The organism is Paenibacillus sp. FSL L8-0340 (assembly GCF_038593145.1).
Classification (GTDB): Bacteria; Bacillota; Bacilli; order Paenibacillales; family Paenibacillaceae; genus Paenibacillus_AQ.
Window position 1 is genome coordinate 2,652,023 of the sequence record NZ_CP151967.1, and the last position, 461,373, is coordinate 3,113,395.

Here is a 461,373-nt window from a genome sequence, read left to right on the forward strand (position 1 = left end):
GTATAGCGCGCTGCTTCTGAGCCCGGTGCGGGGCAGGCGGTGCTCGCAGTCGCACAGGACACTGCTGTTGCCGAACAAGGCCTGAATCCCCAGGCTGAGTGCCATGAGCGCAAGGGGTACGGGACAGAGCTTAATCCAGCGCGCCAGCTTCGGGGCGACATAATAATGCAGCGCGTCCTGCTGGACCAGATGTCCAATGTACAGCGCGAAGAGAAGCAGAATAACCGCCCTGAGCAGATAGTGGTACCGGATGCTGCCGGAATCGTTCATCTCTGGCCCTCCTGAAATTTTTGTAAGAAATAGCATCATAACCCTAATGAAACCAGCACCGATCCGATAAAGACGGCGGAGAAGATAAGAAAAAATAAGTAAAGCGCGAACTTCGTCTTGAACAGCGAGAGCAGCATCAGCGAATTTTTGAAATCCAGCATCGGTCCAAGCACCATAAATGCCAGCAGTGATCCCGCCGGGAAGGTGTGCAGAAAGGTGGAAGCGACAAAGGCATCGGAGGTTGAACATAAGGAGAGGACAAAGGCCAGCCCCATCATGAACAGATAGGATCCCAGCGGCTTCTCCCCAATAGCGGCCAGACTGCCCTGATTCATAAAGCTCTGAATGCCGGAGGTCAGCAGGCAGCCGATAATCAAATATTTGCCCATCTCAAAAAACTCGTCCGATGTGTGCACGAAGACGGCAACCAGCTTGCCTCCGCGTGTGCCTTGTTCATGGCGTTCCGCGGTTTCACGCTGAATAGAAAGCCGCAGCGGTGACTTTTTTACCGTGATGTAAACGATAAGGCCGATCAGCGCGGCAACGGCAAACGCAAGACCGATCCGGGAATAAGCAAGTCCGGGATGGGAGCGGAAGGCCGTCAGTGTCGCCCCATAAACGACGGGATTGACCACGGGTCCCGAGAGAATGAATACGATGGCAACATACAGCGGCATTCCCTTATGCATCAGACGGCGGACCAGCGGAATCATGCCGCATTCGCATACGGGAAAGAGGATGCCGAGCAGACAGCCGAACAGGATCGCCAGAACCGGTCTCTGCGGAATCCAGCGTGAGATGATCTCGTCCGGAACGAATACGCGGAGCAGGGAAGACAGCAGCGCACCCAGCAGCACAAACGGCAGGGCTTCCAGCAGAATGCCGATAAAAGCTGTTTTGAACGTATCCACATAGGCATTGTCCAGCAGCTCCGGGTGCTCCGGCAGCCACACGATGCCCGCAATAATCAGAAAGACGGCGGGAATGAGCAGCGGCAGTATTTTAAACGGAGAAAAGGTTGTCAAGGCATCTTAGGCTCCTTCCCGGCATGCAGTATTAACCGAACAGTGCAGACCAGCGCTCCGTCAGCTGCTGTTCATCCAAATGCAACCCTATGAAAACGACATAAGGTAGTCCCGGATAACGCGACGGCTCCCAGCTTGCGCGGTTTCCGGCAAATTGTACCAGCTGGACTTCAGCCTGACCCCTCAGCCGTACATGTCCTTTAGCCCGCAGCAGGCTGCCGCCCCATTCGCGGAAGAAGCCCTCCAGCTGTTCCCTGTAGATTCCGCTTTCCTCCGCTTGCGGGAATGTCAGCGTCACAGCAGCCACCTGCGAATACGAGGGTTCGGCTTCAAGCCCCGGTTCCTGCACAGCGGTTGCACCCTGGGGCTGACCGGCGTTCATCCGTTTAAGCACGGTCCCGTTGATGCTGCGGGAGCTGCGCTGGGCAGCTGCGGTACGGGATGTCCGGGCAGTGATGCCGGCCAGCAGCGGAGCCACGTTGATTTCACTGTAGTGGGTAAACACAATCTCGGATTCCGCATTATACTTGCGGACGGCCTTTTCAATTTTCCATAAGGTTTCCGGCTCTACAAGATCACTTTTATTGACGATAATCAGATCGGCCCCGCTGATTTGCTTGCGCAGTGTCCGGACAAGCTGCTTGTCGGCAGAAAACCGGCTGTTGTACTCAAGCATGTTTTCGGCATCGAGAAGGGTGACCGTATAGTGCAGCGCCAGCCGCTCGCTGAACGAAGGCTCCTGCAGCGACTTTGCGATCTCTTCGGGATCGGCGACGCCGGTAAGCTCGATAAAGATCATATCCGGCCGCCGGGCGAGCAGTGCATTCAGGCTTCCCGGCAGTTCGTCCTTGCGGCTGCAGCAGACACAGCCGTCCAGCAGTTTTTCCACATTTGTCCCTGTATGCTCCTGCAGAATGTAGCCGTCAACATCGCGTTTGCCCAGCTCATTCATCACTACACCGGGATTCAGTCCCCGTGCCTTGCTCTCTTTCAGCAGAGTGAGCAGGAGAGTTGTCTTCCCGCTCCCCAGAAATCCGCTTAATATAATCACCGGTATCTTCATCGTCCACACTCCCGTTTGAATCTTGCAATTGCAAGAATCATATTTTCATATTTCCATTTATACGTAATTTGATCTAAGGAAAGACCACATATTTGAGAGAGTAGAAATTTTCTGCATGCCCTTGTTGACAGTAGGGGACTCAAACATGTAGAATGTGTAAATCGTAATTATTACGATTATACAAAAGGAGATGAACGCTGTGAGAGTAATTGTAACTTTGGCCTGCACAGAAACCGGCGACCGCAACTATACCACTACCAAGAACAAGAAAACCCAGCCGGGACGGATCGAAATGAAGAAATATTGTCCGCGTCTGAAACGGGTCACGCTGCACCGTGAGACACGCTAAGTTATGCAGTCCGGGTTCTGAAGCCGCCTTACGCTGCACATCACTTTTCATCTGTTATCCCTATCCCATCTAAAAGTCTAAGGAGTAAAACTATGAATAAAATTCCTGTTACCGTGCTCAGCGGATATCTGGGCTCCGGTAAAACCACATTGCTCAATCACATTCTGCACAACAGAGACGGCTTGAAGGTCGCTGTCATTGTCAATGACATGAGTGAGGTCAATGTCGATGCTAGTCTGGTAAAATCCGGCAACACGCTCTCCCGGACCGAAGAAAAGCTGGTGGAAATGTCCAATGGGTGCATCTGCTGCACACTCCGCGACGACCTGCTGCGTGAAGTGAGCAATCTGGCCGCGGAAGGCCGGTTTGATTATATCCTGATCGAATCCTCCGGGATCAGCGAGCCGGTTCCGGTCGCGCAGACCTTTACGTATGCCAATCCTGATCTGGATATTGACCTGACGGAGCTCGCCAGACTGGACACGATGGTCACCGTTGTGGATGCCAACCGTTTCTGGCATGATTTCGCTTCCGGAGACAGTCTGATCGACCGTAATATGACGGCAGGCGAAGGGGATTTCCGCGATATTGTAGATCTGCTCATTGATCAGATTGAGACCTGCGACGTATTGCTGCTCAACAAATGCGATCTCGTTGAAGAGCAGGAGCTGAACAAGCTTGAGGCTGTGCTGCGCAGACTTCAGCCGGGCGCCAAGATCATCCGTACGGTTAACGGTGTCGTTGATCCCAAGGAGATTCTTAATACGCATTTGTTTGATTTTGAGAAGACAAGCATGTCCTCCGGCTGGATTGCGGAGCTGAATAAGGAGGAGCATACACCGGAGACTGAAGAATATGGCATTGGCTCCTTCGTCTACCGGCGCAGAACACCTTTCCACCCGCAGAGGTTAAGCTTCTTCTTCAGCAATTGGCCGGAAGAAGTTGTGCGGGCGAAGGGGCTGGTCTGGCTGGCCGCGAAGGGCGATCTCGCCGCGAGCTTAAGCCAGGCCGGGCCTTCTATCCAATTTGGTCCGGCCGGTTACTGGCTGGCGACTCTGCCGAAGGAGCAGCAGCTTGAAGTGCTGGCGGCCGAGCCTGACGTGAAGGCCGGATGGGACGAGCAGTGGGGCGACCGGATGAATGAGATTGTGTTCATTGGAGTGGCCATGGACCGTGCGGCGATTGAAGCCAGACTGGACCGCTGTCTGCTTACCGGAGAAGAACTGCAGCAGGACTGGAGCCAGTTCAATAATCCGCTTCCTTGGCCTGCCGAGGAGCTGCTGGCAGCCGCTCAGGAGTAGAGGCGGTAAGCGAGCACAAGTAGAGAGCGGATCTCATAGAGGGTGCCTCAGCCAGTTCGCATTTAGAAGGACCTGTTTCCACATGAGAGTGGAGAATGGGTCCTTTTATTAAAATGTGCTTTCTTTATGAAGATAGGCTGCTGCGGGAGATGCCCGGTTGACTTTGGAATCAGCATTTTGTGCTGACATTAATCGTTGTTAATCATAATAATTACGATTAATTTGCCATAATGGGTTTACAAATCGTAATCATTACGATAATATGTTTGGAGTCAATACGTAATATTTACGATTAATCCAAAGCGGATTAGGTAAGAAAGGATATGTGCCATGATTTTATCATCCATGCGGGATGTGGTGTTTGGTTACGGGAACGAGCCTGTGATTGACTCCCTGTCGCTTGATATTGAAGCCGGTCAGTTCATCGGGATTACCGGCCCGAACGGTGCGGCAAAGACCACGCTGCTGAAGCTGTTGTTGGGTCTGCTGCGTCCGTGGAGCGGAACAGTCACACTGAACCGGGAAATCACAGGAGGTGGCAAGCTTGCTGTCGGCTATGTTCCGCAGCAGGTGGCTTCCTTCAATGCCGGATTTCCTAGCAAGGTTATTGAACTGGTCCGTTCCGGCTGCTATGCCCGGCTTGGCTTGTTCGGCAGGTTTACGAAAAGTGAGGAAGAAATTGTCGAGCGCAGCCTGAGACAGGTGGAGATGTGGGACTACCGTGACCGCCGGATCGGGGAATTGTCCGGCGGGCAGAAGCAGCGGGTCTGCATCGCCCGTGCGCTCGCGGGACAGCCTCAGGTACTGGTGCTGGATGAACCGGCCACAGGCATGGACATCGCCAGCCGTACCGGATTCTACAAGTTGATGCGACATTATGTCAGCCAGCACGGGCGCACTGTCATTATGGTCACGCACGGCCTGGAGGAGACAAGCGCTTATCTAGATACAGTGATCAGCCTGGAACGGAAGGAACAGGAGGGCTGGCAATGCTTGGTTACGAATTCATGCAGCGTGCATTTTGGGCCGGGGGCCTGATCGGGATCATCGGGCCGCTGCTCGGCGTATATCTGATGCTCCGCCGTCAGGTGCTGATGGCCGATACCCTCTCCCATGTGTCGCTCGCGGGTGTGGCGCTGGGTTCGGTGCTGCAGCTGAATCCCGCACTCAGCGGCTTCGCAGTGGCTGTCATCGGCGGTATCGTCATCGAGCAGCTACGCCGTTCTTACCGTACATACAGCGAGCTCCCGGTTGCCATTATTATGACCTCAGGGCTAGCGCTGGCAGTTGTGCTGATGAGCTTACAGCAGAATCTGAGCAAGAGCTTCAGCTCGTATCTGTTCGGCTCTATCGTAGCTGTGAGTGATACCCAGCTTAGACTGATTGCTATCGTCACAGCGGCAGGCCTGCTGTACTTCGTCCTGCTGCGGCGGCCGCTCTACAGCCTGACCTTTGACGAAGAGACGGCCAGCATCGGCGGCGTGCATACGGGCCTGTTATCCTTTTCGTTCGCTGTGCTCACCGGGATGACCGTTGCGGCAGCGATGCCGGTGGTAGGGGTATTGCTGGTGTCCGCACTTATTGTGCTGCCAGCATCACTTGCGCTGCGTGTCGCTTCCGGCTTCACCGCCGCGGTTCTGATTTCGATTGGCGTGGGCCTCACCGGTGTTATTAGCGGCCTGGCAACATCCTATTATATCAATACGCCTCCCGGAGGCACAATTGCCCTCATTCTGCTGTTGTTCCTGCTGACCGCCATCGCAGTGCAGAAGCTGAGCAGGCGGCGGAACCGCCGTAACACACATAAATCCTTAAGTAAATTCCATAAACCCATATAAGAACAGGAGTTAACATTTATGAAGTCTAAATTCAATATCCGCCATCTTGCCGTCTTGTCCCTATCAACCCTGCTGATTGCCGCCGGTTGCGGCAAAAACAATAGCGCAGATCCTGCCGCTACTGCTGCTACTGCTTCTAATGCGCCAGCAGCCGAGACAACTGCCGTTCCGGCAGCAGACAAGCTGGACATTAAGGTCAGCTTCTACCCGATGTATGAATTCACCAAGAATGTTGCTGTCGGGCTTGCCGATGTCGAAGTCTTGGTTCCGGCCGGCATGGAGCCGCATGACTGGGAACCGACAGCACAGGATATGGCCAAGATTACGGATGCCGATGTGCTCGTGTATAACGGAGCCGGCATGGAGGGCTGGGTCGAGCAAGTGCTGGACAGTGCTTCGGGCAGTAAAATGGTCACCGTGGAAGCCAGCAAAGGGCTTGAAATTAAGGAAGGCTCAGAGGAAGAAGCGGATGCTCACAGTCATGAGCATGAGGAAGCCGGACATGCCGGGGAAGCCCATGATCACGAGCATGAGGAAGCCGGACATGCGGAGGAAGCCCATGATCACGAGCATGAAGAAGCCGGACATGCGGAGGAAGCCCATGATCACGAGCATGAGGAAGCCGGACATGCGGAGGAAGCCCATGATCACGAGCATGAAGAAACCGGACATGCGGAGGAAGGCCATGCTCATAATCATGGCGGTCTGGACCCCCATGTCTGGCTAGCTCCTGAACTTGCAATCAAGGAAGTGCGTACAATCGAAGCCGCGTTGTCCGCTGCTTCCCCAGCGAACTCGGCTGCCTTCAAAGCTAACGCTGAGGCCTATATTGCCAAACTGGAGGCACTGCACCAAGAGTTTCAGGATGGACTCAAAGATTCAAAACGCAAAGATTTTATTACCCAGCATGCTGCCTTTGGCTATTTGGCTGAGGCATACGGCCTGACACAGGTGCCGATTGCCGGCCTCTCTCCGGAACAGGAGCCATCTGCTGCCCAAATGGCCGGAATTGTTGAATTCGCCAAGGCCCATGACGTAAAAACAATCTTTTTCGAGACGCTGGTATCCTCCAGTGTGGCTGATACTATTGCCCAGGAAATTGGTGCTAAGGCCGCTGTCTTGAATCCGATCGAAGGACTGACGGATGAGGACCGCAGCAATAACCTTGATTATATCGGTATCATGCGTCAGAACCTGGAAGCGCTGAAGACGGCACTTAACGAATAGAGCAGGATTCATCATTGGCAACTCAATCAAACAACGGAAGGCGGATATATAATATGGCCAAGAAATCAAAAGTAGTCAAAGAATTAAAACGGCAGGAATTGGTGGCTAAATACGCAGATAGACGGAGAGAGCTGAAGGCTAAAGGAGATTATATGGCCCTGCAGAAGCTGCCGCGCGATTCCTCCGCTACCCGGCAAAAGAACAGATGCACTGTTTCCGGCAGACCCAGAGGGTATTTAAGCAAATTTAAAATTTCACGGATCGTCTTCCGGGATCTGGCGCTGAAGGGTCAAATCCCCGGCATAACCAAGTCCAGCTGGTAAAATCAGGTGTTGTGTTCCAGCTTTGAAGAAGCGGCTAATTCCCAACTTTACAGGGGATTGGCCGTTTTGCTGTGTTCATTATCTTTGCCTGGGTTTACGGAGTGGACTATTATAGAAGAAAAGCAGGATTGATTCCAGCAGGGAGATTCATCGAAATATGGGGAGCGTTGTTCTCCAAAAGCAATCCCTGCCTGCGGGCCTCGATGCTGTCCAAACGGTACGGCTGGGGCATGCACTTTAATGATGAGGGCAAAATTGCCCTGTATGCCAAGGCATCACCTAAATAGGATCACTTTACGTCACATGAGGATGCAGGCGTAAAGCTGCTGAATGCAATGCGCAGCAAACGCAGCTGAGAAGGGAGGAACAAGTTTGTACAAGTCAATAGAAGAGCTTACGCTGAATACCTGGCCTGCGGAGCAGAGCGTAATGCTGGAGGGCTGGGTGCTGCGTTCGGCAGCGGGCTATACGAAACGGGCGAATTCGGTCAACCCGCTCTACGGCCCGGAGGAACAGGATGCCGGACTTGGAATGTTAGGGAAGATCCGGCTTGCAGAACAATATTATGAGGATGCAGGGCTGAATCCCGTATTCAAAATCACTCCGTATGCCCGGCCTGCCGGTCTGGATAAGGAACTGGAGTCGCAGGAATATGGCCTCGTCGAGCCGTCATCCGTCCGTGTTCTTGACCTGCAGGACCTGCCTGAATTACACAATGTCTATACGCTGCAGATCCGCGGCGAGCTGACAGAGGAGTGGCTGGAGGCCTTCGCTGATTTTGCCGGGTTGTCCTCCGGGAACCGGGAGACGCTGTGCCGAATGCTGACCGCTTCCTGTTTGAAGCAAGGTTACGCTCTCTTGCTCAAGGAGGGTCTTCCGGCTGCCTGCGGGCTTGGGGTAATCCAGCATGGGTACATAGGGCTGTATGATATCATCACAGCTCCGGCTCACCGCAGACAAGGGATGGCGGAGCAATTGATTCTGGGACTGCTCCACTGGGCCAAGGCCCAGGGTGCCGCAGCCTCCTTTTTGCAGGTGGTACAGGCGAATAAAGGCGCTTCGGCTCTATACGACAGGCTGGGCTACAAGGAGATTTATGAGTATTGGTACAGGGTCAAAATCCGGGAATAGAGGAGGCGGTGCATGTGTCACAATACTGGAGCGAAAGATTTGCCCGGGAAGGTATGATTTGGGGAGAACAGCCCAGCGGATCGGCGGTACGGGCTAAAGCGTGGTTCCTTGAGCAGGGGGTCAAGTCCGTCCTGGTTCCGGGTGCGGGCTATGGCCGCAATACGAAGGTGTTCTCGTCTCAGTTTGACACTTACGGCATAGAGCTGAGCAGTGCTGCGCTGAAGCTTGCTGCGGAATGGGACAGCAGAACAAGGTTTATCGAAGGATCGGCACTGGAGCCTCAGCTGGAGCACCAGGTGGATGCTGTCTACTGTTACGATGTGCTGCACTTGTTTCTTGCCGGTGAGCGGTGCAATTTGATTGATGCGGCTCTTGCGCAGCTGCGGCCCGGTGGCCTGCTCTACTTCACCAGCTTCTCTGATGAAGATCCGAACTATGGCTGCGGAAGAAGGCTGGAGCCGGGGACCTACGAGTATAAGGAGGGAAAATATGCCCACTTTTTCAGCGATGCCGATTTGCGTGAGCATTTTGCCGGAACGGAGATTGTAGAGACTGGCACATTTACGGATTCGCTGCACAGTCCGCAGGGCGGAAGCCATGAATACATACTGAGAACTATTCTCGCATGCAAAAGAGGATAGAACCCTAGCAGTAAGACGCTTTTTTTGTAGTCCGCGTAACCGGATTTCAGCTTGCCGGCCACGCGGTTCAGACCTATACGAATTTCCCTTGAGTCGGGACAGACAGCTCCTTGAATGTCTTGCATAAATGAGCCAATGCGGGCGACAGCTCTGGAACAGCCATGGGCAGGCCATGCCCGGCAAGCAAGACTTGCGGATCGAGAAGTGCGAGCTTGCGCACAGACTTCTCCGCCTCCACCCAGTCTAACGTGAAATAAGCCGGAGGACCGTGCAGTTCCTTGTGCTGTGTAATTACCGCAAATGCCGATTCCTGCTTCACTGTAATTAAAGCGTCTCCTGCTACAAGCACCCTGTCCTCGGGACGGAAAAGTGAGATATGCCCCGGGCTGTGCCCCGGCGTATGCACCCATGTCCATCCTTTGGCCCCAGGAACACTTCCATCTTCCGGCAGCGGATGCACATCTGCGCCGAGATCAATGCCACGGTGGGGATAAAGCGGGGCTGCTACGGCCATCAGGCCGCCGCCAACGGATGGATCAGCCGGGGGATAATCCTCTTTACCGGTGAGATAAGGCAGCTCCAAGGGGTGGGCATACACCGGAGTTCCTTTCCATTCTTCCAGCAGCTCCTTCAGGTTGCCGACATGATCAAAATGCCCGTGCGTCAGCACAATCGCCTGCGGCGGTTTGCCAAACTGCTCTCTGGCTATGTGCATAATGCTCCCTGCGAAGTTTCCAAGGCCTGTGTCGACCAGAATCCAATCTGATCCAGACCGGCCAATAAAAGCTGTGTTCGCAAATAAGGTCCGAAGACCCAACACTCCGGCTGCCACTTCCCATGTTTCGGTAAAACCGGCAGTCAGTATACCGTTCCATTCCATCCGCGTTCCTCCTGTTTGTTACTAGCTCAAAGTGAGTTCACCATGTAGTATGGCCTTTTTCATAAAATAAAAAGCATAGCTTCACAAAGCAATTCCCATCAGGAGGAAACGTCAAATGGCCCTTCTCGCAATGAAGAAGGACCTTGTGTGTTTGGGTATTGAGTAAATGTACTTAGGACAAGCAGTTTGCTGGATGAACCTGCGGTTAAATCGGATTAATGCAGCTCGCAATCGGCGAACAGGATATGCCGCGGGATATGGAAGAAATTCTCTGCTTTCTCCTGCAGTGCGAGGGTTGGGAGATGGCTCTGATGCAGCCATTTGCGGAAGGTGCCGGGATGGACACCGATCCAGATGCTGACATCGGTGACGGAGAAATCGTAAACCATGCACAGACCCGTAAGAATGACATTGCTGCGGGGGGAGCCCGCAAGCGTTCTTTTCATAAACCGTGAAGGTGTCGGCTGGCAGACTATCGGACTTTGCCGTACAAGTGCCTCGTTGAACAGGATGTGGGACGGATAGCCAAGCAGGCGGCAGACCTTGTCCAGATTGGTTCTGGAGGGAATGCGGCCTTCGTACACCCAGGCGCTTACACTACGCGAGGAGACGGAGAGCTCTTCCGCAAGCCGGGACAGCTTAATGTCCTTGGCCATCAGGATGGCAAGCAGCACACGGTTGCGGATTTGGCTGCGTTTAGGCCGGCGAAATCTTTTGACCCGTACACCTTGTCCGAGATATTTACGGTTGATCAGAGACCAGGCCTGGATTTTGTGAGATTCTGGTTGATTCTTAGGCATACTTCCTCCGAATTTTTAAGGTTATACTACAATACTTTCTGAAGTGCTGCAATGGTTAATGCTGTAATTGCTTACATACATGCTTAAGTTTCTTTCAGAAGTGATGGTGTTATGATATATTTTTAATAATCATTTTACAAATTTAATCGTTGGGAGCGAAATAGATGATTAAGCATATTGTGTTTTTTAAATTGAAAGACCGGTCCCCGGAGAAGGTCGATGCCACAGTTCAGGTCCTGCGGAACATGGAAGGCAAAATTCCGCAGCTGCTCTCCATCGAGGTCGGTGCCGATCTGATTCATTCCGAGCGTTCCTTTGATATTGCACTTGTAACGGTGGTAGCATCCATGGAAGATTTGCAGGCTTACCAGGTTCACCCGGCCCATAAGGAAGTTATTGCCCATATCAATGAGGTCAAGGAGCTTTCGATTGCAGTAGATTACGAAATCTAAAGCAGTATGACTGTAGCAGGAAAACCCATTAAATACCGAAAGCGGTGACGTAAATGCGTGAGCTTGAGTATCCGATGGAAGCCTTAACGTATCTGATCGTATTTTTGGCAGCCTGCTTTATTATGCTGTTCTGGCTGAAGCGCCGCGGCAAACGCGGAAAGTAGCAGCCATTACTTTCGTTCTATTTAAACTACCAGAGTTGGAGGGTCAGCTGTGTATTATGTCAACCGGAAGCAAATCGAAATGATACTTGGCCAAATCCCCGATATCAGAGCCGGTCTTCAACATGCGGCATCTGCATGGGATGGCAGCATCCTCACAGGACTCGTTCAGGAACGATGCCTGCATTTGGCGATAGAGGTGGTGACTGATGTCGGCAGCTACCTGATCGACGGGTTCATCATGCGTGATGCCGGCAGCTATGAAGATATTATCTCCATTATCCATGAAGAAAAAGTCCTTGGTGACAGCGGAATCTACGAGGTGCTTATCCAGCTCGTAGCACTGCGCAAACCGCTGGTGCAGGATTATTATACCTGGGAGCGCAGCGCGCTGCATCCGTTAACCGATGTGCTTCCGCAGGTGCTGGAGAAGTTCGCGGAGGAAGTGCACAGGTATCTGGACCAGGAGCTGGGTGCCGGACAATAACTGGGAAATAGCCTGAACTAAGCCAGTGCTGCACAACTATTATACACGGCGACAGCCGTGAAAGAGAGGAGGTCCTTGCGGATGAAAAAGGGGCAGGAAGGCGGATCTACACGACGTTTGATTATGACACTTCTGAAGAAGAAAGGCCCGCTGACGATCGGTGCGCTGGCGGAGGAACTGGGAATTACCGAGATGGGCGTACGGCGTCATGTACTGCAGCTGGAGCAGGAATCGCTGGCCAAGACCAAGGTCGTCCGCCAGGCTATGGGCCGTCCTCTGCATGTCTATTCACTGACTGAGCGGGCTGAAGACCATTTTCCCAAAAGCTATCATAACCTGGCGCTTGAATTGCTGCGGGAGCTGGATCACGGCAGCGGCCTGGAGGCCGTCAATGTACTGTTCGAAGGCCGGCGGCGGCGGATGCTGGCCCAGTACGCTCCAATGATGGAGAACTGCAATCTGGAGGAGCGGGTTGCCGAGCTGTCTTCCATCCAGAATGCCGGAGGTTACATGGCTGAATGGAATAAGGAAGAGGACGGCTCCTATATTATGCGCGAATATAATTGTCCGATCCGCCAGGTAGCGACCCAATACCGGAAGGCTTGCCAATGTGAGCATCAGCTGTTCGAGGAACTGCTGGATGCCAAAGTTACGCGCAGTGAATGTATGGCGGAGGGCGGCCAGTGCTGCCGTTACGATATTACGCCCAGAGAAAAAGACAAAACTTCTGAAATGATTCCCTAATCAGTCACGGGACAAAACATCCATGCTTATGATATACCAGAACTAGGCGATTGCCCGGGTGGCCGGGCAGAGGCACTTGAATCCAAAGGAGAGATTGAGGATGAAAAAGGAATCCAAAAGTTTGCTGTGGGGTATTTTGGCTGGTAGTGTGGTAGGTTCAGTGACAGCCCTGCTGCTCGCTCCTAAACCGGGCAAAGAGCTGCGTAAAGAGATTGCGGAAGGCACCACCGGAGCCATTGATAAGGTGCAGGATGTCGCCGGGCAGGCCGGAGACAAAGGCGCGGAGCTGTACGGTAAAGCTAAAGAGGCGGTAGAAACGGTTGTAACCGAAGTCAAGGAATGGAGCAAGCAGCACATTCATACCGGTGAGGAAGAAAAGTATATTACCCTCAGCGGAATTTCAGTTAAAGAGCCCGAGGCAGTATCGGACGTTGCGGAAGTTGCTTTTGAAGAGGTTGCCGCAGGCAGTGATGAACCCGCAGTGGAGATCGAAGACGTTCTGGAGGATGGAGTGAAGGACGACAAAGGCAACGGTGAGACCGCCTGATTTCACTTGGATAGGTTATGCTCAGGGAATCCGAATGATATATACGCTTCCGGCCAAGAGCCGCTTTTCGCAACGTGGCGGAAGGTGGCTCTTGGCGGCTGGAACAACAGTGGAATAATGGGCTGGACACCGGAGCCGATCAATGCTTCTCTTGAACTGTAACGGCAAAAGGAGTATTATCTGCAATTGGGGCTGAAGGCCAGGTACACTTTGTTTAAGCCTTACATAAGCTACACAAAACAAGTAAAAGGAAGCGGTGTGTTCGTGCAGCAAGCTATAGCAATATTGGACTCGGGTGTGGGGGGACTTACGGTTGTCAAAGAAGTAATGAGACAGCTCCCGCGGGAGAAAATCATCTATTTTGGAGATACTGCCCGCGCCCCTTACGGACCCCGTTCAACCGAGGAAGTGAAACTGTTCACCGAGCAAATCGTGGACTATCTAATTCAATTTAATCCTAAAATGATCGTTATTGCCTGCAATACTGCAACTGCGGCAGCTCTTGACTATATCTCCGCCAAGGTATCCATTCCTGTCATCGGAGTTATCCATCCCGGTGCCCGTGCGGCGATCAGCGCAACAAAAATAGGCCAGGTCGGCGTAATTGGCACCATCGGAACCATTAAGAGCGGAGCCTATACCGCAGCGCTTCAGGAGTTGTCTCCGTTTGTCAAGGTAGTCAGTCAGGCCTGCCCGGCGCTTGTCCCTTATGTCGAGCAGGGGTTGTTCCGCACGGCGGAGAGTGAAGCGGCGGTGGCGGAATCTCTCAACGGGATCAAGTATGAACCGATTGATACACTGATTCTGGGCTGTACCCACTATCCGTTCCTGGTAGAACCGATTGGCAAGGTCATGGGACCCGGTGTTAAGCTGATCAGCTCCGCAGATGAAACCGCGCGGGAGATTAGCACGATCCTATATGACAAAGGTAAGCTTGCCCGCGGGGATGAAAGTCCGATTCATCAATTTTTCTGCAGCGGAGATGCCGAGATGTTCCAGCGGATCGCACGCGATTGGCTTGGAGAACAGATTAAGCGCACTCCCGTTGTGTGGCAGGTATCTTCGTTATAGGCTTTACTGTGAGGAAACAATAGGGACAATCCCTCAGATTCGGAAATTTCAGAATCAAGGGCGTTTAGGATAGACCGGGAGGTATCACTCCGGGTCTTTTTTTAATAGTATCGGAAGTTATACCATACAAAAAACATTCAGGATTATTGTATGCGTTTACATTTATTTGTGCGGAAGGGCAAACTGTGCTCATTTCTTTCATGCAGGGCAGTAGGGGCTGCATACAATAGGGTTGAGGGCTGTGTCCCGTTGTCTCCGCGGATATTGTCCGCCCGGGCGGCAGGGATGACGGCAACTAGAGGGCCGAGAGGATGAGACATATGCAGCAATATATTGCCCGCAGGGGAGATACCGTTAGCCGAATTGCCGCCAGGCATGGACTTACACCGGAGCATGTATTTCAAGGAAACCCATGGGCCGGCAGGCAGCCTTATTTATATCCGGGCCAAATCCTGTTTCTGCCTTCCGCTCCGCGCAGACGTTATTCTGTACAGGAGGGGGATGACGCCGGGTTGATTGCCGCTTTATTTAATGTGAGTATAGATGAGCTTGAAATGCTGAATCCCGGAGTGACCTCAGGCCGCTGCTGCATACCGGGCAAAGTGCTGGTTATTCCTCCGGCGGCTTCGCGGTCTGTAGTGTCTGTACGCAGTGAATATGGTCCGGATGATGTCGAGCAGGATATCGGCAAACTGGTGGCCAAATACCCGTTTGTTACAAGAGACAGCATTGGCGCAAGTGTGCTCGGCAAGCCGCTCCACCTGCTGAGGATAGGCAGCGGGCCCCGTCACCTCCATGTCAACGCTGCACTACATGCCAACGAGTGGCTGACCTCGCCGTGCCTGATGTCGTTCATCGAACAATATGCCGCTGCGTATGACGCAGGCAGGGATTGGCACGGCCACCGCCCCGAAGAGTGGCATAAGCATTGGACCTTGTGGGCAGTACCTATGGCTAATCCGGATGGGGTGGAGCTGGTGCAGGAGGGGGTACTGCCCGGCCAGCCCCACTATGAGGAGCTGCTGCAATGGAATTGCGGGCGGCGGAGCTTCCGGCATTGGAAGGCTAACATCCGCGGGGTAGACCTGGGGGATCAGTTTCCGGCCCACTGGGAAGAGGAACAGGCGCGCCGGGGAGTGCCGGGTCCTGCCCCGCGGGACTACAGCGGACCGGAGCCGCTCAGTGAGCCGGAAGCCGCCGCGCTGATGGTTCTGGCGGAGCAGTATCCCGGTGATGCAGCCGTATCCCTGCACAGCCAGGGCGGAGAGATCTACTGGAACTACCGGGGATATGAGCCGCCGGAGAGCAAGGAATGGGCGGCAAGGCTGGCAGCGGCGAGCGGCTACCGGGCCGTTGAGCTGAGCGGCAGCGATGCCGGCTATAAGGACTGGTTCATTCAGCGCTTCCGGAAGCCGGGCTTCACGGTGGAGCTCGGAATCGGTAAAAATCCGCTGCCGCTGGCTGATTTTGAAGACATGGCGCTGGAAACCGGGCTTATTTTGGGTGCTATACTCTCAAATTTGAAATAAAAATGAAACAAACTCTGTAAATTTGCGTAATATAACAGCAAAGGGTACGGCCGCAGTCATTCCTATACGTGCTTTGCGGCTGAATCCTTTTTTATGGAGATAACTGATTAAGCCCTGTCCAATATTATCCCAGTGTCTGGATTCAATATATTACCTATATCATTATTTAGGAGGACCGTCATGAAATTCAGAAAACTGCTTTCGCTTAAACAATGGTCCCATATCTTCCGTAATTCCTGGCAGTATGTCATTTCTCCCAATGTCACGATAGGGGACAAGCTGCTGTTCACCATACCAGTGCTGCTCTACTGGGTGCTTCCTGATTTTATGCCGTTTCTGCCGATTGACGACATTGGTGTGACGATGCTGCTGATGGGCTGGTTTGTATCGCGGATGGACCGCAAATATCCTGCCCTGAAGAGCGGAAGATGAATTTTTAGAGAATCTTTATACGCTCCGTTCTGATCTATTTCGCCGATATGGTTGCTTTTACAGGTTACTTTCCTTAAAATAAATTATTGAGTATTTAAATTTAAGATGCCTGGGAGATGGATGAGGATGAACGTCAAAATTACCCGCAATGCGGCTAAAGTGATAAAGAAAACAATGGAGCTTGAAGGCAACAGCGAGCTCAAGCTGCGCGTAGCCATTACCCATGCTCACGGCGACCATGCCCACTACGGTCTGGATTTGGACACGCCTAAAGAGAATGATGTGGTAGTATCCACAGATAAGGAGATCGATGTGATTCTCGATCCGAACCAGCCGCTGCTGGATGGGGTGAAGATTGATTACCTGTATTTCCCTGAAGAAGGTTTTGTCATCACTAATCCGTCTAAAGGAAATCATGGCGATCACTAAACGTTCGCCCGTACCTTACGGACATTAAGAAGGGTTGCTTTATGGCTAACGAAATACAAATTTGCGATCAATGCAATTACACGAGAATGAAAAGCATTCTTCCCAAGCTGCGAAAGATGGCTCCCGATGCGGAGATCAAGATTGGCTGCAAGTCCTACTGCGGACCTTGCGGCAAGCGGGCCTTTATCTATATCAATGGCCGTTACATCAGTGCTCCGACTGAAGATGAGGTGCTGGCGAAAGCTGCAGCCTTTGTCAAGCAGCCGGCAGTTAAGGAATAACTCCGTCATATATCTCAAGGGGTGGCAATCGAACGGTTGTTTAGCCGACCCATTGCCACCCACAACAAGATTCGCCTCCGCTGACCAAGCGGGGGCTTTTTACTTTCGCAAATTTGCAGTGTGTCCTCTTCGGTCTTTCCGGTTCTGCCGATCCGCTCAGGTTCTGCCTGGTTTGGGAGCCGGGGAGGCACATGGTATAATGAACCTGTTGTCTAAACTGATCTATACATAGGAGGGAATGATACTGTATGAAGCATCTTACCGACGGAACGATTCTGAATAATGGGGTTGTCATGCCCTGGTTTGGTCTCGGCACTTACAAAGCAGAGGGCGAAGAGGTCGCTAAGGCCGTCACGACCGCTCTTGAGCTGGGTTACCGGAGCATAGACACCGCAGCGGTATATGGGAATGAAGAGGAAGTGGGCCGGTCGATAGCCGCCAGCGGCGTAGACCGGGACAGCCTGTTCGTGACCACAAAGGTATGGAACAGTGATCAGGGCTATGATACGACCCTGCGGGCTTTTGAGACTAGCAGCAAGAAGCTGGGACTGGATGTGATCGACCTTTATTTGATCCATTGGCCGGGCAAGGATAAATATAAAGAGACTTGGCGTGCACTGGAGCGCCTTAATCAGGAAGGCCGCGTCCGGGCGATCGGGGTCAGCAATTTCCAGATTCATCATCTGCAGGAATTGCTGAAAGACAGTGACACTGTGCCTGTTATCAATCAGGTGGAGCTGCATCCGCGGTTTATCCAGAAGGAGCTGCATGATTTCTGCGCACAGCATCACATTCAGATCGAAGCGTGGGCTCCGCTGATGAAAGGCAGACTGCAGGAGAACGAGCTGCTGAAGAACATTGCGGACAAACATGGCAAGACCGTATCACAGGTTATTCTGCGCTGGGGGCTTCAGAGCCGTATCGTGATTATTCCGAAGTCGGTCACTCCGTCCAGAATTAAGGAGAACAGCGAAATCTTTGATTTCGAGCTGTCGCAGGAGGAACTGGCTGCGATCAGCGGACTGGACGCCGGGGAGCGGATCGGCACTGATCCGGATAAATTGTTGTTCTAGGGAGTCAAAAGCCATGAGCTGGCTTATGGGAGCAGCCTCGCTAAAAAACCGGGCAGCGATCCATCCGTAACTGGAGGATCGCTACCCGGTTTTCTTTTAAAGTCTGTGAAACAGCACCGTATCGTAATCAGCTTTGAGGGTTGCGCGGTGGAAGCGGCCCAAGGTATTGATAATACTGGCATTCGATCCGCCCGTTATACAGCTTGCGGCGCTTGTCCGCCTTGCGTCCGTACAATTGCTCAAATTCTTTTGACGGGCTGATGGCGAAGAAGGACCATGTCGGGAGGTACAGCATCATTTCGCCGAACTGGCGGGTCAGGCGCTCGACTTCCTTGTCGTTGCTGAGCCGTTCCCCGTAAGGCGGATTGGTAATGATGCAGCCGTATTCGCCTTCCGGCCGTGCCTTCGCGGCAGCGATGTTCTTGAAGGTGATTTCACCGGCAAGACCGGCGCTTTTGGCGGCGGCTTCGGCAATTTCAATCGCCGCAGGATCAATGTCGCTCCCGGTCAATTGCAGCGGATAATCATCGCGCACGGCGTCGAAGGCTTCCTCGCGGGCTTCCTCCCACAGACGTTTCGGGATTTCCGGCCAATGCTCGGAAGGGAATGAACGCCGCAGTCCCGGCGCGATGTTCCAGGCGATCATCGCCGCTTCAATCAGCAGCGTGCCTGAGCCGCAGCAAGGATCGTACAGCGGACGGTGGCCGTTCCAGCGGCTGAGCTGGATCAGGGCGGCCGCCATCGTTTCCTTCAGCGGCGCTTCTGTAGCCTGACGGCGGTAGCCGCGTTTGTGCAGCGCCGGGCCGGTCGTGTCCAGCGTGATCAGGGCGATATCATTCAGCAGAATCATCTCAACCACATAACGTGGTCCATTTTCGGGGAACCACTCCGTACGGTACGAAAGCTTCAGCTTCTCGACGATGGCTTTCTTGACAATCCCCTGGCAGGCGGGTACGCTGGTAAGCTGGGATTTATGCGAGCGGCCTTCCACAGGGAATTCCCCATTCTCGGGAATCCAATCCTCCCAGTTGATCGCTTTGACGCCTTCGAACAGCTCATCGAAGGTTTTGGCCGGAAACTGGCCCATTTTAACGAGTACACGGTCTGAGGTGCGCAGCCATAAATTGCAGCGGCAGATGTCGATATAATCTCCGCTGAACAATACCCGTCCGTTCTCGACGGTGGTCTCATAACCCAGTTCGTTTAATTCGCGTGCTACTACAGCCTCCAGCCCCATGGGGGCGGTGGCGATCAATTGTAATTTGCCCAAATGCTCTCAACTCCGTTTAACTTGTAGATGGTAACGCAATGCCAGTACAATAAGGTAAGTTACCGCAAGGCGATACAGCGTATTGCGGCATCCTAAATATGCGCCTCGTCAAGGACGGCGCAGCTGATCCTTCTAAGTATAGGGGAATGCGCGGGACTTCACAACATGAACTAAAGGAGAATACATATGCCTAACCAAGAAGAATACAGCGAACAGCTTTATACAGAGGATGAGCTGCTGCTTGAAGTGAAGAAAGCAATCGCCCGGAACAACATGCCAGAGGTGTCCATCGCTCCGGGCTATGGACGGCTGCTCACCATGCTGGTGGGCCTGTCCCGTTCAAGGAACATTCTGGAGATCGGCGCGCTTGGCGGGTACAGCGGCATCTGCCTGTGCCGCGGACTAGCGGACGGCGGAAGTCTGACATCGCTTGAGCTGAAGGCCGAATATGCCGGACTGGCCGAGCGCCACCTGCAGCAGGCCGGATTCGGCGATACAGTGGAATATAAAATCGGCCCTGCGCTGGACAGCCTGAAGCTGCTCGAAGCGGAGGGCCGGTCTTTTGATTTCTTTTTCATTGATGCCGACAAGGAGAATTACCCGAATTATCTAGAATATGCGATCAGGCTGGCTTCCCCGGGTGCGGTCATCGCCGGGGATAATATCTTCCTGCGCGGCCGCACCTTGAACACGGACAAGAACGGACCCGCCGTGCAGGCGATGCGCCGTTTCAATGAAATGATAGCATCTGATCCACGCCTGAATAGTACACTGCTCCCCGCTTATGACGGACTGGCTTTGGCGGTAGTAAAGTAACACCGGATTTGCGCTTAGGGTACCTGACGGGATTGTTTCCTGCGTTAGCGGAATAGCCGCGGCTCCGTATTCTTATACAGCTTGAGCCGTACCCAGACGGTATTGATCAGCAGGAAGCAGCCGGAGATGATGAACAGGCCCTCAATGCCGATATAGCCCGACAGGAATCCGCCGATCACCGCTCCCAGCATATTGCCAAGGGCCAAAGTGCTGCTGTTGAAGCCGAAAGCCCGGCTCTCCTTACCGTCAGGCGTATAGGAACGGATAAGTGCATTGACGCTCGGGAGCAGCCCCCCCATGAAGACGCCCATCAGGAAACGGACAATAATCAGCTGCCAGACGCTGGTTACAAAAGCCTGCGGGATCAGGAACAGCGAAGCTCCGATCAGCGCAAAGGTTAAGATCCGGTGGGCGCCGATTTTGTCGCTCAGCTTGCCCAGTACCGGGGAGGCCAGCATATTGGAGATTCCGGTAACCGCGCTGACCATTCCTGCCCAGAAGGCGATGTTCACAGCGGAGCCGTGCAGCTTCTCGACATAGAGAGGCAGCAGCGACATCGGGCTGATCATTGCAAACTGCAGCAGAAAGGTTACGCCGAACAAGGCCGGAAGCTGCGGAACCTTGGCCAGCTCCTTGAAGCCTTCCATTACGGAAACCTGCGGAACCTGCGCGGCCTCGACCCGGTCAAATTTCTCTTTGACCAGGAACAAGGCCAGCAGCGAGGCGACGAACAGCAGCGCCCCGACGACATAGAAGATCGGGCGGAACCCGATCCAGTCAGCCAGCGCCCCGCCGATCAGCGGTCCCAGAATAGTACCGGCAACCGACCCGGACTGCATCAGCCCCATGGCGAAGCCCATCCGGGGTTTAGGTGTCGTTCCCGAGACGAGCGCGATGGAGGCCGGGTTGAAGCCGGAGATGGTTCCGTTCAGCAAACGGAGCAGCAGCAGCTGCATTGGAGACTGCGCAAATCCCATCAGCACAATGACGATCGCCATGCCGAAGCTGGAGCGCAGCAGCATAATTTTGCGGCCGTATTTGTCGGCCAGCTTGCCCCACAACGGCTGGAACAGAAATGAGGTCAGAAAGTTCGCGGCGAAAATAAGACCGGCCCACATTCCGATTGCATGATCACCCTGGACTCCCAGATCTTTGGCAAGATAAAGGGACAGGAACGGGGTAATCATGGTCATCCCGGCATTTACCAGGAATTGGCCAAACCAAAGCACCATGAGGTTGACTTTCCATGTCTCCCAATTCTTCAAAGTGCTTTCACTTCCTTTCAGAGGATTCAAAGAGGAAATATTCACGAAAAATTGACATTCTATCAGTATATCATAGTTTTTTGGCTGGACGGTGCAACACTTGTCATAGTAATGTCATGGGATTGTCATTCCATGAAGGGTGGAGTGGTTGTTACCTACTTTTAAAAAGGGCATAATAAGTTATATGTGTTTACAAATAACCTATCAAATCTAATGGAGATCTTATCATGACCTACAATGACACTTTTATCCGTGCCTGTAAGAAGCAAGAGACTGACCATGTTCCTGTATGGTACATGCGCCAGGCCGGACGTTATGATCCAGAATACCGTAAAATCAAGGAGAAATACTCGCTGCTGGAAATCTGCAGCCAGCCTGAGCTTGCAGCGGAAGTAACTCTGATGCCTGTACGCAAGCTGGGTGTGGATGCGGCGATCCTCTATTCTGACATTATGAATCCGGTGGCGTCGCTTGGCGTGAAATTCGACATCGTCAAGAATATCGGCCCGGTAATCGAGAATCCGATTGCCTCCGCAGCCGATGTGGACAGATTGAAGCCGATTGATGTAGAAGGGGATCTCAGCCACATCCTCAAGACCATTGCCATACTGGACAAGGAGCTGGAGGTGCCGCTGATTACCTTTGCAGGCGCGCCGTTTACCATTGCAAGCTATCTGATCGAAGGCAGGCCTTCCAAGAGCTATCACCGCACGAAAGAGATGATGTTCAGCCAGCCCCGGGTCTGGGAGAAGCTGATGGAGAAGCTGGGAGATATGGTGATCGCCTATCTGCGTGCCCATGTCCGCAGCGGCGGCAAAGCGTTCCAGCTGTTCGACAGCTGGGTAGGTGCTCTGGCTCCCCGTGATTTTGAACAATATGTCCTGCCAACTATTACGCGTATTTTTGCCGAACTTTCGGATCTCGATGTACCTAAGATCTATTTTCCCGGCGTAAGCTCCGGCGAACTGCTGCCAAGCCTAACGAATCTTAAGGCTGATGTCATCGGAGTCGACTGGCGTGTGAGCCTGAGTGAAGGCAGACGAAGAACAGGCGGAAGATTTGCCATCCAGGGTAATCTGGACCCTTATCTGCTTACAGCACCGATGGAGGTACTGAAGGAGCGGGCCAAGGAACTGATTGATGAAGGCATAAGGGAGCCGGGGTATATTTTCAACCTGGGTCACGGCTTATTTCCTGAGGCTTCTCTGGACACGCTAAGAGAGTTGACTGAGTATGTGCACGAGTACTCGGAGCAGGCGCTGAAAGAAGCTGCACAGCCAAGAGCTTAGGTTGAACAGCAGATTGCAGAGTATGGACATTATTCGTAAAAGGGGATGGAATCTGTGACAGCAAAAATCGGAGTTCTCGTGATGTCATACGGCACGCCTGAAAGTCTGGAGGGCGTAGAGGCTTATTACACCCACATCCGGCGCGGCAATCCACCTTCAGCCGAGCAGCTGAAAGAACTAAAGGACCGTTATGAAGCCATTGTCGGCGGGGTCTTCCCGCTTAGAGAGAACACAGACCGGCAGGTGGAGGCATTGCAGGAGGCGCTCAACAGCGGCCACAGCGGCGAGGATGTTCAATATGTGTGCTATCAGGGGCTTAAGCATGCGCATCCGTTTATCGAAGACGGTGTTGAAGCTATGGCGCGGGATGGCATCACCCAGGCGGTCGGGATTGTACTTGCCCCCCATTATTCGGTAATGAGTGTAGGAACCTACATTAAACGTGCCAAGGAAAAGGCTGAAGCCAGCGGAGTCAATATGGAATTTGTGGAGAGCTATCATCTGCATCCCGAGCTGATTGATGTGCTCACCCGCAGAGTGTCTGCCAAGCTTGACCTCTTTGAAGAGACCGGTGCCGCCCGGGATGAGGTTCGGGTATTGTTCAGCGCCCATAGCTTGCCTGAACGGATTCTGGCCATGGGCGACCCGTACCGGGATCAGCTGCTGGAAACGTCAAAAGCCATCGCCGAGCAGGCTGGTGTAACCTCCTGGCAGTTTACCTGGCAGAGTGCGGGCAGAACGGCTGAGCCTTGGCTGGGCCCGGACATTCTGGATACGCTGCACGAGCTTGGCGAAGCTCAGGTGAAATACGTGCTGTCGGCCCCGATCGGTTTTGTTTCCGACCATTTGGAAGTGCTGTATGACCTAGACATTGAGGCGCAGGCACTGGCTTCGGAACTGGATCTGCGGCTGATGCGCACCGATTCGCTGAACAGTGACCCGGCCTATATGTCGGTCCTCAGCGATGTGGTGCGCACCAAAGCCAGTCAACTGAAGGTGAACCAGTCATGACGGGTTCACCCCGTAAGGTAGTCATCATCGGCGGAGGCCTCAGCGGCCTCAGCGCCGCTTTTTACGTTCGCAAATACTACCGGGAAGCCGGAATACAGCCGGATACTGTGCTGATCGAGAAGGAGAAGGTGCTGGGAGGTAAGATCGAAACCTTGCAACGTGACGGCTTCGTCGTTGAGAAAGGGCCGGATTCTTTTCTGGCCCGCAAAACGGCCATGAGCGATCTGGCCAAGGAACTGAAGCTTGATCATGAGCTGGTCACCACCAATCCGAATGCCAAAAAGACGTACATACTGCAGCGCGGCAAACTACACCCTATGCCGGCGGGGCTCGTTCTCGGCATTCCTACAGAGCTGAAGCCATTCCTGAAGAGCGGGCTTGTGTCGTTCAGCGGCAAAATGCGGGCGATGCTGGACTTCGTTCTTCCGCCGCGCCGGAGCAGCGAAGATGAATCGCTCGGCCAGCTGATTGAGCGCCGTCTTGGCACTGAGGTGCTGGAGAATATGACCGAACCTCTGCTTGCCGGTATATATGCCGGAGATATGCGCAAGATCAGCCTACAGGCGACCTTCCCCCAGTTCGGTGAGGTGGAACGCCAATACGGCAGTCTCATCCGTGGAATGACTACGGGACGCAAGCCTGTTGAGACGCATACCGGTACCAAAAAAAGCGCCTTCCTGACCTTTCGCAAAGGACTGCAAAGTATGGTTGATGCCCTGATTCATGAACTGCATGATGTGGAGCAGCGCACCGGAACGGGCGCCGCCCGTATTACCGTCCGCAAAGATAGCGGCCGCTCTGCTGCAACCGAATCCGGTCCGCGCTACACGGTAGAGCTGGATAACGGCGAAACGCTGCTGGCTGACGATATATACGTCACAGTGCAGAATTTTGCTGCCGCTGGGCTGCTCCGCCCCCATGTGGATGTGTCTGCATTGGATGACGTCAACTATGTGTCGGTAGCCAATGTGGTAATGGCCTTTGCCAAGAAGGATATTGTTACGGAATATGACGGCTCGGGGTTCCTTGTTCCCCGTAAGGAAGGGCGCAATATTACCGCCTGCACCTGGACTTCTACCAAATGGCTGCATACAAGCCCTGAGGACAAGGTATTGCTGCGCTGTTATGTCGGACGTTCAGGCGATGAACAGAATGTTGAGCTGCCGGATGAGGCGCTTGCTGAGCTGGTACGCAAGGATCTGCGGGAAATTATGGGAGTGGGTGCACAGCCGCTCTTCACGGAGATTACCCGGCTGAAGCATTCCATGCCGCAGTATCCGGTCGGCCATCCCGGCCGTATCGCAGGGCTGCGGAGTGAGCTATCGCAGAAGCTCCCGGGCGTCTACGCTTTTGGCGCCGGTTATGATGGCATCGGAATGCCTGATTGCATCAAACAGGCCAAGGAGACGGCTGAAGCCGCAGCCGGAAGCTTGAACAAGCAGCCCGCACCTGTGGGTGCATCCATAGGTTAGAACCAGACGGTGAAGCGGAGGTGGTGGCGCTTCACCGTTTTTTTATTATGGAATTCCCGCCCGGCTATTTTGGAGGGAGCAGCATGAGTTATGCTATAATAGAACCAATTTAAAGGCAAAGGGGATTGTTTGTACCCATGTATCCGCCGAGATCACGCACACGACAGAACAATAAGCGCAGCACTAAACGCCGACGCAGAAGGGTTTGGGCGTGGACCAACGTAAGTATGCTTTTGTTGATGACCGCTATGCTAACCTATTATTTTATTGGAGATCACGACAAAGAGAATGCTGCCCCGCCACCGCCGTCAGAGATGGTAGTTTCGCCCTCACCGGATGCCGTGACACCTGAGCCTGAAGCTACGGCCACCGTAACTCCTGAGGTCACAGCTAGTGCTGAACCTACTCCAGACCCCTCTACTGAGGCTTCACCGGCACAGGAGAATATAGCAGAGGCAACGCCGTCCCCCGAGGCTAGTAGAGCTCCAGAGACTGCAACAGGTTCCGGAGACGATGGAGATGGCGGAGATGGAGGTCAGAATACCGTCGATGCGGTTTCCGGATTGCCGGAGAATGCCGGGGACACAGTCACGCTGAATTTTGCCGGGGACGTCATTTTTGCCGGCAAGGTCGGGGAACTGCTCCAGAAGAAAGGGTATGATTATTCCTATTCTGCCCTGAATGGAATGTTTAAGAAGGATGATCTCACCGTAGTGAATCTGGAAACACCGATTACTACGGGTGGTGTGAGCGCCGAGAACAAGCAGTTTGTGTTCAAGGGAGCACCAGAGGCCTTGGATGCGTTGAAGTCAGCCGGTGTGGATGCGGTAAATCTTGCCAATAACCATACGCTGGATCAAGGGGAGCAGGGGCTGCTCGATACTCTGAGCAACCTCAGCAAGCGGGGGATTCCTTATGTAGGAGCAGGAGCCGACAGCAAGGAAGCTTATACGACTCAGTATTTTGAGCGCCAGGGAATCCGGATAGCCTTGCTTGGCTTCACGCGTGTTATTCCTCATACGGACTGGATCGCCGGAGCGAAGAAGCCCGGTGTTGCTTCTGTCTATGACAGCAGAGAAGGACTGAAAGCCATCGCCGCTGCCAAGAAGAAGGCTGACTTGGTCGTTGTAGTTGTCCACTGGGGGAAGGAACGGGTTGAACAATATGATGTGACCCAGCAGGAGCTGGGTCGCAGCTTTATTGATGCCGGAGCAGACCTGGTGATGGGTGGCCACCCGCATGTGCTGCAGGGGATAGAGCCGTACAAGGGCAAATGGATCGCTTACAGCACAGGCAATTTTATTTTTACACGGTCCAAGGTTCCTGCTACTTGGGAGACCGCTGTTTTTCAGGCACAATGCACGGTCAAAGGCGAGTGTTCGCTGAAACTAAGCCCGATGGACGCCGGATTAGGCCAGCCGGTGCCTATGAATGATTTGAATGGACAGCTTTTGCTGAATAAGGTTCAATCCTTATCTTCAGGACTCGTAACCATCAGAAACGACGGAACCGTCTTACAAGCCGGCAAATAGGGCTAAACCAATAAGATAGTCGTAAGCAGCTCGCACCGGTACCCTGCAGAACTCACGGGGGGAATCCGGAGACAGACCATACTTCTGCTGGAGGTACTTATGATGAAAAACATGTGTGTAGCCCACCGTGGATTCTCCGGGAAAGCACCGGAGAATACGCTCGCAGCCGTTCGCATGGCGCTTGCTCTGCCTTATGTACGCTGGATGGAAATTGATGTTCAGCTCACCAGAGACGGGGTGCCAGTCGTCATTCATGATTTTACGCTGGACCGGACGACGAACGGGCACGGCAAGATTAAGAACATGGATTATGAGCATCTCCGGCGCCTGGATGCGGGAAGCTGGAAAGGACGTGCCTTCCGGGGGGAGCGGGTACCTTCGCTGGAAGAGGTGCTTGAGCTTGCTTCCGGCCGGCTGCGCCTGAATATTGAACTGAAGACCAGCGGTGATATGTATCCGGGTCTGGAGAAGGCAGTCATTGACCTTGTCTCTTCCAAAGGGATGCGGGATGATGTTGTGCTGACCTCATTTGATGCCGGGGCATTGCAGCGGATCAAGGAGCTGGATCCTCGGTTTCGCACCGGTCTGATTTATGATTCCAGAACCGGTGATCCGGCCCGTAAGCTGAAGGAGCTGGATTGCTCCTTTCTGTCCATCAGCTTTGCAAGGCTGAATCCGGGGCTGGCGAAGCTGCTTGCCGAACGCGGCGTCAAAACGATGGCCTGGACGGTGAACAAGGCGAAGGAGATGCGCCGTCTGGCTGAGATGCATTCCGATATTATGATCTGTACGAACCGTCCGGATATCTGGGGCGAAACTTTTCTGAAAGCTTAAGGACATTACCAATGGACGGGAAAAGGAGCTGATTATAATGTGTGCAGATGTTAATAACATATACTGTGTTGGACGCAATTATAAATTACATGCCGAGGAGCTGGGAAACCAGGTTCCGGTAGAGCCGCTGATCTTCCTGAAGCCCTCCCATGCGGCGGTATCTCTCGATAAGGCAATTATTCATCTCCCGCAGGATGCCGGACTTATTCACTATGAAGGTGAACTGGTACTGCGCATCGCGCGTGATTATGTACCGGGCATGAGCGTGGAGGAACTGGTGGATGTCATGGCGCTTGGCCTGGATTTCACCCTGCGTGACGTGCATAATGATCTGCAGAAGAAAGGCTTGCCATGGACGGCTGCCAAAGGCTTCAAGAACGCTGCTCCGCTCACCCCTTATATTGCTTTTCCAGAGCAGGAGGAGCTGGAAGCAACAGATTTCACTGTGCTGAAGAATGGGGTGGAAGTGCAGCGCGGGAATGTGCAGAACATGATTTTCTCGCTGCAAAAGATTGTTGAATTCATTGCCGCCCGCTACGGGCTTGGCAAAGATGATGTGATATTCACGGGTACCCCTGCCGGGGTAGGTCCGGTTGTTTCAGGCGATTCCTTTGAGCTGTACTGGGGCGAGAAGCTTATGGGCACCTGCCTGATCGGTTAATCTTAATCAGTCTTCGTCTTCCGGAGATTCGTCTGCGGAAGATGCTTATTCTTGCAGAAGCGGAGTTGAATCTATGTTATGGGTGATCGGTGCCTGCGGCGCTTTGCTGGTCGCCGGAGCGGCTTATGCCAAACAGTCGCTGAGCTTGTCCGGCATGCTGGCGGCGGTTGTTATGGGGACCATTTATTTTGGTGCCGGAAATGCCTTCTGGTTCGGTATCCTGCTGCTGTTCTTCATCTCTTCCAGTATGTTATCTAAACTTCACCATGAGAATAAGGCCGAACTGGAGCTGACGTATGACAAGACAGGACGAAGGGATGCCGGGCAAGTGTTTGCCAACGGCGGAATGGGCATGCTGCTCGTCCTGCTGAATGCCATTTATCCCCTGGAAATTTGGGGATTTCTCTTTATCGGCGTAATGGCAACCGTGACCTCGGATACATGGGCCACTGAAATTGGCACGCTATCCAAGAAATCTCCGCGGTCGGTCCTCACGGGCAAAGTCCTCCAGGCAGGAACCTCCGGCGGCGTTTCGCTGCCGGGCACTCTGGCCGCCGCCGCAGGCGGAGCCTTCATTGGAGTTGCCTCCTGGGCGCTCCGGGCGGTCTCCGGCATGCCGGACCATTCCTTCCTGCGGCTTGCGCTCGCCGGACTCGCGGGCGGTCTCGCCGGCGCTTTCGCCGACTCGATCCTGGGCGCTACGGTGCAGCGGATGAACCGCTGCACCAAGTGCGGCCGCGAGGTGGAAGCCTCGCAGCATTGCGGTCAGCCCACGGTGTATGCCCGGGGCTGGCGCTGGATGGACAACGACGCGGTCAATGCGCTGAGTTCGGTCATCGGCGGCGCTGCCGCGCTGCTGATCGGCTTTACAGCCAGTTAGAAAGTCAACAATACAGCAATGTGCTATATAGTCAGGAGGTGAACCGGATGAGCAGTGCAGCAAATCACAAGCATACTGCCATTCTGGATGCCGCTTATGAGCTTTTCGGTTCAGGAGGTTTCTACGAGACGAAAATGTCCGAAGTAGCGGAACATGCGGGAATCGCTAAGGGTACAGTCTATTTATATTTTAAAAGCAAGGAAGAGCTGTTTATGGCTGTCACCCGCCGCGACTGCGAGGGCTTCATGCAGCAGCTTGAGCACAAGCTGGAGGACTGTACAGCTCCGACAGAGAAGCTGGCGGTGATCGCCGAACATCATCTGATGTATTATTACGAGCGCAAGCAGCACACCAAGCTGTTTTTCCGGGCTCCCAACAACAACCCGGAGCTGGTGGCCTATATGGCGCTTTTTATGGAGGAATATATGCAGGCCGTGGTGAAGGTGCTCCTGGAAGGCGGGGCCTCCGAACCGGAGCTGATGGCTCAATCCTATATCGGGATGCTGGACAGGCTGAAGATGGATATTCTGTTTCAACCCTCCTTTACGGAAGAGGACGCGTATAAGCGGGCAAAATTTGCTGCGGCGCTGTTTATTCACGGGGCAATCGGCAGTCTGAATGCGGAGAACGGCTATTAAACGGCCAATAGGGTCAACTAAACGCAGCATAAATCGGTAATGAAAATATAAGGCAAGCGGGGACAGCGTATGAATATTATGACCGTGGAACATCTTTCCAAAAGTTATGGAGAGAAAATTTTGTTCCGTGATGCATCGTTTGGTATGGATGACCGGGATAAGATTGGTGTCATCGGTGTGAACGGAACAGGCAAATCGACCTTTTTAAAAATCATCGCCGGGCTGGATACCGCCGACGAGGGACAAATCGCAATCGGCAACGGTGTACGGGTGCAGTATTTGGCGCAGAATCCGCCCTATGAACCAGGCAATACCGTGCTGCAGCAGGTATTTGCAGGAGATGATCCTGAGCTTGCTACCATGCGTGAATATATGGAGATTATGGCCCTGCTGGAGAAGAATCCTGGCGACGCCGGACTGGAGGGCAGACTGGTGCGGATCGGGCAATCTATCGATGCCGCCGGAACCTGGCATCTGGAGAGTGAAGCCAAAACCGTGCTGACGAAGCTCGGCATCACCCGTTTTGACGCCTTGATGGAGACACTCTCGGGGGGACAACGCAAGCGTGTAGCACTCGCGGCCGCCCTGATTACACCTTCCGAGCTGCTGATTCTGGATGAGCCGACCAACCATATTGATACCGACTCCGTGGCATGGCTGGAGCAGTATCTGCAGAAGCGGCGCGGAGCGCTGCTGATGGTTACCCATGACCGTTATTTCCTGGAACGGGTAGCCAGTGTCATGCTGGAGCTGGACGGAGGGAGTCTGTACCGCTATGAAGCGAACTACTCGCGGTTCCTGGAGCTGAAAGCGGACCGTGAAGAGCGGGAAGCATCCGCCGAGCAGAAGCGCAAGAATCTGCTGCGAACAGAGCTGGCCTGGATTCGCCGTGGAGCCAAAGCACGGTCTACGAAGCAGAAAGCGCGAATCGACCGCTTTGAGAAGTTGAAGGAAAGCCAGGGCGGCGCTTCGGCTGGAGCAATGGATATTTCCGTGGCTTCGACCAGGCTGGGCCGCAAAATCATTGAAATGAAAGATCTTACCAAAGCACTGGACGGCCGGACACTGATTAAGGATCTGACCTATATCGCCGTACCACAGGACCGTGTAGGGATTGTCGGTCCAAACGGCAGTGGTAAGTCAACACTGCTTAACCTGATTGCCGGCATACTTCAGCCGGACAGCGGCGAGGTTCAACTGGGTGCAACGGTCAAACTGGGTTACTTTACACAAGAGCATCAAGATATGGATGACACCATGCGGGCAATCGAATATGTGAAGGAAGAGGCAGAGATCATCCGCACTGCTGACGGCAGCGTCATAACGGCCGGACAGATGCTGGAGTGTTTCCTGTTCCCTCCGGCGATGCAGTGGACGCCCATCTCCAAGCTGTCCGGCGGCGAGAAAAGACGCCTCTACCTGCTTCGTGTACTGATGGGGGCGCCCAACGTGCTGCTGCTGGATGAGCCGACCAATGACCTGGATATCGGGACGCTCGCCGTTCTGGAGGATTATCTGGATGAATTTCCCGGCGTAGTGTTCACTGTATCGCATGACCGTTATTTTCTGGACCGTACGGTGGATAAGCTGATCGCTTTTGAGAACGGGCAGATCCGGCTGCATGTCGGTGACTACAGTGAATATGAGGAGTGGCTGGCGAAGAACGTTACTGCCCGCAGTGATAATGCCAAAGACGAAGCAGCGGGTGCAGGCAAACGCAGCTCTGCCCCGGACCAGAGCCAGAATGCACAGACCTCCCCTCCAGCCCGGGAGAAGCTGAAATTTACGTTCAAGGAACAGCGCGAATATGAGGGGATCGACGAGCAAATTGAGCTGGCGGAGCAGCATCTGGTAGATATCACTGCGCAGATGGAGGCCGCTTTTGCCGACTCTGGCCGGCTGCAGGAGCTTGTGGACCAGCAGCGGCAAGGTGAAGCAGAGCTGGAACGCCTGATGGAGCGCTGGACGTATCTGAATGAGCTGGCAGAGCGAATCGCTGGCAAAGCTTAAGATTAGGGATCAGTTAAGAGAATAAGATGAACATGCACAGCAAGCCGGCTTCCGTTGCTAATGGAGGTCGGCTTGCTTTTTGATATGCGGTTATGAAAGTTTGTTGTTTCATTTTAGAGAGGATAAATTCTCTTAACCTATGTAGTCTATCACCCGCTCCAATTGCTGTTAGCGTAATACAGTAATAGGGAGGAGGAGATGTTATGCCAAGAATAACTCAGTCTGTCGGAGAATTGAAAAGGTTTATAGAGAATGCGGAGTCGGTCTGGGTTGAAGTGTTTTACTCGGCTGATACTAACAGAGTAATCATTGTGGACGGAAGGGAATATTTACGGCTGCCGCTGAGATTCAGTACAAGAGCCAAGGTGCTGGCTTATTTCAGAAGATATTGGGGTATTGTTTTGAGCAATAGAATGTTCTGTAATCTGCTTACTGTGACAAGAAATGGAAGATTGTACGTGATTGCAGGAGATACAGGCCCCCTGCCATACTATCCCCGGAGACTTCGGGTTACGAGTCGTACATCAACTAGACTTAGGGTTACGGCCAGCCTGTCCTTTGACGTAGATACAGATGAAGGAACTGAAATCATCCGTTACCTGATCGCCAGATCCGGGGAGCGGCTTACGATTCTGGACCGGAGTAATAAGGCCGGTGATCCAAGGTATCAGCCCTGCCGGTAAACTGGATTAAGATTATTTGCACAACAAGTGGAAACGGCTTCGCCGTCCTCAAAAGGACGGTATCCGTTTCAGCGAGAAATAGAAGGATAATTTATAGCGTGAAACATATAAATTCTTATCTTTTAAAAAAAGCAGGCTCAGTCCGATTCCGCTGACTGAGCCTGCCTTCATGTTTAACCCGCTAAACGGTCTATTTTCCCCCGGCCACGGCAATCATCTGCACCACCGGACGCGAATCGCCGGTTAATACAGCCTCATCGGCGTTCATCTGCGAGGAGCCGTCACCGTCCAGAAAGATGCCTTCTCTGCCTTCTCCGGGGACATGCTGCAGAACGGCTGTGCGGAACTCTTCCGCTGTACTGAGCGTTGGAGTGACGATCAGCCACAGCTTGCCCGCGCTATCGTAGACCAGGCCGGAGCGCATCCGCTGCTCATCAGCATTAGGAAGATGTTCTGCGGCAGCAGACAACGCCCACAGCTCTTCATGCTGCAGATTCATGCTGATTCCACCCTGAGCCCAATAGTTGGAGCGGTCACTGACCTCCAGTTCCCCGCCGGAGGAAACGACCTGCACTGACAGCTTGCTGCTTGCGCCATCCCAAACCATCGTTCCTCGGGCGTATTTGGCATTGAACCAGCCGGAGCCGTAGGCTCCCCGGGCTCCGCTCGACGGATTATCATTCATGATGGCTATCGACAGGAGGTCGGTCCCATAAAAGAAGCCGCCGTTAATGCCATATGCGGCGATTTGCCGCAAGGGGGCACCGGCAGGACGCAGGACGATATCTTCTGGTTCCAGCGACATCATGTGCAGCTGAACCTTGCCCGAAGTTTCCGCCTCCAGATAGGAGTAGGCATGAGGGAGGCCGTCAAAGACCTCCGCAGGCTGTGTATCCGGTTTAGCCATTATAATGGCTATCACCGTAATCAAGATAAACATGAGCAGCACCGCAACGGCAATCAGCCAGTGTTTTCGTCGTAAAATCCGCTGCAGCTTGCTGCCGGTTTCAGTTTGTACCGACATAAGCGGCAAGCAGCTTAGCGGTATTGAGCACGGCCTGCTTGTGCGTGCGCTCCATGGAGTGTGACGCATGCACGCCCGGGCCGATCAGCGCGGCGCGGATATTGTTGCCGCCTCTTAATGCAGCGGAGGCATCGGAACCGTACTGCGGATAGATATCTACCGCGAACGGAATGGCCAGACTGTTCGCCAGATCGATCAGGCGGCCGGTCATAGCATAGTCGTAAGGGCCGGAGGAGTCCTTTGCACAGATGGACACATCGGTCTCCTTGCAACTCAGGTCATCACCCATCGCGCCCATATCGACAGCGATGAACTCGTTGATCTCTCCGGGGATCCAGGCAGTTCCGTGTCCAACCTCTTCATAATTAGAGATCAGCAGAGAGAGGTTGTGCAGCGGCTTCCAGCCTTCGCGTTTCATGCTTTCCAGCAGGCCTAGCAGAGCAGCCACACTAGCTTTGTCGTCCAGATGGCGGGATTTGATATAACCGCTTGGCGTAATCACTGCGCGGGCATCAAAGGAGATAAAGTCTCCGACGCCAATGCCGAGCTTCAATACGTCATCCTTGGTGGAGACGAGTTCGTCGATGCGAATCTCCATATTCTCCTCAACGCGTTTGAAATCGCGCGCATCCGGATAGACATGGACCGAAGGATGGCTGGTCAGAATGGTGCCGGTGTAGGTAAGTCCGGTACGGGTATGTATGACGCAGTATTCATTCTCAATACTGCTCATGGTAAATCCGCCGACAGAAGTGAGACGAAGTGTTCCGTTCGGTTTAATGGACCGTACCATAGCGCCTAAGGTGTCCACATGGGCGCTGATACCGATGGTGCGCGAAGGATCAAGGCCGGGGACGGTCAGAATAACGCCGCCCTTTTCGTTCCAGCTTAAAGGCACGTTCAAGGCTGCTGCTTCTTCAGCCACAAGATTCATGACCTGGGCCGTGAATCCGCTGGGGCTTGGAGTACCCAGCAGTTTTTTGAGAATAGAGAGAATATAGTCTTCATTAGGCTGAATGGTAAGCAAGGTTAAGCCCTCCTGTTCATGATTAAGAAATAGAGACCCAGAGACCTAGTGTTGAGTAGTGTGTTCTGTGGAAAGGCTGTCATACTGTGTACCCAGATCGTCCAGTGAACTGCCTGCATCACGCAGTTTGTTCAGCTCTGCTGTCAGTCCTTTAATCTGCTTCTGCAGCTTATACTGGCGGAAAATGCCGTAAGAACCGACGACGACTCCACCGATCAGCGCACAGCCCAGAATGACGAGAATGAGCGGGATGCTGACAACATCAAAACCGAAATTAACCGGAACCGTATCGACGTTCATGACTGCGAACACAGCAGTAAGCAGAGCGAAGAAAAGACCGAGAATAAGCGACCATTGCAATTTCATATGATTTCCTCCTAGACGGTATGACAATATAAATCCCTCGCCCGCAAAGGGCAAGGGATTAATGTAATACTAAGCTTTCTGCCTTATTTGGTCAACTGTTCCATTTGCTCAATCACGCTTTCGAATACGCTCATAGCTTCGCGGATCGGTTCAGGAGAAGACAAATCTACTCCGGCTTTGGACAGAATGTTGATCGAATAGTCACTGCCGCCGCTCTTCAGGAAGCCAAGGTAGCGGTCCACCGCCGGTTGGCCTTCTTCAAGAATCTGCTTCGCAAAGCTGGTTGCAGCCGAGAAGCCGGTAGCATATTTGTAGACGTAGAAGCTGTTGTAGAAATGCGGAATCCGTGCCCATTCCATTTCGATATCTTTGTCCACAACCATGTCTTTGCCATAGTATTTGACGTTAAGGTCATAGTACACAGCCGAAAGATCCTGCGGAGTAAGCGATTCGCCGTCTTCCGCGCGCTGGTGAATGATTTTCTCGAACTCGGCGAACATTGTTTGCCGGAATACTGTAGTCCGGAACTGGTCGGCGTAATAGGTAAGCAGGTACATTTTTTCCTTCGGATCGGTCGACTTGTTCAGCAGATAATCCATCAGCAGTGCTTCGTTAGTTGTGGAAGCCACTTCCGCAAGGAAAATGGTGTACTGTGCATCCCGGTATTTCAGCGCATTGTCCGAATAGTAGGAGTGAAGGGCGTGGCCCATTTCATGCGCCAGCGTGAACATGCTGTTCAGGTTGTCGTTATGGTTCAGCAGCACATAAGGATGGGTACCATAGGAACCCCAGCTGTAGGCGCCGGTGCGTTTGTTCTCATTCTCGTAAACATCGATCCAGCCATTGTCATAACCTTCCTGCAGCACACTCAGGTAATCTTCGCCGAGAGGCTTCAGGCCTTCTTTGGTGATTTTCTTGGCTTCTTCAAAGGTTATATCCAGCTTATATTCGTCCACAAGCGGAGCGAACAGGTCATACATATGTAACTCGTCAACCCCGAGCAGCTTCTGGCGCAGCTTCATGTAACGGTGCATCAGCGGCAGGCTTTCGTGAATGGTGTCGATCAGGTTGGTATATACCTCTTTTGGAATGTTGTCACCGTACAGCGACATTTCCAGAACGGACGGGTACTTGCGCACACGTGAGTAAAATACATTCTTATTCACATTTGCGCTAAGGGTCGAGGCAATGGTGTTTTTTTGCTTGCCGTAAGTTTCGTAGACTGCCCTAAAAGCATTCCGCCGCACTTCGCGGTCAGGGCTCTCCAGGAACTGGATATAGCTGCCGTGTGTCAGCTCTACTTCCTTGCCTTCTTCATTCTTGACCTTGGGGAACTTCAGGTCCGCATTGTTCAGCATGCTGAAGATCGTCTGCGGTGCCTGGGATATATTACCAACCTGGGCGAGCAGGGCTTCTTCCGCTTTGGACAGGACATGCGCCTTTTCACGCTTCATTTCCGTCAAGGTGAACGTGTAAGCCGATAAGGAAGGATCAGCAATGAACCGGTCCAAAGTCTCATCCGGCAGGGACAGAATCTCTGGTGTTACAAAAGAGAGAGCTTCTCCGGCTTCGACACTAAGCTTTTTCGCTTTTTGGGTAAGTGCCTGATAGGTTGGGGCAGCCGTATCTTCATCCTGACGCATATGTGCATATACATAGAGGCGTTCAGTCAGCAGCGACAGCTGGTCATCGAGCTCGAAGCAGGCCTTCAGCTTGTCGGAAGAATCAAGCTTTCCCTGAAAGCCAGCTGTTTTCTTGATCAGCTCTTTAACTTCAGCGTATTCTGCATCCCATTCCTTCTGTGAAGCAAACATATCTTCAAGCTTCCAGCGGTTCTCGGCGGGCACTTCACTTCTCTTTAATAATTGTTCCATAGAAATCCTCCTTGAATGATGGGATGTAGTAGGCATAATCTTCTGCGGAGCAGCTGAAGCGGAATAGTTGCCCGGCAGCAGGCTGAGCGCAAGCAGAAGCGGCAGGGATTTGGCGCGAAAGGACATACTGCAGCCTCCTAGAACTTAAAGTCAGCTTAGTATGCCCTTGCCAAATTCTGATTATTAACGCTTAAGCACATTTTACAGAAGTTATGCGAGAAAGCTATAAATAATGAAGACAAAAGCCAAGGCAATCAGGATTACGGCAGTCAGGGCCATGCCGCGCTTCATGCGCGGCGGCATCTTGTCCTTGCCCATAATCAGCACAGCTCCCAGGCATAGAACAACGACTACATATATTACGAGATTCTCGTTATCCATGTCCGGTTATACCTGCTTGAAGGCAGCGATGATATTCTTGTATTCTTCTTCATTATCTTTATAGGATTCTTTGTTGAACCGGTTGTTAACCCATTGCATCATGGCCGGACGGCTCATAAAGGTATGCGTTTCTTCTCCCCATTGATCAGAAATTTCACGGAGAATAATATAGCGTCCCTGAACCTCGACAGTCATCATGTTCCACTTGTCTGTTTTGTATATTTCATGTTTTTTGATCATTATCATTACCACCCTGGCGATTTTTGGCTTTTGGCTCAATGATAACGCACCGGGGAAGGGAAAAGCAAATGAAATCACTAATATAGGAAATTCATGGATTGCGTTGCAGAAATAGTTGGGTTATAATGTAAGCATACGCCATATATGGCGGTATTTTTAGGAGGTTGTTCATTTGAAAGGTACAGTAAAATGGTTTAACGCAGAAAAAGGTTATGGTTTCCTTCAAGTAGAAGGCGGCGAAGATGTATTCGTTCACTTCTCAGCAATTCAAGGCGACGGTTTCAAGACTTTGGACGAAGGTCAAGCAGTTGAATTCGATATCACTGACGGTAACCGTGGTCCTCAAGCAGCTAACGTAGTTAAATTATAAGAAACGGCCGGACAGTTCAGCTGTCAGCCGCAATATATATTTGATTTATGGCAAAGCACTTGCAAGAGTGGTAACCATCAACTTACAAGCCACACAGTTCTTTCGGGAACTGTGTTTTTTTATTTGTGTTTTTTATTATAGAGAAGAGACCTTACCAGCCATATCTGGGCAGTAAGGTCTCTTGTTTTATTGAGCAGGCGGGAAGGGCGAATCCGGCGGCTTGCTGGCGGCAGGTTTTATTTTACGGTTAAAATAACGTCCGGGGCCTCCTCCAACATCAACGAGATGCTTGCCGAGAAACCCAAGGAAGGCGAGCAGCGAAAAGCCCGTGGCCACCAGGTAAAAAACTTCGCGTCCGGCGTCCTGATAAATCAGGCCTCCGAATGTGCCGCTTAGCAGGCCGGAGGCACTGGACCACACCACTGTGAAGAGAGCGAGTCCTGTTGCACGCAGATGGTCGGGAATAATCCGTGTAATGTACCGGACGGCCGTCACATAAAAAATTCCGAACGAAATGCTGTGCATCGCCTGAATAGCGATAACGGCCCCGGGAACATCGGCCAGCGACATAAGCAGAAAGCGCAAGGCATACATAAGGCTGCCAATCGCGAGCAGCGGCAGCTCTTTGAATCTTTCTCCATATTTGCTGAGCAAAAAGAACACAGGGATTTCGCTTAGTGCCGAAGCGAGCAGTGCCCAGCCGATGACTTCATCACCGGCATTCATTCCTTTCAGGCTGAGGGTTAGAAAAGCTTCATTCATTCTGTGGCCGAGGGCGAGTACGAATACACAGCCGAAGAACCACAGCACTTCCTTTTGCAGTAAAATTTCTTTAAGTCCGCCGCTCTTGACAGGGGGCTCTCCAGAGCTGACACTGCTCCCGGTTGCTTCATCATTCCGCTTGGCATCCTTCAGCCCGAAGGTGATAAGGAGTGCGGCAGCAATGATAACAAGACAGACGGTAATGCTGTAGGAAGGACCTAAGGCCCGCAGAACGTAGCCGATGGTGAGCGCGAAGAAGGAATACCCGAGAGAGCCAAACACGCGTATGGCGATGAAGTTGCGTCCGTGGCGCTGCGCTATTTTAATGGCCATAGTGTCTGCAAGCGGAAAAACCGGGTAATAGAAGAAATAGAAAAGGGAAATAATAAGCATAACACTTGTAAAGCCGGTGGCTCTAGCCAGCATTAGTGCAGTTACCAATTGACCTGCAAGAAGGATAGCCATGATCTTTTTGATCGTGCCCAGCCGGTCGCTGACCATGCTCCAGAACAGATTGGAAAGAATGGAGATCAGCGGTCCGACAGAATATATCAGTCCGACCTGAGGGCTGCTGAAGCCCAGATGGGTATAGAATAGCGGGAAATAGGAAACTACCAGCACGCTTGTGCCGTAGAGTGTGAACATAAAGGATCGCAGCCAGTTCTGATCGCTGTACCGGCCGCCGGTCCGTCCTGAATACATGAAGTTGCACTCCTCCGGATATCAAATACGGATAGTATAGCATAAAGAAAAGTCGGCATGTTTGTTAAAATTGAGGTATTTCTGAATCTTTCAGCCTTTTGCGAAAGTGATTTTGTTGTTTGTACAAATACGTTGATGATATTATAATAATGATGATTTGGATAAGGAGACAACAATGTGGAGGCACTGTCATTGAGTGAATTTGAGCAAGGCCGTTACCTTAGCCCGCGGGGCCCTATTGGGCTTATGAACAGGGTCTACAAGTACGTGCTGCCGGAAGTGCGGGAAAGTCTGGCCTTCTGGCGCCAGGATGCGGAAGGGATTCCCGATCCCGAGCTCCGCAAGCAAGCGCTTGCCAGCATTGAGACGAAGCAGTTTCATTGTGAAGGCGGCGGAATTTATGCCGCCGGTAATTTGTCAATGAGACATATATTGATTCCGTTAATTGTCGCATATCAAACGATCAGTGATTATCTGGACAACTTATGTGATCGCAGTACTTCGCTGGATCCTGCCGATTTCAGGCTGCTGCATCAATCCATGCTGGACGCAATTACCCCCGGTGCAGAGCCTGTTAATTATTATGCGCTGCGCAGCGAGCAGAATGACGGCGGATATTTGTACAGGCTGGTCCGCAAGTGTCAGGAGATGACCGCGCTTTTGCCCGGGTATGCTTCGGCGGTCGCGGAGATTCATGATCTGGCTGTACTGTATACGGATTTGCAGGTTTATAAGCACATAAGCCCCGAACTCAGGGAAGATGCCCTGAAGGAGTGGTGGGCGCAAGAGGGAAAGCGTGCTCCGCATCTTCAATGGAACGAGTTTGCAGCAGCAACAGGTTCCACACTGGGGGTATTCATGCTTTTTCTGGCCTCTTGCGACCCCAAGCTGACTAAATCGGCATCGGTTTCGATTCGTGCTGCGTATTTTCCGCATCTTTGCGGATTGCACATTATGTTGGATTACCTGATCGATCAGGATGAAGACCGGGCCGGCGGTGATCTTAATTTCTGTAATTATTATGACAATTCAGATACTATGCTGAACCGGATTGCTTCCATCGTGGAGTGGGCCCGTAAGGATGTCCGTAATCTTCCCGAGACCTCCATGCACCGCATGGTGATCGAGGGGCTTCTGGCACTTTATTTATCCGATCCGAAAGTCAGCGAACAGCGGGAGGTTCGCACGGTATCGAAGCGTCTGATGAGAAAGAGCCCGCTGACCAGACTGTTCTTTTTTGTGAACAGCCGCTGGATCCGCAAACACATGTATTAGATGTCGTGGAGCGCATTTCCTGAGCAAGGGATGGGCACCGCACAATTTTAAGGAGGAACAAACAGGATGACTAATGTTAAAAAAATCGCAGTATTGACCAGTGGAGGAGACTCACAGGGCATGAACGCCGCTGTGCGTGCGGTAGTGCGCAGCGCAATTTTTTACGGGGTTGAAGTGTATGGTATCCAGCGCGGCTATCAGGGTCTGCTGAACCGGGACATTTTCCCGATGGATCTGCGCAGTGTAGGCGATATTATTCAACGTGGAGGTACCATTCTGCAGTCTGCGCGATGTCTTGAATTCGTGAAGCCTGAAGGTCAGCAGAAAGGTGCGGACATCCTGAATGAAATGGGCATCGACGGCCTTGTGGTTATCGGTGGTGACGGCTCTTACAAAGGAGCTAACAAGCTCAGCAAGCTGGGAATTAAGACAATGGCTTTGCCGGGTACGATTGATAATGACATTTCTTTCACGGACTACACGATTGGCTTCGATACAGCAGTAGGGGTAGTTGTAGATGCCATTAACAAGCTTCGTGACACCATGTCCTCGCATGAACGTTCCTCCATTGTAGAAGTTATGGGACGCCACTGCGGAGATATTGCTCTTCATGCAGGCCTGGCTTCCGGAGCGGAAACCATTCTCGTACCGGAAATGCCTTATGACCTCAACGAGGTGGCTGACCGGATGCGTGACAACTTTGCCAGAGGCAAACGCCACAGTATCGTTATTGTCGCTGAAGGCGTAGGAAAGGGCGAAGACGTTGCACAAGCGTTGAAAGACCGCCATGCTTCACTGGATGCCCGCGTAACTGTTCTGGGTCATATTCAGCGCGGAGGTACTCCGACTCCAGGAGACCGCAACCTGGCAAGCCGTTTGGGTGACTTTGCTGTTCGCAAACTGCTCGAAGGCGAATCGGATAAAGGCTGCGGCATTATTAAAGGCGAGCTGACCCTTACCGATATCGATATTGTGGTGAATACGAAGAAAGATTTCGATACGGAATTGTACGAGCTGGCTTCCCGTCTTTCCCAATAGAATACAAGAGAGCAGGAAATGCTGCTTCACAAGCCGCCTAGAGATAGGCGGTTTTTTGTGTTTGACAATATACCCCCACCCGTATATTATATACCCCATGGGGTATAATTAAAAGGAGGAAAAGAATATGGGTAAAACAATTATTATTATTGGTGGCGTTGCCGGTGGAGCGACAGCAGCCGCGAGGCTGCGGAGACTGAATGAACAGGATGAGATCATCCTGTTTGAACGCGGGGAGCATGTATCGTTTGCCAACTGCGGACTGCCTTATTATATTGGTGAAGCTATTGATTCCCGCGATAAGCTGTTTCTTCAGACGCCCAAGGGCATCAAGGAACGATTTAACATAGATGTGCGTGTGCTTACTGAAGTAACGGAAATTGTACGCCAGCATAAACTTGTTCATTATCATGATGTCCGCACGGGTGAGACGGGGGATATTCCATATGACATCCTGATTCTGTCCCCGGGAGCCAGACCGATTGTGCCTGATATTCCCGGTCTCTTAGAGGCCAAGAATGTGTTCACCTTAAGAAATATCCCGGATACAGACCGGATTAAATCTTTTGTAGACATTATGCGTCCTAAGCATGCCACGGTTATCGGCGGAGGTTTTATCGGGCTGGAAATGGCAGAGAACCTCCGTGAACGTGGACTTGAGGTGACGATTATTGACCGCGGTGCACAGCTCCTCAATCCGCTGGACCCGGAAATGGCCAAACCTGTGGAAGAGCATCTCCGGATGCACGGCGTGGAAGTAAGGCTGAATGAGGGGGTGGAGGCTTTTGAGCAACAGGGCGGAATGCTGCGCCTTTCTTCTGGAGACGTGATCAGGACCGAGATGATCATTATGGCAATTGGAGTCACTCCAGAGAATGAGCTTGCCCGCCATAGCGGTCTAGAGCTGGGAATCCGCGGCGCGGTTAAGGTCAGTTCAACCCTGCAGACCAGCGATCCCGATATTTATGCCATCGGCGATGCCATCGAGGTCAAAGACCGCAATCATGGATTCGCCACCATGGTTTCTCTGGCATGGGGAGCGAACCGGCAAGGCCGTCTAGCGGCAGATCATATCAACGGTCACGCCATCTCCTATGATGGAGCTTTGGGAACGGCAATCATTAAGACCTTTAACCTGACCTCAGCAGTTACCGGGAACAATGAGAAGACGCTCACAGCTCTCGGTGTCCCTTATGAAGCCATTCATATCCATCCCAATTCACATGCGGGTTATTACCCCGGGGCATCCCCGATTGCCATGAAGCTGCTGTTCAATCCCGACAATGGTGATATATACGGAGCACAGGCTGTGGGGGCAGATGGTGCCGACAAGCGGATTGATGTTATTGCCACTGCTATTCGCGGCAAGCTGAAAGTGAACGAGCTCGCAGATATAGAGCTGGCTTATGCACCGCCATATTCTTCGGCTAAGGACCCCGTCAATATGGCCGGGTATGCCGCTTCCAATGTTGTGGATGGATTAGTAAGCAATCTGCAGTGGCATGAGGTGGATGCTTTCTCCGCCAAGGGCGGACTGATCATCGACGTCAGGGACGAGATGGAACGGCTGGCAGGTTCCATTCCCGGCTCAGTGAACATTCCACTGTCTGAACTGAGAAACCGGCTTGCCGAGATTCCTGGTGATCAGGAGATCGCGGTATCCTGCCAGGTAGGGCTTAGAGGCTATATTGCTGCAAGAATGCTGAGTCAGCATGGGTACAGAGTGAAGAATGTCGATGGTGGGTACAAAACGTATGCTGTGATGCATGTGAAGGACACCTTGCTGCCAGATGAGAGCAGCGGAGATACGGCAGCCCATTTACCAGCTTCTCCGGTTTCTTTAGATGACAGGGCACAAAGCGGCAGCGGGGAGCAGCTGCTGTTGCTGGATGCTTGCGGACTGCAGTGTCCGGGCCCTATACTCAAAGTATATGAGACTGTAAAGTCCATGCAGGCAGGACAGCAGCTGGAGATTGCTGCTACGGATTTCGGTTTTGCCGCAGATATTAAGCAGTGGTGCCTCAAGACGCAGAATACGCTGGAATCGGTAGATGTGTCGGAAGGGAAAGTGAAGGCTCTTGTACGTAAAGGGTTAAACAGGGTGACGGGTGAAGCCTTGCCAGCAGTGCCTTCTGAAGCCAAGGAGGGTACGACGATGATCGTATTCAGCGGTGATCTGGACAAGACGATTGCTTCCTTCATTATTGCCTCCGGTGCGGCAGCGATGGGCAAGCAGGTGACTATGTTCTTTACCTTCTGGGGGTTGAATGTTCTGCGTCAGAGAAATGCTTCTCCGGTTAAGAAAAAAGGATTGGATAAAATGTTCGGAATGATGATGCCTCAAGGTACCACAAAGCTGCCGTTGTCCAGAATGAACATGGGCGGGCTGGGGGCAAGGCTGATACGGCATGCAATGAAACGGAAAAATGTGGACTCTCTGGAACAGCTGATGCAGGGTGCGCTGAATGCCGGCGTAAAGATCATTGCCTGCACGATGAGCATGGACATTATGGGTATCAAACAGGAAGAATTAATGGCTGGCGTCGATTTTGGCGGGGTAGCCAGTTATCTGGGAGCTGCAGAGGATTCAGGTGTGAATTTGTTTATCTAAAGGATGTGGGATGTATGGAATATGATAAAGGGATCAAAAACAGATTGAAGCGTATTGAGGGCCAGGTGCGTGGTGTGCTGGGCATGCTGGAGGAAGGGCAGGATTGCCGGGAGATTGTGACGCAGCTGACGGCAATAAGAACAGCTGTAGACCGCACGGTGGGTGCTGTTATCGGCTCTAATCTGGAGCAATGCATTCAGGAGGAGCTGGAGCAGGGCAATTCACCAGACAAAGTGATTAAGGAAGCGGTAGAGATGCTTGTAAAAAGTCGTTAACTCAAAAAAAGGAACAGCTGCGGATGACCGCGCTGTTCCTTTTTAATTAACTGCGAGAACATCACATTTCTTCGGCCTGATGCCGTAACAAGATGTGCTGCACTTCAAGGCATTATTGTTCTCCGGCACAGGCAGTCAAATGTCAAAATGAAAATAAAGTTCTAGACTGACATTCACGCCAATACTCCTGTGTGCGTCATAATTGACTGGCTATGGGGTGCGAAGCACAGGACAATTCCAGCAAAAAAAGATATCATTTCCTTAAAGCGAGCCGATCACCTCGGCGATGCCCTGTTTTTTCACCCGTTTCAACGGGGCGATGACGGAAACTGCCGCTGCTGCCAGGACGAGCAGGAGAATGAGGCCGATCTGCAGGTACGGCATCTCCCAGCTAATCTGGAACCGGGTGAGCTGGCTTTCAATCAGTGTCTTTTGCAAGGCGGAGCCAAGCAGGCAGCCGATGATCCCGCCGGTCAGGCTGTAAGCAGCGGCTTCGGCCATCACCATCCGGCTGAGCTGGGCGCCGGACATGCCTACCGCCCGCATGACGCCCAAATATTTGGTTTTGGCGGCGATGCTGGTGTTCATGGTGTTGATGATGTTCAGCACGCTGATCAAGCCGATGACTCCTACAAATCCGTAAATAAACACAGCCATTGTAAAAAAGGTCTGATCCATCTCAGCGTTTCGCTGGCGATAGTCTTGAAAAGTAGTGCCGCTGTCCAGCACCGCTTTGATTTCATTCACAGCCTGCTCCTGGCCCGACTTCTTTAACTGTATATCAATCACCTGGTAAGCCCTTTTTCCGGTCAGCTCGCGGAACAGCTTTTCGGTCGTAATGAAACTGGTCAATGTTTTTTCCTTGTTGCTGAAAGGGAGCGAGCGCACAATTCCTAGTACGGTCATTTCCTTTAAGCCGGCGCTGGTCTCAATGGTTACTTTGTCGCCGAGTTTTAAGCTGGTCGTGTCCGCTCTGCGGCCCCTGTAATGAAGGGCTACCGCAATAATTCCATTTTGAGCGTTAAGCTGTTCCTCCGACATTTCGCCTTCCAGCAACTCCTCTTTGGCCCAATCCAGCTGCGCCTGATCGTAGGAAATCAGCCAGGACTTCTCAGGCGGAACAAAACGTCCGTCCGCTGTAACATCGACCCCACCCATTTCCTTCTTATAGGCTTCACTCAGCTTTGAGGCGTCAAAGCTGGCGGCAACATCACCATACATTCTCCCATATACTTTTTTCATGCCGTCCAGCTGTTGCAGCTTCTCGTACAGCGCGCCGTCCAGATCACCTTGCTTGGCGACCAGCGAAATGTCGGGTGTGTACGGTTTGGTCGTTTTTCGGTCAGAATGGAGTAAATCAACAAAGACCTGGAATCCCATGAACATAACGATGCTGACCGCGATGGAGCAGACCATCAGGATAAGAGTTTTCTTTTTGGCGGCAACATTGCCAATGCCCATTGCGATCTCCGCCTTGAACAGTTTGGTCAACCAGCCTCTTTTTCTGCGGGCGGAAATTTTCAGGTCATTGCTGCCCGTTATAGCACGGACTGGAGCGATGCGGGCGGCTTTGCGGGCAGGCAGCAGAACGGCTGAGAACACGGTCAGGAACCCGACAGCGACGCCAGTGGCGATGCCAATAACGCTGAATGTGAACAGCGGAATATCGGCGAATAGACTGGCGTTGTAATATTTCAGAATGGCCGAACAGCCCAAAGTGAGCAGCATTCCGGCGAGCACTCCGATAGGAATGGCCCTGACGGTAATGGCCAGCCCTTCCCGTCTGACCAGCTTTTTGATCTGGGCTGGAGAAGCGCCGATACATCTCAGGAGGCCGAACTGCCGTATCCGCTCCATCACTGAGATGTTGAACGCATTGTAGATCATCATGACTCCGGCGATCAGGACGATGCAGAATAAAATACCGCCGGTCACGTAAAGCTGTCTTGCCGTCCCGCCCTTGTTCTGACCGATCGCGGCCAGGAGACGGTTGTTGCGGTCGATTCTGTCTTTGTCAATTCCGAGTGTCTCGGCGATGTTTTTTTCTGCAGCAGCAATATTGACCCGGTTTTTGAATTCGATCACGTACAACTCACTAGAAAGAAGACTTTTTTTCAGCTTATCCGCTGCCGCCATAGACATAAAGATGCCCGGATTGCCGCTCGCCTTCATATTGCCCAAATCTTTGCATATTCCGCTTACGGTGAAATTCCGCATGATCTTGTCGGAAAAGGCGATGTTGACCGTCCCGTTCAGCTTGGTATTCAGGTACAGCTTGTCTGCTGCCCACTGTTCAATCATGATTTCGTTGTCCTCGGTCGGGTAGCGGCCTTCAACCAGAGTGATATTCATATTTTTGGCAAAAGCGGGGTCTATTGCACTTGCGGCGCCGTTTATTTCGTTTGCCTTCACTTGTCCGAAGTCCAGCCATCTTCCGGCGTTGTTGACATCCTTGCGGATGGCCAGCATATTAATTTCTTGTTCGGTAGGCTGGATGATCGCAATGTGGTAGTTGCCGCGATCATGAATGATCTGGGTTTTTGAAAATTGCAGGAATACCTCCAGCATGGAGAAAATACCAGTCACGAGTGCAACAGCAATGGCCACGCTAGTGATGGTGAGGCGGGTCTTCTTCCGGTGGGCGGCAAGATACCTGGGGGCCAGACCCAGGTAATGGCCGATCATCGGTGGCCTCCAAGCTCGGTTACGACTCCATCCTCTACAGCGAGCACACGGTCGGCAAAGGTGGCGTAATTGGAATTATGGGTAATCATAATCAAGGTCTGGCCATATTTGGCAACGGACAGCCGCAGCAGATTCATGACTTCGCCGCTGTTTTTGCTGTCAAGGTTGCCCGTTGGCTCATCAGCCAGGATGAGCGCCGGCTTTGTGGCCAGCGCCCGGCCGATAGCCACCCGCTGCTGCTGGCCGCCAGACAGCTGGTTCGGCAGATGATGCCTGCGCTCCGCCAGCCCGAGAATATCAAGCAGCTCACCGATATGCTGTTTATCCGGCTTCTGATAATCGAGCAGCAGCGGCAGAGCCATATTTTCCTCCACGTTCAATTCCGGTACCAGATTGTAGGCCTGAAAAATAAATCCGATGTTGCGTCTGCGAAACACCGACAATTCATTTTCATTCATCGCATAAATGTCGCGGCCATCCAGAAGCACCTTGCCGGATGTCGGTACATCCAGCGCACCAAGCAGGTTCAGCAGTGTGCTTTTGCCTGAACCGGACGGCCCGACAATCGAAACAAATTCTCCTTTGGCTACAGTGAAGGAAGCTTCCTTCAGAGCATCGATCCTGGTCTCGGCTTTGCCGTAGGTTTTGCATAACTGTTCGGTTACAAGTATATCCAACATAAACACCTCATTCGCTTGATTTAATGAGATGATAGCATGGTTGCCTTACACCCCGGTGAACGGTAGCTTACAGAATTGTAAGCTTGGGGAAAACGATGCGAAAAACTGTTCCTTTGCTGAGCTTGCTTTCTACGGTAATGGTGCCTCCGTGTTTTTCCACAATCGACCTGGACAATGTCAACCCAATGCCGGCACCTTGCTTGTCTTTGGAGAATCGGCTCTGGTAAAAGCGCTTGAAGACCGAATGAATATCTTCGGGGTGAATGCCCGTTCCGTTGTCGGTGATCGTGATTTCGGTAAATAGCGGGGTCTCATCGCCGGCGATCTCTAGCTTGTCCCCGGCTTCAGTATGATCTAGCGCATTTTTGACAATATTGCTGACAGCCTCGAGCAGCCATTCCTTGTCGCAGTTCAGACGGATGTCCTCACGGCAGGTGAGGACCACCTTCTTGCCTTCCAGCACCACGCGGGTGCGGAAGCCCTGCATTGCCGCCTCCAGCACCGCCCGCAGCGGCTGTTCGACCTGCTCCAGTGCGATCGCGCCCGCGTCGAGCCTGGCCAGCTTCAGTAGGCTCTGGATCAAATGCTCCATACGCAGCAGTTCACGACGACTTTTTGAAGCAAACTTGTCCACAACATCGTTTCCGGTTCGTTCCTCCTGAATGATCTCGCCATACATCAGCAGGGCGGACAGGGGGGTTTTGAGCTGGTGTGAGATGTCGGAAATGATGTCGCGCAGAAACTCCTTGTTCTGTCTTTCCCTGCTGATATGGGCGGTCAGGGAGGTGGCCAGCATATTGATGGATGTAAACAGCCGGGAGAAGCTCCCTTCGGCCTGATCGCCCAGCCGAAGCTTAACATTGCCTTCCATAAAGCCGATGAGCGTGGTATTGGCCTGTTTCAGCATGGCGTTCTGCCGCAGAATGAACAGCAGCAGGACGGTAAGAAGCGCCAGTCCGAAACAGACAGACAGGGCGAGTAGCAGCAGCGCGTACTTCTGTTGAAAGCCGGCTACTTCGGGCAGCAGGCTGATTGGAGTGTCACTGTTATAGGCGACGCCATTCAGCAACCGTTGCCCGGCTGCGGCCTGTTCCCCGGTTTTGGAGGCGGTGAATAGGGCGGCGATGCGGTGTGGCGGAAGGACGCTCTCGGTCAAATAGCCGGCCAATTCGTAATCGTGGGCGAGCATTCGCTGCTTGTAATCGTCGGCCATAAGCTTTACGGTCAATTGCCCGGCAAGCAGCGCGCCGAGCAGGATGGCCGCGATGGCAGTAAACAGCAGCTTTATATTTTTGCCGACCATGATCCCCATTAATTGTCCCCTCATTTCGTCACTTTCCATTTGTAGCCCAGACCGCGTGCGGTAATGAGAAACTGCGGGCTCTCCGGGTCGTCTTCGGTTTTGCTGCGCAGCCGCCGTACATAGACGGACAATGTGTTGTCGTCGATAAAGTTGCCGTTATTGTCCCATAGCTTGTCCAGCAGCATTTCTCTGGGCAGCACCGCATTCGGATGCTGCATCAGCAGGCACAGCAGCCTGTATTCCGCAGGAGTCAGCTCGATTTCGCGGTCATCCTTGAACACTCGGGTTTCCAGCACCCTGACCGTCACGCCGTTGGACTGCAGCACTGTCTGCTGTGTATGGCTTAGGCCGGACCGGCGCAGCAGAGCGTTGATCCGCGAGATCAGCTCGTTCAGCTTAAACGGCTTGGCAATGTAATCGTCGCCGCCGATATCCAGGCCCATGACCACGTTGACCTCCTCGTCGGATGCGGTCAGGAAGATGATGGGCACGGCGGAGGACTGCCGCACTTTTTTGCATATATCAAAACCGTTGCCGTCAGGCAGGGTTAAATCCAGCAGGAGCAAATCGTGGCATTGCCGCTTTATGATCGGAAGAGCTTCCTCTACGGTTCTGGCGATATCGACATGAAACCCGCTTTTTTGCAGGGAAAACTCCAGTCCGTCAATCAGACCCAAATCATCCTCCACCAGCAAAATAGAATTCATTGCAGTTTACCTCTCTTTCTCTGTGGCTTGTCATTTGATAGATTTTCCATTCATATTATCATGCTGCCGCCTGCCCCAAAAATCAATCGGGTAAGCTGAAATTGAAAAGCTGCAAAAATGGGAAAAGTAAACAGTGAGAGTCCAAACCTGCCGCACACAATCGCAAAAAAACAACTTTACGCAAACTGTTACCGATGAAAATGTCTGCTACGCCCGGCTTTATATCGATTCATTAATGGTATGCTTCTCGCAATGTATCTCCTGAACGACACTCGCTTTTTCTTTCGTAAGGACTTAGCGGAAGTGGAAATTGTGGGGGTAGAGAACGGAAGAGTTCAGCATTTATCCTTTGGCAGCAATGATGAGATGGAACGGGCCGATCGTGAGACCTGATTAAGACCGTAGTTATTCTAGTACTATATTTGAAAATGATAACAGCGGCGTCTAAGACTATTTTTATAAAGTCTTGGTCCGCCGCTGCTTCGTTTAATGGATCAGTCTATACTTTATTTTCACCGAACATCAAGGCAAACCGCCGCTGGACTTTAACTAGCCGTGTCAGCAGCAGAATGGCTCCAATCGCCAGACCGGTAATCAGCCCAACCCAGTAGCCGTAGGCACCCATATCGGTATAAGTCGCCAGGACATAGCCTGTAGGCAGGCCGATTACCCAATAGGCGGCGAAGCAAATGATGAATGCCGGGTTTACATCCTTATAGCCCCGCAGTACCCCTTGCGTCGGCGTGGCAATGGCATCGGAGATCTGGAAGAAGATCGCATAGATTAAAAAGTGCTGAATCAGGGAGATGACCTCGGGTTCGTCAGAATAAAGTCCGGCAACCGAATCACCGGTGAACAAGAGGACGAGAGCAGTCAGCAGCGACAGCACGGCGGCGGTGCCGATGCCCATAATACCGTATTGGCGGGCATCCTTCTGCCTGCCGGACCCGTTCTCAAAGCCGACGAGAATCGTCAGGCTCATGCAGATGCTGAGCGGAATCATGTATAGGGTGGAGGCGAAGTTGATCGCCGCCTGATGAGCTGCAATGGTTACTGTGTCGAACCGGCTCATGAGCAGTGTTACTGCCGAGAAAACCGCCGTTTCAAAAAAGATGGAAAATCCGATAGGCACGCCAATCTTAAGCAGCTCTTTGAAGCTGCCCAGCGATATGGCGTAGAACTTGCGGAACAGCTGCAGGCTTTTGAAGGGATCAGATCGGTAAATGAAGGTCAGGGCAATTCCGAAGATCACCCAGTAGGTGATAGCTGATGCGACCCCGGCTCCGACTCCCCCAAGGCGCGGGAAACCGAAATTCCCGAAGATAAGCAGATAGTTCAGCCCAACATTGACAGGTAAAGCAATTAGCGTGATGAACATCGAAACTCTTGTCTGCCCTAATGCATCGATACAGCTGCGGACTACCGTATAGCCGAACAGAGGGATGATGCCGAAGGAAATGGCGCACAGGAAGCGGAAAGCGATATTCCTTACCGACGGCTCCAGATTCATAAAATCAAGAACAGGCGACAGTGCGAAACCGCCGATCATGAGGACGAGCAGAGAAACAATCAGTGAGAGCCAGATGCCCTGGGTCACCTGATAAGCGACATCTTTATCCCGGCGGTTGCCTATTAAATTGGACACAATCGGTGTTATACCCATGAGTATACCGCTAAGACCGGTTTGAATCGGGATCCATAAGCTGGTGCCGATGGCTACGCCGGCCAGATCATTCGTGCCGAATTTGCCGGACATATTGGTATCAAAGAAAGTAATAGCTGACAACGCAATCTGCGTAACAAGAATAGGAAATAAAATATGCAGGAATTGGCTTGCCTTTTGTTTAAGAGAAGTAGTATGTATCATCGGTTTGTGCCTCGTCATCTGAATTTTATAAAAGTGGGTAATATATAATCTTATATTATCAGTAAAAGACCCGGCAGGGCGCCGGGCCTTGGCTTATATTTGCTGATTGATTTCATCAAGGATAATTGCTGTAGTCATTATTTCTCGTAATCTACACCCGAAGTGTAACGGTTGTTAGCATTCCAGAGGAGGAATTCATCCACTTTCTCATCTTTCAAAGCCCGGATCTGGTCTTCTACCTGCGTCTTGCCGTATTTCACATAATGGGCGCTTCCAAGCCAGCTTGCGGTGAAGTCCTGAATCCAGGGGCGGATAATCGGTTTGTAGCTTCCCAGAGGGTCGAGCTTCTTATGTGTATCGACCATAGAACCCTTAATGGTCGCGTAAGGGTCTTTGTCAGGGTCTTTCACATCGAACCATCCTGTTGAATAATGGCTTGGGTATACCATCGGGCTGATGACGTCAACATTCTTCGATATTTTCACGAAATCCTGGCCTATGCCTTCCGCAGCGGGAACAGAAGCGGCGTATCCGAAAATATCAACTGATACCCGTACGCCCAGCGGGTTTAGTTCTGCTTTGGCGTATTTAACGAAGTCGCCAATGATTTCTACACGTGGTCTGTCGTTCTTGGTATATTTAAGAGTATCAGCACGTTTCTCGAAGCCTTCCGGGAAACGGACATAATCGAACTGGATTTCCTTGAAGCCCAATTTGGCGGCTTCCTTGGCGATGTCTACATTGTATTTCCATACATCTTCATTATAGGGATTGACGAAGCTGTCTCCGCCTTTATTGCTCCAGACTGTGCCATTTGTATTTACGAATGACATTTCCGGCTTCTTCTTGGCGAGAACAGAGTCCTTAAAGACTACGATCCGGGCAATCGGATATACGTCATGCTCCTTTAGGCGGGTCATCAGCTTGTTGATGTCACCGATGAACGGCTGGGGATGACCCAGCTTCTGAAGTTCAGCATTGTCTGTCTTGTAGGTAATATATCCTGCATCATCCTTAATATCGATGACCATGGAATTTAATTCCGTTTTATCAAGCAGGTTAAGCAGCGTTTCCATCCGTGCTCCGCCTGCACTGTAGGCTGTCACATAAATACCTTTAACCTTGGGGGCATCCGGCTGCGGATCGGCAAGAATCGTGCCGTCAGTACCTCCTGCTTCAGTTCCGGGTGAAGCGCTTGTAACCGGAGTAGGGGATGTGGTGCCGCCTGTGGCGTTTGGTGATGCTCCGTTTGGATTGCTGCTGTGCTCTGCGACGATGGGGGGATTTGTGGCGGACTGCAATGCAGCCGTCACGTCGGAGTCGTGTCCGCCATGCGGCACGCCAACGCCTCCCAGGGCCATCATCAGTAATGCCCAGGTGATGTTCATTTGCTATTCTCTCCCTTTATGTACATTCCCTTAAAGTATAAAGGAACGGCAGCTGCCAAAAAGAACAGACTTGTAACAATCCCTGTAATTTTTGGCTGTTAAAAATAACCGCTCTTGTTGTTTATAAACGGGATGTACAGATTTTAAACGGTCCTGTTAAAAAGTAAATGCCGCCCGGACCCGGCACATAGCCGAACCCCAAGCGGCAACTATGAAGACTTGCTTCGAAACGTCTTGCTCACTGAAGATACGCAGAATTCTGATGCTCGCAAATGCTGTAATGGATGATATCCATGGCATCTGCCGGTTCCAGAATACTCAGACCGTCACGCAGAACGATTACGGAATTCAATTCATTCTGCTTGAGAAACGGCATCATATCAGGATACCACCTCATGACGATTGCTGACAGTTTTACCGTTTCCATTTCCATAAAAATCACCCTTTCCTTTTTCGAATGGTACTGAATTGAATTCAGGGTACACCCGTAAAACGAAGTGCTTGAAAAAAGAGGGGTAAATCCCAATCTTCATGAAATTGTAAGGGTCCTGCGTGAGTATAATATATCACAATTTTAATTTATGCGCATTTCTTTCAATGTGATCTTTTACGGAAGGAACCCATGACTCCAACGGTTTCCACAATGTTCACAAAAGCCTGAGGGTCGCTGGTTTTAATGATTCTTTTAAGCTCTGCAAGCTCATAGCGGGTGGTCACTGTCATTAGCATGTCCCGTTCCACATGAGAATAAGCGCCCTCTGTTTTGATCTTTGTGACCCCGCGTTGCAGGCCCAGAAGCTGCTGAAGCAGTTCGTCTGTTCTTGTGGTTACGATGTAGACAGTCACTTTAACATGACTGATGTGAATCAGGTCGACGACCTTTCCGGTCACATAAATGGAGACCATCGAAGCAAGGGCTAGATTCCAATTGTCGTCAAAATAGGCAGCGGCCAGAATGACAATACCATTCAGCCCTACAAGCACATTCCCGATCGGGAAGTCGCGGTAGCGCGTAATAATGGAGCCGATAATGTCAAAGCCGCCCGTAGAGCCTCCAACCCGAAAGGAAATGCCGCTGCCGACACCTACCAGCACTCCGCCAAAAACGGAGGCAAGTAGCATATCCGACGCTACAGCTGTCTGCGGTACCAGTGTCATTAGCCAAGTTGTGGCTCCTACGGATAAAATGCTGAGAATAATAAATCTGCGCCCGAGCTGAAACCATCCTGCCACAAGCAGCGGCACATTGAAGAGCAGATATAGCAGACTGATGTTAAGGGGAGTGAAATAACCCACTAACATTGCCACACCGGATACCCCTCCGCTTAGCAGCCGATGGGGGATTAAGAACAGATTGAAGCCGCTTGCTATCATCGCCGAACCCAAGATGATGGCAAGGTAATTTCCTAGTTGTCTTAGTCGTAACAAGCAAATTCACCTCTAGAGTGTAATGTAAGTAATGAAAGAAAGGAATACACTGGTATTCCTGATCGGGTTTGTGATATAATGTATAGGATATTCTTGAGTAGAACGTTACAATGGTACTTTTGCATTGCTTCGGATGTGAAGCTACAATTGTTCAGGCTAGATAACCAAGCTTGATCATAGGACATTTTTTCGTCCCAATACGCGTAAACCATGCAGAGATTACGGCATGTTTGGACAGCCTATAAATGTGTTTACCGCTACTTAAGAATACAGACAAGCATGTGGAATGTCCACTGTATAGAAGGAGCATGAATAATTTGAAAACATTCGCAGAATTCGGCTTGGAGCCAAAAGTACTTCAAGCAATCACAGAGCTAGGATTTGAGGAAGCAACACCCATTCAGGAGCAGGCAATCCCGCTCGCGCTGACTGGAGCAGACTTGATTGGCCAGGCACAGACCGGTACAGGCAAAACAGCCGCTTTCGGTATTCCCCTCATCTCCAAAATTGCCCGGGAAGAAGAAAAAATCCTGGCGCTAATTATGACGCCAACCCGTGAGCTTGCGATTCAGGTTGCTGAAGAAATCGGCAAACTGACCCGCTTCAAGGGTCTGCGTTCACTGGCTATTTACGGCGGACAGGATATCGGCCGTCAAATCCGCGGATTGAAGAAGAAACCACAGATCATTATCGGAACACCTGGACGCCTTCTGGATCACATCAACCGCAAGACGATCCGTCTTGATGACGTGCAGACCATCGTGTTGGATGAAGCTGATGAAATGCTGGATATGGGCTTCATGGAAGACATCCAGACGATCCTCAAGCTTGTGCCTGAAGAACGTCAAACCATGTTGTTCTCAGCAACAATGCCTCCTAACATTCAACGTCTCGCCCAACAGTTTCTGAAGAACCCGCAACATGTTTCCGTAATTCCAAAACAAATCAGCGCTCCATTGATTGACCAAGCCTATATCGAAGTTCCTGAGCGCCAGAAGTTTGAAGCACTGAGCCGTCTGATTGATATGGAGTCCCCAGATTTGGCAATCGTCTTCGGACGTACCAAACGCCGGGTTGACGAGCTTGCCGAAGGCCTCCAGAAACGCGGATATTCCGCTGACGGATTGCATGGCGACTTGTCCCAGAACCAACGCGATGCGGTTATGCGTAAATTCCGTGACGGCAGCATTGACGTACTGGTAGCTACTGACGTAGCGGCGCGCGGACTCGACGTTTCCGGTGTAACACATGTTATCAACTTCGACCTTCCGCAAGATCCGGAAAGTTATGTACACCGTATCGGCCGTACAGGCCGTGCAGGTAAAGAAGGAACAGCGTGGTCATTCGTGACTCCGCGTGAAATGGACCACCTGCATCTGATCGAGCGTGTAACCCGTCACCGGATTACCCGCAAACCGCTGCCAACAATGGCTGAGGCAATTGAAGGCAAGCAACGCATCACTGCAGAACGTCTGCTGGCAATGGTTGAAGAAGGCAGTGAGCTGAACGAATACAAAGGCATCGCGATTCAATTGCTGGAGCAATATGATTCTGTACAACTGCTCTCCGCAGCAATGAAATTGCTTACCGGCGACAACAAGGATACACAGGTTGAATTGACACCGGAAGATCCGATCCGTGCAAAACGCCGCGGCGGCAAGAATGACATCCGCAGCGGCCGCAAGCCTAATGGCGGCTACGGCGGCAACCGCACTGGTTCCGGCACAGGCGGTGGCTATAAAGGCAACCGTGATAGCGGCAGCAGCTATGGCGGCGGCTATAAAGGCAACCGCGACAGCAGCAGCGGCAGCACAACCCGTGGTGGTTACAGCAGCGGCTACGGCAGCAACAGCAGCAGCGGCGGTTACAAAGGCAACCGTGACAGCAGTGCCGACCGCAAACCATCGGCGCGTCCAAGCAGCACAAGTACCCGTCCGGCTAAACGCGAAGATTACGACATTTAAGCAGCACCGGCAATAATGAAGAAGACGAGTACCGGTTAACGGTTCTCGTCTTCTTTTTGTACAAATGAACATATTTAGGCTTTGTGTTTCATGCCTTAGATAACAAAAGTACGAGTGATAATAACGAGCAGGATGAACAGAACGAGGATAGTGCCTGTGGAAGTCCAGACGTTGCAGCCAACTGGTGAGGACATAGGTAAAACCTCCTTTGAATTAAGGTGATTGTAATGGTTACGTTCCTAATATATGGACGGATCGCCGGGCTTGCATAGACCATAACCCAGAATCTTAAGAATGGGCGCTGGAAAAGTCCGGGTCAAATAAGGTATAGTTAAGATACGCAGTATGCGCGAGACAGACAGGAGGAAGGGAATTGGAGTTTAAAGGAGCAATGGGCGGTTTATACCGCGTCACGGAATGGATTTCACGTATCGCCTTCAGTAACATTTTGTGGGCAATCTGTTCGGTTCCGTTTCTGTTCATGGGAGTAATGAAGATGATTATGTGGGGATCGGGTGCAGGCGGCCCCAATGAACAGATCACACTGAACTGGGCGATGGGTATTTTGGCACCGTTTACGGTGTTTCCGGCAACAGCGGCACTATTTACGGTTGTACGTAAATGGGTTATGGGCAATAGCGATGTTAGCACATTCCGCACTTTTTTCCAGGGGTACAAAGAAAATTATTTCAAGAGTATGCTTGGGGGATTAATCTACACAGTGCTGTTTGTTGTGATGTACGTAGATGTGACCGTATACATGACGCAAATGGCGAATTTCAGAATCGTCGGTATTTTGATGCTGGTGCTGATGATTATTTTGTTCGTCTCCATGTTTAATTTCTTCTCGATTGTGGTTCATTATCAAATGACCTTCAAAGAAGTGGTGACCAACTCCGTTCTGTTGACAATCGCCCGGCCGATCCGCGTATTCTCCACGCTTATTGGTGCAGCGGTTCTTGTCTATATAGGTCTGAAGTATCCGGTGCTTTACGCCTTGTGTATTCCTACACTGATTGCTTTTTTCGCCTTCTTTAACTTTTACGCTACATACAACAAGCTGCAATTGCAGGTGGAGAAGAAGAAGCAACAGGAACTGGAAGCCCAGGAAGCCCAGGAGGCGGCAGAAAGAGAAGCTGCGTTGCTTGAGGCGAATGATTACGATGATGACGATGACGACGACGATGATGATGAGTACGATACAGATAAAGATAAAAAACGGATTTAACATTAATTACACATAAGCCGTGAAATAAGGCGAGAAATTTATTCCAGTGTAAATTAAAGCGCATACAGGTTTACTTTTTCGTCAAAACGCAATATAATAGTAACAAATCCTGCGATGTACGTTTACGGTTGCTCGTTGTTTTGAACCAATGATAATGTCTTGGGAGATCTATACGAAGCGCGGCTGAAAGGCCCTGTCTATACGACGCGGGGAATTCAAAAACGACTTCTGCGGTCACCCACCTGCTATAGCAGGTTCAGAAGACACTGTAGCCGGACGGCATAGGCGGGTTTTCTACTGTTTTTGACAAGGTGCCCTGTTTCCCGCTTACCCGCGGGGATGGGGTGCCTTTTTGTTTATAGTGAACAAGGTGAAAGTGAGCAATGCCCTTTTGTTCCTGGGATAAGAGTGTTACACTTAGACTAATGAACTTGGGATTTGAAGAGGGGGAAGAATTTTGTCGTTGAAAAGAACCTTGGTCGGTTTATTTCGCAGTCATGACGGAACAAGCGACCGTGCAAAAGATCCGGCATTAAAGACGCGTTACTACACTCTTTCTAGAGATAAGGCGTGGGAAGAAGTATCCTCAACGCTGAAGAAGATTCCTGGCTTCAAAGTGCTTCATGAAGTGCAATCTGTAGGAGAGATTACGCTTGAGAAGAGAACGGCATTCGGGCGTACGCTGGATATTACCGTGTCGGTGCTTAATACCTCACCGGTGCGTTGCGGCGTAGATATGTACTCGGCTTCCAGAGGTTCGCTTGGCGATCTTGGCGCCAACTATCGAGTAATTCAACGTCTGTACCAGTCTCTTGATAGGAAGCTAGGCAAATACAAGACAGAATAAAGGCAAGCTGCACTTTTCTGTTCAGAGATTGTATACGGTTTCGTGAAGTATGAAGATGCAGCCTGTCATTGAACAATAAGGCTACCCATAAGCAAAAAGCGGGAGAAGGATGACCTTCTGCCGCTTTTTTTTAGAGAATAAGAACTTATAGACTTTCATGTACTACGAATGAAATACAATTCGGCTGAAGGCTACAGCAGTTCCTTTACAGCTGCAATAGCGGCCTCGTAATTGGGATGCTCGGACATTTCGCCGAGGTACTCCACATAAGCCAAAGTATCGTTTTTGTCGATTACGAAGATGGAACGCATGTCCAGACGGAATTCTTTAATCAGGACGCCGTAGGCTTGTCCGAAGGCTGCTTCCTTGTGATCAGACAGTGTGATGACCCGGTCAATGCCCGCGGCGCCGCACCAGCGGGCTTGGGCGAACGGAAGATCCATACTGATGGTGAGAATAACGACATCATCGCCGAGCTCTGCGGCCTCGCTGTTAAAGCGGCGGGTCTGCGCATCGCATACACCGGTATCCAGAGAAGGCACCACGCTGATCAGCTTGATTTTGCCGGCGTAATCACTGAGGGAAGTATCTTCCAGCAGATTCTTGCTCACTGTGAACTGTGGTGCGGAATCTCCGGCTTTGAGCTGCGGACCCACCAGTGTGAGGGGGTTGCCTTTAAATGCGGCCACGCCTGTTCTTTCTTGCATCATATCCTTGGTTCCTCCTTGAATTGCAATATTGGATTCTTACTGCCACAATAAATTATAATCTTTTTAGAAGCTGGATGTCCAACCGGACAACTTACATAAAGGGTGGGTGTTATGATATTCATACGATATGAGAAGTGGAGAAGCTATCTCCGGTATTATCCGGTAACCTGTTTGCTTATTTTGGCGAATGTGATTATGTTTATTGTTCTGACGTTGAACGGCGGCTCGACAAATATCCAGACACTGATTGATTACGGGGGAACCGTTAATGTCAGCCCGCTCAAAGAGGAATTGTGGCGTTATGCGACAGCGATGTTTCTGCACAATGGCTTTGCCCATCTGTTCTTTAACTGTTTCGCGTTACTGGTGTTTGCTCCGCCTTTAGAACGGCTGATGGGCTGGTGGCGCTACGCGCTGCTCTATCTGGCGGGAGGTTTCCTTGCCAATCTTCTGGGAGTCGCGGTCAGCAGCCGTTCGGTGGTGGATTACGGTACGGTGTCAGTAGGGGCTTCAGGAGCGATCTACGCCATATACGGCGCATTCCTCTATATTGCGCTGCTCCAGAGAGTGATGATGGACGAGAGCTCACGTAAGACGTTGTACGGGCTTTTGGTGATGGGGATTATTATGTCCTTCGCCACACCTCATGTGGACTATACAGCCCATATTGGCGGCCTCGTGGCCGGGTTCTTTCTTTATGGACTTATGATACGGATATTCAAAAAAAGCCGAAGGTAGGAGGTGTTGGATTCGTGGAACTTAGACAGCTGCAATATTTTTTGAAGGTAGCGCAAAAAGAGCATGTTACCCGGGCGGCAGAGGAGCTGCATGTGGCGCAATCTGCGGTTAGCCGCCAGATTCATCAGCTGGAGCAGGAGCTTGGAGTGGACTTATTCATGCAAAAGGGGCGCAATCTGCAGCTCACCCCGGTGGGGCAGCTTTTTTGCAAACGGGTAGAGTCGGTGCTGAAGGAATTGGAGCGCTCGGTAGCTGAGGTGCATGAATTTCTGGACCCGGAGCTGGGAGAGATCCGCATCGGATTTCCGCATAGCCTGGGTACGCATCTTATACCTTCCATTGTGGCGGAGTTTCGCCGGCATTATCCTCAGGTTAAGTTTCGTTTCAAGCAGGGCTCTTTTCCGTCTTTGATTAAAGACGTGCTGTCCGGTGAAGTGGATCTGGCTTTTATTTCTCCCTTCCCCGAAAATGACGGTCATGTGGCCGGTGATATTGTAATGACAGAGGAGCTGTTTGCGATCCTTCCGCAGAATCATCCGCTTGCCGGAGAGAAGGTAATCCGGCTTGAACAGCTGCGGGAAGAAAAGTTCGTTTTGTTCAGCCAGGGATATTCACTGAGGCCGATTGTATGGCAAGCCTGCCTGCAGGCAGGGTTCAAGCCGCAGATTGCTTTTGAGGGGGGAGAGACGGATACCATACGCGGTTTGGTCGCCGCTGGCATGGGAGTGAGTCTGCTGCCGGAAACGGCATTGTATCAGACCAATCCTATGCAGCCGGCTCAAGTGAGGGTGATAGATCCCGTTGTGACCAGGACGGTTGGGATCATTCACCGCAGTGAGGGCAAGCTGCCGCTGGTAGCCCGCTCCTTCCGCACTTTCCTGTTGACGTATTTCAAAGATAGAAATAACAATACCCCGGTCGGCTCGTAGCCTTCCGGGGTATTCGCTCTGTATATCGACAGCGGGTTAACTAGATCAGCTTAATCACGATTTCCCAAGAACATCATGATCAGACGCAGCAGTTCAAGCAGGGAGACCAGGGCAGCAGCGACATAAGTTAAGGCGGCTGCATTCAGGACCTTGGCTACGCCGCGCTCTTCCTCGTTGCGGATGTAGCCTTGCTCAACCATGACCTGGCGGGCCCGGCTGCTGGCGTTGAATTCAACCGGCAGTGTGACAAGCTGAAAGGCTACTGCAGCTGAGAAGAAGATGATACCCAGACCAATAAGATTCAATGAGCTGAAAATAAATCCTGCCAACAGCATGAAGGGGGCTACGCCGGAAGCGAAATTGACAACCGGGAACATCCGGTGGCGCAGCGTGAGCATTGGATAATGTTCTTTATGCTGAATGGCATGGCCGATCTCGTGACATGCGACAGAGACAGCGGCAATGGAGCTTTCATAGTATACAGGCTCCGACAGGCGCACAACCCGGTGGACGGGATCATAATGGTCGGAAAGGGTGCCGCGCACAGGTTCAATCGGTACATCATAAAGGCCATTGGCATCAAGCATGCGCCGTGCGGCTTCATAACCTGTCAAACCGTTCATGTTGGCAACCTTGGACCATTTATTAAAGTTGCCTTTAACTCTGAACTGAGCCCACAACGAGAATAGAAAAGCGATAATAACTAACAGGTACATCAAAGGCATCATATAACATTCCTCCACTATGGTGTGAAAATAATATTTACATCGGCGGCCCCTGCGAGAGCAGCAGCCGGATCGCCTCCATGCACGCAACACCCTGCGGAAGCAGTGCGGCCAGCGCTCGTTTGGCTTGGACCGGTTTCAGTCCGCTGATCATCGGTTCCAATGCCTTTACTTCGCGCTCAAGCCGCTGCATCTGCAGTTCCAGCTCCACGAGTTTATCCGAAACATCGGTTTCTGGTGCGGCTGAATTCCACTTGCTCATCATGGCTTTGATTTCTTCCAATGTATATTTCTCATGCTTTAACTGATTGATACGTTCCAGAGCGATTAAAGTTTCATGGCTGTACAGCCGATAGTTCTTCATGCTTCTGGTTTCTGGTACAATGAGTCCCAGCTTCGTATAATAATCGATTGTGCGTTCACTGATGCTTGCAGCTTTGGCCAGTTCGCCAATCCGGTACAGGGTCATATCCCCATGTTCTTCTCACCTCGCTAACAGAATCCGGCCGGTTTGATCCGGCGCTTATCTTACTATATTTACACTTATTATGATATCAAATGATAAACCGTACAGTCAAACGTGATACTTACTTTAAGTATATGCAGGGTTAAAGCCAAAGATACCCTTGGAAAAGCAGGTTTCCTTCTATAAGATTGTACACCGATTGGACCTTACGAACTGCGGTATATTCACAAAGATGGAGGGGGATCTATAATTATATTACATGATGTGTCATGTTTATTGAATTGATGGGAGAGCGCGCTGCTTCTTTTGCTCATGAAAAGAAAAGAGTTCGGCAAAATAAGCGCCATTCACTTGATATATGTTCAGAATACTCATCATACAATACAGCATCTTGGATCATTTACATTAATGAAAATACATATTCATACATGGAGAAGTCCGTTTTTGCTGTATGCGTTTGCATAAATAAGGTTTGCTGATCGGCTGAAAACCTGTGATTTAACAGCGAAAATGCGTAGCTACAGGCAAATAGTGAAGAAATCATGTGCCTCAAGAAATAAATCGCAGCATTCATAAAAATAGTCTTGTCAATTTACCTGACTTCTGATTATAATGACATTAAGAGTTTCACGCTTTGTTAGAAAATATAACATTGGGGAGTGGGGTAAAGAATGAAAAAAAAGATGATAATGATGTTTCTGGCCATGATTACACTGATGGTCTACCCGGTCAGCGCATTTGCCGCTGAAGGTCCGGCAGCACCGGATCTCCAAATCGGATTGGATACGGCGTTTACTTTCCTGGCATTTATTCTTGTATTCTTTATGCAAGCGGGGTTTGCAATGCTTGAAGCCGGTTCGGTCCGGATGAAGAATGCGGGCCACGTAGCTGGTAAGACCGTATTGACACTCGCAATTGCCAGCTTGTGTTTCTGGGCACTGGGTTTTGGCCTTGGCTTCGGTAACGGCAACGGGTTCTTCGGAACTACAGGCTTCTTCTACGGTGGTGAAACACAAGCAGCATCATTCGATTCCCTGGTATTCTCAGATGTAACCTTAAACATTAAATTCCTCTTCCAAATGGCTTTTGCCGCAGTTTCTCTGGCTATCGTATCCGGTGGTATGGCGGAACGTGCTAAGCTTAGTGTATACATTATCTTCGGAATTCTGTTCTCTGTAGTTATCTACCCTGTCGTAGCTCACTGGGTATGGGGCGGCGGCTGGTTGGCTGAGCTGGGTATGCAGGACTATGCAGGTTCAACGGTTGTCCATCTTACAGGTGCAACGGCGGCTGTAGTCGCGACAATCTTGCTGAAACCCCGTCTTGGCAAGTTCAACAAAGAAGGCAAGCCGGTTATTATTCCGGGCCATAACCAAGTATTCACAGTACTCGGTGTTATCATCCTCTGGTTCGGCTGGTTCGGATTCAACCCTGGCAGCGCGTTGTCTCCAATGGGCGGATTCTTCGGCCACGTAGCATTGACAACTAACCTGGCAGCTGCGGCTGGCGGTTTGGCTGCATTGATCGCTTCTTGGCTCTACTTCGGCAAGTCGGATATCCCGGCAATGCTGAACGGTGTTCTGGCTGCACTGGTTGCAATCACAGGCGCCTGCGCTTTCGTAGTGCCTTGGGCGGCAATTCTTATCGGGTTTGTAGCGGGAGCATTCACTTTCATGACTTCACAATGGCTGGAACGTGCCGGCCTTGATGATCCAATTTATGCCTTCTCTGTACATGGTATCGCTGGGATGTGGGGAGCGGTGTCCACAGGATTGTTCGCAACACCTGATCTGATCGCGGAAGGTGCGCTTGTTGGTAAACCCGGATTGTTCTACGGCGGCGGATTCCACCAGCTCGGCGTACAGGTGCTGGGTGTGGCAGGTACCTTTGTCTTCGTAGCAGTTCTGTCCTTCATCATTCTCTACGTAATCAAGTTGGCTATCGGCCTGCGTGTTACCGAAGAGGAAGAATTGATGGGCCTTGATATCAGTGAACATGGTACTTACGGTTATCCTGAACAAATGAAACTGATTGCAGAATCGGAATCCAAGACCCTTAAAAATTAACTACTTCATGGATGGGGAGGCGGACCGAGTGGCTTCGATGGAGTCAGCAGAGTGGAATGAAGATAATAATTACTTGTCCATCGCAACGGCTGGTTCGCCGCAGGAGCTTAAGGCAAGGCGCACGGCCTGTCAAACCGTACTTCTGGCACAGTTAAACGTTGTTCCAATCGGGGAATGGATGACCCGTGTCAATGCAATGCATGACAGTATTGCGAAGGCGGCTGTAATCATATGTGAGGCGCAGATGAAAGAGGCGGGCTACGGCCCGCCTCCCTGCGCCTATTCCTTTATTGTGTTCGGCAGCGCGGGCAGGCAGGAAGCTACGCTCTGGAGTGATCAGGATAACGGCCTGATTGTGGAAGGGGAACCGGATGGGCTTAAGAAGAGTTATTTCCGGGCCTTTGGTGTGATGTTGTCGGATCTATTTGAACAAGTGGGTTATGAGAAATGCAGCGGCAAGGTGATGTGCTCCGAGCCGCTCTGGTGCAAGACACTGACGGAATGGAAAGAACAGCTGCAGAGCTGGATGCACCACCTGGAATGGGAGCCGATCCGTTATCTGATTATCTCCTCCGATATGCGTCATGTAGCCGGGAACGCGGAGTTATCCGCGGAGTGGCGGGAAGCTTTTCATGCGGGATATATCGGCAACGGGAAGCTGTCCACGGCGGTGCTGCGCAATACGGTCCGCCACAAGGCAACACTAAATCTTCTTGGGCAGGTACTGACGGAGCGGTTCGGCGATTATGCCGGGGGATTTGATGTCAAATATGGTGTTTATATTCCGCTCGTGAATATTGTTAGACATTTGTCTTTATTTGAGGGAGTCTGGGACAGCTCCACGCTGAAGAGGCTGGAAGTATTGGGGGCGCTTGGCAAGTACCAGCACCTTGAAGATCTCCGCCGGGCATTTTTGACCGCGCTGCGGATGCGTGCGAACACTCCCTACAATGTAAACGACGGCTTGTTGTCCAGCAGTGATTATATTGCTGAAAGTGATCTGAAGAATAAGCAGCTCATGTCCGAGCTGCGGGAAAGTCTGCTGCTCGTCAGGCGCCTGCATAGGGCACTGCAGCGTCAGCTCCGGTCAGCGGAAAGGAGACAGTCATGAAGGAGCCGAACAAAGGCGGCGGATTCTGGAACAACCTGAGACAAGGCGGAATGCCATCCGCCATCGCGTCGATGAGAGGCGGGGAATCGGCACAGCAAACTGCGCAGCAAATGGCCTTTATCCGTTCCCTGATGCGCGAGAAACGGCGTCCTGAAGTGCTGCATACCCCTCTCGCTGAACTTGAGACCGTTATTTTTGACCTGGAAACGACAGGTTTCTCCCACCAGCATGGGGATGAGATTATGTCATTTGGTGCGATTCGTGTAGTAGGAGAAGAAATAAAAGAAGATGAATGCTTTTATACACTGGTAAACTGCCAGACGGCGATACCGGATAATATTACCAAGCTTACGGGGATTTCTAAAGAGATGACATCCGCTGCACCTTCGTTAATGGACGGGCTGCATAATTTCATGTCCTTTGTGGGCCAGCGGGTGCTGGTGGCGCACGGAAGTGCGCATGACAAGTCTTTTCTGAATGCTGCATTATGGAAAACCTCCAAAGTGCAGCTTACCCACAGAGTGCTGGATACGATGATGCTGGCCCGCTGGCTTGAGCCGCACCGCAGCAATTATACGCTGGATGAACTCCTTGCCGTACACGAAATTCCGATCCAAGGGCGGCATCATGCGCTGGAGGATGCCAAAATGACGGCTCGGTTATGGGTGTCTTATCTGAACGAGATCTCCCAGAAGCGGCAGGTCGACACCTTGGGAGATCTGTACGCTTATTTAAGCAGAGCATAGAGCGGAGCATGCAGCAGCCGGTAACCCGCTGTTCTACTTGAATCAGGCAGCCGGTCGATATGAAAGCCCCTCAATGTTATTTCCTCACTCTTCTCCGTACCGGGAGAACCGATCAGGTATACCTTAAATTCAGGACCCAGTGCACTTAGTCCCTTGATGTCGGAGGGAGAAGGCCAGGGGGCAGAATGGGGATGGGAGTGGAACAAACCGACAGGGACGGGCTCGTTATAGAGTGCCTTTACCCATTCGCGGGGATCGGGAACGAAGGCATGCAGCGGGTCAGGCGCTACGTTGCTCATGGGGACATAGTCCTTGATGTGCATGCCGCCCGCTGCGTCAGCACCCAGCAGTATGCCGCAAGCTTCATGCGGGTAACAGGTCAGCAAATGCTTCCCCAGCATGAGCTGTACGGAGCTATCCAGTCTGATGGGCTGGGTTTTTCCCTGGTATGCTGTCATATCTTCACCCCTCTCTCTTCATAGGATTTCGTCTCTGACGGAATCCTCTTTTTTTGAAAGATAAGAATTTATATGTTTCACGCTATAAATTATCCTTCTATTTCTCGCTGAAACGAATACCGTCCTTTTGAGGACGGCAAAGCCGTTTCCACTTGGTACGGAAGAAGCTGATTTTATTTGGATGTAAAGGATGGTTTGAAACTGCACATATTGGGGGTACAATAGGAGCAAACCATCCCATTTGCAAAGGAACGGTCTTCCCATGAGAGCTGTGGATAAACGAAATGTAACTGTTGTGGCCTTGATTGTGATATTGGCCGTTCTCGTAATTGCGCATAAATTCAGGGCTGACCCCGAGTCAGTACCGGTAGTGCAGCAATCGACCAAGCTGGAAAGCGGCGCAGGTGCTGGCTTGCTGGCTCCATCCTTCACTTTGCAGGGAAACGACAGCACTGTTTACGACGTAGGAGGACCTAGGGAGAAGGCGCTGATGCTTAATTTCTGGGCTTCCTGGTGTGAACCCTGTCAGCTGGAGGCTCCAGAGCTGAATGCGATGGCTGTTAAATATAAGAATGTTCTTGATATTTATGGCATCAATGTGACCAGCCAGGATTATAAGCCCAACGCCGAACGTTTCATCAAAAAATATATGCTGTCCTTTCCGGTCATGTTTGATCTAAAGGGCAAGGTGTTTGATAAATATAACGGTGCGGTATTTCCTACCAATGTACTAATTGACAAAAACGGGGTGATCTCCGAGATTATTCTCGGCGTCTTGACTCCCGAAGAGCTGGAGAAGAAAATCATCACACTAACCGGCTCTTAAAGAAAGGGCAACGATTAAAGCCCCCCTGCGAAACGGGTGTTTTCCCGGCTGCAGGGGGGCTTTGTCTGAGATTTGTGAGATCAAATCTTTAATGGTTGACTAAGCCTCTAGGCTCACTGCTGGACTTCTTGTCGTTTTCAAGTGAGATTTGTCCCAAAAGGGCATAACGCATACTGTCGACCAATGCTTCCCAGCTGGCCTCAATGACATTGCTGGATACTCCAACCGTACTCCAGGTATTAGTATAATTTCTGGATTCGATCAGAACCCGTACTTTTGCAGCGGTCTGATCCTGTTCATCCAGCACACGAACCTTATAGTCGGAGAGATGCATCTCATCCAGTTGCGGGAAGTAGGGCAGCAGCGCCTTGCGCAGCGCATTGTCCAGCGCGTTGACCGGACCGTTGCCTTCTGCAGCGGTATACAGGCTCTCGCCGCCGGCCTTCAGCTTGACGAAGGCCTCGGAAACGACCGGACTGCCGGCTGTCTTCTCCACAAGCATTTTGAAGGATTCAAAAGTGAACAGCTCGTTCATCTCGCCGGTGGCTTCACGCAGCAGCAGCTCCAGTGAGGCGTCGGCGCCTTCGAATTGGTACCCCTGATGCTCCAGGTTCTTGATCTTGTCAATCACCTTGCGGGCCTGCTCGCTGCTTGGGTCAAGACTGAGGCCCATATCCTGGGCTTTAGACAGGACATTGCTCTGGCCGGCCAGCTCAGAGACCAGCACGCGCTGCTTGTTGCCCACCAGTTCAGGAGCAATATGCTCATAGGTACGCGAGTCGCGCATGATCGCAGAGACGTGAATGCCGCCTTTGTGGGCAAATGCAGCCGTTCCAACATAAGGCTGATTAACCGGCATATTCACATTGGCGACTTCGCTCACGAAGCGTGCGGTGTTGGTCAGCTGGGGGAGGGAATCCCCCGGAATACAGTGATAGCCCATCTTAAGCTGCAGCGTGGGAATGATAGAGCACAGGTTGGCATTGCCGCAGCGCTCACCATAACCATTGATTGTGCCTTGCACCTGCCGGGCACCTGCGCCAATGGCACTGAGTGTATTGGCGACCGCAAGCTCACAATCATTATGGGTATGGATACCCAGCGAAGCGCCCGGAAGGGACCCGGCCATACCGGATACAATGTCTTGAATCTCATTCGGGAGTGTGCCGCCGTTTGTATCGCACATGACCAGCCAGTCCGCGCCGGCTTCCCGTGCTTTAGCCAGGACGGCAGCTGCATACTCCGGATTGTTCTTATAGCCGTCGAAAAAATGCTCAGCATCGAAGATCACTTCGAGGCCTTTGCGTTTCAGATAAGCGATGGAGTCTCCGATCATCGCCAGATTCTCTTCTAGTGTAGTTTGTAGGGCAGTATGCACATGGAAATCCCACGATTTCCCGACTAGTGTAGCCGCCGGTACGCCGGCATCAATCATTCTTTGGAGATTGTCGTCGTTCTCGGCTACAGAGTTCTTGCGCCGGGTGCTGCCGAATGCGGTGATTTTGGCATTTAAATGAAATTCCTTGACTCTTTTGAAAAATTCGATATCCTTATTGTTGCTTCCCGGGATGCCACCTTCAATGTAGTGCACACCCAGATCATCGAGTTTTCTGGCAATCTTCAGCTTATCATCCGCCGACAGGCTGATGCCTTCGCCTTGGGTGCCGTCGCGTAGTGTCGTATCGAAGATGGAGATGGACTTAGACATGGGAGTCCTCCTAAAAGTATTGTGAGAATGGCTTCCTGGATTTACTCCGTACAGAATTTGTTTCGGAAGCATCCGCTTAAGGGAAATGAATTTTTATATTATAGCATTTTTACGCGGGAATGTAACAAAGAACTTTACAGCGTTTCTGCTTTTGTTGACCTTCCGGCAGTTGAAGAGGTATGCTAAATCCGACAATGGAAACCCTGAAGATAAGAAGGTAGATATTGTGCAGAACGTGGATCAGTATTACCCAACGAGCGGCAGGGTTATTCTGCATGTGGATATGAATGCGTTCTACTGCTCAGTGCATGAGGCGGAGGATCCGGAGCAATACAAAGGCAAACCGACGGCGGTTGCCGGAAGCGTGGAGCTGCGGAGGGGGATTATTGTCACCTGCTCCTATGCTGCACGCAGGCTGGGAATCTCAACAGGCATGCAGGTGCAGAAGGCACTCCGGATTTGTCCATCCTTAATTGTTATTCAACCGAACTTTCATCTATACCGCAAGTATTCGAATGCATTCATGCAGATTGCCTACAGCTATACTCCGCTGCTTGAAGCAGTCTCAATAGATGAATGTTATCTCGACATTACCGGCTCCAGACAGTTCGGGACTCCGCTGGAGATTGCCGGGGCCATCCAGCGCCGGATCATGGAGGAGCTTGGACTGCCTTGCTCCATTGGGGTTGCCCCCAATAAGCTGCTGGCCAAAATTGCCTCGGATCTGAAAAAGCCCAACGGAATCTCCGTCCTCCGGCTGCGTGATGTGCCGGATATTTTGTGGAACAAGCCATGTAATGAAATGTTCGGCATCGGCGGAAAAACAGCCGAAAAGCTCCGGAAGCTTGGCATCTACAGCATCGGCCAGCTGGCTGCGGCTGATGAGAAGATGCTGGTGGATTATTTCGGGGTCATGGGCTCATGGCTGAAACGGGCGGGCAACGGTATTGACCACGGCATTGTGAATCCTGAGCGCGAACAGAGCAAGTCAATCGGGCATACGACAACCTTGCCGAGAGATGTAGTCGGTCTGGCAGAGGCCCGGCCAATTCTGCTGAATCTTAGCGACCAGGTTGCCCGGCGGCTGAGGAAGCAGGGCTTGGTGGCAGCAGGTGTGCAGCTTACGATCCGCACACCCGACATGAAGACCATTACCCGGTCGCGCCAGCTGGAGACTCCTTCAGAAAGCGCAGAAGACATCTATAAGACGGTGTGTGAGCAGTTTGCCAAGCACTGGAAAGGGGACAAGCCGGTACGACTGCTGGGTGTTACCCTGCAGGGACTGAGCCCCAAGGAGGACTCCGCTATCCAGTTGGATTTGTTCGATTATGAACGTCAGCCGAAGAAGGAGTCCCTGAACAAAACGATGGATATGCTGCGCAACAAATTCGGAGAGAATGCGGTGCTGACGGCCGGCATGCTCAGTGACAGCCACTCGGCCCGCCTCCGCAATCATAAGGAGCGCGGCACCTCACTGCAGAAGGACAATCTCGAAAGTGTTGATCCTGATAAAATATGAGAAAAGCCTTGCCCGGCATGGACATTCAAGCAATGGAATATGCGTCGAAAATGGAAACGAATTGAAAACTAATTGAAATTGTATTCTATTTATATTAATATGAGAAAAATAACAGGCTGCTACAGCAGGCTGTATTGTTTAACGGGAGGCAGAGAAAAAATGGCTAAATACACTTGGGTCGAAAAAGATACTTGCATCGCTTGTGGTGCTTGTGGCGCGACGGCCCCTGATATTTTTGATTATGATGATGAAGGTTTGGCAGAAGTGATCTACGAGAATGACAGCAATCGCGGGTGTACTGTAATTCCGGATGATTTGTTCGACGATTTGCAGGATTCTGCAGATGGATGCCCAACGGACTCCATCAAAATTGCGGATGTTCCTTTTAATAAAGAAGGTTAATCCAAAACGTTTTTCGTTGACTACAGGATATAAGGATCGCTCAGCGCGAACCTTATATTTACATAAAGACATCTCTTCGCCGGCGTAAATTCGGTTGGGGGATGTCTTTTTTTGACGGACTGACCGATATATATAAGGAAAGAATCACAAACCCGCGGAGGCCCCGATGAAAAACTCGCAGCATCTTAAGGCGTATGTTCAGTTGCATCCTGAAAACAAGATGGCATGGTACTTGCTTGGTAAGGAATACTATAAGAACGGCCAGCAAGGCAAAGCGAATTACTGCTTCAATCAGGCCGGTGAAGTATACGAAGCTTTCGAGCACAGCAAGGTGCCGGCCGAAATGCTGCGTGAATATGAAGACGGCCTGCTCCAGGCTGCCCGGCAGCGTCACCAGAACAAGCAGAGAATGCGCCGTGTTCTGTTAACACTAGTTCTGCTGCTGCTGGTGTTTCTGCCGGATGCAGCTGCGCCGGGTACCCTTCCCGGTCCCGGTGAAACGGACAACTCGGCTCCAGAGATTGCCGGCGGAGCTCCGGCAGATTTACCAGAGGAACTTACGGCAACGGTCGTGCCAGAGACTGGAGTACAGCCTGCTCCGGCCCCGGTGAAGCTATCCTTTACGGCACAGCCGGGGGATGCTGCCGGACCTGGCAAAGCGCTGGCGGGCTTGCTGCAGAACAGCCAGCCGACCGGCTCAACGGCGATCCTGCGAATGGAGCGCTCCGGCAAATGGCTTATATGGAAGAAGAAGCTGCCGCTCGAGGCAAAGCTGGAGAAGAGTAAGGAAGGTCGGATTGTATACCAATCCTACAATTCGGCGGTCTGTGCCTGCCAGCCCCCGGATTCAGCAGAGCTGAAGAAACAGGCGGCAGGATGGCAAGAGGACCAGGAGGAGCTGGCAGTGCTGTGGAGCGCCATGCGATCCTACAAGAGCAGCAAGGGCGTGCTGCCGAAATCCCTTGGAGAACTGGAGGCGCCGTTCCCGGGGAATTGGCTGGGTGGGACGACTCCGCTGATGAAAGCAAAGTTCGCCTCGCTGCGTGCGGCAGCTTCCCCGGCAGTCCCGCAGGCCCCGGCGGCTACTGCCAAGCCGGCTACTGCCACGGCAACAGGGATTCCTGCAGCTGGCCAGGGCAGCAAGTCTCCTGAAGCAAGCCGTGATGCAGCGGCGGAAATGCCCTTTTTTACAGCACCGCTGACTATTATTGTAGATAAACAAAAACACCGCCTGGCAGTGACCAGCGGCTCGATAATTCTGCGGAACTATGAGATTGGGCTCGGCGGCGACAAAACACCTGAAGGGACTTTTGCGATCACAGACAAGGTGGTCAATCCGAATGGCCATGACAACGGGGAATTCGGCAGCCGCGGGATGCAGCTTTCGGACAGCAACTATGCCATACACGGCACAAACGAGCCTGACAGCATAGGCAAAGATGAATCGCTGGGATGTATCCGGATGAACCGCAAAGATGTGGAGGAATTATTCGCCATGGTACCGATGGGAACGAAGGTCCAGATTACTAAAGGGGTTCTGCCTGAGGAGCTGCTGCATCCGGAGGAAGCCTTTCCCTCTGGAGCACCTCAAAATCAGACCAACCCCCACAAAGTCTACCACTGGCTGAATTAATTACCTGCTACAAGAAATAGAACAATAATAAGAAGAACCAGCAAGGCCAGACTTACACTAATCCACAGAATTGCTTTGCGGTTGACTTCTTCTTTCTTCTGCTGGAGTGTAGGAGGTTTGCGTTTAGTTGACATACGGGTCATCCTTCTTTCTCTCTTGATCAGTGATTACCCTTACATTGTAATGCGTTTGCAAGAAAAATACTATACTCTGCATTTCGCTCGCAGGCATCACCTGGGCAAAAAACTTTTCTTTTCTTCCCGAAACGGATAAAATTAAGAAGAAACCAAGAGAAACGGGGAGTCGCGGGAAATAACGTATTATCCCTTGAAGGAGCGAGAACGGTGCTGTATCGAAATTTAGGTAAACCAATTTTCTTTAAAATGGACCCGGAGAAGGCACATCATCTCGTCATAGGCGGTTTGAACAAAGGGGCCTTGGTTCCGGGCGGCAGTGCGGCCATGCGCTTGATGTACGGCGTCCCAGAGACAGCCGATCTTGCGGTAGACCTGTTCGGTCTGCATTTCCCTACTCCGGTGGGTCTTGCTGCAGGCCTGGATAAGAACGCTGAAGCGGTGGGCGGCTTCTCGTCAATTGGCTTCGGATTTATGGAAGTGGGTACGGTTACGCCCAAGAGCCAACCGGGCAATGACAGCCCGCGGTTATTCCGTCTTCTTCCGGACGAAGCACTGATTAACCGGATGGGCTTCAATAATGAAGGCGCAGAAGCCATGGCCCAGCGGCTGAAGGTGCTGAAGAAACGCAGAATTCCTGTGGCGGTCAATATCGGGCGCAATAAAGTGACCCCAAATGAATCAGCACATGAGGACTACCGGCAGTGTATCCGTACGCTTTATCCGTACGGTGATTTTTTTGTGGTTAATATCAGCTCTCCGAATACACCGGATTTGCGGAGTCTCCAGCATGGCAGTGAATTATCAAACCTGCTGGCCCAAGTGAAAGAGGAAATGGAACTCCAGCGTGAGAAAAGCGGTATGGCCAAAAGTCTGCTGGTCAAGATTGCTCCCGATGTCAGCGACACCGAGCTTGAATATATGGTACATACACTTTCTGAAGCCGGTGTGGACGGTGTGATCGCTACGAACACCACACTTAACCGTGAGGGGCTGAAGAGTGACAAAGCCGGAGAGACAGGGGGCCTCAGCGGCAAACCGCTGCGCGACCGTTCCACAGAGATTATCCGCAGCATTTATCGCCAGACCGGCGGCAAGCTGCCGATTATTGGTTCAGGCGGTATTTTTACCAGCCAGGATGCTTACGACAAAATCCGGGCGGGTGCCAGCCTGGTTGAAATTTATACAGCTCTCATCTATGAAGGACCGGAGGTTAACCGCAGATTGCATGCCGGACTTAGGCAGCTTCTGCGGCGGGACGGATTCCGTAATATCCTAGAAGCGGTGGGCGCTGATCATCACTGAAGGATGAATGGACAGGAGGACGAAGGCGATGGACGGCAGGGACTGGGGAACTTTTTTGCTTCCATATGAACAGACTGTGGAGGAACTCAAGGTTAAATTCAAGACGATGCGCTCGGAGCTCAAGAAGAGAGAGGAATATACGCCGATCGAGTTCGTAACCGGACGCGTGAAGCGGCTGTCCAGCATTCTGGAGAAGGCCAAGCGGCTGAATGTGAAGATGGAAGATCTGGAGACAGGCATTGAGGATATCGCCGGCATACGCATCATGTGCCAATTCGTTGAGGATATCCGCAGAGTGGCGGAGTATATCCGTGCCCGCAAGGATCTTGAAGTGCTTTACGAGAAGGACTACATCACCAATTACAAGGAAAGCGGCTACCGCAGCTTCCATATGATTATTAAATATCCTGTTCAGACGGCTCTGGGGCAAAAGATTGTGCTCGCCGAGATTCAGATCCGCACACTGGCGATGAATTTCTGGGCAACCATCGAGCATTCGCTGAACTATAAATACCGTGAAAGCCTGCCCGATGAAATGCGGGTGCGGCTCAAGACGGCAGCAGAGGCCGCTTCCATACTGGACAGTGAAATGTCCAGCATCCGTGAAGAAATTCTGGAGGCTCAAAAAACCTTCGAAGAAAATTCCAATATGACGACTCAATTGCTCAAGGCGATTCATCAATTGTATTTCTATCATCTGGTGAACGAGGCGATTGAAAGCCAGGAACGTTTCAATGTGATCTGGCAGGCTCAGGATATGGATGCGATGAAGGAATTGCTGGACCATGTGCGTGAGCTGCTCTCTAATGCAAAGAAGGACAGTCTGCCGGATGGTCTATGAACCGCTGTATCTGGCGTACCTGGTCTATTTCAATAGAGACAGAGATTATTTCGAATGTCATGAGGTGCTTGAAGAGCTGTGGCTGGCCAAAGACCGTGATCCGCTGTACAAAGCATTTCTTCAGGTAGCGGTCGGGTTGTATCATTTCCGCAACGGGAATGTGCGCGGCGGGAGGATTATGCTGGGCGGGGCCCATAATGTGCTGCAGAAGTATCCGGATGAAACGCTGGGAATTCATCTTGCGAAGCTTGTACAGGAGACTGGTGAATATGTCCGCAAGCTGGAAGGCTATGATGAACAGCCGTTTCCCTATTATGATCTGACCCTTGAAATTACAGATCCCGGTCTGGAAGAGGCTGTAAAGATTGCAGCTGCCCGGATTACACCCAACTTGCCGCAGCGCAGGGGGCCCCAGCGGCCGGTTCACTCACCCCACCGCAAATGAAGCAATAAATACAGCAAGACAACAAGGAGCACTCCACCGGGGTGTTCCTTGAATTATTCATTCCTACATTCAGAAACAACAAGCAGGAGGAAAGCAACATGGCGGCACAATTGCCCGGCTCGTTCACGCAGCGGATGAAAGAACTGTTGGGAACAGAGTATGAACAGTTTGCGGAGACCTACAAGGAAACTCCTTATGGCGGTATCCGCGCCAATACCTTGAAAATATCGGTGAAGGACCTGCTGGCGCTGGCACCTTTTGAGCTGGAGCCGATTCCCTGGTGTCCGGCCGGGTTCTATACCGGGGAAGGCGCCAGACCCGGTAAACATCCGTATTACCATGCCGGCCTGTATTACATTCAGGAGCCGAGTGCAATGGCTCCTGTAGAGCTGCTTGATGTGCAGCCAGGTGACCGGGTGCTGGATTTATGTGCCGCACCGGGCGGCAAATCTACGCAGATCGCCGCTAAGCTGCAAGGTGAAGGTCTTCTGGTTAGCAATGATCTTCATCCGGAGCGGACCAAGGCTTTGGCTAAAAATTTGGAGCTTTACGGTGTCCGCAACGGCATTGTACTGAATGAAAGCCCCGAACGGATCGCAGCAGCATTCCCCGGGTTCTTTGACCGGATTCTAATCGACGCGCCATGCTCCGGTGAAGGCATGTTCCGCAAGGATGAAGACATGGTGAAGCAGTGGGAGCCGGGAACGCCGGAGAAATATGCGGCGATGCAGCGGGACATTCTTGTCTCTGCCGCTGCGGCGCTGAAGCCCGGCGGGACATTGGTCTATTCGACCTGCACGTTTGCGGTAGAAGAGAATGAGGGGACGATAGCCGGTTTTCTGGCCGCACATCCCCGGTTCTCACCGGTTCCGGCAGGCGGCACAGGCTCTTTCGCGCCGGGGTTCGGCGAATTGCCGGAGACGGCCCGGCTGTGGCCGCATAAGGTCAAGGGCGAGGGGCATTTCATGGCCGTGCTGCGCCATGATGGGAGCCTCGCTCCGGAAGAGGAAGGCGGAGACCGGGACATTGCGCTTGGGATCGCTGCGCGGAACAAATCTGGCAAAGCATCACCTTCAGCTAAAGCTGCTGGAGGTAAAGCGGAAAGAGGACGTGGCAAAGGCGGCCGTGCATTCGGCAAATCCGGCAACGGCTCCGGCAGAGAACAGCAAAGCATAGGAGAAGAGACACTGCTTGCCGCCTATGCCGATTTCTTCAAGGAGCAGCTCGGCTGGCAGCCTGCGGGATATCCCGTATGGTTCGGCGAACATTTGTACATCTCGCCATTGCCGAAGGAAGCATTGAATGGACTGAAGACGATCCGTCCAGGCTGGTATGTAGGTCATGTGCGCAGCGGCCGGTTTATTCCCGGGCATCCGCTCGCTACCGCCCTGCACCCGGAGGAGAGTTGCCGCAGTCTTTCCCTGTCGGGCAGCAGCGGTGAAGCGGTCTCCTATCTTAAGGGCGAAACATTATCTATTCCGGCAGAACGATTGTCTGTGAAGCCAGGCAGTGCACTCAAAGGGTATGTGCTGGTCTGTATCGACGGGTACAGCGCAGGCTGGGCGAAGTGGCAGGACGGAATGCTGAAGAATGAATATCCGGCTGGCTGGAGGTGGACATAAGGCATGGGGGCTTCGGGAAATAACGGTAAGAAACAACGGATCGATAAAGTGCTGTCCCATATGGGCGCAGGTTCCCGCAGTGACATCCGCAAGCAGGCGAAGCAGGGGTTGATTACTGTTAATGGGATGGTGGTAAAGGACAGCGGGTTTCATGTTGACCCCTATCTTGACAGGTTAGAGCTCAATGGGGAGCCGATTCTGTACCGCGAGCATATCTATCTGATGATGAACAAGCCCCCGGGTGTCTTGTCTGCTACAGAAGACAAACGGGACCGGACTGTTCTTGATTTATTGAAGCCGGGGTATGCGCAGTTCGAGCCGTTTCCGGTCGGGAGACTGGACAAGGATACGGTTGGACTACTGCTGCTTACCAATGACGGCAAGCTCGCCCATGAGCTGCTATCCCCGCGAAAACATGTGCCGAAGACGTATGAGGCGGTCGTGGAGGGCGAAGTAGACGCAACGGATGTGGCTGCATTTGCCGCCGGTGTGGAGCTGGAAGATGGTTATGTGACTCTCCCGGCACAGCTGAGAATCCTTGGCAGGGAGCGCGGCAGCAATGTCACCTCACAAATCTCCCTAACCATTACTGAAGGGAAATTCCATCAGGTGAAGCGGATGTTTATTGCGGTTGGCAAAAAAGTGACGTTTCTGAAGCGGGTGTCTATGGGGGATTTGAAGCTGGACGAAAGCCTGCCATTGGGCGCTTGCCGGGAGTTGACGGCAGAAGAGCTGAGTCTGCTCGGTGCAGACGGCAGGAAACATGAGATATAGCCCCGCTGCTGATTTAATACCGGCTTAATTAAAGTACGTGTCTTAGTTGACGGGGGTTTTGTAAGCTTGCATATATAGATATAAAAGACAGACAAGGATGGTGGGGTATGAGATACAAACTGATTGCGCTGGATGTAGACGGAACACTGTTGAATGATGATCACCACTTAAGTGATGAGAATAAAGAGGCAATTGCTGAGGTTACGCGGCTGGGGGGCCAGATAGTATTATGCACAGGCCGCAGCCCGCAGAACTCGATTCCATTTATGGAAGAAATGGGCCTGTCGGGGTATGTGCTGGGCCACAACGGAGCGGCGACTGTCCGAGTCAATGACCGCAAAGTGCTGCATCAATTTGGGCTGGATGCCCGTGGACTTGACCCTTACATTGAGTATTGCCGGCAGCATGATATCCATTTCGATGTTAATACCGCTTTTGATATGTACGTCGATAATGTGGAGAATTTGACCCAAGAGGCTAATTTTATGTACGAGCACTTCCGGATTATGCCTGCTTCGCTGCCGGCCTGGGATGATTTTCGTGAACCGATAGTAAAATTTACGGTTTTCACCCAGTCGGACATTCTGGATGAAGCACAACGTGAATGGGGTACTTGGACGCAGCAGTACAACATTTTGCGCAGCGGCGAGTTTTTTGTAGACTTCATGCATCCTGAGGCTTCCAAGGGGAATGCGCTGAAGAATCTGGCTGTGCAACTTGGGATTCCTCAGGAGGAAGTCTTATCCATCGGGAATTATTATAATGATATTTCAATGCTTACCTACGCTGGACTGGGTGTTGCGATGGACAATTCACCACTCGAGGTCAAAGCAGCGGCAAACGCGGTTACTGGAACTAACAACGACAGCGGGGTCTGCGACGCGCTGGTGAAGTACTGCCTATCGTAATGCTTGAGAAAATAAGTATGAAGTAGGAATAGTGTGAAGTGAGAATATAAATGTGAAAGCATAGACTAGTGCCCTGAGGCGCTGGTTTATGCTTTTTTTTCTGGTAGCTGACGTCTGGCTAGATATAAACAGCCGTGAACTAGAAATGCAAAAAAGCGGCTGCACCGCCCCTTAAAGGGACGGCGGGCCGCTTGGTACCACTGTACGTTGCTGCTCGATCGGAATTAGACAAACAACGAACGGGAAATGATGACAAGTAAAATAAAGAGCACCAAAATCGCACCGGTCGATGTGAAGCCTGGATGTGCACCCATGTCTGATTCCTCCCTTAACTCATGTCTAGTTCCCATGCCGCGCAGTTATGCTGTTGCGTCTTTGGGATAATGTCATCATATGCCGGGGGAGGCATCACGAACCGGTCAGTTGCCTATTGCTCGTCAATATGGGCTTTTAGGATCCGCAGCCCTTTGGGCAGGTGGTTCTTCAGTTGACCGGAGCTGGCTTTGCCCCAGCCAACAGGAAGTCCGCCAACCGTGACCAGTGTCCAGCCGTGCAGCTCAGCCGGAACCGGCAGGCTCTCACCGCGCAGCCAGGCCTGAATTTCATGACTATCGGCCGCAAGGTCCCAGCTACGGGCAGCTTGACTGGGCTGAAGAGACATTGCCAGGGCATGGGCCGGTTCGATCCGGTTTTTCTTCAGATGGGCCACATGCAGCCCGGCCCGCGGGATTTTGAGGCCTTCAAGCAGACCAGTATGCAGGCTATCGTTAAATGTCTCCGGGAGCAGGTACAAAGATTCTCCAAAGAGCAGAGGTACACCCTGGCCGGTGAATCCTGGCAGATGCTCCGCAGCCCAGCCCAGAAACTGCTGGTAAGCATCGCGCACAGAGGAGGTTGTTCGCGGGCTGTTTTTGCCCCGTCCGCTGCCCCGTTTGCTGCGGCTATTCGCAGTTTCTTCTGCAGGTGCCTTGCGCAGCAGGGCGACGAAATGTCCTTCACCTTTCTCCAGATGCGGCCAGAGGCGTTTCTCGGCAATCAGCTCCATATCGGGATAGTGCTCTATAAACCGGGCGATGGTATCTTCATTCTCGCTGCGGTTGAAGGTACAGGTCGAATACGCCAGGCTGCCGCCCGGTTTCAGCATGATATAGGCATCCTGCAAAATATCCCATTGTCTTGCCGCACACATCTCGACATGGCCCGGAGACCATTCGCTTACAGCAGCAGGATCTTTGCGGAACATACCTTCACCAGAACAGGGGGCATCCAGCATAATCCGGTCGAAGACCTGCGGGAAACGCCGTGACAGCTCCCCTGGAGCTGCGCTGGTCACCAGTGCGTGGGAGATGCCGTGGCGTTCGACGTTTTCGGCCAGAATTTTGGCCCGCTCGGGATGGATCTCATTGGACACAAGCAGACCTTGTCCCTGCATTAGAGAGGCGATATGTGTCGTCTTTCCGCCGGGAGCGGCGGCAAGATCAAGCACCGTCTCACCGGGAAGCGGCCCCAGCAGCTCGGCCGCGGACATTGCCGAGGGCTCCTGAATATAATAAAGTCCGGCGGCATGGTAGGGATGTCGTCCGGGCCGGGCGGGATGTTCGTAATAATACCCTGAGTGGCACCAAGGTACCGGTGTAAGGCCGAATAGGGAAACCGTATGTTCGGCAGCGCGGATGCCGGTTCCGAGTTGGCTTTTTAAAGTGTTGAATCGCAGACCCTGGGTCCGCAGCAAAGTATAGCTTTGCAGAAAAGCGTCCGCCTCCTGCCCCAGCATTTCTCTCATGGCAGTGGTATAAGCGGCGGGCAGCTGTTCTTCCGTCATCATTCATTCTCCTCTTGTCAAAATCAATTCAGGCTCAAGCGTTCTTCTTGGTTGCTGTTTCAGGTGGATACCGATAAAATCAAGGTAGGGGACCTTAGCGTACCAGTAATTGTACATATTTATTACTATATCATAATTGCCGGGTCTCACCGTAATCAGGGCAATTGTAAAGGGGATGTACCAGATGAACTTACTGCAAGCGCTATTCTTCCCGCCGGAACAGCCCGGTGGTGTATCTTCAATGATTCCTTATCTCCAGGAACGTTTCCGTTCCAGCCGCTGGGATATGGATCTCTTCTGGTTGCCCAAACGGATTCGCGGCAAGGGGCGCGAAGAGATTGTATTTGAGACCTTCGATTGGACTAAGTATGGCGAAAGTCCGGTTGTACAAAAATATATTCAGACCTACCGCGATTACCTATGGTGGACGAAGCTGAGGATGAGTAAAAAGTATGATCTGATCCATGCCCATCATCCGATTGCCGGTCTGGCAATGAAAAAGATCTATCCGGAAATCCCGCTGATCCAGACCCTGCATTCCAGCTATGAACGTGAGCTGATTCTGAATGGAATCATTGAAGAAGGCGGTCCGGAGCATCAATTTCTTGTCTCGGTATACCGTGAGCTGGAGCATGTCAGTGACCGCCTGATGACGGTTTCACGCTCTTTTGCCGATTATTTGGCGCCATACATTGACCAGCCTTCGAGCGTAGGCATCATTCCAAACGGCTTCGATGAGAAAAGATTCAAGCCTGTTCCGCATGACAACATCATCCCGCAATTGGTGACCGTAACCCGGCTTGTGCCGGCCAAAGGGATAGATACGTTGTTTAAAGCTTGTGCCGAGCTGAACAAACGGGGCCATGAGTACGTGCTGCACATCATTGGGGATGGTCCCAGCCGCGGCGAGCTGGAGTCATTAGCCCAGAATCTGGGCATCTATAATGAGACGATTTTTTACGGATACACTTTACACCCGGAAGAATTTATGCCTTTCTTTGATATTTTTGTACTCCCTTCACGCGCGGAAGCCTTTGGCTCAGTGTTTGCGGAGGCGGCGCTTAGCTGTCTGGCTCTTGTCGGCACGAATGTGGGAGGGATTCCGGAACAAATTGAGGACGGGGTAAACGGACTTCTGGTCAATCCTGACGATGAGGTGGCATTGGCGGATGCGCTGGAAAAAGTAATCAGCGATCCGGGTTACCGCTATGAGCTGTCCCGTTCGGCTTGGGATAAAGCAAAAAGCCTGTATTCGCTGACCCGGGTGGCCAATGAGCTCAAAAAAACCTATCTGCAATATCAGCCGGGAACGAAAGGGTGAGCAGATGATTCCTTTTCGTTTCCTGCATGCCGCGGATCTCCACCTAGACAGCCGTTTTGCCGGATTGGCGCAGCTTCCGCAGGCTATACGCTCCTATTTACGGGAGTCTACCTTCGCCGCCCTCGGGCGGCTTGTTAACGTAGCCGTTCATGAAGAAGTTGATTTTGTGGTCATTAGCGGGGATGTGTACGATGTCTCCGATGCTTCGCTTCAGGGACAGCTCCGGTTTCAGGAAGCGCTGCAGGAATTGGGAAGGCATGGCATCCAGGTCTTCCTGATTCATGGCAACCATGATCCGCTCGATGGGCCGCGTCTGGCAACAGAACCGCCGGAGCATGTTACTGTATTCAGTTCAGGAGACCCGGGACAGGCCATCGCCCGCCGCCGGAGCGACGGGAAGGAAGCTGCTGTGGTCAGCGGAATTTCCTATCCAACAGCAAAGGTAACGGAGAATACAGCCTTGAAATTTAGCCGCAGGACCGGAAGCAGCCTGTTTCATATTGCGCTGCTGCATGGCAACGTGGATGGGGATCTTCAGCACGAAACCTATTCCCCCTGCACCCGCAAGGATTTGATCAGCCGGGGATTTGACTATTGGGCGCTGGGACATATACATAAACGCAGTATTCTGCATGAGCGCCCGTCTATTGTGTATCCGGGCAATATCCAGGGCCGCAGCATTAAAGAGACCGGACCCAAAGGTTGTTATGTGGTGAATGTGGATGAAGCAGGAGCTGCATCGCTCCAGTTTCATGAACTGGATTCCGTCCGCTGGCAGGTGAGGGAGATTTCCATTGAAGGCTTGGCGGATGAGGTGAAATGGATTGAAGCTGTCGAGCAAGCAGTTGAGGAAATCAGGAATGAGCTTCCGCAAATGATGTCGGTTGTGCGGTTTCGGCTTACAGGCAGGGGAGGCGTGCACAGGATACTGGCAGAAAAGGGTGCAGCGGATGATTTGCTCTCTGAGCTGCAGCGGCGTGAGGCGAAACGTGCGGAGCGGAAAGAATATGCCGGTCTCGTGTGGACAGAGGGTTTCTCGGTGGAAACAGGTCTGGCGATAGACCGGGAACGGCTGCTGCAGGAGGACAGCTTCCTGGGTGAAATGCTGCGGCTGTCGGGGCGCAGCGGGGAGACGGCGGAAGGACTGGATGAACTGATTGGAAGTGCATTGAAGCCGCTCATGGAGAACCAGGAGCTCCGCAGACTGCTGTCCATGGCAGATGAAGAGGAGAAACGGGGCTGGCTGAAAAGCGCGTCAGAGCTGGGGATTACACTGCTTAGCGGGGTGGAAGAGACCGCTGAGGGGGAGAAAGCAGACATCAGACTGCCAGGTGCAACGGATACAGCCAGCGAAGGGACCGGGCATTCCACCGACCGGCAGGAGCGGGGGAGTACAGGATGAAGATACAGCATGTGCAGATCGGAGGCTTCGGGCGTCTGCATAACCGGGAACTGGAGCTGCAGGAAGGCGTAACTGTTCTGTTTGGACGTAATGAGGCCGGTAAAAGCACTACGCTGCAGTTCATCCGGGCGATGCTTTTTGGGATCCCGACCAGGGTGAATCTGGCGGAAAGATATGAGCCCGCACAGGGTGGTCTGCATGGCGGCATGCTGACGGCGAATGACGGGCAGGGAGGCCTATGGAGAATCCGACGTTATGCCGCAGGTGGAGAGACGGCGGGACGCAGCGAAAAGCTGAACATTACCGTCAGCTATCCGGATGGACGGTCCGAGGAAGTGGGGCAAGCGGAAATGGAGCGCCGTCTGCTCGGCGGCATTTCCAGAAGCATGTTCCGGCAGCTGTTTGCCGTGTCGCTGGACGAGCTTCAGGAGCTTGGGGCACTGCAGTCCGAGGAGATGAGCAGCTACCTGTTCCATGCCGGGATGGGCGGTGGCGGCGAAATTATGCGGGCCGAACGGCGATTGATCCAGGAAGCCGAGAAGCTGTATAAACCGCGCGGGAAAGTGCAGGATGCGGCCAAAATCCTGCAAAGCATCGACAAGCTTGAACGTGAAATGGCTGAGAGCCGTTCTTATCTTCCCCGGTATAATGAGAATACTGCTGCTTTGGAAAATGCGCAGCTGGAGCTGGCGGGGCTGGAAAAGTTGCGGACTTCCACCGGGGAGATGCTGGTCAAACTGCGGAAGGTGCAGGACATCCGCGAGCTGTGGCTGAAGTGGCGGGAAGCGGGGCTGGAGCTGGCAGAGCTGCCGGTGATTGAGGTCTTTCCGGAGAACGGTGCAGTTCGCTGGCAGTCCCTTGAAGGGGAGATCCGCAGCAGCGAAGCAGCGGTATTCCGCATGGAGCGTCTGGAGCAGGAGCTTATCGCTGAGCTTGCCCAGCATCCGCCGGATCTGATGCTGATTGCTCAAGGACCAGCACTTGAGCGTCTGGACCGCCGGCGTTCCAGTTATGAGGACCGGAGGGCGGAACGGCAGCGTCTCACGGGCGAGCTTGCTGCGCTGCATGAGCATCTGGAGCGCATCCTGCGCGGGATTGGCGCAGGCTGGAGCCCGGCTGAGCTGGCGGACTTCTCCGGTGCGGCGGCGGACCGTGAAGCCGCACGGCGCTTCGCGGCATCCTTCGCCGGGTATGACCGGCGGATGGAAGCGCGTGAGGCGGAGCGGCAGAGCCTCCGCTCCCGTCTCGCCGCCGCGGGCGCTGCGCTGCAGGCGGCGGAACGTTCGCTTGCGCGCGAGCACGCAAGCGGCGCCGCGGACTTCGCGGGCCTCGCCCCGCGCAGCCCGCGTGAAGTGCTGCAGCTGTGGGACGAGCTGCAGCAGGCCGCCGAGCGCTGGCGCGAAGCGCAGCTCGGCGGGGCAGGGCCGCTACGCGGCCCCGGCGCCGGTGGCGGCTCCGGCGCGGGAGAGCGCCGGGCTGCGCTGTACCGGCGCTTGCTTGCGGCAGGCGCAGCGCTAACGCTGCTGCTGCCGGCCGCGCTGTACCTGACCGGTGCGCCGCCGGTCAGCGCCTGGACCGCGCTCGGCCTGCTGGCCGCCGCGGACCTGGCTCTGTGGGCCGGTCTGCGCGCCGCGCGCAGACCGGAAACGTCCCCGCTGGAGCATGGCGGGGACGGGAGCGTGGCCGCAGCGGAAATGCTGCGGCTGCGCGGGCTGCTGCTCTCCGGTGCGGAGCCGGAGAGTGCTTTGAGCCGGCCGGGCCGCAGGCCGGCGGCAGCGCCCAGCCCTGAAGCAAGCGGGCTGGAGGCTGGCATGAAGAAGCTTCGCAGGCTCATGGAAGCCTGGAATGCCTGGCGGCAGCGTGTGGAACGGCTGGCTGGCGAGCGGGACACCTGCCTGACAGAGGTAGAGACGCTCTCCGGGCAGGAGCGGGCGCTGGCCGAAGAGATGGACCGTGCTGAGGCTGAATTTACCCAGCTGGATGAGAGCTATGAAACATGGCTGCGCCAGCACAGATTGCCGGAAGGCTTGTCGCCCGAAGGGCTGCCGGATATATTCGCCAGAGTGGAGCAGGGGAACGAGCTGCTGCGCCAGGAGAGCAAACTGGCGGCACGGCTTAAGGAGCTGCAAGAAGAGTGTGCTGTTTATGAACAAGAATGCCTGAATTTATGGCATGAGGCAGCAACGGAGGGCGAACTGTCGTCAGCTGCCGCCGACAACGCTGCAGCAAAATCAGCAGGTCCCTCGGGTTTGTTGCCATCCGTAAATTCTGAAATTTTATCCCTGAACGATACTGCAAGTACAGGGAATACACAGGTTCTGCCATTATTGGAACCTGCTGCTGGAACTGCCGCGCTCACCTTGCTGAGCTGGCTGGAGATCAGGAAGCGGGATTGGGACCAGCTCAAGACGGAACTGCTCCGCCGGGAAGCTGCCCAAGAGCGGCTGCATGAAGTACAGGCAGAGCTTGCCGGGGGCCGTCAAGCGCTTGAGGTATTGAATGAGCGCAGCGGCAGATTGCTGCAGGAGGGCGGTGCTGCGGATGGCGAGGAATTTCTGCGCCGTTCGTCAGCCGTGTTGCGGCGTCTGGAGCTGACCAGATCGATCCGCCAGTGGGAGCTGGCCATGTTCGGCGGATGGGAGAACGGGGAAGCGGCCGAACTGCAGAAGCTGCTGGAGCATCATGATGCTGCTGCGCTGGAGCGGGAACGGTCCGCAGCGGAGGATGCTGCGGCAAGCATTGAGGAAGAACGTAATGCGCTGCTTCAGCACCGGGGCAAGCTGCTGCAGGAGCGCGAGTATTTGAAGGAGCGCTGTATGGAAGACACAGTGCTCCAGCAATTGGAGGAGCAGCGGGCGGCGCTGAAGATTCTGGCCGGACAGTATGCTGTATCAGCCTTGGCTGCCGAACTGATGGGAAGGACGCGCCGCATCTACGAGCAGGAGAAGCAGCCGCAGGTACTGCAGCTGGCTTCGGTGTATTTCAACAAGCTGACGGAAGGCGAATACCTGAGAATCGTGATGACGCTTGGGCACAAGGAGTTGAAGGCGGAGCATAAGGATGCCGGCCTTCTGGACAGCGGACTGCTCAGCCGGGGAACGGCGGAGCAGCTGTATCTGGCTATTCGCCTGGCTTTGGCAGAGACGATGACCCGCCAGGCCAGCCTGCCGCTGCTCTTCGATGACCTGTTCGTCAACTTTGATGAACGCCGCCTGCATGCGGCACTGGCACTGATCGGTGAATTGTCGGTTTCCCGGCAGATTGTCATGATGACCTGCCACCGGCATGTAGCCGAAGCGGCTGCACGTTTGATACCAGCAGCCGCTGTGATCTCTGTATAGAAGCTGTACGGCTGCGAACCAAGCGGCCGTAAGGATCTTTAAATTAAAAGATATTATGCTTCACGATATAAATTATCCTTCTATTTCTCGCTGAAGTGGATTCATCCGGAGGGAACAGTTGCTTCATCCTTCCAGCTGTTATTTCCGTGTGATCCGAATCACCGGTTTGACAGCTACAATAGTGATGGCTTTGCCTTCCGGGCCGGAAGGGTCAGCTATCCGGGGCGGAGGAGACATAGGCGCGCGCAGCAGCATAATAACCCAGACTAGCGCCAAGGCACCGAATATAGGGTAGAAAACTCCCAATAGTGAGCTGAAGCCAAATTGGCTGAATAAATAACAGATCAGCATCAGCAGGGGAGTGACGAGGGACGGGGCAATGGGCAGATGCTGCTTAAGCTGTACTCCGACTCCATAGATGTTGGCTACAAAAGTGCTGAAGATCTCCAGAAAGATCAGCAGCAGATAAATGCTCTGCACAAGGGGGCCTAGCCGGAAGGCGATGCTGCCCATAGGGATTTCAAACTGCAGGATGCCAGGCATTTGCGAGCTCATGGCAAAATGAGCGGCCAGCAGCATGAACCCGATCCCTGCCCCGCCGAGGATGCCGCCCCGCACCAGGGATTTTTCATCATCGGTATGGCGGGCCAGCGGAACAAGCACGGCTTGGGCCATCCCGAGGTTGAAGGCGGTATAGAGCAGTGGCGACATCCATGCTCCGAAGATGCTGCGGTCGGTTTCAAGAAACAGAAAGCGCCCTGCTCCCGGCACACCGAGCGTATTGGAAATGATGATTAACGACAAAGTAAGCATTAAGGGGACGACAACACTGTTGATTTGCAGGATACCGGAAATTCCGCGTTTCAGTAAAAAGTATGAGCCGAATATTGTAATCAACAGACCTGCCTGGAACGGCAATCCCAGATTCTCCTGAAATATTGCCCCTGCCCCTGCCAGCATGATGCTGTTGACTGCGACGAGAACGATCAAGGTAAAGAGGCTGATGCTGCTGCCAACCCGCTCGCCGAAGAGATGGCGGTTAAAGTCTTCATAAGAATCGGCTTCGATGCGCCGGGCAATCACCATCATTTTGGTGCCCAGCCAAATAAAGAGCACCGTCGCGAGCAGAATGGTTAATACCGCCCAGTGGCCGTACCGGGTGAAAAACCTTAGGATTTCCTGGCCGGTGGCAAATCCGGCGCCTACAATGGTGCCAATATAAGTGAAAGCGATTTGCAACGTGCGGACATGGGATTTCATGGCTCGCCTCCTTCAATGCTATGAATATAAAAAATGGGCACCGCCCGCAGGATTGCCTTGTGCAGTCCATATAGTACAGGTTATGATGAGGAACAGAAGGACATGACTTCCGCCTAATGGCAAATGGGTGTATTAGAGTGGAACGTCTGGAATTATAAAGGGTAATGGAGGTTCAAAGTTATGGAAGTATTGAAACAGCGGATTTTGCAGGAAGGGGTCGTCGTTTCGGATCAGGTGCTGAAATTGGACGGTCTGCTCAACCATCAGGTGGATCCCATGCTGACGATGGAAATGGGACGGGAGTTTGCCGGGAGATTTGCGGACGCCGGAGTTACGCGGGTAGTTACCGTGGAGTCCTCGGGTATTGCCGTGGCATTTGCCACCGCTTATGAAATGAAGGTGCCGCTTGTATTTGCCCGCCGCAAAAAAACATTGCTCGCCGATCCCGATGCTTTATGCGAAAGAGTACCATCGTTCACCAAGGGAATCGTTACTGATATTATGTTGTCCCGCCAGTATATCTCCCCGGATGATAAGATTCTTTTTATTGATGATATTATCGCCAATGGTGATGCTGCGCGCGGACTGATCAAGATCATCCAGCGTTCAGGGGCCGAGCTGGTTGGACTGGGCGTAGTGGTGGAAAAAAGCTTTCAGGCAGGAGCCCGCACCATCCGGGAACAGGGCATCCGTCTGGAGTCGCTGGTCAGAATTATGTCTCTAAGTGAAGGAACAATAGTCTTTGGCGACTAAGCAGTGGCAATTAATAGGTGTATAGCCTATTTTTAAAACATCTGCTTTTCACCCTATGACTTTTCCTTTATAATAAATATTAGACATAGGAGAGGAGGCGTCACAATGGGGAAAGAACCGGTGACAGAGCAATTCTTTATAGATAAATTATCCGAGGCCAAGGATCATTTCGAGCGTGCGCTGGATTGTAAACACACGGAGTTCGACGATCTGTATCCCTATATGATTGAACATCCTCAATTTTTCTGGTACAAACGTTATGTAGCCTGGTCGGAACTTTTGACAATCACAGGTTTGTGTAAAGAACTGGATTTCAACTGGAAACAGAACTTCAGTGATCATCAGGTTGAATATCTGGAAGAACGTGTGATGTCCGCTAAAGTTCTTGATTTCTGGTTTGAGAAGAATGAAGCGCTGATATAGTATCTTCATAAGACATACAGAGTTGCTTTCTAGTAAGGAACTGAGGCCCAGATGATTTATCATTCGGGCCTTTTTCATGAGTGAATTGCGGGAGACAATGGACAAGCTAACTAACGGAGAGAGGGGAGTATTACCACATGATCAGTGATGAACAGCTGGATGCGTACCGGATATCCGGAGAGAAAATACGTGTCGTACGTGATGCGTTGGAGAGCAATGACGTCAAGGGTATTGTATTGGCCTGGGACGAGTCACAGGTGATGGTGCGCCGTCCCAATAAGCGGGTAGTGAAGCTTGACCGTAATTACGTGTATCAGCCTTTCTCGGAGCCTAGACAAGATCCGGACAATATATAAGCAACTCACAGCATGACAGCCCTTGTCCGGTTATGGATAAGGGCTGTCATTATTATTTATATACTTCATTATGCTATTAGATGGACATAGCCATCTGTTCGACGCTTTCTTCCTTAGGGAGAACGGCGAGCTCGGGATTTAATCCGAGATAAGCGCGCATACGCAGCATCATTTCATTGCGGAATCCAGGCCACAGAATGTTGATCTCTCCCACATAACCGCGGCAGGCATACTGTGCTTCAACGCCTCGCTGATCCTGGCGGATGGTGGTGATCTTCAAATGATGTGAAGCCAGCTCACGGGTTACCTCTTGCAGCATTAGCGAGGTCTTCTTGGTTGCACTGGAGACCAGTTCCATGTAAAGCTGTGGCGTCTTAAACAGACCACTCTTGCCGATCACCCGGCAATCCCGTTCAAATACTTTATGAATAAACGTTAGCAGCAGATAGCTTCTGACAAGGGACAATTCGTCTTTGGTTATATCTTCAGGAATAGCTGGTGTGATTAGTGTACTTCTCTTGGTAGTCGCCATTATAAATCACCTCATTTATATTATGCGAACCCTTGTTCTTATTATACCTCTTATTCATCAATAAAAGCAATATTTAACCAAAAATTAATGAAACCAACGAAAAGTCAAAAAAGATTGACACTGATTTCTCAGTATGATATGATCTATCTTGTGACCGCGAAAGCGAGTCATCATAATATGCGGTCATGGCGGAATTGGCAGACGCGCTGGCTTCAGGTGCCAGTGGTAGCAATATCGTGGAGGTTCGAGTCCTCTTGACCGCATCGTGCTTTACAAAGAAAACCCTTCTTAGGAAGGGTTTTTTCTTTTGAAATATAAGGAATTATATGCTTCACGCTATACTCGCTGAAACGGATACCTTCCTTTTGAGGACGGAAGAGCTGTTTCCACTTGTCTGGTTTAGTATATTTAGGCGAATTGAACGTGTCGCCGGCGTTAATTGCCTTTTCTCCCGGATGCCTATTGATTTCAAGGAATAAAAATGTTATTTTATGACTATAAAATCAAAAACGGTCATATAGTATTAAGGAGGCGGCATGGCGAAGAAATTTAGCGATAAAGAAAAGGAAATGATACAGGAAAGGCTCCTAAGCAAGGCTGAGATATGCTGGGGAAAGTATGGAATTAAAAAAACCAGCGTGGACGAGCTTGTCAGAATGGCGGGTATTTCAAAAGGTGCATTTTATTTATTTTATCCATCAAAAGAACTGCTTTTTTTCGATGTTCTTAAAAGCGTTGATAAACGTATAAAGAATGCAATGCTTGAAGCATTAAAAACCTCTAATGAGCCCCCAAAGCAGAGTTTTATCCAAGGTCTTATGCAAATGTTTAAAGAGGTCCAGAAAAACCCGTGGATTCTAAATCTTCAAAACGGTGATTACGAGCTTCTGATCCAAAAGCTGCCGGAAGAAACTGTTAAAGAACATCTATCGGATGACGAGGACGAAATCTCAATGCTCTTAAAGTACCTTGAGGTTGAATGTGATATAGGTTTTGTATCCTCTGCGATGAGGGCGATATTTTTCACGGTACTTCATAAAAATGAGATTAGCGGAGAGCATCATGAAGAAGTGGTGCATTTCTTTATCGAAAGTCTTGCGGAGAGGATTTTTGAAGGGAGGGTGGAGCGATGAAGTCAATCTATAAAAGTCCCTTGGGTAAAGAAAAAATACTTCGCATCTATGACAAGCTGCAATCCCGGCTGGATACGAAATTTGAGAGCCGATACGTGGATACGCGATTTGGCAAAACCCATATTTTAGTCGGGGGTGATGAAACAGCACCACCCTTAATCTGCTTTCACGGAGGAAATGTAGTCAATCCAATAACGCTTAAGTGGTTTGAACCTCTGTCGAAGATCTATCGTATTTATGCACCAGATACCATCGGACATCCGGGCAAAAGTGCTGAAATCCGGCTCAATCCCAAAACAAATGAATATGCTGAGTGGGTTTGTGATCTTATGGATGGTCTGGGTCTAACGAAGGCGAAATTTATTGGACCCTCGTACGGAGGCGGAATACTTATACGTTTGGCTGCCTACGCACCTGAGCGTATTGAAAAAGCAGTATTTCTTGTACCTTCAGGTATTGCGGGAGGTAAAATGCTCGGCATGATGAGGAAGATACTCATTCCGCTTGCTATATATAAAGTTATTTCTACCGATAAAAATTTGTACAAGGCTTGTGCAGCAATGTTCGATGATGAAATCCATGAGGATTTGTTGTTGCAGATACAATACATATATGATTATGTCCGGTTGGAAACGGTATTTCCCAAGTATGCTACCAAGGAAGAATTGATGGCGTACACCGCACCTTCCTTACTAATTGTCGCTGATCAAGATATATTTTTCCCTGCTGAACAGGTTGTTCCAAGGTCGAAAAAGATTTTTAACCATCTGCAAAAAATTGTTGTCCTGGAAAATGCAAGCCATTTTCAAAACAACAGAAACCTTGAAACTATAGTTAAGGAAATAGAGAATTTTTTTGAATAGTTCTGCCCGTATTGGCAGGCTCTTGATTTGGCTGTGAGGCCGTCAAGGGCCTTTTTTATATTTAATAGAGCTTATAAGCAAATGGAAAGTGTACTTTACATTGGAAAAGGTGAATGTTATTATTATGGAAAGTTAACTTTCCGTAATGAGTGAGGTGAAAGCATGGAAAACAGACTGGAGCAGCTTCGCAAGGAGCGGGGGATTAAGCAAGAGGAGCTTGCCGAGGCATTAGAAGTTTCGCGGCAGACCATTGGTTCGCTCGAAAATGGGAGATATAATCCGTCCATTATTCTAGCCTTTAAAATTGCCCGCTATTTCAAGCTGGCCATTGAAGATATTTTTATCTATGAGGAGGAATCGGAATGAAAATGAACAAGACAGTTTGGCTGTTTACTATTCTGCTGCTGCTTGGAGGTATTTTGACTGTGGTCGGCCTTCTGGTGATTGATGAAAGTACAGAAAAGCTTGCCGGAATATGTGTGGGGATAGGCTCGGGGCTGTTCAGTATGAGTGCCGCTAATCTTATCGTTCAAGGGTATTACCGGAAGCATCCCAAGCTCAAAAAGCAGGCTGTGATTGATTTCCGCGACGAACGCAATACAGCTATCCGGATGAAAGCCAAGGCCAAAGCCTTCGATATTATGTTTATGGTTATGATTGCACTGCCGTTTCTGTTTATCTTTGCAGGGATTTCTCTATGGGTGGTGTTGACCACCATTGGCCTTTATTTATTTGGCTATTTTACGCAGCTCTTCTACACGATTAAATACAGCAAACAGATGTAGCCTATATGGGAGAAGCGGGAATACAAGGAGTTACTTAACACTGGAGGAAGATCACAATGGTTGATGCTGCAAAGAACAGGATGCATTGGGAATTTACTTATATTTTTTTTCTTACGGTGCTTATAACGACATTGGCGGGAATTGTTCGTGAGTTGCCGCATGCGATTGCCATTGCCGGATTCACAGCTGCGTTAGCAGTAAATATTTGGATCTGGAAGAAGAGGATCAGCCGGACTGTTATTTATCTGCACAATGGTTTGAACATCGTCTGCGCACTTTTTCTGGCGCATATGCTGTCAGCCTACGTATTCGTGTCGGAGAGTGCGATCATTGGTGCTGCTCTCGGAGTGGTGGTAATGGATGTGTTTAGTTTCACCAAGAGAGGGCGGTTCACGCTTAATGCCAAACTAATAGGACAAAACAATACAGCTGCGCGGTTGTCTATTTGTCTTCCGGTTCCCGGAAAGCGGGGGCTGATCCCGCTCATCGGCGTGGGGGATTTGGTCTATTATTCGATGCTGACAATGGTAGCATTGAAATCGGACAGTGAGTTTGCCCTGTTATTTGCAGTACTGCCCATTCTGGGAGGGCAGCTGCTGAACATTGCCGTCATTTTTGCTGTAAAAGATAAAAAGGGATTCAAAGGCTTCCCGGCAACCTTAATGCCCGGATTGTTGTTTATTGCTTTTTATATTACAGGTATCCCGGCATAAAAAGCGGCTTCCAGACCTCGGGGACTTGCCCGGGGTCGGAGCAATATACCGTCTGCAGATAGCGGCTTACCGGAGTCAATTGCTGTTCAACCAGCACTTCTTTGATCTCGGAAGGTTTGGTTGGGATCGAATGTCCTGCAGCTTCCATGAAACGTTCAATGGGCAGCAGCATCCCGCAGCTCTTGCGGTAAGACATCCGGTGCGGATACCGCGGGGAGCTTCCTGAGTCATATTTGGACAGCCTGATATGCTCAAAATGATCACTCAGCAGTTCATAGGCAGAGAATTTCAGGATGGCAAAATGTTCGCCGGGTTCTCTGCGGGAGTACATAGCAGCCATGGCAAGGCAATCACGCTCTGTCGGCCACAGGAAGACATGCCGGTCAAGGCAGGCGCGGAATTGCTCCGGCGTTGTTTCCGGGTCCATGGCCTCAGGCGTGATCCGCAGATGGGCATTTAACCAGACTGAGCGGCCTTGATAGCGGGACTGCTGCAGCGTCGTCCGGTGCACACCGCATGCATGCTCAGGGTCTAAAAGCACGGATGCGGCCAGTCTGTCCAGTCCGGCAATAGCCGGAAGATTGCGTGCTCTGGTGAAATGGTAGAGCGAGCGTCTTAACGGGCTTTTAGTGATAGCTGCTAGGGTGGTTGTTATCATATTGGCATTTTGTCCTTTGCGGTAGGCGGATATTCTTCACGGCCTATTGTTTCTTAAGACGCCGGTAATACAGCCAGGTTCTGCCCGCGAACGACCCGAAAAGGAGAATGCTGATGAACATAAGCGAAGTAATCCATGCCCGGGAAGCGGTGATTCCGTCATTTAGCATGCCATCAATGAATGCCCCCAAATTCACGCTATAGAGCAGAAGCATCGGGAGGAATAGCGCAGTGTAGCTGATGGCGATTTTTCGGGCGTGCTTTAAGCGGTGGAATTGATCGCTGTATATTTCAGGGCGCTCAGCGCCTTCCGAATATTCCCGGCTCCAGATCGTCCATTTCTGCAAGGAGGAGAGGGAACTGTAGACGTTCTTCCAGCCGGCTTCCCTATGCAGCTCCAAATAACCTTCATCGGAAATCACTTGATAGTCGGCATGATAGTTCATCCGCCGTGGGCTGCCTTTGCTGAAATAGAACAGTGTTCCGCCTGGACCGATTTTACACAGATTAAATCCAAGCCGTTCTTTGTTCTCAAGCCACTGCTCCAGCCGGTCCGGAGCGTACATCCAGCCTAGTTTGATCCGGATGATCTTGGGTCCGGTAGGATTGGGCTGTACGTCAAGTTCGTAGCTGTCTTGATTGTCCCCGCGTAATGTTTTATTGGCTGCCCTGATCTTGATAACGGAATAGAACGCGAGTACCAGCAGAGCGATGGCGAAGGCTGCAGCGATATAGGTAACCAGCCACATGGGGCTTTTCACTACCCGGAGGGGCGTATCCTGGGAAAGGGAAAAACCTATCGTGATTAGCGGAATTAGTGCAATTAATAACAAATAAACGATAATCGCTGTGAAAAAATAAGAAATCTTCCGGTTTCGCTTGATCGCTTCCTTACGGGAGGGGTAGGCGTTGATTTGGCCGGGTTGCCGTTCATTGGCATAAATGGTCCACTTCCCTTGATGCACGTTCCTTGTCCAGCCCTCAGCGGCCAGATAGGTGGACAAGGAGGTTTGAGCTGATGGAGCATACCCGATTTGATAGGTAATGTTACCCGGCTTACCCTGCCGGAAAATAAACCGCCGAAGTTTAATATTCCATCCTTCAAGCAGCCATCCCTGGCTGGCCATCCCGGTCAGCCAGGTTTCTGTTTTGAGCAAGTCATAGCTCCAGAAAGGCCGAAATACAGTCTTCATAAGAATTCCTCCTCGCAGTTAATCGCATTGCTGTGCAGCTCTTTCAATCTGCCAATTTCTACGGTCATCACTTTTTTTCCAAGCTCCGATACCTCATATACCGTTTTTCTCTCTTCATCGGCAAATACGGTGATCAAGCCGTCTTTGTTCATTTTGGTCAATGTTCCATAGACCGTACCTGACCCCAGTCTGAGCCGTCCGCCTGACAATTCTTCAACATGCTTGATGATTCCGTATCCGTGGCGCGGTTTGGTCAGGGACAACAGAATGTAGAATGCTGTCTCGGTCATCGGCACGTACTTTTTAAGTGCTTTTTCAATGGAGGACACCAGGATCACCTTTTTCACATAATATATGTCTTATCGTGACTATGACATAACGTGACTATATCACGACGTGACTTATTTTGCAAAGAAACTTTCCCGGGAAATAAGAAATGAGGAGGATTCAATCCATTAATCCTGCTTTTTATTATTTTTGCAGGAGAATATCTTAATCGGTTGAAATTTTTTACAATGAAATAAGGTATTTAATTCTGTGAAACAAATAATCTCATATAGAGAGGAACTGATACTATGAAAACATTAGTCATTGTGGATGATGAGCCCTCGGTGGTGAACGGGCTGCGCACTTATGTAGACTGGGCGGCACAAGGGATTCAATTGATCGGAACCGCGGATGACGGAGATACAGGGCTTACGCTCATACGTGAGCTTAGGCCGGATATTGTGCTGACGGATGTGCAAATGCCTTCCATGGACGGAATTACGATGGCTGCGGAGGTCCGTGCACTGCTGCCGGATGCCAAAATTGTGTTTATCAGCGGGCATAACGATGCAGAGTATTTGAAATCGGCGCTGCAGATGCATGCGGCTGATTATATTTTTAAACCAGTCAGCAGAAAAGAATTGTACGCTGTGATGGAAAAAGTGACTGCTGCACTGGATGCGGAGAGGCGGGAGCGGGACCGGGTGAAGGAAATGCAGGTTAAGCTGACCCAGAGCATGCCGCTGCTGCGCGAGAAATTTCTGCTGTCGGTGGTCAGCGACAACATCAACATGGCCCAGGTTCAGGATAAACTGCAATTTCTGGGACTGTCGCTGCTCTCTGCGGACAGCTATATCATTATGGTCATCGTAATTGATGATGTTCCGCAGGTAATGGATTCACGCAGTGAGCGGGATAAACAGCTTTTGTCCTATACGGTGCTGAATATCATTCAAGAGTTAACGGATAAGCAAATGCGCGGTGTGACGTTTGAGAAGGAGCCGGGAGAGTATGTCGGCATTTTGTTGACCCGTTCTTTTGGAGGGCAGGAGGCGGACCGGGAGATCAAACCGGAGCTGTCAGCTGACCGCTCTCCCGAGAACGAATTGCTGCTGCTGGCGGAATCAATCCGCGACAATCTGCGGAAATGGCTGAAGCTGAGTGTAACTATCGGGGTGGGGGATGGAGTAGGCAGCCTTTCTGAGGTGCCGGCCTCCTATAAGCAGGCAAGAGCTGCCGCCGACCAGAAATGGTATCTGGGTAAAAATCGCATTCTGACGATGGACAACATTGAGTCCGGAGAGAATCTGCGTTACCGCTTTGAGCCGGAATGGAGCGAACGCGTAATCACTGCCCTTAAGTCAGGCGATCAAAACCGGCTGCAGGGGGAATTGAGAGGTATCTTTGGCCTGCTGGAGCAGAACCGGGGGCAGGGCTCCCGTTACGCGCAGAATGTCAGTCTCCACCTGATCCTGCAGTCCAGCCAGGTGCTGATAGAGCTGAACGGCATGACGGCAGAGTGGGAGCAACGGGAAATGGAAGCCTGGAAGCTGGTTATGCGCCAGGAAACGATACAGGATTTGCTGCGGTATACGGAATCGTATTTGCGGCATGTCTGTGATTTTGTGGAGGCCAAACGCAGCGGAAAGTCCAGTGAGGTCATTGAACGGGTCCGCCGCCTGATCGGAGAGCGCTATGCGGACAATTTGACGATCGCCGATATTGCAGCAGGCGTATATCTCAGTCCTACCTATGTAAGGCTGCTGTATAAGCAGGAAACGGGTGAAACCGTGTTTGAATATTTGACCAAAGTACGGATTGAAAAGGCGAAAACGCTGCTGAGAGATCCGCAGAACAAATTTTACGAGGTCTGTTATGCCGTAGGTTATACCGATCCCAGCCATTTCAGCAAACTGTTCAAAAAAATGACCGGGAGCACACCCAGCGCCTACAGAGAACAGCAAAATTAGAACTTGTGCCTCCCAAGGGCGATACGACAAAAAGGCCGGAGAAATGAGGTGTCACCTTTATGAAACTGGGATGGAGCTATCTGACTGGACTTGGACAGGGGATTCTGGCCGCAAGAAAGTGGCTGCTTGTCTATGCCTTGCTAATCTTGCTGCCGGTGTCTATTTTACTGGCCTCCTTTTATCAGCGGTCTAGTGAAATTCTGGAACAGGAAGTTACCCGTTCGATGCAGCTTACACTTAAGCAGGCAGGGCTGAATTTAACTTACAAGCTGGAACACATCCGCGACAGCAGCAATTCGGTGTTTATGAACCAAATCCTCTACGATAATCTGCTCCAGAAAGCCAGTATCACGGAGCAGCTAAAACAAATTAAGGAGCTCCGCAATCTGGCCGAAACCGCGCAGGAGAATGAGGATATTTTCCGCCTGCGTTTTTTTGTTGATCCTTCCCGCCTGTATGCCGGAGACCGGATTAATCTGTATTCCCTCGAGGATGCAAAGAGATATCCATGGTATGAATCGGTGATAGAGGCCGGCGGGGGGATGGTATGGACCGGTGTTTACCAGGAGAAGTATAACGACATTGGTAAAAAAAATATTTTTTCCGTAGCCCGGATGCTGCGCAATCCCCAGGAATATGAAGAGATTGTGGGTATTCTCGTGATGGATGTGTCCGAAGGTTTGATCGGGGAGATTATGTCGGAGCTGCAGTTCTCGGACAAGTATGCGCCTTTTCTAACCGATGCCAGCGGCAGATTGATCTACAGTTCAGATAGTACCGGTCTGAATAAGTCGGATAACAAACCAGGAAATCTGCAACAGGAAGCGGATGTCCTGCCTGAAGAGCTGCTTGACACCATCGAACACTCGGGGGAAGGCATCCTAAAGCATTCGATTGGCCGTGAAGAAGTGAACGTAGTGTACACCACCATCGGAACGACTGGCTGGAAGCTGGTTGCACAGGTATCGGAGCCTGAGATTTCACACAGGGCTACAGCGATGAATCAGTTCACCAGTATTGCTACACTCGCGGGAATTACGGTTTTGTTCCTGGTACTGGTCTTTGTTCTCTTCATGTTCATGATTCAAGGCATGCAGCGCAGAGTACAGATGATTCTCAGAATGATCCGCAAGGAAGGGATCGGCTGGCTGGAGGACCGCCGCTCCATGCCTGATGGTGATTTTCGGCTGCTGGAGCGCAGTGTGGACCATCTTATTCACAAGGTCAATAACCTGATGGAAGAATCGTATCAGGCCAAGATGCAGGAGCGGGAGGCCCAGCTTCGCACACTTCAGGCGCAGATCAATCCCCATTTCCTGTACAACGCCCTGGATATGATCAACTGGTCGGCCATTGCCCATGACGCTGAGGACACGAGCCAGATGATTGAAGCGCTGGCCCGTTATTTCCGGCTCAGCCTGAACCAAGGGCGCGACAACGTCAGCATTGTGGATGAGCTGAATCTGGCCAAGGTGTTCCTGGAGATTCAGCAGAACCGCTTCCCGTCCACGTTTACATTTACCATTCATGCGGAACCGGGGCTTGAACAATATATAATGCCGAAGCTGACGCTGCAGCCTCTGGTGGAGAATGCTCTGCTTCACGGCATCCGCAAGACGAAGCAAAAACAAGGAGTGATCACAATTACCGCAGCTCTTGAACAGGGAGATATTGTACTCACAGTCTGTGATGACGGAATCGGTATGAGTCAGGAGCAGGCCAACCGTCTGCTGACCGAGCCGTCTGCCGGGCTTCAGCCGGGCAGTTCAGAGGGTTCGTTTGGGCTCTATAATGTCAATGAAAGAATCCGCTATTTCTCAGGCAACCGGTATGGCTTGTCCATTGAGACGGAGAACGGAAAGGGAACCCTTGTTACTGTGAAATTTAAAGCGGTTTCATCAGAATAGTTTCTGCAGCTTTATTACAGTCACCTGAGACCAGAAATAATCGCTTTACCTCCTACACCAGTACCGGGGTCCATCTTTATAATTAACCCATAAACAGTTGGGGGTGAGTCATCTTGGGCGCAGGTGTCACGGATTTGAACCCGAAGAGCAAGGTTAAGCCAACCAGAATCAGGTCCGCAAGCAGGTGGAGATATGCATGGAGAAACAGGGATTATTATGTACTGCTGATCCCCGGATTATTGTTTCTCCTGCTCTTCAAATATACACCGCTTTACGGGGTGCTGATTGCTTTTCAGGATTTCAACATTTTTGAAGGCATTAAGGGCAGCGAGTGGGTAGGGCTGGAGCAATTTCATAAGCTGATCCAGTCGGAAGAATTCGGAAGGGTGTTTATGAATACGCTGTTAATCAGCGTTTATAAAATTGTGATCCTTTTTCCGGTTCCTATCTTCATCGCGCTGGTGCTGAACGAGGTTCGGCTGATGTTCTTCAAACGGACGATTCAGACGATCATTTATCTTCCGCATTTTCTGTCTTGGGTCATTATCTCTGGCTTATTCGTGACCATCCTCTCCACATCGGGCGGGCTGGTCAACAACATCATCCAGTGGTTTGGCGGAGAGCCGGTCAGTTTTTTTGTCAGCAATGAGTATTTCCGCAGTCTCGTGGTGTTTACCGCAGGCTGGAAGGAAACGGGCTGGAATGCCATCGTCTTCATTGCCGCCATTGCCGGTATTGATCAGGAGCAATATGAAGCGGCTGCCATTGATGGGGCGGGCAGAATCCGCCGGATGCTGCATATTTCCATTCCGGGAATTCTGCCGACGGTGGTGCTGATGTTCATACTCCGTCTCGGTTCAGTACTCGACGCGGGTACAGAGCAAATTCTCACAATGTACAATCCGGTGGTATATGAAACAGCTGATGTCATCGGAACCTTCGTGTACCGGATCGGTCTTGGCAAGATGGACTACAGCTTCAGTACAGCAGTCGGGCTGTTTAACTCCGTCGTCGGTTTCATCCTGATTGTCTCAGGCAACTACATCAGCCGCAAGCTGCTTAAGCGCGGAATCTGGTAATCCGGGAAGGGAGAGAAGATAACAATGACCAAACGAACCAAAGGAGATCTGGTGCTCGATATCTCCGTGTATGTCTTCCTGATCGCCCTGGGGATTATTATGCTTCTGCCGCTGCTGAACGTGTTATCCAAATCGGTCAGTGAAGAATGGGCAATCACTTCCGGCAAGGTGGGCATCCTGCCTGTGGGCTTCCAGCTTGACACTTTGAAGGAGGTTATTTCCTCCTCGATGTTCATACGCGCCTTTTGTGTATCCATCGGTGTCACTGTAGTAGGAACGGCTATTTCGATCCTGATGACCGCACTTACCGCGTACCCGTTATCCAAACGTAATCTGCCGGGTATTTCCTTCATTATGGTGCTGTTCATCTTCACTATGCTGTTCAACGGAGGGCTGATTCCCAATTATCTGCTGATGCGCCAGCTGCATTTGATCAACAATCTATGGGTGCTGATTCTGCCCGGAATGATCAGTGTCTTTAATATGCTGGTTATCAAGAGTTACTACGAGAGTCTTCCCGAAGCGCTGGAGGAATCGGCACGGATTGACGGTGCCAAGACGTACACTATACTGTTCCGGATCATCCTGCCGCTCAGCATGCCGGTTATCGCCACCATTGCCCTGTTCTATGCCGTGGGCTTCTGGAATGATTATTTCGGCCCGATGATCTATATCAACGATACCGCGCTTAAGACTTTGCAGCTGTATCTGCAGGATGTCGTAATGGATGCCAGTGCGGCCAATGCTGTGAACAAAAGCGTGGACGATCTCATGAATATGTCACCTGAAGGCATACGCGCAGCGACTGTGGTAGCTTCCACTGTCCCGATCCTGTTTGTGTATCCGTTTCTGCAGAAGTATTTTATCAAAGGGGTGCTGATCGGCTCTGTAAAAGGCTGAGTTTTGTCCCCGCAGCTTGCGCTATGAAGCCGCTCTTTGACAGAGCGTTTCATATACAGCATCACCCCATACAATTGGAGGAGGGTTATAAGGATGAAATATAGAAAAGGATTGTCTCTCATGATGTGCACCGGGCTGCTGCTTGCAGCAACGGCCTGCGGTTCATCGGGCAACAATGGTAACAAAGAGAGCAAGGGAACAGAGGAGGGGGCAAAGGCTCCGGCGTCTACAACCGCTGCAATAACTGAAAGCGATTCCAAACCTGAGCTGAAATCACTCAATCTGTGGTCAAAGGATGATTACAACACGTATCCGCTTGCCAAAGTGATTGAAGAACAGACCGGCTACAAGGTGAAATACGAAATGCTACCGGCAGACAAAGCGATGGATAAGCTTAACCTGCTGATTTCCTCCGGTGAGCCTTATGACGTTATTACCATTTCCGGTGAAAAAGCCGTGTATACCGATTATGCCAAAATGGGTGCGCTGGTGGATCTGGGACCGCTAATTGATGAGTTTGGACCCAACATTAAAGCGTCCATCTCAGAGGCGTCCTTTGATGCCATGAAGGTAGATGGCAAACTGTACGCGATTCCGAACAGCTCTTCGCAGTTTGCCGGGGCCGATCTGATGATCCGCCAGGATTGGCTCGATAAGCTGGGGCTAAAGATGCCGACGACGCTGGATGAATTTACAGCAGTGCTCAAGGCGTTTAAGGAAAAAGATCCCGGCGGTAACGGCAGCAACGGCGCACCGATGTCCATTGACGGTGCTCTCGCAACGACAGCCAATATTACCGGTGCATTCGGAATTGGCACAAGCTGGAACCAGGTCGACGGCAAACTGGTGCCGACACCGCTGCACCCGGGATTCAAGGAATATTTAACTTATATGTCCGATTTGTATAAGCAGGGTCTTCTGGACAAGGAATTTGCAGTGAACAAGGATGCTACCCTGAAGGAGAAGTTCACCAGCGGCAAGGTGGGTGTAATTCAGCTTCCCTGGTATGACATTCCGGGCATTGCTGATGCGCTGGCTGCAAATTTCCCGGATGCCAAGTTTGCTTACCTTCCTGCCTTAAAAGGGAAAGACGGGCAAATGGGCCTCGGGATGAGCGGCGGGTTCGACCGCATTACCTTTATTCCGAAATCTGCCAAACATCCTGAAGATGCAATTAAATGGATCAATGCCAAGCTGGAGAAAGAAACGTTCAAGCTGATCGCCATCGGAGAGGAAGGCAAACATCATACGTTTAAAGATGGCATGTACAGCCCGATTCTGCCGCTGTTCACGGATGAACGGGGCAATGCAAGCAACTATCTGACCGGTATCGATGAAAAGCTGTATCCAATCTATTGGCAGGCCCGTGTCCAGAAGGATGCACGTCTGTTTGCCGGCTTCTCCTTCCTTAACAATGAGCTGCCTGCAGAGGCCAGAATCTCTGATCCGCTTGCGCTGGCTCCATCCCTGCCGGAATATTCCAAGAGCAATGCTTCACTGGGTCAGATGATCAATGATTTTGCCGTCAAGGTAATCGTAGGTGAGGAGACCCCTGAGGCGGTAACAACCTTTGTTGAAAAGTACAATGCCGCTGGCGGAGAAGCGAGTGTCAAAGAAGTTAATGACTGGTATGCGGCATCCGCTAAATAAAAGGCTGAGTGTTTGGAGGAAAATAGAATGAAAACCTACAGGATGCGGAGCAATAAAGTTCCGCTCCAGGACAACTGGGATGTGATCGTTGTGGGCGGCGGCCCTGCGGGCTGCACGGCCGCCGCCGCCGCCGCGCGTGAAGGGGCAAGAACACTGCTGATTGAAGCGACGGGAAGCCTTGGCGGAATGGGAACCTCGGGACTGGTGCCGGCATGGTGTCCATTCTCCGACATGGAGACCATCATCTATAGAGGGCTGGCGATGAAAGTATTTGAAGCCCTGAAAGCTCAGATGCCGCATGTTGACAAGGATGCCATGGACTGGGTGCCGATTGAACCGGAGAAGCTGAAGGTCATCTATGATGAGCTGGTTCAAGAAGCTGGTGTAACTGTATTGTTCCAGACCCTGCTTGGCTCTGTGGAAACCGGTGAAGACGGCAGGGTGGAAGCACTGATTACGGCCAGCAAAAGCGGCCTGCAGGCTATGCAGGCCAAGGTATATATCGACTGTACAGGAGATGCCGATGTTGCGGCTTGGGCAGGGGCGGAATACCTCAAGGGCGATACCGGAACCGGTGACCTCATGCCGGCCACGCACTGCTTCAACCTCGGGAATGTGGATGAATATGCTTATCTGAACGGACCGCTGCTGCATGGCAATAATAAAACCAGTCCGATCTATGACATTCTGCGGTCCGGCAAATATCCGTTGATCCCGGATTCGCATATCTGCAACAATATGATTGCTCCCCGTACGGTAGGCTTTAACGCCGGCCATTTATGGGAAGTGGACAACACGGATGCCTTTTCGGTATCGGCTGCACTGATGCAGGGAAGGAAACTTGCCGCAGTTTACAGGGAGGCGCTTGCCGAGTTTATGCCGGCATCCTTCGGCAGCTCTTTTGTGGCCAGTACAGGTTCGTTAATGGGAGTGCGTGAGACAAGAAGAATTACCGGGGATTACGTACTAAGTGTGGAGGATTATGTGAACCGACGCAGCTTCGCGGATGAAATCTGCCGCAATAGCTATTTCATTGATATCCATGGGACGGAAAAGGAAGAGAAGCAGGCTGGAGGCAAGCAGGAAGTCATTAAACGTTACGGTCCGGGCGAATCGCATGGCATTCCTTACCGTTGTTTGACCCCGCGGACGTTGAGAAACGTCCTGGTCGCCGGGCGTTCCATCTCCTGTGTGCGCGAGGTCCAAGGCAGTGTCAGGGTGATGCCGGTCTGTCTGGCCATGGGCGAAGCCGCCGGGATTGCCGCAGCACTGGCAGTGAAGCTTCCTGACAATGACGTGCATGCGGTGGATATCCCTACCTTGCGCAGACGTCTGCAAGAAGAAGGAGCATACCTTCCCGAGATAGCCGGGGCAGACTCCGCCAAACCGCACGATGAAGCGAAGAATGGTGTAGTCTAAAATGCCTCAGCCTCACCGGAATCTATTTGCGGATGGGCCTGCGATTGAACAGGAGCGCGTTGATCTCGCCGCCGACCAGTATAATGATTGAACTGATGTACAGCCAGATCAGCAGGATCATGACGCCTCCGAGACTTCCGTAGGTTTTGGTGAAATCGCTGAACTGGTTGACGTAAATGGAGAAGAGAATGGAGGTTATGATCCAGCCGATGGTGGAGAACATCGCGCCGGGCATAACCTCTTTTAGCGTAAGCCTCCGGCTGGGTGCAATCCAGTAGAGCAGAGTGAACACGACGAACAGCACGAACAGCGGGACGATATATTGCAGCAGATCCCATACCTTCTGCAGCCCGTAAGGCAGATCAGCGAGCAGAAAAATCTGTGTCTTCAGCCAGCTCCCCAGTACGAGCAGCAGAATGCTGAGCAGAACAACAACACCAATGATCATGGTGGCCAGGAAAGCAATCCCCCGTATTTTCCAGAACACCCTGCTCTCATCAATATCGTAGGCGCGGTTAAGCCCTTTGATGATGGCATTGATGCCCTTGGAGGCAGCCCACAGCGTGGCCAGCATCCCGAAGGACAGCAGGGCCTCACTCCGTCCCTCGGATACATCCTGCAGAATCTCTTCAATAATAGAGACGGCTTCGGCAGGCATGATCTGCTGCAGCTCCGCAATCCTGTCCTCGATAGAAATATGGGCGTAACCGATCAGTGTCATAATAAAGATCAGGAAAGGAAACAGGGAGAGGATCAGATAATAAGTCAACTGCGCACTGATACCCTGCACATCGTCGAGTTTGATTTTTTGGAACAGCTGCTTCATCAAAGAGAACACACCTGCGGCATCCTTAGTCTTGTTCATAGTTCACTCCTCTACCCGCTTTTTCTTTTATGTTATGCATGTACATATTTTTTAATATTAACATAACCGCAAATTTTCCAACGGTATGCCTTAGGGGCAGAGGCTGAACCAAAGCGGAAACTCCAAATTGTGGATTAGACAAGAGGTGGAACATAGTCTGCGGCGGTTATCGCTCAATAGCTTATTTTACCCGCTACCGTTATTTTGTTCGACTCCTTATCCCAGTAAATAGACTTCTCTGCAATAAACATGATTTTCCTTAATCATAAATTGAGATGCAGAATAATCAACTGAATTCGCCACGATATGGAGCGGAGTGGCCGCATAGATATTTGTTGTGGACAACGGTAATACAAGCAGTAAGGATATAGCCGTTATCAACTTCTTAAACCACAAGTGTAATATCAATGTATCCTTTAGGACCCAGAAATAGAGATTGTACGTCATTGTAAAAATAATGAGTGATGTCATAGCTATCTACATAGCGGGTTTTGTTTAATACAAGTATATACTTTAGCACCAAGGACTTACAGGCCGATCTAATTACCGGAAGGAGAATCATAATGAGTTTGCCGCTTACGGATTACAACAGAATTCGCAGCTGGTTTTACCGCAATGCCCGCCCTTTGGATCTCGCCAGATGGAGGTTCCATTTCGAAGAAGGGCCTTTGTCCGCAGTGTTGGAGGCCTTATCTGCTTATCAGAATGAAGACGGCGGTTTTGGACATGCGCTTGAAGCCGACTCCTGGAATCCGAACTCCACACCGATTCAGACAGCGACAGCGGTAGAGAAGCTGCTGGAGGTTCATTTTGATGACCGGACCCATCCGATCGTTCAAGGGATGATGAGGTATCTGGACAGTGGAGCGGAGATGGATGAAGGTATCTGGAGGAATGTAGTGGACTCCAATAATGATTACCCTCATGCCCCATGGTGGCATACGGATTCGAACAGCACCGCCCGCAGTATGTATAATCCGACAGCAATTCTGGCTGGGGCAATCCTCAAATTTGCCGACAGAGATAGCCGGCTCTATGAACAAGGCATGCAAATTGCCAAAGACTTGGCAGGCAGGTTTCTGGAGCATCCCGATATAGAGATGCATCCGCTGATATGTGTGCTCACGATGCTGGAGTGTATCTCTGCCGCTAAGGTCGAGGAGCATTTCGCTTATCCGCAGCTAATAGTAGCTGCCAGAGCCCAAATCGCAGTGCTGCTGGCACGCGGAGCCGGGGATTGGAACGGATACAGCTGCAGACCTTCTGCATTTATCAAAACACCGGATAGTTTGGGTGCCGCGGATCACGCAGCGCTGGTTCAACAAGAGCTGGACTACATACTGAGCACCCGAAATCCGGAGGGAGTTTGGAATTTGACCTGGAGCTGGGCTGCTTATGAGAAAGAATTTGCAGTCGCCGAAAACTGGTGGAAAGCGAGTATTGCGATTGAAAATTTGCTGCTGCTGCGCGCATTTAAAGGATTGGGCGGCTAAAAGGATTGTGATGAGGATATGGTAAATCAGTCGAACTGACCTCCTAAAATGAAAAATGCAATAATTTTGGTTGTATTACAATTAGTTAGCCACCCCACATTATCAAGAGTTGCTGTAGGCAGGAACATACTCATGTTCATAAATGGCCTGCACTTTTTCCAGAACCTTGCGGCTCTCGGAGGCGAACTTCAGGTTGCTCACCTCGTCTTTGACGAGAAATACTCCGGGCACATGGCTGTGCCTGCCGAAAGCCGCTTTGTACAGCAGACCGGCCCCGTAGCTGGGATGAGGGAAGAACAGCTTGATAATCGGCTTCAGATAAAAAGGTAAACCCGATTTTTTGCCGCTGCGGATCGTATTATTGCCCCCCGGGTCTGCGCTGCGGATCATTATTCCTTCAGCGGCTAGCTGTGTGGAGATTTCTTTGGTCCAGAGTGAAAGCGCCATTTTGGAAGTAGCGTAGGGGCCGAACAGTTTTTTGAAGGATGCTGGACGCTCCAGGGTATCCGGATTAAATTCCTTCAGTGTCAGAACCGCATTGGAGGCAGTATTGATCACCGTTTTATGAGTTCCTTTCAGGAGCAGCACTTTTAGTTCCATCATTATAATGTAGGGGACCACTGTTTGCAGCTCAAAGTGCAGCTCCCGCCCCTGCTTGGAATAACTCAATTCGGCAAAGCTGCCGCCGGCGTTGTTGAACAGCAGATCAATCCGGGGTTCAGCCGCCACAACCTCCCCGAGCGCTTTTCCCAGACTATGAAAATCTGCAAGGTCCGCCTTATAAATCCGCACCCGCTTGCTGCTTAGTGCTTCAAGGATAGGGGCATCTTCTTCGGGAAATCCAGAGCGGATAAGTGCGATCACCTCCCAGCCTTCACCCAGCAGTTTGCGGGTCAATTCCAGGCCAATTCCGTTGTTGGCTCCTGTAATCAGCGCGATTCCGCGCTGTGTTTGTGTTGTCATAGTAATCTCTCCTCAAAGTTCAGTAATAGTGGTCTTAGGCCTGACGGTTGATGATGCGCTCATTGTATAACTTGGAGCCGACTCCAAGTCAAGGAGGTTTGACTGTATTTTTTGACGTTATTCAAAATCCTTGAAACAGGGCAGCAGATAAGGGCAGGTTGCCGTGAAATAAACGTTGACTTGGAGCTGACTCCAGGTTATACAATATAAAAATAAGAAAACGGAGGTGGCAGCATGAGTGAGGTTAACGCAATGATCAAGGGCTACTCCATTAAAGTGGCCTCTGAGCTGACGGGAATCACGGAGGACACAATCCGTTATTATGAGAAGATCGGACTGCTGCCCCGGGCACAGCGCAAAGGGAACAGCCACCGGGTGTACAGTGATGGAGATATCGAAACCATGAAGCTGATCACCTGTCTGAAAAAAACGGGAATGTCCCTGGATGATATGCGGCCATATCTTGACCTGTCGCTGGATTCCAATCTTGCTGAATACCCGGAGCTGTATGCAATGATTCAGATTCATAGACAGAAAATACTGAACCAGATTGCTTCGCTGCAGCAAATCGTGGACCTGATTGATACCAAGATCACTCAGAGCAACTTTGGCAAACAGGAATGCACGCTGACCGGGGATGTCAAACGTATGCCTGTCCGGAAAATTTAAGCTTATACAACTTCAAAATTGAACAGGTTTTAACTCGATCTATACAATGGAGCGTTTCTGGAATCTTAGGGGAGCGCTCTTTGGCATGAGCAGATTGCATATACCGTGGGGATTAGAAAAGTGCAGAGGATGTCTGCTTTGTCCTTGCCGGGCGGCGGGTTCTTCCTTAAACTGATAAGGATTGGAAAAAGGAGGAACTTTATATGAATCAAATCATCTATTCCCCGTCAAAATATATTCAAGGCGGCGGTGAAATCTCAAAGCTGGGTGCTTATTGCACACAAATGGGAGCCACAGGGGCTTATGCCATTGTAGATCCTTACATCCTCGCTACCTACGGAAATGATATCGTCAGCAGCTTTGACGCTGAGTCTATGCCGCTTGTTCAGCGTGAGTTCAAGGGAGAATGTTGTCTAAAGCTGGTGGAGCAAATTGTTGCGGAGCTGGACTTGAACGCTACAGGTATAATTCTGGGCATCGGCGGCGGCAAAACACTGGACACGGCCAAAGCCGTCAGCCGTTATACCGGATTGCCGGTGGTCATTGTTCCGACAGTGGCTTCTACGGATGCGCCCTGCAGCGCATTGTCGGTACTTTATTCGGAGGAGGGCGAGTTTGACTGCTATCTCCCTCTGCAACAAAGTCCCAATGCCGTAATCGCCGACGTAGATATTATTGCTAAAGCCCCTCCGAGATTGCTGGCGGCAGGAATGGGCGATGCGTTGTCCACTTTTTTTGAAGCGAGGGCTTGCCGTAATTCCGGCGCTGTGACCCATGCAGGGGGACAGAGCTCGATCGCCGCATATGCGCTGGCGCGTGCTTGTCTGGATACGCTTCTTGCTGAAGGAGCTGAGGCATTAGAGGATGCCCGCCAAGGAATAGCCTCGGCGGCTGTCGGCCATATCGTGGAAGCGAATATTTACCTTAGCGGCATCGGCTTTGAGAGCGGCGGACTTGCCGCCGCCCATGCCATTCATAACGGACTGACTGTGCTTGAGGAATGCCGGCATATGCTTCACGGGGAAAAGGTGGCGTTCGCCACGCTGGCGCAGCTGATGCTGGAGCATGCAGCGGAGGAGGAGATCGCTGCCGTTGTTGCTTTCTGCCGGGAGGTGGACCTGCCTGTAACGCTTAAGGAAATGGGCCTTTCTGAGATGGAGCCGGGGAAACTTATGGCTGCGGCCCAAGCCAGCTGTGAGGCAGACAGCCCGATGGCAAATATGCCGTTTGAGGTATCCCCGCAGGATGTATTTGATGCGATCATTGCCGCTGACCGCCGGGGGCAGCAGGCCGGATAACGATTGTTAATTATTGCGTACCTGTCCCGTACATATTTCTCCTTCAGGTTCCAAACAATGAGAACAATGGCAACATAGCACGAAGGAGGAGATCCTCTTGAAAAGGAGCAATCATACGGGCAAACGCACCATTCTGTATCTAATTATTGCCGTTGTCGCATTGATGCCGGCGCTGGTTCCGCCCGCTGCCACTGCGCACGAAACATCTGCTGGTTCAGTTTCACATCACGCCAGGGGCAGCCGATCTGTAGTGTCTTCAGCCGTCCTTGCCGAACCCGCCGTTATCGGCAGTGCTAAGGCTGAAGGACAGCAGGAGATTAAACAACCAGCCCGCAGCAGGATAGCCATCATTGTCGATGATTTCGGCAATGACATGCGTGGTACGGAGGAAATGTTGGAATTGCCGGTTAAGATCACTGTTGCCGTAATGCCGTTTCTATCGACTACAGAGAAGGATGCACGGCGCGCACATGAGCAGGGCTTCGATGTGCTGGTGCATTTGCCGATGGAACCGAAGCAAGGCAAACCCGAGTGGCTGGGCCCGGGTGCGGTTCTGACCCGGATGAGCGATGCCGAGGTACGCAAGCAGGTCGAGGCTGCACTGGACAATGTTCCTTTTGCCGTTGGAATTAACAATCACATGGGCTCAAAGGTGACCGGTGATGAGCGGGTAATGGGCATCGTGTTGGCGGTATGCAAGGAACGCGGATTGTTTTTTGTGGACAGCCATACGAATTACCGTTCGGTAGCCGGCAGAATGGCCCGGAAGATCGGACTCCCGCCCGTGGAGAATCATATCTTTCTGGACGATGTTCATACGGCAAGTCATGTCGTGAAGCAAATGCGGCTGGTGCAGGAAAGGGCTTTGAACCAGAACTACTGTATAGCAATCGGCCATGTTGGTATCCAGGGCAAAGAGACCGCTGCGGGCATCCGCAGCGGCATTGCCGAAACAAAGGACAGTGTCGAGTTTGTAGGCATTTCCGAACTGGTCCGGGACGAATGGCAATGGAATTCGCAGCTTACACCTCCATAAGATACGCGGCAATACCGTTAGCAATCGCTTCGGCAATTTCCTCTTGTCCTTTCGGACTGCAAAGCTTCTCGCGGTCGGTCGGGCTGCTCACAAAACCCGCCTCAACGATCACTGTTGTGGCGGTTATTTTATTGAGCAGATAAAACGGCTTGCCCCGTAACGGGCTGGCTTTCACATCATAGAGATGATTGAGCTGGTTCTGAATGGATCTCGCCAGCAGGAAGCTGCGTCCCTCCTGACGGTACAGCACAAGCGGTCCGTGTTTGGAAGGTGAAGCGGCCCAGTTAATATGAATGCTGACCACGACATTTGCCGGAAGCGTCTCAGCCAGCTCCTTGCGCTGGGCAAGGTCCCGCAAATGGCGGGAGGAGCTGCGCAGCCAGCGGTTATCATCGCTGGGGGCATAGTCACCGGTCCGGTTAAGGATCGCATCAAAGCCGTCACTGCGCAGCAGCAGGAACAGCCGGCGGGAGATGGCAAGAGTGATATCTTTCTCGAGGATATTGCCATATGATGTCCCCCCGTCAATTCCCCCATGCCCGGCATCAATCAGAATGATCCGTTGATCATGGCCGAGCATATGCTGGCGCTCTTCTTTCGCCGCGGCTCCTGAAGGCACCGGTGACGCCTGCACAATTCCCGCATCTCCCAGGGGAAGCATAAGCAACAGGGCGGATGACACGATAACGAACAGCCGGCGCAGTGTACCGCTTCCCCGGGTGGTTTGGGTTCTGGTTGGGTTCAGGTACTTCAAGTACATCAAGTAGTTCAAGTGGATGACCTCCTCGTGCGGTAATGATCTTTTGACCGGACTGGGTACTTTGTTAGATTGTGCTGGAACAGGCAAACCTATACGAAAAGCAGCTTCACGGTTTAGATATAGCTGTTCAAGAGCACACTAGGAACATGGATATCCAGACAGAAGACAGAAGTCAAAGGTGAGTGCCCAAATTCAGCATTCAGTTTCAGGAGGTGGCGAAATGGCTTCCAGCGGTGATGAACTTGTGAAGTATATTACGGAAAAGGTAGTCGTTTATATGGAGGACCCTCGTGCCAGCCGGGCGCGGCGAAAGGCCGAGAAAGAGCCGTGGGCAGAGAAATGGTTCGGCATGCTGCCGCTCGGCTGGTCGATCTGGCGGAGCAAATGGAGCCGGAACGACAGGAAGTGATCAGGTTGCAAGTAGTAGTACCGGCAAATCGCATACAGCTTGAACTGAAAACAACCTTCCAAGGTGCCCTGTATATGGCACTGTGGAAGGTTGTTTTGTTGCATGCCCGCGGGAAAGACGTTGTACTTACAATGGGTTACTTTAACGCTTAGAATTTGTAAGCGTACCGATCACTGTTTTGCCGGCTAGAGGCAGCTGGTGCAGGGTACCGCTTTTTTGAAGAGCTGAGAGAGGGAGGTAACGTTTGCCTTTCGGACCCGCAGCGGCATAGACGATGGCCGGACTGCTGCCGGTTTTGTTCCCGCTGGAACCGGCAGGCAGCCAGCGCTGATACCCCGTAATCATAAAAGGCGCTCCGGTCGTATCGTTCCTGCCAGCTGACTGAAAGACGAGACTGCCATTTTGAATCAGCAGAATAGTGAAGTTTTCTGCGCTGTCCAGCTTCAGCTTGGGGCTGGTCAGCCACTGTAAATCAGCGTATGGATCATCCAGACCTTCACTCCGGTAGGTCTGCAGGGGAGACCAGCCGGAGTCCAGCCCGGAGATTGTATTGACTCCATCTAGCTGTACCTTCAGGACCTCTTCTGCTTTGTCTGAACCCCACGGCAGAACTTGCGGTACCGAAGCATTGATATATATATCCGTATGGTCGAGCGTTAATTTCCACACCGGGAGCAAAGAGGCGTAAAGAGCCGTCAGTTCAAGCTTTCCTGAATAATCTGAAGAGATGAGTTCCTCCTGCACCAGAAACTGGCGCAGATCGGTCAAGCTGTAAGGCAGCCCGGAGGTTCCGGTTCCGTATTCGCTAAGCATATAACCGCCTTGCTCTGTAGCCGAGACAATCAGGTATCCGATGCGCTGCCCGCCGTCCATGAGATTAACAAGCCAGCTATGTGTGCCCGGTCCCAGCGGATAATAGTCGGTACGGGCCTCTTTCCAGCTTGTGAAGGGAGCATCGGCGGACAGCTTGCGGATGGTCAGCTTGGTGAAGTCCTGCAGCGATTCCGTTGATGGTTGCACCTTGATTACAAGTGAGGCCAGCACATCAGGGGAGACTGCTTGTGTGACAGTGACGCGGGTGTCCTTAGCGGCATAGGCAGCCGGAAAGGCAGAGCTTGCCGACAGCCCGATTGTGCAGAGGGACAGAATGAGGAGGAAGCGGCCGCGACGACCAGGCACGGCCTTCCGCCTTGATTTTATAGTCATGTCGTCGTTCACCTTTCTTGGTCCAAATCAAATCATCTTCATGGAACGGGTATAAATTAATTGTAGCGGACAAGCTCTAAAAAGGGTGTTGCATGCTGTCCGCCGGGTTGCGGGAATTCCGCTGTTTTTTTGCCTGCTTTTAGCGAGCAGGGTCGCATTCTATGTGCTGCGCAGATGAAACAGTCCGTAGGTTACGGCAGAAACTGCAACCTGCGGCTCGTATTGCCAGGAGGTCTCCTTCCGGCGGCGGTTATATTGCTCCTGGATCGCCAGCCGCTTCTCTTCGTCCTGCTCTTTGAGCAGCTCCTCATAATAAATGTCTACGATGCTCAGCTCAAGCCGCAGCCTTTCCCGGGCTTCCTCCGCCCAGCTGTAGTCCAGTTTTGCGAGCTGTGAAGTCAAATAAGCCTCCAGCCGGTCGGCCCCGGCGGCAATTGTAAGCTCTGAGGGCTGGATGTGAATATTCTCCGGCAAGCGGGGAGTTAATTCCCGTGTATTCAGCCTCGTGCCAAAGTCGGCGGTAATGACCCCGCTGGTTAAGGAAATTCCGATAAAATGCAGCTCTTCCCGCTTCAGATCGCAAGTCATCTCCACTTTGTAACAGACGCCTAGCCACGGTTCATAGGCCGCAGAGAACAGCGTCATCCGCTGTCTGCTTCCCGGGTCTTCAAACAGCTGCAGACATTTTCCCTCATCACGCGCGGCGGCCCAGATCTGCTTCAGCCGCTTGCTGCCGTATACTATATCCTCACGGCGGATCATGCCCGGGCCGATCCGCGGCAGTACCGGCACAACGCCAAAGTAGCGGGCGAGAATGCCGTCCTGCGGGTCTGCTTCAGCGGGAGCCGCCCCTGCGGATGGCGGCTGCCCGAAACCGGCCGCCGGGCTGTCCGCGCCTGCTTCCATCTCTGCCGCGCCAAGGCTGCCGCCTGCGCCCGGCAGAAGCCCGGCCGCAGGGCGGTTTGCCACGCCCCGTTGTGCCCGGGGCGGAGGAGCAGCCTGCGCGGCCAAGCTGTCGTACTTCTCCGGGTCGAAGACGAAGGTGAACGACAGCGTCTCCGGATCGACGCCGGTGCGCTCCACGAACCCCCAATAATAGGGCCGGTCGGTGAGCATCCGGTCGGCGCGCGGCGAGAGCTTCACCGTCACATGCAGCGGAGATACCTCAAGGATCGAGCACTCCGTTGCTTCCAGATAATCCATGACATGCTTGCGGACTTGTTGCGGAGAAAGGGTCATCAGGTGGCCTCGCTTTCATTCTGTATGCCTTGGGTCAGCTCGCTGATGGATTCGCCGATGTGGTCAAGTCCGCTGCGCAGCTCCTCGTCGCTGCGGGCTTCAAGCATGATTTTATAAAGGCTTTTCTCCAGCGATTCCTTTTTCTCGAAACGTTCCAGGATCACATCAAGACCCCCGATGACCATCTCGAACATGTTGATTTTCTCATGCAGCAGATGCAGAATATGCTCTTCAATCGTACCTTCTGTGGAGAGGTTGTAGATGACCACGTCGTTCTCCTGGCCCAGACGGTGGACCCGGCCGATCCGCTGCTCGACCCGCATCGGGTTCCACGGCAGATCGAAATTGATCATATGGTGGCAGAACTGCAGATTGATGCCCTCACCGCCGGCCTCCGTAGCAATCATCACCTGGGCCCGTCCACGAAAGAGATCCATCATCCAGTCCTTCTTGCCGCGGTTCATCCCTCCGGAGTATGACACACACTGCAGCCCGTGTTCACGGAAGTATTGCAGCAGATATTCCTGCGTGGCGCGGTATTCAGTGAAGACAATAACCTTTTCGTTCATTTCACGGATCAGCTCCATCGTTTTCTCCGCTTTGGTATTCGTCTTGACGGTGCGGATGCTCTGCAGCAGCTCCATCATCCGCTCCCGTTTCGGAGAATCGGCAGGCAGCTTTTTGATTAGGTTCACCAAGGTAATGAATACAGCATCGCGGCTGCTGCATACCTCACGCTGAAGCGTAACCAGAGAAAGCATGCTGCTGAGATTGCCGCCTGATTCCTGATATTGGTCTTTGACAAAGGCGGTAACGCCGTCATATAATACCTTCTCTTCCGGTGAGAGCGTGAGCGGTATATTGCGGACCTTGCGCTTGGTGAAGTTGACCGGGCCCTCGCCGCGGCGGTTGCGGATCATGACTTTAGACAGCTCGCCCCTCAGCTGGACTTCATTCTTCGGCTGGCGTTTGTCCACGACGAAATTAGCGGCAAAATCCCCCTGATTGCCAAGCTGCCCCGGCTTCAGCAGGGTGATCAGGTTGAACAGCTCGCCGAGGTCATTCTGTACAGGGGTGGCGGTGAGCAGCAGGCAGTACTTTTTGCGCAGCTGCTGAACGAACTGGTAGTTGGTGGACTTCTTGTTCTTCAGCTTATGGGCCTCGTCGATAATCAGCATGTCGTATTCGCAGCCGAGCAGCAGTTCTTTATGCGGATCACGTTTGGCGGTGTCCATGGAAGCGACCACAATGTCGTTTCCCCAGGAATAGGTCTTCTTCTGTGCTACGGCAGTTATGCCGAACTTGGCGTTCAGCTCGCGTACCCACTGCAGGACGAGCGAGGCGGGAACCAGAATCAGCACTTTGCTTACCAGTCCGCGTACCAAATATTCCTTAAGCACGAGACCGGCTTCGATCGTTTTGCCGAGTCCGACTTCGTCGGCGAGAATCGCCCGGCCCGACATTTCAAAGAGTACCTTATGAGCGGTATCAAGCTGGTGGGGAAGCGGAGACAGTCCTGACAAATGCTTCAGGCATTGCAGCTCGTCGAAGCTGGTGACAAGGCCCGATTCTTCACCCTGCACGGCAAGCCGGGATAACCTCAAGTCTCCCCAAGGCCCGCCTTTCTCCAGTCTCGACTCCAGATCATGCAGCCAGTTTCGCTCAAAGGATAGGGGAACAGGCAGCTGCGGTGCGGGTGCATTGACCTCTTGCGTCAGGGAATTGCGGGATAATTGCGTCATGTTGCAGCCTCCTCCGGCGCTGTATCATATCGAACTAGCGTAGAAGTAGTATGCGCGTAAAAGAGAGAATTCATAACCTGATATGGATTGCTAAAGAGTTGCGCATATTAAAGATTCACTCACCCGCAGATGAAACTTTTAGTTTCTGATTTTATAAAAAAACGAGCAAGAGTGAGAAAATGCGTCATGGATGCCGATTTTTCGCCACGGGGCTTCTTATATCGAAAAAGACCTCCGATACAATATGTGGTATAGTTTAAAAGCTGACGCACACAATATATTGTTACAAATGCTTGAAATATTGATTTATCAGAGCATTTGACGGTTATTTGTTATTGACAAGAGGAACTTCCTTTGCACAAGCAGGGCAGCTGGAAGTTTCTGTTGTGGGTCACAAAACGTAAGCCCACATCATGGAACGGAAGATTTACATATCATACATCCGGGAGGTTTTTCTATTGAGTACAGTGAAACGTAAGCAGCGCCTTGAGGGCCTTAGCGAGAAAATATTTTTGGACCGCTATGCGTGGAAGGATGCGGACAGCAATAATGCCAAGGTAGGCGATGTTGTTCTCGTCCTGACCAAAGACGACCCCAAATTCCCTACCAAGGAAGTTGGCGAAATTGTAGAGCGCAGCGGACGGATTGTTACCGTGAAGACACGCAGTGGTGAACTGGTGAAATCGGACGTAGAAAAGCTTACGCTTAATATAGAGAAAACTCCGGAGGAAATGTGGGACCGGCTCGCAGCCGCCATGGCTTCGGTAGAGAAAACGCCTGAGCTTCAGGAAGAATGGACAGGCAAGTTCCGCTCCATTCTCGATGACTGGAAGCTTGTACCGGGCGGCCGGATCGCCGCAGGCGCCGGTGCCAGTGAAGAGCTGACGCTGTTCAACTGTTATGTAGTACCTTCGCCTAAAGACAGCCGCGGCGGAATTATGCAGACACTGTCGGAAATGACCGAGATTATGGCCCGCGGCGGCGGTGTGGGGATTAACCTGTCTTCGCTGCGTCCCCGCCGTGCCATCGTTAGAGGCGTGAACGGATCATCCAGCGGCTCTGTCTCCTGGGGCGGGCTGTTCAGCTATACGACCGGGCTGATTGAGCAGGGCGGCAGCCGCCGTGGCGCGCTGATGCTGATGATCAATGACTGGCACCCGGATGTGGTTGATTTCATTACTGTGAAGCAGACTATGGGTCAAGTGACCAATGCCAACCTTTCAGTATGCGTCAGCAACGCTTTTATGAAAGCTGTTAAAGAGGATCTCGACTGGGAGCTCGTATTCCCGGATACGACGGACCCTGATTATGATACGATTTGGGACGGAGACCTTGATAAATGGAAAGCGGACGGCCGCCGGGTCATTCCTTACCGTACAGTTAAAGCACGGGATGTGTGGCATACGATTATAGAATCAGCCTGGAAATCGGCAGAGCCGGGCGTCGTATTCATGGAATACTACAACCAAATGTCCAACAGCTGGTACTTTAATCCGATTATCTGCACCAATCCGTGCGGTGAGCAAGGACTTCCGGGCTGGGGCGTCTGCAACCTGTCCGCCGTCAACCTTTCGAAGTTCTACGACGCGGAGAATCATGATGTGGACTGGGCCGATCTGGCGACGACTACCCGTTATTCTGTTCGCTTCCTGGACAATGTCATTGACAAGACGCCGTATCATTTCCCGGAAAATGAAGCCAACCAGAAGCTGGAACGCCGCGTAGGCCTTGGAACCATGGGTCTGGCTGAGCTGATGATTAAACTCAACATCCGTTATGGCAGTCCTGAATCGCTGGAGTTTCTGGACAAGCTGTACGGCTTTATGGCCCGCGAAGCGTATCTGGCCTCAGCAGAAATTGCCGGCGAGAAGGGTTCGTTCCAGGCGTTCGAATCCGACAAATATCTGCAGAGCGGATTTATGAAAAACATCACCGAAGTTTATCCGGAGGTGGGTGAATCCATCCGCAAGCACGGCATGCGCAACGTTACCGTGATTACTCAGGCGCCCACAGGCAGCACCGGTACAATGGTAGGAACTTCGACTGGTATTGAGCCTTATTTTGCCTTCAAATATTTCCGTCAAAGCCGTCTCGGCTACGACGAGCAGTTCGTACCGATCGCACAGGAATGGCTGGAAGCCCATCCGGGTGAAGAGCTGCCTGATTATTTCGTAACTTCGATGGATTTGTCGGCCAAGGATCACATCCGTGCGCAGGCTGCCATTCAGCGCTGGGTGGACAGCTCGATCTCCAAGACCGCCAACTGCCCGTCAGACTTCACTGTTGAAGAAACTGCCGAGCTGTACGAAATGGCCTTCGATCTGGGCTGCAAAGGTGTAACTATCTACCGCGACGGCAGCCGCGATGTGCAAGTGCTGGAAACCACGAAGAAGGAAGACAAGAAAGAGGCTCCGGCAGCGGAAACGGCTGCACCGGAAGCAGTAGAAGCTGCACCGGCCAGCGCAGTTGTGGCAGCGAGCCCTGCGCCACAGGCCAATGCCAATGTTGTTGACAAGCAATACAAGAAACGCCCGCAGGTGCTGCGCGGCGCAACCTATAAGATCAACACGCCATTCGGCATGGCGTATATCACCATCAACGACCTGGATGGCATTCCGGCAGAAATCTTCCTGAATGTCGGCAAAGCGGGCTCCGACGTCTTCGCCATGGCGGAAGCATTGGGCCGTGTCTGCTCGCTGTTCCTCCGTTACGGCGACCACGGCGAGAAGGTCGAGCTGCTGATCAAGCATCTCAAGGGCATCGGCGGCTCCGGTGCCATCGGCTTCGGCGCGAACCGCGTCGAGTCCATCGCCGACGCGGTAGCGAAGGCACTGGAAACGCATGTGCTGAACAACGCACATGACGACCATGTCCCCGCTCCGATCGCGGCAACGCTGGAGCTGGAGGATTTCAACGAAGCGCTGAACGCTGAGTTGAAAGCGAGCGTACCGTCTGCGGCAGTAGCGGACTACGGCCACGGCGGCCATGGGGCGGCCTCCCGCGACCTCTGCCCATCCTGCGGCAGCGCCTCGCTGGTTAACATCGAAGGCTGTAAGACCTGCAGCAACTGCGGATATAGCCGGTGTGGGTAAGAAGTAGGATTACAAGAAACCTAGAACGATTGTTGTGAGGGATCACCAAAGCGGCAAAAACGACCACAAATGATGATAAAAGTGGATCATGAAAGACGATAATCCATTGATATATTCAATATAATGCATAAATATTCAAGCAGGTATTTTTATGCATTTAAACGCATTGAAATTAGTGGATTTGATTTTTAAATGAACACAATAAAAGTCCCGATTAGGAATTTCCTATATCGGGACTTTTATAATGTGATAAATAATGTTTATAAACTATCATACCAAACGTCATCGACAGGCTCTAACCATTCGGTTTCGCCTGGTGTAATAGCCAGATGTACAAACCAGCTGTCTTGGGTAGCACCATGCCAATGCTTCACATTTGGTGCAATATTAATTACGTCACCAGTTTTAAGTAACTTTGCAGGTTTTCCTTTTTCCTGATACCAACCCTCACCACCTGTAACTAATAAAACCTGCCCAAATTTATGTGAATGCCAGTTATTACGGGCGCCGGGGGCAAAGGTCACGTTTCCGATCGGGGCATTTAAAGGAGTTGGATCAGTAAAGACCATTTGTAAATAAGCATCGCCGATAAAATTAGCTTCAACTTTTTTTCCTAATGGAAGAATGGTGCTGCTCTCTAATTGTTCATTTGACATCATGGACATCCTCTCTATTTTTATTCTTTATAGATTTCCTTAGCGATATTAAAAGCGGACCAAGCTTTGGGCCAACCGGCATAGAACGAAAGGTGTGTAATGATCTCTGCAATTTCTTCTTGGGTGATTCCATTTGCTTTCGCTTTATGAAGATGTGGAGTTAACTGTTCAAAGTTTCCTCCTGAGATTAGAGCTGCTACTGTAATCATGCTGCGATCGCGGGGAGAAAGTTCTTCCTCCCTTGACCAAACCTCACCAAACAATACATCATCGTTCAGTTCAGCAAATTTAGGTGCAAATTCTCCCAGCTTGTCTCTTCCTGCAGTTTGTTTCTCTGCCATTGTTACCATCCTCCATTCATGTATTAACTGCAACATCATCTAGTGTATTAGTGTATACCTTCAAGTGGACTTTAACGCAAGTAAGGATCAATAATTATCTATCTATTCGTGTCGAAAATATTTGACTTCAAGTTAACTTTAAGTTGTAAGCTGATCTGAGACAGGGGGATTAGCAATGCAAACTATTGATCAACAAAAGCTAACAGGAGAACGCGCACTATTTAAGAGCAAGAATCTTTTGATTAAAAACTCTACTTTTGCGGAAGGTGAATCACCGCTGAAGGAAAGTGAAGATATTACTATCCACAACAGTTTTTTTAAATGGAAGTATCCGCTATGGTATTCCCAGAACATTAGCTTAAAGAGAACAACTCTTCAGGAAATGGCACGCTCAGGAATCTGGTACAGTCATCATATTTATATGAATGACAGTGTCATTGAAGCACCCAAGACATTTCGCAGGGCAAGTGATATCCGTCTGAATCATGTGGATATGCCTAATGCAGAGGAGACGCTATGGAACTGCAAGGATATTGAATTGTTACATGTAACTGCAAGAGGAGATTATTTTGGGATGAACAGTGAAAATATCAGAGTGGATGATTTAACTTTGACCGGAAACTATGTTTTCGATGGTGCGAAAAACATAGAAATCCGTAATTCGCGGCTACTCTCAAAAGACGCATTCTGGAACTGTGAAAATGTCACCGTATATGATTCGTTAATCACCGGAGAATATTTAGGATGGAATTCTAAAAATATTACGTTTATTAACTGCACTATTGAGAGTAATCAGGGAATGTGTTACATGGAGAACGTGGTAATTGTAGATGGGAGCATAATCAATACGGATTTGGCCTTTGAATATTCCACTATTAATGTGACAACAACTACAATGATTGACAGTGTCAAAAATCCAATCTCCGGAATCATTAAAGCGAATGGAATTGGAGAAATAATACTGGACGATGAAGGAATTGCTGCTTCAAATATTATATATGAGCTGAATGATCAAATGAAATGAGCTTCTCAACAAAGCAGATTTTTATGTTTCTGATATTCTTTATAAATACAAAGCGATTGCTTGCTCTATTTCGGAAAATAAGAAAGGCAGGTGGATGTACTTGAAAGAAAATAAAACTCAAGCTGCAGCTCCAAAAACACAACCATTTGGAAAAGAAGCTTTTGAGAAAACGGAAAATACAATCATTCGCTGGTTAGGGAATTCAGGATTATTTATAAATAGCCATGGAACATGCGATATGGTCGATCCGTTATTAATGAGTTTTGACATGCCCTCGCTAATTGACCTTTGACGATTACAACAGAACAGAAAAAATCAGTTACCTCCCGAATACTCTTACGACGGAGGAAGCGCCGGATGGCTTCGATCCTTCAGTAGGTGATCTGACCTTATATGCTCCATGGAATGGAGGCATTCACAGGCATGAATGGTGACTTCACCGTAACCATTGAAATTTTAAAATAAATGCAATCAGGAGGAACCATGGAATTAAGAGTACTTCGGTATTTTCTAACAGTTGCCCGTGTTGAAAATATTACACATGCGGCTACTATCCTGCATGTTACACAGCCTACGTTAAGCAGACAGCTGGCCGATCTTGAAAAAGACTTAGGAACTCAATTGTTCACACGTGGAAAAAGTAAGATAACACTAACCGATGCGGGGATGCTTTTGCGTCAAAGAGCAGAAGAAATCCTTACCCTTGCGGATAAAACAGAGAAAGAGTTTAAAGATCAGAGCAATCTGGTTGGAGGAACAATATCCATTGGAAGTGTTGAATCATTAACATCAAATGTTATTTTCGAGTTATTAAAAGCGTTTAATGTTGAATATCCACAGGTCACCTATCATATTTTCAGCGGGACAGGCGATGATATAAAGGAAAAAATAGATAAGGGCTTACTTGAGATTGGCATATTGTTGGAGCCTATTCATATTGAAAAATATGATTTTATCAGACTGCCGCAAAAGGAACGCTGGGGAATTCTTACCAAAACCTCGTCAACGCTGGCACAGAAGGAATATGTTACTTCCAAAGACCTGGCCGGAGTACCCTTGCTAATACCCAGCCGATCAGTATTACAAAATGAAATTGCCAGTTGGTTTGCCGATGAGCACTCACAATTGCGCTTTGTAGCTACCTATAACTTAATATCCAATGTGGTTAATCTCGTGGAGCAGGGAATGGGAACGGCAATTTGCATTGAGGGTGCTTTCGCAATGAAGCATTCTGATCATTTATGCTTTAGGCCCTTCTATCCTGTACTTCAATTCGGATGTGTGATTGTCTGGAAAAAACACAAAATTTTCAGTCAGACTGCGACCAGGTTTTTACAATATATCAAGCATGCCTTGCAGGCATAATGAAGAATGAAATATAGGCATTGGCTATAGCTGTTTATATAGTGATATTTTAAAGGTGTAATGTGAATGAAGCCTTTACTTATCGCTTATAAATAGCTTTTTATGTTTGTAAAGCGCTTCCGTATTCGTTCATATTATGCAGCATTTATTAAGAGGGGGCATAATTGCATGAGCCAGAAGTATGAGGAATTAGCTCGAGAAATTGTAGAGAAAGTCGGAGGCAGTGAAAATGTATCTACATTAACTCATTGCATGACCAGACTCAGATTTGCGCTGAATGATAATAATAAGGCAGATCAACCAGCCGTGAAAGCATTGGACGGCGTTCTTGATGTTATCGAGAGCGGCGGACAATTTCAGGTAGTTATTGGTACTCATGTTGAAGACGTTTACACGGAGGCTATTAAGCATCTGAAATCCGTAGAAGGTTCAGGTCGTGAACTAGCTAAAGAGAGAAAGGTAGGGTTCATCGGCAAATTAATCGATTTCGTTTCCGGTACATTTAGTCCGATCGTTCCAGCTATTGCTGGCGCAGGTATGATAAAAGCGCTGCTCGCTCTACTTATTTTATTTGGTTGGATTTCAAAGGAGTCCCAGACCTATTATGTATTAAGTTTTATGTCGGATGCCATTTTCTACTTCCTGCCGTTTCTATTGGCGTACTCTGCTGCTAATAAGTTAAAGTGCAGTCCTGTCTTGGCTTTAGTACTGGCGGGTATTTTACTCCATCCAAACTTGACCCAATTGCGGACAGACGGGAATGACGTTAGCGTCTTCGGTATCCCCTTGACCCTGGTTGCTTACAGCTCTTCTGTCGTTCCAATCCTCTTAACTGTTTGGGCACAATCTTACATTGAAGCGATATTCAAAAGAATCATTCCAAACGCAGTCAAAGTTATTTTTGTTCCGATGTTTACGATTTTGGTAGTCGGGCTCCTTAGCTTAACGGTATTAGGACCTCTAGGGTCATTTTTCGGAACGTATTTAGCTATGGGATTTGATTTCCTTGGGTCACACGGATCTTGGATGATTATATTCGTTATCGCAACCTTTTGGCCCATACTGGTTATGTTTGGATTACACCATAATATCGTTCCCTTATCGTTGGCTCAAATCACCACACTGGGTTACGAGAACATTATCGGCCCTGGAGCGATGATAAATTGTATTTCCCAAGGTGTTGCTGCACTAGTGGTAGGGATGAGAACAAAGGATAAGGCTTTAAAGCAAATTTCAACTTCCAGCGGGATAACAGCTTTTATGGGGATTACGGAACCCGTCTTGTATGGCGTGAACTTGCCTAAAAAATATCCTCTCGTTGCTGCTATGATTGGTGCTGCCAGTGGAGGACTATACGCAGGACTATTGAATGTCTCTCGTTATGCGACAGGTGCTTCAGGAATTCCAGCAATTCCACTTTACATCGGAGAGAATATCTGGAATCTATATAATATTTTGATTGCATTAGTAATTACGGCTGTTGTAACTGCGGTTATTACCTACCTCTTAAGTTTGAAATATGAAAAAGAATTGACCACTCAAGAAACGATTGTTAGTGATGAAGAAACGATTACGATTAAAGACTCTGTGATTATGAGCCCAATTAAAGGGGCAATCATTCCATTACAAGATGTACAGGATGCTGCCTTTGCTTCAGAAGCCATGGGGAAGGGAATTGCTATAGAACCAAGTGAGGGGAAAGTGGTGGCTCCTTTTGCTGGGGTTATCGTTTCACTGTTTCCTAAAAAGCATGCCATGGGCTTATTATCCGATGACGGTGTAGAAATCCTCATTCATGTTGGCCTTAACACCGTTAAACTAAATGGGAAATATTTCGAAGCCCATGTTGTGGAAGGCCAAAGAATCGCTAAAGGACAGACCTTGTTGACCTTTGATCTGGAGAAAATTAAACAAGAGGGGTATATTACTCAAACTCCTGTTATTGTAACCAATACCTATAATTATTCAGATGTAGTATCAGTGAGTATTCATGATTATATAGATTTCAACAATGCGCTGCTGCTAGTAAAAGCATAAATAACAATACTCAATCTTAGGAGTGTATTTTAGATGACCTTAAGAAAAGATTTTCTCTGGGGTGGAGCGGTTGCTGCAAACCAATGTGAAGGTGGATCCGCAGAAGGTAATAAAGGGCTGTCAACGGTCGATGTCATTCCAGCGGGGAAGGATCGGGTTCCTGTTATGAAAGGCAAGGTCAGCATGCTGGAGTGTGACGAAGAACATTTTTATCCAAGTCATGAAGCTATTGATTTCTATCATCGCTATAAAGAAGATATCGCATTATTAGCGGAAATGGGTTTTAAGTGCTTCCGTTTATCCTTGGCATGGACGCGGATCTACCCTAATGGAGATGACAAACTTCCGAATGAAGAGGGATTGAAATTCTACGAACATGTCTTTGATGAATGTTTAAAATATGGCATTGAGCCCTTAGTAACGATTACTCACTTTGATGTCCCTATCCATCTGGTGAAAACAATCGGCTCATGGAGAAGCCGCAAAATGGTCGAATATTATGAGAGACTATGTGAAACCATCTTCACCCGTTACAAAGATAAAGTGAAGTATTGGTTAACCTTTAACGAAATCAATATGTTATTGCATTTGCCCTTTGGAAGCTCTGGCCTGGTATTTGAAGAGGGTGAAAATGAAGATGCAGTAAAATATCAGGCAGCACATCATCAACTGGTCGCAAGTGCGAAAGCAACTGAAATTGCGCGCAGAATCAATCCGGAATTTAAGATAGGCTGTATGCTGGCGGGTGCAAGCACGTATCCGTATACATGTGCACCAGATGACGTTTGGAAAGCAATGACAAGAGACCGGGAACACTACTTCTTCGTTGATGTACAGTCCCGTGGAGAATACCCAAGCTATGCCAAGAAAATGCTTGAACGAATGGATATTCACTTGGAGATGGAAGACGGAGATGAGGAATGCTTAAGAAATAATACCGTTGACTTTATTTCGTTCAGTTACTATGGCTCACGGTTAACCAGTGCGGACCCTGAGGTAAATACGCAAACCGCCGCAAATCTGTTTCCGACCCTGCGCAATCCACATCTAACGACAAGTGAATGGGGATGGCAGATTGATCCGCTGGGGCTAAGAATTACATTAAATGCATTATATGACCGCTATCAAAAGCCGTTATTCATTGTAGAAAATGGATTGGGAGCGCTGGATACACCTGATGAAACGGGATATATCGCAGATGATTACAGAATCGGGTACCTGCGGGAACATATCAAAGCGTTCATAACGGCAGTGGAAGAGGATGGAGTCGACTTGCTAGGATATACGACTTGGGGCTGTATAGATCTGGTAAGCTCCAGTTCCGGAGAAATGAGCAAAAGATACGGCTTCGTTTATGTGGATAAAGATGACGCTGGAAATGGCACATTGGAGCGCAGAAAGAAAAAATCTTTTGGGTGGTACAAAAAAGTAATTCACAGCAATGGTATAGAGCTGTAGTCTGCTAATGAATGAAGACGTAATAACGCATTGAGTCATGGACTCGGTGCGTTATTGCTTTATAAATGAATAGACCAGCTTCACTTGACTTAAAGTTAACTTTAAGTGATAAGTTAGAACAAAAATTGATATTGAGGTGAAGGTATGAATATTACCCAGGTTGCTAAGCTGTTTGATCTTTCGGCAGCCACATTAAGATACTACGAGAGCATTGGTTTGTTTCCGCCGGTTAACCGGAAAGAAAGCGGTGTGCGTGATTACAACGAGGAAGATATCAAATGGATTGATTTTATAAAATGTATGCGGGATTCAGGTTTGACGATAGAGGCATTAATTGAATATACGTCATTATTCGCTAGCGGTGATCACTCTTTAGAAGCACGCAAACAGATTTTGGTCGATGAGAGGGAGAAGCTGATACAGAAACGGAAAGAACTTGACGAATCTATCAGCAGATTGGCCGTGAAAATTAAGGACTACGACGGAAAATTGCTTGAACGAGAGGGGAAGCTCAAAGGCACACTCGTAATAGAAGCGAAGCATGACTAAATCAGAATTCGGTAGCTAAAGGAGTGGGATTCATATTAAACCAAAGGAAAAACTAAAGACGTACTCCTTATTGTCAGCAGCGTTATTAATATCTTCAGGACCAATAATCGCCGCTAATATTCCGTCGATAGCGAAAGATTTTCCTGCTATTTCTCTGACACAGGTAGGGTTACTGACTACAATACCTTCCCTGTTTGTTATTTTTGGTGTTCTAATCGGGAATCGGCTGGAACTGCGGATCGGAAAGAAGAGAACCATTTTAACAGGATTAGGATTCGTATTCATTTCAGGGACATTCCCGGCAATGAAGCACGATGTTTTTTCATTGTTATTCGTTTCCCGCTGTTTGTTTGGTCTGGGTATTGGCTTATTTAACCGCTTAATCATTCAGATGATCAACGATATATACCAAAATAATCCTGGGAAACAGGCATCTTTAATTGGAATTGAGAGTGCCTTTGAGGGATTAGGAGGTATCTGTCTGACGCTAATCGTGGGTCAATTATTAAAAATTAACTGGTATACATCATTTTATGTTTATGCATTGGCACTTCCCGTTTTTGTTGCTTTCCTTTTCTTTGTTCCGGAAGATAAAAGGGAGATAGACAAAGGCGGGGCGGAACAACTAACACTGACCTCAGACCATCCAAGTAATAAAAGGCCCTTACGAGTGATAATTGGCTTTGGCATTTTATTGTTTGTAATTGTTACTCTATTTATCAACTACAATATTCAGATTACTCCTTTGATAATGGAGAAGAATATTGGGAACGCGACGAACGGCAGCAATATGATTGCTTTTATAGGTTTAGGAGCCTTTATTGCCGGCTTTTCTTTTGGAAAATTATATAAATTGCTCAGACACTATATTGTTCCTTTGGCCATCCTTTTTCTGGGAGTGTCCATGTTTATGACGACGATCTCACAGAGTATTGTTCTGACTACATTTTGTTCGATGGTTATCGGTTTTTCATTTCGGTGTATTATGCCTTACTTACTGCATACATTTACGCAGCAAATTGCGAATATGGCAAAATTGGGCACTACGATCGTATTGGTCGCTTATAACTTAGGAGCCACCCTTTCACCTTATGAAGGGACATTGGTCAGACAGCTATTTCATGCTCCAAGTATACAATCATTGGTTTTCACTAATGCAATGATACTCTTATTGATTGCCATAACTGGTTTTAGTGTAGTTTACGTAAATCAAAAAAGAAGTTTGACTTCAAGTTAACTTGAAGTTGTAAACTTGGCCTGTATCAATAACTGAGGAGGAATTAACATGACTAATATTAAAGGGAAAGTTGTCATTATCATGGGGGCATCAAGCGGGATTGGTGAAGCCACAACGAAGAAGCTTGCTGGGGAAGGCGCAAAATTAGTGATTGCGGCTAGACGTGAAGATCGCCTGAAATCTCTTGTTGAATCCCTGCCTAATGCTGAAATTTCTTATGCCGTTGCGGACGTAACCAAACAAGAAGAAGTTCAAGCGGTTATTGATTTAGCAGTTAAGAAGTATGGCCGTGTAGACGTTCTATACAATAATGCTGGAGTTATGCCGACAGCACCGCTGTCAGCAACCCGTTTCGATGAATGGCGTCAAATGCTTGATATCAACATTATGGGGGTTCTGAATGGGATTGCTGCAGTTTTGCCTATCATGAAAAAACAGCAATCCGGGCACATTATTGCAACGGACTCTGTGGCAGGACATGTTGTATATCCCGGTTCTGCTGTATACTGCGGAACCAAATTTGCTGTCCGTGCTATCATGGAGGGATTGCGTCAGGAAGAACGTGAGAACAATCTCCGCAGCACAATTATTTCTCCAGGATTAGTGGATACTGAGCTGTACACAACGGTCAATGACGCTGAAAACCGAGAATGGCTGAAAAATAACGCAAAAATTGCAGGTGTGGGTTTGAGTCCAAGCGATATTGCTGACGCAGTAGCCTATGTCATTAGTACACCTGAAACGGTTGCTGTAAGTGAAATTTTAATTCGTCCAACGAAGCAACTCGTTTAATTCGGAGGTAGCAGGTGAAACATTCCGTGTTTAATTTTGATAAAATGACCAACCGTTTGGGTACGAACTCTTATAAATGGGATGTTCATACGGACGAGCTTGCGCTATGGGTGGCAGATATGGATTTCGAGACGTCTCCGGCAATTGTCGAAGCTCTGCAGAAGAGATTAGACCATAAGATCTTTGGCTACACGATGGTTCCTGATGCGTACTACAATGCAGTTGCAGGATGGTGGAGTAGGAGGCATCAATTTCAAATACAACAGGAATGGATTATGTTCTGTACTGGTGTCGTCCCGGCAATTTCCACCATTGTGCGTAAAATGACCAAAGTGAATGAGAAAGTATTGTTGCTGGCTCCAGTCTATAATATCTTTTATAACTCGATCGTGAATAATCAGCGAAAGGTTCTTACGAGCGAGCTGGTCTATAAGGATCAAAGGTATTCCATCGACTTCAACGATCTGGAAGAGAAGTTGGCCGATCCCGAAACAACACTCCTGATTTTCTGCAATCCGCATAATCCAATAGGCAAGGTGTGGGACAAACAAACACTTGAGTCCATCGGCAACCTTTGTATTAGACATCATGTGCTGATCCTTTCGGATGAAATTCATTGTGATCTAACGCATCCAAGCTACCGCTACACTCCCTTTGCTTCGGTATCTGAAGAGATAGCCCAGAATAGTATCACGTGCGTGGCTCCAACCAAAACATTTAACCTGGCAGGACTCCAAACGTCATCTATTATCGTACCGAATCCGGAGCTGCGGGCGCTTGTAAATCGTGGGATCAATACTGATGAAGTGGCTGAACCGGGTGCTTTTGCTATTGAAGGAGCCATTGCTGCTTTTACAGAAGGAGAACCTTGGCTTGACGCACTGCTGGAATATTTAATGGGCAATAAGCAATGGATGGAATATTTTATGGCAGCAGAGCTTCCAGAGCTTAAGGTCATTCATTCAGAGGCTTCCTACCTGGCGTGGATTGATTGCACAGCTGTAACTAATGATTCGAAGGCTTTATGCGAATGTATAAGAAAAGAAACCGGGTTGTACATTTCAGAAGGAGCTATTTTTGGCGGGAATGGACAAGGGTTTATAAGAATAAACTACGCCTGCCCCAAAACGCGTCTGGAAGATGGCTTGCAGCGCTTGAAGCGGGGGATTGAGATTTTTAAAAGTATGTAGTCAATCCATAGGTGAAGGGAGTGAACTAACATGAAATTAATAATGACAATTGGGCAGGATGAATATATAGCCACATTAATAGATAGCAAAGCAGTGGAAGGATTTATCACCCAGCTTCCTTTAAAGCTAACCTTACAGGACTATGCGGGCACTGAGAAGATCGGTGATCTTCCAGCACGTCTATCCGCCGAGGGTTCTCCGCCAGGGACAGCTGCTTCAATAGGAGACCTTGCTTATTACGCCCCTTGGGGGAACCTAGCGATATTTTACAAAAGCTCCGGATATGCTTCGGGACTTATTAAGCTGGGAAGTATAGAGTATAATGCCAAGAAACTGGCTAGCTATAATAAACCGATAGAAGCACTACTTGAGATAATCAATGAATAAGCTTTTGTATTTTGGACTATATAGACAAATGATTTGAGCTAAGCAGCAAAGTTTCTTTTCTTGTTTCCTGTTATTCTATAGGTAAAAGCTAAAAAAGGCGGAACTGCTCATGTCCATTAGCATCAGCAAAACAATTAAGGCACCGCAAGAGCTGGTCAATGCACCAGATAAAACAGGAAGCTTACAGTATCATACATCTCCCTTGAAGTGGATACGCAACCGGAGATTAGATAAGGCTGAGAAGATGTTACTGGAAACTTCGATTTCCGTTACAGATATTTGTTACTCCACCGGCTTCGAGAATATCGCCTATTTCTCCAAAGTGTTTAAGCTGCGGTTTGAACTCGCTCCTTCAGAGTATAGATTGAAGTTTAAGCCACAGGAGAATGAAGTGAAGTTATAAGTTAAGGGTTAACGTTCCGCGGGAATTACCGTGGAACGTTTTTTTATGTGAAAAGTAAGCCAAATGAACAAACAGAATGAGCCTGTGAGCAAAGAAACTAATGATTTTTCTTGTTATTCTTATCTCGTGCAGTAGAACAAAGAGATTACTCAACAGAAATAAGGAGAGATTCTGAATGAAAACACTGGTACTCGTATTCCATCCTAACCTATCTAGCTCCCGTCTTAACCGCCGCTGGGCGGAAGAAATGGACAAGCAAGCCGGTGTAACTGTGCATCGTGTTTATGAAGCTTACCCCAACGAGGAGATTGACGTTAACGCCGAGCAAGAGTTATTAGTGCAGCATGACCGCATCGTTCTGCAATTTCCTTTCTATTGGTACAGCACACCTTCATTGCTTAAAAAATGGGAAGATGCCGTTGTTACCTATGGCTGGGCCTATGGAAGCACCGGCAACAAGCTGCATGGCAAGGATTTGCTGCTAGCAGTTAGCGTGGGGGCTTCTGAAGATTCTTATACACCTAATGGCGCATTCAAATATACTCTTGCTGAGTTATTGCGGCCTCTTCAGGCAACGAGCAACATGATCGGTACTAGCTTTCTAGCGCCTTACGCAGCCTACGGAGTTATGCAGCTATCTGACGAACAAATAGAGCAAACTGCGAAAGACTATCTCGCTTATGTGCTTAATCCAGAAGCAGCATTGCTCGCCGTACGCTGATTACATTACTGCTAGTGAAGGTTGGACTATGCGGAGGTTATTCATAATATTGAAGGGCGTGAAAGCCTTTCCCTAGCGGCACGAGAAGAAGTGACGCCTTTAATCCAGATACGCTTGGCACACGTCATTAAGCTACCCTGAATATCATTAACGCTGGACACTCAAAAATGGCAATATGAAACTAAGTGCGGCTGACTTTTTTTAAAAAAAGCTGCGCCTTCATTTTGTATGAGGTGGATGGATGTTTTGAAGCAGAGGGGTTGGATATTGTAACGGTAAAGCCTAGCTTTTCAAGCCTACGCACAGATTGTTTGTCGATCATCTCTTGCTGCCTCGCCTCAAAATAATGGACCCCAAATCACGGTAATCTTCACCGCGAGTTAATAGATAATAAGCGACCTTGCGCGCTGCAATGCGTCGGTACTATGCACCGAGATAGTTGTTCGATCCTCGTATGGAGTTAGGGGCTTAATATCTTATAAGAAATTCTTGAAATTACAGAAATTTATCCGGGTAGGGGGATGCTATTATACAATTACAAATAAAGACGAGGTGATGATATGCAAGCGAAATTGGCAGCGGACGCCATTCCCCTCCCCAAAAAGCGGAATTCATGGATAAGAACGATAAAAAAGTATAAAGTGATGTACGCTCTCTTGTTCCCGGCATTAGTTTACTTTGCCGTATTCAAATACATTCCTATGGCGGGAATCATTATTGCCTTTAAAAACTATAACCTAGCTTTGGGACTATGGGATAGCCCATGGGTGGGATTTAGAAATTTCACAGATTTTATGAACGGCGTTTATTTCTGGGACATCATGAGAAATACGATTATCATATCGCTGTATAAGCTGTTGTTCGGTTTCTCAGCTCCTATCATACTTGCTTTGCTGCTCAATGAAGTTTATACCCAATGGTTTAAGAAAATCGTACAAACGATCACTTATTTACCCCACTTTCTATCATGGGTCATTGTTTATGGAATGATGGTGGCATTATTAGCCCCAGGGGATGGTCTTTTTAACATGATTTTGAAGGAAGCTGGAGTTGAACCCATCTCATTCCTAACGGAACCTGCCTGGGGCAGACTGCTGATCATCTTATCTGAAATATGGAAGGATATTGGATGGGGAGCAATATTGTACCTTGCAGCATTAGCAGGAATCGATCCAAGTTTATATGAAGCGGCTAGAATTGATGGCGCTTCCAAGTGGAGACAGCTATGGCATGTAACACTTCCCGGCATTCGAGGCGTTATGATTCTGATGCTGATCCTTAAATTAAGCCATATTCTAGATGCTGGTTTTGACCAAATATTCATGTTTGCCAACAGCTTTAATCAGGAGAAGATCGACATTATCGACACATGGGTATACCGTGAAGGGCTCGAGCGGCTTAAGATTGGCTTGGCTACTGCTGTGGGATTATTTAAAGCGGTCATCGGATTTGTTTTAGTGTTGGCAGCAAATAAGCTCGCCAAAAAATTCGATGGGCAAATTTGGTGAGGTGGTTATCAAAATGATCAATTTGACAATCGGAGAGAAGGTCTGGCAAGCAGTCGTTTATTTTATTCTTATTTTGCTAGCTCTACTTTGCTTACTACCCTTTCTATATGTGGTTGCTGTTTCAGTGACGCCAGAATCGGAAGTGCTAAGAAGAGGAATTGTTATCATACCAGAATCCTTTACCTTTCTAGCCTATAAAGAAGTATTCATTTCTCATGGTATCGGGCAGGCGTATAAAATTACATTGTTTCGAACGATAGTAGGCACTGCTCTCAATGTGTTTTTTACGGTAATAGCGGCATATCCGTTATCCAAAAAATATTTGCCGGGTCGAAGCCCATTTTTACTATTCATTGTCTTTACCATGATGTTTGGGGGAGGATTAATTCCGACTTATTTACTAGTCCGCTCTCTGGGATTGCTAAACAGTCCGTGGGTATTGATTATTCCACATCTCATTAGTGCATTTAATCTGGTGATCATTAAAGGCTTTTTCGAGCAATTGCCTGCTGAAATCGAGGAATCAGCGAGGGTAGACGGTGCAAGTGAGCTTCAGTCGTTATGGCGGATCATTTTACCTCTGTCCTTGCCCGTCCTTTCCACAATTTCATTATTTTACGCAGTCGGGCATTGGAACAGTTACTTCGATGCTATTGTTTATATCAATGATTCCAACTTAATGCCGCTCCAAGTGATCTTGCGCAACATCCTGCTTAACGTCGCAACACAAAGTGCTGATTCGCTTGCCAATACCGGAGCTGTTAGTACGTTCGCTATACAAATGGCAGCAGTTGTCGTGACTACAGTTCCGATTTTGATCGTTTACCCATTTATGCAAAAGCATTTTACCAAAGGTGTGCTCTTGGGATCGGTTAAAGGTTAAAAAGATATTCCAACCTGAGTTGTTACGGGAAAACCGTGATAATATAGAAGCAAAGGAGAGGTCATTATGCAAAGTAAAGCGATTACATTTGCTATTCTGACAGCAATGGTCGGTGTGGGAACGGTATTGTCAGGATGTGGGGAACAAAAAGAGGTTACATCGACAGCTTCGGGTAATTCACAAGGCCAGTCTAGTCCCTTTGAAACCAAATTGAAAATTTCGATGTTTAACCAAGGCACTTTCAATGCTGCTGCGCCGATTCCTCCCCGTGAAGAAGATATCCAACGCCAAATGTTGGAGAAAGCAGTGAATATCGACTTGGAAATGATGATTCCTCAATCAGGGCAAGCAACGACTAAATTAAATACGCTCATTGCCGGCGGAGATATTCCAGATTTGATCTTCTTGAAGAGCCGGGCTGATTTGGCGCAATATTATGACCAAGGCGTTCTTGCGGATTTGACACCGTATCTGGATCAATTTCCTGAATTACAGAAACGTTTTAGCAACGACTCCTGGGAGGCGATGTCCTATCAAGGAAAAACCATTGGAGTTCCAGGTTATGATAATGTAAACGGTATCAGTCGAAGCTTCTTCATCCGCAATGATTGGCTGAAAAAGCTGAATATGGAAGTGCCAACGACACCTGACGAGCTATTCGAAGTTATGAAAGCCTTTACAGAGAAAGACCCGGACGGTAACGGCAAAAACGATACGTACGGATTCATAGGGGGTATGAATAAAGAAGGCAATCTGCAAACCTACGGCTTCGATAGTTTGATGTGGATGTTTGGCGTCAATCCTCCCTCAGCCATTGATGTGAAAGACAATAAACCGGTGTTCCTGTTCACCGATCCAAAAATGAAAGAAGCGCTCACTTATATCAATAAAATGATGGAAGCCAAAGTTGTAGATCCAGACTGGGTGACGATGAATACTCCCGATTTGTTGGACCAAAAGTTATTTAAGGGTAAAGTTGGATTCATGATAAGAGATGCCCGCAGGCTGGAACCAGATTATCAGCAGAAAATGAAAGAAATCAGTGGAGAGGTGCCGGAATGGATCGTTATTCCTCCAATGATAGGTCCTTATGGTGATCAAATTGTAGAGAGAAAATCGTTCCAAGGCAATTCATGGGCCATATCCAAGAAAGCGGATAAGGACAAAATCATCCGTATCTTGTCCATGCTGAATTATCTCTTTACGGACAAAGAAGCCTATCCGAATTTTGCATACGGAATTAAAGGGATTCATTGGGATTTGGTAGACGGCAAGATCAAAAATAAAACCTCCGAATTATCGAAGGAAATGAAAGATAAGTACCTATGGGTCGATCATTATAGAATGCCGCGTCGTGGTGATGATGCTGAGTACTTCAGCTTCCAGAATCCTAAGACGGCAGAAGCTTTTAAGAACAATCAGAAATACGTTACGGCTACTTTGCCAGGTAATTTATTGACTGAAGACCCGAGCGATTCATTGGCAGCTGACCGCCAACGTTACATTAATGAAAGCTTGGTCAAATTTATGACTGGCAAAGAACCTCTTTCGAGCTGGGACAATTTCCTCAATACACTGGAAACCAAGTTTGACATGCAGAGATATAAGGAGTCAGTAATCAAACAATTTAAAGAAGCAGGCTTAATCAAGTAAATCAAGCAGAAACGGCTTCGCCGTCCTTTTAAAGGACGGTACCGTTTCAGCGAGAAAGATAAGGAATATTTATGCGCGAAGCATATAAATTCTTATCTTTTAAACGAAGAGAGTGGCTGTAAATAGCCCCTCTCTTTATTGTCATATGTTAGTATTTGTTTAATACAGATTTAAAAGGAAGATGATCGATGCGAAGAAGAATCAGCTTGCCTTTAAAATTATTTTTTATCGTGTTTGCATTTGTATTAAGCTGCATAATCTTGATAAGCCAATTGTCTTATCGCTATGTCCAAAAGGAAATAAGAACCACTGACATTTATTACACTAACCAAATACTTGACAAGATAGACCAGTATTTCACAGTTAATTTTTCCTCCTTCCAGACGATCCTGTTCTCGGTCGAGTCATCGGTGAAAGCCAACATTAACAATACGGACGTGATTAAAAAGCAATTAAGAGAGCTGTATGAACTCAACAGTAATTACGTCAGTAATATTTATTTGATCAAAAGCGATTTATCCATTCTAGGCGGAAGTACACCTACCCGAATATTCGATGAACCTTTATCTGAAAGAAAACCTTTGTTTGATGCAGCTGACAAGAACAGAAGGACTACATTTGTCAGTGATCCTTACAAATCTAAATATTCCGGCTGGACAGTTACGATGGTTCGATATCTGAACGGCGCTCCGTTTCCTATGGCCATTGCGGTAGATTTAGATCTAAATGCCATTGAAGAAACCTTGTTCAAGATTAATAAAAAAGAACAAATGAACTTGGCTCTAATCACCGCATCGGGAAAAATCATTGCCGGATTTTCGGAAAATAAAGGACCGCTGAATATTCAAGATCATACTTTTTCAATCGGGGAAACGTCAGCGGAACAACTTCTGGATACTACAGAAACAAGCCTTCAACTGCATACCAAGGATGGTATTCCGGTCTCCCTTCTGAAAAAACCGACTGAGAAATTCAACTGGACCATCATCTCGATCAACGATGAATCACGCTTGAAAGCTGCTTTGTCCAGATTGGAAACCTATTATATCGGGCTTCTAGCTGCAGGTTTTCTCTTAAGCCTGTTCATTTCCTTTTTTATTGCCAAATATATAAGGACCCCACTCTATGCGCTTAAAACAAAAATGAAGCGGGTGGAGCAAGGCCTCCTAACAACTACTATATCAATTAACCGAAACGATGAGTTTGGAGATCTCTCCCGGGCATTCGATCGTATGCTGCAGCAAATTGTGGAACTGATTCGGGGAGCGGAGCTTCATAATGAACTTGAGCGGAAGCTTGAAATTCAAGTGCTGCAGTCTCAAATAAACCCGCATTTTCTGTATAACACGCTTGGTTCTATCAGCAATGTCATACGACTCGGACAAATAGAGAAAGTAGATGTGGTGATCGAGTCTCTCATTTCAATATTGGAATATGGGATAGCCGAAGCTTCGGAAGAGGTTTCACTACGTCAGGAATTGCAAAATGTATCGGACTATATCGCTATCCAGAATATCCGCTATAACAGGAACTTCCACTTGATTGAAAATATCGAAGCAGGGTTAATAGATTTTCCAGTTTTTCGAATGCTGCTGCAGCCCCTTGTGGAGAATAGCATCTTCCATGGTTATAACGGAGGGGGGATCGAAGGCCCAATTACTATTCATGCGTACAGGGAGGGCGGCACCGTCATCATAGAAGTAGTTGATCAAGGCGAGGGTATTCCAACTGATAAAATAAAGCATATTTTAATTTCAGAACCAAGTGATGTGGAAGTGAAAAGGAAAAGAATCGGGTTAAATAATATTCATGGCCGAATCAGACTTCACTACGGAGAACAGTTTGGGCTCCAAATCATAAGCATACCTAAGGAAATAACTCGGGTTCGCGCCTTATTCCCAGCAGGCTTATTTAAAGGAGATGCATGATGGTGAGAGACTACACCTGCTTTATTGTTGACGATGAAGATCTAATCATTCAGAGATTGGAATTGTATTTTAACGGGCTCTCCCATAGGGAAAGGCGATTTCATTTAGTGGGAAAAGCGAATAATGGGCTGAAGGGGATAGAGGAGATCGTAAAGCTTAAGCCGGATATCGTGATATCTGATATCGTTATGCCGCGAATGGATGGAATTTCCATGATTGAGCAGCTAAAACCAAAACTTCCCCATACCCAATACATTCTTTTAACCGCCTATTCATCTTTTGAATACGCCCAGAGAGCTATTCAAGCGAACGTATTGGAGTACATCGTTAAGGTTCCGCTTAGGGACGCGGATTTGGATCGAGCTTTAGATAAGGCAGCCGGGATTTTAAATGAGGTTAAGAAAAAAGAAGTGGAATTTCAATCGTTAAACATATCCGTGCTTGAAAATAAATATAGAGTCCGCAAGCAATTTTTTAACGAGCTTATCAGAGGCGAAATTCCTTCTCATCGGGCATCGGATTTTGCCAATCGCATGCAGTTCCATTTCTTTCAAGCCAACTATTGCTGCTTCATTGTTGAAATGAATATGTATGAAAGTTTCCGAAACGAATATTCAGCGTCTGATCAAAACATCTTGAAATATGCGATTACGAATGTAATCGAAGAAACTTTGGTGAATGGTGGCAGAGGCGTAGCTGCAGATCTATCCGATAATCGTTTTATTGGCTTTCTTTCCTGGGAAAATAATCGCAGCGATATGGACACAGAATATGCTTGCCATTCATTAGGTAGTCAAATCGTCTCCCATTTGCATCAATATTTGAATCAAAGGGTATCTGTCGCTTTTGGAGGTCCGCACCGAGGCTGGGAATCCATCAAACAAGCTTACACGGAAGCACAAAATGTGAGTGATGATTTCTATTATCATACAGAGAAAGTAGTAAAAACACCTATGCATCGCTTCCATTACCATAATGATAGAGAAGAAGAATTTCAGCAGAAACTGGCTGAATTTCTTGCTGGGGTGAAAAGAAAGGTTTCCAAGGAAGAGCTGGAGAAAGCATTTGCTGATCTGAACCAATTTGTAACGGACCATAAAATCCATAAGTCTATCATGGCGCCTATGCTACGAGACTTATACAGAGACATTACTGTGAAATTTAAATCGGGGAACAAGTTGACGACGGAAGTAGCAGAGTTTCCCATAGAATTTATGACTTTCCGGGAGCAGCTTGCCTATATTGGCGATTTCACCTTCGAATATGTACACGCAGGCCAACTTTTACATCGTGTAGAAATTATGAGTGCTATACGGTTTATAGAGAATAACCTGAAGCAGAGATTAACGCTCGAGGCGATTGCCGAGGAAGTGAATTTAGCTCCATCGTATTTTAGCAGCTTATTCAAAAAAACAATGAACGAGGGCGTTATCAGCTACATCAATCGTAAAAAAATTCAATTAGCGCTCGAGCTGTTAAATGTTCAGGATTATTCTTTATTGGAATTGTGCGAGGAAGTAGGAATTGTGAATGAAGGTTATTTTTGCAAATTATTTAAAGAATATACAGGTGATACTCCTAAGCAATATCGGATAAAAATGACACGGTATGAATCCAAATAACGTTGCAAAAAATGTATAATTTTTTCGCGAAATCATGTAAAAAAAAGGGCTTCAAAAGGCTTAACATGATAGAAGGATCTAATCATGGAGGGTATCAAAATGGAGCTTATTAAAGCAGATGTAACCGTCGTAGGCGGAGGTATTGCTGGGATATGCGCTGCCATTGCTGCCGCACGCCAAGGGCTGCAGGTTTCACTTATTAATGATCGACCGGTTCTTGGGGGAAATGCGAGCAGCGAGGTCAGGGTTCATATCAACGGGTCGGCATATCTCGGGAATAGTCCATCCTATTATGCACGCGAGGGCGGGTTGGTGGAAGAACTCAAGTTGAAGATTTTTCACTATAATCCGTTATACAACAAGAAGCTTATGCTTTCGCTTTCGGATACGGTCTTATTGGATATGGTCTATGATGAGGCTAACATTTCTCTATATCTGAATACATGCGTGCATGAAACGGGCATGGAGAACGGCAGAATTCAATGGGTGGAGGGCCTTCAATTAGCTTCCGAAAGAAAATTCCATTTTGAAAGCCGAACCTATATCGATTGCTCCGGAGACGGAATTGTCGGATATCAGGCAGGGGCTCTCTTCCGATGGGGGAGAGAGGCGAAGCATGAATACAAGGAAGAATTGGCTCCTGAGCTGGCGGACCATTACACCATGGGCGATACGATTCTGTTTCAAGCCCGTGACGTAGAATATTCCGTTCCATACCAAAGACCTGGCTTTGCGTATGATATTACGAAGTTGGCCTTTTTCGATAGTATCAGAAAAGGCTTAAACCATCGGGCTTTTCCAAGAAAAATCAACGGGCTTGGCGGATTGTGGTGGTTGGAATACGGCGGACATATGGATATTATCAAGAATAATGAAGACATCGCGTTGGAGCTGCGAAAATTGGTGTACGGGATTTGGGATTATATCAAAAATAGCGGCGAATTTGATGATGTGGACAATCTCATCTTGGATTATGTATGCCCGATTCCAGGAAAGCGGGAGTCGAGGCGGTTTATTGGGGATCACATGTTGTCTCAGAACGATCTTACAGCAAAGCCGCATTTCGAAGATGCTGTATCCGTCGGTGGATGGTATATGGATTTACATGCTAATAAGGGCATCTACGATGAGGGGCCGGCTACAGCTTGGAATTTCGTGCCAGGATTGTACAATATCCCTTTCCGCAGTTTATATTCACGAAATATTCCTAATCTCATGTTCGCTGGTCGCAATATAAGTGCTACCCATGTGGCTTTCGGATCTACAAGGGTAATGGCAACCTGCGGTTGTATGGGGCAGGCGGTTGGAACGGCTGCTTCGTTATGCTTGAAATATGAGATAGACCCCGCGGCCATAGTCGAATCTCATATGGGGGAGCTGCAGGCGCTGCTGCTTCGAGACGGGCAAACGATTGTAGGGCTTCAAGAGGAATTGGATCCTTACTTCGCTGACGGTTTAACTATTCGTGCTTCGTCTCAGCGCTGCTATGACAATCTTTATCCATCCGAAGTGATTTCCTTGGAGAAAGGGTTATGTTTGGTCTTGCCGATTCAGACATCCGTGGCTGAAAGCGTACGGATCAAAATTAAAAATAGGTCCGAGCATTCGGAAACACTGCATGTGAAGCTGTTTGGCGGGGAACGGAAGGAGAATTATATTCCCACCAGCGAGTTGAAAGACTACCGCATGGTTATTGCAGCCGGTAATGACGACTGGATTACGCTAGACTTGAGCTGCAGGAAACCGGCTGACGACAAAATCTACATCGTATTGGAAGGTACGGCGAGCCTTGCCGTATACGGCAATGAAGAGAAAATGACAGGAGCTGTCAGCTTCTATTATATACCGGAAGAGCCGTCCAGACTGAAGAAATTTAATAAGAGCATTTGCTTCAAGGATCTGTTACCATCCCAGAATATGTATAGTCCTGAGAATGTCGTCAATGGCTACTCCAGACCTTATGGCCAACCGAACGGCTGGATTTCTGAACATACGGAAGGACAGGAATGGTTGGAATTCTGTTTTGCCAGCCCCAAAAATCTGGACGAACTCCATCTTGTTTTTAATTCGCAGCTGGATTTGGAGCATTTCAACGACCCGATTGAGTCCCTTATCCAAGATTATGATATGACCTTGACCTTAGAAGACGGAACTGAGAGGACAATCATAACTCGTGGAAATTATCTCACCTTGAATAAACATAAGATGGATGCAAAAGGTGTAACCCGAATCCGGATTAATTTCTGTGCAACTTATGGTTCGCCTTATTTTGAAGTGTTTGCTGTAAAATGGTTTGCTCCTAAAAACGATAAATGAGGACAGGTGAAGTCACGATGAAGGAATTATTCCCTCGTAAAGGGCTCCCCAATATAATTCAAAAATTGGAAAATGGGGATACCGTAACAATCGTCTATTTCGGCGGCAGTAATACGCGTTCTGAAGGCTACAGGGTCATGACGGCGGATTGGCTTCGTAAGCAATATCCTAAGGCGGATATCCGCTCTGTGAATGCAGGCATTAATGGGACAGGATCGGATTTGGGCTGTGCCCGTTTAGAGACAGATGTACTGCGTCATCGGCCTGATCTAGTATTTGTTGAATTTGTTGGTAATGATGGCGGAGATCGCGAATCTAAGGCGCGGATCGAAGGGATTGTCCGTCAGATCCGCAAGCGGAGCCGGTTTACCGATATCCTGTTCGTTTATACGCTGAAGGAGCGGGATGTGGCCTTATTTCAGTCTGGGGAATACCAGAAGGGGGCTCTAATGCAAGAGGAAGTGGCCGACTATTACGGTATTCCTTCGATTCATCTGGGCGTAGCCGTCAGTCATTTGGTATCGGAAGGAAAACTCGTTTTCACCTCGAGGGAAGGCGTATCCATCCCCGGAGCCGTTATTTTTACACATGATTCGATCCATCCGACTATTCCCGAAGGACACCAGATTTACACGGATACGATCACCCGGTCATTTGAGAAAATTAGAGAACTTCAAGATCATCCGGGAAGGTCAGTACATCACTTACCTCAGAATCCGTTGGTCCCGGCTAATCCTTGGGAGTATGCGACCATGCAGTCACTGGATAGTCTTACCGATTTTTCCGCAGGATGGTCTTACATGACTCCCGATGATTGTGCTTTAGTGCGCGAGTACAATTGGTTGTTTCCCGGCCTGTGGCGAGCAGTCGATCCTGGAGAGGCTATTACGGTGCAGTTCGAGGGAACCCACATCGGGTTATTCGATATCGGGGGGCCTGATTCTGGCAGATTGAAGGTGTCGGTGGATGGTAGAGAACCCTTTATTGTCGATCGATTCACACTACACAACGATCATAATCGAAATCAGTATGTATTTTTGCCGGAGCTCCCGAATGGGAAACATACGGTTCGCTTCGAAGTCGATACCGAGAAGACAGACAAAGCGGCCGTGTTTGAGGCATGCGGCAATGAACGAGGTAGAGAGCATGTTCGGCAGCATCCAGATTGGTATGATCAAACGGTGATCCAGCTTGGGAAGTTGTTATTGGTGCAGCCGCCATTATAATTAATCATTAGGCTTGTCCACTTGGAAGACCTACATCATAACTGACTGCAGTTGAGCGGTCAGTTATGATGTAGGTTTCTTTTAATCGCCTCTGAGCTATTGGCTTTGTCGCCAAGAATATGGCTTCCCGTAATATCAAATTGCTGAAGTAAATCAATGACAGGTACTGAATCATAGATTTGACCTCCCGTCAGAAGAAAAGCGAGGGGATTTCCTAATCTATCGACGACGGTGTGAAGTTTGGTTGTCTTTCCGCCACGACTGACGCCGATGTGCCGATTCACTTCGTGTCCTGGGGCGTTTTTTTAGCACCGGCACTATGTTGATGGGCTTTGAGCGATGTCGAATCAATGCTCAAGATTTCAAAGTCAGGTTCGACCTGAAGCGCTTGGAAGATCGCAACAAGCAGTCCGGTATCTCGCCACTTGCAGAAGCGACTGTAGACCGTTTTCCATGGACCATAGCGTTCCTCCGGTAGATCGCGCCAGGCAGCACCACTTCGAGCGATCCATAGAAAAGCGTTAAACATGGTTCTTTCACTTAATTTTGACGGACGTCCTGTTTTGTAGGGTGGAAACATGCTCTTAATTTGTTCCCACTGTTCATCGCTTATTTCGTACCGTCTTTGAATCATGCTTGACGCCCCATTCGTTTTCTCAAATCTTACCATGTTATTTAGTTTTCAGACACATCCTAGTACCTTGACCAGATCAAATTTCAGGATATAAATGCTTTAATTTGCCTCGTGCTTGCTCAGTGGTAAATTGCCAATCGACGGATTTCTGGATTCGGTTGCGTTCGGTTTCCCAAGCGGACACCTCGACTTGCAATTCTTCAATGGAGGCAATTCGGCGGTTCAGGCATTGAATCGTCAGAACACTGAGTTCAATTTCTGCGATATTCAACCAGCTGCCATGCTTAGGGGTGTAATGGATCTCGAGCCGTTTTGCCAAGGCTAATGCGTGTTCAGGTGCAAAGGTTTCATACAAGGACGAGATCGTATGAGTATTCAAGTTGTCCATCACTAGCCGAACCCGTTTCGCCTCTGGATAGTAGACCTCCAGTAACTCCTGGATCTGCAGAGCCCAATCGGATTTAGTCCGTCTTTCCGAAGCCTGCACGTGACGCCACCCGGCGAGCGGCTCCGTGAACAGAAACAGGCTGCAGCTTCCTTTGCGAACATATTCGTAATCTTCTCGTAGAACCTGTCCAGGCTTCATGGTTTGTGGAGGCCGTGAATGATTGAGCAGTTGGATCGGCTGTTCATCCATACAAATGAGGGGGATATCAGGGTCATACGCAAGGGCGTAGGTCTCTAGGACGTCTTCCATCCGAGCGACGAACTCACTGCTCGATTTGGCGGGAATGCACCATTGTTTTTTCAGGTGAGGTTTAAGTTTTGTTTTTTTAAAGTCGTCCGAATGGTTTCTCGTCCGACAGATTCCAAAATATTCAGTTCGATGACTCGACGCGTCAACAAACGAATGGTCCAGCGAGCGTACCCCTTTGGAGGCTCGGAACAAGCTAGCGCAATAATTCGGGCTTCCACTTCACCTGTGATCGGTGAAGGACGTGCCGGCTCATCGCGTCGACGGTAACGGAGCGTCTGATCCAACCCGCGGGTGCAATAGTCTTTTACCGTGTAATAGACTGTCACATTACTGACTCCTGAACGACTGGCAATTTCAGTCTGTTTGGGGATGACACCTTGATTTTCGTCCGAAAGCAGCAGCACGAGACAGCGGCGGCGAATGCCGGGCGACGTCGAATCGGCATGGAGAAGTTGTTCGATCCATTCGCGTTCTTTCGGTTCAAGTCGAATCTCGTATTTTTTGTTCATCTACTAGCCCTCCCATATTCTTCTTATAGGTAGAGCATAAAACTAGAATTAAAATCGGTCAAGGTACTAGATGATTCTCATCTACAAGATTATTATTCGTGAGATTGGGAACATTGTTTACTGTCCTAATTTCATTAGCATAATGCATTGTAGCTAACTGAATGCAGTTACCATTGTGGGGTTTCAGTAGATACCGCCTGATTATTGTTACACAAAAATGTCCCTGCAATCATAATTTCTTTGATAGATATTTGGAATGATGACAGCATTTAATAGAAATGTTGGAAAGACCTATACCACAAAAAAAGTGGCATAGGTCTTATTTTTTATTTCGTTCCCTTTTGATTTTATGAATCGTGGAGAGCAGGCGTTTCTTCGGCAGGAGTCGGGGGATTTACCAAAATAGTAGACTTGTCATAATCGTAATTATTATGGATAAACATGAAATAAATATTTTTAAGACTACTAATTCAAAATTATTGTGATATAATCGTAATAATTACGATTAATAATTTGGAGTTGAATGCCATCATTCGTTATCTGTTGCAGCGTTTGCTGCAGATGATCCCCGTGCTGTTAGGCATCTCTTGCATTACCTTTGCGCTTATGCACTTAACGCCAGGTGATCCGGCGGAGATTATGCTGCGTGTTGACGGCATCAAGCCTACACGTGAAGCTATTGAAGCGACCAGGCATATACTTGGTCTGGACGGTCCTATACATATGCAATACTTTCATTGGTTGTACCGGGTGCTCCATCTCGATTTAGGGATATCTTACAGCAGCAGCCGTCCCGTGTTCACGGAGCTAATGAATCGTTTCCCGGCGACAATGCTGCTCAGCACCTGTTCCTTATTGGCTGCAATTTTTATTGCCCTGCCTCTTGGAGTGGGCTCAGCACTGTATCCGGGGAGACTGCCCGATCGGCTGGGCAGAGTAGTTGCACTGCTCAGTGTTTCAATGCCAGGGTATTGGCTTAGTCTGCTCCTGATTTATTATGGTGCAGTGAAGCTCAAACTGTTTCCTGTTACGGGAATGGAGGGGGCTGCCAGTGTAATTCTGCCTGCATTTACACTAGGCTTTGGTATGGCAGGAGTCTATATCCGTTTGATTCGTTCCAGTCTGCTGAACGTTCTGGGCAAGCCGTACATCACGGCAGCCAGAGCCAAGGGACTGCAGGAATGGAGGATTATCACAGGTCATGCACTCCGCAATGCGCTTCTTCCGAGTCTTACCCTCCTCGGTGTTAACATAGCCGGGCTGCTCGGCGGTTCTGTTATTGTTGAAACTATATTTTCCTGGCCGGGGATCGGCAAGTATGCCGTTGAGGCTATTTTTGGGAAGGACTATATTGTCATTCAGGGTTACGTATTATTGATGGCTGTTGTCGTTGTCCTGATTAACCTGGCAGTGGATCTGCTGCATCTGCTGCTGGATCCTCGAATCAGGCTGCGGTGAAGCTGTAAAAGGAGCCGCTTGTCATGTTTCGTATTAGCTTATTTAAGAATACAGGAGCCCGGTTGGGAGCGGGCATAGTGCTCTTATTCATTTGTATAGGACTCTTCGCCCCCTGGCTGTCACCCTCTGATCCGCTACAGATTCACATGGAACACAAATTGAGCATGCCTTCCTGGCAATATCCGCTCGGTACCGATCATCTGGGACGCTGTGTCTTATCCCGGTTGATCTATGGAACCCGGACATCCCTGTATTATTCATTCATAGTACTGATCGTTGTTTTTGCGATCAGCATTCCGGTTGGTCTTCTTGCCGGTTACGTTGGCGGAAAGATCGATCACTTGATGATGCGGATCATCGACATCCTGCTTGCCTTTCCGAGCCTGATTCTATCCCTTGCTATTGCAGCCATGCTGGGACCCAGTATGAAGAACCTGTTAATCGCATTTGCCGCAGTGTGGTGGACGGGGTACGCCAGGGTGATCCGCAGCATGGTGCTTGAAATTAAGGGAAGTGGATATATTCTGGCAGCCAAAGCGTCAGGCACTCTCCATCTGCAAATCGTACTCAGGCATATCCTGCTGAACGCTGCCCGACCCATTCTGGTTCTTGCTTCTATGGAGGTGGGTACAATTATACTCTCGATTGCAGGTTTGTCTTTTCTGGGTTTGGGAGCCCAGCCGCCAACACCGGAATGGGGGATTATGCTGAACGACAGCCGCGCCTACATTCAGACGCAGCCGCGTCTAATGCTGTTCCCCGGACTGGCGATAATGCTTGCTGTCCTGGGCTTTAATCTGCTGGGGGAGGGCTTGCGCCGGTCAGAGCATGATTCCGTTACTATAGGGAAGTGGGGATTCAGAAGATGATGGAAGGACCTGCACTGCTGAAAGTCAGTCATTTACGTACCAGCTTCCATACAGGGAGTCGAAAAGTTATGGCTGTGGATGATGTCAGCATCGAAGTGAAGCCGCAGCAAATTGTAGCACTTGTCGGTGAGAGCGGCAGCGGCAAAAGTGTTACGGCAATGTCCATCTTAGGATTAGTAGACCCGCCAGGCATTATTGAGAGCGGAGAAATCCGGCTGGGATGCAACAACCTTCTGGAGTGCTCCAGCCGCCAGTTAAGGAAGTTCCGGGGAACAGAAATGGCTGTTATCTTTCAAGATCCCATGAATGCGCTAAATCCGGTGCTGACTATTGGCAGGCAGCTTATGGAGACGATTATGCTGCACAAGCGGGTAGCGGGAAAAGAAGCTAAGGCGCTTGCCTTGAGGCAGATGCAGCAAGCAGGCTTGGCCGAACCTGTTCGGCTTTTCAATAAATATCCTTTTCAGATCAGCGGTGGCATGTGTCAGCGGGTAATGATCGCCATCGCACTGGTTTCAGGTGCACGCCTGCTTATTGCAGATGAGCCTACAACAGCACTGGATGTAACCATTCAAGCCCAGATTCTCAAAGAGCTGGACAGAATTAGATGGGAGAACCATGTCGGCATCTTGCTGATCACACATGACCTCGGCGTTGTAGCTGAGCTCGCAGATTATGTATATGTGATGAAGTCCGGGAAGATCGTGGAATCGGGAGACGTGTTTGAACTCTTTTCGAATCCAGTGCATCCATATACTAAGTATTTGATGGAATGCAGATAACAACTGTAATAACACATAAATTCAAAGGAGGTGGGAGCTATGAAGCTATTGGAAGCGGTAAGCCTGAACAAAAGGTATAGTGCGGAAAGGGGGTGGTTCACACATAAGGCCAAGAGTGTTCAAGCCGTGAACAATCTGTCACTCAGTCTTGAGGCCGGTGAAAGCCTGGGACTTGTAGGTGAAAGCGGGTGTGGTAAAAGCACTTTGGCCAGAATTCTGCTGGGATTGGAGAAACCGTCCTCTGGAAGGGTTCTGTACCGAAGCACGGATTATACGGATTGGAGCCACAGCAAGATGCGTATGATCCGCAGCAATATGCAGATGGTGTTTCAGAATAGTCTCGCTTCCTTTAACCCTTTGTTTACAGTAGAGCAGATTATCGGCGAGCCGCTGCGAAACTACGGAACGGGCAAGGCCGAAAACCTCAGGAAAGTGGTAACAGATACGCTCGATCTTGTGGGTCTGGAACAGCGGCATATCCGCCGCTATCCGCATGAACTCAGCGGCGGCCAGCAGCAGAGGGTAGGGATTGCCAGAGCGATCGCGCTGCGGCCGGAGCTGATTGTATGTGATGAACCCTTCTCGAGTCTGGATGTTACCTTGCGGAAGCAAATGATGGATCTGCTGCTGGAGTTGAAGCAAGGGCTGGGATTAGCCTATGTTTTCATTACACATGACTTGTCCGTTGTAAGCCGTTTGTGCGACAGTGTGGCTGTGATGTATCAAGGGGGAATTGTGGAGAAGCAATCAGGTGTGCATATCATGCAGCAAGGGAGCCACCCTTATACACGAACATTGCTGTCATCAGTACCAGTGCAGGACCCCAGGTTAAGAAAAAAGGTCTAAGCAGAGCTTGGCACTACAGCCGTTCTGATGATGTTAAATGGAGAAGGGGAGTACTGGGAATGAGAACGAATTCAAAGACAAACAGCTTATTAACACAACTATTATTCTTAATGCTTCTTGCGGTAATTATGGTGACATCAGGCTGCAGCAACAGCAACAACAATAGCAGCACTCCTACGGCTGGTTCGAATAACACTGCCAATAATGAAGCCGCACAAGCAGCCAACGCTCAGGACAAGGTAATCACTGTTGCTATATCGGCTGATGCCGGTATGGATCAGCTGGACGCCGGTGCCTATAAGGGCTCGATGAATGTGCATGCGATGATATATGACGGATTGGTGGAGTACGGAGAAAAGGGCGAAATTCTGCCGGCTCTTGCGGAGTCCTGGGATATTTCCGAAGATGGAAAAGTATATACTTTTCATCTCCGCCAAGGAGTCAAATTCTCAGATGGTACGGAGTTTAATGCTGAAGCTGTTAAATTCTCCTTTGAACGCTGGATTAAAGATCCGGCCAATTCGTTGAATGTGGCTACAGCGATGCAATCTATTGATGTTGTGGATGAGCATACGATTACCATGACCTTCACCAAAGCTTATTATCCCTTCCTGACAGAGCTTTCCTTTGCAAGACCAGTACGGATGATCAGCCCTTCCGCGGTGGAGCCTGCAGGGGATGTTACCGGCAAATTCATCAAAGCGATTGGAACCGGGGCATGGATGGCCGAGAGCTTCACAACCGATCAGGAAGCCGTACTCGTCAGAAATCCCTATTATTGGGGAGAAATGCCGAAGCTGTCCACAATCATTCTGAAGGTCATTCCTGACCCGCAGTCCAGAGTACTGGCGCTGCAAAGCGGGGATATAGACATTGCCGGGGGACAAATGGGTAAGATTCCGGTGGAAAGTGTACCCGTGATCGAAGCGGCTTCCTCACTGAGCTTGCAAAAAGCACCTGGAACAAACTCTCACTTCATGATCTTCAACTACAATACACCCGCTCTGCAAGATCTGAATGTGCGTAAAGCCATTAATTTGGCTATTAACAAAAAAAGCATCGTCAATGATCTGATGGATGGCATCGGCAGTGAAGCTAAAGGGTTGTTCCCGCAGACTGTTCCTTATGTGACGGATTCCAATAATACCTGGTACGGCTTCGATCCGGAGGATGCGAAACAGCTTCTCGCGGATGCAGGTTATAGTGATTCAAACGGAGATGGAATTGCCGAGAAGGCTGGTACGCCGCTTGAGCTGAACTTTGTACTGCAGCAGGCTGAATTTCCGGAATGGAAATCGATCAGTGAGCTGATTCAGTCCGAACTCAAAGAGATTGGGATTGCTGTGAATCTTCAGGTTCTGGAGCCTAATGCCTATTACGATGCCTTATGGACAACCAAAGCTTATGATCTGATCATGTACCGGACCTACGATGATGCATATAATCCGCATGCGTTCCTCCAGTCTCTATTCCATGAAACTGAGGAAGCACCTGCTGTGGTCTGGTCAGATGCTGGACTGGAATCACTGATTGACACGGCCGTAGGTACAACCGATCTGCAGGAACGCCAGAGCACTTATGACTCTATTTTCACCAAGCTGTACCAGGAGGCCATGTTTGCTGCTATATACTTCCCTGATGATATCCTGGCAGTGAACAAGAGAGTAACAGGGTTCAAAGCCGGGTATACCACCTTCTCGCCAATCTTCTGGAATCAGCTGGATATAGGTGGAGAATGATGTTGAGAGAAATTTCGAAGTATTGGACCTCAAGCTCGGAGAGTTATGACAAAGTCATACAGACCCAATTCCGCAGCAAGACAACCATTAACCTGTGGAAACAGCTGCTTACAAAAGGCTTGGGAATCAAGTCCCAGCAAAAGGTGCTGGATGTGGGAACCGGGCCTGGTTTTTTCTCCATCCTCTTATCGCAAATGGGACATCTGCCTACAGCCGTTGATGCATCTCAGGGGATGATCTATAGAGCTTCACAGAATTTTGAACGTTTTGGATACAATGTTCCTGCTTATGTCGGCGATGCTGCGGATTTGCATGCTGAACTGGACGACAGCTTTGATGCAGTAGTTTGCCGGGATGTGGTATGGACGCTGCCCGATCCACAGAAGGCTTATGCCGAGTGGTACCGGATTCTGAAGCCTGGAGGGACCCTGATTATTTTTGACGGTAATTATTTGTATAACGAGAGCAGGACGGTATTTCGCAGACTATGGTATGCCTTGTCTTGGACACTGATTCTGCTTACAGAGAAGAGAATCCGGCAACGGAGTAATAAGGATAAAAGTATGCTAAGCGAGCTGCCGTTTGTTAATGTACTGCGGCCTGAGGCCGATGAGAAAGCGCTGATACGGGCCGGATTCCGCAGCATAGATGTTCAGCGGAACTTTATTCCTGCCCGTGCGATGCCGCTCAATTATTTGAAATACGGCTACCAGAATGTAAACCGGTTCATGATTATAGCCAAGAAGGAGTGAATGATACATGAGTATCCAGCAGGAAGTAGAAACATATTGGGAAGGTGAAGCAGAGCTGTATAGTGAAGGCATTCAGCGGGAACTGAACGGGTTCCAGCGGGAAGCATGGCTGAAGCTTATCCTGGCGAATGCACCGGAGAAGGATAGACTGCATGTTCTTGATATTGGCTGCGGTCCCGGCTTCTTCTCTGTGATTCTCTCCAGTGCCGGGCATCTGGTCACTGCGGTCGACTGCACAGACAATATGCTGGAAGAAGCGAGAGCACATACCAGACGGGAAGGTGTCCCCGTTACTTTCCGCAAGATGGATTCACACAAGCTAGACTTTGCAGCGGAGAGCTTCGATCTGATCGTATGCCGCAATGTCACCTGGAGCCTTGCCGATCCGCAGTCAGCGTACAAGGAATGGAGAAGAGTACTCAAGCCGGAGGGAAGGCTGCTGGTTTTCGATGCCAACTGGAACCGTCATCTGTGGGACGAAGAGATGCAGCTGAAGCATGCCGAGGATCAGCAGGCCTACATAGACAGGGGTTTTGGTGAGCTTCCGCATCACAAGGACATCGAGGAGACTGACCGTCTGAGCCTTTTATTGCCGCTGACCAGAGAGTGGCGTCCGGAGTGGGATGTACGGACCCTCAAGGAAGAGGGTTTCTCCGTTGTATATACAGAAGAGAACCTGAACGCCATAGTACTGGATGAGAAGCAGCAAGTATTGAACCGTTCAACACCGATGTTCATGATTTGCGCCGAGAAATGATAATGAGCAGCTATAATAATAATGAAATGAGAAAAAAAGCAGCGATTCTCTAAAGGAGAGTCGCTGCTTTTTGTATGGAGTTTTCTCTTTCAGCTCAATCTTGGCAACGTCCAAGTTGGATTGTCCATTGAAGTTACACTATAGCGCCCGGGTTCAAGTCCCACGGGCAGGTTAGTTTCAATTAAAGGTAAGTGTTCTTTTATGACGAATAATACTAAAGGTATCGTTCTAGAGAGGTTGTCCATTGAAGATTTTGATATCATAAGTGATTGGTGTACCTCGGCTGGTATAACCAATATGCTTTTTCAATTTTCAATCAACACAATAAACTAACAGAGCAGAGAGGTGATCATTTTGACAAGGATAAGATTAGTAACTGTTCTTACATTGCTTATAGTCTTATTATCTGCGTGTGACAGATCAAGTGATACAGAGGTAGTAGAGAATGAAGAATACAACTTAATGATTACTAATAATAGCCCGTTGGATTTAAAAAGCGTAGTTGTTACTGTTAAACAAAAAGATACCACGCTAATTAATTCTTTAATCGATAGTAATATCAAACCTGGGGAAGTTGCGAAGTTCCGGGTGGAAGATGGGAAACAGACATTTAAGATTACATTAAATCCGAAGAAAAATTACTCGGTGAGTAAAGAATTTAACGAAGTATTTGGTAAAGAGGAAATTGTTGAATATCAAGTAATAATAGAAGAAAACGAAGTAATAATAAAAAAGATTAAAGCCAATGAGTAGTTGGGCTGAGAGTGTAAGAGCTGTAACGATAGAGGGTGTATTATGTAATAGGATACATAGAATTATGTGCGATATTTTTTGTTGAACAACAGCCATACCTTTATATTCGGGGGAAATGCCGATTTCCGGATGGCAAGCCTTTTGCAGATAGGCTCTGCTTCTGGCAGCCGCGTTTTTCCAGAACGCTCTGTCCTGTTCGTCCGACTGCAGGGCAAATAATTCATAGAAATGCGGCAGATGGTAAGAGGGATCGCTGAAAGGAGTTTCAGGAACGAACTTAATCAGCTTGGTCGCCGGATCCCACATCGGATCGCCTCTCCGACATTCCGTTCTTAGGAAGAGGAAGATGTTCATAACAATCCTCCATTGGATATGGTTTTCTCAAAGTCTAACATAAGCGGTGGTATAGAAATTAAAGAGTTTTCCTTGAAATTTATAGATGATTCAGGCCTGGTTCTCCACACCGCAAATCATTTCCGGAACATCTAAGAATAGATCAATGTTAAGTGGCTATATGTCATGGACTTCGATCAAGGTGTTTCACTATACTGTAATGGACAAACCGTGAAGCAAAAAAAATGTAAGGGTGATGGGTAGGAATAGGGTGGAAAATCATAGGAAGCTTACAGTCTGTAGACGCAAATCTAACCAGGACTACACCGAGTCTCTCAGCAACAGCGTTCATTTTGCCTGCGCGGATGATAATAACGGATTTCAAGCTTTGAACCGGAACTATGGCATACTGTTCGCTAAACCCGAATTTGTTCCGCACGGCTGACAGCGGCTCTTTCGGCATTGTCACGGTCAGAGTTGATGCATTGGGAGATGATGACGTAGAAAGCAGAGGACATATTCTTCTGTGGACCTCCCCGGATCTGGTTACCTTTCATAATCATGGTCTGGTTCAACTGCACAAGGAGCTTTATGTCAAAGAGGCCGTTTGTGACCTTGATGGCACCGGCGAAGAATGCACACATAAACAGACAAAATCAATAAATGACAAGGATGAAATTGCGATGGCAATAAAACAAGGATTCAATCCGTATCTCCCGTCTTGGGAATATATCCCCGACGGCGAGCCGCATGTTTTTGAAGGCAGAGTGTATGTGTATGGCTCGCATGACCGTTTTAACGGACACGCTTTTTGCTTGAATGACTATGTCTGCTGGTCGGCACCGGAGGACAATCTGGCCGATTGGCGGTATGAGGGCGTAATCTACCGGACTACGGATGACCCGTTTAATCCTGAAGGCAGCATGTGCCTGTATGCTCCCGATGTCACCGTGGGGCCGGACGGTCGGTATTATCTCTACTATGTACTGGACAAGGTTCCCGTCGTTTCGGTGGCTGTCTGCGACAAGCCGGGCGGCAAGTATATGTTCTACGGTTATGTCAGATATGCCGATGGAACACGCCTTGGAGAGCGGGAAGGCGACGAGCCGCAGTTTGACCCCGGCGTACTGACCGAAGGAGAGAACACCTACCTGTACACCGGATTCTGCGCGTATGGAGACCAATCCAGACATGGCGCAATGGCAACGGTGCTTGGCCCGGATATGCTCACAATTGTTAAAGAACCTGTATTTGTTGCGCCGAGCCAGCCCTACAGCAAGGGGAGCGGCTTCGAAGGTTACGAGTTCTTTGAAGCGCCTTCCATCCGCAAAAGGGGAGATACCTACTACCTTATCTATTCCTCGATCTCCATGCATGAGCTGTGCTATGCGACCAGCAAGCATCCGACGAGAGATTTCACCTACCAGGGAGTCATTGTCAGCAATTGCGATCTTCATATCGATACGTACAAGCCGGCGGACCAGCCGATGTGTTATGGCGGCAATAACCATGGCAGCATCGCCCAAATCAACGGCGAATGGTACATTTTTTATCACCGGCACACCAACGGGACGGCATTCTGCCGGCAGGGCTGCATCGAAAGGATGGAATTCCGCGGGGATGGCACTATTCCCCAGGTGGAGGTAACATCCTGCGGTCCGAACGGAGGGCCGCTCGAGGGCCGGGGTGAATATCCGGCATATCTTGCCTGCCACTTGTTCTGCAAAGATCAGGAAATGTACACCGGAGGCTTTGGACGGACCGGAGCATGGATGGACAGCCGGTTTCCGAAGATTACACAGGACGGCAGGGATGGCGACGAGGAAATCGGCTATATTGCCAATATGACTGATTCGGCTACCGCCGGTTTTAAATATTTCTCGTGCGAGGGAGTCGCCAAAATCAAAATCAAGGTGCGCGGATATTGCCAGGGCGAGTTTGAAATAAAAACGTCGTGGGACGGACCGGCTCTCGGACGGATACCGGTAGGGTTTGCAAATGTCTGGAAGGAATACTCTACTGAACTGGCTATTCCGGACGGTGTACAAGCACTGTATTTTACGTATACCGGCAATGGCGGTGCCAGTCTGGCCTCATTTACTTTGGAATAATCCCAAGGGGAATTCGAAAACTTTTTAAAAAGAAAGCAGCGCTCGGGGTATACTCTTGTGCTGACTTTTTTTTCTTGCCGGTTAGCTGGTCCGATGGCTAAAGACCGGAAGACTTACATGCGATGAACGCGAAGCATATGGTACGATGTTTCGCGCACTTGGCCTTCGATTAACGGGAAGATGTACGCACTCATCAGATTGATGATCAGTTAATGTTCGGCCCGGCATTCCTGGTTGCACCCGAGTGCCTTAGTGTGGCCTGTTGCCCTTACGGTAAGTTGCGGGAGTCATGTTCGTATATTTTTTAAACGTGCGGTAAAAATGGGGCATGCTCTCAAAGCCGCAGGGGATGGCAATTTGCTCGATTTTGTCGTTGGATGGAGCAAGCCATCCTTGGCCGCAAAAATCCGTTTGGTCGAAATATAATCGGTCGCGTTCATACCCAGCCGTTGCTTGAAGACGCGGCTGAAATGGGCCGGAGATACGGCCGCCCGTTTCGCCAGCGAACCCAGCTCCAGCGGCCGGTCTAAATGGTCGTTTATATAGGCGAGCGCTTCACGGAACCAATCCGGGACCAATGCGTTCGGGGCGCCCGGCTCAGCGGCCTGCGGCAAGCAATACCGGTTTAAGTGAAGCAGCACGAGATGGAGCAGAGTGCCATGGCATGGCCACCGTCCGGGCGCCTCTGCTCCCATTCCTCGTGAATTGCATCGATTTCACTTTCTATTATTTCAGCGTGCTCAGGAGGCAGGGTATATTTGTACTGCTTGTTCTTCCACAGCGAATGAGCAGATTCCGACAACATTGGTTAGCACGGCGACACCGGAAAATATCCGTAACAATATATTGTGGACGGAAGAGCCAATGGATGAACAATTGCTGGAGGAAGTGCTGAAAATTCTGAAGCCCATTGACGGCGTAACATGGCCGAGCGGCCGGCCGGAGTGGAATGAAGGGCAAGATCGGATCGGGGAGCAATTATAATGAAGGGAATTATCTGCGAGGAAATTGGAAAATTCGTGTACAGGGAAGATCTGCCGGAGCCGCAGCCCCAGGCCGGAGAAGCGGTTGTAAGGATTCGGCGGATTGGCATTTGCGGAACCGATCTGCATGCGTACCGGGGGAACCAGCCTTATTTCACCTACCCGCGCGTGCTTGGATATGAGCTGTCCGGGACGATTGAGCACATTGGCGCTAACCCGGAGGGGCTACGGGTTGGCGACCAGGTCAGCGTCATTCCATATCTTCATTGCGGCGAGTGCCGGGCCTGCCTGAGCGGAAAAACGAACTGCTGTCAGAAGATGAGGGTGTTCGGCGTCCATTTGGACGGCGGAATGCAGGAGCGGGCGGCCCTGCCCGTCCGTAATCTTTTGAAGACGGAAGGTCTGACGCTGGATCAGGCGGCGATGCTGGAGCCGCTGGCGATTGGCGCGCATGCCGTCCGGCGCTCGGATCTTGGTGCTGGCGATCAGGTACTCGTTATCGGTGCCGGACCGATCGGACTGGGCGTGATGGCTATGGCCAGATACACAGGTGCACAGGTGATTGCGATGGATGTTAATGACGAACGTCTGAACTTTTGCAAGGTGTGGGCGCAGGCTGAGCATACGGTGAGCGCACTACGCGAGCCAAAGGAGCAGTTGTCCAAGCTTACGGAAAGTAATTTACTGCCCTATGTCATCGATTCCACCGGCAACGTCTCATCCATGGAAAGTGCCTTTGGGCTTGTCGGCCATGGAGGAACTTTGACCTATGTTGGCTTGGTGAAAGGCATGATTACCTTCAATGATCCCGATTTTCATGCGCGCGAAATGACGGTGCAGGGCAGCAGAAATGCCACTCGGGAGGACTTTGAACGTGTGCTTGATGCCATCAAGGACGGTTACATCGATGTCGGCAGTTACATTACCCACCGCAGTGCGTTCGCAGACATGATTGGCCAGTTCGAGAACTGGCTCAAGCCTGAATCGAAGATGATTAAGGCGCTGGTAGAGCTGGACTAATCACGATATAGTATCGCTATGTTCAATACTATTAGGCAGATTTAAGGAGCGTAACAATCATGACAAGCATGGAACATAAGCAGCAGTTGTGGTACAGACAACCGGCGGGAGAATGGAACGAGGCTTTGCCGATTGGAAACGGGCGGCTCGGTGCTATGATTTTTGGCGGTGCAGCCGAGGAGAAGCTGCAACTTAATGAGGATTCCGTATGGTACGGCGGTCCGCGTGATCGCAACAACGAAGACGCGCTGCCTCATTTACCCGAGATTCGCAAGCTGATTCTGGAGGGAAGGCTCTTGGAGGCGGAGAAACTGGCTTCAATGTCGATGGCGGGACTGCCCGAAGCGCAGCGGCATTATTTGCCGCTGGGTGAGCTACTGCTGTCATTCGGAGGTCACGAACAGCCTGCCGATGACTACAGAAGAGCTTGATTTGGAGTGCGGCGTATCCCGGATTAGTTACCGGATCGGTGTGGTTTGGTATACCCGCGAGATGTTTGCTAGCTACCCGGATCAGGCCATTGTCATTCGGATTTCCACCGGTAATAAGGAAGGGGTTTCCCTGAAGGCGAGGTTTAACCGTCACAGCTGGAGATACCTGGAGAAAACAGAGAAATGGCAGAACAGCGGACTGGCGATGAGCGGAGATTGCGGCGGCAAAGGGGGTAGCTCCTTTGCCGCTGTCTTAAAGGCTGTCACGGAAGAAGGTAGCTGCCGGACCATTGGCGAGTATTTGCTTGTGGATGGTGCATGCTCGGTTACGCTACTGCTGGCCGCAGGAACCACGTTTCGCCATCCTGATCCGGAGCTTTATGCCAAAAGACGGCTGGAAGAGCTGAGCCAGGTTCCTTACGAAGATCTGCTGGCCCGGCATATCGCAGATTACCGCGGACTGTACGGACGAGTTGAGCTGGCACTGCCGGAGATCCCAAATAAACGTGCTTTACCGACCGACGAACGGCTGAAACTGCTCCGGAAGGGAGAGGAGGACAATGAGCTAATAGCGACCTATTTCCAGTACGGCCGCTATTTGCTTATCTCCTCCAGCCGTCAAGGCTCCTTGCCCGCGAATCTGCAGGGTATCTGGAATGACAGCTTCACCCCAGCTTGGGACAGCAAATTCACGATCAATATCAATGCGCAAATGAATTATTGGCCTGCGGAAATCTGCAACCTGGCTGAATGCCATGAGCCACTGTTTGATTTGATCGAGCGGATGCGGGAGTCAGGGAGGGTCACAGCCAGGGTTATGTACGGTTGCCAGGGGTTCACAGCACATCACAATACGGATATCTGGGCAGACACAGCTCCGCAGGATACCTACCTGCCGGCTTCTTTCTGGCCGTTGGGGGCAGCCTGGCTGTGCCTGCACCTCTGGGAGCATTACCGGTTCAGCCAGGATCATTATTTTCTGGCACAGGCGTATGAGACGATGAAGGAGGCGGCCCAGTTCCTGCTTGATTATTTGATGGAAGACGCCGAAGGCCGGCTGATTACCTGCCCGTCCGTCTCCCCTGAGAACACCTATAAGCTGCCAAGCGGCGAGTCGGGAGTGCTCTGCGCCGGGGCTTCGATGGATTTTCAGATAATAGAAGCGCTGTTTGGAGCCTGCATCCGCAGTGCAGAGATTATCAGCAGGGACGAGGCGTTCCGCGAAGAACTCACCTCCGCTCTGGAGCGGCTTCCCAAACCACAAATCGGGAAATATGGCCAGATCCAGGAGTGGATGGAGGATTATGAAGAGGTGGAGCCGGGGCATCGCCACATCTCCCATCTTTTTGCACTTTATCCCGGCGACTCCTTTAGCGTGGAGCATACGCCAGAACTGGCTGAAGCCGCCCGGACGACGCTGGAACGCAGGCTTGCGAACGGCGGCGGTCACACCGGCTGGAGCCGGGCCTGGATTATTAACTTTTGGGCCAGATTGAAGGATGAGGGCAAAGCCTATGCAAACGTCCGCGCTCTTTTGGAGCATTCTACGTTGCCCAACCTGTTTGACAACCACCCTCCGTTCCAGATTGACGGGAATTTTGGAGGAGCGGCGGGGATTGCCGAGATGCTGCTGCAAAGCCATGCCGATGGAATCAAGCTGCTGCCCGCGCTGCCGACAAGCTGGAGTGAGGGGAGCGTCAAAGGCCTGCGGGCGAGGGGCGGATATACCCTCGGTTTCACCTGGGCGGAGGGGTTTGTTACGGAAGCTGTTGTGACCTGCACAGTTTCCGGTCCTTGCTGCCTGGAAGCTCCCGGTCTTGCCCCCGTTTCGTTCACAGGAGAAGCCGGATGCTCCTATACGTTCACCCGGTAAGGAAAGAAGGATAAAGTCAGCTTTTCTGACGGATTCGGACTCAGTGCAATTAGAATAAATAGTGGACAACCTGCCTGACTTAACCAAATGGACGAAAATCCTGCTCCAAGACTATATTCACCTGCCAGGGGGGCGTCTGTATAATAGAACAGTTCTGGCTGGGGTTGGCGTATTAACGCCAGCCTTTTTTCGCTTGGCAAGGGCTTCGATTGAGACAAATCCATTTCCGCTATGCAATCGACGTTTCTTGAAATCGTCCTGCATTGCTTTTGCTTCACCCGCAGAAATAACCTTTCTGTAAGCATCACTCCATCCATTAATAACAAACGCTTACATTCTATCGTATTTTTTGGGGGGAAGAACTTTATTTTATGAATTGGAAGCGCATTCTTGGAAGGTATAATTATAGTTGTCACCAGGAATTGAACAAATATAAGCAACTAGCCAAAAAGGGAGGCATAACAAAATGCACAAAACGGCAAAACGTTCCGCCCAGGCAGTAGCAGCCGGTGTATTCGCGCTAGCACTGGCAGTGACCGGCTGTAGTTCGAACAACACGAACAGCAATACAGCCAATGGAGGAGCCGCTAGTCCAGCGGCAAATGGGGACGATAATTCACCGGCAACGTTCTCGGTATTTATGAGCGGTCCCGGGCAGCAGCCTACAGCCGACAACAAGATTCTCAAACTGATCAAAGAAAAAACCGGAGTCAGCTTCAATATGGAATTTCTCGTGGGCGACCTGAAGCAGAAGCTGGGAGTAATGATTGCCGGCGGAGACTATCCGGACATTATGTCGGGCGATGACAAATTAATCAATGCCAAGGCTTACATTCCGCTTGAGGATTTGATTGAGAAGCACGCTCCCAACCTGAAAAAACATTATGCTGCAGTCTGGAATCAGATCAAGGATGAGACCGACGGCCACATCTATGTTTTGCCGAGCTATGGCGTATATCAAGGTAAAATCACAGAACCGACTTACCAGGGACCAGGCTTCTGGCTTCAGAAGGCCGTACTTGAGGAAATGGGATATCCGACACCGAAGACTCTGGATGAGTATTTCGATATCATTGCTAAATATAAAGAAAAACACCCGGATATGATCGGATTTGAATCGCTCAACTTCGACTGGCGTGTATTCCCGCTTCAGAATGCTCCTGAGCATTTGTCGGGCCATCCGAATGACGGGGCCGTTGTTGTAGACAACAACAAAGCGCAGATTTTTGCCGATAAGGATATTTCCAAGACCTATTACAAGAAGCTTAATGAAATTAACGATCAAGGTTTGATGGACAAGGAAGCCTTCGTACAGAACTATGACCAGTACTTGGCCAAAGTCGCAAGCGGCAAGGTCATCGGTATGTTCGACCAGCACTGGAACTTTGAGGATGGCGAGAAGTCTTTAATCTCCCAAGGCAAAATTGAAAATACGTATATCGGCTTCCCACTGCTCTATCCAGGCGCTGAGGAATGGTACCGTGACCGCGGAGCAGTCGGCACCAACCGCGGATTCGGGATTTCAATCAATGCCAAGGACCCTGTCCGGATTATCAAATTCTGGGATCAGATGATTACGGAAGATTGGCAGAAAACGATTCAATGGGGTATCAAAGGCGAAGATTATGAAGTGAAGGAAGACGGCACATTCTACCGGACGCCGGAGCAACGGGCGAACGCAGATAAAACAAGCTGGCAGGTAGCTAACAAAATCACAACCATGCATGGGTATATGCCTAAAATTCAAGGTACCTACAGCGACGGAAATGCAGCAGATGCAGGAACTCAGCCGCAGGAATTCTTCGACAGTCTGAAGCCTTACGATCAGAAAATCCTGAAGGCATATAACAAGAAATCATGGTCTGAATTCTTCAAGGAACCCAAAGAAAATAATATCTACTTCCCTGCCTACTCCATCGTTCTTCAGGACGGCTCGGCAGCCCAGCTTGCGCAGTCCAAGCTGAATGACCTTCAGATCAAGTACTTGCCCAAGGCTATTATGGCCAATCCGGCTGAATTTGAAGAGGTCTGGCAAGATTATGTCAAGCAGATCCAAAAGCTGGATATCAAGGCATATGAAGACCGGATAAATGAAGGAATTCAATTGCGCATCAAAAACTGGAGCGTGAAGTAATTCAAAGCGGAAACAGAGCGGGAAATCGTATTTCCCGCTCTTCATTAATCCGGATAGTATGGAGAGAATGATCCTACAGGAGGGGAACACTACATGTCTGATACCGTACTGGACAAACAGGTCAAAACACAGAAGACCAGAAAACGCAGAGTCGATCCGGAAATCGGTGTGAGCCTTAGCTGGAAAACGCTAAAAACGCAGAAGCAGCTTATTTTCATGTCCGTGCCGCTTGCTATTTATTTAATTATCTTTAACTATGCTCCCATTTGGGGCTGGCTGATGGCCTTTCAGAACTACCGCCCGGCGCTCCCCTTCGGCAAGCAGGAATGGGTAGGCTTGCAGCAGTTTAAGTTTTTGTTTGAAGATGAGACCTTTATGATGGTGCTGCGCAACACGGTTGCCATGAGCTTTATTAACCTTGTGCTTGGTACTGTTACAGCAATCGGCCTGGCTTTGCTGCTGAATGAGATCAAAGTCAAGTTTTTCAAACGTATCGTTCAGTCAATTTCGTATTTGCCGCACTTTTTGTCCTGGGTTATTGCGGCGGGCATCGTTGCCACTTCGCTGTCGATTGATGATGGAATTGTCAATATAATCTTAATGAAGCTTCATTTAATTAAAGAACCGATTATGTGGCTCAGTGAAGGGAAATATTTCTGGGGCATTGTCGGGGCTTCGAACGTGTGGAAAGAGGTGGGCTGGGGAACTATCATTTATCTGGCGGCCATTACCTCGATCGATCCTTCTCTGTATGAGGCGGCGTCCATAGACGGCGCCAAACGTTTTCAGAAGATGCGCTATGTCACACTTCCGGGAATTAAGGCTACATTCGTTATTTTGTTGATTATGAACATCGGACATATTCTGGATGCCGGCTTTGAACTCCAATATTTGCTTGGCAACGGGCTCACTGTGGACTGGTCGCAGACCATTGATATCTTTGTACTGAAGTATGGTATTTCTATGGGGAATTACTCTCTGGCTACGGCGGCAGGGATCTTCAAAACCATCGTCAGTGTCGTTCTTGTATTCAGCGCAAATTATATCGCAACACGCCTCGGCGAAGAGCGATTAGTATAGAGGAGGAAGCCCATATGAAAGCAGTGACGAAAAGTTCAAGCCGCATTGAGCCGGTTGTATTTCATACAATTAACACGATATTTATGCTCTTTGTGGTTGCGATCACACTCTATCCATTCCTCCACACGCTGGCTGTTTCTTTAAATGACGGCAGTGACACTCTTGCCGGTGGAATCGATATCTGGCCCCGTGATTGGACCTTGGAAAACTATAAAGCCGTCTTTATTTCAGGGACGATTTACCATGCCGCTTTTATCTCTGTGTCCCGCACGGTGCTCTCGACAGTATTCGGCGTTTTTCTGACCACCATGCTGGCATATACCCTGGCGCAGCCGCAATATATTTTTCGTAAAAAAATCAGCATGCTGTTCATCCTGACCATGTATTTCAATGCCGGGCTGATTCCGAACTACTTCCTGATTAAAGAGCTGGGCCTGCTTCATAGCTTTTGGGTATATATCCTTCCCAGCTTGGTCAGCGCGTTCAACCTGATTATCATGCGGACGTATATCCGCGGACTTCCATTCAGTCTCACGGAGTCGGCGAAGATCGACGGGGCGGGGGATTTCCGGATTTTCTGGAAAATCATTTTCCCGCTGTGTACTCCCGTGCTGGCAACCATAGCTTTGCTCATTGCCGTTGGCGCGTGGAATAACTGGTTTGACACGTTCCTGTACGCATCATCGGATATCAAGCTGAGCACACTGCAATATGAAATGATGAAGCTGCTCGGTTCCATCATGAGTACGAATAATGATCCTTCGCTAATAGCGGGCAATCAGAACAATCAGGTGCAGTCATTGGTTACACCGGCTTCTATGCGTGCAGCCATCACCATTGTTACCGCCGTGCCGATTTTGTTCGTCTATCCTTTCTTGCAGAAGTACTTCGTGGTAGGATTGAACCTTGGAAGTGTTAAAGAATAACTGGACGTATCTATTGAAATAGATCAAAGGTGAATAATAACCGTTTCGGCAGCGACCGAAGCGGTTTCTCCTGTTCAACAACGGTCAGCTTATCGGAATCATAATTTAGAAATAAAGTTGGTGATGCAATGCTTAAGGTAGTGTTTGCCGATGATGAGCCGCTGATGTTGGAGGGGCTGCGATTATTGGTGGACTGGGAGGATCTGGACTTTGAAGTGTGCGGCGAGGCTCTCGATGGCGAAGATGCGCTGCAGCTTATTCATAACACGCGGCCTGATTTGGTCATAACTGATGTACGCATGCCTGTGATCGACGGACTGGAGCTTATTGAAAAATTTTCCGAAAGCGATTTCCAGCCTAAGTTCATCATATTTAGCGGTTATGCAGACTTTGAATATGCCAAAAAAGCTCTTAAGTATGGTGTGTCCAACTATTTGACGAAACCCTTGGATGAAAAAGAACTCACAGAGGCACTGCAGGCTGTATCCCAGCAAATACAAGCTGAACGCAAGGTTGCTTCAAGGCGGGAAGCGGTTTCCGCTTTCATGCAGATGGAAACCATATCCCGTCTTTTGATGCGGGAGAACACTCCAGAAGAAGAATTTGCGGCAGGGGTGAAGGCGCTTAATATCCGTCCTGATTCCCGGATATGCTGTGTATTGGCCCGGGGTGCTTCGCCGGGCAGCATGCAGCTGCGAAGCCAGGTTGGCTCCATGAACGCCAAGGAGCCGTTCCGCAAAATTACCGCGTATCCTTTTACAGCCGGAAGCCATAAGCATGGCTATTTGCTGGTTTCCCCGCAGGAAGGCCCGGTGCTTGACCCGAAGATGATTGCAAGCTGGGTCCATGAGGTGCGGACTGAATACAGCGGTCATGTACATTTCTCGGCAAGTCTGGAGCATCGCGGGGCGAAGTTCCTGAATACAGCCTATCATGAAGCACTGGCGGCTGAATTACACCGACCCGACTTGGGCAATAGCGATATTGGTTTTTTTCGGGAACAGGACAAGGATCAACTGGCGTCGCTTTCAGCAGGGCTGAGGAAATCACTGCTGCAATCGGTTACAGAAGGGGAACTTGACCGGTTAAGCGCTCAATTGAGCGATGTATTCAAAATTTTCTCGAGTGATGTTACTTCAAATGCATGGGTCGACGCTTTTCTGGCCAATATCAAAGCAGAGCTGCTCCGTGAAATCGACGCTAGAGGAGGGGAGACGGCCATATGGGCGAATAAGTGGTTTCCGCCCCGGGTCATCGCTTGCTGCTTGCCTCTGCTTGAGCGGCAGACAGAGGAAGAATTTCATGAGGCTGCAGAATGGTTCGCCGCAGCGGACAACCCTCAGGAGGACCCGATCGTATCGGCGGCGATGGATTATGTTAGGGCGCATTATCAGGAGAAGCTGAAGCTGCAGGACATTGCGAAGCAATTGCATGTGAATTCCGCCTATCTGGGACAACGAATCAAAAAACACTGTGGCAGCTCCTTTAACGAATATCTCCATGAATACCGCATTCAAGAAGCCAAGAAGCTGCTGCGCCGGACGGATATGTGCATTTCGGATGTCGCGGGGCGTGTGGGCTATTCCGACGCGGATTTCTTCGCCGCCAAGTTCAAAGCGCTGAATGGCGTCTCGCCTTCAGTATACAAGAAGGGCTAATTCAAAGGGGAGGAGGGAAGCGGCATGAAGGGTAAACGGAAACCATCTGCCTTCGTCAACGATATTCCACTCAAATATAAATTTCTGTTTATCTATTTGCTGTGCGTACTTGTCCCCATTCTCAGCATTAACGCCCTCTTTTATGTTCAGATCAGCCGTAATGTGGATGCTCGTGAAAGAGGCAATCTTGAGATCTCTGTAGATCGCGTAGTCTATGACATCATGCAAATCGTGAATGAATGTGTAGCGATAAGCAATACGGTCGCCGCAGACCGTAACTTTAATGAGATATTGGATAATGCTTTTCCGGATAACGAGGCTTATTATGAAGCCTATGACAGCGTTCTAAGGGATAAGATGCGGCAATACAGCACTCTGCATTCCTATATTTATTGGATGGGTGTGTATACTACGAATCCGACTATCCAGAACGGCGGCAGCTACTTTGTGTTCTCCGACAGTGACAAGGAGAGTGAATGGTACCGCAAAATTTCCAGTGGTGCGGACAAGGTGCTGTTAACCGCGTATCAGGGAACCAACCCGCTTAATCCGCCGCAAAAGGAGGTGTTTGTCAGCCTTATCCGCAAATTGGATAACTTTACGGGACAGCCCTACCATAAATATCTGCGGATTGATCTGCGGTTGAACAATGTCCAGGAGCTGTTCCAGAAGGAGCGCGACTATTTGCGGTTCAAGCTCTTAGATGAGCAGAGCCGTGTTGTGTTGGAATCGGATCAATCCTTCTACGCATTGGATAAAAACGCCTTGTTAAACGTTGACACGGGCGACAGCCAGCCGTCGTCCAAGCAGATAGTCCGAACTTTGGGCAGTGCAAGATATACGGAGGGCTGGAGGCTGATCGGAACTCCGGAAAGCAGAAAAAGTAATGGTGAGATGAGCCGGGCACTTCGGGTTTCACTAATTTTTGCTGTGTTGACGATAATTATTCCCACACTATTAATGATTGTAATTTTACAATCTTATAATATGCGGGTAAGGCTGCTCTACAAACATATGAAGCTGGTCAAATACGAGCATTTTGAGAACATTGATATGTATGAGGGGAAGGATGAAATCGGCGGCTTGATCCGCAGCTTCAATCTGATGACGGAGAAAATACGCAATTTGATCAATGATGTCTATAAGCTGGAAATTCAGAAAAAGGACCTTGAGCTTGAACAGGTAAGGGCCGAATTGAAGTATTTGGAAAGTCAGGTGGACCCGCATTTTCTCTTTAATACATTGAATGCCATATTGGTCATTTGCAAGAAATACAAATATGAAGAGGTCACCGATGTGATCCGGAATCTCGCTCTTATTCTGCGCAGGCTGCTAAGCTGGAAGGACGATCTGATTACCGTCGAAGAAGAAATATCCTTTATTGAAATGTATCTGCAAATTGAAAAATTCCGCTTTCAGAGCCGATTCACTTACGACCTGGACATCGACCCTGCCGTGCTGAATTGCCGAATTCCCAAGATGAGCGTACAAGCTTTGGTGGAGAATTCCTGCAAGCATGGCCTGCAGTCGGTCAAAGGTGCAAGGAAGATTCACGTGTCTGCTTCTATGAACGACACAGGTCTAATGATTGTTGTGACTGATAACGGAAAGGGAATCGAGAAGGAGAAGCTGGAATGGATCGAGTCCCACCTGCAATCGGAGCAAGACTTCGGTAAAAATATCGGGCTCCGTAATGTTTATAAGCGCCTGATGATGTATTACAACGACAGAGCCGGGTTTACCATTGAAAGCATCGAGTATGAACGGACGGCTATCACCATTAATATTCCCATAGATTTGGCAATGGTTTCAAAAGTGGAGGAATCTCATGTTTAAAGTGGTTTTGGCTGATGATGAAACGATTGCTTTAGAGGGATTAAGAACGTTGACCGATTGGGAGGAGCTGGGCTTTGAAATCTGCGGAGTATGCGAGAACGGGGAAGAAGCGTTGACCGCGCTTACTGAGTGCTCTCCGGATCTTGTGATTACAGATATCCGCATGCCCGGCATCGATGGACTGGAGCTAATCAAGCGCGCACGCCAGTTGGATATGGAGCCGCCCATCTTCATCGTCCTTAGCGGTTACGGTGAGTTTGAATACGCGCGGACAGCAATCCGTTATGGTGTGAGACACTATTTGCTGAAGCCTGTCGTAGAAGCGGAATGGGAGAAGGCGCTTGCTGCAATTACGGACGAGCTGGAAACGCGCATGAAGCAGAAGACGCAGCAGAACATGCTGGCGAACCAGCTTCTTCCCGTTGCGATCGCCCGTATGCTCGAAGGGCAGTGGACGGAGTCTGAAGAGGAGATTGCCGAACAAATGGATCGTCTGGACGAGGCGGTTTCGGGGTGGACTTATATACATGTAGATGGCCCCAAAAGCAGTATCTCGGAAATCTGCCGGGAACTGGCTGGTTCGGTGGGCGCCTTGTTCATTGATTTGTCCGGCGATCAGGCGGGAATTGCTGTGGATAGCTCAGCACGAGCGGCGGAGCTGGCTAGTCGGGTACATGCCGAGCTGTCATTGTCAGGGAACGGTGTGAAGGGGGCTGTCAGCATTGGGCCAAGTGTGCGGTCGCTTCGGGAGCTGCCTGTCTCCTATATGGTGGCTGCAAGGGCCGCTTCCCGCCATTTTTTCTATTCGGAGCCGGGCGGGCCTATTGATTCCGCCATGAACGCCCGGAGCGAGCTTAGCTATAATCTACCTTCCGCAGAGCTGACCGAGGAACTGATGAGCGCAGTGGAAAGATTGCAGGAGCAGAAAGTCTGGGATAAATTGAAGGAGATATTCAGGATGTTCAAACAGAATAGGACTGCGCCTGAAGTTGTACAGATGACCAGCGTTGATATCATGCTGAAAAGCATAGATCTGGTGCAGGAGTTTGGAGGGACGGCTGAGCAGTGGAGCGACTCTTTTGACTTTTTTAAAACAGAGCCAAAGTCGCTCGGAGCGCTGGAGGACACCCTTCGGGTTTTGTTAAATTCATGTATGGGATATATCAAGCAGCATAAGGAACGCGGCTCCGGGCATCCGCTTATACGGGTGGAGTGTTTTTTGAAGGACAATTATTCAAAGCCACTAACCGTGAAAGAGATTGCGGAGCAATTTTATATCAATCCGGTATATCTAGGCCAGGCTTTTATCAAGAAGAATGGAATCAGCATCCTCGAATACATTCATAATTTACGCATCGAACAAGCCCAAAAGCGGCTGATTGAAACGGGCGAGACCGTTCGGAACATTGCAGAGAATGTGGGTTATGTGCATTACCATCATTTTTTAAGAGAGTTTGAGAAGCGGACCGCGCTGAAACCAGTCGCTTACCGCAACCAGGCTCACTCTGAAGGATGATAGGTATACTTCTTTAATTTGGTAATGGTAAACGCATACAAAAACGATATCATAGACTTAACTGAGCAGCCCAAAGCTTCGTTCGGACGGCTTGTCGATCTGGCGGCTTCGAAATCATAACATTCACTGAAATTTGAAACGCTTAACAACAATGGAGGGAATCAAATGACACATCAAATGAATCAGGCCGCCGGAAAGGTACCGCCAAGCGGTAATCCGCTGGTTGCGCACAGATACGGGGCCGATCCCTATGCCCTGGTATTCGGGGGCAGGGTCTATCTGTACATGACCAACGACGTGCTGGAGTACGACGGGAACGGCACGGTAAAAGAAAACTCTTACAGCAGCATCCGTACGATTACGGTAATTTCCTCCGCCGATCTGGTCAACTGGACCGACCACGGTGAGATCGAGGTTGCCGGGCCGGAAGGGGCGGCCAAGTGGGCTACCCAGTCATGGGCGCCTGCGGCGGTCCATAAAGTGATTGACGGAAAGGACAAATTCTTCCTGTACTTCGCTAATAATGCCAGCAGCATCGGCGTTCTGTCGAGTGACAGTCCGGTGGGGCCATGGATCGACCCCATCGGAGAGGCGCTGATTCTGCGCTCCACTCCCGGAGTCGAGGATGTAACCTGGCTATTCGACCCGGCGGTTCTGGTCGATGACGACGGCAAGGGCTACATTTATTTCGGAGGCGGTGTCCCGGAAGGACAATTCGCGGAGCCTGGCACAGCACGGGTCATGAAGCTGGGAGATGACATGACCAGCGTACTGGGTACTGCTGAGGTTATTCCTGCCCCCTTCATGTTCGAGGATGCCGGCATACATAAGCGAGAAGGCGTCTATTACTATACCTACTGTTCAAATTTCTATGACGGGGAACGTCCGGAAGGCAATCCTCCTGCGGGAGAAATCGCGTTTATGACGAGCAGCAATCCAATGGGTCCCTGGATCTATCGAGGGACGATCCTGAAGAATCCGGGACATTTCTTCGGAGTATCCGGAAATAACCATCATGCAATTTTCCAATTTCATGACGAGTGGTACATCGCCTATCACGCACAGACGTTGTCCAATGCACAGGGAATTGCGAACGGCTACCGTTCGACGCATCTCAACCGTCTTTTTCATAACGAGGATGGTTCCATTCAGGATGTTGAAGCAGACTATAAAGGTGTGCAGCAAATCAAATTTTTAAGCCCGTATCAACGCGTAGAAGCGTCAACAATAGGGTGGAGCGCAGGCGTTAAGACGGAATTCGGGGCAGTCGTGGGAAAACAGCTTGTAACGGATATTGACAATGGCGACTGGATCGGATTATCCGGGGTCGATTTCGGAAGCAAAGGGGCAGGGGCATTCAGTGCTTCCGTCATAAGCCTTGAGGGCGGCGGTACCATCGAACTGCATCTGGATGAACCGACAGGTCTATTAATTGGCGAACTGTCCGTTCCCGCCGCGAATGGGCCGGAGAAACGGATGGAGTTAAAGACGGAGGTCCAGGGAGCGGCAGGAGTCCATCACCTGTATCTGGTGTTTGCGGGCGAGAGCGGGACCGGCTTGTTCAAGCTGGAGGCCTGGGGATTTCTAGAGCAGCGGAGTTAATCCCAAGGAGGCCAATACAATGAATACCGCCATCATTACCAATCCTGTTATGTGGGCAGATGTCCCGGATGTTGACGTCATCCGGGTTGGGCCTGTGTTCTATATGGTTAGTACCAGCATGCATTCCATGCCGGGTTGTCCGATTATGAAATCGGTGAACCTGAATGATTGGGAAATTGTGAATTATGTCTATGATACCTTTGAGGATAACGAGGCCCACCAGCTGCAGGACGGAAAAGGTATTTACGGAAAAGGCTCTTGGGCGGCAGCCCTTCGACACAAGGACGGGATATTCTACGTCTGTTTTTCATCCAATGATATGGACCGGCTCTATATCTACCGCACGGAGGATATTGAACACGGAATATGGGAGCGTTCGGTGATACCGGGGCTTCACCATGACCCTAGTTTGCTGCTGGATGATGATAGCAAAAATTATGTGATCTACGGTAATGGTAGTATCCGTATTAAGGAGCTGACAGAAGATCTTACGGCTGTGAAGCCAGGTGGAATCGATCAACTGCTGCTCGAAGGCGAACGGACAGACATTGGTTTGCGGATCGAGGGTTGTCATGCGTACAAGCTGAATGGTTATTACTATTTATTCTTTATTGAATGGCCGAGAATCGGCAATCGGCGCAGACGCCAGCTATGCTACCGTTCGCGCGAGCTTCTGGGTCCTTATGAGCGGAAGATTATTCTGAGTGATGATCTGGGTTACCATAATCACGGTGTTGCGCAAGGCGGGATTGTAGATACTCTGGGTGGCGATTGGTACACGGTGCTGTTCCAGGATCATGATGCTGTCGGACGGATTCCCTGCGTGTTTCCCATGAGCTGGGAGAATGATTGGCCGGTCGTCGGGGAGAACGGCAGAGTGCCTCAAGTTTTTGCGACGAAGCTTCCTGCCGCTGAGCCGAAGCCGCTTGTTATCAGCGATGAGTTCGACTATGTAAACAACCGGCTGGCACTGAACTGGCAGTGGAACCATAATCCAGACAACGGGCTATGGTCTGTCACTGAGCGGCCGGGCTTTCTGCGGCTCCGTACCGGTCAAATAGCAGACAGCATCCTATGCGCACGCAATACGCTGACGCAACGTACAGAAGGTCCGGCCTGCAGCGCGGAGACGGTGCTAGACCTCTCCGGCCTGCGGCCCGGCGACCGGGCAGGCATGGTAGCCCTGCAAAACGGGTTCGGCACTGTTGGGATTGCGGCAGGGGAGCAAGGCCAGTTCAATGTGGGCATGTGTGTCAACGGCGGCGACGGCGGCGAGGAGACAGTGGAGAGTGTGGAGTTCACCAGCGATCAGGTTTATCTCAGAATTGATTTCAATTTTGAGGATAGTCTGGATCAGGCCGATTTCTTCTATTCGGAGGATGGAACCGCTTGGAAGCCGATTGGCCGGACGCTGCATATGAAATATACGCTGGACCATTTTATGGGATACCGGATTGGCCTGTTCAATTACGCGACTAAACAGTCCGGCGGTTATGCCGATTTCGATTATTTTCATTATCACAGGCAGGATTAGGCTGGACCGAAAGTATACACGTGATAGAACGCTGACAGTCCAATATGGAAATAACGTGATGAGATCCGGAGGCGCGTCGCTCTCAAGTTATTGGTCCGCCCGGACTTTTGGTTCTTTGGAGGAAATCTTATCACGGTAGGCCCGGGGGGAATAGCCGGTAAGCTGCCGGAACTGCCTGCAGAAATGCTCCACATTCGCATAGCCGCAGAGCGCCGCGATTTCGGCAATTTTGTGCGGGCCAAAGCCAAGCTTTTCTTTGGCCAGCCGAATCCGGCAATGAATGACGTCCTCCATGCAGGAAATACCAAAGGTTGATTTATAGATGGTCTGCAGATAGCCTGCGCTGATGTGCAGATACTCGGCCATGGTTGACACGGTCCAAGGGTGGCCCGGGTTGTTGTACAGAGTTTTGCGCAAGTCCAGAAGATTATAATATTGCGGACTCAGCTTGTCTTGGGACGCTTCTAATAGCTTGTTGAAGAAGATTCTGAACAGGTAGTCGATGGAAATCTCCCGATAGTCGTTCTGAAAAGTGTTCTCCAGGGCCAACAGTTGAAACAACTGATGGCAATAGCCGGGGTCCGGCAGCGAGAATGGAACACCAACAGGCAAAGTGGTTTCTGTAATATAGGATTCGTCCGCATCGAAACGGACCCAGTCGTTAACGTACTTTTTGGAACAAGCACGGTAATAGATGTAGTGCTTAGGCGGATATAGAACAACAGAGTGGGCCGGAAACTCCTTCAATTCTCCGTTTACTTCAAACAACGCATCAGTTTGTGTGAGCACCAGAAGCCAGGCATCCAGCCCTTCGGGTATGCTGTACACAAAATCGTCGGAATGCGCAGCGTCATACTCTACGTAGTGAATCGTGGGCATTGGATTCTCCTTTCTTTGGATAGATCAATTAATGATCAGTAAATATCATTGTTAGAATTTCAGTGCTTCTCTATAATTTATATTGTAAATTAAGGAAATTTTGGTGAAATCCAAAAATTAATCACTGAGATTCGAATTTATGGTCATTAGAAATCATCAATAATGAAGGAAGGTCATTTGTTTCATGATACCACAACAAAACGAAGAGCGGAATTATATCCTTTGCTATACTCGATTACCGCAGGAGGACATGGTATACGCTCCAAAACTGGCGCACAGCATGCATTTAGCTTACAGCAATGACGGGCTTTTTTTTCAGGAATTGAACCATAATTCGGGCGTTTTATTTACCAAGGGGACAGAGAATGAGGATGGTACACTTCGGGCCAAGAGCTTGAAGAATCCGTATCTGTTCCACACCTCTGAGGGGAATTTCGGGGTGATCGCCGTTCGTACTGAGGCAGAAGGCGAAGCCGATGCCCAGAGCAAGGGAAAAGTGTTGCTGTTCTCTTCCGGTGATTTGCTGCAGTACAGCGAGGTTGGACTGCTGGAGCTTAAGGCCGATACCTTTGTAAGCGATGTTTCCTGCAAGTACGATTCCGACCGGAAGGGCTACCTTATCCGCTGGATCGACGAGCTGGGGAACGGTTATCAGAATTTTATAACCAATATTATGAGCTTGAAGGATATCTCGGCACCGGAAGCGGCGCAGCCTTTTACTCTGGATACAGTGCTTGCCGATATTGAGGGGATTCTGCCGCGCAACTACATTCCTGTAGCCAAGGAAGTAGCCCGCAGGCTCTACTGTAAGCTTACGGTTCCGACCAACATTGCAATTAAAGTCCCGGACCGCGTGACAGTTGCATCGGAAGAGGACGTGAAGGCCATCCGGGCCACGGCGCTGTACAGCGACGGCACCAAATCGCTGAAAAGGGTGAATTGGAGTACGGACGAAATCGAATGGGACAAGGCGGGAACCTTCAGAATTTCCGGTGAAGTCCATCAGGATCATTACCCGTTTCCAATTGCGTTCGACCGTGCGGACCCTTGCATTGCAAAATGGAAAGGGAAGTATTATTTCATTGCGACCAACGACGCGGACCAAAATCACACGCTGTATATGCGGGAAGCCGATACCATCCCCGGTCTGGTAGAAGCCGAGGAAGCATTGATTCTGGATTCAAAGACGTATGAGCAGATTGGCGGGCTGCTGTGGGCGCCGGAATTTCATATCATTCAGGATGAGCTATATCTCTTTCATGCGGCAACACCGGGGGAACTTCTATATGAGGAGTCGCATGTAATGAAACTGCGGGCAGGCGGGAATCCGATGTGCGCTGCCGATTGGTCGATGCCCCGGCGTGTAGTGAAGAAAGACGGTACGAATTTGTGCGAAGCAGGGAAGACCATTTCCCTCGATATGACCGTAATTCAATGGAATGGAGAGCATTACGCCGCATGGTCAGAGCGCCAGTTCGTGCCTGTCGATCTTGGAGCTTGGATCTATATTGCTACAATCGACCCGCAGGAGCCGTGGAAGCTGACCAGTGATCCGTTGCTTTTGACAAAACCTGATTATGGCTGGGCCAATAATCACACCTTTGTGGATGAAGGGCCCTTCGCCCTCTATACTGATGATAAATTATTTTTGACCTTTGCCAGCGCAGCGGTGGATGCAACTTATGTTGTGGGGCTTTTAACTGCAGACAAGGGTGCAAATTTACTGGATATCTGCAGCTGGACCAAGGGGAACTATCCACTGCTGACTTCAAGAAACGTGCCGGGGGAATATGGACCGGGCCACAATTCCTATGTGACAGACGAGGAAGGAGTCATTTGGAACGCGTACCACGCAAGACCGGGAATTGACGGACCGAGAAGCTCCGGCTTGCGCCGCGTGCATTTTGACATTGACGGTGTTCCGGTCCTGGATCTGACAGAGGATAAAGATCTGAACCAGGAGCTGAAAAAGGTATCTATAGAAGTAACCGTGAGATAAACCGCCCCGTTTCCAATCAAATATACAATTTAAAAAAGGAGATGCAACATGAAATCAATTCCAAAGCCTAACCAACCTCTCGTCACCCATATCTATACCGCAGACCCGTCCGCGCATGTGTTTGAAGGTGAAATTTATATCTATCCTTCCCACGATCTCGATCATGATGGACCGAGCAATGACAACGGGGATCAATATGCAATGGAAGACTATCATATTTTCTCGATGGAGAATCTGGCTTCACCGGTGGTGGATCATGGGGAGGCGCTTCATCTGAGGGACATTCCCTGGGCCTCGAAGCAGTTGTGGGCACCGGATGCGGCTTACAAAAATAATACCTATTATTTATTTTTTCCGGCCCGTGACAAGGAAGGCATTTTCCGTATTGGCGTAGCGACTTCTCCTTCTCCGGCAGGTCCGTTTCAGGCACGGCCCGATTATATTCCAGGGAGCTACAGCATAGACCCTGCCGTCTTTGTCGATGAAGACAACCAGGCCTATATGTATTTCGGCGGTCTTTGGGGAGGACAGTTGGAGAAATGGCAGACTGGAGAATTTAATCCTGAGCAAGAAGGGCCTGCCTGGGACAAGCCTGCGATCGGGCCGCGTGTGGCGGTGCTGACTGAAGATATGCTCGCATTTGAGGAGCAGCCGCAGGAAATTTCCATTGTGGACGTGGAAGGAAAGCCTATTCTTGCCGGCGATGAGGACCGGAGGTATTTCGAAGGGCCATGGGTCCATAAATATAACGGGCTGTACTATCTGTCTTACTCAACAGGCACAACGCATACGCTGGTATATGCCGTCAGTGAGCAGCCTATGGGCCCGTTCACCTTCAAGGGAGAAATTCTGTCGCCTGTGATCGGCTGGACCACGCATCACTCCATTGTACAGTTTGAAGAGAAATGGTATCTGTTCTACCATGACTGCTCGCTGTCTGACGGCGTCAACCATAAGCGGTGTGTCAAATATACAGAGCTGAAGTACAATCCGGACGGCACCATTCAACCCCTCAATCCGTACCCTTCCAATTAAGCAGAGGGAGTACTTCCTCTGCTGATCGAATAAACAAAGAAGTAAGCGCTTATATTCAGAGAGGAGCAAAGGTATGTTAAGAATAGTGCGTGTGGAAAATGGTATTGTTCAAGGACTGCCGGCGGCTGATCCGCGTATAACCAGCTTCAAGGGAATTCCGTTTGCCGCCCCGCCTGTGGGGGAGAACCGCTGGCGTGCTCCCCAGCCTGTGCCACACTGGGAAGGTGAATTGAAAGCGTTTGAATTTGCCCCCATTTCGCTGCAGGCCCCGACCGTCATAGATGTGAATAATATTTATACCCGCGAATGGTCGGTCGATCCGGATCTTCCGATGGATGAGGACTGCCTTTACCTGAATGTCTGGACACCGGCCGTCTGCGCCGATGAGAAGCTTCCCGTCTTTGTATGGTATTTTGGCGGAGGACTTCAGGTCGGCCATACGGCCGAAATGGAGTTTGACGGCGAACGCATTGCCCGCCGGGGGATTGTTGTAGTGACCGTGAATTACCGCCTGAACGCGTTTGGCTTTTTGAGCCATCCCGAGATTACCGCGGAATCCCCCGAGGCTCCGGCGAATTTCGGACATCTGGATCAGCAGGCGGGTACGCAGTGGGTGAAATGCAATATCGCTGCTTTTGGCGGAGACCCTGTCCAAATCACAATCGGGGGACAATCGGCCGGAGGCGGAAGTGTGCTGAGCCAACTGACTTCACCGCAGAATGAAGGGTTGTTTCAGCGGGCCGTGATTATGAGCGGGATCTTTACTCCGCTGTACCCGAACAACCCGGTGCCTCCGGTGGAGCGAACCCTCAGGCAGGCTGAAGAGGAGGGGACTGCCTTCTTTGAATTTATGGGGGTGTCGACTCTGGAAGAGGCCCGCAAGCTGGATGCCCTCTATATCCGCGATAAAATGCTGGAGTACGGCAGCTTCTGGGGAACGGTCATGGACCAGTTGTACTGTCCGGGCAACCCGTATAACCTTTTTCTGCAGGGGCAGCACCATAAGGTGCCGGTTATGCTGGGAAATACCTCTTCCGAATTTTTCGCTGTTCCGGATGCCGGTAGCGTGGATGAATTCAGAGCCCTGGCTGTTGAAATGTTCGGCGGGGAAGCGGAAGCGTACCTTAAGCTCTGCGCCGCTGATTCAGGAAAGCTGGAGGAAATGATCCAAAAGGCTTCTGTGAGCAATATTGAATATGCGGTTCGTGTTGCAGCTAAGGCCAACAGCGATTCCGGCAGCGGCGTCCCGATGTATTATTACACATTTGACGCCGGAATTCCGGGCTGGGATGATCCGGGAACCTTCCATTCAGTAGATCTGTGGTTCCACTTCGAAACGCTGGCCAAATGCTGGCGGCCTTTTGTGGGCAAGCATTATGATCTTGCCCGCCAGATGTGCAATTATCTAGCCTATTTCATTGGCACAGGCAATCCGAACGGCAAAGATTCCACCGGCGAGGAGCTGCCTCTATGGAAACCGTATACGCCTGATGCACCTTACGGCATGTTTTTTGCGGACAAGGCAGAATTTGTGGAGGAGCCTCCGGGTGAGGTGATGCAGTTTCTGGTCGAGCAATTTTTCAAGCGGCAATTCATTCATAGATAAGAGAGGTATGAGCGGGAATGAACGAAAGCAATCCGAATTATAAGATGCAGACGGCACCGACCGGATATGACAAGGAGAGGGAGGGTATTGCCCGGGGAATGATCGAGACTATAGAATATCCCTCATCAACGGTAGGCAACACCCGGAAAGCATTGGTGTATACGCCGCCCGGCTATTCCGCCGGGCAGGAATACAGCGTCTTGTATCTGCTGCACGGGATTGGGGGGGACGAGATGGAATGGTACAATCACGGCAAGCCTCAGATCATCCTGGATAATCTGTATGCCGATCAAATGCTGAAGCCGATGGTCGTCGTGCTTCCCAACGGCCGGGCGATGCTGAATGACCGGGCGGAAGGAGATGTTTTTGCACCGGACAAGGTGCAAGCGTTCAAAACATTTGAATCAGATTTGCTTCATGATCTCATCCCTTATATTGAAGGGAATTATTCGGTCCTGACAGACCGGATGCACCGTGCCATTGCCGGATTATCCATGGGCGGAGGGCAATCTCTGAATATCGGTCTGAATAATCTGGACCAGTTCGCCTGGATCGGGGCATTCTCCCCGGCTCCCAATACGCAGCTGCCCGAGCTGCTGGTGCCGGAACCGCTGAAGACTGCAGAATTGCTCAGCCTGCTCTGGCTATCCTGTGGTGATCTGGACAGTCTTAAGAATGTCAGCGACCGGACGCATGCCTATTTATCGCAGCATTCCGTGCCGCATATCTGGGTGGAAGAACACGGCGACCACGATTGGCCGGTCTGGAAGAACGGCTTGTATCAGTTCTCCAAGCTTATTTTTTAGCTGACCGCTCAAGGATAACCGTTGCTTCAGCCTAGCACGACAAAATGGGGACGTTCCCGGCAGACCATAATGTCTGCGAAGAACGTCCCTCATCTTTGATTAGAGCAGGATATACGCTTACGCCTGGTGGATCAGTATTTAATTATTGGCTATCGCATCGGCACGCATTTTAACGATTTTTTCTGCTCTTTCCGTATCTACGGTAAATACATCCTTCCAACCGAGACCGACCACATCGCTCTTCAGCTTGTTCCATAACTGATCGAATTCTGCTTGATCCTTGGCGAATATCATTTTCCAGGATGTGTTCTTCACATAATCCGAAATCTGACTGCGTTTATTTTTGATGTCCGACGAGTCCGACCCGAGACTTGTATTAATGTTCGGCACGATATCGATCATATTGTTTTTCTGATAGTACTCTGTCGGGGTGGTTGCATTATAAGCCTTCTGCCATTCCGTAGTTAGAACCGTCTTGTTCGCTTCTATGGTTGAGCTCCAATAAGTGCTGTTATAGAATTCATTCGTTTCCGGATCTACTACAAAGTCACTCATAATCATAGTATTGAGCTTGCTCTGACCGTCCTGATATCCTCCACCTCCGTATTCTTCAGGAACGGGGGTGTTTTCTTGGAAAGCAGTTTGCCCTATTTCAGTCAGCTTATACTTGCCATCTGCTGTTTTTTCATAATTGAAGCCTTCGAATCCGTTGGTGTAGTAGCGCAGACCTTCAGGTGAGGCCAGCCAATCCATAAATTCAATGATCCTTTCAGGATTTTTCGCTTTAGATCCGATAGCAAATACTCTTCCGTTCCCGAAGTAGGCATCGCTGTTCTGGATAATATGAGTATCGGCAATCGGAATGGCCACATTGCCGTCGCCTTTATTGCCTCTATCAATGGTGTTGTAGAAGCCTCTTTGCCAGGAGTACCATAAGAGAAGTACCTGTTTATTGGTCAGCTTTTCAGAGACTTTATTCCAATCCTGGGACGGCGAGTCAGGGTCAACGAGTCCCATCTGATTGGCGTTATAATAGAATTGTAGGATTTTTTTGTACATACTATTGTCGTCAACGAGCGGAACGATATCGCCCTTTGCATTCAACTGAATAGTTGAGGTTCCGTTTGGCTGATCATAACCGTACCAGTTGCTTAACCAGCGGACGTTCTCCATACTTCCGTTGTCCCAGTCCTTCCACAGGGTAATCGGAACGATTGGTTTCCCATCTGGTGTCTTGGGATATTTCTCCTGCATCTGCTTCAGGGCATTCATCAAATCATTGAGGTTGTTCAGCTTGGGAGAGCCTATCCCCTTGTAATAATCCCAAGGCATGATCGGACTGGAGTAAGGGATTTCTTCCGAGAAGGTTGTTGGGGAAGTGTCCGATACAAAAGTCGGCAGCGCATAAATTTTGCCATCCGGATTGATGCTTTCGAATGCAGTATTGAAAGGCTTGAAGTGATTGTCTGCATATTTGGACAGGTACTCTGTATTCTTGATCTTGTCCGTGAGATCCATAATCATACCCGCTGGAATCAATTCCTCCAACTGGCTGTTTTCAATAATAAGGAGGTCTCCCAAATCTCCCGATGCCGACCTTGTCTTGTACAGCTGATCGCCGGCAACCTGCGGAGACAGAATATTTAAAGTGATGTTGAATTTATCCTTAATCAGCTTTCCGTACCATCCGGTCTGCTCTCCCTGGTAATTTGCCGAATTGTTGAACAGGGTAATGGTCAAAGGTTTGCTGTGATCGATTCCTGTACCCGGATCGGATGACTCGGTTGCCGTACCCGGATCAGGTGACCCCGTTGCTGCACCCGAATTGTTGCAATTGTCGCTGCAACCGCTTAGTGCAGTTGTTACCAGAAGCAAAGTGGTGCCAAGCAACAGTAATGATTTTCTTGCCAACTTATTTTTTTTATTCATTTACAGCCTCCCGAATATTTAATTTATCATAATGGTGCAGCTTAACCTTTGACGGCACCAATTATAATTCCTTTGACAAAGAATCTTTGGAAAACCGGATAAACCAGCAGGATTGGTGCGACAACGATAATGGTAACAGTCATACGAATGGAGGTGGAGGTTTGCTTGGTGGCCAGACTTGCCATGGCCGTTGATCCGGCATTCTGCAAATTGACCATGGTGGACAAAGAGCTCGCCTGATTGATGTAGTTATACAGAATAAACTGCAAACTGTACAATTTGCTGTCCGTAACCAGAAGCAGCGTATCCTGAAAGGAATTCCACTGGTTGACTGCCGAGAATATGGCGACTGTCGCGAGTATCGGCTTACTGATTGGCAAGATAACCTTGTAGAAGATCGTGAAGATTCCGGCACCGTCAATGCTGGCCGCCTGCTGCAGCTCCTTAGGCGTAGCTTCCACGAATGTTTTCACAAGGATAATGAAAAACGGAGCAACAATGGACGGAAGAATGTACGCCAGGAAGTTGTCGGTCAGATGCAAGGATCTCATGGTCAAATACCAAGGGATAATGCCGGCATTGAAGAACATTGTAATAATGGTAAAGCGGTACCAGAATTTTTTCCCCCACATATCCTCCTGGGCAAACATGAATCCCAAAAAGGCAGAGGCCCCGACCGTCAAAATCGTGCCGATTACCGTTCTACCCAAGGAAATGACAAATGCATTCCACAGCCCCGGTATTTTAAACACGTCTACATAGTTCTGGAAATGAATCCCCTTCGGCCAAAACACAATCTCGCCTTTGGCGCTGAGATTGTTGGCGCTGATGGTATTGATAATGATCGAGTAGAACGGATACACACAAATAAAGGCAAATAGCGAGAATAGTATATAGATTGTGGCCGAAATCATTTTGTCGGTTGTACTGACCTGCATTTTAATTTTGGGGGAGAAGTTATTTTCTTTGGCATTCGGCGCCAGTCCTGTCTGGTTGTCACTCATACGATGCCCTCTCCTCTTAACAATTTGGATAGACCGTTTACGGAAAAAAGAAGCACCACGCTAATCAGGCTTTTCAGCATACTGATAGCGACAGAAACGGAATAGCTGCCGCCCCCCATGGCCAGGTTGTATACATATAAATCCAATACCTGGATGGTGTCTTTATTGAATGCATTCTGGAAAACAAAATATTGCTCCAACCCATTGTTCAGGAAGCTGGCAATTTGGAGCATCAGCAAGACAAAATAAGTCGGCAGCATACTTGGCAAAACTATATGCCGGATGACTTGCATTCTTGTCGCACCGTCTACATAAGCCGCTTCGTAAAGGGACTCATCAATGCTCATAATCGCTGCTATATACAATATGGCCGACCAACCCAATGTCTTCCAGGTAGCCCATACCCACATCGTAATCCAGACATGCTCCGAGTTCTGAAGAAAGAGTACTGGAGAGTCAACAAGTCCCATCTGGTGCAAAAAGCCATTAACTACGCCTTCACTGGAGAACATGGAAAATGCCAGGGAGTATACGAGTACCCAACTGATAAAGTTTGGCAGGGTGGTTACAGTCTGGATGAATTTGCGGAAACGCACGGCTTTGATCTCGGTCAGGAAGATGGCAAAAATCATGGGCACCCAAGAGAAAAGGATGCTCAGCCCGCTAATGCCGAAGGTGTTTTTGATGACCTGAAGCAATTGATCGACCTTCACCTGGTTCTCGACCAAGGAATGAAACCATTTAAAGCCGACAAACGGCGACTGTGACAGTGGAATAGGCGGCGTATAGTCAAAGAATGCATACACCCATCCATAGAGCGGGTAGTACGCAAAGACAGCAAGTAAAACCATAAAGGGCGAAATATAAAGGAATTTTCGTATAGAGTTGCTTCTCATGCTGTGGCTGCGCATCGCTTCACTCCCCTTTGTCTATTTGTATAAATGAAGCTTTCAGCAGGGTTGCTAACCCCTTGTACATATTGGCCGGTATGCCATCCCCTTCCACAAAAATCAAATTTCAACTTGTGCGATGGGTTTTACTGAACGTTATTTCCTAACTCCTCTTTATTGATAACGCTTTCATATCTATGAAACTATAATAAATTATCGTTTGTCTTCAAACAATGACCGATCCTCACCAGTTATTGATCTATTATTACATGAAACCTTTATTACATGAAACCTTGATGGAATTACAGTTACACTTCATTTTTACAGATATTTGTATAATTATAAATTATTGATGCAATTCCGAACGGCTGCGTTGTTCAGAAAAGGAGGGCAATGTAATATTATGATGTAACTGCTCATCTACGTATTGCTTAATCGTACTGACGATCGAACAGGAGGAGGCAACATTCCTTTCCGCAAGAATAATATTTATCTAATCTTTAGGTTCAGTTTAGAGTGTATAAAGATTGGAACGCTATATTAATACAAATAAGCTGGATAGAGCAGGAGATGGCAGATGAAAAATGTTAATAAATTTCTTACCATAGGTAAAGCAATACTGCTGGTCCTTGCAATCATTTATGTGGGTTCTTTAGTGGATTTTATTTTTAAACCCTTTAAGGCGCTGACGGGTGTGATCCTCATCCCGATGCTGTTAGCCGTTTTTTTCTACTATATCTTGCGGCCTTTAATTCCTCTGCTGGAAAAGTGGAAAGTGAAGCGAACACCGGCGATCCTTCTGATTTACCTTTTCTTGTTTATCATTGTTATGGCATTCTTTGGGGGTGTCTGGCCTCCCTTGAAATCGCAACTGATCAATCTGGTGCAAAATGCGCCCCATCTTTTCAATTTATTAAACGATAAAATTGTGGAGTTGGAGAAGACAGGGGTTTTCTCGAAAATTTTCCCCGAAGATTTTAGCCTGCTCTCCCAATTAAATGAATATTTAAACAAAGGATTCACATTATTAACCAGTTATGTCACAGGGCTATTTTCAGCGGTCTCCAACTTAGCGATTATCCTGTTTACCTTTCCAATTTTGTTGTTCTATATGCTTAAGGAGGGCGACAAATTCGGGAAAATCATCGTAAGAGCTGTTCCGAAACGTTTTCGCGGGAAAACCAGTACAATTACAAAAGAAATCGATGCCGCGCTCAGCAGTTATATCGTTAGCAGAGTTATCGTTAATCTGGCGCTGGGTGTCCTGATGTATCTCGGATTCCTTTTGATCGGATTACCTTATGCTCTTGTATTGACACTGATTGCCGTCATCATGAACTTTATTCCTTATTTTGGGGCCATCATCTCATCTGTTCCTATTGTGATTGTAGGTCTGGTTGAGTCTCCTGCTGTGGGATTGTGGGCTTTGGTTATTATTCTGGTGGCACAGCAGGTTCAGGATAACATCATTTCACCGTTGGTCTTTGGCAAAAGCCTTGATATTCATCCCATCACCACAACAGTTCTTGTGCTGGGAGTGGGGAATTTCTTTGGATTCATTGGCATGCTGATCATTATTCCAGTGTATATGGTCATCAAAATTTTATCTAAGCATACGTATCATTTGTTCTTTAAAGAAAAGTGGGAGGGACTATAGTTCGTATAAATCGAAGGAGGCGATGGGATGAATAACTTAATTAACGGAAACAAAGGCAACATTACAATCTCAAACCGGGCCATATTGAAGATTGCCGGCAAGGCGATTCAGGAAGCGGAAGAAGTGAAGGCGCTTATGGAAGGCAAAACCAAACGCAAAAACAGAGATGACTTCTATAAAGCTATTGACCTCGAGATAAACGGGGGAGAGCTGGCGGTTCACATCTTTCCGATTTTTGTGTTAGGCACTCCCCTTCACCAGCTCGCGCAGCTTTTGCAGCAAAAAATTAAGAGCAGCCTTGAAATACTGACTGGATTAAAAGTGTCGCAAGTGAATGTGACCGTGGTCGGTATTATACCGGAGCCAAATTGATTTTTTCAATAAAACAGCGGCAGTCGAGGACATTCTTCTATCGTCCTGCACTGCCGCTATTTCTTTTGGCGCTAGACTATTTTTGTAAAGTGATCTTAAAAACGGTTGATTCCTTCCCGGGGTTGGCCAGTTCCAACGTTCCGCCCATTCTTTCCGTATTTTTCAGGGCTATAGCCAAGCCTAAGCCGGTTCCTCCAGATGCCGTTCTGGCCTCATCTCCCCGCACAAAGGGATCGAAAAGGGTGGATCTGAGTTCTTGAGGAATCCCCGCACCGTTATCGGCAATTTCAATGACCATTCGGGTGGCTTGGGGAATGAGCTCAATCCGAAGAGTCGTTCCGGGCGGATTATAAGTCAGAGCATTGGTGATCAGATTATAGACCACTCGTGACAGCAGTTCAGGATCAAAGAGCGCATAAACATCCTGATCGGGTACTTGGAACTGAAGCGTAAACCGCTTTTGTTCGATTTCTCCATACGAATCGGCGATAATTTCCCGCAGGAAGTCGCCAAGCTCGTGATGCCCCATTTTCAACAGAAAATCCGGCGAATCTGTTTTGAGCAGTTCCATCATATTTTGAATTAATTTAGTGACTTGGGAGGACTTATTGTGAATATATGACAGATATTTTCGCTGTCTTTCCACATCCTCCACGCGGCCCTCATACAGGGCTTGCGCATAACCCTGAATGCTGGTGACCGGGGTCTTCAGATCATGAGAGAGGTCCATCATCATCCGCTGCTTGCTTTCTTCCGCCAGCCGCGTAGCCTTGGTAGTTTTCTCAATCATATCTGCCATGTAGTTGAACGTTTCAGCCATTTGCTCGAATTCCTGCTCGGCATGGACAGAGATCCTGGTGCTGTAATTGCCTTGAATCATTTCCTTTAATCCTTCATTAATGGTTTTGAGCGGTTTCAGAATCCGCCGGGCTACAGAATAGCTGTAAACAACAACCAGCACCAGAAGCACCATCGCTCCAATCAAAATATAGAAGGTAACCGATTGGTTAAAATAGGACATAAACGGGTAGCTGTTAATGGAGATGTCAATGCGGTCCCGTGGGATTTTCAGCAGCAGCCAGTCTGTCGAACCAGGGCCCGGGTAGCGGGACAATGAATAGTAATAATCCTGACTTCGATCATTCTCAAGCAGCTTATACAATTGTTCCTCTGAGTAGCTAATCATCTGATCCTGTTTATTTCCGATCACTTCTTTGATGAGCTTGCTTCCGTCCAAGATTTCAAGCCAGCCCCGGCTGCGCAGCAATTTCCCGGTTTCCGGTCCGGATTTGGGATTATTCAAATATTGGCTTGCCGTGACCTTTAAATCCGGATCTGCAAGTTGATAATCCTTTAGTTTTTGCGTCACATCGAGCTGTATAAACAAATAAGCGCCAAGCGAAATGACAAGAACAATGACAAGAAACCGTAAAAAATCAAAGGCAAGCGACGTTTGCAGCGGCCGTTGGTTTCTAGTTTTCCACAGGCGCATTAATTTTGTACCCCAATCCCCGGATGGTTTTCAGGTACTCAGGTTTCTTGGAGTCCAGCTCAATTTTCTCGCGGATGTTGCTGATATGTACCATGATACTGTTATCCTCATACATGTAGAAATCTTCCCAGACGGCTTCATAAATTCGCTTACGTGTGAACACCCGCCCCGGTTCCTCCATCATCAGCTTAAGAATTTTATATTCAGTGGAGGTCAACACAACCGGTTCCCCTGAGACATACAGAACACACTCGCTCAGATCTAGTGTCAGTGCTCCAAGTACAATTTTCTCAACCGCCGGCTCCTTGTCCACAGGGGAGACATCAAAATGATGGACTCTCCTCAGCAAAGCATTGACACGGGCAACAACCTCCAGCGGATTAAAGGGCTTAGAGATATAATCATCCGCTCCTAGCTCCAGACCGAGAATTTTGTCATGATGCTGGCTTTTGGCCGATAAGAACAGGACGGGGAAATGATACGCCCGGCGAATACTCTTAAGCAGCTGTAATCCATCCATCCCCGGCATCATAATATCGAGGATAGCTAAATCAATGGTATGCTCTCCAATGATCTGTAAAGCGTCCATACCGTTGGTAGCCTTCAAAATATGGTAGTCCTTTTCAAGGTAAAGCTGCAGCAATTCGACGATTTCGAGTTCGTCATCAGCGATCAGTATCGTAAATATAATAAATCACCCCTACTCAATATAACTCTCTAACCTTTACTCATTCTAAACCAAACCTAAAGATTGGATAAATATTTATGGATTATTGTTTTTATCTTTTTTCATTCGTTCGAACGGGGCTTTACAGTTTCTTGCGCTGACTGTATAATTATCAGTAATTGTATACGGAATCAAACGGAGGAGCCTGCCAAAAGCGGGCTCTTTTCGTGTTTTTTACTGGGAAAATAAGTTAATTATCAATACCTGAGAATTGTAAAGAATGAATGGATACAACCGCAATAGCAGAAAACTAGAGAATGAATAAAAGAGGAGGAGTGCTGGACCGTGCTGCATCTTGTAATTTTACTTCCATTTTTGCTTGCTGCATTTATTCCGCTTACTAAATATTTGCCGCGTTTTCATGTGGGCTGGATTGTTCTGCCCTTGCCTGCAGCGCTATTTCTCTACTTCCTGACAAGAATCCCAAGTATTCAAGCAGGATCAAATCTAATGACAAGCTTCTCCTGGATGCCTTCACTTGGAGTCGATATTACACTTTACCTTGATGGACTCAGCCTGTTGTTTGTTTTGCTGATTACCGGAATGGGCGCTCTGGTGGTACTCTATTCCATTTATTATCTGAGTAAGCACAGCGAAGGGATTCGCCAATTCTACGTGTACCTGCTGATGTTTATGGGGGCGATGCTGGGTGTTGTGCTGTCAGATAATCTGATGGTTCTATACGGATTCTGGGAGCTCACGAGTATTTCTTCATTCCTGCTGATTGCTTTCTGGCACCGCCGGGAAAGATCGCGTTACGGTGCGATGAAGTCAATGCTCATTACGGTGTTTGGCGGTCTGGGTATGTTTGCCGGATTTAATCTGTTATACGTCATGACTGGAACTTATAGTATCCGGGAAATTGTAGCTGTAGCCGGATCTTTGCCGGGCCAGTCCATGTTTATCCCGGCGATGCTGCTAATCCTGCTGGGAGCGTTCACGAAATCCGCCCAATTTCCATTTCATATCTGGCTGCCTGATGCGATGGAAGCACCGACACCGGTCAGCGCCTATCTTCATTCGGCTACGATGGTTAAGGCGGGAATCTATTTGGTTGCACGGCTCACCCCTATTTTTGCAGGTCAATCCGGGTGGTTCTGGCTGGTTTCGCTCACAGGAATGGTCACACTGATCTATGGGGCATTTAAAGCGATTAAGCAAAGCGATCTCAAAGGCTTACTTGCGTACTCTACCATCAGCCAGCTTGGTCTGATTATGTCTCTGCTGGGACTTGGTTCGGCGGCTTCCTTTTTTGCCGGGAAGGAAGAAGCTGTTTTCTATACTATGGCTACTACAGCGGCCCTCTTTCATCTCCTGAATCATGCTGTTTTTAAAGGCAGCTTGTTTATGGTTGTCGGAATTATTGACCATGAAACGGGTACCCGGGATCTCCGCAAGCTGGGCGGGCTGATGTCGCTCATGCCCATTACTTTCTCGGTCGCATTGATCGGCGCATTCTCCATGGCAGGCTTGCCGCCGTTCAGCGGGTTCCTCAGTAAAGAAATGTTCTTTACCGCTATGCTGAATATCCGTGAGTTCGACATACTGAATACTGGCTCTTGGATGGGGATTTTTCCGGTAACCGCCTGGCTTGCCAGTGTGTTTACCTTTGTGTACAGTATGATTCTCGTCTTTAAGACCTTTGGGGGTAAACTTCAGAAGGCTAAACTGGATAAAATGCCGCATGAAGCGCCGCTTGGACTTCTGCTGTCACCAGTGATGCTGGTCTCCCTTGCTGTAGTCTTTGCTTTCTTTCCTGAGCTTGTTTCTAATTCGCTGATTGAGCCGGCCATGGCGTCGATCCATAACGGGGGATTGGCGCCTGAAAATACGTTCGAGGTCTCGATTCATTTCTGGCATGGCTGGACACCGGAGATATTTATGACCATAGGTGTTATCGCTGCCGGTATGCTGTTATACCGAAGCTACAGCCGGTTACGGGTCTTGGACCGTAAGCCAAGCGGACGGAAAACGCTCAACCATCTCTATGATGGGAGCCTTCAATTGTTGGAGCGGGGCTCAAAACGCCTAACTAATGCCTATATGACCGGCTCCAACCGTCATTATTTGCTGTATATTTTCAGCTTCTTTATTATCGCGTTGCTCGCCGCTCTAATTGGACAACCGGGTATCAGCTTCGGCATGGAGCATTATGCGCCACTGTCCATTTATGAGACAGCTGTAATAGCTGTTATGCTGCTTGCGGCATTCGCGGTGCCGTTTGCCAAATCACGGGTCAGTGCGATTTTATTCACTGGCTGTGTCGGCTATATGGTAACACTATTGTTCGTCATCTTCCGGGCGCCTGATCTCGCGCTTACGCAAATGATGATAGAGACAGTGTCGGTCATTCTCTTCCTTCTCTGCTTCAGATATCTTCCGAAGCTGAAGAAGGAGAAGGAGCGCCTGCGGTTTAAGCTGCCGAACTTGATTATCGCCCTTGGTGTGGGTATCACCACAACTTTAATTGCTTTGGCGGCGATGGGGAGCAGTCCCTTTGAACCGATTTCCGAGTATTTTCTGAAGGAAAGCTACCATTTAGCCGGCGGTAAAAATGTAGTCAACGTCATTCTGGTGGATTTCCGCGGCTTTGATACCTTGTTTGAAATTATGGTGCTCGGTATCGCCTCAATGGCCATCTATGGCTTGATTCATTTAAGAATGGAACCCGGTCAGACTGAAGCCGGAAAAGTCCATTCTGGAAACTCAGCCTTACGGCTGCGGAGTAATGATGTGATCCTGCAGACCATGTCCAAGGGAATTGTCCTCATTATACTTACGTTCTCCTTGTATTTGTTCTTTGCGGGCCACAACCATCCGGGGGGAGGCTTTATTGGAGCGCTGATGACTTCCGCCGCGCTTGTTCTGATGGCTGTCGCTTTTGGCATGGATACGGTCCGTAAGGTTCTTCCGGTGAACTACCGCCTGATTACGGGAGCCGGATTGCTGATCGCGATTGTTACGGCATCAGGTTCTTTCATATTTAATGCACCGTTTCTGAGTCATGCCTTTGGTCATTTTCAATTGCCTATACTCGGGGATACAGAGCTTGCGACTGCGGTTCTGTTTGACCTGGGCGTGTATTTGGCCGTAGTGGGTGTAACCATGAACATCATATTATCAATCGGGGGGGATAAACAATGGAACTCATAATGGCGGTGGCTGTAGGGATTTTATTTACAATTGGTGTCTATCTGATTCTGTCCAAAAGTCTGCTGCGCATTGTGCTGGGAACTTCCCTGCTGACACATGGCGTCCATCTGCTGCTCCTCACAATGGCCGGACTCAAAAAAGGCGCTGCACCTGTGCTGGGAGACAATGCGGAGACTTATGTCGATCCCCTGCCGCAGGCGCTGATCTTAACCTCCATTGTGATCAGCTTTGGAGTTACTGCGTTCTATTTTGTTCTGGCCTACCGTTCCTACCAGACACTGGGTACGGATGAAATCGACAGTATCAAGGAGGAGAAGGAATGAGCAATCTGTTGGTGCTGCCGATTCTGATCCCCCTATGTACAGCGGTGATCCTGATCTTCCTGAAAGAAAGAATCCGGCTCCAGCGCTGGATTAGCTCCGCCAGCGGATTACTGAATATCGTCATTGCTGCTGTTCTGGTCTCACGCGTTCACGATCAGGGTATACAAACCCTGCAGATGGGGGGATGGTCCCCGCCTTACGGCATTGTGTTCGTTGGCGATATGTTGGCTTCATTGCTGCTGCTGACGGCTTCGTTGGCCAGCTTTGCCATATTGCTCTACTCCTTCCGCAGTATAGGTGAGGAGCGGGAGCGCTTTTACTACTATACCTTCTTTCATTTCTTGCTCGTAGGGGTATACGGTTCCTTCCTTACAGGGGACATCTTTAATCTGTTCGTCTTCTTCGAGGTGATGCTCATTTCTTCCTACGCGCTTATTTCTATTGGCGGGACGAAGCTCCAGCTCCGGGAGACGTCCAAATATTTGTTGATAAACATCGTATCCTCCACACTGTTCGTGGCGGCGGTAGCTTATCTCTATGCAGCAGTGGGCACGCTCAACATGGCCCATTTGTCCCAGCGTATTGCTGAAGCGGGGCAAGGCGGTGTACTTAATGTAATAGCCATTTTGTTTCTGATTGTATTTTCTTTAAAGGCCGGACTCTTTCTGTTTTATTGGCTGCCTGGGTCGTATAGTGCACCTCCGGCGGCGGTCAGAGCTTTGTTTGGCGCACTGTTGACTAAAGTGGGCTTGTATGCAATTATTCGCACATTTACCCTCCTGTTTGTAAACGATCCGGGCTTTACCCAGCCTTGGATAGCCTGGATGGCGGCGGCTACAATGATTCTGGGCGGATTGGGAGCTGTGGCCTATCAGGACATTCCCCGTATTCTTAATTACAATGTCATCATCAGCGTTGGTTTTGTCGCTTTTGGCCTGGCAGTTGGGACACCTGATTCTCTGAACGGGGCGGTATTCTATTTGCTCCATGATATGCTGGCGAAAGCACTGATGTTTATTCTCGGAGGAATGATCATCTCTGCCGCAGGAACGGAACACTTGAAGAACATGGGGGGGATGATCAGAAAGTACCCCTTGCTCGGCTGGATGTTTTTTATACTGGCGCTTGCGCTTGTGGGAATTCCTCCGCTCAGCGGTTTTGCCGGCAAGGTTCTGATCATTCGCGGAGGGTTGGATAACGGCATGTTGACCTTGTCTCTGATTGGTCTGGCGTCAAGCTTTCTTGTACTGTATTCCTTGATGAAGGTGTTCAGACTGGCATTTTGGGGAAATGAACCGGAGACAGAATTGCCAAAGGTCAACTTAAAAAGCGCTTCGGCCGTTGCTGCCGGACTGCTTGTTCTTGTTATTGCAATGGGTATTGGGGCGGAGTGGGTATACACCTATGTATCGCAGGCCGGAGATATCTTAGTCTCACCCGGGCTTTATATTGAAGCTGTAATGAAGCTGTAATGAAGGAGTAGAGGAGATGGCTTTGCAAATACTATTCAACCTGATGATTGCTTTCATGTGGATGCTGCTGAATAACAACAGTTCGGGCTCAAGCTTTATCGTGGGGTATGTGCTTGGAATATTCATTCTGCTGATCCTGCGGAAGTCATGGACACAGCCCTTCTATCTCAAACGAGTATGGGCAATGCTGAAGCTGCTGCTGATATTTATCCGCGAGCTGGTGGTGTCGAGCTTTGTGGTGATTGGTCATATCGTTCGTCCAAAGCTGGCTATACGTCCCGGTATTTTTGCTTATGAGACCACCTTAACGTCCGCGTGGGAAATCACTTTATTATCCTGTTTGATTTGCCTGACACCGGGAACACTGACACTTGATGTTTCGGGAGATGGAAAGATCCTGTACATCCATGCCATTGATATTGAAGATGCACAGCTGCTTACCGAGCAGATCAGAGGCACTTTTGAGCAAGCCATTATGGAGGTGACCCGCTGATGAGTCTGACTTTGTTAACCGCAGCGCTGATTATATTATCGGTGGCTATGCTGGCCTGTCTGTACCGTCTGCTTAAAGGACCGACCCGTTCTGACCGGGTTGCCGCGCTGGATACGATAGGCATCCATGTGCTGGCTATGATTGCGGTAGTCTCTATGCTGCTGGATACACAGGATTTTCTTGAGATTATTCTGGTGATCGGCATTCTTACTTTTATAGGAACGACGGCGCTGGCCAGATATATTGAACGGGGCATTGTATTTGAAGAGGGAGGTGACAGGCATGACCGGTGAGTTGTTCAGTTCGATTCTGGTGCTGCTAGGCGCCGTATTCTGCGGTCTGAGCGCATTCGGTTTGGTCCGGCTGCCCGATGTGTACCTGCGTTCACATGCCGCTACCAAAAGCGCAACACTTGGGGTGCTCTGTGTGCTGAGCGGAGCGTTTGTCTACTTCCTGTTTCACGATGGAACGGTCAGCTATAAGCTGCTGCTTGCTATCGTCTTTGTATTTATTACCTCTCCGGTAGCAGGCCATTTAAACGGCAGATCAGCCTACCGGTCAGGAGTCCCGCTATGGGAAGGCAGCATTCAGGATGACCTGAAGCCCTCCATGGAAGAGGATCAGGTGCAGTCTGTAGAACAAGACCGCTGACAGGAGCAGGCGAGCTGTGGAAGAGCAGCTCCACAATTCGCCGAATCCGGCTGTTTTGTTCCGCAGACAACCCCGCAGGTTACACCACACCCTGTTTAGATTTCATACACTTCAGATTATATGTGCGGCCGTAGGCGTTAGCGTATTTGACGATCCGTTTAATCATGCTTTTGTCCTTCAGCTTGGTAAACGGACAGGGATCGGGGGAAGTATTCACTTCCAGAATCCAGGGCTTGAGACGCCGGTCCAAGGCAATGTCCACGCCGATTTCCTGGAGGGCGGGAAAGGTTGTGCTTAGCTGCTTGGCGGACTTCACACCCATTTCCTTGAGGGCCGAGATCAATACTTTACGCTTCTCCAGGCTGGTGTAGGCATTCAACAATACTTCAACCGGATAAATCGTCCCCCCCTGGCTCCCGTTAGTAACAACCTTCCGGGGATGCGCTACGCGTCCTGCAACCCCTGTAGCTTCCCACCCACCCTTAAGATTTCGCTGCACCATCACCCGGATATCGAAGGGGCGGCCCTCATGAACCAAAAGCCGGATCCCTTTCTGCACTAAATAGGACTTCCCCTGGGTCTCCTTTAAGATTGCGCGATAAGCCGTGTCGTAATCCGGGAAGCTGCGTACATTCGTACCCGCCTGATAGCTGTATTGAATCCGCTCCTTCCGGGCGGTCTTTTCCATCCGCATCACACCTATCCCCAAGGAACCGCAGCATGGCTTAATGTAGACCATATTATATTTTTGCAGCATCTCATGAAGCGTGCTTTGATCCATTTTTCTCGTTACCGGGATGTATGTCCTTAATTCTCGGCTTCGCGCCATCACCTTTGTCTTCGTCAGCTTATTGGATATATGCCTTATTTGCTTCTTCATCTTGTCCCTCCGTCTCTATAGTTCCATAGGCTATATTACGGAAATGTTCAGTTTTTGACTGGGCATCTGCACAGCAATAGAACACACCCGGAGAATTCTACATAAGATTATTGCAGGTGTTTATCTAATGAGGCTGCAGCATGCGGCCAATAGGAGGCGGCGAAGATGCTGCTCGGCAATTTGCAGGATAAGGTTCTGGAAGTCACCGGGGTTTTTCCTTGGTACAAGCGGATGATCGGCGGGGAGAAGACGAGTTATAGCCTACAGAACCTTCCGCTTATGACGTCGGAGATTCTGGATACCCATTATTATACCCAAGATAGTGACCCTTCTCTGGCCGTATACCGGACGTCGGGCACAAGCACGGGCCGCCGAAAAGCGATATTCTACTCAGAGGAAGACGATAAAAACTACATTGATATCAAAACAAAGCTGTTCGGTGAGCTGCTTGCGGGAAGCGGCTGCACAAGAGCTTTGGCGGACATGGGTACCGGACATGCAGCGAACACGGCCCTGTCCATATTTGAGCGGCTGGGACTCGAAAAGAGTTCAATACCCTTTGATCTTCCCATCGAACAGCACATTGAACGGCTGCAAGCCTTTAAGCCTGAGCTGCTGTATACGATGCCTTCCATCCTTGACCATATCGTATATGCCGCCATAAATCCGCGCGACTTCGGCATCCGCAAGATCATTCTGGTCGGGGAAATCGCCACACTGGGATGGCAGCGGAATATGGCGCGCCTGTTCGGTCTTGATCCACGGGACATCGTCGATACTTATGGCTCCATTGAAATGGGCACAATTGCTTATTACTCTCATGAGCTAGGTAGGTACATCCTTGCCGACGGGATTTTTGCGGAAGGGCTCGGGACGGAGGCGTTAGGCGGGGATTTAAGGCCGCTGGGTAAAAATGAAAGTATTCTGGTTCTTACCTCAACTGTCCGCAAGATGATGCCAGCCATTCGTTTTGTTACCTATGATGTGGTAAGGGATTTCAGACCTGTGATGATAGGCGGTGTGGAAAAGCAGAGCTTTGCCTCAATCGTCAAACGGGTGGGCCGGGAACTGAAGCATGGAGAAAAAATTAGCCTGTACGATATCGAACAGGTTGTATACCGTCATATAGAAGATGCGATCATCCGGGTGAAGGTAAGGAACAATGCGCTGACCATTTATATCAAAAGTAAATCTGCAGTTAACTCCACGGCTCCGGCAATCAGGGAGGAAATCAGAGAGTGCATTCCGGAAATCGGCATGATGATTCGGAATCATCTGCTTGACGATATTGAAGTCTTTATAGTGGCCAATGGCGAGACGCTGGAGAGCGGGCAGGTAAAGAACAAAAAGCTATATTACCAGAAAGATAAAGACAGGGCAGAGATGAACTTGAGTGGCGGCATACTGTCGACCATCGGAAATACGCCCTTAATCAAGCTGAGCAACCTGTTCCAGAACAGCGGGTTTGAGGTCTACGCCAAAATGGAGCTGCTGAATCCGGGCGGAAGTGCGAAGGACCGTCCTGCCCTGCGGATGATCCAGGAGGCTTGGAAGGAAGGTAGAATAAGGCCTGGAACTGTCATTATTGAATCGAGTTCGGGGAATATGGCGATTAGCCTGGCAATGATTTGCAAATATTTGGGGCTGCGGTTTATCAGCGTTATCGACCCCCGGACAACCGAAACGAATATTCAGATCCTGAAGGCATTGGATGCAAAAATCGACTATGTCGCCGAACCAGACCCGGAAACAGGCGAGTTTCTCCCTGCCAGGCTCACACGCGTACAGCAGCTATTGGCAGAGATACCCGGCAGCTTTTGGCCGAATCAGTATGGAAACGCAAATAATTATCTGGCCCACTACCATACGACCATGAAAGAGATCGTGACCGAGCTTGGCCGGGTGGATTATTTATTTTGCAGTGTCAGTACATGCGGCACGATCAGGGGGCTGGCGGAATACGCAAGGGATCATGGGCTAAAGACCAGGATCGTGGCTGTCGACGCGGAGGGCAGCGTTATTTTTGGCGGAAATAAGGGCAGCCGGCGTTTTCCCGGACTGGGTGCCGGCATTGTGCCGCCTTTCTGCAGAAAAGACCTAATCGACCATATCGTGTATGTTTCGGACTGGGAGATCGTAAAAGGCTGCCGGGCGCTCTCGCAGAATGAATCGATCCTGGCCGGTGCATCCTCCGGAGGGATTATTGCCGCCGTCAAGCGTATGGAGCAAGAAATAACTCCGGGCTCCCTCTGCGCAGTCATTCTGCATGACAAGGGAGAACGTTACCTCGATACCGTATATTCGGACTCATGGATTCAGAACCAGTTCGGCCGGGAGCTCTCGTCTGAAGACGGAGATGTCCCTAACTAAATGCAAAAGGAGGGAGTGGTATGCTGTACTTAAACGACCAGGATATCCAGGCGATAGGCCTTGAGTGGCCTGACCTTGTGGAGTCCGCAGAATCTGCGGTGCGCATTCTTGATTCCGGTGATTACGCACAGCCAGTTAAGCCTTATCTAAGGTATAACCATCCTCAAAACCGGATTATTGCAATGCCCGCGTATGTAGGAGGAGACGTGAATGCGGCCGGGATCAAGTGGATTTCCAGCTTCCCGGATAATATCGGAGCCGGTCTTCCCCGCGCGCATAGCGTCATCATATTGAATGATCCCCATACAGGCCAGCCTTCAGCCGTTCTGAACTCGCCGCTGCCCAGCATCGTCAGGACTGCTTCCATCAGCGGGCTGATGATCCGTCACTTTATGCAGGCGCGGCCGCTGGAAGAGATTCAGCTCGGCATTATCGGCTGGGGGCCGATTGGGCAGCATCATTTTCAAATGGCAATGGCTCTGTACGGTGATCGAATAGAACGTATCCGCATCTTCGATCTAAGGGGAGCCGATCTGTCAGGAATTCCGCCCTGTTACAGGGACAGGATTGAAGTGGCAGAGACGTGGGCAGACGTCTATCTGAAGTCCAATATCTTCATCACCTGTACCGTATCCGATCACCGCTACATCGATCTTCCCCCTGCAAAAGGTTGTCTTCTGCTGAATGTTTCTCTGCGTGATTATAAGCCGGAGGCGGTAGCTTCGGTGAAAGCTGTCATTGTCGACGATTGGGATGAAGTGTGCCGCGAGAATACAGACATCGAGCGGCTCCATCTGGAACAGGGGCTGACCCGTACCGGCACCGGCACCCGTAAAATTAGCGACGTCGTCTGCCGAAGCAGCCTGACTGAATTCGCCGAAGATGAGCCGGTCTTCTTCTGCCCGATGGGGATGGCTGTCTTCGATATTGCAACAGCGGTATATTATGTGAAGAAGGCCAGGGAGAAAGGGATTGGGACCGAGCTTGAGTAAGGTGGGGGCAATTTCCTCTGCGCAAGGATCATGTAATACAGCTTATCACCGCTCGATACATGATGTGGTAGATCTAACACAAACAGCGCGAGCCAATGGATACTGGCACGCGCTGTTTTTATTCTATTCTATTCTATTCTGTAAATAATCTTGCCACCGTAATAATATAGTTAACTTCTTTTTGAGGAAAGTTTTGTGATATAGATACATTACCATTTACATTAACTTCCCGAATGGCCGGATAAACTGGACGACTATAAGAGTCACTAGCAAAGCCTCCATAATTAGCCCCAAAAGAAACAAGTGGATGAATGTCAGCCTTACCCTTAGGAATACTTTCACTGGTTATGTTTGTTGCATTTATGGTGAGCTGAAATGTGTTATTGCTTTTATTAGTTATTGCAAAGTCATTGATTCTAAATGCTCCATCTGCATTGTTGCTGTACAGATCGTTCCCGTCAAAATTTTTAAAGGGGTCCCCTACAAGTATTCGATCATCGTCCAAAGCCAGAATATTTGCTTTGTTATCCCAGTGGCTCTTTAATTCTGCTTGATCTAAAAAAATTCGTATTGGCAGAAACATAGCTCCGTTTTTTAGTACAGGTTTTGTATCCATCACAACAGTTTTTCCATCCATCTGAGCATTTTTTGAATCTATCAAAAATACAAACTCATGATCCAGCCAGTCAAGGCGAGTCACTTTCGTCGAGGCGGAGTAAGAAATTTCCCCACCAAATAAATCTTCAAAAGTCCGCAAAGGTACCAATAACCGATTATTTTCATCAACGAACGGCGGGGCAGGTTTGGTGTATAAAACAAAAAACTTTCCCACTTTTAGATTTACCTTAGATTTTACAGGTAGGGGAGCTGCTGACACATGTCCAACCTCATTAAATGAAACTAAGAGCAAAGCACAAAATAATACCGTAAAGAAACGCTTCACGATCTATCACCTCAATAATGTTTTATTTTACATTATTTAGACGTGGTTCTGCTAATTGGGGTGCAGCAGAACTATACTTTCTTCAGCTAGCCGATTATACTGAATTATAAAATTCACAATTTGAAATAGTCGAAAGGTGCTGCCCATGTTATCATTTTTGCTTACGCTTAAGCGTCTGATGACCGGCTTATGGCGGGCGCTCAAGCTTAAGAATTTTCAGGCATTGCTCGTATTGGTGGTCATCACGCTGACCTCCGGAACCATTTTTTATGTCAAAGAGGAAGGACTTTCTGTGATTGACGCGATCTATTTTTGCGTAGCCACGCTTAGTACAATCGGACATCCTACCTTTGTTCCGCAAACCACTTTAGGGAAAACTTTTACTATTGTCTACATCATCGTTGGCACCGGGTTATTCCTGGGGATGATCGGCTATATCGCTTACTTCTTGATCAAACAAACGGACAAGGAAAGCGATTGATCCGCAGGAAACAGAACAGAATAAATTCTTCTTAATTTATGAACTGTATGTGACGATAATAATTAAAAACATTCACATTTAGGAGATGCATCATGGATAATTTGACCGCACTTGTATTGGCCGCACCAATGATTAAGCAAATCCACGCACAGGACATTATGATTGGGATTACGGATAAGGAGATTTTTCATTACTACGCACCCAGCAAGGTACTCGATTTTGGCCTGACCAAGGGAAGTCCTGTTCCGGAGGATGACCCGTCACTCGGAAACGCCCTTGCAGGTCGTGCTACGACGAATCGTCTGTCTGCCGAGTTGTACGGTGCGACTGTAATCTCCTCGGCAGTGCCGATTTACGGGGATGAAGGGGAGATTATCGGAGCATTTGCGATTGCTTATACGCTTGAGAACGAAGACAAAATGGAACAGCTGACGGATAGTATCAACCAGATCAGCGGCCAATTGATGGATATGGTCCAGAACGTTGCTGCACAGTCCGAGGAGCTGTCAGCTACGACGGCCCAAATTCTGGAGAATTCGCGTAAGACGGTTGAGGAGTCAAAGCAGGTGAACAAGGTGGCCGGCTTTATCCGTGAAATCTCGGAACAGACAAACCTGCTTGGCCTGAACGCAGCGATTGAAGCGGCCCGCGTAGGGGAGCAAGGTGCAGGTTTCGGTGTAGTAGCTACAGAAGTGCGCAAGCTTTCCGTCAACACAAAGGAAGCGACGAAGACGATCGAAGATTCACTCAGCACTGTGCAGCATTCCATTCTGCAGATGGAACAAGAAATTGAAGCCATTGCGGATTCTTCCTCTGCACAGGCCGAATTGGTCACCCATTTCAGCGAGCTTATTGAGCGCCTGAATGAGACCAGCAGTGAGATGGAAAAGTTCATTTCATCGATTCTTCAATAAGCTCGGAAAAATTGAATGCAACTGTGAAAGCCCCGCAAATTAGGACACTTATTTGCGGGGCTTTTTGTTATGAAGAAGTCCAAATGCGGTCTCTCCTGTTCAGGCAGAAGGTATTATTGACAATTACTTGTTAATAGATGGCCTATCTAGTTTAAGTAAGTGACATAGCTGTATTTCATGGTGGCATGCACGCCTGTGTTGCATCATGGTGAAATAGAGGCATTTTCAGGTTTGACAACCTGTATATACAGGTGTACAATCCATCTTGTATATACAGGTTGAAGAGAAGTGAAGTGAGCTAAACACATAATGGCTGAAAAGGCTACATACAACTAGGAGGGACAAATAGATGGCAAATATACCTGAACAACAATGGTGGCGGAAATCAACGGTGTATCAGGTCTATCCGAAAAGCTTCAAGGATACGACCGGGAGCGGGACAGGTGATATAAAAGGTTTGACCCGGAAGCTGGATTATTTGCAGGACCTGGGCATTGATATCGTTTGGCTGCAGCCTGTTTATGTCTCCCCGCAAAATGATAACGGTTACGATGTCGCAGATTACCGGCGGATTGACCCGGCTTTCGGAACGATGGAGGACTTCGATGAGCTGATGCATGAGCTTAAGAAGCGCGGCATGCATCTAATGACAGATATTGTGGTCAACCATTCCTCAACAGAGCATCCCTGGTTTCAGGAAGCCCGCAAATCGAAGGACAATGCTTACCGCAATTATTATATCTGGAAAGATGCGGCACCGGACGGCGGCCCTCCCAACAACTGGCAGTCTAAGTTTGGCGGACCTGCATGGCAGTGGGAGGAGACAACGGGCCAGTATTTTTTGACACTGTTTGATAAGACACAGGCCGATCTGAACTGGGAGAACGAGCAAGTTCGGCAGGAAGTGGCCGACCTGATGATTTTTTGGGCGGAGAAGGGAGTCAGCGGATTCCGTATGGATGTTATCAACCTGATCTCTAAGGATCAGGGGTTTCCGGAGGATGACGGTAGTATTTCACCCGGCGACGGACGGCGTTACTATACGGACGGACCTCGGGTGCATGAATACATCAAGGAGCTGTATGACAAGGTCTTTGGTCCATACAATCTTGTAACTGTAGGAGAGATGTCTTCAACTACACTTGCGCACTGTATCCGCTATTCTAATCAGGAGGAGAAGGAATTCTCCATGACCTTTAACTTCCACCATTTGAAAGTGGACTACCGGAACGGGCAGAAGTGGGAACTGAAGCCTTACGATTTCGAGGAATTGAAGCAGCTGTTCACGAAATGGCAGTCCGGTATGCAGCGGGGAGGGGGCTGGAACGCGCTCTTCTGGAACAACCATGATCAGCCGCGGGCCTTGTCCCGGTTTGCGGACGACGGAATCTACCGGGTGGAGAGTGCCAAGATGCTGGCGACGACGCTCCACGGGCTGCAGGGTACACCCTATGTGTACCAGGGTGAAGAGATCGGTATGGCAAATCCGAAATGGCTGGACATTGGTGAGTTCAACGACATCGAATCCACCAATATGTTCAAGATCCTGCAGGAAAGAGGCCTGTCAGCGGATGAAGCACTTGCCATCATCCGGGAACGCTCCCGCGATAATTCGCGGACACCGATGCAGTGGGATGAGACAGCGAATGCCGGATTTACCACCGGGACCCCATGGCTGAAGGTGGATGAGAGTTACAAGGAGATCAACGTTAGCGCACAGCTTGGAGATCCGACTTCCATCCTGGCTCATTACCGTAAGCTGATCCGTCTGCGCAAGCAGGAAGAGGTGCTTACCAACGGACGTTATGTCCGGCTTGATGAGGCTCATCCTCAGATTTACGCCTATGCCCGGATTAATGAAACCGAAGTACTGGTCGTCGTATCCAATTTCAGCGGTGAACATGTTGTATTTACTGCTGCCGAAGTGTTCTGGGAGACGGTCAAGGGCAAGGAAGCAGAACTGCTGATCGGAAATACCCCGCAGACCCCAGCATGGGGCCAGACGGTTGAGCTATCACCTTATGCATCCTACATGTGGATTATCCGTTAACAGCACGAATATAACCTAACTAAATTAAGGAGTGAGAACATGGCGATTAACCGGCAAAACGTGGAGCAGATCGTACAGGCCATAGGCGGAAAAGACAATATTGAAGCAGCCACGCACTGTGTCACAAGGCTGAGATTTGCCTTGAAAGACGAGGGAAAGGTTGATATCTCTGCGCTGGAACGGAATGATCTGGTGAAAGGGCACTTTTCTTCCCAAGGCCAATTTCAAGTGATTATCGGTCCGGGACTGGTGGACAAAGTATATGAAGAAATGATCGACATTACCGGCGGTGCCCGTTCTTCGAAAGACGAGGTAAAGACGGCGGCCAGCAAACACCAGAATCCGCTGCAGCAGGCAATCAAGACACTTGCGGATATCTTTATTCCGATCCTCCCGGCCATTGTGATGGCAGGTCTGCTGCTTGGGATCAACAACATTCTGACGGGTCCCGGCATCTTTTTCGACGAACGCTCCTTGGTGGATGTGTATCCGCAATGGAAGGACATCGCTTCGATTATCAATACGATTGCCAGTACGGCCTTTACCTTCCTGCCCGCACTTATTGGATGGTCGGCAGTAACCCGGTTCGGCGGCAGTCCGCTGCTGGGGATTGTGCTCGGTCTTATCCTGGTTCATCCTGATCTGCTCAGTGCATACGGATATGCGGATGCCAAGCTGGAAGGTACGGTTCCAGTCTGGAATTTATTCGGCTGGGAAGTTAACAAGATCGGCTATCAGGGACAGGTGCTCCCGGTGCTGGTCTCCGCTTATCTGCTCGCCCGGCTGGAGCGCTGGCTTAACAAGCGGGTGCATGATTCCATCAAGCTGCTGGTCGTGGCACCGGTAGCGCTGCTGGTTACAGGATTTCTGGCGTTTACGGTTATCGGTCCGGTTACATTCATGATTGCCAATGCTATTACAACGGGACTGGTCAACATCTTTGGCTCCTTCCCGGCGCTGGGAGGACTCATTTATGGGGGGCTGTACGCACTGCTGGTTATTACCGGCATGCACCATACGTTCCTTGCTGTGGATATTCAGCTGATCGGTTCCGAAGGAGGAACCTTCCTCTGGCCGATGCTGGCGTTGTCCAACATTGCACAGGGTGCAGCCGCACTCGGCATGCTGTTCGTGGCCAAGCAGGAGAAGACGAAAGGTCTGGCCGTGACCTCTTCCATTTCTGCCTTCCTGGGGGTTACAGAACCGGCGATCTTCGGGGTTAACATCCGTTATAAGTATCCGTTTATCTTCGGGATGATCGGTTCGGGTCTGGCGGGCATACTGCTGGCACTCAACAATGTACTGGCATCCTCCATCGGGGTCGGCGGGATTCCCGGCTTCCTGTCCATCTTCCCGAATCAATGGGGAATCTTCTTTGTCGGCATGGCCATCGTATTAATCATTCCTTTCGGAGCTACCGTATTGTTCGGCAAGATCCGCGGCCGGGGAGGCGAAGAACCGGATAATAACGCAAAGGCGGATAACGTCCAGGCGACAACTCCGGCTTCCCTTCCTCCGATGATTCAAGAGAAGGCTGGAAGCAAAGAATCAGCAGCGAATGTTCTGGAAATCGTCTCGCCGGTGAGAGGACAGATTGTACCGCTGGAAGAAGTGCCGGACCCGGCCTTCGCCGAGCGGCAAATGGGTAAAGGAGTGGCAGTAAATCCGTCCGAAGGAAAAGTGTATGCTCCATTTGACGCTACTGTCGCCCATGTCATCAAGAGCAAGCACGCGATGATTCTGGAGCATGCTACGGGAGTGCAGATTCTGATTCATATCGGCATCAATACCGTTTCGATGAAAGGCAGCGGATTTACGGCTCATGCCGCCACTGGAGATCAAGTCAAGGCGGGTCAGCTGCTGCTTGAATTCGACCGGGATGCTATTACCGCAGCAGGATACCCGCTGACTTCACCGGTTATCGTGCCTGACGGGCAGGATATCATCGAACGGGTAGAGGAGCTGATCCCTAGTTCAAATCCTGTTCATGGGCAGGCGGTTCCTGTTCTAAAGATCTATCTTAAAGGTTAACAATCGTGGTACTATGGGCATGGTGATTAAGGATGAATAAGAATATATATCTTCATATTTATAATGATTATTCGGCCCGGATTCAGTCCGGTCAGCTCCCTGCCGGCAAGAAGCTGCCCTCGGAAAGCGAGCTTGCTGAAGCTTACGGAACTTCAAGGGAGACGGTGCGCAAGGCTTTGCTTATGCTCTCTCAGAACGGCTATATCCATAAGATTAAGGGCAAAGGTTCCTTTGTACTCGATACCCAGCGGATGAACTTCCCCGTTTCCGGATTGGTCAGCTTCAAGGAAGTGTCCAAAAACCTGGGCCGTTCCGTACGTACCATTGTATATGAGAACGGCTGTGTGCCCAGTACATCCGAGGAGGAACGGCGTCTTCAGATGAAGGAGCCGGGCCCGCTTTGGAAGGTAGTTCGTGCCCGGGAGATTGATGGGGAGAAGATCATCCTGGATAAGGATTATTTTCTAACCTCCTATGTACCGTCTCTCACTGCTGAAACCGCCGGGAATTCGATCTATGCGTATTTGGAAGGAGAACTTCATCTCACTATCAGCTACGCCAAAAAGGAGATCTCTGTGGAAGAAGCCACACCGGAGGATAAGCTTTTGCTTGATTTGCACGATTATCAGCATATTGTCGTAGTCCGCAACTATGTGCATCTGGTGGACACTAAGCTGTTCCAGTATACCGAATCGCGGCACCGGCTGGATAAGTTTCAGTTCGTAGACTTTGCCCGGCGGGCTCAGAGCGAAAGTGATTTGTAGTATAGACAGCTAGAATGGAAGTTTGTTTTTTAAAATATAATAATTTATATGCTCACGCTATAAGTTATCCTTCTATTTCTCGCTGAAACGGGTACCTTCCTTTTGAGGACGGCGAAGCCGTTCCCACTTGGAAAAAATCGGGTGAGATTCCTCCGTCAAAGAGGGATTGCACCCGATTTTTTGTATGAAGAAGGGAATCTGGATTATGATTGATAGAACGAAAGTTGAGTAGAAGCTTTAAGCGGGTAGAATCCGGGAGGTAAATTGTTAATAGAAAGCGCATACAAAAGTTCAGTCCATTTTCTTGAACACAGCCCATAACAGCCCAATCTAGCATAAGCCTACAGCCAGGAGGACAAAGGGGAGCCACTGCGGGCCGGCTGCACCCGTTATATTTATTTAGACCATTCGCGGGTTCACCCCCTTTCCAGGTAGAGATTGCAGGCTACTCTGTGGGGCCATAGACCAGTGAAATCTGATGCTCCTTGAAAAAATCAATCCATTCCTCCGAAGGCTTGCGGTCAGTCACAAGGTAATCCACTTTGTCAAAGCTGAACAATTTGATGAAGGCAATACGGTCGAATTTGGAATGGTCCACAAGCAGGATCACCTTGCTCGCCTGTTGCTGCATCAGAACCTTTAGCTCGCTTTCTGCTTCATTGGAATCACTCAGCCCGCCTGTCATAGACAGAGCTTTGCAGCTGAACAAGGCGACGTCCACATTGTACTTTTGTAGGGTATAGGAGGCAGTCGGTCCGACAAAGGAGTTCGTCTCGGCACCCAGAACACCACCGGTAGAGATCAGCTTGTGGCCGGAATGCTGGAACTCGGACAGGACTACCAGTGAATTGGTGATCACCGTCAGATTTTGTTTAACATTGGTTATTTTCCTTAAGGCTTCAAAAGCGGTCGAACTGGTGTCTGTCATCAGGCTGTCGCCATCATTGATCAGTCCCAGCACGTTGTCGGCGATCATCTGCTTCTCGTCAAGATGGACTGAATGCCGGAGGGAGTAGGCGGGATCTTCATTGGTGTGAACATTCAGAACCGCTCCGCCATAGCTTTTCTTGGCAATTCCTTCTTTATCCAGCTTGTCGAGATCTCTTCTTATCGTTTCTTCGGAGACTCCGAAATCCTGTGCCAGATCAGCAACATGGACTTTCTTATAGCGGTGCAGCTTGTTGATAATATATTCCCGGCGTTCAAAAGCTCTCATGTAGTTCCTCCTGCATTAAAACATCTATAAGGCTAGTGTACTACAATTCACTTCAGAAATAAAAGGATATTCCACATTTATTAGCGATCAACAAAATAAAATCCACAAAAAGTCACATATATGTGTGGTTTTTTGTTGACATTCCATTTCTCAGATTTTATGATGAAGCAGATGAAAGCGATATATTTAGTTTATAAACCCATTACCTTTGAGGAGGTTGTTCAGTATGGCAGTAAAGTATCCGGCAATCGGCATTCGTCCAACGATCGACGGCAGAAGGCGCGGTGTGCGCGAATCGTTAGAGCTTCAGACTATGGGAATGGCACAACGGGTAGCTGATTTTTTGCAGGAGAATTTGCGTTATCCTGATGGATCGCCCGTGGAATGCGTCATTGCGGATTCTACTATTGGCGGAGTCAGTGAAGCTTCGGCTGCACGTTCGAAGTTCTCCGGAGCAAATGTGGGGGTATCCATTACAGTAACTCCTTGCTGGTGCTACGGCTCAGAAACGATGGATATGGATGCGGCAATTCCCCATGCGGTATGGGGGTTCAATGGCACGGAAAGACCCGGTGCTGTTTATCTTGCCGCAGTTCTGTCGGCATACGCCCAGAAGGGAATTCCGGCCTTCGGGATCTATGGGGAGGATGTGCAGGACTCCGGAAGTGAAGATATTCCGGCCGATGTTCAGGCCAAGCTGCTCCGGTTTGCCAAATCGGCGTTGGCCGCAGCCATTATGAAGAGCCGCTCCTATTTATCCATGGGTTCCGTTTCCATGGGGATCGCCGGTTCCATCGTGAATGACCAATTCTTCCAGGAGTATTTGGGCATGCGCAATGAATATATCGACATGTCCGAGTTCGTGCGCCGCTTCGAAGAGGAAATCTACGATCCGCAGGAATTTGCGCGGGCCTTGAAATGGACCAAGGAGAACTGTCAGATAGGGCCTGACAACAACCCAGCCCATCTGCAGGTCAGCGAAGAAGAGAAGGAGAAGCAGTGGGAGACCTGTGTCAAGATGGCCCTAATCGGACGTGACCTCATGATCGGTAATCCTGTGCTTGCGGAGCTTGGCTTTGAAGAAGAAGCGCAGGGACATAATGCCATTGCTGCAGGCTTTCAAGGGCAACGCCAGTGGACCGACCATTTCCCGAATGGCGACTTTATGGAGACGATCCTGAATTCCTCTTTTGACTGGAACGGCAAACGGGCACCTTATATTCTGGCTACCGAAAATGACAGTCTGAACGGCGTGACGATGCTGTTTAATTATCTGCTGACGAATACGGCGCAAATATTCGCTGATGTCCGCACGTACTGGAGTCCGGCAGCCGTGAAGCGTGTGACCGGCTACGAGCTGGAAGGCGCTGCTGCGAATGGCCTGCTTCACTTGATCAACTCCGGTTCGGCCGCGCTCGACGGAACCGGTCAGCAATCCCTCGAAGGCAAGCCGGCGATCAAGCCCTTCTGGGACATTACGGAAGAAGAAGTGGCTGCCTCGCTTAAGGAGACCTTCTTCCGACCTGCCTCGCAGGAATATTTCCGCGGCGGCGGTTTCTCTACCGACTACTTGACCAAAGGCGGCATGCCTGTCACGATGGCGCGGCTTAACCTCGTCAAAGGCTTGGGACCCGTTCTGCAGCTGGTGGAAGGTTATACCGCTGAGCTTCCCGGAGAGGTTCACCGCCAGTTGGATGAACGCACCGATCCGACCTGGCCGACCACCTGGTTTGCTCCAATCCTTACCGGAACCGGCTCGTTCAAATCGGTCTATGATGTGATGAACAATTGGGGAGCCAATCATGGAGCCATCAGCTACGGCCATATTGGAGCCGATCTGATCACACTTGCTTCAATACTGCGTATTCCAGTCAGTATGCATAACGTCGACGAATCACAGATCTTTAGACCGCGTGTGTGGTCGCTGTTTGGAACAGACAGCCTGGAGGATGCCGATTACCGGGCATGCCGTAATTTCGGTCCGCTGTATCATTGACAGAACTTAGGCAGGTGGTTTCGATGAGTGAGTTCAAAAGAGTGCTGGCCGTGGATCTTGGAGCCAGCTCCGGCAGAGTGATCCTGGGAACTTATGACGGCAGCCGCATTGTCACCGAGGAGCTTCACCGGTTTGCCAATACGCCGCTGCACATCGGCGGGGATTTGCACTGGAACGTGCTGGAGCTGTTTCAGGAAATCAAGCAGGGGATCAGGCTGGCCTGCAGCAAATACGGGGAGCTGCTTAGTCTCAGTGTGGACACCTGGGGTGTGGATTACGGCGTGCTGGATCAGGACGGAATGCTGCTGTATCCGCCTCATCATTACAGAGATCAGCGGATGCGGGAATACCGCCTCAAGCTGGAAGAGCTGCTGCCGCCGGAGGAACAATTCCGCCTGACCGGCAACCAGCCGGACCCCATCAACACAGTGTATCAGCTGTTTGCTGATGTTCAGCGGAATCCTGAACTGCAGGCAAATGCTAGCCGTATCTTAATGATGCCGGATTTATTTCATTATTTATTATCAGGAACAGCCGCCGCCGAGAGGACGATCCTCAGCACCAGCGGCCTCATGAAGGCCGGCACGGCAGAACTCTCATCCGAGGTGTTCAGCAGACTGGGAATTTCTCCGGCGCTGATTGCCGAGAGGGTGGATGCCGGGACAGTTATCGGCTCCCTGCTTCCCGGCCTCCGCAAGGAATTCGGAGGCAGTGCCCTGCAGATCATTGCCGGCGCTTCACATGATACGGCTTCAGCGGTTGCTTCCATTCCTTATCGTGACAAGGAGCATGCCGCATTTATCAGCTGCGGCACCTGGTCGCTGGTGGGAATTGAAATGGAGCAGCCCGTGCTTACAGAGCGCTGTTACCGTTACGGCTTCACCAATGAGAGCTGCTATGGCGGAGGCAACCGGCTGCTGAAGAATATTACGGGTCTTTGGCTGCTGCAGGAAACCCAAAGAGCCTGGGCGGAAGCCGGTGTGACCCTTAGCTTCGGGGAAATGGTCGAGCTGGCCGAAAGCGAGCAGGCTGTGCAAGGTCTGATCAATCCGGGTGATCCGCTGTTCAGCACCCCGGGAGATATCCCCGGACGTATTGCGGAATATTGCCGCAGCACCGGACAGCCGGTGCCGGATAGCAAAGGTGCAGTCGTACGGCTCATTCTAGTGAGCCTCGCCGAGGCGTACCGCAAGGCGATCGCGGAGCTGGAGGAGCTCACCGGCAAAACGATCCATACCGTGCATATGGTTGGCGGCGGTATCCAGAACCGGCTGCTGTGCCAGCTGACGGCGGATGCGGCCGGGAAAGAAGTGACCGCCGGTCCGGTCGAAGCAAGTGCAATCGGGAACGTTATCGTGCAGCTCACGGCGCTTGGCTTGCTGGATTACAGCCGGGCGGGGGAAGTGGCCGCCGCTTCCGGAAGTCTTGCCGTGTACCGGCCTGTTCAAGAATGACTATACAAAGAGGAGAAATGACAATGGATGAAATGGAACGGAAATTACGACTGCAGATTTGTGACATCGGGAGAAACCTGTTCAATAAAGATTATATTGCCGCCAATGACGGCAATATTTCAGCAAGGTTGAATGAACACGAAGTATTGGCCACCCCTACCGGTGTAAGCAAAGGATATCTGGAGCCGGATATTCTGGTGAAAGTTAATCTTCAGGGTGAAATTCTGGAGGCTCAGGAGGGCTACCGCCCTTCGACAGAGGTGAAAATGCATCTGCGGATCTACCGGGAGCTTCCCGGCATCCATGGTGTCGTTCACGCACATCCGCCATTTGCCACTGCCTTTGCCATCAAGGGAGAAGCACTGGATAAGATGATGATGCCGGAATCGGTCATTGCTATGGGTGAGATCCCTCTGGCCCCGTACGGTACGCCTTCCACTGAGGAGGTTCCTGATTCGATTATGCCCTTCCTCGGCAAGAAATCCGCTGTGCTGCTGGAAAGCCACGGGGCTTTGTCCTGGGGAAAGGATGTAATGGCGGCTTACATGAATATGGAGAGATTGGAGTATACAGCGAAGCTCACCTTTCTGACCCGCATGATCCAAGGGGAGCGTGAGCTGCCGGCAGACCGGATCGAGCAGCTGGTAGCACTTAGATCATTTTACGGAATGTAAAGGAGATTATAGGATGCTCAAAAAGATTCCCAAGCTGCTGTCCCCTGAGCTCGTGCGGATTATGATGGAAATGGGCCATGGGGATGAGCTGGTGCTGGCGGATGCGAATTTTCCGGGACATGCGCTGCATCCTCGGGTGACAAGATGCGATGGTATTGGAATCCCCCAGCTGCTGGCCGCTATTCTGGAGCTGTATCCGCTGGATCATTATGCCGGGCATCAGGCCGTTCTGATGGATGTGGTGCAAGGTGATCCTACCGTTCCTGTGATCTGGGACACTTATAAAGAGATTATTAGGGATGTTGATCCGCAAACGGTAATTGGTTACGAGGAACGCTTCAACTTCTATGAACGGTCCAAATCCGCTTATGCGATTGTAGTAACCGGGGAAGAAGCGCTGTATGGCAATCTCATTCTGAAAAAAGGCGTTATTGAAGGGTAAGAGTAGAATTGCAGGCAATTTTTATTTATTTGTAATATACTTGAGTGTTGCGAAATCGACTTGAATGTTTTGAAAAAGACAGAGCTGTAGAGGGTTACCATATGAATGGGACATCTCCTTTATCTGGAAATTGTGGTCTGGTAAACGACAATTTCTCCAACAAGGCTGGATGTCCTTCTTCTGTCTGCCTATTCGATAAAAGTTCTAACCGTTTGACTTTAATTTCGTTTGTTCGTCAGCATGTTTTTTACAAGACTCAAGTCAATAATAGAGATGTGAGTTAAAACCTTCTATGCTTAACATGAATTGCCGCGAATACTCAGCGCCCCCTCGTTAGCCCTCTGCTTATATAACTTAAATATAAAATATCCCAAATTTGTTTTAATCGTTCCCAAATGGGTTATATATCTCCTGTGCTTTGTAATGGGTAATTTTGGATTACACACCATAACCCTCATTAAGACAACCCAGACAGGAGAGGACGTTAGTGAAAGTGAAACAATTGGCAATGATTATGCTCATCATGTGTATGATTCTAACAGGCTGCATGGGGGGCGGCAAGGAAGCCGGTCCAGCGCCTTCACCCGCACCGACGGCCAGTCCGGCTGCAGAAACGAAGAAACCTTCAGGGAACCCTCCGCCGGACGCTTCGCAGACGGTGTATAATCTGAAGCAGAAATACGATACTGACAACAATCCGGGCATCATGCCTATGTATAATGTTGAGCAGGATATGGAATTTATCTTCAGATTCAATACGGATCTTGGCTCAGAGGCAATTGGCAAGACGCTGTCCGTACATACCGATATCAAGGCACTGCCGGAGAGCAAGGTAGGGACCCTTGAAGACTCACAGCTTGTAGGTGGCAAAAGCGTATACTCCATCAAGCCGCTCGGCTTCGGCGTACTCCCTTCCGATTCCTTGCGCGAAGCCGGAGGCAGCTCCTGGGGGAACGCCCCCGTGTACTACATCCGGCTCAACTATGACCTGGATGCCAAATCGCCTACTCCACTGAAGCAGCCGATTATCATTCCGTTTACGGTGAAATCGGATCTGCCCACACCGACTCTGGATGCCGACATCAGCCCTGACGGCAGACTGACTCTCGTATGGAATGAGGTGCCGGGCGCAGAGAGCTACAATATTTACAGCGCTTCGCATATCACGATGGAGAATACCAATGAGGCGCTGAACGGGGCGGAGCAAGGATATGCGAATCAGCGTCCGCTGAAGATTGCGACGGTGCCCGGCACTTCTTATAACGACTTCATGAAGGACGGGCGCGGTGCGCTCGGCATTGTGGATGAGACCATCACCAGCCTTCAGAACAACAATGTGCAAGGTGAATATTATGTCACCGCTGTTCAGGGAGGCAAAGAGTCCAGGTTCAGCCGCTCGGTGGACACCGTGTCGCTGTCCAAGCTGCTGCCGCGCACCGTAGCTTCCGAGGATAATATCAACCTGAAATTGTTCAAGAACGCTGCCGAATTGCCCAAGACTGTACCTGTCCAGTTCATTGACGGCTCCAAAGCCTCGGGGACTGTGATATATGACACGGATTCAATCACGATTCAGCAGTCCGGCCCAACCGATGTGCCATACTCCATTCAAGGTACAGCGCTCAAGGGGTACGTACAGGTTACGCAGTTGACGGATACCGATATTGCAGGTCTTGCAGCCGCCCAGAGCAAAGGGGCCAATCAAGGGTATGTGGAGCCGGAGAATAATACGGAGTATGTGCCTGCCCCTGATGTTCCGACCATCATTGACAACGACAATGCGGGCGAATCCGGCGATAATGCCATTGACCGGCAGAAGGAAAATACCCGCAGCAAGGTAGATGAGGGGAATAAGCAGGCCGTGCCTGCCTCAACGATCCGGGCGGACCTGATTCATGCCGATTCTGCGCTGGAAGAGTATCTCGCCTTGTCACTGATCAGCGGAAAGACCGAAATTTCGCTTCTGGCCTTCCCGGAGGCGCAGAATGCGCGAACCCTGGTCGATGTAGTGGAAAAAGTAGTCTATCAGAACCCGCTCATTCTTGGATTCCGCAGCTACGGCTACGATTATCAGAACCTGACGCTGCATGTGGAGTACGATGATTCAGCCGAGGTCATTGCGTCCAAACAGCGTGAGATCCTCTCAGAGGCAGATAAAGTGATCGCCGCCACACTCAAGGACGGTATGAGCGCCGATGAGAAGCAGATGGCGATCTACGATTATCTGAATGACAATACCGCCTATGACGATGCCGCGCTGGAGAATGCCAAGGAGCAGCAGTTCAAGAGTGTGGATGCCAAATTCAATGATTCCTTCAGTACCTACGGCATTCTGGTCAAAAAAGTTGGCGTATGTATGAGCTATGCACACACCTTCCAGTTGCTCGCTGACCTGTCCCAGGTCCCTTCGATGGTGGTCACAGGAACCATGAGCGGCGTGAATCACGCCTGGAACAAAGTGAAAATCGGCGCGGAATGGGTCAATGTCGATCCGACCAATAATGCTACCAATAGCGGACTTCCCTATCTGCTCTACAATTCCAGCGATGCCACTGCCACAGATGTAGAGTATGTGATGGACAAGGCTTACTGGCTGGACCAGGAGTTGTCCCTGTTCCAGGCCACCAGCAATGCCTATGATTATTATGTGACGCAAGGGCTTGAGGTGGATTCCCTGGAAGCGTACAAGACCAAATTGGCCGAACAGTTGAAGAATGGGGAGACCCTGGTGGTCCTGCGCGTTCTGGCCGATACAGACAGTTCAGAGCTGATGCAGAAGACCGCCGAGGTCATCAAGCAATATGATGCAACCAAGCTGGACAAAGCGGGTATGGTTGAATTCGGAAGCTACGTGGCGGTTCAGCTGTAAGCCTGGCCCCTATAGAAATGCCAAAAGGTAAGCTCCTGCAGCGGAGCTTACCTTTTGACTTTCCAGAAGAAACAAATTGCAGTCTGGCTATGAACTTAGTTCCAAAAATATTGCATCCGCTTATACCCGACATCCCATACTTTTTGGTTCCCCTCAATGGTGATCTTCAGCTCGTTCCCCGGCTCGAGAGGAATCTTGAATATCGACGGGAATAGATCAGGATCACTCCGCTGATCTTCTCCAGAGCCGGTCATTATCTCTTTTCCATCGAGGGTAACACGGATGCTTCCCGAATAATCGGTTGGTTCAGGGATTCCGTTATAGAACGAGAATATCGTCTCCCCCTCAGACGTATACGTGAACGTTCTAGAATCTACGCCTTCAGCGCCATACATATTATACAAGGGCTTTACAGTTTGACCGCTTATTTGAAAGCCGTCCTCCGGCTTGTATCCAGCGGATGAATTCCCCGAACTGTCCGTCCATTCATTGATCGCCACAAACGGGCCTTCTACTTTGGTTGTCGCTTTATCTATCGCCCCGCTTAATCCCCATACGGCTAATAAAAGAACCAACCCCGATATAGCCGTTGTCGCCAGATTGCGCCAGAGGCTCCGGGAACGGAAACCAAGCTTGTACGCCCCAAAACCGAGGGCTGCGCCGACCGTATTCTGAATAGCATCGTTAATATCGAAGCTGCCGAGGAACGAAAGGGCCTGGATGGTTTCCAGCACAAGAATCGCTATAAAGAATAAGGTAATGAACCGGGCAAAGGTGACCCGGTACAACCATGGAATCAATATACCGAAAGGGATAAAGGCAGCGGTGTTCCCAAAATCTACTAAATCCATGACGCTGAAATCCAGGAGCTCAGATAGAGACGGCATCTTAAAAAAGCTGTCGGGCAAAAAAATAAAGGTGTAGCCAAGCGAGTGATCGTTAGATTCTCCTCTACCGAAGGCGAAGAACATAAAAAAAAGAATAAAAAATATGTAAAATATGGTTATGGTTAAGATAATCTTGCGTTGTCTGGTCATGGTTAACTCCTTTGCCGGATGCATATTGTTAAACTGAACTTTCGGCCCCATTGTACCACATATTACAATCAATGCTAAGTGGTTTCATGATACCCTCCAGTCTAACCCTTCATCCTCTTCTGACACTACACCCCCGTCCGCTTCTGCACCGGAACATAGATCTCCATCACCGTATCCACCCGCGCAAGACAGCGCTCGTCATAGAATTCAAAGTTCAGCTTACCTTCGTCGTGCACATAGCCGCTTTCCGGGAACCAGTCCTCGAAGATATATCTCCAGGTGCTCTTTACCACTTGGGCAAAAGTCTCCGGTCTCTCCTCATCGGTAGCGTCCACCGGCGGTGTCGTGAATACCGCGTACTGCGCCGCCGTCACCTCAGCCGTAAGCATGTCTGCGGAGACCTGGCTGAAGTCGGAGCACACCTTAGTAGTTTGTGATTATTCGCTGCGCAGCGCCGTTACCGGATTCTTCTTGGCGGCAAGCTTGGCCGGAATGAATCCGCCGAGCATGGTTAGCACCACGTTAATGAGGATCAGCAGCAAGGCATGCAGCGGATTTAATTGGGCGACATTGGAAAGATCCGTGAGCGACTTAATAATAATGTTCGCCGGGATGGTCAGCAGATAGGTAATTCCTATCGCCAGAACCCCGGAAAAGGCACCGATGATAAAGGTTTCTGCGTTGAAGACACGCGTGATATCTTTTTTGCGTGCGCCTAATGCGCGTAGCACCCCGATCTCCTTAGTCCGCTCCAGTACAGAAATATAGGTGATAATTGCGATCATAATCATGGAAACGACGAGCGAGATCGAAGCAAAGGCAATCAGTACAAGTGTGATGGCATTCATAATCCCGCCGGTCAGGCCGGTAACGATGGCCGCCATATCCGTGTATACGATCATATCACTCTCGGGCAGGTCTTCATTCCATTTGTCCAGATACTCCACGATGGCTTCCTTGGAATCAAAGTCCTTCGGATAGATGGAGATCGAAGCCGGGATGCTTGTAGCACCCAGAGCAGCCAGAACATCTTCTTTCACAGGAGCCGTATTGCTGCCTGCGCCACCAGGCATCATGGCTGCACCAGGCATCATGTCTGTCTGAGCAGAGGTTTTGGGAAACACTTCGCCGGTCAGAAGATTAACGGCATCTTCCTGCTCCTGGGCCTTTACCACCTTGGAAGCCTGTGCGGAGGTAATGAAGCGGAGCGCCAGATCGTCAGAATAGGCGATTCCGGCAGCCATAGTGGACATCGGAGAATCCTTCTGCGCCCGGATAATTCCTGCAATACGAAGTGGAATGGCATCCGTGCTGTTATACATATCACTTAAGTTGGCAGCCGTTCCATTGACCACGAAATGGTCACCGGATTTTACATAGTACAGATCATTCGGGATCAGCTTAAACTCTTGACCGACAATATCGTCAAATTTGATGCTGTTCGCAGTATAATCCAGGCCGAGCGCTTCCACCGAAGCAACATTCAGCTGGTTGTATTCATCCACGATCAGCACAAGGTCGGTATCCTTGGACGGAAACGAACCGGCGAGCAGGTCATAATAGTTCTCCAGATAACTTCCGGGAGCACCGCCGGCCTTGCTGGGGAATGAGGAGAAGTAGCTTGTATTGATGGCAGTTGCCGTTTTATCATCAGATTTTAGAATGTTCATATTCACTTTACGGGCATAAGAGAGGCCGTCGATCAGGGATGGATCAATCTGCTTCACAAAGTCCAGATATTTTTCGGTCAGAACATTGGTGTGCATAATGGTATTGGCGCTCGGATCGTATGGATAGATTTCCTGCGAGTCGCTATACTCCTCCTTGCTGGTTGCTGTATCATCTGCCGCAGTTTCCGAGCGGTCAAAGCTCATCGCAGACTGGCTGATCGACACCGGGAAATTGGAGAGCGCACCCGCTTCATAGTTGTTGATTTGTTTATTGAAGCCGTTGGAGAGAGCCAGGATTAAGGCAATCCCGATGATACCGATACTGGAGGCGAAAGCGGTTAAGGTCGTTCTCCATTTTTTGGTCATGATGTTTTTGAAGGACAATTTGAGCGCTGTGGAGAAACCCATTGCTGTCTTTTTCAGCTTGTAGTCAGAGCTTACTTTCTGGTCGGGAAGCGGATCGGTGTCGGAAATGATTTTACCGTCTCGGAATTCCACAGTCCGGTCTGTGTATTTCCGGGCCAGTTCCGGGTTATGCGTAACCATAACGACCAGCTTATCCTTGGCGATTTCCTTGATCAGCTCCATAATCTGTTCACTTGTCTGGGTATCCAACGCTCCTGTAGGTTCGTCGGCAAGAATAATGTCGGGGTCATTGGCGAGCGCCCGGGCGATGGCTACACGCTGCATTTGACCGCCGGACAGCTGGTTCGGCTTCTTGTGCAGATGATCCTTAAGGCCAACCTTCTCCAGCACCTCTTTTGCCTTCTGCCGTTTCTCGGCTGCGGGGACACCGCTGAGGGTCATTCCCAGCTCGACATTGTCCATAATACTCAGATGCGCAATCAGATTATAGCTTTGAAAGATGAAGCCGACGCTATTATTACGGTAAGCATCCCAATCGCTGTCCTGAAAGTTCTGTGTGGATTTACCGTTAATGATCAGGTCTCCGCTGTCATATTGATCCAGCCCGCCGATGATGTTCAGGCAGGTGGTTTTACCCGAGCCGCTGGGACCCAGGATGGCCACAAATTCATTTTCCCGTAAATTGAGGTTGACCTTATCGAGCGCTACCTGTGTGAAATCACCTGTCGTGTAGCTCTTGCTGATGTTTTTTAGCTGAAGCATATCTGTAAACCTTCCTTTCAAATAAAGCTAGCTTGATGAATTGCTGACAGCATATCATACGAATATGAACTGAACATCAACTGGCTTCCAGCTACAGGGAAAGACTATACTTCAATCAAAGGCTAAAGAATGCAGGTGATTTCATGATTACTATACTTGTTGTGGAAGATAATGAGACGTTGCGCCAGCTGATCTGTACGGTGCTTGGGAAACATGGCTACAGGGTGCTTGCAGCAGAGGATGGCCAGAGTGCGCTGGATATTTTGGAAGCAGAATATATTGATTTGATTATTTCTGATATTATGATGCCGCAAGTGGACGGTTACGAGCTGATTGAGCATTTGAGGCAATCCAATAATAATCTGCCTGTGCTGATCATTACTGCCAAAGACAGCTTTCAGGACAAGCAGAAAGGGTTCCTGGTCGGCACAGATGATTATATGGTGAAGCCTATTGATATCAATGAGATGGTACTGCGGGTGGGGGCTTTGCTGCGCCGGGCGCAGATTGTCAATGAACGCAAGCTGACTGTGGGCGAGGTGACCCTTGATTATGATTCTGTAACGGTCTACAGGGATGGGGAGAGTACGGTTCTCCCGCAGAAAGAATTTTTCCTGCTATATAAGCTGATTGCTTATCCAAACAAGATATTTACCAGGCAGCAGCTGATGGATGAAATCTGGGGAATGGATACGGAGACAGATGCCCGGACAGTGGATGTGCATATCAACCGGCTGAGGGAACGTTTCAGGGAATATATGGAGTTTGAGATTGTAACGGTCCGGGGACTCGGGTATAAGGCGGTGAAGCATATATGAAAAAGAGGTTCAGCAATTTATGGTTCGCCTTTGTGATGCTGGTATTTATGATCATGCTGTCTTCTGCGGTCTTTATGATGACTATTATATTCGTTATAAAGAGGTTCACAATCATCGAGCCGGGCCAATTCCACGCCTTCGGATTTCTGGCAGCGGTACTGCTTACGGGGATCCTTACTGGAACGCTTATCACTGCCGTCATCGGGCAAAAAATATTGCTTCCCATCAACAGACTGAGAGAAGCAACCAAGGAAGTCGCCAAAGGCAACTTTAATGTTCAGTTGTATGAGAATATTAAGATTGAAGAATTCCGGGAGATGGCCAAGGATTTCAATAAGATGGTTCAAGAGCTCCAAGGGATTGAAACACTAAGAACCGATTTTGTCACGAATGTATCCCATGAGTTCAAGACGCCTATCACAGCCATTGAGGGCTATGCTGCACTGTTGCAGAATTCGGATCTTCCGGCCGAGGAAAGAGAGGAATACGCGGGCAAGATCATTAGCAGCACCAGGCAATTATCCATGCTGACCAACAATATTCTGAAGCTGTCGAAGCTGGAGAACCAGGAAATCATCATTGAAAAAACAGAGTTCAGTCTGGATGAGCAGATCCGCCAGGCGCTTCTTCTCCTGGAGCCGCAGTGGAGCGGCAAACAGCTGGATCTGGAGATTCAGTTGGCGGAGACTGGCTTCTACGGCAGCGAAGAGCTGCTGATGCAGGTATGGATTAACATTCTGGGGAATGCGGTAAAATTCTCAAGAGAATACGGGAACCTGTCCGTCACCTTGACCGAATCCCCCCAGAACGTGAGTGTTGAAATTACCGATACCGGAATCGGCATGACCCCGGAGGTGCAGCGGCATATCTTTGAAAAGTTCTATCAGGGCGATAAAGCACGGGCTTCTTACGGGAACGGGCTCGGACTGCCTTTGGCCAAACGGATTGTCGACCTTTGCGGGGGACGGATTATTGTGAGCAGCAAGCCGGGCCAGGGCTCGACATTCCGTATTGAATTGCCAAGAGAATAAAGATCGGGAACCTCTTACTGCGAGCGGACACCGGACCAGAACGTAAGCCCGTCAAGGGGGTATTCGGCCCTGCCGGAGGCTCCGGCTGCTGAACTTAAGGAGAGCTGCGTACCGTTTGCCTGGAGCTTGAACAGCTGTTCAATATGATGTATTCCCGCCGGATGGGTTTCCTCATATACACTCAGGGCAACCCCGGCGGCCACTCTGGCAGTGATTACGGATTCCCGTATTCCTTCGATACCTGCTTCCATGACAACAGCTTTACCGCCCCGAACACCATAAGCATCGACTTTGACCGCATATTGTTCTGAACCCAGCCGAAGTTTGCCGAAAGCCTGGACTGTGAGCTTGCGGATGACTTTGTTGCGGAAGAGGGCGGTTAAGCCAATTTTTCGCATAAGAGCGATGCCGGAGGTGGCCGCCCGGGAATCAAAGCATAAACGTGTAGCGACAGAAGGGACCTTCAAGGTATAGGGCAGAATCTGCTGATCGGAAAAAGGGAAAAGGTATGTCTTGCGCGTTCCCGGCGTACCACCGAAATTCACCTGCTTGCGTTCCGTGAAGCTCCTTGCGGCAACCTTGCGTCCTTGCTCCACACGCTCAAAGGCAGAGCCGAGACTATCAACCGTCCATTCCAGGGCAGCTTGGCCGTGACTGTCGCCCAGACCCAGCATGATGGAGATGTCGATGCGCTCACATCTATCCAGTTCATTCACCGCTTTGAGGGATAGCAGATTGGTTAAGCCGGGAGCAAGCCCCACGCTTAGAACAGCTGTACCCTTGAGCCCGGCTGCTGTGTCTCCCAGGCTCTGAAGCAGCCGGAAGTATTCCCCATTTGCCGACACATCGACATAATGGGTTCCGCTGCGCAGACAAGCCTCCGCAAACGAGGTATCCTGCTGATCCAGGCACATGACCACCAGCTTGGTCCGCTTCAGCAGTTCTTCATCTATCGCTTCTCCCACACTAAGCCGCAGCGGCTTCACTTTGCCGCCACTCGTCCTGCAGAATTGTTCCGCACGTTCCAGGCTTCGGCCCGCCGCATATACCACTCCAGGATGCTGTTCTCCCAGAAGCCGGCAAATTTCTGCGCCGACATGGCCATACCCGCCGACAACCACTATATCTGTTTTCATTCCGCAACCTCTTTTCCGTGCTTCACAGCAAACCAGCCATCAATCAGATAGGAGCTGAAAAAGCGGGTGACACCGGAGAACCCGCTGCTTGCGAGCAACGCTAGAAGTTCATATTCCGGAATGGGGAAGGAGGTTTCACCGATGGAATGCTCGAACCATTCGCATTCCTGCCCGGAAATCCCGCCAGCCAGCATGTGGTTTTTCCACGCCTTCAGCGGCAAGGACCCGGGGATAGAACGGACGTCCCCGCTTAAGGTTGCCACAACCAGTATCGCCCCCTCCTGAAGCCGGCTATGGATTTCTTCCAGCATCCGCTGCTTCTGTCCGGTTTCCTTGAAAAAGTGAAGCACCAGCATGCAAGTGGCGGCGTCAAACAGCTTGTTCTTGTCCAGTTCATCAACCGTGCTTTGCTGGAGAGTGATTTCAGCGGCCAGCTCCGTGCGCTGCATCCGCTGCCGGGCAAGCTCAAGCATTGCCGTTGACAGATCAATGCCAGTCAGCCGCCAGTGCTCATGCTGAGCGCCGAGGGTTATCAATTCTTGACCGCCTCCGGCCCCGACAATCAGCAGGTCTGCCGGAGTTTCACCGCCGAGGTGTGCACTCAGCAATTGCTCCATGATGTCATAGAGCAGAGGATACCCCGGTATTTTTGCAGCGATTGTTGTCTCGTAATGCTGAACATCGGGATGCTCCCAGTCTCTGGCATGATGTAAATGTTTCTCTTGCATGATATCTGCTCCTGTCTCTATAGCTTGAATGTGAGTTCTCCTGATATATAATAAGAATTATTACTAATTATCAGGATTAAACACGGAATAGGCTATCCCACATATGTGGGATTTGGAGAGGACATCAGGATGAGCGAGGTTCTAAAAGGCTTGAGGACGCTGGAAATCAACCGGCAGGAGATGAGAATGACATCTCCGCAATATAGGGAGGCGGTAATCTCCAAGCTGCGGCAGTACATTCCGTTTACCGCTGCCTGCTGCACTACCGTGGACCCGCATACGCTGCTGTCCACCGGGGCGATCACAGAGCAGGGTCTTGAAAATCTGCACCCGCAGCTGTTTGAATACGAATATCTGCATGAGGATTATATGAAATATGAGCAGTTGGCCGCTGCGGCAGTGCCGGTCGCCTGTTTAAGTGGTGTAACGGAAGGGCAGCCCGGGCGGAGTGAACGTTACCGCAACGTACTCCAGCCTGCGGGCCTGGGCGACGAGCTCCGGGCTGCGCTGGTTGAAGGCGGTGGCTGCTGGGGGTTCTTAACCTTGTTCCGGTCACAGCACGAACCTCCTTTTCAGGAGCGTGAGTGTGCAGTGATATCATCTGTTGTTCCGCTGATTGCCGGCGCACTCCGCAGCTATGCCTCCGAGCCCCCTCTGGGACGGATGGATACCGCACCGGAGGACAGTGGAATCATGATTCTGACGGACCAGCTGCTTCCGGTCAGCGCGAACAGTGCGGCTCAATATTGGCTGAACCGTCTGCAGCAGCTGGAACGGCTGGATCACGGTGTTCTCCCCCGGCCGGTCAACGCCGTATGCCTGCGGGCACTTGGTGAGAATACGGAACCAGGAGGGTTGCCTTCGAAGGCGAAATTATGCCTGCGCGTCGAGGATGGGGCATACTTGACAGTTACGGCCAGCAGGCTTGAAGGCAGCGGCAAGAAGACGGAGCTGGCTGTTGCTTTTGTCTATGCCAAGTCCTCGGAGATCTTCCGGCTGCTGGCCGATGCCTGCCAGCTGACCGCGAGGGAGAAGCAGCTGGCCGAGATGCTCTCCCGCGGATTATCCACTAAGGAGCTGGCAGAGTCGCTGCATATTTCTGCGTACACCGTACAGGATCACCTGAAATCCATCTTCTCTAAGACCGGCGTTTCCAGCCGGAGAGCGCTCATCAGCAAGCTGTTCTCACAGGGGATGGAATAGCCGGTAAACACGCTAAACAGTCCCGATGCTGACAAGGGGACTGTGCTGGCTTTTATAGGAGCTGCGGGATCTGGGAAGTGGAAGCAGGATGGGTCCAGTGCTTCTCGCTCCCGGGAAGATCATCGAACCATTCCGCATCCGGTGGACATTCCAGGATCATAAATTTGCCGTACTCCTGCGCTCTGGACTGATGGTATTTCAGATAGGCCTTGCCGTCTTCAATCGCCAGTATCTCGATTTTACCGGAGGAATGGCTCATGGATAGACGGACTCTCTTACCCAGACCTGAGGTTCTGGCCTTGGCTTCCTCAACAATGTTGTAGACACGCTCCAGCGGCAGAACGAACTCGCGGTTGCCGGCAATGGGCCGGTTCACGAAGAAATAATAGGGAGTGACTCCGGCCCAGGACAGCCGGTCGAGCAGTTCTCCGAGTACCGCCGGATCATCGTTGATGCCTTTCAGCACCGGTGTTTGATTAACCACGATTGCCCCGGCATTATGGAGTGCTCTGAATGCTTGTTTGGCTTCGGGCGTAATTTCCCGGGGATGATTAATATGCGCCATGACGTAAATACGTTTGTCCTCCGATGAATAAGTACGGATTAGTTCCAGCAGTTCTTCGTCCTGATAAATGCGCATGGGATTAAATACGGGAATTTTGGAGCCCAGCCGGATAATCTTCACATGGTCAATGGATCTCAGGCTTTCGATGATGAAGCGCAGCTTAGAGGTAGAGAGAATCAGGCTGTCTCCGCCGGTAAGCAGCACATTATTGATCTCTGGATGATTCCTGATGTATTCCAGCCCAGGAGCCACATCGGTTTGTGCTTCCTTCACATCATTGCGGAACAGGCGCTTGCGGAAGCAGTAGCGGCAGTAAGCTCCACACACCTCGGAGACAATCAGAAGGGCCGTTGTTCTGTATTTGTGCTGACATCCCGGCACTACATAATTCATTCCCTCATCGGATGCATCCCAGCAGCCATACTCCTCAAGTTCACCTTCACTTGGAATGACGAGCCTGCGGATCGGATCACCCGGGTCGTCCCAGTCGATCAGCGACAGATAATAGTCATTGACCCGAAAGGCAAATTTGCCGGTGATCTCCTTCAGCTTTTCTTTCTCCGTTTCAGACAGCATGGCAACCTTGTTGATATCCGTTATGTACCTTACCTTTTGCACTTGCATCTCTCCTTGGTCTCATAGTGTGAGAAAAAAGGGAGCCTTGAGGTCGATAGCCAAACTGCTGCCAGCAGGGTCATGAGAATACAAAAAAGAGACCCTTAGCAAGGGTCTCTGGTTATGAATATACCTAAAAAAGCAGACCCATCCACTACTGACGAGGTTAGCTGACGGACTCGGGTAAGATGGTACCCTACATTCTGTGAATGATTCGCCCCAAAAGACTGGTTCCCCCGCTTTCCTGCCAAAGGCTGGAAATTAAGCGTAGGTAAAGTATAACCCGGGAAGTTTTGAAAAGTCAAAGCTAAACTTGCCCGCGGCAAGGGATACAGGACCAAGCCAAATCATCAAAAAATTGAGTAGGGTGAGTTGTTCCTGCAGCTCCGAAGGCTGATCTTGTTCATGACTTGAAATAAGACAACCTCCTTCTGGAATGTTAATATCTCGATGGGCTAGATATTACCTATCGGAACCATTGATATATTTTGCAAAACAAGTTCAAAAAAAGTGTGGAACACAGTGATTGGACCAACGGTCCGGTCGCGGAGTATTCGCACCAAGTGCTCATGTTTATCCTGTTCACCAAACGAAGGTGTTCTTAGCAGCCATTTCATAACTGCTGAGAACACCTTTTTTGTTGACGGAATTAATCAACTAGAGCATGTCTTCAAATTGGAAGAGCTCTGGAGAGTAAAATCCCTGTTTATTCTCTTTTGCGGACCCAGGCGACCTTACTGCTCTGCATTCTCTTTAAAAACGTCCATCAGGGAGAAATAACTGCGCTGGAGTCCGTTGTCTCCTGTAACAGGATAAAAGCCCCAAATAAGTGCAACTCGGTCCGTTTGTACTCAGAGCCAAGAATACACTTTCCAGTCGCACACACAAGCCTTCGAAAGAAGAGCGAAGTCTTTGAAACACCGAGACGTAAGCCTCCACCGAAAAAACTACCTGGTGGCGAAACGCCTTTCTCCGCGTGTGATCAGAAAATGGCACTGTACCCATGATTCCTTAGGGCATACAGCAGCAGGTTTTGACGGGGAAGCGGTTTGAAGACACGCCCTAGATAGATGAAGTAAAGCTTGACGTTTAATACAATAGTGGAATAAAGTATTAAATGAAACTTAATATCAAATTAAATAAAGTTTCAAATATATCAAAAGGAGCAATTGGATATGGGACAGATGATCCGAGGATTCGCCGAGCTAAGCCCGGAGCAATATGTCGAAGCAGGAGGTAAGGGAGCGATGCTCTCCAGAATGCTTCAGGCGGGATATCCTGTGCCGGAGGGATTTGTTGTCTTTCCTTCGGCCTTTGAAAGCGATAAATTAAAGGAAGAGGCTTGGACTGAAAGTGCAGCCAGGTTGCAGAAAATCCGCATGATACATAAGAATGCACGATTTGCTGTCAGATCTTCGGCTTTAAGTGAAGATTCGGCGGAGGCATCTTTTGCCGGGGAATTCGAAACGGTGTTGAACGTGGAAACAGATGAACAGATTCGTGAAGCGATGTACACGGTGTATCACTCAAAGGATAGCGAACGGGTTCAAGTCTACAGCTCCATGCAGGACATGGACTCCTCCCATAAGGTTGCCATTGTCGTGCAGCTGATGATTCACTCGGAAATCTCCGGAGTCCTGTTCACCGCTGACCCCATAACAGGCAGCCGCACGGTTCTGCCGGGGAATTATGTCTATGGGCTGGGAGAACAGTTAGTTTCAGGCGAGAGCGACGCATATTCCTTCACGCTGGCAAGGAACCGGGGCAGATATGAAGGCCCGGGTGAGTTCAAGCGGTATGCAGCCAAGTTATACCGGTATGCATGCCGGCTGGAGAAGGAGCTTGGAGCTCCCCAAGATATCGAGTGGGCGGTCGCAAAGGGGCGGGTCTACCTCCTGCAGACGAGACCGGTTACGACCTTGAACCCGGGAAACCGCAATACATTCGAGATCAACGACTCGCTGGCTGGTGATTTTCTCTGGACCAATACCAATGTGGGCGAATCCATCTCCGGTGTCTTAACTCCTCTGACCTGGTCTATCCTGCGCTCCCTGGATGAAGAGTACAATATTATTCCGGGGCATTATGTGATGTCCGGCAATATTTGCGGAAGGGTGTACACTAATGTTAGTCTTTCGGTATCGATGTTCTCGGCATTTGGACTGAATACCAAGCCGATATGGAAGAAAATGAGCCGGGTGTTTGGAGAGCTTCCTGAAGGCATGGCTCTGCCGGTATATCCATTTACCAAACGGGAGCTGCTCAAGACTGTGCTTCCCAAGATGATGCATAGTATGAAACAAATTCGCCAGACCGTTAGAACCCTTCCGCAGTTCCTGGAAGATTCACCGGAGTGGTGCAGACGGCTGACAACCAGACTCCAAGCGGCAACAACCCGGGAGGAACTGCTGTCACTCTGGAGGCAGGAGCTGTGGCCGCAGAATGTCACGGCGCTGTGGTCGGCGCTGGAAGCGCCCTCTGCCCAAATGCAGAAGTTTGAGAAGCTGCATAAGCAGCTTAGCGAGGCGGCCGGAGAAGAAGAGGCCAATAGGCTGCTGTCCAACGCCGGGGGCTCCGTAGAGCTGGAAAGCCTGGGGCCGCTGATCGGAATCTCCAGAGTAATAAAGGGAGAAATGAGCCGGAAGGAATACCTTGTGAAGTATGGCCACCGGGGACCGAATGAAATGGAATTATCGTATCCTGACCCGGGAGAAGATGACGCGTGGCTGGACAAGCAGATCGCTGAGTTCTGCAAGGCCCCTATGGACGTGGAGGACATTCTGCAGAGACAGCGGGTCCGGAGCAGAGAAGCCTTGAAGGCGTTCGAGCAGCAGTTCCCGGCAAAGGCCAAGCGGATTGCCCGGCGGATAGAGGCAGCGTCAGAGGGCCCGCGCCTGCGGGAAGCCGTCCGTTCCGAATGGACCCGAACGATGCGGGTGAACCGCGCATTTGCGCTTAAAGCAGGTGAGCTTGCGGGAATAGGAGAGGATGTTTTTTTTCTATATCTGGATGAGATTCTGGATTGGCTTGCCACAGGTAATCTGACTGCTGTACAATATTTTTCTGCACGCAAGCAAACGTATGCAAGGTATCAGTCATTGCCGCCGCTGCCTTCGATGCTCCGGGGACGTTTTGAACCGTTCAAGTGGGCCAAGGATCCGCAACGGCGGCTGGATTACTACGATGCTTCCCGACCGGTTCCCTTATCTGAACACCCTCATGGCGAAAGGCTGAAGGGTTCTGCCGGAGCCGCTGGAAGGATTGAAGGGCGGGTGCGTGTACTGGCCAAACCGGAAGAGGGAGAGCAGTTTCAAGCCGGTGAAATTCTGGTGGCTTCGACGATTAATGTAGGCTGGACACCGCTGTTTCCGAGAGCTGCGGCCATTATAACCGACATCGGTGCGCCGTTGTCGCATGCGGCTATCGTAGCCCGAGAATTGGGTATCCCGGCTGTTGTCGGCTGCGGTTGTGCGACAGCAAGACTGAAGACAGGCGACCGTGTAATTGTGGACGGAGGACAGGGAGTAGTAGAACTTATTGTGAACTGACATATGGAAATAAGGGGAAAGTTCATTACAAGTTAATTTTAACAGGACAGGATGTGTGTACTATGCCTACAGGCGGGAAACGAAACATGGGATTGCGTGAACGTAAAAAGGCGAAGTCCATGGCAGAGGTTCAACGGCATGCCCTGCGGCTGTTCCGTGAGCAAGGCTATAAGTCAACCACTGTGGAACAGATTGCCGAAGCTGCTGAAATTTCCTACAGCACTTTTTTTCGCTACTTCTCAAGCAAGGAGGATGTGCTGACCCGTGATAATTATGATCCTCTGCTCGTGTCTGCCTTTGAGGCACAGCCGTCCGAACTTAGTCCGCTCCAGGCGCTGAAAAATGCCATGATGTCCGAGGTAGTAGATATGTCGGAAGATGAGCTGGCTACGATGCGCGAACGGAATCAGCTTGTGATTGCGATTCCTGAGCTGTGGTCAGCGATGATGAACAGCATGACGCAGATGATGCAGCTGATTGCGGAGATGGTAGCGGGGCGTGTTGGCCGTCAGCCGAATGATCTCGCAGTTCGCACTTTTGCGGGAGCGGTCATCGGTGTGAACATCTCGGTCATGCTTCATTATGCAGAACACCCGGAAGAGGATTTCGCGGCAGTGTTGGATGAAGCGCTGAGCAAGCTGGAGGATGGACTGCCGTTGTAAGCAATTGCTTCTATTTGTGGAGAAGTAGGGTTTCACCAAGCCCTTCGGTTTGCCGGAGGGCTGTTAATGTTTTCAAATTAGCTATTGAAATGAAAACGGTTTTATGATAATTTTAATTTATAAAAACGTTTTTATAACAAAGGACGAATTTCATGGCAAAGATAACAATCAAGGACGTTGCCAGAGAGGCTGGCGTCTCAATTTCTACTGTGTCCAACGCGTTGAATGATGTGGATGTGCTGAGTCCGGAGACTAAATCTCATGTGCTCAAGGTTGCTCAGCGGTTGAATTATATTCCCAACCTGAACGGCAAGCTGTTAAAGTCCGGTACGACCAAAATGCTCGGGTTCTTCACTACAAGTGTTACGGGTCCATATTTTTATAAGCTGGTTGAAACCATGGCCCGTGAGTGCGACCGTTTAGGATACGGACTGAATGTGTTTGTTACCAAAGATAAACAAGTAATTATGAGCAATATCCTGGGCCGGCGCGTGGATGGGGTCATTATTTACGAAGAACTCAAAATTGATGACGATGACATTAACGTGATGCTGAAAGACAAGATCAAGACGGTATTCCTGGACCGGGTGATCGAGAACGAAACGATGGGCAGTGTGATATTCGATTCCTATATCGCTGGCTATGAGGCTGCCAAATACTTGATCAATCTCGGGCACAAAAAAATTGCTTACATATCCGGGGTGGATACGATGCTGGACAGTGTTCAGCGTAAGGAAGGATATCTGGCAGCCCTGCGTGAGGCACGACTGCCGATTAAGGATGAGTATATTCTGCAAGGTTATTTTGAGGAAGAAAGTACTTATATTGCCGTGAAATCCTATCTCCACCTCAATCCTGACGATATACCCGATGCCTTTTTAGCCGGAAATGACGTGAGTGCGATGGGATGTATTCAGGCATTGAAGACCTATGGCTACGAAGTCCCCTCGGACATCAGCGTAATAGGTTTCGATGATATTGATATCGCTCCGTATTATTCACCACCGCTTACCACGGTGCGCAATCAGATCGCCAGACAAGGAATTATGGCCATAGACCACCTGGTCCGTATGATTCAGCAGAAAGAGCAGGGACAGGCACAGAAATTAGCCGGGGAGCTGGTCGTGCGGGGTTCTAGTCAAGTGAAGATCGGCCGGAATTAAGCAGAGATAGAGTGCAACAAGGGAGCAACAATTCCGGACTCTTTTTATAATTATGCGCTAGGGGGTTTTTACTGTCAAAAATAAAAACGTTTTTATAGCTTGGACTTTCATACGAGGGGAGTGCGGAATGTGAATAAATTAGCCACCATACCGTCAGCCGGGAAGAGATCAATGGGGCAAAAGATCAAAGAATTCGTGGTTGATTATAAGAGACAATGGGAGATTCAGTCCATGGTTCTCCCGGGCATCATTTTTATGATTATTTTTTGCTACATTCCGATTTACGGCTTGTCTATTGCCTTTAAGAATTACACGGTCATTGATACGCTGGATACTGCTCCTTGGGTAGGATTGGATAATTTCAAAATCATTCTATCCGACAAATACTTCTGGGACGCGGTCATCAACACCTTGGGAATCAGCTTTCTGAAGCTGGCCATCGGTTTTGTTATTCCCATCATTCTATCCATTATGATTTATGAATTGAACATGGGACGTTTCAAGAAATTTGTACAGACCATCTCCTATCTGCCGCATTTTTTGTCCTGGATCGTGCTCGGCGGCATGCTGATTACCTGGTTCTCGACTACCGGACTGTTCAACGAGCTGCTGCTTAATCTGGGGATTATCTCGAAGCCGCAGAACATTCTGCTGGATGCCGGGAAGTACTGGTGGATTGCCACCTTGTCGGATATCTGGAAAGAGGCAGGCTGGGGAACGATTCTGTATTTGGCCATCATGTCCAAGATCGATCCTACCTATTATGAAGCAGCCAAAATTGATGGCGCAGGCCGGATGAGACAAATCTGGAATATTACCTTGCCTAACATGAAGCCTATTATCAGTCTAAATCTGATCTTAACTGTAAGCGGTTTATTGGGATCAAACCTGGATCAAACGCTCGTACTCATGAATTCGCAAAACCGGGTTAAAGCGGAAGTCATCAACTCCTACGTGTACCGTATGGGGATGACACAGGGGGATTTCTCCTATGCTACCGCCGTCGGGCTGGGCGTATCCATTGTATCGGTGATTCTGCTGCTGACCGCCAACCAGATTACCAGCAAATTGAATGACAATCAATCAGTCCTATAGAAGGAGGCCTTCCCATGAATCGAAAGGCGGTTAAGGAAGATCTCGACAGCCGAATCTTCGATGCCATTAATATAACGCTGCTAGTGCTTGTTACCGTTGTTATTCTAGTCCCTTTGTGGAATGTCATTATTTCTTCACTCAGTTCAGGCCGGGCGCTGGCGGAAGGCGGGTTTATATTCTGGTCCAAAGAGTTCTCAATGGAAAATTACCGCGCCGTCTTCCGGGACAGCAGCATCTGGCAATCTTTTTTTATCTCGGTGTCCAAAACGCTGATCGGCGTCATTACCCATGTATTTTTCTGTGCGATGGTCGGTTATGCGCTCAGCAAAAAGTATTTACGCGGCCGCAAGCTGTACGTGGCTATGGGCGTCATCACCATGTTTTTCTCGGGCGGGATGATTCCAACCTACCTGCTGATCAAATCCCTGGGGATGCTCGACAGCTTCTGGGTCTACATTATTCCCGCACTCTTCAGCTATTACGATGTTGTCATACTGATGAATTTCTTCAGAAATGTGCCGGATTCGCTTGAAGAATCAGCCAAGATCGACGGCGCTGGCGATTGGCGTGTTTTTCTCAAAATATTCATCCCGCTGTCCATGCCAGCTATGGCTACGATTGCCTTATTCAACGGTGTCGGACAATGGAACGACTTCATGACAACCAAACTTTATATTACCGATCAAAACTTATATCCGCTGCAAATGAAGCTGTATGAAATTATTGTGCAGTCTCAAACGCAATCCATGCAGAATATCGGAGGATCAGCTGTGATCGAAACGACCACCAAAGGGGTTCAACTTGCGACAATTGTCATTACCACCTTGCCGATTGTTGTAATGTATCCATTGCTACAAAGGTACTTTATCTCTGGCATGATGATGGGGGCGGTAAAAGAGTAGAGGTCACTTGCAGAGCAGTAGAGAAAAAAGCAGACAGTTGTGAAGTCTCAAGTAAGCGTTTACAAAAAATGGGAGGTTACACAATGGACAAAAAGATGAACAGAGCATTCGCTACAAAAGGGCTCAAGCTGTGTATTTCACTGATGGCTGTCATGCTGGTAGTCAGCGGCTGCGGATCAGGCGGCAATTCCAAAAGCGGATCTAAAAATAACATGGTATCCATAGAAGACCGTTACACACCGGACCCGGAAAAACCGGCATGGACGCTGGACAAAAAGGAAGAAACCACTGAGCTTACCTGGTATGTGAATGCAGACTGGTGGAACACCGATTTCGGCAAGGATGTAGTGACCAAGAAGATCAAAGAGGATCTGAATATTAATATTAAATTCATTACCGGTGACGATACCAAATTAAACACATTTTTTGCCGGCGGCAAAATGCCGGATCTGTTGACTATCTTTGACTCGAACTCCCAAATCGTGCAAAAAGCCGCAAATTGGGCGGTTCCGTTAAATGATCTGGCCGAAAAATATGATCCGTATTTCAATAAGGTTGCAGCCCAGGACACGTTGAACTGGTTTCAGTTGAAGGATGGCAAAACTTATGGCTACCCGAACTATTCCAATACGCAGGCCGATTATGACAGCGGTAACATCCCGGCCAAAACCGCATTTATTGTGCGCAAGGATGTATACGAAGCACTTGGAAAGCCAAGCATGGGCACCCCGGAAGAATTCAAGAGTGTACTGGACAAAATCAAAACACAGTTCCCGGACATGATTCCTTTCGGCTTCAACTCTATCGGTGAAGGCAGCGGATCCCTGGGCGATGTGCTGCAGGACTTTATCGGGGTGCCGCTGGAAGACAGCAATGGCGGATTCTACAACCGCAATTTGGATGAAGATTATCTGGCCTGGCTGAGAACGCTTAATGCCGTCTACCGGGACGGGAATATCAGCGATGACAGCTTTGCCGATGACGGAACCGCTTTTGAGGAAAAAGTGAAGTCCGGCAAATACGCTACCATTTTCCTTGACGGCACACCTCAGCAAGGCGGCAATCTGCAAATCTTCATGAGCGGCAACCCGGGCAAGGAGTATATTGCCATTGACGGTCCGCAAAGCACTGTTGGAAATCAGCCAACCCTGAATCAGTCCGGGATTACCGGCTGGATGATCAGCTACATTACAAAAGACAGCAAGGATCCGGCCAAAGCCATTCAGCTGTTCACCTACCTGCTCAGCGAAGAAGGCCAGATGCTGATGAACTACGGTATTGAAGGCGAAACCTATAAGAAAAACGATCAGGGCAAGGTGGAATTGCTGCCTGCCATTAAAGACCTGCAGCTCAACAATGCGGATAAATTCAAGAAAGACTACCGGATGGGTGAATTTATGTTCTTCGGGCATGACCGTCATAAATCTATCAGCGACGACGCATTCCCTGAATCTATTAAACAAATGCAGGAATGGGGCAAAGGCAAGCTGAAACCGCATTTCATTCTTGAGAACATTAACCCTGACCAAGGTACCCCGGAAGCACGGGCATTGACAGCAATTAATACGAACTGGAACACAGCGCTGGTAAGCATGATACGGTCAAAGAGCGAAGCCGAGTTCGACAGTATCCTTGCAGGCTACAAATCCTTCCTGGATGCCAACAGCTGGGATAAGATCGTGGAAATCCGCAGTGAAAAGATGAAGCTGAACAAAGAAAAATTGGGCATAAAATAATCTGTGAACAAGCCTGAGTCCGAAATATAGAAACTGGAGGGAAACACATGCGTGAGCTATTGATTTACCAGTCCAAGGGTGAAGGCGAGCTATTCCAGAAACAGTCTCCGGAGCAGCTGCTGCCTGCTCTTTCGGGAGTGGAGATTAGTGTAGTTGCCCTTGATGACAACCTAACCTACCAGCAGATGGATGGCTTCGGTGCTTCCTTTACGGATTCGGCTGCTTATCTGATCCATCAGGTGCTGGATGCGGAGCAGCAAGCAGAGGTCATGACCAAGCTGTTCGATCCGCAGGACGGAATTGGCCTGTCTGTATTAAGAAATCCGATGGGGGCATCCGATTATGCCCGAACCTTATACAGCTATAATGATCTGCCTGAACAGGAAACCGATCCGGAGCTGGCCCGTTTTTCAGTGGCTCATGATGAAGAGGATATCATCCCTTTACTGCAGCAGGCCTTGAAGCTGAATCCGGCAATCAAGCTGTTTGCTTCACCTTGGAGTGCTCCCGGCTGGATGAAAACGAATAGATCGATGAAAGCCGGACAATTGAAAAAAGAACATTACGGCACCTATGCGAACTATTTCGTGCGTTACATTCAGGCCTATGCTGACAAAGGGCTGCCAATTTATGCGGTCACCCCGCAAAATGAACCCTTATACGAACCGACACATTACCCAAGTATGCTGATGCAACCCGAGGTGCAAATTGATTTTATTAAAAATCATTTAAAACCCGCATTTATAGCACATCAGCTGGAGACAAAAATTCTTAGCTATGATCACAACTGGGACCGCCCCGACTATCCTCTGACAGTATTAGAGCAGGCGAACGAAGAGGTAGACGGTGTGGCCTGGCACTGGTACGGCGGGCAACCGTCGGCCCAATCGGAGGTTTTTGAAGCCTTTGCCGGCAAAGAGGTTCATTTTACCGAAGGCTCAGGGGGAGAATGGATTCCGCCGTTTGAGCAGGCCTTCTCGAATGTCATGCGGACCGGGATTGAAATTCTAAAACATCACAGCAAATCGTTTATCCTGTGGAATATGGCACTGGATGAACATAACGGCCCTACGGTCCCAGGCTTTGGCACAAGCACCTGCCGCGGAATCGTGCAGGTCAACCAGCAGACCCGGGAGCTGGTGTATACGCTGGATTATTACGCGCTGGCTCATTTCAGCAAAATTATCCGCCCGCAAGCGGTGCGCATTGCATCCGCTTCGGGCAACGAGGTGATTCGTTCCGTTGCCTTCAAGAATACGGACCAGTCCATTGCTGCCGTGCTGTTCAATGACAGCGGGAAGGCGGAGAATGTTGCTGTGAAGCTGCAGGGAAGAGAGTTGTTAACCTTCCGTCTGGAGGCCAAGAATGCCTTGTCCATCCTGATCAGCGACAGCGTTGAATAAGCGAGCAGAAGCTGGGTCCTATCGCGGCTCCTTAGGGAGCGAACCGGCGAGAGAATATTCTCGCCGGTTTATTTCTGTACCGTAAACCGTGTAAACTCAGGTAGAGGATAAGTGACTGTTTATTGTAAAGGAGAGATGAGATGCTGCATTATAAAATCCGGCTCATGGAAGAGCTGGATGCGCGGGAAATCGTGAAATGGAGCTATGAAGCGCCGTATGCGATGTACAATCTGTCTGACGATCCTGAAGACATTCAAGAACTGCTGGACGGCTCCTATTATGCTGTGATCAGCCCTGAGAATGAACTGGCCGGGTTTTTCTGTTACGGGCGCAACGCGCAGGTTCCCGGTGGAATCCGTGAGGGTTTGTACATAGGTGACAAGGTGCTCGATATCGGTCTTGGCTTAAAGCCGGAACTCACCGGAGAAGGCAAAGGGCGCGATTTTCTGGAATCCGGTATGGAATTTGCCCGGCGGAAGTACGGCCCTGAGCGATTCAGATTAAGCGTGGCCGCGTTTAATAAGCGGGCCATTGCTTTATATAACAGTGTTGGCTTTAAGCCGGCAGGGGAGTTCGTAAATAACAATGGAAAACACGAAATGGTGTTTATGTTGATGGAGTGTCCAAGCTGATACCGAACCGGTCAAATCCCTGCAAATTTGCACTAGGGCAAAAAATATGTTCTAATTTTAGTATATTCTAAACCCCAGCTTTTTTGTTGCATATACATGTAGTACCCTGAGACGAACATAAGGTCTTGGCCAATTTACAGAGGAGGCGATGGTATGTTTAAGAAATTGCTGAAAAAGGTAATTCATTCCGTTGAGCATTCCCAGCATAAACACTCTAGCAGCAAACGGGGAAGGCAAGGGTATGCCCGTCATTCCAGCTCCGATAAGAAAACACAGGTTTACCGTCATTCCAGCAGTGACAGACCAAGATCCCGGGGAGGCTCTTCCTCGGACTACCGTCATGGCAGCGGTCATAAAGGGCATAAATATTATAAGAATAGATACGGCAGCCATTCGAGCTGAGCGGTTAAGACTTCAGCCCGGGGAGGTTTGCCGATAGTTCGGAGACAAACTCGGAGGTGCTCTGATAAGGTACACCTTCACCGAGCAGCCTGATGAGAATAAGCTCCAGCTGTGGTGAGAGCTCAAGCTCCTCCATCCAGTTGCCTTCAGCTGCACCGGATGTGGGGCTGAAACGGGAGTAGAGCATGAACAGCATTAGATGTCCGATATCAAATAGATCACCTTGTATGGTTGCAGGCTTCGACGGCGTTATGCTGTTGGAGCCTGTTTGTGTTTGCTGCCGGGCTGCTGTGTTATTGCCGCCGATCAGCGCAGCTAATCCAAAGTCGATCAAATAGAGGTCTTCACCCCGCATAATCACATTTGGAATGCGGATATCCAGATGAACAAAACCCTTTGAGTGAACATATTGCACACGTTTCATAAGCTCCAGTGTCCACTTCACCGTGTCCTGTTCTCCAAAAGTCCGGCTATCTGCAAAGATCAGATCCTCTAAGGTTTGGCCTTCCACATAATCTGTCACCAGCCAATAGGAGCGGTTCTCGCTGAAATAATCGCGGCAGGCCGGGATGAAGGGATGCTCCAGCTGTGAAATGACCTCCCGTTCCCAGGCCAGCATCTTTTGGCCGATTCCTTTCTTGCTCGGCTTGGCCTGCTTCACAGCTACAATCTGCTGCTCCTGTTCGTCCATACACCGGTAAGTAATTCCGTAGCTGCCAATGCCAATTTGTGCTATTATTCTGTACCGCTTACCGATAAAACTGCCTTTCTCCAGTGGATAGTCCGCCCATGCCTGCAGGAAGCTTTTCAGATATTTATACACGTTGATGTTACCTCGTCTTCTTCATTTCTCATGATTTATAAATTATATCATTGGCCTTGGGGCATCTGCCATTCCCGCTGCTGAACGGTCAGTTATCAGAACATTCAGAGAGAAATTGTGTCGAGTGTCAGTAAAATATATAATGAAAGAGTAAACGCAGCTAAGAACAGAGACGGCAGCGGCGAAGCAAGGCGGGCATCATACATACCAAAGGAGAAATTTAATGTGAATGAGAAGCTGAAGAAGGCATATGAACGAGTGGGATTGTCTGAAAACGTATCCAGAGAAGAGATAAATAAACGGTTTGATCTGCTGCTTAAACGGCGGCGTTCCAAAGCTTCCGATGACGAAAGGTCGGCGCCGGAGGAGGATTTTCAGGCCTTCAAGTTTATTCTGGATAGTCTGGACGAGCAGGAGATTCAGGAAGCCGAACAGCAGAGACTGGCGAAATACGGCAAGCTTTCCGGTTTTGCGAGTAAATGGGAACGGTTTATGCGCCTGTACAAGACACATGTAATTGTATCCATTATTATCGTTATTGTACTGGCTGTAGGCGGGAACGCGCTTTATAACAATTGGCAGCATAAGAAATACCTCGCTTCTCTGCCTCCGGTTGATGCGGAAATCATGTTCCTGGGCAATTTCGGGGTTCAGGACCCGGATGGTAAGACGGATGATCTGGAAAAGGCAGTTATCGCCCAATACCCTGATTGGAAGCGGGTGGAGGCCAGTATCGTTTATCTCCCGCAAACAGGACCCGGTTCGGATACGTTTGATATGAACTACATGCAGAAGGCCGTTGTAGAACTGGCGGCGAATCAGCCGGATGTTCTCATTCTGGATGAAGCAACCCTGGAATGGATCGGAGGGCAGGATGGCTTCGGGAATCTGGAGGCCGTCGTAGCAGACGGAGCGATTGCCAAAGACGATTCACGCCTGAAATGGGGGAAGAATGAAGAGACCGGGAAGGAGGAGCTATACGGTGTAGACATTACAGACTCACCGTTTGTTTCCGCGCTTCCACTCAACCATAATTCCAAAAATATAATCATTGGGGTCCTTGGTGAAGATGAAAACAAGGACAAGCTCATTTCGTTCATTGAGAAGATCGCCGGGAAGTCACCCGCTCAAAAATAAGCCTTGAGGTTCTCTGAAACTTCGATTGTATAGAACAAACCGTTATTATGCTGCTTTGTGCAGCGCGATAACGGTTTGTTACAATAGGCAAACAAAAACCGTGCCACCTTATACAGGGCACGGTTTTGTTATGCGTATACCAAGCAGGTAGCAGGTTGAGGGACGCATATTCAGTCAGGGAATTACAGCCCTGCCTGTGCAGTCCTACAGCCCGGCTTGTCCTACTGTTCCAGGCGGTAACCGCCATGAAATACAGGGCCGACATATTGATTGAAGGCGTAACCGCTGCGGATGGCTGCGGAGACGAAATCCTTCGCTTTGACTACTGCGTCATGCACGGACAGGCCGTTCGCCAGGCCGCCGGTAATGGCAGCTGCAAACGTGCAGCCTGCTCCGTGATTGTATGCAGGTTCAATCTTGGCGGTCTCAAGTACAGTATATTCGGAGCCGTCGAAGAAGACGTCAATCGCAAGGTCTCCACCTAGCGCTTTCCCGCCTTTGACAACAACATTTTGGGTTCCCAGTAAATGGATCAGGCGTGCAGCCTCTTTCATTTCTTCAATCGTTGTGAGCTTGCCCAGTCCGGAGAGCACCCCTGCTTCAAACAGGTTAGGAGTGGCTACGGTAGCCAGCGGCAGCAGCAGATCGCGGATGGCATTTGCGCTCTCCGGGTTCAGCACCTCGTCTTCACCTTTGCAGACCATAACCGGGTCAATGACCACATTGGTCTGGAGGTTTTCCTTGATCGCTTTTTCCGCAACAAGCACAATATCCACACTGCCCAACATCCCTGTCTTCATCGCGTCCACAGGTCCGCCGGCAAAGATAGTTTTCAGTTGCTCCGCCACGATGGAAGAGTCAATCGGGTAGACATTATGGTGCCAGCCATTATCCGGGTCCATGGTGACAATGGTCGTTAAAGCGCTGAAGCCGTAGGTGCCATACTCCTCAAAGGTTTTTAAATCAGCTTGAATGCCTGCGCCTCCACTGGAGTCACTGCCGGCAATGGTTAGGGTTTTTATGATCTTTGACAAAGGTAACGTCTCCTTCTTGTATATGAAATTCTAAAGCCTGATTCAGAGGGAATCATTTTAAACTCTTTCGATATTATAACAAAAAACACCGCCAGCGTCCTCAAAAAAGCACACTGCGCTTGTTTCACTCCGGGCTTTCGCCTTAGGGTCAGTGGTGAATGCGGAAATGTCATAGGTAGGAGCAAGGGTTCCATTCCTGCTGCGGTGCATATCAATATAGGAGAAAAGCGTGTGCTCACAAAACTTTGAGGAGGGTACCATGATAGAAATCAGCTTATGCATGATTGTCCGCAACGAGGAGAATAGCCTGCCCCGCTGCCTGTCTTCGGTAGGGGCGATTGCTGATGAAATCATCATTGTGGATACCGGGTCAACGGACAACACCAAAGAGATCGCATTGTCCTATGGGGCGGTTATTTATGATTTTACCTGGATTGATGATTTCTCAGCCGCCCGCAATTTTGCTTTCAGCAAAGCTACCAAGCAATATATCTTCTGGCTGGATGCCGATGACTACCTGAAGGACGTGGATCATGCACGGTTCAGGGAGCTGAAGCACAGCTTGCCAGACGGTGTGGACAGTGTGAACATGCAGTACAATCTGGCTTTTGACGAAGAGGGGAGAGTCGTCACCTCTTTGCGCCGCAACCGGCTGGTCCGCAGAAGCTGCAATTTCAAGTGGATAGGTCCGGTGCACGAGTATCTGGAGGTCTACGGGCCCGCTTACAGCAGTGATGTCTGCATCACTCATGAAAAAGACAAAGTATACACGGACCGCAATTTGCGGATTTATCAGAAACGTGTCGCGGAGGGTGAGGTATTCTCGCCGCGCGACCAGTATTATTATGCCAACGAGCTGCGCGACCATGGAATTTATGAGGAAGCCTGCCGCTATTATGAGCTGTTCCTCGACGGAGGTTTGGGCTGGGTTGAAGATAATTACCAGGCCTGTCTCAGGCTGGCTGAATGCCGGGAGCGGCTGGGAGACAGGGAGGGAGCCTTCCAGTCGTTATGCCGCACGCTGCAGTATGATACCCCCCGGGCGGAGTTTTGCTGCCGGCTAGGTGCCTGGCATGTAGAGAAAGGCCAGCTGCTCCCGGCTGTCTACTGGTATGAGCTTGCGATTAAACTCCCGCGGAATAATGATTCTATGGGTGTGAAGAACGAGGCGTTTGCCACCTGGGTACCGAATCTTCAGCTTGCTTTATGTTATGACCGGCTGGGCCAGCGCGAGAAAGCTAATCTATTCAATGAAGCCGCTTTGCTTTATCATCCCGTCCATCCCAGTATGCTCTACAACCGCAATTATTTCAAAAATGTGCTCGGAGACAATTATGTAGAGCTGCATTCACGGGAAGCTGCCGAGAAGGAAGCGGAATAACGTGTTGCCCGCCCAGCTCCTTGGCCGCTATGCCCTTTGAATAAGGGGCTTTTGAGCAGACCTGCTTGCACTTTGCGGCTGCATCCGGACTCCAATGCAGCTATTTCGGATAAAAAGCATCATTCAGCGGGGAATCGGACCTCATGGACGTTATGCTCTACATTTGGCGATAAATAGCCGCCTTTTGGCGAGAATAACGGCTATGCAGTCCGCCGGCAAGGAATACAGCACGTTCCTGGTAAGATTGCGGCTCCTGAGTCCGGTAGACACAGCAAACCTAATAAGCCAGTTTACTGGAACAGCATTTTCTGAATGCAGGAGACAGAACCATCTGTTCCGCCAGCTGCCTGCGGTAGTTTCCAGCCCATAATCCCTGAAGAGGCGGCAAAAGGCCCGCTGCATCTATCCTATGCAGCAGGCCTTTTAGACTTTAATGACTGTGTGCAGCCTGTCCGGTGCTGTCCACCAGCAGCTGGGGTTCACTGCTTCGGATGAAATCCAGCACCTTATCAAAGATGATGCGGTGTCCTTCTTTATTGGGATGAATTCCGTCCCGGCAGATGAACTTGGTGAAATCCGGCTGCTGGAGAAAAGCGCCCCGGACATCAATAATTTTGGTTCGGGTGCTCTCGGCGACCTTGATTATCGTGGAATTGTATCTTTCCTGCCACCAGTAGATTTTAGTGATGCTGCCGAGCCATTTCAGAATATTCACTTCCGACGCCGGGTTGTTTCCGCTGACCCATTTGAAATAGCTGTCCGCATCCAGCGGAGGGAGACTCATCAGAATAGGCATAATCCCCTGGCTCTTCAGGAAATCAATCATATCCAGCAGCATTTTTTCGAATGCCGTAAAATCGGTCTTGGGGTTATGCTCTGCCTCAGGGTTATTCATAATTTCCTCCCAATGAAAGTCGCAGTCATTTCCCCCGTATTCGATCAGTACCACATCCGGTTTCTCCTTCAGCACATCCCGTTTCAGATTGCCGAAGCCCTTGAGCAGTGTGTTGCCGAATCTGGCCGTATTGCGCAGCGCGCCCTTCAGATTGCCCTGAAGCAGCGACACGTAATTTTCTTCCAGAATGACATATTTGCTTCTCGCTTCATCATAGACCACCCCTTTGGAGATGGAATCGCCGCTCACCATATATTTAAACTCAGGCACGGCAGTTTGTTTGTCCGATACGTTCATATGACTAGCCTCACCTCCGATAGCTATATTGTATTTAATCTTAGTGTAATCCATTCGTCCAAGGATTGCCTATGTATATATGTCATGGATTTAGGGGCTGAAGAGGTCCAGTCACTTCTTTAATAATGCCATATCCTATATAGAGTTAAATTTGTGACAAGGAGGCGTTTTGTAATGACCCAGGTTGTTGATTTCAGTAAAAGCTCAATATCCAGCTTCAGCCAGTCGATTTCCGTGCCGATCCTTGGTGCTCCTTCAAGCAATACACTGACCCAGTTTGGACTCGCGACAGCGCAGGGAGGCAGTGTCCTGCTTAATGCTTCGGTTGGCGTTGAAAATACACTCGGAAGTCCGGACCTGCTGTTCACGATTTTGCGCGGGGCAGCCGCTATTTTCACAATTCGGGCAAGTGCACTGAACGCCGGACAGTTTGACCCGATCAGTTTCTCCTTTGTGGATGCCAATGTGCCTGCCGGATATTTTGCCTATACACTGACTGTCTCGATTGTTAACAATGCTGCGCTTAATTCTGCAAATCTGGTAGGTCCTGTAGATTTCTCAGGACTATCGTTGGTGTGACGCCATGACACAACTCATTGATTTCGGAAAAAGCATCCCGGCGAGCTTCAGCCAGTCCGCATCATTGCCCGTAAACAGCTTGCCTAACAGCACTGTTCTGGGACAATTCGGTTTATCTGTAGGCGCTAACGGCTCAGTTTTGCTTCAAGCCACCATCGGCCTTCAAAGCAGTGGACCAAACAGCTCCGACATTATTTTTACAATCTCGCGCAATGCGGTGCAGGTTTTCACCATTCGATCCAGCGGGCTGGCAGTAAACGACTTTGAAGCCGTTCATTTCTCTTTTGCAGATAGCGGAATCTCTGCCGGATATTATGGATATGCTTTAACCGCTTCTTCAATCGGTACGGTGAACCCGCCGGTTATTATCGGGCCGCTTTTATTCTCGGGGCTTTCTATACTTTAACTTTTGGAGGCTGCCGGAGTAATCATGCTCCTGGCAGTTTTTTTATACTCCAGACCGTTATTATTAATTTCCGTTTACTCACCGGTTGGGCAAAGTTTTCTCTCATTGGACAAATAATATCCACATACACATGAATGGAATTGTATTATTCCTGATTACGAAGGAGGGGCTGTGCGTTGTCCTGCGGGAAACTCTCTGCTTGCAGCAGACGGAAAGGAGTTCAGAAAATATGCCCTTTACAACGGGGGCGGTTTACAACCCGCCGGCCGGACTCAACCATATCGACCGAATACAGATTTCGTGCCTGAATGATTCGATTGTATCCTCAATTAACATCAATTACCAAATTTTTCATTTCCGGGGCAGCAATTTTACCCGCGTCCCGGTGGGCGAGGCCTTATTTCAGGTCAATCCCCAGCAGTTAGTCGTTCAGACCTTTTCTGTGAATCTCGCTGATTATTATGAAGCCCAGATCAATTTCTATAGTGCTGTTAATACTATCGTGAATGTGTTTGCTTTGGACGCTGCAGGGAATGTCCTGGAAAACATTCTGCAGCCGGAGCTTACATACATTGACCGCTTAACAATTATCTCTACTTAAAAATGGGGTGATACGAATTGGTGAATGTCAATGTTACCGCCGGGCTTCCGGGCAATCATATTGAACCTTCCATCGCAGTCAATACGTTGAGTCCGAATATTCTGTGCGCGGTGGCGGTGGATGACAGCACAGGTACAGCTTTGACCGGATTCTACAGGTCTATTGACGGGGGGCAGACATGGTCAGCTACTATTCTGCCGCAGGCTCCGGGGTATATGAGTGCTGAAGCACCCACCATAGACTATACGTTTCCGAATACCTTTATTGTTGCCGTTCATTTTTTTAATGAGTTCCATGACGGTACCATTGCGACCTATACCTCTTTCGACAACGGCGCGACCTTTAACCCCCCTGTTATTGTCCGGCGGGGTTTTGGTCTCTATATCCACAATGATGAGCCATTTCTTGCCGTGGACCGCTCACCCTCCAGTCCGTACCTGGGAAATGCCTATGTAGGCTACACGCCGCTTTATGATCTAGCATTGAACTCTGCGATCTTCTTTCAACGTTCCTTGGATCAGGGAGTTAGCTGGGAACCTCCGCAGCGTATATCAGATCCGAGAGGGAGGCTTGAGCGTGCTGCTCTGGCAGTCGGACTCGCCGGTGAGGTATACGTCGGTTATATTCAGCTTGGGGCGGGACCTAAATATGCCTATATCCGGGTTTCACTGGATGGCGGAGTCACCTTTAATCCTCCGGTTACCCGTGGAGCTACATTTATTGCCAATACAGTGCCTGTGCCAAGTCCGCTGCCCGTACCGAATTATGCTTTCCGAGTGCAGACGAATCTCAGCCTCGGGACGGATATCTCAGCCGGACCCTTTGGCGGGTTTGTGTATGCGGTCTGGAATGATTTCCGGCTGGGGTATGCAGACATCTTTTTCTCGCGGTCGCAAGATGGCTTACTCTGGTCCCAGCCGGTCAACATTACGGGCGCACCGCCAGGCTCGCAGAATTTTTCACCATCGATTACGGTGTCACCTTCCAACGGAACAGTGCGGGTAATTTATTATACGAACCGTCTGGATGGTTTCCTGCTGGATGTCTTTGTGGCGGAATCCATCAACAGCGGCTTGTCCTTTGTGAACCGGCGAGTAACGGATGTGTCCACAAATCCGAACGGGAATTCACCTACACCCGTTCCGCTAATCGGTGATTACATTACAGCGGCAACGATCTTCCCGGATACACTGGGAGCTGTATGGAACGACACGCGGCTTGGAAAACAGGATGTTATTTTCGGGAATTGAACATATGTATGTAAGCCGCAACAGCATAAACAGCAGCTCAACGCCACAATCGGGCAGCTGCGCTGCTGTTTTGCTTTTGAGGAAATCGTTATTACCTGCCTGCCCTAAAGCTGTTCATCCTACGCACCAGTGCGGACTTGGGCTGATTGTCAACAGGTGTGCCTTGGAGGAAATTTTTGATACTCTGTTCCATGATTCTGACGCTGTTCTCCCAGGTCCAGCCGACAGAATCATTTTCTCCCTGCATGGCTAACCGGGCTCTGAGCAGATGATCCTGGCTCAGGCGGATAACATCCTCGGCGAGCCGGTTCTCGTGCCGGAAGGAGAGCAGACAATTCTCTTCATGGCGTGCATATTCCAGATTGCCGCCGGAGTACACGGAGACGAGCGCCGCTCCGCAGCGCATAGCTTCCAGTCCCGGAAGGGACCCGGTATCGAAAATGCTGGAGCTGACAAAAATATCCGCACCATTGTAGTGATAGCAGAGCTCTTCATCATTCTGAGGTGTGAAGAAGCGGTATTTGCCGCTGGCCTTCATCTGCTGCAGGGAATCCGAGGTATAGAATTCATCCGGCGGACTGATGAAGTTGATGTTTACACCGGGAAGATTCTGTTTGACGATATCCAGCTGCTGTACCAGATAATCCTGTTCGCGATGCCAGGAGAAGCCGTTCTCAACCTTGCGCAGAATAGCGGTAATGTTCAGCGGCTCCTGCAGTTTGTGGCGGATACGCATATTATTAAAGGAGGAGCTGATGCCGACAGGCACAATACTTCCTGAAATCCCATGATTTAATTCAATCAATTCCTTCTGCCACTGTGATAGAACGATCAGCTTGCCGGTGGTATGATAACTGGGAAAGGATACATGATTTTCCGGCAAAAAAAGCGGCTCGTAACATAAGGACAGGCGTACATGAATTCCCTTTCCATTCTTGCTGGCGGCTTCGGCCACAGGCACAGTGGTATAGAAATTGGAAACAATGACATCGCTGGCGGGAAAGTCAGTTTCACGCAGCACCGTGTGGTCGGTGCGGAGCAGGGTGGAGTGGATCTCATAGGAGATGTCCCCCTCCAGCGGCATGAGAATCACAACCTGGTGGCCCAAAGCTGTCAGACCGTTGGTAAGCTCCACCAGCATCCGTTGTGCCCCGCCATGGCATAAGGTGAGAATGGGGAATGTGAACCTCATCGATGATCGCCTCCCTTCTGGAGAATCCAGCATCAGCAGCGATGCTTGTTGTATACTATTTTATTCAGAAGGGCAGGAAAAGTACCGGGTATCCGGTCATTAATCAAAATGAGGATGAGTGAAGAGCCGAGAGCTGGTCCGTTGTCCGGAAGCTCGCGGCTGCAGGAGGAAGACGCACATCTTTTGAACTGGAAGCTTTACAATTAATCAATTCCCGAGAGCGGTCAGCAGGGCAACTGTTTCCCGAATTTCAGGTAGAGTGATTTCCTCCAGGGAGACATCTATCATAGGCTTGAAGGTCTGAAGCTTTTGCAGGAATTCAGCAGTGTGGAACAGCCCCTGGCCCGCTTTTCCGTGACGGACATGGTTCCCTTCGCGGTAGATATCCTTCAAGTGGGCCAGGATCATCCGGTCACCCAGCAGACTGAAGGCGCTGTCCACAATTTCATCCTGCCGGGACACCTCGTAACCGATCCAATTGCAGGGGTCGAACACGACGCCTATGGAGCTGGAAGGCACCTCATCCAATAGGCGGCGCATTTTTTGCGGGGTGGATAAGGTGTGGGTACTGACGCCTTCGATCCCCAGAAATACGCCCCATTTCTCCGCTTCCTCGGCCAATTCTTCCACCGTAGTCCGCAGCGTTTCCCAACCGATCTCCTCGTAACGGTAAGGCTCTATCTCTTTAAACGTATGCAGGTCCCCGGTTTCTGTAGCTACCATCGGTGCGCCGAACTGTCTGGCAAACTGCAAGTGTTCCTTGAAACGGTCGATTTCTGCCCTGCGGACCACCGGGTCCGGATGAACGGGGTTGATGTAGCAGCCGAGAACACCGATACGGATTCCTGCCTTGTCGAATTGCTCGCCGATATAATTGGCCAAGCCGGGACTCAGTTTGCCGGGGGAAGTGTCGATATCCTGTATTGCCTTGGACAGAGCGAGCTGCACGAAGCTGATATTGTGGGCTTGCAGTGTGGAGGTTAAGGTCTGGAGCGGCAGACAACCTGCTGAATGCGCCAAAGTTCCGTATCGAATGATGAACATCTCCTTTTGAATTCTCTGGATTTATATTATTATTACTATTAATATTAATAACGCTTACAAGAACTTGCAATAACAAAGACTACGACTAGGAGATTATGCTATGAATACTATTGAACTGCGTAAGCAGGAACTGGAAAACTGCCGTCCTGAACCGACACTTGATGCACAGTCAGCCGACAATTACTGGGATGGAATCCTTGCGGAATATGAACAGAAGCCGCTGCACATTACCACTGTTCCCGAAGAAACTCCCTATCCGGGCATGGAGGTTAACAAAGTCAGCTTCAAGGGATTTGATGAAACCACGGTGCATGCCTGGCATATTCAGCCGTCCTGGAATGCAGAAGCCCGGCAGGCGCTGCCCTGTATCGTTACATTTCCGGGTTATACCGGGGACCGGGGATACCCGGAACGTTATGCCTCATGGGTGCTTCTCGGCTATGCTGTTCTGGCTGTAGATGTGCGGGGCCAGCTGGGTGAGACGGGAAACCTGCTGCCCCAGAGCAGCGGTGTTGCCAAAGGCTGGATCACCCAGGGGATCCTGGAGAAGGAGCACTCCTACTACATGGCTGCGGCGATGGATGCCGTCCGGGCCGTGGATACCGCCGCGCAGCTGCCCGGCATAGATCCCTCACGCATCGCTGTTACCGGCGGCAGCCAGGGAGGCGGGCTTTCCCTGCTGGCAGGCGCGCTGAACCCGCGTGTCGCTGCGGTCGCTGCCGACATTCCGAATCTTTGCCGGTTGGATTTCGGGGTGCTGAATTCAACCAGCTCTTTGACAGAGATCGCCGATTATATCAGGCGATACCCGGAGCATCTGGAACGCATTCTGCATAATCTTGCCTATTTCGATATTGTGAATCTGGCGCACCGCTTTACTGCACCTGTAATGATGTCTGTCGGCTGGAAGGACACGGTATGTATGCCGGAAACGATCTATGCTGCGTATAACCGCATTACGGCGCCCAAAGAAATTTGGGATTACCCATTCTCCGGACATGAGGTCGGCGAGTTCCATAACCGTCAGAAGGCGATATTTTTTCAGCGGCATTTGGGGGCAGCCCAGGATTAGTCTACAATTACAGGAGGGATCGCTAATGGAAAAGGACGGAAACAAGCTTCCCGCAGAACTCGTAGCGGACCATTTCAAATACAGCAAAGAGAATGAGAGGCTGGTGCAGAAGAGCTTCTGGAGCAAAACCAGAAAATTCGCCGGCAAAATTCCTTTTACCAAAGATGCGATTGCGATGTACTATTGCGCCATTGACGCCAAAACTCCATTGTGGGCAAAAGGTATTGCCTTCGGAGCATTAGCCTATTTCATCTCTCCGATTGATGCTATTCCTGATGCCTTGCTCGGTCTGGGACTGACAGATGACGCAGCTATTATTGCGGCAGGCATTCGGGCAATCGCCGGACAGGTAACGGATGAACACCGGGAGAAGTCAGAGGTTTTCTTCAACGGGGATAAATAAAGCAGTTCATACAAAAAAAGGTGCAGCATCAAGCCTGCACCCCTAATTCTGAATCAACTAGGGCAGCTTTCTTTGGAAAGCTGTTTTATTTTGTATTCCTCGCCCCAATCCCTCATCAGCATAATGATCGGGATCAGTGTCCGGCCGAATTCAGTCAGGGAATACTCGACCTTTGGCGGCACTTGATGGTAGACCTCGCGGTGCACCACTCCGTCTTCCTCCAGCTCGCGGAGCTGCAAGGTCAGCATCCGCTGGGTAATGCCGGGACAGATACGGCGGAATTCATTGAACCGTTTCTTGTCGTCCATTAAATGGTATAGAAGCACACCCTTCCATTTGCCGCCAATAACGTCGAGTGTAAATTCTACGGGGCACGCTGTTTCGTTGCCGTCCGGGCATTGGCCAAATCCGCCTTTTCGATTTCGCATCCGGGGATCACTCCTATAGTATCAATTTGTATACTACATAACAAAAATGTGCGTACTATAAATTCCATTATATATACTTTAATATTATGCTTGTAAGCCATAATCAGTCAAACTTAACTTGTCCAGTTATAGAAAGGGAGTATGTAAAATGGAAGCCAGTGCGATAGCAGCAGCCAAGCATGAAATCCTATCCGCCTTTGAATTCAGACATGCGACGAAAGTGTTTGACAGCAGCCGGAAAATCAGCGAAGATGATTTTCAGTTTATTCTAGAGACGGGACGGTTGTCTCCAAGCTCCTTCGGGTTTGAGCCCTGGCGGTTTGTTGTGGTGCAGAACCCGGAAATCCGCGAGAAGCTGCGCCCCTTTGCCTGGGGGGCCCAAGGACAATTGCCAACCGCCAGCCATTTTGTGCTGATCTTGTCCAGACAACCCGGCGATATGGCCGCCGGATCGGATCATATCCGGCGTATGATGGAGCAGGTGCAGAACCTGCCGCCCGAAGCTGCTGAAGGTAAGCAGCAGACTTACGATACTTTCTTGAAAGTCGACTTTGGGCTGAAAGACAATGAACGGGCCATGTTCGAGTGGGGGGCCCGCCAGACGTATTTGGCTCTCGGCAATATGATGACCGCCGCAGCGATGATCGGCATCGATTCCTGCCCGATAGAAGGCTTCGACAAGACGAAGCTTGAAGAGGTACTGGCTGCTGAAGGTATTATGGACCCTGAGCATTTTGGGATATCCTGTATGGTGGCCTTTGGTTACCGGATCAATGAGCCGCGCGGGAAAACTCGGCAAACTGCCGGGCAAGTGATTCAGTGGGTGTAATGTAAAGAGGTGTAATGTAAATAGAAAAAACCTCTCCATGTGAGCGGCAGTGTGAGAACACGATCCCGCTCTGGAGAGGTTTCTTTTTAGGATATAAGGATTTATTTTGATCTACACTCATGAAAATACATAGAAGCTTCGAAAAATAATTGAAAATTTACTGAAAGTTCTGCTACTCTAATATAGTCAGTATTTTTACATAGGATATTCATTTTAAGACTGAAGGGATTCCTGCATCATGAAAATCATCCGCATTATTGCCGAGGTCGGAATATTGTACGCGTTCTATCTGGCCGGAGACTATCTGCAAAAGCTGTTGCATCTCCCGGTTCCGGGCAGTATTGTCGGGCTTCTGCTTCTGTTTATATTGCTGCTCTGCAAAATCGTGCCGCTCAAGCTGATTGAGAATGGCTCCTCCTTTATTCTGGCCTATCTTCCGATGTTCTTCATTCCGGCGACTGCCGGGATTATGAACCACCTCGATATTTTCAGCGGCAGAGGACTCCTGCTGATTGCCATTCTCGTGGTGAGCAGTGTGCTGACCATGGTCGTAACGGCCCATTCCAGCCAGTGGTTCACCGGCCGCAGCGCCAGACGCAGAAGCAGAAACAGCTACCGCGCCGGAAGCCTTAGAGAGAAGGGGAAGGAAGCATGAGATTTTTGCTCGCAGTTGGCTTTATCCTGCTTAATGTGGGAATTTATCTCCTGATGTCCATGCTTTACAAACGTTATCGTTTCCCCGTACTTCTACCGGCCCTGACGGCAACCTTTACAGTGGTTGTGCTGCTGATGGGCTTTCATATTTCCTACGACACTTATATGATCGGCGGCGAGTGGATCAACAAGCTGCTTGGACCTGCAGTTGTTTCTCTCGCTTACCCGTTGTACAAACAGCGTCATGTGTTGTGGCAGAACCTTCCCGCAGTGCTTGGGGGTACGGTAACCGGACTTCTGGTCGGGATGTTCAGCGGCCTGCTGATGGCGGCAGGAATGGGGTTTTCCAAATTATATGTTCTTTCAGTCCTGCCGAAATCGATTACGACTGCTGTAGCGATTCAAATCTCCAGCAATCTGGGCGGAGATTCCTCGTTGACTTCCGTATTTGTGATGATTGCCGGATTCACCGGAGCCATCGGCGGTCCTTACATCATCAAGCTGTTCCGCATCCGGGGCGAGTCCGGCATCGGGATCGGTCTGGGCACGGCTTCACATGCACTTGGTACGGCAAAAGCCTTGGAATATGGCGAACAGTCCGTCTCCATGAGTTCCGTAGCGATGACGGTGTGCGCTATCGTCGGCTCCATTATCGGACCGCTCGTGGCCTGGATCATGTATCATTAATACCTCTGGACTAGCCGTTCACCTGCAGCCGGATCACATTCCAGGAAGCCTTGGGAAGCAGGGCGCTTACGCGTCCGCCGTCTGCTGTGGCAGTGCCGCGGTCATGCGGCAGGACCGTCCCGGGGTTGCTTCGGGTGTTCGTTGCATGAATATCCTCATGTTCCAGTACGGTATGCTGGAGCACGGTAACAGCCCCGAAGCTGCGCAGGTCCACAGCTAGCTCCAAGCCTTCTGCCAGATGGCGGTTAACGGCAAACACAGTTACCTCGTTCAGCTCTTCGTTGTACACACTGATTGCTTCCAGATAGGGAACATCGGTGAAATCCTTGGAATCATATTTCGGACTGGAAATGAGCGGGTGCAAAACGGTCCCGCGGCCATAGACGGAAGCATGCATATAAGGATAGTACGTGGTCTGCAGCCAGAGCGGGCCGCCGTTTTCGGTCATAATGGGTGCAATGACATTAATAAGCTGGGCAATGCAGGCCATCTTCACCCGGTCCGCGTGCTTCAGCAGAGAGATTAGACAGCAACCCACAACAAGCGCATCCTCCAGCGTGTACACATCCTCGAATTCCGGCGGGGCGACCTGCCAATGCTGCTCGGCGCGGCTTGAACCCTGGGACTTCCACACATTCCATTCATCCATGGAGAGATAAATCTTTTTCCTGCTCTTTTTCTTGGCCTTGATATAATCGCATACAGCGGCTACACTGTCGATAAACTGGTCCATATCCAGGGAGCGGGCCAGGAAATTGGGGGTATCATCTTCATTGTTATTGTAATAGGTATGCAAAGACAAGAAATCCACATTATCGTAGGTGAGATCCAGCACAGTAGCTTCCCACTCGGCGAAGGTGTTCATCCCGCTGCCTGAGCTGCCGCAGGCGACAAGCTCAAGCGAAGGATCCACCCAGCGCATGGCTTTGGCTGTTTCATTGGCAAGGCGCCCGTATTCAACTGCCGTCTTGGCCCCGATCTGCCATGGACCATCCATTTCATTGCCGAGACACCAGGTTTTAAAGGCATGCGGGGCTGCATAACCGTGGGAGATCCGCAGATCACTCCAGTAAGAGCCGGAGGGATGGTTGCAATACTCGACCAGATTTCTGGCCGCATCGATCCCGCGGGTACCGAGATTGACGGCCATCATAACTTCGGAACCTGCCAGCTTAGCCCACTCTGCAAATTCATTAGTACCCATTTGATTGGTTTCGGTCGTCCACCAGGCGAGTTCAAGAGAGCGCTTACGCTCAGCCTTGGGACCAACTCCATCTTCCCAGTTGTAGCCTGAGACGAAGTTTCCGCCGGGATAACGGATAATCGGGACATTGAGCGTGCGGATGGCCTGCAGGGCATCTCCGCGGAAGCCGTTCTCATCTGCTGTTGGATGTCCTGGTTCGTAAATACCGCCATAGACAGCCCGTCCCAGATGTTCAATGAAAGAACCGTAGACCCGCGGGTCCACCTCAGCCAGCTTAAAATCCTTATCGACAATCATCGAGGATTGTATCGTCATGAATTTCCTGCTCCTTTGTTTAGGATTAATGATTATATTAATCCGTTGAAGTAATAACTGATTACATAATACGTATATCAAGCTATACTAAGCAATATAAATATTAAGGATTAATAAAAATGTTAATTCAATTACGGGTAATGGAGGATAGGATATGTATTTAACAACGGATTCAGAATCCCTTAAGGTCTATGAAGCGCTGGCCAGTGAAGTCAGACTGCGGATTATTGAACTGCTTGGCACGCAGGAAATGCATATTAAAGAGCTGGCAGCCAGACTTTATCTCAGTAGTGCAATCGTGAGCTCCCATGTCGCCAAGCTCCAAAAGGCAGGAATTGTAAGCTCGCAAATGAAGCGAATCGACGGAGGGACCTACAAGTTCTGTTCACTGTCAGCCAATTTCCTGCAGATTAAGCTGTCGGGTTCAAAGGGGATCGCCAGAAAAGTGGTCGAGGTGTCGGTGCCTGTCGGACATTATACCGATCTGCAAGCTTCGCCGACCTGCGGTATTGCCACAACGGAAAAGCTGATCGGGTATTATGATGATCCGCGTTATTTTCTCGATCCGGAACGGGTAGATGCGGGGATTTTATGGTTTGCCAAAGGTTACGCCGAGTACAAGGTTCCTAACTATCTTTTTATGGACCAGACGGTTCAGGAAATCGAGATCTCTATGGAAATCGGCTCAGAGGCACCGCATGTGAACGAGAAATGGCCTTCGGACATCAGCTTTACCTTGAATGGTATGGAGCTGGGGAAATGGACCAGTCCCGGTGACTTCGGGGTAATGAGAGGACGCCTTACTCCGGCTTGGTGGAACTCGGATGTCAACCAATATGGGCTGCTCAAGGTCCTAAGGATTAATAAAGGCGGTACATATGTGGACGGACAGCAGATCTCTGCGGTCACTATTGAAGATGCGGGTTGGGAGCAGGATCACTGGATCTTCCGGCTTACTGCGGAGGACACCACCCGAAGGCGGGGCGGTTTAACCCTGTTTGGCCGCGGATTCGGGAATTATGAGCAGGACATTGTCTTCCGGGTATATTACGAATAGCCGATGTGCAATAATTCAGGATTATCCTGCAAAATGTTTGCAAACCAGGTCAACGGGTAACTATAACTATGTGGCCCAAAAAAGTCTAGGAGGAATTCACATGTCAGATCACACGCAAAACGAAGCGGATCTCCGCAATAAAGAAAACAAAGACGGTGATTCTCTCGCCGAGCGCAAAAAGATGGAGAATGGCGTCGATATCGAACCGGAGGCTGATGACTGGGTGGCTAAACCTGCAGAATCGGCGCATCCAGACCCGCTCCCCAAAAATTAATCCAAGTGAGCTGCCAAAGCAGACTATCCTTTCGGGGATAGTCTGTATTTTAGCTTAGGAAATAAACAATTTCCTGGAGCTGTTCCATGGAATTTCTGCAGGGACAGCGCTTGAGTTTCATGGACGCTACAAGCTACACCTTTTATCCCAATTCGGTCTGTGAATAATTCAGCTTGTATTCCTTGGGACTCATTCCTGTGTATTTGGAGAACACATGGGTGAAATAAGCAGGGGTCTCAATACCGACTGCTTCCGCAACTTCAAATACTTTACTCGCCGGATTCCTGAGTAGTTTCTTGGCCATTTCAATCCGGTACTTGTTGATCACGTCGATGATGGACTCACCGGTAACTTTTTTGTACAGGCGGCTGAGGTAGCTGCTGTTAATGTGGATATGGTCGGCAATAATCTGCAGATTCAGGTTCTGGTTGTAATGCTCCCTTATATATTTCTGGCATTCGATAACGATGTAATTGGGCTGTCTGTCATTCAGCGCCATTGCCTTTGAGCAGCTTCGGATCAGGCGCTTGAGGATATCTGCCAACAGCTGAATGCTCTTGCTCTCCTGGATTTGCTTATACACTGCGGATTGACTTTCATCCATCTCCGGCGCGAAGGGCTGACTGGTGCTCAGCAGACGGAAACAGTAGGAACCGATAAGCAGACAGGCTACCTTTACATTCCCGATAGGCTCTTTAATGCTTCTGTAACTCTCCAGCAGCTGATCCAGCCGCTGGATTGCCTGATCGCTTTGTCCTTGCTGCAGATATCCGACAATTTGCTCAGCAGCGTGATGGGGAGGAGCTCCGGGAGTAACTATCTGGTTCGAATGAGGCATATAAACAGCCACATAATTATCGTTATAAAAGCTGCCTTGCAGCGCCTCTTTGGCCTCAAGGTAAGCCCTTGACAGCGTCAGCACATCCCGGTGTATCAAGCTGATGCCGATATTGACATGGCATTGCCTGAAGTTCTCCGCCATGGCAAGGATTTCATTGCTAATCGTGAGCAGGGCTTGTGTGGAGACTGCTGCATTGCCGCCGCTCATGGAGACAATAGCCAGCAGGGTGTTTTTTTCCATGGCCATAATATAAGAAGGTTGTTCCCCGAAGGCCAGTGCAAGGAATTGGCGGATGGAGGCCAGGAACCGGTAATGGTCATTCGCCGGGGCACCGGCATAGGCATAGGGGCCTGCCCCCGCCATCTCCTTAACCTCCATATAGACCGCGAAATAGTTCTCTAATTGCAGGCCCAGCTCGCTTGAGCGGCTGATTAAACCGGCTTCGTCGCTGATCAAGCCGTCGACGGCCTCCTTCAGAAATTTTTCACTGATTTCGGACAGATTGTCGTTGAGCTTGCTCTCCAGCTGCCTAACCTTCTGCTTCTGCTCCCGGTCCTTTTCCAGCAGCCGCGTGGCCTTTTCAATGGCCCTAGGAATCTGCTCAGTGGGATTGGTCTTGACTACAAAATCGACTACCTCATATTGAATGGCCGTTTGGGCATAGGAGAAGTCTGCGAAGGCAGTAAGAATAATAACCTTAATCTGCGGAAAGTGTTGGTGCACATAATCCGATAAAGCAAGACCATCCATCCCTGGCATACGGATATCCGTTACAATAATATCGATATCATAATAGCCCAGCAGCTCTGCGGCTTCCATCCCGTTGGATGCCTCACAAATGACCTCGCATTGAAGAACATCCCAATCAATAAAGCACTTCAGCCCTTTTTTGATAACAGGCTCATCATCAACAATCATGACCTTATACATGTTATAGTTCCCCCTGATCTGCCGGTATGTGCAGGGTGACTTTGGCTCCTGCCCCAAGTTCGCTCTCGACATTAATTCCATAAGGCTCGCCGTAGATCAGCATAACCCGTTTATGCGTGTTAATCAGGCCAATATTGTTGTGGCCTTGTTTGCGCATGGTGAGGCTTTCGAAATTACTCCAATTCCGGGGCACATGCTCAAATCCGCTGCCATTATCCGTGATCTCAAAATAGACTGAATCGTTCCGGCGGTAAATGCGGATGTGGATGATTCCCTTGCCCAGCTTTTTTTCTACACCGTGAACCACGGCATTTTCCACCAGGGGTTCAACACTCAGCTTGGGAAGCAGCAGATCCAATATGGCATCATCCTCGATCTGGACCGAATACTCCAGTTTGTCCTCAAACCTTTCTTTTTGCAGATAAAGATAAAATCTGATGAAGTCCAGTTCCTGACGAATCGGGATTTTGGCCAGACTGTTCGAATTAATACTTGCCTGAAGCAGTTCTGTAAGGGAGGTTACCATTTTGTAAACGGTCTCATCTTTGGATAATTTCGCTTTGTAGCCGATGGTAATTAACGTATTGAACAGAAAATGAGGATTCATCTGAGCCTGCAGGAATTTGATCTCTGACTCCTTGACCAGCAAATGCTTCTCATACACTTCCTTGATGAGATAATTGATTTCGTCCGTCATGTTGTTGAAGGTGGTACTCAACTGATTGAGCTCCACATCTTTGTAGGCCGGCATCTTTGTGTTGTAATCCCCTTTCTTTACCTTTCGGATACTCCGCAGCAGATCACGGACGACCCGGGTAAAGCGAAGAGACAGCAGAACGCCTGCTGCAAGCGATACGAAAGCAATCAGCGCGATAATCCAAATATAATTGCGCATGCTCCCGGACAATTTGGCGAGTACCTGCTTCTTGGGAATGCCTGCAATAAAGGTAAGCCCTGTGGTGCCGATGCTACGGGAAGCTGCCAGGTAGATCTCCTGGTTTAGCTTCACTTCACTTACTTCTGTATTATCCTTCAGCTCCAACACGTCAGGAGAAACGATGGAACCCAGCTCCTGCTTATGGGCACTGGAATAGATGACTCCCCGGTTATCAATAATGTAGGCCATAGCGCCCGGGAAGGCGAGCAGCCCGGAATATTCTTCTGCCAAATCTGCTTCATTCGTGCCGAAGATCAGCACAAGGCGCTGCTCGGGAAGGTTGATATTGGACATCACCCGTATGAAATAGAGGGTGGGGTCACCGAGGCTTGGCGTAAGAATTTCCTTGCCGCGAACCATTCTGCCATTAACCGATTGATAGACAGCGAGATTGTTCATATTAATTTGCTCAATATTTGGCGGTGACTTTAGAACGGATACATAGTTGTCGGTATCAAAAAATACATAGGCCGTTGATAGCAGGCTGATATTCCAAGCATTGTTGAACATAAGGCTGTACTTCAAATCCTCTTCCATTTCACTTTTATTGACGAATTTCTTGTAGAAGTCATCGCTCAGAGACACATCGTCGATTAACCAGTTTCTTAACATTTTATTGGAGAGGAAATGCAGGGAGGTATTATCAATAATTTGGAAGGACTTCTCAATATTATCGTTGGTCTGGCGGATCAGAAGGGACAGATTATCATTGGCATTTCTCGTTAGAATCTGGGAAATGTTCCAATAGAAATAGCAGCCGGCGAATGTCATCGGCAGAAGAATCAGCAGAAAGATGATGATTACAATTTTATTCCTTACCGGAATGCTGGTGAAACATCCGGAAATGTGGCGAAGGCTGAACCGCTGCAGGATCTGATCTTTGGGCATGCAGGTTGCTCCTTGGTTGATGATTCTATAGTACAGCCATTATATAATCATTTCATTGTGGCGGATAGCCGAGCAGACTGAAATACAGCCTTTTCCGGCCAGATAGTAAAGAAAACGATAAAGAGTTAAAGAAATCTGAAAACCCTTTCATTCATCCCGCTGCCTTGCCTTATTTGCTCAAGATATTATAAAAGATCATACGGAAAAACGAATTCATTCGCATTTTTCTTTGTTTTACAATGAGAGCTGTAAACAACCGTAATTGGCCGCAGGGTTATGCCCTGCATTAAGCCATCATTAGTTAGAGGGGGATTTATTGTGAGAAAATCTTTGTACAAAGCGGGCTTTACCTTAGCAGGCACTCTGATGCTGACTCTGTCCATTACAGCATGCGGATCAGAGAATTCAGCAGAGAACAGCGGAGCGGCCGTAACAGCAGACTCGGGAAATGCCGCACCTGCTGCCAAGGCGCCGGTGAAAATTTCTTATCTTACATTCCGGGTTGGCACGCATGCGTCAGCCAAGATGGAGGAAGAACAGATCAAGCAGTTTAATGCCAAGTATGGTAATGAAGTGGAGGTTGTGGTTGAAGAAATACCAAGTGATGCCGCATATGTTGACAAAATTAAAATTCTGGCAGCCTCCGGAGATGTTCCGGATGTCGTCATGGGCAAAGACGGAATTAATGACGTTTTAATCAAAGGTAATCTTGCAACCCCTTTCAATGATTATTTAGACAAGGACCCGGAATGGAAGGCAGCCATCGGAGAAGATGCGCTTGCTTCCAATACCCGGGACGGAAAGATCTGGTCGATCAGCGATCAGAAGCAGAATATCGGTTATTTCTACAATAAAGAAATGTTCGAGCAGGCAGGGATCAAGCCGGCGGAAACATGGGATGAATTCATGAGCAACAACGAGAAGCTGAAGGCTGCTGGCTTTGTTCCACTGGCACTGATGACCGGGGAGAATGCCTGGACGACGAATCTGATTCTTGCTGCAATGATCGGCACTAACGGGGATAACGGCAAATCGTTCATGAACACACTACACCCTGCCGACTTCAATACGCCCGAAATGATTCAGGCACTTACCATGATGAAGGAGATATTGGAGAAGTATGCGACGAAGGATGCGCTTGGCGCCGGATATGCCAATGCAGCCAACGCCTTCTGCCAGAGCAAGGCGGCTATGATTGCCAATGGTCCCTGGATGATTGGAGATTTCAGCGATCCGACTAAAAGCAGTAAAGATTTCGATAAAAAAGTGGGTGTTGCAGCGTATCCGAATAACAGCCTGATTTCCACCTATGAGGTTGGCTATATGATCGGAGCCAAAACGCCGGAAACCCGCGAAGCCGCTGAGAAATTCATCCGTTTCAAGACGGGGCTTGAGGGACAGGCCATCGCGCTTGAATATGGAAATGTGATGCCGGTATCGAATGAGATTCAGCCTTCGGATGCTCTTAAACAGAAATATCCCATTATTGTTGAATCTATAACGGTAGCGCAAAAGACACAGCTTCATTATCGAACACTTGACTCCATCGTCTATCCGAACGTAACGGATGCCTGGAAGAACCTTTATCCCAAGCTGGTCTCCAGCCGGTCAACGGCAGAAGAGATTGCCAAGGAACTGACGGATATTGCAGCCAAAAATAAATAAACAGTAAGCTGAGGATTGGGGAGGACTATATGGATGGTTAGGAAAAATAGGGGGTATATCGCGCTTTTCCTGTTGCCGACTGTAGCATTGTTTATTATTGTCTATGCCGTCTCGCTTGTCATTCTGTTCGGTACGTCTTTTACGGAATGGTCGGCCGGACGAAAACCGGTGTTTACCGGTCTCGCTAACTATATTCAGCTGTTTACTGACGATTCTGATTTTCGCAAGAGTGCTCTGAATACAGGTGTTTGGGTTGTGCTCCAGTCCACAATCCACGTGGCCACCGGCACAATTTTCGCAATTATTCTCAGTATGAAAGAATTCTACTGGAAGTTTGCACGCACGGTTTACATGTTTCCCAACATTATCTCGGGCGCAGCTGTGGGTATGCTGTTTCTGTGTATGCTCAATCCTGAGTTCGGTGCGGTGAACAGTATTGCCCGTTTGTTTGGGAATGCGGATTATGCTCAGAACTGGTTCATGGATTATGCAACAGCCTTCTTCTCTGTCACTATGACCTGGTTGCCCTATGCGGCGGTCGTCACCATTCTGATCCTGGCCGAGATCGCAGCCATTCCGGAAAGTCTCTTTGAATCGGCGCGTATCGACGGGGCCAGCAACCTGAAGATCAATCTGTACATCATCATTCCGATGCTGCGTAATATTATCGGCACCTGCGTGATTCTGGCCGGAACAAGCATGCTGCAGAAGATGGATATTATATTGATGACGACTGGCGGCGGACCCGGCAATGAAACAATGAATTTGCCCATTTATATTTACAAGACCGCACTCATGGACAACAACTTCGGTTATTCCAATTCAGTGGGCGTCTTCCTAATCGGCTTTGGCTTGATCTTTGTCCTGCTGTGCCGAAATCTGTTCAGAATAGGCAGCTCCCAAAACTGAATGGAGCGGATGGGGTGAGAATGTTGAAACAAGGTTTGGCTGTACTTAAATACGGGTTTGTGCTCCTGATTGTCCTGTTGTCGCTGGGTCCGTTCCTGTGGGTGCTGATGGCTTCGTTTAAGACCAATGCCGAGATTTTGAGCAATTCGCTCGGCTGGCCAAGCAGCTTCCGCTTTTCAAATTACGCCATGGCCTTCAAAATTGCGCCGATTTCCCGGTTCTACGTCAACAGTGTAATCGTGGGGATCTTCGGAACAGTATTGAACCTGCTTCTGCTCGGAATGGCAGCCTATGTCCTGGCGCGCTTTCAATTCCGCGGCAAGAAGCTGCTGATGGGAGCGTTCTCCCTTTCTCTGCTGATTCCCGGCGCAGCGATGCTGCAGCCGCTATACTTGACGGTTAACGCGCTTGGGCTGTACGACAAGCTGATTGGACTTATTATCGTGTATACCGGCTTTGGATTGCCGGTCTCGCTCTATATTCTATCAAGCTATTTCCTGACAATTCCCAAGGAAATGGAGGAATCGGCTTACCTGGATGGTGCCAGCTTCATCCAGACATTCTTCAGAATTATTCTGCCCATATCGAAGCCGGGCTTCGGCACGGCGGGTGTGATGCAGTTTCTGCTCTGCTGGAATGAATTTCAATTCGCTATAATTCTGACGACGGGCAATCAAAGCCGGACACTGCCGCTTGCGCTCTATTATTTCAAAAGCCAGTTTGCCAGTGATTACGGCGTCATGTTTGCGGCCACGATGGTCGTCATTATTCCGAGTATCCTGGTTTATATGCTGCTGCAGGAGCAGGTTGTATCCGGACTTGCAGCGGGAGCGGTCAAGGGATGATGAACCGGATGGTGACTGAAGGAAAAATACAGGAGAAACTGAGGGGTTGCAGATGAATGAGGAAAACCTGTGGTGCCTGAAAGAAAACGGGTATCAGGCCGGACTGCATAAGCATTATGAGGGGCTCTTTACCCAGGGGAACGGCTACATGCATGTCCGTGGAAGTTTTGAGGAGGGATGCAGCGATGCGCCCCAGGATGAGGATTATCTGCGCTTTCCCGATAACGTCACGCTTGAGAAGCCGCGGCATCCCAAGTCCAAGCAGGGAACCTTCATTCCGGGCATTGTCGGCCGGCATCCGCTGCTGAAGGAGGAGATTGTCAATCTCCCTTATTATCTGGGGCTTGAATTTCGGTCGGCAGGCGAGTGTCTGAATATGGACCGCTGCCGGATCAGCGGTTACAGACGTTGGCTGGATCTGCGGGATGGAAGCCTTCATCGTTCATTTATATGGGAAACGGCAGAGGGCATGCAGCTTCATTGTACCTTTAACCGGTACATCAGCATGGCGGATCCCCATCTTTGCGTCCAGCGGGTACAGCTTGAGGTGCTGTCAGGCGAAGGCAGGCTGGAGGTGAAAGCCACCCTCCGGGCTGATGTGCGCACCAATGGAATGAATCATTTTGCCCGGATAGTTCCCTCGGCGGAATCAGAGGGCAGCCTGTCACTCGAAACCCTGACGGAGGAGGGCAATCAAATCTTCATGCTGTCCGCGCTGGAAACCTCTGAAGCGGTGAACTGGCAGGCAGAACATACCCGGGTGATGGCTGCGCTCCGCGGGGAATGCAGCTTGCAGACCGGTGACCGGCTGACTGTAAGCAAGCTGACTGCGGTAACGACGGACCGGGATATGGAGGAGGGAACAGCCCGCAGCAGGGCGCTAACGCAGCTCAGCCGCGCACGCGATTTAGGCTGTGACCAGCTGTATAACCGGCATGCTGACAGCTGGAAGAGCAAGTGGCAGGCAGCTGATATCCGCATTAAGGGTGATGATCTGGCACAAGTAAGCGTCCGCGCTTCTCTGTATCATCTGATCCGCTCCAATGCGGAACAGGATGCACGGGTGGCGATCTGTGCCAAAGGTTATGCCGGCGAGGCCTATTTCGGCAGGTATTTCTGGGATACAGAGATCAACCTGCTGCCCTTCTACCTGCACACCAACCCGCAGGCTGCCCGCAATCTGCTTCTGTTCCGCTACAATACGCTCGAAGGAGCCAGATGCAATGCACGGAAATATGGATACCGGGGAGCGCGGTATGCCTGGGAGTCCTCGCTAAGCGGGGAAGAGCAATGTGCCAACTGGCAGTACGCTGATCACGAAATACATATAACAGCGGATATAGTCTATGCGTTATTCCACTACGTGAGAGCTACAGGAGATAATGAATTTCTGGAGCGCTATGGCATTGATATTCTGGTTGAGACGGCCCGTTATTGGTGTGACCGGGTGGATTGGAACCGGGAGGGGGCTTGCGAGCTGCTCGCTGTTATGGGGCCGGACGAATATCTGCCCTTTACCCGCAACAATGCCTTCACCAACCGCATGGTCAAATTCTGCCTGGAGCAGACCGTTGCTTGTCTGGACAGCCTGCAAGGCAGTAAGCCGGACAGCTATGCGGCAGCGGCAGAGCTGCTGGATATTCGTCCCGTTGAACGGGAGCTTTTCCGGCACACGGCGGAGAAGCTGAGGCTGCCTTATGACAGCCTGACGGAGATTGTTCCGCAATCCGACGATTTCGGCTCCTATGCAGATGTGGATTTTGCAAGTCTCTGGACCGACAGGTCCAGGCCCTTTGGCCATTTTATTTCCCAGGAGCGCAATTATCGCTCCAAGGCGTTAAAGCAGGCGGATGTTCTGGAATTAATGCTGCTGTTTCCACAGGAATTCTCCCGGGAGCAGATGAAAGCGTCCTATGCGTATTATGAGCCGATCACGACCCATGATTCCTCCTTGTCAGCGGCGGTTCACGGCATTGTGGCATCCTGGCTGAATCAAAAGGAGGAAGCGGGAGATTTTCTGCAGCAGGTGATGGCTATCGATCTCTCCTTGGAGAAAAAGGGTGCTGCTGAGGGGATTCACATCGCCAATTGCGGGGGCCTGTGGCAGCTCATCGTTTACGGCTTTGCCGGTTTGACGAGTGCGATGTGGAGCGAGACCCTTCACCTGCAACCCCGGCTGCCTGAGGGCTGGGAGGAGCTGAGCTTCCAGATCGTTTGGCGAGGGGAGCGCTACCGGGTAACGGTTAATCCAGGTGCTTATGAAGTGCATAAGCTGGACGGGAGGGAGGAAGCTATTGCGAGCAAAACCATTTGAGGCAGCCATCTTTGATTTAGATGGGGTCATTGTCGATACCGCAAAATTTCACTACAATGCCTGGAAGCGTCTTGCCGGGGAGTTAGGGTTCGCTTTCAGCGAAAGAGAGAATGAGCAGCTGAAGGGCGTCAGCCGCATGGAGTCGCTTGAACTTCTGCTTCTGGCCGGCGGGATAACGGAGGTAACGCCGGAGCGGAAGGAGGCGCTGGCTTCCCGGAAAATGAGTGGTACAAGGAGTTCCTGGCAACGCTTACGCCCGCTGATGTATTGCCCGGTGTCCGCGAACTTTCTTGGCCATTTGCGCTCATGCGGAATCAAAACAGGGATTGCATCGGCAAGCAAAAACGCTCCTTTTATTTTGGACCAAGTGAACATCAGGCCACTGTTTGACGTGGTGGTGGACGGGAACAGCATTGTCAGGGCGAAGCCGGATCCGGAGGTATTCCTGCAGGCCGCCCGGCTGATCAGTGTAGCCCCGGCCGCCTGTTTTGTCTTTGAAGATGCGGCAGCCGGTGTAGAAGGTGCAATCCGGGCGGGCATGCGCGTTGTCGGCATCGGAGACGGGCGGCTGCTTACCCGCGCTCATCTTACCATCACCAGCTTTGAACAGCTTGAACCCGTGTTTCTGATGAGCCATATGGGGATAACCGGTTCCACCGGATGGGGAGACGGCCCGAATGGACAATGAGCGGATAACCGTATTGACGCTGACACGGATGCAGCCGGGTATTCCGCAGGCGCTGCCGGAAGGCGGATTTGTCACCCTTACGCTTGTTACAGATTGCTTTGGCTCACAGCTTAATCTGCTGACTATATCCAATGGCAGACTTGTCTTTACAGTGATTCTGGAACGGGGGATGGACATTGGGGAAATCAGGCTGGATTCTGAGAAGATCAGCTGGGAGCGTGATGAGCGGCATCTGCTGCATCCGGAGCACGTGGATCTGTCCGACAATGAGCATTCGGGCTGGGATTCAGGCTTCTATGCGGCCGTGGCTGCTATAGGGCCTGAAATCTTCGGCACCCCGGATCAGGTAAGAACCGTCCATGGGACCGGGTCTTATTCCCCGGCGTTGCCGGAATCGGTACGGCTGATCTGGGATGAGCGGCAAATCTGTCTGGAGGGCAACGTTCCCGTGAGAGGATATGGAGCATCGCCTGTGTATGAAAAAACAATCCGGATCGTAACAAATTACAGGGCAGCTGCGCTGTTCCGGGAGGATACGGTGCGGAATTTAACGGATACCGCCCAACCGGTTGATGACGGATATCATATCCAGCTGGCAGGGGCTTTTATATCGGGAGGCGGAAGTTATGTTCTGCCGGTCTCGTCCTCCAAAATGCTGCTCCGCGATTCTGCTCCGCCTGAGAAGGATCCTTTTGCCATTTACGATTCGAGAACCAGGCTGGACCCGATCCGCTGTTATCAATATGTTCCTGAACCCGTGGAAGGGCTGGCCGTTCTGCCGCAGGTCCGCGATTATTGTGGTGCCGCAGGCGGGGGCCTGGAGTTGACGGCCGAAATGCTGGTGAACACAGGACAAGATGCCGCGGCTTATGTGATTCGTTCTCTGCAATGTTATCCCCGTTCACTAGTTGCCAAACGGGCGATCGGGGACAGCATGTATGCTCTAGAGCCTTGTAAAACCAGACCCAATTCCTTGAAGCAAAAAACGATAGACGGTGAAATTGTCTATATCGGGCCCCGCGGCCAGTGTACCGGCTGGATCATCTTGGGGGCGACTCGTGATCCGCAGGAGATTACAACCCTTACGGGCTTGATCCGAAGTGCGGCAAAGTGAATCATGTCAGGAGCACAGACTCCATCTAGGTTCAAATGAAACGAAATAAACCAGTCACCGGCGGAGTTCCGGTGACTGGTTATTTAACTTTTAGTTTTCAGCAGGGTTATCCTCAAAGGTTGCTTTTGCAGTTAGTGGACTGGGATGCTGTGTGACCGGTGCGGAGCTGTCAACAATGTTGACGGTGAACTTGAACGGATTCCCTTTATCAAAGGAAATTATAAATTCCGTCTGGTTGCCGCTTTCAAGTCCAAGTGCAGTCAGATAATCGCTGCGGAGGGTCAAAACATCTCCGGTGATGAAGTAGCCATCCGGGGTAACCGGATTTTCATTGTATACCACTCCGGTCACAGAGCTTGCAATATTCCATGTGATACCGGTGCTTACATCACCGGGTGCACGCAGATCATAAGTTGCACCTTCGGGACTCAGTTCCGGATCAGCTTCGCTTACGGCGGTGTCAGATGCCTGTAGTCCGGTCAATGCGCTGATCTCACTATTGCTGAGGTTGCGAATTTCAATTTTCATGCGTTGATTATCCTTGGCCTGGTCATCAGCTAACCTTACTGCTGCACCGTCACTTTTGGATGCTCCTTCTACAGTGATTACTTTATTATTACTTTTGTTAACTATTTTATAGTAGTCACCGCTGTTTTCCAGCTTCCACTGCTGAGTATCCGGTATGGATCCGGAAGCTTTTGTATTCTGACAGAGCTGCTGTATGGCTGAACCGGGAAGAATGTCGAGAACATGACCGCTTTGAACTGACTGAATTTGGTAATATCCTGTACCGAGATCCAAAAATCTCCACAGCTGATTATTTCCGTCGCCATTGGCCCACTGGTTAATCACCGCTAGCGGATTACTGGAAACTCTGTCCACATCCAACGCTTTTCCGCTGTGCTTTGGCTGGATTTTAACCATTTTTTCAGGAATGATTTTCTTGGCAGTCGAACTCATAAATCCGCCGCTGCTTTTATCAATGGTGAGACTGTCGATATTGAATCTTCCGGTATCTCCTTCTTCACGGATAAATTCAATTGTATTTTTTCCGGCGCTTAAATTCACTGACTCTGTTCTGTTAGTCCACGTATCCCAGTTCGCTGTCGGAGGTAAGGATACTTGTTTAATTCTCTGTCCGTTAACATACATCGTCATTGTTATATTGGAACTCTGAGCGCCGGAATATCGCAATGTTGACGAATAGGCAGCCGTATTGGGGACATTTACTTCAAACTTGACCGCATCACCTGTTTGCTCAAATCCGCCTGCAAATCCGTTGCCTTCATACCATAAATGATCTTTGGCAATCTTCAGGCTGCCTGATCTGGCTGCTTCTTCTGCCTGATACCTCCAGGGAGTACGTTTGTTAAGATGAATACTGTCAATATTTATTATGCCTGAATTGTCCGCTTCATTTTTATACGTGATCGTGTTTTTCCCCTCTTTCAGGCTTAAAGTCTCAAGCTGCTCCTTCCAGACAGTAAGTCCGCCGGTGACCGGGAGGGTGATGTGTTTAATCTTAGTGCCATTCAAATACAGGCCTAAGGTTGTACCTGCAGCTTCTTTTGCATATCTCAGCTTCACATCATAAGACGCCGCATTTTCAACATTTACAGAAAACTCCACGGATGAGTTCGCTCTGGATAGCCCGGTTACATAACCGGTCCCCATATTGCCGTCTTTTGCGTAAACGACTGCAGCGTCATTCGGGCCTGTAATTTTTGCATCTTCGGCTCCATAATGCCAGGTAGCTGCTTCGGTTACTGTTATATAGTCAAGATTGACATTGCCGGTGTCGCCAGCGTCATATTTATACATGATCGTATTTTCCCCTTCTTTCAGGAAAACATTGTCATAACGGCCGGCCCAGTTGTTCCAGCTTTTTAAACTAAAGAAATCTACCTGCTTAATTTTTTGCCCGTTTACATACATACTCAGAGTTCTGTCATCATTAAACCCTAAGCTGTAGCCCAGTTTAACCGAATAGCTGCCTGCAGCAGCGGCATTTACCTTGAAGGTGACTGCAGAGTTGGAAATCCACAATCCTCCGGCAAAACCGGTTCCGCTGTACCCCGGATGATCTGAATCTACCTTTGCATTTCCGGACAGCACGGCATTTTCTGCCTCATACAGGGTGTTTCTTTTTATAATCATGGCATCCAGAGCCAAAGGACTCTTGCCGGAAAGACGGATCGTGTTGCTTCCGGCGTTAAGCTTAATGTTATATACTGATTTAATATCGAAGTTTGCCGCAAATCCTGCATTAGAGGCAAAGGAAAGATCCCGGGCAGCCTCTTGGTTGACGCCTAATTTCATGGTAACAGCATTCGCCGTATTATTATTGTATCTGAAATCCAGGGAGTAGGTTCCTGTAGCGTTCGTGTTTACGGTAAACTCCACATAGTCATTGTCACTGCTGTTATTGAATTTTTCATATACGCTGCTCGAAGCAAAAGCACTTTTTCCAACTACTTTTGAAACTCCTGACAACCTTGCATCCTCAGCTTCATAAATTTCGCTTTTTTCCTCTCCTGAGGGTCTGCCCAGAACGGTGCCGGGATTTGAAGGAATTCCGGGATTTATGAAATCATTATCATTCCAATTTATACGTTGAGCTCTTATTCCTCTGTTTCCGCCGCCTTGTCCATGGGTCGGTATGCCATGGTACATGATCCAATCCTCTGTACCGTCCTCGGACTTAAGGAACAAAGGCGATCCCGGTCCATAAGAACTGTTTTCATCCGATCGTTTCATGACAGGTTCAGGATGTTTCTTCCAGGATTCGGCTTTCATAACATCAGATGTTGCATCAGCTACGGATACGCCGACAGAATAGTTATCATTCATAAAGCTGCTTGCGGAATAGGCGAAATAGATCTTGCCGTTTCGTTCAACTACTGCAGCGCCCTCATTTATACTGTCGTGATGCTTTTCCCAGTCATATTGCGGCATTGCCACTGTACCTTCTTCGCCTTCCAATGTCCACGGGTTCTTCATTTTGACAATCGTTGGACTCTCGTCAAATTTGGTTTTTGCAGGATCATTAGGGTCAGGGAAATAGTAGTATTTTGTATAGGTGAAGTAGCTTTCCCCTTTAATGGATACAACGCCGCATGCCAAACCATAGCCTTGCGTATTCAGAAGTCCCTTCTTGGTGGTAATCTGACCATCGCTGTCTGCATTAGCGGATTCTCCCTTGAGCTCCCAGGTTCCTTCAAAAGGATCGGGAGAGGAGTTCTCCAGGACGTAGGAACTTGGATGTCCATATCCAAAGCTTTTCTCTGGACCTGAAGAGAAATAAAGATACCATTTTCCTTCCAGTCTATATATATATGGACCCCACACAAACCCAAAATTACTCGGTTTCTTCCAAACGATTTTGCTTTTTGCAGTGGATACGCCGAGAATGGTTTCATGTCTTTTTAATGTGATATTATTATCGCCAGAAAAAGCTGAATAGTAATAACCGTCCGCAGCCCTGGCAATTGTAGGATCAGCACCTCCCATAAGCGGGTTAACATAGTTAGAGGTTACATCTGCACTAGAGATGCCTGCCAGCATTAATGAAAGTATTATCACAAAGGGTAAGATCAATAAACTTTTTTTCTTCATCGTAATCTCCTTCTCTGCTCAATTTTAATGCTTCCGGCTGGACGCGCCTCCTTAAGGTTAAGGGTTGCCCGATGAAACCGCTTACTTTTGTAGCGCTACACGTCCATTATAAAATAAAAGCGGAACCGTTTTTCTGCATCATGTTTTGCGATATTTTGAGGGATTATATTTGCCGGAGAAGAGTCTTGAACCGGAATCCGGTCTTTTTGCACTTTTTTTAGCTTTCTTATGTTATTTTGACTGCCGTATCTGTTACGCGGACGCAAAATAAGGACAGCTGGCCCAATACGGGCACAAGCTATCCTTGTTATGTGTGGAATGCCTCAGATCAATTCCTGTCTCCGCTTCAGATACAGATACAGCACAATTCCTGACACCGAGCAGATTGCAGCGCATAATCCGATGAAGCCATATCCTGCCTGCAGGCCGCGCAGCAGACCAAGCTCTGTTGTACTGCCATACATGGCTTTGACGATTTCAATAACCCAGCCGATCAGATAATTGCCTATGACACTTCCGAGTCCCATCAGGGTGACAACGAAGGTAATGGCGGTGTCGCTTCCATTGGGGTAGCGGCGCGCAATAAAGGCCATAACAGTAGGATAGATGATGGCGATTCCTGCTCCGGACAAGGCGAACAGGAAGGCGAGGCTTTCCCCGCCGGCCAGGGCTACAAAGGTACAAAGTGCCGAGAACAGTGAGAAGATAATCAGGGAGAGCACAAAGCCGATTTTGTCCGTCAGCGGGCCGATCAGCAATCTTCCCAGGGAGAAGAGGAGGAAGAAGGATGAGAGCAGGCCGGAGGCCTTGACGGTATCCCAGGCATAAGCTTTTTCCAGAAAGTTAACCAGCCAGCCGCCCACCGCAAGCTCGGAAACGACGCCGAACGATAGAATCATGACCATCATCCAGAGCGCCGGATCACGCATCAGGGTCTTGAAGGGGGTGCGGTCTTCATGCGGCATATCATCACCGGGAAAGGTGCTGCGCAGCGCAGACAGAATCGGCAGTAAGCAGAGCGCTAACATGACCAGATACATTCCCCGCCAGTCCAGCAGATGTCCAAACACACTCAGCGACATTACCCCTGTAGCAAGCAGCGGGGCTACGGTGGAGCTTAGTCCATAGAAGAAGTGGGATAAATTCATCATCATCCCCGTGTTTTTCACAAAAATACGTGCTCCCAGAATTGCTAGACCAATTTCCAGCATCCCGTTCCCGATGTACATCAGGAAGTAGGAGGAGGCAAATAACGGATATGTATGTGACAGGAAGATCAGCACACCCGAGATAACCATAGAAGCGAAGGCAATAATGCTGACCGCCTTGATCCCCCATTTACGAACGAGAATAGCAGTGAACGAACAAGCGATCAGATACCCCAGCGCATTCAGAGAGAGCAGTGTGCCGAGCTGCTGCTCATCGAGGTTGAAATCGAGTTGGATCCGCGGAATCGCAGGACCCTTAATATTCTCAGAGATTCCAAATACGATGAAACCTAGAAAGATAGTCACCAGTTGCATGATATAGATGTAGTTCCGTTTGCTTGCAGAATTGCTTGCTTGAGCCTTCACAGTTGACGGCCTCCTGAATTGTCAGATTTATGCGTTCTTTATTTCCGTTCAACCAATTGGAACCGGTAGGTCAGGCTTTCCATAGTTGCTGTAATGAGTCCTGTCATGTATTCCTGCCGGGTATTGTTCTGGATGATCAGCACAGGCATATGTTCCGGCGGAATAATCTTCAGACAGCCGCTGCGCAGTGCGTCCAGCATCACTGGCGACATATTATCTCCGGTGAGCACAATCGTAGCAGGATTAATAATGGTGATAATGGATACCAGGGCGTGGACAGCCAGCGGGCTGAGGTCTCCGGCGCCTTGAACCAGTGTAAGTTGCTCCTCTCTGGAGATGCCGTAAGGAAGATAGGACACCTCGCCGCTAAAGAAGCTGCTTCCGTTAAGCAGACGCCCGTTCACCATGAAGCCGGCCCCCGGATAATGGTTCTTCGGAAAAGTCATTACAGCAAAGGGGTTCTCCTCGTCCGGAAACAGCTTCTGGTACAGTCCGTAAACGGTCAGATTCATATCATTCTCGATGATGATCTCGACCTCTTCGTAGCGTTCCTTGAGCAGTATGCCGAGCGGTTGGCCGGCCAGCTCCGGCACATCACAGATTCCAATCCGGTCCAGCTGGACCACCCCGGGGATGCCGATGCCAATCGCCTGCACATTAGGGTGAGCTTCGATGATCTGATCGAGCCAGTCCGTGAGGGTAGCCACGTTAATCTGGTTGAGCACCTTATCTGTTTGCTCTATGACTTCACCGTTCAGATTCGCCAGCGCATAACTAACGGATTGCACATCGCCCTCGGAACGCACGATCATACAGATCATGAAGGAATAATCCGCGTTGAACTGATACTTTCTCGCCGGTCTGCCGCCACTTGATTCCTCCCATCCAAGTTCCAGGATTTCACCGGTACGGACCAGTTCATTCAAGATCGTGCCGCATGTGGCCACGCTCAATCTGGTCTGCTCTGCAATGGATGCTTTCGTGCCTGTGCCGGACGTGCGCAGCATGCTTTTAACCAATTCAACATTTATTTTCTTCACCAGCTGTGTATTGTGGGATGGTTGTGACATCTAGGAACCCTCCTTTGGAATATTGATTATCATGCTATTTTTTAAAAGAGTTTTAACAAGTGTATTGTAGTTACTATTCTGCGAAGAAGCAAGACATTATTATTTGGATTGAACTTGAAAACATGAAGATAGCGATGCAACGCAGCGCTAACGCAGTTCGCTCGGTGTCCGCAGCTTGACCTGTTTAAATACACGGTTGAAGGTACGGATATTGGAGAAACCGCATACCAGCGCGATATCCAGAATGCTTTTGTCCGTGCTCAGCAGCAGCCGTTCTGCCTGATTGACCCGGATACTATTGAGGTACGCGATGTAACTCATGCCCGAGATGCTTTTGAAGAAACGTGAGAAATAGAACAGGCTCATGTTGGCGTGACGTGCTGCGTCGGCAAGTGTGATGGGATGCATGTAATTGACGTCGAGGTATTCGAGGACCTCCTGCATGATCTTCATATTCGTAATGCGCCGCTTATCCTTATGAGGATTGACTATGTCCAGAGGCATATTCCGTAGAATCAATGCGCACAGCTCGTGCAGCAAACCGATCATAAGCTGTTCATGATGCGGAAGCTTCTGAACATGTTCCTGCAGCAGTTCCTGCATGATCGTGGACAGGCGGCTGTTAATGACCTCATCTTCCGGTGTGGCTGGACGGTTCTCCCTAAAAGGGGAAGTGAGCCGCATATTCAGGGGCCAGCCTGCAGGAAACCCGATCAGGGAAGGGTTAAATATAACAAAGATAAGCTTCGATTCGTTGTCCTTGCTGTCATAGTAGTGAATATCTCCGCTGCTGCAAACGGCCAGATCTCCTGCCAGAAGTACCCGTGTTTCCGAGTTGATCCCCATCCGGATCGAACCCTCCAGTACATAGATAATCTCCAGATCATTATGCCAGTGGGCCAGAAAATCTATATTTGCACTCACAAATGCAGTGAAGGGAAAAGCTGATCCATACGTTCGGTTCTCGTGAAAAGCTCTCATAATTTCTCCTGTTCCAATCTTCCGCTATTTACACATAAACTTAGCAAAAAATGACCAGTCATTCAAGCAAAATGGCGAGCAGCCGGTACCCTTTTGGATTACAATTTCTTCAGGTAGACACGGTAATTGATTCCAGGACAAAAAGGAGAGCTTGATATGGCGAAGAAAGCATTGATTGTAAAAGGCGGATGGGATGGTCATGAACCGAATGAGGTTGCAGCGATTTTTGCCGGCATTCTGGAGGCCGAAGGGTTTGAGGTTGAGGTATCGGATACGCTGGACAGCTTCAATAACGCCGAGGCGCTTAAGGAATTAAGTCTAATTGTGCCGGTGTGGACAATGGGTGAAATCGCGAATGAACAGGTGTCGTCTGTTCTTGCAGCTGTGGCTTCCGGGGTAGGCATTGCCGGTTGTCATGGCGGGATGTGCGATTCCTTCCGTAATAATACAGAATGGCAATTTTTGACCGGATCGCAGTGGGTGGCACATCCCTTCAACGATGGAGTGGATTATGAAGTGAATATTGTGAGATCCGGCTCCAGTCCGATTGTGGAAGGCATCCCGGATTTCATGGTGAAGTCAGAACAGTATTATCTGCATGTAGATCCAGCGGTAGACGTACTGGCTACAACTACTTTTGTGCTGAGCGAAGGGGAGCATTCGGCGAACGGTGTCATCACCATGCCAGTGGTATACACGAAGAAATGGGGCAAGGGCAAGGTATTCTATAATTCACTTGGACATCATGCGGATGTTTTTGATATTCCGGAAGCCAAGGAACTGATGCGTAAAGGCTTTTTGTGGGCTGCCAACTAAAACCGTGATAATAAGGGGAGAATCATTGTGCGTAAAGTGAAGGTGGGCATCGTCGGCTGCGGGAATATCAGCGGCATTTATTTTGAGAATTTGACCGGAACTTTTGTGAACACGGAGGTCTATGCCTGTTCTGATCTGGATCTGGGGCGGGCACAGCAGGCAGCGGAGAAATACGGAGTTCCTCATGTATGGACGACAGAGGAATTGCTTGCTTCGGATGAGATTGAGATTGTCGTTAATCTGACCACGCCTAATTTTCATTTCGATGTGTGCAAGCAAGCTTTATTAGCCGGTAAGCATGTGTATGTCGAGAAGCCGCTGTCGTTAACGCTTGAGAATGGAACAGAGCTTGTCCGTCTGGCACAGGAAAAGAATTTGTTCATCGGCTGTGCGCCTGACACCTTCCTCGGAGGCGGTCTGCAAACCTGCGCCAAGCTGATTGCGGACGGCTATATCGGAGAGCCGGTAGCAGCAACGGCCTTCATGCTCTGCCATGGTCATGAGAGCTGGCATCCGGACCCTGAATTCTACTATCAGGCCGGAGGCGGCCCAATGTTTGATATGGGACCGTATTATCTTACGGCTCTGGTATCTTTGCTTGGCCCGGCCAAAACGGTATGCGGCATCACCAAAACCTCTTTTCCCACACGGACGATCACCAGTGAGAAGAAGTTCGGCAAAATGGTTGATGTAGAAGTACCTACACATGTTGCCGGAACCATTGAGTTCGTCAGCGGTGCCGTGGCAACGATGATTACCAGCTTCGATGTCTGGCACAGCACATTGCCGCGGATCGAAATCTACGGATCGCAAGGTACATTGATCGTACCGGACCCTAACACCTTCGGCGGTCCGATCCTGCTGCGTCCGGCTCACAGCACAGAGTTTCAGGAGATTCCGCTGATCTACAATTATGCCGGGAACAGCAGAGGTATTGGCGTGGCGGATATGGCCCGCTGCATCGGGACAGGAGATACCCCGCGTGCAAACGGCGAGCTGGCCAATCATGTGCTTGAAATGATGCATGCGTTCCATACAAGCTCCGATACCAAGCGCTATGCGGAGCTGTCCACCAGCTGCGAGCAGCCGAAGCTGCTGCCGCTGGGTTTGGTTAAAGGGTATCTGGAGTAACAAATATACAAAACGAGAAAAAGATAAGGATAATTTATTGTGAAGCATAATAATTCTTATTTTCTCATAAAGCAATGCCCGTTTCCGGTACTTCCGGGAACGGGATTGCTTTTTTGTATTGTATAGGAATTTATGCAAGCGGGCTCAAGACCAGTCATAATGAGGGTACAACGATCCAAGGCACACGTGAAAATATGAGATTGAAAGGGCGTGTACAAATAAATGAATTCATCTGATTCGGTTCAAGTAAATGCAAGCGGCATATTTATAAGGGTTAACCAGGTTGGATACAGTCCGGCTGCGAGTAAAATAGCCATCGTATTATCAAGCACAAACTTGAGCGGAGTCAGAAATGATGTTTTCAATTCAAATAATACCTCGGTATTAAATGCTACCATTTCCACAGCCAGTAAAGGGAGCTGGGGCGACGCGGGTGGTGCAAACTGTGCTTACGGATTATAAAGATGATATGGCCTGGGCGGCAGCCTGGGCAAACCATGAGGTTGCATCCCTTGACCCGGCTTATAAGAATACGGCCGCAAGCCGTATGAATAATCATCTGAACTTAAAAAAGAATTATGCCAACGGGCAATTCTGGAATACCAGCGATGAACCCAAGTGGGGTACGTATGAAGCCATGGGTAATAATACGATTGAAGCATTGATGTATTAGGAACTAACCGGAAACACCACGTATGCTGTTCTGGCCCAGCCGCGGAGCCCGCAAATTTGAGTCAATTGTAATCTTTTCCTCTCCAGCGGTTAATAATGCATAGGATAGTAGGCTGGAAAGGGGCTTGAAACTAATGAAACGCAAACTCTTGCTAACAGGAGCGGCTGGAAGAATTGGCAATACACTCTTCAAGGGGCTGAAAGAAAGCGGCAGATATGATGTTGTAGGAGCGGATATTCAAGCGGACGAAGAGCAAGGGATCGTTCAGTTGGATATCGCGGATGAAGACCGGCTGGAAGAGCTTACCAAGGGTGTTGATACGGTACTCCATTTTGCCTGGATTAAGGATAATGACGATTTCCTCGGTAAGGTGCTTCAAGGCAATGTAGGGAGTGCTTACAAATTATTTGAGGCGGCTGTACAGAACGGTGTGCGGCGCATTGTATTCGCCAGCTCTAATCATGCGACTGGATATTACAAGACCGATGAGAAAACAGGTCCAAGTGACCCTTACCGGCCGGACAGCTTTTACGGGTTAAGCAAATGTTATATCGAGCTGCTCGGCCGCCTATACTCAGACCAAGGCAAAATCTCTTCGCTGAATATCAGGATCGGCAACTTTCCCGGAGACGACCGCCCCCATTCGGAACGGGCAGGACATATCTGGATCTCTGAACGCGATTTGCTGCAATTAGTAGAATGCTGCATTGAGGCGGATGAGGAACTGAAATATTTGAATCTGTATGGGACCTCTGCGAATACTGACAACTATTATACCATCGGGTATCTGGAGGAACTGCTCGGATACAAGCCTCAGGATGATGCGGCTGAGCTGCTAGAACAGGCCAAGGCAGAAGGCAAAAATGTACGTCAGGATGAAACGGAATATCAGGGAGGGGTAAAGTAAGAGCATCGCAGATTTCTAGGGTCTCAAGCAATTTCAATTGCGGGGAGGAAATGAAATGCGTAGTCGGAACGAGAACGGCCGGTATCGGCAGAAACGCGGGGAAGCGCAGGCAGGCAACCTTGAGAAAAAGTACGGTTCGGACTTTGGTGTACGCAGCGATATGAAGCTGGAGACACTAAGAAGACAGACAGATGGCGAGTCGCTGACACCAATGCTCAAGGAACAGCATGTTAAGAATCTTAAAGAATAAACCGGCGGAGCGCCGGGGTCATATTTTGGTTTCTGGACATAACCCGCGAGGGTTATGTTTTTTTGCATAACAACAGTTCCAGAATGGCATACTAGCTCCCGAATATATGTGTGGTAATCCTCACAGGCAGGGGGCGGAACAGATCGTGATTACACCGGTGCTACCGCTGGACAGCTATGCAGCTGTTGCAGTTGCGGGAGAATATTTCTTTTACTTTATGGTCTATTCCTTTATGGGCTGGGTGCTGGAAGGATCGTATAATCTCTATAGTCTGGGAACCTTTCGTAAAGAGGGGTTTCTGAAGGGGCCTTTTAAGCCGATGTACGGCTGTGCTCCGCTGCTCCTGCTGGCCGCCAAGGATTTACAGCTGCCGGTTCCGCTATTACTTGTGCTTGCGCTGATCATTCCTTCAGCAGTGGAGTATGCAAGCGGGTGGCTGCTGAAAGCTGCTTTTCACAGGCAATGGTGGGATTATAAGGAGCTGCCGTACCAGCTGCACGGGCATGTCTGCCTGAAATTCTCCTTATACTGGTGGGGGCTGGCTACAGCATGCATATACCTCCTCCAGCCAGTGATGGAAGGATTGTACACGGTCATTGAACCGTTATGGGGAATGGTGCTGCCGATGGCTGACCTGTTGTTTCTTGCTGATTTACTTTGGACTTGCCGGGTCCGGCGGCGGGGGCTGAAGGGGCTGGAGTTAGGGGAAGGTTAGAAATGAACAACTGAATCATGTTTCTCTCAGGAACGGCTATCTTCCCTATCGGGTAGGTCAAGCCGTTTCTTTCTTGTGTTTTCAGACAAGGAATCTCTGGCAGGGGTGTCAAATATAGAGACAGAGGATGATCAAATTACATCCTGACAGGAGGAATTATGAAAGGGATCATGAAATACAGTAGAACTATTATGCTGCCAATTATCCATGATGTCTACCAAGGAAGAGAAGATCAACATTATTTCCTTCCGCAAGGATGAGCTGTAGACTTAGTCTGGCAAGGTTACATAAAGGGGGAAATGAACATGCCAATCTCGGAATACTACCGTGCTTTGCGTGAGAAGACAGGCTCGGGGCTGCTGATGGTACCATCTGTAGCGGCAGTAATCAGAAATGACGACGAGGAGATTCTCTTTATTCGTAAAGGAAAAGAGCAGTTGTGGGGCTTGCCTGCCGGAGCCATTGAACCCGGTGAAACTCCATCCAGGGCGCTGCGCAGAGAGGTTTTTGAAGAGACGGGGCTGATGGTGACACCCGGGCGGATCATTGGGGTATTCGGCGGGGAGAAGTATGCATACCAGTACAGTAATGGGGACATGGTCGAGTACTCGGTAACAGTGTTTGAATGCTCGATTGTCAAAGGCACGCCGAGAAGCATGGACGGAGAGGCGGAAGAATTTAAATTTTTCAAGGAACAGGAGCTGCCCGAAATTGCCATCCCTTATCCCCGGGAGATTTTTATGCAGGATTCCGGTAACGGGCATGCGATATTTGAATAGAACGGGAATCCGGAAAGGGACAACATGAGAGCAAAACTTGCTTACAGCTTCGCTATGCTAATGATGATGGTGCTCGGATTCGGTTCCAGAGCATTTGCAGACCAGCTGCCGCTGTTTATCTCAAGACATTTTGGAGATGCGCTGTGGGCGGCGATGATTTACTTTGCCTTTCGCGTATTGCTTACCCGGCAACAACGGTGGATTTCAGTAGTGCTGAGTTTCGGCTTCAGCTTTGGCATCGAATTTAGCCAGCTCTACCAAGAAATATGGATTAGTGAGCTGCGTGCCACTTTATTGGGAGGATTAATTCTCGGCAAAGGTTTCCTCTGGGTTGATTTGATCAGATATTCAGCAGGGATTTTGTTTTCTTATGTGGCGGACCGCTTTGGCTGCGCAAGAATTCGTACTAAAAGGAAAGGGTAGGGTCGAGAACTGTTCAATCAGAGCCATCCTTATACCAATATTCAGTAGAAGCTTCTCCAAGCTGAAATCTTGATCTTCCTGCCAACTGGACGGATGATATCACAAGAAACAGAGCCACTCAACCCTGAGCGATTGTTAGCGCATGTGTTTCTGAAGGGGGCAAATACTCTTTATTCTTGTGTGTTTCAACATTTTGCTATACTAATAGTTGGCTTACAGGGAAAGCTTGAAGGAGGAATCGTATGTACCGGATTTTCATTGTGGAGGATGATAGTAAAATTAGTGCCCTTCTAAAAAGGAATATGGAGAAATACGGATTTGAAGCATCTTGTGTAACGCAATTTCGCGAAATAATTACTGAATTTGAGGCGTATGATCCACATTTGGTCATGCTTGATATTAATCTGCCGTACTTTGATGGCTATTATTGGTGCAGACAAATCCGTACACGCTCCAACCTGCCGATCATCTTCATATCTGCGCGGGCGAGTGAGATGGATCAGGTGATGGCCATAGAGAACGGCGGTGATGATTACATTACGAAGCCAATTCATTTAGACCTTTTAATCGCGAAGGTAAAAAGTATTCTAAGGAGAGTTTACGGGGATTATTCGGCTTCTAACGGGACTGTCTTGCTGCCCGACAGTGAATTTAATGCACATGGTTTACGACTGAATCTAAGCCGTAATGAACTTATATGGCAAGATCAGAAAACCCAGATTACAAAGAATGAGCAGTTGTTAGCTGAATGCTTCATGCAGCAATATGGAAGAACCGTCTCGCGGGATCAACTTCTGGGGAAGTTATGGGACAATGCACAGTTTGTCGATGACAACACGTTAACGGTCAACGTGACAAGGTTGCGGAAGAAGCTGGAGGAACTTGGTCTGCCTAATGCGATCACGACGGTTCGTGGTATGGGTTATAAACTGGCCCTGGGCGAGGAGCAGGGGGAGCTTGGCTCATGAGATTGCGATCGGTTGCTTTATTTTTTCGTGATCGGCTAATTTTTGTATTATCTACGTTTGCAATTATTGGGGTTGGTGCCTGCTTAATGCTGCTGGAAAATGCGCGTTATCCTGGAATGATGGATGAGAGCACGATTTTTTATTTTGTGGCTGCAGCTGCTTTTATTGGGGTACTTGGATTGGTTATTGACTATATTCGAAATCGTGAATATCACAAACAGCTCAGAAATGCGGTTGAAGGATCTGATGAATTACAGGCGGCAGCGATCGTGCAGTCAGCCGTTACGGCAGAGCAGCAGCTGGTCATACGCTTGTTAGACCGGCAAAACAGCGCTTATTTGAATAAACTTGGAGCATATCGCCGCCAGCAAGAGCTCCACAACTATTTTGTTCTGCAGTGGGTGCATCATATGAAGACTCCTTTATCGGTTATAGATATACTCTTGCAAGAAAGCCTGAAGCAGATGCCTTCTTCTGAAGAGGAGCAGAAAGAGCTTATTCTCAGTCTGCATGAAGAGGCTGATCGAATGACGAGAGGTCTGGAGATGCTACTGTATACTGCGCGTCTCGATAAGTTCGAAATGGATATTCATCTCAAAAAAGTCCCGCTGCACAATGTAATTCGTGAAGTTCTGATTGCACACAAGCGGCTTTGTATCCGTCATGCCGTAATACCGCAAATTGATGGTGAAGCATGGCCGGAAACGGATGAGAAGTGGATAACAGTCGTAATAAATCAAATAGTCAGCAATGCAATTAAATACAGCAAACACAAACAAGGCATGAAAAGCCTTGTTTTTCACTTAGAGCAGAATACAGAAACAGGTTGTAAAATTAGCATAACAGATGAGGGGAGCGGCATAGCAACGCACGATATACCACGAATATTTGATCCTTTCTTTACCGGTGAGAATGGGCAATCTGCAGGAGAATCGACGGGAATGGGATTGTATTTGGCGAAGCAGGTGTGCGGCAGACTAGGTCACGTACTATCGGTAACGTCGGAACTAGGCATGGGTACGACTTTTACAATCACTTTTCAACCTGAGAGCATACATATTCTAGGCGGAAAAACAGGAAAAAGCATGTAGGCTATGTGACAACTTTGTTATGTGTGAAGCGTGATTTTGTAATATAAATCGATGGGTTCAGCGAGCATGGCCCGCTATACTAAATTTTGTTAAGACAACAGACTATGCAGACTGAAACGGGGGGAGGAAAATTGAATAATGACTTTACTTGAAGCGCAGGGACTGAGTAAAATTTACAGCTCCAAAGGCAATGTTGTTTGTACAGCTTTACATGACATTGATTTACGTGTAGAAAGCGGCGAATTTGTCGGTGTTATGGGGCCATCCGGAAGCGGCAAGACAACGTTGCTTAATCTGCTCGCAGTAATTGATCGTCCGACGGCCGGATACATAGAAATTAACGGTATTGATCCGAGCAAGCTCAGCAATAAAAATTTGGCGTTTTTCAGAAGGCGCGAGCTTGGGTTCATCTTTCAGGATTTCAATTTGCTGGACTCGCTGTCCATCAAAGAAAACATTATCTTGCCGCTTGTATTAGAAGGGGTGGCCCCTAAGTTAATCGAACATAGATTGTATATGCTAGCCGAGCGGTTAGAAATTGCTAAACTGTTGAACAAACGTACGTATGAGGTGTCTGGTGGTCAGAAGCAGCGAGCGGCTATTGCACGTGCCTTCATTAATGAACCTTCGTTAATGCTTGCAGATGAGCTGACCGGCAATCTGGATTCGAAGTCGGCGAAGGATGTAATGGATTCGTTGAAGGAGTTGAACGAACAATGGAAGGCAACGGTGTTAATGGTGACCCACGACCCGTTCTCAGCAAGCTATTGCCAGCGTATTGTATTTATTAAGGACGGAAGAATCTTCACGGAAATTCGGCGGGGCTCCAATCGACAAACGTTTTTCCAACAAATATTGGACGCTCTGAGCGTGCTCGGAGGGAATTTTAATGACGTTCCGTTCGCTCGCGCTTAGCAACATTCGCGGCAACTGGCGGTCGTACAGCGCATTTTTTATGAGTTGTGTGTTCTCTGTAATGATCTTTTACATGTATGCAGCGTTTCTTGCTCATCCCGACCTCGCGAGTGGCCATATCTTAGGGTCTGTGAAAGTAAAACAGGGGATGTTGTTCTGCCAATACATTATCGTTGTTTTCTCGTTTCTGTTTGTACTTTATTCCAGTTCGGCGTTTTTGAAGTCGAGGAGGAAGGAATTCGGTCTTCTTTCTTTGTTTGGAATGACGCATCGGCAGCTTCTTATACTTATTATTTTAGAAAGTACAGTTATAACGATTATGGCCATTGGGGCTGGTATCGGCTTGGGCATTTTTTTCAGCAAGCCATTCTTTATGGCACTCGCTGTGTTGTTAGGGTTGAAAGATCCGATCCCGGTTGCCATACCGCTACGTTCGGTATGCATGACGGCAAGTAGTTTCTTCATGCTGTTCACACTCATTTCCTTGGGAACGGCGATACGGGCGGGACGTACGGAAATTGTTGTTTTGCTTAATGCAGCGGGCGGCTCGAAAGAGAAACTCGTTTATTCGCCATGGCTTGCTGTGCTTTCGGTCGTATGCATAGCAGCCGCATATACTATGGCTCTAATGTTAAATGCAAAGAACTTCAACATGCTGGCGCTGTATATTTTGCTTACCATTTTGCCTGGAACTTACCTGTTATTTACGCAGTTTAGTGGATTGCTGCTTCGATTTATCCAAAGTTGTACAGCCATATACTACAACCGAACGAATCTGATCGTATTCGCTCAGCTTGACCAAAAGCTGAAGGAGAATGCACGAATGCTGTTTATTGTATCGATTTTAAGTGCGGTTATTTTAACGGCCTCCGGTACGATTTATATGCTTGGACTTGCGGTGCAACTGGACGATATCAAGACGCAGTATGATGATGCCCAAGGAGTGATATCGCTAACGATGTTTATTGGGGTGTTCATCAGTTTGCTGTTTTTCATAGCCTCCGGCAGCTTGATTTACTTTAAACTGTTTACGGAACTGCAGGAAAATCAGGCGCAATATAAGGCGCTGACCCGAATAGGGATGTCTTCAGGCGAGCTTCGGAGAATTGTTGTTACGCAGACTGGTATTCTATTCTTTGTGCCCTGTCTCGTCGGCATCGTTCATGCGCTAGTCGCTCTCAAAGCACTAGACAACCTGCTTATGGTATCCAATTGGGTTTATTCGTTCGTCATCATCGGCATTTATATGGCCATGCAGACGATTTATTTCCTAGTTGCCTGTAGTAGCTATATGAAAATCATAAATTTGACCAAGGAGCATCAGTTATGAAATCGTCATTAAAAATAGTTGTTATAATGATCGCTATTCTTCTTCTGTCGACTAGCGGTTATTCACAGACTACAGCTAACGCCGACTCAGGCGAATCAAATAAAAAAATACAGAAGATCGAACACTTTGTAGAAGAACAAAGAAGTAAGAGTAAAACTCCGGGAATCTCACTAGTCATTGTAGAGAAGGGGAAAACGATATATCAGAAAGGTTTCGGTTACGCGGATGTAAAGACAAAAAAACCAGTAACCGGTGATACTTTATTTGAAATAGGTTCAACAACGAAAGCTTTCACTGGTCTGGCCATTTTGAAATTGGAAAAAGAGGGGGTGTTAAAACTAAACGATGATGTAAAGAAGTATATACCGTGGTTGGAATTAACTTATAATGGTGAGCCGCAAACAATCACTCTAAATCAGCTCCTTCATCATACTAGCGGAATAGCAGCGAATACAATAGCCCGCATTCCTGAAGGTAATACAAATGAAACGTTAGAACTAACCGTTAAAACATTACTGGATCAGCAGCTAAATCGGAAACCGGGAAGCTCCTTCGAATATGCAACAATTAATTATGATGTATTGGGACTCGTGATCGAGAGTGTAACAAAGATGCCTTATGATATTTATATGAAGCAGCATATTTTAGAACCGGTCGGAATGAAGGATTCGTTCGTTGGGCTGCATCAATCCCAGTCCAAAGAGCTGGCTACCGGATATAAAATAGGATTTATGAAAGCACAAGCCTACTCACCACCAATATATCGAGGGAATATACCAGCTGGATATATTATCAGTAATGCGAACGATATAGCGAAATGGATGAATCTGCAGCTAGGCACTGATCCGGGCAATGTTATGGATAAACAGCTAATAAAAGAATCACATGTTCCTGACCGAACTGTAGAGCCTTTTGATGTGGATACTTACTATGCCAGCGGATGGGGAATCCAGACCAAAAAAGATAAACAATATATATCTCATGCCGGAGAGAATCCGACATATACATCGTACTTCATTATGCAGCCCGATGAACAGGTAGGGGTAGCCATCCTGACCAATATGAAAACGAGTTTTACAACTGCAATAGGTCAAGGCGTTATGGATTTGTGGGAAGGAAAGGACGTAACCAGCAATCCCTCTGACAGCTACCAAAATTTAGACCGAATCTTAACAATTGTATGTTTAGTCGTCGGCTGTTTGGGTGTTTTATTCATAGTCTTAATAATAAGAATCATGGTGAAACTCGCTCAAAAACAACGGATTTGGATAAAGTTAAATGTAAAAAGGACCTTGCTGCTAGTACTACATACACTGATCATTGCGGCAGGTTTAACATTAATTATCATGTTTCCGAAAATTTTACTTGGAGGATTGCCTTGGCCATTTATAAAAGTATGGGCTCCTACTACGATTTGGGTGACTTTTTGTAGTGCTATAGTCGTATGCATCATCTATTATATCTTTGGATTAATGCTCATTTTTTCAAAGAAAATGAAAATATCATAAAGTCAAAGTAAGCTTGTTCAAGAGGTACGAGAACTTTGGGATGGACGATTCGATCCACCCGGGCTCTCGTTTTCTTGCGTAATTTCAAACACCTCAGGAGGATGCAGAATGAACTAGATAAATTATATAAATGGAGATGATTTCGACAAATGACAAACAGTCTAATCGTGGTATGCCTGCTGACAATGATCATTCATACGGCAGAAACCCTGTCGTATTCCGTTCGCTTTGCCGGAGTGAAGCTGAACAAGATCGCCATAGCATTATCGTTGACCGGAATTATTGTACTAGTATCCAGAACGGCTAATATGATCCAAGCACCGCTTACCGCCAAATTTGTTGACTTTGCCAAAACACACCCGGATTTTCCCTTGATCAATTATTTGCGGATCATCATGCTGGCTTCATCGCTTGGCACTTTGATAGCGATTGCCATATTCCCTACCTTCGTGGGCCTGTTTGGAAGAGTGATTTCCAAGCTGGAGGTGGAAGGCTCTATTCCGAAGCTGCTGACCAGCGTCACCATCGGCCAGCTTAAGAACACGCGGAAATATATCAAAAAACCGAAAATAAAACTGCCCAGCTTCAGATATCTAGGCATTCCCAAACGTTTTATTATCATGAATATCTTTGTTACTGCGTTCTATACCGTAGGGGTGCTCTCCTCATTATACGCGGCGCATTTATCGCCAGAGTTCAGCACAACCGCCTCTCAAGCTTCAGGACTTATCAACGGGCTGGCTACAATCCTGCTGACCATCTTCATTGATCCGCAGCTTGGCATTATCACGCACAAGGCTACGGAGCATTTGGAATATCGCGACCAGTTGGGAAAAATCTATGTACTGCTGATGGGCGCACGTTTCCTCGGAACCTTGCTGGGCCAGCTTGTGCTCGAGCCTGCTTCTTATTTCATCAGCTGGCTGGTACAGCTGATATAATGCACAGCCACACTGCGCCGAAGCAGGCGTTGCAGTGTAGCTGTTTCTTTGGACAGCAGCTTTACTTCGGAATCTTGGATTCCGCTGTCCGGAGCGCAGCCGATATCTTCTGCTCCCAGCTGTACATCTGCTGAACCATGACGCGTATTTCGCTCATCTTGGCATAAGACAGCTTCATCCCCGCAGCGGCTGCAACAGCGTCTCCTGCTTTGACAGCAGCTTTATAACGTTTGTCAGCTTCAGAGCGTATAGCTTGCAGCTCGCTTACTTTTTTGTTCTCCGCAGTAATTTGCTTCCGCAGTGCAGAAACCGGGGCAAGGGCATCCTTTGCCGGTTTGATTTTGGCAGCGGTAGACTTCCGCGCTTCAGCAAGGGCTGTAGTCTTCACTTTGATCTCCGCACGGGCAGCAGTTGCAGATGTCTTCAGTTTATTGCGCTTCAGATTCAAGGAAGCGGCAGACTTCTGATTATTGGCTTTACGGGCGGCTGAAGCCTGCTTGCCGAGTGTCGTGTACTGTTCCAGTAACGGTGCATGCTTCTTCTGCATCGCTTCGGCCTCGGATTTCAGTCTGTTGAGGAGCGTCTGGTTAATGGACTGAAGCTGCGAATTAATCGCGGAAAGCTCGCTGGTATTTTGTTTGCGGAGCGTCTGATTCCTCGGAATTTCAGCCTTAAGCGTAACCTGCAGTCCGGTGTAATCTTCATATAAATCATGAAATTCTTCCAGCGCGGAGTCCCAGTCTCCTGCTGCTGCGGCCAGCGGACTATTGCCCGTAAGGAGCACTAATACAATTAGCAAACCGGCCAATCTTCTGAAATAAACGGGCACTGCCCTTCTGTTCCTGGAGCTTTCCTTGCCTGCCGGATAAATCATCTTCTTCATCTCCTGTCTGAATTCGCGTTAAAGCGTACAAAAAAAGCACCCCCAAGAAAGGCATTAATGCCTGTCCTGCGAGGTGCTTCGCCCGCTTCAACGTGTATATTTGTTACTCACTATAGCTTGAAATTAATGGATAGTCAAGAGTCAAATGGAACGACAGTTCGTTTTATTGATTTGACTACATTTCCAGATATAACCTATTCTATGATATGATGAGTGAAAGAATATACAAGGAGGGCGTAGATGAATCTGGCGAATAAGATAACCGTGACGCGCATATTAATGATTCCGGTTTTTGTAATGCTGTTTCCTATATATCCGGATGGGTTAGTCAGCAAATTAGCTCTTCTGCAGCATATTGATGAGTATGGAGTTTATTATGCTGCAGCCGTATTTATTCTTGCCTCGGTTAGAGATAAACTGGACGGTTATATTGCAAGAAAATATAATCAGATTACGAACCTTGGCAAGCTGCTGGATCCGTTGGCCGACAAGCTGCTGATCTCGGCAGCATTGATCTTAATGGCGGGCCGGCACGATATCGCTGCCTGGGTTGCCATTATTATGATCGGCAGAGAGTTTATTATAACAGGGATCAGAATGACGGCATCTGCGCAAAAAATCGCCCTGCAGGCCGATAAGTCCGGAAAACTGAAAATGGTATTTCAAGTGGCGGCGATCTCCGCAGTCCTGTTAAACAATTGGCCACTCAGCCTCATCACGGCTATCCGCATTGATCAGATGCTAATATACTGTGCGCTTGTCCTGACTGTCTATTCGGGTTATCTATACATAAAGAACAATTACCGTATTCTGAAGCTTGATCAACATTGAACAGCAGGAGGTATATGTGATCCACGCTAACAAACAGCCCTATGACCAAATAGCGCTTATCACTGGAACCTCCAGCGGGTTTGGGATGCTCAGCGCGCTTACCCTTGCGGAGAAAGGATATCAGGTTATCGCTTCTATGCGGGATTTAAGCCGCAAAGACGAGCTGGTGCAACAGGCTGAGCAAGCCGGAGTTCTAGGGCAGATTCATCTGGTAACAATGGATGTGACAGATACGGCATCCATTGAATCGGCTGTCTCGGAGATTATTGAGAAGTTCGGCAGGGTCGATGTTTTGGTTAACAATGCAGGTTTTGCTGTTGGCGGCTTTATGGAGGAAGTAAGTATGGAGGAGTGGCGCCGGCAGATGGATACCAACTTTTTTGGGCTTGTGGAGGTCACCAAGAACATCATTCCCCTGATGCGCAAGCAGCAGACGGGCACTATTATTAATGTCAGCAGCGTGAGCGGACTGTTCGGATTTCCCGGTTATGCACCATATGCTGCTTCAAAGTTCGCGGTTGAGGGCTTCAGCGAAAGCTTGCGCCAGGAACTGTTGTCATTTGGCATCAGAGTTGTGCTGGTGGAGCCCGGATCTTTCCGCACGCCTATCTGGGGCAAAGGGATTACAGGAATTCAGAGCCTGGCCGATTCACCGTACAAGGAGAAGCTGGAAGAGGTGCTGCGCTATTCCCGGAGAACCGCAGAGACGGCTCCCGATCCCCGGCAGGTGGCTGAGCTGATCGGGCGTATTGCCGCAATGTCCGCACCGAAGCTCCGCTATCCGGTTGGGAAAGGGACAAGAACCCTGATTCTCGGTAAAATGCTGTTGCCCTGGAAAACGCTGGAGCGCATCATCGCCCGGTCGCTCGCAAAACTGAAATAAGCTATACATCATAAGAATTGGGGTGTGACCATGCCGGATACCGTGGGGCTGCACATATGCTTCGACGAGCTTGGCCGTGAGATTGAAATCCTTGATGTGACCCCGGTAGCACGGGATAAATACCGCATTGAAGAGACACCGATCTTTAACCCGGGTATCGTGCTAGGCGACATCATCAGAGTGAAAGAGAAGCAGGGTATTTCATATTACGTGGAGACGGTGGAAAAATCCGGGTTCAGAAGATATGCCTGGCTGCTCAGCAAGGAAGCGGCAAGCTCGAAGGAAATCCGGGATATGAAGCAGCGCATCGAGGACGACGAGGGGAGAACGGAGCAGATCTTCGGCGGTTTGCTTGTCATCCATATGCCCCATAACTCTGGGATTGATGTCGAGGGCGAAATGGCCCGGATTATTGAACGATTTGAACTCTAAACTAATCAACTGAGGTGGCAAATGAAAAAGTTTCTGAAGCAATGGGTGCCCAGTATCCTAATCGGGGTTGTCCTGTCCTTATTTATTCGTACTTATGTAGCTGAGGCGATGCGCGTGCCTACCGATTCAATGGATCCAACGATCGAGGTTAACGACCGTCTTGTCGTAGAGAAAATGCTCTGGCTGACCACGCTCAAACATGGTGATATTGTTGTGTTTATTCCGCCGGTAGAGGGCGTGCAGAAAAAATACGTCAAACGGCTGATGGGATTGCCGGGAGACACCGTTGAGATTAAAGATGGAGCTTTGTTCAGAAACGGTGAGAAGATCGACGAGCCGTATCTTAAGGAAACGATGAACTATACTTTCGGACCGGTCACCGTCCCTGCAGACCACTACTTTTTCCTCGGTGACAACCGGAATGTCAGCTATGATGCCCATTTGTGGCCGACGCCTTTTGTGGCCAAGGATAAGTTGATCGGCAAGATGCTCGTCGATATCAGTGATCTTTTCTAACCGTTACTTAGCGATGGGATAATCAACAACTACGACATTTTCAATAATCCCCTCAAGCAGTTCAACAAAATGGCGGTGTGCCGGATGCGGCCCGTATTGGCGGAGGGCTTCCTGATCTGTAAAGGTCACGCGAAGCCCTAGTGTGTATCCATGCATATTCTCAGTCTCTTCCGTGACATTTACACCTGCCGTAAGGTCCGCGATCCCCGGTATTTGGTCCTTTAAACCCAGAAGTGTCTGCATCAGCAGCGCTTCTTTTTGTGGTTCATAATGCTCATTGAATCTAAAAATAACGAGATGCTCGAACATGCTACATCCTCCTCAAAGTTTTGTGAGCAACCGCTTCATTGTTTAACTTCATCACAAAACTATTTTGGAAGCAAACGCTTAGTTTTGTGAGCAATCGCTCCATAGTTTAACTTCACACAAAACTGCTTCGGAAGCAAACGCTTAGTTTTGTGGAGAGCAGTTAAAGTATACAATACCCGTTTCGTGAAAGGAGTACATTATGCCGGATACTTTTGCAACAAGCATCAAATTTCCCTTAGCTTTAAGATCAATGCTGAGTATGGTTTTCGTGATCGTCATAGAAATATATATGATTCATATAAATTCAGCTAACACGGCTCACTCGCACCCCGCACTTAGCTATTTCGTAGTAACTTGGCTCTGCGTCTGCGGTTTGCTGCTGCTGTTTTTTATGTTTCAAGCGTTGCGGAAGGCAACTGAAATCAAATGGGGGAGAGAGTCCATCTTTCTCCGAAATAGAAGGCTGTTGCCGGGAGAGATTAAGTGGATTATGATTGATGGTCCTTTAATCGGTATTATGCCAAGAGGCAAACGTATCGTACCTTTCAATCTATGCTTCAGATTTATGGATGACCGGGAGCAGGCGATGAAGGAGTTGACCAGTTGGGCTGAAGTAAACGGGATCCAGCTAAAATACAAAAGATTTTTAAAATGGATGTAAAATCATACAGGTGGGTGGCTAAAGTAGGGGGTACATTTGAACTATGCCGGCGGCGTGAATGCGACTTTCACCATATTGTTACTTTGAGCACTTTTGACTATGATCAAGTAAAGCTCTGGGAATTTATTGATTCCTGTACATAAGAAGGGGTGCTGATACTTTTGAAAGTACATGTCACAGATCTCAAAAATGGCGATTGCCTTATCACGGACACTTTCAATAGTCTGGGCCTGCATGTTCTCCCTAAGGGAACTGTCGTAGAACGGGAGGAAATTACCATCCTGATGCGGCACAAAATAGATTATGTGGATATTGAGGCGCGCTTGCTGTCCCGTGATGGGAAAGATGCGGATTTAAACCACGGTTTGAATGAGGATTTTGATCTCGCGATACAAAATTACGAATCTATTTTTATGGAGGCGCTGGCTCAGGGAAGCTTTAGCCCGTCCATGGTGGACGGCACACTGCGGCCGCTGCTGGAAACACTGGATGCGCAAAAAGATGTGGTTTCTCTGCTGCTCCTCCTTGACCGGGACGATATTGACACTTATCAACACTCTTTGCTGGTCGGGATGCTGTCTTATTATATTGCTTCCTGGCTTGGCTATTCCAAAGAGGAACGGTACATGATCAGCCGTGCCGGCTATCTGCATGATATCGGCAAGAGCCAGGTGCCATTGTCCATACTGAATAAAGTTGGACTGTTGAACGCTATCGAGGAGGACGAGCTGAGACGCCATACTTCCCACGGCTACGATATCATCCGCAGTTCTATGAAGGATGAAGGTACGGCGCTGGTAGCACTGCAGCATCATGAGTTTGAGGATGGTTCAGGTTATCCGAACATGATCCGTAAAGGTGAAATTCACCCGTATACCGAAATCGTCACTGTAGCAAACATTTACATGGGACTTACAACTTCGCGACTGAACCAGCCCAAACAGGGATTGGTTACCGTGCTGCGCCAAGTGCATGAGATGGGTTTCGGCAAGCTGAACGGTAATGTAGTACAGGCTCTTACAGGACATATGCTGCCAGGCTTCGTAGGCAAGAATGTCCGGCTTAGCAACGGGGAAATAGGCACTATCGTAATGAATAATCCGCTGGATATGTTTAAGCCGCTGGTAAAAGTGAACGAAACGTTCAGAGATTTGTCACGGGAGCGCAGCCTGTCGGTTGAAGAGGTATTTATCTAGAAGGTATTGGGTATCACCAAGCCAGCTCATAGCAAAGGTTATCTGATAGGGGTCTGTAGCAGATCCCGTCAGATAGCCTTTTTGTGCGTCGCTGGATTTGAATTCAGCCGGTAGATTGGCTATGATGAATGAAAGATTACTATAGGGAACGGCAGCCGAATGGACATGCGGGACTTGTAGAAGTTAGAAGAGGAGAACTAATTATGAATGTCGACAACAACCAGATGGAGAATTTAAAACAGATCAAACACGAATTGACCCGCTTTATGATGATTTATAGATTCGCTCTGGAGGAAATGGAGACCAAGATTGAAATTTTGAAACAGGAGTTTCAGATCCTTCATGACTACAGCCCGATAGAGCATACCAAATCACGGATCAAATCCCCGGAGAGCATTATGAGTAAAATGCTGCGCAAGAACAGTGAGCTTTCGCTGGCTGCTGTGAAATCCAGCATCAAGGATATCGCCGGCCTGCGAATCACCTGCTCTTTTATCTCGGATATATACAGTGTCAGTGAAATGCTGCAGAAGCAGGATGATCTGAAGGTGCTTGAGGTTAAGGACTATATTAAGAATCCGAAACCAAACGGGTACCAGAGCCTGCATCTGTTAGTGGAGGTTCCGGTATTTCTGTCGGACTGCACAGAGCTGGTATGTGTTGAAGTGCAGATTCGTACAATTGCGATGGACTTCTGGGCTAGCCTTGAACACAAAATTTTCTATAAATACAGCCAGTCGGTACCTGAACATCTGACCCGCGAACTCAAACAAGCTGCCGATAAAGCAGCTGATCTTGACCTGCAAATGGAACGCCTGCACCGCGAGATTCAGGAGATTAAGGACGCCCAGGAGGACGATTCCTTTGAAGAGCTGCGCCGGATCATCCTTAACAACCAGCAATTACATCTGCCCGCCGATTTCATCAAGCTGTTAGGGAATTAGTCATAGTCTAAGCAGTGCTGATACTTATAGCATGTACATATATTTACTGGAATTCACCGGCAGTGTTCGTGACTGCACGCTTTAATGTGTAGGAGGAAGTTCATGAAACCATATAAAGTAGTTAGCCTGGATATGTTTCAAACGCTGGTAAATATTCAGGGGCGGACGGGAAATGTGTGGAAGCCGATCCTGCAGGAGCGCTTTAGCGAGGAACGGGCGGCAGAGCTTGGCGGGCTGCTGTTAAGCTACTATTACAAGGCCGCCACAACAATCCGCGATTCCGGGGTCTACTGGACGAGCAAAGAGATATACAGCGACAGCTTCCAGAAAGTGTTTCAGCAGGAGGCGATGGAATATGATTACCTGCAGGCAGTAGATGTATTATTTGCTGAACACCGTTTGTCCGAGTTGTATGAGGAGACGGAGCATTTTTTGCAGCGGATCACTGGAGAATATCAAGTGTGTATTGTCAGCGATACAGATGTGGAGATGCTTCCCGATTTTTACAAGAGTTATCCAATCAGGCTGTTTACTTCAGAAGAGTACCTGTCGTATAAGAATGACAGCCATAACCGGATGTTTGACGAGGTTATTGCGCATTATGGAGTAGAACCCGGACAGATTATCCATATTGGTGATTCTGTTTCGGATGTGCTGGGAGCGGCAAGAGCGGGCCTTAAGGCCTGCTGGCTTAACCGGAATCAAGAGGTCTGGAACCATGAGGTGAAGCCGGATTATACGGTGGAGAATTTAGACGAGTTTTACGATTTGCTGTAAAGCTGTGCGACTTATGCACGTAAAGGAGGGGCCGTTTTGGTTTCTCCTTTTTATCATTAAAGTTATAGGAAGGGTAGGGACATTATTATGGGGGACTATACATCAACAGATCAGGAAATGGATCGTTTGCGCTACCCTATCGGAAGGTTCGAAGCGGCAGAATGCCGGACAAGCGAAGCACGGAAGCAGTCGGCTCAAGATATCCGCCAGCTGGCGGAGGTCTTAAGCAAAGCAGTAGAGCCGCTGACACTGGAGCAGCTGAACACACCCTACCGGCCAGGCGGGTGGAGCGTACGGCAAGTGGTGCATCATCTGGCAGATACGAATATGTATTCCTATCTGCGTTTTAAGCGGGGATTGACTGAGGATGCCCCCGAGATACCTTCGTACCGGCAGGACTTATGGGCGGAACAAAGCGATTATCTGGAGGAGCCCATTGAATCTTCTCTTCAGCTGCTGAAGCACCTCAACGGGAGATTTGCGCTTTTGCTGGATGCAATGCACGAAGCGGACTATAATCGAACCTTTGTAAGTCTGGGACTCGGGACAATGACGCTCGATGCGGCAGTCCAAAGATATGTATGGCATAACCGTCATCATACCGCTCAAATCAGCTCATTGGTACTTCGAAGTGGCTGGTAATCGGCTCAATTAAAAAGAGCAAGTGGCCGGGGAATACGTCCCGCCGCCTGCTCTTAAATTTTGTCCGGCCAGCAGCGGCTGAAGTGCCGGCAGGTGCGGAAAATGGAAAAAAAATGCAGGTAGACTCTGTTTCGCATTCGTTTATAATTAGTACAAATAGGCTCGCGAATACAAGGAGGTTTAGGAATGTCTTTACCACGGGGAGCAGATGCCCGGTCCAAAAAGAAGCTTAGTCTGACTTGGCTGCTTATTGCCCTGGTAACACTCGTGTTTCTGCTCACAACAACGATTTTGCTCATCGGTTCATATGAATCCAAGAAAAAATCACTGATGGAAACTACACTTAATCTGAATCTGTCCAATGCCGAGAGAATGAGCAAGACAGTAGATTCACTTTTTCGTTCCATGCGCAGCAGTCTGTTGTATAGCGCAGATCAGATTTCCAAGCTTGAGACAGCACAGCCGGGGGCTATTGACCGCTATTTAGAGCTAATGCGCAACAGCAGCAACTATTTTAATTCGATAATTGTGATAAGCGCTGACGGCGTGGTTCTTAACAATTCACCTGCATCGCTGGGGATCGTCGGGCAACCGATAGTCTCTCCTCCGGTCAAGGAGGCGCTGCGGTTAAAAAACTCATATTTATCCGCACCGTACACCACCATCTCAACGGGAAGAATGCTTTTCTTTATGAGTGAGCCGCTGTACAGCGAAGACAAGGGATATCTTGGAGTGCTCGGAGGCACCGTCTATCTGCAGGACTTCAATATCCTCAATATGATTTTTGGGAATAATAACATAGATGATTCCGGTTCATATTACTACATCGTCAGCTCTGAAGGGCATGTGCTGTTCCATCCCGATAAAGGGCGGATGAATGAAGATGTTAGCGCTAATAAGGTGGTACAGAAGCTGATGAACGGTGAAAGCGGACAAATGGAGGCGCCAAATGTAAAGGGGCAGTCCATGCTAGCCGGCTTTTCTGCCGTTCCGGCGAATGGCTGGGGAATTGTCGTTGTATCACCTGTAGATTTCATTCAGGAACAACTAATGGCCCATATGCGCAAAATTCTTGCTTATACGATTATTCCTTTTGTAATTTTGCTGATATTTGTTTTTCTGCTGGCCCACCAGTTGGCCAAACCCTTCGTGTTTCTTGCTGACCTGGTGAACAAGATGGGCAAAGACAATATCGGGGTGCCTGAACTGAAATCTCATTGGAACCGGGAAGCAGATCTACTGACCCAAGCAGTCGTTATGGCCTGGAAAGATATCCAAAAGCAGAATGATCAACTGGCCCAGGAGGCGATGACCGATCTGCTGACAGGACTAGTGAACCGAAGATCACTGGAAATCAGTATGAATCAGTGGATCGCCGCGCGAATGGCTTTTTCTTTGATCGTTCTGGATGTGGATAAGTTCAAATTTGTGAATGATACGTACGGCCATTTGACTGGAGATGAGGTGCTGCGCCAGGTAGCCCGAATTCTCATGGCCAATGTCCGTCCAGGAGATATATGCTGCCGTTTCGGCGGAGAGGAATTTATTGTGCTGCTTCCAAGGACAAAGGCTGAGGATGCTTATATCGTCGCCGAAAGAATCCGCAAGACATTAGAAAAAAGCGAGGTTCCTCTGGCTATGCGGGTAACCTCATCTCAGGGAATTGCCCATTATCCCACGCACGGTGTCTCGCTGGAAGAGTTGCTGGGACAGGCGGACCGGGCACTTTACGCAGCCAAGAATAGAGGCAGAAACCGGACCATTATCGCCGGTGAATAGGTACTGGCATCTTCCAGAGTGGAGGATGCTTTTTGTTATATAAGATACGCAAGTCTTTATCCGCCAGGGGCCTAAGCTTGGAGAAAGAAAGTCGTCACCTGGGCCTGGGCGGAAACATATCCTACTGGAGAACGAATAAATAACGGCCAGCAGAAGGGAAGGATTGCAAAGTGACGTCATACATGGATTACAAGTCTCCCAATACACAGTTTACTTTTGATGTAAACAGCAATACAACGTTTAAGAAGGACGCCAATAACTATATCAATACCTTGTCGATAAAGGAATTGAACACCCTGGAGAATACTTCTCTGCTCGATATTTTCCTCAGCAAATCCAATGTCGTCGAACCGCATTATCATCAAAATGCTGCGGAGCTGGTCTATTGCATCTCAGGTGCGGCAGTGGTTTCCATAATCAATCCCTTTACGAATGAGCTGCTGCATTTCCCGATCTGCCCCGGTCAAGTAGCGAATGTGCCGCAGGGGTGGTGGCATTATGAGGTCGCAACGATGGATTGCACCCATCTGCTGGCTATCTTTAATGCACCTGTCCCGGAAGTAATTCTGGGTTCGGACATTCTGAGTCTCACACCGGCGAATGTACTTGCCCATACTTACTGTCTTAACGAAGCTAAAGTGAAGGATGCACTGGCTCCGCTTCAACCGGGTACCTTTATCGGACCGCCCGCGGACTGCTGTGAACCATCAAAGATGGCAGGTGAAAATATCGCAGCCCCTAATATGGCTCCTCACATGCCTATGCATGTTCCGCAAGCGCACTCCTTCGGGTACCAGCCATACTCCAATCCCGGCTATTATGGCCAGCCTTATGTTCAGCAGTATCACCAGCAGCCTTATGCCCAGGCCTATCCGGTTTATCAGAATGTGGTGAACCCTCCGGAGAATCTGTAAACTTATCTCACGTCCATCCAACTAAAGCCTCAGCGCTATCCTGAACCCGTCGAATTGACGGGTTTATTTATTTTGACTCTATTTTCATGGTATCGTAGAGAGGGAATAATACGCTTGTAAATTTTAACGATAGATGGAGATTATGCAAAATGAGATATGATGTCTTAATTGTCGACGACGAGGCCGTGCTGGCGGAAACTACCTGTGAGTATCTAAATATGTTTGAGGTTCGGACCGCTTATGTAACCAGTGCGGCAGAATGTGAGCGGTTTGTGCAGGAGCATGAACCGTCACTTATTCTCCTGGATATTAACCTGGGTGAAAGCTCGGGTTTTGATCTGTGCAAAAAACTAAGAGGGACACTGCAGATCCCGATTCTGTTCATAAGTGCCCGTTCCAGCGACGATGATATTCTGATTGCGCTTAATATAGGCGGAGACGATTACATCCATAAGCCCTATACACTCAGTGTGCTGCTGGCGAAAGTAAAGGCGGTGCTGAAGCGTTACGGTAACAAGGATCAAGCGGAACAGCTGATGTTTGGCCAGGTGCAGATTGATACCCAGCTCTCCCGTGTTCTCGTAAACGGAGAGGAGATCCGTTTCAAAACCATGGAGTACAAGCTGCTCTGTTATTTGGCACAGCATAAGAACCGGGTGGTGCCGAAGGAAGAGCTGTTCGCCAAAGTATGGGAAGATTCGTTTACCGGTGATGGAACGCTGAATGTGCATATCCGCCACCTGCGTGAAAAGATCGAATACGATCCCAACAGGCCGCAGTATATCAAGACCGTATGGGGAAAGGGTTACGTGCTGGAGGATAGTCCGCGATGAGGTCCAGGGGAGTGCTCCTGACCATGCTTGCCGTTTTTATTGCAGGAGTTGTTTTTTCGCTGTCCATCATCCTGAAAGGTATTGACACGAGGCTGGATATGGTTATGGCCAACGATGTGCTAAAGACCGTTGAGAAGAACTGGGAGCGGATTGAGCAAGGAGATTACAGCGGTGTCACGCAGCAATTCGCTATATTGGATCAAGAGGGCATATTGCGCTACCAAACGGCGGACGGAATGTTTACGGGGCTGAATGATGCCATCCGCAACAGGGATGCTATCTTTGACGTAACGGTGCAGGGAGTGACGGCAGGCAAGCTCATTATCCGTGAGGATTACAGCGTAAAGCTCCAGCAGAACAAGCACCAGCTGGCGACGGTCATCACGGTCAGCTTTTTCATGATGCTGGTATTGGGCGGGCTATATGCTTTATATTTGCAGCGGGCCTTTATCTCACCCTTCAAGAAACTGCAGGGTTTTGCACGGAACGTGGCCCGGGGTAATCTGGAAGTTCCGCTCAACATGAACAAAAACAATCCGTTCGGCGTTTTTACCGAAAGCTTTGACATTATGCGCGAACAGCTTGCTGCGGCCAGGAAAAGCGAATATGAAGCCAACCGCAGTAAAAAGGAGCTGGTGGCCAGCCTCAGTCATGATATAAAAACCCCGGTTGCTTCGATTAAGGCGGTCAGCGAACTGATGCTGCTTCGCGCAATGGACGCGAAGGACATACGGCAGCTGAACATGATTAACGCCAAAGCCGAGCAGATAGATCTTATGGTAACGGATATGTTTCATGCGACACTGGAGGAGCTGCAGGAATTAAAGGTTAAGGGAACTGAGGAATACAGCAGTATCCTGGATGATATCCTGCAAAATGCCGACCTGGATAACCGGATATTTCACGACCCGATCCCGGAGTGTATGATTTATGCGGATGCGCTGCGACTCCAGCAGGTTTTTGACAACATCCTTAGCAACTCCTATAAATATGCAAATACTGCGGTAACTGTTGTTACTTACCTAACCTCCGGTTATTTACAAATTGATATTATGGATTACGGCAAAGGTGTAGACCCGGATGAGCTGCCGCTGCTGTTCAACAAATTCTACCGGGGACAAAATATTACCGGTCAGGCGGGAGCGGGACTCGGTCTTTATATTTCCAAATACCTGATGAAGGGCATGCAAGGGGAGATTGAATGCAGCAATCGTGAAGGCGGCTTTACGGTCAGCCTGCGATTAAAGCTGGTGTAAACGAATTAAGGAATGGTTAAGGTTCCGGCAAAGAAGGATTAAGAATTGATTGTGTATGATAGATCTGCAAGCTACTACTGAACAAAGGATGATCCATTCATGCAGAATACAATTCTCAGAACCGAAAAATTATGTAAAAGCTTCTCTTCCGGCGGAGTACAGCAGCATGTGCTGAAAAATTTGGATATCAGCCTGATGGAAGGGGATTTCACGATTATCATGGGCAGTTCGGGTTCGGGCAAATCGACACTGCTGTATGCCCTGTCCGGTATGGACAGACCGTCGCTTGGTGAAGTTCATTTCGCGAAAGCCAACATCGCCAAGCTGAGCAATGACCAGCTTGCCATTTTTCGCAGAAACCATTGCGGATTTGTCTTCCAGCAAATCTATCTGCTCGACAACATGAGTGTGCTCGATAATATGCTTGCGAGCGCTCTGCTGGTGAGCCGGAATAAGCGGGAGCTGACTGCTAAAGCGAAGCAATTACTTAGCCAGGTAGGGCTGGAGGAGGCCGCATGGGGCAAGTTTCCTTCGCAGCTGTCCGGCGGTGAAGCCCAGCGGGCCGGAATTGTGCGTGCGCTGATCAATGATCCCAAGATCGTATTCGCGGACGAGCCTACGGGAGCGTTGAATTCAGCATCAAGCACCAATGTGCTCGATATCATGACCCGGATCAACCGGAGCGGACAAAGCATTGTTATGGTGACCCATGATTTCAAAACGGCTTTGCGCGGGAACCGGGTCCTGTACCTGCGCGACGGGATGATTTGCGGTGATCTTCGGCTGGATGCTTATGACGAAGGGCAGCAACAGGCAAGGCATGACAAGCTGGATGCCTTTCTTGCTGAAATGGGGTGGTAAGATGAACGTTCTCAACCTCTCCTGGGCCAATATCAAAAAAAGAAAAGGAGCAGCCTTTTCCCTGTTTATCCTGATTTTGACGGCTTCATTACTTCTTAATATCGGCATCACAATTGTCTCCTCAATGGGAAGGTTCTATGAGAAGAAGGCCGATGAGCTGCATGATGCGCATGCAGCGATTACGATGTCAGCCTCTCATTTCAAGCCCTCTACTGAGGACTATATTAAATCCTATGAAGGGGTAAAGGAACAGGAAACGGAACGGATCATTCTCATCCCCAAGGCTGCGTTCCGCTACGACAAAAGCATCGATAATGATTTCAGTCTGCGTGTCGCACTTCTGAATGCAGATAACAACCGCACTATCGCGCCACTCAAACTGGTTGAGTCTTTGCCGGCAAATGATGAGGCTGGTATCTACGCCCCCTATTCTTTGAAAGCCAGCGGAGGCTACCAGCTGGGTGATTCCTTCAGTCTTACCTATCAGAATGTGACTTACAGCTACAGGATTACCGGATTTTTCGAGTCTACTCTCATGGGTAAGCCAAATCTGGCACTGATGAAGTTTTATTTGCCGGACACCACCTACAGTGAGCTTCAACACAAGCTGGGAACTGATGCAGAGGGGATCCTCCAGTCAGCGGTGTTCAAGGACAGCAGCCAGTCTGCATCATTCTTAAGAGATTACAGCGCCGAGTTTCCGGAGCTTAACGACTCGAACGATATCAATTACTGGAGCGGTGATATCGGACAGGCCGAAAGTTCTACGCTTATGATCAATATTGTCGCGATGATTCTGATTGTTTTTGCAGCCATTATTGTGGTGGTGTCACTGATTGTCATCAAGTTTCGCATTGCGGATAGTATCGAAGAGGGAATAGTGAACATCGGTGTGCTCAAGGCACTGGGATATACGAGCCGGCAGATTTCATCCTCTTTTGCTCTGCAATTTACGCTGACCGGTTTTGCCGGGAGCGTTGCGGGTGTAGCGCTTTCCTACGCTGCGGTTCAAGCGTTCGGAGGTATCATCGCTATGATGACGGGTCTACGCTGGCCTGGCGGAACCCCATTAGGCAACTGTTTGCTCAGTATTGCTATCCTTATGGTGCTTGTGTGGGCCGTGGCGATGGGTTCAGCCTGGCGTGTACGCAGACTGCAGCCGGTCGCGGCGCTGCGGGGCGGGATTCTGGCACATAATTTCAAGCGCAATCACCTTCCACTGCATAAGGCCAAGGGAGGCCTGCAATTTCTGCTGGCCTGCAAAACAATGCTTGCCAATAGCCGGCAGAACCTGATGATTGGCTGTATTATAACGGCGATTACATTTGCTTCCGTCTTTTCGGCTGTGTTCTACTATAATATTGCCCAGGATAAAACGGCCTTCCTTCAAATGACCGGTGCCGAAACACCCAGTGTGGGCATTGAAGTTCAGCAGGGGCAGGACAGTGAACGGCTGCTGAAGGAGATTAAAGAGATGAACGGCGTCGAAAAAGCGATCTTTCAGGATTACCTCACGGTAACGATCAACGGTCGTCAGGTGTCGTCTGATTTCTCCGATGATTATGAGCAGATGGAGAATAACACAGTAGTGAAAGGCCGCCAGCCGAAATATGATAACGAAATTGTGATTACCAGCACTTTGTCCAGGCTGCTGGGGAAAAGTATCGGTGATACGATAAATGTTGATTTGGGCAAAGTGTCCGAACCGTTTCTGATCACCGGCCTGAGCCAATCCTTAAGCACAGATGCATCCCTGGCGCTTGAAGGTGTGCAGCGGCTGATGCCGGGCCAGCAGGCGATGATTATTAATGTGTATCTGGATGGCATTACCCCTCCGGAGTTTATTGAAGCAGTGAAATCACAATATCAGGATATGATTCAGTCTGTAACCAATGCCGAAAAGTCCATTGCAGACCAGATGAAAGTGTATATATCGGCCATTTTCACCCTTATGGTTGTGATTCTGGCAATTACTGTACTTACTGTTAGCTTAATTCTCTACCTGGTAATTCAGACAGGTATCCTGAAACGGAAGCGGGAACTGGGCATAATGCGTGCCTTAGGTTATACGACATTCCAATTGAGATCGCAGATAGCTATGAGCTTTCTCCCTGTAGTAACGGTGGGCGTTCTTATCGGTGCCTGCCTAGGCGGTCTTTATACCAATTCCATGCTCGAACTGCTGCTCTCCAGTGCAGGAATCGCACAGGTGAACTTTATTATACAGACCCCGATGATCATAGGACTCAGCATAGGCCTTATCTTGTTCGCTTATCTCATATCCATGCTGGTCTCCCGCCGGATCAAACGGATTACTGCTTATGAATTGATCACAGAGTAGACAGTTTCTTTATGCTTAAACGAAAAAAGCCGCCCGGGTATGATTTCCCGGGTGGCTGTTGTTGTATTAGGACTAGGAGAGGCGGACAAGTACCCGGCCTCTGGTATTCGATTTGAGGATGTCTTCCAATGCAGCGGGCAGCTCACTCAAGGCGATCTCCCGGTCGACCAGTTCCTCCAGTACCGCAGGCTTTAAATCACTTGCCATACGCTGCCAAATCTTCAGCCGCTTCTCCATAGGGCAAGAGACGGAATCAATGCCAAGCAGGCTTACACCGCGCAGGATAAAAGGCATCACGGTCGTCGGGACTGCCGTTCCTGCAGTCAATCCGCTTGCGGCAACGGCGCCGCCGTAGGCGATCTTGCTGAGCACTGCCGCAAGCGGGCCGCCGCCTACGGAATCAACGGCAGCCTGCCACAGCTGCTTGTCAAGCGGCTTGCCTGTACCATCGCCGACGTCCCCGCGGGAGATAACCTCGGCTGCACCCAGGGTCTGCAGATAACCGGCTTCATCCGTTCTGCCGGTGCTGGCTGTGACCGCGTATCCTTTGTGGGCCAGCATCGCCACGGCTGTTCCGCCGACACCGCCGGTTGCACCGGTTACCAGCAGCTTGCCTTTGTCCGGCGCTGCTCCGTTATCCTCCAGCGCTTGAATCGATAAGGCAGCCGTTAATCCGGCGGTGCCGTAGATCATCGCTTCGCGCAGGGAAAGACCTTGCGGCAGCGGAAGGACCCATTCGGCAGGAATCCGGGCATACTCGCTGAAGCCGCCGAAATGGGATACGCCGATGCCATAGCTGGTGGCAATGACGGGTTGTCCTTCCTGGAATCGGCTATCTGCTGAAGATACAACGATTCCGGACAGATCAATGCCCGGGATGAAGGGATAATTGCGGAGAATGTTTCCATTCGGAATGCTGGCTAAGCCGTCCTTATAGTTGACGCTGGAGTAGGATACCTTGATCAGCACCTCACCGGCAGGCAATTCCCCAAGTGTCACCGGTTGTACAACTACTGAAAACGTGTCTGTTTTGTCCACAACCAAAGCTTGAAATGTTTCAGGCATAAGTTTTCGCTCCTGTTCTTCTGCGATCTGTGATTGGTAAGTCAGTTATATAATATTAATTCTGACCGGTCAACGGCTATGATTACGTGACCTTGCAGAACATCGCAGATCATACCGGAGTCAGCAAAGGGGTCGTGCATTACTATTTCGAGTATAAGGGGGCTGGCCGGGGCGAGCCGGATTCCTGTACCGGGATGAACCTATGACTGGCGCTTACATTGTGAACGTGGGACCAATAGTTCCACGGAAAAGTTTCTTTTGTACATTCTGTGAACTGTAGTATATTGGTATAGAACGCTTAGAGAAGGAGGCTTACTCTATGTCCATTGCAACAACGATGATAATCCGTCTGGAAATCCGCAAATCGGTTGCATCTTTTGGTGATGTTGCTTCAGCACTTGCTTCAGCAGGCGGGGATATTGTGGCCATTGACGTCATCCGTGCAGGCAAGGATGTGACGACAAGAGATATTACCGTAAACGTCCAGGATGCGGGCAATAAGGAGATTATTACGATACTGTCGAACATGCCGGGGATTAAGGTTATCAATGTATCCGACCGGACGTTTCTGGCCCACCTTGGCGGGAAGATTGAGATCACGCCCAAAATGCCGATCAAGAACCGGGAGGATCTGTCACTGGTGTATACACCTGGTGTTGCCCGCGTCTGCATGGCGATTGCCGAGGATCCGGGTAAAGCCTATTCGCTGACGATGAAAAGAAATACGGTTGCCGTCGTCACCGACGGAACTGCGGTACTCGGCCTAGGTGATATCGGACCGCAGGCGGCCATGCCGGTCATGGAGGGCAAGGCGATGCTTTTTAAGCAATTGGCAGATATCGATGCGTTTCCTTTATGCCTGGACACCAAGGATCCGGAGGAAATCATCGCGATTGTGAAAGCGGTTTCTGCCGGTTTCGGCGGTATCAACCTGGAGGATATCAGCTCACCCCGCTGCTTCGAAATTGAACGGCGCCTCTCTGCCGAGCTGGATATCCCTGTGTTTCATGACGATCAGCATGGCACGGCAGTTGTGGCTTTGGCAGGACTGTTAAATGCCTTGAAAGTGGTGGACAAGCCTATCGCTTCCTGCAGAATTGTCGTGGTCGGCATTGGAGCAGCCGGCGTCTCCATCTGCCGCCTGCTGCTGGCAGCGGGAGCCCGCAGCATTTATGCCGTTGACCGGGAGGGGATTCTCAGCAGAGAGCAAGCTTACGGGAATGCCGAATGGCGCTGGCTGGCGGATAATACCAATCCTGAGGGTTTATCCGGCGGATTGACGGAGGCGCTCCAGGGGGCGGATGTGTTTATCGGCGTATCCAGCGGAGGCATTCTGAACGTCAGCCACCTGCAGAGCATGGCCAAGGACAACATCGTCTTTGCCATGGCCAATCCCAATCCGGAGATCGAGCCTGAACTGGCCGAACCGTATGCCTGCGTGCTGGCGACCGGAAGAAGCGATTATCCGAACCAGATCAACAATGTGCTCTGTTTTCCGGGCATTTTCCGTGGAGCGCTGGATTGCAGGGCAAGAGAGGTGAATCTGGAGATGAAGCTGGCTGCAGCACAGGCCATTGCTTCGGTTGTACAGGAGGATGAGCGGAATGAACAGTATATCATTCCGAGTATTTTTAATGAGAAAGTGGTAGAGCAGGTACGGCTGGCTGTGATCAAGGCAGCTATCGCTACCGGTACGGCGCGCCGTATTCCTCCGGATATTTCGGACTGAGGTCACCAATGAGCAAGCGAAAAACCTGCGGCCACAGCGGTCTCGCGGGTTATTTGCTTTGCGTCCGCTTCAATATTTGCCGCCGGGGAGTGAAATGTGCCGCTGTATCTTTTATGTGAAAAATTATACAATTATAAATAATCATTACATGTTCAGGAGGAGCCATGTTCAGCAGGATACATATTATGGGGGCTTCCGGATCCGGCACAACCACGCTCGGTCAGGCGCTGGCAGAGAAGCTGCCGCATGTGCATCTGGATAGCGATGACTATTTCTGGGAGCACAAATTCACGAAGCAGAGTGACAAAACGCAGAGGCTGGCTGCAATCCAGCGGGACTTGGAACATGCCGGACCATGGATACTTTCCGGAGCTGTTTGTGGCTGGGGAGATGAACTTCGCGCTTATTTTGACCTGGTAATCTTTCTGTGGATTCCACCGGAGCTCCGGCTGGAGCGCTTAAAGGCAAGAGAATACGAGCGGTACGGGAAGGAAAGCCTGCCGGGTGGGAGCAAATTTACAGATGTGCAGGTTTTTTTGGAATGGGCTGCTTTATATGATACGGCAGGTGTGGAGGTCAGGAGCAGAACACTGCATGAGGAATGGATGTCTGAGCTGGGCTGTCCGGTACTGCGGTTAACAGGAGAAATGTCGGTAGATGAACGTGTGGAGGCTGTGCTGAGCTATTTGTCCAGTCCATATAAAAGTTAAAAGTTGAATGTAATCATGGGGAGTGTATAAGATGTACAACCGGAGGATTGCTTGTTGTCTTAGTGTGGTTCTGGCTGCTGTGGTGTTTGCCGGCTGCGGTGTCAACCAGAAACAGAAGGATGTGTATGGAAACAACAAGGAGATCGTGCAGAGCGGAGACAGCCTTACATATAAGGATCGAAAAGGTGAAGTGACTGCACAGGATGCCGAGCTTACGTTTACCGGCTTCTATGGATCGGATACTTTGTGGAGCATTGAGGCAACGGAGGAAGGCAAGCTTGACATCGAGTTTGAGCAGGATATCACCAAAGGTAAGTTTAAAGTCATACTCATAACTCCTGAAGAGGAAACCGTAGTCATTGCCGAAGGCAGCGCTGAAGGTTCGATGGAACTGCCGCATATCAAAGGAAACAGCCGGATTAAAATTGTCGGAAACAAAGGCAAGGGCAATGCGAACCTTCATCTGACAGCTGGAAAAGGAATTGAAGTCGATACCGTTGATTCAGGCGGGTGGTAGACGGTGAAATTCGGATTGGTCAGACATTTCAAAGTAGAGCCTCCGCCGCTGCAGGGCTGGGTGAACGGCCGTCAGTTCAATGAATGGGTGAGATTGTATGATGCAGCGGATATCCGGACCGGGAAGTGGAAGCAGCCTTCAGAACGGTGGGATCATTGCCTGTGCAGCGATCTGCCCAGAGCGGTGGATACTGCCCGCAGCATCTACTCAGGCAGCATTACATTCACGGAGCAGCTGAGAGAAATTAGAGTGGCTGCGGTTAGTGAATCGGGTCCCAGGCTGCCGGTACCCTTGTGGTTGGCTCTAGGACGTCTGTCTTGGATATTCGGTCACCGCTCCCAGCCAGAGAGCAGGCGGACAACCAGTCAGCGCGTGAAAGCGGCTGTCGATCTCCTGGAGTCAGTACCGCAGCGTTCTGGTGTGCTGATCGTCACACACGGCGCTTTTATGAAGCAGCTGGAGCGGGAACTGCGGCGCAGATCCTATCAAGGAAAGCGGATGGGACATCCGCGAAATGGGCAGCTTTATACATATGAGAAGATAGAAAATTAAATGAAAGCGGGATGCACAAAATGGTCACCATACAGGAAATTGAAGCGGATGCTCTTGAGGCATTAAATGAGCTGTACAGTGAATTGATAGGCCATCGAACAGATCAAGTGAAGCTGGCAGAAGCTTTTAACAGGATAAAGGCAGACAGCCGGTACATCTTGCTCGGGGCGTACGTGGACGGGGAGCTGCTCGGCTCCTTGATGGGGATCGAATGCCAGGATCTCGTCGGAGACTGCCGGCCGTTTATGGTGATCGAGAATGTAGTCGTATCCTCCCGTGCGAGACGCCAGGGTCTGGGCAAAAAGCTTATGACTGCCATTGAGCAAGCCGCCCACGGGAGAAACTGCTATTACATTATCCTCGTCTCCGGTGAGCAGCGTAAGGAAGCGCATGTCTTCTATGAGTCAATGGGCTACCGGGATGAGAAGGTAGAAGGGTACCGCAAGCATCTAAGCTCACATTAACATGAGGGAGGAGGGCCGTGTGGGCATTTTTTGAATTTATCTTTGATGGATACTCACGTTTGCTGATTTCACCTTTTTGGCTTCATCATTAACCCTACGATGACTGATAATATTGCATAAACTAACGCCCAAATGAAAAAGGACTCATTGAAGACGGTAAAAGTTAGTACTGTGAAAACAATAAAAGTTAATAACGGCATTACGAACCATCTTCTAATCAACATAAAACCAACAATTGAAGTGACTATAACGATTATAGGACAGATTACAAAAACCAAAAGCAACGGATTCACTCCTCTTTATAAAATATTCTATAATTATATACTTTTTCCTGGAAGAAGCTGTATGACAAGTGTAATTATTTTTTCCATGCCATGCCGGTTCTGCTATATGTTAAACTGTCTGCAAGTGTGATGAAATTAACACTAATGGAGGGGTTGGATGGAGACGTTTTTCCGTTATAACTGGATGGTTCGCGAGCAGTGGTACAAGTGGTGTGAGGAAATACCGGAAGAGGAACTGCTGAAGCCACGTATAGGCGGCGTTGGCGGAATATTGAAGACGCTGTTTCATATTGCCGATGTAGAGTGGAGCTGGATCATGGTGATGGGGGGCAAGCCGGATTTTCAGGAGGATTTTGCCCTATACAGCAGCCTGCAAAAGGTACGGGAGCTGGATGCAAAGCTTCGTCCCGGGGTGGAAGACTTTGTGCTGGCCTGGCATGAAGGTCTGGAGCGTAATGTTTTTGTAGACGAGCGCAGTGACGGATCGGTGGTTACTGATGCCTGGGGCGAAATTATGCGCCATGTTATCGCTCATGAAATTCACCATATCGGGCAGCTCTCCGTCTGGGCCAGAGAGCTCGGGAAGCAGCCGCCTTCCGCCAATGTGATCGGCAAAGGGCTAGCGGACAGCCTGCCGGGCCGACAGAATTGAACTTTAACTCCTGTGGAGGTCTGGTCCGCTCGTCGTCCCTTCGGCCACTGGAATGAGCAGGCTAACTGTCCTTAGAGGCTCTACAGCTCCGGCGGGAACCATAGATGGCGCAGGTCGACCCAGCCCTGGCTGTTGAAGGTTACACCGCGCACGGAGGGAAGGTAAGCCGTTTCGGTGGGCTTTTCGTACAGGATATGCAGCTGATGATCGCGGATCAGGCTGTCTTCGATAATCTTGAAGCCTTCGGCTCTGGCCTGGAAATGAGGCTCGCGGGAAATGAGGCTCAGCCGGCCTTCGATATCGGCCCGGGTACGCGGCTCGATATGCTGCGCGAGCGTCAGATACAGGTCGAACAGCCGGAGCTGTTCATCCTGATCACGGAGCAGGGAGAAAACAATCAGGTCGGCTTGCAGGCGGACCGGGCCTTTGAATTCCTCCGGGGAGACGGTCAGTACCGTGCAGGCATAACCCTGGCGCTTCAGCCTTGCGGCAATGAATTCGGCATCACCGGAATATTGCGGGATCGTGGCAATTTGCAGCGCTGCCGGATGAGGCTCGTGCTGCTGTGGTCCATGCGTCTCCACATCCGCGTTTAAACAGGATACAATGTCTGCCCGAAGAAGGGGGTCGCTTAGCGGTCCCTTTTTTTTCGTATTGAAGGTCATAAATTTCCGTACGGAGGACTCGGAATGAATCCGGCTCCAGGCCGAAGGGTCAGAGACAGAAGGATTCGTAACAATGTGGAAGCCGGAGCTTGTCTCCGGAGAAGAATTACTTATCCCCCACGGTACATAGAGAATTTCTACCCGGTCCAGATGAGCGCGGCCCTGAAAATAATACGGGAATACCTCCAGTACGCAGGAATCCTCATGCATCTCCGCTACCTTGAACGGTCCGGTGCCTGCCGGTCTGCGCCCAAAGCTGCTCTCATCCTGGTTTTCCAGATCTCTTGGAACGACAGCTGCCCGGCTTGTGCACAGGAAAGGCAGGAAGAGCTCATTGGGTTTCTTGAGCAGAAATCGCACCGTGGTAACGTTCAGGGCGTTCACTTCCTGAATCTCTTTAAAAATAGAGTTGTACAGCATCCGGTGCGACGAAGTCATCATCCGTTTGAAGGAATAGACAACATCTTCAGCAGCCAGTACCTTCCCATGATGGAAGAAGACATCCTTGCGCAGATGGAATGTCCAGCTGGTGCGGCTGTCATCTACATCCCAGGCATGGGCGAGCCCGGGAAGGATGTCGTCCCGTTCGCCGCCGCGTCCTACCAGCCCGTCGAACACATGGCTGGACACGAAGGACTCCGCCAATAAATTCATGTACAGCGGATCAAAGGTATGGAGCTGCTGGTTGACCGGCAGCCGTAAGCTGTCAATCCGTTTGTCGCTGCGGATCTCGGAGTGATGGCCGAAGTAGGACATCAGCCAGCCCTGCAGGGAATCCTGCAGCGAGGAGGAACGGGCGTGTCCGCGGATGCCCTCCATGGCGCTGCGGATATCTCTGCTGCTGATCGCCTGCTTCATGGATTGCAGGGCGATAGACTCGGAATCCGTGAGAAATTTCAGGGAGGACCGGCGGCCCCGCCCCCGGCTGGGCGTCCAGACAATCCAGCCCTGCTCCGACATTTTATTGATAACATGCAATGCATTGCGGTGGGTGCAGCCCAGAGTTAAAGCTAGTTCATCAAGGGTGACCATGATTTCCGCCGCTCCCCCATGATGGGAGTGCAGCTTCAGAAATTGGCTGTGCAGTTTCATTGTCGGCTGTTCCTTTCTTAAAATAGGAAATATAAACTCATTTCTTTCTCTTTTTCTTCTTATTTTATCAGCTAAAATTGGGATAAGAAAGCAAGAAAATGGGGGGATTTACCATGGAGGATGAAAATGCGGTTACAGCAATGCGGCCGCTTTACGCATTAATTGCTGCATTTCTGCTGGCTGACGTGCATCAATATCTGTTCTACGGCCAGATGGCAGGCGTTTCTGTACCGATTTTTGTATGCCTGCTCTATATCTTTATGCTCTATGTTGCCAAGGATAGGTTGCGTAAGAACACGTGGTTCAGCTATGTTTGGATGGGAGCCATATTTCTGCTCTCCTTGACGTACGCACTGTTTGCAAACTGGTTTTTCTTCGGGCTAAATTTCCTGGTGATTCCGGCGCTGATTTTCTTACATATGACCTATATGCTAAGCTATCGTGTTCCGTCCTGGAGCCGGTTAGCACTGATTGGGGCTGCGGCCGAGCACTTTTTTGCCCAGAGCCTGCGGCATTGGCCTACAGTGTTTAAGATTATCCAAAAAGCAGGAGGCAGGAATCTGCAAGGGGAGCGCAAGCAGATGCTGGTCAAAGTGCTGATTGGACTGCTCATCTCCTGCCCGCTGCTGCTGATTGTAATCTCACTGCTCTCTTCAGCCGACGGTGTATTTCATAAGATACTGGCGGACGTACCGGCGCTGCTGGAGCGGATTTCATTCAGTGACGGCTTAGGCCGTATCTTATGGATCATCCTGCTCGGAATGGGACTATTCGGTTTTGCCCAAGGGTTTGCCGATCCTAAACACTATGACTGGAGCGTGCCGCCGCTGGACGGCGAGCCGGTCCGTGAACCCTTCACCTTTTCCATTGATCCGGTAATTGTCACTACGATCCTTGTGTCGATCAATACCGTGTATGTGTTGTTTGTAAGCGTGCAGTTTTCATATTTGTTTGGTGCATGGGATGGGGTTTTGCCGGAAGGCAGCACGTATGCTGACTATGCCCGGAGCGGATTTTTCGAGCTGATTCTGGTTACAGCCATCAACTTTGCGATTTTGCTCTTGTCGCTGCTGTCTGTAGGGGAAGTGAAGAAAACGCTGAAAAAGATCATTAACGTCCTGCTCTATACCTTGGTCCTGTGCTCCATGGTTATGTTGTATTCTGCCTACTCCCGTCTGGCACTGTATGAGGAAGCCTACGGCTACACCTATATCCGCTTTCTCGTGCACGCCTTTATGATCTTTCTCGGTTTGCTGCTGGTCATTGCGGCGGTGCGGATTAGCCGGGTGAACTTCCCGCTGGCCAAATGTTATATTGTGCTTGGTCTGCTTGCGTACGTGCTGATGAATTATATTGGGATGGACGGGATCATTGCCGGCAGAAATATGGAACGGTATGAAGCCAGCGGCAAGCTGGATGCTGCCTATTTGAGCGGACTGTCCTGGGGTGCGGTCCCGAAGCTGATTGAATTCAGTAAGAAAGAGGATGGGCTGCTGGATCAGAACCTGCGTGACAAGTGGCAGAGCAACACAATTGCTGAACAAGAATGGCCGTCCTTCAATATATCCAAATACCGGGCGCAGCAGGCCCTGGAGCAATATTTCGCGGAATAGACGCTTTATTTTGAAATCGGGGACGGGTTATACTCTACTATATATTGTGGTACATTGAAGCCAGCATGAGGTCAAGGAGGAAGCACGGAATGAACACAATATTGGATCTTGAGGCTGTCCGTACACTGGCCGGGAAGAACGGGCTGGAAGAGATGTTCAGCACTGAGGTCATTGAAAGAATGGAGCTGCGGCGGTACGGCGACGGGGAGGCGGTCTGCTCGGTCGGAGACCGGCTGGAGAGCATGTTCATCCTGGTCCAAGGGAAGCTCAAAATTCACACGCTGCTCCCCAACGGAAAATCGATGCTGGTGCGGTTTGCCAGACCGATGTCCGTGATTGGGGACGTGGAGCTGCTGCGGCAGTATCCGGTTAAAAATGAGGTGGAGTCTGTTGGCGACAGCCTGCTGCTGGTGGCCGGAAGAAAGCTGCTGCTGAAAGAGATGGAAGAGAACACGGCGTTGCTGCGTTTTCTGGTCGGAGAGCTAAGTCATAAGCTGTACACGCTCGGCCAGACCTCCGCGCTGAATCTGCTCTACCCGGTGGAGAACCGGTTTGCCAGCTATCTGATGTCTATGTTCGCGGACAGCGTCGGCGGGCATCGTGTGGAGGAGCTCCGCACGGCAAGTCTTACGGAGACGGCGGATTTGCTCGGAACGAGCTACCGCCATCTGAACCGGATTGTGCGGCGGTTCATTGAGGATGGCATCATTGAACGCAAACAGGGCCGTTTGAGTGTAATGGATGAAGCTAAGCTGGCCCGGCTTGCGAACGGGAATTTATATGAATAAACGGGATTGGAGAGAGCGGAATGGCATTGGAATGGATTCAGTTAGATGAACAAGGCCTATCCACAACGGGCTGCTATTGTCTGCGGAGTATGCCTAAAACTGCGGGCTACCGGAATCAGGCGGAATGGGCAGCCGGGCAGCTGAAAGAAGGGTTGCAGTATGTGCTGGTGAAGGAAGGCGCGAAGTCCGTTGGTTTCATCGAGTATATGCCTGGGGAACAGGCCTGGAGAGTGCTTCATGCCGAGGGTTATCTCGTGATTCAGTGCCTCTGGGCCGGATTAACAGGCCAAGGGCTGGGCTCGGCGCTGATCGATAGATGTATTCAGGATGCCCGGGTCCAGGGCAAGCATGGTGTAGCTGTTATTACGAATGCAGATACTTCCTGGGCGCCCGGGCCGGAAATTTTCAGCAGGAACGGATTTGTGGCCGTGGATGCCGCACCGTATGGTTTTGAGCTTTATACATATCAGCTCGACAATGCTCCTGCACCCTATTTCCCCCGGGATTGGGATGCCCGGCTTGCGCGGTATGATGATGGACTGACGATTCTGCGGAGCGATCAATGTCCTTATATTGAGGTGGCAACGGCAAATGTGCTGGAAGCGGCAGCTGCGCTGAATATAAAGGCCGAAGTCATTCATATGGACAGCCGCGAAAAGATGATGGAGCTGTCGCCGACTCCATATGGCGTTTTTAATGTGATCTATAACGGAGAACTGATTTCCTATCACAGGCTTACGCCGCGTTCCTTTGCACAGAAGCTGAGAAGTGTGAAAGGGTGAGGCGGGAGACAGCTTTTTTGTTTAATGTATACAGTTAAGGGCCGTCATTTCCATGTTTAGGATGGAGAGGCGGTCTTTTTTGAAGAATGTTTTCTAAAATTTGTTGTTTTACAAAAATTAGATTGGTATAATTTACCTGATCATAGAAGCAAAGGGGGAACTTTCTTGAATGCAACTGATTTAATCATCTTAAATTTTGAAGAAGTTAGGCGTAGAAGTATAAAAGTATGGAATGCTATACCCGATGAAATGTTAAATTGGAAACCTGATGAACACGCCCTTACTTGTGGTGAAATCATTAGACATTTATTACAAGGTGAATTTCTTTTTCATCAAGTTCTTATAGGGCGAGGTGGTAAAGCACTCTCTAATCTGTTTAATCCCTTTGAAGCAAAGAAATTCATATCCGTAGACGATGAACTTGAATTTGCACAGCCATATCGTGAAGAATTCCTGAAGTACATACAGGCAATTAATATCAACGACTTAGAAACTATAGAAATAGACCTTTATGATGAAGGCGGTTATATTAGAACGCTTGGAGATATGTTATTACGCATTGCTTACCACGAAGCTGTTCACACTGGTCAGCTGTTAGATTATATGAGAACCATGGGAGTTGACCGCCCTAAGATATGGGATTGATCATTTAGAACAATTTAACCTTATATTCCTCTTTGAAACGGATACCATTCTACAAAGGACGGCATCCGTTTCTTTGTTATGCGGCTGAATCCCGACATCCAATTCACCTCCGCACTTTAAGCGAACATTCAGTTCAAACTCAGGTCAGCTTAAGGCTGGGGAGATAGGATAAGGGCAGAGGAAATGTTTAAAGATACATAGGAAGAGGCGGTTCCGAGCTGCTGGTTACATAACAGATTTAGTGTGGTTGTATCAGCAAAGAATACATACGGATATGGAGGAAACACCTATGTTTACAAAAATTCGCGCAAAATACTACTTGGCTTCGCAGTGGCATTCTCGTTTTCATCGCCGCCTCTTCAGCAAATCTTTACCTTCATTTCAGTTGGTTTTAAGCTTCAGGCGGTATATTCAACACATGACCCCCTTACAATAGACCTTGACCCTGCCGGATGACGGCGGGGTCACTTTTTTTAAAGGCTGCTATATATGAATGGAGAGTTTATTCCAGTATCAGGGTAATTTAGAGTAGGTGTGTTTTGGGCATAAGCTTGGATCTTTACTCCACCCGTTTTGGCAAAGTCTGCGGGCTGTCACCAGCTGCATTGGCCTTGTTAGACTGTTCGGCGCTGGAGATTATTAATTCCACAATTGACGGGCTGATGCTTACCAAAAATTCGGTTCCAGAATTAGATGAACTTGTTATAGATTCTGATCATCTGAATCTTCCGAGAAAGATTTATTTTGGCCGGGTAGAAAAGAATAACAATTAATGTGAACGTAATATTACACATACTACGCATAGAAACGGCCATTGGTTAAAATCTAGTTATATCTTATATTATTACCATAATTAGTTAGTTAATAGTCAGTCTCCGAGTTCGGTCAGTGTATCTTGCGATTGCGGCTAGTAGTTCTGCATGTTTACGCAAGGAATAGATCGTGCTTTTTGTTGTGGATGTACAGCATTGGGAGACGCTGCAGCTGGCTAATTGAAATTGGATTATTGCGGGCAGGAGGGTAGCCTTTGAATCAAGGAGGTGAAGGGGGAAACAAGTTGTTTATGCATACGCTTTCTTTAACATGATCCATAACATTATGGAAGGTGGTTGTGTATGTTAACAGGAAACAAGGCATCTGCCAGGAAAACATTCCTCATCTATGGTTTGATTGTTGCGTTGTTTGTAGGGCAATTGGCGCTGTTTCCGGCTGTAAGCTCTGCGGCAGCCAATCTGGCGCAGGGCAAAACAATTACCGCAAGCTCGGTCGGCGACGTTTATGTGGCGGCGAATGCCAATGACGGCAATCAAGGGACGTATTGGGAAAGTGCAAGCAATGCTTTTCCGCAATGGTTAAAGATAGATTTGGGCACAAGTAGCAGTGTGAACCAGGTGGTACTGAAGCTGCCTGCTGCCTGGGAGGCAAGAACGCAAACGTTAGCTGTTCAAGGCAGCACGAATGATTCTGCGTACAGCAACCTTGCGGCATTGGCGAGCTATACGTTTAATCCGTCAAGCGGGTCCAACACGGTAACCATTAATTTTACCGCAGCAAACGCCAGATACATCAAATTAAACTTTACCGCAAATACGGGTTGGCAGGCAGCACAGGTATCCGAGATTGAGGTCTATGGGACGAACATAACGCCAACCGGCACTTATGAAGCGGAAGCTGCCGCATTATCCGGTGGAGCCAAGACAAACACCGACCATGCCGGCTATACAGGCTCGGCATTTGTGGACGGATATCTCGTACAAGGTGCAACCACAGCCTTTACGGTTACTGCTGCCACTGCAGGCAGCTACAATGTTTCGCTCAGGTATGCCAACGCTTCAGGCAGCACCAGAACATTAAGTGTCTACGTGAACGGAACAAAGGTTAAGCAGACCTCGTTTCCCAATCTGGCGAACTGGGACACTTGGTCCACACAAGATGAAATATTAGCTTTGGCTGCCGGCAACAACACAATTTCCTATAAATACGATTCCGGAGATACCGGCAATGTAAATTTGGATCATCTGGTTCTTACTCCGGCGGCCACACCTACGGCGACACCAACAACCGTACCAACTCCAACAACCACACCGACAGCAACGCCGGCAGCTACCCCTTCAGCAACACCCTCACCAACGGCTACAGCGACACCAACGGTTACGCCAACACCAACGGCTTCACCTACAGCTACCCCAAGCACAGGTCCAGGAACGAATCTGGCCATCGGCAAAACCATTAATGCTTCCTCATCCATATTTACGTTTGTTCCTGGCCATGCGAATGACGGCGATGTCACCACTTACTGGGAAGGCGGAGCTGCCAGCTATCCGAATACGCTGACGGTCAATCTTGGGGCCAATGCCAGCATTACTTCTGTCGTCGTGAAGCTGAATCCGGCGGAAGCCTGGGCAACCCGTACCCAAACGATTGAGGTATTGGGACACAATCAGGCAACCTCCACCTTTACAAGTCTCGTTCCGGCTACCCTGTATACCTTTAATCCGGCCAGCGGTAATTCAGTGACCATTCCGGTTACGGCAACAGCCAGTGAACTTCAACTGAAGATCACTACCAACTCCGGTTCAAATGCCGGCCAGGTTGCAGAATTTCAAATTACCGGCACACCGGCAGCGAATCCCGATCTGACGGTGACGGCAATGTCCTGGAGCCCTTCTGCTCCGGTGGAAACGGATGCCATCACTTTAACCGCAGCCGTCAAAAATGCCGGAACCGCAGCATCCACAGCGACAAATGTCAGCTTTTATCTGGGCACGACCAAGGTAGGGACGGCTCCGGTAGGGGAACTTGCCGCAGGAGCCTCAGCCAATGTCTCGCTTAACATAGGTGCCCAAGATGCGGCCACCTTTGCACTGAGCGCCAAGGTGGATGAGAGCAACACTGTTATTGAACTGAACGAAGGCAATAACAGCTACATCCATCCGTCTTCTCCTACTGTTGCACCTGCATCAAGCTCCGATCTGCTCGGTTCCCCGGTAAGCTGGACCCCGGGAAATCCGGCCGGAGGCAATACCGTAACCTTCTCGGTTGCCATCAAAAACCAAGGGACAGCAGCTTCCGCCGGCGGTGCACATAACATAACGCTGACAGTGACCGATGCCACCACCAATGCCGTGGTCAAAACCTTAACCGGCTCCTACAACGGAGTAATCGCCAGCGGTGCCACAACGGCTCCGGTCACTTTGGGCACATGGACTGCTGCGAACGGGAAGTACACGGTGAAGAGTGAAATTGCCGTGGATACCAATGAGCTTCCGGTGAAACAGGCCAACAATATTCAGACCCAGCCGCTGTTTGTCGGCCGCGGGGCGAACATGCCTTACGACATGTATGAGGCCGAGGATGGTGTTGTCGGCGGCGGAGCTGTTAAGCTTGCCCCGAACCGCACCATCGGCGATCTGGCCGGTGAAGCTTCGGGCCGGAGGGCGGTAACACTGAACACGACCGGCAGCTATGTGGAATTTACCACAAAGGCCAGTACCAATACGCTGGTTACCCGGTTCTCCATTCCGGATTCGGCCAGCGGTGACGGAACCAATGCCACACTGAACATTTACGTCAATGGAGTGTTCAACAAGGCGATCAGCCTGACCTCCAAGTATGCCTGGTTGTACGGCCCGGAAACTAATCCCGGCAACTCCCCGGGCTCCGGTTCCCCGCGCCATATCTATGATGAAGCGAACATTATGTTCGACAGCACCATTCCGGAAGGAAGCACGATCAGGCTGCAAAAGGATGCGGCAAACACCTCGAAGTATGCCATCGACTTTATCAGTCTGGAGCAGGTGTCTCCAATAGCCAATCCGGACCCGGCTAAATATGCGGTTCCTGCCGGATTCAGCCATCAGGATGTGCAGAATGCGCTGGATAAAGTCCGTATGGATAACACCGGCAACCTTGAGGGGGTATATCTGCCTGCCGGAGCTTACGAAACCTCAAGCAAGTTTCAGGTCTACGGCAAAGCCGTGAAGATCGTCGGTGCAGGACCGTGGTACACCCGGTTTTATGCTCCAGTCAGCCAGTCCAATACGGATGTCGGATTCAGAGCCACCGATTCCGCCAATGCATCGACCTTCTCTGGCTTCGCTTATTTCGGCAATTATACTTCGCGGATCGACGGACCCGGTAAAGTGTTCGATTTCTCCAATGTGTCGAACATTACGATTGATAACATCTGGACCGAGCATCAAGTATGCATGTTCTGGGGTGCGAATACCGACTACATGGTGATCAAAAACTCGCGTATCCGCAATACCTTTGCCGACGGCATTAATATGACAAACGGCAGCACCAATAATCTCGTATCCAACAATGAAGCGCGGGCCACCGGAGATGACAGCTTTGCACTGTTCTCGGCGATTGATTCCGGCGGTTCGGACATGAAGGACAATGTCTATGAGAATCTGACCTCGATCCTGACCTGGCGTGCAGCCGGTGTCGCGGTCTATGGCGGTTATGCCAATACCTTCCGCAACATTTATATTGCCGACACGTTATGCTATTCCGGGATTACCATCAGCTCACTCGACTTCGGGTATCCGATGAACGGATTTGGCGCTTCACCGACGACGAACCTCCAGAATATTTCGATTGTCCGTGCAGGCGGACACTTCTGGGGCAGCCAGACCTTCCCGGCCATCTGGGTATTCTCGGCATCGAAGGTGTTCCAGGGCATCCGGGTCAATGATGTGGACATTATCGATCCGACTTACCACGGCATTATGTTTCAGACCAACTATGTGGGCTCTTCACCGCAGTTCCCTGTCGCGGATACAATCTTCTCCAATATTACGGTTTCCGGTGCGCAGAAGAGCGGGGACGCATTTGACGCCAAGTCGGGAGTGGGCATTTGGGCCAATGAATCGGCGGAAGCCGGTCAAGGCCCGGCAATGGGTTCGGTAGTCTTCAACAACTTGAAGATTACCAATACAGTCACTCCTATTAAAAATAATACGTCCACCTTTACGATCAACGTTAATCCTTAGACAGCCAGCTGAACAGACCCATAGAAACGGAGTGCTGCTGCTTTCATTCGACAAGTGCCGGGCCATAGCCTACAATGGGTGTTACAAAGTATAAGGAGTAAAGCCCATGCTTCCGATGCCAGTTTTATTTGAAGAATAGTCACGGATGCAGCGCTCACAAAACTGTTAGGAGGGTTTGCCATGACACCCCTGGTAGTCAATAATATTACGGAACTGATCGGCGATACGCCAGCCCTGCGGTTGAACCGCCTGACCGGCCCGGATGATGCGGAAGTGTATGTGAAGCTGGAAATGTTCAACCCCAGCGGCAGCGTGAAAGACCGGGCCGCGTATAATCTGATCCGGCAAGCTGAGCTTGGCGGCTTGCTGAAACCCGGCGGAACCATTATCGAGCCGACGAGCGGAAATACCGGCATCGGGCTGGCGATGAACGCAGCGGCAAAGGGGTATAAGGCGATTCTCATCATGCCGGATAATATGACGAAGGAACGGATTAATATCCTGAAGGCATATGGTGCTGAAGTGGTACTGACTCCGGCGGCGGAGCGGATGCCGGGCGCAATTGCCAAGGCGCTGGAGCTTGGCGCAGAAATCGCGGACAGCTTCATTCCCCAGCAGTTTGAGAATAAAGCCAATCCGGACATCCACCGCACGACAACGGCACCGGAAATTGTGGCCCAGATGGACGGCAGGCTCGATGTGTTCGTCGCCACTTCCGGAACCGGAGGCACGATTACCGGAACCGGCGAGGTGCTGCGCCGGGAGCTGCCCGGCATCAAGATCGTTGTGGTGGAGCCGCAAGGCTCACCGGTGCTTTCGGGCGGCATGCCCGGCCCGCATAAGCTGGTCGGAACCAGCCCGGGATTTGTCCCCGCTATCCTGAACACGGATGTATATGATGAAATCGTCCAAGTGTCCGACGAGGATGCACTGGAAACAGTGAGAGCGCTGGCCAGCACGGAGGGGATATTGATTGGCCCTTCCGGCGGAGCGGCGGTGTGGACGGCATTGCAGGAAGCGCGGCATCTGGGGAGCGGCAAGCGTGTCCTCTGTATCGCTCCGGATACCGGTGAGCGTTACCTGAGCATGGGGATATTCTAATACTTCACTGGGGGAAATGTAGAATGAAGCTTTTCCGGGGTATAGTGATTACTTGCGTGCTGCTAACAGGGTGTTCTGCGCAAAATGCGGCTACAGAGGAAGGGACAACATCCACTTCCTCGCCGTCTGCCGTAGTAGCAAGTGCAACGCCGTCTCCGGCGGTTACGGATGAAGCCAGTTCACCGCCGGTCAAGGGAACCGATGGTGGAACAACTACGAACCCTCAGGGCTCGGCTTCAGCATCGAAGGAGTACATGGAGACTGCCAGGCTGCATCCCACTTTCGGGTTTGCCGATGCAGAAGGGAAGCAGATCCTGATGACCCGGGAAGAAGACATTGAGATGGAACAGATGAAATCCCTGAACACGGCTGTCGGCAATAACGGCCAAATTCTCACGTTAACGTTCGAGAAATGGCAGGCTGGGAGCGAGAACAGTAACGGCCGGGAGTCAGCGAATAATTTTGCCAATCTGCGGGGGTATGTCTACTCGGTAGATGAAGGCGGCGCAGCCCCGGATGAAACCTACTATTTGGCCGATTCCGCTGAGTTTAAGCTCAAGTCGCTGCTTGAGATTCAGCCGGCAGCAGCAGATCGCGGACAGCTCACCGCTGATGATCCTCTGCGAAAGAGCATTTCTGCGGCTAAACAGCGGGAAATCAAGTTAGCCTGGAAGCTGGCGGATTTGCCGCCGGACCGTGCCCTGTACCTGGTGCAATTCGTGAGACAGAACAAGAACATGCTGTTCAGTCTTGTTGTAGAGGATGGCGGGAAGCTGAAGTTCGTGGATTATCCCGCCGTTGTTCAGGAGGATGAATATTCAGTATGGCGTGTAGATGACGGCGGTGAGGTCATGCCGGAGATGTTCTCGCTGTTATTTGCTGCCGAGACTACAGATGGACTGCTGCTCGGTCTGAATTGGTGGGGCGCAGAGGGGATTAACTCCTTTTTCCTGTCCCGGAAAGGGGATGCCTTCAAAGAGCTGGATATACAATACAGCCGTTATACCTCGCCCTTGTAGCTGCTGTAAATGTGCATCTGTTTTATACAAGTCCAGCCGTCATGACTCTTTGGCGGGCTGGACCTTTTTCTTGTGCGCGAACAGTAGAAGCATACTATAGCCGATCACTCCTCCAAGGGTATTCAAAATGAGGTCGTCGACATCAAAGGTACCGATAGAGAGAATAGCCTGTGCACACTCCAACAGCAAACTTAAACCCAGGGAGCGAATTAACACATACAATAACGAAATTCTCTGACCGCCCGACTGGAGCATAAGGAACATGCCATACGGCAGGAATAAAGCGATATTTCCGCCTACATTGAGCAGTGTGTGACTTGTCAGGTTATCGAATGTGTTCGAGATGGTGGCCAGCGGGATGAAATTTCCCCATTGCATCGCACGGTCGAGATTCTGCGGACTGCGCTGTAATTGATCCCAGAGAAAGATGAAATTTATGGAGCTGAACTTAAATAAAATGATTTTGAACAACGCATAGACATACAAGGCGAATAATATCTGCACTGCAATCTCTCTCGTAGCTTGTGTACGCTTCATTTCTTCTCCTCACTTTCCTTTGATTACTCCCATGCCCGTCAGGGGAACACGGTCAAAATAACCCCGTCCATATTGTTGCCCGACAGCTCAAAACGGCGGTCAGCCGGTACCGGGATCGGTGTATTGCCGGTAACGGGATGATACGATACCTCGTATTGCTTTCCATCCACCGTTGCCGAATAGCTTTGCTGCTCTTTAAGGAATTCTAGATACTCTTCCAGTGTGAAATGGTTGTCCTGCATAATTCTACTGTGCGGCAAACCGACATAGCGGAAATGCCAGGGTTCATACTGAATGCCAGTAATGGCTGTCTTGTCACCCGGGTAGCGTAAAATAAATCCGTATTTCCAGGCGTTCTTCTGCAGCCATTTGCCTTCAGGTGCGTTGTTCATCGCCGTCTGTGTAGATCCGATATCCAGCGACAAGCCAAGATTATGCTCGCTGTGGCCTGGCGGCAGCGCGTATTCGGCGCCTTTTTCCTCATAAAGCTGCTTTTGTTCTTCTGTATCCCGGTACCCGCTGCTGATCAGAAAATTCGCAACGTCGTCGGCAGCAGCAGCTTCAATCATCTCCGAGAAACGCTGCACCACGCTTTGCGACAACATAATTGTGTTGTCCAGCAGCCCGTATCCTTGCACCAGCTCAGGATGCTCATGCAGGTTAACTATGTCCTTTGTAACCCCTGATTTATGTACTGGATATTTCTTGTTGACGAGTAACAGGTTTCCCTGGTAGATCTGTTTTATAGAAATAACTGTAATGTCGGTTCGGCCGGGACCCGCTGTGATCACTTTGGACCTCCTGTCCGTAAGATCATTTCCTGTGATTTCCGCTTCCTTGTGGACAGCTTCATAGCCCAGCAGCATCAGGATGACAAGCCAAAAAACCCACTTCTTTTTCTTCATTTCTGTCTCCTCCTTGTGTTCATTCTTTAAGGATAAGAGAGAGCGTTTAAAAAGAAGTGGGGTAAAGATAAAGTTTTTCTTAAAAATATACTAATTTATATGCTTCAAACTATAGATTATCCTTCTATTTCCCGCAAAGCATTTCTCATTTGATAATAAGCATGTTGAAATCCGTGTAACGAAAAGCTTACAGCTCCCGTGGCAGCCGAACCTCAAAAAGAGTGCGGATGATGTCACTTTGCACTGAGATTCTGCCGCCATGCTGTTCTACGATATTTTTGGCGATGAACAGGCCAAGTCCTGTTCCGCCTTCTTGGTGACTGCGGGCCCGGTCTCCGGTATAGAACATATCGAATAGATGGGGCAATTGTTCTGCAGGGATGCTGCCGCCATAATTGATCACCTGAATGACGATATCCTCCGCCTGCGGGCTGCAGCTGACATCCACATATTGTCCTTCTTTGCCGTACCGGACCGCGTTGGTCAGCAGATTTTCAAATACGCGTGCCAGCAGTTCACCGTCGCCCTTTATTTCAATCCGGGGAGGGATGTTCAGGCGGGCTGTCAGTCCATTGCTCTCAAAGGCAGGATATAATTCCTCGTTTAATTGGCTCAGCAGTTCGCTCAGATCAAGCAGCTCTTTGTTGATGGTAAGCATACCGTAGTTCATTCTGGTGATTTCAAACAGCTCATCAATGAGCTTTTCAAGCCGCTGGGATTTGGTATAGGCGATGGTCGTATAATGTTTGATCTGATCTGCAGAGAGCTGACCTTCCTTCAACACGAGATCCAGATAACCCAGCACAGAGGTCAGCGGAGTACGCAGATCATGGGCCAAATTCAAGACCAGCTTGTCCTTGCTGTTTTCTGCAAAATCTCCCCGTTCCACCGCTTTCTGCAGCATTTCGCTCGCCAGATTCAGGTCTGCGGCAATATCGTCGAACTCGTCATTCGATGAGAGATTGAGCCTGCTTTTGAAATCACCGTTTGCCAGCAAATGAATATGCTTGGAAATCTCCCGGAAATAGGTGGCATAGGGTTTGGTAAAGAGGAAGAAAAAGAGGATGGCCAGCGGAATAAATAAGATCAGAAAGAAATTGAGATCGCCGACGCTGCCGATCATATAACGGAACCGGGCCAGCTTGTCCTCCAGCTTAACCTCTGATTGGTAATAAAGCTGAAGCACTTTATACAGCGCAAAGGTAAGGACACCCGAACAAAACATGCTCATTATCAGCATCAAGATCATTTTAAAGCGGAAGCTGCGGATCATTTTAGCCATTGAATGTATAACCTACTCCCCAAATGGTTTTGATCCATTTATTTTTGTTTTGATCTTCGCCAAGCTTTTTGCGCAGGGTACGGATATGCACCATCACTGTGTTCCCGCTCTCAAAATAGGCTTCACCCCACACCTGCTGGAAAAGCTGCTCGGCACTGAAGACCTTCTTGGGGTAGCTGGCCATAAGATACAGGATATCAAATTCTTTGGGCGTCAGCTCGATGTTGTTCCCGTATAACGTCACGGTGCGGCAGTCAGGATCAACGATCAATCCGCCCGCTTCGAGCACAGCCTTGCTGCCGGAGACCGGCTGGCTCAGCTGCATGGAACGGCGCAGCTGAGCGTTCACCCTGGCGACCAGCTCCATAGGATTAAACGGCTTGGTCATATAGTCATCGGCTCCGATTACGAGGCCGGTGATTTTGTCCAGGTCCGAGGTTTTGGCACTCAGGAAGATGATCGGCATCTGGTGCTGCTCGCGGATCTGCCGGGTGACTTCATGCCCGTCCAGGCCGGGCATCATAATATCCAGAATTGCCAAATCAATGGAGTGGGTCTGGACCGCCTGTACGGCAGCCCGTCCGTCAGATACTTTGATCAGATAGTAGCCCTCTTTTTCCAGGTGTAAGGCAACCAGTCCGGCGATCTCGGCATCGTCATCGGCGATTAGAATCGTAATTCGTTTCATTTCAGTTTCGCTCCTGTATAAGTTAACATGTAATGTGGACTTCGATTAACGCTTTGCTCCTAGTTTACCTTATCGGTTAGGCTTTCGCGAGCGGCGATTTTTCGTAATGTTAATATTTTAAATACTTATATTTGTAACATTTCAAAGAGGGTATAGCCCGAAAGAGTCATGCCGGCGCTACCTTGGGAATGCTATTCTATACATTAAGATTTGGGAGGGGACAGCAACGTATACGAGAATCAAGCTGCTTATTCTGCTGCTTCCGACAGTGATGGTCGGCATTTGGGAGATTGTGCGCCACCAGTTTCTGATGCCTTATATCTCTATGGACATGGGGAATTATCTGACGCCTGTGCTTGTATTCCTGTTCAGCATCGTGCTGCTGCTGCCGCTGTTCTCGTTATTGGAACGGAACCAGCGGGAGCTGGAGCAGGAACGGGCGGTCAAAACGGCCATGGAAGCCCGTGAGGGTCTGGCCAAAGAGCTGCATGACGGGATGGCGCAGTCGCTGTTTCTGTTGTCCGTGCGGATTGAGCGTCTGGAGCAGAACCGCAGGAATGGTGAGGTGAGCGGAGAAAGCATTGAGCAGATCAAAAAAACAGTGCATGAGGTCAATTCTTATGTACGCCAGGCCATTGCGAACCTGAAGGTTCCAGTCAGCGTTGCGCAGAACTTCACTCTGGAGCAGTCCGTTAAGGAGCAGCTGGCGCAGATGGCAAGTGAGGTGATGATAGAAGTGTCGCTGGACTGGAGTCTGGACGACAAAGCACTCACTTCCGCTGAAAAGGCGGAGCTGCTGTCCTGCATCCGTGAAGCTATCATTAATGTGCGCAAGCATACACGGGCGGGCAAAGTAGCCATATCCGGGCAAGGCGGCCGGGAGCGTTGGAGAGTAGCTGTCACGGATGACGGTGCAGGTATCCAGCATGAGGACCCTTTTGCAGTGAGCGGCAGTTATGGCCTGCAGATTATGAGAGAACGGGCAGAACGGATGGGCTGGAGATTATCGCTGGGATCGGATGCCGCCGGGACCCTTGTTGAAATAACGAAAGGGGGAGACGCCGAATGAACCGCTGCCGGGTACTGGTTGTGGACGATCATGCTCATGCGCGTGAGGCGATGTGCGAGATTCTGGCGATGGATGAGCGTTTTGAGGTCATTGGAGCAGTGGCGAGCGGGGCCGAGGCTATGGTCTGGACCGCACAATGGATGCCGGATCTGATCCTGATTGACATTGAGATGCCGGGAATGGACGGACTGGAGACGACACGGCGGATCAAGCTGGAATACCCTTATGTCAAAATCGTCATCGTGACCGTTTCTGATGAAATCTCCTATCTGTTCGAGGCACTGAAGCAGGGGGCGCAGGGATATCTGCTGAAGAACCTGGCTCCTTCCACCTGGATCGAATATTTGCTGGCAATTGTCAGTGAGGAGGTTCCGCTGAGCCGGGAGCTGGCTTTTCAGATTCTGAAGGAGTTTGCCGTTACATCGGTCAAGGAAGAGGGGGAAGCATTAACGGCGCGGGAGAAGGAAATACTGGGCTGTGTCTCCTCCGGTTCAACCAACAGGGAGATTGCGGCTGAACTTGGGATTTCGGAGCATACGGTCAAAAATCATCTGAAAAACATCCTGCAAAAGCTGCAGCTCCAGAACCGTACGCAGCTGACGCGGTATGCCCTGGAGCAGGGACTGGCCTCGCGGGAGCGGGATTTTCCGAAGAAACCATAGAAACTGAGAAGAGGGGAAATATACACACATGAATAAAATGCTGCGTAAACTGATGACTTTAGCCGCACCTTCCGTGGCAGCACTGATGCTGTTCGCGGCTGTGGCCAGCGCACATGTGACCGTAGCTCCGGCAGAATCCAGTACAGGTGCATGGGAGACCTATACACTGAAAGTGCCGTCGGAGAAGGATATCGCTACCGTTCAGGTGGATCTGCGCATCCCGGAGGGGGCGGAGTTTAAGCAATATGAGGCAACCCCCGGATGGAATGTAACCATTGAAGGCAATAAAGTCAGCTGGGCCGCAACCGGCGAAGGCATTCAAGCCGGACAATTTCAGCGTTTCTACTTCACGGCCAAGAACCCGGATGCCGCAGGCGATATTGCCTGGAATGCCTACCAGCATTATGCTGACGGCAGTCTGGTGCAGTGGTCCGGTGAAGAAGGCTCGGAAACCCCGCATTCCGTAACATCGATTGTGCAGTCTTCCGGCAACGGGGACAGTCACTCCCACGGATCGGCGGACACGGGTGACTCCATGAGCATGGATGAGCACAAAGCCATTGTGGAGGACCTCGATAAATCCTCAGGTACCTCACCGCTGCTCTATATTGCTCTGGGGATATCATTGCTGTCCTTTTTGTTAGCTGCCATCAGTTTGTTAAGAGGGCGGAAGGAATAAGGAAGTCAGACATTTGCAGAATGCAGGTGGAACGTAGCTTGTGTCAAAATTCCAAAGGAATATGCTTTTGCAAAGAAGCTCCGCGCATTGACACTCTCTGTCAAAGGCGGAGCTTTTTGGTTTGTATGGCCATGTAGGAGGGAGTCCTATAATTTGGCATGAGTCATCATCCGTCAGAAATAACAGATAGTACACGCCTTCCAATGAACGTTTCGCATCACTCTGTGCCCTTGCAGCTGAATATTCAGGATAAGATCCGAAGTGTACTCCATACGGCAGCTAACATATTCTAAAAACAAGAGAGCCTCAGACGATCACCCGTTTGAGGCTCCACTTGCCTGGAAGTTGCCTTCCACCAGTATTTAGTTGCTAGGCTGCGCAGACATATGTCTGAGAGGGTTGCAGAGCCGCGTCCTGCCGATATAACTGTATTTTGTGCAATAAAAATGGCCAATATATGATGTTTTTAAGCAATAATTGTATTTTGTGCAATTAAAAATATCAAATAATACCCGTTTATTCCAAATGCCTCACTTTAAGTGCACACAGTGCAATTATTCTTCGATTCGATGCAATATCTTGGATAATAGCTGTATGAAATACAGTTAAATACAAAGTGAACTTAAGAATCTTTTCCGGTGAACCCAACTAACCTTAATTTATGGTATTCGCCGGTTTACATTACATTACCTAGTTCTTAAGTTCAGCTTGCACAGTTTACAGACGTTTGCGTTTGTAGAAGGTGATGAACGCTGCTGCAAGCAGAAGCACAACGATGGACACGCCGGTTGTGATGGCTTCGCTTGTGCTGCCCTGTTGCTGCGCACCGCCAGCTCCGCCAAACTCGCCGCCGCCCATGCCGCCGCCAAAGCCACCACCACCAAAGCCGCCGCCCATGCCGCCACCGAGACCGGCCATATCAACGCCAGGACCGTTGCCGCCTTGAGGCATCGCCGGTCCGCCCATGGCACCCGGCGCACCGCCTTGCGCGGCCTGCCCGTCTGCCGGAGCTTGCCCGGAAGCCGCCGCGCCGTTGGCACCTTGCCCGGAAGCCGCTGCGCCGTTGCCTCCTTGCCCCGGAGCCGCTGCGCCGTTGGCACCTTGCCCCGGAGCCGCCGCGCCGATGGCGTCTTGCCCCGTCGCCGCTGCGCCGATGGCGCCTTGCCCCGGAGCCGCCGCGCCGATGGCGCCTTGCCCCGGAGCCGCTGCGCCGTTGGCGCCTTGCCCCGGAGCCGCTGCGCCGTTGGCGCCTTGCCCCGGAGCCGCTGCGCCGTTGGCGCCTTGCCCCCGCGCCGCCGCGCCGTTGGCGCCTTGCCCCGGAGCCGCTGCGCCGTTGGCGCCTTGCCCCGGAGCCGCCGCGCCGATGGCGCCTTGCCCGGAAGCCGCCGCGCCGTTAGCGCCTTGCCCCGGTGCAACCGCGCCGATGGCGGCCTGCCCGCCTGCGCCGCCAAAGCCGCCGCCTGGACCACCGCCCATGCCGCTTCCCGTTCCGTCACCGGAGGAAGGAAGGGTGCCGTCCAGCTGCTTGGAGACCGAACTGGCCATGGTGGACATGAAGGTCTCTACGGAGGTAATTCCACTCTCATATTGCTCGAACGTGTAGAAGGCGGATAGATCAGCCTTCACGTAGCTGGAGATCATCGTGTCGAGCTCCTGAATCCGCGCCTTGAACGTATCGTTCTGCAGATAACCATCCAGCATTTCGCGGATTATCTCATGATATTTCGTTTTGTATTCCTCGTTAGCCAGCAGCTTGGCCACCAGCGGACGTTCGGCAAGAGCGCCTTGGGTCGGTTCGTCAATCAGCACATCCGAGCCGCCCATCCCGCCAAAAGCCATATTATAATCCCAAGGCAGGATCGAGAAGATTCCCTCATCTTCATAGAGGTAATAATTCTGCTTGTTTCCTCCAAGATAGCTGTCCATATTGCCGGTTACGGCATTCAGTGCAATATACCCCAAAGCATCGTCGATATCGATATACTTATTATAGTCGGTGCCGTTGTTCAGTTCATCCAGCATGTCGACCACAATGTCATCGTTTGATTTCTCGGACTTCATTTCAAGTCCCGTGTAGAGTGAAGCATCGTCGCCGAGCCAGGTCAAATCACTGCCTTGGCCGGTCATTACGCCTTTATATAACGCACCATAGGAATTGCCGAAGTTGCGCTCCAGATAGGCGTCGCCGATCTGTTCCACCGCGAGATAGAAACCCTTCAGTTCATCGTTGACGTAGACGTTGACGAAGGAGTATTTCGGTGTCGGAAGACCGATGCTCTCCGCCAGCTCATAGGTCAGAAACTCCCGCATATAGGAGGCATCGCTGTAATTGTTGTTGAGGTTGATTTTGGTAATGCCGAATAAATTCTGGTTCACATACTCGTCAAAAGAAATTTTGAAGCTGTAACGGTCGGAGTCCGCCATCTGCACAACGCTGCGCAGGCTTAAGTTGCCTTTGGTGCGCACGGCCACATTGTCCATTTTGATCCCGTTGTATTCCACGGAGGCTGTCTTGTATTCCTCGGTGCTGGCATTGTCCAGCATATCCTGGAAATCATCCGGGTCCAGTGTGATTTTAACATCAACAACCTTGTCCTTCGGGAACACCTCCGAATCCAGACTTTGTTCCTCGCTTGATACCGCTTTTTCCTGCGTATCCGTAGTACTGTTATTGTCCGCAGAAGGATTTGCAATCTGACAACCCGCCATAGCGATAACCAGCAGCAGGCAACAAAGAATCAGCAGGGTCAGCTTACCGCGTGCTTTCATCTTCAGCACCGCCTTTCCTCATTAAGATACATAGTCGCCGCTATAGCTGATCAGCAAGGCATTTTTGACCCCTGTAATATCGGAGACGGTGTTTACGAAGCCGCCTTCCTTGTCGTCCAGACGCAGCTCAAGCGTAAGCTCGATGTTGCCTGCGCTTACGGTTTTTTGCTTGATGTTGTAACGTTTTACAGCTTTGGTCAGATGGCTGTGCACCTCGCGTTCGCTGTCATCGCCTTCACAGTTAAGCACCAGCAGGTACGGAGTTTCGACTGAAGAATGTTTAATGAACAGGAAGAGAATCAGGCCGATAATGATCGAGCCGATAATCGCCAGCGTGAAAAAGCCTGCACCGGTAACGATCCCTGCAACGGCTGCCCAGAACAGGAAAATCAGATCCGTTGGATCTTTGATCGGCGTTCTGAAACGGACGATGGACAAAGCGCCGACCATACCGAGCGAGAGCACAAGGTTGGAGTTGATGGCGATAATGACAGTTGCGGTGATCATAGTCATGCCCATCAGGGACACGTTGAAGCTTTTGGAGTATAATACGCCGCTGAACACACGTTTGTAGAGCAGGTAGATGAAGAATCCGATCAGAAAAGCGACGCCGAGCGTGATCAGGATTTTGGAGATGCTGATATCGGAAACGAAGTTGTCTACGACCGAATTTTTAATCATATCGGAAAAAGTTGTGGCCGTATCGTTCTCTTGCCCTGCGGTTGCAGCTATAGTCTGCGTGGCCGTGGCAGCCCCCAGTGTGGATGAAATGCCCATTAATAATCCTCCCAAGTATTGGTTTTTAGAAATTTGCGGCAAATGACGTATTTCGAAGCAGATTGCCGGTTTAAGCCGTTTAGCTGCAGCGCAATTTTGATGTACTCCGGTATGTATTCATCAAATTTGACCTCGAAAATAATGAAGTTCTCATCAAGCGCCCGGACCGGCTGAAGCTTTTTATTAAAAATATCCGTCTCATGCAGTCCCGTACGCAGCTCCTTGTCAAAAGTGATCCGCACATTGCCGTTATGGCAGACGTAAGGTTCGCGGACATAATCGACGATCACTTTGGGACGCAGAAAATTGTGGCGCATCTGGTTATAGAGCTCCATAAACAAAGGACTTTGCGGAACGTTCAGCACCTCGTAATTGCCGGCCATAATCTGATCATACATTTCGCGGGTCAGCGGTTCCTTGATCTTGGCGATGTAGTCGTCCATTTTGATTTTTTTCTCAAAGTGTACGACATCGTCCTGTACGTTATAGATGCGGATCCGGTATTTGGCGCGTTCTCTAAGTCCGCCCAGCTTGTCCGAAAGTGCCGAATTGTTAATATCATCAAAATACAGGCTGCGGATATGGTACTCCCCGCTGTCATTGGCGTTCTGATCGGTATCTATTAAGCTCTGCAGCCGCTGCCGCAATATAAGGTATTGATGATAGTTAATGAAAAATTTCAATTCATGCCGGAATTGCAGCTTCTTATTCATCTCACACCCCATTTCTCTCTCAAAAGTTTGGCTTTGGTCACCGCTGCGCCTAAATCTTGCTGCTGAACCCATATTAAGTGACTGACCTTATGATTTTCTTAAATCTGCCTGAACGTTAGCTGAAAGTTATTACACTGCGTTAACAAATGACGTAGTTATGTGAGGTTGTAGGGAGGGTTATTTGACTTCTGTCTATGAGGAAGGCTATCTTTTATAGACAGAAAGCTAGAATCCGGACTGTTGTTTATTGGAAAGCAAGCGGTGAGGGAGGGATAGGCATGAAGGATTTTAAAGTGTTGATTATTGTTGTAATCATCGTAGTTGTATTGATCCTGCTGGCCCTTGGTCTGGAATGGCTTAAATCGGAGTGGACTGCCCGACCTGAGGAAAGCAGTGCTCCGTATGATCTGGTCAGTACCTTTAAAGAAGATGCGGAGACCAGCCGTGCGTTCACCTGGTTTACCGGAGCTCCGGGTGCGGAGGGACGGCTTGAGGTTGTAAAAGGAAAAAGCGCCGCATTTACAGCAGGGAATGTTGTCAAGGTGCAGGCCATAGACAGCGTGATCAAAACAGATGAGGGCAAAAGAGGCGTACATAAAGCTGTAGTGACCGGGCTTGAACCGGGAACGCTGTATACCTACAGGGCAGGCAGCGGCAAAGAAGGCGAATGGAGCACAGCAGCTACGTTCACCACGGCGGAAGCGGACAGCGAAAGCGTAACCTTTATCAATGTAACCGATTCACAAGGGGAGACGGCGGCGGATTTCAAATTATGGGGCAATACACTGGACAAGGCGTTCCAGACCTTTCCGGCGGCAAAGTTTATCGTTCATAACGGGGATTTGACGGAAGAGCCGGAGGATTCGGGTGCCTGGGATGACTTTTTCGGCAATGTGCAGGGGTTTGTGCCGGGCATTCCGCTGATGCCTGTCACCGGCAACCATGATGAGGTCGAAGGGCAGGCAGCAAGCTTTACTTCGCATTTCAACCTTCCGGATAACGGCGACCCGGAATCCATTGCCGGAACCTCATATTCTTTTGATTATGGACCTGTGCATGTGACGGTACTGAATACGGAGAGCCACCTGAAGAGCCAGGCCAAGTGGCTGAAGAAGGATTTGGCCCTTACAGATAAACCGTGGAAAATCGTAGCGCTGCACCGTCCGGCATATGGCGGGAACATGTATAAGAAGCTGGAGGACTGGACAGAGATATTTGACAAGTATGGGGTTGATCTGGTGCTCCAGGGACATAATCATGAATATTCCAGATCGTATCCGCTGCTTGCCGGAAAAGTTGTCCCGGAGGGCGGGAATTCTGCCGGTACCGGAGGAGGAACGGTGTACGTGGTGACCAACGCCTCCGGCGCAAAATTCAACGAGAAGAAAGAGGATCAGAACTATCATCAGGTTCATTTCCAGAACAATAAGCAGATGTACGCCGGAATTACGGTCAGCGGAAATACATTGACTTACCAGGCCTATGATGTGGACGGCAACAAACTCGACGAGTTTCTGCTAAAGCATTAAGATAGTAAGACTCTTCTGACATTCCGTCAGGGGAGTTTTTTACTATAAATGTAATAATTAGTGTGAAAATGGTACGATAACAGAAGACGGAATTCTCCAAGTTTGAACCATTTTCCCTCACTATGAATCCTGCTTACACTCTATAATGAAAACGTTAACAAAGTAAAGCAATCATAGGAGGCGTGGTTCGTGATTCGTAACCGTATCCGAAGAATGGGATTAATTGTCCTGCTGGCCGCGATGTCTAGCTCTTTGTTTACCGCCTTTCCGGCGGCTGCCCATGCTGCTGCAAGTGAAGCTTACAACTGGAAAAGTGTCGTTACCGGTGCGGGCGGAGGGTTTGTGCCGGGCATTATTTTTAACCAAACTGAACCGAATCTGATCTATGCGCGTACCGACATCGGGGGCGCCTACCGCTGGAATCAGGCCACTGGCAGCTGGATTTCCATCAGTGATGCCGTGGGCTGGGTCGACTGGAACAAAAACGGGGTGGATGCGCTGGCTACAGACCCTGTCGATCCGGACAAAGTATACATGGCTACCGGCACGTACACGAACCATTGGGATGGCAACGGGCAGATTATGCGTTCCAGCGACCGGGGCAATACGTGGCAGACGACAGCGCTGCCGTTCAAGGTTGGCGGCAATATGCCCGGCCGTTCGGCCGGTGAGCGTCTGGTTATAGACCCCAATAAGAACAACATCCTGTTCTTCGGGGCACGCAGCGGCAACGGGTTGTGGAAAAGTACGGACTCGGGAGTAACCTGGTCCAAAGTAAGCTCTTTTCCTAACGTAGGCACCTATATTCAGAACCCGACGCTCGATTATGGCAATGACCTCGTCGGATTATCCTGGATTACTTTTGACAAAAGCACAGGCACACCCGGCAGTGCTACGGGAACGATTTATGTCGGCGTAGCGGATATGGCAAGCAGCGTGTACCGCAGCACCGACGGCGGTGTTACCTGGTCCGCGCTTCCCGGACAGCCCACCGGCTATCTGCCCCATCATGGCGTGCTTTCCTCAACCGGGGATCTGTACATTACGTACAGCAATGGCGTAGGGCCCTATGACGGCAGCAAAGGTGAAGTCTGGAAATTTAATAAAACCAGCGGTGCCTGGACGAACATCAGCCCGACGACCGGAACAGATAATTGGTACGGCTTCGGAGGACTTGCTGTCGATGCCCAGAATCCGAATACGGTGATGGTCTCCAGTCTGAATGCCTGGTGGCCGGATGAGGTTGTTTTCCGCAGTACGAACGGCGGAGCGACTTGGAGCCGGATCTGGGATTGGGGCAACTATCCGGAACGGACCTATAAATTCGCAATGAACATTACCGCAGCACCTTGGCTGGATCATGGAACGACCTCCACTTCACTTGATCCTTCACCAAAGCTCGGCTGGATGATGGGAGACCTGGAGATTGACCCGTTCAACTCCAACCGGATGATGTACGGAACAGGAGCTACAATCTACGGCTCGAATAACCTGACTGCTTGGGATACAGGCGGCAAGGTCAATATTTCGGTCATGGCCAAGGGCGTAGAGGAGACTGCTGTGCTCGGACTGATCAGCCCGCCGTCGGGAAGTGCGCATCTGATCACGGCGCTTGGTGACGTCTCGGGCTTCCGGTATGAAGATGTGACCCAGGCGCCGGTCAAGTTCCAAACGAGCCCTTCCTGGGCGACAACGACAAGTATTGATTATGCGGAGCTCAGTCCGGCGTTCGTTGTGCGCGTTGGCGGAGCCGATAAGGAAAAGACACCGAGCATGAAATCGCTTGGGATTTCGAATGACGGCGGCTCTAATTGGTATATGCCGAATGCCGAACCGTCGAATGGAACCAAAACAACGGCAGGACAAGGCCAGGTCGCCGTATCTGCCAGCGGTAATGCCATCTTGTGGAGTACCTCCGATATCGGTGTCTACTACACCAAATCGTCGGGCAACTCCTGGACGGCAAGCAGCGGGGTACCGGCCGGAGCCAAAATCGCTTCCGACCGCGTAAACGCAAACAAGTTCTATGCGTTCTATGCAGGAATCTTCTATGTCAGTGTGGACGGCGGAGCTACCTTTACCGCTACGCCGGCAGCGGGTTTCCCGACGAATAATGTAGACGGCCTGCAGCCGAACCAGGCGCAGATCAGCTTGAAGGCAGTGCCGGGCATTGAAGGCGATATCTGGCTGGCCGGAGGCAATACGGTCGAGAACAAATACGGTTTATGGCATTCTGTGAATTCGGGAACCAGCTTCACCAAGCTGTCTAATGTCGAGGAAGCGGATCTGATCGGCTACGGTAAGGCCGCACCGGGCCAGAGCTATATGGCACTATATACGGTTGCTCAAATCGATGGCGTCAGAGGGGTCTTCCGCTCCGATGATGCTGGCGCATCTTGGGTCCGGATCAATGATGACGCCCACCAGTATGCGAAGATCAACATGGCCATAACCGGTGATCCGCGGATATACGGCCGGGTATATCTCGGAACAAACGGCCGGGGCACACTGTATGCTGATCCGGTGAATCCTCCGGCTACCGGATCCACCATTACGCCGGTCACGGCCAGCTTCGATAAGAAGACGGCGAATCAGGCGGATGTGGCCGTAACGCTGACGCTGAACGGGAACACGTTAAGCACGATCAAGAACGGAGCGGCAACGTTGAGTGCCGGAACGGATTATACCGTTAACGGCACAGCTGTCACGATCAAAAAAGGGTATCTGGCCGCGCAGCCGGTGGGCACAACAACGCTGAGCTTTAATTTCAGCGCCGGGGCCGCCCAGTCGCTGGCAGTTGCCGTAGAGGATACGCCGGCAGCGAGCAACTCGGCGATTACGCCGGTCACGGCCAGCTTCGATAAGAAGACGGCGAATCAGGCGGATGTGGCCGTAACGCTGACGCTGAACGGGAACACGTTAAGCACGATTAAGAACGGAACGGCAACGTTGACTGCCGGAACGGATTATACCGTAAGCGGCACAGCTGTCACGATCAAAAAAGGGTATCTGGCCGCGCAGCCGGTGGGAGCAACAACGCTGAGCTTTAATTTCAGCGCCGGGGCCGCCCAGTCGCTGGCAGTTGCCGTAGAGGATACATCTGTGGTTGTGACCGGTGGACTTAAGGTCCAAATGTATAACGGCAGCACAGTGGCTTCAGCGAATGTCTTGAATCCGCGGATCAAACTGCTGAATACGGGCACCAGCGCCGTTTCGCTGGCGGATGTGAAGATCAGATATTATTACACGATTGACGGCGAGCAGCCGCAAAGCTTCTTCTGCGATTGGTCACAGGCCGGCAGTGCGAATGTTACCGGCACCTTTGTGAAACTCCCGGCAGCCATAACCGGGGCGGATTATTATGTGGAGCTGGGCTTCACAAGCGCAGCGGGTTCCCTGGCAGCAGGGGAGGGCCTGGATATCCAGATGCGGGCATCCAAGGCGGATTGGAGCAATTATACCCAGACCGGAGATTATTCCTTTAACGCGTCAGGTACGGGTTATGCGGATTGGGCTGGCGTTCCGGCCTATCTCTCCGGCAGCCTGGTATGGGGGAATGAACCTTCCTGATCTGATCCGGCCGCAACCCGGATCGGCATAACAGGATTATCCATTATACAATGAGCTGCAAGAAGCCATGAATTTTCTTGAACCAACAGCCTCATCTTCCTTTGTGAATTGGGAGGATGGGGCTGTTGGGCGTTTTTGCTGTGCTTGCTGCTATAAAGTCTGTCCGCTGTCGACGGTAATGACCTGTCCGGTTAAGGCCTCCTGCACAACAACCGAGCAGATGAACCTGGCGATATCTTCCGCTGTGGCGATCTGCTGCAGCAGAAGATTGGGAGCCAGGCGCAGCATCTGCGCTTCCCGGCCGGTCCACCATCTCGTCGCGACGGCTCCCGGAGCCACAGCATTGACCCGGATCTCCGGTGAAAGCGCGCGGGCCAGTGACTTGGTAAGTCCATGTACGGCGGCTTTAGACACCGCATAAGGAAGAGAGGAGCCGGAGCCTGTATTTCCGGCAATGCTGCCGAGGTTGACAATGGCTCCCTGCTTGTTTTGCTTCATATAAGGAGCCACTGCCCGGGCGCAAAAGAACATTCCTTTGACGTTGACATCCAATAATTGATCCCAGACTTCTTCCGTAGCTGCATCGAGATCCTCCAGAGGGATGTGCTTTGTAATGCTGGCATTATTGATGAGCACATCCATACGGCCGAATGTTGCTGCGATTTGTCCAACCATCGCCCGGACTTCGACGTCCCGGGAAACATCGGCCTGTACCGCGATGGCCTGTCCGCCTAGATCAATGATCTGTTGAACAGTTTCCAGCGCTTCCTGTTCCGAACGGGAATAATTAACAGCGACCACCGCCCCGAGCCGTGCCAGCTCAAGGCTTGTGGCTCTGCCTATGCCGGTACCCCCGCCTGTTACGAGCGCCACTTTGTTTGTAAGCTCCATCTGCATCCACTCCTTGAATATCTTTTTGGGTTGATACAGACTATTTTATAGAGCATACTTGGTTTTGTATAATTGAACTAATTGAAGTGATGATTCATTAATATTGAATCGTGATGGGGGAATGGAAATGGATTTCAAGGCGCTGATTACCTTCCAGACGATCGTAAACACAGGAAGCTTTAACCGTGCGGCGGAAGAGCTGAATTATGCCCAGTCGACGATTACAATGCAAATCCAGAAGCTGGAATCACAGCTGGGGGTACAGTTACTCGAACGCGGTAAAGGGATTAGCTTAACGGAAGCTGGGCGGCTATTCCATGAACAGAGCCTGCTCATTGTGAAGGACATGGAACGGTTGCAGAGCAGTCTCGCGGAAATGAAATCTGGCGAGGCGGGGAGTGTCCGTCTGGGTGCAACCGATCCTACCGCCAGCTATCGGCTGCCTCGTCTTTTGCAGCAATTCATGAGCCTTTACCCCAAGATTGAAATCTCGGTAGATATCGCCGGAACACCGGCGCTTACTGAGCGGCTGCTCCGCGGGGAACTCGACATGGTGCTGTGTTCAGCACCGGAGCTGGGAAAGGAGCTGCACTTTGAGCCTCTGTTCACGGAGAAATTCGTGCTGTTAATGCCGGAGGATCATCCGCTCGCTGACCTGCCGGAGGTGACTCCAGATCATCTTCGCGGACATCGGCTGCTGATTACGGCCGTCAATTGCCCCTACCGCAAAAAATTGGAGAGCGTACTGCAGGAATTTGCCGGACCGCCGCTGAATACCATGGAAGTTGGCAGCATGACAGCGCTGAAATTCTACGTAGAGGCTGGTTTAGGTCTTGCGTTTGTCCCTGAGTCTACGCTTGCGCCCGTACCTGTGGGAACGGCAGTGCGGCAGCTGGCAGGAGGAGCTGTAGACATGGCCTGCGGAATCGCCTGCAGAGTGGCTGATTATCCGCTCCGGTCGGCCAGCTTGAGACTGTATCAATTTCTGAAGCGGGAGCTGTCTTTACGCTAACTTTGCAACAAGACAAGACAAGATAGATGGGATGGGACGAGACGAGAAGAGGAAAGGTGAGATGAGATCAGATGAGTGGAGCGAAACTGGATTTGCAGCGGATTGTTATGATTGGGCGGACCTTTGAGGAATATTTGCGGATGTTCAATTTGCAGCGTGAGGAGCTGGCCGTGCGGAGAATACTCGATTGTCCTGCGGGTGTTTGCTCTTTCACGGCTGCGGCGAATCAGCTCGGCGCTTAAGCTGTCGCCGCTGATATTGCCTACTGCCATTCTGCGGAAGTTCTGATGGAGAAGGGAATCAAGGATATTCAGCACGCTATGCTGCAGCTTGCGAAGGTGCAGCAGAATTTCCTGTGGAATGAGTTTAAATCCATCGAAGAGCTGAAGCAGGCAAGAATCGAAGCGTTAACAGCCAGTACTTTGGACAGACAACAGAATGAGGAGCTTTATATTTCGGCGGTGCTCCCGCAGCTGCCTTTTGCCGGTCTAAGTTTTGAGCTTACATTATCCGCGCATTTTCTATTCATGTATAGTGACCGTCTGGACTATGATTTTCATCTCCAGAGTCTGCAGGAGCTGATGCGTGTGACAAGTGAAGAAATCCGCATCTTCCCGCTGAGCGATCTATCCGGCCGCAGATATGAAGAAATGGACCGTTTAATAGAATATATTCACACTCAGGGCTGGAATACAGAAGAGCTTAAAGTCTCCTATGAGTTCCAAAAAGGCGCTAACACCATGCTGCGGATGACGAGGACCAGAGGAATGCAGTCTGCATAGAACGCAACTAAAAAGGTAACCTATGGAACCGCCCGCATTGCTGTGAGGCTAAATTTCATTTCATATCAGTTGTTGCGCTATTGCGGTATAAGTACCCGCTAATTTTAGCTGAAAACCCCTTTTTGGAATAATATAGGGAATTGTTACCGCTAACATGGAGATAAACCCCAATGATCCCTTGTAACATAAAATTAGAGGGCGGGATTCCCGTTAGTTGTTCATTTCTTGGAATAAGGACTATATTAGCGGCAGCATTTCCTGTTAAGGAGGATAGGCATCAAGATGAAGCAAGGGTGCTCCCGCATAACACACATAAACCTCTATCATTGATTGTTCATCAACAATAGAGGTTTATGTTGTAAGCACTATACCCATGTTCTTCTCAGACTCCTTATCCTATCCTTTGTTCTCAGCCGGGTAGAAATCGTCCGAGGCGGCAGTGTATTTGCCTATCCTGACCGTTAAATCTTCTCTAATCATCCTCAGGTAACGATTGGATTGATGTTCAACGTTTGAGCTTTAAGAAGCTCATACCATTTCGTTCCGGGATAAATTGAAAGCTTTAATGCCAGGATCAAAGATATAGTCTCAAGCTCAGGGATTACAGCTGCAAAAGATTGCTCACCGAGAGATTTTACCTGCCCGCATTAGCTTTCCTTCTAGCAGTGTATGGTTCCTTGAGTTGATGTCTATAGTATACCCTGATCCCCATAAGCAGTAAAAAGCCGTATCATTTGAATCTGGAACCATTATATTTATAACCCTCTTGTAAGCGCTATTATCCTTGCTTATTCTTAGTTTTTGAACTAATATTCCATGGATAATTGCTGCTGCTCTTAATGTATAATTCACTTATTGAATAGGAGTTAGGAAGAATGGAAGGAGTAGCACACATATGAAGTTGTTTCAGATGAAGACGGCGCCGCTTGGGATTGAGCGGATGACGGAGTTTGTGCAGGACAATTATGTTTGCGCCGGATATCCCGGCATTGGTGATTTGGAACAGGCAAGCCGCGAAGAAATCGCCAGACGGCTGCAGCAGACCTCTGCCTACTACGGGCCGGAACTGGAAAAGACGCTGGACAGCCTGGACATCTTTGTACATACAATGCAGGATGGAGATTATGTATTGATCTCAGACGGGGAGTGGGCCTACCTTGGCGACCTGGGCGATTATTTCTATGAGGAAGCCTGCGACCATCCGGAAGATGGCCGTTGTCACCGGAGAGGGGTAACCTGGCTGAAGAGCTTGTTGAGTGCAGAGCTGAATCCCATGATGGGTGAACTGCTGGCAGATACCCTGCCAGTCTCGCAGTATATAGGAACACTGCCGCCTGAAAGGCTGGATCTGTGGCTGGAGGATGCGGGTCTGACCGGCAGTGAGCAAGCGAAGCACACGGTAAAAGTTGATGATGAGATAATTGCTGAAGCGCTGTCTGTTCTCACGGCTGCGCTGCACAGTGAAGATGCCGAGCGGCGGGAGCGGGCGGCTGCGGCCATTCTCTATTATGCGAAATGAAAGCTAACCAGAGGTGAAATTAAAGCGATTTCACTATATAATAAAGTGATGTTGTACGAAGCCTATTAAGTAAGATGCTGCTCTACAAAACTAAGCAGATGCTTCCGAAGCGAGTTTGTACGATCCAATCAAGGAAGCAGATGCTCACAAACTTTCAGGAGGTTCCAATGGCCATTCAATATTTATCCGACGAACGTATCTTTCATCTTCAGAGCAAGGCAACCAGCTACGTGATTCAGTTGCTGCCTACCGGAGTTCCGGCGCATGTATATTGGGGAAGGAAAATCCGTTCAACCGGTCTGTCCTCCATCCTCCAGCGGACTGAACGCTGCTCCTTCTCGCCAGCTCCATATCCTGAGGACATGTCTATCTCTTACGATACAATAGCACAGGAGTACCCGGTTTATGGTGTGGGTGATTTCCGCCATCCAGCCTACCAGATCCAGGCTGAGAACGGAACTACGGCTTCCGAGGCGCTGTATGGCAAACACCGCATTTACCGGGGAAAGCCTGCTCTTGAGGGGCTGCCAGCTACATATACTGAGCATGAAGAGGAAGCCGATACATTGGAGATCGAGTTGCTCGATCCTGTGGCCGGACTGCGGATTATCCTCAGCTATACCGTATTTAATGAATTGAACGCCATTACCCGTTCTGTGCGGTTTGTCAATGAAGGCAGCCAGTCGCTGAGGCTGCTGCGTGGACTCAGCATGAGTGTGGATTTCCGTGACTCGAATTACGATATGCTTCATTTGTCCGGGTCCTGGGCGAGGGAGCGATATGTGGAACGCAGAGCGCTTGCTTCCGGCATGCAGGGTATCGAGAGCCGCCGGGGAGCGAGCAGCCATGCGCAGAATCCATTTATCGCCCTGCTGTCCAAAGGTGCGGATGAGGACCATGGCGATGTATATGGCGTCAGTCTGGTTTACAGCGGCGGATTTAGCGCACAGGCTGAGGTTGAGCCGTACAAGACAACCCGTTTATCCATCGGGATTAATCCTTTCGACTTCAACTGGCTGCTGGAGCAGGGACAGGCGTTCCAGACTCCGGAAGCTGTACTGGTCTTCTCGGCGGATGGCATCGGTTCGATGTCACGGACCTATCATAAGCTGTACCGTACCCGGCTGTGCCGCGGCACCCACCGCGACCGTACACGGCCAGTACTCGTCAATAACTGGGAAGCGACTTATTTCAATTTCACCGCCGACAAGATTGAAGACATCGCCCGCGCCGGCAGCGAGCTTGGTCTGGAGCTGTTTGTGCTGGATGACGGCTGGTTCGGTCACCGCAATGATGACCGCAGCTCACTGGGGGACTGGTTCGTGGACGCGAATAAGCTGCCCAAGGGATTGGATGATCTGGCCAAGCGTGTAAACGGGCTGGGCCTGCAATTTGGCCTCTGGTTCGAACCGGAGATGATTTCTCCGGACAGCGAACTGTACACCCGGCATCCCGATTGGTGCCTGCATGTGCCGGACCGCCGCAGAACAGAAGGACGGATGCAGCTTGTGCTCGATTTCTCCCGTGAGGATGTCTGCCAGGCGATCGGCGACAGGATAGCCGATGTGCTGAGCAGCGCGCCAATCTCCTATGTGAAATGGGATATGAACCGCAATATGACCGAAATTGGCTCCGCGCTGCTGCCGCCGGAAAGACAGCGGGAAACGGCGCACCGTTATATGCTCGGTCTTTATGGAGTGCTTGAACGGATTACCTCGGAGTTTCCGGATGTCCTGTTTGAGAGCTGCTCCGGCGGGGGAGGGCGCTTCGATCCGGGAATGCTCTATTATATGCCGCAGACCTGGACAAGCGATAATACTGATGCGATCAGCAGGCTCAAAATCCAGTACGGAACCAGCATCGTCTATCCGCTCAGCTCCATGGGCAGCCATGTCTCGGCCGTGCCGAACCATCAGGTACACCGTAATACTTCTCTTGAACTGCGCGGACATGTCGCAATGTCAGGCAATTTCGGCTATGAGCTGGATCTGACAAAGTTTACAGTAGAAGAGAACGAAACAGTAAAAGCACAGGTAGCGCTCTACAAGGAGCTGCGGCCGCTGGTGCAGTTCGGGGAGCAGTACAGACTGCTCAGCCCGTTTGAAGGCAACGAGACCGCATGGCTGATTGTGGCTGAAGATAAATCTGAGGCTGTTGTCGTGTATGCCCGGACACTGGCCGAGCCCAATGATTCACTGTATTATCTGCGCCTGAATGGACTGGATCCTGAAGCGGATTATGAGTGGCTGGAAGGCGGAGGCGTGTACGGAGGAGATCATCTTATGTATGCGGGGCTGCCATTGCCGAATCTGCACGGTGATTTCCAGAGCGTGCTCTGGCGTTTCCGCAGAGTCTAGGATTTAGCCGTTTATATTTTCACAAAAGGCCTTGCCGCGATACTGCGGCAAGGCCTTTTTGCATGCCAGACGGGTCCATCTCAGAAGAATTCAACAAACTCATTTACCGGCTTGCGGTAGCCGCGCGGTCTGATCTTGCGTTTGTAGTCCTTGCCGATGGTAATCATCAGAGCCGGCACAAGATGGTCCGGGATATTGAGGGTGGCCTTGATGGCTTCGGGATCAAAGCCGATCATCGGGCAGGTATCCCAGCCTTTATCCTTGGCAATCAGCATGAACTGCATGGCGGACAGGGAGGCGTTGCGAATGGCTTCATCACGCTGGAAAGCATCATTTCCTTCATAGGCATCGTTGATGGATTGGATGGTGTTGTCATATTCCTCCTGGCTCATAGCGCCAAGCAATTTCAGTCCGCTGTAAATTTCCGGTGCCTGCTGATAGGCATGCTTATCTCCGAGCACAATAATAACGGCGGAAGCTGTGTGGATTTTATATTGGTCATAAGCACCTCTGCGGATTTCCTCCTTCAGTGCCGGATCGCTGATCACCTTATAATGTGTATGCTGCAAATTGGAGCTTGAAGGGGCGAGCCGGGTGAGAGAGAACATGTCCTCCAGCTCGTTTTGCGGGATCTTGATCCCTTCCACGAAATTCATAGCTGATCTGCGGGATTGCACCAAATCTGTAAAAGTACTCATGATAAATACCTCCAAATGGTTATAAATTGATAGTTAATAAATATCAATAACTTATGTAAATAAACTTACTTACAAATGGTTACTTACTTAAGATAGCACGGCAATTGGGAATCGTCAATGATGAATTACACTAAATCGTGAAATTAAGTTCGAATAGAAGAAAATTAATAAAAACGACAGAAAAGAAGTGATTTTAATCACAAAATAAGGTTATAGAGGCAAAAAGATTGTGACGTTTATTACATAATGGGTGTTATAATAGACGCATGGGTTATTGAATTGACTATTATCAAGCGTTACAAGCTAATGCAGAGGAGAGTCCAACAATGTCAGAAACAATTACGCAAACCACTCCTGAACAGGAAGCACCGCAAACCTCTTTAACCAAAGAGGATGTTCTGGATCAGCTTTTGAAGCCGGAAGTTCAGGAATCATTAACAACCTTGATAGAACAGCTGCCGCAGCTTACACAGCTTGTAGGTGTATTAACGAAGTCTATGGACTTTGTACAGTCGGTTGCATCCGATGAAGTACTCAAGAATGATACGGTGGGCGCTATTAAAGAAATTGCCGAGCCGGTAGTAGGTTCCGTCAAGAATATGGCGGCTACTGTGATCGAGGCGAAAGACCGGGCAAATGAAAGCAGCGAGACGATCAGCGTGTTCGGAATGATGAAGATGATTAAGGATCCGCAGGTTCAGAAGCTTCTCCGTTTTTTGAATGCTTACCTGCAAGTCAGCGGCGAACGCAGCCAGCAGAAATAATTAATTCTAATCTCATACGTAAGGACGGAGGAAACATCATATGTCAAAACATATTGTTATTCTAGGAGCAGGTTACGGCGGATTGCTGAGTGCCTTGACAGTGCGCAAATATATGAGCAAGGCTGAGGCAAAGATCACAGTTGTCAACCAGTATCCAACCCACCAGATTATTACCGAATTGCATCGTCTTGCCGCAGGCAGCGCGGAAGAGAAAGCTGTTGCTATGCCGCTGGCGAAGCTTTTTGCCGGTAAAGACATTGATCTTAAAATTGCCAAAGTAAAATCCTTCTCCGTTGAAAGCAAACAAATTGCGCTCTCGGATGGCACGAATCTAACTTACGACGCCCTTGTTGCGGGCCTTGGCAGCACGACGGCTTATTTTGGAATTCCGGGACTTGAACAATACAGCATGGTATTGAAATCGGCTGCTGACGCCAATAAAATTCACGGTCATATCGAAGACCGGATCCGTGAGTACGCAAAAACCGGCAATGAAGCTGACGCGACGATTCTAATCGGCGGTGGCGGATTGACGGGTGTTGAGCTTGTAGGTGAAATTGCGGACGTGCTGCCCAAGCTCACCAAACGTTATGGGGTGGATCAAAAAGAGATCAAGCTGCTGCTCGTGGAAGCAGGTCCGAAGATTCTCCCGGTACTGCCCGATCACCTGATCGAACGCGCTACATCAAGTCTTGCTGCACGCGGCGTACAATTCCTGACCGGTCTAGCCGTTACCAATGTGGAGGGCAACACCATTGATCTGAAGGATGGCCAAAAAATTGTGGCCAACACGTTCGTATGGACCGGCGGTGTACAAGGAAATCCGCTGATCGGTGAATCCGGTCTTGAAGTTAACCGTGGACGTGCAACGGTAAATGAATTCCTGCAATCCACATCGCATGCCGATGTATTTGTTGCCGGTGACAGTGCCGTTGTATTTGCTCCGGACGGCCGTCCTTATCCGCCGACTGCACAAATCGCCTGGCAGATGGGTGAGCTGATCGGCTATAATCTGTATGCTTACCTTAACAATAAATCGCTGGATACCTTCAGTCCGGTCAATTCGGGCACACTGGCCAGCCTGGGCCGTAAAGACGGGGTTGCTATTATCGGCGGCAACTCAACGCCATTGAAAGGCTTGCCTGCAACGATGATGAAAGAAGCAAGCAACATCCGTTATCTGACACATATCAAAGGGTTGTTCAGTCTGGCGTATTAATATTCATTAGCCGGCTTTTCTGCTTATAGGATCCCCTTTTAGTTACCCGAAAACACCTGGTTTTTTTTGAGGTGCGGGTGCTGGAAGGGTTTTTTTCTGTGCTGAATTAGTTCACGATGCGAAGTGCGCTTTGAAATCCTGCCATAATTGAGGGTGCCCGGAGAAATTCTATTTGATATAATGGAATATGTTTATACCATTCAGTGGTTTTATAGGAGGATTTAAACATGGGATTTAAAGAAAACGATATCATTTTGTTCCAGGGTGACAGTATCACTGATTGCGGGCGCAATTATGAAGACGCTTCCTCATTGGGCGTAGGTTATGCAATGATGGCTGCCGCACGTCTTGGGCTGCATTATCCGGAGAAGAATCTGACGTTCATTAACCGGGGAGTCAGCGGTAACCGCATTACAGATTTGCAGCAGCGCTGGGATAAGGATTGTCTGGACTTGAAGCCGACATGGGTATCCATTTATATCGGGATTAATGATACCTGGCGCCGCTTTGACTCCGGCCAGGAAACTACTGCTGCCGAGTTTGAAGCCGCTTACCGTGATTTGATCGAGCGTACAATGAGTGCGCTGGATGCCAAGCTGGTGCTGATTGAGCCGTTCGTACTGCCAGTGCCGGAAGACCGCAAGAATTGGCGTCAGGATTTGGATCCCAAAATCCATGTTGTACGTGAATTGGCACGTGAGTACGGGGCCCCGCTGGTTCCGCTCGACGGCCTGTTCGCTGCGGCTTCCGTTAAAGCGGAGCCAGCGTTCTGGGCAGGGGATGGCGTGCATCCTTCTTCGGCCGGACATGCCCTCATTGCCGAAGCCTGGCTGAAAGCGGTAGGAGCAATTAACTAGAGCTTCAAATTATTTTGTAAAGCTATCCCTTCTGAGTGTGTTTTAGAGACCGGTCCGTTATTTTATAGCGGACCGGTCTTTTTTTGATGCGCAGAGCTGAAAATTGGATGAGGCAGACCAATGCACGGACATTTCACTCTGCACCTGAAGACTGTTATAATTGTAGGATACATATTACCGATACTTCATCTGACAAGCTCATGGCTATGCCTGAATAAACGGAAGGAATTCTCAGAGCCACCGGGCGTCAGCACAAACCTCAAGATGAAGCTAGTGTTCGGAGAAACGTATCAGGAATACATTATTAATGAAGAAGTTAACAATCTAAACCGAAATAATAAATATCGAGTACATCTTATAGAGCGAGAGGAATGTTAAAAGAATGACGAGCGATACAGCAGAGGATTTGCAAGGTCTGAAGGCAGCCGGCAAGGTGGTAGGTTACACTATCGCCGAAATGAAAAAACATGTAAAACCAGGTATCACGACTGCCGAGCTTGATGCGGTGGGGGCGAAGATCCTGGAGCAATTTGGTGCAAAATCGGCTCCGAAGGTTACCTATAATTTTCCGGGCAGCACCTGCATCAGTATTAATGAAGAGGTGGCTCACGGCATTCCCGGCTCACGCGTTATTAACCCCGGTGATCTGATTAATATTGACGTATCTGCCGAGCTTAACGGTTATTACAGTGACTCCGGCGTTTCTTTTCAATTGCCGCCCTATAACGAGAAGATAGTACATCTGTGCCGCAGCACGGAGGAAACCATGATGAGCGTAATCAATCATCTTCGGGCGGGCATGAAGGTGAATGAGATTGGCAGAGTGATGGAGAGTGAAGCCCGCAAACGCGGCTACAAAATCGTACGCAATTTATGCAGCCACGGCATCGGCAAATCACTGCATGAGAAGCCTTTCGAAATTCTCCCGTTTTATAATCCGCGGGTTACTACGGTGCTAAAAGAAAATCAGGTCATTACGGTTGAGCCGTTCCTGTCTACCGGGGCTGACTTTGTAGAACAGCAGTCAGACGGGTGGACACTGAGTGTGAAGGACAATAGCCGGGTAGCACAGTATGAGCACACCATTATTATTACAAAGGGCAAACCGATCATTCTGACAAGCGCATAGAACCCTGCCGAGGGTAAGAGGAGCGAGCGAAGTTGAAGATGGCCTTTATTCTTTTTGATGGAATTACTTTTCTCGATTTTGCCGGATTCTATGATGTTATCTACCGGCTGGGACAATTTGCCCCAGGTGAAGGGCTGGAATGGGATATTTGCGGTGTTGCGGAAGAAGTGACCGATGAGCTGGGGCTTACGGTCAAGATCGGCACAGTATTGCCGGATCTGTCGCAATATGACTTAGTCTTCGTACCCGGCGGGATGGGGACGAGAAGGCTCCGGACCGATGAGTCCTTTATCTCTTGGCTGCGGGGAGCCGCCAATGTGCCTTATAAGGTTTCTGTATGCACAGGCTCACTCCTGCTGGGAGCCGCCGGATTTCTGGAGGGACGCAGTGCAACGACACATCCCGCTGCGTACGATCTGCTGGCGCCCTATTGCGGCAGTGTGGTGAAGACGCGGATTGTACAGGACGGCAGTATAATTACCGGTGGAGGGGTGTCTGCCTCCATTGATTTGGGGCTGCATGTCATGTCACTGCTTGCCGGTGAAGAGGCGATGCTCTCCGTGAAGAAGCAAATTGATTATCCTTATGAGATGCAGGGTATTGTACAGCGGCAATAAGCTGTGCAGGAAAACGGGGGAATTAGGATGACTGTAACTAAGACGGTGCCAGTGCCGATTCGGGAATGGATGGAGACGGAGGAGCAGTGGACCCTGCTTGCCGGTTATATGCTGGACGGGAGCGGCCTGCCCGGACCACGGGCCAATCTGGAGCTGGCAGAGAGCTTCGCGATGTCTTTTGCCCGGCCTTCTGTAACGGAGACCTCATGGGCACTGCTTTCGTCATGGGCGCTTATTTCGGACCACGAGACTGCTGCTAATGATCCCCGCGAGTTTCTGCCTTTTTGTGCTGTACAGGCCAGCTGCGCGCATTACGGGTATGCTGATGCAGTACGGCGCACCCTTACAGAAGGTCTGCTGAAGACTGCCATGAATGATTCCAGATGGCGGCTGCGCGAGGCCGCGGCGATCGGTCTGCAGACTATTGGAGAATATGATTTTTCGCTTCTGCAGAGACTGCTGGATTCATGGAAAGCGGAGGCTACACTGCTGGAACAGCGTGCCTTTGTTGCCGCTTTAGCCCATCCGCCGCTGCTCAAGGAGCAGACCAACGTACGGTATAGCCTGGATCTGGCCGGCGGCATTATGGAAGGCATCCTCTCCTCTGAGCCGGGACAAGGTGACCGGGAGCATTATCGCGTGTTGTCCAAGGGTTTAGAATATAGTCTCAGTCTGTTTGCGGCCAGCGAGCCGGAAGCAGGTTTTGCTATGCTCCGCAGATTTGCACAGAGCGGCGATCCCCGGATGCTGAAGATTGTGAAGAGCAATCTGGGCAAAGCCCGGCTGAGTAAAAAATATCCGGACCAGGTTGCGGACCTCCTCACAGCATTGACAATGTGCTAAAATGTAACTATTATTGTTGCATCCAAAGCATTCTTTTGTTTAGGGCAATAAAGGAGAGATTTCCATGAACATCAGCACCCGGTTTGCGGTGGCTATTCATATTCTTACGTTAATCGACAGCAACAAGGAAGGCAAAAGCACCTCCGAGTGGATCGCTGGCAGTGTCAATACCAACCCGGTGGTCATACGCAGAATTACAGGCATGCTGAACAAAGCGGGACTGGTTGATGTCCGTCCCGGTGTGGCCGGAGCCAAGCTGAACCGCACTGCAGCTGAGATTACGCTGCTGGAGATTTATCGGGCGGTTAATGCGGTAGAGGAAGATTCCTTATTCTCCGTGCATGAGCACCCGAATCCCGATTGTCCGGTTGGCAAGAACATCGCCGGTGCCATCGTGCCTGTATTCTCCCTCGCCCAGAAAGCGATGGAGAATGTGCTGCAGGAGGTTACCTTGGACCAGATTATAAATCAGATCCCTGTTTACTGAGCAGGGAGGGGATTTTGAGTAATTTAAGTAAACTTTTAGCAAAAACTTATGTTTCTTTAAGGTTTCAGGAGTATATTTAAGATCTCCACCCCCCAGTGGATGCATTTTGCTAGGAGCCTGCCGTGCCTCGGCAGGCTCCAATTTTTTTGGTTTGCTGCAATCCGATGATTCTACAAAATTCAGCAAACCTTTATTAAATTTTCATCCGGATTTAAGCTTTGCCGGTTATAGTAGTCACATGACCCCCTTATAATAGACCTTGACCCTGCCGGAAGCTGGCAGGGTCACTTTTTTGTTCCTGTATAAGGAAATGGAGAGCGAGATAACGTAGAGGGAGCTTTACACAATATTCCAAATGAATTAGACTGACACAAGACATGCGAATTGAAATGATTTTGTGAAAGAGGATGGGATTTGAATGATGACCTTTCTGGCTGTGATTCTTGGCTTGTTAAGCCTCTTGGTATTTATGCTGATTATTAGAAAAGCGATAGATGATTCGAAAACTTCGCACAAACTGGATATTTTGATTCAGGAGATCAGGCTGCTGCGCAAAGAAATTAAGGAGAATAAGCATATTATTGATAAACGCCTGTAAAAGGGGGAGTTTTGCATTGATTTTATATCACAATCAGGAACTAAGCGTTAGAAGACTGGTGCCTCCCGATGCGGAGCTGCTTACGAAATGGCTTTCCGATCCGCTTCTGTTAGAGTATTATGAAGGCCGTGACCGTCCGCATACAATGGAGATGGTGCTGGAGCACTTTTATGAAGAGGATGCCGGGGAAATCACACGCGGGATTGTCTGCTATAAATCGCAGGATGTTGGATACATACAGTTCTATCCTATTGAGGCTGAAGAGAAAGCGGAGTACGGGTATACGGATTTTGAAGGCAGAATTTACGGCATGGACCAGTTTATCGGCGAAACTGCATTTTGGAATCAAGGAATTGGCTCGCAGCTTGTGGGGGAGACGGTTAAATATCTTACCGAGTCGAAGCAGGCGGACAAAATTGTGATGGACCCGCAATGCTGGAACCACCGGGCACTGAGAGTGTATGAGAAACTTGGTTTTGTGCGGAGGAAGCTGCTTGTAGAGCATGAATGGCATGAGGGAGAATTCAGGGACTGCTGGCTGATTGAATATGCGGGCAGTACGAAATTAGGGGATACTTTATGAAGAATAACCATTTATCTATACTGGGGGCCAGCCTTATTCTTGGTGTTTGTTTTATTGTCGGCTGCCTGGTCATCAGCTATGAAAAGGCGGGTAGCAGCGGAAATGCTTTGCAAGCCCAGAACACTCAGCTGCAGCAACAGGACAAGGCATTAATGACGCTTCAGGAGGCTGCATATTTTCTGGGGCTGGAAGAAGAGCAGGTGCTCAATATTATGAAAGCAGAAAATGCAATTCTGAGCAATAATGGACCTTTTACAAAAGCAAAGCTTCCTTATATTAAAATTGATGACGAGTTCTTGTTCAATAGGGAGGACTTATTGAACTGGATTCGGACAGCCACCGCAGAGAAAAGAATATACAGCGGCAACAAATTACTAAAATGATTAAGCAAGATAAGAATGGACCCAAACGGAGGAACTTCAGTGGAGAAAATTGCAATTATTTCTGATATTCATGGCAATGTGCCGGCTCTTGAAGCGGTACTCGCGGATATACACGGGCGTAACATCACCCGGATTTTTTGTCTCGGAGACATTGTCGGCAAAGGACCTAGCTCAGACCTGGCAGTTGATCTGGTGAAGAAGCACTGCGAAGAAGTTGTGATGGGCAACTGGGATGAATTCATCGGCCGGCCCAGCGAAATCGCCGTTGTACAATGGCATCGGGAGCTGCTCGGCCAGGACCGCCTGAATTATCTGAACTCTCTGCCGTTCTCGATTGAATTCTGGATGAGCGGAAAGTTCATCCGTTTATTCCATGCCTCACCGCGGAGCTTAAATGAGCGGGTCCAGCCCTGGGATGATTACGAACAGCGTTTATCCCTGTTCCTGCCCTCCGGATTGTGCAAGGAACCAGTCATGGCGGATATAGCCGGATATGGGGATGTTCATAATGCGTACCTTCAGCATCTGGACGGAAGGACGTTACTGAACGTAGGCAGTGTAGGGAATCCGCTCGATCTTACCCAGGCCTCGTATTTAATTATGGAGGGAAGGTATCAAGATCGTGCAATGACACAGTTAAATCTGCAATTCGTCAGAGTTCCCTACGATATCGAACTCGCTGTGCAGCAGGCACAGGAATCGCATATGCCTGACTTGGAACCCTATATTAAGGAGCTTAGAACTGCTGAGTATAGAGGCAAGGGCGTCGATCACTAATGCTAAGCCAGACCTGACGGGTCTGGCTTTTCTTTTTTAGAAAAGTAATTGACAAACTTATGGAGTGCAACTATACTAAAGTTAGTTAATATGTAACGGAAACAGTTACAAGTGTGAATTGCAAAAATGGAAGGTGTAAAGACTAAGCTGCAATAAGCGGCTAGACACGGACATCAGCATTTATTCAGGAGGAGATATTATGACGGCAACAGCGACATTGCATGAGGGTGTGCAAATTGGTTTAGTGCAGATAAGAGTAAGTAATTTGGAGCGTTCGCTCGCTTTTTACCAGAATGTTGTGGGATTGAAGATCTTGCGCCAGGCCGGGCGCCAGGTGGAGATGACAGCAGACGGGCAGCATGTACTGCTCGTCTTGCGGGAGATTGAAGGCGCGCAAATCCTGCGCCGGAATTCGGCAGCGGGTTTATACCACTTCGCCATTCTGGTGCCTGACCGCCCCAGCCTTGGTCTCACGCTGCGCAATCTGATTGACTCTGGGATTCATATCGGCCAGGGGGATCATCTGGTAAGTGAAGCGCTGTACATTCAGGATCCGGACAATAACGGGATTGAGCTGTACCGGGACCGGCCGCGTGATACATGGAAACGCGATGCAGAAGGGGATTATATTATGACTACGGACCCGGTAGATGTCGACGGTCTGCTGGCCGCTGCGGAAGGCTTAACCTGGAACGGCCTTCCTGCCGGCACCGTGATCGGACATGTGCATTTTCATGTAGGTGATCTTAACCAAGCGAAGAAATTTTATGTGGATGCATTGGGTTTTGAACCAACAACCCATTATGGAGACTCGGCGCTGTTTATCTCGGCGGGAGGTTATCATCACCATATGGGCCTCAATATCTGGGCGGGGCAGGGTGCTCCGGCGGCTCCGTCTGATGCACCCGGCATTGATTATTTTACACTGCTGCTGTCAAGCAGACAGGAGCTGGCGGAAGTATCTGAGCGTATGCGGAAGGCTGGTTATACAGTAACTGAGGCAGATGGCATTGTATCGCTCAAAGATCCATGGAACATCGGTTTGAAGCTGATGGTGAACTCGCAATCGGAATAATTTGCTTGTCCATCTTCACTCATTCCCCTATAATAATTGGAAATGAATGAGTGAAAGGGTGTAAATTTTGCAAAAATTCAAGATGGCATACGTAATCCTTTGTCATAAAAATCCTGAGCAGATCAATTTGCTGATTGATCGTTTAAGTGATGAACATGTGGATTTTTTCCTGCATGTAGACAAGAAGAGCGGCATAGAAGAGCAAATTGTTCACCGTGAACATATTCATTTTGTAAAAGATCCTGTTGAAGTGCAGTGGGGACATTACAGCCAGATTGAATGTATTCTTAAAGGTTTTGAGCTGATTAAGCAGCAGGGTTACTATAATTATATTCATATTATAAGCGGGCAGGATTTGCCCCTTGTCTCCAATGGAACGATTGTGGAGTTCTTCCAGAAGAACGAGGGGAAGGAATTTGTGAAGTATTTGCAACTGCCTAATGAAGCGGAGATGTGGGGCTGCTACTATCGGGTTTCTGTCTATTATCCAAAATTTCTTGTATCGCGGGTAAAAGCAGTCTCCGAGGTGCGTAACCGGTACATTAATCTGGTGATGTCGGTGCCTTGGCTTAAGCGGAGTCTGAAGCATCTCCCGGATAAACTGTATAAAGGCTCAAACTGGATGTCGATTACCGGTGAGTGCATGGAGTATATTCTGGAATTCACCCGTACTTCACCAGGTTACATCCGTTTATTCAAGAACTCATTCTGCGGTGATGAGATATTCTTTCATTCAATTATTTTGAATAGTCCGTTTAAGGATAATGTAGTGAATGAAATCAAACGTTATACAGACTGGGAGACGGGGCCGGAGTTTCCAAGAACGCTCAGGGCGGTGGATTACGAACGAATCCGCACACAAGGACAGGGATGCTTCTGGGGCCGCAAGTTTGACTTGGATGTAGACCGCAGTATTGTCGAGAACCTCCTGCAAAAGGGGTGAACCTTAGGACCACCGGGTCAAAAGCCTTTCAATCCTGATTCGATTACCGGGAGCGGCGGAATTTCAGCAGGAGGCAAGGCCGGATCTACCGGCCTTGCCTCCTGCTTGTTCTGCATCCAGTTACGCTTCCCCCTGTGACAACGCGGAGAGAAAGGCATTCCTACGGCACTGTAGGCGGTGAACTTTTCGACTAAACATAAAGTTGAGAATTGCATGCCCCTATATAAACGTTTAGGATATAATAATGGGAAAATCATTTTTGGAGTTGATGCAGATTGGAGACCTTTCTTGCCGTACTGTTAATTCTGGGGCTGATCGCGGCCTCCAACATCGTGAACCGGTTTATCCCGTTTGTGCCAATTCCGCTGATTCAGATTGGACTTGGTGTTATTGCTGCACTGATGCCTACGGGAATACATATGACCTTTGAGCCTGAGCTGTTTTTTGTATTATTTATTGCTCCACTTCTGTTCAATGACGGCAAGCGGACACCCCGCGATGAACTTTGGAACCTTAGAGCACCCATTCTGCTGCTGGCGCTGGGCCTTGTCTTTGTCACCGTCTTTGTAGCGGGATATGCGATCCATTGGATGATACCCTCGATTCCACTGGCGGCGTCGTTTGCACTGGCGGCCATTCTCTCGCCGACTGATGCGGTGGCGGTAGGCGCCTTGGCCGGAAGGGTTCATTTGCCGAAGGGCATTCACCGGATTCTGGAGGGCGAGTCATTGATGAATGACGCCTCCGGTCTGGTGGCCTTCAAGTTTGCCATTGCTGCTGCGGTTACCGGGGTGTTCTCACTGCCCAAAGCAACGTTCAGCTTTATCCTCATCGCGGCGGGAGGGCTGCTGCTGGGGGCGCTGCTGTCATTTTTGCTTATCCGGCTCAGCGTGCTCATCCGCAGATTAGGCATGGAGGATGTTACCGTCCATGTACTGCTGCAGATTCTGACTCCGTTCATTATTTATCTGATTAGTGAAGAAGTCGGCGTATCCGGCATTTTAGCCGTTGTTGCCGGCGGTATCGTATATGCCATTGAGAAAGACCGGGCTGTATCTCCGCAATACAAGCTGCAGCTTGTGTCAGCGAGTACCTGGTCGGTGCTGCTGTTTATCCTGAACGGGATGGTCTTCCTCATCCTCGGCATCTCCGTTCCCGATGTTGTTGAAGTCATCTACCGGGATGAAACGCTGAATAACTTTATGGTGGCCGGCTATGTGCTGGCAATTACGGCTCTGCTCATTGTACTCCGCTTCCTCTGGGTGTATGTCTATTCGCTAGTAGAGAGCCGCAGGCTGAAGACAGAGAAGTCACCGCTCAAAACACAGCTGATTATCTCGATCTCAGGTGTCCGCGGAGCTGTAACCTTGGCCGGGGCCTTCTCCATTCCACTGGTTGTTGGAGATGGTTCCCTGTTTCCGGAACGGGATTTAATCATTGCGCTCGCGGCAGGTGTTATTCTCATGTCGCTGGTGATTGCCAGTATCTTTCTGCCTATCCTTGCAGGAAAAGAAGAGGCGGTTGACGAAACCGCCCAGCCGCAGAACACGGAGCTTGCAGCCAGATCGGTAGTGATTGATGCAGGAATGACCATGCTGCGGAGCTTGGCGACGGAGAATCCCGGTTCCCCAACGCAGCCCGCATTGCTAGAGTTTACCGATAAGATAGACAGACTGTGCGCTCCCCAACCGGAAAATGATGTGGCCACGGAACGCTTCCGCCGGCTTGGCATTGAAGCGAGGCTGAACGGCCTCGATGCGGAACGGGCAGCATTGCGGAGCATGCTGGAGCAAGGTCAGATTGAATCTCCGGTTGCAGTGAAGATGGAAGAACTGCTGGATCATACGGAGGCTGTTCTGTGCCGGCGGTTCGATACACAGGTCAAATTCTCCCTGACTGAGATTCAACGCTTATTCTCGGGATTGTTCACCGGCCGTTTTAACGGTGAGGAAGGACGGCGGGCGGTTCAGAATGCCGAGAGTGCCCGGAAAGCGAAGATCGCGATGTGCCAGGCCGCCGTCTCAGCGGTCAGCGCCGAGATGAGCGAAGAAAACCGCCAGGCTTCGCAGCGGGTTATTGACAAATATGAGCGGCTGGAGTCACGGCTGGAGCAGGGGGAAGGCTGGAGCAAGGATGGCGTAATCGACGATGAGAAGCTGGAGCTGAAGCTGAAGGCAATTCAGGAGCAGCGCGACACGGTGCAGCAAATGTACCAGAACGGAGCGATTAATCTCAAGGTCGCCGGCAAGCTGCGCCGGTTCGTGGATCAATTAGAAACATCAATCTGGGAGGATTAACAATGGGCGAAATCACTGCGAGCGGGCTGTTATTTGAAGAAATCGGGGAAGCGCATTTGGCTGAAGTGCTGGATATATATAATTATTACGTGTTGAACACTACAGTTACTTTTCACACCGATCCGCAGAGTTTGCCGGAAATGCGCCAGTCGGTGCTGAGCGGCGATCCGCGGTTCAAATCCTATGTCATTATGCAGGACGGCGAAATGTTGGGTTATGTGCTGATTGCCAGACATAAAAATAAGCAGGCCTATGATACCTCCGGCGAAATCAGCATCTACCTGAAGCCGGGCTGCGGCGGCCGGGGATTGGGCGGCCATGCGCTGCGCTTTATTGAAGAGCGGGCCGCGGAGCTCCGGTTTCATGTACTGGTGGCTACGGTGTGTGCTGATAACGAGCCGAGCCGCCGGTTGTTCGTGAAGCATGGATACGAGCAGAGTGCCCTGTTCAAAGAGATCGGCAGCAAGTTCGGCAGATGGCTGGATATTGTCAGCTACCAGAAGATCATTGGCCAGCTGCAGTAAATATCCCCTATACCCAAAAGTCCGCCTGCGGCAAGGATGAATTCCTTGACGCAGGCGGACTTTTTATGCGCTATAGACCAAGCAGCTCTAGCCGAAACGCGCCTGTAGCCATAGCTATAGGTGATCGGTAAGGGGAGACGCTTTCCTGCGCGTGTCTACTTGTTCTTCCGGCGGAACATTTGTCCAAGCACTTCGCTGAGCACAAGTCCCGTGGCGATCGCTCCAGAGAGCAGCAACGCCTGTACGGCGATCTGAATCGCCTGGTTATTGTCATTCTCCACGAATTTGCGCATAGCATCATACGCAAGTCCCCCCGGGACAAGTGGAATAATCCCTCCGACGCTGAAGATAATGACCGGCATCTTGAAGGAACGGGCAAAGAATTGGCTGATGACGCCGACGACTACGGTTGCCGCAAAGGTGGCGATTACCGTATCCCATCTTTCATCAAGCTCCAAATACAGGATCCAGCCTACCATTCCGGCCAAGCCGCATTGCAGCAGCGCGCGCCGCGGGGCATTGAACAGAATGCAGAAGGATGCAGCGGCGATAAAGCTGGTTATCAGTTGCAAAATCATGAATTGCTACCTCTTTCACATGGGTTAAAAAAGCGACAGCACAAGTCCGATGCCTGTCCCGATCGCAAATGCGGTCAGGAACGCATCGGCACCTTTGGAGAGGCCGGAAACCAGATGCCCAGCCATCAGGTCACGCACCGCATTGGTAATGAGCAGGCCCGGGACCAGCGGCATGACGGAGCCGATGATAATCTTGTCCATTTCCCGGCCAATGCCAAATTTGACGGAGAAGAACGCGAACAGCCCGATCAGGAATGAGGCGGTAAATTCTGCAAAGAATCGGATCTGTACGAGCCGGTGCAGATAGGTAGCAGCGGCGAAGCCAAGCCCCGACACCAGCAATGCCGGAAGGGCGTCCCACAGACTCCCCTTGAACATTACTGTGAAGCAGGCTCCGGTGAGGGCGGCTGCGGCGATCTGCAGCCATGCCGGATAGGCATGTGCGGCATCATCCACGACGCCGAGGCGCTCGCGGGCTTCTGCCGCGCTGAGCTGGCGTTCGCTCAGCCGGCGCGAGATGTCGTTGACCTCCGACACCTTCTGCAAATCGGTCGTCCGCTCGGCAATCCGGAAGAGCTTCACCGGTTCGGTTCTGCTGGTTGTGAACATGATAACCGTTGGCGTCACGTAGCTGTGCGCCCCGGGAAAACCGAGAGCCCCAGCCATACGCGTCATGGTATCCTCCACACGGTAAGTTTCCGCACCGCTCTGCAGCATGATTTTACCGGCCAGCAGGCAGAGATCGATAATTTCATGCGTGGAAGTATTGCTGTTATTGCTTGTGCTATCCAACTTCTTTCGATCCTCCCCGGGAATGTTATATATTCGATTGTCGCCGCAATACCTGAAAATATCAACCCTTATTCATTTTATTTGTTGTGTCTTCCAATTTTACCGGCCCGATCCTTAATTTGTCCTGGATCGTTGAAAGACGCAGCCCGGCCGATAATTGTATCTCCATACTTGTTCTTGAGATTGTCGTAGCCCGTTCAAGCTTGCGGTAGCGGGGGCTGATTCGAAGAGTGTCAGCGGGTACTCACTTTCGTCGGAGAGTGTGGAAAGACTGAGGTTAATCCTGCGCACGGGCTGGTTGTCCCAGTGCCGCCGGAATAGCTCTACGGCTGCTGCATAGACCAGCTTGGTGGCATTGGTGGGGGATAATGATTAGTCCATTCCTGCTTAAGCTTCATTTGATCAGTGCGTTTAGTGGTTCGGAGGCTTTCGTCGGAATTCGGTGATCGACTTTTTTAATGTAAACCAGTTCACTTTTCGGCAGTCGTTGATGCAACATTTTGGCATTCCCTTTGTTCGCATCGTTGAATAATTCCCGAAACAAAGATAGATCTTTAGTTTGCGCCCAGGCATTGGAAAACGCGATCGTTCCGGCTGCATGCATTGAGTATCCGTTTACAGTATTATCGTCACACTCCACCTCTCTTTACAGTGATTTTGGTTTTACTAAGAAAAATAACTCATGATATAAAAAACATTTTCGGAACCGTTTTAAGACCTTACAATCATAATTATGATCTCTAAACAATCGAATATATTCTTCTTCATTACGAATATACTCCCCGTTGTCGTACCATTTCATAAATCTATTACATAACGGGTTTTTCTTGCATAAACATGGTTCCATAACGATAATGGTTCCGTTAGGTTTTAGAATTCTTTGAAATTCCTTCATGTAACTTGATATTTCGTCCGAAGAAACATGATGCAACACAGCGATAATAAGTATGTAATCGAACGAATCATTATCAAATGGGAATCTCTTACTTTCTAAAACCTGAAATATATGGTGGGTATATAATCGCTTTGCATAATCAATTCGTTTGGCATCAGGGTCAATCCCAACATAATATAAAGGATGAAACATAGAACAATTAGCCCCAGTACCGGAGCCAAAATCTAGTACAGTATGGCCATCAAATGTAAAATGGGATTGTACATGATTGTGAATATATTTTTTAGTAAACCATTTCGGACGGACAAACCAATGATAAAGTCTAGGCGAGAACGGAATATTAATGGGAATTCACCATCTTTCGGATTAAGTCACGAAAGATAATTTAACCTATAAGCTTGAAAAACATTCATGAAAGTATAATCTGATTATAATACGAACGTACGATCGTGAATGTGCATAGTTATTTCCATCTAGTCAAGAGGCTTACTTTTCGAGCGTACATAACCCCGTGGCCACTCCGCCGGAAAAGATCGTCAGAATCGAATGAAAGAAGGTTTCCTTGGAGATCAGCAGGCCACCCGCGCCGATAATCAGGAAATCCGTCAGAAAAATAATAACGCCGACATTGAGCGGAATATAGCGTTTCATAAACTTTGCGAGCAGATCCGTTCCGCCTGTGCTGGCCTTGAACCGCAGCATAATTCCGAAACCGCTCCCCATCAGAAAGCCGCCGAGAATGGCGCTGGAGATGGAGCCAAGCTCAATATAGTACAGGAAATGATACTGGAGCGGTCCGAGGACTTCAATGAAAAACGAGGAGGTAAGCAAACCCAGCACGCTGTTATAGAAGATGTCCCTTTCTTTAAGCCAGGCAAGCAAGAAAATCGGCAGGCTGCACAGGACAATGGCCAGTCCAATTTTTGCGCCGGACATATAGTTGATAATGAGGGCGATGCCGATGACTCCCCCATCGAGAATTTTGTAGGGGACCAGAAAAAAATTAGTTCCTGCAGCAATCAGCAAACTTCCCAGCAAAATAATAGCGTACCTTGCACTTGAGCGCATATTCAACATCTCCATATTTAGGCCTGTCTTAATGAATATGCTTGGGTATGGGAAAAAATAGCTATACAGCAAAAAATCCTGCTTGCGCAGGATTAGGCGGGACGGGGATATTACTAGACCAAAGCAGGCTCCTGCTTTTTGAGCTGCAGCGGCGGAGGTACCAGCCAGCCCTTCTTTTTATTCAATTTCAGCACAGCCATTCCTAAAGCGGCCATTTGAGCATGATTTTTCATGAACATGGCCCCGATATCCTCACGGATGGAAGTCCCCATAATCTGGCTGCATACGACTAGGCTCAGGGAAACAGCCCCAGCAAGGGAAGCGGCGATTTCCGGATCGGAGAAACGGGCTCCGGCAGGAATATCCCCGAGCTTAACGGAGGGGCGGTCGGGCAGTGCAGGGGGCGGTGTGAAGCCATGGGTCTTCAGCAGCTTGTCGCAATCTTTTATTTCCTGCTGCGACTGGTCCATAAGATCATCAATTATTTTTTTTAGATCCTGATCGCCAGCGTGATAATGAAATGCCTGTAAGGTGGATAATGACATTTTGGCGGTAGCGGAAAATTGCCATAGATTAAATATTTCGCCATAGTGCAGCGGTTCATCTTTGGGATTGCCGTTTAGAACTCCCATCATTACAAAACTCCTTCACTGATAAGGTGGTAATACGTGAAGTTAGGTTGTCCGGCAACCTCTGTTTTATTCGAAGGAAGGGTTGGGTTAAGCAATTAGACTTGTACAGGATAGCAAAACAATGTATATTAATAGTAAATATTACGATTAAATACATAAAGGCAGCAAGGCGGGTGAAGGTTGGATGGATTATACATATAAATTGCTGGAGAGTGATATTGATTTGCTGGCGGCCGCGCTGTCCGAAGTCAAAGTCGCGGTCGCCGTGAAAGAAATAAAAGATGATATTCTGGAGTTTGGCGGGCAGATTAGAGAATATACCCCTAATTGTGTCCGTATCGGGGAACTGTCCTACAGCCGGGAGTTGTATGAATTTCGTGCTCTCGCTAGTGAGGGATTCGGCTTACCGTGAATAACGCTTGCGGAAGCGCAGCGGTGAGATGCCGACTTTGCGGGCAAAACGCCGTGAGAAGTAGGCAGCGCTCTCGAAGCCTGTGCGCTCCGCAATCCCGGAAATGGGGATCTCTGTCTTGAGCAGCAGCAGCTTGGCCTGCTCCAGGCGGTAATCCGTCAAATATTCCATCGGCGTCAGCCCATAGACTCGCTTCATGCAGCGGGCGAGATAATTATAGTGAAAATGGAGGACATCCGCGAGTGAGCCATTGGTGAGCGCCTCTGCGTAATGGTTGCGGATGTAGGATTCCGTCTGCTCCGCAATCTCGGCAGCATGGCTGCCTGCAGCGTCCTGCTGCGCAAGATCCATCATCCGCAGCATCTCCTCAAAGATCCGCTGTTGCTGCCATACCGCGCTTGACCGTCTGTCCCGGCTCAGCTGCAGGAGCAGCTCCGCCTGCCCGCTCCGCTCAAAGGGGTCCGGGAGCGGACCAAATTGCGGTACACGGATCGTGTACGGATGTGTAAGAAACTGCTGGAAATGTGCTTCCCGGCCGGCATACACCGGATCGCCCCCGGCTTCAATCCATTCCCCCACCGTGTGAAAATGGATCCATACAAACGTGGTGATCTCCTCGCAAGGTTTGACAGCGTAGTGATAACGGTCTGGCAGCAGCAGCAAAGTGTGCCCGGCCGCAACCTCCCATTCTTTCTCATCTTCGCCAATAAACAGCGTGCCCTGTTCTACAATAATCAGATCGAATTTCCCCATACGGTTGCGGTTCGGGTGCTGATCCCCCGGCTGATATACGGTGCGGTCGCATTCCAGAAAGTAGGGGAACGGCGGAGCAGCCAGATGGATATAAGAAGGACTGAAAGTCATGATTACTCCTTTCAAAGCGAATTGTCGGAAGCCTGGAGTTCTGGTTTTATTCGCAATCTTGAGTGTGAAATAGTACAAAAACAGAGTTGTTTATGATTGTATTTTTTATTTATTCTACCCTCTATAATTGCTAATAGCGAGAATGAAATATAGCGGAGGGGACGAGGCAAATGAGCAGAACTATTAAAACGCAGCAGACAGACAAGCAGCAATCGGTAAAGATTCAGGATGAATTCTGGGGACGTTACATCAGGCTGGCGCAGGATGTAGTCATTCCATACCAATACGAGGCGCTGCATGACCGGGTACCGGACGCAGAGCCCAGTCATGCGATTGCCAATTTCGAGATTGCCGCAGGGAGAAAGAAAGGAGAGTTTCACGGCTGGGTGTTTCAGGATAGCGATGTTGCGAAGTGGCTGGAGGCAGTAGGTTACTCCCTGAGCCTTAAGCGTGATCCCATACTGGAGCGGCAGGCAGATGAAGTTATCGACCTGATCGGCGAAGCGCAGCAGCCGGATGGATATCTCAATACCTATTTCACAATCAAGGAGCCGGGCAAACGCTGGACCAATCTTCAGGATTGCCATGAGCTGTACTGCGCCGGACATTTTATCGAGGCTGCGGTTGCGTATTATGAGGCTACAGGCAAAGACAAGCTGCTAAATATTATGCGCAGGATGGTCGATCATATCGATTCGGTCTTTGGACCGGAGGAAGGCAAGCTAAAAGGCTATGACGGGCATCAGGAGATTGAACTGGCACTGGTCAAGCTGTTCCGTCTTTCCGGTGAAGAGAAATATCTGAAGCTCAGCAGCTTTTTTATCGACGAGCGCGGCCAGGAACCGAATTTCCTGCGGCAGGAGTGGGAGAACCGGGGGCGGATCACGCACTGGAGCGGGCAAACTGACCATCTCGATCCAGCCTACAATCAGGCGCATATTCCGGTCCGTGAGCAGAGCGAAGCGGTAGGGCATTCCGTACGTGCAGTCTATATGTATTCAGCAATGGCTGACCTTGCGATGCTTAACGATGATGACGCTTTGCGCGATGCTTGTGTAAGGCTGTGGAACAACATGACGGATAAGCAGATGTATATTACAGGGGGAATCGGTTCCACCCATCTCGGGGAGGCGTTCACCTTCGATTATGATCTGCCCAACGATACGGTGTATGCGGAAACCTGCGCTTCCATCGGCCTGATCTTTTTTGCCCGGCGGATGCTGGAGTTAACCCCTGAAGCCCGGTATGCGGACGTGATGGAGCGGGCGCTCTACAATAATGTGCTGGGGTCCATGGCGCAGGACGGCAAGCATTATTTCTATGTCAATCCGCTGGAGGTATGGCCGCAGGCCTGCAGCTGCAATCCGGGTAAACATCATGTGAAGGCGGAGCGGCAGGGCTGGTTCGGCTGTGCCTGTTGTCCGCCCAATGTGGCCCGGCTGCTGACTTCGCTGAACCAATATATTTACACGGTTCACGGGGATACCCTGCACACTAATCTGTATATTGGCAGTGAATGGAAGGGCACGCTTGGGGGAACGGAGGTTAATGTAACCCAGGAGAGTAACTACCCATGGGAAGGAAAGGTCTCGCTGAAGATCAATCCGGCAGAAGCTGCGGAATTCGGCATTGCCTTGCGCGTCCCTTCCTGGTGCAGCAGCATGGAGATCAGCGTCAATGGCGAAGTACTGGATCCTACCGCAGACCGGGAACTGGGTTACCGGGTGATCCGCAGAGTGTGGTCTGCCGGGGATTCCATAGAGGTAAGCATTCCGATGGAAGCGCACCGTGTCTATGCCCATCCCGAGCTGCGCGCTGATGCGCAGAAAACTGCTATTCAACGGGGACCGCTCGTCTATTGCCTCGAGGCAAACGATAACAGTGAGCCGCTGAGCTCTATCACTCTGAACGAGACAGGGGAGTTCACAGAGGTCTTTACAGACTCGCTGCCTGGCGGAGCCGTAGTCGTTGAAGGGACCGGCTTCCGTGTCAATCCGTCCGGCTGGAGCGGAGGTCTGTACAGCAGGGAGAAAGCACCGCTGGAATCCGTTAAGGTTACAGCTGTCCCTTATTATCTGTGGGGTAACCGCGGCAGCGGAGAGATGAAGGTGTGGATACCAGAGGGCAGGGCTTGAGCGGCAGCACGTTATCAAAAAGGAAAGCAACCCCAATGCATCCCGCAAGTATGCCGGATGCATTGGGTTGCTTTTTTTAGAATATTGTCCTTGGATTACCAGAAAGTGAGCCTCCCACAAAAAAACAGGCCCCGTCTTTTTGCAAAGACGAGACCCGTTTAATAAACAAGCGGTTAACATGTTGTCACGGCAGATATTTAGCCCAGCTCAACTACCACTTGGTGCACTGCACCGTCGCCAACAGGAGCGATGATGTTCCCTTCTACAACGGCCCCGTCGAGAGTGAGGCTGGCAACACCTTTAGAGACATGGTTAGGGTTCTTAATAGTGATTACATAAGTATCTCCACGGAAGACGCGGGTGATTTCGAATCCGTCCCACTCAGCAGGGATACAAGGATCTACTTTCAGACCTGCGAAATCAGCCTGGATGCCGAGAATGGATTGGGTAATGGCTACATAGTTCCAGGCAGCGGTACCCGTCAGCCAGGAGTTTTTCGCTTCCCCGTGGCGTACGGCATCTTTACCAGCGATCATTTGCGAGTACACATAAGGTTCCATCCGGTGAACTTCGCTGATGTCTTCCAGATAAGCCGGAGCAATTTTCTTATAGATATCGAATGCTCTGTCGCCGTGTCCCAGTACCGTTTCAGCAATCATGATCCATGGGTTGTTGTGGCAGAAAATACCGGCGTTTTCTTTATAGCCCGGCGGATACGTAGAAATTTCACCCAGGTTCAGGTAGTACTTGGAGTATGGCGGCTGCTGCAGCACGATACCATAATCTGTGTCCAGACGTTCCTCAACGGAAGTCAAAGCTTTGGCTGCTTGACCGTCTTCCACGCCGATACCGGCCATTACGCAAATCCCTTGCGGCTCGATGAAGATTTGGCCTTCTTCGTTTTCTTTGCTGCCGATCTTGTCGCCGTAGTGGTCGTAAGCGCGCAGGAACCAGTCACCGTCGAAGCCATGGGTCAGCGTGATTTCACGCATGTTGTCGATCTTGGCTACGGCATCCGCAGCAACATCGTTAAGTCCGCGCATGCGGCAAATTTCCGCATAGTCCGGTCCAACAAAGACGAACAGACCGGCGATGAAGACGGATTCCGCTACGCGGCCTTCGATGTTGGCAGTCGTCTGGAACGATTCGCCTGGCTCGGTAGAGAAGCAGTTGAGGTTCAGGCAGTCATTCCAGTCCGCGCGGCCGATCAGCGGCAGGCCGTGAGGTCCGAGGTTATTCGTGACATGCTCGAAGGAGCGTTTCAAGTGCTCGAACAGGGTAGCAGTGTTGTCCGGGTTGCTGTCGAAAGGAACCTGCTCATCCAGAATGGAAGTGTCGCCGGTTTCCTTAATGTAGGCAGCCGTTCCCAGGATCAGCCAAAGCGGATCATCGTTAAAGCCGGTGCCGACTTCGTTGTTGCCTTTTTTGGTCAGCGGCTGGTATTGGTGATACGCGCTGCCGTCTTCGAACTGGGTAGCGGCGATGTCCAGAATACGTTCTTTGGCGCGCTCAGGAATTTGGTGTACAAATCCGAGCAAGTCCTGGTTGGAATCGCGGAAGCCCATACCGCGGCCAATCCCGGATTCGAAGTAGGAAGCGGAGCGGGACATGTTGAAGGTAACCATACATTGATATGGGTTCCAGATGTTGACCATACGGTTCAGCTTGTCGTCGCCGCTTGTGATCTGATATTTGGACAGCAGGTTATCCCAGTGTGCAGCCAGAACAGCCAGAGCAGCATCCACTTGAGCGTCTGTAGCGAATTGCTCGATGACAGCCTGCGCCGGTTTTTTATTAATGACATTCAGGGATGCCCATTTCTCATCTTCCGGGTTCTCGATATAGCCGAGTACGAAGATGAAGCTTTGCTCTTCGCCTGGTTCCAGCGTGATTTCAAGTGCATGAGAGCCGATTGGCGACCAGCCGCTGGCTACGGAGTTGGTTGCTTCCCCGGCAGCTACTGCTTGTGGAGCATCCAGGCCATTATACATACCCACGAAGGACTCGCGGTCGGTATCAAAGCCGGCGATTTCTTTATTTACAGAATAGAAAGCATAGTGGTTTCTGCGCTCACGGTATTCTGTTTTGTGATAGATTACGGAATCCTTAACTTCAACCTCGCCAGTGCTCAGATTACGCTGGAAATTGGTCATATCATCCTGGGCATTCCACAGACAGAACTCGGCAAAAGAGAACAGCTTCACCGATTTCTTAGCTGATCCGGTATTCTTCACAACAAGGCGGTGTACTTCGGCATTGTGGCCCATCGGTACAAAAGCGAGCTGGTTCACAGAAATACCGTTGCGTTCGCCGGTGATGGAAGTATAGCCAAGACCGTGGCGGCACTCGTAGAAATCGAGGTCGCGTTTGACCGGCATCCAGCCCGGGGTCCAGAAATCGCCGTCGTCATACAGATAGTAGTAACGTCCGCCTGTATCCAGCGGAATATTGTTATACCGGTAGCGGGTCAATCTTCTCATCCGGGCATCGCGATAGAAGGTGTAACCACCGGCAGTATTGGAGATAAGGCCGAAAAATTGCTCGTTACCGAGGTAGTTGATCCATGGATAAGGTGTTTTAGGGGTGTTGATTACGTACTCTTTACGAGTGTCGTCAAAAGTTCCGAATTTCATAAGAGGAAAGTCTCCTTTCAATTGTGAACGCGCGTTTATAGAGCTCAGAAAAAATTCCCTCGGGGCAAAGGGATTTTCCTGCAAAACATTATAATAATGATTGCCACTCCTTAAAGAAATGCTGGTACATCCAGCGAAATGGTATACGCTGGACGGATGATGCAGCATTCTTGCAGGGAGCCTTACTTCTTCGGCGGCAGGCAGGAGTCTCTTTTGACCAGCCTGGCCGGGAAGCTGATGGTGCTAAAGGTCGGCTGAACGGAATCGCACAGCTCGATTACTTTCTCGACAGCGGCCTTGGACATTTCATAAATCGGCAGACGTACAGAGGTCAGCTTGGGATGAATACGCGAGGCAAGCTGCACATCATCGAATCCGGCAATGGACATATCCTCAGGCACGGAGACTCCGTGTTCGGAGAACGCTTCCATCGCTGAAATAGCCATATCATCGTTGGACGAGAAGAAGGCTGTCGGCAATGGGCCGCCGGACTCCAGCAGCTTCTTGACCTCTTCGTAAGCCTTCTCCTTCAAGAAATCACCCTGCAGGATGAAGTTCTCATTGATCTGCAATCCATGCCGCTTCAACGTATCCTCGTATGCCATATAGCGTTCCCGTCCGGAGTACGTGTTCATTCGTCCGCAGATCATGCCGATTTCTTCGTGGCCAAGGCCGATCAAATACTCGATGGCTTCGACTGTGCCCTCATAGTCCTTGGAGTTTACAATGGCCAGATGATTGCGGTCCAGATGCTCCGACATAATCTCCGAAATGTCGTAATCGATCAGCACTAGCGGCGATTCAAGTCCAACCATTTCCCGTACGATATCAATATCCTTCTGGGTGCCGACGATAATGCCGCCGTCAATCCGTTTCTGCAGGAAAGCCTGCTTAACCTTCAGGAAATCGTCGGGAGAGTATACGGTATGAATCAGCACATAACAGCCGCGGGCATTCGACGTGTCGACTACGGCATCGACGAAAGGCGCGAAGTAATTGTTCTGATAGATCCGGGTTGCATTCTCCTTCTCGTTCATGCTGATGGCGAAAAGGCCGATCGTATCGGTCTTCTTGCCGGCCAGAGCCCGGGCAAAGCTGTTTGGCTCGTATTGATGCTGTTCAATAACCTTCAGCACCTTGGCCCGGGTCTCTTCAGGGACATTGGAATAGTTGTTGATCACGCGGGATACCGTACTACGGGATACCCCGGCGAGCTTAGCAATATCTTCGCTGCGCATAGTGCCCCCTTTAAATAAACGCGCGTTTATGAGTTCATTGTAAAATAAATCGCTACAGAAATCAATCACCCGGTTAAAGAATTTTGCCTTGCTCATAATTTATCCATTCCATGATTTCTCCACACACTCTATTAACAATCAGGTGTTAAATTGAAGATATCCCCAGCTTGTATGTAGTATATACGTTCATGAACTCTTGACTCTGCCAGCTGCTGGCAGGGTCGTTTTTTACTTAAAGGTTTGCAAATCGACGTGAGATACTATGCAATTTAGAAGTTTGTATAAGATTGTCGCAGAGAAAGTGCATTGAAAGCTGATGAAGACGTGCTACTATTGTCCTTAGGATTATTGAGAATGATAATCAATCACAATGATGTATAGGAGTGAAGAGATCAATGGCAAGTTGGGGTCGAAAATGTATTTGGACAGCTGTACTTGTACTGGCAATGTCCGCTTTGGCGGCTTGCGGCACAAATAATAATGCTGCCGGAGGAAAAAACGTTCAAACAGAGAATGCGGCGAATCCAACCGCAGCAAGCAATACATCCACCAATGCAAGCACCGATACTTCAGCCGAAAATGGCACACGGACTGTCGTCGGGGAATTCGGAGAGGTTGAAATTCCTGTTAGTCCTAAGCGGGTGGCAGGGATCTATGTGGAGGATTATCTGAAGGCGTTAGGCGTTACCCCGGTCGTGCAATGGTATCATCCCAGCTGGGGCAAGCAGGATTATTTGAATCTGGACGTGCCGGAATATGATATTACCGGGAGTATTGAGGCATTGTTGGAAAAAAATCCGGACTTGATCATTGCGGACGGAGGAGCAGATGCAGCAAAATACGAACAATACTCCAAGGTAGCGCCAACCTACCGTCTGCCGGAGAAAGTGCTGCAGGATTCAAGACAAATGCTCACAGCTATCGCAGAGGTGCTGGGCATTCCGGAAAAGGGCGAAGCTGTACTTGCGGAGTATGACCAGAAGGTGGCGGATGGAAAAGCCAAGCTGCAGCAGGCTTTGGGGCAGGAGAAGGTAGCTGTAATCCGGCTTAACGTTGCCGAGAAAACCTTTGCGTTATTTGGTGTCAAAAACCGATTTACGGGTGTGGTTTATGACCAATTTGGTCTGACTCCCGTCCCTATGGCTGCGGAGATGACTGAATTTCAGTCCATTATTTCCGAAGAAGTGATACCAGATCTTGAAGCGGATCATATCATTGTATTCCCTGACAACGGAGGATGGGATACCGCGGAGAATGAGGAAGCAATCAAAATTCTGGGTGGTCCGTTGTGGAAGAACCTGCCTGCGGTGAAGAACGGGAATGTTTACAGAATGGAACGCTCCCACTGGCAGTCCGGCGCGATTACAGCCAATTCGATGAAGCTTGATGATCTGCTGAAAGCAATGGTGAAATGAAACGCCAGGCAAACTGAAAGACTAACCCCTCATAAAAGAAACAGCGGCAGCCATGGACGAGAAATAATGTCCTGGACTGCCGCTTTTTTATTGAACTGACGTTCCCGCTAGCGATACTTCTTACTCACTAGAAACTCAACAATGGGTAAAGTAATCATTGCTAATCCTAATACCCCTAATAAAAAAATGTTCATTGTTTCATTTACGATTTCATCAGCAACTAAAGCTCCAAGTATAAAAAAAAGAAGAAGAAAGTAACTTATTTTCGAGCTTCTCTCCGTAATCTTTTTTCCTAACTCGTCATCCTCAAATATACCATCTTTGTCTGCCTTGGTTCCCCAGGTGATCATAGGAAAAAACATCATTACCAGCGTTGCGATTGTTATTATTTCGTTAAATCCAACGTCTTTTCCAACCATGACCTTATAGATGGTAAAGGCCACCACAATTAGAGTGGCTGCCCCTACTGCGGTTGCACCTATTTTTCGGGTGTTCATTCCTCTTCTCTCCCTTCATGTAAGAATAACTTATCAATTCTAACTGCTAAATGTTTGGCAATATCAAAAGCTAATTGCAAACTTGGGTCATATTTGTTGTTTTCAATGGCATTTATGGTCTGTCTGCTTACATTGCATAAATCTGCTAACCTGCCTTGTGATATATCTTTTTGCTGTCGAAACTTTTTGAGATGATTTTGCATAGTTGATAGGCTTTCATTTTTGTTTTACACTAAGGAGATGAAAATGATTCTCAATTAGGGGGCGGGAGAATGGCAGAACTGCTCAGTGAAAGCACTGGAAAAAAGCTGTTATACAGCTTGACTAACATAGAAGCAATAGCCCAATCCCCTGCGGGAAACGGACAAATGGCTGTGTTTCAGGAGCACACATTAATCATAGTATCGGAAGGGCAGGGCTGGCTCGAAGCGGAGGAAAGGCGTTATCCTTTGGACAAAGGTGCAGGCTTTCTGATCGAGGCTGGATCTATGAACAGTATTCAGGCCGGAGAGCGGGGGCTTAGCTTTTACCGGCTTGCTTTTGAGGTTATCAGCACTGGGGATGGCAGACACCGCGGAAAGAGGAAATTGCCCGGGAATGCCATGCTCCAGCCGGGTCTCTTAAGCTGCAGACCTTTTTCCCAATGTACACTGCTGCTGGATTCCATTTATCATAGCCGCAGGAGTCCCGATGACATCGAATGGTTCGCGGGTCATACCCGTTTTCAGGAGCTGCTGCTGCTGATCATGCGGGCCAATTCCCCGGCAGTTCAGACAAATAATGATCATGAGGCGGTACAACGTTCCATTCACTATATGCAGGAGCATTACAGTGAACCTGTATCCGTCGATCAACTGGCAGAGATTGCAGGCATTGGGCGCGCGCGTTATACACAGCTTTTTAAAGAGATTACCGGCAAGATTCCCTTGGGGCATTTGAACGGCCTCCGTATCGAACGGGCGCAGCAGCAGCTGCTTCTGACCAAGGACCGCCTGCATGATATTGCACTGACTGTCGGCTATAGCAATGAGTATTATTTTAACCGGCGTTTCAAGGGAGCAGTAGGTGTTACACCCGGTCAATACAGGAGCCTTCATCAGGAAGGGGTCCGTGTATTCGCGCCTTTTCTGGAGGATTATCTGCTGGCTTTGGGCATTACTCCGGTGGCTCAATATTGTCATGCCCAGTGGGGCAAGCAAGAGTACCTGGGTCTGGATCAGGTGCCAACGTTTGATATTTCCACCGGAGATTGGTCAGAGCTTTCCCGTTACACGCCCGAGCTGATTATACTGGATGACGGCTTTCAGCGCTGGCATTTGGGTGAGTGCCGCCGGATTGCCCCGCTGTTCAGACTCCCGTTTCACCAGGAAGACTGGCGTGCAACACTGCGCTCTGCAGCTGCTGTCTTCGGCAGAACGGAGCATGTACAGGAGGTCATCGGCCATTATGAGCAGCAGGCCCAGCAGGCGAAGCGGGTCCTCAGCCGCAGCGTCCGGGGAGAGACGGTAGCCTTACTTAGGATATCTTCCTGCGGAGTCGCGCTCTATGGATGTGAGGAACTGGGATATACGGCAAGCGTACTGCATGAGGATCTTGGGCTCCAGCGGCATCCGTTGGTCCGGCAGCTCACCCGGGGACAGAAGCGTGTGAGCCTAACAAGTGAAGAGTTGTCAGGCCTGACGGCGGATCATTTGTTCATTACTTTTGACCGGCAGGAAGGTGAAGGCCGGGAGCTGCTGGATACTCCGCTATGGAGAAGCCTGCCCGCTGTGCGCAACCGCAACGTGTACGAGGTGGATTTTATGGCCTGGATGAATTATGGTGTGCTTTCGCACCAGCGGAAGATCGAGGATGTGCTGCGGGTACTGGCCTAAAGGCCGGTTTACCTATGAGGGATAAGTCCATGAATGATTTGACTCTGCCGGATGCCGGCGGGGTCTTTTTTTATATCTAATTGCGATTGAATTTAAGCCATAGAAGATAGTTTCACCACTATGTAATAATCGTAAAATGTGTTTTGGTACTGATCCACTTATCTATTACATTTCTTCTTTGGAAGAATAGAATACAATATCTAGTTCTAGGAGGTGATTCTTATGTCGATTCTCTTACCCCAGCAGTTTTACTCTCTGGCGGCCAATGTTGGTAAATCTTATTTTGAAAACTTGAACGGTGGAGCAAATGCTACAATTACCGTTAATAATAACGGTCCGGCTCCGATCAATCTTGTAGTTACACGTGTCAATGCTCCTGTCATCACTTATGTAATACCTCCAACCAATAGCCTCACGTTGGAAGTTGCTTTACTGTTGGTAGCCGCTCTCCAGACCACAGCTGTTGGTCCTGCTACAGGTACAATTCAAATTGCTACTGCTGATTTCTAGTTTTAAAAACGACGGAAGATAGATTTGGATGTAGAGCATGTGTATCATAACCCGCCGGGCTTGTGCCTGGCGGGTTTGTTTCTGTTTATTCTTTGACGTATATTGGCACATTTTGTATGCTTATTGAATAATTAGGGGAGGGGGCGCAAAATAAACGGATCGGAAAATATGAGGAGTCTTTGCGATGTTATTCAGAAGTTGTATGAGCTGATCAATACTGTGTATGTAAGTGCGGATGCTAAAAGTATCTATATGCTGACGAAGGACAATAAGGTTGTTCTGTTCTCGGACAAATTGTTTGTTCAATATATTAATGATGCTCTAGAGGGATAAACGCTACTCTTGAATGGATATTTGATGTTCAGCTTATCCGCCTTGGTTTCGTGTGGTTGACCCAATGATATGATAACCCGCCGGGCTTTTTGAGCTGGCGGTTTCTTCGTCTTCAGACTTGCGACTTCTCTGATAGATAGACCGTTCTTGCTGTGGCGCTCGCGGATGGCGGGAATTGTTTTGAGATATTGCCGCCTGAAAGACCTAATTCGTAGTAAATAAGTAGTATACGGTAACTCTATTTCGGATTTATAATTAATGCATTGAATGAAAATAATGTCAGGCGGTGTTGTGTGTTGTCATGGGAGCCAATTCTATTCATGTTCTTTTCGACTATTGAGCTCATGTCTATTTATTATTTGATTATGTCGCTCTTTAGATTCAAGTGGAAACATCATGCTTGGCAAGCCTTGTTTGTTACTTTAATAATAAATTTGCAGAGCTATTTGGTGAGGAAAGAGTTTGATATGAGCAATATCGCACCTTTAATACTGATAGTAATATTCATATTATTCTTTGCTGCAGTTGTTAGGATGCCCCTCATACTGTCCGTTATTGCAACTATATCAGGATATGCTATTTTTGCAGTCATACAAACTGTTATTGTACTTATCTTATTCGGTTCAATAGGAGCAATAGAAGGGAATAAAAGCAATGGATACATATTACAAGTACTCACCTCCGTAGTTATTTGCTCCTTTTTTTGGCACTACTACAGAAAAGGAAAAGGCTTTACTTTTGACATAGAGAAACTTCGATTTAAGTTAGAAGATATTTTTTTAACGACGATCATCATAATTTTCTTAATTGGAATCTCAATTCTTTTATATTACAACGAAATTTATTTGAATATATTGTTCTTTTTAATGATCTCAATTTTCTTCATCTATTACTCTACCGGGAAGGAAAAAGAAAATGATTGATCGTATATCTGAGAGGATAGCCTACAATATAAAAAAAGTTGTTCCTGATCACCCCGCATCGCAAGCGGTTCTAAAGTATGCATTAGAGGTTGTGCTAAATGTTGTTTTTATCATCGTCATTACACTTGCTATATCTTTGCTCACAGGTAATTTTTCTGAAGCTTTAACGATATTAATTTCTTTTGCATTACTACGGCAATCGTCGGGCGGTGTTCACCTTAAGTCGGGTGTAGCGTGTGTCATATTTACTACGACATTGTTTACTGCGCTATCTTTTATTAACGTAAATTTAGTAGTTGTACAGGTTATGAATGCAATCAGTTTTTTGATCATCTTGTGGTTAGCGCCGATTGGAATTGAAAAGCAGACTAGAATCCCCAAGCGTCACTATCCGAAGCTTAAAATAATCGGCCTGATCTTGGTTGCTACAAATGTCATGATTTGTTCATCTGCTATAGCCGTGAGTTTTTTTGCTCAATCTCTAAGTCTATTAATTGCCAGAAAGGAGGTGAAGTAAAGATGTTGAAAAAAGCGAATGTTCGAATCGTGTCTGGTTTGGCGACATGCTTATCGATGGTAGCGATATTCATTGCAAATACAAACAGTGCGTTGTATGTGCATCAACCTGAAGTTCCAGAAGAACTACTTAAATAATATTGGAGTGGTCCGTTTGAGTATCATATCTGTGAATCAAGACCCAAAAGGTATTAACGGGAATTTGTGAGATATATATATAGGATACTCGTCCATACGGATTGAAATACTGGCTAAGCACTCTAGAGGCATCACAAAGAAGTCAGTAAAAATAATAATTTAACAACTACACAAATCAATTTCAATTGAGTTGCCTTTATGGTAACTCTTTTTTTCAATTCCGTTCCCAATCCGTCCCCAAATCAATTTTTCACGCGGTAAAAGTGGGATGTGAGTGGGGATAGAAAAGAAAAAACTCCTTATAAAATAAGGAGTTTTACGTAGTGATGCAGTATAGGACGGATGGGGTTCGAACCCATGACCCCTACCCTGTCAAGATAGTGCTCTCCCGCTGAGCTACCGTCCTGCAACGAAATTTATAATACCACAGGATGTGAGGAGATGGCAATGTTTTTTTCACGGCCTATGAATTTACTCACTTACAACTTGTTCCATAGTCTCTATGCTCGGATTAAAATAACTTATGCGTAGGGAGTAATTCCATGGCGACCATTTTCAATGAACAGAATATCTCTTTTAAACAAAGGCAGTCTCCGGTTCCGGAATTTGCTTGGCACACCAGCGAGAAGCTGGCGGGGATGGTAGAATCTAAGCATTTGATTTTTGATATCCGGTCATTGGACCCGGGCAAGTACTCGTATCCGTATCACTTTCATAGAAATGCTGAAGAGCTGTTTGTGATTTTGGCGGGCGGTGCTATGTTAAGAACTCCCGACGGGTTACAGGAAGTCCATGAGGGCGATACGGTATTTTTCGAAACCGGTCCATCAGGTGCGCATCAGCTGTTCAATCATACGGAGACGCCTTGCCGCTATCTCGATTTACGGACGAATAACGGGTTGGATGTTGCGGAATACCCTGACTCCGGGAAAATCAATATTTTGCCGTATGAAGAGCTGTATGAAACGGAGGATAGGGTGGACTATTATAAAGGCGAAGATTTGACCCGGGAGATATGGGCGCAATTGAACGCTCAGGGCAAGGGTGAGGAGAAGCGGGGAGAAGACAGTGGTGAGTGATTCTTTTCCTGTTGGAAGAAATATCAAGGCATTCTATACATAGGTTAAAACCAGAGATAATAGGAACGTCGCATCCGGTAATGCACCAAAACTCTATCGGTTTTGCCGACTAAGGAGATGTTTGTGAATGAAAGTTACTATACACGAAACGGAAATAAAGGAAGAAAATCTAACCTACGTCGTTATTATCGTAAGGCATAATGAGCAGTGGATATTAGCTCGGCAGCGTGGACAGACCACATGGGAATTTGCAGGTGGACATATTGACGAGAATGAAACGCCTGATGAAGCAGCGGCAAGAGAACTGTATGAAGAGACAGGAGCGGAAGACTATACGTTATTTCCAATAAGTATTTATTCGGTTACCGGAGAGTCAATGCCGGATAGTTTCGGAAAGCTCTACCTGGCCACCGTTAATAAGTTCGGACAATTGCCGGCCTATGAAATGGAAGAAATATGCGGGTTCACGGAGGTGCCGGAAGAGTTAACCTATCCGATGATCTATCCTGCATTGCTGTCCAAAATCAATGAATTTGCTGAGCAGTGCAATATTCAACTATAAAGATCATGGGAGGTTAATAACATGGCTATGCCAACTCATATTGTGGCTGTCGGCGGGATCGTGGAGAATGAGCAGGGAGAAGTGCTTTTGGTCAAAACATTTCATGGTGGCTGGGTATTCCCCGGTGGGCAAGTGGAGGCCGGAGAGAATCTGATGGATGCACTCATCCGGGAGATTCAGGAAGAAAGCGGAATAGATACCGAGGTCTCTCACCTGATCGGAGTGTATTCGAATACGGGAATGTACAAATGGCATGACGGCATCACCGATGTTCCGACGAAAGTAATGCTGGATTATGTATGTAAACCGGTGGGCGGAGAACTTGCCGTTTCAGAGGAAACGTCGGAAAGCTGCTGGGTGGCTAAGGAGCTTGTGTTGGACAAGATCACAAGCCCGGCGATCCGCACGCGTTATCAGGCTTATTTGGATTTTGCAGGGACAGTATCCTACATTGCCTATGAGACCAAACCGGATTTTGCCGTCTCGCTGAAACGGAAGGTATAGAGCTTCGATAGCTGTAGCTAGCCTTCTTTTCTCGTTCAGGGTCAAATGTTGCTAAAGCGCTGTCTTCGTTTCATGTTAAGGATATGGATCAGGAAATCCAGAAGAAGGCCTGCGGCAAGAAAGGTTAGGAGGGCAGCCACAATGAAAATCTGCGCATAAACAAACACCTCGCTTCGACTAATTACTATTAGACAACCTAAGGGGAAATTCAAATGACAGTCGAATACGGAAAGCTCACCTTTTTGGAAATTAAAGAAAAAGCAGCGGAAGGTTATCTGGCAATTATTCCGACGGGCTGTACGGAGCAGCAGGGTCCACACTCCACCGTTGATTTTGATACATGGCTGGCCACAGAGCTGTCCATTGAAGCAGCGCAGCAGGCCAAACTGAAATATGGAGTCAAGTCCCTGGTGATACCGACAATTCCTTTTGGACCTACACCGGAGCACCGCAGCTTTGGATACGGCTTTATCGATATTCCGCAGAAGCTGTATGAAGATGTAATATACGCTGTTCTGACTTCCCTGGTGGACCAAGGCTTTAGACAGCTGCTTATTTTTCGCGGCTGCGGCGGTCACTTGCTGGGCAATCTGGCAGTAAGGTTCAATCAGGAATATGAGGGAAAAGCCAAGGTAGATATTCCCCATCATCCGTTTCATGAGATCTGGTGCAGGCATGCTGATCCCGACATTCCGGGTGGTCATGCAGACAGCTTCACTACTTCTCTGGGACTTTATAAGCATCCTGAGGATATTAGGGAAGCGCAGATTTTTAATCCTGGCAGCAGTGAGCCGGAATGGGATGATCCCAATCTGGATTTTGGCAAATATTCCACAACAGGCGTCATAGGTGACCCAACCCATGCCAGTAGGGATCTTGGCGAGAAGCTGTGGAACGGTTCCGTTGAGGCCATTGCAGCAATGCTGCAGGGAATTGCTTTAGCTCAGTAAAAGTTGAACAAAATTGTGTCCGCAGCAGTTGCATTTATAACTGTTCGGGCGCTTTTTTTATTCTGACGCTGTGCGACACATAACGTGCAGGCTTGCTCAATGATGAACATCCGTTTTAATGGATAACAATTAATGGAATTTCATTAAAATAGACGCCTTAACTCCGTGATAGTTGCTGCTAGTGGAATCGTTGAGGGAAGCAAGCACGGACAAAGGTTTAAGTATGGAACGTGTTAAATTAAATGGATCGTAATGATTCAGTGAGAAGGGGTTGTATATGCTTAATGCGAATAGTAAAGCCAAAACGCTCGGCGATTATCTGAAATCGCGCCGAAACCGGTTTCAGCCTGAACAGGCAGGGTTTAAAGCATCCAATAGCCAACGAAGAACACAGGGACTCGAAGGGAAGAGGTCGCTATGCTGGCAGGTGTCAGTGCAACTTATTATACCTGGCTGGAGCAGGGCAGAGAAGTAACCGCATCCAGGGATATCATCGAGAATATCGGGAGGGCACTGCAGCTGACGCCGGATGAGCAGCAACATCTGTTCGAGCTATGGAATCCCCATGAGCGTGCAGCTGTTTCTTCTATTAGTACAACGCTTAATCCGCAGTGGAGGGAAATCATCGGGCAGCTGCCCTATCCGTCTTTCATCAGCAATGAAAGTTCCGAGGTTCTTGCCTGGAATGAAGAGGCAGCGAACATATGTGCTATACTGTAAGAAAATACTACAAAAGGGGGCAAAGGCTTGTCCTATCAGACCTGTGCGACACAGCTCCCCGTCCTAAAAACACAATATGACTGGCTCAAAGAAGTCGATAGTATTGCTTTACAGTCTGCCGTTCGGCATGTGGCAGATAGCTTTGACCGCTTTTTCAAAAAGCAAAATCAAGCTCCGCGCTTCAAAAGCCGGAAGCATCCAGTACAAAGCTACACCACGAAATTCACGAACGGAAATATCGCCATTGAAGGCAACCGATTGAAGCTTCCCAAGCTCGGCTGGATGCGTTTCGCCAACTCTCGGAAGCTGGAGGGTCGTATACTGTCCGCTACGGTACGGCAAAACGCCAGCGATAAGTATTTTGTCAAGCAGATGCACATATCGGCATTGACTTGGGGCTTAAGGAATACGCTGTGTGCTCAAGCGGGGAGCATTTTGCCAACCCCAGGTTTTACCGTCAATACGAGAAAAAGCTTGTGCTATGGCAGCGGCGTTTGGCAAGACGCACACCAGGGGGCTCCAACTGGAAGAAAGCCAAGAAACACATTGCCCGTATTCACGAACACATTGCAAATTCACGGAACAATTTTCTCCACAAGATGACAACGAAGCTGATCCGTGAGTGCCAAACGATCAGCATCGAACATCTGCGTGTGGCGAATATGATTCAAAATCCCAAACTCTCCAAGTCCATCGCTGATGCCTCCTGGGGCGAATGGGTGCGACAACTCACGTATAAAGCATCCTGGTATGGACGAACCCTCCGGGTTGCCGGCACCTTCGAGCCGACCAGTCAGCAGTGCCACGTTTGCGGCACGATCCATCCCGAAGTGAAGAACCTCTCGATTCGAGAATGGACATGTGTAGCTTGCGGAACACACCATGATCGGGATGAAAATACGGCTCATAATATCAAACAGTTAGCGGTATAGCAATTACCTATAAAAATAAAACGTAGAACTGCAGGAACGCAGGGGTCGCTTGCCCATAAGAGGAGGTTGCTCCTCTGTTCGCAAGAATCCCTCCTTCAAGCGTCAGCTAAGTGGTGGAGATTCAAAAGGGTTAGTTACTTAGCATCTGGCATTCCAGCCGGGCTGTTTCCTCTTCAATCCGTACAGTATCAATGCGTTCGAAGAGCAGCTTCAGTTCATGGATGTTCTGTCCTGCCTGAACAGAGGACTGCTGCCATCCAGCCTCATCAAGGGACAAGAAGATGCGGAGCTCATCACAGGAAAAAGGAATGAACGGATTCAGCAGATTAGCCAGATTAGCAATGATCTGTACGCAGGTGTAGAGGGTATCTCCGCAGGTGTTGCGGTCTTCCTTGATCTGCAGCCAGGGTTTCTGTTCATCAAAGTATTTATTGGCTTGGCGAATATAACCAAAGATAAACTCCAGAGCCTCCTTAAAACTCCCGGATTCGATCAGCCTGCCGGCTTCGGCGTATAAGGTGTCGAAGTTCGCTCTCCACTTAGGCTCCAGTATTCCCTCCGGCACACAACCCCCGAAGGCTTTATTTATGAAGGCCAGGCTGCGGTTTACAAAATTGCCGAAGGCACCGAGCAGCTCGCCATTATGGCTGTGGATGAACTCCCTCCAGGAGAAGTCGGTATCACGCTTCTCGGGGCCGTTCGCAATCAGGAAGTACCGGATTGAATCCGGCTGATAGCGGCTTAGAATATCCGGTACCCAGACCGCCCAGTTGCGGCTGGTAGAGAATTTCTGCCCCTCCAGCGTCATGTACTCGCAGGCAAACAGACGGTCAGGCAAATGCAATCCGCCCACTCCCAATAATATGCCCGGCCAAATCAGACTATGAAAAGGCACGTTGTCTTTCCCATGCACATAATAAGAAGTTGCCTTGCCATCCTCAGCGGCGCTGTCGCGATTCTCCAGCCAGAAATCCTCCCAACGGTTTCCTGACTCTGCGGCCCACTGCTTGCTGGCGGACAGATAGCCGCTGACCGCTTCGATCCATACGTAGATTTTTTTACCGGTAAATCCGTCTACCGGCACATCCACGCCCCAATCAAGATCACGGGTAGCCGCGCGGTCTTGAAGCCCCTCTTGCAGATAACGCTGAGTCAACCGGACGGCATTATCCCTCCAGCCCTGAGATGATTCCGCATAGTCTGCCAGTTCCTTTTGAAAGCTTGAAAGAGAAAGATAGTAATGCTCTGTAGGCCGCAGTACCGGAGGGGTTCCGCAGATTTTACAGGATCTGTCCAGCAGATCGGACGGGTCGAGCAGGGTGGAGCAGTAATCGCATTGATCGCCGCGTGCCTGCTGCCCGCAGACCGGACACGTTCCCTCCACGTACCGGTCAGGTAGAAACCGCTGATCCTGCTCGCAGTAGCACTGGAGCGTTGTCTTTTTGTACAGGTGCCCGTTGTCCAGAAGTTTAAGAAATAGCTCACGAACGACCGTGTGGTGGGTTTCCTGATCTGTCCGCGTATATAAATCGTAAGTGAAACCAAGCTTGTCGAAGCACTCCGCAAATTCCTCATGATAGCGGTCGGCGAATTCACCCGGCGTTACGCCCTCTTTGGCTGCCTGGACAGCCACCGGTGTACCATGGCAATCGCTGCCGGACACATACAGCACCCGATCACCTTTAGCCCGGTGGTAACGGGCCAGAATGTCACCGGGCAGAATGCTTGCCAGTCTTCCCAGATGCAGAGAGCCATTGGCGTAAGGCCACGCCCCTCCGATAAAGACATTGGACATTTTATCTCCTCCTAAAGTTTTGTGAGCGTTACTTCCAGATTGTCCTTCGAACAAAACTCGCTTCGGAAGCATATACTAAAGTTTTGTGAGCGTTACTCCCACTCGCCCCGGGAGCATTTTTGGGCAACAAAAAAGACTCCCGTCCCCAAAAGGGACGAGAGCCTGTGCTCACGTGTTACCACCCAACTTCATCAATGCCTTGCGGCATTCACCTCTTCAGGTACGTCCGCTGTTCGCGGGTATACCCTAGCACGATAACGGATGCGGGTTCCGGCGCAGCCTACAACCCTCCTGGAGGGGTTCGATGCGCAGCTCAGAGACCATATTCCCTTGGATTTTCTTTGCTCCTTTTCAGCGTCCGGAGCTCTCTGTGAAAGATTGGCCAAGGTACTCTTTCTCTTCTTAGCTTTTGTGGTTATCCTAATTAATGGTTATCTTACGGCAGGAACGCGGTAGAAGTCAAGCGATTAATGCGGTTTTTGAATCTGGATTCATCAAAGACCGCTAATCAGTTTAATAAACTCACGAATCGTCAAAGCTGTGTAGAGCAGAAGACGATAGGAGGGAAAGGGATGCGCAGAATTAAGATTTGGGAAGCGGTGGTCTGTTTAATGCTGCTTCTGACGGCAGTTGGATGTGCTTCGTCCTATCAGGCGCCGAGTGTTGTGGAGATCCAGAGCATGACTGGTTTGGATGGAAAACCTGAAGGTTTAGACAGCCCTTTATCGCCTGTATTAGAGGATGTATACGAACGCTCGATTTCCACTGAGGTCTATTCGGTTGAATAAAGGCTCTCTTCACAGCGTAATGAAAATTCTGTATAATGGGTCAACTATCGTTTTTATATAAAGAGAGGAGACCTGTGGAAGTATGGCGGCGGAAATCGTACATGTAACGACAGATGAACAGCTCCAGATGGGACTGGACATCCGCAAAAAAGTATTTGTTGAAGAGCAAAAGGTACCGGAAGAAGAGGAAATTGATGAGTATGATGTAATCGGCGACAATGTGCATCATATCTTGCTGATGGATGAGGGTCTCCCGGTAGCTACCGGAAGATTGATTTATTATAAAGCAGGCACTGCGAAAATGCAGCGTATCGCAGTCGACAAAGACTACCGCAGCAAGGGATACGGGCGTATCCTGCTGTTGGCGCTGGAGGAGCTTGCCCGTGAGCTGGGCCTCGAATCATCCATCCTTGATGGACAATGCCAGGCGGAAGCCTTTTATAACAAGCTGGGGTATGAAGTGATCTCTCCAGAGCCATTCTATGATGCAGGTATTTTGCATGTGAGAATGCAGAAAACGCTTTAAACCTCAAAGTACATATTCTTTCGTTAGCGGGGCAAGCTAGAGTTGAGCCTATTGGCCAATCCGAGCGCGAAGGAGTAGATCCTAAGTGATGAACAATGAACGTGAACGGTTTACAGCGGCCCAAAGAAACGGTGACGGCGACCTGATGAAGTTCCAGACCTCTTCAGGACGTGTGCTGGACTACCAGCAAGCGCTGCAGGAGATTCAAGCGGGAAGCATAGCCGGAGTGAATGTGTTCAAAGGCAGAGATGGCGAGTTATACATCCGTGGCGATGCGGATGGCGATCCCACGAATAATCTGGATCAGCTGCCGCAATTCTAAAACCGCATAAATAAGAACAGCCGGACAGGCAGTGTCAGTTGACACTGCCTGTCCGGCTTTTTTGAAATATAAGAATTTGTATGCTTCACGCTATAAGTTATCCTTCTATTTCTACTTGCAGCTTCAAGGTTATAAACTGCAGTTAATAAAGATACGGGAAACTGAACCTCAAAGCTCATATATCTCATGCTGAACAAGAAACTCCATGTCTCCGGTCATCCCCTCAAATTCAGGCTTCCGGTCGCTGTAGTGCATTAAATAGATCAGCTTGCGTACATCATCAGGCAAAGACATCAGTTCCCGGAGGGTAGTATGAACCTGCCCCGATCCGCTGAGCTCACAGTCGTGAAAAATCTTCCGGACGCCGTGCTTGCGGACAAGCTTGATCAGCAGCTCAGGCTGGAAGGTCATATCGGCGCTGTAAAAGATATCGTTATTCAGCAGCAGCGAGTAGCTGTCCCGGCCGCGAATATGCGGGGTGCGAATCAATTGCAGTGTAATTTCCGGGGAAAGGGTGTAAGACTCACCTGGACGCAGGGTGGTTACATTGAACATTTCTTCGAGGGAATCTGCACGGGCTTCCTTTGAGCGAGCGCTCTTGCGGATGTGATCCCACAGCGGTTTGAGCAGTGTCTCTGGCAACAGCAGCTGCATTTTTCGGTTATTATCCTGCATCAACTCTATTGCCAGCTCTTCCAGCCCGCCGACATGATCATTATGGATATGTGTGATTAGCGTCGCGTTCACCTCACGGAACGATCGCCCTAATTGATGCATGGCGAGCGGGGCTGTAGCACCACAGTCTATGAGAAGCGAGAAGTTGCCATCCAGCAGCAGCCCGTTGTTATTATGGTAGTTATTGGAAAAAGCATCACCCGTACCTATCATTTGCAGTTGTATAGTCATACCGAAAATCCTCCAGTTCTAATTGTTGCCAAAGCAGGTTAACGTTATATTTTCAATATAGTAACATTTTGATGACAGAAATGAAATTTTCATCGTACTTCGGCGCAACTTGTGTCACCCTCGGCAGTATATATTAACAGCATGAATTATTTGGAGGGTCTCTGCTTATGAGGTGGAAAAAAGTTGCTCTGTGCGTAGTTGTATTTTCCCTGATGGGAAGTTCATTATTGTTCGCGGACGCTGTAAATCAGAAAATCAGGGTATGGAACAATGGGAAGGAAATGGCTGATGGCGGCTATTTGATTGATGGCAAGGCTTATATCCCGGCCAGGGAGGCTGGAGGCGTCGTGAACTGGGACGGTTCAGGCAAAGTGACCATTCTTAAGCCGAATGTACAGATTATTCTGTATAAGGGCGATGATGTATTTGGTAACGTGAATATCGGAAAACTCAAATTTAAGGTGTTGTCACAGGTGGACAGCTTGACAGATAGCATCACAGCAGTAAAAGTAGCCATTACCGATCCATCGGGAAATGTGAAGGACATTCAGTCGCAGGAGCTGGGCGGTTCGAAAAAAGAAGATTTCTGGTTCTCTACCTCAGAGTTCACCTATGATTTTAAAGAGTCCGGGAAGTACCGGGTGGGCTTCTATATTAAAGCCTCCAAGAATGTAGATTACGTACTTGTGTCAGAGAAGGTAATCACTGCACTAGATTAGGTATTTTGCACTGCCCTCAAATTGACCTGAACTTATCATACGTGTTACGATACCAAATGTAGGATAATTCAATTCAAAGTGAGGTATTTCAATGAGCGATCACAAACATGAGCATGGCCATGAACATGGTGAAGCATGCGGTTGCGGACATGATCACGACCATGAGCACGAGGAGTTTGTGCTGACCTTGACGAACGAGCAGGGCGAAGATGTAGAAATGGTGCTGGTAGAAACGTTCGATGTGGGCGAGAAATTATACGCGCTGTTGCTGGAACGCGAAAACCCTGAAGCGGACGGCATCATTCTGCGCATGGAAGAAGAAGATGAAGAAATGGTGCTTTACAACATTGAAGATGAAGCTGAATGGAAAGCCGTTGAACAAGCTTACAACGAGCTGCTTGCCCAGCAAGAATAGATTTCAGTGTAGCACAGCCTGAGGTTGCGTGGATTCAGCCCTGAGGCTTGTATGCAAAAACCCGATACCTATAGTATCGGGTTTTTGTATGAATGCCTATGTTTTGCGGAAGGCCGGCCGATCAAGAGATCGGATCGGCTTCCACGACTACCTTGACAAAGTTGATGCTGCGGTCCTCCGGACCTTTGACCGGCAGCCCGATTTCCACATGGTCGATGATATAATCAATGTTATCCTGGGTAATTACTTCACCAGGGAGCAAAATCGGAATGCCCGGAGGATAAACATAGATGAATTCCGCAATGATATAACCTGCGGATTCGCGGAACGGAACTACCTGAGTATCCGCATAAAAGGCATCTCTTGGAATAAGGGCAAGCTGTGGAATTTCCGGCACCTGCACCTTTAGCTCATAGATCTCACCTTTGCTGTAATGGATGGCTGACAATACCTGCAGGGCGGAAAGCAGCTTATCTACGGAATCTTGGGTATCACCAGGCGTAATCAGGCAAAGAATATTATACATGTCGCTTAGTTCTACTTCGATGTTATACTTTTGGCGCAACCAATTTTCTGTTTCATAACCGGTTATTCCCAAATGGCGGACATGAATGTTAAGCTTGGTTGGATCAATATTAAAGGTGGCCTCTGTGCCAAGAATCTCTCTGCCAAAGCTATACAGACCGTCGATGTTGTTGATGGCCTCCCGGGCATAATTGGACAAGGCTATCGTTCTCTCGGCCATTTCATGGCCATTCAGAGCCAGATTGCGTCTGGAAGTATCCAGTGACGCAAGCAAAATATATGAGGTAGAAGTTGTTGTCAGCATACTGAGAATCGTCTGTACCCGCTGCGGGTTGACCAGCCCGGTTTTGGCATTCACGTTAAGCACCGAGCTCTGCGTCATGGAGCCGCCCAGCTTGTGAACGCTGGTTGCCGCCATGTCGGCACCGGCCTGCATGGCTGATACCGGAAGATCCTCATGAAAATGAATCAATACTCCATGTGCCTCGTCCACCAATACGGGAACCCCGTAGCTGTGGGCCAGGTCAACAATCGAACGCAGGTCAGCGCATACGCCAAAATACGTTGGATTGATTACTAGAACTCCTTTGGCGTCCGGATGGCGCCTTAATGCTCGTTCCAGCGAGCTGGTGGTAATGCCGTGGTCTATCCCAAGATTCTCATCCTGAACAGGTGAGACGAAAACAGGCTTGGCTCCGGAGAAAATAATTGCCGACATCACGGATTTGTGAATGTTGCGCGGCACAATTATTTTGTCTCCTTCTGAGCAGACAGAGAGGATCATAGTCATGATGGCATTGCTCGTGCCCTGTACGCTAAAATACGTATAGTCGGCGCCGAAAGCCTTCGCAGCCAGCTTCTGAGCTTCTTGTATTACGCCGGTAGGCTGATGAAGATCATCAAGCGGTGCGATATTGATCAAATCTATGGATAGAGCGTTATCGCCGATAAACTCACGGAATTCGGCATCGGTTCCTAGCCCCTTCTTATGCCCGGGAATATGAAATTGAACTGGGTTTCCAGCGGCATGCTTTTTGAGAGCAGTGAAGAGGGGAGTACGGTGTTGATCCATTTAATGCTGTCACAACCTTTCGCGAATAGTTTTTTTCAAGCAAGCATCAGTATAACAAATCAATCAACATAATACTAGGATGTGATCTAATGTCTGGCAAAGTAGCACAACGTATGCATATCAGCTTGGCCTCGCCCTTCATTATGGAAATGTGGGCTATTATCTTTTTGGTGGAATTTGTGAAAGGCTCGCTGCTTGTCGCCCTCCTGCCTGTGTATATGGAGAATATCCTCGGCTTGTCGGTAACGGTGGTAGGCTTTGCTTTTGCGTTGCAATATCTGGGGGACAACCTCTTCCGCAGCCCGTTCGGCTGGGTGATGGAGCGTATCGGCTTCCGCTGGACAATGACGGGCGCCCTGCTGCTGCTGGTAGTAGCGGTAGGGATGATTGTCTATGCTAAAGATGCGGTCAGTTTATCCATAGCCTGCCTGATTCTTGGAATTGGAACCTCCCCGCTGTGGCCTTGCACAATGACAGGGATTACGGAGCTGGCCGGTTCTACGAAGAGCGGCAGCAGCGGTGCGGCGATGGGTGCGGTAGAGATGGCTTCGCTGGCCGGAACCGGGATCGGGCCGATCACGATGAATTTTCTGATGGATCATGGCGGTCAAAGCTACCGCACGGTATTTCTTGTGCTTATGGGATGCGCAGCTGCTGTTGCTGCCGTTGCCCTGCTGCTCCCGTCCAAAATTGGTGGACATGCTCCCCATGTTGTACGTGACATCCACAGTGAAGAAGTTCCTGTAGAACAGCGCAAACCGTTTCAGCCGCTGCAGAGCCTCAAGCGGACGATGCACGCGGTCAGAAGCTCGCTGAAGGTAAGCCGGCTGCTGTTCCCGGCATTATTTCTGCAGGCTTTCGCCATCGGCCTTATGACACCGGTAGTTACTTTGTTTGCCCATTCGGAGCTGCATGTCACGCCGAATCAGTTCAGCCTGCTGCTCATTGCCGGTGGGGGGATCACGGTGCTGGCGCTCATTCCCGCCGGGAAACTGGTGGACCGGATTGGGACTACGGTGTTTCTGAACATTGGATTTCTGCTGGCAGCCGGTTCATTGGCCTTCTTCTCCCAGGTGCGCTGGCTGCCGCTGGCCTTCTGCGCTGTTGCGCTGGTTGGTGTTAGTTATGCACTTATTCTTCCGGCCTGGAACGCCTTTATTGCCTTGCAGGTGCCTAAGGGGGAGCGGGGCACCGTATGGGGCCTTTTCCTGACACTCCAAGGCTCCGGCATGGTAGCAGGCCCTGTACTGTCAGGCAGACTGTGGGATTCAGTCAGCCATAGCGCTCCTTTTCTGGCCAGCTCATTTGTGATGGTGCTGCTGTTCGGACTGCATCTGCTTATTGTCCATCGGACAAAATTAAAGACAGGAACAAGCTGATCTGGAGCGGGTTGGCATCGGCCGGTGACACCAATAAAGCCGCAGGCTGACGGAGTGAATCATCCGTCAACCTGCGGCTTTATTGCAGCCATAGACTTTGTATGTGTCTAGAAGGACATACGGTACAAGGGTAGCAGCGTTTCGAAGGTCTGCTGGATAAGCTCAAGTAGCTTATCCTCATCCGACAAAATCGGATCATCTTTGCCGATCCGCAGACCGCACGTAATCTCGGCTTTCTTGACTTCCTTCAGCTTGCGGGCAAGCTCGGCGAACTGCCGGTCGTCCATGTCTGATTCCCGGATTCCCTTAGGATCCAAGTGGTCGGTCGACCAGAAATAGCTTCCCGGAAGCCCGGCGCGGATAGCTGCAGATTGCTTCGCCAGTGCATCCGCGAAGACCCCCTTGTTGGAGCTCTCATAGATAATGGCAAAAACAACAAACAAGTGGCTGTAGAACATACCGACCTGGAAATGCGGCAGAGCCTTGTACCCGCGTTTATTCGGGCCCCAGGCCACCCATGTATCATTCGGGGCATGAACGGTGCGCCGGGCGTGCTTGGCTACATGCGGGAACATTTCTTCTCCGCACAGCGCGGACAGGACTGGAGCAAGTTCGTTGCCAAGCTCATTCAGTTTAGGCCGCACCCGGGCAATGAGGGCATCCATTCTCGGCTCCAGGCCCTCAATTTGAAATACTGCAAAATCATCATGTGTAAATCCTTGAAATGGCATTATAGCGTCTCCTTGTTCAAAAGATAGATTCGCATGCATGTAAGCATTGCTGAAATTGCTGCAGCTGCCGCATATTTCCATCTCAAAGCCTCTAAATCCAGTAAAAACAGCGGGAAGCGTTTGGGATTAGCAGGAAACGGGTAAAAATAGTCAATAAACCAAGTTACCGCTACATAAAATGAAGTATAAAATAAGAGTAAGACGAACGCAAAGTTAAGATCGCAAGTGGAGGTCCGGCAGTCAATTTTACCTAGGAAAAAAGCTAATAAAGCTGGTTTTGCAGAAGCAAAGCTGTTAGGGGGGAGTGCCGTGAACAAAAATGACGAAGTGGAGTATTGCAATCTGGAGCTGCGGTTTGACCGACAGCATATACAGGATCTCATTAAGGACTTGATAAAAGATGGCTATTCCCTTTACTGGAGTGAGAATGAAAGTGTTTTTTTGATTTCGGTGCGCACCGGCCGCAAGCTGGTAAAGCTCCGCTTCCAGCGGATTAAGGATGGTTACAAGCTGGTAGGCGATTATATGATCCGTGATGCGCGCCTGTCCGAATGGATGGAGAAGCTGATTGGCGATATGCGAGGTCATGCCGTAGTCAAACGTTTCCGTGACCGCCAGATTATCATTGAGAATATTTTATTTGGTGAAGTGATCCGTCTGGTGGAAATTTCCGGGTATCAGCAGCGTGTACTGTATCAGAAAGGGCCGATGCTCACGGATCAGGAGCTGACAAAGCTTTTTTACTCCGGTGAAGGAGAAGAGCGGATCCGCCAGCGGAGGATTGAGGTTGATGAACAGCTGGACCGGTTAAATGAGGCCCTTCGCAGTGAAGATGCTGCACTTGCAGAGTCCTGTATGGCTGAACTCAGCTTTTTGCAACGGGAGCTAAATATGCTTGAATGGTAACAAAGATCGGCTTCATTTGGTTAAGGGCATCCCTCAGCAGGGGTGCCCTAACTTTGTATTTCAACTTGTGGACAGGGGTTCACTTCTGGCGGTAAAAACGTTAAAATAGTCATTGTGAGCAATTTCCTTCAACTTAAGGACTTTGTCAATGAAATTGATCTCTATTTCGCAGGCGGAACTTTGCTGTATCTGACAAAGGGTGGTATTCTTATACTGCGAGAAATGGATTTCACAAAAATATAGGATGCAAAGGGTGGAGGACCAGATGGCAAAACAACAAATCGGCGTAATTGGCTTAGCGGTAATGGGTAAAAATTTGGCTCTAAACATCGAGAGCAGAGGCTTTACCGTATCGGTATTCAACCGTTCCCCGGAGAAGACACATGATCTTGTTGCCGAAGCGGAAGGCAAAAATCTGGTGGGCACTTTTTCCATTGAAGAGTTTGTAGAATCACTCGAAGTACCGCGTAAAATTCTGATCATGGTTCAGGCGGGCAAAGCTACCGATGCCACAATTGAGCAGCTTCTGCCGCATCTTGATCAAGGCGATATTATTATCGACGGCGGCAACGCTTATTTCCCTGATACGGTTCGCCGCAGCAAAGAACTGGAAGAAAAAGGCTTCCGATTCATCGGTACCGGAGTTTCCGGCGGTGAAGAAGGCGCGCTTAAAGGACCTTCCATTATGCCAGGCGGTCAAGAAAGTGCATATAAGCTTGTTGAACCTATCCTTACGGCAATTTCGGCCAAAGTGGACGGAGAGCCTTGCTGTACATATATCGGACCGGACGGTGCAGGACACTATGTAAAAATGGTGCACAACGGCATCGAGTACGGCGACATGCAGCTGATCTGCGAAGCTTACCAGCTTTTGAAGGATGTGCTTGGTCTGGATGCCAAAGAGCTGCACAGCATCTTCAAAGAGTGGAACAGCGGCGAGCTGGACAGCTATCTGATCGAAATCACAACGGATATTTTCGCACAATATGATGAAGAAACCGGCAAACCGATGGTTGACGTTATCCTCGATGCCGCCGGCCAAAAGGGAACAGGCAAATGGACAAGCCAGAGCTCGCTTGATCTTGGCGTGCCGCTGTCCATGATTACTGAATCTGTATTCTCACGCTTCCTGTCTGCAATGAAGGATGAGCGTGTAGAAGCCAGCAAAGTGCTGAGCGGACCGGAAACCGAGCCTTTCCAAGGTGACAGAGCAGAATTTATCGAAAATGTGCGCAAAGCGTTGTTCGCGAGCAAAATCGTATCCTATGCGCAAGGCTTTGCGCAGTTGCGCGTAGCTTCCGACGAATACGGCTGGGATCTGAAATACGGCAGTCTGGCCAAAATCTGGCGCGGCGGCTGCATTATCCGCTCCCGTTTCCTCCAGAATATCACGGATGCCTATGAAACCAATCCAGAGCTGAAGAACCTGCTCTTGGATCCGTTCTTCAAAGACATCATGGGTTCGTACCAATCCGCATGGCGTAAGGTTGTTGCCGCTGCTGTAACTCAAGGGGTTCCTGTTCCCGGGTTCGCAAGTGCATTGGCCTACTATGACAGCTACCGTACGGAACGCCTGCCTGCGAATCTGCTGCAGGCACAGCGTGACTACTTCGGCGCCCATACCTTTAAGCGTGTGGACAAGGAAGGCGTCTTCCACCACAACTGGCTCGCTGAATAGGTTATTTGGCTCTGCTGCAATCAGCGGCCCGAACGGCTTCCCGCACCCGGGAGGCTTTCGGGCCTTTTTTTCGGAATCTACAGGAAGGGAATCGCATTGTGCAAAGTTTTGACCCTGTGTTATGATATGACAAATGTCGCGGTTGGAGGGTAGTCATGACTGGGGAGTTAGAACAACAACAGAGTTACAATACCTTGCGTAAAAATATTATCCTTGTAGGAATGATGGCCACAGGTAAGTCAACAGTGGGTGCCATGCTGGCGGAGGAACTGGGCTTTGAACTGGTTGATTTGGATCATGTCATTATAGAGAGTGAAGGCCAGAGTATTGCCGATATTTTTGCCGATGGCGGTGAAGCGTATTTCCGTAAGGTTGAAACTGCAGTACTTCAGCGGATGCTTGAAGGAGAGGGCAGAATTATTTCGACAGGCGGAGGTGCAGCACTGGCTCCAGGGAATGCCGGGATGATGTTGGAAAATGGGCTTGTTGTGGCGCTTACGGCCACGGAAGAAGTCATCTTATCCCGCGTCAGCGGAGATCAGAACCGGCCGCTGCTCGCTGGCAACGCGCAGGAAAGGGTCCGCACCATCATGGAGCAGCGCCGGGAGGCTTACCGTTTCGCGCATTGCACAGTCGATACTTCGGAGCTGAGTGCGGCAGAAGTGTCGCAGCATATTTTAATGCATTACCGCGGTTGAGCTTTTAAGTATACTTGTGTGCGGCTTACGCCTCTGCACTTTCATTCCATTCAATCATTCCGCCGCTGAGGTTGGAGCCTTTGAAGCCGAACTGCTGCAGATATTCGCAGACACGCTGGCTGCGGGCACCTGAGCGGCAAATGAAGACGATCTCGGTCTCTGCCGGGAGCTCTTCCGTGCGCTGCGGAATCTCGCCCATTGGGATATGCTGAGCGCCGGGAATCATCCCGAAGGCGACTTCATCATCTTCACGTACGTCTATCAATACAAGGTCTTCGCCTGTCTCCAGACGCTTCCGCAATTCCTGCGGTGTAATTTGGGGGATCTCATTCATGGTTGTGACCTCTTTTCTATCGGAAGATTGGTTTAATGATAACACAAGTGGAGAATAGCCTGTCAAACGAAGCACTATATATCAACTACATTAACTAAGGAGCGCTTATATCATGGACGTTATTGTTAGGCCGACGCCAGCTTTGCAAGGAGAATTTGGAGCTTTGTCTTCCAAAAATTACACTACACGTTACCTGCTTGTTGCCGCTCTATCCGAGGGCGTCAGCACGATCTACTATCCTGCACATAGTGAGGACAGCGATGCGATCCGCAGATGTATTGCCGATCTTGGAGCAGTGCTTACGGAGGATGAAGAGAAGATTGTCATTCAAGGCTTTGGCCGGCATCCCCGTGACGTCAAGGAACTTAATGTAGGGAATGCCGGGGCCGTCCTGCGCTTTCTGATGGCTGTAGCTGCGCTGAGCCCGGAGGTGACTTTCGTGAACACGTACCCGGATTCTCTGGGCAAACGCCCGCATGATGACCTCATTGCAGCACTCGGCCAGATTGGTGTTCAAGTGGAGCATAATAATGGGAGACTTCCGATAACCATTCGCGGCGGCAAGCCGGTTGGCGGCCGGATTACCGTCTCCGGTGCAGTCAGCTCACAGTATCTTAGTGCGCTGCTCTTCCTGACGCCGCTGCTAGAAGAGGACAGCGAGATCGTCGTACTGGATGATCTGAAGTCGAAGGTTGTTGTCGGCCAGACGCTGGAGGTGCTGGAGCAGGCAGGAATCGTAGTTCATGCTGCTGACGATTATATGTCCTTTAAGGTGCCGGGGCGCCAGGCCTATGCGGCCAAGTCTTACACTGTGCAGGGGGATTATCCGGGATCTGCGGCTGTGCTTGCGGCAGCGGCTGTCACCCAATCGGATGTGAAAATTCACCGGCTTGCCGAGAAGAGCAAGCAAGGAGAACGGGCAATTGTGGATGTGCTGCGTATGATGGAAGTACCGCTTACTCACGAAGACGGAACAGTGCATGTGCAGGGGAACGGCACTCTAAAGGCTGTGGAATTCGACGGCGATGCGGCAACCGATGCCGTGCTGGCGATGGTGGCGGCGGCGGTATTTGCCGAAGGGACCTCGCGTTTCTACAACGTGGAGAATTTGCGTTATAAGGAATGCGACCGGATTACCGACTATCTGGCGGAGCTGACCCGCGCCGGAGCCAAGGTTGAGGAGCGCCGCGATGAGATCATCGTGCACGGCATGCCTGAGGGTGTCGAAGGCGGAGTAACGATCAATGCGCATTATGATCACCGGGTAATTATGGCGCTGACGGTAGTGGGCCTTCGTGCCCGTAAGCCGCTGCTGATTAAGGACGCCCATCATGTCGCCAAGTCCTATCCGCAATATTTCGACCACCTGCGTGCGCTTGGAGCAAATGTGGAGTGGGTACAATAACAATGTAGGATGCTGATCCAGGTGAAGTCCGCTTATAATAGGAAGTTTTGGTTTCACCTGCTGATTCGGCACTAAAGCGAAAGGGGTAACAAACATGAGCTTTGAGAACCCGACCCGGGAGCAAATCGGTGATATTCTTGCTTCCGCAGGTAATATTGCTGTTGTAGGTCTTTCTGACAAATCGGACCGTACCTCCTATATGGTGGCTTATGCGATGCAGAGCCGCGGATACCGGATTATTCCGGTTAACCCTACAGTAGACGGAGAGATTCTAGGGGAGAAATGCTACCATACGCTGGCTGAAATACCGGAGCCGGTGGACATTGTCAATGTGTTCCGCCGCAGCGAATACTGCGCCGAAGTGGCGCAGGAGGCAGCTGATATCGGCGCACATGTGCTGTGGCTCCAGCAGGGCATTATCAGCAAGGAGGCTGCTGACATTGCCGCAGAGCACGGCATGACGGCGATCATGGACCGCTGCATCAAGGTCGAGGAAGCGATCACGATGCACGGGCGCAGCCGGCAGTAGTATTTAGGGGGGCGGGGGAGGAACCAGTACTCTCGTAATTCTGGAACCCCGGAACCCCGGAACCCCGGAACCCCGGAACCCCGGAACCCCGGAACCCCGGAACCCCGGAACCCCGGAACCCCGGAACCCCGGAACCCCGGAACCCCGGAACCCCGGAACCCTTTAGCCTAGGTGGGGAAGGAAGGTATACAGCAAGTTTTGCTGCTCTGATCCTATTTCATCTAGAAATAGCCAGGTTGTGTTGCTATACTGGCATTAGACGAAGAACGTCCATTTACCCGTAATTAGTTTGCGGGAGGTGGGCGTTCTTTTTTATTTACCGGGAGGGGATCAGATGGAGTTTGAGGCAGCACATCGTTTATTCATCGAGCAGCATACGTCGGAGAGAAGTGGGGAGCGTAAGGGGAGGCTGGTCAGAGGTCACAATTTTGCGGAGCGGCTGTTTTTGCAGAATGTGTGGTGGCCGCTGTTTGAATCGCTTGAGCATTTGCATCCAGAATATGAAGTTTACGATTGGAACCGCAAATCGCAGTTTCTGGACTTCGCTTTTCTGCCGCAAAATGGGGGCCGGTTCGGGATCGAATGCGACGGCTTTCAAAGTCATGTCAAAGATATGGACCGCGAGAAGTTCAGCTATTCCTTGAACCGCGATAGTTTCCTCACCGGGATGGGCTGGAGGATGCTCCACTTTTCCTTCGACGATGTTCAGCAGCGTCCCGAAGTTTGCCGGATGCTCCTGCAGCTGGTACTTGCGCCTTATTTAGCTAAAAAGACGCTAGCCGCAGATATTTTGTCCGAAGAGAAAGAAGTGCTGCGCCTGGCCTGGCGTATTGCTAAACCGCTCCGCCCCAAGGATGTGTGCGACTATTTCCAGGTTAATTATCGTACGGCCCGGAGGCTGTTACAGTCACTCAGTGACAAAGGATTACTCAAACCGGTAAATTCAAAGCAGAGGGTGCGGTTCTACGAAGTAAAAGCAATGCAGGCTGATCAAATATGGTAAGTGGATAGGGAAATGAAAAGCAAAACAAAGCAATCTTGCCTGCATTCTTGAATGCAGTCTGATTGAGGTGTAGATGGAATTAAGGAACTAGGGTGAGTTTTGATTGAATATTAGGATGAAAATGGAATAGATGCACTTCGTGCAACTAAATGATGTTGAAAGTTTCTTTTTTGAAGTATAGCTGCACTTGGTACAACTAAAAGTTGCTAAATGGCTCCTTGGAGCAGGAAATGCGATTTGTAGATGTATAAAGTGCAGTTAAACTAATATTACTGTTTAAAAGTGCTATTTTAGTTGTACAGAATACACTTAAATGACTGGAGTGACTGGAGTGACTGGAGTGGCTGGAGTGGCTGGAGTGACTGGAGTGACTGGAGTGACTGGAGTGACTGGAGTGACTGGAGTGACTGGAGTGACTGGAGTGACTGGAGTGACTGGAGTGACTGGAGTGACTGGAGTGACTGGAGTGACTGGAGTGACTGGAGTGACTGGAGTGACTGGAGTGACTGGAGTGACTGGAGTGACTGGAGTGACTGGAGTGACTGGAGTGACTGGAGTGACTGGAGTGGCTGGAGTGACTGGAGTGGCTGGATCGTCTCCCCATGCCCACGCATGCTCATTAATGATTTGTTATTAAGCCTCGTAGGGCCTACTTCTCTGTTTCCTTCACAGCAGCGAACAGCATCCAGACTACACTAAATTACGAATAAAGTTTCCCATAATCACGGGAACCGTGGTATCCTAATTCTTGCCGCATTCTTTTGACAAAAGCAGTCGCAGCGCGTACCATTCAATATAGAATGAAAGGAGAGGGTCACCTTGAATTGGCTCGGATCATTGCAGCAGTTGGGCAGAGCCATAATGCTTCCTACCATGGTGCTTCCGGCGGCCGCCATCCTGCTTAGTCTGGGCAGCTTACCGTGGTCTGCATGGGGACTTTCTTCGGTATCCGAAGTGACTACATATGCGGGGCAGGGAATATTTTATTTCATGCCTTATTTGTTTGCTGTCGGCGTAGCGTGGGGGTTGTCCAATCAGGCCGGACCGGCTGGGCTGGCTGCACTGGCTGGAATGTTCACTTATGACCGGATTGTTACCCATATGGGGAATGGGGATGTTCAGCCTGCTACATTAATCGGAATCATACTCGGGATTGTCGCCGGCGTGGCGCATAACCGGTTTAAAAATATCAAGCTTCCAGAAGCCATACAATTCTTCGGAGGTTCGCGGTTTGTTTTGCTGTTCATGGGCCTGTTCTCGGCCTTCTTCGCTTGGGTGATGCTCGGTGTTTCTCCGCTGCTTCAGCAAGGGCTGGATGTGCTTTTCCGGGATATACAGGCGACCGGCGGATATGGCGTGTTTGTCTACGGGGTGCTTTACAGGGTGCTTACGGCCTTTGGCCTACATCATATTCTAAATAATGTGTTCTGGTTTCAGCTGGGCAGCTTTGCTACTCCTGACGGCAGCGCGGTCGTCCAGGGGGATTTGCCGCGGTTTTTTGCGGGAGATCCTACTGCGGGCATCTTTATGGCCGGACTTTTTCCGATCATGATGTTCGCACTGCCGGCGATTGCCTTAGCTATTATTCAGGAAGCCCGGGAGGATTTGAAGCCGAAGATCCGCAAAACCTTTTTGCGTGCCGCAATGGTCTGCTTTTTGACCGGTGTGTCGGAGCAAATTGAGTTCGCTTTCCTGTTCGCTTCGCCATATTTATTCGCGCTGCACGTAGTCATGTCCGGTCTTGCGATGGTGTTGACCTATTCGCTTGGCATCCATCATGGGTTCTCTTATTCGGCGGGGGTAATTGACTTTATCCTCAACCTGCATCTGTCGCAGCGCGCCTGGCTGCTGATCCCGATCGGGATCGGTTATGGGATTGTCTATTATAACGTGTTCCGCTGGGCGATCCGCCGTTTCCAGATTCCGACTCCGGGGCGTGAGGAAGGCTCTGAACTGGGCGACTGGGCGGGGAATATTCCGTATCAGGCTCCGCTCATTCTGGAGGCGCTCGGGGGCAAAGAGAACATCGTACAAGTTCAGGCTTGCATCACCCGTTTAAGATTAACTGTGCATAATGACCGATTCATTGATACCGGGGCGCTCAAGGGATTGGGCTCGGCCGGAATTATAAAGCTGGGCGGCGGGAACGTGCAGGTGGTATTCGGCACCTATTCAGAGCTGATCCGTGAGGAGATTGACAAGCTGATGCTTCGTGATCTGCCGCAGGTGCTGTTCAGTTCTCCAATGCAGGGCCGAATGATGCCGATTGAGGAAGTGCCGGACCATATTTTCGCCGCGAAGCTGGTTGGGGACGGGGTGGCCTTTTTCCCGGATAAAGGGGAGCTAGTCTCACCCGTGTTTGGCAAGGTGATGCACGTGTACCCTACAATGCACGCAGTGGGCATTTCAACGCCCGAAGGGCTGGAGGTACTTATGCATATAGGGATCGACACTTCACAGCTTAAGGGGCCGTTTGAGGCGCTTGTGCAGGAAGGGGACAGTGTGGAGCCGGGCCAGTTGCTGGTGAGATTCGATCTTACCTTTTTGCGTGAACATGCGGCTTCGCTTGCTACACCGATGGTGATTACCAACCCTGACCGTGTGAAATCCTGGAGCTATGCTCCATTTAAAACTGTGAAAAAGGGGCAATCGTCCGTAATGTCCGTGGTATTACATGAAAGCAATGTTGGAGGGATTGAAGCATGATACAAGGCATAGGCGCTGCAGCAGGTGTTGCCATCGGGAAGGCCTTTGTCTTGCCGAACTGGGAATGGAGCCTGCCGGATACGCAGGTAAATCCGGTGGATCTGGCCAAGGAATTTGAGCGTTTATACGAAGGAATCCGCACCTCGAAAGATGAAATTGAGTTTATCAAAAGAGAATTCAGGGAGGTCGTGGGGCCGGAGGAATCGAGCATTTTTGACGCCCATCTGGCAATTCTGGATGATCCCGTGTTCATGAGTGAAATCCGTGGCATTATCGAACGCCAATACAAGGCGGCTGAAGTGGCGGTTAAGGAAGCCATTGACCATTTTGTAGCGATGTTTGATCTGCTGGACGATGAATATATGAAAGAGCGGGCAGTTGATATCAAGGATGTCGGCAACCGTTTGCTGAAGCATTTGCTGGGTGCACCCGAGGTAACTCTGCCGTCTGATACACAGCCCTATATACTGGTGGCGAAGGAGTTATCTCCCTCTCAGTTGGTTCATTTGAATCCGGTCTATGTGCTGGGAATTGTCACCATGATGGGCGGCAAAACTTCCCATTCCTCCATAATGGCCCGGGCGCTTGGTATTCCGCTGGTGGCTGGCTTGGAGAACAAGCTGACCAATCCGATCCAGACCGGAGATCTGCTGGTGCTCGATGGTGAAACCGGGATTCTGCAGCTTCATCCGGACGAGCTTACGGTAAGAGACTATGCAGCGAGACGCGATAAGCAGCAGCGCAAAAGAGAGCAGCTGGAGCTGCTTGCTACTGTGGAGGCCATCACCAAAGACGGTGTATCTCTGCGGCTAGCCGGTAATATCAGCTCGGTCAAAGAGCTGGATATGGCGCTGAAGTACGGAGCGGAGGGCGTTGGTTTGTTCCGTACAGAATTTTTGTACATGGACCGTCATTCCTTCCCGACGGAAGAAGAGCAGTTTGAGGTTTACAAGCTCGTTGCCGAAAAGGTTGGCAGCAACACCGTTGTGATCCGTACCCTGGATATCGGGGGAGACAAGCATCTGGATTATTTCCAGCTTCCTGACGAGCAGAACCCATTCCTGGGCTACCGTGCCATCCGGATCAGTCTCGACCGCAAAGATATGTTCAAAACACAGCTGACTGCGATCCTGCGTGCCAGCCACTACGGCAATGTAAAGATGATGTTCCCGATGATTTCCTCCGTAGAAGAAGTACAAGCTGCCAAAGCGGTGCTGAATGAGGTCAAGGCAGAGCTGGACGAGCAAGGCGTTCCGTATAACCGCAATGTACCGGTAGGCATCATGATTGAGGTTCCGGCTGCCGTTATGATCGCGGATCTGCTGGCGGAAGAAGTGGACTTTTTCAGCATTGGGACAAATGATCTGGTGCAGTATGTGCTGGCCGTTGACCGGATGAATGAACAGATTGCCCATATGTATCACCCTTATCATCCAGCGGTATTGCGCATGATTCGCATGACAGTGGAAGCTGCGCGGCAAGTAGGCATCGGTGTGAGTATTTGCGGTGAAATGGCTGCCGATGAACGTTCTCTGCCGCTCTGGCTGGAGCTGGGGATCAGCGAGCTGAGTATGTCGCCGCAGGCCTTGCTGCGGGTGAAGCATCGTACGCTGAACACACTGGCGTCGGAAGCCAGAGAGATGGCCAAAGCATGCTTCCGGCACCGTACCAGTCTGCAGACAGAAGAGATGCTAAGCGCATTTGCAGGACGGAGCGGCTTATCGCTGAGTATGGGTGGAGATCCGAAAGAGAAGACATCCTAGTCTTAGGCAATCAGAATCGATGAAGTGAAGGGTCCGGCGATAGCGCCGGACTTTTTGCGTTACTGATCTTGAACCGCCATTTATAAAAAAAGTAAAACCGTTTTCCCCTTGAGAGAGTCAGTATAGATGAAAGTACAAAAAGGCGCTTTTTGAGGCTGCTGTGTGAGGGAGGCAAAGCAACGGAGAATGGAAAATCTAATGGAGGCTGAACGGGTACAGTTTGGTGATGAGAGTGGACAGGCTTTTATCCGGCTCGTATCAGAGCAGAAGAAAATACTATACGGGATCGCTTTCAGTTACTTCCGCAGTGAGTCAGATGCACTCGAAATGCTGCAGGAAGCTACGTACCGGGCGTGGAGCAAACGAAAAAGTCTCAAAGATCCGGAACGGTTTGCACCTTGGGTGACACGAATTCTGATCAACTGCTGCAACGATGAACTGAAGCGGAGAAAACGGTTAGTTTCCGTAGAGCCTACGAATACAGGCAGTACTGGAGTGATGGAAATGACCAGTGACCGCAAGCTGGACATGGAGCAGGCCCTTGACAGTGTGAAATTCAAATACCGTCAGGTGCTTGTACTGAAATATTACCGTGATATGACACTAACAGAGATTGCTGAAGTGCTCGGCAAGCCGGAGGGGACGGTCAAGACCTAGCTGAATAAGGGCTTAAAGCAGCTGCGTGACAAAATGAAAGGGGGACTTGTACATGGCCGGTAGCGAGGAGAATATGCTGAAGGAATATTTTGACGGGTTGTCTGGGCAGGCAGAGGAGATATCGGAGATCAAATTGAATGCGGCGATACGCAGCGGGCTGTCTGGATCCCGACGTTACCGTATATCTGCAGGCAAGCGCTATTCGATCGGTATAGTGGCGGTATTGGCAATTGTGATGTTGTTTGCTTTCCCTTGGATCGGCGAGCAGGTAGAGCCGCACAATGCCCAGAGTCCGCTGGTATCGGCCCAGAGCAGCGGTGCATTTGAGGCATACCGTAAGGCGGCAAGCAACGATATTACGGTATCGTCGGCAATTGATGCTGGATTAGTACAGCGCATCAGCGGTTCTTCAGCACAGCAAAATGGGTATGTGCTAACGGTAGATGGGATCGCAGCTGACCGCAAGGGAATCCTCATATTGTATTCGCTGCAAAACAGTACGAGCCAAAAGTCGCAGGTGAACCATCTAAAGCTTGCGGGTGAAGGACATACAGCCGTAAATTATCCTAACGGGTGGTCTCTTAAAGATGTGCAGCCAGGTATTACCCTCGGTTATGAGGTATTGCAGTGGGGTGGCGATTTCAGGTCACTGCCTGATCAGATCACATTCGAAGTCAATCTTGGTGAGAAAACACAAACAGCTACTTCAAGTGGAGTGAAACCTCTGGCACAGCTGTCTGTACCGATCACCCTGGATCACGATAAAATGGCCAAGACAGGAGAACTCATCCATGCAGACCGTACTCTGACCATCGCAGGACAAGATGTCGATGTCAATGAGGTATACATTTCAACAACCGGAATCTATGTGGAAGCGGACTATAATCCGCAGAATTCAAAGCAAATCTTCGGACTGCTGAATCCCAGAATGTTATTAGGCAGTGAAGATCAATTTATGAGTCTAAGTTCATCCCGTACACTAGTTGTAGAAGGCAAGAAGAGTCTGGTGTTTGCAAATGATAACAATTCCAAGCAGCCGCTCAGACTGCAGATTGACGGAATTCATGCACTGGCCAAGGATGCAACGGAATTGATTATCGACACAGAGAAGCAGCAGATTATTAAAGCACCCGATAAAAATTTGAAAGTCTCCGTAAACAGTACTGCAGAAGGTTCTACCATGATTCTGGAATATTATTCACCGTCACCAAAGACCAGATTTTCTGATTCAATAATTCTGCAGTTAAACGATGAGTTTAAGGATGCCTCAGGCCAGGTTCACTCCACCATTATGTCCGATATCAGTATTCCGGCGCGCAAGGAGTCATCAGACAAGGCGGCCTTACCGCCAACATTGTATTATTATGCTTTAGGCAAAACAAAGCTTCCTCAGCCCTTGACGTTCACCTTGAACGGCTACCCGAATCCGCTGAAGGAAACGGTATCCCTTTCCATCCGTAAATAGCTGCCTTAGGCGGCAACAAGCCCTGCACTCCGGCAAGTCGGAGAGGCAGGGCTTGTTTATCCTCGTGAGGAGATTGCTTTCAGCTTATTCTCCGGCTAGTGCATCGCAGAAGGCTTTGCCGTAAGGCGGCAGATCCGGTGGCCGGCGGGCGGAGATAATGTGCCCGTCAGTTACCACGGGCTCATCCTTCCAGATGGCTCCGGCATTTTCCATGTCATCACGGATGCCGGGCGTAGAAGTAACGGTTACGCCTTCCAGGACTTTGGCTGAAATCAGCACCCAGCCTGCATGGCAGATTTGGCCGATCGGCTTCTTGGCTTCATTGAAATCCTGTACCAGCTTCAGTACCGCGCTGTAACGGCGGATCTTATCGGGTGCCCAGCCTCCCGGTACCAGAATGCCGTCGTAATCGGCTGCGCTGAGCTCATCCCAGGAATATTCAGCTGTGGCGGGAACCCCGTATTTGCCGACATAAGTCTTGCCCTTCGTTAGGCCTGCCAGATGCACCTCGGCTCCTTCTTCTCTTACCCGGTATACGGGATACCAGAGCTCCAAATCTTCGAATTCATCGTCAACAAGTGCGATGACCTTTTTACCGGCCAGTCTCATGTTCAGCAGCTCCTTTCAGGAATGTGATGCTTGTCCTGTACATTCTATCAAATTTGAAATATGAAGTCATCTTAAGGTATTGAAAACACTGGATTATTTACCAAATAAATCTTTTTATGCAAATCAGAAGGGATTATGGAGAGAGAGGTCGAATATAGTTATTGAAAAGGCGGACTCTCGTGTTGTTTCAATATTATTCCTGAGGTGTGGGAGATGAAAAAAGACATTCTGGTAAAGAAAACATGCGGCTGTGGCGGAGTTATGACTATACATATGCATACATTGATTTATAGCGGTAAGATAAAAATTACCCATGTTCCGGTCTACACCTGCGGATTATGTGCCCGTTACGAGCCCTTGCCCTTTATCAAACGGGATCTGGGCGAACTGATCGGTGAGATGGGGGAGCATCCTGCCAAGCTCCATCTTTCTCTTGCTGACAGAAATGAATGGGCCAATGTGCTGAAGGAAACTTTTTCCACGGGCTTTTTCCACGGCGGTATCTCTGAGCTGGAAGAGAGCATCCGCTCGGCTATTCAAAGCCGTATTGATCTGTTGCTTGATGTTTATCGAGTTGCCGGGGATCTGGCTGACCTGAAATGGATGGAAGAAACGGCTCAAAGATTGTCACAATTGACGTTACAATGTACAAAAAGCGCTAAATGAAAAAGTTTTTCTGCAAAATCAATGAAAATTTTTCACGAATGTTGGATTTTTCACGCGCTTTTTGTTACGATAGTACCAGGTTAGTTGAATTGTGGCTGTGCGGATGAGAACTATTGCTGATTTTCACCCCTTCCCTGGCTGCTGACATTTTCAGTTTTGCGAGTGGAGAGCTACTTTGAAGCATTAGTGAATACAGCCCGCGTCAGGATGATGTGTTCAGCCTTTGAAAGAATTTTGAAAGGAAAATGAAGCGTTATCATTGCACAATTGTACAAAGTGTCGTATCATAATTTTAATTAGTCGAACGATAAAATTTATCGCAATGGAGAGAGTAATTTGACGGTAACCATTTACGATGTAGCTCGAGAAGCAGGCGTATCTATGGCTACGGTATCACGGGTTGTGAATAATAACCCCAATGTGAAACCGCAGACCCGGAAGAAGGTTTTTGAAGCGATTGAGCGTTTGGGCTATCGTCCAAATGCCGTGGCGAGAGGACTCGCCAGCAAGAAAACGACAACTGTTGGGGTTGTCATCCCCGATATCTCAAACTCGATTTTTGCTGAAATTGCACGCGGGATTGAAGATATCGCCAATATGTATCATTACAATATTATCCTGTGTAACGCAGACAAGCGTAAAGAGAAGGAAATCCGGGTCATCAACACCCTGCTTGAGAAACAAGTGGACGGGCTGCTCTTCATGGGCGGAACAGTGACGGAAGAACATATCCAAGCCTTCCAGACTTCTGCCGTTCCGATTGTTCTTTGCGCAACACGTGATGAGAAGGGAACCTATCCTTCGGTTGATATCGATCATGAGAATGCTGCATTTGACGCTGTCAACACACTTATCCGCCACGGTCATCGTGAGATTGCAATGATCAGCGGAACGCTGCAGGATCCTGCAAACGGTTATGCACGTTTCCATGGCTATAAGAAAGCACTGGAAGCTGCAGGTATTGAGTACCAGGAGGATCTCGTGCGGATCGGTAATTACCGGTACGAATCCGGTGTCGAAGCCATGAAGTACTTCCTGGGCCTTAAGAAGAAACCAACTGCGATCTTTGCCGCAACAGATGAAATGGCAATTGGTGCCATTCACAGCATACAGGATGAGGGCCTTAAGGTGCCGGATGATTTCTCGATCATCAGTGTGGATAACATCCGCATGGCTTCGATGGTTCGCCCTCTATTGACGACTGTAGCCCAGCCAATGTATGACCTGGGTGCGGTAGCCATGAGACTGCTCACGAAGCTGATGAAGAAGGAAACCGTTGAGAATCCGCGTGTCATCCTGCCGCATGAAACGATTCTCCGCTTGTCCGTCAATCATGTAAACAAATAATACAAGCTTACAAGTAGCATATAAGATCATAAAAAGCTCCTTTTGGGGCTTTTTATGCTGTATACATATAATTATTAATCAGGAGGAGTTGCGATGAGTGAAGTGTTCGGATTAATCGGAGCCATGGATGAAGAAATTAAACTGCTGCTGGAGAGTATGGACAATAGGGTGACAACAGTTAAGGCAGGCATAAAGTACTACACAGGGACGGTGTTTGGCAAATCGGCTGTGTTGTGCAAATCAGGGGTAGGCAAAGTCAACGCGGCGGTCACGACGCAAATTCTGCTGGACACCTTCGGCGTCTCGCGGGTATTGTTCACAGGAGTAGCAGGTGCAGTCCATCCTGGACTGGACATCGGTGATATCGTGATCTCTTCGCAGTGTATTCAGCATGATATGGATGTATCTGCATTGGGATACCCCAGAGGGGTTATTCCTTATCAGGAGATTTCCGCCTTTCCGGCAGATCAAACACTGGTGCAGCTTGCTGAACAAGCCTGTCATGACCTTAAGCAGCAATCGGTGACCGGAGTTGTATTGTCCGGTGATCAATTTATAGCCAGTGCGGAGTTGGTCGCCAAGCTGCGGCTGGAGCTGAACGGCGCCTGCGCCGAGATGGAAGGGGCTGCTGTTGCTCAGGTGTGTTTCATGAATGAAATCCCCTTTGTCATCCTCCGTTCAATGTCAGATAAGGCTGACGGTTCAGCGAATGTCAATTACCACGAATTCACAGTAGAGGCTTCCGAGCGTTCCCATGCCATACTTGAATATATGCTGAAGGCAATGTGATCTGCAGAGCGGGTTATCCTAATACATAAAGCGCTGTCTGAAGCGCACTCTGTCGAAGGTTTCCTGAGACGACATCGGAACTTCCCGTCCGATACGGACCATAAGGCAGTTGGCCGGATGAGAGCAGATTTCCGGATCATCCGTAGCATACCATACCATATCTACGGTTTTCATCAGCTTCTCCATCATTTTCCGGTAGGCCCATACATCAAGCCCGCTGCCTTTCAGGTCCCAGTGCCAGTAATATTCCGTGGTGTATACGATGCAGTTCTCCAACTGTTCCCGCTCAAAGGCGGTGGAAATTAACAGCTTGCCAAGCCCGCTCCCTCTATATCCGTTAGCTACCTCTACAGCCCCCAGCTCAATAAGATCCATCATTCCCCCCTGTGACCAAAGCTCCATTTCATCCGGATAGTGAAAGGTTACATAGCCTATAACAGTTTGGTCCTCAACAGCGGCGATCACCCGCCCCTCAGGCAGGCCTGCGATGTCTATGAGCGCTTCCAGCTGTTCGCTTGGTTTGCGGAAGGCATCCAGATCAGGATGCATATGCAGGCCCTCCAGCAGGCCAGGAGATAAAGGTCCACTGACTGTAATGTTCTTGCTGTTATATACAAAGGTATGGGAAACGCGGATTTTGCGGTGCTCCATGAATGGGCTCCCTTCGCTTAACTAAAATATGGAATGTAACCGCTTGCTGTGATATACTAATTCCGACATAAAAACTTCACATTTAATACATTGACAGGATTTTCATGGAAATGAATCTCGCCCTTAAAGCTTAAATCAAACTAGTAAGGGAGGCAATAGTAATGGGGCAAGTCCACAGCGAAATTTTGCCGGGCCGCGTGCAAAACGCAAATATGGCGGATTATTCCCAGGCAGTCAGCGAATTCCGGTGGGAGGATGTAGAGAAGGACTTCTCCTGGTATAGTACCGGTAAGGTAAACATGGCCCATGAAGCCGTGGACCGTCATGTGCAGGAAGGCCGTGGGGCGTCAACCGCCTTACTTTACAGCGATTCTTCGAGAGAGGAAAGATATACCTTTTCCGATTTGCAGGAACGCTCCAACCGGTTCGGCAACGTTCTGCGCAAGCACGGCATTGGTAAAGGAGACCGCGTCTTTATTTTTATGCCGCGGAAGCCGGAGCTGTATTTCAGTCTGCTGGGTATTCTTAAGATCGGAGCAGTGGCTGGTCCGCTATTCGAGGCATTTATGGAAACGGCGGTTAAGGACCGGCTTGAGGACAGCGGCGCAGTGGCGCTGGTGACTACACCGGAGCTGCTGCACCGGGTGAAGCAGAGTGAGCTGCCGGAACTGCGCCATATTATTGTTGTCGGCGGTGCAACCGATGTGGAGCAGGGGCTATTGGGCTTTGAACAAGAGATGGTGGCAGCTTCAGCTGAACTTGAGCCCGAGTGGCTCAGTTTGGATGACGGGCTGATTATGCATTACACCTCGGGTTCCACAGGTAAACCCAAAGGTGTCTATCATGTACAAAGAGCAATGATCCAACACTATTATAGCGGCAAAATTGTACTGGACCTGCAGCCTGATGATGTCTATTGGTGTACGGCCGATCCAGGCTGGGTCACCGGTACTTCTTATGGCATCTTTGCCCCTTGGCTGAACGGAGTAACCAATGTGGTGCGGGGCGGGCGTTTCAGCCCGCAGGACTGGTACAAGACGATTGAGCGGTTCGCAGTTACTGTATGGTACAGTGCACCTACCGCTTTCCGCATGCTGATGGGAGCAGGGGAGGCTAGCCTGGAGGGCATCAACCTAAGCAGCCTGCGCCATGTGCTATCCGTAGGGGAACCGTTAAATCCGGAAGTTGTCCGCTGGGGTGACAAATTCTATCATCAGCGCATTCATGATACGTGGTGGATGACAGAGACAGGCGCGCAGTTAATCTGCAATTACCCGAGGATGGATATTAAGCCGGGTTCCATGGGACGTCCGCTGCCGGGCATTGAAGCAGCGATATTGGATGACCGGGGCAATGTGCTGCCGCCGTATTCTATGGGCAATCTTGCGATACGAACACCCTGGCCGTCCATGATGGGTGCCATTTGGAACAATAAGGCCAAATACGACGAGTATTTCCGGATTCCGGGATGGTATATCTCGGGTGACTCAGCCTATATGGATGAGGATGGTTATTTTTGGTTCCAGGGCCGGATAGATGATGTAATCAATTCCTCTGGTGAACGGATTGGTCCATTTGAGGTGGAAAGCAAGCTGGTAGAGCATCCGGCGGTAGCCGAGGCTGGGGTCATCGGCAAACCTGATGTGCTGCGGGGAGAGATCATCAAGGCGTTTATTTCCTTGCGGGAAGGTTATTACCCGACCACGGAGCTTAAGGAAGAGATCGCCGCTTTTGTCAAAGCCGGTTTATCCGCTCATGCAGCACCCCGGGAGATCGAATTCAAAGATAAGCTGCCCAAGACACGCTCCGGCAAAATTATGCGCCGGGTGCTGAAAGCCTGGGAGCTGCATCTGCCTGAAGGGGATTTGTCGACCATTGAGGACTAAGCCATGCCGGCAGCATAACAAAAAACACCGTTTCCCGCGAATCCGCGGAAACGGTGTTTTTGCTGTTCTGTATGGATTGCCTCAGGCAATCCGCTAAAGCGTTTATTGACCGTTGCCGGTAGCATTTCCTCCGGCAGCGTTACTTCCACTTCCGCTGTCAAGAGGTGTCTCCGTTCCGTTCACTGGCGGAACGATGATCATACCGGGATCTTCGGTGGCACCCGGTATAGTCTCCCCTTCCGGTGTTGGTTCTGTCCCCGGCAGTTCTGTCGGAGTAGGTGTCGCTTCGGGAGTCGGGGTAGCCCCTCCGGCTACACTGCCGGAAGCTGACTCATGATCGGCTACATCAACGGCGGCCACGTAGAAGGTGGCATTCACACTGGAAGGTGTGCCCGATGAGAAAGAGTTGCCTTCACCGGCTGACAGTACAAGCTGTTTCTTGAATGGGCCTCCTTTCATGGAACGGTACAGCCGGTAGCCTACAACGTCTGATGAGCTGCTAGGCGTAAAGCTGATTACAGCTTTGCCGCTGTTGTAGGACACACTTACTTCGCCTGGAGCAGCAGGAGCCGTACCGTCGTCGACACGCGGATCAACCTCGGTCGGGAAATCGGTTTTGGCATCAGCCGGCATATAATATGACAAATCCTTGTGCTCTTTCATTGCAGGGAAAGCAGCGAGCAGCTCCTTGACCAGATCCTGAATCGGCTTCTCGCGTTTCACCACGATCTTCTCCTTCAGGAAATCCTCAGGGGTTCCTTCCAGCGGGATATAATTCACGCCTTTGTATGTGATGTATTTGGCTTTGGATATTCCGTCATCACTTTCCGTCGGAACATACTTGGCATTGAATATGTCTGTAGTAAATCTGTCGGTTAAAGAGGTAGGCAGCTTGCCGCTATATGCCGAAACCGTCTTTTTGACGATGCCGTCAGGCTTACTGAACTCTTTCGTTACGAACAGCTCAGGCCGCTTGTTAATAACAGCATTCATGACCTTGGTCCATAACGTCTGGGCCTGCCGTTTCTGGGCATCTCCCTGGAGCGTATTGATCTGCTCCTTATAGCCAACCCACATTCCGAGAGTGACATCAGGTGAATAGCCCATAAACCAAACATCGCCGTAATTCTGGGTAGAACCCGTTTTTCCGACAATCGGCACGTCCTTGAAGTGTTTATAATTCTTTCTGACAGTGCTGGCAGTTCCGTTGGTAATGACTGTGCGCAGCATATCCGTCATGAGGTATGCCGTCTGTTTGGAGTAGACCTGCTCCGGATTGACCTTATGCTGGTAAACGACTTTCCCTTCCGAATCGACGATCTTCTCGATCATGTAGGCATCGGTAAAAGCGCCATTGTTCGCGATGGAGGAGTAGGCATTGGTCAGTTCCTCGACGGATACACCATAACGCAGACCGCCGATTACACCGGTTTTTGCACTGTAGTCTTCATCCTGGATGGTTGTAATCCCCAGCTTCTTGGAAAAGGCCCAGGAGTCTTTGATGCCAACCTTCTCATTAAACAGCTTGAGCGCAGGAATGTTCAAAGACTTGTTAAGTGCATAGCGGGCGGTAACCAGACCCTGATAACGGTTATTGGCATTCTTCGGGATGTGGAATCCCTTGGAGCCATCCTTCAGTATGATTGGAGCATCGTCGAGTATGCCGGCAGGCTGGATCAGACCCGCATCAAGTGCAGGCAGATAAGCAGCAATCGGCTTCATGGTCGAGCCGGGCTGACGGACCATCTGCGTAGCATAGTTCATCTGTTCAATGTTGAAGTCCCGGCCTTCGATCATCCCCAGGATGGCTCCGGTCTTGTTCTCAATCATCATCCCGGCTGTCTGTTCCTTGCCTCTCGCCTTGCTGTCTTTTGTGAAATTATCACTGTTCTCGGAGACGCTGTGCATAGCGCTGTATACTTTTTTGTCAATCGTAGTGTATACACGGTATCCGCCGGTCATTAGCTTCTGACGGGCTTCCTCCAGAAGCACTGTGTCTTCTGCCGGACTCGTGGTATCTTTCGCTTCTTTCTTGTCTTCGTTGATCGACAGTAGGATCTCTGCCGCCTTGCGTTCGGTTTCCAGCATCAAGTAAGGAAATGTAGCATAGGCCTTCTTAGAATGCGGTGCCAGAGAGCCTTTGATGTCAAAGAGGCGCGCTTCATCATACTGGGAGGAAGTGATTTTATTCTCTTCCAGCATCCGCCGCAGTACGAGCTGTTGGCGATCCATGGCTCTGTTAAACGCCGTCTCGTTAAATTCACCCACTCCGTTAAACGCGGAATACTTGGAAGGAAGCTGGGGCAGACCGGCCAAATAGGCAGCTTGCGCAACATTCAGCTTCTCCAGGTCCTCCACGCCGAAGATTCCCTTTGATGCGGCTTTGATACCGAACACATTATAACCGTTGGAGCCGTTCCCAAAGGGAACCTTATTAAGATATGCCGTAATAATTTCCTGTTTGGATAAAAAACGTTCAAGCCGCAGGGAGAGCAGGATTTCCTTCACTTTGCGGTCTTCCGTACGGTCCAGATTCAGAAATACACGTCTTGCGAGCTGCTGGGTAAGCGTACTGCCCCCGGTCTGGACCGATTCATTGAGCAGCTTCTGCTTGACGGCACGAAGGGTACTGCTGAAATCCACTCCTTTATGGTCATAGAAGTTATTGTCCTCTATAGCGAGGACTGCATCAATCACAAGCTGTGGAATATCGTTGAATTCAATTAGCCTGCGGTCTTCTTCGGTTCGAAGCTGACCGATCGGTTGCCCATCCCGGAAATAGGCAAACCCGGTCACGGCGTTCAAGCTGACTTGCTGTTGAATCAATTCCTCGGTGCGCACAGGATCATCTTTCACAATGGAAGTTATGTAGCCTGCCAAGGCACCACCAGCAAACAGAATGCCGAGTATGCCGAGTATAAACATCCACTTAACGACTGAACCAAACCTGCGGAGCCAGGATCTTCGGGGTGGATGCTGTTTTACGGTCTTCTTTTTGTTCTCCTCAACCATCGACGATAATCCTCCTTTTAACGGAACTATTATAGCACAATTTGGCGTATTTGAATGCGCTTCTGCCTGAAAGTCGAATTCATGAGGTGTTGACTTTTTAAAAGGTCCTATGGTATAAGTTTACTCAATTGGATATTCGAAAAGCGTAGAAAGACATCAGTAGAAGGAAAGCCATGTGTTTCAGAGAGCCGGTGGGTGGTGCGAACCGGCAGCAGGCCCCTTTGAATTACAGTCTGGAGCTGTCCGGAGGAACTACAAGCGCATTTCGCTTGTTCAGTAGTCCTGGACCGGGTGCAAGCCCGTTATGGCAATGAAGTGAAAGAGAATGCTTGTGCTCCGGCACGGCAAATCTTTAATTAGGGTGGTACCGCGAGCCTCTTACTCGTCCCTTGGGATGAATGAGAGGCTCTTTTTGCGTTCATTGGAATGATTAGTGCTGAAAAACTGGGAGGAATAAGGGAATGACATGGGAAGAGCTTTCAATCAACCAACAGCAGGAAGTTGAGCGTCAGATGGAAGTGATCACGCGCGGTGCCGTGGAAATAGTGCCGGAGGAAGAAATGAAGCGAAAAGTGATCAAATCCGTCGCTGCGGGTATTCCGCTAAAGATCAAACTGGGTCTTGATCCGTCGGCGCCGGATATTCACGTGGGACACACCATTGTGATTCATAAGCTGCGCCAGTTCCAGGAGCTAGGGCATCAGGTGCAGCTGGTTATCGGAGATTTTACCGGACGTATCGGTGATCCTACGGGCAAATCCGAGACGCGGAGGCAGCTTAGCGAAGAAGATGTGCAGCGTAATGCAGAGACCTACAAGAAGCAGATTTACAAGATTCTTGATCCGGAGAAAACAAAGATCTTCTGCAACTCGGAATGGCTCAGCCCGATGTCCTTCTCAGATGTTGTAAAACTGGCGGCAAAAGTAACCGTAGCCCGGATGATGGAACGCGACGATTTTTCCAAACGCTTCCAGGGCGGACAGGCCATCAGCATTCATGAATTTTTCTACCCGCTGATGCAAGGGATGGATTCCGTTGCTCTTAAGACGGACGTAGAGATTGGAGGCACGGACCAGAAGTTCAATGTGCTGATGGGCCGTACACTGCAGAAGGAATATAGCCTGGAACCGCAAGCTGTTATACTGATGCCGCTGCTGGAAGGAATCGACGGTGTGCAGAAGATGAGCAAGAGTCTGGGGAATTACATCGGCATTGATGAAGAGGCTAATGAAATCTATGGCAAGGCGATGTCCGTGCCGGACGAGATGATGCTGAAATACTACGAAATGGCTACAGATATCAGCAATCAGGAGTTCGCTGCCTTGAAAGCGGGTCTGGCCGACGGGACGGCCCATCCGCGGGATGTCAAAATGCGTCTTTCATATACATTAGTACGAATGTACCATGGAACAGCAGCCGCGGAGGCCGCGCAGCAGCACTTCATTACGGTATTCCAGCAGCGTGCGCTCCCGGAGGATATTAAGACAATCTGCATACCGGCTAAAGAGCTGTTGAGCGGCACAATCAAGCTGGTCACGCTGTTAACGCTGCTTGGTTTTGCAGGCTCCAATGGCGAAGCTAAACGTTCGATCCAGCAGGGCTCAGTGAAGCTGAACGGAGTGAAGCAGGAGGATCCGAACGGAGAAATCCAGCCTCAGGAGGGCGACATTATCCAGGTAGGTAAGCGGAAATTTGCCAAATTAACCCTATATTAGTGGTTATTTGGCATAATTCAGTCTAATCTGCCGAAACTTCCATTTCATAATTCTCTTTAGTTAACTCGTAGTCAACTGAGGATTGCAGTTCCCCGAGCTGATTTCTCCAGGAGTCATGATGAACCGCAACTTTGCGAAAGCCGAGCTTCTCATAAACATGCTGCGCCCTGTAGTTCTTAAGGTTGGTGTCCAGTATGACTTTTTGAATCTTCATCTGCTTAAACAGGTAGCTGATAAGCATTGTAAGAAACGCACTCCCGAATCCTTGATTATGGTGATTGAAGTTGCAGATTTTAATGCCAATCTCTGCACAGTGCCCGGCTAATATTCTGAAGTTCATTTCCCCAATGGCCACATCATCAATTTCCAGAATCAGGCGATGGTTGCAGCCGTTAGCGGTCTGAAGCATATCCAGAGTCTCTTGGACTGTAGTACCGAGACCTTCCGGATATCCGGCATGGGCCATGATCATTCCATCGTTCCACCAGTTGCACAATGTTTGCGCATCGTCGGCAGTTGCTTCACGAATGACTAAATTATCTTTTATTAGATGCATTCAGGTTCCTCCGATTCAGTAGTTATCCTGAATTTACCACAGAAGCTAATTAAGAAGGAATGGAAAAGACTTGTTAAATAGAATTATCTCGCCTGGCACAAGAACAAGCATACAAAAAAGCCTCCGGAATTCTCCGGAGGCTTTGCTTTGCATTCGCTGTTCGCGAAATCTTAACGGTTGTAGAACTCGACGATTTGTTTCTCATCGATGTCTTGGGACAGCTCAGCGCGTTCTGGCAAACGGATGTATTTACCTTCGAAAGATCCGTCAGCATATTCCAGGTAAGCTGGAAGGTGGGAGCGGTTTTCCAAAGCTTCTTTGATAGAAGTCATAGCGCGGCTTCTTTCGCGAAGGCCGATAACGTCGCCCACGCTTACACGGTAAGAAGCGATGTCGACTTTTTTGCCGTTAACAGTTACGTGTCCGTGGGATACCAACTGACGTGCGCCTGCACGGGAGTTAGCGAAACCAAGACGGTAAACCAGGTTGTCCAGGCGGCTTTCGAGCAGGAACATGAAGTTTTCGCCCGCGATACCTTGGATCTTTTGTGCTTTAGTGAAAAGAGTTTTAAACTGCTTTTCGCCCAAGCCGTACATGTGGCGCAGTTTTTGTTTTTCCAAAAGCTGCATTCCGTAGTTACTTACTTTTCTGCGTTGGTTAGCGCCATGCTGTCCTGGTGGGAAAGGGCGTTTCAGGTCTTTGCCTGTACCGCTAAGGGAAATGCCCAGACGGCGGCTGAGTTTGAATTTAGGTCCGGTGTAACGTGCCATGTTATAGTAGACTCCTTTATATTTGAAATTTCATTGTAGGGCCTATTTGCGCCGCAATCCGTATCCGTGAAAGCGTCAAATGGTTTCACACTGCCAGGGAAGTTCAGCCGCTGCCCTGGCAGTAACGAAATGCGTAGAGGGTGACACAACGTTACGCCCAATTAAGACTTCTTACAGTCTTGTTCAACAATAAATATTATATGAAAACAACAGTTAAAGTCAAGTGCATCTTTAAGGAGATTTTGTCTATCTTTGTCGTTAGTTCTTTGGTCCTAAAAAAAATCCCTGAAATCAGGAAAATATAATGCAATACAGGAAAAAAGAGAGTAAAATATAGCTAATTAGATGTTATCGGAAGATTAATAATATGAGACGCAAAGGGGATCCGCTTATGTCAGTTCAGGAAGCATACGGCCGCAAAGACACTCGTATGCTGTTGCAGGACACTATGCAATCAAGCGGAGATATGATAGATCCCGCCGCATGGCTCAGGGAAACGGATATTGTATCCTATGATTTCCCGTATGCAGCCAATTTGATTGCGGAAAGCTTCGGGGACTGGCGTGGACTGGCTGTTCCTCCCTTCGCGGAATCATGGAACTGGGGTCTGCTGGATTCTGAAGGGAAATGGATTGAACCTTTAGACTCAGATGCCGGCAATATCCGGGAGGAGGGCTGGGATGCGCAATGGGCGGAAGCCGCAGGGCTAAGCCTGCTTTCCGGAGAGGCCAATGCCGTCCCGGAGCAGAAGAACGGACAAGCTGTGTACCTTTTGACCTTGCCGGTGTTTACCCGAGGTCAACGGGAAATCTTTGCTCTGCTTGCCTGTTCCATGACTGCCGTGGAGTATGAGCAGGGTGGAAAGAATACGGCTGAAGCAATGGCCATGCATTTCCAGACCTGCTTTTACCGCAGGTTTGAGCATGTTTTTGTATCAGATCTAGCGGGAGTGTACCAGCATGCCGAGCGGGAGAGTATCCGCCGTTCGCTCCTGTTCCAGATTGTCCAGCGGATGCACGACAACATTGATGTTGATGCCGTACTTACCGAGGTCATTGAGAGTATTGCCGCGATGTATCCGGGTGCCAGACTGGAGCTGTTTATGTCACAGGACCACCGCAGCACGCATCCGCAGGTAAAGCCGCTTCCGCTGCTTTGGGATAGTGATGATGTCTGCGCGCGTGCCTTCAAGGACGGCCGGGTAGCACTGCATGCCGGGCGCGAGGACAGTCAGCATGTGGAGGTCGGCCTCCCGCTCGGAGGGAAGCAGGGCGTGTACGGTGTCTTCCATATGATTATGGATAAACCGGTTTTTTCGGAGGTTGACCTGCGTTTCCTCTCGATGGTTGCCGATACGGCCGGGACAGCGTTTGAGAATGCCAAGCTGTATGAACGCTCCAACCAGCTTATTCGTGAATTGCGTATGAGCAATGAAATGACACAGCGTTTGAACCAAAGCCTGCGGCTCGGTGATATTTTTCAGTATGCCTTTGAAGAGCTGCTGGAGATGTTTGCTGCCGATTATTGCTGCATTCTGCATATGAATGAAGAGAAAGGCGGGCTGGAGGCGATTGCCTGCAATCATCTTCCGCTGCGCAATGAACTTATAGAAGTAGGGCAGGGGCTGGGAGGCAATGTCTACACTACAGGTGAGCCGATCATTTTGTCGGACTATTTAAATACGCCGGGACCCTCTTCGAAGCTCATGGACGCAACTTGCTCGCAGTCGCTGATTGCCACCCCCCTTAATGTAGGCGGAGAAGTACGCGGTGCAATTATGCTTGCCCACCGGGAACCGTATTTCTTCTCCTATGACAGCTTTAGGCTGCTGCAGGCGATGGCGGGCCACATCGGGCTTGCTGTAGGAAACGCCCGGCTGCATGCTGAGGTGCGGTTCCTGGCCAACCGTGACAGTCTCACCGGTCTTTATGCCCGCCATTACCTGGATGAGGAGATCAAGGAGAGGCAGACGTCGGACTTCTGCGGTTCTTTGATTGTCGTTGATATTGATCAGTTTAAGACGGTCAATGATACCTATGGCCATCAGAAGGGGGACAAAATTCTGAAGCAGGTGAGCGAAATTGTGAAGTCCTCCATCCGCCAAGGCGATATCGCTGCCAGATGGGGCGGGGAGGAGCTGGCGGTCTATTTGCCGCAGCTGGGGGTGCAGCAGGCTTTTTATGTAGCCGAACGGATCCGCAAGCGGGTAATGGGTGAGACCGAGCCTCGTGTTACTGTATCCTGCGGCATCGCGGAATGGAGTTGGACAGATGAACGGGTGAGTGTGGAGTCGCTGTTCTACAGGGCCGATATGGCACTTTACGAAGCGAAGAATAACGGCCGCAATCAGGTTGTCATTGATACCAAGAAAGTGGATAATACGGCAAAGAATCCTCTCGCCTGACGGCGGGGATTCTTTTTTTTGAAAAATATATCAAAGTATAAGCCCGGGCAGCAGGGGGAACCTATTATTAATTGTTCACCCGGGTACTTCTATTTGGCCTCGGCTCCGCCTCCGGGTGAATTTGTAGGAGCAACTACATTTGACCGGGAAAGGCTTGAACACGATGAAATTACCTTTATGGCGGCGCGAGACGATCCTTGTAGTTCTATCTTTATATTGCCTGCTATGCAGCGGCTGTGGGGCCATTTCGGATAAGCCTGCTGACCAGGAGCTGAGTCTCGTTCTGGCCGGGATGGATGGTACGGACGGAGTATCCTTTGAAGGTGCTGCTGCATTACTGCTGGGAGGGAAGCCGGTTGAGCAATCGGCGCTCTATTATGGTGGAAAGGTTGCAGATCACAACAAGGTAAGTCTGTATACTTTGCTGCCGGATGAGAATGGGAAGACCAAGTCAGCGGCTAAAGCTGGTCTGAAAAAGCTTGAACAGAGACAAACTCCCGAGGCATACTACACGCAATTGGAGAAAAAGGATGGGGAATGGACAATGCTGACCGGTACTCCAGCAGCGAATGCCGGTAATCCGCTTCCTGCGCTCAATCCGCTGCTTCAGCTGGAAGAACTGGAGGGCAATGAGAAAAAGGTAACGAAGCGGGCAGGAGCCGCCAGAGGGACCAAAGAACTTCGGATCGAGCTGACACCAGGAGAGGCAAGGAAACAGCTGTCTGCCGAACTGGAGAGAGAGATGCTGCTGATCCGTCCGTCCGGTGACAGCAAGCCACAGGAGGCCGCAGGCAAGCCCAAACAGGTCAATGAGGCAATGATGGCATTATGGGAGCAGAAGGACGAGGAGCTGCGGCAGAGGCTCAAGCAAGCCGAAATTTCATCGGTGTATTATCTGAAGGTGGATGTGAAGCGCAATCTGCCCAAGCGGCTGACCTGGACCCGGAAGGTAAACTATCCATCTGCTGCAGGAAGTGACGCCGAAGAAACCTACATCACCAAAGTTGATTTTTATGGTTACCGGTGAAGCAGAGCTGACTGACCATGAGATCTTGCGCTCTTAAGCGGGCGTGCTACAATAGAATAGTATGCTTATTTTTAGTGATGAGGAAGGAAGAGAGAAGAATGAAGGATCCAAGAATTCAAAAGCTTGCGGCAAACCTTGTAGGGTATTCCGTAAATGTGCAGCCGGGCGAGAACGTGCTCGTTGAAATGATCGGCAGCGAAAGAGATCTAATTAAAGCTGTTGTGGAGGAAGTCGGCAAAGCCGGTGGCAACGCATTCGTGCAGCTGACGGACCGGACTGTTCTGCGCAGCATGCTTCAATATGCTACCCGTGAGAGTCTGCAGACCTGGGCAGAGATTGATCTGAACCGGATGAAGCAAATGGATTGTTATATCGGTATCCGTGCAGGAGAGAATGTCAATGATCTGGCTGATGTGCCGGAAGAGAATATGAAGCTGTACAATTCCCTATATTCCCACCCGGTACATAGTGAACAACGCGTGAAGCACACCAAATGGGTAGTTCTGCGCTATCCTAATGCGAGCATGGCCCAACTGGCGAATACGACTACGGAAGCATTTGAAGACTTCTACTTCGAGGTGTGCAACCTGGATTATGCCAAAATGGACAAAGCGCAGGATGCGCTTGCTGAGCTGATGCGTGCAACCGATAAGGTGCGTATCGCGGGACCTGGAACAGAGCTCACGTTCTCCATTAAGGGCATCGGTGCAGAGAAATGCTCCGGCCAAAAAAACATTCCCGACGGCGAGGTTTACAGCGCTCCAGTTCGTGATTCCGTCAACGGCACGATCAGCTACAACGCTGCGACACTTTATAACGGTGTGACTTTTGAAAATGTAAAATTCAAATTCGAGAACGGCAAAATTGTCGAAGCGTCCAGCAATGATACGGTTCGCTTGAACGAAATTCTGGATTCCGACGACGGCGCACGCCATATCGGTGAATTTGCCATTGGCTTCAACCCCTACATTCTCCATCCGATGAAGGACATTTTGTTCGATGAAAAAATCGCCGGCAGCTTGCATTTCACCCCGGGCCAGGCTTATGATGTGACTGATAATGGCAACCGCTCGTCCATTCACTGGGATCTGGTGCTGATTCAGCGTCCGGAATACGGCGGCGGAGAAATCTATTTTGATGATGTGCTGATCCGCAAGGATGGTATCTTCGTTATTCCGGAACTTCAAGGTCTGAACCCGGAAAACCTGAAATAAGATGTAATAAAAAGAAAACACCTTGCGCGAGTAAGCGGATTCAATGTATCATGGAATTGATTAGAAAAGACTTTGTTCCATAATCAAGTTGCGGAGGGATTCCTATGTCCAGTAACAATGCGGCAATCGTGGATATTGCCCAAACGGCAAGCCAGTTCAACTCTTCTATCGTTCTTCAAGCGGACAACAAGTATATTGATGTTAAGAGTATTCTTGGGTTGTTCACTACTCTGGTCTCCAGCCAAAGCTACGAGCTTCATGTTCATGGCACAGATGCCGAAGAAGCGAAAAAAGCAATGAGTGAAGTTTTTGCCAAACACGGTTTGAATTTTACAGTTGTTGCGGAGTAATCTACTATTTCCGAAGACGTCCTGCCCTTGCGGTGGGGCGTTTTTATATATATTAAAAACTGAATTCTTGTATTGGGTTCGGATTTCGACTAATATTAAACTAAATAGCATTTGCAGCTGTAACTTTTGGACATGGGGGGGAAAATGCATGACTTCATCGGATTTGCAGGAACAGCTTAATCTTAAAGCGATCACTCTTCTACAAGAAGATGCCGATAAAATTCAGAAGCTCATCGAAGTGCAGATGGAGAATCTGGCGACTCGTTACTGCCCTCTCTATGAGGAAGTGCTGGATACCCAGATGTACGGCTTCTCCAAAGAGGTCGATTTTGCGGTCAGAGCGGGACTGGTGCCTGAGCAAACGGGCAAGCTTGTGCTGAGCGAGCTGGAACGCAATTTGGCCGTGTTGTACGAAGCTCTGAATAAGAAGGCGGAAGAGCGCGAGCTGTAAGCCAAGTCTCTAACCATTTATAAAAACGCACATGAGGACCGCCGGGCCGCTCATGTGCGTTTTTTGTTTTGTATGAAGTGTAGCAGCTTCCGGCGGGGGTCAACCTTATACCAGGTAGAAAGAGACACCTAGAATCATATAAACAACGAGCAGCAGAAGTCCTTCGTACCAGTTGGTCGCACCGTCCTGTATGATCGATTTAGCAATAAACACAGAGACGGCGATGGCGACGATCTCGATGATGGTGAACACAATATCCATCGTATCGCCCATAAAGTAGCTGGCAAAGATCAGAACGGGGGCTACGAACAAGGCAATCTGCAGGCTGCTGCCGACGGCGATCTCCACGGCGGCGCCGATCTTGTTCTTCATCGCCAGCATGATCGCGGCACTGTGCTCCGCGGCGTTACCGATAATCGCCACAAGGAATGCACCAACGAACAGCTCACTGAACCCGAAACGTTCGGTTAAGGTCTCCAGTGTACCCACCAGCCATTCACTGACGAAAGCGACCATCACTGTAGCCAGTACAAGATAGAGAATGGATTTGTTCTTCGACCAGATGGGCGCGTGCTCGTTCGGCAGCTCTTCGTCGCCGTCCACAGTGACATCCTCCAAGTATTTCTTGTGTGTTATCATGGAGAAGACCAGCCAGGCGATATAAGCAGCGATAAGCAGCCCAGCGACAACAAGACTTAGCACATCGGTGTCCTTCTCCGTGATGGAGTGGGTGTTGAAGAACATGGCGGGAACAAACAAGGCAATGACGGCCACGATCATCAAGGAACCGTTCAGCCCGGCCAATGTGACATTGAAATTCTGAACCTTGAATTTCATGCCGCCGGCAAAGATGCTGAGCCCGAGAACGAGCAGCAGATTACCGATGATCGAACCGGTGAGAGAGGCTTTAACCATGTCATACAGCCCTTCCTTGACCAGGAAGAAGGCGATGATCAGTTCGGCCGCATTGCCGAAGGTTGCGTTAAGAAAACCTCCAAGCCGCTGACCGGCGTAATGGGCTACGCTTTCTGTGGCCCGGCCCAGGAAACCTGCCACAAAAATAACGGCGATGGCAGATACCACGAACTGAAGGGTGTGGTCCCAATCTGCATAGTGACCAATTGCGCTAAGTAGGAAAGTAATGACCATTAGCGAAGGTGAAATCCATTTTTTCAAGTGTGGCACACTCCAGTCTTGTATATGTAGGTTGAATTCATAATTCAATATAACCAAATTGATCCAGTGTGTAAACGGGCATGATAGAATGTCATTTGCTTTTTAGCCTGTTTTCGAATTACAATAATTGATAATGAGTGTAGGGGGGATATGGCATGGCGGAACAACTTCAATTGGAAATGGGAAACATACGGATATCAAATGATGTCGTCTCGAAAATTGCCGGCTTGGCTGCCTTGGAGACTCCGGGAATTGCGGCCATGTCAGGCGGCTTGTCAGAAGGCTGGGCTAAGCGTCTGAGCGGTAAAAACGTGCAAAAGGGTGTTACCGTTGAAGTGGGACAGCTTGAAGCAGCCGTTGATTTGCGTATTATTGTTCTCTATGAAACTCCGATCCACGAGGTATGCCGGATGCTTCAGCAGAATGTGCGCGAAGCAGTGGAGAGCATGACAGGGCTTCATATTGTTGAGGTTAATGTCAAAGTAGAAGGCGTAGCCTTTAAGAATGACGAAATTTCGTAAGCGGTTATTCCCGTCTCTCCAAGTGAGTCGCGGGGCATGACAAAAAGGCAGTCCGGGAGGTTCTCTCCGGACTGCCTTTTTGTATAATAATTTATATGCTTCACTCTATAAATTATCCTTCTATGTACCCTTAGCGGGCCCGGATACCTCTGACGGTGGTTACAGATTTCGTGACCTCCTCCTTGGCGGGACGGTTGGTTTCTCTCGAAATGCTGAGCATGATTCCCATGCACAGCATGGAAACAAGCAGAGAGGAACCTCCATAGCTGATGAAAGGCAGGGTTACCCCCGTCAACGGAATCGTCTTCGTCACCCCGCCGATGTTGACAAAGGCCTGGATGGCAATCAGCCCCATGACTCCGATGCCGACGAGTGTGCCGAAGGGATCGGTGCACCTGAGTGCAATCAGAATGCCTCGCCAGATAAAGTACAGATACAGCAGGAGAAAGATCGAGGTTCCAACAAACCCAAGCTCCTCCCCGATTATCGCAAATATAAAGTCAGTATACGGATATGGCAGGTAATGAAGTTTCTGCACGCTTTGTCCAAATCCGGAGCCTGTAGTTCCGCCTTCTCCGAGGGCAATCAAAGACTGCATGATATTATAGCCGCTGTCTGAAGCATCTTGAGAGGGATCCAGGAAGGCTGAAATCCGGTCTTTTCTGTAATCATTGGCGGCCATGTTCTCACTTGTAGGCGGGGACAAGGAATCAATCGCTGTCTTTGCCCCCATTACAAGTCCAACCCCCAGCACTAGCAAGGCGATTGAACCGAGAATATGCTTCATACTGGCCCCCCCGGCATAAATGACAAGCCCGCTGGTAGCTATCAGAATAAGACAGGAGCCTAGATCCGGCTGCATCATAATCAGACCGGCCACAATTCCCACAATGACCATCACCGGAATATAACCGGTGCGCAAATCCCTCAGCCGCTCGCCTTTTTTGGAAATAAGTGCAGATAAATAAAGGATAATTGAGAGTTTGGCCAGCTCGGTAGGCTGGATGCCCAGCTTCCCGATGCTCAGCCAGCTTTTTGCACCGTTGATACGCTCCGTAAAAGCCACTACAAGCAGCAGAATCAAGGTAAGGATGAAGATGGGCACGTACCACTTTTTGAATTTGCTGTAATGGATATTCATGACCGTAAACATGACGATGGTTCCCAGTACGACAAAGACAACTTGTTTTTTTACAAAATACAACGAATCATTGCCGAATTTATGACTGGCCAGGGTGAGACTGGAGCTGGCGCTGAAAACCATAACCAGTCCAAAGCCGACAAGGAGCAAAGTGAGAATAAGCAGTTGGAAGTCGGGTGTTCCTCTTTTGGGCAGGCTGACTTTTTTGGTTGTCTTTCCCTTTACGCTACTCAAGCTTCCAACAGCTCTTTCAGTTCATGTATCCGCTTGGCGGCAGTGTCCAGTACAGGCTGCGGCACAGGGGAAGTATACTCCAGGCCATGGGGAAAGGTTGCTTTACCCAAGTAAACGGCTTCAATGGTAAGTATGGTCTCCGGCTTTTCCAGCTTTCCTTCGACAGCGCGCGTATTGATCCGCAGGAAGTATTCTCCGCCGTTCTGCTGATCTTCGATCTTACAGTCGTAAGTGGCGCGATAGTATTCCCATTGCCAGCGGATGAACCCGGCCTTAGCCGCGCTTTCGTCCAGATAGAGAAGATCGCTTTTCAATCCTACGAGGCCCGTGTTCTCAAATATCATAGCGCACATATCCCCTTTATGAAGTATAATGATTATTTCTGATCGCAATTATAGACGTCTACCTCATGATAGTATGTTTCCCAAGGTTGCGCAAGGGCAGGCGGGGCCTGGAGATACCCACTTTTTTGCGTTTCTGCTACAATAAAAGAAATATAGCTCTTTGCGGCTGGGATATGAAGATGCGAAGCGCTTGCTGTCTTGGCCGGAGCGGGTTATCGGGAGAAGGGAATGGAGTGAATATGGACAGGTTAGCAATTGAACAGCTGCTGCCGGAAATGGTGGAATGGCGCCGCCATCTGCACCGTCATCCGGAATTGTCGTACCAGGAGAAGGAGACGTCAGCTTATGTAGCGGCCAGATTGGCTGAATTCGGAATTGAGGTAAGAAGAAGCGGAGCCGGTTATGGACTGACAGGAATCCTTAAGGGAACACGGCCAGGCAAAACTGTGGTTCTGCGCGCGGATATGGACGCCCTGAATATCACGGAGGAGAACGGCAGCGAGTATGCCTCACAGAATAAAGGGGTCATGCATGCCTGCGGCCACGACGGGCATACAGCCATGCTGCTCGCCGCTGCTTCGTATTACAGCAACCGCCGTGAAGAGATCACAGGAGAACTGCGGTTTCTGTTCCAGCCGGCGGAAGAGATTTGCCCCGGCGGAGCGCAGGGCATGATTGCCGAAGGCGTGCTGGAGGGGGCAGATGCTATCTATGGTCTGCATCTATGGACTCCGCTTCCACTGGGCACCATCGGCAGTGCGCCCGGACCGCTAATGGCTTCTGCGGATGAGTTTTTTATTGATATTACCGGCAGAGGCGGACACGGCGGCATGCCCCATCGCACCATCGACAGCATTGTGGCTGGTGCAGCGCTTGTCACTGCACTGCAAAGCATTGTCAGCCGTTCCGTTGATCCGCTCTGTCCCGCTGTTGTCAGCGTAGGAACGATTCAGGGAGGTTCTGCCCAGAATATCATCGCGGAACGCTGCCGGATAACCGGAACGGTGCGCGCGTTTGATGAGGAGACGCGGTACTTAATCCGGCGGAGAATTGAAGAGCTTACAGCCTCTATAGCTGCAGCATATGGTGCGGAATCCAAGCTTGACTACCTCATGGGGTACCCGCCGCTTGTCAATCATGAAGCGGAATTCAACCGTTTTTTCCGCGTGGCTCCTAAGGCACTAGGTGATTCCGCAGAGGTTGTCCATATGGAGAAGCTTATGCCGGCGGAGGATTTCTCGTATTATGTCAAAGAGATTCCCGGCTGTTTCATCTTTGTGGGTGCTGGCAATCCGGATAAAGGGGCGGTTTATCCGCATCACCACAGCAAATTCGATTTTGACGAAGAGGCCATGCTGCATGGAGCCAAGCTGCTGGTGGCGATGGCTGATTCTTGTCTGAACGAATAATCTTTTGCCGTATAATTTGAATACATTTGGGAAACCTACTCCCGTATAACATAGCGATATGACAGGAGGAAGGTTTAATGAAGACAGTCAAAGAGGTAATGACCACGCGCACTGCTACGGTTACACTGCTCGATAATCTATATGAGGTTGCCGTTAAGATGAGAGACTATGACACCGGATTTGTTCCTGTCGTTGATTCTAATGATGGAGAAACATTAATTGGCGTAATTACAGACCGGGATCTTGTGCTTAGAGGTTATGCGGACAAGCATTCAGGGTCAACCTCCGTGGAAACGGTGATGAGCAAAGAGGTCATCACTGTTTCCGAATCTGCATCTGTGGATGAGGCGGCTGAACTAATGGCTTCAGCACAAATCCGCCGCCTGCCGGTGGTCCAGGGGAAGAAGCTGATCGGCATCGTATCGCTTGGCGATTTGGCGGTAAAGCGTATCTTCGCGGACGAAGCGGGAGAAGCGCTCAGCGAAATCTCGCAGCGGCAGCTGCACTGAATAGTAATACAAGGGAAGCTCATGTCCGCTGGTGCGGAGATGGGCTTTTTCCGCTATCCTGCGGGCGGGATACATACTCCAGCTCAGGGTTGAATACGACATAAGCACAGGAGGGGATTCGATGAATGGAACAGGGTCCTGCATCACCCGGAAAGATCGGACAATTCTGCTGGATTGCGCTCATCCCGGGTTTGAGGCGGCAAGAATTGCACTGGTGGATTATGCGGAGCTTGTCAAAAGCCCTGCCGCCTACCATACCTACCGGATTACACCATTGTCGCTCTGGAATGCCGCCGCTTCCGGTCATACAGCGGAGAACATTATTTCGAGCCTGAAAAACCTCTCCCGCTGGGGGCTTCCTGCCGGACTGGAGCAGGAGATTGGTGAGCTGATGTCCCGGTACGGCAGCTTGGGGCTGTATGCTCATATGGGGGATCCCCGCTATATTATTTTACGTGCCAATCAACCCGGACTGTTGGATGAATTGGAAGGGCACAGTTCCTTACAGGCGTTGGGTCTGCGGAGGCACCTCCTCAAGGAAAGCGTCTGCCCCGTTGAACAGCGCGGGATGCTGAAACAGGAACTGACCAGGCTGGGCTATCCTGTGCTTGATTATGCCGGTTATCGTGAAGGGCAGACTTTGAGTCTGTCCTGGCGGGGAGTGGAGGCGCTGGAGCTGGAACCGGGAGTCTCATTCGGACTTCGCGATTATCAGCAGGAAGCTGTCCGTACGTTTCGGGGGATTGGGGGTAGCGGAGGCAGCGGTGTTGTCGTTCTGCCATGCGGGGCGGGCAAGACGGTTGTAGGTCTTGCTGTGTTGGAAGATCTGCAATGCGAGACGCTGATTCTGACTTCAAGCTCTACCTCCGTAGGACAATGGCGTGATGAACTTCTGCGGTGGACGGATCTGGATGAAAATGCCGTAGGGGAGTATACCGGTGAGAAAAGAGAAGTACGTCCAATCACTGTGGCAACTTACCAAATACTGACGCATCGCCGGGCCAAAGACGGACCGTTTCTGCATATGAATCTGTTTAATGAACGGAACTGGGGACTAATCATTTATGACGAGGTCCATTTACTTCCGGCACCTGTATTCCGGGCTACGGCGGATATACAGGCGACCCGCCGTCTGGGGCTTACCGCCACGCTTGTCAGAGAAGACGGACGGGAAGGGGATGTATTCTCCCTCATCGGGCCGAAATGTTATGATCTGCCCTGGAAGTCGCTGGAGAAAGAGGGCTGGATCGCCGCTGTGGACTGCGTAGAGATGTTGATACCCATGGACTCCGGCTTAAGGAGCAGGTATATCTATGCTGGCGGAAAAGAACAGTTTCGGCTTGCTGCCGGAAATCCGGCCAAGGCAGCGGCTGCCGCTAAGATCATTAAGTCCCATACCGGTGCTGCTGTACTGGTCATCGGCCAATACCTGGATCAGCTGGAGTTGCTGGCCGAAAGCCTGCAGGCGCCCTTGATCACGGGGAAAACGCCCCAGCGGGAAAGAAGCCGATTGTATGCTGCCTTCAATGAAGGCCAGCTGCGGGTGCTGGTGGTCTCCAAGGTGGCCAATTTTGCCGTGAATCTTCCAGATGCCTCGGTGGCGATCGAGGTTTCGGGAGCCTTTGGTTCACGGCAGGAGGAAGCCCAGCGGTTGGGCCGGATTCTGCGCCCGAAGCCGGGTGAGAATAAAGCGTATTTCTATACACTTGTCTCGGAGGACAGCAGAGAACAGGATTTTGCTCTGCGGCGGCGGCTGTTTCTGACCGAGCAAGGCTACGATTACGCCGTCAGAGGCGTGGACACGCAAGAGGAGGCGGTTTTATGATCGGGTTATCGCCCGAAGCGCAGGAAGTGCTGAAAATGATATGCGCGGTCCATGCGGCCCAGCCCTTTGCGGTAGAGAAGGCAGACAGCTTACGTCCTGCCACCCTGTGCCGCGCCGAGCAGCAGCTTGCACTGAAGGAGCTTCGTCAGGCTGGAGTGCTGGAGCTGCGGCAGAAAATATGGGGGGAGAAGCTGTATCAAATTCCCGTGCGGCAGCTCGCAGCTATCCACCAGCATTTCTTCTCCATGAGGCCGTTGCCAGTGGCAGGCGACAAGGTAATGCTCAAGCTTGCCGCAGGCAGCGGATTGCCGGGTGAGCTGTTTCGTGCGTTGCTGTTCACAGCGCGTGAAGGATTGCCTCTGACTGCCAAAGGTGTGATCCACAAGAAGAATATTAGCCGTCTGGCAGCACTTCTCTCTTTGCGCGAAGAGCATTTACGGGGTCTGATTCCCGGAGATGCTTATGCTGAGCCCCAGCCTCTGACAGCCATGGTTATGGTTGATCTTATGCTCATGCTTGGACTGATCAGCCGGCAGAGTGAGGCTTATATGCTGGAGATGGAAAGGCTGGATCAATGGTTTGCGCTCAATGAGCTGCAGATGAACGATATTTTGTATAACCTGATCTTGAACCGCTACGGCTTGCAGGAGCCAGTCAGGCAGCATTTTCGATACTGTATTTCCGCTGGAGAGTTCGCGCCTGGCCAATGGTTCTCCCTGCCGGATATTCTGGACAGGTTGCATAAGTTAAATCTTGCGGCAGATTATCCTGAAACAGGAGTCGAAGCCTCCTGTCTGGCATGGTTTAGCTTTCTGGCCGGGTTTGGCTGGTGCGAGCTGGGGTATAGTGATTACGGGGACTGGTGCTTCCGCTGGACGGACTCCAAGCCTTCGCCCGATCCAGGCGGGGAGGCAGGAGACGGCTGCATGAATCGGTTCACTGCGGATAGACCAGCTCCCGGCTGCGGGACAGTGGAAGACCTGAATGCTCCAGCGCCTGTGGAGAAGCAGATATTACAAGATTCCTCCCTTCAGTCGTTTATTGTTCAGCCGGATTTCGAGGTACTGGTGCCGCCGGAAGTGCCATACACTATCCGCTGGACGCTTGGCGGTTGCGCGGAGCTGCTGCATAGTGATGATCTGTGGAGCTTCAGGCTGACCCGGGAAAGGCTGGAGCATGCTGCTGAACAGGGACTGCCGCCAGAGACGGCGATTTCCTGGCTGGCTGCCCATGCACAAGGGGGATTGCCGGAACAGGTGGACCTATCTTTAAGACAGTGGTCAAAGGGGATTGGCCGAACGGCATTCTCCGAGGTGATTCTGTTGTCCTGCAGCAGTGAGGCAGATGGAGCGGATATTGCCGCCCATCCCCGGCTTGGCGGCAGCCTCACCCGTGTAGGCCCGCTTCATTTTATCGTGCAGGGAGATCAGGTGGAGCAGGTGCGCAAGGAGCTTGCGGCAGCCGGAATAGCCCCGCCGCGGATCATCGGCGGCAGGGAAGGCAGCGTGAAGCAAAAACTATTTGATCTAGGCGATCCCGGCCTGCCAGTGGCGGACTTCGTTCTTCCGGCTCCGGACCCCAAGCGGGGAATCCTTGGCGGAGAAGCTATTTATCAGCCCTTACCGCTGTCCTCAGCTGAAGTGGATGAAAGCAATTGGACAGGTGAAGAAAACGTTCCGCAAATGTGGATCAAGGAATGGCGGAAGTATCATGGCTCCACGGCCCAAAAGGTGATGGAGCAGGCGCTGAAGTGGGGGATTAAAGTCCGGCTTTCCATAAGAGATGAAGTTTGCGACTTTATTCCCGGGCGGATCAGCGGACATCCCTGGAGAGTCTCCGGATGCCTGCTGGATTCCAATTCACAGATTCGTGATGCGGAAATGGAACTGGACCCGGGAGATTGGGAGGAAATGAAGCTGCTGATTCCTCCAGAGCTGAGAAATTCTTCTTCTGCTGGAGCAAGTGGTTATGTTATGATAAGGTAGTCTACTGTTTACGGTAGAACATTAACGTAGAAAAGAGTTGAAGTTCATGAGCGTAGCGGAGTTGAATACGGTCGATATGGCCGAAGTGCTGACATACGCCTATGAATTAGGCGACATGATTAACCAATCGGCCGAAGTGTCGGATTACTTATACTGGAAAGGCCGGGTAGATTGTAACCCGGAAATCCAGGCCATGGTCAAACAGCTGCAGAACAAGAAGGAGCTGTTCGAAGAGACACAGCGGTTCGGACATTTTCACCCGAACTATCATTCGGCTAAGGATGAGGTATCTCGGGTGGAGCAGGAACTTGAACAGTTCGAGGAAGTTGCCCGCTTCAAGCTGGCCGAGAAGACGCTGGATGATATTCTTCATTCCATGTCGGAAGCGATTGCGTTCTCAGTATCGGAGAGCATCAAGGTTCCAAGCAATGACCCGAATCCTAAGGGTGGCGGATGCGGCAGCGGAGGCAAATGCTCCTGCGGATAAGCGCCTCTGAGAGGGAGAGAAAGAAAGGCGGATGAGCTAATGTTTGCGGAACGGACAGGATATATCGTATGGGTTAGCGACGTAAAGGCGGCGCGTAATCTGGAGAAATATGGAACACTGCATTATGTATCGCGGAAGATGCATTATGCGGTCATGTATGTGAATGCGGAACGTGCCGAGGAAGTTATGAAGAATGTCCGCAGACTTTCCTACGTGCGCAAGATTGAAAGATCTTACCGCAATGAGTTGAAGACGGAATACACTAGTAATGGACCGGACAAGTCCCGTTATTACGGATTGTAATTCCTGAAGCTGAAACTCTAGAAGGATGACAGGTGCCGCTGGCGCCTGTTTTTTTATGCACCTGTTTTGGCTTTCCTCGTATTCCTTTGCCTGCTGTTGCAGGCAGAGGTTTTTTTATTGGTGGGCTATATCAGTTGAACTAAGATTCCATCGAAGCCATTTCGGGTGAGGCGGAGCGGATCAAGAAAAAATGCAAAATGATCAAAGGCAGCAGTCTTGTGGATGACGCAGACAGAATCGCAAACGGGTCCGGCAACTAACACTGGTGTTTCGCATTCGCTGATTAGGGGAGTGCTTGAACAACCCGCGTCAATGCGGTAAGATTGACAACAATAAGAGCATGCCAAGACCCTTTCGGTGGAGTGTGATGATAATGCATGGCAAGGGGATGGAATGGTGGGGGGCGTTTGAACCCTTCCACATCATGCTGAATGACTACAGGGTCACTGATATTGTGATTACCAATCATGCCAAGAGCCGCTATCTGGACCGGATTAACCCGGACAGCAGTGACAGCGGACAACTCAGTGCATGGATGTGGCAATGTCTGAAGCAAAACCGGATCAAACCTTACCAGCAAAAGGAGCATAACGCGTATTTGATTGACGAGGATACGTTAGTCATTGCCGAGTTTAGGGAGCTGGAAGATGTAACGAGCCTCTCCGGGCATCCGCTGTATGTAATGGTAATCGTATCTTATCTGGGGCGGATCTCCGCGACTCCCCAACTGCGTGACCTGCAAGCTTATTATTCGCGTATGCGCAACTCACGCCGCATGAAGCTGATGAAGAAGCGCCGCAAACGCAAATAATGCACAGCAATTACAAAGAAGGTATGCGGCGGGTGGCTGCATGCCTTTTTTAAAATATATGAATTTACATGCTTTCCACTTAGAATAATTTATGATCTATGAAGGGGCTTTGAGTGCATGAATTTTCATCAGCTTCATATTTTTTATACGGTATCTGAACGGGGGAGCTTCTCTGCTGCAGCCCAGACACTGCATATGACGCAGCCGGCGGTAACGATGCAGGTACAGGCATTGGAAGACTATTTCGGAGCCAAGCTGTTCGACCGTTCGAGTAAAAAAATTGTGCTCTCCGAGGCCGGCCGGACGCTTATGCCCTTCGCGCTGCGCAGCATTCAACTGATGCGGGAGACGGATCAGGCAATGTCGGCCTTTACCCATATGCTGGAGGGGCGACTGCAGCTCGGGGCAAGCCTGACGATTGGAGAATATGTACTGCCGCGTCTGCTGGGCCCTTTTGGCAAAGCGTATCCGAATATTTCGATCATGATGAAAGTGATGAATACGTCGCAGATCATGGAGGAAATTAACAAACACCAGCTAAATTTCGGGCTGATTGAGGCGCCGGTGTCCCATCCCGATATGGAGATTGAACCGGTCATGGGCGATGAGCTTAACCTGATTGTCCCCAGTGAGCATCCGCTTGCAGACAGGGAGGAAGTTACACTAGAGGAAGCGCTGGAGTATCCGTTTGTGCTGCGCGAACAGGGCTCTGGAACACGGCGGGTGATGGAAGAACAGCTGATAGCCAAGGGGCTGGATCCGGCCGCAATGCGAGTCGTGATGGAGCTGGGCAGCACAGGCGCGGTAAAATCAGCGGTGGAGGCCGGTCTGGGTCTGACTATAATCTCAGCCTCCTCGGTTAAGCATGAGGTGACACTGGGGCTGCTGAAGATTGTGAATCTGTCAGATACTTCTTTTAAGAGACAATTCTATGCGATTCATCTAAAATCAACACTGCTGCCGATCTCTGCGGTTACGTTTCTGACCTTTTTGCGCCAGCACGCGAACGACCGGTAGGCGATTAGGATGGTACTGCGGAATCCCATGGTATGAAGTTTATGAGGAGAGGTATGCGGAAAATAGTGGGATAGGGGAGTCTGATGATGGCCATTTTGCTGCGCGGAGAGAAGGTTGTCTTGCGGGACCTGAAGGAAGAGGACATCCGTAAAATCTATAATTTCTATTATGAAGCAGAAGATCGCGAGTTTCTGCAATGCGATGGTCCCTACGAACCGCTGGAACAAGTAAGCTATGCACAATTTGCAGAAAAATATAACGGGATGCTGGCACTTGTGGGTACGGATAAACCGCGGAACCGTTTGATTATCGAGATTGATGGTGAGATTAAGGGTAGCGTGGGCAGATATTGGGTTTCGGAAGTCACGAATTGGTTTGAAATCGGAATTGCTATTTATGACTCCCGTTATTGGTCTGGAGGATACGGTACCGAAGCCTTCAGTATGTGGATGGAATATCTGTTCAATTCGCTGGATACAGTCCGTCTCGGCATAGGCACCTGGTCCGGCAACGCCCGGATGATGGGGCTGGCGGCCAAATGCGGGATGGTGGAGGAAGCCCGTGTCCGCAAAGCGCGGATTGTGCGGGGCGAATATTATGATGCCATTAAGATGGGAATTCTTCGTGAAGAATGGGAGTCTGCAGGTACATTATAAACTTGGGACAAGGAGTGGCATGATGGAGAACGATGTGGAAGCGAGCAACCCTATAGATGGTGCTAAACCAGGATTACAGGGCCGATGTGATTTACATACCCATACACAGGCTTCGGACGGGATGCAGCCACCGGCGGAAAATGTGCGGATTGCCCGTCATAAAGGGCTGGCCGCAGTAGCGATTACCGACCATGATACGGTAAGCGGCGTTGCCGAAGCGCTGGAAGCGGGCCTGAAGTACGGGATTACTGTTGTACCCGGCGTAGAAATCAGCACCCGTGCAGAAGGTAAGGAGATTCATGTGCTTGGATATTATATCGATACACAGCAGGAGCTGTTTCTCTCGCGGCTTGCAGAACAAAGGGACACCCGTGCCAAGCGCAATGACTCTATTATCGGCAAGCTGCGCGGACTCGGCATCAATATTACGCTGGACAATGTTATTGCAGGGATCGGCCGCGAATTGAAGCCTGATGAAAGTATCGGGCGGCCCCATATCGCTGATGAACTCGTACGGCTGGGCGCGGCAGCGGATATGCGCGAAGCCTTTGATAAATATTTGGCAACTGGTGCGGCGGCATATGTCTCTCCCCCGCGGATTACACCTGAGCTGGCCTGTGAGTGGATTATTGAAGCCGGAGGCACTCCAGTACTGGCTCACCCCGGCATCTACGGCGATGATGAGCTGGTGCGCGGCATTCTGACCCGAAGCTCTCTGCGGGGCATTGAGGCCTATCATTCCGACCATACTCCCGCCGATGAGGAGCGTTATCTGGCGATGGCCGAACAATTTGGCCTGGTTGTTACCGGCGGCTCGGATTTTCACGGTGCGCGGCAGGGTGTAATCTTCCACGGTGATCTGGGGAGCGTTACGGTCTCTGCCGATGTGCTGGAGCGGCTGAAGGGATAGAGAGTTAAGTACGCCTGCTTAATCCGATTAACCACAGGGATCACGATTTGAAAGACCACAAAGTTAAAGAACCTCCAAGCCCGAGACGATGCTTCGTCAGGCTTGGAGGTTCTTTGGTATGTCCAAATATTTGAAATAATGAAGAAGGGCCCGGAGCTAGCTTCTCAAAGCATTCGGCAGACTTTTGATCCGCGCCTCATCCGGTGTGACAAACAGTGTCTTCTGGTGATCGTAAATGACGAAGCCGGGCTTTGCACCGCTTGGCTTGCGGACATGCCGGATCAGGGTGCAGTCCACTGGCACGCTGCTCGACTGCTTGGCCTGACTGAAGTAGGCGGCAAGCTGAGCCGCTTCCTCCAGGGTAGCATCACCGAATTCTTCGCTGCGGATCACGACATGCGAGCCGGGGATATCTTTCGTGTGCAGCCAAGTGTCATTGGCAGAAGCCAGCCGGTTCGTGACATATTCGTTCTGCAGGTTGTTTTTGCCGACATAGATGTCTACGCCCTCGGAGGAGGTAAACACCTGTAAGGTAGGACGGGTGGTTTTCTTCTTCTTTTTGCCCTTTTTGCTGCGGTCGCGCATGTAACCCTGACTGACAAGCTCATCGCGGATTTCCTCGATATCATTCAGGGAGGCGTGGGCCAGCTGCTGCAGAAGTGTTTCCATGTAAGCAATTTCTTCATGGGTTTTGATCAGCTGCTCACCGATGACCCGAAGGCTGTTCTTGTATTTGTTGTATTTCTTGAAGTAACGCTGTGCGTTGTCCGAAGGCGTCAGCAGCGGATCAAGCGGAATGGTCGTCTCCGCCTGGTTCTCATCGTAATAGTTCACCAGCCGGGCTTCCTTGTCGCCCTTGGACACGGCATACAGTGACGCAAACAGCAGCTCGCCCCAAATCCGGTAACGGTCAGCATCTTCCGCTTCTTCCAGGTCTTTCTGGAGATTGGCGAGCTTTTTAATATTTTTGCTCCGCTCATTGCCCAGGAAGCGTATCAGATCGCTGACGCGCTGCTTTACGGTATCCCGCTCCGCTTTATCCCCGTAATAGTCTTCCATGCAAGCGCTGATCGAGCTGTAGTGCTTCAAGCTTTCATCCGGCAATGCCAGCGGAATTGCAGAGAAAACGGGTTTGCCTTTGGCATTCGTTCCTATAACCGGTGAAAACCGGGATTCCCGCACCGGAGCCAGCACCTGATTAAAGGCCTCCCACAACAGGAGCGGATTCCCGCTGCTGTCGTCAGAACCAACATCCTGCTGATCGCATCCGGGCTCTGCGGCTTTGGAACCGCCGGCGCTGCGCTGCCGCACAATTTCTCCGGCAATCAGCGGACTCATGCCGCTGAAGGCATGCACCATCCATCCGATTGGATCGGCTGCTGGCGATGGACCGCCTGAACCATCCGCTTTGGGCTCTTCCAGAGACCGCAGCAGGTCCGCAATCTCGCCCTCAATAATTTCCTCGGGCTCTTCTTCCTCCCGGGTGCCTGCCAGCAGTACTGCTTTTTCTGCCGAGGTGAACAAAGCAACAAAATCCTCTTTGCCGATCTCCAGCGGATTCAGCTTGTGCTGCTCCGGCGGCTCCAGGTAGGCGATGCCGGGCATGACATTCCGGTAGCTGCTGATTGATGGGGTAACGTGATGAATACCGTCGATAATCGTGCCCGTGGAGAGATCGGTCAGAATGATATTGCTGTGCCGTCCCATGAGCTCAATAATAATTTTTTTGGCCGAAACGTCTCCCAGCTCATCCCGTGTCTTGATGTTTATATGAATGATGCGTTCCATGCCGACCTGGGTGATGCTCTCAATCGTGCCGCCTTCGCAGTGCTTGCGCATCAGCATGCAGAACATCGGTGCTTCTGCAGGATTAACCGTGTTCCGGTCCGTCAGATGCAGTCGCGGGTAGGTCGGATTGGCCGACAGCAGCAGCTTGCCTCCGCCGCCTGTGCCGCGCAGGATGAAGATAAGGTCGTGAGCGTTTGGTTGATATATTTTGCCGACGCGTGCACCGATGAAAGGCCCAAGCTCATGCACGATCGCTCTTGTAACGATGCCGTCTAATGCCATGATAATGTTCTCCTGTCGCATAATAATAAATTTCTCTTCTCTATGATGCCATACTTTAACACATTCGCGCAAAAGGAGAAGCTATGAAGCTGTGATATTTTGGGACGACCATGAATAGACTTTGTCATGAACAGGTGGAAAAGCTGTGCGCCGCCGGAAGTCAAGAAACGACCGGGAGGGGAAAGAATAGTCATGGAACAAAAAAGTTGGCACCGGCTCGGTGCGGAGGAACTGCAGAGGATGCTGAACATTCATCCTGGAGTAGGCCTAAGCGGAGAGGAGGCGGAGGAAAGACGCAAAGAGAGCGGGTATAACGAGCTTTCGGAGGGGAAGACAGTTTCTCCGATCACCTTGCTGCTGAATCAGTTTAAGGATTTTATGGTGCTTGTGCTGATGGGGGCGACGCTAGTATCCGGACTTTTAGGTGAATATCTGGATGCAATTACGATCATCGCCATTATTTTACTCAACGGAGTTCTGGGTTTTGTCCAGGAATTCCGTGCCGAGCGTTCACTCCGGGCACTCAAGCAGCTCTCGGCACCTTCTGCCAAAGTGCTGCGGGGCGGGAAGCAGGAAGTTATACCGGCAAAAATGCTGGTGCCCGGCGACATCGTGCTGCTGGAAAGCGGCGACCGGATTCCGGCTGACATCCGCTGGCTGGAGTGCAGTGCACTTTATGCCGAAGAATCTGCACTGACCGGTGAATCGCTGCCCGTCTCTAAGCACGCGGAACCGATTCATGCCGAGGAGATTCCCTTGGGGGACCAGAAAAATATCGGCTTCATGGGGACGATGGTAACACGGGGTACAGGTAAGGCGGTTGTAGTCCGTACAGGGATGGATACCGAGATGGGCAAAATTGCCGATCTGATCCAAAATACTGAATCGCAGGAAACGCCGCTGCAGCACCGTCTAGAGCAGCTTGGGAAGATTCTGATCTACGTTTCGCTCGGTCTGACCATTGTCGTAGTCGTTGCTGGCATTCTGCACGGTCAGCCCGCTACAGCGATGTTCCTGGCAGGCGTCAGTCTTGCAGTTGCAGCCATTCCGGAAGGTCTGCCGGCGATTGTCACCATCGCGCTCGCACTTGGTGTGCAGCGGATGATTAAACGTAAAGCGATCGTCCGCAAGCTCCCTTCGGTGGAGACTCTCGGATGCGCCTCCGTAATCTGCTCTGACAAGACAGGCACCCTGACCCAGAACAAGATGACGGTAACGCGGCTGTGGACGGGAGGACGCAGTCTGGACGTGACGGGCGAAGGTTATGCTCCCAGCGGACAAGTGATGGAGAAGGGACGGGCCGTTGATCTTAAACATGATCAAAGCCTGCGGCGCATGCTTCAGGTCGGGGCTTTATGCAGCAATGCCGAAATTGTTGAATCTCTGTCCAGTGACAGCCGAGGGAAACGCAAGGGAAAGGATAAGGGTGAAACGGACAAGGCGGCAGACACCCAGTCGGTATGGGAGCTCAAGGGCGATCCTACCGAAGGCGCATTAGTCGCTTTATCCGCGAAGATGGGGCTTACTGCCCAGTCGCTTGCTGTAACGTATGCCAGAGAGAAGGAGTTTCCTTTCGATTCTGAGCGCAAGTTGATGTCTGTGATCGTGGGGCATCCCGGCGGACGTATGATCTGCACCAAGGGAGCGCCGGATGTGCTGCTGAGCAACTGCTCCTATATGCTGTGGGAAGGCGGGGTTGTCCCTTGTACGCCGACTTTGCGCCAGAAGGTGCTGGAAGCGAACGAGGAGATGGCTTCCGGAGCGTTGCGTGTACTAGGGATGGCTTACCGTGAGCTGCGATCAGGCGAAGCAGCAGACAGTGAAAAAGAAGCGGAATCCCAGCTGATATTTATCGGACTGGCCGGAATGATCGATCCTCCGCGCCGTGAAGTACGCGACGCGATCAGCATTACCCGGCGGGCAGGAATCAAGACGGTGATGATTACTGGTGACCACGGAACTACCGCCGAAGCCATTGCCCACCAGCTTGGCATTCTGCAGCGGGGTGGGACCGTTCTGAGCGGCTCCCAGCTAACGCGGATGACTGATGATGAGCTGGATAAGGTGTCAGACTCTGTATATGTATACGCCCGCGTCTCCCCTGAGCATAAGCTGCGGATCGTCAAATCTCTGCAGCGGCGGGGCCATGTTGTGGCTATGACCGGAGATGGTGTGAATGACGCTCCGGCAATTAAAGCGGCGGACATCGGGATTTCCATGGGGATCACCGGCACCGATGTTACTAAAGAAGCATCAGCGCTTATTCTCGGAGATGATAATTTCTCAACGATCGTGGCAGCTATAGAAGAAGGGCGGAATATTTACGAGAATATCCGCAAATTTATCCGTTACCTGCTGGCTTCCAATGTCGGAGAGATCCTGACCATGTTCTTCGCTATGATGCTGGGGCTGCCGCTGCCGCTGGTGCCAATCCAGATTCTCTGGGTCAATCTGGTCACCGACGGACTGCCTGCGATGGCACTGGGCGTGGATCAGCCGGAGAAGGATCTGATGGAGCACAAGCCGCGCGGAGCGAAGGAGAATATTTTTGCCCGCCGCTTGGGCTGGAAAATCATCAGCCGGGGCCTGCTGATCGGTCTGTGCACCCTGGGCGCCTTCTGGTTGACGCTGCGTATTGATCCAGGCAGCCCGCAGCAGCTCATCCGCGCACAGTCGGTTGCTTTTGCCACACTGGTTATGGCTCAGCTTATTCATGTATTCGACTGCCGCAGTTCCCGTTCAGTGTTCCACCGCAATCCTTTCCAGAATAAATATCTGGTGCTCGCCGTGTTGTCATCCGTTGTGCTCATGCTGGCTGTTATGTATCTGCCGCTGCTGCAGCCGGTATTTAAGACCGTACCGCTTAGCTTCCGCGAATGGTGCCTGGTGCTGGTCACCGCCGGTATCCCTACCTTCCTGATGGGAGCGGGCAGCGTGTGGGGCGGCAAGAAGAACCGCAGCCGCAGCGGAGGCCGGACGATGATAAAAAGTACAAAAATTTCAGCATAAAGTCAATAGCTTAAGCCCACTCCTTAAGGTATGCTTGTTCGGAAGAAGTGAATGCTAACAAACTTTTAGGAGTGGGATTTTCAATGGAATTTACAAAAATGCACGGACTTGGCAATGACTTTATTATCGTATTCGGTGAGCAGGCACTGCCGGGCAATGCTTCTGAGCTTGCAGTTACGTTGTGCAACCGGTTCTTCGGCATCGGAGCCGACGGTCTTGTCTACATTCTTCCGTCAGAGCGCGGAGACTATATGATGCGCATTATGAATTCGGACGGCTCAGAAGCGGAGCAATGCGGAAATGCAATCCGCTGCGTCTCCAAATATGTATATGAGCAGGGTCTCGTCAGCTCGGAGCAGATTGTGATTGAAACCATCGGCGCCGGTGAACAAAAGGTATCCCTGCAGGTGAAGAACGGCGTGGTGGAGACGGTTACGGTCGATATGGGAGAACCTGTATTATCGGGCCTGCAGATTCCGGTGGCGATAGATGCCGAGCCTGTGCTGGACCAGCCCATTGAGGCAGACGGAACGGAATTCAAATTTACGGCCGTATCCATGGGCAATCCGCACTGTGTAATCTATGTGGAGGACGCCGTGTCGTTTGATCTTGCGACCTGGGGGCCGAAGCTTGAGGTGCACCCGCTTTTCCCGAGAAAAGTGAATGTAGAATTCGCGACAGTGCTAAACCGCAGCCATGTCGATATGCGTGTCTGGGAACGCGGCGCCGGACCGACACTGGCCTGCGGTACCGGAGCCTGCGCAACGCTGGTCTCCTCGGTACTGAATGGCCATACGGACCGCTCGGCCACGATCAGCCTGAAGGGTGGCGATCTGTTTATCGAGTGGAATGAGAATGACAACCATGTCTATATGACCGGTCCTGCCCAGGTTGTATATACCGGCTCGGTAGAAGTTTAATCCTGCAGGGATTTCGGTATCCAAACTGAATAAGGTGTGCATTCCAAAAGGATGACCTCAAGCTGCCCGCTTGCAGGTCATCCTTTTTGCAAATATAAGAACGATCCTGCGGTTGCCCTTGTGGCAGATGAGGCAAGCAAATTCCCGCAGCAGACGAGGGCTGAAATGCCTGACAACATGAGGGTTACGACAGGCCATGATTCTGAACTCGCACCTCTGATTCTTAAGTAGGTGATTGTCTCGGAGGAAATCTCCGGAGAGAATAACCGGAGTACTTCACCGGTTGCTTTATATACCGGCAGCGGCCGTACGATGTTCGAGGCGCTTGCCAACGCTTCGCGGCAAACCGCGCGTTTCCTGTCTCTTGCCCATGTCCGGGTGCTTGTCATCTCGGAGGAGTTTGCCCGTGAAGGAATCAAGGATATGCTGGATGTGCTGGAACGGGAGAGTGATACACGGCTCACCAGTCTATTCTTTATTTCCAGAGGCCAGCCGGCGATTGACCTCTTGTTAACTATGACCGTGTTCAGCAAAATTCCCGCCAACGATCTGGTAGAGAAGCTCGAGACAACCTCCAAACAGTTCGGATATAACGACAGAGATGTAGCGGATTCCAACGATAATCTGAAGACAATTGCTCCGAAAGCTATTCTGAGGGTGTCCGGCATAGCAGCGTTTAAGGATGATAAGCTGAAGGGCTGGCTGGAAGGCTACACTGTGCTCGGTACCGTACTCTTGCATAACAAAATTAAATTTTTTACCGCTGCCTTGATTGAAATATCCGAGCTGTTCGGTATCCCTTACAGGAAAATGATCTATCCTTGCGCGCTGATTATCCTGTTCACCTCCATCCTGGACGCCCGCTGCTTTATCGAACATCTGGATGAAGGGGGAAGGCTGCTGTATATGGTATATCCTCTGTTTATAGTGGTTATCCCAGCCATCCTAATTATAATCACGGCGTTGAAGAGCAATTTCTCGGCCCCCCGCCCGGGCTGACTGCCGCGAACCCAATAGATTAGGTCTGGAATCAGCAGACACAGCAGCATGATTGCCGCAGCCAGCTTCTCCGAGGCAGAATAGAGCAGGTAGTTCTGATATATCTGATGTAGCCCATTCCATAACCGAACAGCCAGTCGCTAAAATACAAGTAAAGCAAGGAAAGTGTAAATTATAACAGGATTACAGCGTATTTGCGCAGCAGTAGTCTTCTTGTTCTTTTTTTCAAGGTAGCCTCCTCCTTAAATAAGAATAAGGCTAGTATGAATCATTTCTTTTCTTGCCATGCAGAGGCAGTGATGGAGCGGTTAGGCTTTTGGGCTTGAATGCTTATCATCCAACCCGATTTATGTTACATTAGTATGAAACTAATGACAGTATAGGGGAGGTTCTTGCGGTGAAGCCGGATTTGCGCTCTGCGTGGAATACGAATGTTTTGGTCGGGGACGGAGCCATGGGAACCTTTTTATATCAAAAAGGGTTTCCTGTCGGCATCTCCTACGAAGAATTGAATCTGACCTCTCCAGGGGTCATTGAAGACGTGCATCGCAGCTATATTGAAGCTGGAGCCGTGCTGCTGGAGAGCAATACGTTCTCTGCCAATTATGACAGGCTGTCCAAATACGGATTGGAATCAAAGGTTGGGGAAATCAACCGTGCAGGTGTGAGAATTGCCCGGCAAGCTGCCGGTGATGCAGGATATGTAGTCGGTGCGGTAGGTTCCATTCGTGCCGGCAAACGGGCAAATCTTTCTTCGTCGGAGCTGAAGCGTTATTTCACGGAGCAGATCACCGCACTGCTGGAAGAGCAGCCGGACGGCATCATGCTGGAAACCTTCTACGATGTGGAAGAGCTGCATTTGGCACTGCGGACGGTGCGGAAGCTCAGCGGACTTCCGGTCATTTGCCAGCTTGCTGTAGATGAAACGGCGCGAACGCTGGATGGATTGACTTTGCCTGAAGCCTTCCGCATTTTGGAACAGGACGGAGCGGATGTGATCGGCTTCAATTGCCGGACCGGTCCCAACGGTATCAAGCGTGCATTGAAGACGCTTCAGGGCAGTCTGACCCTTCCGGCGTCGGTATATCCGAATGCCGGAGTAGCGGATTATGTGGACGGGCAGTACCGCTATGGCGCCACACCGGATTATTTCGGCCAAATGGCTCCTGTGTTTGCCGGGCTGGGCAGCCGGATCATCGGCGGCTGCTGCGGGACTACTCCTCAGCATATCGCTGAAATCTCGGCTGCACTGCGTGATTATGCTCCGCAGCCGCTGCCAGAACCGACTCTGAAGAAGAGCCCGGAGCGGATTGTGGTGCAGGAACATCTCGGCGAGGATGAAGGCCGCAGCGGCGGCGAACCGACACTTGTCGATCTGGTCAAGGAGCGCCACACCGTTATTGTAGAGCTTGACCCTCCCCGTGATCTGGACATCGCCAAGTTTATGAGAGGTGCAGATGCGCTGCGTAGAGCAGGTGCAGATGCGCTGACCCTTGCGGATAATTCACTCGCCGTAACTCGGATGAGCAACATGGCTCTCGGGCATCTGGTTCAGGCCCGTACAGGACTCCGGCCACTGGTGCATGTAGCCTGCCGTGACCGGAATCTGATCGGGACCCAGTCACATCTCATGGGTTTTGATGCGCTTGGCATCGACCATGTGCTGGCGGTGACCGGAGATCCGGCCCGTTTCGGGGATCTGCCGGGGTCCAGCTCGATATATGATCTTACTTCCTTTGAAATCATCCGGATGATTAAGCAATTGAACGACGGGATTGCGTTCTCCGGCAAGCCGCTGAAGCAGAAGGCGAAATTTGTGATCGGAGCCGCATTTAATCCCAATGTCAAACATTTGGACAAGGCGGTGGAGAGGCTGGAGAAGAAGATCGCTTCCGGCGCGGATTATATTATGACCCAGCCGGTGTATGATCCTGAGCTGATCGCCCGTATCGCCAAAGCGACTGAGCATCTGGATATTCCGATATTCCTCGGGATCATGCCACTGGCAAGTGGCCGCAATGCAGAATACCTGCATAACGAGGTTCCCGGTATTCAGCTCTCCGCAGAGGTACGCAGCCGTATGCAGGGTCTTGAAGGAGAGGTTGGCCGGGCTGAAGGCGTGGCCATCGCCAAAGAGCTGCTGGATGCGGCGACAGAGCATTTTAACGGCATCTATCTGATGACGCCATTCATGTTCTACGAGATGAGCGTCCAGCTGCTGGAGTACATTTGGGAGAAACAAGGGCGCAAATTGTCCCCCTTGTTTCGCTAGTAATAATCAATTACAATAGTGTAATGGATGTGATTCCGTTGTCATTTAGCATGACCGGATACGGTCAATCATCCCTGCAATTCGGCGGTTACAAGATTACGTTCGAAGTCAAATCGGTGAATAACCGTTACTGCGAAGTTGTGCTGCGGATGCCCCGGGATTGGACGGGTTATGAGGATATGCTGCGAAGAATAGTTTTGCATCATATCAAACGGGGACGGGTAGATGTCGTCATAAATAGAGAAATCACTGAAGAGACAGCCTCCGTTCAGATGCTGAACCGGCCGGCGGTCAAGTCCTATCTGAAAGCCGCGGAAGCGCTGAAGGACGAGTTCGGATTTACGGGTGAGTTGACTTTACGTGATATACTTTCTATGCCCGGTGTAATGGAGCTCAAGGAGGAGGCAGCCGCCACAGGATTTGCATCCTTTGAAGAGTACTCCGGGATGCTTGAACTGGGGCTGGAGCAAAGCCTTCAATCCCTGCTGGAAATGCGCGCCCGGGAAGGCGGTTATCTTGCCGCTGACCTAACGCGCCGGCTAGGGCATCTGGAGGAGCTGCACGCTGAAATGGCCGCACTTGCTCCTGCAGTAGTAGTTGAATACCGTGATAAGCTGCGGTTGCGGCTGAACGCGCTGAATGACGGGACTTTCCCTTTTGAGGAGCATAAATTCGGAATGGAAATTGCTACCTTTGCCGACCGCTGTAACATTGATGAGGAGCTTACCCGGCTGTACAGTCATTTTGAACAATGCAGAGCTTTGCTGAAGGGAAGCGAGCCGGCAGGACGCAAACTGGATTTTCTCATTCAGGAGATGAACAGGGAGACGAATACAATCGGGTCGAAATGCAACCATCTGACTCTAGTGAATCTCACGCTTGATATGAAAGCTGAGCTGGAGAAGATACGCGAGCAAGCAGCGAACTTAGAATAACAGGTAGTTCAATCAAGCAAAGATGTAACTTATGGGGGGAACAACCGGAACATGGCAATCAAATTAATCAACATCGGCTTTGGAAATATCGTATCGGCCAACCGCATTATTTCCATTGTCAGCCCGGAATCTGCACCAATTAAACGTATTATCCAGGAGGCCAGAGACCGGCATATGCTGATCGATGCGACCTACGGCCGCCGGACGCGGGCCGTCATTATTACAGACAGCGATCATGTCATTCTGTCGGCCGTTCAGCCGGAGACTGTGGCACACCGCTTATCCAGCAAAGATGATGATAACGACGAATAACAACAAATGGAGTGTACTATGTCAAAAGGATTGCTGATCATATTGTCCGGCCCTTCCGGCGTTGGTAAAGGTACCGTCTGTACCGCGCTGCGGCCGAAGATGCCCGAGCTTATCTATTCCGTTTCCGCCACCACACGCAGTCCGCGTGAGGGTGAGGAGAACGGCGTCAATTATTTTTTCAAGAGCAGAGAGCAGTTCACGGCAATGATAGAAGCGGACCAGCTGCTGGAGTATGCGGAGTACGTAGGCAATTATTACGGTACTCCGCGTGATTTTGTGGAAAGAACACTCGAGAGCGGAAAAGATATTATTCTGGAGATCGAGGTTCAGGGAGCTCTCAAAGTCAAAGACAAATTCCCGGAAGGCATCTTTGTGTTCCTTCTTCCTCCATCCATGGACGAATTGAAGGACCGCATCCGCGGTCGCGGTACGGAGCATCCTGATGTGATTAACCACCGCATGTCCGTAGCAGAAGATGAGATTGGTTTGATCCGGCATTATGACTATGCCGTAGTGAATGATGAGATTGATCTGGCCTGTAAGCGAATAGAAAGCATTATTATCGCCGAACATTGTAAGGTAAGATGATATGCACAGCAAGATTGATCATATTTAACAGTAAAAGATGAAGAGGTGTCTTACGTGCTATATCCATCTATTGATGAAATGATGACCAAAGTCGACAGCAAGTATTCGCTGGTTGTCGCAGCTGCCCGCCGGGCAAGAGCTCTCCGTGAAGGCGGCAAGACTGATATCAAGTCGCCGAGATCCCACAAGTTTGTTGGCGTTGCCCTGGAAGAAATTTATGAAGACCGCATCATTGTAACACGCGGCGAAGAATAGTCCGGATAGCTTGCCATGCCTACTGTAGAAACGGACACCGCCTTTGTATAAGGCGGCGCTACCGTTTCTTCTTAGGTTAAGGGGCTGACAGCGCATGAACCTAGTGACCCATAGCCCGTACCGGGCTGTTCCTGACAACCGGAAGGTTGTTATTTTTTTAAAGAGATAAGGCTAGAGGATTTACGCTATATTATCCTTATATCATTGAAGAAACGGATGCCGTCTCGAGATAGGCCGACGCAGCCGTTTCTTCTTGCCCGAAATATTAGAATTTCAAGTTTTCTTCATTTTATATCCGAACTATAGAGCTTTGGCGCAGGAAAGGAACAGGGGGGAGATCATGTTGAACAACATCAAGGGTAAAACGATTATTCTTGGCATTACAGGGGGAATTGCTGCATACAAGGCAGCGGATTTGACCAGCAAGCTTACACAAAGAGGAGCCGAAGTCCATGTCATTATGACAGCCTCGGCTAAACAGTTCATTACTGAGCTGACACTGCAGTCACTCTCGAAGCAGCGGGTATACAGCGATACCTTCCAGGAACGCGACCCGTCATCGATATCGCATATTGACCTCGCCGATGCCGCCGACCTTGTCCTGATCGCACCGGCTACGGCCAATATCATCGCCAAAATGGCGCATGGCCTTGCCGATGATATGTTGTCCACTACACTGCTGGCCGCGACCGCTCCAGTTATGGTCGCACCGGCAATGAACGTCCATATGTACCAGCATCCGGCGGTAATCAGCAATATGAATACTCTTGCCGGGCGTGGTGTGCAGTTTATTGAACCGGGTGAAGGGCTGCTGGCCTGCGGTTATGTAGGCAAAGGCAGGCTTGAGGAGCCGGCGACGATTGTGAGCTGTGTGGATGCTTTCTTCGCTCTTCAGAACAGCGCTGCATCCGGTCCGCTGGCCGGTAAAAAAGTTATTGTGACGGCTGGAGGGACGGTGGAGCGGATTGATCCGGTCCGTTATATCTCCAATGACTCCTCCGGCAAAATGGGCTTTGCCCTGGCCCGTGCTGCGCGTGCCATGGGTGCTGAGGTTACCTTGATTGCTGCGCGTACGGATGAGAAGCCCCCGCAGGACCCGGACATCAAAGTGGTACGGGTAGAGTCAGCCCAGGAGATGTATGAGGCGGTTGCCGGCCGGTGGAAGGCATGCGATATTCTGATCAAGGCCGCTGCTGTAGCAGATTACCGTCCTAAGCAGAGTGCCCCATCCAAGATCAAAAAGAGCGGCGATACAATGACGCTTGAACTGGTTAAGACAACCGACATCCTGGAGAGTCTGGGGAAAATGAAGGACAAGCAGTTCCTAATCGGATTTGCTGCCGAGACAGGAAACGCCGAAGCCTTCGCGAAGGACAAGCTGGTCCGCAAAAATTTGGACCTTATTGTGGCTAATGATGTGGCTGCGGAAGGGGCCGGATTTGGCACGGATACCAATATTGTCTCTATTTATGGGGCCGAAGGCCTTGTGCTGGATATTCCCCTGGTAAGCAAAGATGAAGTGGCGCGCCGCTTGCTGGGACTCGCAGCAGAGCGTATCGCTGGAGCTGCCTTATAATGGATATAGCCAAGGTCATTGTCGATGTTCCCGTGCGCAGCACTGACCGGCCATTTGATTATTTGATTCCCGCTGACCTGAAACTGTGGATTGAAGTGGGCAGCAGAGTGGCTGTTCCTTTTGGTCACCGGACTGTACAGGGTTTTGTTGTCTCACTGGAATCGGGAGAGACCGGCTCGGGCCCTTCCCTTAAACCCATCCAAGAAGTGCTTGATCTGCTCCCGCCTTTGTCGCCAGAGCTTGTAGAGCTTGGGGACTGGATGAGTCAAAGATATGCCTGCAGACGGATCTCCGCTTTGCAGGCTATGCTTCCGACTGCCCTTAAGGGCAAAGCCGAGCGCCTGATCTCCCTCGGAGAAGCGGCAGAGGAAGCAGGGAGCCCTGAGGATGAATTGTTTCCGCTGTTTCTGGATACGGACCAGGAGGAGCAGCAGATCACCGATTTTGTCAGACGTGCCGGGGAGGTCTCCATGAAGCAATTGACCCGGACGTTTCCAGATGCGGCGGAGACGGTGAAGTTCATGCTGCGGCGGGGAGTGCTGTCCGAGAGCCAGTCGATTAAGGATAAAATGGGCAAAAAGAAGCTGAAGGCTGTAGATTTGGCGATAGGCGTTGCCGCAGCCCGCGAATCACTGGGCAGCTTCCCGGCACGTTCAGCACGGCAGAAGGAAGTGCTGGCCTTCCTGATCGACATGGAGCCGATGCTACCCATGCCAATGAAGGATCTTTTGTCGGTACTGCAGGTTACAGCCGGTACCGTGAAGTCGCTGGAAGACAAGGGCTTCATTGAGATCAGCGAAATTGAAGTGTACCGCGATCCCTACCGGGGACGCGATTTCAAACCGAGCACTCCGCTGCCGCTGACTGGCGAACAGGAATCCGTATATAAACGGATTATCCGGACGGTGGATGAGCAGCGGCATGAAGTGTTTTTGCTGCACGGGGTAACCGGGAGCGGAAAGACGGAAATTTACCTGCAGTGCATCCAGCGGGTAGTAGACCAGGGCAGGCAGGCGGTGGTGCTGGTTCCCGAGATCGCGCTCACTCCGCAGATGGTTGAGCGGTTTAAGGGCCGGTTCGGAAGCGGAGTGGCGGTGATGCACAGCCGCTTGTCTGTCGGAGAAAGATACGACGAATGGCGCAAAATCCGTGAGGGCAAAGCGGCAGTTGCCGTCGGAGCACGTTCAGCGGTATTCGCGCCATTCGCTAATCTTGGACTGATTATTATGGACGAGGAGCATGAAGGCTCCTATAAGCAGGAGGAGAATCCGAAGTACCATGCCCGCGATGTGGCTGTCCGCAGGGCAGAGCAAGGCGGAGCTGCAGTAATTCTTGGCTCAGCCACTCCTTCTTTGGAGAGTTATCATGCTTCCCGGGCACAAAGCGATATTCACTTCTCTCCAGTTCTGCTAGAGATGCCGAGCCGTGCGCTTGGCAATGAACTGCCAAAGGTGCATGTGGTAGACATGCGCGATGAGCTTAAGGAAGGTAACCGCTCCATGTTCAGCCGCAGGCTGCACGCTGCGCTTGAGAGCAGGCTGGAACGCGGGGAGCAGACAGTGCTGCTGCTGAACCGCAGAGGGTTTTCCACCTTTGTAATGTGCCGGAGCTGCGGTTATGTCGCCGGCTGCCCGGAATGCGATATCTCGCTGACCTACCATGCCCGCAGCGACAATTTGCGCTGCCATTACTGTGGTCATGCAGAACCTTCGCCGAAGGTATGCCCTGAATGCGGAAGTGAGCATATCCGCTTCTTCGGGACAGGCACACAGCGGGTGGAAGAAGAATTAGGCAAACTTTTCCCCGGCATCCGCGTAATCCGGATGGATGTGGATACAACGACGGAAAAGGGCTCGCATGAGAAGCTGCTGAACCAGTTTAGGGACAAAAAGGCGGATGTGCTGCTCGGAACGCAGATGGTGGCGAAGGGGCTGGATTTCCCCGATGTTACACTCGTCGGAGTTATTACGGCGGATTCCGCGCTCAACTTGCCTGATTTCCGCGCGGCGGAGAAGACGTTTCAACTGCTTACCCAGGTGGCTGGGCGGGCGGGGCGGCATCAGCTACCCGGTGAAGTCGTGGTCCAGTCCTATACCCCCGAGCATTATTCGATTATCCATGCCAGCGGCCATGATTACAGCTCCTTTGTCCGTGAAGAGTTGAAGCACCGCAAAGAATTGCATTATCCTCCCTATTGCCGGCTGATTCTCGTGACCCTGTCACATGAACAGCTGCCGCTGCTGCTGCGTCTGGCCGAGAATTATGCGCTGAACCTTCAGGGCAAAGCGAGACAGCTCCGTTGGTACGGCAGCTTGGATAAGCTGTCCACGGACGCGCTCGATCTGTTGGGACCGGTGGCTTCACCGTTGCCCCGCCTGAAGGGCAGATACAGATTCCAGTGCATCATTAAATGGCGGGGAGCCATAGATGCGATTGGGCTGGCCAAGCAGGTGGCTGAAGAGCTGGAGGATTCGGTCCGTGAAACAGGACTGCAGGTCAGCATCGACGTTGATCCGCAGATGTTGATGTAACCGGAAGACATGTTACAATGGGTAAGGAAATATTGCCTCTAGGCATGATTGGGTTTATTAATTCGTTTTTCTAACTATAGAAATGTTCAGAACAAGGAAGGTGTTTTGGTAATGGCAATCAGGCTGATCGTGAAAGAACCGGATGAAGTGCTGCACAAGACAGCGAAAACAGTAACGAAAGTAACACCCAATGTCCAGAAGCTGCTGGACGATATGGCGGACACGATGTATGACGCTGAAGGCGTTGGCCTGGCGGCACCGCAGGTGGGTATCCTGAAACGGCTGATCGTAGTGGATGCCGATGAGGAGCATGGTTTGATCAAATTGATCAACCCGGAAATACTCAGTATGGAAGGCGAACAGTTTGGGCCTGAGGGATGTTTGAGTATTCCCGGGCTAAATGGCGATGTGCGCCGCGCGGAGACTGTTACGGTGCGTGGCCTTGACCGTGAAGGCAAGGAAGTGACGATTACGGGAAGCGGTCTGCTGGCCCGTGCTTTTCAGCATGAAATCGATCATCTCAACGGAGTAGTGTTCACGGATATTGCCGAGAAGGTATATGAATATACAGCTGAACGCAGTGAAACCGAGGAGTGAATGAAATGAAAATAGTGTTCATGGGAACGCCGGCTTTTGCGGTGCCCTCCCTGCAGATGCTGGTGGAGGAAGGCTACGAAGTTGTGGCTGTTGTCACCCAGCCTGACCGGCCGCAAGGCCGCAAGAAGACACTTGTTCCAACTCCGGTGAAGGAGGCGGCGTTGTCTCTGGGGCTGCCCGTCCTGCAGCCAGAACGGCTGCGACGGCCGGAAGCCGTATCAGAGCTTGCCGCCTATAAGCCGGATTTGATTGTTACTGCGGCATACGGTCAAATTCTGCCCAAATCGGTGCTGGAGCTGCCCGTGAACGGCTGTGTCAATGTTCATGGCTCGCTGCTGCCGAAATACCGTGGTGGAGCGCCGATTCAGCGCTGTATTATCAACGGTGAGCAGGTCACCGGAGTCACGCTGATGTACATGGCGGAAGGGCTGGATACCGGGGATATGATATCCCGGGTTGAGGTTCCCATCGGAGATGAAGATACTTCAGGGGTATTGTTTGAGAAGCTGAGTCTTGCCGGACGGGATCTGCTGAAGGCGGAAATGCCGCGTTTGGCTACCGGTCGCCTTCAGGCTACGCGCCAAGACGACAGTGAAGCCACCTATGCGCCGAATCTCAGCAGGGAAGACGAGCGGATTGACTGGAATGCCGGATCGCGCGAAATTTATAACCGCATTCGGGGACTGGTCCCGTTCTCCGGCGCGTTTACACTCTGGAACGGTGAAACATTCAAGGTGTGGGCGGCAGCAAAGCCTGACGGGAACAGCACAGGTGGAACGTCTGCGCCAGGCACGGTATTAGCTGTTAACGAGCGGGGCGTCGAGGTGAAGACCGGCGATGGAGTTGTGCTGTTGACCTCAGTGCAGCCTGCTGGCAAAAAAGCGATGAGCGCTGGCGACTTCAGCCGTGGCGCGGCCATGAAGCCCGGGACGGTGCTCGGTTGAGCGCGGGCGGCCACAATGGCGCAGGACGAAGTGGACAGGCCCCCTCGTTGAAAGTGGAGAATACGGGGCCTGGTGCAAAAGGGTCAAATGCCAAACCAAACCGCAAGGGCGCTGCTGGCGGCAAATCGTCGGCAGACTCTGCCCGTGAGGTAGCTCTCGATGTTCTCGTCCGGGTCGAACAGCAGGGAGCTTACAGTAACCTGCTGCTCAACAGCAGTCTGCAGAAATCGGGGCTTAGCCGGGAAGATACGGGACTTGTCACCGAGCTGGTATACGGCAGCATCTCTAGGATGTTAACGCTGGATTATGTACTGGGAGATTTCGTGACTAAGGGAATCGCCAAGCTGCAGCCTTGGGTGCGCAATCTGCTGCGCCTTGGTCTGTATCAAATCATGTATCTCGACCGGATTCCATCACATGCAGCCGTAAATGAGGCTGTGAATATAGCCAAGAAGCGTGGACACCAAGGGATTTCGGGAATGGTCAACGGGGTTCTCCGCAGCGTGCTGCGGGCCGGTAACCTGCCTGTACTGAAAGAAGGACTCAGCGGGGAGGAACGGATTTCCATTCTCCATTCGCATCCGCTCTGGATGGTGCAGCGCTGGGCAGCTGAGTATGGTATAGAAACGGCTGAAGCCATGTGTGCGGCCAATAATGAACCACCTTCGGTCAGCGTGCGGGTGAACACAACGATGATCAGCAGGGAAAATCTGCTGGCACAGATGCAGCAAGAGGGAATGGAAGCCTCTGTGTCAAGAGTAAGCCCGTACGGGATTGTTGTAAAAGGTGGAGGTAATCTGGCATTAACCTCCTGGTACAGTGATGGATACATCTCGATCCAGGATGAGAGCTCTATGCTGGTGGCTGAAGCTGTTGATCCTAAGCCGGGAATGAACGTGCTTGATTGCTGCGCTGCCCCGGGCGGCAAAAGCGCGCATATGGCTGAGCTGATGAAAGACGAAGGCTGCATCTATGCCAATGATCTGCATGAACATAAAGCAAAGCTGATTGCAGATCAGGCGCTGCGGCTGGGCCTGGAGTCCATAACAACAGGTAGCCGCGATGCACTTGAGCTTGTGGATACGCTTGAGCCGGAATCCTTTGACCGCATCCTGCTGGATGCCCCATGCTCCGGCCTTGGCGTAATCCGCCGCAAGCCGGATCTGAAGTGGCGCAAGCAGCCGGAGGATGTCGCCAGTGTTGCCGCCCTGCAGGGCGAGCTGCTGCAATCGGTTGCCAGACTGCTGAAACCCGGGGGCGTGCTGGTCTACAGTACATGCACGACAGAGCAGGCGGAGAACAGCGGCATTGTCGCTGATTTTCTAAAGAATAATCCTGGATTTGCACCTGTGACTTTCAGCTCCACTGTATGGGAGCGTCTTGAAGAAACTGCAGTTGCCGCAGGAGAGGGCATACAGCTCCTGCCGCAGCATTTTGGAAGCGATGGGTTCTATATTGCCCGGCTGGAACGACTCTTGTAAAATAGTAAATCGGCAAGGGATTTACAGTTGTCCCGCCCGCAGGGTATTGTGCGTGGCGGGCTTTCTTTTACCGTCTCTGAAATTTGTGTTAAAATAGGAAGAATGAGAAATAATACGCATAACCTAAGCGTATAATCAATACATTTTGATACTTCATGAAAGAACAGGTGCTGAATATAATGAAACCTTTAATATATGATTTTTCTTTGGAAGAGTTGCAGCAGTGGGCGAAAGATAACGGTGAGCCCGCTTTTCGCGGCGGGCAAATCTTCGACTGGCTGTATGTAAAGCGGGTAAGCGAGTTTGAATCCATGAGCAATTTGTCCAAGGCGCTGCGCATGAAGCTGAATGATCAATTCAGCATCAATGCCCTTACCGAGATTACGAAGCTGGAGTCCAAGGACGGTACCGTGAAATTCCTGTTCGGTCTGCATGACGATCATGCGATCGAGACAGTTATTATGAAACATAACTATGGCAATAGCGTGTGTGTAACGACACAGGTAGGCTGCCGGATCGGCTGTACCTTCTGTGCTTCCACACTTGGTGGGCTGAAACGCGATTTGACCGCAGGCGAGATTGTTGCCCAGGTCGTCCGTTCACAGCAAATTCTTGATGCGCGCGGCGAGCGTGTCAGCAGCATTGTAATTATGGGTACAGGCGAGCCCTTTGAGAACTATGACGCAACGATGAGATTCCTGCGTCTTATGATCCATGAAAAAGGCCTGAATATTGGCCAGCGCCATATTACCGTTTCTACCAGCGGAATTGTACCGAACATTTACAAATTCGCTGAGGAAGATACACAAATCAATTTGGCCATTTCCATTCATGCGCCAAATGATGCCCTGCGCTCCAAGCTGATGCCGGTGAACCGCCGCTATCCGTTTGACGACGTGATTGAATCTCTGCGTTACTACCAGGCCAAGACTGGGCGTCGTATCAGCTTCGAGTACGCACTGATCGGCGGAGTAAACGACCAGCCAGAGCATGCGAAGGAATTGGCGGGGGTCCTCAAAACAATGCTGTGCCACGTCAACCTGATTCCGGTTAACCATGTGCCGGAGCGCAAGTATGTAAGAACTTCACGTAATGATATCTTTGAATTTCAGCGTATTTTGGCCGATCAGGGTGTGAATGTTACCATCCGCCGTGAGCAGGGCCATGATATTGCGGCCGCATGCGGACAGCTGCGCGCCAAACATATGGAGTTGGGGTGAGGATATTTGATCAGAACAGTTCATGCCAGCGACATTGGCCGGGTACGTACCGTCAATGAGGATTCGGTCTGGATCGGTGCGACGCGCCACGGTTATACTCTCGGTATTATCGCCGATGGAATGGGCGGACATTTGGCTGGCGACACCGCAAGCCGGCTCGCCTTGGAGACGATGAGGAATGCCCTTGAAGGGTTACAGCCTGATCTTTCAGAGGAAGAGCTGCGGGAGGCGCTGGCTGCCGCAATTACAGAAGCCAATGGTATTGTCCACAGCGAGGCTTCGCGCGACGAGAAGTACCATAATATGGGGACTACAGTCGTTTCTGTTCTACTGAAGGGGTCAGCGGGATATATTGGCCATATAGGGGACAGCAGGGCTTATCTGGTTAAGGACGGTGCAGCTACGCAATTAACCGAGGATCACACGCTGGTCAATGAGCTGTTCAAGAACGGCCAGATCAGCCTGGAGGAGCTCGACAACCATCCGCGCCGCAACGTGCTGACAAGAGCGGTGGGGACGGATCCCGAGGTCCATGCTGATCTGGCTCCTGTCAATCTGGCAATGGGGGAACTTCTGCTGCTATGCAGTGACGGCCTGAGTAATTTTGTCAGCCTGGAGCATATGGGTAAGGTTGCTGGAATACAAGAAATACCGTTAGAGGAAAGAGCGGATCGGTTGCTTCAGCTGGCATTGCTTGCTGGGGGCGGCGATAATATCAGCCTCGCTATGCTAGAACATCAAGGAGAGGCCGCTGTGCCCGAAACAAAGGAGTGGAATAGATGATCGGTCACGAATTGGGCGGCCGTTACCAAGTCATCGAACGGATCGGTGGAGGCGGTATGGCGCTTGTCTATAGAGCGCATGACATATTGCTCAACCGGAACGTCGCCATTAAAGTGCTGCGCAATCAATTTGTGCATGATGAGGAATTTATCCGCCGGTTTAGGCGGGAGGCGCAATCAGCCGCATCTTTATCACATCCGAATGTGGTCAGTATATATGATGTGGGGCAAGAAGACGAAGTTCATTATATTGTAATGGAATATATAGAAGGCAAGAACCTGAATGAGATCATTAAGGAACGGGCTCCGCTACAGGTAGATGAATCGGTGCGTATCGCTTCACAGATTTGCGATGCGCTCGACCATGCCCACCAGAACCAGATCATTCACCGCGATATTAAACCTCATAACATTCTGATCGGCCGCAATGGACGGGTTAAAGTAACGGACTTTGGGATTGCCCGTGCTGTTACTTCCACTACAATCACCCAGACGGGTTCAGTTGTAGGTTCAGTGCACTATTTCTCCCCGGAGCATGCCAAGGGTGTGACCACTGGAGAGAAATCTGACCTCTATTCTTTGGGTATTGTGCTCTATCAGATGCTGACGGGCGTGCTGCCGTTTCTGGGCGAAAGTCCGATCAGTGTTGCGCTAAAGCATCTGCAGGAGGAATTTGAGGAGCCGCGTCTGCTCAATCCGCTGATTCCGCAGAGTGTGGAGAATGTAATCCTGAGATCCATGCGTAAAAATCCGGAGGAACGTTATCAATCGGCCAAGCAGATGCTGCAGGATTTAGAGACATGCCTGCTGCCTGAGCGGCGCAGTGAAGCCAAATCCCTGTTCCACGATGACGGGGATGACGAGGACAGAACACGGATTATTCCGGCGATCAAGCCGCTCCAGCGGGGGCTTGGCAACCGCAGCGGCGGTGAAGACCGGATGCAAATGCAGCGGGAAGAGGATGAGATCATTCCTTCCAGCCCAGGTAAGCGGAGATGGGGCCGCCCAGCTTTATGGATTAGTCTTACACTTGTAATCTTGCTCGCTATGGGCAGTGTTGTGTGGTATGTAAATGCCAAGCTGGTCGTTGACGAAGTGACAGTGCCGGATGTGGTTAACCAAACGCTTGAGAAAGCCACTTCCATGCTGGATGAGGTAGGACTCATTGCGGAACCGGTTATGCAGTACAACCCGGATTTCGCTGAGAATATCGTATGGGAACAGGGTAAAAAAGCTGAAACAATCGTCAAAGAAGGAACGCATATCATCCTGTCGGTCAGTACAGAAAAGACTCCATCTAAAATGCTGGAATTGTCCACACAAACCTACGACGAAGCCGTTAAAGCGCTAATTGCAGAGGGTGTGGAAGAGGAACGGATCATCCCGGCAGAAGAGCACAATGATAACATTCCTGAAGGACAGGTCATTCGTTCTGAACCGGCTGCGGGGAGTGATTATGATCCCGAGACGAGCTCTATTAAGCTTTATGTCAGTCAAGGCAAAGACACGGTTACTATGCCTGATCTTACCGGTTCAACCCAGAAGCAGGCAAAAGCGAAGCTGGAGGAGCTGGGCCTTGTTCTTGATGAGGTCAAGGAAGATACCAGTTATTCCGTTGAAAAGGGACAGGTGATGAAGCAATGGCCTTATGAAGAAGGGGATACTGCTGCACCAGGCGACAAGGTCTCCATTTCCATAAGCACAGGGTTTCCGCCGGAGGCTATTGATTATGTCTTTAAAGTGCCTGTAGCTCCGTCAAGTGACGGTAAGAAGACTCAAATCCGTATTGTTTTCTCTGATGCCACCAAAGATGGAGCCCAGCAGGAATGGGGAACCCGCACGATCGCGAAGAGTCAGGTCTTATCCGTACCTCTGATCCTTGCCCCGAATAAAGACGGAGCAGTCTCAATCTACCAGAACGGAGATTATATTGAGGCTTTTGAGATCCGTTACTCGGATGCCAAAAACGGAACTGTGCAGGTGCCTGAGCCTCCGGCGACAGCGACACCTGTACCTACACCTGAACCTACTCAGGCGCCAACCGAAAGTCCGCCGGAAGAGACCATTGAACCGGAGATTCTGTCTCCACCTACGGAGGAAGGCGGAAATACGGGTGAAGTAGGTCAGAATCAGACCGGATATTTGCTGGACAACTCCAAGAATGCAAATGTACTTGCGAATGACAGCAAAAGAAATGGTGAAAATAAGGAAAAAAACATATCCAAAGAGAAAAGCTGAAGCTGAACTGGTGAATTTGACCAGGGAAGCTGCGGCAGCGAAATGACCCGGGGAGCTTCAAGCTTGGGTCATTTGCGCAAAATCAGGAGAGGAAGGCTCACTATGTATGCCTGAAGGAATAATTATCAAAGCGTTAAGCGGATATTATTACGTTAAGCCGCTCCGGGACGGAGTAATAGCGACAGAGGAAGAGGCAGTTCAATGCCGGGGGCGGGGGATTCTTAAGAAAAAAGGGGTTGCTCCGCTCGTCGGTGACCGTATAATCTATGTTCTGACCGAAAACGGGGAAGGGATGGTTGACGAGTTGCTTCCACGTGAATCGGAACTCATCCGCCCGCAGGTTGCCAACGTGAAGCTGGCTGTGCTGCTGTTCTCGGTGCGGGAGCCGGATATGAATTTGAATCTCCTGGACAAGTTTCTGGTCCACATCGAACATTCCGGTCTGAACACCCTGATTGTGCTGACCAAACAGGATTTAGCGGATGACGATGGTAAAGCAACGCAAATGGTTAAAGAGCTTTATGAGCGTATCGGCTACGAAGTGATGGTTACTAGCTCTTTAACCGGCTCCGGCAGCGATGAGCTGCGCAACCGGCTTGCCGGAGTCATCAGTGTCTTCTCCGGACAATCCGGTGTAGGCAAGTCAACGCTGCTGAACCGGCTGGTGCCCGGTCTTGAACTGGAGACGGGTGAGATCAGTCTGCGGCTCGGCCGGGGACGCCATACTACCCGCCATGTGGAGCTGATGGATATCGGTAATGGCGGCTTTGTGGCCGATACACCCGGGTTCAGCCAGTTGGACTTTTTAGAACTCGGCGTGGAGGAGCTGTCGGTCTGCTTCCGGGAGTTTGCTCCTTATGCGGAGAATTGCAAGTTCCGCGGCTGCAGTCATCTGCATGAGCCATCCTGCCGTGTCATCGAGGCATGGCAGGATGGAGAAATTGCAGACAGCCGCTATGAGCATTACAAGCTGTTCTACAATGAAATGAAAGACAAGAAGCGGAGGTACTAACTGATGATTATAATTGCCCCATCTTTGTTATCGGCGGATTTCGCCGCACTTGGTACTGAAGTAGCGGAAGCGGAAGCCAGTGGTGCAGACTGGATACACGTGGATGTGATGGACGGTCATTTTGTACCGAATATTACGCTGGGTCCGCCCATTGTCAAAGCAGTGAAGTCCCACACTTCTTTACCGCTTGATGTGCACCTGATGATTGAGAAGCCGGAACGTTACATTGCCGATTTTGCTGCAGCCGGTGCAGCGGTTATAACGGTTCACGCAGAGGCTTGTGTGCATCTCCACCGGGTTATCCATCAGATCAAGGAGCTGGGCCTGATGGCCGGCGTAGCGATCAATCCGGGGACTCCGGCTTCAGCCGTACGTGAGGTGCTTGAGGATGTGGATATGGTGCTTGTGATGACCGTGAATCCGGGCTTTGGCGGCCAAGCCTTCATTCCCCATACACTGCGTAAGATCCGGCAGATCCGGGAGTGGGCGAACGAAGCCAATCACAAAGGGCTGCGCATCGAGGTCGACGGCGGAATAGCTGAAGCAACGGCACCCCTGGTGGCTGAAGCGGGCGCAGACGCACTTGTCGCAGGCAATGCCGTGTTTGGACGCAGTGATCGCGCTGCCGCCATCAAAGCAATCCGTGAAGCAGCAGAGGCAGCAATCCGTTAATCGGGCGGCCGCCTAATTAGTCTTGAGGTATAGGCCAAGTTGTGGGTGCATAAATATGGTTACATGAGCAGAAATCTCATGTAGCCTTTTTTTGTTCCATAAGGGAGCTCTGCAGCTCGTTTGCGCAAACAGAAAAGACAGGAAAGTCTCCTAGCGTACGGCATGAATTGATGGGAGGGTTAATGATGAAATTTTACACGTTTAAGCTGCCAAGATTTTTGGGAGGTTTTGTTAAAGCGATTTTGAATACTTTTCAGAAAAGCTGAGGAAGGATCAGAACTGAAAACATGAAAAAAAGCACCTTACGTATGTAAAGGGTGCTTTTTGCTTCATATGAGATATCGCTAGGTCTAGGATAATCCAAGACTAAACGCGTTCAACTTTGCCGGCTTTCAAAGCACGGGTGCTGACGTACACGCGTTTCGGTTTGCCGTTCACTAGGATACGGACCTTCTGAACGTTAACTCCCCAAGAACGACGGTTGCGGTTGTTTGCGTGAGACACGTGGTTGCCGCTGCCCGGTTTCTTGCCTGTTACAGTACATTTGCGGGACATAGATTACACCTCCTTGTTACTAACACCTGCATAAAACAATACTTAAATATAATATCACAGCAAAATTTGCTACGTCAACCGATTCAAAAACATTTATTTCTTTTGGCTCTTATAGTACAATATAAATTAGTGTATTATGTCCAGTTAATCATAGAATTGATTAGGCATGAAGTTAGGAAGGGGAATTCTCATTGAGTAAGCGTTCTATAAACGGAGCAGATTTTACCGCAATGGTACTCGCCGGAGCGGAAAAGCTGCAGCAGCATGCAGAGCACGTCAATTCCTTAAATGTATTTCCGGTTCCGGATGGAGATACGGGAACTAATATGAATTTGACGATGACTGCAGGCGCGAACGAATTGAAAAAGAATAATACCGCCTCTGTCGGACAATGTGCAGGAGTACTCTCCAAAGGTCTCCTGATGGGTGCACGGGGAAACTCCGGCGTTATTTTGTCACAGCTGTTCAGAGGTCTTGGACGTTCTGCAGCCCAATATGATGAATTGAACACGCAACAGTTCGCGGCAGCACTGCAGACCGGAGTGGATACGGCCTACAAAGCGGTGGTCAAGCCTGTAGAAGGCACTATACTCACCGTTGCCAAAGAAGCTGCCAGACATGCGGTGTATTACGCCCGCCGCACGACAGACATTACGGAGCTTATGACGGAGGTTCTGGCCAAAGCCAAAGAGGCATTAGCCAATACTCCGGAACTTCTTCCTGTTCTGAAGCAGGTTGGCGTTGTTGACTCTGGAGGCCAAGGTCTGGTCTACATTTATGAAGGATTTCATCAGTATCTGACAAGCGGAGTCTCCGCATCTCCGGCGTCTGTACAAGGACAAGCTCCGGTACCTGCCGTTGTAACGGCACCTGTACTCACCAAACCTGAGAATATATTGTCCTCCGTGCAGTCTTCTGCGCAATCCCAGCTGTCCACGGAAGATATCGAATTTTTATATGATATGGAATTTTTCATCAACCGCCAGCTTGGCGCAGCCGTGAAAGCGGATTTTGATGAGGAAGATTTTCGGAAAGCGTTGTCAGTTAATGGGGATTCAATCATCGTCATTTCCGATGACGACACGATCAAAGTTCATGTGCATTCCAAGACACCTGGTGAAGTGATGAGTCTGGCATTGCTCTACGGCGAGATCACCCAGATCCATATTCTGAATATGCGTGAGCAGCATCGCGATCTGCTGACAACCGGTATGGATATCGCTCCAATGCCGGATCTGTTTGCAGATATCCCTAACGAGAAGAGTGTAGTGCCTGCCCCGGCGGTTCCTCCGGCGGACGATATGGCACTGTACGGCTTCATCGCCGTATCCTCCGGCGGCGGGATTACCGATATTTTCAAAAGCCTCGGGGTCGATGCGGTTCTAGCAGGCGGACAGACCATGAATCCCAGTACGGAGGATTTCGTAAATGCGATCTCATCCATCTCGGCGAAGCATGTATATATTCTGCCTAACAACTCCAACATCGTGCTTGCTGCACAACAGGCTAAAGAGCTGCTTGAGGACGAACGGGATATCACGGTGATTCCGAGCAAGAGCATCCCGCAGGGAATTGCCGCTGCATTTGCCTTCCAGGAAGATGATGCAGTGGATGCCAATACAAGCAACATGCTGGAAGCCATCGCACATGTGAAATCCGGCCAGGTTACGAACGCCGTACGTGATACCGTGATTGAAGAGCTGGAGATCAAATCCGGACAGTATATCGGTATTTCCAATTCGAAGATCGTTGCTGCTTCCGATGAATTGCTCGCTGCAAGCAAGCAACTGCTCACAAGCATGCTGGAGAACGGCGACGAGATCGTTACGGTTCTGACCGGTGCTGAAGCAGAAGCGGAAGTGACCGCGTCACTTAGCAGCTGGCTGGAAGAGACTTATCCTCAGGTTGAAGTTGAGGTTCATGAGGGCGGGCAGCCGCTGTATTATTATCTTTTCTCGGTAGAGCCATAGGCGGAGACTGAATTCCTTCTGTCAGCATCAAAGCACACTCCGCCTCGTGCGGACTGCTTAATCATAGTTTGGGGAGGAAACCCATGAATCGTACCGTAATTGTCACAGACAGCACCTCAGATATTCCGCCGGCTCTGGCGGAAGCATACGGCATTGAGGTTGTGCCGCTGACATTAATGTTCGGCGAGGAAGCGTACAGGGACAATGTGGATATGACACCGGAGCAGTTCTATGAGCGTCTTCCCCACTCCGCGAAGCTGCCGACCACATCTCAGCCGTCTCCGGTGGAATATATGAATGTGTATCGCAGTATTCTGGAGCGTCATCAAGGCAGTACGATTCTATCGTTTCATATATCATCCGGACTTAGCGGAACTTATCAGTCTGCAGTTCTGGCCAAATCGATGCTGGATGAGGAAGGGGACGCCATCACTGTGGTAGATTCCCTGTCCGCATCCTACGGTTTCGGCTTTATGGTAGTGGAAGCGGCCAGAATGGCTAAAGAAGGTATAAGCCCGGAGGAAATTCTGTCAGCCGTGGAGAAGCTGCGTCAATCGCGCAAACTTTATTTCCTGGTAGATACACTGGAATATCTGCAAAAGGGCGGCAGAATCGGCAAAGCATCCGCCATATTGGGCACGCTGCTGAATATCAAGCCGATTCTCTCCATTGATGCGGAAGGCATCATTTATGCGGTAGAGAAGGTCAGAGGCCGGAAGAAGGCAATAGCCCGCATGATCGAGCTGTTCAAAAACGATCTGCCGGGTGTGGACAAAATCAATGTGGCTGTGGGTCATACGGCTGAACCGGCTTACGGCGAAGAATTCCTGCAGGAATTAGCCGTGCACTTCACCCTGAATGAGAAAGTGCTGACCAACATCGGCCCTGTCGTAGGCAGCCATGTCGGCAACGGTACCTTAGCCGTATTCATTTGGCCCGCGTAAATAGGGGATGAACATGAACCTGTCTTTGGAAAAAATTGAAGTGAAGCAAATAACTGGCGTGAGCGCTCAAAAGCAATCCGAGCTCCACGCCTTTGGCGTTTTTACAGTAAAGGATCTGCTGGAGTATTATCCATTCCGTTATGAGGATTTCCGCCCCCGCCCGCTGAGTGAAGTGAAGCATGGTGACAAGGCTACCCTGGTGGCCAAGGTGATTGGCATCCCTGTACTTCAGCGGTTTGGCGGCAAGTCGCGCTTAAGCTGCAAGATGGTGGCTGAACCCTGGATGTTCACCGCTACTTGGTTCAATCAGCATTATGTGCGCGAGCAGTTGACTGTCGGCCGGGAGATCGTGCTAACCGGCAAATGGGACCAGAAGCGCAGCCAGATTACGGTGACAGATTATGAGTTCCCGGACCGCGGGGAGGGCAAGACAGGCACCCTGCAGCCGGTATACTCTGTGGGCGGCAAGATCACCCAGTCCTGGATCCGCAAGGTTATTAACCAGGGCATGCAGCAGTTCGGAGAGATGATTCCGGAAATATTGCCGCAGGTCATTATGCGAAAATATGATTTTATGCCCCGCAAACGGGCGATTGCTACGATCCACCAGCCGGAGGATACCCGCGAAGGCCAGCAGGGACGGCGCAGAATGGTGTATGAAGAGCTGTTTCTGTTCCAGCTTAAGGTGCAGGCCTTCCGGGTGCTGAACCACGGCAGAATGGACGGTGTAGTGCATACAGTTGATAACTCAACCGTCCGCTCCTTTGTGCGCAGTCTGCCGTTTGAATTGACGGATGCGCAGAAGCATGTGGAGCTGGAGATTCTGCAGGACATGAGGTCCGGGTACTGCATGAACCGGCTGCTGCAGGGGGATGTTGGCTCAGGCAAAACGGTGCTTGCGGCGATTGCGCTCTTTGCCACCGTGAGGTCGGGGTTTCAGGGCGCGCTGATGGTGCCGACGGAGATTCTGGCCGAGCAGCATATGCGCTCGCTGACCAAAATGTTTGAGCCGTTTGGCATCACGGTAGGCCTGTTGACGGGCAGTGTCTCAGGGCGCAAACGCAAGGATCTGCTGGCCTCACTTCAAATGGGCGTGCTGGACGTCGTGGTCGGCACCCATGCTTTGATACAGGATGATGTATTCTTCCGCGGGCTGGGGCTTGTGGTTACCGACGAACAGCACCGCTTCGGAGTGAACCAGCGCAGTGTCCTCCGGCGTAAAGGGTATAACCCGGATGTGCTGACGATGACGGCGACCCCGATCCCGCGGACACTAGCGATTACGGTTTTTGGGGATATGGACGTCTCGACTTTGTCAGAGCGGCCTAAAGGACGGGTTCCAATCACGACTTATTGGGTGAAGCATGATCTGATGGAGCGTGTGCTGAACCTGGTCAGCCGTGAGATTGATCAAGGCCGTCAGGCCTATCTCATCTGCCCCCTGATCGAAGAGTCGGAGAAGCTGGATGTGCAGAACGCGATAGACCTGCATGTCCAGATGTCCCAGGCCTTTCCGCACTATAAAGTTGGGCTGCTGCATGGACGGATGACTCCGGGTGAGAAAGATGAAGTGATGCGCGCCTTCTACAGCAATGAGCTTCAGCTGCTTGTCTCCACTACGGTCGTGGAGGTTGGCGTCGATGTTCCCAATGCCACGCTGATGATCATCATGGATGCGGACCGCTTCGGTTTGTCACAGCTGCATCAGCTGCGCGGGCGGGTCGGTAGAGGCCAGCATGCGTCCTACTGTGTGCTTGTGGCTGATCCCAAGTCGGAGATCGGCCGGGAGCGGATGACCGCCATGACCGATACGGACGACGGATTCGAGGTCTCCCGCCGTGACCTGGAGCTAAGAGGTCCGGGGGATTTCTTTGGTACGAAGCAAAGCGGTCTGCCGGAATTCCGGCTGGCGGATATGACTGCGGATTTTGAGACACTGGAGCAGGCGCGTGACGATGCTGCGGAGCTGCTGAAGGATTCTTCCTTCTGGACATCCCCAGATTATGCACCGCTGCGGAGCTATCTGCAGAACGAACAAATATTCCAGGGGGATATTATCGATTAAACAGGCACATGCGGCAACCGGCCCACATATACTGTGAATGATTGGATATGACGGGAGGTGCTGCGCTTGGGTTATCAGCAATACGGAATCAGCCCGCAGCTGGTGGAACGCATCAAGCTGAAGATGAAGAATCCGGCAGTCAAGGAACGCATCAAAAATATGATTAACGGTATTTCCAAGCAAGAGCTGCAGGACACAGGAGTTGTGCGCAGGCTGGTACGCAATGCTGCGGCAGTGATGGGTGAGAAGCTGTCTTCAGCCCAGGAAGAGCAAATCGTTAAATTTGTGATCGCACAGAAGATTGATCCGAGCAATACGTTTCACCTGATCCGGTTATGGGGGATGTTCCGTTGAAGAAACGGGCATTTGCTAGACCCGGATCCGGCAGATAGGAAAAGGCGTTCCCGCGCTGCAGCAGCGGGAACGCCTTTTTCATAGGTTATAGCCATTCACAGTTCAGGAAATTCCGGCAGAGTCATCTTTCAGCTGATTTTTTTGCGGAAAAAATCGGCGATGCCCCGGCCCTGCGCTGCGTGCACAACAATGAGGCTGTCCTCGTCGCATTCCTTCACAATTGAAGTCAAAGTGGCTTCCTCCATCTTGCTGGCAAGACAGAAGAGCGTGCTTTTCTGTCCCTCCGGCCCGGAAGCCTGGACAAGTTTGGTCTCCCGCTCGAGCGATTGGTGGAGCGCTTTGGAGATTTCATCACAGTGGCTGCTGGTAATCCAGACAGCCCGGGAGCGCGATAGGTCCCGAAGCGGGATCCGGATGCCTTCAAAGGCCAGCAGGTAGGCGATAATGCTGTACATCGCCTGGTCCCAGCCAAACAGCACACCTCCGAATAGCAGAATGACACAGTTGAGCAGCATAATGACGGTTTCCGCCGATTTCGGCAAGCTGCCGCTTAGCAAGACATAACCCTGTTCACTGGTCTTGTTGCTGATGCCGCCGAAGCGGATTGAAATACCGATTCCAAAGCCAAGGCAGAGACCACCAGCTATTGCTGCAGCAAGCGGCTCACTGACAACGGCTGGAAAGTGATGCAAGGCCAATGAGCCTATGGTCAAGCAGATCAACCCGAGCATCGTATAAAGGGCAAACCGAATGTCAATCTGTCTGCGTGACAAGAGAATAAACGGCAGATTGAACAGAAACAGAAACAGGCCAAGCCGCATTTCGGTAAGATGGGCGAGCAGAGCAGACAGTCCGGCAATTCCGCCAGGGACCAGCTTATGCGGAATCAGAAACAGCTCCAGCCCGACAGCGGCCAGCAGTCCTCCGCCAATGACGGAGAGAATGCGGATTCCCTTGTGCTGTGGCGGGGGGTATTCCCCGCGTAAACGTTTCTTCATACACGTCCCTCCCTTCAACAGGGAACTCTATTTACTCTTTGTCGAGTACAGGGGCGGCTTGTTTTGCTTTGCGTGCGAGATGCCGCTTTTCGAATTTAAATACCTTATCCAGGAGCTTATAAATCGTCTTGGACTCCTTTGTCAGCAGCGGACCAAGGATGGCCAGCATCAATACGTACATGGCAGCGAATGGCTGAAGGATCGCCATCAGTCCGCCCGCTTTGCCAAGATTGGCCATAATAATGGAGAACTCCCCACGGGAGACGATAGTTAGGCCAATGTTGGACGAAGCCCGCGGACTGAGACCTGCACTGCGTCCCGCCAGCATTCCTGCCAAGAAATTTCCGAACAGTGTTATGATTACCGCAGCTAATGAATACCAGAACGCTTCTCCTCCGAGGGAGAGCGGGTCAATGGTCAAACCGAAGCTGAAAAAGAAGATGGCTCCAAAGAAGTCACGGAACGGGATGACCAGTTTCTCAATCCGTTTCACATGCTCGGTTTCGGCGAGCACCAGTCCGACAAGCAATGCTCCGATCGCTTCGGCGACATGGATCGTTTCAGAGAAGCCGGCAATGAGAAAGAGGGCACCGAAGATGACAAGCGCGAATAATTCACTGGAACGGATGTTCAGGACGCGGTTGAGCCAGGGAACTAGCTTGCGTCCGATAATGAGGAGGGCCAGCATATATCCAAGCGCGAGCAGCGCGGACAGCAGTACGCCGCCAAGCGACGAAGAGCCGCTGAGGACAAGACCCGAGAGAATGGAGATGTAGACTGCGAGAAAAACATCCTCGAACATGATGATGCCGAGAATCATTTCAGTCTCGGGATTTGCGGTTCGCTTCAAATCAACCAATACCTTGGCTACAATCGCACTGGAAGAGATTGTGGTGATTCCGGCAATAATCAGAATCTCCTCCAGAGGGAAACCGAGTGCCCAGCCGAAGACCAGCCCCAGTGTGAAATTGATCAGGATATATATCGTACCGCCGGTTACGATCGAACGTCCTGCTTTGACAAGCCGGCCCACGGAGAACTCCAGCCCCAGATAGAACAGCAGGAAGAGTACGCCGATGCGGCCCATAAATTCGATCAGGGAAGCACTTTCGATAAAGCGGAAATCGAGATGCCAAATTTTGAAGGCGTGGGGCCCAACGGCCATCCCGATAAGAATATAGAAAGGAATTACAGAAAAGCGGAGTTTGGTGGAGATGATTCCGGCAAGCGCAATCAGGACAATGGCCAGGCCTACTTCAAAAATAATATAATGGCTCATCTATTAACCACATCCATTTCGTAGAATGTGTTTGAACTGCTTATGCTGATGTCTCTCCCCGGCAGCAACAACGGTACAGTTCGCCTTCAGCAAAACTTCCGGTCCAGGACTCAGATGTTTCTGGTGGTTTTTTTCAATGATCGCAATAATAGTGACGCCTGCACGTGCACGAACATCCAGTTCGCCGATCGTATGCCCGATACATTTGAAGCCTGACTCGAGGCGGTACCATTCGATGATCAAATCATCCAGTGCCACCTCAATGGACTCCAGGGCCTTGGGCTTATAGGTGACTCCGCCGATAATGGCAGAGATATGCCTTGCTTCATCATCGTCCAGTGCAACCATGGATACACTCTGATCCGGATCATCATAATCAAAATGGTACAGCTCGCGTCTGCCGTCGTCATGCACAATGACCACTAGCTTGTCGCCGCTGCGCGTTTGCAGCAGGAATTTTTTGCCGATTCCCGGCAGATCTGATTCTCTATAGTTCATGAAAGTCCAGCCTCCAATTGATATGTCATAAGATTGTTCTTCTGTGTGAGCCAATATGCATTTCTTTTTCTGTCGTTAAATGGGGCGATGCACCAAATTTGAAGTATATCTAAGCGGTTGCAGCAGCAGCCGCTTCAGCGTAATGTAAATAATTGGGGATAACGAAACAACAAGTACAGGTACGGGAGATTCCGGCAGAACTACCGGAGTGATCCCATGATGCGGTAAGCGGACAGCGGGTACAATTTTAATTGGTGTTGAATGTGCACGAACCGGTGTCGCCATTTTATGCTCGTAGCGTTCAAATTTGTAGGTCTCCCCTTCATCCTCCACAGTGCTGAAAGCACCGATGGCTCCGGCTATCAGGGTAAACAGAAGAATCGGAATAAATGCGGACCGAAGCAGTTTTGAGTAGGGGGAATACGCTAGATATGCCCTCATGAGATCACCTCCTTACTGTATCTTGTATATAAAGCATAACATACGTTCTTAGCCGGGCCAAATTCAAATCAGATCTTTTTTCATTTTTCAAGGCTGAAAAACTGAAACTGATGGAGAAATAAAGCGTATTTTAAAGTAAATCTTACTTTTTATATTTTTTTTGAAAGAGGAGAGATGGATTTGAACGGACAGAGCTTTATTAGCGGTTTTGGGCAATTTCCGCAGGGCAGTTTTTTTTGGAGTTTTATCTATGGAATGCCTTTCTTTTTTAAGCTGATTTTTTTGCTGGTGATTGGTTTTTTTATCTTTTTTATCATCAAATCCATTAGCATCTGGAGTAATAATAATGCCAGTCCCTTGGTCTCCGTGTACGCTGCGGCCGTGACCAAACGGACACAGGTTTGGGGCGGATCAGGCGATTCAGGGGCCCATACGAGCTACTATGTAACATTTGAGTTTCAAGATGGACGCCGCGTCGAACTGCAGGTACCGAATAAGGCATTTGGATTGATTGTTGAAGGAGACCGGGGGGAGCTTGTATATCAGGGAACCAGGTTTAAGGGCTTTGAGCATCCCTGTTTTCAAAATACTGAAGGCTAATCGTCCTTGTTTGCAGATGTTTCTGAGCAAGCTTTGAAAAATGTTCTTAAATTTTCAGAATTCTGCGGTTAATTTTGGGTAAAACTCCATATAAGTGATTTGC

At 50.0% G+C, this 461,373-nt stretch carries 435 protein-coding genes, 2 tRNA genes, 1 other RNA gene, 5 pseudogenes, 1 riboswitch and 2 other annotated features (1 of these 446 running past the window's edge); of the genes and pseudogenes, 321 read left to right on the top strand and 122 right to left on the bottom strand.

Annotated features, from left to right (window positions below):
* The 3 genes in view from NST07_RS11680 to NST07_RS11690 are tightly spaced (at most 35 nt apart) and all read right to left on the bottom strand, a layout consistent with a single transcriptional unit that may run on beyond the window.
* Positions 1-270, bottom strand: partial view of a TIGR03943 family protein gene (locus tag NST07_RS11680; protein WP_342481616.1) — the 5' portion only. Its footprint begins 603 nt before the window's first position; only the first 270 of its 873 coding nucleotides appear in the window; it begins with the start codon at positions 268-270; its stop codon lies beyond the left edge, outside the window.
* A gap of 35 nt (positions 271-305) precedes the next feature.
* The gene (locus NST07_RS11685) at positions 306-1,295 is read right to left on the bottom strand and encodes a permease (protein ID WP_342481617.1); all 990 of its coding nucleotides are present in this window, start codon (positions 1,293-1,295) and stop codon (positions 306-308) included.
* A 31-nt stretch (positions 1,296-1,326) separates the two neighbouring features.
* Positions 1,327-2,358 (bottom strand): CobW family GTP-binding protein, encoded by a 1,032-nt coding sequence (locus NST07_RS11690; RefSeq protein WP_342481618.1) that lies wholly within the window; start codon positions 2,356-2,358, stop codon positions 1,327-1,329.
* 199 nt (positions 2,359-2,557) lie between these two features.
* Here NST07_RS11690 and rpmG point away from each other — a divergent pair, with 199 nt between their 5' ends.
* From rpmG to NST07_RS11735, 9 genes are all read left to right on the top strand, one after another.
* Positions 2,558-2,707, top strand: coding sequence for a 50S ribosomal protein L33 (gene rpmG / locus NST07_RS11695; protein ID WP_038589539.1), 150 nt, complete (start codon positions 2,558-2,560; stop codon positions 2,705-2,707).
* Positions 2,708-2,799: 92 nt separating this feature from the next.
* Positions 2,800-4,008, top strand: coding sequence for a GTP-binding protein (locus NST07_RS11700; protein ID WP_341091803.1), 1,209 nt, complete (start codon positions 2,800-2,802; stop codon positions 4,006-4,008).
* A 330-nt stretch (positions 4,009-4,338) separates the two neighbouring features.
* Positions 4,339-5,046: a metal ABC transporter ATP-binding protein gene (locus NST07_RS11705; protein ID WP_340899203.1), complete on the top strand. Its 708-nt coding sequence runs from the start codon at positions 4,339-4,341 to the stop codon at positions 5,044-5,046.
* Positions 4,992-5,846 carry a metal ABC transporter permease gene (locus NST07_RS11710; RefSeq protein WP_341097623.1) on the top strand — a complete coding sequence of 285 codons (855 nt, stop codon included), beginning with the start codon at positions 4,992-4,994 and terminating at the stop codon, positions 5,844-5,846. The genes NST07_RS11705 and NST07_RS11710 overlap by 55 nt, the downstream gene beginning before the upstream one ends.
* Before the next feature lie 18 nt (positions 5,847-5,864).
* Positions 5,865-7,073: a metal ABC transporter substrate-binding protein gene (locus tag NST07_RS11715; RefSeq protein ID WP_342481619.1), complete on the top strand. Its 1,209-nt coding sequence runs from the start codon at positions 5,865-5,867 to the stop codon at positions 7,071-7,073.
* Positions 7,074-7,126: 53 nt separating this feature from the next.
* Positions 7,127-7,396 (top strand): 30S ribosomal protein S14, encoded by a 270-nt coding sequence (gene rpsN / locus NST07_RS11720; protein ID WP_076112279.1) that lies wholly within the window; start codon positions 7,127-7,129, stop codon positions 7,394-7,396.
* 71 nt (positions 7,397-7,467) lie between these two features.
* Positions 7,468-7,683, top strand: coding sequence for a DUF6157 family protein (locus tag NST07_RS11725; protein ID WP_342481620.1), 216 nt, complete (start codon positions 7,468-7,470; stop codon positions 7,681-7,683).
* An 85-nt stretch (positions 7,684-7,768) separates the two neighbouring features.
* Positions 7,769-8,527: a GNAT family N-acetyltransferase gene (locus NST07_RS11730; protein WP_341091808.1), complete on the top strand. Its 759-nt coding sequence runs from the start codon at positions 7,769-7,771 to the stop codon at positions 8,525-8,527.
* Between the two features lie 14 nt (positions 8,528-8,541).
* Positions 8,542-9,168, top strand: a complete 627-nt coding sequence (locus NST07_RS11735; RefSeq protein WP_341091810.1) for a class I SAM-dependent methyltransferase — start codon at positions 8,542-8,544, stop codon at positions 9,166-9,168.
* Positions 9,169-9,241: 73 nt separating this feature from the next.
* Here the strand turns inward: NST07_RS11735 and NST07_RS11740 are convergent, their stop codons facing one another.
* Both NST07_RS11740 and NST07_RS11745 read right to left on the bottom strand, forming a co-directional pair.
* A complete protein-coding gene (locus NST07_RS11740; RefSeq protein WP_342481621.1) occupies positions 9,242-10,048 on the bottom strand; it encodes an MBL fold metallo-hydrolase in 807 nt (268 codons plus the stop codon).
* A gap of 215 nt (positions 10,049-10,263) precedes the next feature.
* Complete coding sequence (locus NST07_RS11745) at positions 10,264-10,848, bottom strand: helix-turn-helix transcriptional regulator (protein ID WP_341091814.1); 585 nt, start codon at positions 10,846-10,848, stop codon at positions 10,264-10,266.
* 164 nt (positions 10,849-11,012) lie between these two features.
* On the opposite strand from NST07_RS11745, the gene NST07_RS11750 reads away from it, so the two are divergent.
* The 11 genes from NST07_RS11750 to NST07_RS11800 all read left to right on the top strand — a co-directional run bounded on the left by NST07_RS11750 (position 11,013) and on the right by NST07_RS11800 (position 18,054).
* Positions 11,013-11,300 carry a Dabb family protein gene (locus NST07_RS11750; RefSeq protein ID WP_341091816.1) on the top strand — a complete coding sequence of 96 codons (288 nt, stop codon included), beginning with the start codon at positions 11,013-11,015 and terminating at the stop codon, positions 11,298-11,300.
* Positions 11,301-11,513: 213 nt separating this feature from the next.
* Entirely contained in the window at positions 11,514-11,948 is a 435-nt protein-coding gene (locus NST07_RS11755; protein WP_341091819.1) for a HepT-like ribonuclease domain-containing protein, read from the top strand.
* 81 nt (positions 11,949-12,029) lie between these two features.
* Positions 12,030-12,692 carry a metalloregulator ArsR/SmtB family transcription factor gene (locus tag NST07_RS11760; protein ID WP_341091823.1) on the top strand — a complete coding sequence of 221 codons (663 nt, stop codon included), beginning with the start codon at positions 12,030-12,032 and terminating at the stop codon, positions 12,690-12,692.
* A gap of 100 nt (positions 12,693-12,792) precedes the next feature.
* A complete protein-coding gene (locus NST07_RS11765; RefSeq protein WP_341091824.1) occupies positions 12,793-13,239 on the top strand; it encodes a YtxH domain-containing protein in 447 nt (148 codons plus the stop codon).
* Positions 13,240-13,245: 6 nt separating this feature from the next.
* A complete protein-coding gene (locus NST07_RS11770; protein ID WP_342481622.1) occupies positions 13,246-13,401 on the top strand; it encodes a hypothetical protein in 156 nt (51 codons plus the stop codon).
* A 102-nt stretch (positions 13,402-13,503) separates the two neighbouring features.
* A complete protein-coding gene (gene racE / locus NST07_RS11775; RefSeq protein WP_341091828.1) occupies positions 13,504-14,310 on the top strand; it encodes a glutamate racemase in 807 nt (268 codons plus the stop codon).
* A 320-nt stretch (positions 14,311-14,630) separates the two neighbouring features.
* Positions 14,631-15,839, top strand: a complete 1,209-nt coding sequence (locus tag NST07_RS11780; RefSeq protein WP_342481623.1) for a M14 family zinc carboxypeptidase — start codon at positions 14,631-14,633, stop codon at positions 15,837-15,839.
* Positions 15,840-16,019: 180 nt separating this feature from the next.
* Positions 16,020-16,271: a hypothetical protein gene (locus NST07_RS11785; protein ID WP_038589573.1), complete on the top strand. Its 252-nt coding sequence runs from the start codon at positions 16,020-16,022 to the stop codon at positions 16,269-16,271.
* Positions 16,272-16,397: 126 nt separating this feature from the next.
* Positions 16,398-16,700, top strand: a complete 303-nt coding sequence (locus tag NST07_RS11790; protein WP_038589576.1) for a heme biosynthesis protein HemY — start codon at positions 16,398-16,400, stop codon at positions 16,698-16,700.
* Between the two features lie 41 nt (positions 16,701-16,741).
* A complete protein-coding gene (locus NST07_RS11795) occupies positions 16,742-16,981 on the top strand; it encodes a DUF1450 domain-containing protein (RefSeq protein WP_038589579.1) in 240 nt (79 codons plus the stop codon).
* A 248-nt stretch (positions 16,982-17,229) separates the two neighbouring features.
* On the top strand, positions 17,230-18,054 hold the full coding sequence (locus NST07_RS11800) for an aldo/keto reductase (protein ID WP_038589582.1): 825 nt from the start codon (positions 17,230-17,232) through the stop codon (positions 18,052-18,054).
* Between the two features lie 127 nt (positions 18,055-18,181).
* Here the strand turns inward: NST07_RS11800 and NST07_RS11805 are convergent, their stop codons facing one another.
* Positions 18,182-19,324 carry a class I SAM-dependent RNA methyltransferase gene (locus NST07_RS11805; protein WP_038589585.1) on the bottom strand — a complete coding sequence of 381 codons (1,143 nt, stop codon included), beginning with the start codon at positions 19,322-19,324 and terminating at the stop codon, positions 18,182-18,184.
* A 186-nt stretch (positions 19,325-19,510) separates the two neighbouring features.
* On the opposite strand from NST07_RS11805, the gene NST07_RS11810 reads away from it, so the two are divergent.
* On the top strand, positions 19,511-20,140 hold the full coding sequence (locus tag NST07_RS11810; protein WP_341091833.1) for an O-methyltransferase: 630 nt from the start codon (positions 19,511-19,513) through the stop codon (positions 20,138-20,140).
* A 44-nt stretch (positions 20,141-20,184) separates the two neighbouring features.
* On the opposite strand, the gene NST07_RS11815 is transcribed toward NST07_RS11810, so the two are convergent.
* Positions 20,185-21,405, bottom strand: a complete 1,221-nt coding sequence (locus NST07_RS11815; protein ID WP_038589591.1) for an MFS transporter — start codon at positions 21,403-21,405, stop codon at positions 20,185-20,187.
* A 227-nt stretch (positions 21,406-21,632) separates the two neighbouring features.
* Here NST07_RS11815 and hemE point away from each other — a divergent pair, with 227 nt between their 5' ends.
* From hemE to NST07_RS11865, 10 genes are all read left to right on the top strand, one after another.
* Positions 21,633-22,694: a uroporphyrinogen decarboxylase gene (gene hemE, locus NST07_RS11820; RefSeq protein ID WP_341091836.1), complete on the top strand. Its 1,062-nt coding sequence runs from the start codon at positions 21,633-21,635 to the stop codon at positions 22,692-22,694.
* Between the two features lie 54 nt (positions 22,695-22,748).
* Positions 22,749-23,705 carry a ferrochelatase gene (gene hemH, locus NST07_RS11825; RefSeq protein WP_341091837.1) on the top strand — a complete coding sequence of 319 codons (957 nt, stop codon included), beginning with the start codon at positions 22,749-22,751 and terminating at the stop codon, positions 23,703-23,705.
* A complete protein-coding gene (gene hemG, locus NST07_RS11830) occupies positions 23,702-25,177 on the top strand; it encodes a protoporphyrinogen oxidase (protein ID WP_342481624.1) in 1,476 nt (491 codons plus the stop codon). Before hemH ends, hemG begins: the two co-directional genes overlap by 4 nt.
* 239 nt (positions 25,178-25,416) lie before the next feature.
* Complete coding sequence (locus NST07_RS11835) at positions 25,417-26,709, top strand: CapA family protein (protein WP_342481625.1); 1,293 nt, start codon at positions 25,417-25,419, stop codon at positions 26,707-26,709.
* A gap of 102 nt (positions 26,710-26,811) precedes the next feature.
* Positions 26,812-27,543 carry a glycerophosphodiester phosphodiesterase family protein gene (locus tag NST07_RS11840; RefSeq protein WP_341097624.1) on the top strand — a complete coding sequence of 244 codons (732 nt, stop codon included), beginning with the start codon at positions 26,812-26,814 and terminating at the stop codon, positions 27,541-27,543.
* A 37-nt stretch (positions 27,544-27,580) separates the two neighbouring features.
* The gene (locus tag NST07_RS11845; protein ID WP_341091843.1) at positions 27,581-28,204 is read left to right on the top strand and encodes a fumarylacetoacetate hydrolase family protein; all 624 of its coding nucleotides are present in this window, start codon (positions 27,581-27,583) and stop codon (positions 28,202-28,204) included.
* 73 nt (positions 28,205-28,277) lie between these two features.
* Complete coding sequence (locus NST07_RS11850) at positions 28,278-29,084, top strand: DUF92 domain-containing protein (RefSeq protein WP_341091845.1); 807 nt, start codon at positions 28,278-28,280, stop codon at positions 29,082-29,084.
* Positions 29,085-29,131: 47 nt separating this feature from the next.
* A complete protein-coding gene (locus NST07_RS11855; RefSeq protein ID WP_076112296.1) occupies positions 29,132-29,722 on the top strand; it encodes a TetR/AcrR family transcriptional regulator in 591 nt (196 codons plus the stop codon).
* 69 nt (positions 29,723-29,791) lie between these two features.
* On the top strand, positions 29,792-31,732 hold the full coding sequence (locus tag NST07_RS11860) for an ABC-F family ATP-binding cassette domain-containing protein (RefSeq protein ID WP_342481626.1): 1,941 nt from the start codon (positions 29,792-29,794) through the stop codon (positions 31,730-31,732).
* A gap of 203 nt (positions 31,733-31,935) precedes the next feature.
* The gene (locus NST07_RS11865) at positions 31,936-32,415 is read left to right on the top strand and encodes a hypothetical protein (RefSeq protein ID WP_341091851.1); all 480 of its coding nucleotides are present in this window, start codon (positions 31,936-31,938) and stop codon (positions 32,413-32,415) included.
* A 190-nt stretch (positions 32,416-32,605) separates the two neighbouring features.
* On the opposite strand, the gene NST07_RS11870 is transcribed toward NST07_RS11865, so the two are convergent.
* From NST07_RS11870 to NST07_RS11895, 6 genes are all read right to left on the bottom strand, one after another.
* Positions 32,606-33,439, bottom strand: a complete 834-nt coding sequence (locus tag NST07_RS11870) for a hypothetical protein (RefSeq protein WP_341091853.1) — start codon at positions 33,437-33,439, stop codon at positions 32,606-32,608.
* On the bottom strand, positions 33,423-34,466 hold the full coding sequence (locus tag NST07_RS11875) for a M42 family metallopeptidase (RefSeq protein ID WP_342481627.1): 1,044 nt from the start codon (positions 34,464-34,466) through the stop codon (positions 33,423-33,425). Before NST07_RS11875 ends, NST07_RS11870 begins: the two co-directional genes overlap by 17 nt.
* Positions 34,467-34,511: 45 nt before the next feature.
* Positions 34,512-34,832, bottom strand: coding sequence for a lipopolysaccharide assembly protein LapA domain-containing protein (locus tag NST07_RS11880; RefSeq protein ID WP_341091858.1), 321 nt, complete (start codon positions 34,830-34,832; stop codon positions 34,512-34,514).
* A gap of 83 nt (positions 34,833-34,915) precedes the next feature.
* Positions 34,916-36,706, bottom strand: a complete 1,791-nt coding sequence (pepF, locus tag NST07_RS11885) for an oligoendopeptidase F (protein WP_342481943.1) — start codon at positions 36,704-36,706, stop codon at positions 34,916-34,918.
* A 210-nt stretch (positions 36,707-36,916) separates the two neighbouring features.
* On the bottom strand, positions 36,917-37,087 hold the full coding sequence (locus tag NST07_RS11890; RefSeq protein WP_341091859.1) for a hypothetical protein: 171 nt from the start codon (positions 37,085-37,087) through the stop codon (positions 36,917-36,919).
* A 6-nt stretch (positions 37,088-37,093) separates the two neighbouring features.
* Positions 37,094-37,327: a hypothetical protein gene (locus NST07_RS11895; protein ID WP_036702226.1), complete on the bottom strand. Its 234-nt coding sequence runs from the start codon at positions 37,325-37,327 to the stop codon at positions 37,094-37,096.
* A 172-nt stretch (positions 37,328-37,499) separates the two neighbouring features.
* Between NST07_RS11895 and NST07_RS11900 the strand changes: the two genes are divergently transcribed.
* Positions 37,500-37,697, top strand: a complete 198-nt coding sequence (locus NST07_RS11900) for a cold shock domain-containing protein (RefSeq protein WP_019911834.1) — start codon at positions 37,500-37,502, stop codon at positions 37,695-37,697.
* Between the two features lie 186 nt (positions 37,698-37,883).
* On the opposite strand, the gene NST07_RS11905 is transcribed toward NST07_RS11900, so the two are convergent.
* A complete protein-coding gene (locus tag NST07_RS11905) occupies positions 37,884-39,161 on the bottom strand; it encodes an MFS transporter (protein WP_341378163.1) in 1,278 nt (425 codons plus the stop codon).
* 192 nt (positions 39,162-39,353) lie between these two features.
* Between NST07_RS11905 and NST07_RS11910 the strand changes: the two genes are divergently transcribed.
* The 4 genes from NST07_RS11910 (at position 39,354) to NST07_RS11925 (ending at position 44,360) form a co-directional block, all read left to right on the top strand.
* Positions 39,354-40,436, top strand: a complete 1,083-nt coding sequence (locus NST07_RS11910; RefSeq protein WP_341091863.1) for a tetraprenyl-beta-curcumene synthase family protein — start codon at positions 39,354-39,356, stop codon at positions 40,434-40,436.
* Positions 40,437-40,502: 66 nt separating this feature from the next.
* Positions 40,503-41,474: a 6-phosphofructokinase gene (pfkA, locus tag NST07_RS11915; RefSeq protein WP_341091865.1), complete on the top strand. Its 972-nt coding sequence runs from the start codon at positions 40,503-40,505 to the stop codon at positions 41,472-41,474.
* A 127-nt stretch (positions 41,475-41,601) separates the two neighbouring features.
* Positions 41,602-44,085: a CoA-disulfide reductase gene (locus tag NST07_RS11920; RefSeq protein ID WP_342481628.1), complete on the top strand. Its 2,484-nt coding sequence runs from the start codon at positions 41,602-41,604 to the stop codon at positions 44,083-44,085.
* A 14-nt stretch (positions 44,086-44,099) separates the two neighbouring features.
* Positions 44,100-44,360: a metal-sensitive transcriptional regulator gene (locus NST07_RS11925; protein WP_342481629.1), complete on the top strand. Its 261-nt coding sequence runs from the start codon at positions 44,100-44,102 to the stop codon at positions 44,358-44,360.
* Between the two features lie 261 nt (positions 44,361-44,621).
* Here the strand turns inward: NST07_RS11925 and NST07_RS11930 are convergent, their stop codons facing one another.
* The 8 genes from NST07_RS11930 to NST07_RS11965 all read right to left on the bottom strand — a co-directional run bounded on the left by NST07_RS11930 (position 44,622) and on the right by NST07_RS11965 (position 54,418).
* Positions 44,622-47,045 (bottom strand): FtsX-like permease family protein, encoded by a 2,424-nt coding sequence (locus NST07_RS11930; protein ID WP_342481630.1) that lies wholly within the window; start codon positions 47,043-47,045, stop codon positions 44,622-44,624.
* Positions 47,042-47,722: an ABC transporter ATP-binding protein gene (locus NST07_RS11935; RefSeq protein WP_342481944.1), complete on the bottom strand. Its 681-nt coding sequence runs from the start codon at positions 47,720-47,722 to the stop codon at positions 47,042-47,044. Before NST07_RS11935 ends, NST07_RS11930 begins: the two co-directional genes overlap by 4 nt.
* 70 nt (positions 47,723-47,792) lie before the next feature.
* Positions 47,793-49,052, bottom strand: a complete 1,260-nt coding sequence (locus NST07_RS11940; protein ID WP_342481631.1) for a HAMP domain-containing sensor histidine kinase — start codon at positions 49,050-49,052, stop codon at positions 47,793-47,795.
* Positions 49,049-49,735 carry a response regulator transcription factor gene (locus tag NST07_RS11945; protein ID WP_342481632.1) on the bottom strand — a complete coding sequence of 229 codons (687 nt, stop codon included), beginning with the start codon at positions 49,733-49,735 and terminating at the stop codon, positions 49,049-49,051. Before NST07_RS11945 ends, NST07_RS11940 begins: the two co-directional genes overlap by 4 nt.
* 499 nt (positions 49,736-50,234) lie before the next feature.
* Positions 50,235-51,602: an MATE family efflux transporter gene (locus NST07_RS11950; RefSeq protein WP_342481633.1), complete on the bottom strand. Its 1,368-nt coding sequence runs from the start codon at positions 51,600-51,602 to the stop codon at positions 50,235-50,237.
* Between the two features lie 137 nt (positions 51,603-51,739).
* Entirely contained in the window at positions 51,740-52,990 is a 1,251-nt protein-coding gene (locus NST07_RS11955; protein ID WP_342481634.1) for a putative glycoside hydrolase, read from the bottom strand.
* A 238-nt stretch (positions 52,991-53,228) separates the two neighbouring features.
* Entirely contained in the window at positions 53,229-53,423 is a 195-nt protein-coding gene (locus NST07_RS11960) for a hypothetical protein (RefSeq protein ID WP_038589654.1), read from the bottom strand.
* A gap of 161 nt (positions 53,424-53,584) precedes the next feature.
* Entirely contained in the window at positions 53,585-54,418 is an 834-nt protein-coding gene (locus NST07_RS11965) for a YitT family protein (protein WP_341091876.1), read from the bottom strand.
* A gap of 317 nt (positions 54,419-54,735) precedes the next feature.
* Here NST07_RS11965 and NST07_RS11970 point away from each other — a divergent pair, with 317 nt between their 5' ends.
* On the top strand, positions 54,736-56,382 hold the full coding sequence (locus NST07_RS11970) for a DEAD/DEAH box helicase (protein WP_341091877.1): 1,647 nt from the start codon (positions 54,736-54,738) through the stop codon (positions 56,380-56,382).
* Between the two features lie 95 nt (positions 56,383-56,477).
* Here the strand turns inward: NST07_RS11970 and NST07_RS11975 are convergent, their stop codons facing one another.
* Positions 56,478-56,576: a dihydroorotate dehydrogenase gene (locus NST07_RS11975; protein WP_144024380.1), complete on the bottom strand. Its 99-nt coding sequence runs from the start codon at positions 56,574-56,576 to the stop codon at positions 56,478-56,480.
* Between the two features lie 179 nt (positions 56,577-56,755).
* Between NST07_RS11975 and NST07_RS11980 the strand changes: the two genes are divergently transcribed.
* The 3 genes from NST07_RS11980 to NST07_RS11990 all read left to right on the top strand — a co-directional run bounded on the left by NST07_RS11980 (position 56,756) and on the right by NST07_RS11990 (position 58,457).
* Positions 56,756-57,610: a DUF624 domain-containing protein gene (locus tag NST07_RS11980; protein WP_341091879.1), complete on the top strand. Its 855-nt coding sequence runs from the start codon at positions 56,756-56,758 to the stop codon at positions 57,608-57,610.
* Between the two features lie 103 nt (positions 57,611-57,713).
* A non-coding RNA gene (gene ssrS, locus NST07_RS11985) (6S RNA) lies at positions 57,714-57,906 on the top strand.
* 161 nt (positions 57,907-58,067) lie between these two features.
* Positions 58,068-58,457: a DUF1499 domain-containing protein gene (locus NST07_RS11990; RefSeq protein ID WP_341378166.1), complete on the top strand. Its 390-nt coding sequence runs from the start codon at positions 58,068-58,070 to the stop codon at positions 58,455-58,457.
* A 191-nt stretch (positions 58,458-58,648) separates the two neighbouring features.
* Here the strand turns inward: NST07_RS11990 and tpx are convergent, their stop codons facing one another.
* Positions 58,649-59,167: a thiol peroxidase gene (gene tpx / locus NST07_RS11995; protein WP_341091883.1), complete on the bottom strand. Its 519-nt coding sequence runs from the start codon at positions 59,165-59,167 to the stop codon at positions 58,649-58,651.
* A 111-nt stretch (positions 59,168-59,278) separates the two neighbouring features.
* On the opposite strand from tpx, the gene NST07_RS12000 reads away from it, so the two are divergent.
* Both NST07_RS12000 and NST07_RS12005 read left to right on the top strand, forming a co-directional pair.
* Positions 59,279-59,905, top strand: a complete 627-nt coding sequence (locus NST07_RS12000) for a rhomboid family intramembrane serine protease (RefSeq protein WP_341091886.1) — start codon at positions 59,279-59,281, stop codon at positions 59,903-59,905.
* Between the two features lie 14 nt (positions 59,906-59,919).
* Entirely contained in the window at positions 59,920-60,834 is a 915-nt protein-coding gene (locus NST07_RS12005) for a LysR family transcriptional regulator (RefSeq protein WP_038589672.1), read from the top strand.
* A 50-nt stretch (positions 60,835-60,884) separates the two neighbouring features.
* On the opposite strand, the gene NST07_RS12010 is transcribed toward NST07_RS12005, so the two are convergent.
* Together NST07_RS12010 and NST07_RS12015 are read right to left on the bottom strand one after the other, a co-directional pair.
* On the bottom strand, positions 60,885-61,559 hold the full coding sequence (locus NST07_RS12010) for a zinc metallopeptidase (RefSeq protein ID WP_038599346.1): 675 nt from the start codon (positions 61,557-61,559) through the stop codon (positions 60,885-60,887).
* 37 nt (positions 61,560-61,596) lie between these two features.
* The gene (locus NST07_RS12015) at positions 61,597-62,028 is read right to left on the bottom strand and encodes a MerR family transcriptional regulator (RefSeq protein ID WP_341091889.1); all 432 of its coding nucleotides are present in this window, start codon (positions 62,026-62,028) and stop codon (positions 61,597-61,599) included.
* Between the two features lie 668 nt (positions 62,029-62,696).
* Here NST07_RS12015 and NST07_RS12020 point away from each other — a divergent pair.
* From NST07_RS12020 to NST07_RS12030, 3 genes are read left to right on the top strand one after another with little or no spacing between them, the layout of a single operon-like run.
* Positions 62,697-64,091, top strand: a complete 1,395-nt coding sequence (locus NST07_RS12020) for an ammonium transporter (protein WP_341091892.1) — start codon at positions 62,697-62,699, stop codon at positions 64,089-64,091.
* Positions 64,092-64,128: 37 nt separating this feature from the next.
* Positions 64,129-65,202, top strand: a complete 1,074-nt coding sequence (locus NST07_RS12025; protein ID WP_342481945.1) for a DUF294 nucleotidyltransferase-like domain-containing protein — start codon at positions 64,129-64,131, stop codon at positions 65,200-65,202.
* On the top strand, positions 65,199-65,948 hold the full coding sequence (locus tag NST07_RS12030; RefSeq protein ID WP_038589680.1) for an exonuclease domain-containing protein: 750 nt from the start codon (positions 65,199-65,201) through the stop codon (positions 65,946-65,948). Before NST07_RS12025 ends, NST07_RS12030 begins: the two co-directional genes overlap by 4 nt.
* Here NST07_RS12030 and NST07_RS12035 read toward each other — a convergent pair.
* Positions 65,930-66,406, bottom strand: a complete 477-nt coding sequence (locus NST07_RS12035) for a M67 family metallopeptidase (RefSeq protein ID WP_342481635.1) — start codon at positions 66,404-66,406, stop codon at positions 65,930-65,932. The two genes, NST07_RS12030 and NST07_RS12035, sit on opposite strands and share 19 nt — an antisense overlap.
* A 262-nt stretch (positions 66,407-66,668) precedes the next feature.
* On the opposite strand from NST07_RS12035, the gene NST07_RS12040 reads away from it, so the two are divergent.
* A complete protein-coding gene (locus NST07_RS12040; RefSeq protein ID WP_341378170.1) occupies positions 66,669-67,232 on the top strand; it encodes a TlpA disulfide reductase family protein in 564 nt (187 codons plus the stop codon).
* Between the two features lie 88 nt (positions 67,233-67,320).
* Here NST07_RS12040 and cimA read toward each other — a convergent pair whose 3' ends face one another.
* A complete protein-coding gene (cimA, locus tag NST07_RS12045; RefSeq protein ID WP_341091899.1) occupies positions 67,321-68,940 on the bottom strand; it encodes a citramalate synthase in 1,620 nt (539 codons plus the stop codon).
* Positions 68,941-69,166: 226 nt separating this feature from the next.
* Between cimA and NST07_RS12050 the strand changes: the two genes are divergently transcribed.
* From NST07_RS12050 to NST07_RS12060, 3 genes are all read left to right on the top strand, one after another.
* On the top strand, positions 69,167-70,459 hold the full coding sequence (locus tag NST07_RS12050) for a DNA polymerase IV (protein WP_341097627.1): 1,293 nt from the start codon (positions 69,167-69,169) through the stop codon (positions 70,457-70,459).
* A 159-nt stretch (positions 70,460-70,618) separates the two neighbouring features.
* A complete protein-coding gene (locus tag NST07_RS12055; protein WP_341091901.1) occupies positions 70,619-70,861 on the top strand; it encodes a ferredoxin in 243 nt (80 codons plus the stop codon).
* A gap of 166 nt (positions 70,862-71,027) precedes the next feature.
* Entirely contained in the window at positions 71,028-72,494 is a 1,467-nt protein-coding gene (locus NST07_RS12060) for a L,D-transpeptidase (RefSeq protein ID WP_341378171.1), read from the top strand.
* Here NST07_RS12060 and NST07_RS12065 read toward each other — a convergent pair.
* Positions 72,491-72,628 carry a hypothetical protein gene (locus NST07_RS12065; RefSeq protein ID WP_341091905.1) on the bottom strand — a complete coding sequence of 46 codons (138 nt, stop codon included), beginning with the start codon at positions 72,626-72,628 and terminating at the stop codon, positions 72,491-72,493. The genes NST07_RS12060 and NST07_RS12065 overlap by 4 nt on opposite strands.
* A gap of 210 nt (positions 72,629-72,838) precedes the next feature.
* Between NST07_RS12065 and NST07_RS12070 the strand changes: the two genes are divergently transcribed.
* From NST07_RS12070 to NST07_RS12095, 6 genes are all read left to right on the top strand, one after another.
* Positions 72,839-73,933 (top strand): quinone-dependent dihydroorotate dehydrogenase, encoded by a 1,095-nt coding sequence (locus NST07_RS12070; protein WP_341091906.1) that lies wholly within the window; start codon positions 72,839-72,841, stop codon positions 73,931-73,933.
* A gap of 28 nt (positions 73,934-73,961) precedes the next feature.
* Entirely contained in the window at positions 73,962-74,774 is an 813-nt protein-coding gene (locus NST07_RS12075) for a GTP pyrophosphokinase family protein (RefSeq protein ID WP_038589698.1), read from the top strand.
* Positions 74,740-75,219: a DUF309 domain-containing protein gene (locus tag NST07_RS12080; protein ID WP_342481636.1), complete on the top strand. Its 480-nt coding sequence runs from the start codon at positions 74,740-74,742 to the stop codon at positions 75,217-75,219. The genes NST07_RS12075 and NST07_RS12080 overlap by 35 nt, the downstream gene beginning before the upstream one ends.
* Positions 75,220-75,317: 98 nt before the next feature.
* Entirely contained in the window at positions 75,318-76,841 is a 1,524-nt protein-coding gene (locus NST07_RS12085; protein ID WP_341091912.1) for an RsmB/NOP family class I SAM-dependent RNA methyltransferase, read from the top strand.
* A gap of 3 nt (positions 76,842-76,844) precedes the next feature.
* Positions 76,845-77,615 carry a pseudouridine synthase gene (locus NST07_RS12090; protein ID WP_342481637.1) on the top strand — a complete coding sequence of 257 codons (771 nt, stop codon included), beginning with the start codon at positions 76,845-76,847 and terminating at the stop codon, positions 77,613-77,615.
* A 107-nt stretch (positions 77,616-77,722) separates the two neighbouring features.
* On the top strand, positions 77,723-78,523 hold the full coding sequence (locus NST07_RS12095) for a Cof-type HAD-IIB family hydrolase (protein WP_342481638.1): 801 nt from the start codon (positions 77,723-77,725) through the stop codon (positions 78,521-78,523).
* Positions 78,524-78,747: 224 nt separating this feature from the next.
* On the opposite strand, the gene NST07_RS12100 is transcribed toward NST07_RS12095, so the two are convergent.
* Positions 78,748-78,837: a YjcZ family sporulation protein gene (locus tag NST07_RS12100; protein WP_218642532.1), complete on the bottom strand. Its 90-nt coding sequence runs from the start codon at positions 78,835-78,837 to the stop codon at positions 78,748-78,750.
* Positions 78,838-78,950: 113 nt separating this feature from the next.
* On the bottom strand, positions 78,951-80,345 hold the full coding sequence (locus NST07_RS12105; protein WP_342481639.1) for an RsmB/NOP family class I SAM-dependent RNA methyltransferase: 1,395 nt from the start codon (positions 80,343-80,345) through the stop codon (positions 78,951-78,953).
* Between the two features lie 184 nt (positions 80,346-80,529).
* Here NST07_RS12105 and NST07_RS12110 point away from each other — a divergent pair, with 184 nt between their 5' ends.
* The 3 genes from NST07_RS12110 to NST07_RS12120 are packed head-to-tail and all read left to right on the top strand — an operon-like array spanning position 80,530 to position 86,409.
* Positions 80,530-81,666: a glycosyltransferase family 4 protein gene (locus tag NST07_RS12110; RefSeq protein WP_341091921.1), complete on the top strand. Its 1,137-nt coding sequence runs from the start codon at positions 80,530-80,532 to the stop codon at positions 81,664-81,666.
* Positions 81,617-83,068 (top strand): DNA repair exonuclease, encoded by a 1,452-nt coding sequence (locus NST07_RS12115; RefSeq protein WP_341091923.1) that lies wholly within the window; start codon positions 81,617-81,619, stop codon positions 83,066-83,068. The genes NST07_RS12110 and NST07_RS12115 overlap by 50 nt, the downstream gene beginning before the upstream one ends.
* The gene (locus NST07_RS12120; protein WP_342481640.1) at positions 83,065-86,409 is read left to right on the top strand and encodes an AAA family ATPase; all 3,345 of its coding nucleotides are present in this window, start codon (positions 83,065-83,067) and stop codon (positions 86,407-86,409) included. The genes NST07_RS12115 and NST07_RS12120 overlap by 4 nt, the downstream gene beginning before the upstream one ends.
* A gap of 138 nt (positions 86,410-86,547) precedes the next feature.
* Here the strand turns inward: NST07_RS12120 and NST07_RS12125 are convergent, their stop codons facing one another.
* Positions 86,548-87,669, bottom strand: a complete 1,122-nt coding sequence (locus NST07_RS12125; RefSeq protein ID WP_063848039.1) for a hypothetical protein — start codon at positions 87,667-87,669, stop codon at positions 86,548-86,550.
* 180 nt (positions 87,670-87,849) lie between these two features.
* On the opposite strand from NST07_RS12125, the gene NST07_RS12130 reads away from it, so the two are divergent.
* The 3 genes from NST07_RS12130 to NST07_RS12140 all read left to right on the top strand — a co-directional run bounded on the left by NST07_RS12130 (position 87,850) and on the right by NST07_RS12140 (position 89,201).
* On the top strand, positions 87,850-88,422 hold the full coding sequence (locus NST07_RS12130) for a xanthine phosphoribosyltransferase (protein ID WP_038589705.1): 573 nt from the start codon (positions 87,850-87,852) through the stop codon (positions 88,420-88,422).
* 105 nt (positions 88,423-88,527) lie between these two features.
* Positions 88,528-88,845 (top strand): hypothetical protein, encoded by a 318-nt coding sequence (locus NST07_RS12135; protein ID WP_038589706.1) that lies wholly within the window; start codon positions 88,528-88,530, stop codon positions 88,843-88,845.
* A 137-nt stretch (positions 88,846-88,982) separates the two neighbouring features.
* Positions 88,983-89,201: a hypothetical protein gene (locus NST07_RS12140; protein ID WP_076112335.1), complete on the top strand. Its 219-nt coding sequence runs from the start codon at positions 88,983-88,985 to the stop codon at positions 89,199-89,201.
* Between the two features lie 76 nt (positions 89,202-89,277).
* Here NST07_RS12140 and NST07_RS12145 read toward each other — a convergent pair whose 3' ends face one another.
* Complete coding sequence (locus NST07_RS12145) at positions 89,278-89,733, bottom strand: hypothetical protein (RefSeq protein WP_341091931.1); 456 nt, start codon at positions 89,731-89,733, stop codon at positions 89,278-89,280.
* Between the two features lie 179 nt (positions 89,734-89,912).
* On the opposite strand from NST07_RS12145, the gene NST07_RS12150 reads away from it, so the two are divergent.
* The 6 genes from NST07_RS12150 to NST07_RS12175 all read left to right on the top strand — a co-directional run bounded on the left by NST07_RS12150 (position 89,913) and on the right by NST07_RS12175 (position 93,227).
* Positions 89,913-89,996, top strand: a tRNA-Leu gene (locus tag NST07_RS12150).
* 273 nt (positions 89,997-90,269) lie between these two features.
* Entirely contained in the window at positions 90,270-90,866 is a 597-nt protein-coding gene (locus tag NST07_RS12155) for a TetR/AcrR family transcriptional regulator (RefSeq protein WP_341091932.1), read from the top strand.
* Positions 90,863-91,729, top strand: coding sequence for an alpha/beta hydrolase (locus NST07_RS12160; protein WP_341091934.1), 867 nt, complete (start codon positions 90,863-90,865; stop codon positions 91,727-91,729). The genes NST07_RS12155 and NST07_RS12160 overlap by 4 nt, the downstream gene beginning before the upstream one ends.
* Before the next feature lie 162 nt (positions 91,730-91,891).
* Positions 91,892-92,095, top strand: coding sequence for a helix-turn-helix transcriptional regulator (locus NST07_RS12165; protein ID WP_038589712.1), 204 nt, complete (start codon positions 91,892-91,894; stop codon positions 92,093-92,095).
* On the top strand, positions 92,092-92,514 hold the full coding sequence (locus tag NST07_RS12170) for a hypothetical protein (RefSeq protein WP_341091936.1): 423 nt from the start codon (positions 92,092-92,094) through the stop codon (positions 92,512-92,514). The genes NST07_RS12165 and NST07_RS12170 overlap by 4 nt, the downstream gene beginning before the upstream one ends.
* Before the next feature lie 56 nt (positions 92,515-92,570).
* On the top strand, positions 92,571-93,227 hold the full coding sequence (locus tag NST07_RS12175) for a hypothetical protein (protein WP_342481641.1): 657 nt from the start codon (positions 92,571-92,573) through the stop codon (positions 93,225-93,227).
* Here the strand turns inward: NST07_RS12175 and NST07_RS12180 are convergent.
* Genes NST07_RS12180 through NST07_RS12190 form a run of 3 tightly spaced genes read right to left on the bottom strand, consistent with a single transcriptional unit; the run spans position 93,208 to position 95,367 of the window.
* The gene (locus tag NST07_RS12180) at positions 93,208-93,885 is read right to left on the bottom strand and encodes a hypothetical protein (RefSeq protein ID WP_342481642.1); all 678 of its coding nucleotides are present in this window, start codon (positions 93,883-93,885) and stop codon (positions 93,208-93,210) included. The two genes, NST07_RS12175 and NST07_RS12180, sit on opposite strands and share 20 nt — an antisense overlap.
* A 43-nt stretch (positions 93,886-93,928) precedes the next feature.
* On the bottom strand, positions 93,929-95,077 hold the full coding sequence (locus tag NST07_RS12185; protein WP_342481643.1) for a DUF2812 domain-containing protein: 1,149 nt from the start codon (positions 95,075-95,077) through the stop codon (positions 93,929-93,931).
* Positions 95,074-95,367: a PadR family transcriptional regulator gene (locus tag NST07_RS12190; RefSeq protein WP_076112382.1), complete on the bottom strand. Its 294-nt coding sequence runs from the start codon at positions 95,365-95,367 to the stop codon at positions 95,074-95,076. The genes NST07_RS12185 and NST07_RS12190 overlap by 4 nt, the downstream gene beginning before the upstream one ends.
* A gap of 285 nt (positions 95,368-95,652) precedes the next feature.
* Here NST07_RS12190 and NST07_RS12195 point away from each other — a divergent pair, with 285 nt between their 5' ends.
* The 6 genes from NST07_RS12195 to NST07_RS12220 all read left to right on the top strand — a co-directional run bounded on the left by NST07_RS12195 (position 95,653) and on the right by NST07_RS12220 (position 104,269).
* Positions 95,653-97,314, top strand: a complete 1,662-nt coding sequence (locus NST07_RS12195) for a response regulator (RefSeq protein WP_342481644.1) — start codon at positions 95,653-95,655, stop codon at positions 97,312-97,314.
* A gap of 59 nt (positions 97,315-97,373) precedes the next feature.
* Entirely contained in the window at positions 97,374-99,221 is a 1,848-nt protein-coding gene (locus tag NST07_RS12200; protein ID WP_342481645.1) for a sensor histidine kinase, read from the top strand.
* A gap of 167 nt (positions 99,222-99,388) precedes the next feature.
* A complete protein-coding gene (locus tag NST07_RS12205) occupies positions 99,389-100,300 on the top strand; it encodes an ABC transporter permease subunit (RefSeq protein WP_341097630.1) in 912 nt (303 codons plus the stop codon).
* 24 nt (positions 100,301-100,324) lie between these two features.
* Positions 100,325-101,200: a carbohydrate ABC transporter permease gene (locus NST07_RS12210; protein ID WP_038589718.1), complete on the top strand. Its 876-nt coding sequence runs from the start codon at positions 100,325-100,327 to the stop codon at positions 101,198-101,200.
* Positions 101,201-101,293: 93 nt separating this feature from the next.
* Entirely contained in the window at positions 101,294-102,850 is a 1,557-nt protein-coding gene (locus tag NST07_RS12215; protein ID WP_341091951.1) for an extracellular solute-binding protein, read from the top strand.
* Positions 102,851-102,877: 27 nt separating this feature from the next.
* Entirely contained in the window at positions 102,878-104,269 is a 1,392-nt protein-coding gene (locus NST07_RS12220; RefSeq protein ID WP_342481646.1) for an FAD-dependent oxidoreductase, read from the top strand.
* Positions 104,270-104,291: 22 nt separating this feature from the next.
* Here the strand turns inward: NST07_RS12220 and NST07_RS12225 are convergent, their stop codons facing one another.
* Complete coding sequence (locus NST07_RS12225) at positions 104,292-105,134, bottom strand: YihY/virulence factor BrkB family protein (RefSeq protein WP_341091956.1); 843 nt, start codon at positions 105,132-105,134, stop codon at positions 104,292-104,294.
* Between the two features lie 563 nt (positions 105,135-105,697).
* Between NST07_RS12225 and NST07_RS12230 the strand changes: the two genes are divergently transcribed.
* Complete coding sequence (locus NST07_RS12230) at positions 105,698-106,627, top strand: hypothetical protein (RefSeq protein WP_341091958.1); 930 nt, start codon at positions 105,698-105,700, stop codon at positions 106,625-106,627.
* Positions 106,628-106,729: 102 nt separating this feature from the next.
* Here the strand turns inward: NST07_RS12230 and NST07_RS12235 are convergent, their stop codons facing one another.
* Positions 106,730-107,590 carry an SDR family NAD(P)-dependent oxidoreductase gene (locus NST07_RS12235; RefSeq protein WP_341378188.1) on the bottom strand — a complete coding sequence of 287 codons (861 nt, stop codon included), beginning with the start codon at positions 107,588-107,590 and terminating at the stop codon, positions 106,730-106,732.
* A 234-nt stretch (positions 107,591-107,824) separates the two neighbouring features.
* On the opposite strand from NST07_RS12235, the gene NST07_RS12240 reads away from it, so the two are divergent.
* The 3 genes from NST07_RS12240 (at position 107,825) to NST07_RS12250 (ending at position 110,593) form a co-directional block, all read left to right on the top strand.
* Positions 107,825-108,259, top strand: a complete 435-nt coding sequence (locus NST07_RS12240; RefSeq protein WP_342481647.1) for a MerR family transcriptional regulator — start codon at positions 107,825-107,827, stop codon at positions 108,257-108,259.
* 203 nt (positions 108,260-108,462) lie between these two features.
* The gene (locus NST07_RS12245; protein ID WP_342481648.1) at positions 108,463-109,557 is read left to right on the top strand and encodes a glycerol dehydrogenase; all 1,095 of its coding nucleotides are present in this window, start codon (positions 108,463-108,465) and stop codon (positions 109,555-109,557) included.
* A 97-nt stretch (positions 109,558-109,654) separates the two neighbouring features.
* Positions 109,655-110,593 (top strand): divergent polysaccharide deacetylase family protein, encoded by a 939-nt coding sequence (locus NST07_RS12250; RefSeq protein WP_342481649.1) that lies wholly within the window; start codon positions 109,655-109,657, stop codon positions 110,591-110,593.
* Here the strand turns inward: NST07_RS12250 and NST07_RS12255 are convergent.
* Positions 110,580-111,365, bottom strand: a complete 786-nt coding sequence (locus NST07_RS12255) for an N-acetylmuramoyl-L-alanine amidase (RefSeq protein WP_341091968.1) — start codon at positions 111,363-111,365, stop codon at positions 110,580-110,582. The genes NST07_RS12250 and NST07_RS12255 overlap by 14 nt on opposite strands.
* A 208-nt stretch (positions 111,366-111,573) precedes the next feature.
* Here NST07_RS12255 and NST07_RS12260 point away from each other — a divergent pair, with 208 nt between their 5' ends.
* Positions 111,574-111,762, top strand: a complete 189-nt coding sequence (locus NST07_RS12260; protein WP_341091969.1) for a YqzE family protein — start codon at positions 111,574-111,576, stop codon at positions 111,760-111,762.
* Between the two features lie 141 nt (positions 111,763-111,903).
* On the opposite strand, the gene NST07_RS12265 is transcribed toward NST07_RS12260, so the two are convergent.
* From NST07_RS12265 to NST07_RS12275, 3 genes are all read right to left on the bottom strand, one after another.
* Positions 111,904-112,968: a hypothetical protein gene (locus NST07_RS12265; RefSeq protein ID WP_342481650.1), complete on the bottom strand. Its 1,065-nt coding sequence runs from the start codon at positions 112,966-112,968 to the stop codon at positions 111,904-111,906.
* A gap of 159 nt (positions 112,969-113,127) precedes the next feature.
* On the bottom strand, positions 113,128-114,207 hold the full coding sequence (locus tag NST07_RS12270) for a YqhG family protein (protein ID WP_341091972.1): 1,080 nt from the start codon (positions 114,205-114,207) through the stop codon (positions 113,128-113,130).
* Positions 114,207-115,949: an SNF2-related protein gene (locus NST07_RS12275; protein ID WP_341378189.1), complete on the bottom strand. Its 1,743-nt coding sequence runs from the start codon at positions 115,947-115,949 to the stop codon at positions 114,207-114,209. The genes NST07_RS12270 and NST07_RS12275 overlap by 1 nt, the downstream gene beginning before the upstream one ends.
* 458 nt (positions 115,950-116,407) lie before the next feature.
* Between NST07_RS12275 and NST07_RS12280 the strand changes: the two genes are divergently transcribed.
* The gene (locus NST07_RS12280; RefSeq protein ID WP_342481651.1) at positions 116,408-119,041 is read left to right on the top strand and encodes an adenosylcobalamin-dependent ribonucleoside-diphosphate reductase; all 2,634 of its coding nucleotides are present in this window, start codon (positions 116,408-116,410) and stop codon (positions 119,039-119,041) included.
* Positions 119,042-119,301: 260 nt separating this feature from the next.
* Here NST07_RS12280 and NST07_RS12285 read toward each other — a convergent pair whose 3' ends face one another.
* Positions 119,302-119,697, bottom strand: coding sequence for a cupin domain-containing protein (locus NST07_RS12285; RefSeq protein ID WP_342481652.1), 396 nt, complete (start codon positions 119,695-119,697; stop codon positions 119,302-119,304).
* 20 nt (positions 119,698-119,717) lie between these two features.
* Positions 119,718-120,038 (bottom strand): carboxymuconolactone decarboxylase family protein, encoded by a 321-nt coding sequence (locus NST07_RS12290; protein ID WP_074085122.1) that lies wholly within the window; start codon positions 120,036-120,038, stop codon positions 119,718-119,720.
* 175 nt (positions 120,039-120,213) lie between these two features.
* Between NST07_RS12290 and NST07_RS12295 the strand changes: the two genes are divergently transcribed.
* The 20 genes from NST07_RS12295 (at position 120,214) to NST07_RS12390 (ending at position 142,337) form a co-directional block, all read left to right on the top strand.
* Positions 120,214-121,062, top strand: coding sequence for a DUF3737 family protein (locus NST07_RS12295; RefSeq protein ID WP_341091987.1), 849 nt, complete (start codon positions 120,214-120,216; stop codon positions 121,060-121,062).
* Between the two features lie 100 nt (positions 121,063-121,162).
* Positions 121,163-121,354 carry a hypothetical protein gene (locus NST07_RS12300; RefSeq protein WP_341091988.1) on the top strand — a complete coding sequence of 64 codons (192 nt, stop codon included), beginning with the start codon at positions 121,163-121,165 and terminating at the stop codon, positions 121,352-121,354.
* Positions 121,344-121,496, top strand: coding sequence for a cyclophilin-like fold protein (locus tag NST07_RS12305; RefSeq protein WP_341091989.1), 153 nt, complete (start codon positions 121,344-121,346; stop codon positions 121,494-121,496). The genes NST07_RS12300 and NST07_RS12305 overlap by 11 nt, the downstream gene beginning before the upstream one ends.
* A 49-nt stretch (positions 121,497-121,545) precedes the next feature.
* Positions 121,546-122,427 (top strand): LysR family transcriptional regulator, encoded by an 882-nt coding sequence (locus tag NST07_RS12310; protein ID WP_341091991.1) that lies wholly within the window; start codon positions 121,546-121,548, stop codon positions 122,425-122,427.
* A gap of 168 nt (positions 122,428-122,595) precedes the next feature.
* Positions 122,596-124,464 (top strand): beta-glucoside-specific PTS transporter subunit IIABC, encoded by a 1,869-nt coding sequence (locus tag NST07_RS12315; protein WP_341378192.1) that lies wholly within the window; start codon positions 122,596-122,598, stop codon positions 124,462-124,464.
* Positions 124,465-124,497: 33 nt separating this feature from the next.
* Positions 124,498-125,922 carry a 6-phospho-beta-glucosidase gene (locus NST07_RS12320; RefSeq protein ID WP_341378193.1) on the top strand — a complete coding sequence of 475 codons (1,425 nt, stop codon included), beginning with the start codon at positions 124,498-124,500 and terminating at the stop codon, positions 125,920-125,922.
* Positions 125,923-126,066: 144 nt separating this feature from the next.
* Complete coding sequence (locus tag NST07_RS12325; protein WP_341091998.1) at positions 126,067-126,471, top strand: MerR family transcriptional regulator; 405 nt, start codon at positions 126,067-126,069, stop codon at positions 126,469-126,471.
* A 70-nt stretch (positions 126,472-126,541) separates the two neighbouring features.
* Positions 126,542-127,708, top strand: coding sequence for an MFS transporter (locus NST07_RS12330; protein ID WP_341378194.1), 1,167 nt, complete (start codon positions 126,542-126,544; stop codon positions 127,706-127,708).
* A 48-nt stretch (positions 127,709-127,756) separates the two neighbouring features.
* Entirely contained in the window at positions 127,757-128,500 is a 744-nt protein-coding gene (locus NST07_RS12335; RefSeq protein ID WP_341092003.1) for an SDR family oxidoreductase, read from the top strand.
* Between the two features lie 44 nt (positions 128,501-128,544).
* Positions 128,545-129,690, top strand: coding sequence for a MalY/PatB family protein (locus NST07_RS12340; protein ID WP_342481653.1), 1,146 nt, complete (start codon positions 128,545-128,547; stop codon positions 129,688-129,690).
* 30 nt (positions 129,691-129,720) lie between these two features.
* On the top strand, positions 129,721-130,077 hold the full coding sequence (locus NST07_RS12345; protein ID WP_341092008.1) for a cyclophilin-like fold protein: 357 nt from the start codon (positions 129,721-129,723) through the stop codon (positions 130,075-130,077).
* A gap of 109 nt (positions 130,078-130,186) precedes the next feature.
* Positions 130,187-130,480: a helix-turn-helix domain-containing protein gene (locus tag NST07_RS12350; RefSeq protein WP_341092010.1), complete on the top strand. Its 294-nt coding sequence runs from the start codon at positions 130,187-130,189 to the stop codon at positions 130,478-130,480.
* 175 nt (positions 130,481-130,655) lie between these two features.
* On the top strand, positions 130,656-131,201 hold the full coding sequence (locus NST07_RS12355) for an NAD(P)H-dependent oxidoreductase (RefSeq protein WP_341378196.1): 546 nt from the start codon (positions 130,656-130,658) through the stop codon (positions 131,199-131,201).
* 560 nt (positions 131,202-131,761) lie between these two features.
* Complete coding sequence (locus NST07_RS12360; protein WP_038589741.1) at positions 131,762-132,709, top strand: ABC transporter permease subunit; 948 nt, start codon at positions 131,762-131,764, stop codon at positions 132,707-132,709.
* 13 nt (positions 132,710-132,722) lie between these two features.
* A complete protein-coding gene (locus NST07_RS12365) occupies positions 132,723-133,592 on the top strand; it encodes a carbohydrate ABC transporter permease (protein WP_038589742.1) in 870 nt (289 codons plus the stop codon).
* Positions 133,593-133,658: 66 nt separating this feature from the next.
* Positions 133,659-135,245 (top strand): extracellular solute-binding protein, encoded by a 1,587-nt coding sequence (locus NST07_RS12370; RefSeq protein WP_341092016.1) that lies wholly within the window; start codon positions 133,659-133,661, stop codon positions 135,243-135,245.
* 188 nt (positions 135,246-135,433) lie between these two features.
* Positions 135,434-137,173 carry a histidine kinase gene (locus NST07_RS12375; RefSeq protein WP_341378197.1) on the top strand — a complete coding sequence of 580 codons (1,740 nt, stop codon included), beginning with the start codon at positions 135,434-135,436 and terminating at the stop codon, positions 137,171-137,173.
* Entirely contained in the window at positions 137,173-138,795 is a 1,623-nt protein-coding gene (locus tag NST07_RS12380; protein ID WP_341378198.1) for a response regulator, read from the top strand. Before NST07_RS12375 ends, NST07_RS12380 begins: the two co-directional genes overlap by 1 nt.
* Before the next feature lie 99 nt (positions 138,796-138,894).
* Positions 138,895-141,111 (top strand): FAD-dependent oxidoreductase, encoded by a 2,217-nt coding sequence (locus NST07_RS12385; RefSeq protein ID WP_342481654.1) that lies wholly within the window; start codon positions 138,895-138,897, stop codon positions 141,109-141,111.
* Positions 141,112-141,176: 65 nt separating this feature from the next.
* Positions 141,177-142,337, top strand: a complete 1,161-nt coding sequence (locus NST07_RS12390; protein WP_342481655.1) for a GDSL-type esterase/lipase family protein — start codon at positions 141,177-141,179, stop codon at positions 142,335-142,337.
* A 280-nt stretch (positions 142,338-142,617) separates the two neighbouring features.
* On the opposite strand, the gene NST07_RS12395 is transcribed toward NST07_RS12390, so the two are convergent.
* The 3 genes from NST07_RS12395 to NST07_RS12405 form a co-directional block, all read right to left on the bottom strand.
* Positions 142,618-142,971, bottom strand: a complete 354-nt coding sequence (locus NST07_RS12395) for an IS5 family transposase (RefSeq protein ID WP_342481656.1) — start codon at positions 142,969-142,971, stop codon at positions 142,618-142,620.
* Between the two features lie 76 nt (positions 142,972-143,047).
* Positions 143,048-143,830, bottom strand: a complete 783-nt coding sequence (locus tag NST07_RS12400; RefSeq protein WP_342481933.1) for an IS630 family transposase — start codon at positions 143,828-143,830, stop codon at positions 143,048-143,050.
* Positions 143,719-144,177 carry a helix-turn-helix domain-containing protein gene (locus NST07_RS12405; protein WP_342479840.1) on the bottom strand — a complete coding sequence of 153 codons (459 nt, stop codon included), beginning with the start codon at positions 144,175-144,177 and terminating at the stop codon, positions 143,719-143,721. Before NST07_RS12405 ends, NST07_RS12400 begins: the two co-directional genes overlap by 112 nt.
* Positions 144,178-144,696: 519 nt before the next feature.
* On the opposite strand from NST07_RS12405, the gene nikB reads away from it, so the two are divergent.
* The 8 genes from nikB (at position 144,697) to NST07_RS12445 (ending at position 152,133) form a co-directional block, all read left to right on the top strand.
* Complete coding sequence (gene nikB, locus NST07_RS12410; RefSeq protein ID WP_342481657.1) at positions 144,697-145,635, top strand: nickel ABC transporter permease; 939 nt, start codon at positions 144,697-144,699, stop codon at positions 145,633-145,635.
* Positions 145,636-145,658: 23 nt separating this feature from the next.
* Complete coding sequence (gene nikC, locus NST07_RS12415) at positions 145,659-146,504, top strand: nickel transporter permease (protein WP_342481658.1); 846 nt, start codon at positions 145,659-145,661, stop codon at positions 146,502-146,504.
* Positions 146,501-147,286: an ABC transporter ATP-binding protein gene (locus NST07_RS12420; RefSeq protein WP_342481659.1), complete on the top strand. Its 786-nt coding sequence runs from the start codon at positions 146,501-146,503 to the stop codon at positions 147,284-147,286. Before nikC ends, NST07_RS12420 begins: the two co-directional genes overlap by 4 nt.
* A 39-nt stretch (positions 147,287-147,325) precedes the next feature.
* Positions 147,326-148,132, top strand: coding sequence for an ABC transporter ATP-binding protein (locus NST07_RS12425; RefSeq protein ID WP_342481660.1), 807 nt, complete (start codon positions 147,326-147,328; stop codon positions 148,130-148,132).
* 110 nt (positions 148,133-148,242) lie between these two features.
* Entirely contained in the window at positions 148,243-149,871 is a 1,629-nt protein-coding gene (locus NST07_RS12430) for a nickel ABC transporter substrate-binding protein (RefSeq protein WP_342481661.1), read from the top strand.
* Positions 149,871-150,623 carry a methyltransferase domain-containing protein gene (locus NST07_RS12435; RefSeq protein ID WP_342481662.1) on the top strand — a complete coding sequence of 251 codons (753 nt, stop codon included), beginning with the start codon at positions 149,871-149,873 and terminating at the stop codon, positions 150,621-150,623. Before NST07_RS12430 ends, NST07_RS12435 begins: the two co-directional genes overlap by 1 nt.
* A 7-nt stretch (positions 150,624-150,630) precedes the next feature.
* Complete coding sequence (locus tag NST07_RS12440; protein ID WP_342481663.1) at positions 150,631-151,380, top strand: class I SAM-dependent methyltransferase; 750 nt, start codon at positions 150,631-150,633, stop codon at positions 151,378-151,380.
* 462 nt (positions 151,381-151,842) lie between these two features.
* Positions 151,843-152,133, top strand: coding sequence for a hypothetical protein (locus tag NST07_RS12445; protein WP_342482009.1), 291 nt, complete (start codon positions 151,843-151,845; stop codon positions 152,131-152,133).
* 105 nt (positions 152,134-152,238) lie between these two features.
* On the opposite strand, the pseudogene NST07_RS12450 reads toward NST07_RS12445, so the two are convergent.
* Positions 152,239-152,448 (bottom strand): annotated as a pseudogene (locus tag NST07_RS12450) (xylanase); the annotation flags it as partial.
* 701 nt (positions 152,449-153,149) lie between these two features.
* Here NST07_RS12450 and NST07_RS12455 point away from each other — a divergent pair.
* A complete protein-coding gene (locus NST07_RS12455) occupies positions 153,150-154,577 on the top strand; it encodes a family 43 glycosylhydrolase (RefSeq protein WP_342481946.1) in 1,428 nt (475 codons plus the stop codon).
* Positions 154,578-154,864: 287 nt separating this feature from the next.
* On the opposite strand, the gene NST07_RS12460 is transcribed toward NST07_RS12455, so the two are convergent.
* Positions 154,865-155,272: an AraC family transcriptional regulator gene (locus tag NST07_RS12460; protein ID WP_342481664.1), complete on the bottom strand. Its 408-nt coding sequence runs from the start codon at positions 155,270-155,272 to the stop codon at positions 154,865-154,867.
* Between the two features lie 79 nt (positions 155,273-155,351).
* Here NST07_RS12460 and NST07_RS12465 point away from each other — a divergent pair.
* From NST07_RS12465 to NST07_RS12480, 4 genes and pseudogenes are all read left to right on the top strand, one after another.
* Positions 155,352-155,561: pseudogene (locus tag NST07_RS12465) on the top strand (hypothetical protein); the annotation flags it as partial.
* A complete protein-coding gene (locus NST07_RS12470) occupies positions 155,561-156,580 on the top strand; it encodes a zinc-binding alcohol dehydrogenase family protein (RefSeq protein WP_342481665.1) in 1,020 nt (339 codons plus the stop codon). The pseudogene NST07_RS12465 and the gene NST07_RS12470, both read left to right, overlap by 1 nt.
* Before the next feature lie 68 nt (positions 156,581-156,648).
* Positions 156,649-157,315: pseudogene (locus NST07_RS12475) on the top strand (glycoside hydrolase family 95 protein); the annotation flags it as partial.
* Between the two features lie 1,320 nt (positions 157,316-158,635).
* Positions 158,636-158,884 (top strand): glycoside hydrolase family 95-like protein, encoded by a 249-nt coding sequence (locus NST07_RS12480; protein ID WP_342481947.1) that lies wholly within the window; start codon positions 158,636-158,638, stop codon positions 158,882-158,884.
* Here NST07_RS12480 and NST07_RS12485 read toward each other — a convergent pair.
* Entirely contained in the window at positions 158,866-159,201 is a 336-nt protein-coding gene (locus tag NST07_RS12485; RefSeq protein ID WP_342481666.1) for a hypothetical protein, read from the bottom strand. The two genes, NST07_RS12480 and NST07_RS12485, sit on opposite strands and share 19 nt — an antisense overlap.
* 149 nt (positions 159,202-159,350) lie before the next feature.
* On the opposite strand from NST07_RS12485, the gene NST07_RS12490 reads away from it, so the two are divergent.
* The 8 genes from NST07_RS12490 to NST07_RS12525 all read left to right on the top strand — a co-directional run bounded on the left by NST07_RS12490 (position 159,351) and on the right by NST07_RS12525 (position 171,170).
* Positions 159,351-161,018, top strand: a complete 1,668-nt coding sequence (locus tag NST07_RS12490) for a sugar ABC transporter substrate-binding protein (RefSeq protein ID WP_342481667.1) — start codon at positions 159,351-159,353, stop codon at positions 161,016-161,018.
* 93 nt (positions 161,019-161,111) lie between these two features.
* On the top strand, positions 161,112-162,098 hold the full coding sequence (locus NST07_RS12495) for an ABC transporter permease subunit (protein WP_342481668.1): 987 nt from the start codon (positions 161,112-161,114) through the stop codon (positions 162,096-162,098).
* A 14-nt stretch (positions 162,099-162,112) separates the two neighbouring features.
* Positions 162,113-163,024: a carbohydrate ABC transporter permease gene (locus NST07_RS12500; protein WP_342481669.1), complete on the top strand. Its 912-nt coding sequence runs from the start codon at positions 162,113-162,115 to the stop codon at positions 163,022-163,024.
* A 128-nt stretch (positions 163,025-163,152) separates the two neighbouring features.
* On the top strand, positions 163,153-164,682 hold the full coding sequence (locus NST07_RS12505) for a response regulator transcription factor (protein WP_342481670.1): 1,530 nt from the start codon (positions 163,153-163,155) through the stop codon (positions 164,680-164,682).
* A 24-nt stretch (positions 164,683-164,706) separates the two neighbouring features.
* Positions 164,707-166,518 carry a sensor histidine kinase gene (locus NST07_RS12510; RefSeq protein WP_342481671.1) on the top strand — a complete coding sequence of 604 codons (1,812 nt, stop codon included), beginning with the start codon at positions 164,707-164,709 and terminating at the stop codon, positions 166,516-166,518.
* Positions 166,511-168,034: a response regulator gene (locus NST07_RS12515; RefSeq protein WP_342481672.1), complete on the top strand. Its 1,524-nt coding sequence runs from the start codon at positions 166,511-166,513 to the stop codon at positions 168,032-168,034. Before NST07_RS12510 ends, NST07_RS12515 begins: the two co-directional genes overlap by 8 nt.
* 165 nt (positions 168,035-168,199) lie before the next feature.
* A complete protein-coding gene (locus NST07_RS12520) occupies positions 168,200-169,636 on the top strand; it encodes a glycoside hydrolase family 43 protein (RefSeq protein WP_342481673.1) in 1,437 nt (478 codons plus the stop codon).
* A gap of 19 nt (positions 169,637-169,655) precedes the next feature.
* Complete coding sequence (locus NST07_RS12525) at positions 169,656-171,170, top strand: glycoside hydrolase 43 family protein (RefSeq protein WP_342481674.1); 1,515 nt, start codon at positions 169,656-169,658, stop codon at positions 171,168-171,170.
* A gap of 87 nt (positions 171,171-171,257) precedes the next feature.
* Here NST07_RS12525 and NST07_RS12530 read toward each other — a convergent pair whose 3' ends face one another.
* Entirely contained in the window at positions 171,258-172,049 is a 792-nt protein-coding gene (locus NST07_RS12530) for an AraC family transcriptional regulator (protein ID WP_342481675.1), read from the bottom strand.
* 250 nt (positions 172,050-172,299) lie between these two features.
* Here NST07_RS12530 and NST07_RS12535 point away from each other — a divergent pair, with 250 nt between their 5' ends.
* The 4 genes from NST07_RS12535 (at position 172,300) to NST07_RS12550 (ending at position 177,495) form a co-directional block, all read left to right on the top strand.
* Positions 172,300-174,048: a family 43 glycosylhydrolase gene (locus NST07_RS12535; RefSeq protein ID WP_342481676.1), complete on the top strand. Its 1,749-nt coding sequence runs from the start codon at positions 172,300-172,302 to the stop codon at positions 174,046-174,048.
* 48 nt (positions 174,049-174,096) lie between these two features.
* Positions 174,097-175,083 carry a glycoside hydrolase family 43 protein gene (locus NST07_RS12540; protein ID WP_342481677.1) on the top strand — a complete coding sequence of 329 codons (987 nt, stop codon included), beginning with the start codon at positions 174,097-174,099 and terminating at the stop codon, positions 175,081-175,083.
* A 73-nt stretch (positions 175,084-175,156) separates the two neighbouring features.
* Positions 175,157-176,689 carry a carboxylesterase family protein gene (locus NST07_RS12545; protein WP_342481678.1) on the top strand — a complete coding sequence of 511 codons (1,533 nt, stop codon included), beginning with the start codon at positions 175,157-175,159 and terminating at the stop codon, positions 176,687-176,689.
* 17 nt (positions 176,690-176,706) lie between these two features.
* A complete protein-coding gene (locus NST07_RS12550) occupies positions 176,707-177,495 on the top strand; it encodes an alpha/beta hydrolase-fold protein (protein ID WP_342481679.1) in 789 nt (262 codons plus the stop codon).
* Between the two features lie 138 nt (positions 177,496-177,633).
* On the opposite strand, the gene NST07_RS12555 is transcribed toward NST07_RS12550, so the two are convergent.
* Genes NST07_RS12555 through NST07_RS12565 form a run of 3 tightly spaced genes read right to left on the bottom strand, consistent with a single transcriptional unit; the run spans position 177,634 to position 181,324 of the window.
* Positions 177,634-179,424: an extracellular solute-binding protein gene (locus tag NST07_RS12555; RefSeq protein WP_342481680.1), complete on the bottom strand. Its 1,791-nt coding sequence runs from the start codon at positions 179,422-179,424 to the stop codon at positions 177,634-177,636.
* 41 nt (positions 179,425-179,465) lie between these two features.
* A complete protein-coding gene (locus NST07_RS12560; protein ID WP_342481681.1) occupies positions 179,466-180,428 on the bottom strand; it encodes a carbohydrate ABC transporter permease in 963 nt (320 codons plus the stop codon).
* Positions 180,425-181,324: an ABC transporter permease subunit gene (locus tag NST07_RS12565; RefSeq protein WP_342481682.1), complete on the bottom strand. Its 900-nt coding sequence runs from the start codon at positions 181,322-181,324 to the stop codon at positions 180,425-180,427. The genes NST07_RS12560 and NST07_RS12565 overlap by 4 nt, the downstream gene beginning before the upstream one ends.
* Positions 181,325-181,895: 571 nt before the next feature.
* Between NST07_RS12565 and NST07_RS12570 the strand changes: the two genes are divergently transcribed.
* Both NST07_RS12570 and NST07_RS12575 read left to right on the top strand, forming a co-directional pair.
* On the top strand, positions 181,896-182,975 hold the full coding sequence (locus NST07_RS12570) for an AI-2E family transporter (protein WP_341378218.1): 1,080 nt from the start codon (positions 181,896-181,898) through the stop codon (positions 182,973-182,975).
* A 27-nt stretch (positions 182,976-183,002) separates the two neighbouring features.
* Positions 183,003-183,347: an Asp23/Gls24 family envelope stress response protein gene (locus tag NST07_RS12575; protein ID WP_342481683.1), complete on the top strand. Its 345-nt coding sequence runs from the start codon at positions 183,003-183,005 to the stop codon at positions 183,345-183,347.
* A 76-nt stretch (positions 183,348-183,423) separates the two neighbouring features.
* On the opposite strand, the gene NST07_RS12580 is transcribed toward NST07_RS12575, so the two are convergent.
* Positions 183,424-184,839 carry a HAMP domain-containing sensor histidine kinase gene (locus tag NST07_RS12580; RefSeq protein ID WP_341378220.1) on the bottom strand — a complete coding sequence of 472 codons (1,416 nt, stop codon included), beginning with the start codon at positions 184,837-184,839 and terminating at the stop codon, positions 183,424-183,426.
* Complete coding sequence (locus tag NST07_RS12585; RefSeq protein ID WP_341097635.1) at positions 184,820-185,530, bottom strand: response regulator transcription factor; 711 nt, start codon at positions 185,528-185,530, stop codon at positions 184,820-184,822. The genes NST07_RS12580 and NST07_RS12585 overlap by 20 nt, the downstream gene beginning before the upstream one ends.
* A gap of 321 nt (positions 185,531-185,851) precedes the next feature.
* Here NST07_RS12585 and NST07_RS12590 point away from each other — a divergent pair, with 321 nt between their 5' ends.
* The 6 genes from NST07_RS12590 to mnhG are packed head-to-tail and all read left to right on the top strand — an operon-like array spanning position 185,852 to position 191,658.
* Positions 185,852-188,719 carry a Na+/H+ antiporter subunit A gene (locus tag NST07_RS12590; protein ID WP_342481684.1) on the top strand — a complete coding sequence of 956 codons (2,868 nt, stop codon included), beginning with the start codon at positions 185,852-185,854 and terminating at the stop codon, positions 188,717-188,719.
* Complete coding sequence (locus NST07_RS12595) at positions 188,707-189,042, top strand: Na(+)/H(+) antiporter subunit C (protein WP_081966165.1); 336 nt, start codon at positions 188,707-188,709, stop codon at positions 189,040-189,042. Before NST07_RS12590 ends, NST07_RS12595 begins: the two co-directional genes overlap by 13 nt.
* On the top strand, positions 189,039-190,514 hold the full coding sequence (locus NST07_RS12600; RefSeq protein WP_341092106.1) for a Na+/H+ antiporter subunit D: 1,476 nt from the start codon (positions 189,039-189,041) through the stop codon (positions 190,512-190,514). The genes NST07_RS12595 and NST07_RS12600 overlap by 4 nt, the downstream gene beginning before the upstream one ends.
* 16 nt (positions 190,515-190,530) lie before the next feature.
* Positions 190,531-191,007 carry a Na+/H+ antiporter subunit E gene (locus NST07_RS12605; RefSeq protein ID WP_341092107.1) on the top strand — a complete coding sequence of 159 codons (477 nt, stop codon included), beginning with the start codon at positions 190,531-190,533 and terminating at the stop codon, positions 191,005-191,007.
* On the top strand, positions 191,007-191,300 hold the full coding sequence (locus tag NST07_RS12610; protein ID WP_340899068.1) for a Na(+)/H(+) antiporter subunit F1: 294 nt from the start codon (positions 191,007-191,009) through the stop codon (positions 191,298-191,300). Before NST07_RS12605 ends, NST07_RS12610 begins: the two co-directional genes overlap by 1 nt.
* A complete protein-coding gene (mnhG, locus tag NST07_RS12615) occupies positions 191,290-191,658 on the top strand; it encodes a monovalent cation/H(+) antiporter subunit G (protein WP_341092110.1) in 369 nt (122 codons plus the stop codon). Before NST07_RS12610 ends, mnhG begins: the two co-directional genes overlap by 11 nt.
* Positions 191,659-191,737: 79 nt before the next feature.
* Here mnhG and NST07_RS12620 read toward each other — a convergent pair whose 3' ends face one another.
* A complete protein-coding gene (locus NST07_RS12620; protein ID WP_341092112.1) occupies positions 191,738-192,538 on the bottom strand; it encodes a YheC/YheD family protein in 801 nt (266 codons plus the stop codon).
* A 165-nt stretch (positions 192,539-192,703) separates the two neighbouring features.
* Between NST07_RS12620 and sbnA the strand changes: the two genes are divergently transcribed.
* Positions 192,704-194,908 (top strand): 2,3-diaminopropionate biosynthesis protein SbnA, encoded by a 2,205-nt coding sequence (gene sbnA / locus NST07_RS12625; protein ID WP_342481685.1) that lies wholly within the window; start codon positions 192,704-192,706, stop codon positions 194,906-194,908.
* A gap of 20 nt (positions 194,909-194,928) precedes the next feature.
* A complete protein-coding gene (locus tag NST07_RS12630) occupies positions 194,929-195,900 on the top strand; it encodes a 2,3-diaminopropionate biosynthesis protein SbnB (RefSeq protein ID WP_342481686.1) in 972 nt (323 codons plus the stop codon).
* A 133-nt stretch (positions 195,901-196,033) separates the two neighbouring features.
* On the opposite strand, the gene NST07_RS12635 is transcribed toward NST07_RS12630, so the two are convergent.
* Positions 196,034-196,843, bottom strand: coding sequence for a copper amine oxidase N-terminal domain-containing protein (locus NST07_RS12635; RefSeq protein ID WP_342481687.1), 810 nt, complete (start codon positions 196,841-196,843; stop codon positions 196,034-196,036).
* 145 nt (positions 196,844-196,988) lie between these two features.
* On the opposite strand from NST07_RS12635, the gene NST07_RS12640 reads away from it, so the two are divergent.
* The 5 genes from NST07_RS12640 (at position 196,989) to treR (ending at position 203,083) form a co-directional block, all read left to right on the top strand.
* On the top strand, positions 196,989-197,324 hold the full coding sequence (locus NST07_RS12640; RefSeq protein ID WP_341092121.1) for a potassium channel family protein: 336 nt from the start codon (positions 196,989-196,991) through the stop codon (positions 197,322-197,324).
* A gap of 92 nt (positions 197,325-197,416) precedes the next feature.
* A complete protein-coding gene (locus NST07_RS12645; protein ID WP_342481688.1) occupies positions 197,417-198,238 on the top strand; it encodes a methyl-accepting chemotaxis protein in 822 nt (273 codons plus the stop codon).
* Between the two features lie 349 nt (positions 198,239-198,587).
* A complete protein-coding gene (treC, locus tag NST07_RS12650; RefSeq protein ID WP_342481689.1) occupies positions 198,588-200,288 on the top strand; it encodes an alpha,alpha-phosphotrehalase in 1,701 nt (566 codons plus the stop codon).
* A 39-nt stretch (positions 200,289-200,327) separates the two neighbouring features.
* Positions 200,328-202,319 (top strand): PTS system trehalose-specific EIIBC component, encoded by a 1,992-nt coding sequence (gene treP / locus NST07_RS12655; protein WP_341092124.1) that lies wholly within the window; start codon positions 200,328-200,330, stop codon positions 202,317-202,319.
* A 32-nt stretch (positions 202,320-202,351) separates the two neighbouring features.
* Positions 202,352-203,083: a trehalose operon repressor gene (treR, locus tag NST07_RS12660; protein ID WP_076114387.1), complete on the top strand. Its 732-nt coding sequence runs from the start codon at positions 202,352-202,354 to the stop codon at positions 203,081-203,083.
* A 445-nt stretch (positions 203,084-203,528) separates the two neighbouring features.
* Here treR and NST07_RS12665 read toward each other — a convergent pair whose 3' ends face one another.
* The gene (locus NST07_RS12665) at positions 203,529-204,299 is read right to left on the bottom strand and encodes a DeoR/GlpR family DNA-binding transcription regulator (protein ID WP_342481690.1); all 771 of its coding nucleotides are present in this window, start codon (positions 204,297-204,299) and stop codon (positions 203,529-203,531) included.
* Between the two features lie 226 nt (positions 204,300-204,525).
* On the opposite strand from NST07_RS12665, the gene NST07_RS12670 reads away from it, so the two are divergent.
* The 5 genes from NST07_RS12670 to NST07_RS12690 all read left to right on the top strand — a co-directional run bounded on the left by NST07_RS12670 (position 204,526) and on the right by NST07_RS12690 (position 211,734).
* On the top strand, positions 204,526-206,295 hold the full coding sequence (locus NST07_RS12670) for an L-fucose isomerase (RefSeq protein ID WP_341092127.1): 1,770 nt from the start codon (positions 204,526-204,528) through the stop codon (positions 206,293-206,295).
* Between the two features lie 23 nt (positions 206,296-206,318).
* A complete protein-coding gene (locus NST07_RS12675) occupies positions 206,319-207,749 on the top strand; it encodes a rhamnulokinase family protein (protein ID WP_342481691.1) in 1,431 nt (476 codons plus the stop codon).
* Between the two features lie 23 nt (positions 207,750-207,772).
* Positions 207,773-208,423: a class II aldolase/adducin family protein gene (locus NST07_RS12680; RefSeq protein WP_038589957.1), complete on the top strand. Its 651-nt coding sequence runs from the start codon at positions 207,773-207,775 to the stop codon at positions 208,421-208,423.
* A gap of 13 nt (positions 208,424-208,436) precedes the next feature.
* The gene (gene fucU, locus NST07_RS12685) at positions 208,437-208,865 is read left to right on the top strand and encodes an L-fucose mutarotase (protein ID WP_341092131.1); all 429 of its coding nucleotides are present in this window, start codon (positions 208,437-208,439) and stop codon (positions 208,863-208,865) included.
* A gap of 487 nt (positions 208,866-209,352) precedes the next feature.
* The gene (locus tag NST07_RS12690) at positions 209,353-211,734 is read left to right on the top strand and encodes a transglutaminase-like domain-containing protein (RefSeq protein WP_341092132.1); all 2,382 of its coding nucleotides are present in this window, start codon (positions 209,353-209,355) and stop codon (positions 211,732-211,734) included.
* A gap of 95 nt (positions 211,735-211,829) precedes the next feature.
* On the opposite strand, the gene NST07_RS12695 is transcribed toward NST07_RS12690, so the two are convergent.
* The 3 genes from NST07_RS12695 to NST07_RS12705 form a co-directional block, all read right to left on the bottom strand.
* On the bottom strand, positions 211,830-212,771 hold the full coding sequence (locus NST07_RS12695) for a VanZ family protein (RefSeq protein WP_341092133.1): 942 nt from the start codon (positions 212,769-212,771) through the stop codon (positions 211,830-211,832).
* A gap of 125 nt (positions 212,772-212,896) precedes the next feature.
* Positions 212,897-213,193, bottom strand: a complete 297-nt coding sequence (locus NST07_RS12700) for an effector binding domain-containing protein (protein ID WP_342481692.1) — start codon at positions 213,191-213,193, stop codon at positions 212,897-212,899.
* A 15-nt stretch (positions 213,194-213,208) separates the two neighbouring features.
* Positions 213,209-215,569 (bottom strand): ABC transporter ATP-binding protein/permease, encoded by a 2,361-nt coding sequence (locus NST07_RS12705; protein WP_342481693.1) that lies wholly within the window; start codon positions 215,567-215,569, stop codon positions 213,209-213,211.
* Positions 215,570-215,712: 143 nt separating this feature from the next.
* On the opposite strand from NST07_RS12705, the gene NST07_RS12710 reads away from it, so the two are divergent.
* Positions 215,713-216,387, top strand: a complete 675-nt coding sequence (locus tag NST07_RS12710) for a response regulator transcription factor (RefSeq protein WP_341092137.1) — start codon at positions 215,713-215,715, stop codon at positions 216,385-216,387.
* Positions 216,384-217,418, top strand: a complete 1,035-nt coding sequence (locus NST07_RS12715) for a HAMP domain-containing sensor histidine kinase (protein WP_341092140.1) — start codon at positions 216,384-216,386, stop codon at positions 217,416-217,418. The genes NST07_RS12710 and NST07_RS12715 overlap by 4 nt, the downstream gene beginning before the upstream one ends.
* A gap of 14 nt (positions 217,419-217,432) precedes the next feature.
* On the opposite strand, the gene NST07_RS12720 is transcribed toward NST07_RS12715, so the two are convergent.
* Entirely contained in the window at positions 217,433-218,554 is a 1,122-nt protein-coding gene (locus NST07_RS12720) for a saccharopine dehydrogenase NADP-binding domain-containing protein (RefSeq protein ID WP_342481694.1), read from the bottom strand.
* Positions 218,551-219,282, bottom strand: a complete 732-nt coding sequence (locus NST07_RS12725; RefSeq protein WP_341092144.1) for a methyltransferase — start codon at positions 219,280-219,282, stop codon at positions 218,551-218,553. Before NST07_RS12725 ends, NST07_RS12720 begins: the two co-directional genes overlap by 4 nt.
* Positions 219,283-219,411: 129 nt before the next feature.
* Between NST07_RS12725 and NST07_RS12730 the strand changes: the two genes are divergently transcribed.
* Positions 219,412-220,485: a helix-turn-helix transcriptional regulator gene (locus NST07_RS12730; protein WP_342481695.1), complete on the top strand. Its 1,074-nt coding sequence runs from the start codon at positions 219,412-219,414 to the stop codon at positions 220,483-220,485.
* A 52-nt stretch (positions 220,486-220,537) separates the two neighbouring features.
* On the opposite strand, the gene NST07_RS12735 is transcribed toward NST07_RS12730, so the two are convergent.
* A complete protein-coding gene (locus tag NST07_RS12735) occupies positions 220,538-221,668 on the bottom strand; it encodes a KamA family radical SAM protein (protein WP_342481696.1) in 1,131 nt (376 codons plus the stop codon).
* A 139-nt stretch (positions 221,669-221,807) separates the two neighbouring features.
* A riboswitch (cyclic di-AMP (ydaO/yuaA leader) is annotated at positions 221,808-221,943 on the bottom strand.
* Positions 221,944-222,840: 897 nt separating this feature from the next.
* Between NST07_RS12735 and NST07_RS12740 the strand changes: the two genes are divergently transcribed.
* The 9 genes from NST07_RS12740 to NST07_RS12780 all read left to right on the top strand — a co-directional run bounded on the left by NST07_RS12740 (position 222,841) and on the right by NST07_RS12780 (position 233,208).
* The gene (locus NST07_RS12740) at positions 222,841-225,213 is read left to right on the top strand and encodes a PEP/pyruvate-binding domain-containing protein (protein WP_342481697.1); all 2,373 of its coding nucleotides are present in this window, start codon (positions 222,841-222,843) and stop codon (positions 225,211-225,213) included.
* Positions 225,214-225,299: 86 nt separating this feature from the next.
* Positions 225,300-225,875 (top strand): TetR family transcriptional regulator, encoded by a 576-nt coding sequence (locus tag NST07_RS12745; RefSeq protein ID WP_341092154.1) that lies wholly within the window; start codon positions 225,300-225,302, stop codon positions 225,873-225,875.
* 152 nt (positions 225,876-226,027) lie between these two features.
* Positions 226,028-227,038 carry a LacI family DNA-binding transcriptional regulator gene (locus NST07_RS12750; RefSeq protein WP_341092158.1) on the top strand — a complete coding sequence of 337 codons (1,011 nt, stop codon included), beginning with the start codon at positions 226,028-226,030 and terminating at the stop codon, positions 227,036-227,038.
* 171 nt (positions 227,039-227,209) lie between these two features.
* The gene (locus NST07_RS12755) at positions 227,210-228,133 is read left to right on the top strand and encodes an ABC transporter permease subunit (protein WP_341097636.1); all 924 of its coding nucleotides are present in this window, start codon (positions 227,210-227,212) and stop codon (positions 228,131-228,133) included.
* Positions 228,134-228,147: 14 nt separating this feature from the next.
* Positions 228,148-229,035, top strand: coding sequence for a carbohydrate ABC transporter permease (locus tag NST07_RS12760; RefSeq protein ID WP_341092161.1), 888 nt, complete (start codon positions 228,148-228,150; stop codon positions 229,033-229,035).
* A gap of 83 nt (positions 229,036-229,118) precedes the next feature.
* Complete coding sequence (locus NST07_RS12765; protein WP_341092163.1) at positions 229,119-230,771, top strand: sugar ABC transporter substrate-binding protein; 1,653 nt, start codon at positions 229,119-229,121, stop codon at positions 230,769-230,771.
* Positions 230,772-230,818: 47 nt separating this feature from the next.
* Positions 230,819-232,174: a glycoside hydrolase family 30 beta sandwich domain-containing protein gene (locus NST07_RS12770; RefSeq protein ID WP_341092165.1), complete on the top strand. Its 1,356-nt coding sequence runs from the start codon at positions 230,819-230,821 to the stop codon at positions 232,172-232,174.
* 140 nt (positions 232,175-232,314) lie between these two features.
* A complete protein-coding gene (locus tag NST07_RS12775) occupies positions 232,315-232,806 on the top strand; it encodes a GNAT family protein (RefSeq protein ID WP_341092166.1) in 492 nt (163 codons plus the stop codon).
* Between the two features lie 153 nt (positions 232,807-232,959).
* Positions 232,960-233,208, top strand: a complete 249-nt coding sequence (locus NST07_RS12780; protein ID WP_341092167.1) for a hypothetical protein — start codon at positions 232,960-232,962, stop codon at positions 233,206-233,208.
* 4 nt (positions 233,209-233,212) lie between these two features.
* Here NST07_RS12780 and NST07_RS12785 read toward each other — a convergent pair whose 3' ends face one another.
* On the bottom strand, positions 233,213-234,031 hold the full coding sequence (locus NST07_RS12785; RefSeq protein ID WP_342481698.1) for a protein kinase: 819 nt from the start codon (positions 234,029-234,031) through the stop codon (positions 233,213-233,215).
* Between the two features lie 225 nt (positions 234,032-234,256).
* On the opposite strand from NST07_RS12785, the gene NST07_RS12790 reads away from it, so the two are divergent.
* The gene (locus tag NST07_RS12790) at positions 234,257-235,168 is read left to right on the top strand and encodes a hypothetical protein (protein WP_342481699.1); all 912 of its coding nucleotides are present in this window, start codon (positions 234,257-234,259) and stop codon (positions 235,166-235,168) included.
* Positions 235,169-235,389: 221 nt separating this feature from the next.
* On the opposite strand, the gene thiD is transcribed toward NST07_RS12790, so the two are convergent.
* Positions 235,390-236,202, bottom strand: coding sequence for a bifunctional hydroxymethylpyrimidine kinase/phosphomethylpyrimidine kinase (gene thiD, locus NST07_RS12795; RefSeq protein WP_038590041.1), 813 nt, complete (start codon positions 236,200-236,202; stop codon positions 235,390-235,392).
* Between the two features lie 259 nt (positions 236,203-236,461).
* On the opposite strand from thiD, the gene NST07_RS12800 reads away from it, so the two are divergent.
* Positions 236,462-237,583, top strand: a complete 1,122-nt coding sequence (locus tag NST07_RS12800) for a glycosyltransferase family 2 protein (RefSeq protein ID WP_341092173.1) — start codon at positions 236,462-236,464, stop codon at positions 237,581-237,583.
* A gap of 430 nt (positions 237,584-238,013) precedes the next feature.
* On the opposite strand, the gene NST07_RS12805 is transcribed toward NST07_RS12800, so the two are convergent.
* Complete coding sequence (locus NST07_RS12805) at positions 238,014-238,775, bottom strand: SGNH/GDSL hydrolase family protein (RefSeq protein ID WP_341092174.1); 762 nt, start codon at positions 238,773-238,775, stop codon at positions 238,014-238,016.
* Positions 238,776-238,949: 174 nt separating this feature from the next.
* Between NST07_RS12805 and NST07_RS12810 the strand changes: the two genes are divergently transcribed.
* The 4 genes from NST07_RS12810 (at position 238,950) to NST07_RS12825 (ending at position 241,611) form a co-directional block, all read left to right on the top strand.
* The gene (locus NST07_RS12810) at positions 238,950-239,354 is read left to right on the top strand and encodes a hypothetical protein (RefSeq protein ID WP_341092176.1); all 405 of its coding nucleotides are present in this window, start codon (positions 238,950-238,952) and stop codon (positions 239,352-239,354) included.
* A 4-nt stretch (positions 239,355-239,358) separates the two neighbouring features.
* Complete coding sequence (locus NST07_RS12815; RefSeq protein ID WP_341092178.1) at positions 239,359-239,760, top strand: hypothetical protein; 402 nt, start codon at positions 239,359-239,361, stop codon at positions 239,758-239,760.
* A gap of 229 nt (positions 239,761-239,989) precedes the next feature.
* Complete coding sequence (locus tag NST07_RS12820) at positions 239,990-240,361, top strand: hypothetical protein (RefSeq protein ID WP_341092180.1); 372 nt, start codon at positions 239,990-239,992, stop codon at positions 240,359-240,361.
* A gap of 20 nt (positions 240,362-240,381) precedes the next feature.
* On the top strand, positions 240,382-241,611 hold the full coding sequence (locus tag NST07_RS12825; protein ID WP_341092181.1) for an exo-alpha-sialidase: 1,230 nt from the start codon (positions 240,382-240,384) through the stop codon (positions 241,609-241,611).
* 91 nt (positions 241,612-241,702) lie between these two features.
* On the opposite strand, the gene NST07_RS12830 is transcribed toward NST07_RS12825, so the two are convergent.
* Positions 241,703-242,803, bottom strand: coding sequence for a glycosyltransferase family 4 protein (locus tag NST07_RS12830; protein WP_341092182.1), 1,101 nt, complete (start codon positions 242,801-242,803; stop codon positions 241,703-241,705).
* Positions 242,804-243,010: 207 nt separating this feature from the next.
* The gene (locus NST07_RS12835) at positions 243,011-243,823 is read right to left on the bottom strand and encodes a sugar phosphate isomerase/epimerase family protein (RefSeq protein ID WP_341378245.1); all 813 of its coding nucleotides are present in this window, start codon (positions 243,821-243,823) and stop codon (positions 243,011-243,013) included.
* Between the two features lie 124 nt (positions 243,824-243,947).
* Between NST07_RS12835 and NST07_RS12840 the strand changes: the two genes are divergently transcribed.
* Both NST07_RS12840 and NST07_RS12845 read left to right on the top strand, forming a co-directional pair.
* Positions 243,948-244,919 (top strand): acetylxylan esterase, encoded by a 972-nt coding sequence (locus NST07_RS12840; protein WP_341378246.1) that lies wholly within the window; start codon positions 243,948-243,950, stop codon positions 244,917-244,919.
* A gap of 25 nt (positions 244,920-244,944) precedes the next feature.
* The gene (locus NST07_RS12845; protein ID WP_341378248.1) at positions 244,945-245,322 is read left to right on the top strand and encodes a YkvA family protein; all 378 of its coding nucleotides are present in this window, start codon (positions 244,945-244,947) and stop codon (positions 245,320-245,322) included.
* Positions 245,323-245,375: 53 nt separating this feature from the next.
* Here NST07_RS12845 and NST07_RS12850 read toward each other — a convergent pair whose 3' ends face one another.
* Positions 245,376-245,750, bottom strand: a complete 375-nt coding sequence (locus NST07_RS12850; RefSeq protein ID WP_342481700.1) for a helix-turn-helix domain-containing protein — start codon at positions 245,748-245,750, stop codon at positions 245,376-245,378.
* A 148-nt stretch (positions 245,751-245,898) separates the two neighbouring features.
* On the opposite strand from NST07_RS12850, the gene NST07_RS12855 reads away from it, so the two are divergent.
* The 3 genes from NST07_RS12855 (at position 245,899) to NST07_RS12865 (ending at position 247,920) form a co-directional block, all read left to right on the top strand.
* Positions 245,899-246,579, top strand: a complete 681-nt coding sequence (locus NST07_RS12855; RefSeq protein ID WP_342481701.1) for an NAD(P)H-dependent oxidoreductase — start codon at positions 245,899-245,901, stop codon at positions 246,577-246,579.
* Between the two features lie 238 nt (positions 246,580-246,817).
* Positions 246,818-247,234, top strand: a complete 417-nt coding sequence (locus tag NST07_RS12860; protein ID WP_340898994.1) for a CidA/LrgA family protein — start codon at positions 246,818-246,820, stop codon at positions 247,232-247,234.
* Positions 247,231-247,920 (top strand): LrgB family protein, encoded by a 690-nt coding sequence (locus NST07_RS12865; RefSeq protein ID WP_038590072.1) that lies wholly within the window; start codon positions 247,231-247,233, stop codon positions 247,918-247,920. The genes NST07_RS12860 and NST07_RS12865 overlap by 4 nt, the downstream gene beginning before the upstream one ends.
* Before the next feature lie 10 nt (positions 247,921-247,930).
* Here the strand turns inward: NST07_RS12865 and NST07_RS12870 are convergent, their stop codons facing one another.
* Positions 247,931-249,439: an alpha-N-arabinofuranosidase gene (locus NST07_RS12870; protein ID WP_341092195.1), complete on the bottom strand. Its 1,509-nt coding sequence runs from the start codon at positions 249,437-249,439 to the stop codon at positions 247,931-247,933.
* Positions 249,440-249,593: 154 nt separating this feature from the next.
* Here NST07_RS12870 and NST07_RS12875 point away from each other — a divergent pair, with 154 nt between their 5' ends.
* Positions 249,594-250,496 carry an ArsR family transcriptional regulator gene (locus tag NST07_RS12875; protein ID WP_341092199.1) on the top strand — a complete coding sequence of 301 codons (903 nt, stop codon included), beginning with the start codon at positions 249,594-249,596 and terminating at the stop codon, positions 250,494-250,496.
* Between the two features lie 100 nt (positions 250,497-250,596).
* The gene (locus NST07_RS12880) at positions 250,597-250,770 is read left to right on the top strand and encodes a hypothetical protein (RefSeq protein WP_173139976.1); all 174 of its coding nucleotides are present in this window, start codon (positions 250,597-250,599) and stop codon (positions 250,768-250,770) included.
* A 142-nt stretch (positions 250,771-250,912) separates the two neighbouring features.
* Here the strand turns inward: NST07_RS12880 and NST07_RS12885 are convergent, their stop codons facing one another.
* A complete protein-coding gene (locus NST07_RS12885; RefSeq protein ID WP_341092200.1) occupies positions 250,913-252,541 on the bottom strand; it encodes a response regulator in 1,629 nt (542 codons plus the stop codon).
* A gap of 1 nt (position 252,542) precedes the next feature.
* The gene (locus NST07_RS12890) at positions 252,543-254,366 is read right to left on the bottom strand and encodes a sensor histidine kinase (RefSeq protein ID WP_341092202.1); all 1,824 of its coding nucleotides are present in this window, start codon (positions 254,364-254,366) and stop codon (positions 252,543-252,545) included.
* A gap of 318 nt (positions 254,367-254,684) precedes the next feature.
* On the opposite strand from NST07_RS12890, the gene NST07_RS12895 reads away from it, so the two are divergent.
* Genes NST07_RS12895 through NST07_RS12920 form a run of 6 tightly spaced genes read left to right on the top strand, consistent with a single transcriptional unit; the run spans position 254,685 to position 261,901 of the window.
* Complete coding sequence (locus NST07_RS12895; protein ID WP_341092204.1) at positions 254,685-256,031, top strand: extracellular solute-binding protein; 1,347 nt, start codon at positions 254,685-254,687, stop codon at positions 256,029-256,031.
* Positions 256,032-256,064: 33 nt separating this feature from the next.
* Complete coding sequence (locus tag NST07_RS12900; RefSeq protein ID WP_341092206.1) at positions 256,065-256,940, top strand: sugar ABC transporter permease; 876 nt, start codon at positions 256,065-256,067, stop codon at positions 256,938-256,940.
* Between the two features lie 20 nt (positions 256,941-256,960).
* Positions 256,961-257,785, top strand: a complete 825-nt coding sequence (locus tag NST07_RS12905; RefSeq protein WP_341097637.1) for a carbohydrate ABC transporter permease — start codon at positions 256,961-256,963, stop codon at positions 257,783-257,785.
* Positions 257,786-257,837: 52 nt separating this feature from the next.
* On the top strand, positions 257,838-260,099 hold the full coding sequence (locus NST07_RS12910; protein ID WP_342481702.1) for a glycosyl hydrolase family 65 protein: 2,262 nt from the start codon (positions 257,838-257,840) through the stop codon (positions 260,097-260,099).
* Positions 260,080-260,787 (top strand): beta-phosphoglucomutase, encoded by a 708-nt coding sequence (gene pgmB / locus NST07_RS12915; RefSeq protein ID WP_342481703.1) that lies wholly within the window; start codon positions 260,080-260,082, stop codon positions 260,785-260,787. Before NST07_RS12910 ends, pgmB begins: the two co-directional genes overlap by 20 nt.
* Positions 260,777-261,901, top strand: coding sequence for a DUF4432 family protein (locus NST07_RS12920; protein WP_341092210.1), 1,125 nt, complete (start codon positions 260,777-260,779; stop codon positions 261,899-261,901). The genes pgmB and NST07_RS12920 overlap by 11 nt, the downstream gene beginning before the upstream one ends.
* A 90-nt stretch (positions 261,902-261,991) precedes the next feature.
* Here the strand turns inward: NST07_RS12920 and NST07_RS12925 are convergent, their stop codons facing one another.
* The 4 genes from NST07_RS12925 to NST07_RS12940 form a co-directional block, all read right to left on the bottom strand.
* Positions 261,992-265,516 (bottom strand): CBM35 domain-containing protein, encoded by a 3,525-nt coding sequence (locus NST07_RS12925; RefSeq protein WP_341092212.1) that lies wholly within the window; start codon positions 265,514-265,516, stop codon positions 261,992-261,994.
* Between the two features lie 323 nt (positions 265,517-265,839).
* Entirely contained in the window at positions 265,840-267,039 is a 1,200-nt protein-coding gene (locus NST07_RS12930; RefSeq protein WP_341097638.1) for an MFS transporter, read from the bottom strand.
* An 89-nt stretch (positions 267,040-267,128) separates the two neighbouring features.
* Positions 267,129-268,160 (bottom strand): ROK family protein, encoded by a 1,032-nt coding sequence (locus NST07_RS12935; protein ID WP_341092214.1) that lies wholly within the window; start codon positions 268,158-268,160, stop codon positions 267,129-267,131.
* A gap of 147 nt (positions 268,161-268,307) precedes the next feature.
* Positions 268,308-269,084 (bottom strand): AraC family transcriptional regulator, encoded by a 777-nt coding sequence (locus NST07_RS12940; RefSeq protein WP_341092216.1) that lies wholly within the window; start codon positions 269,082-269,084, stop codon positions 268,308-268,310.
* Positions 269,085-269,297: 213 nt separating this feature from the next.
* Between NST07_RS12940 and NST07_RS12945 the strand changes: the two genes are divergently transcribed.
* From NST07_RS12945 to NST07_RS13010, 14 genes are all read left to right on the top strand, one after another.
* On the top strand, positions 269,298-269,957 hold the full coding sequence (locus tag NST07_RS12945) for a ThuA domain-containing protein (protein ID WP_341092217.1): 660 nt from the start codon (positions 269,298-269,300) through the stop codon (positions 269,955-269,957).
* 27 nt (positions 269,958-269,984) lie between these two features.
* Positions 269,985-271,088: a Gfo/Idh/MocA family oxidoreductase gene (locus tag NST07_RS12950; RefSeq protein WP_341092219.1), complete on the top strand. Its 1,104-nt coding sequence runs from the start codon at positions 269,985-269,987 to the stop codon at positions 271,086-271,088.
* A gap of 388 nt (positions 271,089-271,476) precedes the next feature.
* Positions 271,477-271,761, top strand: coding sequence for a hypothetical protein (locus NST07_RS12955; protein ID WP_341092220.1), 285 nt, complete (start codon positions 271,477-271,479; stop codon positions 271,759-271,761).
* A 133-nt stretch (positions 271,762-271,894) separates the two neighbouring features.
* Positions 271,895-272,668: an NAD(P)-dependent oxidoreductase gene (locus tag NST07_RS12960; RefSeq protein ID WP_341092222.1), complete on the top strand. Its 774-nt coding sequence runs from the start codon at positions 271,895-271,897 to the stop codon at positions 272,666-272,668.
* Between the two features lie 55 nt (positions 272,669-272,723).
* On the top strand, positions 272,724-272,918 hold the full coding sequence (locus tag NST07_RS12965) for a hypothetical protein (RefSeq protein WP_038590093.1): 195 nt from the start codon (positions 272,724-272,726) through the stop codon (positions 272,916-272,918).
* A gap of 145 nt (positions 272,919-273,063) precedes the next feature.
* Positions 273,064-273,633 (top strand): putative ABC transporter permease, encoded by a 570-nt coding sequence (locus NST07_RS12970; protein WP_342481704.1) that lies wholly within the window; start codon positions 273,064-273,066, stop codon positions 273,631-273,633.
* Positions 273,634-273,938: 305 nt separating this feature from the next.
* Entirely contained in the window at positions 273,939-274,412 is a 474-nt protein-coding gene (locus NST07_RS12975; RefSeq protein WP_341092227.1) for an NUDIX domain-containing protein, read from the top strand.
* Between the two features lie 24 nt (positions 274,413-274,436).
* The gene (locus NST07_RS12980; RefSeq protein ID WP_342481705.1) at positions 274,437-274,835 is read left to right on the top strand and encodes a DUF2809 domain-containing protein; all 399 of its coding nucleotides are present in this window, start codon (positions 274,437-274,439) and stop codon (positions 274,833-274,835) included.
* A gap of 242 nt (positions 274,836-275,077) precedes the next feature.
* Complete coding sequence (locus NST07_RS12985; RefSeq protein ID WP_341092231.1) at positions 275,078-275,803, top strand: response regulator transcription factor; 726 nt, start codon at positions 275,078-275,080, stop codon at positions 275,801-275,803.
* Positions 275,800-276,894 carry a sensor histidine kinase gene (locus NST07_RS12990; protein WP_341092232.1) on the top strand — a complete coding sequence of 365 codons (1,095 nt, stop codon included), beginning with the start codon at positions 275,800-275,802 and terminating at the stop codon, positions 276,892-276,894. Before NST07_RS12985 ends, NST07_RS12990 begins: the two co-directional genes overlap by 4 nt.
* A gap of 138 nt (positions 276,895-277,032) precedes the next feature.
* Positions 277,033-277,809 carry an ABC transporter ATP-binding protein gene (locus NST07_RS12995; RefSeq protein ID WP_341092234.1) on the top strand — a complete coding sequence of 259 codons (777 nt, stop codon included), beginning with the start codon at positions 277,033-277,035 and terminating at the stop codon, positions 277,807-277,809.
* Positions 277,784-279,139, top strand: a complete 1,356-nt coding sequence (locus tag NST07_RS13000) for an FtsX-like permease family protein (protein ID WP_341092235.1) — start codon at positions 277,784-277,786, stop codon at positions 279,137-279,139. Before NST07_RS12995 ends, NST07_RS13000 begins: the two co-directional genes overlap by 26 nt.
* Positions 279,136-280,647 (top strand): serine hydrolase domain-containing protein, encoded by a 1,512-nt coding sequence (locus NST07_RS13005; protein ID WP_341378257.1) that lies wholly within the window; start codon positions 279,136-279,138, stop codon positions 280,645-280,647. Before NST07_RS13000 ends, NST07_RS13005 begins: the two co-directional genes overlap by 4 nt.
* Before the next feature lie 149 nt (positions 280,648-280,796).
* Positions 280,797-281,588, top strand: coding sequence for a lipid II flippase Amj family protein (locus NST07_RS13010; protein WP_038590118.1), 792 nt, complete (start codon positions 280,797-280,799; stop codon positions 281,586-281,588).
* A 61-nt stretch (positions 281,589-281,649) separates the two neighbouring features.
* Here the strand turns inward: NST07_RS13010 and NST07_RS13015 are convergent, their stop codons facing one another.
* Complete coding sequence (locus NST07_RS13015) at positions 281,650-282,462, bottom strand: hypothetical protein (protein WP_341092237.1); 813 nt, start codon at positions 282,460-282,462, stop codon at positions 281,650-281,652.
* A gap of 249 nt (positions 282,463-282,711) precedes the next feature.
* On the opposite strand from NST07_RS13015, the gene pgsA reads away from it, so the two are divergent.
* Genes pgsA through lepB form a run of 4 tightly spaced genes read left to right on the top strand, consistent with a single transcriptional unit; the run spans position 282,712 to position 285,133 of the window.
* Positions 282,712-283,302, top strand: coding sequence for a CDP-diacylglycerol--glycerol-3-phosphate 3-phosphatidyltransferase (pgsA, locus tag NST07_RS13020; protein ID WP_342481706.1), 591 nt, complete (start codon positions 282,712-282,714; stop codon positions 283,300-283,302).
* Between the two features lie 16 nt (positions 283,303-283,318).
* On the top strand, positions 283,319-284,185 hold the full coding sequence (locus tag NST07_RS13025; protein ID WP_341092240.1) for an SDR family oxidoreductase: 867 nt from the start codon (positions 283,319-283,321) through the stop codon (positions 284,183-284,185).
* Positions 284,186-284,215: 30 nt separating this feature from the next.
* Entirely contained in the window at positions 284,216-284,617 is a 402-nt protein-coding gene (locus NST07_RS13030; RefSeq protein WP_341092241.1) for a DUF4265 domain-containing protein, read from the top strand.
* A 21-nt stretch (positions 284,618-284,638) separates the two neighbouring features.
* Positions 284,639-285,133 (top strand): signal peptidase I, encoded by a 495-nt coding sequence (gene lepB, locus NST07_RS13035; RefSeq protein WP_341092243.1) that lies wholly within the window; start codon positions 284,639-284,641, stop codon positions 285,131-285,133.
* 3 nt (positions 285,134-285,136) lie between these two features.
* On the opposite strand, the gene NST07_RS13040 is transcribed toward lepB, so the two are convergent.
* Positions 285,137-285,442 (bottom strand): Dabb family protein, encoded by a 306-nt coding sequence (locus NST07_RS13040; RefSeq protein ID WP_341092245.1) that lies wholly within the window; start codon positions 285,440-285,442, stop codon positions 285,137-285,139.
* A 199-nt stretch (positions 285,443-285,641) separates the two neighbouring features.
* On the opposite strand from NST07_RS13040, the gene NST07_RS13045 reads away from it, so the two are divergent.
* The 11 genes from NST07_RS13045 to NST07_RS13095 all read left to right on the top strand — a co-directional run bounded on the left by NST07_RS13045 (position 285,642) and on the right by NST07_RS13095 (position 297,646).
* Positions 285,642-286,103 (top strand): hypothetical protein, encoded by a 462-nt coding sequence (locus tag NST07_RS13045; protein WP_341092247.1) that lies wholly within the window; start codon positions 285,642-285,644, stop codon positions 286,101-286,103.
* A 161-nt stretch (positions 286,104-286,264) separates the two neighbouring features.
* Positions 286,265-287,299, top strand: coding sequence for an HD domain-containing phosphohydrolase (locus NST07_RS13050; RefSeq protein WP_341092248.1), 1,035 nt, complete (start codon positions 286,265-286,267; stop codon positions 287,297-287,299).
* Between the two features lie 203 nt (positions 287,300-287,502).
* A complete protein-coding gene (locus tag NST07_RS13055; protein ID WP_038590140.1) occupies positions 287,503-288,243 on the top strand; it encodes a GTP pyrophosphokinase family protein in 741 nt (246 codons plus the stop codon).
* Positions 288,244-288,345: 102 nt separating this feature from the next.
* Positions 288,346-289,020, top strand: coding sequence for an HAD family hydrolase (locus NST07_RS13060; protein ID WP_341092250.1), 675 nt, complete (start codon positions 288,346-288,348; stop codon positions 289,018-289,020).
* 87 nt (positions 289,021-289,107) lie between these two features.
* A complete protein-coding gene (locus NST07_RS13065; protein ID WP_342481707.1) occupies positions 289,108-289,662 on the top strand; it encodes a YfiT family bacillithiol transferase in 555 nt (184 codons plus the stop codon).
* Between the two features lie 186 nt (positions 289,663-289,848).
* Positions 289,849-291,441: a sensor domain-containing diguanylate cyclase gene (locus NST07_RS13070; RefSeq protein ID WP_341092254.1), complete on the top strand. Its 1,593-nt coding sequence runs from the start codon at positions 289,849-289,851 to the stop codon at positions 291,439-291,441.
* A gap of 182 nt (positions 291,442-291,623) precedes the next feature.
* Positions 291,624-292,355: a cupin domain-containing protein gene (locus NST07_RS13075; protein WP_341097639.1), complete on the top strand. Its 732-nt coding sequence runs from the start codon at positions 291,624-291,626 to the stop codon at positions 292,353-292,355.
* Between the two features lie 149 nt (positions 292,356-292,504).
* Positions 292,505-293,188 carry a response regulator transcription factor gene (locus NST07_RS13080; RefSeq protein WP_341378265.1) on the top strand — a complete coding sequence of 228 codons (684 nt, stop codon included), beginning with the start codon at positions 292,505-292,507 and terminating at the stop codon, positions 293,186-293,188.
* The gene (locus NST07_RS13085; RefSeq protein WP_341092257.1) at positions 293,185-294,444 is read left to right on the top strand and encodes a HAMP domain-containing sensor histidine kinase; all 1,260 of its coding nucleotides are present in this window, start codon (positions 293,185-293,187) and stop codon (positions 294,442-294,444) included. The genes NST07_RS13080 and NST07_RS13085 overlap by 4 nt, the downstream gene beginning before the upstream one ends.
* A gap of 99 nt (positions 294,445-294,543) precedes the next feature.
* Entirely contained in the window at positions 294,544-295,305 is a 762-nt protein-coding gene (locus tag NST07_RS13090) for an ABC transporter ATP-binding protein (protein ID WP_341092260.1), read from the top strand.
* Positions 295,265-297,646, top strand: a complete 2,382-nt coding sequence (locus NST07_RS13095; protein ID WP_342481708.1) for an ABC transporter permease — start codon at positions 295,265-295,267, stop codon at positions 297,644-297,646. The genes NST07_RS13090 and NST07_RS13095 overlap by 41 nt, the downstream gene beginning before the upstream one ends.
* A 72-nt stretch (positions 297,647-297,718) precedes the next feature.
* On the opposite strand, the gene NST07_RS13100 is transcribed toward NST07_RS13095, so the two are convergent.
* On the bottom strand, positions 297,719-298,711 hold the full coding sequence (locus NST07_RS13100) for an acryloyl-CoA reductase (protein WP_341092264.1): 993 nt from the start codon (positions 298,709-298,711) through the stop codon (positions 297,719-297,721).
* 83 nt (positions 298,712-298,794) lie between these two features.
* Here NST07_RS13100 and NST07_RS13105 point away from each other — a divergent pair.
* From NST07_RS13105 to NST07_RS13130, 6 genes and pseudogenes are all read left to right on the top strand, one after another.
* Positions 298,795-298,917 (top strand): annotated as a pseudogene (locus NST07_RS13105) (hypothetical protein); the annotation flags it as partial.
* Positions 298,918-299,030: 113 nt separating this feature from the next.
* A complete protein-coding gene (locus NST07_RS13110; RefSeq protein ID WP_341092267.1) occupies positions 299,031-300,440 on the top strand; it encodes an NAD-dependent malic enzyme in 1,410 nt (469 codons plus the stop codon).
* A gap of 164 nt (positions 300,441-300,604) precedes the next feature.
* Complete coding sequence (locus tag NST07_RS13115) at positions 300,605-301,150, top strand: AAA family ATPase (RefSeq protein ID WP_341092268.1); 546 nt, start codon at positions 300,605-300,607, stop codon at positions 301,148-301,150.
* A 31-nt stretch (positions 301,151-301,181) separates the two neighbouring features.
* Entirely contained in the window at positions 301,182-301,667 is a 486-nt protein-coding gene (locus NST07_RS13120; protein ID WP_342481709.1) for a hypothetical protein, read from the top strand.
* A 3-nt stretch (positions 301,668-301,670) separates the two neighbouring features.
* Positions 301,671-302,219: a histidine phosphatase family protein gene (locus tag NST07_RS13125; RefSeq protein WP_341378271.1), complete on the top strand. Its 549-nt coding sequence runs from the start codon at positions 301,671-301,673 to the stop codon at positions 302,217-302,219.
* 20 nt (positions 302,220-302,239) lie between these two features.
* Complete coding sequence (locus NST07_RS13130) at positions 302,240-302,683, top strand: GNAT family N-acetyltransferase (protein WP_341378272.1); 444 nt, start codon at positions 302,240-302,242, stop codon at positions 302,681-302,683.
* A 68-nt stretch (positions 302,684-302,751) separates the two neighbouring features.
* Here the strand turns inward: NST07_RS13130 and NST07_RS13135 are convergent, their stop codons facing one another.
* Positions 302,752-302,976: a DUF2651 family protein gene (locus NST07_RS13135; RefSeq protein ID WP_341378273.1), complete on the bottom strand. Its 225-nt coding sequence runs from the start codon at positions 302,974-302,976 to the stop codon at positions 302,752-302,754.
* Positions 302,977-303,124: 148 nt separating this feature from the next.
* Between NST07_RS13135 and NST07_RS13140 the strand changes: the two genes are divergently transcribed.
* The gene (locus NST07_RS13140) at positions 303,125-303,619 is read left to right on the top strand and encodes a DinB family protein (RefSeq protein ID WP_341092275.1); all 495 of its coding nucleotides are present in this window, start codon (positions 303,125-303,127) and stop codon (positions 303,617-303,619) included.
* An 80-nt stretch (positions 303,620-303,699) separates the two neighbouring features.
* Here NST07_RS13140 and NST07_RS13145 read toward each other — a convergent pair whose 3' ends face one another.
* On the bottom strand, positions 303,700-305,376 hold the full coding sequence (locus NST07_RS13145) for an ABC transporter substrate-binding protein (protein ID WP_341092276.1): 1,677 nt from the start codon (positions 305,374-305,376) through the stop codon (positions 303,700-303,702).
* 113 nt (positions 305,377-305,489) lie between these two features.
* On the opposite strand from NST07_RS13145, the gene NST07_RS13150 reads away from it, so the two are divergent.
* From NST07_RS13150 to NST07_RS13185, 8 genes are all read left to right on the top strand, one after another.
* Positions 305,490-306,989: a DUF4173 domain-containing protein gene (locus NST07_RS13150; RefSeq protein WP_342481710.1), complete on the top strand. Its 1,500-nt coding sequence runs from the start codon at positions 305,490-305,492 to the stop codon at positions 306,987-306,989.
* An 89-nt stretch (positions 306,990-307,078) separates the two neighbouring features.
* The gene (locus NST07_RS13155) at positions 307,079-307,777 is read left to right on the top strand and encodes a cyclic nucleotide-binding domain-containing protein (protein ID WP_341092279.1); all 699 of its coding nucleotides are present in this window, start codon (positions 307,079-307,081) and stop codon (positions 307,775-307,777) included.
* Between the two features lie 89 nt (positions 307,778-307,866).
* Complete coding sequence (locus NST07_RS13160; protein ID WP_342481711.1) at positions 307,867-308,559, top strand: GNAT family N-acetyltransferase; 693 nt, start codon at positions 307,867-307,869, stop codon at positions 308,557-308,559.
* A 165-nt stretch (positions 308,560-308,724) separates the two neighbouring features.
* The gene (locus NST07_RS13165) at positions 308,725-309,204 is read left to right on the top strand and encodes a DinB family protein (protein ID WP_341092283.1); all 480 of its coding nucleotides are present in this window, start codon (positions 308,725-308,727) and stop codon (positions 309,202-309,204) included.
* 551 nt (positions 309,205-309,755) lie between these two features.
* A complete protein-coding gene (locus NST07_RS13170; protein ID WP_342481712.1) occupies positions 309,756-309,977 on the top strand; it encodes a hypothetical protein in 222 nt (73 codons plus the stop codon).
* Between the two features lie 342 nt (positions 309,978-310,319).
* Entirely contained in the window at positions 310,320-314,201 is a 3,882-nt protein-coding gene (locus tag NST07_RS13175) for a discoidin domain-containing protein (RefSeq protein WP_342481713.1), read from the top strand.
* 180 nt (positions 314,202-314,381) lie between these two features.
* Positions 314,382-315,302: a cysteine synthase A gene (gene cysK / locus NST07_RS13180; RefSeq protein WP_341092286.1), complete on the top strand. Its 921-nt coding sequence runs from the start codon at positions 314,382-314,384 to the stop codon at positions 315,300-315,302.
* Positions 315,303-315,325: 23 nt separating this feature from the next.
* Complete coding sequence (locus NST07_RS13185; RefSeq protein WP_342481714.1) at positions 315,326-316,321, top strand: hypothetical protein; 996 nt, start codon at positions 315,326-315,328, stop codon at positions 316,319-316,321.
* Between the two features lie 39 nt (positions 316,322-316,360).
* On the opposite strand, the gene NST07_RS13190 is transcribed toward NST07_RS13185, so the two are convergent.
* The 4 genes from NST07_RS13190 to NST07_RS13205 all read right to left on the bottom strand — a co-directional run bounded on the left by NST07_RS13190 (position 316,361) and on the right by NST07_RS13205 (position 319,733).
* The gene (locus NST07_RS13190; protein ID WP_341092288.1) at positions 316,361-316,858 is read right to left on the bottom strand and encodes a VanZ family protein; all 498 of its coding nucleotides are present in this window, start codon (positions 316,856-316,858) and stop codon (positions 316,361-316,363) included.
* A 38-nt stretch (positions 316,859-316,896) separates the two neighbouring features.
* The gene (locus NST07_RS13195; RefSeq protein ID WP_341092290.1) at positions 316,897-317,763 is read right to left on the bottom strand and encodes a M15 family metallopeptidase; all 867 of its coding nucleotides are present in this window, start codon (positions 317,761-317,763) and stop codon (positions 316,897-316,899) included.
* A 187-nt stretch (positions 317,764-317,950) separates the two neighbouring features.
* Complete coding sequence (locus NST07_RS13200) at positions 317,951-319,045, bottom strand: HAMP domain-containing sensor histidine kinase (RefSeq protein WP_341092291.1); 1,095 nt, start codon at positions 319,043-319,045, stop codon at positions 317,951-317,953.
* A complete protein-coding gene (locus tag NST07_RS13205) occupies positions 319,038-319,733 on the bottom strand; it encodes a response regulator transcription factor (protein ID WP_341092292.1) in 696 nt (231 codons plus the stop codon). The genes NST07_RS13200 and NST07_RS13205 overlap by 8 nt, the downstream gene beginning before the upstream one ends.
* Before the next feature lie 271 nt (positions 319,734-320,004).
* On the opposite strand from NST07_RS13205, the gene NST07_RS13210 reads away from it, so the two are divergent.
* From NST07_RS13210 to NST07_RS13220, 3 genes are read left to right on the top strand one after another with little or no spacing between them, the layout of a single operon-like run.
* On the top strand, positions 320,005-320,802 hold the full coding sequence (locus tag NST07_RS13210; protein WP_341092294.1) for a histidine kinase: 798 nt from the start codon (positions 320,005-320,007) through the stop codon (positions 320,800-320,802).
* A complete protein-coding gene (locus NST07_RS13215) occupies positions 320,799-321,464 on the top strand; it encodes a response regulator transcription factor (protein WP_341092295.1) in 666 nt (221 codons plus the stop codon). The genes NST07_RS13210 and NST07_RS13215 overlap by 4 nt, the downstream gene beginning before the upstream one ends.
* A gap of 28 nt (positions 321,465-321,492) precedes the next feature.
* Positions 321,493-322,143 carry a DUF1775 domain-containing protein gene (locus NST07_RS13220; protein ID WP_342481715.1) on the top strand — a complete coding sequence of 217 codons (651 nt, stop codon included), beginning with the start codon at positions 321,493-321,495 and terminating at the stop codon, positions 322,141-322,143.
* 717 nt (positions 322,144-322,860) lie between these two features.
* On the opposite strand, the gene NST07_RS13225 is transcribed toward NST07_RS13220, so the two are convergent.
* The 3 genes from NST07_RS13225 to NST07_RS13235 all read right to left on the bottom strand — a co-directional run bounded on the left by NST07_RS13225 (position 322,861) and on the right by NST07_RS13235 (position 326,402).
* The gene (locus NST07_RS13225) at positions 322,861-324,912 is read right to left on the bottom strand and encodes a CotH kinase family protein (protein WP_342481716.1); all 2,052 of its coding nucleotides are present in this window, start codon (positions 324,910-324,912) and stop codon (positions 322,861-322,863) included.
* A gap of 21 nt (positions 324,913-324,933) precedes the next feature.
* Positions 324,934-325,593: a DUF4956 domain-containing protein gene (locus NST07_RS13230; protein WP_341097640.1), complete on the bottom strand. Its 660-nt coding sequence runs from the start codon at positions 325,591-325,593 to the stop codon at positions 324,934-324,936.
* Positions 325,594-325,688: 95 nt separating this feature from the next.
* Positions 325,689-326,402: a polyphosphate polymerase domain-containing protein gene (locus NST07_RS13235; protein WP_341092300.1), complete on the bottom strand. Its 714-nt coding sequence runs from the start codon at positions 326,400-326,402 to the stop codon at positions 325,689-325,691.
* Positions 326,403-326,680: 278 nt separating this feature from the next.
* Between NST07_RS13235 and NST07_RS13240 the strand changes: the two genes are divergently transcribed.
* A complete protein-coding gene (locus NST07_RS13240) occupies positions 326,681-327,931 on the top strand; it encodes a metallophosphoesterase family protein (protein WP_342481717.1) in 1,251 nt (416 codons plus the stop codon).
* A gap of 240 nt (positions 327,932-328,171) precedes the next feature.
* Positions 328,172-331,501 carry a X2-like carbohydrate binding domain-containing protein gene (locus NST07_RS13245; RefSeq protein ID WP_342481948.1) on the top strand — a complete coding sequence of 1,110 codons (3,330 nt, stop codon included), beginning with the start codon at positions 328,172-328,174 and terminating at the stop codon, positions 331,499-331,501.
* A 150-nt stretch (positions 331,502-331,651) separates the two neighbouring features.
* Here NST07_RS13245 and NST07_RS13250 read toward each other — a convergent pair whose 3' ends face one another.
* Positions 331,652-332,392 carry an SDR family NAD(P)-dependent oxidoreductase gene (locus NST07_RS13250; protein ID WP_341092305.1) on the bottom strand — a complete coding sequence of 247 codons (741 nt, stop codon included), beginning with the start codon at positions 332,390-332,392 and terminating at the stop codon, positions 331,652-331,654.
* Positions 332,393-332,519: 127 nt separating this feature from the next.
* Between NST07_RS13250 and NST07_RS13255 the strand changes: the two genes are divergently transcribed.
* The 5 genes from NST07_RS13255 to NST07_RS13275 all read left to right on the top strand — a co-directional run bounded on the left by NST07_RS13255 (position 332,520) and on the right by NST07_RS13275 (position 338,062).
* Positions 332,520-333,404, top strand: coding sequence for a LysR family transcriptional regulator (locus tag NST07_RS13255; protein WP_341092306.1), 885 nt, complete (start codon positions 332,520-332,522; stop codon positions 333,402-333,404).
* A 71-nt stretch (positions 333,405-333,475) separates the two neighbouring features.
* Complete coding sequence (locus NST07_RS13260) at positions 333,476-333,646, top strand: hypothetical protein (protein ID WP_341092307.1); 171 nt, start codon at positions 333,476-333,478, stop codon at positions 333,644-333,646.
* A 45-nt stretch (positions 333,647-333,691) separates the two neighbouring features.
* Positions 333,692-334,186 carry a hypothetical protein gene (locus NST07_RS13265; protein WP_341092308.1) on the top strand — a complete coding sequence of 165 codons (495 nt, stop codon included), beginning with the start codon at positions 333,692-333,694 and terminating at the stop codon, positions 334,184-334,186.
* 895 nt (positions 334,187-335,081) lie between these two features.
* The gene (locus NST07_RS13270; protein WP_342481718.1) at positions 335,082-335,705 is read left to right on the top strand and encodes a hypothetical protein; all 624 of its coding nucleotides are present in this window, start codon (positions 335,082-335,084) and stop codon (positions 335,703-335,705) included.
* A gap of 167 nt (positions 335,706-335,872) precedes the next feature.
* Positions 335,873-338,062 (top strand): alpha-galactosidase, encoded by a 2,190-nt coding sequence (locus NST07_RS13275; protein WP_342481719.1) that lies wholly within the window; start codon positions 335,873-335,875, stop codon positions 338,060-338,062.
* An 80-nt stretch (positions 338,063-338,142) separates the two neighbouring features.
* Here NST07_RS13275 and NST07_RS13280 read toward each other — a convergent pair whose 3' ends face one another.
* On the bottom strand, positions 338,143-338,760 hold the full coding sequence (locus NST07_RS13280; protein WP_341092313.1) for a nitroreductase family protein: 618 nt from the start codon (positions 338,758-338,760) through the stop codon (positions 338,143-338,145).
* 326 nt (positions 338,761-339,086) lie between these two features.
* On the opposite strand from NST07_RS13280, the gene NST07_RS13285 reads away from it, so the two are divergent.
* From NST07_RS13285 to NST07_RS13355, 15 genes are all read left to right on the top strand, one after another.
* Positions 339,087-339,524: a DUF1641 domain-containing protein gene (locus NST07_RS13285; RefSeq protein ID WP_342481720.1), complete on the top strand. Its 438-nt coding sequence runs from the start codon at positions 339,087-339,089 to the stop codon at positions 339,522-339,524.
* A gap of 40 nt (positions 339,525-339,564) precedes the next feature.
* Positions 339,565-340,743 (top strand): NAD(P)/FAD-dependent oxidoreductase, encoded by a 1,179-nt coding sequence (locus NST07_RS13290; protein ID WP_342481721.1) that lies wholly within the window; start codon positions 339,565-339,567, stop codon positions 340,741-340,743.
* 227 nt (positions 340,744-340,970) lie between these two features.
* Positions 340,971-341,600, top strand: coding sequence for an SGNH/GDSL hydrolase family protein (locus NST07_RS13295; protein WP_341092319.1), 630 nt, complete (start codon positions 340,971-340,973; stop codon positions 341,598-341,600).
* A 382-nt stretch (positions 341,601-341,982) separates the two neighbouring features.
* A complete protein-coding gene (gene map, locus NST07_RS13300; protein WP_341092322.1) occupies positions 341,983-342,729 on the top strand; it encodes a type I methionyl aminopeptidase in 747 nt (248 codons plus the stop codon).
* 32 nt (positions 342,730-342,761) lie between these two features.
* Entirely contained in the window at positions 342,762-343,346 is a 585-nt protein-coding gene (locus NST07_RS13305; RefSeq protein ID WP_341092324.1) for a DJ-1/PfpI family protein, read from the top strand.
* 27 nt (positions 343,347-343,373) lie between these two features.
* Positions 343,374-344,189: a hypothetical protein gene (locus NST07_RS13310; protein ID WP_341092325.1), complete on the top strand. Its 816-nt coding sequence runs from the start codon at positions 343,374-343,376 to the stop codon at positions 344,187-344,189.
* A 64-nt stretch (positions 344,190-344,253) separates the two neighbouring features.
* Positions 344,254-344,676, top strand: coding sequence for an Rrf2 family transcriptional regulator (locus NST07_RS13315; protein ID WP_038590310.1), 423 nt, complete (start codon positions 344,254-344,256; stop codon positions 344,674-344,676).
* A 418-nt stretch (positions 344,677-345,094) separates the two neighbouring features.
* On the top strand, positions 345,095-345,274 hold the full coding sequence (locus NST07_RS13320; protein WP_038590313.1) for a hypothetical protein: 180 nt from the start codon (positions 345,095-345,097) through the stop codon (positions 345,272-345,274).
* 16 nt (positions 345,275-345,290) lie between these two features.
* Positions 345,291-345,857: a GNAT family N-acetyltransferase gene (locus NST07_RS13325; protein ID WP_341092327.1), complete on the top strand. Its 567-nt coding sequence runs from the start codon at positions 345,291-345,293 to the stop codon at positions 345,855-345,857.
* On the top strand, positions 345,854-346,240 hold the full coding sequence (locus NST07_RS13330; RefSeq protein WP_341092329.1) for a hypothetical protein: 387 nt from the start codon (positions 345,854-345,856) through the stop codon (positions 346,238-346,240). The genes NST07_RS13325 and NST07_RS13330 overlap by 4 nt, the downstream gene beginning before the upstream one ends.
* 39 nt (positions 346,241-346,279) lie before the next feature.
* On the top strand, positions 346,280-347,017 hold the full coding sequence (locus NST07_RS13335; RefSeq protein WP_341378293.1) for a metallophosphoesterase family protein: 738 nt from the start codon (positions 346,280-346,282) through the stop codon (positions 347,015-347,017).
* A gap of 199 nt (positions 347,018-347,216) precedes the next feature.
* Positions 347,217-348,092, top strand: a complete 876-nt coding sequence (locus NST07_RS13340; protein WP_341378294.1) for a VOC family protein — start codon at positions 347,217-347,219, stop codon at positions 348,090-348,092.
* An 82-nt stretch (positions 348,093-348,174) separates the two neighbouring features.
* The gene (locus NST07_RS13345) at positions 348,175-349,035 is read left to right on the top strand and encodes a beta-1,6-N-acetylglucosaminyltransferase (protein ID WP_341378295.1); all 861 of its coding nucleotides are present in this window, start codon (positions 348,175-348,177) and stop codon (positions 349,033-349,035) included.
* 275 nt (positions 349,036-349,310) lie between these two features.
* Complete coding sequence (locus tag NST07_RS13350) at positions 349,311-351,332, top strand: Na+/H+ antiporter (protein ID WP_341092336.1); 2,022 nt, start codon at positions 349,311-349,313, stop codon at positions 351,330-351,332.
* A gap of 2 nt (positions 351,333-351,334) precedes the next feature.
* Complete coding sequence (locus tag NST07_RS13355) at positions 351,335-351,856, top strand: N-acetyltransferase family protein (protein WP_341092338.1); 522 nt, start codon at positions 351,335-351,337, stop codon at positions 351,854-351,856.
* Between the two features lie 155 nt (positions 351,857-352,011).
* Here the strand turns inward: NST07_RS13355 and NST07_RS13360 are convergent, their stop codons facing one another.
* The 5 genes from NST07_RS13360 to NST07_RS13380 all read right to left on the bottom strand — a co-directional run bounded on the left by NST07_RS13360 (position 352,012) and on the right by NST07_RS13380 (position 355,821).
* Complete coding sequence (locus NST07_RS13360; RefSeq protein ID WP_339225855.1) at positions 352,012-352,434, bottom strand: threonine/serine exporter family protein; 423 nt, start codon at positions 352,432-352,434, stop codon at positions 352,012-352,014.
* A 24-nt stretch (positions 352,435-352,458) separates the two neighbouring features.
* Entirely contained in the window at positions 352,459-353,226 is a 768-nt protein-coding gene (locus NST07_RS13365; RefSeq protein ID WP_341092341.1) for a threonine/serine exporter family protein, read from the bottom strand.
* Positions 353,227-353,872: 646 nt separating this feature from the next.
* Positions 353,873-354,472, bottom strand: coding sequence for a class I SAM-dependent methyltransferase (locus NST07_RS13370; RefSeq protein ID WP_341097643.1), 600 nt, complete (start codon positions 354,470-354,472; stop codon positions 353,873-353,875).
* Positions 354,473-354,607: 135 nt separating this feature from the next.
* On the bottom strand, positions 354,608-355,189 hold the full coding sequence (locus tag NST07_RS13375; protein WP_341097644.1) for a YitT family protein: 582 nt from the start codon (positions 355,187-355,189) through the stop codon (positions 354,608-354,610).
* A gap of 113 nt (positions 355,190-355,302) precedes the next feature.
* Entirely contained in the window at positions 355,303-355,821 is a 519-nt protein-coding gene (locus tag NST07_RS13380) for a DUF3231 family protein (RefSeq protein ID WP_341097645.1), read from the bottom strand.
* Between the two features lie 184 nt (positions 355,822-356,005).
* Here NST07_RS13380 and NST07_RS13385 point away from each other — a divergent pair, with 184 nt between their 5' ends.
* Positions 356,006-356,233, top strand: coding sequence for a hypothetical protein (locus NST07_RS13385; protein WP_341378296.1), 228 nt, complete (start codon positions 356,006-356,008; stop codon positions 356,231-356,233).
* Here the strand turns inward: NST07_RS13385 and NST07_RS13390 are convergent.
* Positions 356,225-357,097: an AraC family transcriptional regulator gene (locus tag NST07_RS13390; RefSeq protein ID WP_341378297.1), complete on the bottom strand. Its 873-nt coding sequence runs from the start codon at positions 357,095-357,097 to the stop codon at positions 356,225-356,227. The two genes, NST07_RS13385 and NST07_RS13390, sit on opposite strands and share 9 nt — an antisense overlap.
* A gap of 170 nt (positions 357,098-357,267) precedes the next feature.
* Here NST07_RS13390 and NST07_RS13395 point away from each other — a divergent pair, with 170 nt between their 5' ends.
* Positions 357,268-359,232: a beta-L-arabinofuranosidase domain-containing protein gene (locus NST07_RS13395; RefSeq protein ID WP_342481722.1), complete on the top strand. Its 1,965-nt coding sequence runs from the start codon at positions 357,268-357,270 to the stop codon at positions 359,230-359,232.
* A gap of 197 nt (positions 359,233-359,429) precedes the next feature.
* On the opposite strand, the gene NST07_RS13400 is transcribed toward NST07_RS13395, so the two are convergent.
* Positions 359,430-361,865, bottom strand: coding sequence for a glycosyl transferase (locus tag NST07_RS13400; RefSeq protein ID WP_342481723.1), 2,436 nt, complete (start codon positions 361,863-361,865; stop codon positions 359,430-359,432).
* 182 nt (positions 361,866-362,047) lie between these two features.
* Positions 362,048-363,199 (bottom strand): LacI family DNA-binding transcriptional regulator, encoded by a 1,152-nt coding sequence (locus NST07_RS13405; RefSeq protein ID WP_342481724.1) that lies wholly within the window; start codon positions 363,197-363,199, stop codon positions 362,048-362,050.
* Between the two features lie 299 nt (positions 363,200-363,498).
* Between NST07_RS13405 and NST07_RS13410 the strand changes: the two genes are divergently transcribed.
* Positions 363,499-364,518: an ABC transporter substrate-binding protein gene (locus NST07_RS13410; RefSeq protein WP_342481725.1), complete on the top strand. Its 1,020-nt coding sequence runs from the start codon at positions 363,499-363,501 to the stop codon at positions 364,516-364,518.
* 107 nt (positions 364,519-364,625) lie between these two features.
* On the opposite strand, the gene NST07_RS13415 is transcribed toward NST07_RS13410, so the two are convergent.
* The gene (locus tag NST07_RS13415) at positions 364,626-365,015 is read right to left on the bottom strand and encodes a hypothetical protein (RefSeq protein ID WP_341092357.1); all 390 of its coding nucleotides are present in this window, start codon (positions 365,013-365,015) and stop codon (positions 364,626-364,628) included.
* The gene (locus tag NST07_RS13420; protein WP_342481726.1) at positions 365,012-365,218 is read right to left on the bottom strand and encodes a helix-turn-helix transcriptional regulator; all 207 of its coding nucleotides are present in this window, start codon (positions 365,216-365,218) and stop codon (positions 365,012-365,014) included. Before NST07_RS13420 ends, NST07_RS13415 begins: the two co-directional genes overlap by 4 nt.
* A gap of 69 nt (positions 365,219-365,287) precedes the next feature.
* On the opposite strand from NST07_RS13420, the gene NST07_RS13425 reads away from it, so the two are divergent.
* The 6 genes from NST07_RS13425 (at position 365,288) to NST07_RS13450 (ending at position 369,309) form a co-directional block, all read left to right on the top strand.
* Positions 365,288-366,889 carry a helix-turn-helix domain-containing protein gene (locus NST07_RS13425; RefSeq protein ID WP_342481727.1) on the top strand — a complete coding sequence of 534 codons (1,602 nt, stop codon included), beginning with the start codon at positions 365,288-365,290 and terminating at the stop codon, positions 366,887-366,889.
* 222 nt (positions 366,890-367,111) lie between these two features.
* Entirely contained in the window at positions 367,112-367,399 is a 288-nt protein-coding gene (locus tag NST07_RS13430; protein ID WP_341092361.1) for a hypothetical protein, read from the top strand.
* Between the two features lie 168 nt (positions 367,400-367,567).
* Positions 367,568-367,732, top strand: a complete 165-nt coding sequence (locus tag NST07_RS13435; protein WP_342481728.1) for a hypothetical protein — start codon at positions 367,568-367,570, stop codon at positions 367,730-367,732.
* Between the two features lie 467 nt (positions 367,733-368,199).
* Positions 368,200-368,655 carry a hypothetical protein gene (locus NST07_RS13440; RefSeq protein WP_342481729.1) on the top strand — a complete coding sequence of 152 codons (456 nt, stop codon included), beginning with the start codon at positions 368,200-368,202 and terminating at the stop codon, positions 368,653-368,655.
* Positions 368,648-369,172, top strand: a complete 525-nt coding sequence (locus tag NST07_RS13445) for an accessory gene regulator B family protein (RefSeq protein WP_341092365.1) — start codon at positions 368,648-368,650, stop codon at positions 369,170-369,172. Before NST07_RS13440 ends, NST07_RS13445 begins: the two co-directional genes overlap by 8 nt.
* Positions 369,173-369,174: 2 nt before the next feature.
* Positions 369,175-369,309, top strand: coding sequence for a cyclic lactone autoinducer peptide (locus NST07_RS13450; protein ID WP_341092366.1), 135 nt, complete (start codon positions 369,175-369,177; stop codon positions 369,307-369,309).
* Positions 369,310-369,643: 334 nt separating this feature from the next.
* Here NST07_RS13450 and NST07_RS13455 read toward each other — a convergent pair.
* Positions 369,644-369,715 (bottom strand) — tRNA-Val (locus NST07_RS13455).
* Positions 369,716-369,851: 136 nt separating this feature from the next.
* Here NST07_RS13455 and NST07_RS13460 point away from each other — a divergent pair.
* The 6 genes and pseudogenes from NST07_RS13460 to NST07_RS13485 form a co-directional block, all read left to right on the top strand.
* Complete coding sequence (locus NST07_RS13460) at positions 369,852-370,388, top strand: cupin domain-containing protein (RefSeq protein WP_342481730.1); 537 nt, start codon at positions 369,852-369,854, stop codon at positions 370,386-370,388.
* Between the two features lie 127 nt (positions 370,389-370,515).
* On the top strand, positions 370,516-370,950 hold the full coding sequence (locus NST07_RS13465; RefSeq protein WP_341092368.1) for an NUDIX domain-containing protein: 435 nt from the start codon (positions 370,516-370,518) through the stop codon (positions 370,948-370,950).
* Between the two features lie 21 nt (positions 370,951-370,971).
* Positions 370,972-371,454 (top strand): NUDIX hydrolase, encoded by a 483-nt coding sequence (locus tag NST07_RS13470; RefSeq protein WP_341092369.1) that lies wholly within the window; start codon positions 370,972-370,974, stop codon positions 371,452-371,454.
* 212 nt (positions 371,455-371,666) lie between these two features.
* Positions 371,667-372,404: a creatininase family protein gene (locus NST07_RS13475; protein ID WP_342481731.1), complete on the top strand. Its 738-nt coding sequence runs from the start codon at positions 371,667-371,669 to the stop codon at positions 372,402-372,404.
* A gap of 417 nt (positions 372,405-372,821) precedes the next feature.
* Positions 372,822-373,124, top strand: a complete 303-nt coding sequence (locus tag NST07_RS13480) for a helix-turn-helix transcriptional regulator (RefSeq protein WP_342481732.1) — start codon at positions 372,822-372,824, stop codon at positions 373,122-373,124.
* A gap of 18 nt (positions 373,125-373,142) precedes the next feature.
* Positions 373,143-374,056: pseudogene (locus NST07_RS13485) on the top strand (RNA-guided endonuclease TnpB family protein); the annotation flags it as partial.
* Positions 374,057-374,186: 130 nt separating this feature from the next.
* Here NST07_RS13485 and metG read toward each other — a convergent pair.
* Positions 374,187-375,851 (bottom strand): methionine--tRNA ligase, encoded by a 1,665-nt coding sequence (gene metG, locus NST07_RS13490; protein ID WP_342481733.1) that lies wholly within the window; start codon positions 375,849-375,851, stop codon positions 374,187-374,189.
* A 147-nt stretch (positions 375,852-375,998) separates the two neighbouring features.
* Positions 375,999-376,264: a binding site (T-box leader), on the bottom strand.
* 159 nt (positions 376,265-376,423) lie between these two features.
* Here metG and NST07_RS13495 point away from each other — a divergent pair.
* The 3 genes from NST07_RS13495 to NST07_RS13505 all read left to right on the top strand — a co-directional run bounded on the left by NST07_RS13495 (position 376,424) and on the right by NST07_RS13505 (position 377,487).
* A complete protein-coding gene (locus NST07_RS13495; protein ID WP_341092374.1) occupies positions 376,424-376,639 on the top strand; it encodes a hypothetical protein in 216 nt (71 codons plus the stop codon).
* Between the two features lie 82 nt (positions 376,640-376,721).
* Positions 376,722-377,165, top strand: a complete 444-nt coding sequence (locus tag NST07_RS13500) for a GNAT family N-acetyltransferase (RefSeq protein WP_341092376.1) — start codon at positions 376,722-376,724, stop codon at positions 377,163-377,165.
* Between the two features lie 85 nt (positions 377,166-377,250).
* A complete protein-coding gene (locus tag NST07_RS13505) occupies positions 377,251-377,487 on the top strand; it encodes a DUF3892 domain-containing protein (protein ID WP_341092377.1) in 237 nt (78 codons plus the stop codon).
* Positions 377,488-377,655: 168 nt separating this feature from the next.
* Here NST07_RS13505 and NST07_RS13510 read toward each other — a convergent pair whose 3' ends face one another.
* Entirely contained in the window at positions 377,656-378,393 is a 738-nt protein-coding gene (locus NST07_RS13510) for an MBL fold metallo-hydrolase (RefSeq protein WP_342481734.1), read from the bottom strand.
* Positions 378,394-378,560: 167 nt separating this feature from the next.
* Here NST07_RS13510 and NST07_RS13515 point away from each other — a divergent pair, with 167 nt between their 5' ends.
* A complete protein-coding gene (locus NST07_RS13515) occupies positions 378,561-379,112 on the top strand; it encodes a copper amine oxidase (protein ID WP_341092380.1) in 552 nt (183 codons plus the stop codon).
* A 91-nt stretch (positions 379,113-379,203) separates the two neighbouring features.
* Positions 379,204-379,527, top strand: a complete 324-nt coding sequence (locus NST07_RS13520) for a DUF1292 domain-containing protein (RefSeq protein WP_215175585.1) — start codon at positions 379,204-379,206, stop codon at positions 379,525-379,527.
* 121 nt (positions 379,528-379,648) lie between these two features.
* On the opposite strand, the gene NST07_RS13525 is transcribed toward NST07_RS13520, so the two are convergent.
* Positions 379,649-381,124 (bottom strand): aminotransferase class I/II-fold pyridoxal phosphate-dependent enzyme, encoded by a 1,476-nt coding sequence (locus NST07_RS13525; RefSeq protein WP_341092381.1) that lies wholly within the window; start codon positions 381,122-381,124, stop codon positions 379,649-379,651.
* Positions 381,125-381,213: 89 nt separating this feature from the next.
* Between NST07_RS13525 and NST07_RS13530 the strand changes: the two genes are divergently transcribed.
* Positions 381,214-382,503: an MFS transporter gene (locus tag NST07_RS13530; protein ID WP_341092383.1), complete on the top strand. Its 1,290-nt coding sequence runs from the start codon at positions 381,214-381,216 to the stop codon at positions 382,501-382,503.
* A gap of 107 nt (positions 382,504-382,610) precedes the next feature.
* Here the strand turns inward: NST07_RS13530 and NST07_RS13535 are convergent, their stop codons facing one another.
* Positions 382,611-383,234 carry a DUF1054 domain-containing protein gene (locus NST07_RS13535; protein ID WP_341092384.1) on the bottom strand — a complete coding sequence of 208 codons (624 nt, stop codon included), beginning with the start codon at positions 383,232-383,234 and terminating at the stop codon, positions 382,611-382,613.
* A gap of 309 nt (positions 383,235-383,543) precedes the next feature.
* Here NST07_RS13535 and NST07_RS13540 point away from each other — a divergent pair, with 309 nt between their 5' ends.
* From NST07_RS13540 to NST07_RS13550, 3 genes are all read left to right on the top strand, one after another.
* Positions 383,544-384,140 carry a hypothetical protein gene (locus NST07_RS13540; protein ID WP_076112069.1) on the top strand — a complete coding sequence of 199 codons (597 nt, stop codon included), beginning with the start codon at positions 383,544-383,546 and terminating at the stop codon, positions 384,138-384,140.
* Between the two features lie 265 nt (positions 384,141-384,405).
* Entirely contained in the window at positions 384,406-385,818 is a 1,413-nt protein-coding gene (gene gndA / locus NST07_RS13545) for an NADP-dependent phosphogluconate dehydrogenase (protein WP_341378310.1), read from the top strand.
* 155 nt (positions 385,819-385,973) lie between these two features.
* Positions 385,974-386,516: a shikimate kinase gene (locus tag NST07_RS13550; RefSeq protein WP_341378311.1), complete on the top strand. Its 543-nt coding sequence runs from the start codon at positions 385,974-385,976 to the stop codon at positions 386,514-386,516.
* Positions 386,517-386,541: 25 nt separating this feature from the next.
* Here NST07_RS13550 and NST07_RS13555 read toward each other — a convergent pair whose 3' ends face one another.
* Entirely contained in the window at positions 386,542-386,850 is a 309-nt protein-coding gene (locus NST07_RS13555) for a rhodanese-like domain-containing protein (RefSeq protein ID WP_038590436.1), read from the bottom strand.
* A gap of 112 nt (positions 386,851-386,962) precedes the next feature.
* On the opposite strand from NST07_RS13555, the gene aroA reads away from it, so the two are divergent.
* The 8 genes from aroA to NST07_RS13595 all read left to right on the top strand — a co-directional run bounded on the left by aroA (position 386,963) and on the right by NST07_RS13595 (position 396,378).
* Entirely contained in the window at positions 386,963-388,255 is a 1,293-nt protein-coding gene (aroA, locus tag NST07_RS13560; protein WP_341092387.1) for a 3-phosphoshikimate 1-carboxyvinyltransferase, read from the top strand.
* Between the two features lie 94 nt (positions 388,256-388,349).
* Complete coding sequence (locus NST07_RS13565; protein ID WP_340898839.1) at positions 388,350-388,784, top strand: CoA-binding protein; 435 nt, start codon at positions 388,350-388,352, stop codon at positions 388,782-388,784.
* A gap of 334 nt (positions 388,785-389,118) precedes the next feature.
* Positions 389,119-389,787 (top strand): hypothetical protein, encoded by a 669-nt coding sequence (locus tag NST07_RS13570; protein ID WP_342481735.1) that lies wholly within the window; start codon positions 389,119-389,121, stop codon positions 389,785-389,787.
* Between the two features lie 294 nt (positions 389,788-390,081).
* Positions 390,082-390,486 carry a hypothetical protein gene (locus NST07_RS13575; protein ID WP_342481736.1) on the top strand — a complete coding sequence of 135 codons (405 nt, stop codon included), beginning with the start codon at positions 390,082-390,084 and terminating at the stop codon, positions 390,484-390,486.
* A gap of 120 nt (positions 390,487-390,606) precedes the next feature.
* On the top strand, positions 390,607-392,493 hold the full coding sequence (locus NST07_RS13580) for a glucose PTS transporter subunit IIA (RefSeq protein ID WP_341092392.1): 1,887 nt from the start codon (positions 390,607-390,609) through the stop codon (positions 392,491-392,493).
* On the top strand, positions 392,490-394,256 hold the full coding sequence (ptsP, locus tag NST07_RS13585; protein ID WP_341092395.1) for a phosphoenolpyruvate--protein phosphotransferase: 1,767 nt from the start codon (positions 392,490-392,492) through the stop codon (positions 394,254-394,256). The genes NST07_RS13580 and ptsP overlap by 4 nt, the downstream gene beginning before the upstream one ends.
* 186 nt (positions 394,257-394,442) lie before the next feature.
* A complete protein-coding gene (locus NST07_RS13590) occupies positions 394,443-394,913 on the top strand; it encodes a sigma-70 family RNA polymerase sigma factor (protein WP_342481737.1) in 471 nt (156 codons plus the stop codon).
* A gap of 52 nt (positions 394,914-394,965) precedes the next feature.
* On the top strand, positions 394,966-396,378 hold the full coding sequence (locus NST07_RS13595) for a hypothetical protein (RefSeq protein WP_342481738.1): 1,413 nt from the start codon (positions 394,966-394,968) through the stop codon (positions 396,376-396,378).
* An 84-nt stretch (positions 396,379-396,462) separates the two neighbouring features.
* Here the strand turns inward: NST07_RS13595 and NST07_RS13600 are convergent, their stop codons facing one another.
* Positions 396,463-396,987, bottom strand: coding sequence for a type 1 glutamine amidotransferase domain-containing protein (locus tag NST07_RS13600; protein ID WP_341092398.1), 525 nt, complete (start codon positions 396,985-396,987; stop codon positions 396,463-396,465).
* A 261-nt stretch (positions 396,988-397,248) separates the two neighbouring features.
* Here NST07_RS13600 and NST07_RS13605 point away from each other — a divergent pair, with 261 nt between their 5' ends.
* The 3 genes from NST07_RS13605 (at position 397,249) to NST07_RS13615 (ending at position 399,789) form a co-directional block, all read left to right on the top strand.
* Positions 397,249-397,653, top strand: a complete 405-nt coding sequence (locus NST07_RS13605) for a hypothetical protein (RefSeq protein WP_341092399.1) — start codon at positions 397,249-397,251, stop codon at positions 397,651-397,653.
* A 336-nt stretch (positions 397,654-397,989) separates the two neighbouring features.
* Positions 397,990-399,000 (top strand): catabolite control protein A, encoded by a 1,011-nt coding sequence (ccpA, locus tag NST07_RS13610; RefSeq protein ID WP_038590464.1) that lies wholly within the window; start codon positions 397,990-397,992, stop codon positions 398,998-399,000.
* Between the two features lie 93 nt (positions 399,001-399,093).
* Positions 399,094-399,789, top strand: a complete 696-nt coding sequence (locus tag NST07_RS13615) for a 5'-methylthioadenosine/adenosylhomocysteine nucleosidase (protein ID WP_341092403.1) — start codon at positions 399,094-399,096, stop codon at positions 399,787-399,789.
* A gap of 18 nt (positions 399,790-399,807) precedes the next feature.
* On the opposite strand, the gene NST07_RS13620 is transcribed toward NST07_RS13615, so the two are convergent.
* Positions 399,808-400,440 (bottom strand): GNAT family N-acetyltransferase, encoded by a 633-nt coding sequence (locus NST07_RS13620; protein WP_076112048.1) that lies wholly within the window; start codon positions 400,438-400,440, stop codon positions 399,808-399,810.
* Positions 400,441-400,601: 161 nt separating this feature from the next.
* Between NST07_RS13620 and acsA the strand changes: the two genes are divergently transcribed.
* A complete protein-coding gene (acsA, locus tag NST07_RS13625; RefSeq protein WP_341092404.1) occupies positions 400,602-402,326 on the top strand; it encodes an acetate--CoA ligase in 1,725 nt (574 codons plus the stop codon).
* A 102-nt stretch (positions 402,327-402,428) separates the two neighbouring features.
* Here acsA and NST07_RS13630 read toward each other — a convergent pair whose 3' ends face one another.
* Positions 402,429-405,338 carry a transglycosylase domain-containing protein gene (locus tag NST07_RS13630; protein ID WP_341378316.1) on the bottom strand — a complete coding sequence of 970 codons (2,910 nt, stop codon included), beginning with the start codon at positions 405,336-405,338 and terminating at the stop codon, positions 402,429-402,431.
* A gap of 137 nt (positions 405,339-405,475) precedes the next feature.
* Positions 405,476-405,731, top strand: a binding site (T-box leader).
* Positions 405,732-405,799: 68 nt separating this feature from the next.
* Between NST07_RS13630 and tyrS the strand changes: the two genes are divergently transcribed.
* Positions 405,800-407,053: a tyrosine--tRNA ligase gene (gene tyrS, locus NST07_RS13635; protein WP_342481739.1), complete on the top strand. Its 1,254-nt coding sequence runs from the start codon at positions 405,800-405,802 to the stop codon at positions 407,051-407,053.
* 22 nt (positions 407,054-407,075) lie between these two features.
* On the opposite strand, the gene NST07_RS13640 is transcribed toward tyrS, so the two are convergent.
* Both NST07_RS13640 and rpsD read right to left on the bottom strand, forming a co-directional pair.
* Positions 407,076-407,609: a GNAT family protein gene (locus tag NST07_RS13640; protein WP_342481740.1), complete on the bottom strand. Its 534-nt coding sequence runs from the start codon at positions 407,607-407,609 to the stop codon at positions 407,076-407,078.
* Positions 407,610-407,779: 170 nt separating this feature from the next.
* Positions 407,780-408,379 carry a 30S ribosomal protein S4 gene (gene rpsD / locus NST07_RS13645; RefSeq protein WP_038590482.1) on the bottom strand — a complete coding sequence of 200 codons (600 nt, stop codon included), beginning with the start codon at positions 408,377-408,379 and terminating at the stop codon, positions 407,780-407,782.
* Between the two features lie 391 nt (positions 408,380-408,770).
* Between rpsD and NST07_RS13650 the strand changes: the two genes are divergently transcribed.
* The 5 genes from NST07_RS13650 to NST07_RS13670 all read left to right on the top strand — a co-directional run bounded on the left by NST07_RS13650 (position 408,771) and on the right by NST07_RS13670 (position 413,825).
* The gene (locus NST07_RS13650) at positions 408,771-410,783 is read left to right on the top strand and encodes a diguanylate cyclase (RefSeq protein WP_341092410.1); all 2,013 of its coding nucleotides are present in this window, start codon (positions 408,771-408,773) and stop codon (positions 410,781-410,783) included.
* A gap of 139 nt (positions 410,784-410,922) precedes the next feature.
* Complete coding sequence (locus NST07_RS13655; RefSeq protein ID WP_342481741.1) at positions 410,923-411,810, top strand: hypothetical protein; 888 nt, start codon at positions 410,923-410,925, stop codon at positions 411,808-411,810.
* A 98-nt stretch (positions 411,811-411,908) separates the two neighbouring features.
* Positions 411,909-413,024, top strand: a complete 1,116-nt coding sequence (locus tag NST07_RS13660) for an aminopeptidase (RefSeq protein WP_038590487.1) — start codon at positions 411,909-411,911, stop codon at positions 413,022-413,024.
* A gap of 104 nt (positions 413,025-413,128) precedes the next feature.
* On the top strand, positions 413,129-413,374 hold the full coding sequence (locus tag NST07_RS13665; protein WP_038590490.1) for an HPr family phosphocarrier protein: 246 nt from the start codon (positions 413,129-413,131) through the stop codon (positions 413,372-413,374).
* Positions 413,375-413,522: 148 nt separating this feature from the next.
* Entirely contained in the window at positions 413,523-413,825 is a 303-nt protein-coding gene (locus tag NST07_RS13670) for a YlaN family protein (RefSeq protein ID WP_038590492.1), read from the top strand.
* 105 nt (positions 413,826-413,930) lie between these two features.
* Here NST07_RS13670 and cax read toward each other — a convergent pair whose 3' ends face one another.
* On the bottom strand, positions 413,931-415,001 hold the full coding sequence (gene cax, locus NST07_RS13675; RefSeq protein ID WP_341092414.1) for a calcium/proton exchanger: 1,071 nt from the start codon (positions 414,999-415,001) through the stop codon (positions 413,931-413,933).
* Between the two features lie 155 nt (positions 415,002-415,156).
* Between cax and NST07_RS13680 the strand changes: the two genes are divergently transcribed.
* Positions 415,157-415,522 (top strand): Asp23/Gls24 family envelope stress response protein, encoded by a 366-nt coding sequence (locus tag NST07_RS13680; RefSeq protein ID WP_019911482.1) that lies wholly within the window; start codon positions 415,157-415,159, stop codon positions 415,520-415,522.
* Between the two features lie 130 nt (positions 415,523-415,652).
* Here the strand turns inward: NST07_RS13680 and ftsW are convergent, their stop codons facing one another.
* Positions 415,653-416,897, bottom strand: coding sequence for a putative lipid II flippase FtsW (gene ftsW, locus NST07_RS13685; RefSeq protein ID WP_341092416.1), 1,245 nt, complete (start codon positions 416,895-416,897; stop codon positions 415,653-415,655).
* On the bottom strand, positions 416,894-417,241 hold the full coding sequence (locus NST07_RS13690) for a YugN family protein (protein WP_341092417.1): 348 nt from the start codon (positions 417,239-417,241) through the stop codon (positions 416,894-416,896). The genes ftsW and NST07_RS13690 overlap by 4 nt, the downstream gene beginning before the upstream one ends.
* A 239-nt stretch (positions 417,242-417,480) precedes the next feature.
* On the opposite strand from NST07_RS13690, the gene NST07_RS13695 reads away from it, so the two are divergent.
* The 10 genes from NST07_RS13695 (at position 417,481) to NST07_RS13740 (ending at position 427,153) form a co-directional block, all read left to right on the top strand.
* Positions 417,481-418,650 carry a M20 family metallopeptidase gene (locus NST07_RS13695; protein ID WP_341092418.1) on the top strand — a complete coding sequence of 390 codons (1,170 nt, stop codon included), beginning with the start codon at positions 417,481-417,483 and terminating at the stop codon, positions 418,648-418,650.
* Positions 418,651-418,727: 77 nt separating this feature from the next.
* Positions 418,728-419,159 carry a CBS domain-containing protein gene (locus NST07_RS13700; RefSeq protein ID WP_341092420.1) on the top strand — a complete coding sequence of 144 codons (432 nt, stop codon included), beginning with the start codon at positions 418,728-418,730 and terminating at the stop codon, positions 419,157-419,159.
* 121 nt (positions 419,160-419,280) lie between these two features.
* Positions 419,281-420,984: a DNA repair helicase XPB gene (locus NST07_RS13705; protein WP_341092422.1), complete on the top strand. Its 1,704-nt coding sequence runs from the start codon at positions 419,281-419,283 to the stop codon at positions 420,982-420,984.
* Positions 420,981-422,969, top strand: coding sequence for a helicase-associated domain-containing protein (locus tag NST07_RS13710; protein WP_341092423.1), 1,989 nt, complete (start codon positions 420,981-420,983; stop codon positions 422,967-422,969). The genes NST07_RS13705 and NST07_RS13710 overlap by 4 nt, the downstream gene beginning before the upstream one ends.
* A gap of 46 nt (positions 422,970-423,015) precedes the next feature.
* Positions 423,016-423,456: a YlbF family regulator gene (locus NST07_RS13715; protein WP_038590509.1), complete on the top strand. Its 441-nt coding sequence runs from the start codon at positions 423,016-423,018 to the stop codon at positions 423,454-423,456.
* Between the two features lie 39 nt (positions 423,457-423,495).
* Positions 423,496-423,759, top strand: a complete 264-nt coding sequence (locus NST07_RS13720; protein WP_020432997.1) for a YlbG family protein — start codon at positions 423,496-423,498, stop codon at positions 423,757-423,759.
* Positions 423,760-424,132: 373 nt separating this feature from the next.
* Positions 424,133-424,570: a hypothetical protein gene (locus NST07_RS13725; protein ID WP_341097647.1), complete on the top strand. Its 438-nt coding sequence runs from the start codon at positions 424,133-424,135 to the stop codon at positions 424,568-424,570.
* A gap of 117 nt (positions 424,571-424,687) precedes the next feature.
* Positions 424,688-425,587 carry a selenium metabolism-associated LysR family transcriptional regulator gene (locus NST07_RS13730; RefSeq protein WP_341092424.1) on the top strand — a complete coding sequence of 300 codons (900 nt, stop codon included), beginning with the start codon at positions 424,688-424,690 and terminating at the stop codon, positions 425,585-425,587.
* 86 nt (positions 425,588-425,673) lie between these two features.
* A complete protein-coding gene (locus tag NST07_RS13735) occupies positions 425,674-426,243 on the top strand; it encodes a GNAT family protein (protein ID WP_341092426.1) in 570 nt (189 codons plus the stop codon).
* Between the two features lie 22 nt (positions 426,244-426,265).
* Complete coding sequence (locus NST07_RS13740; protein WP_341092428.1) at positions 426,266-427,153, top strand: PHP domain-containing protein; 888 nt, start codon at positions 426,266-426,268, stop codon at positions 427,151-427,153.
* Positions 427,154-427,309: 156 nt separating this feature from the next.
* On the opposite strand, the gene NST07_RS13745 is transcribed toward NST07_RS13740, so the two are convergent.
* The gene (locus NST07_RS13745; protein ID WP_342481742.1) at positions 427,310-429,223 is read right to left on the bottom strand and encodes an NFACT RNA binding domain-containing protein; all 1,914 of its coding nucleotides are present in this window, start codon (positions 429,221-429,223) and stop codon (positions 427,310-427,312) included.
* Between the two features lie 192 nt (positions 429,224-429,415).
* Here NST07_RS13745 and NST07_RS13750 point away from each other — a divergent pair, with 192 nt between their 5' ends.
* The 19 genes from NST07_RS13750 to spoVM all read left to right on the top strand — a co-directional run bounded on the left by NST07_RS13750 (position 429,416) and on the right by spoVM (position 451,832).
* On the top strand, positions 429,416-432,232 hold the full coding sequence (locus tag NST07_RS13750) for a calcium-translocating P-type ATPase, SERCA-type (RefSeq protein ID WP_341092430.1): 2,817 nt from the start codon (positions 429,416-429,418) through the stop codon (positions 432,230-432,232).
* 83 nt (positions 432,233-432,315) lie between these two features.
* Positions 432,316-433,152 carry a diaminopimelate epimerase gene (dapF, locus tag NST07_RS13755; RefSeq protein ID WP_341092431.1) on the top strand — a complete coding sequence of 279 codons (837 nt, stop codon included), beginning with the start codon at positions 432,316-432,318 and terminating at the stop codon, positions 433,150-433,152.
* Positions 433,153-433,383: 231 nt separating this feature from the next.
* Positions 433,384-434,151, top strand: coding sequence for a hypothetical protein (locus tag NST07_RS13760; RefSeq protein ID WP_341378325.1), 768 nt, complete (start codon positions 433,384-433,386; stop codon positions 434,149-434,151).
* A 397-nt stretch (positions 434,152-434,548) separates the two neighbouring features.
* Complete coding sequence (locus NST07_RS13765) at positions 434,549-436,423, top strand: bifunctional homocysteine S-methyltransferase/methylenetetrahydrofolate reductase (RefSeq protein ID WP_341092435.1); 1,875 nt, start codon at positions 434,549-434,551, stop codon at positions 436,421-436,423.
* Positions 436,424-436,461: 38 nt separating this feature from the next.
* On the top strand, positions 436,462-437,358 hold the full coding sequence (locus tag NST07_RS13770; protein ID WP_341378326.1) for a YicC/YloC family endoribonuclease: 897 nt from the start codon (positions 436,462-436,464) through the stop codon (positions 437,356-437,358).
* A 51-nt stretch (positions 437,359-437,409) separates the two neighbouring features.
* Positions 437,410-437,670, top strand: a complete 261-nt coding sequence (locus NST07_RS13775; RefSeq protein WP_006209218.1) for a DUF370 domain-containing protein — start codon at positions 437,410-437,412, stop codon at positions 437,668-437,670.
* 18 nt (positions 437,671-437,688) lie between these two features.
* Positions 437,689-438,258, top strand: coding sequence for a guanylate kinase (gmk, locus tag NST07_RS13780; RefSeq protein WP_341092436.1), 570 nt, complete (start codon positions 437,689-437,691; stop codon positions 438,256-438,258).
* Positions 438,259-438,312: 54 nt separating this feature from the next.
* Positions 438,313-438,513 (top strand): DNA-directed RNA polymerase subunit omega, encoded by a 201-nt coding sequence (gene rpoZ / locus NST07_RS13785; RefSeq protein ID WP_038590559.1) that lies wholly within the window; start codon positions 438,313-438,315, stop codon positions 438,511-438,513.
* 340 nt (positions 438,514-438,853) lie between these two features.
* Complete coding sequence (gene coaBC, locus NST07_RS13790) at positions 438,854-440,089, top strand: bifunctional phosphopantothenoylcysteine decarboxylase/phosphopantothenate--cysteine ligase CoaBC (protein ID WP_341092437.1); 1,236 nt, start codon at positions 438,854-438,856, stop codon at positions 440,087-440,089.
* Positions 440,089-442,620, top strand: a complete 2,532-nt coding sequence (priA, locus tag NST07_RS13795) for a primosomal protein N' (RefSeq protein ID WP_342481743.1) — start codon at positions 440,089-440,091, stop codon at positions 442,618-442,620. Before coaBC ends, priA begins: the two co-directional genes overlap by 1 nt.
* A gap of 111 nt (positions 442,621-442,731) precedes the next feature.
* Positions 442,732-443,217: a peptide deformylase gene (def, locus tag NST07_RS13800; protein ID WP_038590565.1), complete on the top strand. Its 486-nt coding sequence runs from the start codon at positions 442,732-442,734 to the stop codon at positions 443,215-443,217.
* Positions 443,218-443,222: 5 nt separating this feature from the next.
* Positions 443,223-444,161, top strand: a complete 939-nt coding sequence (fmt, locus tag NST07_RS13805; RefSeq protein ID WP_341378328.1) for a methionyl-tRNA formyltransferase — start codon at positions 443,223-443,225, stop codon at positions 444,159-444,161.
* A 53-nt stretch (positions 444,162-444,214) separates the two neighbouring features.
* The gene (gene rsmB / locus NST07_RS13810) at positions 444,215-445,642 is read left to right on the top strand and encodes a 16S rRNA (cytosine(967)-C(5))-methyltransferase RsmB (protein ID WP_342481744.1); all 1,428 of its coding nucleotides are present in this window, start codon (positions 444,215-444,217) and stop codon (positions 445,640-445,642) included.
* Between the two features lie 179 nt (positions 445,643-445,821).
* Positions 445,822-446,862 (top strand): 23S rRNA (adenine(2503)-C(2))-methyltransferase RlmN, encoded by a 1,041-nt coding sequence (gene rlmN, locus NST07_RS13815; protein WP_038590574.1) that lies wholly within the window; start codon positions 445,822-445,824, stop codon positions 446,860-446,862.
* A gap of 6 nt (positions 446,863-446,868) precedes the next feature.
* Positions 446,869-447,645, top strand: a complete 777-nt coding sequence (locus tag NST07_RS13820) for a Stp1/IreP family PP2C-type Ser/Thr phosphatase (protein ID WP_341092445.1) — start codon at positions 446,869-446,871, stop codon at positions 447,643-447,645.
* The gene (pknB, locus tag NST07_RS13825; protein ID WP_341092446.1) at positions 447,642-449,882 is read left to right on the top strand and encodes a Stk1 family PASTA domain-containing Ser/Thr kinase; all 2,241 of its coding nucleotides are present in this window, start codon (positions 447,642-447,644) and stop codon (positions 449,880-449,882) included. The genes NST07_RS13820 and pknB overlap by 4 nt, the downstream gene beginning before the upstream one ends.
* Positions 449,883-449,988: 106 nt before the next feature.
* Complete coding sequence (gene rsgA / locus NST07_RS13830; RefSeq protein ID WP_341092449.1) at positions 449,989-450,894, top strand: ribosome small subunit-dependent GTPase A; 906 nt, start codon at positions 449,989-449,991, stop codon at positions 450,892-450,894.
* A gap of 3 nt (positions 450,895-450,897) precedes the next feature.
* On the top strand, positions 450,898-451,566 hold the full coding sequence (rpe, locus tag NST07_RS13835) for a ribulose-phosphate 3-epimerase (protein WP_342481745.1): 669 nt from the start codon (positions 450,898-450,900) through the stop codon (positions 451,564-451,566).
* Positions 451,567-451,751: 185 nt separating this feature from the next.
* Entirely contained in the window at positions 451,752-451,832 is an 81-nt protein-coding gene (gene spoVM, locus NST07_RS13840; RefSeq protein ID WP_020431362.1) for a stage V sporulation protein SpoVM, read from the top strand.
* Between the two features lie 100 nt (positions 451,833-451,932).
* On the opposite strand, the gene rpmB is transcribed toward spoVM, so the two are convergent.
* Complete coding sequence (rpmB, locus tag NST07_RS13845; protein WP_019911441.1) at positions 451,933-452,121, bottom strand: 50S ribosomal protein L28; 189 nt, start codon at positions 452,119-452,121, stop codon at positions 451,933-451,935.
* A 191-nt stretch (positions 452,122-452,312) separates the two neighbouring features.
* Here rpmB and NST07_RS13850 point away from each other — a divergent pair, with 191 nt between their 5' ends.
* From NST07_RS13850 to NST07_RS13865, 4 genes are all read left to right on the top strand, one after another.
* Positions 452,313-454,091 carry a DAK2 domain-containing protein gene (locus NST07_RS13850; protein WP_342481746.1) on the top strand — a complete coding sequence of 593 codons (1,779 nt, stop codon included), beginning with the start codon at positions 452,313-452,315 and terminating at the stop codon, positions 454,089-454,091.
* Between the two features lie 83 nt (positions 454,092-454,174).
* Positions 454,175-455,035 carry a DegV family protein gene (locus NST07_RS13855; protein WP_341378331.1) on the top strand — a complete coding sequence of 287 codons (861 nt, stop codon included), beginning with the start codon at positions 454,175-454,177 and terminating at the stop codon, positions 455,033-455,035.
* Between the two features lie 13 nt (positions 455,036-455,048).
* A complete protein-coding gene (gene recG / locus NST07_RS13860; protein WP_342481747.1) occupies positions 455,049-457,100 on the top strand; it encodes an ATP-dependent DNA helicase RecG in 2,052 nt (683 codons plus the stop codon).
* A gap of 66 nt (positions 457,101-457,166) precedes the next feature.
* Complete coding sequence (locus NST07_RS13865; protein ID WP_038590600.1) at positions 457,167-457,454, top strand: stage VI sporulation protein F; 288 nt, start codon at positions 457,167-457,169, stop codon at positions 457,452-457,454.
* Between the two features lie 128 nt (positions 457,455-457,582).
* Here NST07_RS13865 and NST07_RS13870 read toward each other — a convergent pair whose 3' ends face one another.
* From NST07_RS13870 to NST07_RS13885, 4 genes are all read right to left on the bottom strand, one after another.
* Positions 457,583-458,452, bottom strand: coding sequence for a YitT family protein (locus NST07_RS13870; RefSeq protein ID WP_342481748.1), 870 nt, complete (start codon positions 458,450-458,452; stop codon positions 457,583-457,585).
* Positions 458,453-458,483: 31 nt separating this feature from the next.
* On the bottom strand, positions 458,484-459,731 hold the full coding sequence (locus NST07_RS13875) for a cation:proton antiporter (RefSeq protein WP_341092457.1): 1,248 nt from the start codon (positions 459,729-459,731) through the stop codon (positions 458,484-458,486).
* A gap of 3 nt (positions 459,732-459,734) precedes the next feature.
* On the bottom strand, positions 459,735-460,229 hold the full coding sequence (locus NST07_RS13880; protein ID WP_341092458.1) for a cation:proton antiporter regulatory subunit: 495 nt from the start codon (positions 460,227-460,229) through the stop codon (positions 459,735-459,737).
* 75 nt (positions 460,230-460,304) lie between these two features.
* The gene (locus tag NST07_RS13885; protein WP_341092459.1) at positions 460,305-460,670 is read right to left on the bottom strand and encodes a hypothetical protein; all 366 of its coding nucleotides are present in this window, start codon (positions 460,668-460,670) and stop codon (positions 460,305-460,307) included.
* A gap of 180 nt (positions 460,671-460,850) precedes the next feature.
* Here NST07_RS13885 and NST07_RS13890 point away from each other — a divergent pair, with 180 nt between their 5' ends.
* Entirely contained in the window at positions 460,851-461,270 is a 420-nt protein-coding gene (locus tag NST07_RS13890) for a DUF2500 domain-containing protein (protein ID WP_341092461.1), read from the top strand.
* Positions 461,271-461,373: the final 103 nt, after the last annotated feature.

Bases quoted from the DNA above. Each gene is read 5' to 3' on its own strand.
- NST07_RS13555 (WP_038590436.1), bottom strand. From the start codon at position 386,850: ATGAATGAGATCCCCCAAATTACACCGCAGGAATTGCGGAAGCGTCTG.
- NST07_RS13210 (WP_341092294.1), top strand. From the start codon at position 320,005: ATGGTCGGCATTTGGGAGATTGTGCGCCACCAGTTTCTGATGCCTTAT.
- NST07_RS13420 (WP_342481726.1), bottom strand. From the start codon at position 365,218: ATGCAAAATCATCTCAAAAAGTTTCGACAGCAAAAAGATATATCACAA.
- NST07_RS11705 (WP_340899203.1), top strand. From the start codon at position 4,339: ATGATTTTATCATCCATGCGGGATGTGGTGTTTGGTTACGGGAACGAG.
- NST07_RS12485 (WP_342481666.1), bottom strand. From the start codon at position 159,201: ATGGATGGAGTGATGCTTACAGAAAGGTTATTTCTGCGGGTGAAGCAA.
- NST07_RS12820 (WP_341092180.1), top strand. From the start codon at position 239,990: ATGCCCTTTACAACGGGGGCGGTTTACAACCCGCCGGCCGGACTCAAC.
- NST07_RS13715 (WP_038590509.1), top strand. From the start codon at position 423,016: ATGAGCGTAGCGGAGTTGAATACGGTCGATATGGCCGAAGTGCTGACA.
- NST07_RS13130 (WP_341378272.1), top strand. From the start codon at position 302,240: ATGGTCACCATACAGGAAATTGAAGCGGATGCTCTTGAGGCATTAAAT.
- NST07_RS13450 (WP_341092366.1), top strand. From the start codon at position 369,175: ATGTTGAAAAAAGCGAATGTTCGAATCGTGTCTGGTTTGGCGACATGC.
- NST07_RS13355 (WP_341092338.1), top strand. From the start codon at position 351,335: ATGGGCGAAATCACTGCGAGCGGGCTGTTATTTGAAGAAATCGGGGAA.
- NST07_RS13175 (WP_342481713.1), top strand. From the start codon at position 310,320: ATGTTAACAGGAAACAAGGCATCTGCCAGGAAAACATTCCTCATCTAT.
- NST07_RS13160 (WP_342481711.1), top strand. From the start codon at position 307,867: ATGCCTAAAACTGCGGGCTACCGGAATCAGGCGGAATGGGCAGCCGGG.
- NST07_RS11790 (WP_038589576.1), top strand. From the start codon at position 16,398: ATGAACGTCAAAATTACCCGCAATGCGGCTAAAGTGATAAAGAAAACA.
- coaBC (WP_341092437.1), top strand. From the start codon at position 438,854: ATGTTGAACAACATCAAGGGTAAAACGATTATTCTTGGCATTACAGGG.
- NST07_RS12750 (WP_341092158.1), top strand. From the start codon at position 226,028: ATGGCAAAGATAACAATCAAGGACGTTGCCAGAGAGGCTGGCGTCTCA.
- NST07_RS12670 (WP_341092127.1), top strand. From the start codon at position 204,526: ATGGCAGTAAAGTATCCGGCAATCGGCATTCGTCCAACGATCGACGGC.
- fmt (WP_341378328.1), top strand. From the start codon at position 443,223: ATGAAAATAGTGTTCATGGGAACGCCGGCTTTTGCGGTGCCCTCCCTG.
- NST07_RS11865 (WP_341091851.1), top strand. From the start codon at position 31,936: ATGCCAAGAATAACTCAGTCTGTCGGAGAATTGAAAAGGTTTATAGAG.
- NST07_RS12565 (WP_342481682.1), bottom strand. From the start codon at position 181,324: ATGAGAAGCAACTCTATACGAAAATTCCTTTATATTTCGCCCTTTATG.
- rpsD (WP_038590482.1), bottom strand. From the start codon at position 408,379: ATGGCACGTTACACCGGACCTAAATTCAAACTCAGCCGCCGTCTGGGC.
- NST07_RS13095 (WP_342481708.1), top strand. From the start codon at position 295,265: ATGACAAGCTGGATGCCTTTCTTGCTGAAATGGGGTGGTAAGATGAAC.
- NST07_RS12780 (WP_341092167.1), top strand. From the start codon at position 232,960: ATGTTTAAGAAATTGCTGAAAAAGGTAATTCATTCCGTTGAGCATTCC.
- NST07_RS11780 (WP_342481623.1), top strand. From the start codon at position 14,631: ATGCAGCAATATATTGCCCGCAGGGGAGATACCGTTAGCCGAATTGCC.
- NST07_RS11835 (WP_342481625.1), top strand. From the start codon at position 25,417: ATGACCGCTATGCTAACCTATTATTTTATTGGAGATCACGACAAAGAG.
- NST07_RS13535 (WP_341092384.1), bottom strand. From the start codon at position 383,234: ATGCCATTTCAAGGATTTACACATGATGATTTTGCAGTATTTCAAATT.
- NST07_RS12960 (WP_341092222.1), top strand. From the start codon at position 271,895: ATGAAACGCAAACTCTTGCTAACAGGAGCGGCTGGAAGAATTGGCAAT.
- pepF (WP_342481943.1), bottom strand. From the start codon at position 36,706: ATGGAACAATTATTAAAGAGAAGTGAAGTGCCCGCCGAGAACCGCTGG.
- NST07_RS12375 (WP_341378197.1), top strand. From the start codon at position 135,434: ATGCGAAGAAGAATCAGCTTGCCTTTAAAATTATTTTTTATCGTGTTT.
- acsA (WP_341092404.1), top strand. From the start codon at position 400,602: ATGGGGCAAGTCCACAGCGAAATTTTGCCGGGCCGCGTGCAAAACGCA.
- NST07_RS13060 (WP_341092250.1), top strand. From the start codon at position 288,346: ATGAAACCATATAAAGTAGTTAGCCTGGATATGTTTCAAACGCTGGTA.
- NST07_RS12385 (WP_342481654.1), top strand. From the start codon at position 138,895: ATGGAGCTTATTAAAGCAGATGTAACCGTCGTAGGCGGAGGTATTGCT.
- NST07_RS13220 (WP_342481715.1), top strand. From the start codon at position 321,493: ATGAATAAAATGCTGCGTAAACTGATGACTTTAGCCGCACCTTCCGTG.
- NST07_RS12675 (WP_342481691.1), top strand. From the start codon at position 206,319: ATGAGTGAGTTCAAAAGAGTGCTGGCCGTGGATCTTGGAGCCAGCTCC.
- NST07_RS13120 (WP_342481709.1), top strand. From the start codon at position 301,182: ATGTACAACCGGAGGATTGCTTGTTGTCTTAGTGTGGTTCTGGCTGCT.
- NST07_RS11760 (WP_341091823.1), top strand. From the start codon at position 12,030: ATGAAAAAGGGGCAGGAAGGCGGATCTACACGACGTTTGATTATGACA.
- NST07_RS12530 (WP_342481675.1), bottom strand. From the start codon at position 172,049: ATGCCCACGATTCACTACGTAGAGTATGACGCTGCGCATTCCGACGAT.
- NST07_RS12680 (WP_038589957.1), top strand. From the start codon at position 207,773: ATGGATGAAATGGAACGGAAATTACGACTGCAGATTTGTGACATCGGG.
- recG (WP_342481747.1), top strand. From the start codon at position 455,049: ATGAACCTGTCTTTGGAAAAAATTGAAGTGAAGCAAATAACTGGCGTG.
- NST07_RS12360 (WP_038589741.1), top strand. From the start codon at position 131,762: ATGCAAGCGAAATTGGCAGCGGACGCCATTCCCCTCCCCAAAAAGCGG.
- NST07_RS12460 (WP_342481664.1), bottom strand. From the start codon at position 155,272: ATGGGAGCAGAGGCGCCCGGACGGTGGCCATGCCATGGCACTCTGCTC.
- NST07_RS13405 (WP_342481724.1), bottom strand. From the start codon at position 363,199: ATGAGCAAGGCAAAATTCTTTAACCGGGTGATTGATTTCTGTAGCGAT.
- NST07_RS12215 (WP_341091951.1), top strand. From the start codon at position 101,294: ATGAAATATAGAAAAGGATTGTCTCTCATGATGTGCACCGGGCTGCTG.
- NST07_RS12745 (WP_341092154.1), top strand. From the start codon at position 225,300: ATGGGATTGCGTGAACGTAAAAAGGCGAAGTCCATGGCAGAGGTTCAA.
- NST07_RS11905 (WP_341378163.1), bottom strand. From the start codon at position 39,161: ATGTATTCAGGACGGACCGGCGGCCGGTACAGCGATCAGAACTGGCTG.
- NST07_RS13465 (WP_341092368.1), top strand. From the start codon at position 370,516: ATGAAAGTTACTATACACGAAACGGAAATAAAGGAAGAAAATCTAACC.
- NST07_RS12815 (WP_341092178.1), top strand. From the start codon at position 239,359: ATGACACAACTCATTGATTTCGGAAAAAGCATCCCGGCGAGCTTCAGC.
- NST07_RS11750 (WP_341091816.1), top strand. From the start codon at position 11,013: ATGATTAAGCATATTGTGTTTTTTAAATTGAAAGACCGGTCCCCGGAG.
- NST07_RS12200 (WP_342481645.1), top strand. From the start codon at position 97,374: ATGAAACTGGGATGGAGCTATCTGACTGGACTTGGACAGGGGATTCTG.
- NST07_RS12975 (WP_341092227.1), top strand. From the start codon at position 273,939: ATGCCAATCTCGGAATACTACCGTGCTTTGCGTGAGAAGACAGGCTCG.
- NST07_RS13395 (WP_342481722.1), top strand. From the start codon at position 357,268: ATGAGCAGAACTATTAAAACGCAGCAGACAGACAAGCAGCAATCGGTA.
- NST07_RS12605 (WP_341092107.1), top strand. From the start codon at position 190,531: ATGGCTTTGCAAATACTATTCAACCTGATGATTGCTTTCATGTGGATG.
- NST07_RS13150 (WP_342481710.1), top strand. From the start codon at position 305,490: ATGGAGGATGAAAATGCGGTTACAGCAATGCGGCCGCTTTACGCATTA.
- NST07_RS13595 (WP_342481738.1), top strand. From the start codon at position 394,966: ATGGCCGGTAGCGAGGAGAATATGCTGAAGGAATATTTTGACGGGTTG.
- NST07_RS13530 (WP_341092383.1), top strand. From the start codon at position 381,214: ATGTCTGGCAAAGTAGCACAACGTATGCATATCAGCTTGGCCTCGCCC.
- NST07_RS13445 (WP_341092365.1), top strand. From the start codon at position 368,648: ATGATTGATCGTATATCTGAGAGGATAGCCTACAATATAAAAAAAGTT.
- NST07_RS13600 (WP_341092398.1), bottom strand. From the start codon at position 396,987: ATGAGACTGGCCGGTAAAAAGGTCATCGCACTTGTTGACGATGAATTC.
- NST07_RS12470 (WP_342481665.1), top strand. From the start codon at position 155,561: ATGAAGGGAATTATCTGCGAGGAAATTGGAAAATTCGTGTACAGGGAA.
- NST07_RS11765 (WP_341091824.1), top strand. From the start codon at position 12,793: ATGAAAAAGGAATCCAAAAGTTTGCTGTGGGGTATTTTGGCTGGTAGT.
- NST07_RS13235 (WP_341092300.1), bottom strand. From the start codon at position 326,402: ATGAATAAGAAGCTGCAATTCCGGCATGAATTGAAATTTTTCATTAAC.
- NST07_RS13775 (WP_006209218.1), top strand. From the start codon at position 437,410: ATGGCAATCAAATTAATCAACATCGGCTTTGGAAATATCGTATCGGCC.
- NST07_RS12930 (WP_341097638.1), bottom strand. From the start codon at position 267,039: ATGCAACTGGTGACTATCTTTCTAGGTTTCATCGTATTTGGAATCTCT.
- NST07_RS13430 (WP_341092361.1), top strand. From the start codon at position 367,112: ATGTCGATTCTCTTACCCCAGCAGTTTTACTCTCTGGCGGCCAATGTT.
- NST07_RS12730 (WP_342481695.1), top strand. From the start codon at position 219,412: ATGAGCGAGGTTCTAAAAGGCTTGAGGACGCTGGAAATCAACCGGCAG.
- priA (WP_342481743.1), top strand. From the start codon at position 440,089: ATGGATATAGCCAAGGTCATTGTCGATGTTCCCGTGCGCAGCACTGAC.
- NST07_RS11810 (WP_341091833.1), top strand. From the start codon at position 19,511: ATGCCTAACCAAGAAGAATACAGCGAACAGCTTTATACAGAGGATGAG.
- NST07_RS12060 (WP_341378171.1), top strand. From the start codon at position 71,028: ATGAAAAACTCGCAGCATCTTAAGGCGTATGTTCAGTTGCATCCTGAA.
- NST07_RS12120 (WP_342481640.1), top strand. From the start codon at position 83,065: ATGAAGATACAGCATGTGCAGATCGGAGGCTTCGGGCGTCTGCATAAC.
- NST07_RS13400 (WP_342481723.1), bottom strand. From the start codon at position 361,865: ATGAAATTCGGAACTTTTGACGACACTCGTAAAGAGTACGTAATCAAC.
- NST07_RS12025 (WP_342481945.1), top strand. From the start codon at position 64,129: ATGGAGTCAGCAGAGTGGAATGAAGATAATAATTACTTGTCCATCGCA.
- cimA (WP_341091899.1), bottom strand. From the start codon at position 68,940: ATGTCTAAGTCCATCTCCATCTTCGATACGACACTACGCGACGGCACC.
- NST07_RS12860 (WP_340898994.1), top strand. From the start codon at position 246,818: ATGAAAATCATCCGCATTATTGCCGAGGTCGGAATATTGTACGCGTTC.
- spoVM (WP_020431362.1), top strand. From the start codon at position 451,752: ATGAAATTTTACACGTTTAAGCTGCCAAGATTTTTGGGAGGTTTTGTT.
- NST07_RS12335 (WP_341092003.1), top strand. From the start codon at position 127,757: ATGACTAATATTAAAGGGAAAGTTGTCATTATCATGGGGGCATCAAGC.
- sbnA (WP_342481685.1), top strand. From the start codon at position 192,704: ATGCTGCTCGGCAATTTGCAGGATAAGGTTCTGGAAGTCACCGGGGTT.
- NST07_RS12715 (WP_341092140.1), top strand. From the start codon at position 216,384: ATGAAAAAGAGGTTCAGCAATTTATGGTTCGCCTTTGTGATGCTGGTA.
- NST07_RS13480 (WP_342481732.1), top strand. From the start codon at position 372,822: ATGCTGGCAGGTGTCAGTGCAACTTATTATACCTGGCTGGAGCAGGGC.
- NST07_RS13700 (WP_341092420.1), top strand. From the start codon at position 418,728: ATGAAGACAGTCAAAGAGGTAATGACCACGCGCACTGCTACGGTTACA.
- NST07_RS12235 (WP_341378188.1), bottom strand. From the start codon at position 107,590: ATGACAACACAAACACAGCGCGGAATCGCGCTGATTACAGGAGCCAAC.
- NST07_RS12285 (WP_342481652.1), bottom strand. From the start codon at position 119,697: ATGTCAAATGAACAATTAGAGAGCAGCACCATTCTTCCATTAGGAAAA.
- NST07_RS13570 (WP_342481735.1), top strand. From the start codon at position 389,119: ATGGAGTTTGAGGCAGCACATCGTTTATTCATCGAGCAGCATACGTCG.
- NST07_RS13750 (WP_341092430.1), top strand. From the start codon at position 429,416: ATGGAACAAAAAAGTTGGCACCGGCTCGGTGCGGAGGAACTGCAGAGG.
- NST07_RS13260 (WP_341092307.1), top strand. From the start codon at position 333,476: ATGAGTGGAGCGAAACTGGATTTGCAGCGGATTGTTATGATTGGGCGG.
- NST07_RS12500 (WP_342481669.1), top strand. From the start codon at position 162,113: ATGAAAGCAGTGACGAAAAGTTCAAGCCGCATTGAGCCGGTTGTATTT.
- NST07_RS13225 (WP_342481716.1), bottom strand. From the start codon at position 324,912: ATGAAAGCACGCGGTAAGCTGACCCTGCTGATTCTTTGTTGCCTGCTG.
- NST07_RS12350 (WP_341092010.1), top strand. From the start codon at position 130,187: ATGTCCATTAGCATCAGCAAAACAATTAAGGCACCGCAAGAGCTGGTC.
- NST07_RS13270 (WP_342481718.1), top strand. From the start codon at position 335,082: ATGAAGTTGTTTCAGATGAAGACGGCGCCGCTTGGGATTGAGCGGATG.
- NST07_RS12775 (WP_341092166.1), top strand. From the start codon at position 232,315: ATGCTGCATTATAAAATCCGGCTCATGGAAGAGCTGGATGCGCGGGAA.
- NST07_RS12535 (WP_342481676.1), top strand. From the start codon at position 172,300: ATGGTATACGCTCCAAAACTGGCGCACAGCATGCATTTAGCTTACAGC.
- NST07_RS11920 (WP_342481628.1), top strand. From the start codon at position 41,602: ATGGGTAAAACAATTATTATTATTGGTGGCGTTGCCGGTGGAGCGACA.
- NST07_RS12020 (WP_341091892.1), top strand. From the start codon at position 62,697: ATGAAAAAAAAGATGATAATGATGTTTCTGGCCATGATTACACTGATG.
- gmk (WP_341092436.1), top strand. From the start codon at position 437,689: ATGTCAAAAGGATTGCTGATCATATTGTCCGGCCCTTCCGGCGTTGGT.
- NST07_RS13040 (WP_341092245.1), bottom strand. From the start codon at position 285,442: ATGTTCGAGCATCTCGTTATTTTTAGATTCAATGAGCATTATGAACCA.
- NST07_RS13440 (WP_342481729.1), top strand. From the start codon at position 368,200: ATGAGCAATATCGCACCTTTAATACTGATAGTAATATTCATATTATTC.
- NST07_RS13880 (WP_341092458.1), bottom strand. From the start codon at position 460,229: ATGAACTATAGAGAATCAGATCTGCCGGGAATCGGCAAAAAATTCCTG.
- NST07_RS13140 (WP_341092275.1), top strand. From the start codon at position 303,125: ATGGAGACGTTTTTCCGTTATAACTGGATGGTTCGCGAGCAGTGGTAC.
- NST07_RS12980 (WP_342481705.1), top strand. From the start codon at position 274,437: ATGAGAGCAAAACTTGCTTACAGCTTCGCTATGCTAATGATGATGGTG.
- NST07_RS13275 (WP_342481719.1), top strand. From the start codon at position 335,873: ATGGCCATTCAATATTTATCCGACGAACGTATCTTTCATCTTCAGAGC.
- NST07_RS13515 (WP_341092380.1), top strand. From the start codon at position 378,561: ATGAGGTGGAAAAAAGTTGCTCTGTGCGTAGTTGTATTTTCCCTGATG.
- NST07_RS12145 (WP_341091931.1), bottom strand. From the start codon at position 89,733: ATGGCGACTACCAAGAGAAGTACACTAATCACACCAGCTATTCCTGAA.
- NST07_RS12705 (WP_342481693.1), bottom strand. From the start codon at position 215,569: ATGCTTCAGCTAAAAAACATCAGCAAGAGCTACACGACAGGTGATTTC.
- NST07_RS11860 (WP_342481626.1), top strand. From the start codon at position 29,792: ATGAATATTATGACCGTGGAACATCTTTCCAAAAGTTATGGAGAGAAA.
- NST07_RS12920 (WP_341092210.1), top strand. From the start codon at position 260,777: ATGGACAATGAGCGGATAACCGTATTGACGCTGACACGGATGCAGCCG.
- NST07_RS12805 (WP_341092174.1), bottom strand. From the start codon at position 238,775: ATGAACGTATCGGACAAACAAACTGCCGTGCCTGAGTTTAAATATATG.
- NST07_RS13200 (WP_341092291.1), bottom strand. From the start codon at position 319,045: ATGGCTAAAATGATCCGCAGCTTCCGCTTTAAAATGATCTTGATGCTG.
- NST07_RS12130 (WP_038589705.1), top strand. From the start codon at position 87,850: ATGGAAGTATTGAAACAGCGGATTTTGCAGGAAGGGGTCGTCGTTTCG.
- NST07_RS12770 (WP_341092165.1), top strand. From the start codon at position 230,819: ATGCGTGAGCTATTGATTTACCAGTCCAAGGGTGAAGGCGAGCTATTC.
- NST07_RS12740 (WP_342481697.1), top strand. From the start codon at position 222,841: ATGGGACAGATGATCCGAGGATTCGCCGAGCTAAGCCCGGAGCAATAT.
- NST07_RS11925 (WP_342481629.1), top strand. From the start codon at position 44,100: ATGGAATATGATAAAGGGATCAAAAACAGATTGAAGCGTATTGAGGGC.
- NST07_RS13670 (WP_038590492.1), top strand. From the start codon at position 413,523: ATGACTTCATCGGATTTGCAGGAACAGCTTAATCTTAAAGCGATCACT.
- NST07_RS12870 (WP_341092195.1), bottom strand. From the start codon at position 249,439: ATGACGATACAATCCTCGATGATTGTCGATAAGGATTTTAAGCTGGCT.
- NST07_RS12520 (WP_342481673.1), top strand. From the start codon at position 168,200: ATGACACATCAAATGAATCAGGCCGCCGGAAAGGTACCGCCAAGCGGT.
- NST07_RS13075 (WP_341097639.1), top strand. From the start codon at position 291,624: ATGGATTACAAGTCTCCCAATACACAGTTTACTTTTGATGTAAACAGC.
- NST07_RS13090 (WP_341092260.1), top strand. From the start codon at position 294,544: ATGCAGAATACAATTCTCAGAACCGAAAAATTATGTAAAAGCTTCTCT.
- NST07_RS13520 (WP_215175585.1), top strand. From the start codon at position 379,204: ATGAGCGATCACAAACATGAGCATGGCCATGAACATGGTGAAGCATGC.
- NST07_RS13720 (WP_020432997.1), top strand. From the start codon at position 423,496: ATGTTTGCGGAACGGACAGGATATATCGTATGGGTTAGCGACGTAAAG.
- NST07_RS13005 (WP_341378257.1), top strand. From the start codon at position 279,136: ATGAAATCGTCATTAAAAATAGTTGTTATAATGATCGCTATTCTTCTT.
- NST07_RS11690 (WP_342481618.1), bottom strand. From the start codon at position 2,358: ATGAAGATACCGGTGATTATATTAAGCGGATTTCTGGGGAGCGGGAAG.
- NST07_RS11960 (WP_038589654.1), bottom strand. From the start codon at position 53,423: ATGGAAATGGAAACGGTAAAACTGTCAGCAATCGTCATGAGGTGGTAT.
- NST07_RS13280 (WP_341092313.1), bottom strand. From the start codon at position 338,760: ATGAGTACTTTTACAGATTTGGTGCAATCCCGCAGATCAGCTATGAAT.
- NST07_RS13245 (WP_342481948.1), top strand. From the start codon at position 328,172: ATGTCTAGCTCTTTGTTTACCGCCTTTCCGGCGGCTGCCCATGCTGCT.
- NST07_RS12015 (WP_341091889.1), bottom strand. From the start codon at position 62,028: ATGACCCTGTACCGGATTGGCGAACTGGCCAAAGCTGCAAGCATCAGT.
- NST07_RS13615 (WP_341092403.1), top strand. From the start codon at position 399,094: ATGAGTGAAGTGTTCGGATTAATCGGAGCCATGGATGAAGAAATTAAA.
- treR (WP_076114387.1), top strand. From the start codon at position 202,352: ATGAATAAGAATATATATCTTCATATTTATAATGATTATTCGGCCCGG.
- NST07_RS12765 (WP_341092163.1), top strand. From the start codon at position 229,119: ATGGACAAAAAGATGAACAGAGCATTCGCTACAAAAGGGCTCAAGCTG.
- NST07_RS12290 (WP_074085122.1), bottom strand. From the start codon at position 120,038: ATGGCAGAGAAACAAACTGCAGGAAGAGACAAGCTGGGAGAATTTGCA.
- NST07_RS12340 (WP_342481653.1), top strand. From the start codon at position 128,545: ATGACCAACCGTTTGGGTACGAACTCTTATAAATGGGATGTTCATACG.
- NST07_RS12575 (WP_342481683.1), top strand. From the start codon at position 183,003: ATGAATAACTTAATTAACGGAAACAAAGGCAACATTACAATCTCAAAC.
- NST07_RS13385 (WP_341378296.1), top strand. From the start codon at position 356,006: ATGGATTATACATATAAATTGCTGGAGAGTGATATTGATTTGCTGGCG.
- NST07_RS13155 (WP_341092279.1), top strand. From the start codon at position 307,079: ATGAACACAATATTGGATCTTGAGGCTGTCCGTACACTGGCCGGGAAG.
- NST07_RS11715 (WP_342481619.1), top strand. From the start codon at position 5,865: ATGAAGTCTAAATTCAATATCCGCCATCTTGCCGTCTTGTCCCTATCA.
- NST07_RS12525 (WP_342481674.1), top strand. From the start codon at position 169,656: ATGAATACCGCCATCATTACCAATCCTGTTATGTGGGCAGATGTCCCG.
- aroA (WP_341092387.1), top strand. From the start codon at position 386,963: ATGGACGTTATTGTTAGGCCGACGCCAGCTTTGCAAGGAGAATTTGGA.
- NST07_RS12945 (WP_341092217.1), top strand. From the start codon at position 269,298: ATGGCGAAGAAAGCATTGATTGTAAAAGGCGGATGGGATGGTCATGAA.
- NST07_RS13870 (WP_342481748.1), bottom strand. From the start codon at position 458,452: ATGAAGAAACGTTTACGCGGGGAATACCCCCCGCCACAGCACAAGGGA.
- NST07_RS12320 (WP_341378193.1), top strand. From the start codon at position 124,498: ATGACCTTAAGAAAAGATTTTCTCTGGGGTGGAGCGGTTGCTGCAAAC.
- NST07_RS12180 (WP_342481642.1), bottom strand. From the start codon at position 93,885: ATGATAACAACCACCCTAGCAGCTATCACTAAAAGCCCGTTAAGACGC.
- NST07_RS13390 (WP_341378297.1), bottom strand. From the start codon at position 357,097: ATGACTTTCAGTCCTTCTTATATCCATCTGGCTGCTCCGCCGTTCCCC.
- NST07_RS13605 (WP_341092399.1), top strand. From the start codon at position 397,249: ATGACTATACATATGCATACATTGATTTATAGCGGTAAGATAAAAATT.
- NST07_RS12600 (WP_341092106.1), top strand. From the start codon at position 189,039: ATGAGCAATCTGTTGGTGCTGCCGATTCTGATCCCCCTATGTACAGCG.
- NST07_RS12195 (WP_342481644.1), top strand. From the start codon at position 95,653: ATGAAAACATTAGTCATTGTGGATGATGAGCCCTCGGTGGTGAACGGG.
- NST07_RS13470 (WP_341092369.1), top strand. From the start codon at position 370,972: ATGGCTATGCCAACTCATATTGTGGCTGTCGGCGGGATCGTGGAGAAT.
- NST07_RS12430 (WP_342481661.1), top strand. From the start codon at position 148,243: ATGCTTCTTGCGGTAATTATGGTGACATCAGGCTGCAGCAACAGCAAC.
- NST07_RS12405 (WP_342479840.1), bottom strand. From the start codon at position 144,177: ATGAACAAAAAATACGAGATTCGACTTGAACCGAAAGAACGCGAATGG.
- NST07_RS12325 (WP_341091998.1), top strand. From the start codon at position 126,067: ATGAATATTACCCAGGTTGCTAAGCTGTTTGATCTTTCGGCAGCCACA.
- NST07_RS12640 (WP_341092121.1), top strand. From the start codon at position 196,989: ATGTTATCATTTTTGCTTACGCTTAAGCGTCTGATGACCGGCTTATGG.
- NST07_RS13015 (WP_341092237.1), bottom strand. From the start codon at position 282,462: ATGATTTATCCGGCAGGCAAGGAAAGCTCCAGGAACAGAAGGGCAGTG.
- NST07_RS12985 (WP_341092231.1), top strand. From the start codon at position 275,078: ATGTACCGGATTTTCATTGTGGAGGATGATAGTAAAATTAGTGCCCTT.
- NST07_RS12900 (WP_341092206.1), top strand. From the start codon at position 256,065: ATGGTTAGGAAAAATAGGGGGTATATCGCGCTTTTCCTGTTGCCGACT.
- NST07_RS12210 (WP_038589718.1), top strand. From the start codon at position 100,325: ATGACCAAACGAACCAAAGGAGATCTGGTGCTCGATATCTCCGTGTAT.
- NST07_RS12220 (WP_342481646.1), top strand. From the start codon at position 102,878: ATGAAAACCTACAGGATGCGGAGCAATAAAGTTCCGCTCCAGGACAAC.
- NST07_RS12160 (WP_341091934.1), top strand. From the start codon at position 90,863: ATGAAGTCAATCTATAAAAGTCCCTTGGGTAAAGAAAAAATACTTCGC.
- NST07_RS12555 (WP_342481680.1), bottom strand. From the start codon at position 179,424: ATGAATAAAAAAAATAAGTTGGCAAGAAAATCATTACTGTTGCTTGGC.
- NST07_RS12000 (WP_341091886.1), top strand. From the start codon at position 59,279: ATGATATTCATACGATATGAGAAGTGGAGAAGCTATCTCCGGTATTAT.
- NST07_RS12165 (WP_038589712.1), top strand. From the start codon at position 91,892: ATGGAAAACAGACTGGAGCAGCTTCGCAAGGAGCGGGGGATTAAGCAA.
- NST07_RS12755 (WP_341097636.1), top strand. From the start codon at position 227,210: ATGGGGCAAAAGATCAAAGAATTCGTGGTTGATTATAAGAGACAATGG.
- NST07_RS13285 (WP_342481720.1), top strand. From the start codon at position 339,087: ATGTCAGAAACAATTACGCAAACCACTCCTGAACAGGAAGCACCGCAA.
- NST07_RS13345 (WP_341378295.1), top strand. From the start codon at position 348,175: ATGGCATACGTAATCCTTTGTCATAAAAATCCTGAGCAGATCAATTTG.
- NST07_RS12435 (WP_342481662.1), top strand. From the start codon at position 149,871: ATGTTGAGAGAAATTTCGAAGTATTGGACCTCAAGCTCGGAGAGTTAT.
- NST07_RS12695 (WP_341092133.1), bottom strand. From the start codon at position 212,771: ATGACCAGACAACGCAAGATTATCTTAACCATAACCATATTTTACATA.
- NST07_RS13295 (WP_341092319.1), top strand. From the start codon at position 340,971: ATGGGATTTAAAGAAAACGATATCATTTTGTTCCAGGGTGACAGTATC.
- NST07_RS13255 (WP_341092306.1), top strand. From the start codon at position 332,520: ATGGATTTCAAGGCGCTGATTACCTTCCAGACGATCGTAAACACAGGA.
- NST07_RS12125 (WP_063848039.1), bottom strand. From the start codon at position 87,669: ATGAAATCCCATGTCCGCACGTTGCAAATCGCTTTCACTTATATTGGC.
- NST07_RS12445 (WP_342482009.1), top strand. From the start codon at position 151,843: ATGATTACTAATAATAGCCCGTTGGATTTAAAAAGCGTAGTTGTTACT.
- NST07_RS13425 (WP_342481727.1), top strand. From the start codon at position 365,288: ATGGCAGAACTGCTCAGTGAAAGCACTGGAAAAAAGCTGTTATACAGC.
- treC (WP_342481689.1), top strand. From the start codon at position 198,588: ATGGCAAATATACCTGAACAACAATGGTGGCGGAAATCAACGGTGTAT.
- NST07_RS12080 (WP_342481636.1), top strand. From the start codon at position 74,740: ATGCAAAGAAGGACAGTCTGCCGGATGGTCTATGAACCGCTGTATCTG.
- gndA (WP_341378310.1), top strand. From the start codon at position 384,406: ATGGCAAAACAACAAATCGGCGTAATTGGCTTAGCGGTAATGGGTAAA.
- tpx (WP_341091883.1), bottom strand. From the start codon at position 59,167: ATGATGCAAGAAAGAACAGGCGTGGCCGCATTTAAAGGCAACCCCCTC.
- NST07_RS11795 (WP_038589579.1), top strand. From the start codon at position 16,742: ATGGCTAACGAAATACAAATTTGCGATCAATGCAATTACACGAGAATG.
- NST07_RS13000 (WP_341092235.1), top strand. From the start codon at position 277,784: ATGACGTTCCGTTCGCTCGCGCTTAGCAACATTCGCGGCAACTGGCGG.
- NST07_RS11870 (WP_341091853.1), bottom strand. From the start codon at position 33,439: ATGTCGGTACAAACTGAAACCGGCAGCAAGCTGCAGCGGATTTTACGA.
- NST07_RS12955 (WP_341092220.1), top strand. From the start codon at position 271,477: ATGCTACCATTTCCACAGCCAGTAAAGGGAGCTGGGGCGACGCGGGTG.
- NST07_RS12995 (WP_341092234.1), top strand. From the start codon at position 277,033: ATGACTTTACTTGAAGCGCAGGGACTGAGTAAAATTTACAGCTCCAAA.
- NST07_RS13875 (WP_341092457.1), bottom strand. From the start codon at position 459,731: ATGAGCCATTATATTATTTTTGAAGTAGGCCTGGCCATTGTCCTGATT.
- NST07_RS11850 (WP_341091845.1), top strand. From the start codon at position 28,278: ATGTTATGGGTGATCGGTGCCTGCGGCGCTTTGCTGGTCGCCGGAGCG.
- NST07_RS12440 (WP_342481663.1), top strand. From the start codon at position 150,631: ATGAGTATCCAGCAGGAAGTAGAAACATATTGGGAAGGTGAAGCAGAG.
- NST07_RS12275 (WP_341378189.1), bottom strand. From the start codon at position 115,949: ATGACGCAATTATCCCGCAATTCCCTGACGCAAGAGGTCAATGCACCC.
- NST07_RS12515 (WP_342481672.1), top strand. From the start codon at position 166,511: ATGTTTAAAGTGGTTTTGGCTGATGATGAAACGATTGCTTTAGAGGGA.
- NST07_RS12030 (WP_038589680.1), top strand. From the start codon at position 65,199: ATGAAGGAGCCGAACAAAGGCGGCGGATTCTGGAACAACCTGAGACAA.
- NST07_RS13380 (WP_341097645.1), bottom strand. From the start codon at position 355,821: ATGGGAGTTCTAAACGGCAATCCCAAAGATGAACCGCTGCACTATGGC.
- NST07_RS12240 (WP_342481647.1), top strand. From the start codon at position 107,825: ATGAGTGAGGTTAACGCAATGATCAAGGGCTACTCCATTAAAGTGGCC.
- NST07_RS12260 (WP_341091969.1), top strand. From the start codon at position 111,574: ATGGCTTCCAGCGGTGATGAACTTGTGAAGTATATTACGGAAAAGGTA.
- NST07_RS13115 (WP_341092268.1), top strand. From the start codon at position 300,605: ATGTTCAGCAGGATACATATTATGGGGGCTTCCGGATCCGGCACAACC.
- NST07_RS12880 (WP_173139976.1), top strand. From the start codon at position 250,597: ATGTCAGATCACACGCAAAACGAAGCGGATCTCCGCAATAAAGAAAAC.
- NST07_RS12075 (WP_038589698.1), top strand. From the start codon at position 73,962: ATGGACGGCAGGGACTGGGGAACTTTTTTGCTTCCATATGAACAGACT.
- NST07_RS12035 (WP_342481635.1), bottom strand. From the start codon at position 66,406: ATGACAGCATACCAGGGAAAAACCCAGCCCATCAGACTGGATAGCTCC.
- NST07_RS12840 (WP_341378246.1), top strand. From the start codon at position 243,948: ATGAATACTATTGAACTGCGTAAGCAGGAACTGGAAAACTGCCGTCCT.
- NST07_RS12845 (WP_341378248.1), top strand. From the start codon at position 244,945: ATGGAAAAGGACGGAAACAAGCTTCCCGCAGAACTCGTAGCGGACCAT.
- NST07_RS11785 (WP_038589573.1), top strand. From the start codon at position 16,020: ATGAAATTCAGAAAACTGCTTTCGCTTAAACAATGGTCCCATATCTTC.
- cysK (WP_341092286.1), top strand. From the start codon at position 314,382: ATGACACCCCTGGTAGTCAATAATATTACGGAACTGATCGGCGATACG.
- NST07_RS13525 (WP_341092381.1), bottom strand. From the start codon at position 381,124: ATGGATCAACACCGTACTCCCCTCTTCACTGCTCTCAAAAAGCATGCC.
- NST07_RS12425 (WP_342481660.1), top strand. From the start codon at position 147,326: ATGAAGCTATTGGAAGCGGTAAGCCTGAACAAAAGGTATAGTGCGGAA.
- NST07_RS13110 (WP_341092267.1), top strand. From the start codon at position 299,031: ATGTCCATTGCAACAACGATGATAATCCGTCTGGAAATCCGCAAATCG.
- NST07_RS12090 (WP_342481637.1), top strand. From the start codon at position 76,845: ATGGGGGCTTCGGGAAATAACGGTAAGAAACAACGGATCGATAAAGTG.
- NST07_RS13510 (WP_342481734.1), bottom strand. From the start codon at position 378,393: ATGACTATACAACTGCAAATGATAGGTACGGGTGATGCTTTTTCCAAT.
- NST07_RS11840 (WP_341097624.1), top strand. From the start codon at position 26,812: ATGAAAAACATGTGTGTAGCCCACCGTGGATTCTCCGGGAAAGCACCG.
- NST07_RS13250 (WP_341092305.1), bottom strand. From the start codon at position 332,392: ATGGAGCTTACAAACAAAGTGGCGCTCGTAACAGGCGGGGGTACCGGC.
- NST07_RS13145 (WP_341092276.1), bottom strand. From the start codon at position 305,376: ATGAAACTGCACAGCCAATTTCTGAAGCTGCACTCCCATCATGGGGGA.
- rlmN (WP_038590574.1), top strand. From the start codon at position 445,822: ATGAAACCTTTAATATATGATTTTTCTTTGGAAGAGTTGCAGCAGTGG.
- NST07_RS13030 (WP_341092241.1), top strand. From the start codon at position 284,216: ATGCCGGATACCGTGGGGCTGCACATATGCTTCGACGAGCTTGGCCGT.
- NST07_RS12865 (WP_038590072.1), top strand. From the start codon at position 247,231: ATGAGATTTTTGCTCGCAGTTGGCTTTATCCTGCTTAATGTGGGAATT.
- NST07_RS12830 (WP_341092182.1), bottom strand. From the start codon at position 242,803: ATGAGGTTCACATTCCCCATTCTCACCTTATGCCATGGCGGGGCACAA.
- NST07_RS12065 (WP_341091905.1), bottom strand. From the start codon at position 72,628: ATGTCAACTAAACGCAAACCTCCTACACTCCAGCAGAAGAAAGAAGAA.
- NST07_RS12890 (WP_341092202.1), bottom strand. From the start codon at position 254,366: ATGCCCAAAGATCAGATCCTGCAGCGGTTCAGCCTTCGCCACATTTCC.
- NST07_RS13665 (WP_038590490.1), top strand. From the start codon at position 413,129: ATGTCCAGTAACAATGCGGCAATCGTGGATATTGCCCAAACGGCAAGC.
- NST07_RS12925 (WP_341092212.1), bottom strand. From the start codon at position 265,516: ATGAAGAAAAAAAGTTTATTGATCTTACCCTTTGTGATAATACTTTCA.
- NST07_RS13320 (WP_038590313.1), top strand. From the start codon at position 345,095: ATGATGACCTTTCTGGCTGTGATTCTTGGCTTGTTAAGCCTCTTGGTA.
- pgsA (WP_342481706.1), top strand. From the start codon at position 282,712: ATGAATCTGGCGAATAAGATAACCGTGACGCGCATATTAATGATTCCG.
- NST07_RS12510 (WP_342481671.1), top strand. From the start codon at position 164,707: ATGAAGGGTAAACGGAAACCATCTGCCTTCGTCAACGATATTCCACTC.
- NST07_RS13215 (WP_341092295.1), top strand. From the start codon at position 320,799: ATGAACCGCTGCCGGGTACTGGTTGTGGACGATCATGCTCATGCGCGT.
- NST07_RS13550 (WP_341378311.1), top strand. From the start codon at position 385,974: ATGACTGGGGAGTTAGAACAACAACAGAGTTACAATACCTTGCGTAAA.
- NST07_RS12105 (WP_342481639.1), bottom strand. From the start codon at position 80,345: ATGACGGAAGAACAGCTGCCCGCCGCTTATACCACTGCCATGAGAGAA.
- pknB (WP_341092446.1), top strand. From the start codon at position 447,642: ATGATCGGTCACGAATTGGGCGGCCGTTACCAAGTCATCGAACGGATC.
- NST07_RS12490 (WP_342481667.1), top strand. From the start codon at position 159,351: ATGCACAAAACGGCAAAACGTTCCGCCCAGGCAGTAGCAGCCGGTGTA.
- NST07_RS12085 (WP_341091912.1), top strand. From the start codon at position 75,318: ATGGCGGCACAATTGCCCGGCTCGTTCACGCAGCGGATGAAAGAACTG.
- NST07_RS13315 (WP_038590310.1), top strand. From the start codon at position 344,254: ATGAACATCAGCACCCGGTTTGCGGTGGCTATTCATATTCTTACGTTA.
- NST07_RS13410 (WP_342481725.1), top strand. From the start codon at position 363,499: ATGGCAAGTTGGGGTCGAAAATGTATTTGGACAGCTGTACTTGTACTG.
- NST07_RS13330 (WP_341092329.1), top strand. From the start codon at position 345,854: ATGAAGAATAACCATTTATCTATACTGGGGGCCAGCCTTATTCTTGGT.
- NST07_RS12850 (WP_342481700.1), bottom strand. From the start codon at position 245,750: ATGCGAAATCGAAAAGGCGGATTTGGCCAATGCCCGGACGGCAACGAA.
- NST07_RS13745 (WP_342481742.1), bottom strand. From the start codon at position 429,223: ATGGCATTAGACGGCATCGTTACAAGAGCGATCGTGCATGAGCTTGGG.
- NST07_RS13360 (WP_339225855.1), bottom strand. From the start codon at position 352,434: ATGATTTTGCAACTGATAACCAGCTTTATCGCCGCTGCATCCTTCTGC.
- NST07_RS12595 (WP_081966165.1), top strand. From the start codon at position 188,707: ATGGAACTCATAATGGCGGTGGCTGTAGGGATTTTATTTACAATTGGT.
- NST07_RS11845 (WP_341091843.1), top strand. From the start codon at position 27,581: ATGTGTGCAGATGTTAATAACATATACTGTGTTGGACGCAATTATAAA.
- NST07_RS11940 (WP_342481631.1), bottom strand. From the start codon at position 49,052: ATGAGGGGACAATTAATGGGGATCATGGTCGGCAAAAATATAAAGCTG.
- nikC (WP_342481658.1), top strand. From the start codon at position 145,659: ATGTTTCGTATTAGCTTATTTAAGAATACAGGAGCCCGGTTGGGAGCG.
- NST07_RS12665 (WP_342481690.1), bottom strand. From the start codon at position 204,299: ATGAGAGCTTTTGAACGCCGGGAATATATTATCAACAAGCTGCACCGC.
- NST07_RS12810 (WP_341092176.1), top strand. From the start codon at position 238,950: ATGACCCAGGTTGTTGATTTCAGTAAAAGCTCAATATCCAGCTTCAGC.
- NST07_RS12885 (WP_341092200.1), bottom strand. From the start codon at position 252,541: ATGTATAAGGTCATGATTGTTGATGATGAGCCTGTTATCAAAAAAGGG.
- NST07_RS12265 (WP_342481650.1), bottom strand. From the start codon at position 112,968: ATGACTATAAAATCAAGGCGGAAGGCCGTGCCTGGTCGTCGCGGCCGC.
- NST07_RS12455 (WP_342481946.1), top strand. From the start codon at position 153,150: ATGGCAATAAAACAAGGATTCAATCCGTATCTCCCGTCTTGGGAATAT.
- NST07_RS12135 (WP_038589706.1), top strand. From the start codon at position 88,528: ATGGGGAAAGAACCGGTGACAGAGCAATTCTTTATAGATAAATTATCC.
- NST07_RS12580 (WP_341378220.1), bottom strand. From the start codon at position 184,839: ATGCGCCTGTGGAAAACTAGAAACCAACGGCCGCTGCAAACGTCGCTT.
- rpe (WP_342481745.1), top strand. From the start codon at position 450,898: ATGATTATAATTGCCCCATCTTTGTTATCGGCGGATTTCGCCGCACTT.
- NST07_RS13240 (WP_342481717.1), top strand. From the start codon at position 326,681: ATGAAGGATTTTAAAGTGTTGATTATTGTTGTAATCATCGTAGTTGTA.
- NST07_RS12550 (WP_342481679.1), top strand. From the start codon at position 176,707: ATGAACGAAAGCAATCCGAATTATAAGATGCAGACGGCACCGACCGGA.
- NST07_RS13690 (WP_341092417.1), bottom strand. From the start codon at position 417,241: ATGATATTTGAGAACACGGGCCTCGTAGGATTGAAAAGCGATCTTCTC.
- NST07_RS11930 (WP_342481630.1), bottom strand. From the start codon at position 47,045: ATGATCGGCCATTACCTGGGTCTGGCCCCCAGGTATCTTGCCGCCCAC.
- treP (WP_341092124.1), top strand. From the start codon at position 200,328: ATGGCGATTAACCGGCAAAACGTGGAGCAGATCGTACAGGCCATAGGC.
- NST07_RS12170 (WP_341091936.1), top strand. From the start codon at position 92,092: ATGAAAATGAACAAGACAGTTTGGCTGTTTACTATTCTGCTGCTGCTT.
- NST07_RS12140 (WP_076112335.1), top strand. From the start codon at position 88,983: ATGATCAGTGATGAACAGCTGGATGCGTACCGGATATCCGGAGAGAAA.
- NST07_RS11740 (WP_342481621.1), bottom strand. From the start codon at position 10,048: ATGGAATGGAACGGTATACTGACTGCCGGTTTTACCGAAACATGGGAA.
- NST07_RS11895 (WP_036702226.1), bottom strand. From the start codon at position 37,327: ATGATCAAAAAACATGAAATATACAAAACAGACAAGTGGAACATGATG.
- NST07_RS13190 (WP_341092288.1), bottom strand. From the start codon at position 316,858: ATGAAGCGTACACAAGCTACGAGAGAGATTGCAGTGCAGATATTATTC.
- NST07_RS12155 (WP_341091932.1), top strand. From the start codon at position 90,270: ATGGCGAAGAAATTTAGCGATAAAGAAAAGGAAATGATACAGGAAAGG.
- NST07_RS12540 (WP_342481677.1), top strand. From the start codon at position 174,097: ATGAAATCAATTCCAAAGCCTAACCAACCTCTCGTCACCCATATCTAT.
- NST07_RS13620 (WP_076112048.1), bottom strand. From the start codon at position 400,440: ATGGAGCACCGCAAAATCCGCGTTTCCCATACCTTTGTATATAACAGC.
- NST07_RS11975 (WP_144024380.1), bottom strand. From the start codon at position 56,576: ATGTCCTCACCAGTTGGCTGCAACGTCTGGACTTCCACAGGCACTATC.
- NST07_RS13205 (WP_341092292.1), bottom strand. From the start codon at position 319,733: ATGAAACGAATTACGATTCTAATCGCCGATGACGATGCCGAGATCGCC.
- NST07_RS13080 (WP_341378265.1), top strand. From the start codon at position 292,505: ATGAGATATGATGTCTTAATTGTCGACGACGAGGCCGTGCTGGCGGAA.
- metG (WP_342481733.1), bottom strand. From the start codon at position 375,851: ATGTCCAATGTCTTTATCGGAGGGGCGTGGCCTTACGCCAATGGCTCT.
- NST07_RS13705 (WP_341092422.1), top strand. From the start codon at position 419,281: ATGAATGGAACAGGGTCCTGCATCACCCGGAAAGATCGGACAATTCTG.
- rpsN (WP_076112279.1), top strand. From the start codon at position 7,127: ATGGCCAAGAAATCAAAAGTAGTCAAAGAATTAAAACGGCAGGAATTG.
- NST07_RS12110 (WP_341091921.1), top strand. From the start codon at position 80,530: ATGAACTTACTGCAAGCGCTATTCTTCCCGCCGGAACAGCCCGGTGGT.
- hemG (WP_342481624.1), top strand. From the start codon at position 23,702: ATGACGGGTTCACCCCGTAAGGTAGTCATCATCGGCGGAGGCCTCAGC.
- NST07_RS13740 (WP_341092428.1), top strand. From the start codon at position 426,266: ATGGAGAACGATGTGGAAGCGAGCAACCCTATAGATGGTGCTAAACCA.
- NST07_RS13680 (WP_019911482.1), top strand. From the start codon at position 415,157: ATGGCGGAACAACTTCAATTGGAAATGGGAAACATACGGATATCAAAT.
- NST07_RS11945 (WP_342481632.1), bottom strand. From the start codon at position 49,735: ATGAATTCTATTTTGCTGGTGGAGGATGATTTGGGTCTGATTGACGGA.
- NST07_RS12245 (WP_342481648.1), top strand. From the start codon at position 108,463: ATGAATCAAATCATCTATTCCCCGTCAAAATATATTCAAGGCGGCGGT.
- NST07_RS11745 (WP_341091814.1), bottom strand. From the start codon at position 10,848: ATGCCTAAGAATCAACCAGAATCTCACAAAATCCAGGCCTGGTCTCTG.
- NST07_RS12800 (WP_341092173.1), top strand. From the start codon at position 236,462: ATGATAGAAATCAGCTTATGCATGATTGTCCGCAACGAGGAGAATAGC.
- NST07_RS12420 (WP_342481659.1), top strand. From the start codon at position 146,501: ATGATGGAAGGACCTGCACTGCTGAAAGTCAGTCATTTACGTACCAGC.
- NST07_RS13195 (WP_341092290.1), bottom strand. From the start codon at position 317,763: ATGAAGAAAAAGAAGTGGGTTTTTTGGCTTGTCATCCTGATGCTGCTG.
- NST07_RS13310 (WP_341092325.1), top strand. From the start codon at position 343,374: ATGACTGTAACTAAGACGGTGCCAGTGCCGATTCGGGAATGGATGGAG.
- NST07_RS12175 (WP_342481641.1), top strand. From the start codon at position 92,571: ATGGTTGATGCTGCAAAGAACAGGATGCATTGGGAATTTACTTATATT.
- NST07_RS12630 (WP_342481686.1), top strand. From the start codon at position 194,929: ATGCTGTACTTAAACGACCAGGATATCCAGGCGATAGGCCTTGAGTGG.
- NST07_RS12710 (WP_341092137.1), top strand. From the start codon at position 215,713: ATGATTACTATACTTGTTGTGGAAGATAATGAGACGTTGCGCCAGCTG.
- NST07_RS12365 (WP_038589742.1), top strand. From the start codon at position 132,723: ATGATCAATTTGACAATCGGAGAGAAGGTCTGGCAAGCAGTCGTTTAT.
- NST07_RS12055 (WP_341091901.1), top strand. From the start codon at position 70,619: ATGGCTAAATACACTTGGGTCGAAAAAGATACTTGCATCGCTTGTGGT.
- NST07_RS12040 (WP_341378170.1), top strand. From the start codon at position 66,669: ATGAGAGCTGTGGATAAACGAAATGTAACTGTTGTGGCCTTGATTGTG.
- NST07_RS13565 (WP_340898839.1), top strand. From the start codon at position 388,350: ATGAGCTTTGAGAACCCGACCCGGGAGCAAATCGGTGATATTCTTGCT.
- NST07_RS13660 (WP_038590487.1), top strand. From the start codon at position 411,909: ATGAAGGATCCAAGAATTCAAAAGCTTGCGGCAAACCTTGTAGGGTAT.
- NST07_RS13055 (WP_038590140.1), top strand. From the start codon at position 287,503: ATGAATGTCGACAACAACCAGATGGAGAATTTAAAACAGATCAAACAC.
- NST07_RS12225 (WP_341091956.1), bottom strand. From the start codon at position 105,134: ATGAACAAGACTAAGGATGCCGCAGGTGTGTTCTCTTTGATGAAGCAG.
- NST07_RS12185 (WP_342481643.1), bottom strand. From the start codon at position 95,077: ATGAAGACTGTATTTCGGCCTTTCTGGAGCTATGACTTGCTCAAAACA.
- NST07_RS12875 (WP_341092199.1), top strand. From the start codon at position 249,594: ATGTATTTAACAACGGATTCAGAATCCCTTAAGGTCTATGAAGCGCTG.
- NST07_RS11955 (WP_342481634.1), bottom strand. From the start codon at position 52,990: ATGAACATCACCTGGGCATTACTGATGATGGCCCTGGGAGGCGTTGGC.
- NST07_RS11950 (WP_342481633.1), bottom strand. From the start codon at position 51,602: ATGATACATACTACTTCTCTTAAACAAAAGGCAAGCCAATTCCTGCAT.
- NST07_RS12190 (WP_076112382.1), bottom strand. From the start codon at position 95,367: ATGACCGAGACAGCATTCTACATTCTGTTGTCCCTGACCAAACCGCGC.
- NST07_RS12395 (WP_342481656.1), bottom strand. From the start codon at position 142,971: ATGATTCAAAGACGGTACGAAATAAGCGATGAACAGTGGGAACAAATT.
- dapF (WP_341092431.1), top strand. From the start codon at position 432,316: ATGGAATTTACAAAAATGCACGGACTTGGCAATGACTTTATTATCGTA.
- NST07_RS12570 (WP_341378218.1), top strand. From the start codon at position 181,896: ATGAAAAATGTTAATAAATTTCTTACCATAGGTAAAGCAATACTGCTG.
- NST07_RS13500 (WP_341092376.1), top strand. From the start codon at position 376,722: ATGGCGGCGGAAATCGTACATGTAACGACAGATGAACAGCTCCAGATG.
- NST07_RS13085 (WP_341092257.1), top strand. From the start codon at position 293,185: ATGAGGTCCAGGGGAGTGCTCCTGACCATGCTTGCCGTTTTTATTGCA.
- rsgA (WP_341092449.1), top strand. From the start codon at position 449,989: ATGCCTGAAGGAATAATTATCAAAGCGTTAAGCGGATATTATTACGTT.
- NST07_RS13725 (WP_341097647.1), top strand. From the start codon at position 424,133: ATGCATGGCAAGGGGATGGAATGGTGGGGGGCGTTTGAACCCTTCCAC.
- NST07_RS13045 (WP_341092247.1), top strand. From the start codon at position 285,642: ATGCCGGATACTTTTGCAACAAGCATCAAATTTCCCTTAGCTTTAAGA.
- NST07_RS13065 (WP_342481707.1), top strand. From the start codon at position 289,108: ATGGGGGACTATACATCAACAGATCAGGAAATGGATCGTTTGCGCTAC.
- NST07_RS12720 (WP_342481694.1), bottom strand. From the start codon at position 218,554: ATGAAAACAGATATAGTGGTTGTCGGCGGGTATGGCCATGTCGGCGCA.
- NST07_RS12010 (WP_038599346.1), bottom strand. From the start codon at position 61,559: ATGCCTTTGATGTACCTGTTAGTTATTATCGCTTTTCTATTCTCGTTG.
- mnhG (WP_341092110.1), top strand. From the start codon at position 191,290: ATGACCGGTGAGTTGTTCAGTTCGATTCTGGTGCTGCTAGGCGCCGTA.
- rpmB (WP_019911441.1), bottom strand. From the start codon at position 452,121: ATGTCCCGCAAATGTACTGTAACAGGCAAGAAACCGGGCAGCGGCAAC.
- NST07_RS12115 (WP_341091923.1), top strand. From the start codon at position 81,617: ATGAGCTCAAAAAAACCTATCTGCAATATCAGCCGGGAACGAAAGGGT.
- NST07_RS12370 (WP_341092016.1), top strand. From the start codon at position 133,659: ATGCAAAGTAAAGCGATTACATTTGCTATTCTGACAGCAATGGTCGGT.
- NST07_RS12610 (WP_340899068.1), top strand. From the start codon at position 191,007: ATGAGTCTGACTTTGTTAACCGCAGCGCTGATTATATTATCGGTGGCT.
- NST07_RS13730 (WP_341092424.1), top strand. From the start codon at position 424,688: ATGAATTTTCATCAGCTTCATATTTTTTATACGGTATCTGAACGGGGG.
- NST07_RS12345 (WP_341092008.1), top strand. From the start codon at position 129,721: ATGAAATTAATAATGACAATTGGGCAGGATGAATATATAGCCACATTA.
- NST07_RS13460 (WP_342481730.1), top strand. From the start codon at position 369,852: ATGGCGACCATTTTCAATGAACAGAATATCTCTTTTAAACAAAGGCAG.
- NST07_RS13885 (WP_341092459.1), bottom strand. From the start codon at position 460,670: ATGAGGGCATATCTAGCGTATTCCCCCTACTCAAAACTGCTTCGGTCC.
- NST07_RS13375 (WP_341097644.1), bottom strand. From the start codon at position 355,189: ATGCGCTCAAGTGCAAGGTACGCTATTATTTTGCTGGGAAGTTTGCTG.
- NST07_RS13495 (WP_341092374.1), top strand. From the start codon at position 376,424: ATGCGCAGAATTAAGATTTGGGAAGCGGTGGTCTGTTTAATGCTGCTT.
- NST07_RS13290 (WP_342481721.1), top strand. From the start codon at position 339,565: ATGTCAAAACATATTGTTATTCTAGGAGCAGGTTACGGCGGATTGCTG.
- NST07_RS13100 (WP_341092264.1), bottom strand. From the start codon at position 298,711: ATGCCTGAAACATTTCAAGCTTTGGTTGTGGACAAAACAGACACGTTT.
- NST07_RS11890 (WP_341091859.1), bottom strand. From the start codon at position 37,087: ATGGATAACGAGAATCTCGTAATATATGTAGTCGTTGTTCTATGCCTG.
- NST07_RS12545 (WP_342481678.1), top strand. From the start codon at position 175,157: ATGTTAAGAATAGTGCGTGTGGAAAATGGTATTGTTCAAGGACTGCCG.
- NST07_RS13695 (WP_341092418.1), top strand. From the start codon at position 417,481: ATGGACAGGTTAGCAATTGAACAGCTGCTGCCGGAAATGGTGGAATGG.
- NST07_RS13475 (WP_342481731.1), top strand. From the start codon at position 371,667: ATGACAGTCGAATACGGAAAGCTCACCTTTTTGGAAATTAAAGAAAAA.
- NST07_RS13185 (WP_342481714.1), top strand. From the start codon at position 315,326: ATGAAGCTTTTCCGGGGTATAGTGATTACTTGCGTGCTGCTAACAGGG.
- NST07_RS12760 (WP_341092161.1), top strand. From the start codon at position 228,148: ATGAATCGAAAGGCGGTTAAGGAAGATCTCGACAGCCGAATCTTCGAT.
- pfkA (WP_341091865.1), top strand. From the start codon at position 40,503: ATGACTAATGTTAAAAAAATCGCAGTATTGACCAGTGGAGGAGACTCA.
- NST07_RS12100 (WP_218642532.1), bottom strand. From the start codon at position 78,837: ATGGGTGCACATCCAGGCTTCACATCGACCGGTGCGATTTTGGTGCTC.
- hemE (WP_341091836.1), top strand. From the start codon at position 21,633: ATGACCTACAATGACACTTTTATCCGTGCCTGTAAGAAGCAAGAGACT.
- NST07_RS11700 (WP_341091803.1), top strand. From the start codon at position 2,800: ATGAATAAAATTCCTGTTACCGTGCTCAGCGGATATCTGGGCTCCGGT.
- NST07_RS12295 (WP_341091987.1), top strand. From the start codon at position 120,214: ATGCAAACTATTGATCAACAAAAGCTAACAGGAGAACGCGCACTATTT.
- fucU (WP_341092131.1), top strand. From the start codon at position 208,437: ATGCTCAAAAAGATTCCCAAGCTGCTGTCCCCTGAGCTCGTGCGGATT.
- NST07_RS11800 (WP_038589582.1), top strand. From the start codon at position 17,230: ATGAAGCATCTTACCGACGGAACGATTCTGAATAATGGGGTTGTCATG.
- NST07_RS13590 (WP_342481737.1), top strand. From the start codon at position 394,443: ATGGAAAATCTAATGGAGGCTGAACGGGTACAGTTTGGTGATGAGAGT.
- NST07_RS13435 (WP_342481728.1), top strand. From the start codon at position 367,568: ATGAGGAGTCTTTGCGATGTTATTCAGAAGTTGTATGAGCTGATCAAT.
- NST07_RS13070 (WP_341092254.1), top strand. From the start codon at position 289,849: ATGTCTTTACCACGGGGAGCAGATGCCCGGTCCAAAAAGAAGCTTAGT.
- NST07_RS13710 (WP_341092423.1), top strand. From the start codon at position 420,981: ATGATCGGGTTATCGCCCGAAGCGCAGGAAGTGCTGAAAATGATATGC.
- NST07_RS12380 (WP_341378198.1), top strand. From the start codon at position 137,173: ATGGTGAGAGACTACACCTGCTTTATTGTTGACGATGAAGATCTAATC.
- NST07_RS12230 (WP_341091958.1), top strand. From the start codon at position 105,698: ATGAGTTTGCCGCTTACGGATTACAACAGAATTCGCAGCTGGTTTTAC.
- NST07_RS13650 (WP_341092410.1), top strand. From the start codon at position 408,771: ATGTCAGTTCAGGAAGCATACGGCCGCAAAGACACTCGTATGCTGTTG.
- tyrS (WP_342481739.1), top strand. From the start codon at position 405,800: ATGACATGGGAAGAGCTTTCAATCAACCAACAGCAGGAAGTTGAGCGT.
- NST07_RS11855 (WP_076112296.1), top strand. From the start codon at position 29,132: ATGAGCAGTGCAGCAAATCACAAGCATACTGCCATTCTGGATGCCGCT.
- NST07_RS12905 (WP_341097637.1), top strand. From the start codon at position 256,961: ATGTTGAAACAAGGTTTGGCTGTACTTAAATACGGGTTTGTGCTCCTG.
- map (WP_341092322.1), top strand. From the start codon at position 341,983: ATGACGAGCGATACAGCAGAGGATTTGCAAGGTCTGAAGGCAGCCGGC.
- NST07_RS13735 (WP_341092426.1), top strand. From the start codon at position 425,674: ATGGCCATTTTGCTGCGCGGAGAGAAGGTTGTCTTGCGGGACCTGAAG.
- NST07_RS13415 (WP_341092357.1), bottom strand. From the start codon at position 365,015: ATGAACACCCGAAAAATAGGTGCAACCGCAGTAGGGGCAGCCACTCTA.
- lepB (WP_341092243.1), top strand. From the start codon at position 284,639: ATGAAAAAGTTTCTGAAGCAATGGGTGCCCAGTATCCTAATCGGGGTT.
- NST07_RS12480 (WP_342481947.1), top strand. From the start codon at position 158,636: ATGCTGCTGCAAAGCCATGCCGATGGAATCAAGCTGCTGCCCGCGCTG.
- NST07_RS13010 (WP_038590118.1), top strand. From the start codon at position 280,797: ATGACAAACAGTCTAATCGTGGTATGCCTGCTGACAATGATCATTCAT.
- NST07_RS12965 (WP_038590093.1), top strand. From the start codon at position 272,724: ATGCGTAGTCGGAACGAGAACGGCCGGTATCGGCAGAAACGCGGGGAA.
- NST07_RS12310 (WP_341091991.1), top strand. From the start codon at position 121,546: ATGGAATTAAGAGTACTTCGGTATTTTCTAACAGTTGCCCGTGTTGAA.
- NST07_RS13265 (WP_341092308.1), top strand. From the start codon at position 333,692: ATGGAGAAGGGAATCAAGGATATTCAGCACGCTATGCTGCAGCTTGCG.
- NST07_RS12355 (WP_341378196.1), top strand. From the start codon at position 130,656: ATGAAAACACTGGTACTCGTATTCCATCCTAACCTATCTAGCTCCCGT.
- NST07_RS12725 (WP_341092144.1), bottom strand. From the start codon at position 219,282: ATGCAAGAGAAACATTTACATCATGCCAGAGACTGGGAGCATCCCGAT.
- def (WP_038590565.1), top strand. From the start codon at position 442,732: ATGGCAATCAGGCTGATCGTGAAAGAACCGGATGAAGTGCTGCACAAG.
- NST07_RS13340 (WP_341378294.1), top strand. From the start codon at position 347,217: ATGACGGCAACAGCGACATTGCATGAGGGTGTGCAAATTGGTTTAGTG.
- NST07_RS12270 (WP_341091972.1), bottom strand. From the start codon at position 114,207: ATGACCCTTTCTCCGCAACAAGTCCGCAAGCATGTCATGGATTATCTG.
- NST07_RS12505 (WP_342481670.1), top strand. From the start codon at position 163,153: ATGCTTAAGGTAGTGTTTGCCGATGATGAGCCGCTGATGTTGGAGGGG.
- NST07_RS12855 (WP_342481701.1), top strand. From the start codon at position 245,899: ATGGAAGCCAGTGCGATAGCAGCAGCCAAGCATGAAATCCTATCCGCC.
- NST07_RS12495 (WP_342481668.1), top strand. From the start codon at position 161,112: ATGTCTGATACCGTACTGGACAAACAGGTCAAAACACAGAAGACCAGA.
- NST07_RS12990 (WP_341092232.1), top strand. From the start codon at position 275,800: ATGAGATTGCGATCGGTTGCTTTATTTTTTCGTGATCGGCTAATTTTT.
- ptsP (WP_341092395.1), top strand. From the start codon at position 392,490: ATGATACAAGGCATAGGCGCTGCAGCAGGTGTTGCCATCGGGAAGGCC.
- NST07_RS12935 (WP_341092214.1), bottom strand. From the start codon at position 268,160: ATGTCACAACCATCCCACAATACACAGCTGGTGAAGAAAATAAATGTT.
- NST07_RS11880 (WP_341091858.1), bottom strand. From the start codon at position 34,832: ATGAAATTGCAATGGTCGCTTATTCTCGGTCTTTTCTTCGCTCTGCTT.
- NST07_RS12910 (WP_342481702.1), top strand. From the start codon at position 257,838: ATGAATGAGGAAAACCTGTGGTGCCTGAAAGAAAACGGGTATCAGGCC.
- NST07_RS13640 (WP_342481740.1), bottom strand. From the start codon at position 407,609: ATGCATCTAATAAAAGATAATTTAGTCATTCGTGAAGCAACTGCCGAC.
- NST07_RS12095 (WP_342481638.1), top strand. From the start codon at position 77,723: ATGAGATACAAACTGATTGCGCTGGATGTAGACGGAACACTGTTGAAT.
- NST07_RS13855 (WP_341378331.1), top strand. From the start codon at position 454,175: ATGAATCGTACCGTAATTGTCACAGACAGCACCTCAGATATTCCGCCG.
- NST07_RS13230 (WP_341097640.1), bottom strand. From the start codon at position 325,593: ATGATTAAAAATTCGGTCGTAGACAACTTCGTTTCCGATATCAGCATC.
- NST07_RS12315 (WP_341378192.1), top strand. From the start codon at position 122,596: ATGAGCCAGAAGTATGAGGAATTAGCTCGAGAAATTGTAGAGAAAGTC.
- NST07_RS12620 (WP_341092112.1), bottom strand. From the start codon at position 192,538: ATGAAGAAGCAAATAAGGCATATATCCAATAAGCTGACGAAGACAAAG.
- NST07_RS13630 (WP_341378316.1), bottom strand. From the start codon at position 405,338: ATGGTTGAGGAGAACAAAAAGAAGACCGTAAAACAGCATCCACCCCGA.
- NST07_RS12560 (WP_342481681.1), bottom strand. From the start codon at position 180,428: ATGAGTGACAACCAGACAGGACTGGCGCCGAATGCCAAAGAAAATAAC.
- NST07_RS12645 (WP_342481688.1), top strand. From the start codon at position 197,417: ATGGATAATTTGACCGCACTTGTATTGGCCGCACCAATGATTAAGCAA.